This is a genomic window from Mucilaginibacter sp. P1_A3, from assembly GCF_056406855.1.
On record NZ_JBFTZJ010000008.1, the window covers coordinates 1 to 415,912 of the forward strand.

The 415,912-nt window shown below is 42.2% G+C and carries 366 protein-coding genes, 4 tRNA genes, 1 pseudogene and 1 riboswitch; of the genes and pseudogenes, 191 read left to right on the forward strand and 180 right to left on the reverse strand.

What is annotated here, in order from left to right; all coding sequences use genetic code 11:
- The first annotated feature begins 647 nt into the window (after positions 1-647).
- The 5 genes from AC1D0K_RS17525 (at position 648) to AC1D0K_RS17545 (ending at position 13,631) form a co-directional block, all read left to right on the forward strand.
- Positions 648-4,283 (forward strand): two-component regulator propeller domain-containing protein, encoded by a 3,636-nt coding sequence (locus AC1D0K_RS17525; protein ID WP_477390738.1) that lies wholly within the window; start codon positions 648-650, stop codon positions 4,281-4,283.
- Positions 4,284-4,424: 141 nt separating this feature from the next.
- Positions 4,425-4,793: a helix-turn-helix domain-containing protein gene (locus AC1D0K_RS17530; protein ID WP_477390740.1), complete on the forward strand. Its 369-nt coding sequence runs from the start codon at positions 4,425-4,427 to the stop codon at positions 4,791-4,793.
- Positions 4,794-6,008: 1,215 nt separating this feature from the next.
- Positions 6,009-9,071: a SusC/RagA family TonB-linked outer membrane protein gene (locus tag AC1D0K_RS17535; protein WP_477390742.1), complete on the forward strand. Its 3,063-nt coding sequence runs from the start codon at positions 6,009-6,011 to the stop codon at positions 9,069-9,071.
- Between the two features lie 10 nt (positions 9,072-9,081).
- The gene (locus tag AC1D0K_RS17540; protein WP_477390744.1) at positions 9,082-11,004 is read left to right on the forward strand and encodes a RagB/SusD family nutrient uptake outer membrane protein; all 1,923 of its coding nucleotides are present in this window, start codon (positions 9,082-9,084) and stop codon (positions 11,002-11,004) included.
- Between the two features lie 617 nt (positions 11,005-11,621).
- Positions 11,622-13,631 (forward strand): alpha-L-arabinofuranosidase C-terminal domain-containing protein, encoded by a 2,010-nt coding sequence (locus tag AC1D0K_RS17545; protein ID WP_477390746.1) that lies wholly within the window; start codon positions 11,622-11,624, stop codon positions 13,629-13,631.
- A gap of 391 nt (positions 13,632-14,022) precedes the next feature.
- On the opposite strand, the gene AC1D0K_RS17550 is transcribed toward AC1D0K_RS17545, so the two are convergent.
- Positions 14,023-16,383: a beta-L-arabinofuranosidase domain-containing protein gene (locus AC1D0K_RS17550; protein WP_477390748.1), complete on the reverse strand. Its 2,361-nt coding sequence runs from the start codon at positions 16,381-16,383 to the stop codon at positions 14,023-14,025.
- Between the two features lie 1,338 nt (positions 16,384-17,721).
- On the opposite strand from AC1D0K_RS17550, the gene AC1D0K_RS17555 reads away from it, so the two are divergent.
- On the forward strand, positions 17,722-17,970 hold the full coding sequence (locus AC1D0K_RS17555; RefSeq protein ID WP_477390750.1) for a hypothetical protein: 249 nt from the start codon (positions 17,722-17,724) through the stop codon (positions 17,968-17,970).
- A gap of 32 nt (positions 17,971-18,002) precedes the next feature.
- Entirely contained in the window at positions 18,003-19,379 is a 1,377-nt protein-coding gene (locus AC1D0K_RS17560; protein WP_477390752.1) for a glycoside hydrolase family 43 protein, read from the forward strand.
- Between the two features lie 385 nt (positions 19,380-19,764).
- Here AC1D0K_RS17560 and AC1D0K_RS17565 read toward each other — a convergent pair whose 3' ends face one another.
- From AC1D0K_RS17565 to metG, 5 genes are all read right to left on the reverse strand, one after another.
- Positions 19,765-20,451 (reverse strand): nucleotidyl transferase AbiEii/AbiGii toxin family protein, encoded by a 687-nt coding sequence (locus AC1D0K_RS17565; RefSeq protein WP_477390754.1) that lies wholly within the window; start codon positions 20,449-20,451, stop codon positions 19,765-19,767.
- Positions 20,409-20,915: a DUF6922 domain-containing protein gene (locus AC1D0K_RS17570; RefSeq protein ID WP_477390756.1), complete on the reverse strand. Its 507-nt coding sequence runs from the start codon at positions 20,913-20,915 to the stop codon at positions 20,409-20,411. Before AC1D0K_RS17570 ends, AC1D0K_RS17565 begins: the two co-directional genes overlap by 43 nt.
- A 102-nt stretch (positions 20,916-21,017) precedes the next feature.
- Positions 21,018-22,301, reverse strand: a complete 1,284-nt coding sequence (locus AC1D0K_RS17575) for a site-specific integrase (RefSeq protein WP_477390758.1) — start codon at positions 22,299-22,301, stop codon at positions 21,018-21,020.
- A gap of 259 nt (positions 22,302-22,560) precedes the next feature.
- Positions 22,561-22,632: transfer RNA gene (locus AC1D0K_RS17580), tRNA-Arg, on the reverse strand.
- Positions 22,633-22,762: 130 nt separating this feature from the next.
- On the reverse strand, positions 22,763-24,835 hold the full coding sequence (metG, locus tag AC1D0K_RS17585) for a methionine--tRNA ligase (RefSeq protein WP_477390760.1): 2,073 nt from the start codon (positions 24,833-24,835) through the stop codon (positions 22,763-22,765).
- 113 nt (positions 24,836-24,948) lie between these two features.
- Here metG and AC1D0K_RS17590 point away from each other — a divergent pair, with 113 nt between their 5' ends.
- From AC1D0K_RS17590 to AC1D0K_RS17600, 3 genes are all read left to right on the forward strand, one after another.
- Positions 24,949-25,896 (forward strand): S66 peptidase family protein, encoded by a 948-nt coding sequence (locus AC1D0K_RS17590; RefSeq protein WP_477390762.1) that lies wholly within the window; start codon positions 24,949-24,951, stop codon positions 25,894-25,896.
- Positions 25,897-25,965: 69 nt separating this feature from the next.
- Positions 25,966-26,370: a DoxX family protein gene (locus AC1D0K_RS17595; protein ID WP_477442655.1), complete on the forward strand. Its 405-nt coding sequence runs from the start codon at positions 25,966-25,968 to the stop codon at positions 26,368-26,370.
- An 83-nt stretch (positions 26,371-26,453) separates the two neighbouring features.
- Complete coding sequence (locus AC1D0K_RS17600) at positions 26,454-27,347, forward strand: hypothetical protein (protein ID WP_477390766.1); 894 nt, start codon at positions 26,454-26,456, stop codon at positions 27,345-27,347.
- Between the two features lie 54 nt (positions 27,348-27,401).
- Here AC1D0K_RS17600 and AC1D0K_RS17605 read toward each other — a convergent pair whose 3' ends face one another.
- The 5 genes from AC1D0K_RS17605 to AC1D0K_RS17625 all read right to left on the reverse strand — a co-directional run bounded on the left by AC1D0K_RS17605 (position 27,402) and on the right by AC1D0K_RS17625 (position 35,364).
- On the reverse strand, positions 27,402-28,106 hold the full coding sequence (locus AC1D0K_RS17605) for a hypothetical protein (protein ID WP_477390768.1): 705 nt from the start codon (positions 28,104-28,106) through the stop codon (positions 27,402-27,404).
- A 97-nt stretch (positions 28,107-28,203) separates the two neighbouring features.
- Entirely contained in the window at positions 28,204-29,187 is a 984-nt protein-coding gene (locus tag AC1D0K_RS17610; protein WP_477390770.1) for a hypothetical protein, read from the reverse strand.
- 372 nt (positions 29,188-29,559) lie between these two features.
- Entirely contained in the window at positions 29,560-30,459 is a 900-nt protein-coding gene (locus AC1D0K_RS17615; protein WP_477390772.1) for a DUF1735 domain-containing protein, read from the reverse strand.
- A gap of 41 nt (positions 30,460-30,500) precedes the next feature.
- Positions 30,501-32,111, reverse strand: a complete 1,611-nt coding sequence (locus tag AC1D0K_RS17620) for a SusD/RagB family nutrient-binding outer membrane lipoprotein (RefSeq protein WP_477390774.1) — start codon at positions 32,109-32,111, stop codon at positions 30,501-30,503.
- A 19-nt stretch (positions 32,112-32,130) separates the two neighbouring features.
- Positions 32,131-35,364 carry a SusC/RagA family TonB-linked outer membrane protein gene (locus tag AC1D0K_RS17625; RefSeq protein ID WP_477390776.1) on the reverse strand — a complete coding sequence of 1,078 codons (3,234 nt, stop codon included), beginning with the start codon at positions 35,362-35,364 and terminating at the stop codon, positions 32,131-32,133.
- Positions 35,365-35,547: 183 nt separating this feature from the next.
- On the opposite strand from AC1D0K_RS17625, the gene AC1D0K_RS17630 reads away from it, so the two are divergent.
- The 4 genes from AC1D0K_RS17630 (at position 35,548) to AC1D0K_RS17645 (ending at position 40,506) form a co-directional block, all read left to right on the forward strand.
- On the forward strand, positions 35,548-35,880 hold the full coding sequence (locus AC1D0K_RS17630) for a PadR family transcriptional regulator (RefSeq protein WP_295720482.1): 333 nt from the start codon (positions 35,548-35,550) through the stop codon (positions 35,878-35,880).
- 24 nt (positions 35,881-35,904) lie between these two features.
- Entirely contained in the window at positions 35,905-37,572 is a 1,668-nt protein-coding gene (locus tag AC1D0K_RS17635) for a PspC domain-containing protein (protein WP_477390779.1), read from the forward strand.
- Between the two features lie 22 nt (positions 37,573-37,594).
- Positions 37,595-37,804 carry a hypothetical protein gene (locus AC1D0K_RS17640; RefSeq protein WP_477390781.1) on the forward strand — a complete coding sequence of 70 codons (210 nt, stop codon included), beginning with the start codon at positions 37,595-37,597 and terminating at the stop codon, positions 37,802-37,804.
- Between the two features lie 245 nt (positions 37,805-38,049).
- Positions 38,050-40,506, forward strand: a complete 2,457-nt coding sequence (locus AC1D0K_RS17645) for a TonB-dependent receptor domain-containing protein (RefSeq protein WP_477442212.1) — start codon at positions 38,050-38,052, stop codon at positions 40,504-40,506.
- Positions 40,507-40,716: 210 nt separating this feature from the next.
- On the opposite strand, the gene AC1D0K_RS17650 is transcribed toward AC1D0K_RS17645, so the two are convergent.
- The gene (locus tag AC1D0K_RS17650; RefSeq protein WP_477390785.1) at positions 40,717-43,212 is read right to left on the reverse strand and encodes a M14 family metallopeptidase; all 2,496 of its coding nucleotides are present in this window, start codon (positions 43,210-43,212) and stop codon (positions 40,717-40,719) included.
- 636 nt (positions 43,213-43,848) lie between these two features.
- Here AC1D0K_RS17650 and recQ point away from each other — a divergent pair.
- The 3 genes from recQ to AC1D0K_RS17665 all read left to right on the forward strand — a co-directional run bounded on the left by recQ (position 43,849) and on the right by AC1D0K_RS17665 (position 48,098).
- Positions 43,849-46,023, forward strand: coding sequence for a DNA helicase RecQ (gene recQ / locus AC1D0K_RS17655; RefSeq protein ID WP_477390788.1), 2,175 nt, complete (start codon positions 43,849-43,851; stop codon positions 46,021-46,023).
- A 38-nt stretch (positions 46,024-46,061) separates the two neighbouring features.
- Complete coding sequence (locus AC1D0K_RS17660; RefSeq protein ID WP_477390790.1) at positions 46,062-47,420, forward strand: UDP-N-acetylmuramoyl-tripeptide--D-alanyl-D-alanine ligase; 1,359 nt, start codon at positions 46,062-46,064, stop codon at positions 47,418-47,420.
- Between the two features lie 69 nt (positions 47,421-47,489).
- The gene (locus AC1D0K_RS17665; protein ID WP_477390792.1) at positions 47,490-48,098 is read left to right on the forward strand and encodes a hypothetical protein; all 609 of its coding nucleotides are present in this window, start codon (positions 47,490-47,492) and stop codon (positions 48,096-48,098) included.
- A 194-nt stretch (positions 48,099-48,292) separates the two neighbouring features.
- Here the strand turns inward: AC1D0K_RS17665 and AC1D0K_RS17670 are convergent, their stop codons facing one another.
- Positions 48,293-49,420 carry an NAD(P)/FAD-dependent oxidoreductase gene (locus AC1D0K_RS17670; protein ID WP_477390794.1) on the reverse strand — a complete coding sequence of 376 codons (1,128 nt, stop codon included), beginning with the start codon at positions 49,418-49,420 and terminating at the stop codon, positions 48,293-48,295.
- A gap of 301 nt (positions 49,421-49,721) precedes the next feature.
- Between AC1D0K_RS17670 and AC1D0K_RS17675 the strand changes: the two genes are divergently transcribed.
- On the forward strand, positions 49,722-50,450 hold the full coding sequence (locus AC1D0K_RS17675; RefSeq protein WP_477390796.1) for a zinc metallopeptidase: 729 nt from the start codon (positions 49,722-49,724) through the stop codon (positions 50,448-50,450).
- 89 nt (positions 50,451-50,539) lie between these two features.
- Here the strand turns inward: AC1D0K_RS17675 and AC1D0K_RS17680 are convergent, their stop codons facing one another.
- The gene (locus AC1D0K_RS17680; protein WP_477390798.1) at positions 50,540-50,659 is read right to left on the reverse strand and encodes a pentapeptide repeat-containing protein; all 120 of its coding nucleotides are present in this window, start codon (positions 50,657-50,659) and stop codon (positions 50,540-50,542) included.
- A 58-nt stretch (positions 50,660-50,717) separates the two neighbouring features.
- Here AC1D0K_RS17680 and AC1D0K_RS17685 point away from each other — a divergent pair, with 58 nt between their 5' ends.
- From AC1D0K_RS17685 to AC1D0K_RS17700, 4 genes are all read left to right on the forward strand, one after another.
- On the forward strand, positions 50,718-51,299 hold the full coding sequence (locus AC1D0K_RS17685) for an RNA polymerase sigma factor (protein ID WP_477434568.1): 582 nt from the start codon (positions 50,718-50,720) through the stop codon (positions 51,297-51,299).
- On the forward strand, positions 51,296-51,799 hold the full coding sequence (locus tag AC1D0K_RS17690) for an anti-sigma factor family protein (protein ID WP_477390802.1): 504 nt from the start codon (positions 51,296-51,298) through the stop codon (positions 51,797-51,799). Before AC1D0K_RS17685 ends, AC1D0K_RS17690 begins: the two co-directional genes overlap by 4 nt.
- 427 nt (positions 51,800-52,226) lie before the next feature.
- The gene (locus tag AC1D0K_RS17695; protein WP_477390804.1) at positions 52,227-53,309 is read left to right on the forward strand and encodes a PAS domain-containing sensor histidine kinase; all 1,083 of its coding nucleotides are present in this window, start codon (positions 52,227-52,229) and stop codon (positions 53,307-53,309) included.
- Positions 53,310-53,425: 116 nt separating this feature from the next.
- Positions 53,426-54,313, forward strand: a complete 888-nt coding sequence (locus AC1D0K_RS17700) for a PfkB family carbohydrate kinase (protein ID WP_477390806.1) — start codon at positions 53,426-53,428, stop codon at positions 54,311-54,313.
- A 149-nt stretch (positions 54,314-54,462) separates the two neighbouring features.
- Here the strand turns inward: AC1D0K_RS17700 and AC1D0K_RS17705 are convergent, their stop codons facing one another.
- From AC1D0K_RS17705 to AC1D0K_RS17740, 8 genes are all read right to left on the reverse strand, one after another.
- Positions 54,463-55,224 carry a tetratricopeptide repeat protein gene (locus AC1D0K_RS17705; protein ID WP_477390808.1) on the reverse strand — a complete coding sequence of 254 codons (762 nt, stop codon included), beginning with the start codon at positions 55,222-55,224 and terminating at the stop codon, positions 54,463-54,465.
- Between the two features lies 1 nt (position 55,225).
- Positions 55,226-57,070, reverse strand: coding sequence for a BatD family protein (locus tag AC1D0K_RS17710; protein ID WP_477390810.1), 1,845 nt, complete (start codon positions 57,068-57,070; stop codon positions 55,226-55,228).
- Between the two features lie 18 nt (positions 57,071-57,088).
- A complete protein-coding gene (locus AC1D0K_RS17715) occupies positions 57,089-57,829 on the reverse strand; it encodes a tetratricopeptide repeat protein (RefSeq protein ID WP_477390812.1) in 741 nt (246 codons plus the stop codon).
- Complete coding sequence (locus AC1D0K_RS17720; protein WP_477442215.1) at positions 57,826-58,866, reverse strand: vWA domain-containing protein; 1,041 nt, start codon at positions 58,864-58,866, stop codon at positions 57,826-57,828. The genes AC1D0K_RS17715 and AC1D0K_RS17720 overlap by 4 nt, the downstream gene beginning before the upstream one ends.
- Positions 58,867-58,869: 3 nt before the next feature.
- Positions 58,870-59,874, reverse strand: coding sequence for a vWA domain-containing protein (locus tag AC1D0K_RS17725; RefSeq protein ID WP_477390816.1), 1,005 nt, complete (start codon positions 59,872-59,874; stop codon positions 58,870-58,872).
- Positions 59,871-60,830, reverse strand: coding sequence for a hypothetical protein (locus AC1D0K_RS17730; protein WP_477390818.1), 960 nt, complete (start codon positions 60,828-60,830; stop codon positions 59,871-59,873). The genes AC1D0K_RS17725 and AC1D0K_RS17730 overlap by 4 nt, the downstream gene beginning before the upstream one ends.
- The gene (locus tag AC1D0K_RS17735; protein WP_477390820.1) at positions 60,827-61,708 is read right to left on the reverse strand and encodes a DUF58 domain-containing protein; all 882 of its coding nucleotides are present in this window, start codon (positions 61,706-61,708) and stop codon (positions 60,827-60,829) included. Before AC1D0K_RS17735 ends, AC1D0K_RS17730 begins: the two co-directional genes overlap by 4 nt.
- A 178-nt stretch (positions 61,709-61,886) precedes the next feature.
- On the reverse strand, positions 61,887-62,942 hold the full coding sequence (locus AC1D0K_RS17740; protein WP_295721094.1) for an AAA family ATPase: 1,056 nt from the start codon (positions 62,940-62,942) through the stop codon (positions 61,887-61,889).
- 334 nt (positions 62,943-63,276) lie between these two features.
- Between AC1D0K_RS17740 and AC1D0K_RS17745 the strand changes: the two genes are divergently transcribed.
- Positions 63,277-64,323 carry a hypothetical protein gene (locus AC1D0K_RS17745; RefSeq protein ID WP_477390822.1) on the forward strand — a complete coding sequence of 349 codons (1,047 nt, stop codon included), beginning with the start codon at positions 63,277-63,279 and terminating at the stop codon, positions 64,321-64,323.
- A 58-nt stretch (positions 64,324-64,381) separates the two neighbouring features.
- Here AC1D0K_RS17745 and AC1D0K_RS17750 read toward each other — a convergent pair whose 3' ends face one another.
- The 3 genes from AC1D0K_RS17750 to ku all read right to left on the reverse strand — a co-directional run bounded on the left by AC1D0K_RS17750 (position 64,382) and on the right by ku (position 66,190).
- On the reverse strand, positions 64,382-64,537 hold the full coding sequence (locus tag AC1D0K_RS17750; protein ID WP_477390824.1) for a lmo0937 family membrane protein: 156 nt from the start codon (positions 64,535-64,537) through the stop codon (positions 64,382-64,384).
- A 113-nt stretch (positions 64,538-64,650) separates the two neighbouring features.
- Complete coding sequence (locus AC1D0K_RS17755; RefSeq protein WP_477390826.1) at positions 64,651-65,190, reverse strand: YciE/YciF ferroxidase family protein; 540 nt, start codon at positions 65,188-65,190, stop codon at positions 64,651-64,653.
- 232 nt (positions 65,191-65,422) lie between these two features.
- Complete coding sequence (gene ku, locus AC1D0K_RS17760; RefSeq protein WP_477390828.1) at positions 65,423-66,190, reverse strand: non-homologous end joining protein Ku; 768 nt, start codon at positions 66,188-66,190, stop codon at positions 65,423-65,425.
- Between the two features lie 210 nt (positions 66,191-66,400).
- On the opposite strand from ku, the gene AC1D0K_RS17765 reads away from it, so the two are divergent.
- From AC1D0K_RS17765 to AC1D0K_RS17780, 4 genes are all read left to right on the forward strand, one after another.
- A complete protein-coding gene (locus AC1D0K_RS17765) occupies positions 66,401-67,087 on the forward strand; it encodes an SIMPL domain-containing protein (protein ID WP_477390830.1) in 687 nt (228 codons plus the stop codon).
- 585 nt (positions 67,088-67,672) lie between these two features.
- On the forward strand, positions 67,673-68,542 hold the full coding sequence (ypfJ, locus tag AC1D0K_RS17770) for a KPN_02809 family neutral zinc metallopeptidase (RefSeq protein WP_477390832.1): 870 nt from the start codon (positions 67,673-67,675) through the stop codon (positions 68,540-68,542).
- Between the two features lie 683 nt (positions 68,543-69,225).
- Positions 69,226-69,636, forward strand: a complete 411-nt coding sequence (locus AC1D0K_RS17775) for an ester cyclase (protein ID WP_477390834.1) — start codon at positions 69,226-69,228, stop codon at positions 69,634-69,636.
- Positions 69,637-70,429: 793 nt separating this feature from the next.
- A complete protein-coding gene (locus tag AC1D0K_RS17780) occupies positions 70,430-70,630 on the forward strand; it encodes a hypothetical protein (protein ID WP_477390836.1) in 201 nt (66 codons plus the stop codon).
- On the opposite strand, the gene AC1D0K_RS17785 is transcribed toward AC1D0K_RS17780, so the two are convergent.
- Positions 70,585-71,916 carry a hypothetical protein gene (locus AC1D0K_RS17785; protein ID WP_477390838.1) on the reverse strand — a complete coding sequence of 444 codons (1,332 nt, stop codon included), beginning with the start codon at positions 71,914-71,916 and terminating at the stop codon, positions 70,585-70,587. The genes AC1D0K_RS17780 and AC1D0K_RS17785 overlap by 46 nt on opposite strands.
- A gap of 260 nt (positions 71,917-72,176) precedes the next feature.
- Between AC1D0K_RS17785 and AC1D0K_RS17790 the strand changes: the two genes are divergently transcribed.
- The 4 genes from AC1D0K_RS17790 to AC1D0K_RS17805 all read left to right on the forward strand — a co-directional run bounded on the left by AC1D0K_RS17790 (position 72,177) and on the right by AC1D0K_RS17805 (position 76,461).
- Positions 72,177-72,563: a (deoxy)nucleoside triphosphate pyrophosphohydrolase gene (locus AC1D0K_RS17790; protein WP_477390840.1), complete on the forward strand. Its 387-nt coding sequence runs from the start codon at positions 72,177-72,179 to the stop codon at positions 72,561-72,563.
- Positions 72,564-73,306: 743 nt separating this feature from the next.
- Complete coding sequence (locus AC1D0K_RS17795) at positions 73,307-74,545, forward strand: hypothetical protein (RefSeq protein ID WP_477390842.1); 1,239 nt, start codon at positions 73,307-73,309, stop codon at positions 74,543-74,545.
- Positions 74,546-74,623: 78 nt separating this feature from the next.
- Positions 74,624-75,277, forward strand: coding sequence for a LysM peptidoglycan-binding domain-containing protein (locus AC1D0K_RS17800; protein WP_477390844.1), 654 nt, complete (start codon positions 74,624-74,626; stop codon positions 75,275-75,277).
- A gap of 356 nt (positions 75,278-75,633) precedes the next feature.
- The gene (locus AC1D0K_RS17805) at positions 75,634-76,461 is read left to right on the forward strand and encodes an N-acetylmuramoyl-L-alanine amidase (protein WP_477390846.1); all 828 of its coding nucleotides are present in this window, start codon (positions 75,634-75,636) and stop codon (positions 76,459-76,461) included.
- 132 nt (positions 76,462-76,593) lie between these two features.
- Here AC1D0K_RS17805 and AC1D0K_RS17810 read toward each other — a convergent pair whose 3' ends face one another.
- On the reverse strand, positions 76,594-78,252 hold the full coding sequence (locus tag AC1D0K_RS17810; protein WP_477390848.1) for a glutamine--tRNA ligase/YqeY domain fusion protein: 1,659 nt from the start codon (positions 78,250-78,252) through the stop codon (positions 76,594-76,596).
- A gap of 147 nt (positions 78,253-78,399) precedes the next feature.
- On the opposite strand from AC1D0K_RS17810, the gene AC1D0K_RS17815 reads away from it, so the two are divergent.
- The 4 genes from AC1D0K_RS17815 to AC1D0K_RS17830 all read left to right on the forward strand — a co-directional run bounded on the left by AC1D0K_RS17815 (position 78,400) and on the right by AC1D0K_RS17830 (position 81,086).
- Positions 78,400-78,762, forward strand: a complete 363-nt coding sequence (locus tag AC1D0K_RS17815; RefSeq protein ID WP_295721076.1) for a TM2 domain-containing protein — start codon at positions 78,400-78,402, stop codon at positions 78,760-78,762.
- 34 nt (positions 78,763-78,796) lie between these two features.
- Positions 78,797-79,894 (forward strand): Nif3-like dinuclear metal center hexameric protein, encoded by a 1,098-nt coding sequence (locus tag AC1D0K_RS17820; RefSeq protein ID WP_477390851.1) that lies wholly within the window; start codon positions 78,797-78,799, stop codon positions 79,892-79,894.
- Positions 79,894-80,637 (forward strand): zinc ribbon domain-containing protein, encoded by a 744-nt coding sequence (locus tag AC1D0K_RS17825; RefSeq protein ID WP_477390853.1) that lies wholly within the window; start codon positions 79,894-79,896, stop codon positions 80,635-80,637. Before AC1D0K_RS17820 ends, AC1D0K_RS17825 begins: the two co-directional genes overlap by 1 nt.
- Before the next feature lie 65 nt (positions 80,638-80,702).
- Positions 80,703-81,086: a ribosomal maturation YjgA family protein gene (locus AC1D0K_RS17830; protein ID WP_477390855.1), complete on the forward strand. Its 384-nt coding sequence runs from the start codon at positions 80,703-80,705 to the stop codon at positions 81,084-81,086.
- A gap of 19 nt (positions 81,087-81,105) precedes the next feature.
- On the opposite strand, the gene AC1D0K_RS17835 is transcribed toward AC1D0K_RS17830, so the two are convergent.
- The 5 genes from AC1D0K_RS17835 to AC1D0K_RS17855 form a co-directional block, all read right to left on the reverse strand.
- The gene (locus AC1D0K_RS17835) at positions 81,106-82,176 is read right to left on the reverse strand and encodes a PA0069 family radical SAM protein (protein WP_477390857.1); all 1,071 of its coding nucleotides are present in this window, start codon (positions 82,174-82,176) and stop codon (positions 81,106-81,108) included.
- 29 nt (positions 82,177-82,205) lie between these two features.
- Entirely contained in the window at positions 82,206-82,850 is a 645-nt protein-coding gene (locus AC1D0K_RS17840) for a response regulator transcription factor (protein WP_295721071.1), read from the reverse strand.
- Positions 82,816-83,646 carry a sensor histidine kinase gene (locus tag AC1D0K_RS17845; protein ID WP_477390860.1) on the reverse strand — a complete coding sequence of 277 codons (831 nt, stop codon included), beginning with the start codon at positions 83,644-83,646 and terminating at the stop codon, positions 82,816-82,818. Before AC1D0K_RS17845 ends, AC1D0K_RS17840 begins: the two co-directional genes overlap by 35 nt.
- A 660-nt stretch (positions 83,647-84,306) precedes the next feature.
- Positions 84,307-84,723: a hypothetical protein gene (locus tag AC1D0K_RS17850; RefSeq protein WP_477390862.1), complete on the reverse strand. Its 417-nt coding sequence runs from the start codon at positions 84,721-84,723 to the stop codon at positions 84,307-84,309.
- Between the two features lie 1,051 nt (positions 84,724-85,774).
- The gene (locus AC1D0K_RS17855; protein WP_295721067.1) at positions 85,775-86,131 is read right to left on the reverse strand and encodes a hypothetical protein; all 357 of its coding nucleotides are present in this window, start codon (positions 86,129-86,131) and stop codon (positions 85,775-85,777) included.
- 83 nt (positions 86,132-86,214) lie between these two features.
- Between AC1D0K_RS17855 and AC1D0K_RS17860 the strand changes: the two genes are divergently transcribed.
- A complete protein-coding gene (locus AC1D0K_RS17860) occupies positions 86,215-87,300 on the forward strand; it encodes a metallophosphoesterase (RefSeq protein WP_477390865.1) in 1,086 nt (361 codons plus the stop codon).
- A 34-nt stretch (positions 87,301-87,334) separates the two neighbouring features.
- Here the strand turns inward: AC1D0K_RS17860 and AC1D0K_RS17865 are convergent, their stop codons facing one another.
- The 3 genes from AC1D0K_RS17865 to rsfS form a co-directional block, all read right to left on the reverse strand.
- Positions 87,335-87,985, reverse strand: coding sequence for a LutC/YkgG family protein (locus AC1D0K_RS17865; RefSeq protein ID WP_295721065.1), 651 nt, complete (start codon positions 87,983-87,985; stop codon positions 87,335-87,337).
- Between the two features lie 57 nt (positions 87,986-88,042).
- A complete protein-coding gene (gene ftsH / locus AC1D0K_RS17870) occupies positions 88,043-90,151 on the reverse strand; it encodes an ATP-dependent zinc metalloprotease FtsH (protein ID WP_477390867.1) in 2,109 nt (702 codons plus the stop codon).
- An 89-nt stretch (positions 90,152-90,240) separates the two neighbouring features.
- The gene (rsfS, locus tag AC1D0K_RS17875) at positions 90,241-90,615 is read right to left on the reverse strand and encodes a ribosome silencing factor (protein WP_477390869.1); all 375 of its coding nucleotides are present in this window, start codon (positions 90,613-90,615) and stop codon (positions 90,241-90,243) included.
- Between the two features lie 47 nt (positions 90,616-90,662).
- On the opposite strand from rsfS, the gene AC1D0K_RS17880 reads away from it, so the two are divergent.
- From AC1D0K_RS17880 to pfkA, 4 genes are all read left to right on the forward strand, one after another.
- The gene (locus tag AC1D0K_RS17880) at positions 90,663-91,433 is read left to right on the forward strand and encodes a biotin--[acetyl-CoA-carboxylase] ligase (RefSeq protein WP_477390871.1); all 771 of its coding nucleotides are present in this window, start codon (positions 90,663-90,665) and stop codon (positions 91,431-91,433) included.
- A 3-nt stretch (positions 91,434-91,436) separates the two neighbouring features.
- Positions 91,437-91,889, forward strand: a complete 453-nt coding sequence (locus tag AC1D0K_RS17885) for a protein-disulfide reductase DsbD N-terminal domain-containing protein (RefSeq protein ID WP_295721061.1) — start codon at positions 91,437-91,439, stop codon at positions 91,887-91,889.
- A 21-nt stretch (positions 91,890-91,910) separates the two neighbouring features.
- Positions 91,911-93,647, forward strand: a complete 1,737-nt coding sequence (locus tag AC1D0K_RS17890; protein WP_477390874.1) for a protein-disulfide reductase DsbD family protein — start codon at positions 91,911-91,913, stop codon at positions 93,645-93,647.
- A gap of 144 nt (positions 93,648-93,791) precedes the next feature.
- Entirely contained in the window at positions 93,792-94,769 is a 978-nt protein-coding gene (gene pfkA, locus AC1D0K_RS17895) for a 6-phosphofructokinase (RefSeq protein WP_295721059.1), read from the forward strand.
- A 141-nt stretch (positions 94,770-94,910) separates the two neighbouring features.
- Here pfkA and AC1D0K_RS17900 read toward each other — a convergent pair whose 3' ends face one another.
- A complete protein-coding gene (locus AC1D0K_RS17900; protein WP_477390877.1) occupies positions 94,911-95,453 on the reverse strand; it encodes a 5' nucleotidase, NT5C type in 543 nt (180 codons plus the stop codon).
- A gap of 144 nt (positions 95,454-95,597) precedes the next feature.
- Between AC1D0K_RS17900 and AC1D0K_RS17905 the strand changes: the two genes are divergently transcribed.
- From AC1D0K_RS17905 to AC1D0K_RS17925, 5 genes are all read left to right on the forward strand, one after another.
- A complete protein-coding gene (locus tag AC1D0K_RS17905; RefSeq protein ID WP_295721057.1) occupies positions 95,598-96,125 on the forward strand; it encodes a 30S ribosomal protein S16 in 528 nt (175 codons plus the stop codon).
- A gap of 143 nt (positions 96,126-96,268) precedes the next feature.
- On the forward strand, positions 96,269-96,796 hold the full coding sequence (rimM, locus tag AC1D0K_RS17910) for a ribosome maturation factor RimM (RefSeq protein ID WP_477390879.1): 528 nt from the start codon (positions 96,269-96,271) through the stop codon (positions 96,794-96,796).
- 279 nt (positions 96,797-97,075) lie between these two features.
- Positions 97,076-98,431: an APC family permease gene (locus AC1D0K_RS17915; RefSeq protein ID WP_477390881.1), complete on the forward strand. Its 1,356-nt coding sequence runs from the start codon at positions 97,076-97,078 to the stop codon at positions 98,429-98,431.
- Positions 98,432-98,564: 133 nt separating this feature from the next.
- Positions 98,565-99,977: a glycosyl hydrolase 53 family protein gene (locus AC1D0K_RS17920; protein ID WP_477390883.1), complete on the forward strand. Its 1,413-nt coding sequence runs from the start codon at positions 98,565-98,567 to the stop codon at positions 99,975-99,977.
- A 57-nt stretch (positions 99,978-100,034) separates the two neighbouring features.
- Positions 100,035-101,687: a M28 family metallopeptidase gene (locus tag AC1D0K_RS17925; RefSeq protein WP_477390885.1), complete on the forward strand. Its 1,653-nt coding sequence runs from the start codon at positions 100,035-100,037 to the stop codon at positions 101,685-101,687.
- A 149-nt stretch (positions 101,688-101,836) separates the two neighbouring features.
- Here the strand turns inward: AC1D0K_RS17925 and AC1D0K_RS17930 are convergent, their stop codons facing one another.
- The 3 genes from AC1D0K_RS17930 to AC1D0K_RS17940 all read right to left on the reverse strand — a co-directional run bounded on the left by AC1D0K_RS17930 (position 101,837) and on the right by AC1D0K_RS17940 (position 103,078).
- Positions 101,837-102,199 (reverse strand): TM2 domain-containing protein, encoded by a 363-nt coding sequence (locus tag AC1D0K_RS17930; protein WP_295721052.1) that lies wholly within the window; start codon positions 102,197-102,199, stop codon positions 101,837-101,839.
- A 170-nt stretch (positions 102,200-102,369) separates the two neighbouring features.
- Complete coding sequence (locus tag AC1D0K_RS17935) at positions 102,370-102,624, reverse strand: DUF2752 domain-containing protein (RefSeq protein WP_477390908.1); 255 nt, start codon at positions 102,622-102,624, stop codon at positions 102,370-102,372.
- 46 nt (positions 102,625-102,670) lie between these two features.
- Positions 102,671-103,078, reverse strand: a complete 408-nt coding sequence (locus tag AC1D0K_RS17940) for a DUF4199 domain-containing protein (protein WP_295721051.1) — start codon at positions 103,076-103,078, stop codon at positions 102,671-102,673.
- Positions 103,079-103,236: 158 nt separating this feature from the next.
- Here AC1D0K_RS17940 and mfd point away from each other — a divergent pair, with 158 nt between their 5' ends.
- Positions 103,237-106,590 carry a transcription-repair coupling factor gene (gene mfd, locus AC1D0K_RS17945; RefSeq protein WP_477390888.1) on the forward strand — a complete coding sequence of 1,118 codons (3,354 nt, stop codon included), beginning with the start codon at positions 103,237-103,239 and terminating at the stop codon, positions 106,588-106,590.
- A 620-nt stretch (positions 106,591-107,210) separates the two neighbouring features.
- Here mfd and AC1D0K_RS17950 read toward each other — a convergent pair.
- Positions 107,211-108,428: an IS4 family transposase gene (locus AC1D0K_RS17950; RefSeq protein ID WP_477390890.1), complete on the reverse strand. Its 1,218-nt coding sequence runs from the start codon at positions 108,426-108,428 to the stop codon at positions 107,211-107,213.
- Positions 108,429-108,650: 222 nt separating this feature from the next.
- Complete coding sequence (hpt, locus tag AC1D0K_RS17955; protein WP_477390892.1) at positions 108,651-109,190, reverse strand: hypoxanthine phosphoribosyltransferase; 540 nt, start codon at positions 109,188-109,190, stop codon at positions 108,651-108,653.
- Positions 109,191-109,286: 96 nt separating this feature from the next.
- On the opposite strand from hpt, the gene AC1D0K_RS17960 reads away from it, so the two are divergent.
- Positions 109,287-110,564 (forward strand): M16 family metallopeptidase, encoded by a 1,278-nt coding sequence (locus tag AC1D0K_RS17960; protein WP_477390894.1) that lies wholly within the window; start codon positions 109,287-109,289, stop codon positions 110,562-110,564.
- 20 nt (positions 110,565-110,584) lie between these two features.
- Positions 110,585-111,157, forward strand: coding sequence for a peptide deformylase (gene def, locus AC1D0K_RS17965; protein ID WP_295720778.1), 573 nt, complete (start codon positions 110,585-110,587; stop codon positions 111,155-111,157).
- A gap of 76 nt (positions 111,158-111,233) precedes the next feature.
- Here the strand turns inward: def and AC1D0K_RS17970 are convergent, their stop codons facing one another.
- The 3 genes from AC1D0K_RS17970 to AC1D0K_RS17980 form a co-directional block, all read right to left on the reverse strand.
- Positions 111,234-111,860 (reverse strand): hypothetical protein, encoded by a 627-nt coding sequence (locus AC1D0K_RS17970; RefSeq protein ID WP_477390897.1) that lies wholly within the window; start codon positions 111,858-111,860, stop codon positions 111,234-111,236.
- Between the two features lie 113 nt (positions 111,861-111,973).
- Positions 111,974-112,252 carry a NifU family protein gene (locus AC1D0K_RS17975; RefSeq protein ID WP_295720776.1) on the reverse strand — a complete coding sequence of 93 codons (279 nt, stop codon included), beginning with the start codon at positions 112,250-112,252 and terminating at the stop codon, positions 111,974-111,976.
- Between the two features lie 129 nt (positions 112,253-112,381).
- Positions 112,382-113,467: an Mrp/NBP35 family ATP-binding protein gene (locus AC1D0K_RS17980; protein WP_477441495.1), complete on the reverse strand. Its 1,086-nt coding sequence runs from the start codon at positions 113,465-113,467 to the stop codon at positions 112,382-112,384.
- 118 nt (positions 113,468-113,585) lie between these two features.
- Here AC1D0K_RS17980 and AC1D0K_RS17985 point away from each other — a divergent pair, with 118 nt between their 5' ends.
- On the forward strand, positions 113,586-115,835 hold the full coding sequence (locus tag AC1D0K_RS17985) for a transglycosylase domain-containing protein (RefSeq protein WP_477390902.1): 2,250 nt from the start codon (positions 113,586-113,588) through the stop codon (positions 115,833-115,835).
- Between the two features lie 65 nt (positions 115,836-115,900).
- The gene (locus tag AC1D0K_RS17990; protein WP_477390904.1) at positions 115,901-116,530 is read left to right on the forward strand and encodes a nitroreductase family protein; all 630 of its coding nucleotides are present in this window, start codon (positions 115,901-115,903) and stop codon (positions 116,528-116,530) included.
- A gap of 142 nt (positions 116,531-116,672) precedes the next feature.
- On the opposite strand, the gene AC1D0K_RS17995 is transcribed toward AC1D0K_RS17990, so the two are convergent.
- Positions 116,673-117,686, reverse strand: coding sequence for a LacI family DNA-binding transcriptional regulator (locus tag AC1D0K_RS17995; RefSeq protein WP_295720772.1), 1,014 nt, complete (start codon positions 117,684-117,686; stop codon positions 116,673-116,675).
- A gap of 204 nt (positions 117,687-117,890) precedes the next feature.
- Here AC1D0K_RS17995 and AC1D0K_RS18000 point away from each other — a divergent pair, with 204 nt between their 5' ends.
- Together AC1D0K_RS18000 and AC1D0K_RS18005 are read left to right on the forward strand one after the other, a co-directional pair.
- Positions 117,891-118,256: a response regulator gene (locus AC1D0K_RS18000; protein ID WP_295720771.1), complete on the forward strand. Its 366-nt coding sequence runs from the start codon at positions 117,891-117,893 to the stop codon at positions 118,254-118,256.
- A gap of 131 nt (positions 118,257-118,387) precedes the next feature.
- Positions 118,388-118,618, forward strand: coding sequence for a hypothetical protein (locus AC1D0K_RS18005; RefSeq protein WP_295720770.1), 231 nt, complete (start codon positions 118,388-118,390; stop codon positions 118,616-118,618).
- Positions 118,619-118,657: 39 nt separating this feature from the next.
- On the opposite strand, the gene AC1D0K_RS18010 is transcribed toward AC1D0K_RS18005, so the two are convergent.
- Positions 118,658-119,533, reverse strand: a complete 876-nt coding sequence (locus tag AC1D0K_RS18010) for a diguanylate cyclase (protein WP_477390509.1) — start codon at positions 119,531-119,533, stop codon at positions 118,658-118,660.
- A 732-nt stretch (positions 119,534-120,265) separates the two neighbouring features.
- Between AC1D0K_RS18010 and AC1D0K_RS18015 the strand changes: the two genes are divergently transcribed.
- On the forward strand, positions 120,266-120,616 hold the full coding sequence (locus tag AC1D0K_RS18015) for a bleomycin resistance protein (RefSeq protein WP_477390511.1): 351 nt from the start codon (positions 120,266-120,268) through the stop codon (positions 120,614-120,616).
- A 94-nt stretch (positions 120,617-120,710) separates the two neighbouring features.
- On the opposite strand, the gene AC1D0K_RS18020 is transcribed toward AC1D0K_RS18015, so the two are convergent.
- Both AC1D0K_RS18020 and AC1D0K_RS18025 read right to left on the reverse strand, forming a co-directional pair.
- Positions 120,711-121,340: an ATPase gene (locus AC1D0K_RS18020; protein ID WP_477390513.1), complete on the reverse strand. Its 630-nt coding sequence runs from the start codon at positions 121,338-121,340 to the stop codon at positions 120,711-120,713.
- Between the two features lies 1 nt (position 121,341).
- The gene (locus tag AC1D0K_RS18025) at positions 121,342-121,593 is read right to left on the reverse strand and encodes a hypothetical protein (protein ID WP_477390515.1); all 252 of its coding nucleotides are present in this window, start codon (positions 121,591-121,593) and stop codon (positions 121,342-121,344) included.
- A 301-nt stretch (positions 121,594-121,894) separates the two neighbouring features.
- Here AC1D0K_RS18025 and AC1D0K_RS18030 point away from each other — a divergent pair, with 301 nt between their 5' ends.
- Complete coding sequence (locus tag AC1D0K_RS18030; RefSeq protein WP_477390517.1) at positions 121,895-123,016, forward strand: alpha/beta hydrolase; 1,122 nt, start codon at positions 121,895-121,897, stop codon at positions 123,014-123,016.
- 325 nt (positions 123,017-123,341) lie between these two features.
- On the opposite strand, the gene AC1D0K_RS18035 is transcribed toward AC1D0K_RS18030, so the two are convergent.
- Positions 123,342-124,427, reverse strand: a complete 1,086-nt coding sequence (locus AC1D0K_RS18035) for a class I SAM-dependent methyltransferase (protein WP_477390519.1) — start codon at positions 124,425-124,427, stop codon at positions 123,342-123,344.
- A gap of 296 nt (positions 124,428-124,723) precedes the next feature.
- Positions 124,724-124,797 (reverse strand) — tRNA-Pro (locus tag AC1D0K_RS18040).
- Between the two features lie 306 nt (positions 124,798-125,103).
- Between AC1D0K_RS18040 and AC1D0K_RS18045 the strand changes: the two genes are divergently transcribed.
- From AC1D0K_RS18045 to AC1D0K_RS18060, 4 genes are read left to right on the forward strand one after another with little or no spacing between them, the layout of a single operon-like run.
- Complete coding sequence (locus tag AC1D0K_RS18045) at positions 125,104-128,433, forward strand: DUF4175 family protein (RefSeq protein WP_477390521.1); 3,330 nt, start codon at positions 125,104-125,106, stop codon at positions 128,431-128,433.
- Between the two features lies 1 nt (position 128,434).
- The gene (locus AC1D0K_RS18050; RefSeq protein WP_295720762.1) at positions 128,435-128,857 is read left to right on the forward strand and encodes an ATP-binding protein; all 423 of its coding nucleotides are present in this window, start codon (positions 128,435-128,437) and stop codon (positions 128,855-128,857) included.
- Positions 128,857-129,288: an rRNA maturation RNase YbeY gene (ybeY, locus tag AC1D0K_RS18055; protein WP_477390524.1), complete on the forward strand. Its 432-nt coding sequence runs from the start codon at positions 128,857-128,859 to the stop codon at positions 129,286-129,288. Before AC1D0K_RS18050 ends, ybeY begins: the two co-directional genes overlap by 1 nt.
- Positions 129,289-129,328: 40 nt before the next feature.
- Positions 129,329-129,844 (forward strand): glutathione peroxidase, encoded by a 516-nt coding sequence (locus AC1D0K_RS18060; protein ID WP_295720760.1) that lies wholly within the window; start codon positions 129,329-129,331, stop codon positions 129,842-129,844.
- 147 nt (positions 129,845-129,991) lie between these two features.
- Here the strand turns inward: AC1D0K_RS18060 and AC1D0K_RS18065 are convergent, their stop codons facing one another.
- The 12 genes from AC1D0K_RS18065 to AC1D0K_RS18120 all read right to left on the reverse strand — a co-directional run bounded on the left by AC1D0K_RS18065 (position 129,992) and on the right by AC1D0K_RS18120 (position 137,793).
- Positions 129,992-130,765 (reverse strand): hypothetical protein, encoded by a 774-nt coding sequence (locus AC1D0K_RS18065; RefSeq protein ID WP_477390526.1) that lies wholly within the window; start codon positions 130,763-130,765, stop codon positions 129,992-129,994.
- A 2-nt stretch (positions 130,766-130,767) separates the two neighbouring features.
- The gene (locus AC1D0K_RS18070; protein WP_295720758.1) at positions 130,768-131,097 is read right to left on the reverse strand and encodes a hypothetical protein; all 330 of its coding nucleotides are present in this window, start codon (positions 131,095-131,097) and stop codon (positions 130,768-130,770) included.
- Between the two features lie 413 nt (positions 131,098-131,510).
- The gene (gene rplS, locus AC1D0K_RS18075) at positions 131,511-131,858 is read right to left on the reverse strand and encodes a 50S ribosomal protein L19 (RefSeq protein ID WP_295720757.1); all 348 of its coding nucleotides are present in this window, start codon (positions 131,856-131,858) and stop codon (positions 131,511-131,513) included.
- Positions 131,859-132,046: 188 nt separating this feature from the next.
- The gene (locus tag AC1D0K_RS18080) at positions 132,047-132,292 is read right to left on the reverse strand and encodes a hypothetical protein (RefSeq protein ID WP_477390529.1); all 246 of its coding nucleotides are present in this window, start codon (positions 132,290-132,292) and stop codon (positions 132,047-132,049) included.
- Positions 132,293-132,296: 4 nt separating this feature from the next.
- Positions 132,297-132,788 (reverse strand): hypothetical protein, encoded by a 492-nt coding sequence (locus tag AC1D0K_RS18085; RefSeq protein WP_477390531.1) that lies wholly within the window; start codon positions 132,786-132,788, stop codon positions 132,297-132,299.
- Between the two features lie 43 nt (positions 132,789-132,831).
- Positions 132,832-133,395 carry an RNA polymerase sigma factor gene (locus AC1D0K_RS18090; RefSeq protein WP_295720754.1) on the reverse strand — a complete coding sequence of 188 codons (564 nt, stop codon included), beginning with the start codon at positions 133,393-133,395 and terminating at the stop codon, positions 132,832-132,834.
- Between the two features lie 153 nt (positions 133,396-133,548).
- Complete coding sequence (trmD, locus tag AC1D0K_RS18095; RefSeq protein ID WP_295720753.1) at positions 133,549-134,223, reverse strand: tRNA (guanosine(37)-N1)-methyltransferase TrmD; 675 nt, start codon at positions 134,221-134,223, stop codon at positions 133,549-133,551.
- Positions 134,224-134,327: 104 nt separating this feature from the next.
- Positions 134,328-134,699: a VOC family protein gene (locus tag AC1D0K_RS18100; RefSeq protein WP_477390533.1), complete on the reverse strand. Its 372-nt coding sequence runs from the start codon at positions 134,697-134,699 to the stop codon at positions 134,328-134,330.
- 93 nt (positions 134,700-134,792) lie between these two features.
- Entirely contained in the window at positions 134,793-135,179 is a 387-nt protein-coding gene (locus tag AC1D0K_RS18105; RefSeq protein ID WP_477390535.1) for a VOC family protein, read from the reverse strand.
- A gap of 15 nt (positions 135,180-135,194) precedes the next feature.
- Positions 135,195-135,395 (reverse strand): helix-turn-helix transcriptional regulator, encoded by a 201-nt coding sequence (locus AC1D0K_RS18110; RefSeq protein ID WP_295720750.1) that lies wholly within the window; start codon positions 135,393-135,395, stop codon positions 135,195-135,197.
- 8 nt (positions 135,396-135,403) lie between these two features.
- On the reverse strand, positions 135,404-135,667 hold the full coding sequence (locus tag AC1D0K_RS18115; RefSeq protein WP_477441497.1) for a hypothetical protein: 264 nt from the start codon (positions 135,665-135,667) through the stop codon (positions 135,404-135,406).
- A 323-nt stretch (positions 135,668-135,990) separates the two neighbouring features.
- Complete coding sequence (locus tag AC1D0K_RS18120) at positions 135,991-137,793, reverse strand: M61 family metallopeptidase (protein ID WP_477441499.1); 1,803 nt, start codon at positions 137,791-137,793, stop codon at positions 135,991-135,993.
- A gap of 120 nt (positions 137,794-137,913) precedes the next feature.
- Between AC1D0K_RS18120 and AC1D0K_RS18125 the strand changes: the two genes are divergently transcribed.
- The 6 genes from AC1D0K_RS18125 to AC1D0K_RS18150 are packed head-to-tail and all read left to right on the forward strand — an operon-like array spanning position 137,914 to position 145,200.
- A complete protein-coding gene (locus AC1D0K_RS18125) occupies positions 137,914-138,369 on the forward strand; it encodes a MarR family winged helix-turn-helix transcriptional regulator (RefSeq protein WP_477390541.1) in 456 nt (151 codons plus the stop codon).
- A 10-nt stretch (positions 138,370-138,379) separates the two neighbouring features.
- The gene (locus tag AC1D0K_RS18130) at positions 138,380-139,459 is read left to right on the forward strand and encodes an efflux RND transporter periplasmic adaptor subunit (RefSeq protein WP_477390543.1); all 1,080 of its coding nucleotides are present in this window, start codon (positions 138,380-138,382) and stop codon (positions 139,457-139,459) included.
- 5 nt (positions 139,460-139,464) lie between these two features.
- Positions 139,465-142,590: an efflux RND transporter permease subunit gene (locus tag AC1D0K_RS18135; protein WP_477390545.1), complete on the forward strand. Its 3,126-nt coding sequence runs from the start codon at positions 139,465-139,467 to the stop codon at positions 142,588-142,590.
- A gap of 5 nt (positions 142,591-142,595) precedes the next feature.
- Entirely contained in the window at positions 142,596-143,915 is a 1,320-nt protein-coding gene (locus AC1D0K_RS18140) for a TolC family protein (RefSeq protein ID WP_477390547.1), read from the forward strand.
- 47 nt (positions 143,916-143,962) lie between these two features.
- The gene (locus tag AC1D0K_RS18145; RefSeq protein WP_295720743.1) at positions 143,963-144,343 is read left to right on the forward strand and encodes a response regulator; all 381 of its coding nucleotides are present in this window, start codon (positions 143,963-143,965) and stop codon (positions 144,341-144,343) included.
- Complete coding sequence (locus AC1D0K_RS18150) at positions 144,340-145,200, forward strand: BadF/BadG/BcrA/BcrD ATPase family protein (RefSeq protein WP_477390549.1); 861 nt, start codon at positions 144,340-144,342, stop codon at positions 145,198-145,200. The genes AC1D0K_RS18145 and AC1D0K_RS18150 overlap by 4 nt, the downstream gene beginning before the upstream one ends.
- Positions 145,201-145,222: 22 nt before the next feature.
- On the opposite strand, the gene lnt is transcribed toward AC1D0K_RS18150, so the two are convergent.
- From lnt to rsmI, 3 genes are read right to left on the reverse strand one after another with little or no spacing between them, the layout of a single operon-like run.
- Positions 145,223-146,848: an apolipoprotein N-acyltransferase gene (gene lnt, locus AC1D0K_RS18155; protein WP_477390551.1), complete on the reverse strand. Its 1,626-nt coding sequence runs from the start codon at positions 146,846-146,848 to the stop codon at positions 145,223-145,225.
- A gap of 18 nt (positions 146,849-146,866) precedes the next feature.
- On the reverse strand, positions 146,867-147,403 hold the full coding sequence (locus AC1D0K_RS18160; RefSeq protein WP_477390553.1) for a DUF1572 domain-containing protein: 537 nt from the start codon (positions 147,401-147,403) through the stop codon (positions 146,867-146,869).
- A gap of 7 nt (positions 147,404-147,410) precedes the next feature.
- Positions 147,411-148,130, reverse strand: a complete 720-nt coding sequence (gene rsmI, locus AC1D0K_RS18165; RefSeq protein ID WP_295720739.1) for a 16S rRNA (cytidine(1402)-2'-O)-methyltransferase — start codon at positions 148,128-148,130, stop codon at positions 147,411-147,413.
- 170 nt (positions 148,131-148,300) lie between these two features.
- Here rsmI and serS point away from each other — a divergent pair, with 170 nt between their 5' ends.
- Positions 148,301-149,572, forward strand: a complete 1,272-nt coding sequence (serS, locus tag AC1D0K_RS18170; RefSeq protein WP_477390555.1) for a serine--tRNA ligase — start codon at positions 148,301-148,303, stop codon at positions 149,570-149,572.
- A 337-nt stretch (positions 149,573-149,909) separates the two neighbouring features.
- Here the strand turns inward: serS and AC1D0K_RS18175 are convergent, their stop codons facing one another.
- Entirely contained in the window at positions 149,910-150,323 is a 414-nt protein-coding gene (locus AC1D0K_RS18175; RefSeq protein ID WP_295720737.1) for a hypothetical protein, read from the reverse strand.
- A gap of 260 nt (positions 150,324-150,583) precedes the next feature.
- Complete coding sequence (locus AC1D0K_RS18180) at positions 150,584-150,739, reverse strand: hypothetical protein (protein WP_477390557.1); 156 nt, start codon at positions 150,737-150,739, stop codon at positions 150,584-150,586.
- 73 nt (positions 150,740-150,812) lie between these two features.
- Between AC1D0K_RS18180 and AC1D0K_RS18185 the strand changes: the two genes are divergently transcribed.
- Positions 150,813-153,491, forward strand: coding sequence for a ThuA domain-containing protein (locus AC1D0K_RS18185; protein WP_477390559.1), 2,679 nt, complete (start codon positions 150,813-150,815; stop codon positions 153,489-153,491).
- An 85-nt stretch (positions 153,492-153,576) separates the two neighbouring features.
- Here the strand turns inward: AC1D0K_RS18185 and gltX are convergent, their stop codons facing one another.
- A complete protein-coding gene (gene gltX, locus AC1D0K_RS18190) occupies positions 153,577-155,106 on the reverse strand; it encodes a glutamate--tRNA ligase (protein ID WP_477390561.1) in 1,530 nt (509 codons plus the stop codon).
- Between the two features lie 223 nt (positions 155,107-155,329).
- On the opposite strand from gltX, the gene AC1D0K_RS18195 reads away from it, so the two are divergent.
- Together AC1D0K_RS18195 and AC1D0K_RS18200 are read left to right on the forward strand one after the other, a co-directional pair.
- Complete coding sequence (locus tag AC1D0K_RS18195) at positions 155,330-156,544, forward strand: sensor histidine kinase (RefSeq protein ID WP_295720734.1); 1,215 nt, start codon at positions 155,330-155,332, stop codon at positions 156,542-156,544.
- On the forward strand, positions 156,519-157,037 hold the full coding sequence (locus tag AC1D0K_RS18200) for a DinB family protein (RefSeq protein ID WP_477390564.1): 519 nt from the start codon (positions 156,519-156,521) through the stop codon (positions 157,035-157,037). Before AC1D0K_RS18195 ends, AC1D0K_RS18200 begins: the two co-directional genes overlap by 26 nt.
- An 81-nt stretch (positions 157,038-157,118) precedes the next feature.
- Here the strand turns inward: AC1D0K_RS18200 and AC1D0K_RS18205 are convergent, their stop codons facing one another.
- From AC1D0K_RS18205 to dusB, 3 genes are all read right to left on the reverse strand, one after another.
- The gene (locus AC1D0K_RS18205; RefSeq protein ID WP_295720732.1) at positions 157,119-157,493 is read right to left on the reverse strand and encodes a DUF6249 domain-containing protein; all 375 of its coding nucleotides are present in this window, start codon (positions 157,491-157,493) and stop codon (positions 157,119-157,121) included.
- Between the two features lie 439 nt (positions 157,494-157,932).
- Positions 157,933-158,319 carry a Co2+/Mg2+ efflux protein ApaG gene (gene apaG / locus AC1D0K_RS18210; protein ID WP_295720731.1) on the reverse strand — a complete coding sequence of 129 codons (387 nt, stop codon included), beginning with the start codon at positions 158,317-158,319 and terminating at the stop codon, positions 157,933-157,935.
- 48 nt (positions 158,320-158,367) lie between these two features.
- The gene (gene dusB / locus AC1D0K_RS18215; protein ID WP_295720730.1) at positions 158,368-159,360 is read right to left on the reverse strand and encodes a tRNA dihydrouridine synthase DusB; all 993 of its coding nucleotides are present in this window, start codon (positions 159,358-159,360) and stop codon (positions 158,368-158,370) included.
- A gap of 40 nt (positions 159,361-159,400) precedes the next feature.
- Here dusB and AC1D0K_RS18220 point away from each other — a divergent pair, with 40 nt between their 5' ends.
- The 4 genes and pseudogenes from AC1D0K_RS18220 to AC1D0K_RS18235 form a co-directional block, all read left to right on the forward strand.
- On the forward strand, positions 159,401-160,348 hold the full coding sequence (locus AC1D0K_RS18220; protein ID WP_477390568.1) for a lysostaphin resistance A-like protein: 948 nt from the start codon (positions 159,401-159,403) through the stop codon (positions 160,346-160,348).
- A complete protein-coding gene (locus AC1D0K_RS18225; RefSeq protein ID WP_295720728.1) occupies positions 160,348-160,560 on the forward strand; it encodes a putative signal transducing protein in 213 nt (70 codons plus the stop codon). The genes AC1D0K_RS18220 and AC1D0K_RS18225 overlap by 1 nt, the downstream gene beginning before the upstream one ends.
- Positions 160,557-161,393 carry a phosphatidate cytidylyltransferase gene (locus tag AC1D0K_RS18230; protein WP_477390571.1) on the forward strand — a complete coding sequence of 279 codons (837 nt, stop codon included), beginning with the start codon at positions 160,557-160,559 and terminating at the stop codon, positions 161,391-161,393. The genes AC1D0K_RS18225 and AC1D0K_RS18230 overlap by 4 nt, the downstream gene beginning before the upstream one ends.
- Positions 161,394-161,419: 26 nt before the next feature.
- A pseudogene (locus tag AC1D0K_RS18235) lies at positions 161,420-162,073 on the forward strand (phosphatidylserine decarboxylase family protein); the annotation flags it as partial.
- Between the two features lie 335 nt (positions 162,074-162,408).
- Here AC1D0K_RS18235 and AC1D0K_RS18240 read toward each other — a convergent pair.
- From AC1D0K_RS18240 to AC1D0K_RS18255, 4 genes are all read right to left on the reverse strand, one after another.
- Entirely contained in the window at positions 162,409-163,191 is a 783-nt protein-coding gene (locus tag AC1D0K_RS18240) for an MlaD family protein (protein ID WP_477390573.1), read from the reverse strand.
- On the reverse strand, positions 163,188-163,979 hold the full coding sequence (locus AC1D0K_RS18245; protein WP_477390575.1) for an ABC transporter ATP-binding protein: 792 nt from the start codon (positions 163,977-163,979) through the stop codon (positions 163,188-163,190). Before AC1D0K_RS18245 ends, AC1D0K_RS18240 begins: the two co-directional genes overlap by 4 nt.
- Before the next feature lies 1 nt (position 163,980).
- Complete coding sequence (locus tag AC1D0K_RS18250; protein WP_477390577.1) at positions 163,981-164,757, reverse strand: MlaE family ABC transporter permease; 777 nt, start codon at positions 164,755-164,757, stop codon at positions 163,981-163,983.
- A 91-nt stretch (positions 164,758-164,848) separates the two neighbouring features.
- On the reverse strand, positions 164,849-165,559 hold the full coding sequence (locus AC1D0K_RS18255) for a pirin family protein (RefSeq protein ID WP_477441506.1): 711 nt from the start codon (positions 165,557-165,559) through the stop codon (positions 164,849-164,851).
- 85 nt (positions 165,560-165,644) lie between these two features.
- On the opposite strand from AC1D0K_RS18255, the gene AC1D0K_RS18260 reads away from it, so the two are divergent.
- The 5 genes from AC1D0K_RS18260 (at position 165,645) to AC1D0K_RS18280 (ending at position 172,354) form a co-directional block, all read left to right on the forward strand.
- On the forward strand, positions 165,645-166,301 hold the full coding sequence (locus tag AC1D0K_RS18260; protein WP_477390581.1) for an NAD(P)H-binding protein: 657 nt from the start codon (positions 165,645-165,647) through the stop codon (positions 166,299-166,301).
- The gene (locus AC1D0K_RS18265) at positions 166,298-168,160 is read left to right on the forward strand and encodes an ABC-F family ATP-binding cassette domain-containing protein (RefSeq protein WP_477390583.1); all 1,863 of its coding nucleotides are present in this window, start codon (positions 166,298-166,300) and stop codon (positions 168,158-168,160) included. Before AC1D0K_RS18260 ends, AC1D0K_RS18265 begins: the two co-directional genes overlap by 4 nt.
- 1 nt (position 168,161) lies before the next feature.
- Positions 168,162-168,407 (forward strand): CBU_0592 family membrane protein, encoded by a 246-nt coding sequence (locus AC1D0K_RS18270; protein ID WP_477390585.1) that lies wholly within the window; start codon positions 168,162-168,164, stop codon positions 168,405-168,407.
- A 322-nt stretch (positions 168,408-168,729) separates the two neighbouring features.
- On the forward strand, positions 168,730-170,592 hold the full coding sequence (gene mnmG / locus AC1D0K_RS18275; RefSeq protein WP_477390587.1) for a tRNA uridine-5-carboxymethylaminomethyl(34) synthesis enzyme MnmG: 1,863 nt from the start codon (positions 168,730-168,732) through the stop codon (positions 170,590-170,592).
- 115 nt (positions 170,593-170,707) lie between these two features.
- Positions 170,708-172,354 (forward strand): Ig-like domain-containing domain, encoded by a 1,647-nt coding sequence (locus AC1D0K_RS18280; RefSeq protein WP_477390589.1) that lies wholly within the window; start codon positions 170,708-170,710, stop codon positions 172,352-172,354.
- Here the strand turns inward: AC1D0K_RS18280 and AC1D0K_RS18285 are convergent.
- Together AC1D0K_RS18285 and AC1D0K_RS18290 are read right to left on the reverse strand one after the other, a co-directional pair.
- Positions 172,344-172,856, reverse strand: a complete 513-nt coding sequence (locus tag AC1D0K_RS18285; RefSeq protein WP_477390591.1) for a gamma carbonic anhydrase family protein — start codon at positions 172,854-172,856, stop codon at positions 172,344-172,346. The genes AC1D0K_RS18280 and AC1D0K_RS18285 overlap by 11 nt on opposite strands.
- 39 nt (positions 172,857-172,895) lie before the next feature.
- On the reverse strand, positions 172,896-173,276 hold the full coding sequence (locus tag AC1D0K_RS18290; RefSeq protein WP_477390593.1) for a four helix bundle protein: 381 nt from the start codon (positions 173,274-173,276) through the stop codon (positions 172,896-172,898).
- A 110-nt stretch (positions 173,277-173,386) separates the two neighbouring features.
- Between AC1D0K_RS18290 and AC1D0K_RS18295 the strand changes: the two genes are divergently transcribed.
- Positions 173,387-173,459 (forward strand) — tRNA-Gly (locus AC1D0K_RS18295).
- A gap of 182 nt (positions 173,460-173,641) precedes the next feature.
- Here the strand turns inward: AC1D0K_RS18295 and nadB are convergent.
- Positions 173,642-175,234: an L-aspartate oxidase gene (gene nadB, locus AC1D0K_RS18300; protein WP_295720717.1), complete on the reverse strand. Its 1,593-nt coding sequence runs from the start codon at positions 175,232-175,234 to the stop codon at positions 173,642-173,644.
- A gap of 407 nt (positions 175,235-175,641) precedes the next feature.
- Between nadB and nadA the strand changes: the two genes are divergently transcribed.
- The 3 genes from nadA (at position 175,642) to AC1D0K_RS18315 (ending at position 178,575) form a co-directional block, all read left to right on the forward strand.
- Complete coding sequence (nadA, locus tag AC1D0K_RS18305) at positions 175,642-176,634, forward strand: quinolinate synthase NadA (protein ID WP_477441510.1); 993 nt, start codon at positions 175,642-175,644, stop codon at positions 176,632-176,634.
- A 447-nt stretch (positions 176,635-177,081) separates the two neighbouring features.
- Positions 177,082-178,128 (forward strand): thiamine-phosphate kinase, encoded by a 1,047-nt coding sequence (thiL, locus tag AC1D0K_RS18310; RefSeq protein WP_295720715.1) that lies wholly within the window; start codon positions 177,082-177,084, stop codon positions 178,126-178,128.
- Positions 178,129-178,575: a hypothetical protein gene (locus AC1D0K_RS18315; RefSeq protein WP_477390598.1), complete on the forward strand. Its 447-nt coding sequence runs from the start codon at positions 178,129-178,131 to the stop codon at positions 178,573-178,575. It begins immediately after the preceding gene.
- Between the two features lie 161 nt (positions 178,576-178,736).
- On the opposite strand, the gene AC1D0K_RS18320 is transcribed toward AC1D0K_RS18315, so the two are convergent.
- From AC1D0K_RS18320 to AC1D0K_RS18340, 5 genes are all read right to left on the reverse strand, one after another.
- Entirely contained in the window at positions 178,737-179,033 is a 297-nt protein-coding gene (locus AC1D0K_RS18320) for a GIY-YIG nuclease family protein (protein ID WP_477390600.1), read from the reverse strand.
- 301 nt (positions 179,034-179,334) lie between these two features.
- The gene (locus AC1D0K_RS18325) at positions 179,335-180,705 is read right to left on the reverse strand and encodes a DNA recombination protein RmuC (RefSeq protein WP_477390602.1); all 1,371 of its coding nucleotides are present in this window, start codon (positions 180,703-180,705) and stop codon (positions 179,335-179,337) included.
- Positions 180,706-180,980: 275 nt separating this feature from the next.
- The gene (locus AC1D0K_RS18330; RefSeq protein ID WP_477390604.1) at positions 180,981-181,460 is read right to left on the reverse strand and encodes a gliding motility lipoprotein GldH; all 480 of its coding nucleotides are present in this window, start codon (positions 181,458-181,460) and stop codon (positions 180,981-180,983) included.
- A gap of 1 nt (position 181,461) precedes the next feature.
- The gene (locus tag AC1D0K_RS18335) at positions 181,462-182,952 is read right to left on the reverse strand and encodes a PSP1 domain-containing protein (protein ID WP_477390606.1); all 1,491 of its coding nucleotides are present in this window, start codon (positions 182,950-182,952) and stop codon (positions 181,462-181,464) included.
- A gap of 2 nt (positions 182,953-182,954) precedes the next feature.
- On the reverse strand, positions 182,955-184,100 hold the full coding sequence (locus AC1D0K_RS18340) for a DNA polymerase III subunit (RefSeq protein WP_295720709.1): 1,146 nt from the start codon (positions 184,098-184,100) through the stop codon (positions 182,955-182,957).
- A gap of 181 nt (positions 184,101-184,281) precedes the next feature.
- On the opposite strand from AC1D0K_RS18340, the gene ruvX reads away from it, so the two are divergent.
- A complete protein-coding gene (ruvX, locus tag AC1D0K_RS18345; protein ID WP_295720708.1) occupies positions 184,282-184,692 on the forward strand; it encodes a Holliday junction resolvase RuvX in 411 nt (136 codons plus the stop codon).
- 18 nt (positions 184,693-184,710) lie between these two features.
- Here the strand turns inward: ruvX and AC1D0K_RS18350 are convergent, their stop codons facing one another.
- Entirely contained in the window at positions 184,711-185,934 is a 1,224-nt protein-coding gene (locus tag AC1D0K_RS18350; RefSeq protein ID WP_477390609.1) for a 3-deoxy-D-manno-octulosonic acid transferase, read from the reverse strand.
- A gap of 138 nt (positions 185,935-186,072) precedes the next feature.
- Between AC1D0K_RS18350 and AC1D0K_RS18355 the strand changes: the two genes are divergently transcribed.
- From AC1D0K_RS18355 to AC1D0K_RS18390, 8 genes are all read left to right on the forward strand, one after another.
- Complete coding sequence (locus AC1D0K_RS18355; RefSeq protein ID WP_477390611.1) at positions 186,073-187,386, forward strand: UDP-glucose dehydrogenase family protein; 1,314 nt, start codon at positions 186,073-186,075, stop codon at positions 187,384-187,386.
- Positions 187,386-188,369 carry a UDP-glucuronic acid decarboxylase family protein gene (locus AC1D0K_RS18360; protein ID WP_477441512.1) on the forward strand — a complete coding sequence of 328 codons (984 nt, stop codon included), beginning with the start codon at positions 187,386-187,388 and terminating at the stop codon, positions 188,367-188,369. Before AC1D0K_RS18355 ends, AC1D0K_RS18360 begins: the two co-directional genes overlap by 1 nt.
- 46 nt (positions 188,370-188,415) lie before the next feature.
- A complete protein-coding gene (galE, locus tag AC1D0K_RS18365) occupies positions 188,416-189,438 on the forward strand; it encodes a UDP-glucose 4-epimerase GalE (protein WP_477390615.1) in 1,023 nt (340 codons plus the stop codon).
- A 15-nt stretch (positions 189,439-189,453) separates the two neighbouring features.
- Complete coding sequence (gene rfbB, locus AC1D0K_RS18370) at positions 189,454-190,506, forward strand: dTDP-glucose 4,6-dehydratase (protein ID WP_295720703.1); 1,053 nt, start codon at positions 189,454-189,456, stop codon at positions 190,504-190,506.
- Positions 190,507-190,508: 2 nt separating this feature from the next.
- Complete coding sequence (locus AC1D0K_RS18375) at positions 190,509-191,249, forward strand: tyrosine-protein phosphatase (protein ID WP_477390617.1); 741 nt, start codon at positions 190,509-190,511, stop codon at positions 191,247-191,249.
- A 440-nt stretch (positions 191,250-191,689) separates the two neighbouring features.
- Complete coding sequence (locus AC1D0K_RS18380; protein ID WP_477390619.1) at positions 191,690-194,074, forward strand: glycoside hydrolase family 3 C-terminal domain-containing protein; 2,385 nt, start codon at positions 191,690-191,692, stop codon at positions 194,072-194,074.
- A 349-nt stretch (positions 194,075-194,423) separates the two neighbouring features.
- On the forward strand, positions 194,424-196,760 hold the full coding sequence (locus tag AC1D0K_RS18385; protein ID WP_477390621.1) for a glycoside hydrolase family 3 protein: 2,337 nt from the start codon (positions 194,424-194,426) through the stop codon (positions 196,758-196,760).
- A 37-nt stretch (positions 196,761-196,797) separates the two neighbouring features.
- Complete coding sequence (locus AC1D0K_RS18390; RefSeq protein ID WP_477441515.1) at positions 196,798-198,342, forward strand: carboxylesterase/lipase family protein; 1,545 nt, start codon at positions 196,798-196,800, stop codon at positions 198,340-198,342.
- Here AC1D0K_RS18390 and AC1D0K_RS18395 read toward each other — a convergent pair whose 3' ends face one another.
- The 5 genes from AC1D0K_RS18395 to AC1D0K_RS18415 form a co-directional block, all read right to left on the reverse strand.
- A complete protein-coding gene (locus AC1D0K_RS18395; protein WP_477390625.1) occupies positions 198,343-199,623 on the reverse strand; it encodes an outer membrane beta-barrel protein in 1,281 nt (426 codons plus the stop codon).
- A gap of 83 nt (positions 199,624-199,706) precedes the next feature.
- Complete coding sequence (gene prfH / locus AC1D0K_RS18400) at positions 199,707-200,321, reverse strand: peptide chain release factor H (RefSeq protein ID WP_477390627.1); 615 nt, start codon at positions 200,319-200,321, stop codon at positions 199,707-199,709.
- 7 nt (positions 200,322-200,328) lie between these two features.
- On the reverse strand, positions 200,329-201,729 hold the full coding sequence (locus AC1D0K_RS18405; RefSeq protein WP_477390629.1) for an RtcB family protein: 1,401 nt from the start codon (positions 201,727-201,729) through the stop codon (positions 200,329-200,331).
- Between the two features lie 335 nt (positions 201,730-202,064).
- Entirely contained in the window at positions 202,065-202,364 is a 300-nt protein-coding gene (locus AC1D0K_RS18410; RefSeq protein WP_477390631.1) for a winged helix-turn-helix domain-containing protein, read from the reverse strand.
- Positions 202,361-202,966, reverse strand: a complete 606-nt coding sequence (locus AC1D0K_RS18415; RefSeq protein ID WP_477390633.1) for a hypothetical protein — start codon at positions 202,964-202,966, stop codon at positions 202,361-202,363. Before AC1D0K_RS18415 ends, AC1D0K_RS18410 begins: the two co-directional genes overlap by 4 nt.
- Before the next feature lie 166 nt (positions 202,967-203,132).
- Between AC1D0K_RS18415 and AC1D0K_RS18420 the strand changes: the two genes are divergently transcribed.
- The gene (locus AC1D0K_RS18420) at positions 203,133-203,951 is read left to right on the forward strand and encodes a thiol-disulfide oxidoreductase DCC family protein (RefSeq protein WP_477390635.1); all 819 of its coding nucleotides are present in this window, start codon (positions 203,133-203,135) and stop codon (positions 203,949-203,951) included.
- A gap of 4 nt (positions 203,952-203,955) precedes the next feature.
- On the forward strand, positions 203,956-204,885 hold the full coding sequence (locus AC1D0K_RS18425) for a TIGR01777 family oxidoreductase (RefSeq protein ID WP_477390637.1): 930 nt from the start codon (positions 203,956-203,958) through the stop codon (positions 204,883-204,885).
- 189 nt (positions 204,886-205,074) lie between these two features.
- On the opposite strand, the gene AC1D0K_RS18430 is transcribed toward AC1D0K_RS18425, so the two are convergent.
- Together AC1D0K_RS18430 and AC1D0K_RS18435 are read right to left on the reverse strand one after the other, a co-directional pair.
- Positions 205,075-206,307 carry a DUF3999 family protein gene (locus AC1D0K_RS18430; protein ID WP_477390639.1) on the reverse strand — a complete coding sequence of 411 codons (1,233 nt, stop codon included), beginning with the start codon at positions 206,305-206,307 and terminating at the stop codon, positions 205,075-205,077.
- Complete coding sequence (locus AC1D0K_RS18435; protein WP_477390641.1) at positions 206,279-208,687, reverse strand: DUF2339 domain-containing protein; 2,409 nt, start codon at positions 208,685-208,687, stop codon at positions 206,279-206,281. Before AC1D0K_RS18435 ends, AC1D0K_RS18430 begins: the two co-directional genes overlap by 29 nt.
- Positions 208,688-208,834: 147 nt before the next feature.
- Here AC1D0K_RS18435 and AC1D0K_RS18440 point away from each other — a divergent pair, with 147 nt between their 5' ends.
- The 9 genes from AC1D0K_RS18440 to pgl all read left to right on the forward strand — a co-directional run bounded on the left by AC1D0K_RS18440 (position 208,835) and on the right by pgl (position 220,732).
- Entirely contained in the window at positions 208,835-211,216 is a 2,382-nt protein-coding gene (locus AC1D0K_RS18440; RefSeq protein WP_477443640.1) for an alpha-L-rhamnosidase-related protein, read from the forward strand.
- Positions 211,217-211,510: 294 nt separating this feature from the next.
- A complete protein-coding gene (locus AC1D0K_RS18445) occupies positions 211,511-212,266 on the forward strand; it encodes an ROK family protein (RefSeq protein ID WP_477390645.1) in 756 nt (251 codons plus the stop codon).
- Positions 212,267-212,286: 20 nt separating this feature from the next.
- Positions 212,287-214,290, forward strand: a complete 2,004-nt coding sequence (gene tkt / locus AC1D0K_RS18450) for a transketolase (RefSeq protein WP_477390647.1) — start codon at positions 212,287-212,289, stop codon at positions 214,288-214,290.
- A 116-nt stretch (positions 214,291-214,406) separates the two neighbouring features.
- Entirely contained in the window at positions 214,407-215,114 is a 708-nt protein-coding gene (gene rpiA / locus AC1D0K_RS18455; RefSeq protein WP_477390649.1) for a ribose 5-phosphate isomerase A, read from the forward strand.
- Positions 215,115-215,304: 190 nt separating this feature from the next.
- Entirely contained in the window at positions 215,305-216,396 is a 1,092-nt protein-coding gene (gene tal / locus AC1D0K_RS18460; protein WP_295720686.1) for a transaldolase, read from the forward strand.
- A gap of 10 nt (positions 216,397-216,406) precedes the next feature.
- Positions 216,407-217,036 (forward strand): HAD family hydrolase, encoded by a 630-nt coding sequence (locus tag AC1D0K_RS18465; protein WP_295720685.1) that lies wholly within the window; start codon positions 216,407-216,409, stop codon positions 217,034-217,036.
- Positions 217,033-218,457, forward strand: coding sequence for an NADP-dependent phosphogluconate dehydrogenase (gene gndA, locus AC1D0K_RS18470; RefSeq protein ID WP_477390652.1), 1,425 nt, complete (start codon positions 217,033-217,035; stop codon positions 218,455-218,457). The genes AC1D0K_RS18465 and gndA overlap by 4 nt, the downstream gene beginning before the upstream one ends.
- Positions 218,458-218,482: 25 nt before the next feature.
- Positions 218,483-220,000, forward strand: a complete 1,518-nt coding sequence (zwf, locus tag AC1D0K_RS18475) for a glucose-6-phosphate dehydrogenase (protein WP_295720683.1) — start codon at positions 218,483-218,485, stop codon at positions 219,998-220,000.
- 3 nt (positions 220,001-220,003) lie between these two features.
- Positions 220,004-220,732 carry a 6-phosphogluconolactonase gene (gene pgl, locus AC1D0K_RS18480; protein WP_295720682.1) on the forward strand — a complete coding sequence of 243 codons (729 nt, stop codon included), beginning with the start codon at positions 220,004-220,006 and terminating at the stop codon, positions 220,730-220,732.
- A 108-nt stretch (positions 220,733-220,840) separates the two neighbouring features.
- Here the strand turns inward: pgl and AC1D0K_RS18485 are convergent, their stop codons facing one another.
- From AC1D0K_RS18485 to AC1D0K_RS18500, 4 genes are all read right to left on the reverse strand, one after another.
- Positions 220,841-223,987, reverse strand: a complete 3,147-nt coding sequence (locus AC1D0K_RS18485) for a GH92 family glycosyl hydrolase (protein WP_477390655.1) — start codon at positions 223,985-223,987, stop codon at positions 220,841-220,843.
- A gap of 632 nt (positions 223,988-224,619) precedes the next feature.
- Entirely contained in the window at positions 224,620-225,459 is an 840-nt protein-coding gene (locus tag AC1D0K_RS18490; protein WP_477390657.1) for a hypothetical protein, read from the reverse strand.
- A 60-nt stretch (positions 225,460-225,519) separates the two neighbouring features.
- Complete coding sequence (gene recO / locus AC1D0K_RS18495) at positions 225,520-226,245, reverse strand: DNA repair protein RecO (protein ID WP_477390659.1); 726 nt, start codon at positions 226,243-226,245, stop codon at positions 225,520-225,522.
- A complete protein-coding gene (locus tag AC1D0K_RS18500) occupies positions 226,235-226,603 on the reverse strand; it encodes a diacylglycerol kinase (RefSeq protein ID WP_477390661.1) in 369 nt (122 codons plus the stop codon). The genes recO and AC1D0K_RS18500 overlap by 11 nt, the downstream gene beginning before the upstream one ends.
- Positions 226,604-226,752: 149 nt before the next feature.
- Between AC1D0K_RS18500 and AC1D0K_RS18505 the strand changes: the two genes are divergently transcribed.
- Positions 226,753-229,086, forward strand: coding sequence for an efflux RND transporter permease subunit (locus tag AC1D0K_RS18505; protein ID WP_477390663.1), 2,334 nt, complete (start codon positions 226,753-226,755; stop codon positions 229,084-229,086).
- Positions 229,087-229,205: 119 nt separating this feature from the next.
- Positions 229,206-229,982, forward strand: coding sequence for an SDR family oxidoreductase (locus AC1D0K_RS18510; protein ID WP_477390665.1), 777 nt, complete (start codon positions 229,206-229,208; stop codon positions 229,980-229,982).
- Positions 229,983-230,125: 143 nt separating this feature from the next.
- On the opposite strand, the gene AC1D0K_RS18515 is transcribed toward AC1D0K_RS18510, so the two are convergent.
- A complete protein-coding gene (locus tag AC1D0K_RS18515) occupies positions 230,126-230,326 on the reverse strand; it encodes a hypothetical protein (protein WP_477390667.1) in 201 nt (66 codons plus the stop codon).
- An 83-nt stretch (positions 230,327-230,409) separates the two neighbouring features.
- Here AC1D0K_RS18515 and ileS point away from each other — a divergent pair, with 83 nt between their 5' ends.
- Genes ileS through AC1D0K_RS18530 form a run of 3 tightly spaced genes read left to right on the forward strand, consistent with a single transcriptional unit; the run spans position 230,410 to position 234,783 of the window.
- Positions 230,410-233,793 (forward strand): isoleucine--tRNA ligase, encoded by a 3,384-nt coding sequence (ileS, locus tag AC1D0K_RS18520; RefSeq protein WP_477390669.1) that lies wholly within the window; start codon positions 230,410-230,412, stop codon positions 233,791-233,793.
- On the forward strand, positions 233,794-234,177 hold the full coding sequence (locus AC1D0K_RS18525; protein WP_184547488.1) for a TraR/DksA family transcriptional regulator: 384 nt from the start codon (positions 233,794-233,796) through the stop codon (positions 234,175-234,177).
- Positions 234,178-234,783, forward strand: coding sequence for a lipoprotein signal peptidase (locus tag AC1D0K_RS18530; protein ID WP_477441726.1), 606 nt, complete (start codon positions 234,178-234,180; stop codon positions 234,781-234,783). It abuts the gene before it with no gap.
- Positions 234,784-234,947: 164 nt separating this feature from the next.
- Here AC1D0K_RS18530 and AC1D0K_RS18535 read toward each other — a convergent pair whose 3' ends face one another.
- Positions 234,948-235,349 (reverse strand): hypothetical protein, encoded by a 402-nt coding sequence (locus tag AC1D0K_RS18535; RefSeq protein ID WP_477390673.1) that lies wholly within the window; start codon positions 235,347-235,349, stop codon positions 234,948-234,950.
- 316 nt (positions 235,350-235,665) lie between these two features.
- A complete protein-coding gene (locus AC1D0K_RS18540; RefSeq protein WP_295720671.1) occupies positions 235,666-237,210 on the reverse strand; it encodes a Do family serine endopeptidase in 1,545 nt (514 codons plus the stop codon).
- A gap of 190 nt (positions 237,211-237,400) precedes the next feature.
- Between AC1D0K_RS18540 and dapF the strand changes: the two genes are divergently transcribed.
- Entirely contained in the window at positions 237,401-238,186 is a 786-nt protein-coding gene (dapF, locus tag AC1D0K_RS18545; RefSeq protein WP_477390676.1) for a diaminopimelate epimerase, read from the forward strand.
- A gap of 107 nt (positions 238,187-238,293) precedes the next feature.
- Here dapF and AC1D0K_RS18550 read toward each other — a convergent pair whose 3' ends face one another.
- The 6 genes from AC1D0K_RS18550 to AC1D0K_RS18575 all read right to left on the reverse strand — a co-directional run bounded on the left by AC1D0K_RS18550 (position 238,294) and on the right by AC1D0K_RS18575 (position 251,238).
- Complete coding sequence (locus AC1D0K_RS18550) at positions 238,294-239,952, reverse strand: RagB/SusD family nutrient uptake outer membrane protein (RefSeq protein ID WP_477441728.1); 1,659 nt, start codon at positions 239,950-239,952, stop codon at positions 238,294-238,296.
- 21 nt (positions 239,953-239,973) lie between these two features.
- Positions 239,974-243,204, reverse strand: coding sequence for a SusC/RagA family TonB-linked outer membrane protein (locus AC1D0K_RS18555; protein ID WP_477390680.1), 3,231 nt, complete (start codon positions 243,202-243,204; stop codon positions 239,974-239,976).
- 680 nt (positions 243,205-243,884) lie between these two features.
- Positions 243,885-245,420: a RagB/SusD family nutrient uptake outer membrane protein gene (locus AC1D0K_RS18560; protein ID WP_295720667.1), complete on the reverse strand. Its 1,536-nt coding sequence runs from the start codon at positions 245,418-245,420 to the stop codon at positions 243,885-243,887.
- A gap of 25 nt (positions 245,421-245,445) precedes the next feature.
- Positions 245,446-248,730 carry a SusC/RagA family TonB-linked outer membrane protein gene (locus tag AC1D0K_RS18565; RefSeq protein WP_477441732.1) on the reverse strand — a complete coding sequence of 1,095 codons (3,285 nt, stop codon included), beginning with the start codon at positions 248,728-248,730 and terminating at the stop codon, positions 245,446-245,448.
- 373 nt (positions 248,731-249,103) lie between these two features.
- Positions 249,104-249,979 (reverse strand): hypothetical protein, encoded by an 876-nt coding sequence (locus AC1D0K_RS18570; RefSeq protein ID WP_477390685.1) that lies wholly within the window; start codon positions 249,977-249,979, stop codon positions 249,104-249,106.
- Between the two features lie 11 nt (positions 249,980-249,990).
- On the reverse strand, positions 249,991-251,238 hold the full coding sequence (locus AC1D0K_RS18575) for a YdcF family protein (protein WP_477390687.1): 1,248 nt from the start codon (positions 251,236-251,238) through the stop codon (positions 249,991-249,993).
- A 347-nt stretch (positions 251,239-251,585) separates the two neighbouring features.
- On the opposite strand from AC1D0K_RS18575, the gene AC1D0K_RS18580 reads away from it, so the two are divergent.
- From AC1D0K_RS18580 to AC1D0K_RS18610, 7 genes are all read left to right on the forward strand, one after another.
- Entirely contained in the window at positions 251,586-251,795 is a 210-nt protein-coding gene (locus AC1D0K_RS18580) for a hypothetical protein (RefSeq protein ID WP_295720663.1), read from the forward strand.
- Between the two features lie 166 nt (positions 251,796-251,961).
- Complete coding sequence (locus AC1D0K_RS18585; RefSeq protein WP_477390690.1) at positions 251,962-253,371, forward strand: tetratricopeptide repeat protein; 1,410 nt, start codon at positions 251,962-251,964, stop codon at positions 253,369-253,371.
- Between the two features lie 230 nt (positions 253,372-253,601).
- The gene (locus tag AC1D0K_RS18590) at positions 253,602-254,171 is read left to right on the forward strand and encodes a TetR/AcrR family transcriptional regulator (protein ID WP_477390692.1); all 570 of its coding nucleotides are present in this window, start codon (positions 253,602-253,604) and stop codon (positions 254,169-254,171) included.
- Between the two features lie 75 nt (positions 254,172-254,246).
- Entirely contained in the window at positions 254,247-255,113 is an 867-nt protein-coding gene (locus tag AC1D0K_RS18595; protein ID WP_477390694.1) for an SDR family oxidoreductase, read from the forward strand.
- 158 nt (positions 255,114-255,271) lie between these two features.
- Complete coding sequence (locus AC1D0K_RS18600) at positions 255,272-256,132, forward strand: helix-turn-helix domain-containing protein (RefSeq protein WP_477390696.1); 861 nt, start codon at positions 255,272-255,274, stop codon at positions 256,130-256,132.
- A 96-nt stretch (positions 256,133-256,228) separates the two neighbouring features.
- Positions 256,229-257,020, forward strand: a complete 792-nt coding sequence (locus AC1D0K_RS18605; RefSeq protein WP_477390698.1) for an alpha/beta hydrolase — start codon at positions 256,229-256,231, stop codon at positions 257,018-257,020.
- Between the two features lie 226 nt (positions 257,021-257,246).
- On the forward strand, positions 257,247-259,748 hold the full coding sequence (locus tag AC1D0K_RS18610) for an alpha-L-rhamnosidase-related protein (protein ID WP_477390700.1): 2,502 nt from the start codon (positions 257,247-257,249) through the stop codon (positions 259,746-259,748).
- Between the two features lie 198 nt (positions 259,749-259,946).
- Here the strand turns inward: AC1D0K_RS18610 and AC1D0K_RS18615 are convergent, their stop codons facing one another.
- Complete coding sequence (locus AC1D0K_RS18615) at positions 259,947-261,104, reverse strand: acetyltransferase domain-containing protein (protein WP_477390702.1); 1,158 nt, start codon at positions 261,102-261,104, stop codon at positions 259,947-259,949.
- A gap of 241 nt (positions 261,105-261,345) precedes the next feature.
- Between AC1D0K_RS18615 and AC1D0K_RS18620 the strand changes: the two genes are divergently transcribed.
- Positions 261,346-261,831, forward strand: coding sequence for a hypothetical protein (locus AC1D0K_RS18620; RefSeq protein ID WP_477390704.1), 486 nt, complete (start codon positions 261,346-261,348; stop codon positions 261,829-261,831).
- A gap of 226 nt (positions 261,832-262,057) precedes the next feature.
- Here the strand turns inward: AC1D0K_RS18620 and AC1D0K_RS18625 are convergent, their stop codons facing one another.
- From AC1D0K_RS18625 to AC1D0K_RS18640, 4 genes are all read right to left on the reverse strand, one after another.
- Positions 262,058-262,273: a hypothetical protein gene (locus AC1D0K_RS18625; protein WP_477390706.1), complete on the reverse strand. Its 216-nt coding sequence runs from the start codon at positions 262,271-262,273 to the stop codon at positions 262,058-262,060.
- 44 nt (positions 262,274-262,317) lie between these two features.
- The gene (locus AC1D0K_RS18630; RefSeq protein ID WP_477390708.1) at positions 262,318-263,115 is read right to left on the reverse strand and encodes a hypothetical protein; all 798 of its coding nucleotides are present in this window, start codon (positions 263,113-263,115) and stop codon (positions 262,318-262,320) included.
- A complete protein-coding gene (locus AC1D0K_RS18635; RefSeq protein WP_477390710.1) occupies positions 263,099-264,169 on the reverse strand; it encodes a hypothetical protein in 1,071 nt (356 codons plus the stop codon). Before AC1D0K_RS18635 ends, AC1D0K_RS18630 begins: the two co-directional genes overlap by 17 nt.
- 66 nt (positions 264,170-264,235) lie before the next feature.
- Positions 264,236-265,738, reverse strand: a complete 1,503-nt coding sequence (locus AC1D0K_RS18640) for an RtcB family protein (protein ID WP_477390712.1) — start codon at positions 265,736-265,738, stop codon at positions 264,236-264,238.
- Between the two features lie 117 nt (positions 265,739-265,855).
- Between AC1D0K_RS18640 and AC1D0K_RS18645 the strand changes: the two genes are divergently transcribed.
- The 3 genes from AC1D0K_RS18645 (at position 265,856) to AC1D0K_RS18655 (ending at position 266,918) form a co-directional block, all read left to right on the forward strand.
- Positions 265,856-266,350, forward strand: coding sequence for a hypothetical protein (locus AC1D0K_RS18645; protein ID WP_477390714.1), 495 nt, complete (start codon positions 265,856-265,858; stop codon positions 266,348-266,350).
- Positions 266,351-266,410: 60 nt separating this feature from the next.
- Positions 266,411-266,605, forward strand: a complete 195-nt coding sequence (locus tag AC1D0K_RS18650; protein ID WP_477390716.1) for a WCX domain-containing protein — start codon at positions 266,411-266,413, stop codon at positions 266,603-266,605.
- A 238-nt stretch (positions 266,606-266,843) separates the two neighbouring features.
- Positions 266,844-266,918 (forward strand) — tRNA-Val (locus AC1D0K_RS18655).
- A gap of 228 nt (positions 266,919-267,146) precedes the next feature.
- Here AC1D0K_RS18655 and AC1D0K_RS18660 read toward each other — a convergent pair.
- Complete coding sequence (locus tag AC1D0K_RS18660) at positions 267,147-267,587, reverse strand: hypothetical protein (RefSeq protein ID WP_477390718.1); 441 nt, start codon at positions 267,585-267,587, stop codon at positions 267,147-267,149.
- 505 nt (positions 267,588-268,092) lie between these two features.
- Here AC1D0K_RS18660 and AC1D0K_RS18665 point away from each other — a divergent pair.
- Complete coding sequence (locus AC1D0K_RS18665; RefSeq protein ID WP_477397331.1) at positions 268,093-268,605, forward strand: hypothetical protein; 513 nt, start codon at positions 268,093-268,095, stop codon at positions 268,603-268,605.
- 768 nt (positions 268,606-269,373) lie between these two features.
- Here AC1D0K_RS18665 and AC1D0K_RS18670 read toward each other — a convergent pair.
- From AC1D0K_RS18670 to AC1D0K_RS18715, 10 genes are all read right to left on the reverse strand, one after another.
- Positions 269,374-269,760: a hypothetical protein gene (locus AC1D0K_RS18670; protein ID WP_477397333.1), complete on the reverse strand. Its 387-nt coding sequence runs from the start codon at positions 269,758-269,760 to the stop codon at positions 269,374-269,376.
- A 444-nt stretch (positions 269,761-270,204) separates the two neighbouring features.
- Positions 270,205-270,510 carry a hypothetical protein gene (locus AC1D0K_RS18675; RefSeq protein ID WP_477397335.1) on the reverse strand — a complete coding sequence of 102 codons (306 nt, stop codon included), beginning with the start codon at positions 270,508-270,510 and terminating at the stop codon, positions 270,205-270,207.
- Between the two features lie 11 nt (positions 270,511-270,521).
- On the reverse strand, positions 270,522-271,451 hold the full coding sequence (locus tag AC1D0K_RS18680) for a tail fiber protein (RefSeq protein ID WP_477397337.1): 930 nt from the start codon (positions 271,449-271,451) through the stop codon (positions 270,522-270,524).
- A 71-nt stretch (positions 271,452-271,522) separates the two neighbouring features.
- Entirely contained in the window at positions 271,523-272,425 is a 903-nt protein-coding gene (locus AC1D0K_RS18685; RefSeq protein WP_477397339.1) for a BT4734/BF3469 family protein, read from the reverse strand.
- A 127-nt stretch (positions 272,426-272,552) separates the two neighbouring features.
- Positions 272,553-273,659, reverse strand: a complete 1,107-nt coding sequence (locus AC1D0K_RS18690; RefSeq protein ID WP_477397341.1) for an AAA family ATPase — start codon at positions 273,657-273,659, stop codon at positions 272,553-272,555.
- Positions 273,653-273,952, reverse strand: a complete 300-nt coding sequence (locus AC1D0K_RS18695) for a hypothetical protein (protein WP_477397343.1) — start codon at positions 273,950-273,952, stop codon at positions 273,653-273,655. Before AC1D0K_RS18695 ends, AC1D0K_RS18690 begins: the two co-directional genes overlap by 7 nt.
- The gene (locus AC1D0K_RS18700) at positions 273,949-274,308 is read right to left on the reverse strand and encodes a helix-turn-helix domain-containing protein (RefSeq protein WP_477397345.1); all 360 of its coding nucleotides are present in this window, start codon (positions 274,306-274,308) and stop codon (positions 273,949-273,951) included. Before AC1D0K_RS18700 ends, AC1D0K_RS18695 begins: the two co-directional genes overlap by 4 nt.
- 148 nt (positions 274,309-274,456) lie before the next feature.
- Entirely contained in the window at positions 274,457-275,473 is a 1,017-nt protein-coding gene (locus AC1D0K_RS18705; RefSeq protein ID WP_477397347.1) for a hypothetical protein, read from the reverse strand.
- A gap of 90 nt (positions 275,474-275,563) precedes the next feature.
- The gene (locus tag AC1D0K_RS18710) at positions 275,564-276,865 is read right to left on the reverse strand and encodes a tyrosine-type recombinase/integrase (protein WP_477397349.1); all 1,302 of its coding nucleotides are present in this window, start codon (positions 276,863-276,865) and stop codon (positions 275,564-275,566) included.
- Between the two features lie 281 nt (positions 276,866-277,146).
- Positions 277,147-277,980, reverse strand: a complete 834-nt coding sequence (locus AC1D0K_RS18715) for a helix-turn-helix domain-containing protein (RefSeq protein WP_477397351.1) — start codon at positions 277,978-277,980, stop codon at positions 277,147-277,149.
- A 241-nt stretch (positions 277,981-278,221) separates the two neighbouring features.
- On the opposite strand from AC1D0K_RS18715, the gene AC1D0K_RS18720 reads away from it, so the two are divergent.
- The 4 genes from AC1D0K_RS18720 to AC1D0K_RS18735 all read left to right on the forward strand — a co-directional run bounded on the left by AC1D0K_RS18720 (position 278,222) and on the right by AC1D0K_RS18735 (position 288,977).
- The gene (locus AC1D0K_RS18720) at positions 278,222-279,469 is read left to right on the forward strand and encodes a hypothetical protein (protein WP_477397353.1); all 1,248 of its coding nucleotides are present in this window, start codon (positions 278,222-278,224) and stop codon (positions 279,467-279,469) included.
- A gap of 29 nt (positions 279,470-279,498) precedes the next feature.
- Positions 279,499-280,875 carry a metallopeptidase domain-containing protein gene (locus AC1D0K_RS18725; protein WP_477397355.1) on the forward strand — a complete coding sequence of 459 codons (1,377 nt, stop codon included), beginning with the start codon at positions 279,499-279,501 and terminating at the stop codon, positions 280,873-280,875.
- A 336-nt stretch (positions 280,876-281,211) separates the two neighbouring features.
- A complete protein-coding gene (locus AC1D0K_RS18730; protein ID WP_477397357.1) occupies positions 281,212-288,288 on the forward strand; it encodes an IPT/TIG domain-containing protein in 7,077 nt (2,358 codons plus the stop codon).
- Positions 288,288-288,977 carry a hypothetical protein gene (locus AC1D0K_RS18735; protein WP_477441736.1) on the forward strand — a complete coding sequence of 230 codons (690 nt, stop codon included), beginning with the start codon at positions 288,288-288,290 and terminating at the stop codon, positions 288,975-288,977. Before AC1D0K_RS18730 ends, AC1D0K_RS18735 begins: the two co-directional genes overlap by 1 nt.
- Before the next feature lie 90 nt (positions 288,978-289,067).
- Here AC1D0K_RS18735 and AC1D0K_RS18740 read toward each other — a convergent pair whose 3' ends face one another.
- Positions 289,068-289,379 carry a hypothetical protein gene (locus AC1D0K_RS18740; RefSeq protein ID WP_295720632.1) on the reverse strand — a complete coding sequence of 104 codons (312 nt, stop codon included), beginning with the start codon at positions 289,377-289,379 and terminating at the stop codon, positions 289,068-289,070.
- Positions 289,380-289,918: 539 nt separating this feature from the next.
- On the opposite strand from AC1D0K_RS18740, the gene AC1D0K_RS18745 reads away from it, so the two are divergent.
- Positions 289,919-290,614: a ferritin-like domain-containing protein gene (locus tag AC1D0K_RS18745; RefSeq protein ID WP_295720630.1), complete on the forward strand. Its 696-nt coding sequence runs from the start codon at positions 289,919-289,921 to the stop codon at positions 290,612-290,614.
- A 10-nt stretch (positions 290,615-290,624) separates the two neighbouring features.
- A complete protein-coding gene (locus AC1D0K_RS18750; RefSeq protein ID WP_295720628.1) occupies positions 290,625-291,479 on the forward strand; it encodes a ferritin-like domain-containing protein in 855 nt (284 codons plus the stop codon).
- Between the two features lie 66 nt (positions 291,480-291,545).
- Here AC1D0K_RS18750 and AC1D0K_RS18755 read toward each other — a convergent pair whose 3' ends face one another.
- The gene (locus AC1D0K_RS18755; protein ID WP_477397703.1) at positions 291,546-291,995 is read right to left on the reverse strand and encodes a thioredoxin family protein; all 450 of its coding nucleotides are present in this window, start codon (positions 291,993-291,995) and stop codon (positions 291,546-291,548) included.
- Between the two features lie 97 nt (positions 291,996-292,092).
- On the reverse strand, positions 292,093-294,060 hold the full coding sequence (locus tag AC1D0K_RS18760) for a DUF6600 domain-containing protein (protein ID WP_477397701.1): 1,968 nt from the start codon (positions 294,058-294,060) through the stop codon (positions 292,093-292,095).
- A gap of 193 nt (positions 294,061-294,253) precedes the next feature.
- On the opposite strand from AC1D0K_RS18760, the gene AC1D0K_RS18765 reads away from it, so the two are divergent.
- Together AC1D0K_RS18765 and AC1D0K_RS18770 are read left to right on the forward strand one after the other, a co-directional pair.
- The gene (locus AC1D0K_RS18765; RefSeq protein WP_477397699.1) at positions 294,254-295,216 is read left to right on the forward strand and encodes an isopenicillin N synthase family dioxygenase; all 963 of its coding nucleotides are present in this window, start codon (positions 294,254-294,256) and stop codon (positions 295,214-295,216) included.
- A 56-nt stretch (positions 295,217-295,272) separates the two neighbouring features.
- On the forward strand, positions 295,273-295,653 hold the full coding sequence (locus AC1D0K_RS18770; RefSeq protein WP_477397697.1) for a hypothetical protein: 381 nt from the start codon (positions 295,273-295,275) through the stop codon (positions 295,651-295,653).
- Between the two features lie 22 nt (positions 295,654-295,675).
- On the opposite strand, the gene AC1D0K_RS18775 is transcribed toward AC1D0K_RS18770, so the two are convergent.
- Positions 295,676-296,914 carry an MFS transporter gene (locus AC1D0K_RS18775; protein WP_477397694.1) on the reverse strand — a complete coding sequence of 413 codons (1,239 nt, stop codon included), beginning with the start codon at positions 296,912-296,914 and terminating at the stop codon, positions 295,676-295,678.
- Between the two features lie 142 nt (positions 296,915-297,056).
- On the opposite strand from AC1D0K_RS18775, the gene AC1D0K_RS18780 reads away from it, so the two are divergent.
- Both AC1D0K_RS18780 and AC1D0K_RS18785 read left to right on the forward strand, forming a co-directional pair.
- On the forward strand, positions 297,057-297,938 hold the full coding sequence (locus AC1D0K_RS18780) for a LysR substrate-binding domain-containing protein (RefSeq protein ID WP_477441738.1): 882 nt from the start codon (positions 297,057-297,059) through the stop codon (positions 297,936-297,938).
- Positions 297,939-298,390: 452 nt separating this feature from the next.
- Complete coding sequence (locus AC1D0K_RS18785; protein WP_477397690.1) at positions 298,391-299,080, forward strand: CPBP family intramembrane glutamic endopeptidase; 690 nt, start codon at positions 298,391-298,393, stop codon at positions 299,078-299,080.
- 7 nt (positions 299,081-299,087) lie between these two features.
- Here the strand turns inward: AC1D0K_RS18785 and AC1D0K_RS18790 are convergent, their stop codons facing one another.
- Both AC1D0K_RS18790 and tilS read right to left on the reverse strand, forming a co-directional pair.
- Positions 299,088-299,573 (reverse strand): hypothetical protein, encoded by a 486-nt coding sequence (locus AC1D0K_RS18790; protein WP_295720614.1) that lies wholly within the window; start codon positions 299,571-299,573, stop codon positions 299,088-299,090.
- Positions 299,570-300,904, reverse strand: a complete 1,335-nt coding sequence (gene tilS / locus AC1D0K_RS18795) for a tRNA lysidine(34) synthetase TilS (RefSeq protein WP_477397688.1) — start codon at positions 300,902-300,904, stop codon at positions 299,570-299,572. Before tilS ends, AC1D0K_RS18790 begins: the two co-directional genes overlap by 4 nt.
- 51 nt (positions 300,905-300,955) lie before the next feature.
- On the opposite strand from tilS, the gene AC1D0K_RS18800 reads away from it, so the two are divergent.
- Entirely contained in the window at positions 300,956-303,532 is a 2,577-nt protein-coding gene (locus AC1D0K_RS18800; RefSeq protein WP_477397686.1) for an OstA-like protein, read from the forward strand.
- 284 nt (positions 303,533-303,816) lie between these two features.
- On the opposite strand, the gene AC1D0K_RS18805 is transcribed toward AC1D0K_RS18800, so the two are convergent.
- A complete protein-coding gene (locus tag AC1D0K_RS18805; RefSeq protein ID WP_477397684.1) occupies positions 303,817-305,208 on the reverse strand; it encodes a voltage-gated chloride channel family protein in 1,392 nt (463 codons plus the stop codon).
- Between the two features lie 214 nt (positions 305,209-305,422).
- A riboswitch (Fluoride riboswitch) is annotated at positions 305,423-305,487 on the reverse strand.
- A 95-nt stretch (positions 305,488-305,582) separates the two neighbouring features.
- Here AC1D0K_RS18805 and AC1D0K_RS18810 point away from each other — a divergent pair.
- Complete coding sequence (locus AC1D0K_RS18810) at positions 305,583-306,068, forward strand: hypothetical protein (protein WP_477397682.1); 486 nt, start codon at positions 305,583-305,585, stop codon at positions 306,066-306,068.
- Here the strand turns inward: AC1D0K_RS18810 and AC1D0K_RS18815 are convergent.
- The 6 genes from AC1D0K_RS18815 to AC1D0K_RS18840 form a co-directional block, all read right to left on the reverse strand.
- Positions 306,057-306,923 carry a hypothetical protein gene (locus AC1D0K_RS18815; RefSeq protein ID WP_477441740.1) on the reverse strand — a complete coding sequence of 289 codons (867 nt, stop codon included), beginning with the start codon at positions 306,921-306,923 and terminating at the stop codon, positions 306,057-306,059. The genes AC1D0K_RS18810 and AC1D0K_RS18815 overlap by 12 nt on opposite strands.
- Before the next feature lie 159 nt (positions 306,924-307,082).
- A complete protein-coding gene (locus tag AC1D0K_RS18820) occupies positions 307,083-307,754 on the reverse strand; it encodes a 4'-phosphopantetheinyl transferase superfamily protein (protein WP_477392108.1) in 672 nt (223 codons plus the stop codon).
- A complete protein-coding gene (locus AC1D0K_RS18825; RefSeq protein ID WP_295720600.1) occupies positions 307,751-308,008 on the reverse strand; it encodes an acyl carrier protein in 258 nt (85 codons plus the stop codon). Before AC1D0K_RS18825 ends, AC1D0K_RS18820 begins: the two co-directional genes overlap by 4 nt.
- Entirely contained in the window at positions 307,983-309,284 is a 1,302-nt protein-coding gene (locus AC1D0K_RS18830) for a beta-ketoacyl-[acyl-carrier-protein] synthase family protein (protein WP_477392109.1), read from the reverse strand. Before AC1D0K_RS18830 ends, AC1D0K_RS18825 begins: the two co-directional genes overlap by 26 nt.
- Positions 309,281-309,742, reverse strand: a complete 462-nt coding sequence (locus AC1D0K_RS18835) for a 3-hydroxyacyl-ACP dehydratase FabZ family protein (protein WP_295720596.1) — start codon at positions 309,740-309,742, stop codon at positions 309,281-309,283. The genes AC1D0K_RS18830 and AC1D0K_RS18835 overlap by 4 nt, the downstream gene beginning before the upstream one ends.
- Positions 309,743-309,759: 17 nt before the next feature.
- Complete coding sequence (locus tag AC1D0K_RS18840) at positions 309,760-310,566, reverse strand: SDR family oxidoreductase (RefSeq protein ID WP_477392110.1); 807 nt, start codon at positions 310,564-310,566, stop codon at positions 309,760-309,762.
- A gap of 316 nt (positions 310,567-310,882) precedes the next feature.
- On the opposite strand from AC1D0K_RS18840, the gene AC1D0K_RS18845 reads away from it, so the two are divergent.
- Genes AC1D0K_RS18845 through AC1D0K_RS18890 form a run of 10 tightly spaced genes read left to right on the forward strand, consistent with a single transcriptional unit; the run spans position 310,883 to position 319,427 of the window.
- Positions 310,883-311,395 (forward strand): hypothetical protein, encoded by a 513-nt coding sequence (locus tag AC1D0K_RS18845; RefSeq protein WP_477392111.1) that lies wholly within the window; start codon positions 310,883-310,885, stop codon positions 311,393-311,395.
- Positions 311,395-312,294: a hypothetical protein gene (locus AC1D0K_RS18850; protein ID WP_477392112.1), complete on the forward strand. Its 900-nt coding sequence runs from the start codon at positions 311,395-311,397 to the stop codon at positions 312,292-312,294. The genes AC1D0K_RS18845 and AC1D0K_RS18850 overlap by 1 nt, the downstream gene beginning before the upstream one ends.
- Positions 312,295-312,301: 7 nt before the next feature.
- Positions 312,302-313,450: a dialkylresorcinol biosynthesis protein DarB gene (gene darB / locus AC1D0K_RS18855; protein WP_295720590.1), complete on the forward strand. Its 1,149-nt coding sequence runs from the start codon at positions 312,302-312,304 to the stop codon at positions 313,448-313,450.
- Between the two features lie 19 nt (positions 313,451-313,469).
- Positions 313,470-313,877 (forward strand): flexirubin biosynthesis protein DarG, encoded by a 408-nt coding sequence (DarG, locus tag AC1D0K_RS18860; protein ID WP_295720588.1) that lies wholly within the window; start codon positions 313,470-313,472, stop codon positions 313,875-313,877.
- The gene (gene darH, locus AC1D0K_RS18865) at positions 313,867-314,883 is read left to right on the forward strand and encodes a BtrH-related acyltransferase DarH (RefSeq protein WP_477392113.1); all 1,017 of its coding nucleotides are present in this window, start codon (positions 313,867-313,869) and stop codon (positions 314,881-314,883) included. Before DarG ends, darH begins: the two co-directional genes overlap by 11 nt.
- On the forward strand, positions 314,880-315,626 hold the full coding sequence (locus tag AC1D0K_RS18870) for an ABC transporter ATP-binding protein (protein WP_477392114.1): 747 nt from the start codon (positions 314,880-314,882) through the stop codon (positions 315,624-315,626). The genes darH and AC1D0K_RS18870 overlap by 4 nt, the downstream gene beginning before the upstream one ends.
- Positions 315,626-316,909, forward strand: a complete 1,284-nt coding sequence (locus tag AC1D0K_RS18875) for an ABC transporter permease (RefSeq protein ID WP_477392115.1) — start codon at positions 315,626-315,628, stop codon at positions 316,907-316,909. Before AC1D0K_RS18870 ends, AC1D0K_RS18875 begins: the two co-directional genes overlap by 1 nt.
- 3 nt (positions 316,910-316,912) lie before the next feature.
- Positions 316,913-317,179 (forward strand): phosphopantetheine-binding protein, encoded by a 267-nt coding sequence (locus tag AC1D0K_RS18880; RefSeq protein ID WP_295720582.1) that lies wholly within the window; start codon positions 316,913-316,915, stop codon positions 317,177-317,179.
- A gap of 11 nt (positions 317,180-317,190) precedes the next feature.
- Entirely contained in the window at positions 317,191-318,381 is a 1,191-nt protein-coding gene (locus AC1D0K_RS18885) for a beta-ketoacyl-[acyl-carrier-protein] synthase family protein (protein ID WP_477392116.1), read from the forward strand.
- Positions 318,378-319,427: a hypothetical protein gene (locus tag AC1D0K_RS18890; RefSeq protein ID WP_477392117.1), complete on the forward strand. Its 1,050-nt coding sequence runs from the start codon at positions 318,378-318,380 to the stop codon at positions 319,425-319,427. Before AC1D0K_RS18885 ends, AC1D0K_RS18890 begins: the two co-directional genes overlap by 4 nt.
- A gap of 21 nt (positions 319,428-319,448) precedes the next feature.
- On the opposite strand, the gene AC1D0K_RS18895 is transcribed toward AC1D0K_RS18890, so the two are convergent.
- Genes AC1D0K_RS18895 through AC1D0K_RS18925 form a run of 7 tightly spaced genes read right to left on the reverse strand, consistent with a single transcriptional unit; the run spans position 319,449 to position 325,450 of the window.
- Entirely contained in the window at positions 319,449-320,222 is a 774-nt protein-coding gene (locus AC1D0K_RS18895; protein ID WP_477392118.1) for a polysaccharide deacetylase family protein, read from the reverse strand.
- The gene (locus tag AC1D0K_RS18900) at positions 320,216-321,259 is read right to left on the reverse strand and encodes a beta-ketoacyl synthase chain length factor (protein WP_477392119.1); all 1,044 of its coding nucleotides are present in this window, start codon (positions 321,257-321,259) and stop codon (positions 320,216-320,218) included. The genes AC1D0K_RS18895 and AC1D0K_RS18900 overlap by 7 nt, the downstream gene beginning before the upstream one ends.
- Position 321,260: 1 nt before the next feature.
- Positions 321,261-322,484, reverse strand: a complete 1,224-nt coding sequence (locus AC1D0K_RS18905; protein WP_477392120.1) for a beta-ketoacyl-[acyl-carrier-protein] synthase family protein — start codon at positions 322,482-322,484, stop codon at positions 321,261-321,263.
- On the reverse strand, positions 322,468-323,118 hold the full coding sequence (locus tag AC1D0K_RS18910; RefSeq protein ID WP_477392121.1) for a hypothetical protein: 651 nt from the start codon (positions 323,116-323,118) through the stop codon (positions 322,468-322,470). The genes AC1D0K_RS18905 and AC1D0K_RS18910 overlap by 17 nt, the downstream gene beginning before the upstream one ends.
- A gap of 35 nt (positions 323,119-323,153) precedes the next feature.
- Positions 323,154-324,281: a beta-ketoacyl synthase N-terminal-like domain-containing protein gene (locus AC1D0K_RS18915; protein WP_477392122.1), complete on the reverse strand. Its 1,128-nt coding sequence runs from the start codon at positions 324,279-324,281 to the stop codon at positions 323,154-323,156.
- Positions 324,282-324,314: 33 nt separating this feature from the next.
- Entirely contained in the window at positions 324,315-325,193 is an 879-nt protein-coding gene (locus AC1D0K_RS18920) for an LpxL/LpxP family acyltransferase (protein WP_477392123.1), read from the reverse strand.
- Positions 325,193-325,450 (reverse strand): acyl carrier protein, encoded by a 258-nt coding sequence (locus AC1D0K_RS18925; protein ID WP_295720566.1) that lies wholly within the window; start codon positions 325,448-325,450, stop codon positions 325,193-325,195. The genes AC1D0K_RS18920 and AC1D0K_RS18925 overlap by 1 nt, the downstream gene beginning before the upstream one ends.
- Before the next feature lie 500 nt (positions 325,451-325,950).
- Between AC1D0K_RS18925 and acpS the strand changes: the two genes are divergently transcribed.
- A complete protein-coding gene (gene acpS, locus AC1D0K_RS18930; protein WP_477392150.1) occupies positions 325,951-326,325 on the forward strand; it encodes a holo-ACP synthase in 375 nt (124 codons plus the stop codon).
- Positions 326,322-327,623, forward strand: coding sequence for a flexirubin biosynthesis putative acyl-CoA ligase FlxY (gene flxY / locus AC1D0K_RS18935; RefSeq protein ID WP_477392124.1), 1,302 nt, complete (start codon positions 326,322-326,324; stop codon positions 327,621-327,623). Before acpS ends, flxY begins: the two co-directional genes overlap by 4 nt.
- On the opposite strand, the gene AC1D0K_RS18940 is transcribed toward flxY, so the two are convergent.
- The 12 genes from AC1D0K_RS18940 to flxA form a co-directional block, all read right to left on the reverse strand.
- A complete protein-coding gene (locus AC1D0K_RS18940; RefSeq protein WP_477392125.1) occupies positions 327,604-329,064 on the reverse strand; it encodes a cation:proton antiporter domain-containing protein in 1,461 nt (486 codons plus the stop codon). The genes flxY and AC1D0K_RS18940 overlap by 20 nt on opposite strands.
- Positions 329,061-329,426, reverse strand: a complete 366-nt coding sequence (locus AC1D0K_RS18945; RefSeq protein WP_477392126.1) for an ApeI family dehydratase — start codon at positions 329,424-329,426, stop codon at positions 329,061-329,063. Before AC1D0K_RS18945 ends, AC1D0K_RS18940 begins: the two co-directional genes overlap by 4 nt.
- 136 nt (positions 329,427-329,562) lie before the next feature.
- Positions 329,563-330,195, reverse strand: a complete 633-nt coding sequence (gene lolB2, locus AC1D0K_RS18950; RefSeq protein ID WP_477392127.1) for a flexirubin biosynthesis protein LolB2 — start codon at positions 330,193-330,195, stop codon at positions 329,563-329,565.
- Entirely contained in the window at positions 330,158-330,799 is a 642-nt protein-coding gene (lolA2, locus tag AC1D0K_RS18955; protein WP_295720555.1) for a flexirubin biosynthesis/transport protein LolA2, read from the reverse strand. Before lolA2 ends, lolB2 begins: the two co-directional genes overlap by 38 nt.
- Before the next feature lie 261 nt (positions 330,800-331,060).
- Positions 331,061-331,318 carry a phosphopantetheine-binding protein gene (locus AC1D0K_RS18960; protein WP_295720553.1) on the reverse strand — a complete coding sequence of 86 codons (258 nt, stop codon included), beginning with the start codon at positions 331,316-331,318 and terminating at the stop codon, positions 331,061-331,063.
- 6 nt (positions 331,319-331,324) lie between these two features.
- Complete coding sequence (locus AC1D0K_RS18965) at positions 331,325-332,575, reverse strand: NAD(P)/FAD-dependent oxidoreductase (protein WP_295720551.1); 1,251 nt, start codon at positions 332,573-332,575, stop codon at positions 331,325-331,327.
- A gap of 127 nt (positions 332,576-332,702) precedes the next feature.
- Positions 332,703-333,128, reverse strand: coding sequence for an acyl-CoA thioesterase (locus AC1D0K_RS18970; protein ID WP_477392128.1), 426 nt, complete (start codon positions 333,126-333,128; stop codon positions 332,703-332,705).
- Between the two features lie 52 nt (positions 333,129-333,180).
- Positions 333,181-333,603: a hotdog family protein gene (locus AC1D0K_RS18975; protein ID WP_477392129.1), complete on the reverse strand. Its 423-nt coding sequence runs from the start codon at positions 333,601-333,603 to the stop codon at positions 333,181-333,183.
- 45 nt (positions 333,604-333,648) lie between these two features.
- Positions 333,649-333,906 carry a phosphopantetheine-binding protein gene (locus tag AC1D0K_RS18980; protein ID WP_477392130.1) on the reverse strand — a complete coding sequence of 86 codons (258 nt, stop codon included), beginning with the start codon at positions 333,904-333,906 and terminating at the stop codon, positions 333,649-333,651.
- Positions 333,907-333,919: 13 nt separating this feature from the next.
- Positions 333,920-335,137: a beta-ketoacyl-[acyl-carrier-protein] synthase family protein gene (locus AC1D0K_RS18985; protein ID WP_295720544.1), complete on the reverse strand. Its 1,218-nt coding sequence runs from the start codon at positions 335,135-335,137 to the stop codon at positions 333,920-333,922.
- Between the two features lie 103 nt (positions 335,138-335,240).
- A complete protein-coding gene (flxB, locus tag AC1D0K_RS18990) occupies positions 335,241-335,969 on the reverse strand; it encodes a flexirubin biosynthesis SDR family reductase FlxB (RefSeq protein ID WP_477392132.1) in 729 nt (242 codons plus the stop codon).
- 43 nt (positions 335,970-336,012) lie between these two features.
- Complete coding sequence (gene flxA, locus AC1D0K_RS18995; RefSeq protein ID WP_295720541.1) at positions 336,013-337,581, reverse strand: flexirubin biosynthesis tyrosine ammonia-lyase FlxA; 1,569 nt, start codon at positions 337,579-337,581, stop codon at positions 336,013-336,015.
- A 343-nt stretch (positions 337,582-337,924) separates the two neighbouring features.
- Between flxA and AC1D0K_RS19000 the strand changes: the two genes are divergently transcribed.
- The 4 genes from AC1D0K_RS19000 to AC1D0K_RS19015 all read left to right on the forward strand — a co-directional run bounded on the left by AC1D0K_RS19000 (position 337,925) and on the right by AC1D0K_RS19015 (position 346,329).
- The gene (locus AC1D0K_RS19000) at positions 337,925-339,115 is read left to right on the forward strand and encodes a DUF2062 domain-containing protein (protein ID WP_477392133.1); all 1,191 of its coding nucleotides are present in this window, start codon (positions 337,925-337,927) and stop codon (positions 339,113-339,115) included.
- Positions 339,116-339,127: 12 nt separating this feature from the next.
- Complete coding sequence (locus AC1D0K_RS19005) at positions 339,128-342,973, forward strand: 1-acyl-sn-glycerol-3-phosphate acyltransferase (RefSeq protein ID WP_477392134.1); 3,846 nt, start codon at positions 339,128-339,130, stop codon at positions 342,971-342,973.
- A 178-nt stretch (positions 342,974-343,151) separates the two neighbouring features.
- Entirely contained in the window at positions 343,152-344,660 is a 1,509-nt protein-coding gene (locus AC1D0K_RS19010; RefSeq protein ID WP_477392135.1) for a phytoene desaturase family protein, read from the forward strand.
- Positions 344,653-346,329: a C45 family autoproteolytic acyltransferase/hydolase gene (locus AC1D0K_RS19015; protein ID WP_477392136.1), complete on the forward strand. Its 1,677-nt coding sequence runs from the start codon at positions 344,653-344,655 to the stop codon at positions 346,327-346,329. Before AC1D0K_RS19010 ends, AC1D0K_RS19015 begins: the two co-directional genes overlap by 8 nt.
- A gap of 61 nt (positions 346,330-346,390) precedes the next feature.
- Here the strand turns inward: AC1D0K_RS19015 and AC1D0K_RS19020 are convergent, their stop codons facing one another.
- From AC1D0K_RS19020 to AC1D0K_RS19040, 5 genes are all read right to left on the reverse strand, one after another.
- The gene (locus AC1D0K_RS19020; protein WP_477392137.1) at positions 346,391-346,621 is read right to left on the reverse strand and encodes a hypothetical protein; all 231 of its coding nucleotides are present in this window, start codon (positions 346,619-346,621) and stop codon (positions 346,391-346,393) included.
- A gap of 253 nt (positions 346,622-346,874) precedes the next feature.
- Positions 346,875-348,200 carry a sensor histidine kinase gene (locus AC1D0K_RS19025; RefSeq protein WP_477392138.1) on the reverse strand — a complete coding sequence of 442 codons (1,326 nt, stop codon included), beginning with the start codon at positions 348,198-348,200 and terminating at the stop codon, positions 346,875-346,877.
- 258 nt (positions 348,201-348,458) lie between these two features.
- Positions 348,459-349,349, reverse strand: a complete 891-nt coding sequence (locus AC1D0K_RS19030) for a helix-turn-helix domain-containing protein (protein ID WP_477392139.1) — start codon at positions 349,347-349,349, stop codon at positions 348,459-348,461.
- Between the two features lie 27 nt (positions 349,350-349,376).
- Positions 349,377-351,113, reverse strand: coding sequence for a glycoside hydrolase family 13 protein (locus AC1D0K_RS19035; protein WP_477392140.1), 1,737 nt, complete (start codon positions 351,111-351,113; stop codon positions 349,377-349,379).
- A 124-nt stretch (positions 351,114-351,237) separates the two neighbouring features.
- On the reverse strand, positions 351,238-351,474 hold the full coding sequence (locus tag AC1D0K_RS19040; protein WP_477392141.1) for a hypothetical protein: 237 nt from the start codon (positions 351,472-351,474) through the stop codon (positions 351,238-351,240).
- A 272-nt stretch (positions 351,475-351,746) separates the two neighbouring features.
- Between AC1D0K_RS19040 and AC1D0K_RS19045 the strand changes: the two genes are divergently transcribed.
- The 9 genes from AC1D0K_RS19045 to cfa all read left to right on the forward strand — a co-directional run bounded on the left by AC1D0K_RS19045 (position 351,747) and on the right by cfa (position 363,339).
- Complete coding sequence (locus AC1D0K_RS19045) at positions 351,747-352,763, forward strand: DUF3078 domain-containing protein (protein ID WP_295720523.1); 1,017 nt, start codon at positions 351,747-351,749, stop codon at positions 352,761-352,763.
- A gap of 140 nt (positions 352,764-352,903) precedes the next feature.
- A complete protein-coding gene (ffh, locus tag AC1D0K_RS19050; RefSeq protein ID WP_295720521.1) occupies positions 352,904-354,232 on the forward strand; it encodes a signal recognition particle protein in 1,329 nt (442 codons plus the stop codon).
- Positions 354,233-354,683: 451 nt separating this feature from the next.
- A complete protein-coding gene (locus tag AC1D0K_RS19055; protein ID WP_295720519.1) occupies positions 354,684-355,430 on the forward strand; it encodes an energy transducer TonB in 747 nt (248 codons plus the stop codon).
- 3 nt (positions 355,431-355,433) lie between these two features.
- Positions 355,434-357,023 carry a M1 family metallopeptidase gene (locus AC1D0K_RS19060; protein ID WP_477392142.1) on the forward strand — a complete coding sequence of 530 codons (1,590 nt, stop codon included), beginning with the start codon at positions 355,434-355,436 and terminating at the stop codon, positions 357,021-357,023.
- 199 nt (positions 357,024-357,222) lie between these two features.
- The gene (locus AC1D0K_RS19065; RefSeq protein ID WP_477392143.1) at positions 357,223-358,848 is read left to right on the forward strand and encodes a carboxylesterase/lipase family protein; all 1,626 of its coding nucleotides are present in this window, start codon (positions 357,223-357,225) and stop codon (positions 358,846-358,848) included.
- Between the two features lie 290 nt (positions 358,849-359,138).
- Positions 359,139-359,531 carry a hypothetical protein gene (locus AC1D0K_RS19070; protein WP_295720514.1) on the forward strand — a complete coding sequence of 131 codons (393 nt, stop codon included), beginning with the start codon at positions 359,139-359,141 and terminating at the stop codon, positions 359,529-359,531.
- A gap of 157 nt (positions 359,532-359,688) precedes the next feature.
- The gene (locus tag AC1D0K_RS19075; protein WP_477392144.1) at positions 359,689-360,339 is read left to right on the forward strand and encodes a hypothetical protein; all 651 of its coding nucleotides are present in this window, start codon (positions 359,689-359,691) and stop codon (positions 360,337-360,339) included.
- 191 nt (positions 360,340-360,530) lie between these two features.
- Positions 360,531-362,069 carry a YifB family Mg chelatase-like AAA ATPase gene (locus AC1D0K_RS19080; protein ID WP_477392145.1) on the forward strand — a complete coding sequence of 513 codons (1,539 nt, stop codon included), beginning with the start codon at positions 360,531-360,533 and terminating at the stop codon, positions 362,067-362,069.
- Between the two features lie 154 nt (positions 362,070-362,223).
- Entirely contained in the window at positions 362,224-363,339 is a 1,116-nt protein-coding gene (gene cfa / locus AC1D0K_RS19085) for a cyclopropane fatty acyl phospholipid synthase (protein ID WP_477392146.1), read from the forward strand.
- 523 nt (positions 363,340-363,862) lie between these two features.
- Here the strand turns inward: cfa and AC1D0K_RS19090 are convergent.
- Positions 363,863-365,632 (reverse strand): cellulase family glycosylhydrolase, encoded by a 1,770-nt coding sequence (locus tag AC1D0K_RS19090; RefSeq protein ID WP_477392147.1) that lies wholly within the window; start codon positions 365,630-365,632, stop codon positions 363,863-363,865.
- A gap of 34 nt (positions 365,633-365,666) precedes the next feature.
- Positions 365,667-367,076 carry a glycoside hydrolase family 30 protein gene (locus AC1D0K_RS19095; protein WP_477392148.1) on the reverse strand — a complete coding sequence of 470 codons (1,410 nt, stop codon included), beginning with the start codon at positions 367,074-367,076 and terminating at the stop codon, positions 365,667-365,669.
- 296 nt (positions 367,077-367,372) lie between these two features.
- On the opposite strand from AC1D0K_RS19095, the gene AC1D0K_RS19100 reads away from it, so the two are divergent.
- A complete protein-coding gene (locus AC1D0K_RS19100) occupies positions 367,373-367,750 on the forward strand; it encodes a response regulator (RefSeq protein ID WP_477392149.1) in 378 nt (125 codons plus the stop codon).
- A 115-nt stretch (positions 367,751-367,865) separates the two neighbouring features.
- Here the strand turns inward: AC1D0K_RS19100 and gcvP are convergent, their stop codons facing one another.
- Entirely contained in the window at positions 367,866-370,757 is a 2,892-nt protein-coding gene (gene gcvP / locus AC1D0K_RS19105; RefSeq protein WP_477442556.1) for an aminomethyl-transferring glycine dehydrogenase, read from the reverse strand.
- A 124-nt stretch (positions 370,758-370,881) separates the two neighbouring features.
- Between gcvP and AC1D0K_RS19110 the strand changes: the two genes are divergently transcribed.
- Complete coding sequence (locus AC1D0K_RS19110) at positions 370,882-373,854, forward strand: T9SS type B sorting domain-containing protein (RefSeq protein ID WP_477396069.1); 2,973 nt, start codon at positions 370,882-370,884, stop codon at positions 373,852-373,854.
- Here AC1D0K_RS19110 and AC1D0K_RS19115 read toward each other — a convergent pair.
- Positions 373,837-374,568 (reverse strand): pyridoxine 5'-phosphate synthase, encoded by a 732-nt coding sequence (locus AC1D0K_RS19115; protein ID WP_477396071.1) that lies wholly within the window; start codon positions 374,566-374,568, stop codon positions 373,837-373,839. The genes AC1D0K_RS19110 and AC1D0K_RS19115 overlap by 18 nt on opposite strands.
- Before the next feature lie 69 nt (positions 374,569-374,637).
- On the opposite strand from AC1D0K_RS19115, the gene AC1D0K_RS19120 reads away from it, so the two are divergent.
- The 6 genes from AC1D0K_RS19120 to AC1D0K_RS19145 all read left to right on the forward strand — a co-directional run bounded on the left by AC1D0K_RS19120 (position 374,638) and on the right by AC1D0K_RS19145 (position 379,012).
- Positions 374,638-375,177 carry a hypothetical protein gene (locus AC1D0K_RS19120; RefSeq protein WP_477396073.1) on the forward strand — a complete coding sequence of 180 codons (540 nt, stop codon included), beginning with the start codon at positions 374,638-374,640 and terminating at the stop codon, positions 375,175-375,177.
- Positions 375,158-376,156, forward strand: a complete 999-nt coding sequence (locus AC1D0K_RS19125; RefSeq protein WP_477396075.1) for a polysaccharide deacetylase family protein — start codon at positions 375,158-375,160, stop codon at positions 376,154-376,156. The genes AC1D0K_RS19120 and AC1D0K_RS19125 overlap by 20 nt, the downstream gene beginning before the upstream one ends.
- Before the next feature lie 173 nt (positions 376,157-376,329).
- Positions 376,330-376,665 carry a tRNA-binding protein gene (locus AC1D0K_RS19130; RefSeq protein WP_295718464.1) on the forward strand — a complete coding sequence of 112 codons (336 nt, stop codon included), beginning with the start codon at positions 376,330-376,332 and terminating at the stop codon, positions 376,663-376,665.
- Entirely contained in the window at positions 376,666-377,136 is a 471-nt protein-coding gene (locus tag AC1D0K_RS19135; protein WP_477396077.1) for a nucleoside deaminase, read from the forward strand. It abuts the gene before it with no gap.
- Between the two features lie 171 nt (positions 377,137-377,307).
- Complete coding sequence (locus AC1D0K_RS19140; protein WP_295718471.1) at positions 377,308-377,919, forward strand: superoxide dismutase; 612 nt, start codon at positions 377,308-377,310, stop codon at positions 377,917-377,919.
- Between the two features lie 64 nt (positions 377,920-377,983).
- Positions 377,984-379,012: a 2Fe-2S iron-sulfur cluster-binding protein gene (locus AC1D0K_RS19145; RefSeq protein WP_477396079.1), complete on the forward strand. Its 1,029-nt coding sequence runs from the start codon at positions 377,984-377,986 to the stop codon at positions 379,010-379,012.
- 49 nt (positions 379,013-379,061) lie between these two features.
- On the opposite strand, the gene map is transcribed toward AC1D0K_RS19145, so the two are convergent.
- Positions 379,062-379,826 carry a type I methionyl aminopeptidase gene (gene map, locus AC1D0K_RS19150; RefSeq protein WP_477442552.1) on the reverse strand — a complete coding sequence of 255 codons (765 nt, stop codon included), beginning with the start codon at positions 379,824-379,826 and terminating at the stop codon, positions 379,062-379,064.
- 94 nt (positions 379,827-379,920) lie between these two features.
- Between map and AC1D0K_RS19155 the strand changes: the two genes are divergently transcribed.
- Together AC1D0K_RS19155 and AC1D0K_RS19160 are read left to right on the forward strand one after the other, a co-directional pair.
- A complete protein-coding gene (locus AC1D0K_RS19155) occupies positions 379,921-380,757 on the forward strand; it encodes a helix-turn-helix domain-containing protein (RefSeq protein WP_477396083.1) in 837 nt (278 codons plus the stop codon).
- 360 nt (positions 380,758-381,117) lie between these two features.
- Positions 381,118-381,930, forward strand: a complete 813-nt coding sequence (locus AC1D0K_RS19160) for a 3-keto-disaccharide hydrolase (RefSeq protein WP_477442550.1) — start codon at positions 381,118-381,120, stop codon at positions 381,928-381,930.
- A 176-nt stretch (positions 381,931-382,106) separates the two neighbouring features.
- Here the strand turns inward: AC1D0K_RS19160 and AC1D0K_RS19165 are convergent, their stop codons facing one another.
- Positions 382,107-382,385, reverse strand: a complete 279-nt coding sequence (locus AC1D0K_RS19165) for a hypothetical protein (RefSeq protein ID WP_477396087.1) — start codon at positions 382,383-382,385, stop codon at positions 382,107-382,109.
- Positions 382,386-384,256: 1,871 nt separating this feature from the next.
- Here AC1D0K_RS19165 and AC1D0K_RS19170 point away from each other — a divergent pair.
- The 4 genes from AC1D0K_RS19170 (at position 384,257) to AC1D0K_RS19185 (ending at position 387,681) form a co-directional block, all read left to right on the forward strand.
- Positions 384,257-384,460, forward strand: a complete 204-nt coding sequence (locus AC1D0K_RS19170; protein WP_477396089.1) for a helix-turn-helix transcriptional regulator — start codon at positions 384,257-384,259, stop codon at positions 384,458-384,460.
- Positions 384,450-384,776 carry a HipA N-terminal domain-containing protein gene (locus AC1D0K_RS19175; RefSeq protein ID WP_477396091.1) on the forward strand — a complete coding sequence of 109 codons (327 nt, stop codon included), beginning with the start codon at positions 384,450-384,452 and terminating at the stop codon, positions 384,774-384,776. The genes AC1D0K_RS19170 and AC1D0K_RS19175 overlap by 11 nt, the downstream gene beginning before the upstream one ends.
- A gap of 3 nt (positions 384,777-384,779) precedes the next feature.
- Positions 384,780-385,703: a HipA domain-containing protein gene (locus tag AC1D0K_RS19180; protein ID WP_477396093.1), complete on the forward strand. Its 924-nt coding sequence runs from the start codon at positions 384,780-384,782 to the stop codon at positions 385,701-385,703.
- A 538-nt stretch (positions 385,704-386,241) separates the two neighbouring features.
- A complete protein-coding gene (locus AC1D0K_RS19185) occupies positions 386,242-387,681 on the forward strand; it encodes a sensor histidine kinase (protein ID WP_477442547.1) in 1,440 nt (479 codons plus the stop codon).
- Positions 387,682-387,699: 18 nt separating this feature from the next.
- Here AC1D0K_RS19185 and AC1D0K_RS19190 read toward each other — a convergent pair whose 3' ends face one another.
- From AC1D0K_RS19190 to AC1D0K_RS19200, 3 genes are all read right to left on the reverse strand, one after another.
- Positions 387,700-388,071 carry a response regulator gene (locus AC1D0K_RS19190; RefSeq protein WP_477396097.1) on the reverse strand — a complete coding sequence of 124 codons (372 nt, stop codon included), beginning with the start codon at positions 388,069-388,071 and terminating at the stop codon, positions 387,700-387,702.
- 442 nt (positions 388,072-388,513) lie between these two features.
- Positions 388,514-388,882, reverse strand: coding sequence for a response regulator (locus tag AC1D0K_RS19195; RefSeq protein ID WP_477396099.1), 369 nt, complete (start codon positions 388,880-388,882; stop codon positions 388,514-388,516).
- A gap of 40 nt (positions 388,883-388,922) precedes the next feature.
- Positions 388,923-390,893, reverse strand: coding sequence for a PAS domain S-box protein (locus AC1D0K_RS19200; RefSeq protein ID WP_477396101.1), 1,971 nt, complete (start codon positions 390,891-390,893; stop codon positions 388,923-388,925).
- A gap of 291 nt (positions 390,894-391,184) precedes the next feature.
- Between AC1D0K_RS19200 and AC1D0K_RS19205 the strand changes: the two genes are divergently transcribed.
- From AC1D0K_RS19205 to AC1D0K_RS19215, 3 genes are all read left to right on the forward strand, one after another.
- A complete protein-coding gene (locus AC1D0K_RS19205; RefSeq protein WP_477396103.1) occupies positions 391,185-391,625 on the forward strand; it encodes an Hsp20/alpha crystallin family protein in 441 nt (146 codons plus the stop codon).
- A gap of 235 nt (positions 391,626-391,860) precedes the next feature.
- Positions 391,861-392,154, forward strand: a complete 294-nt coding sequence (locus AC1D0K_RS19210; protein ID WP_477396105.1) for a hypothetical protein — start codon at positions 391,861-391,863, stop codon at positions 392,152-392,154.
- On the forward strand, positions 392,151-392,357 hold the full coding sequence (locus AC1D0K_RS19215; RefSeq protein WP_143014212.1) for a hypothetical protein: 207 nt from the start codon (positions 392,151-392,153) through the stop codon (positions 392,355-392,357). The genes AC1D0K_RS19210 and AC1D0K_RS19215 overlap by 4 nt, the downstream gene beginning before the upstream one ends.
- Positions 392,358-392,490: 133 nt before the next feature.
- Here AC1D0K_RS19215 and AC1D0K_RS19220 read toward each other — a convergent pair whose 3' ends face one another.
- Positions 392,491-392,871 carry a single-stranded DNA-binding protein gene (locus AC1D0K_RS19220; protein WP_090465667.1) on the reverse strand — a complete coding sequence of 127 codons (381 nt, stop codon included), beginning with the start codon at positions 392,869-392,871 and terminating at the stop codon, positions 392,491-392,493.
- Positions 392,872-393,364: 493 nt separating this feature from the next.
- Between AC1D0K_RS19220 and AC1D0K_RS19225 the strand changes: the two genes are divergently transcribed.
- The 8 genes from AC1D0K_RS19225 to AC1D0K_RS19260 all read left to right on the forward strand — a co-directional run bounded on the left by AC1D0K_RS19225 (position 393,365) and on the right by AC1D0K_RS19260 (position 398,048).
- A complete protein-coding gene (locus tag AC1D0K_RS19225) occupies positions 393,365-394,219 on the forward strand; it encodes an SDR family oxidoreductase (protein WP_477396107.1) in 855 nt (284 codons plus the stop codon).
- A 54-nt stretch (positions 394,220-394,273) separates the two neighbouring features.
- On the forward strand, positions 394,274-394,453 hold the full coding sequence (locus tag AC1D0K_RS19230; protein ID WP_090463211.1) for a DUF6496 domain-containing protein: 180 nt from the start codon (positions 394,274-394,276) through the stop codon (positions 394,451-394,453).
- Between the two features lie 20 nt (positions 394,454-394,473).
- On the forward strand, positions 394,474-395,478 hold the full coding sequence (locus tag AC1D0K_RS19235) for an SDR family oxidoreductase (protein ID WP_477396109.1): 1,005 nt from the start codon (positions 394,474-394,476) through the stop codon (positions 395,476-395,478).
- Between the two features lie 83 nt (positions 395,479-395,561).
- The gene (locus AC1D0K_RS19240) at positions 395,562-396,107 is read left to right on the forward strand and encodes a YciE/YciF ferroxidase family protein (RefSeq protein WP_477396111.1); all 546 of its coding nucleotides are present in this window, start codon (positions 395,562-395,564) and stop codon (positions 396,105-396,107) included.
- 99 nt (positions 396,108-396,206) lie between these two features.
- Positions 396,207-396,395, forward strand: coding sequence for a DUF2188 domain-containing protein (locus AC1D0K_RS19245; protein WP_477442543.1), 189 nt, complete (start codon positions 396,207-396,209; stop codon positions 396,393-396,395).
- Between the two features lie 48 nt (positions 396,396-396,443).
- Positions 396,444-397,109, forward strand: a complete 666-nt coding sequence (locus AC1D0K_RS19250; RefSeq protein WP_477442541.1) for a flavodoxin family protein — start codon at positions 396,444-396,446, stop codon at positions 397,107-397,109.
- Between the two features lie 43 nt (positions 397,110-397,152).
- Positions 397,153-397,452, forward strand: a complete 300-nt coding sequence (locus AC1D0K_RS19255) for a DUF3175 domain-containing protein (protein WP_090463195.1) — start codon at positions 397,153-397,155, stop codon at positions 397,450-397,452.
- A 113-nt stretch (positions 397,453-397,565) separates the two neighbouring features.
- Complete coding sequence (locus AC1D0K_RS19260; protein WP_183566061.1) at positions 397,566-398,048, forward strand: CinA family protein; 483 nt, start codon at positions 397,566-397,568, stop codon at positions 398,046-398,048.
- A gap of 53 nt (positions 398,049-398,101) precedes the next feature.
- On the opposite strand, the gene AC1D0K_RS19265 is transcribed toward AC1D0K_RS19260, so the two are convergent.
- The 5 genes from AC1D0K_RS19265 to AC1D0K_RS19285 all read right to left on the reverse strand — a co-directional run bounded on the left by AC1D0K_RS19265 (position 398,102) and on the right by AC1D0K_RS19285 (position 402,541).
- Positions 398,102-398,656, reverse strand: a complete 555-nt coding sequence (locus AC1D0K_RS19265; RefSeq protein WP_477397442.1) for a YciE/YciF ferroxidase family protein — start codon at positions 398,654-398,656, stop codon at positions 398,102-398,104.
- Positions 398,657-398,752: 96 nt separating this feature from the next.
- Positions 398,753-399,241: a DUF421 domain-containing protein gene (locus AC1D0K_RS19270; RefSeq protein ID WP_477397444.1), complete on the reverse strand. Its 489-nt coding sequence runs from the start codon at positions 399,239-399,241 to the stop codon at positions 398,753-398,755.
- A gap of 139 nt (positions 399,242-399,380) precedes the next feature.
- Positions 399,381-399,836 carry an inorganic diphosphatase gene (locus AC1D0K_RS19275; protein WP_477397446.1) on the reverse strand — a complete coding sequence of 152 codons (456 nt, stop codon included), beginning with the start codon at positions 399,834-399,836 and terminating at the stop codon, positions 399,381-399,383.
- Positions 399,837-399,866: 30 nt separating this feature from the next.
- Positions 399,867-400,328 carry a low affinity iron permease family protein gene (locus AC1D0K_RS19280; protein ID WP_090465665.1) on the reverse strand — a complete coding sequence of 154 codons (462 nt, stop codon included), beginning with the start codon at positions 400,326-400,328 and terminating at the stop codon, positions 399,867-399,869.
- Positions 400,325-402,541: a hypothetical protein gene (locus tag AC1D0K_RS19285; RefSeq protein ID WP_477397448.1), complete on the reverse strand. Its 2,217-nt coding sequence runs from the start codon at positions 402,539-402,541 to the stop codon at positions 400,325-400,327. The genes AC1D0K_RS19280 and AC1D0K_RS19285 overlap by 4 nt, the downstream gene beginning before the upstream one ends.
- Before the next feature lie 197 nt (positions 402,542-402,738).
- Between AC1D0K_RS19285 and AC1D0K_RS19290 the strand changes: the two genes are divergently transcribed.
- From AC1D0K_RS19290 to AC1D0K_RS19310, 5 genes are read left to right on the forward strand one after another with little or no spacing between them, the layout of a single operon-like run.
- Positions 402,739-403,686 carry a manganese catalase family protein gene (locus AC1D0K_RS19290; RefSeq protein WP_477397450.1) on the forward strand — a complete coding sequence of 316 codons (948 nt, stop codon included), beginning with the start codon at positions 402,739-402,741 and terminating at the stop codon, positions 403,684-403,686.
- Positions 403,686-403,847 carry a hypothetical protein gene (locus AC1D0K_RS19295; RefSeq protein WP_183566018.1) on the forward strand — a complete coding sequence of 54 codons (162 nt, stop codon included), beginning with the start codon at positions 403,686-403,688 and terminating at the stop codon, positions 403,845-403,847. The genes AC1D0K_RS19290 and AC1D0K_RS19295 overlap by 1 nt, the downstream gene beginning before the upstream one ends.
- 17 nt (positions 403,848-403,864) lie before the next feature.
- Positions 403,865-404,038 (forward strand): hypothetical protein, encoded by a 174-nt coding sequence (locus tag AC1D0K_RS19300; protein WP_183566016.1) that lies wholly within the window; start codon positions 403,865-403,867, stop codon positions 404,036-404,038.
- A gap of 8 nt (positions 404,039-404,046) precedes the next feature.
- Entirely contained in the window at positions 404,047-404,469 is a 423-nt protein-coding gene (locus AC1D0K_RS19305) for a DUF1810 domain-containing protein (protein ID WP_477397453.1), read from the forward strand.
- A 40-nt stretch (positions 404,470-404,509) separates the two neighbouring features.
- The gene (locus AC1D0K_RS19310; protein ID WP_477397455.1) at positions 404,510-405,091 is read left to right on the forward strand and encodes a DUF4142 domain-containing protein; all 582 of its coding nucleotides are present in this window, start codon (positions 404,510-404,512) and stop codon (positions 405,089-405,091) included.
- Between the two features lie 90 nt (positions 405,092-405,181).
- Here the strand turns inward: AC1D0K_RS19310 and AC1D0K_RS19315 are convergent, their stop codons facing one another.
- Genes AC1D0K_RS19315 through AC1D0K_RS19325 form a run of 3 tightly spaced genes read right to left on the reverse strand, consistent with a single transcriptional unit; the run spans position 405,182 to position 408,249 of the window.
- Entirely contained in the window at positions 405,182-406,267 is a 1,086-nt protein-coding gene (locus AC1D0K_RS19315) for a glycoside hydrolase family 130 protein (protein WP_090463170.1), read from the reverse strand.
- Positions 406,248-406,712, reverse strand: a complete 465-nt coding sequence (locus tag AC1D0K_RS19320; RefSeq protein WP_090463167.1) for a hypothetical protein — start codon at positions 406,710-406,712, stop codon at positions 406,248-406,250. Before AC1D0K_RS19320 ends, AC1D0K_RS19315 begins: the two co-directional genes overlap by 20 nt.
- On the reverse strand, positions 406,702-408,249 hold the full coding sequence (locus tag AC1D0K_RS19325; RefSeq protein ID WP_477397458.1) for an FAD-dependent oxidoreductase: 1,548 nt from the start codon (positions 408,247-408,249) through the stop codon (positions 406,702-406,704). The genes AC1D0K_RS19320 and AC1D0K_RS19325 overlap by 11 nt, the downstream gene beginning before the upstream one ends.
- A gap of 272 nt (positions 408,250-408,521) precedes the next feature.
- Between AC1D0K_RS19325 and AC1D0K_RS19330 the strand changes: the two genes are divergently transcribed.
- The 4 genes from AC1D0K_RS19330 (at position 408,522) to AC1D0K_RS19345 (ending at position 412,062) form a co-directional block, all read left to right on the forward strand.
- Positions 408,522-409,379, forward strand: a complete 858-nt coding sequence (locus AC1D0K_RS19330; protein WP_477397460.1) for a COG1470 family protein — start codon at positions 408,522-408,524, stop codon at positions 409,377-409,379.
- 23 nt (positions 409,380-409,402) lie between these two features.
- Positions 409,403-410,383 (forward strand): ABC transporter ATP-binding protein, encoded by a 981-nt coding sequence (locus AC1D0K_RS19335; protein ID WP_477397462.1) that lies wholly within the window; start codon positions 409,403-409,405, stop codon positions 410,381-410,383.
- On the forward strand, positions 410,364-411,332 hold the full coding sequence (locus tag AC1D0K_RS19340; protein WP_477397464.1) for an ABC transporter permease: 969 nt from the start codon (positions 410,364-410,366) through the stop codon (positions 411,330-411,332). Before AC1D0K_RS19335 ends, AC1D0K_RS19340 begins: the two co-directional genes overlap by 20 nt.
- Positions 411,333-411,789: 457 nt before the next feature.
- The gene (locus AC1D0K_RS19345; RefSeq protein ID WP_477397466.1) at positions 411,790-412,062 is read left to right on the forward strand and encodes a helix-turn-helix domain-containing protein; all 273 of its coding nucleotides are present in this window, start codon (positions 411,790-411,792) and stop codon (positions 412,060-412,062) included.
- Between the two features lie 37 nt (positions 412,063-412,099).
- On the opposite strand, the gene AC1D0K_RS19350 is transcribed toward AC1D0K_RS19345, so the two are convergent.
- The 3 genes from AC1D0K_RS19350 to AC1D0K_RS19360 all read right to left on the reverse strand — a co-directional run bounded on the left by AC1D0K_RS19350 (position 412,100) and on the right by AC1D0K_RS19360 (position 414,538).
- Positions 412,100-412,870: a metallophosphoesterase gene (locus AC1D0K_RS19350; protein ID WP_477397468.1), complete on the reverse strand. Its 771-nt coding sequence runs from the start codon at positions 412,868-412,870 to the stop codon at positions 412,100-412,102.
- A gap of 121 nt (positions 412,871-412,991) precedes the next feature.
- On the reverse strand, positions 412,992-414,224 hold the full coding sequence (locus AC1D0K_RS19355) for a site-specific integrase (RefSeq protein ID WP_477397470.1): 1,233 nt from the start codon (positions 414,222-414,224) through the stop codon (positions 412,992-412,994).
- Positions 414,225-414,250: 26 nt separating this feature from the next.
- The gene (locus AC1D0K_RS19360; RefSeq protein WP_477397472.1) at positions 414,251-414,538 is read right to left on the reverse strand and encodes a helix-turn-helix domain-containing protein; all 288 of its coding nucleotides are present in this window, start codon (positions 414,536-414,538) and stop codon (positions 414,251-414,253) included.
- Between the two features lie 258 nt (positions 414,539-414,796).
- On the opposite strand from AC1D0K_RS19360, the gene AC1D0K_RS19365 reads away from it, so the two are divergent.
- Positions 414,797-415,012 (forward strand): helix-turn-helix domain-containing protein, encoded by a 216-nt coding sequence (locus AC1D0K_RS19365; protein WP_477397474.1) that lies wholly within the window; start codon positions 414,797-414,799, stop codon positions 415,010-415,012.
- A gap of 48 nt (positions 415,013-415,060) precedes the next feature.
- Here AC1D0K_RS19365 and AC1D0K_RS19370 read toward each other — a convergent pair whose 3' ends face one another.
- Entirely contained in the window at positions 415,061-415,495 is a 435-nt protein-coding gene (locus tag AC1D0K_RS19370; protein WP_477397476.1) for a winged helix-turn-helix transcriptional regulator, read from the reverse strand.
- Positions 415,496-415,746: 251 nt separating this feature from the next.
- A complete protein-coding gene (locus AC1D0K_RS19375; RefSeq protein WP_477463089.1) occupies positions 415,747-415,899 on the reverse strand; it encodes an HNH endonuclease in 153 nt (50 codons plus the stop codon).
- Positions 415,900-415,912 lie beyond the last annotated feature (13 nt).

The following is a 415,912-nucleotide window of genomic DNA, read 5'->3' on the forward strand; positions in this document are numbered from 1 at the left end:
AGTAATAAATGTGTTTTGTTTGAAAGTAAAAGGCGCTTTTCCCCTAAAAAAAATAACCTATTTAATTTTTTTCTTACTATATTTATATAAGAAAAGGCGGTAAATGCCTCGAAAACATACCGCCTTTTTATAAATATAAAAACTATACAAATATGGGAAAATCTAAGTGGTTTTGCCCAAAGGCGAAGCCCCGTCCGAGTAATATCCTAAAAAATATTTTTGAAAATTTCTTAAGTTAACGGCTATGGTCACAGCACCGCAGTCACAAAATTAGCTAACGCGGGAAAACGGTAAAGGGTATATAAAACGGGGCAGGGTTGTTTTGTTTTCTTGCTTGCCCCGCCCTTGACCGTTTCCATGCTTTAAGCTCCGGGTGTTTAAGCGGTGCATTGACCGGATGTGGCTTTAATAAAAGTTAGTCTATAGTCTGTCAAGAAGTCGTTCTCATTTCGTTATTATAATTGATTAAAGGTTGAACACAGGTTAATTTTGATACCTCCAGCCGGTGTCAATTAAAAAGCCGGCTATTATAAATTAGATCCTATTTTGTATCAACTTAATTATATTTGTGAAAACAACACCAATTAATAAAATTCACAGCGGCCTGTAACCGAATCCAAAGGTATCTGTATATCAAATTCACAATTATGCTTAAGTTAAAAAGCTGTTTCTTATTGGCATACCTGATCCTGTTTGGTTTACAAACTTACATTCATGCCCAAACTGCTATAAACTTTACATCCATTACCATAAAAGAGGGATTGTCTTCGAATACCGTGAATGCGGTTATAAAAGATCGTTTCGGATTAATGTGGTTTGGTACAGCAAACGGACTTAATAAGTTCGATGGCAGCAACTTCGTCATTTACAGACACGCGATATCAGGTAATAGCATTCCTTCCAACGAAGTGCTGTCCCTGTTCGAAGATAACACAGGGCGGGTATGGGTCGGAACCAGCGGAGGAGGTCTTTGTTATTATGATCGTAAGTTCGATCGCTTCGAACGATTCCGGGGAGACGGTTCCTGGCCTCAAATTTCGAACGTATCTGTCAGGGCCATCTGCCAGGACCATCAGAGTAAGTTATGGGTGGGAACTTATGACGATCTGAGAACCATCGACACGAAAACCGGCCGCATTACCCGCGTGACGCTTCCAAAGCCGGATAACAATGAATTAGGCGCTTTGGTGGCCCTTTCCCTGTTCGAAGACAGCAGGCAGCGGATGTGGGTGGGTACTAACAATGGATTGTACCTGTATGACCGGCCATCAAACTCTTTCAGAAGGTTTTCGCATGACCAGCCACGGCCATTTGGATTAAGCAACAATGTTGTCAAGACGATCATTGAGGATACAAAAGGAGGCCTGTGGTTTGGCACTTATGACGGGCTGAACCGGTGGATGGGTGACGGGCATTTTGAGGTTTTCCGTCCTGCGAACCAATTATCCCAAACCTTGAGCAATAATGCGGTATTTGCGATGTGCCTGGCAAAAGACGGCAGGATATGGATAGGAACTGAAGGCGGTGTCAATATTCTCGACCCCGCATCAGGCGTTTTCCAGCAATTAACGACAGACCCGAGAAATGCCGGGAGTTTGAAAAGCAATTCGATACGGAGTATATATATAGATCCCGAAGGGATATACTGGATCGGGACTTATACGGAAGGGATCGAAAAATTTGACCGGCACCTTGCACTTTTCAATCAAAAAAAAAGTAATCCCTTCGATCCTGTTGGTTTGAAATCACCATTGGTGACCGCTTTCGCGGAATTTACAAATGGTGATATTTTTGTGGGCACCGACAGCGGAATATCGCTGTTGGACAAAAAAACGGGTCTTTTACATCCGTACGATGTACAAAGTAGATTGAAGCGGCCAGGCAATTCTTTGTCTATAACAACTTTGTACCTCGACAGTAAAAAGATGTTGTGGGCGGGAACTTATCATGACGGACTTTTCCGCATCGACCCCGTTACCCGTAAATATGAACAATATACCGCGGGAGGCAATGCCCCGGGAATTCACAGTAATGACATTTCTTGTATTAACGAGGACCACAATGGAAATATATGGATAGGTACGCTGGGCCGCGGGATAGATATTTATAATGACGAATCCCACTCGTTCTCGCATTTAAACTGTAATAACGGAGCACGCAAGTCCCCGCCGGACTTACCAATAAACGGCTTTATTTCATCGATTATTGCGGGTCCCGGGGGCAAAATGTGGATTGCATCCCTTGGGACCGGCATTGTTGTATTTGACTCCGAGCAACGGTCAATTCATTATAATAAAAGTAATGCAGCGTTGGCGGATGATGTCGTATTAAACCTTTTTGTCACGGCGAATGGTGATGTTTGGGCAGGTACCAATCAGGGATTAAGTTACTTTGACGACGATCAAAAAAAGTTTATCTCGTATGGAGAAGGGCAGGGATTGGCAAATTCTTTTGTAAAAACAATTTTGCAGGACAATAACGGCTTCCTGTGGCTGAGCACGGATCGTGGCATCAGTTCGTATGATCCCCGAAAAAAGGCATTTCGTAACTTCACATCAGAAAACGGCGTACAGGAAGGCGCATTCTTTCCGGGTTCAGGCATAAAGGCCCAAAACGGCGACCTTTACTTTGGCGGCCAGGATGGTTTCAATTTTTTTAATCCTTCCAGGTTACCGGTTGCCCCCCGTCCCGGAAAAGTACACCTTAGCGATTTAACGGTGGATAATGCAACGGTAAGTCCCGGAGATCAGGCACCCATTCATGAGCATATCAGCACGGCAAAAGAAGTTATTTTAAAATATGGCGAAAATTTTGCCATCAGCTATGTGGCACTTGATTATACTTCGCCTAAACAAAATCAATATGCCTACAGGCTGGCAGATTTTGATAAAGGGTGGAATTATGTTCATAATACGCGAACGGCCAGGTATACCAATATTGATCCGGGTACTTACGATTTCGAAGTAATGGCCAGCAAAGATGAGCACCTTTGGAATAATCCCGTTACAAGAATCAAGGTAACGATATTGCCACCATTCTGGCGAACGACCTATGCTTATGCGGCATATCTGATAATTGCCGGTTCTGCATTGTTTTTTGTAAGGAAACGAGGTATTCAGAAGATTCGAAGGCAGTTTGAGCAGGCGCAGGAAAAGCTTCGTGTCAGTCAGCTCATAGAGCAGGAAAGACGGGAAGCGGAACGCTTACATGAACTCGATATGCTGAAAATAAAGTTTCTTACAGATCTCAGCCACGAGTTCCGCACCCCCGTGTCGCTGATACTGGCACCCGTGGAAAAACTTCTTGAAAAATCTTTTCCCGGTGATGATATCGAAGATCTGAAAATGATCAACAGAAACGGGCGCAGGTTACTCAACCTTGTCAATCAGTTACTGGACTTTCGCAAAATGGAAGAACAAAAGTTGATGCTCAACCTTTTGCCCGGACAAATTATACGATTTATCGTCGAGGCATGCGAAGCATTTCAGGATCTTGCTTTGAAAAAGCAGGTTACGCTGGACATTGACGTACAGCACGAAGAATTACACGCTCTTTATGATCAGGATAAGCTGGAGCGAATCATTTTCAATTTATTGTCCAATGCATTTAAGTTTACACCTGCAGGCGGAGTAGTCTCTGTTCTTACCCGGATTGAAGAAGACACAACAATGAAAGTAAACCTTTTGCTCACCGTTACTGATACCGGAATCGGTATCCAAAAAGATGATCTTAAAAAAATATTTGAGCGCTTTTATCAATCACGGCAAAGCACTGCAATAATTAACCAAGGAACCGGAATAGGACTCGCTATAACCAGGGAATTTGTTGAACTCCAGGGTGGCAGCATCGGCGTGGAAAGCACACCGGGGCACGGATCCAGCTTTATGGTAAGGCTTCCCCTCTCCATCATGCCTGAGAAGGAAGTCGCCGAATGCCGCCCGGCGCTCGACAGAAATTACGCTGCAGATGAAGCCCAGTCAGGCACCAACGATGGTGCAGCACAAATGCCAACCATTTTATTAGTAGAGGACAACGACGAATTCCGCTCCTACCTGTCAGATCACTTAAAGAAACACTATCATATTATTGAAGCAACCAACGGTAAAGAAGGTTGGCAGAAAACGCTTAGTGCACACGTCAATCTGGTGGTCAGTGATATCAGCATGCCGTTCATGGATGGAATTGAACTGAGTAAAAAAATCAAAGCAGATAAACGTACCTGCCATACGCCGGTAATCTTATTAACAGCAATGACCGGAGAAGAAGATCAGTTGAAAGGCTAGAAAACAGGTGCTAATGACTACCTTACCAAACCTTTTAATTTTCAGATCCTGCAGACTAAGATCGATAATCTTCTCGACCTCAACAAAAACCTTAAGGATACTTATTCCAGACAAATCCAAATAGTCAGCCCGCAGGTTGAAATGGAATCGGCAGATGTAAAGCTTTTAAATACTATCATGAAGTATATAGAAGACAGGTTGAGCGAGCCAGGATTATCTGTCGAAGAGATGAGCAGGCATGTGGGCATGAGCCGGGGTTCGCTCTATTACAAGGTACTGGAAATGACGGGGCTGACTCCTGTTGAATACATAAGGAACGTTAAGCTTGATAAAGCAGCAACGTTATTGGAAGTCAGTGATTATAACGTCGCACAGATTGCTTACACTACCGGTTTTGGTACCCCAAGTTATTTCTCCCGAACGTTTAAGGCACGTTTCGGGATATTACCTTCTGAATATTTAATTGTCAAAAGAAAACAGCCTAAATCTAAAGTTACGTCGGTAGCATAATATCAAATGCCATTGACTATAGTTTTAGAACTTATGTTGCTTTTTTTTGCTGTGATATGCAGAGAGAATAACTTCCATTTTTCAATCAAATTTCAACTTGAACTCTTTCAAACCCTTTGTCAAGGGTCGACATGCTATATGCCAAACGTAAGTTTACAATATACCCCTCCTCTCAATGCTCTCATGCCATGGCGGCGGTGATCTAACTCCATTTGGAAAACAAGACTGAGCGACTTCGCGGGATTGGCCTAATCCAGGCTACTGACAAAATACAAATAGACCTTTACGACGGCATCAGTGATCACGGTGCAACTATGCAATTTATAGATACCGCCAACAAAATGCACAGATGGAAAGCAACATTCAGCAGAAGGGGTGCATGGATAAGTACAATAGAGTTGACTTGGGGGAGGGTAAGGCCTAAAAGCCTGAAAATAATGGGCAGTTCAACAAATGCAGGCCATATAGAAATTACATGCTGATCAAATAATTGCTCCGTTTTGGCACAGCTATCATCGATCAGGGAGGGTGTTGGCAGCTGCTCGCTGAAAAACGGTAAGCCTGTGTTCGAAATACATGATATTTTCGATGTTCTTTAATAATCACGGACCTGCTGATCTGGATTGGATAACCTTCAATAAGTAAGTTCACATCTGCAAAGCGGGTATTTATGCGCGTTTAAATGAATGTTTCATCGATTCAATTCTTTTGAGATATAATGGCTCCGGAAAATTGTGTCTTATTTCAAGACCTCCATAAAGTTATGCGGCACCATTTAATACGCCGGGCTTATATAAAAAATGTGTTCTCCCCAATCTCAACGATTATGGCCTTTCAATTAATCGATCCGATAAAACAGCCGATTTTGGGTGTCATTAAACAAATGTAGTACGAATTTGGCGATTTGTCCTACTTTAAAAAACGGAAAGGGTTGAACTTCGGCAGGAATTGTGACGACATTCTTATTGTCATATACCATTATATAAACCAAAAAGCATTTTTTGATATAGGCTTAGCAAGCGTCCGTTGCAACGTCACTTGTGGGTTCGCAATCGATTGCGTAATCGATATGGACAAAGGCTGTGCTTCAAACTTTTAATAAACTATAAGCAAATGAAAAATTTGATAAGAGGTCCGGACAAATCCGGGACAAGCGCTAATCAATACGCCAATCTTTCCATGGCAGAAAAACCTATCAATCTTTTAACCTGAATTATGAAAAAATCATTACAACATTTCAAAAAAAAACCTTTCTTATTGCTGCTTCTGGTTTTGGTTTCCAGTCTTACAGCATTCGGACAGGGCAAGAAAATTACCGGAACGGTGATTGATGAAAAAAACCTACCTCTACCGGGTGCCAGCGTAAGGGCAAAAAACGGCAAGGGCACATCGGTTACAGATGTGGCTGGGAATTTCACGATAACAGTTCCTGCGACTGAGAAAACCCTCATTGTGACCTTTATCGGCTATGCCGACCAGGAAATTCAGATCAACGGGCAATCTCATCTTTCCATCCATCTTACTCAAAGCAGTAACAACCTGAACGACGTGATCGTCATAGGTTACGGCAGTCAACGGCGGGAAGCAGTAACCGGTTCGGTTGCCTCAATCAGCGGCGAGAGAATCCGTGACATTCCTGCACCTAACATCAGCCAGGCTATACAGGGTAGGTTACCCGGCGTAGAGGTATCTCAAACATCTACCAAGCCTGGGGCAACAATGCAGATCCTTATTCGTGGTCAACGGTCGCTGACCGCCAGCAATGATCCGCTGATCGTCCTTGACGGAATCCCATTTACCGGCTCTATCGGTGATATTAATCCAAGTGATGTTAAAAGCATCGATATACTTAAGGACGCTTCTGCTACCGCAATTTATGGTTCCAGGGGCGCCAATGGAGTTATCCTGATAACTACAAACAGAGGGCAGATGGGCGGAGCTGCGAAAATAACCTATAATACGTATTACGGCGAACAAACTCTTTTCGCCAGATATCCGATGATGACGGGTCCTGAATTTTTAAATTTACGTAAAGCGGCAGGACTATATACCAATGCGGTAGATGAAGCCGACAATGTTAATACTGATTGGCAAAAATTATTCTACAGAACAGGAATGGTTTTCAGCAATGATGTTGGCGTCTCAGGGGGAAGCCAAACGGGGACTTATAATTTCGGAGGAGGCTATTACAAAAATCAAGGCCTCATTCCTACGCAGCAGTATACCCGCTATTCCATGAGAGGCTCTGTTGACCAGAACGTTGGAAAATATTTCAAAGTCGGCTTCACCACCAATAATAACTATAATTTATCGGAAGGTAGCCAGGTTGGCGTTGGCAGCGTTTTAGGTATCTCTCCCCTTGCCAATCCTTACAATGCGGATGGCAGTTTGAAAAGAACGGTAAAAACACCATTGTCAGAAAGTTTCGTTTTGACCAAAGATATCATCAACAATCTCCATGATCAATGGCTCAATGAAACCAGGAATTATGCCACCTATAACTCTGTTTACGGAGAAGTGAAAATTCCATGGGTAGAAGGCTTGAAATACCGGGTTAACCTGGGCCTCGATTATGTGCAAAGCAACAATGGTAATTATACCGGAGTTGGGATAGGCAGTTCCACCCCGACAACATCGTCAACGGCCGGCGTAAGCAACTCTGCGCAATATCATTGGGCAGTTGAAAATTTGCTTACTTATGACCATACGTTTGCTAAAAAACACAATTTAAACGTCGTAGCCTTGTATTCTACAGAGCAAACCACATACAATTATTCTACCATGTCGGCTAAAGATATTCCTGCCGACGCTTTCCAGTTCTACAATCTGGGTGCAGCTACAGGGGAGATCACCATTGGCAATGGCAACTATAGTCAAAGTGGCCTGATGTCTTACATGGGCCGTGTGATGTATTCTTATGATGACCGCTTCTTATTGTCGGCCACAGTCCGTTCAGATGCTTCTTCCCGTTTGGCCCCAGGCCATAAGTGGCACACTTATCCGGCCGTTTCAGCTGGTTGGAATCTGATGAACGAGTCTTTTATGAAAAGCATTTCTGTCATCGACAATTTGAAACTGCGCGTAGGTTTTGGGCAAACTTCAAATCAGGCAGTGAATGCTTACCAGACACTTGGTACTTTAGGCACGCGTCAGTATAACTTTGGGGATACGAACTACGCCACAGGTTATTATGTAACCCAGCTGCCCAGCCCTACATTAGGCTGGGAGTATTCAAAAACCTGGAACTATGGATTGGATTTCTCTCTTTTTAAACACCGCTTGTCAGGCACCGTTGAGTATTATGTTACGAACACCAACGACATATTGCTGAGTGTCGGCTTGCCGCCTACTGCCGGGGTTGGCAGTTATACTGCAAACGTCGGGCGTACTCAAAACAAGGGGCTCGAACTAAGTTTAAATGGTACAATCATTAACAAAAATGGGTTTACCTGGGATGTAGGTATCAATATATATGGAAACAGGAACAAGCTTGTGGCCCTCGCATCAGGTCAAACCAGGGATGAAGGCAACGCATGGTTCGTCGGTCACAATATCAACTCCATTTTCGATTATAAGAAAATAGGGTTATGGCAGGCCGGAGATCCCAACCTGAATATTCTGGAACCTGGTGGAAATGTCGGTATGATCAAAGTATTATATACCGGCACTTATGATGCGAACGGTCAACCGACAAGAGCTATAGGAGCCGCAGATCGCCAGATCATAGACGTAGACCCTAAGTTCGAAGGAGGCTTTAATACGCGTGTGGCTTATAAAGGTTTTGATTTCAGTGTAGTCGGTGCTTTTAAAGATGGCGGGACGATCATCAGTAGCCTCTATGGCTCAGGAGGCTATCTTAACCTGATGACTGGCCGCAGTAATAATGTTCAGGTAGATTACTGGACACCGCAAAATACAGGTGCAAAATATCCGAAACCAGGCGGTATCCTTAGTGGTGACAATCCAAAATACGGCAGCACACTGGGTTACTTTGACGCATCATATGTGAAAATACGTACGATGACTCTTGGTTATGATTTCAGCAAGCTGCTATCCAAGCATGCAAACATGAAACTGCGTACGTACTTCACGGTCCAAAATCCATTTGTATTTTTCTCGCCCTACCACAAAGAATCCGGGATGGATCCTGAGCCCAATTCATATGGTAACGAAAATGCAGCGGTGCCCTTATCTAACGCGCAAAGGCGATTCCTGACGATAGGTAGTAACGCCCCTTCGACCACTAACTATGTGCTTGGATTGAATTTGACATTTTAACACTATTAACATGAAAACTTTAAAGATAAAAAGCATCCTAAAATCCACGCTGTTGTTAGCGATCTTATCTACAGGATGCAAAAAGGTGCTTAATGAACAGCCTCGTTCCTCATTTACGCCAGAGTATTTTAAAACGGTACAAGGTGTTAACGGAGGGTTGACGGCTATGTATGCTCACTTACGTAACATTTACGGCCAGGCCTATTATTATAATTCTGGCGTTACCGGCACTGATGAAGCCACCTGGGGCCAGAGCGCAGACGGGAACTTTAAGGATTTGGATTGTTCCGGTGTAGGGACCATATCATCAACCAGTTACCCAACCAGTATCATATGGGGAGAGTCCTTTACTGACATTAATACAGCGAGCGGGGTAATCGAAAATGCCAGCGCAGTAGGTATTTCTACCTCCCTTATCGCAGAGGCCCGGTTCTTTAGAGCCTTTGATTATTTTTTATTGGTGCAATCCTACGGTGGAGTCCCGCTGGATCTGGGTTCAGGTGTCTTAAAATTTAATATATCTCCTTCGAGGACATCGGTTCGTAATACAGTACCGGACGTATATACCAAGGCGATATTCCCTGACCTCTTGCAAGCAATCAATGACTTGCCGGAAACTGGCCGCGTAACTGGCGGATTGACTAAAACAGCTGCACGTCTTTTCCTGTCGAAAGCATATTTAACTTATGCCTGGTGGTTACAAAATCCGAATGGTATTCCAACCTACCCGGCAAGCAACCGCACAGATCCCAACGCGCACGATGCTGCATGGTATTTTCAAAACGCTTACGATTTGGCAACCGCTGCTATTGATAACCCCGGTCTCTTTAAATTACAACCAACTTTCTACGATGTGAATGTTGGAACCAATGATCGGAACAGCGAAATGGTACTCTATGCTGACCATACGCAAAGTAGCGAAAAATATAACGGTTCAAGTCTGACCTATGGGAGTGGTGGCGCTCCGGACAACTTTGCTGGCTGGATGATGACCTGGAACTATCCCAACATCATCAGTGGTGGGGTAAATTCTGTTCTCCGCGAAGCTGAACAACATCTGGGCCGCCCCTGGGTACGCATGGCACCTACTATTGAGGTGCTTAAAAACACTTTTGCAGATAAAGTAAATGATTCCCGATATGATGGAACTTTCACCACAGTATACCGCGGTAACTGGCAAAAGGGAGGTAATATGGCACAAACCTTAACCAATGCAAACGGTCTGCCTGTTGCCCAGGGGGGCGCGATCCTTACTTTCCTGGACAATGACGATCCAAACGTTGTGTATGCTAACTCAAACGGAAATGTCGGGGCTGGTCTACTGCCGGGAAGATCAGATTGGGTTATCAACCCTGGTAGTATAAGCCGGATAATTTACCCTGGGTTATGGAAACTGGGACCGTACCGCACGGACAACGGCACTGGCTTAGGGCAACCTAATGCGGGCAGTACGCGTCCTTACCCAATTGCAAAATTTTCTGAATTATACTTGATAGCCGCTGAAGCGGCCGTAAAAGGCGCAACGGTTAAGGCAGGAAAATCTGCCAGGGAACTCATTAACGTACTGCGGGCGCGGGCAGGTAAATGGCGTTTCAACAATAATGGAAACGTAGCGAAGGTTGAAGACGATAGCCAGGCAATGACTGCCGCAACTCCTGCCAACATCGATATTAATTACGTTTTAGCAGAGCGTTCCCGGGAATTCTACGCTGAAGGTGGCCGTTGGTTCGATCTGGTCCGGACTCAAAAATGGGCGGAGCTAGCCGCTTCGTTTACGATTGCGGGAACAACTTTCGGAGATCACACCCCTGTTAAGGTCACACGCGCTATTGACGCACACCTTTATCTGCGCCCGATTCCCCAGGGACAACTTGATGCATTGGTTATGAGCGCTGCCGATAAGGCAGCTTATCAGAACCCAGGGTATAACTAAGTTGCTGAATAGATAAATGACAAAAAGAGGCTGGACAATACACAGCCTCCTTTTGTCATTTATTCTCCTATCTGCATCGCGTATTAAAGATAAGGACGTTATAATTAACAGCAGCATTTGCAACGTTGTACAACGCCTGTAAAAAATCGGCGATAAAACGACTAATAACTTTTAGGAAATCCTTTAGAAATTCTTTGAATTTTGAACGTAGTTTCTTACATTGTCAAAAGGACTGCTTATAATTCCTCAAGCTAATAAAAGGAAAAAATGAGCATTGGCTTTATCCTAAAACATCAGGCATTATCCAGAGGATTTTCTCATTAAGATAGCAGCGAGAAAATGTTGTATTAATTTAAGAGAAGCAGGGTTTACGTCAGTTCCACATGTCTATTTTAGTTCATGCGCTAACCGTTATGACTGCATAATCTCAAAAAGACCTAACATATGCTATCTCGTTTTCCTTTCAAATAAAGTCCCATTAACATCTTATTTAATAACAATAAATAAGAGTGACGGAATAGTAGGCTATCATAATGCTTTTGTTACAGTGTGTTTGAAATCCTCTGAAAAAAGTTCAACAAAATGATGTATCAATTCATACCTTTTAACCTAATAACATGTTTACTTTCAAAAAAATTATTTTTCACCTGGTTTTTACCCTCAGCGGACTCCTGTTGCCGTTATTATCATTCGGGCAGGTTAAAACCAAGTTAAGCCTTGACCTTGGTCACCCCATTAGCCGAGTAAGCCCCATGCTTTACGGGCTTATGACCGAAGAGATTAATTACTCCTATGACGGAGGTATTTATGGAGAATTGATCCGCAACAGGGCTTTTCGGGATAAAACTGAAAAACCTGACCACTGGTTTCTGGTCAAATTGCAGAATGACACTTCCTCCATGAAGCTCGATACAAAAAATCCTGTTAATAAAACATTGCCGGTAAGCCTGCAGTTGACTGTATCGGCTGCTAATAAATTTACAGGTATTGCAAACGATGGTTTCTGGGGAATACCCGTTAAGCCATCAACAACTTTTCGCGGCAGTTTTTTTGCTCTGAAAGAAGATGCGGGAGAAGCGGGTATAACCGTGACCATTGAATCAACCGATGGTAAAACAGTGTATGCTACAGCTGTGGTAGGCGGCATAGGCGATAAATGGCAGAAATTCACTTACACGCTAACTACATCTCCAAGCACTGTCCCAACTGCAAATACCCGGCTCGTTCTGAGACCTAACAGCGCAGGGAGCTATTTTTTTTCGCTCGTTTCTTTGTTTCCACCTACTTACAATGGGCGCACTAACGGCAACCGCCCCGATATTATGCAGTTATTAGCAAACATGCACCCATCCTTCCTGAGACTTCCTGGCGGCAATTACCTCGAAGGAGGCATGTTCTCCACCAGGTTCGACTGGAAAAAAACCCTTGGGCCTATCGATCAACGCCCTGGGCATATGGGTACCTGGGGATACAGGTCATCAGATGGATTGGGGCTGTTGGAATACCTGGAATGGTGTGAGGACCTCCATATGGAGCCCTTGCTTGCTGTTTTCGCGGGCTATGCACTTAATGGTGATTATCTCGAAGCAGGACCATTGCTAAAACCTTTTGTAGACGATGCTATTGAAGAGATCGAGTATGTAATTGGCGATACGACCACTAGATGGGGCAGAAAGCGCGCGCTCGACGGCCATCCGCAGCCTTTTAAACTCCATTATGTCGAAGTAGGAAATGAAGACGGGTTTGACAAATCCAGGAGCTACAACGGCCGTTTTGAACAATTTGCCGATGCTATAAAGGCCCGTTACCCGCAACTTCAAGTAATTGCAACGATGGGTGGAAAGGACTGGTTGGGCACCAGGTATCCCTTCGATGCCCGAAAAGCGGACGTGGTTGACGAGCATTATTACAGGAATGCCTTTGAAATGGAAAGCGACGCCGATCACTATGATAAATATGACCGGAATGGCCCGAAAGTGTTTGTTGGAGAATGGGCGACAAGAGAAGGCTCGCCAACACCAAATTTCAACTCGGCATTGGGAGATGCTGCATGGATGACTGGTATGGAACGCAATTCGGATATCATTATTATGTCCTGTTCAGCACCGCTTTTCGTCAATGTTAATCCGGGCGGGATGCAATGGGCATCCGATCTTATTGGATACAATACCCTTAGCGGTTATGGTTCACCATCCTATTATGTACAGCAGATATTTAACACTTACAAAGGAGACGAAGTGCTTGGTATACACGCCGAGGGCATCCCTACCCAACTACAAAAACTTAATCACAAAGATTCATTGGCAGCAGTGAAACCTAAAACATATCCGGGATTATTTTACGTGGCAACACGTGACAGTAAGACAGGCACTGTTTATCTAAAGATTGTGAATTGCCTGGCTTCCGCTCAAGATGTTAAACTTGAATTAAACGGAGCCATTAAGATCAAATCAAGCGGGAACGTGGTTATTTTGAAAGCAAATAAGCCGGAAGATACCAATACGATTACAGAACCTAAAAAAATTGTACCTATAAATTCCAAATTCAATGGTATAAAAGCTTCCTTTAATTATCCGTTTGCGCCTTATTCTATTACAATATTGCAAATAGAAACCAGAAAAACTTAAGAGCAGAAGAATTCCCAGTCATTGACTGCTATCTGAATGCATTATCCAATCCCGCAATAAAATAAAAAGAAACTTGTGGTAGTTCCCCTATCGAGATGTCCCGCACTTCAGTTGAAGTGCGGGTCTAACGTTGTAAACAGACTAAGTATTGCCGTCGCTTTCGATCATTGATGAAGGTTAAAGGAACATGATCTACAAACCTTAAAGGCTGTGCATGGTTACCTTGCAGTCTTTTCAATTTGTACTTATTGACACCTTTAAATTAAATATGAAAATCGTTTTAATTACCTTCCGAATTACCATATGCGACGCTTATGCGGTCTCCTCTTCGGTTGTGCCTGGTCTGTTCAGTTTTAATTTTTAAAATAACAAAGAAGTAAATCCATTTTTATTAGCGCATTAGGCGTACATCGTAAATAGCAGCGGTCTTATTACCAGAGGTCGCTACGAATTTCACCACTATGATACTTGCGTCGGTCTTGACACTTTCAGGTATAGTATATTCTTTAGTTATAAAAGTATCAGGCCCCGTACCATCCAGCGAAACATGCTTAAGCTTAACATCGTTCAGGTAAATATCAAACTCCCGGCCGCTTTCTTTGCCATAATAAGTTATGCCAAGGGCTTTAACAGCGGGGTTCGTACGCAGACGGTAGCTGAAGAAGTCGAACGAACTGCGCCAGTGCATATTTCTGAATATACCGGTTTCGGATTTTTCGGCCATCATGCGATGGTCGTTCTCCGGCTGCTGCTCGCCGGGCGCTACAGCATCAATTGAGCGGGCGGCCAGTTTTATATAGCGATCGTCAAGCAAGGCCAGTTCCTGCTCTTTTTGCTGTATGCTATCGGGGCTCGCTACCGGCCAGTACAACATGTAGCGGCTGTCATGCAGTTTATAGAAAGGTATCAGTTTAAGGTTTTTAAAATTGGGTTGAACAACCAGATCCCTTATCTCGTAAGTTAAAGGCGCTGCGCCGGTAACCACTTTAATCGCCGTGCCCAGGTCCCTGCTGTTGCTGGCCAGCAATGGCGAGGCTGGCAGCGGATACATTGGCCCTCCGGCAATGTGGCCCCAGCGGCTATCGTCTGCATATAAGCCGGTAAGCCTGGTAGTATCGGTTGGCGCGGCCAGCACTATAGGCCCATGCAGGAATGATACCCAGGCGGAGTTATCAGGAAGGTACTCCACATAATTATTCATCGGCAATAAGACCGCTATACGGTCACTTGTCTTCCAGGTACGCACCAGTTTTACATAACCTTCAGCGTTTTCGGTGAAGGTAACAGGCTGGTTGTTTATGGCAACGCCAAAGCCGCCGGACCTCAGCCATTTGGGTTTGCGGATATAGATGGCAAATTTACCCGGGCGGCTTAATTTTAGCGACAGGGCAGTATTCTCTGCTTCCGGAAACCTCGTGCGCTGGGTAACCTCGATACCTTTCTCCTTCCAGTTAAGCATAGAGGGGATGAAAAGATTAATATACAGATCGGAACCTCTATGCGAATAGATCAACTCGCCATACTTTCCATGGTTTTCTATACCCGTACCTACGCAACACCAAAAGCTTTGGTCCGCTGTTGAGTAAACACGGTAGTGCTGGGGGTGTATTGGTGTAAAATAAACAAAGCCGCCGGTTACCGGGTGCTGCGACGACAAGATATGGTTATACAGCAACCGCTCATAAAAATCAATGTAAGCAAGCCGGGTATCATCAACGAAAAGCATTTTGCTCAGTTTAAGCATATTATTGCTATTGCAGGTTTCAGGTCCCTGCTCCGACTCTAACATAGTAGCAAAATTATCAACCGGGTTAAAATGTTCGCGCACGCTATTACCGCCAATAGATATGGTGCGCTTGTTTACCACGGTATTCCAGAAGAATTTTGCTGCGGAACTGTAGCTGGTGTCATTATCCAGTTCGGCTATACGCTCAAAGCCAATAACCTTAGGTATTTGTGTATTGGCATGCAGGCCGCTAAGCTTGTCCTCGTGTTGCTCCAGCGGAGTTAGTATAGCTTTTTGAGAAAACTTCCCGGCTAATGTCAGGTATTTTTTATCACCGGTCATGGCATAGGCATCTGCGAGAACTTCATTCATGCCGCCATGCTCGGTCCCCAGCATGCGCTGCATTTGCTCGGTACCCAGCCCTGCAACTTCGTCACCGGCCCAATCGCATAGTTTAATAAAAACCACTTTCGCTTTAACGTTGCCTCCCAGCAAATAGGCATCGCGTAAACCGGCGTATAGCTTGTGCAAATTGTACCAGGGCACCCATTTTTTATTAAAGTCGCTTAAGTTGCCGGTTTTTACCAGTGCCCACATTTTGTTACCTCCCGGAACGCCGCCCACATAACCGTTCCTGTTGTTTTCCTGGCAGCGGGCCAGTTCATTTACCATATAATCCAGGCGCCGTTTACACTCCATGTTACCGGCCGATGCATACATCTGGGCAAGGGCGGTTAGGTAGTGCCCACCAGTATGGCCATCCAGACCAGAATTTTCCCAGTTGGTATAGCTTTTAGCTTTAGGTTTAAGCCCTGCTTCGCGCAGGTACGGGGCCAGCAACCTGTTGGGCTCCATTTTCAAAATATAATTCAAGTCCACCTGCTCAGCCTGCTTAAACGGGCTTTCCAGTAAGCGCACATCACTTAAATTAAACAACTGCATTTTGGCTTGTTGGGCGTACAGTGATGACACTGATAATATTAAAACGGCGAGTATTTTAATGGTTCCGATAGTATGATTTTTCATATATAATTTTACTCTGTTCTTAATTGGTGTTCTTTACTCTGTATGTTTCACTTTTCCTGGTATTTGAACTCGATTTGAAGTGGCAATCGCATGATGCTCAATAGCTGGTGCACCAAAATAACTCGGGTGGTGTCGTTTGGGTTGACAACGATATTTTCCAATACCACTTCAGGATCGATCATAAATACTTTTAACATATAAGTTGATCGATCAGCCGGCTTTTACCAATGGTGCCCACTACTATAGCCCCTGTACCGAAACTTTTGCTTTGTATTACCGCAGGCAGAGTCCCCGTCACTTTACGAACGTCATCCCAAGATCATTTGTGGCACGTATCACCCCTTTCCAATCTTCTGGGTCAACGATGATCCGGGATGCCTTACCGTTGGCGGCTATCCGGAATCGTAGGCCATTTCCGCTATGCGTGACATACTGAGGAAGACCGCGCAGTTGAATTGGTGCATTCGCCCCGGCTGCGGCAAAAAGCCACACAAATGATTAAAAAACAACAGGTTATATTTTCTTTTAACATCGTAATATTGCTTTCCATCATGTTTCTGTATGCGCGCATTATTGCTATTAAATTATCTTTTTAAATTTAAAAAGCACAAATCATTTTTCAACATCATAAACATTTTTTAATTTGTTCTGCTGGCACCGATATGTACAAGTGTCTTGAAAACCGGAGATCATAGTTAGCTTTATTAATTAGCAGCAACCTGGTTAATAACAGCCTGCGCGACATTAGCTTGAACTGTCCGGGGTCGGGATTACCGGGCCAGAGCCCGAATTGAATAAAGCGCATAAACCAAGTTTAAAATTTGGATCTTTTCTAAGGATTTCGTCATGTGGTATATAGGTTGTTGCAAAAAATGCATCGGCGATAAGCTAGTTACCTGCACCATGTAAAAGTAATTGGCCGGCCAATTATTCAATAGAACGTTTGTTGAATTTTATCGCACGTTTGTACAAGTGTGACTCCTTCCGTTAACCAAAACGGAAGCGATGCGTATACTTAAGCAGTACTCCTTTGCTAAATATTTAAGGTAACAGGCTTTAGTAGTGCAGCCTGTTTTAGTATATTCATTCGGGACGAGTTTAGCGCAAAACCTCCCAATATTGTGCCGGCATAGCAATAGGCTTTCAATAGGCAGGTTTTAACATTAGTGATAGTAATTTCAACACCAGTGTTAGGCTATTCTTGCTTTGTGATTTAGTTTTGCAGACATTGATCAATTAGACCTTAATTTAATCATCAATGTCCAATCCGTTATCAAGAGATACGGTGACAGATGCAAAGACTAAGCTTACCTTCTTTTTGTTGTAATCTGAAAAGTGATGAGATCAGCTAAGCAACTGTGGCCGGTAAAACATTATTGTAAGAAAGTCAGGACGGAGCCAGACATTGCAAATGACTCACCCAGGCCGAACGCAGATATTGATCCCACCATATGGATAGATGACGATGGCACCACCTGGATGTTTTGGGGAAATGGTGATTGCTATATGGTTAAATTAAAACTTAATCTGGTGGAGATTGACGGGCCGGTCATCAAAGTTCGGTATAGAAAACAACAGAAGGCCTAAGTATTACTGGCAAAAAATGAATGAAAAACACAATGAAAATCTTTTACCTCTTAACTTATTTGCTGATCGTTTCCGCAACGGTCTTTGGGCAGAACCCGATCATACAAACCAAGTATACCGCCGACCCGGCACCCATGGTTTATCATGATACTGTTTTTTTATACACCGGCCATGACGAAGATGATGCCTTTGGATTTAAAATGCAGGATTGGCTTTTATACACATCTACGGATATGGTTAACTGGACTGACCATGGCGTTGTTGCTACATTAAAAGATTTTCAATGGGTGCCAGAGGACAACGGAGCCTGGGCACTGCAATGCGTTGAACGCAACGGGAAATTTTATTTATACTGCCCGATGCCTAATGGTAGAGGGATTGGTGTTTTAGTTTCAGATAGCCCGTATGGGCCTTTCAAAGACCCAATTGGGAAACCACTAATAAAAAACAGCACGCAAGACATCGATCCAACTGTATTGATCGATGATGACGGCCAGGCCTACCTGTATTGGGGAAATCCAAACTTGTATTATGTTAAATTAAACAACGATATGAGTTCCTACTCGGGCGGTATCGTTAAAGATACTTCTTTTGCTAAAGTCCCCGGGAAGCCGGACAGCTTTCATTACCAGGAAGGCCCCTGGGCATATAAACGCAACGGACATTATTATATGGCCTATGCTTCTACCTGCTGCCCCGAAGGTATTGGGTACGCAATGAGCGATAGCCCCACCGGGCCGTGGGTTTACAAAGGCAGTATCATGGATGGTGATCAGCGATCACCAGGGAATCACCCGGGGATTATTGATTACAAAGGCAATTCTTATGTATTCGGTTTCAACTATAATATTTTAAAGCAAACCATGTCCAAACATTATGAAAGGCGTTCAGTAAGCGTTGAAAAAATAGTTTATAATGACGATGGCACAATTCAAAAATTGCCATTCTGGACAGTGGCCGGTGTACAACAACTGGGTAAATTAAATGCTTATGAAAGGGTTGAGGCCGAAACAATGGCCTATAGTGAGGGGCTCAAAACGGGAAGTGCTACGGAATGGGAAAGGAATGTACCGTGGAATAAAGGAAAAAAAATTGCGGATAGGCTGTTTGTTAGCTCTATTAATAATGGCGACTATCTTAAAGTTCAGGGTGTTGATCTTTCCTTAGGGGTGTCTTCTATTGAGGTGAATGTCGCCGCCTTGCATGGCGGAAAAATGGAGATCTATGTGGACAAGATCGACGGCCCGATGCTGGGTTTAGTAAACGTGGTCCGATCTGGGGAAGGTGATATTTGGAATACCATTCAAACGCCGGTGAAGTCTATGAAAGGAAAACATGACCTATACTTCGTATTCAGGGGGGAGAAAGATTTATTCTACTTTGATTGGTGGAAATTGAATAAGTTTTAAAGCAGGGCTATCGGAAAAGTATCATACCGCATCTGGGCCAAAACCAGGTACATGGAGTCTGAAAATATTAAAATCAAATTGGGTGCCCCTATTTTTCTGCTATTTTGAATTTGGTATTAGCGGAACTTTGATCTTTTGTAACATTTTCCTGTAACCATCCGTCTTTTTCAATTCAAAACCGAACGGCCATATGTTGTCCTTTTCGTTATTTTTAAAAATAGCTGGTAAATAATTTAAAGTGTTTTGTCTGGTATTGAAAAATGCCCTGAGCACGACCAAACAGCATTTATTGAGATGCTTCAACCCGTTAAAAGATTACTTCAGAATTAAGCCAAGTGCGCAATTTTGTTCACCTTCCGCACGCATAGCACACTTAAATACTGAATTACATTTTGCGCCGGAAGCCTTTTTTGGGGCCTGGTTTAATTTCAGATGCCAGTTGCCTTCTTAAAATAAGATCATGTTCAGCTATGGCAACTTTAATCGACTTTTCGATAGCTGACCATTTAAACTTATCGTTAATAAGCAGGATCTCGGTTGTAAAATCTATATCATGGTGATGAAGCAGTGAGAGCTTCACCTGATGATTATCAGTATTAGGGTATTTGGTTGAATAAGCCTCGATGATTCGCTGATAGGGTATTTCCTTTAACAAATAATGAATATCCACAAAATCCTTTACCCGTGTACCGTTGCCAACGATAGCATTGATCTTCATGGCAGCGATATCTTCCAGGCTAAGCATCCGGATACCTTCTGGATCGAATACCGAATTTACGTGGGGGTAGTTGTGCAACAACATGTCCAGTTTTACACCATTGATATGACCGGTTAAAAAATTGTCACGCGCATTTAAGATGGTTGCCTGGTGATTATCGGTTAAGTACTTAGCCAGTTGCAGCCCATTAAAATTATCGACAGTGAAAAGATCTATATCTATGGATAACCGGTGCCCAAGCATTAAGGAAAGCGCCGTGCCGCCTACCAAATAAAATGTTTTTAATTTTTCATCACCCATCAAACGATGGATTAATTCCAGTGTTCCTGGCGTAACTGTTTCCTTGTGTAGCATTTGAGTTGAGTTTTGCTCAACTGAAAATAGGTACAAGCGGCTTCTATGCCGTGGTTGGTTAAATAAGGTATATCCTCTGTTAATGCATTAATTACACGGTTCCTGCCATAAAAGCTAATCATGGTTTCCCATTCTGCCGGTCCCCCCCTTTCGATGATACGTTCTATAACAGTTCGGTAACTCCGCTGCCAGTCCATTTTATCATAATCGAACTCCCAGATTAAATGTTTTGGCAGGTCGGGCTTAGGTGATCTTTGCTGTACCGGTTTTCTTTCTATGCGGATCTCCTCATTTTCAAAAGGGATCTTTCTTTTTGACAGGTAGTTATTGAGCGTGTTATAGTTATAAGCGGGATGGTCTTCACAGAAGTTTTTCAGACTGGAGAATACTTCCATACTATGTTCAGCCAGTTTTTTCCACTGAACTACCAATACGCGCCGGTTTTGATCTGTCTGTTCCCGCATTACACAAAGATACCTAAAATTATTTTTTTAACCAATATTGCACAATATTTGTCAAGTGAGTCATTAAAATTAAATTTCCATATCATAACCGTTCGTTATGTCTTAACGAAACATGCTGACCACGCGTCCCATTTCAATTTGTTCCGGCTCCGCAGGCTCAATGTTGCCCTTATCATATAGCCGTTCTTCAAGCTTCTGCATATCCTCACTTGTTTTGCTATCTAGAACCTTGGCGTAATGTTGCGTTGTCTTAATACTATTGTGTCCAAGCATTTTTGAAACAGTTTCCATAGGAACCCCATTTGATAAAGTAACTGTGGTGGCAAAAGTGTGCCGTGCCATGTGAAAGGTTAATGTTTTGGTAATACCACATAGGTCTCCGATTTCTTTCAGATAGCTATTCATCCGCTGGTTGGTCAGTACCGGTAATAAAAGCGAGCTGCGTACGCAAATAGGATGGTCTTTATAACGCTCTATAATTTGCATCGCCTCTTTTAACAAGGGGATATGCGAGGGAGTATCCGTCTTATGTCTTTTAGTAAATACCCATAACTTGCCGTTGTCGCCTTTAGCTATTTCGCCTGGTGTTAACTTCTGGACATCGATATAGGCCAGCCCCGTATAGCAGCTGAAAATAAAAATATCCCTCACGACATTCAGCCGTTCGACACGCAATGCCTTATTGCGGATAACCTCCAACTCATGCTTAGTTAAAAAAGTTCTTGGCGAAGGCTTTGCCGTCGATTTATAGTGTAGAAAAGGATTGGCGACGATCCATCTGTTGGCCAAGCAAAGGAGAATTATCTTTTTCAAGTGCTTCACATATTTGTCGGCAGAAATAGGGATACAATTCTTTTCCGTCCGCAAATAGAAGTCATAGTCTTTAATAAAATTAAAATCGACTTTCCGCAATTCATAATCCGGGCGCTTAAATTTCCAATCGATAAATTCCCGCGCATGTTTAAGAGAGCTTTTAAAAGTTTTAAGTGTATTGGCGCCAAAGCCCCTGCCAATCAAGGATTCCATCTGTTTATTGTGATCGCTGAAAATCTCCAACAACATTTTAGATTTCTTTCCTTTGCCGTCAAGTTCGTTCCGCAAGGTATCTGCCGTGATCTCTTCTTCGCTGTCCAGCAGGCGGGTATGGATACGTTTCAGCTTGGCCAGGATACTGTCTAAATGGGCATTTAAACTCCTTGCATCCTCCGTATTTCCACGGGCTTTTCCGCGTTTTTCGTCCCATTTTTCAGGTTCGATTCCTCGCCCGATAGTTGCTTCACTCCTTTTTCCGTCCACGGAAATACGCAAATAGATAGGTAGATTGCCTGATTCATAGCCCTTTACCTTCTTCAGGTAAAAAAGCAGGTTAAAATTTTTAGTCTTCATTAACTCACCAGTTTTTGTTCACAAATCGTTACAAACCTACATTTACAGGCCTCGAAAATCAAGATGTTCAAAATTTGAACATCTTGACAATCAGTTGATTATGTCACTTTTGGTGAGTAAATAGGCAAGTGCCCAAAAAACGCTCTAAAACTCACCAGAACAGTGAAAAAAGATGCATAAAATGGTCATTTTCCCAAAATCAGAAAGCCTGCAAATGTTTGATTTACAGGCTTTTGATTGTTTTTGAATTAAGCGTATGTGGTCCCGACGAGAATCGAACTCATATCTAGAGTTTAGGAAACTCCTATTCTATCCGTTGAACTACGGGACCGTTATAGCTGATAAGGGCGGATCCTTTATCAGCTTGCAAAGGTGCAAATTATACCTGAAAAATCACATGCCTTAACAGCAAATTTTTATAAGCCTAAAAAACGCCCTTTTTAAATCCAAAATCGGCATTTCTACCTTACCACTGCTCCATTATGAAAATCATTTACCGGCGCAACGAAGCTTAGTTTGCCTTCACTGTTCTCGGCCATCAGGATCATACCTTGCGATAATATCCCTTTAATCTCACGTGGTTCCAGGTTTACCAGTATGCTTACCTTTTGGCCAATAATGGCTTCCGGCTCATAATATTCGGCAATGCCCGATACTACCGTACGCTCATCAATCCCGGTATCAATGGTCAGCTTTAGCAGCTTTTTGGTTTTGGCTACTTTCTCTGCTGCCAGGATAGTGCCCGTGCGGATATCCATGGTAGCAAAAGATTCATAGTTGATATTTTCCTTCGCGGGTTGTACATCTATGCTTTTTGCCGGGGCTGCCGCAGCTTTTTTGTCGTACAGTTTTTGCAGCTGTTGATCTATTACCTCATCTTCTATCTTCTCAAATAATAAAGAAGATGGGTTTAGTTGATGTCCGTTATTAAAATAAATCTCCTGGTCGTAAGGGATAACTTCATCCGGCCAGTTAAGCATGCCGATGATCTTTTTAGCAGTTGCCGGCAAAAACGGCTGCGCGGCCGCGGTTAAGTGTCCAATTATAAACAAACAGTTATGCAGCGCTTGCTTAGCATCCTCCGGATTGGTTTTAATTGTTTTCCAGGGCTCTTTTTCGGTTAAGTAACGATTACCCAGGCGGGCAATGTCCATTACAGCCTGCAACGCCTGGCGATAGCGGTAAGCTTCCAGGTTTTTTTCTATCTCATCATAACAAATGCCTATTTCCGTGTTCAGATATTCGTCGTTAAGTTCAATTTTATCGGTGGTGCTTTCAATTTTGCCACCGTAAAACTTATGCATCAGTATCATAACCCGGTTAACAAAATTACCCAGTATGGCGACTAACTCGTTATTAATACGGGCCTGGTAATCTTTCCAGGTAAATTCGCTGTCGCTGGTTTCAGGTAAAATGGAGGTAAGTACATAACGCAGTTCGTCCTGCTTGCCCGGAAATTCTTCCAGGTACTCGTGCAGCCAAACGGCGTGATTACGCGATGTGGAAAGCTTATCGCCCTCTAAATTTAAAAACTCATTGGCAGGTACATTTTGCGGCAAAATATATTCACCATGGGCATGCAGTATAGATGGGAAAATAATACAATGGAACACAATGTTGTCCTTACCAATAAAATGCAGCAAACAGGCATCATCCTGCTCATCGGCCTGCTTTTTCCAGTATAGCTTCCAATCCTTATCGTTATCAATAGCCCATTGTTTGGTGGCAGAGATATAGCCTATTGGCGCATCCATCCAAACGTACAGTTTCTTGCCTTGTGCTTCTTCCAATGGTACATCAATACCCCAATCCAGATCGCGGGTCATAGAGCGTGGCTGCAGGCCCGATTTTAGCCATGATTTACACTGACCAAAAACGTTCGTTTTCCAACTGTCTTCTTTAGTATCTATCCATTGCTCTAACCAGGGCTGGTATTTATCAAGCGGCAGGTACCAGTGCTTGGTCATTTTTAAAACAGGTGCTTTACCACTTAAAGTAGATACCGGGTTAATCAGATCGGTAGGGTTTAGTGATGTACCGCATCTTTCGCACTGATCGCCGTAAGCATTCTCATTATGGCAATTGGGGCAAGTACCGGTAATATAGCGGTCGGCCAAAAACTGTCCGTAATCCTCATCGTAATATTGCTCGCTCATTTTTTCAATGAACTCATCCTTCTCATACAAATTCAGGAAAAACTCCTGCGATAAATCATGATGTATTGGCGACGACGTGCGGTGATAAATATCAAAAGCTATCCCAAACTGTTCAAAACTTTCTTTTATCTGGGTATGGTATTTATCAATGATGGCTTGCGGTGTGGTGCCTTCTTTTTTTGCTTTGATGGTAATGGCGGCGCCATGCTCGTCCGAACCGCAAACATATAATACATCCTTTTTTTTGAGCCTTAAGTGTCTTACAAAAATATCGGCCGGCAGGTAAGCGCCTGCAAGGTGACCAATGTGTAGGGGTCCGTTGGCATAAGGTAAGGCCGATGTAACCGTATATCTTTTATATTTGTTGAGTTCTGACATTAAAAAGCGGCTTTATAAAAATAATTGGCAAAGATAAATTATTTAAGTTGGAAAAGACCGAACACAATGAAGTCCGGCAGACGGATGCCAAAAAAAATTTATTAATATTGACGATGGATAATCCAGCACCTATAGTTTCCTCTTCACTTTCATCCACACACACCGCTGGACTTCCGCCCTATCTAAAAAAAGGCGATAAAATCGCGATCACCTGCCCGGCCAAAAAGCTGCCAAACCCGATGACGGATGCTATCGCGCTTTTACAGTCATGGGGATTAGAGGTTGTTTTGGGCGAAACTGTTGATGCTTCATACCACCAGTTTGCGGGCGACGACGAATTAAGGGCAAAAGACCTGCAACGTTTTATTGATGACGATAGTATTAAGGCCATTATAGCGGCACGCGGTGGCTACGGTACCATCCGGATGATAGATAAGGTTGACTTTAGCAGGTTTGCACAGAACCCTAAATGGCTTATTGGCTTTAGCGATATTACCATACTGCATGCGCATTTGTTTGCCAATTACGGCGCGCAAACCATTCACGGGCAAATGCCCATAAATATCCCCGACGCCTCATCCCGGTCATTGGATACTTTGCGAAAAACCTTATTTGGGGAACAACTCAGCTATCAATTACTCCCACACGCCTCCAACCGGGGCGGAGAGTGCGCCGGAATACTGATTGGCGGGAATTTATCATTATTGATTGCCATCTCTGGCTCAGCATCGGATATAGACTATAGCGGTAAGATCCTGTTTATAGAGGATGTGGGCGAATACCTGTACAGTGTTGACCGGATGCTGCGCTGCCTCGACAGGGCCGGCAAGCTTAAAAGCCTTGCGGGTTTAATTGTTGGTGGCTTTACCGATATAAAGGATAACGATATTCCATTTGGGCAAACCGTACCAGATATCATTATGGATATTGTGAAGGATTATAATTACCCGGTTTGCTTTGATTTCCCGGCGGGGCACATACCCGATAACTGCAGTTTAATATTAGGGCGCCAGGTTGCATTAAACGTATATGACCAGCAGGTAAACGTTCAGTTTGCCTGAATCAGAATATCCAATTAAAGAATTAACAAAATAAATCGAGCAATAAAAACTAAAAATATATTATTATATATGGCACTACTTAGCAAATTAGGCAATTACAAAAACACAGGACTATTAATCATCCGTGTGGGTTTAGGCATCATGTTTATTTATCATGGATACCCCAAACTTATGGGTGGCGTAAAAGGCTGGGAACAGCTTGGCGAATCAATGAAATATGTGGGCATTCATTTTTTACCCGTAATGTGGGGATTACTGGCGGCGGTGACCGAGCTATTAGGCGGTTTCCTGCTTATCATTGGGCTTGCTTTTAGACCAGCATGCGTGTTCTTGCTAATCAACCTTATTGTTGCAGCGCTATTGCAACTGCGTACAGCCGGCCTGGGCGACGCTGCACACGCCATTGAAGATGCTATTATGTTTGCCGGCCTTATTTTTATTGGCCCAGGGAAATATAGTGTGGATAAAAGGTGAGTTTGGCATGACAAAATACGGTGTTTTCACGGGTTGTATTAACCTAAACAATAAATGATATTTATCTAAAATTAATATTATTTATGAAGAAACAATTATTGTTGCTTAGCGCAACTATCCTGATCACCGGGTTAACATCCTGTAAAAAAGAAAACAGTAAACTAGCCGATTCCCCTGGAACTAAAAATGGGCCGAAACTTATTGTAAATACGCTTCCTGCAGCCACTTACAATGAGTTATATCTAATTGCGAGAAAACCAGGCGAGAATTACGACACCTACTACGGTACCTTCCATGGCTCTAATGTTTATGTAGTTGGCACGCCAGTATATGACCAAGTGAGGTATCCTACTCTTGCAAATGGTGTACCCTGCATGGCACAGTCAATGTATTCAGATAACGAAGGCACAATAGATGTTGTGAACACAGGACCCGATGGCAATGTCTTTCAAATATCACAAGGACACATGTTATATACAGATTACAACCAAATACATTCAGATTTTTACAATTATTTTAACGCTGAGAATACGTGGATAAAAGCAGGCGCAACTGGTGTTGAACCAAGCATTTTTTCATACGTAAAACGTGATTATAAATCTTCAACTTCTTCATTAGACCCCTTTTTATATGTAGGCAAGCTCATAAGGGTTACAACAGGAAGCCATTGGGCGCTTGCAGAAATTGATTACCCGAAGCCTGTAGCATCTACAGTTAAACCTACAGATGGCGATTTAAACGTTACAATTGTCGATCCTCTGAACCCTCATGATTACTATCAACTAATTGGCGAAAAGAACCAAATACTATTTGCTATTAAATTGTATGATAATATTGCAAGCACGGGAGTGAGGGTATTAGCCTCGGGCATGTATGCACGGGCACAACCAGGCACAGTAATCTACCATTTTGCTGGAACCGCTATCAGAGCCGACGGAAGTACTTTCACCTTTAATATAACTGAAGATCTATCTTAAATTAAGGTATAAAAAGAACGCCGGTTTGTTAGCCGGCGTTCTTTATAGATATCCTTATTGATTTAAATAAGCGCCAAGCTTCGCAAGAAAAACCTCATCAGTGTCCCCGCTTTTATGTTCGTTATAAAATGTAATTACCTTATCGGCATCGGCTGCAAACACCTGTTTTATAGCCCTGTTTTTTAGGCTTATCTTTTGCGGCGCGGATGTTTTAGCATCAACCACGTAATACGTGGCTTCATCAATGTATTCGTCATATTTATTCCCGCTCGATGAGATCCCATCATTTTTATAATCCGATTTTACAAACCTTGTTTTGGTAAGCTTATAAACTTTATACCTACTGCCTGTTGCCAAAACCTGGCAATAATGGGTGGCATCAATGGCGGGCAGATATTCAAACGCCATCGGGCTATCATTTTTATCATAAATAACAAAACTTTTAGCGTGTTCTTTATCAACCGCTATAGCCGTTTGCTTATCCTGGCTTAACAGCAGCGCCCCTCCAATTTTATCGTAATTAAAAGTATAATTTTCGCTGTTGACAGCGTTTCCCTTACTATCCGTTACATTACCTTTAGTCCAGACATCAAAAAGGAACCTGCTACCTTTGGTATCCTCTTTATTGGTCAAATTATAAGCCATGCCAGTACCGGAGTTAATACCAGTGGCCGAGATGCTATTTGTGCCGGTTTGAGCCTTTAACGCCCCGCCTGTTGCAAGGCATAATGCAATGGCTATTACAAATACGTTCTTCATTTTAAATCTTTATAAATACCTCTAAAACAAACGAAATAAAAATGGACCATTAGAAAAAGTCTAACGGTCCATTTTACAATATAGTCTTTAAAACTTGTTAATTCAATGAATCGGCAAGGCTCTTCAAAAAGTTTTCATCAATATCGTCATCCGCATGCGCGTTGTAAAATGATTTTACTTTGTCAGCATCTACAGCAAAAGCCTGTTTAATTGCTTTACTTTTTAATGCTATTTTTTGCATAGCCGATGTTTTAACATCAAGTACATAGTAGGTAGGCTCATCCACATACTCATCATAGCGATTACCGCTTGATGTCATTCCATCGGTTACATAATTAGCTTTTACAAAGGTAGTTTTGGTAAACTTATATACTTTATACTTACTCCCGTCTGATAATACCTGGCTATAGTGTGAAGGATCAATATTTGTAATTAGTTCATAAGTTTCGGGCAAATCAAGCTTATTATAAATAGTAAAGCTTTTTATTCGGTCTCTGTCCACATCAACAGCGGCGCGTTTATCCTGTGTTAATAAAAGCGAGCCATTTATTTTATCATAGTTAAAAGAGTAGTTATCATTCTTAATTGGCGTCCCTGTTTTATCAACTACGTATCCTTTTGCCCAACTATCTACTAAATACCTGTTACCTTTAGTATCTTCTTTACGGGTAATATTGGTGTACATGCCACCCTGTTCTTTAACATTAAAATAGGTAAAACCGTGAGTAATGTTCAGATCTGGCACTGTGGTGGTTATCTTATCAGGATCATTCAGATTACGCGCCTTGAATGAAGATTTTCCGGGTGTGAGCACCACAACCAAATTTTCCTTCGGGCTCACTTTTTCATCTTTATATCCTTTAGCATAAACCACAATAGTGGCGTTGCTTTTTATCGGTATAGTAAAAAAACCTGTTGAGTCTGTATAAGTGGCCGTTTTTGCATCCTCCTCCTGTATCAAAGCAGACGCGATGGCCTGTCCTTTTTCATTCTTTACGGTACCGGATGCGGTTATAGATTGTGCCATTGTCAGTTGAACAGCTGCCAATGTAAAAATTGTTGATAAGATTAAGTTTTTCATTACAAATGATAATTAAGTATTAAAGTTAAATATAAACATATTCAAAATCAAATATTTACTTATATTAATAAAACACCCTTCATCATCCGCAAATCATATTACTGCACTATACATAAAACTATGTGCTGCACGCTCTATTTTAAAAGAATACCTTTATTTCGTGTTACATGCAACAACAAAGTTTTTAGGTAACTAAAACAACTGACGCAACTACTTTAATAAACATCAAGATCGTATTTATAATAATTCAACGGGTTATTATGCTTGCTAAAAGTAAGATGCGAGCGCAACAATCCTATATCTCCTAAAATAAAAAAGAGGCTGCATCATGATGAGCAGCCTCTTTTAAAATCATATCACATCAATTACGAATTAATTTTTATGATACTTGTCAATGATATATCTAAAATTTGAGCCATTGAATGCCTGATACTCTATTTCAAATACCTTATTAGCAGGATCTAACGTCTTAAAGGTAGGTCCTTGAGTTGCGGTAATGGTATTCGGAGTCCATCCGGTAGCCACACTTGCCGCATCAAATTTCACTTTCCAATTAGAGTAAGTTACCACACCTGCAGTAACAGTCCGGGTAAATGTAATATCGTATTTTACGTGATTATTATTGTAACCGGTTTCCATTTGAAACTCTGTAGGTGTAATTGGCAAAATAGCACCGGCCTGATTTTTGTTATCAACCAACGTAGGGCCTGTAGGAGAATCATTATTATACCTTGTATAATCATATTTGTAAGCTCCTGCAAAATCGTTGCCTATAAAATGAAAATAATGCACATTAAAGTTTGCTGATGTAGACACACCTGTTGCACTGGCTATTTTTACAGGCAGCATGTAACTCTTTGATGGATCAAGCGAACCTTTCTTAACGGTTAAAGTCAATGTAGCTAAACGGGTACCTGCCTTAATGGTCACTGAGGTGGCAGAGAAGGAAAAAGTACCAGTAGGCATCGGATCGTATAAAACAACTGGATTCGCTGTATTATAAGGGCCAATAAACGAATTGTCAGGCGCGATAGTAACCACAACGTCTTTCGTTGGCGGGTACTCGCCGGTTATATTAATTTGAAAATCTCTTGTAACATTACCATTGGCATCTGCGCCATCTGTGATCGCATCAGCACCAAAATAAGGCAAGCCGCTATGCACAAACTCGGCGAATGCAGAGATATTTGAAAAGTCCACGTTGGGCTTGTCTTTCAGGCAAGACGTAAGCGAGACGGTAAGGACTCCTAATACTATGATTAATTTTTTCATTTCTTTTTGTTTTATTAATTAATTACTAAACAATGCGATGCTTATTTCATCCAGAATATTTTGGACGTTAAGGCATCGGTACCACTACCACCAGCAGGAACATTTGCACCATTCAATGTGGTTTCGTTAACCGGATAAGGCAAACGATAAGGTATATGGGTTGCTGTATTACCAGGGTATATAGAAACCGGCAGATCTCTTGGAATCCCTAATCTTCTCCAATCGCTATATGACTCCAATGGATCAACTGAGTTCATAGCAGCCCATTTTTGTGTAATTAAGGTATTTATTTTATCTGTAGATGAAGCATAGTTAGTTAATTCATTATTCTGAGCTACATAAGCAGTGGCTACGGCATCATAATTTGCTACGCCAAGAAACCTGAATGACTCTTTAACAGCAGCATTGTATACAGTTGCAGCAGGAGAGTATGATAAATAACCACGTTGTATAGCTTCAGCCTGTAAAAATAAACTTTCAAAAGCTGGAAGCAATACCGCATCCTGACCTGGTCCTTTAGGTGTAGTACCACCTGCACTGTAACCTGTACCTAATATAGCAGAAATTACCGTATTAGATTCTGTACCGCTTGTGCTTCCATAAGCCCTGCCCTGAACGAAAGCAGGATCTGTTGCAGCGCCACCTGAACCTTTAGTTGGGATATAGATATAACCTAACCGGGCGTCATTATTGTTTTTGTAAAAATTAACACCATATGAATTTGCACGCCAGTAAGTGGTATTGGTACCATTTGAAGCTTGTGCATTTCCAATTACATCTAAATAAAACGGGTTTAACTGGTTATCAGCAGCATTTGAATAACCCGGGTTTACAGATGCATCTGTACCTGCAGGTAAAAAGCTATCCGCAGTGTAACCGCTAAATGCTGTTGCAGGGGCAACAGCAGGGCTGCCTTTTTCAGTTTGACGCATGTAAAGTTTAAGCTTCAACGTATTGGCAAACTTAACCCAGTTTTGCATTTCTGTTTTACCTCGTGAATCTGTAGCGGTAAAACCTTTTCCAAACATTACATCATAGTTCAGCGGAAATACAGCTGTTGACAATGGGTTGTTAAGGTTAGAATTAATTATTGTAACAGCCGAATCCAATTTAGCAGTAATGCTGTTATAGATAGACTGAGGCTCATCATATTTGTATGCAAAAGTGCTGTTAACAATTAAAGCCTGTGAGTAAGGCACACTGTTATACATATCAACCAAACGCTGATAAACGTATGATTGCATGATAGTTGCAATAGCTTTATAATAAGCCAGTGTAGGATCCTTGCTTGCTGTTTTTATTAACAGGTTATAGTTTGATAAGTTTAAATAAGCGTTGTCAAAGTTACCTACAAAGTTGTTGCTGGTTAACTGGTAAAGTACATAAGTGGTACTTGAAGTAAAACCACCGCTTTGAGTCCAGTAACCCATCCAGTTTTCAAAAACATCGGAGTTACCGCCCTGTACTAAATTGGTAGTACCTACCAATGCCGAGCTTAGCGTATATTTAGCAGGCGCCGCGGCTGGCGAGTTAGGGTTAACATCATTGATATCAAATGTTCCCTTTTTACATCCCACTATACCCGTAAATATCACAGCTGTGAAAAGCAAACCCAAGGTTACTTTCCGCTTAAATATTGTTGTCGTTTTCATTTTCATTTCAATTTCTTTGTTAAAAAGTTACAGCTAATGTACCGCTGAATATTCTGGTTGGAGGAGTTTGGTTTACAGAGCTTCTACCAACAGCGTTGCTGGTATCTTCGCTAAACTCAGGATCGCTCCATTTGTTAGTTGATGGACGGAACATTAACAAGTTACGACCAGATACTGACACATTCACGTTTTTAATGAATTTAAAATCTCTTAACCATGCTTTAGGGAATGAGTAGCCCAAAGATGCTTCTCTTAATTTCCAGGCAGCCGCGCTAATTACGTAGTTAGCATCAACACCTAAGTAAGTTGTTGGGAAAAAGTTGAAGTTACCATCCTGGGTAAGGATGTTGGTGTTATCAACATAGCTTCCGCTTGCATTTTTGTAAACAGAGTTCGGGAAAACAAAACGCTGACGACCAGTAAGTGTAGTAGTAATACCAACACCAGAGTGATCCAAAGTATTACCAATCTGGCTAAATATTTTGTAACCACTTCTGTAATCAACAGTTAAGTTTAAAGTAAAGCCTTTGTAAGTTAATGATGATGTAAAACCTAAAAGGTCTGTAGGGTTTGTGTTACCTAATATACTTGGAGTAGCAGCTCTTGTTGGTAAACCAGTATTGGCATCAACAATTACTTTGCCTGTAGCAGGATCACGGTTCCAGTCATAACCTTTAAGTGATGGATAAGGCTGATCAACTATAGCAAATGAGCTTTGGTTTGCTGAATTTACAAGCACACCGTTTGCATTAATGCCGGTACCTATTTGTAGTTCTTTAACACCGCCTATTATACTGTTAACCTTGCTTTTTTGCTTGGTATAGTTAACACCCAAATTCCAGGTAACAGCCTGTGATTTAATCACGGTACCATGCAAATCAAGCTCAAAACCTTTATTTTCAGAATTAGCAGCATTTAACAATGCAGATACGAAACCTGATGCACGTGAAATTTGTGCAGTAACGATACCATCAGTAGTATGTGATTTGTAAGCAGAAGCAGTTAAAGTTAACCTGTCTTTAAGGAAGCCCAGGTCTAAACCAACTTCGTCTTCAGTAACTTTTTCTGGTTTGATGTTAGGATTAGCAATCCTGGTGTTTAATGAATAACCAGAGATACCACTTGCGCTGTATGGGAAACCACCAGCCAAAGCAATAGTTGGTAAAGTTGAATAAGCACCAAAAGCGATATACTGTGATCCGTTAGCCAAAGGCGAAGCGTTACCTGTTAATGAATGCGCGTAACGTATTTTAACAAAGTTAAGGTAATCGTTATCAGCTATAGATTTAAAGATCTCACTTATAACTACCGATCCATCGATATCATAATAAGGGATGTATTTGTTAGCTTTTGATAACCTGGTATCTAAATCCGTTCTGTATGATCCGTGTAAGAACGCATAGGTTTTATAACCTAAGGTTGCTTCACCAAAGTAACCCAATTTACGGGCCTGGGCAACAGCCTGGCCGGTAACGCTTGCAACAGATGCAAAGTTTGAAGTGTTATATGGCAGGAAGTTCAACGGACCATTGTTGATTGGAGTATAAGTGATCTTATTATCTAAATAAGCAACACCTAAGGTACCATTCAATTTAAAGTCATGTGGAAGTTTGGTATTAAATGCAACAAGGAAATCAGAGCTGTATAAAATGTTATTCAAGTTATAAGTTCCGAATTGTGGAAGGGTGTTTGTTGCGCTTGCCTTATGACCGGCATCAGCAATAGTATCAATACCACCTGAATTATTTGGATAGTAAATATTTTCGCCAACGTTACGGGTGTAATCGCTGAAAGAGATACCTGCATCATGATACTCGCCCCTTGTGCTGTTGTTATCAATAGAGGTGCGGTAAGATACATTTAGCCATTTGGCTAATTTTAAATTTAACTGCAAGTTAGCCTGGATGTGATTCTCAGTGTTCAAATTTCTTTGTTGCTGAATCATCTGGCCCGGGCTGATATAATAATCATTATAATAAGCATCCGGAGTACCATATTTACTTGTAGGATCTAACAGATCTTTTATAGGAACATTAAGAGGAGACTCTAACAAGTCATTATAAACTGTACCAGTGTTGGTTTTATTGGTAGTTAAGTATGTATAAGCAACAGAGTATTGAGTTGAAAATATACCATATTTTTTATCGCCACCTACACGGAATACATCTCTGCGGCCTTCATCTTTAGGCATAACAGATTTACTTTTTACATCCTGGCCTGACATGTAGAAACTACCTGTTTCATCACCAGAGTTAAAAGAGAAGTTGTGCTGGGTTGTAATACCTGTATCAAAAAAATCTTTCTTTTGATTTTTTACAGCAGAGTAGGGAACCATTTCAACAGAACCATCTGGGAACGGACGGCCAAGCGGAACTAACTTTCCATTATATTCCGGACCATAACTTTGGTTTTCGTAAGGAATATAGTAGGAAAGATCTGTAAAATCAAAAACCTCTTTTTCACCACCATTGGCACCAAAACGGCTTGAATACTCAGGAATGTAAGAAACTTTTTCAGCCTGTACTGTAGAAGATACCGTTAATGAAGAAGTTCCTTTAGCACCGTGTTTAGTAGTGATGATGATTACACCGTTTGATGCATCAGAACCATAAACAGCCGACGCACTTGAACCTTTCAATACGTTGGTTTCGGCAATGTCTTCCGGGTTAAGTGTGCTGATATCGCTATAGAAGATAGCACCATCAACTACATACAAAGGTTGGTTGTTACCGGTTAATGACCTGTTACCACGTAAAGTTACACGTGTTGGTGCAAATAAACCGCTGTTTACCGTGTTAACCTGCAAACCCGATACTTTACCGGTTAAGCCGTTTATAACACTGATTGGTTTTGCCTGGGTAATATCTTTACCAGAAACCTTTGATGTTGAGTAACCCAAAGATATTGCCTGCCTTTGGATACCCAATGCAGTTACAACAACTTCATTCAACTGGCTGTTAGCGCTCAATAGCACAACATCAAATGAGGATTTTGTACCAACTGAAACTTCCTGGGTGTTGTAACCAATGAAAGAGAAAGTAAGTACCGCGCTCGAAGGAACGCTTAGAGAGAATTTTCCGGCAGCGTTGGTCTGGGTACCACTGGAGGTGCCCTTTACCTTTACTGATACTCCCGGAATTGGTAGGCCGTCATCTTTGGCCGTAACCGTACCTGTTACTGTACGGTTTTGTGCATAAACCTGCGTTAGGCATAACAACAGAAAGCACAAACTTGCTAGTAGAAGTTTTTTCATTTTGTTAATAATAAGATCAGTTAATAGTTAATTAATGTTAAAAGTAATGTTACGTTATCAAAAAGTCAAGTATTTTCTTAAAAAAGATGACTTTTTTTTAAAAAAAGCATGTTTAATAATAAAATTTAATAATTCTAGTACTATGTATTGCATAATACAATCCAAAACATATATCTTTGTATTATGATCGTTGAAAACACACAAACCCAAATGAGGAAGGGCATACTGGAGTACTGCATTCTTTCCATTATAGCCAAGGGCGAAACATATGCATCAGACATAATTGCTGAACTTAAGAAAGCCCAACTGCTTGTAGTTGAGGGTACTCTGTACCCATTATTAACCCGTTTAAAAAACAATGGCCTGCTCACTTACAATTGGGTCGAGTCGATTTCAGGCCCCCCGAGAAAGTATTATGTACTATCTGAAGAGGGCAAAAACGTGCTGGAACAGCTGGATAAAACCTGGCAAGAATTAGTTTATGCCGTGCAAACGGCCATTGGAGACAGAAAATAAAAAAACCTGAAATTATTACGCATCATGAACAAAACAATCATAATTAACATAAACGGTACCGTTTTTCACATCGAAGAGGGTGCTTACGACGTACTTAAACTTTACATGACTGATGTAAAGCGTCATTTTTCTACCTCGGAAGACAGTCTGGAGATCACAACCGACATCGAAAACCGAATTGCAGAAATGTTTAACGAGATTTTAGCAAGCCAAAGCAAACAAGTTATTGTTGAGCAGGATGTTAACCTGGTTGTTGAGCAAATGGGCACCGTGGAGGACTTTGAATTTGCAGAAAACGATGCAAAAGCACCGGGCAACAATACCTACTCCTATAATACGGAACGCCGCAGGCTTTTCCGCGACCCTGACGATCATTTGGTGAGCGGCGTTGCAGCAGGTATTGCCAATTATTTTGATATACCTGCCGTTTGGGTAAGGTTGGCGTTTGCTATTTCGTTTTGTGTAGCAGGAACCGGGTTTTTCCTATATGCCATATTATGGATAGTAGTACCCAAAGCAATCACCCGTGCCGACAGGATGGCCATGAAAGGTGAAAAACAGGATTTGAAAGGCTTTAAAAAGAACTTTGAAGACGAATTGAGCACCGTAAAAGAAAACCTGCACAATTTTAAGCACGAAGCCAAACCATTTGTTTACAAAACCCGTGATTTTATAAGCGATTTTTTTTATCACCTGGGCGTATTTTTAAGAGGAGCCGGCAGTTTAATTGGTAAATTGATAGCAGGGGCAATTTTACTTGCTTGCTTCGGTCTTGCTGTAGCGCTCATTGTTGCTGTTGTCGGGCTTATTGCCTTTGGCAAAACAGATATATACCATATCCCCCCGTTTAACTTTGTTAACCAGGAAACCAGCGTGATATTTATTACCGGCGGCTTTTTATTGCTGGCAATACCTTTGTTTTCAATCATACTGGTGATAATAGGTTTCTTATTTAAAAACTCCTCATTTAACCGCACCATTGGCACCACCCTATTGTGCGTATGGCTGGCCGCTTTGGGCGCTGTTGTTTACTATGGTGTAAGGGCTTCTGCCGATTTCAGGCAGGGCGCAAAAATGAGCAAGACTGTCAACATCAAAGCAACTCCCAACAACACCTATTACCTGCAACTTAATGATGCCAAGTATTTAAGCAATGAGGATAGTACCCGCCTGCGTATCAAAGAGCGTTTTAATGGCATGATAATTTTAGACGATGATTTTAATGGCAACGATGATTTTGGCACAACAGACCCGGTGAACATCAATGTAGAAAAAAGTGATGTACCACAACCTGTGCTGGTTGAATCATTTATTGCAAGGGGCCGCGATGATGAAGACGCCCTGATCAACGCGAGAAACATCAGCTATCGTTTTACGCAAAAAGATTCTGTATTAAAATTCGACCGTCGTTTGGAAAGATTGGCAGGATCAAAATGGCGCGGCCAAAAGGTTTATATCACCCTTAAGGTTCCTTTGAACGCTACCCTGGTTATTGATGGCAAGCTTGACAGAAACATGGGCTTTAACCTATATGATTGCGGCCAAAGCAATAAACCATCCAATCCTAATGGTTCGGTATTCGTGATGACGGCTAATGGCCTGGAGTGTAAAATACCTCCTGTTCCGCAAGCTACTATTGATAGCCTCAGGAAACAAGAGCTTGTAGATAGCATCAAAAATTCCGGTCAATAGTAATCGGCTCAATTACAACCTCATGAAAACACTGATAAAATATATAAGCCTGCTATTATTTAGCGGGCTTATTATTCCTTTTTACAGCATTACATTCAACGCCGCCAATCCAACTCCTGCTAATTCAACCACTTTAATCTCAGCCGGTAGTAACCGCCCTTTAGGCCAGGCTGTCATTATAGACATAGCTAAAAATATCTTCCCTGCATTAAAAAGTTTAATTTCTCTGTAACCAATTACCCCTATTGTGCATCTTATACAAAAACGCACACAAATTACAGACCGGGGCCTATCAGGACAAAACATTGCCATCGCCCCTTAAACTGATACACTATGAAACAAACCGCTTATACATTATAATTACTAACCACACCTAAGGCTAAGCGCCAAAACAGCTCATACTTATTTACACATTTTTTAAAAGGAAGCATTTTCCTTAACGGCTTTTTATTGCCCAAACTTTTTAAAAACATACAAATGAAAACTAAAATCAATCATATATTATATACCCTCCTGCTTGTAGTTATCAGCTGGGGTGTATCTTTTGGCCAAACCGGCAAAACCGGGAGCGCCAAAGTATCCGGCTCCCTTGTAAATGACCAGGGTAAACCGCTTGATTTTGCCAGCGTGAGCATCATCAATGCATCAGATTCAACCATAGTGAAGGGTGCTTTAAGTAATGATAACGGTGTTTATTCCTTTGATAAGGTTCCAACCGGCAAATACCTGATAAAGGCTACCGTGGTTGGCTATGCAAAAGCAATAAGTCAACCCTTTACTATTACCGAAAAATCGGCTCACATATCGGTACCTGTTTTAAACCTGCAACAAGGTACCAACGCTTTAAAAACAGTTAGTATCACAGCTAGCAAACCTTTGATTGAACGTAAGATTGACCGAACCGTAATGAATGTGGAAGGCAGCGTACTTGCCGCAGGCAATACCGCTATGGAGATACTGGCAAGGGCCCCAGGTGTTACTGTTGATAAAGATGATAACATCAGCCTTAAAGGGAAACAGGGTGTAACCGTAATGATTAACGACAAACTCACTTACCTAACTGCCGCACAGTTGGCAACCTTGTTGCGCTCCACAGATGGCAATACCATTAAATCTATCGAGATCATCACCAACCCATCGGCTAAATATGATGCAGCAGGCAACTCGGGCATCATCAATATCAAACTAAAAAAGAATACGCAGTCGGGTACAAATGGTAGTATTACTGTTGGTGCTGCCAAAGGCAAATACTGGAGAGACAACAGCAGCCTGAACCTTAACCATAAAGATGGTAATTTAAATGTGTTTGGCACTTTTAGTCGTGGTGATAGCAAGCGAGGTCATGATTTGCTGCTTGACCGTGTGGCTACTGATGCACAAGGGAATAAAACCTACATTAACCAGGATTCGCACATGCCGGGATCAAATCATTATAATAACTATCGCCTGGGTGCCGATTATGATCTTACTCCCAAACATGCCATCGGTTTTGTGGTAAGCGGCTACTCCAACGGCGGTACCGACAACAACAGCACATCTACTATTTTTGGTAAACAATTTGGCGTTGCCGATTCATCATTGCGCACTACATCTTTAATAAAGCAAACCTATAAAAACTTTGCCCTTAACCTTAACGACAGACTTAAGATTGATACCAGCGGACAGGAGTTAGGTATTGACCTTGACTATTCCAAGTTCAGAAACAACTCAAACGCCTTTTATTATACAAACTATTTTAAACAAGATGGAACCAAACAACATGCTCCTTTAAACCTTAGCAACCAAACGCCATCAACTATAACTATATATACAGCCAAGATTGATTATACCAAACCCTTAACCAAAACCATAAAGCTGGAAGTTGGGGCAAAATACAGTAATGTAAAAACCGATAACGACCTGCAGGCGCAAAAACAGGATAGCATTACCAATTTATATGGGCTTGATGCTTCCAGAACCAATCGCTTTATTTACGACGAAAAAATTACCGCGGGCTATATCAACCTGAATAAACAATTCAAAAAAGCATCTATCCAATTGGGTCTCCGCGCCGAGCAAACCAAATCAAACGGCAATTTATTAGGCAGCACGCCGGTAACCCGCAGCTATTTAAACTTTTTTCCAAGTGTGTTTATCAACCGCACATTAAATGATAAAAACGAGATCAGCTTCTCCTATAGCCGCCGTATTGACCGCCCGGGTTATGATGACCTTAACCCCTTCATTTATTACCTTGATCCTATTACCTTTTCGCAGGGTAACGCGTTCCTTAAGCCACAATACACACAAAACTTTGAGTTTAATTATACCTATAACCACACTGTAAATGTAAGCCTTGGCTACAGCCATACTACAGATGCCATTACCGAACTGATACTTACAGAAGGGCAAAAAACATTTGAAACTCACCAAAACCTGCAAACACAAACCGGGTATAACATTAATATAAACACCCCCTTTACCATTACTAAATGGTGGGAAGGTAACGTTAACCTTACCGGGTTTTATCTCGGCTTTAAATCAGATACGCTTGCAGGCTTCAATTTTAATGATGGCCGGGCAGCTTTCCAGGGCAGAACAACGCAAACATTTAAATTTGCCGGCTACCGTTTAGAGGTAATGGGCGACTACCAATCGCCATTAACTTACGGCATATATAAAATAAGGCCTCGCTATTCTGTTGATTTGGGCGTAAGCAAATCATTCATGGATAAGAAACTTAATGTTAAGCTGGCCTGTGATGATGTTTTCAACATCCGCCGCAATGACCTGAGCAGCCATGCGCTCAACAACAACTTTGATATTAAACAAAGGAACGATAGCCGTGTAGGTCGCCTTACGTTAACTTACAACTTCGGCAACAGCTCCATCAAATCGCGCGAACACCGCAGCGGCGCCGATGATGAAAAAGGAAGGGTGAAGGGAAATAATTAAGTTGCAGTTGAGAGTTAGCAGTTGGCAGCTAAAAGAAAGAGCGATGAGTATGACACTCACCGCTCTTTCTTTTAGATTGTTTTTCATGGACCGAGATTAAAGTCCTACAGGATTTGTCTAACTTGTTTACCCCTTCAAAAACTGCAAACTGCAAACTGCAAACTGCAAACTGCAAACTGCAAACTGCAAACTGCAAACTGCAAACTGCCTCTACTGCCCTACCATAAACACTGCGTTGCAAAACAGCAGCTTACCGTTTTCCCAAAAACTACGGAACAACGGATCGTCAACCATATATACTACAGACCCACGGCCCATGGATTGAACACCAAGCAGCAGGCCATTATTGATCTTTTGTTTGGCCTGCGCACCCGCAAAGCCAGATACATAGCTATCCTTTTTAATAGTGCCTACATTCCAGCCATCTTCGCCGCCAAACAGCTCATATATATCATCGTTAAGCTTTAATGAGTAATAATAATTGGGTAAACCAAAACCAAGCGGGTGGGTGTTATCAAGGTTAAGTTTAAAAATGGCGCCGGGAATCATACCACGGATGGCGTCACGATCGCGGTCACCATATATTTTAACGGTTTTGTCTTTATCCTTATCGTCTTTTTTATCGTCTTTCTTTTTTATCAGGAACCCTTTCTTATCAACCAGTAACGCTACAGCATTATCTACCGCTATAAGCTTCCCGCCATCGCGAACCCAGTTCTGTAGTTTCTCGGATGGAAAATCATCGTACCTGCCGTCAGGAAAAATTGCCACATCAAAATCGGCCAAACGGGTGCGGCCAATATCCTGGTATCTTACCAGGCTAATAGGGTAACCCAACTGTGCTTCAAACAGGTGCCATACCTCTCCCATCGCTTCGGAGTTTACTCCATCGCCGGCAACCAGCATAACTTTAGGCTGGCGAATATACCTTACCGCGTCAGAGCCAAGGTCTGATCCTTTATCAACAAACCCTGATGACAGCGGCGTAACCTCCTGGTTAAGCTCTGCAGCTGTTTGAGTAACTGCCTGGTCAAAATCGGCACGGTCATTTCCAGATCGGGTTATTAATAATGATCCGGGTGCAAAATGCTTACCTGCCGCGTCAAATGGTTTTTCGGAGTAACGCACCTTTACCTTCTTTTTAAGCAAAGCAGCCAGGAATTTTACATCGCCAACAGATTGCCATGCCGATACATAGGCATACGCATGTGTATTTACCAACGGCTTGGGCGCCACAATGCTCCATTCGGCACTTGCAGGTTTAAAAGATTCTTTAACACCATAGGCCTTTAAACCAAAAGCGTAAGGTAATGACCATGCTGTAATATCATAAGTGTTTGAATCCGGGATAAAAGTCCTGGGCTCCAGCAACACATGCAGCAATACCGCTTTAGGCTGATAGGCGTTTACCACCAGGTCATTAGGCCCTACATTATATTGCTCAGTTTTACCTGTTATATAATCATACCCGGTTACCGCCTTATTACCTAAGCCAAAACCATACTGGATACCGTTGCGGGCAAGCAATTTGGCCATGGCGTTTATTTTATTGTTGTTATCGTTTTTAATAACATAGGTTTTGTACTCGCCCGGAGGATTGGCGCGACTATTATCAAAAAACTTTTTGAACTCATCTTTCAGCTTTTGCGCATTAGCCGATGCTGTTTCTATAGTACTTAAGCCGGTTGCATGGTGGTGAGCCACACGCTGTACTAAAGTAAGCGTATCGCCGCTGCGGGTAACAACCGCCAAACCGGCGCTGATTCCCCCCTGCTCATACGTCATCCCTATTGAACCGTTATATAAGGGATAGGTATCGCCGTATGATGGGTAAAGCAAGTCGAACTCGTATTTGGTAAAATACATCCAACCGTTTTGGTCAAAATATTTAGCGTTGTTTTTACCAATGGTAACCTGGAAATCGCGCTGCCATTGGGTAATATCTTTATGATATGGCTCTGCTGCGGGGGCAAAGTAATAAGGGGCATTATATCCCTGCTCGTGATAATCCACATGCACCTGCGGCAACCATTGGTTAAATAAACCTACACGGGCCTGGGTTTCCTTTTGCTGCTGCCATGCCCAATCGCGGTTAAGGTCAAAATAATAATGGTTTACTCTGCCACCCGGCCATGGTTCGGCATGCTCGCGCGATGTTGGGTTGGCATCGGGCACAATACCATGTACAGAATTATAAAAATTAACATACCTGTCGCGCCCATCCGGGTTTAAGCAGGGGTCAATAACAACCAACGTATTTTTAAGCCAGGCCTGCGTAGTTGTATTAGCCGGATCAACCAGGTCATACAAGGTCCACATAGCTGCTTCGCTTGATGCCGGCTCATTACCATGCACGTTATAGCTCAACCAGGTAATTACGGGCACATTAGCCAGCAAGGGGCCGCTTTCTATCCCGGCTACACGTAAGTTATTATGACGAATCTCTTCCAACCTGCCAATGTTCTCATCTGATGCGATGAACATAGCCAGCAATGGCCTGCCTTCGTTAGTAGTGCCAAACTGTTGCAGCTTTACATTTTTAGATGCCTGGGCTATGTATTTAAAGTATTCAACAATGCGGTAATGCGGGGTAAACTGTTCGCCCGGCTTATAACCCAGGAACTCTTCGGGCGATTGTATTTTTTGGGCAAAGGCCGAAAAGAAAAAGCTGACAAAAACAAAAAGGAGTAGATGTTTTTTTAACATAATATATGTGTAGGATAAGAGATACGCTAATATGCGAATTTATTTCAAATGTGCGGATATGCGAGATTGCAGATGTGCGGATTGTTACAATGCGTTGGATGTGCAGATCTCAAATTACAGATATGCAGATGATTTTAAATTCTGTTAATTCTTAGAGTCTGTATAAATTTGATTCATTAATGTTTTTATGCTTCTAATGAAGCACATATTTTCGCGTCATTGCGAGAATCCGTCAGGGGTAAATCTGAAAAAAATGTTGATGACATATAGCAAGCGCGGCTTTCCGTAGAGACGCATATTTGCGTCTCCAGCTATACAGAGCGGATTTGCATTTCCGACTTGCACGCGGGAGACGCAAATATGCGTCTCTACAAAACAAAAAAATATTCTGATAATCAATAATTTACACGGACATCATTATAAAGTATGAAGCAATCTCCACATAGGCAGATCGACCTTATGAGCCCTCTGTACAGCTTAGAGATTGCTTCGTACCTCGCAATGACGATCTATTTATTTTGGACAGCTTCTTAAATTTTACAAATTCCGGTTCAGACAAAAAACCTAAAAATTTTAGCAAGCTGCCTTATAATTCGTAATTTGCACATCTAAAATTTGAAATCTGCACATCTAAATATGCTCCCATTACAGGCCCTGCAAAAGTATTTTGGTTATAGCGCGTTTAGGCACCAGCAGGAGGCTATTATTCAGCATGTATTAAACAAGCAGGATGTAATGGCGCTGATGCCAACCGGTGGCGGTAAATCATTATGCTACCAGTTGCCAGCGGTATTATTGAACGGACTTACCATCGTAATATCGCCACTTATAGCCTTAATGAAAGACCAGGTTGACAGCCTGAATGTTAGTGGCATCCCGGCAGCATTTTTAAATTCGGCCCAAAACCCCGATGAACAAAGGCGATTGGTTGAGCAACTCAGAAACAATCAAATAAAACTGCTTTATTTAGCTCCCGAACGGCTGTTTGGCGGCGATAATAAAATGATCACCTTTTTAAAGACCCTGCCGGTAGTACAGATAGCTATTGATGAAGCGCATTGCATCTCGTCATGGGGGCATGATTTCAGGCCAGAATACCTGATGCTGGCACAGCTAAAAAACGAGTTCCCCAATGTGCCGGTCATCGCACTTACCGCTACTGCCGATAAGCTTACCCAAAAAGATATACTGGAGAAATTAAATCTCCATAAACCCGCGGTATTTGTATCCTCCTTTAACCGGGCCAATATTACTTACCGGGTTATCCCCAAAAAAAACAGCTTTAAACAGCTTATTGCTTTTTTGAATGAGCGACCAGACGAATCGGGCATCATATACTGCCTGTCGCGCAAATCAACCGAGGAACTGGCTGCCGACCTTAAGGACGAGGGCTTTGCCGCCGAAGCCTATCATGCCGGGCTAAGCAATGAGGTAAAAGTCAAGAATCAGGAAGCTTTTTTGCGCGATGATGTAAAGATCATTGTGGCAACCATTGCCTTCGGGATGGGCATCAATAAATCAAACGTGCGCTACGTAGTGCATATTGATCTGCCAAAAAATATCGAGGGCTATTACCAGGAAACAGGTAGGGCCGGGCGCGATGGACTGCCATCAGAAGCATTACTACTGTATTCGCCGGGCGATGCGGGCAAGCTGCAGCACTTTGCCCGCATTGAGGGTAACGAAACGCAAAGCCGAATCATGCTTAACAAGCTGAACGATATGGTGAAATATTGCCAGCTGCAGGCTTGCAGAAGGCAGTACCTCATGAATTATTTTGACGAGGCTTTTCCGCCCAATTGCGGCTCATGCGATTTTTGCTTAACCGAGTTTAAACGCTTTGATGGTACGCTGATAGCCCAAAAAGCGCTATCGGCAGTGGCCCGGTTAAATGAGCGCTTTGGAGTTAATTATGTTATTGATTTTTTACGGGGATCAAAAACCGAAAAGATCCGCGATGAACATAAGCTGCTGAAAACCTATGGCATTGGCGTCGATATCAGCAAGACCGACTGGCAACGCTACATCCGCGAGCTGATCACCATGGATTACCTGCACATTACCGATGATGGCTATCCTATAGTAAAACTAACCCACAAAAGCGCTTCAGTATTAAAAGGCCTTCAAAAAGTTGAATTTATTGAAAGCGAAGTAGTAGAGGAAACTCATACCCATGAGCAGGCACCACCTCATGAAAGCGAACTGCTGAGCCGCTTAAAGAGTGTACGTAACGATATTGCCCGGTTAGAAAATGTACCGGCCTACATCATCGTATCTGATGCTACCCTGTTGGAGATGGCCACCTTCCTGCCGCTTAGTTTAGATGAGTTGCGTTTAATATCGGGCTTTGGCGATATTAAACTGGCCCGTTATGGGCGGGAATTACTGCAGCCAGTTAAAGATTATTGTAAAGAAAAAGGACTGGAATCCAAGATAGCCTATAAATCGCCCAAACGCGAACGCAAGGCCAAAACCCAAAAAGCAGAACGGACGCCGAAAACACGCAAAACCAATGATACCCGTACCGAAACGTTTACCATGTATCGCCAGGGTAAAGGCATAACCGAAATTGCAGCCGCCCGTGGCTTATCCCCCATGACCATTGAAGGTCATTTGAGCCATTTTATTGAATCGGGCGAAATAGATATCCTCGAAATCGTATCACAGGAAAAAATTCCTGTTATTAAAGATGCCGTGGAGAGTTATGGCCGCGAGATGCTATCGCCATTAAAGCAAATTTTGGGCGATGATTACAGCTACGGCGAAATTAAAGCCGTAATAAGCTGGATGAACAAAAACGAAATAATTTAACTTTGTTATACAAACGCCATCAAGCGTTCAGATTAAGTATGACCACTACCCAACAACTATACCAGCTATACCTGCAACACCCTGCTATCAGTACCGATACCCGCCGCATAGGCGCGGGCAGCCTCTTTTTTGCCCTGAAGGGTGATAAATTTGATGCAAACACCTTTGCCGCGAAAGCAATTGAAGCCGGTGCAGCTTATGCTGTGATAGATAATCCCGAATATCAGTTGGGCGATAAATATTTATTGGTGGCAGATGTGCTAACTACTTTGCAGGATCTCGCCCGCTACCATCGCAGGCAATTAAATATTCCAGTTATTGGTCTTACAGGCACTAACGGTAAAACCACCACCAAGGAGCTGATCAACGCTGTACTATCCCAACATTTTAAAACCCAGGCCACACAAGGCAATTTAAATAACCATATAGGTGTACCACTTACCATTTTAACTATAGATGCCTCGCACCAAGCAGCGGTTATTGAAATGGGCGCCAATCACCAAAAAGAAATTGAATTGCTTTGCAGCATTGCACAACCAAGCCACGGCTTGATTACTAATGTGGGTAAAGCGCATTTGGAGGGCTTTGGAGGTGTTGAGGGTGTAAAAAAGGGCAAAGGGGAATTGTATGATTATTTTTTTGAGTCCGAAAGTCCGAAAGTCCGAAAGTCGGATACTGCTGTTTTCATCAATAGCGACGATAATACCTTAATTGAAATGGCAGAGGCACGCAAGTTGCATAACGTGGTTTATTATGGCACTAACACTGTTGACGACCTGGTTAGTGGTGAGTTAATAGAAAACTCGCCCCTGCTTACTTTAGCGTGGACCAACAATAAAACGGGCGATAATTATAAAGTAAAAACCCAGCTTACCGGCGCTTATAATCTGCATAATATATTGGCGGCTATAACAATCGGCACCTATTTTAAATTATCCTCTGCGGAGATCAATGCCGGGATTGAAGGCTACCAACCTACAAACAACCGGTCGCAAATTGTTAAAACGACTACCAACACACTTATTTGTGATTACTACAATGCTAACCCAAGCAGCATGTTTGTAGCTATCGAAAACATCGGCAAGCTTGAAGCCAACCGCAAAGTACTTATCCTTGGCGATATGTTTGAGATGGGACCAGAATCAGCGGTGGAGCATGCTTCAGTAATGCAGAAAGCTTTGGATACAGCCGTGGATGAACGGATTTTTATAGGAAAAGACTTTGTTGCAGCTGCCCAATCCATGGACCATCGGCCATCCACAATCGACAAAAACCAATTTTATGTTACCGCCGAGGATGCCATTGCCGGCTTAAAAGCTAACCCTATTACCGGTTCAACTATCCTGATCAAAGGATCAAGAGGGATGGCTTTGGAACGTTTGGCGGAGTTGTTTTAAAAAAAGCTCCATTTTGAGAGATTGTCCAAAGTAATTTATTGGAGTTGGGCTTAAACAAGTTCTACATAAATGTCATCAACGCTTGATTTAAAGAAACAACCGAAGTCAATGAACGAATCCCATAACGCCATAAGATATAAAGTTAATTATCAAATGAGCATTCAGAAGCTGAGATTAATTTATGACCGCAGCTTTGCAATGATATTTGACTATACGATGGCTTACTTGATAGGCTTGTTTCCAGTTATAGCTTTTTCACTTTCTCTTATCGCGCAACCTGATAACCTACCTGCTATAAGTCTTGTGTTTTACACTGCTTGTTTTCTATTCGACGTTTGGATGATTATCAATCTTTACTTATTGAAAGCACTGGTAAAAATTGACATAGGAGACATAGCTAATAAAGACAACATAGAAAATGCCCTAAATCAGTTTTATGACAATCTTAAGTTTGAGGAAATATCTGAAAATGTATTTCAATATGAAAAGCCATCCAGCTTTTTAAAAGGATGGTATGGAAAAGTGGTAACCGTATTAGTTGATGATTATATTATTTATCTTAACGTAACTTCATTAGGAAGAGGAGACACGCCATCAGCAATACATGGATTATACAATTATCTTAAATGCAAGAAGATTGCTAAGCAAATGGCCATAGTGCCTAACCATTCTTTATAACCACACCCATACCATTGCATCTAACCGCGCAAAAAACGGGGAGAGTTGTTTTAAAAAAGATTGATTCTGAGAGGCTGAACAAATTTATATGGAATTGTAGAGACGTATATTTACGTCTCTAACTATACAGCGCGGATATACAAGATTGGGACAATAACCTACCTACTGGTAAAGCAATTTATCATTTTCCAAAATCAGGCAAGCACCAGCTCCGCCACTTCCTCTCCCACCAAACTTCCCATAGCCACGCCCATGCCATTGCATCTAACAGCGCAGAAAATACCGGGTTTTACTTCTTTTACTATCGGGCTTAGCTCTTCGCCAAAACCCATGATGCCGCTCCACCAATAGTCAATTTCCACTTCCTGATTCGGCAGGATCACATCCTTCAAATAGCTAACTAATTTTTCTTTTACAACATCTGTATGCCCAAAGACCCAGGTTTCTTCGGCTTTATAATCCAGGTTGCGGCCGCCCCCGAATAATACCCGGTTATCAATATTACGGAAGTAGTAATAGCCATCATTAAAATGATAAGTTCCCTTTAGCTTTAAACCGGGTACCGGTTTGGTGATCAAAACCTGCCCCCTGCCGGGAATAACATTCAGTTCGGGATACAACTGGCTGGCAAATGCATTGGTGGCCAGGATTACTTTGCCTGCTTTAAAATTACCTTGAGTGGTTTGCAGGATGATGTGTTTGTCTTCCTGTTCAATTGCGGTGATCTCCACATTGTTTAGCACCAGTACGCCCAACTCGTATACCTTATATAATAAGGTACGCATCATTCTACCGGTATGTATCTGGCCTTCAAACGGGTTGTAGATCATGTGGCTTACCTTATTAAAGCCAAAATCTGCAATTTTTTCATCAGCTACTGCATAAATGTCAGCCTCCCCTATAGCCTGTTTTAATAGATTATTGAGGTTTTCTACCTGGTCGAAAGCTTTTTTTGCTGCGTCGCCTTCATCCACCATAAATAACTCATGCCCACCATATTGATGATAGTCAATATGGGCATCGCCAAGGTTTTGCCTTAAGCGTTGCAGGCCGCGCCACTTATAATCTACCAGCCGCATAGCTTCTGCTTCTGACGAGCGGTTTATTACTTCAATTTGTTCGCTCACTGTACCAAAACAGGCAAAACCAGCGTTTTTAGTACTGGCCCCTGATGGTAAAAAGCCCCGCTCCAAAACCAATACCTTTAAAGCAGGTTGCTGCTTTTTTAAATGCAAAGCGGCACTTAAGCCAACAAGACCACTACCAACGATGATCACATCGGCATTATCAATAAACGCGGTACGCTCCCAGTATGAATACATGTTAAGTCAAAAGTAAAAATTCAAATTCAAAAGCCTTGCAAATGGGAATTTACTTTTGACATGAACAACGAAACGGAATAATTTTTGAATGTGAGTAGTTATACATGTACTTGAAGTTACGTAATATAGATTGAGTTCTTGAAAGACTATTTCCGAACACGTCATTGAGAGGTACGAAGCAATCTCTACACAGGCAGATCTGCCCTGCACAGTCCGCTCTGTATAGCAAAGAGATTGCTTCGTACCTCGCAATGACGGTGGAGAATTAAGGTATTTTGACTTTTTAATTTTGACTTAATATATGAATCACTTATCGTTAATTATTGGATACATAAGCTATAATTCGGCCTGGCTATTGATGATTTTGATTGCCGTGGTGAGTTTTATTGTGCAGTGGCGATTTAAGAGTAAATTTAAACAGTATTCAGAGATCGGCCTGCTATCCGGTCTTTCGGGCCAGGAGGTAGCGGTAAAGATGCTGCGCGCCCATGGCATATTTGATGTGCAGGTATTGTGTGTGGAAGGTCAGCTGAGCGATCATTATAACCCCGAAACAAAAACAGTTAACCTGAGCCAGGATGTTTATTATAGCCGGAGCATAGCCGCCGCCGCGGTTGCCGCTCATGAATGCGGTCACGCGGTACAACATGCGCAGGCGTATGGCTGGTTGAGCTTCCGCTCGGCTATGGTACCTATTATCAATGTGGCATCAACCTTAACCCAGTGGACATTGTTCATTGGTGTAATGTTGTTATTTTTTGCCCATAACCCGATTGTACTGGCGGTTGGCGTTGCTGCATTGGCATTGGTTACCTTTTTCAGTTTTGTTACCCTACCTGTTGAGTTTGATGCAAGCCGCCGCGCGCTGGCCTGGCTTAGCAACAATTATAGCATTATACAAACAAGCGAAGAACTGGAGCTGGCTAAAGATGCCCTGTGGTGGGCCGCCATGACCTATGTTGTTGCTGCTATAAGCGCATTGGCTACGCTGGTTTACTACGCTTCGTTTTTATTCAACAGGAGAAATTAAGGCGGAGCTTCGGATGTGCAAATTTCAGATGTGCAGATTTTTGATCCCCGTTGAGAAAAAAGGCATAAGCATATCGGGCCTTCTTACCTTTACAGCAAGGTTCGGTTTATAACATTATCTGCACATCTGAAATCTGCACATCTGAAATCTGCACATCTGAAATCTGCACATCTGAAATCTGCACATCTGAAATCTGCACATCTGCACATATTTCCTTATCTTGGTGTAACCTAAATAAAAGCCCGGTAGTCATAGAGGTTGTAACACATGCAAAGCAAGCTTTCAGATATCGATCTTATAGAACAGACACTGGCTGGTAACCAGTCGGCGTATGCCGACCTGGTTAAGCGGCACCAGCGTTTTGTATTTACGCTGGCTATGCGTTTTTCTAAAAGCCGGGAGGATGCTGAGGAAATTGCACAGGACTGCTTTATAAAAGCATATCGCTCGCTGGCTGCGTACCAGGGGCAATCAAAATTTACAACATGGCTGTATACTATTGTATACCATACAGCCATGACATTTTTAAGAAAAAAAAGGGTAGCCACAGATTCAATAGACGATGAGGGTACTTATATACAGGTAGAAAACCACGAGTCGGCTTATGATGCCGATAACGTGGAAAATAAATCGCGATCGTTTTACCTGAACCAGGCCATTGAGCAATTGTTACCCGATGATGCCACCATTATCACGTTATTTTACAAGGGCGAGCAATCTTTAGAAGAAATTGCCCAAACACTGGGAATGGAGGCTAATACGGTTAAGGTAAAACTATTTAGGGCGCGCCAGCGTTTGAAAGAGAAGCTGGAGCGTAATTTAAAACATGAGGTTAAAGAATTGATATGAACACCATAGAAGAAAAACTCTGGAATTACATTGATGGCACCTGCACGCCAGCCGAGCGGGACGCCATTGCCAGGCTTATTGAGCAGGATGAGGTGTACAGCCAAAAATACCAGGAACTACTATTGCTAAACCAAGAGTTTGCAAGCATGGAACTTGACGAACCCTCAATGGCCTTTACCTATAATGTAATGGAAACAATCCGCACAGAAAATGCACGCCAGCCGTTAAAAGCGGCTATTGATAAGCGCATTATCATTGGCGTGGGCGCTTTCTTTATGTTTACCATACTGGCTTTGTTAATATTTACAATAGCCAATACTCATTTTTCTTTTCCGGCCGGCAATGTAAAAGTTAACCTGCCGGCAGGTATAAAACTACCAAGCGCGGGCAGTATTTTTAGCAGCCAGGTATTTAAATGGTTTTTGGTATTTGATGTGGTGCTGGCTTTGTTTTTAACTGATAGTTACCTGCGCAGAAAAAACACTGCAAAACACGCATAAAGTGTGTTAAATGGTGTACTACAAAACAAACAGTGCTTATTAGTTAATTACACTCACACATCATAAATATTTATTTTTAAGCACTTTAAATAACTTTTTGTAAAAAAATCATTAAGAAATAAACTTTGGTATAGTAATTGTATAACCATATATGAACTGGTAATCTTACCGGTTTAATTGTGATAAGGTTTAGGTTGAAAGTCTCCCGGCGCAAGGTTGGGAGGCTTTTATTTTTTCAGGCTATGCCGTTATCAAAATACCGGACTGGAAAATTCAATGTTTAAATTTAGGCATCTGCCCCGGTTACAATTTACCCCGGTATTAAATCCTTTCTTCACAATTGTTATGAACATTTTTTTCGCATCCCCGTATAACCAAACTGCACTAATAGCTATATACCCCTGATAGCTGTAATAAACAGGCTCTCATGAATAGTTTTGGTATCGGGAACAAGGATTTTAATTTCGAGCGCTTTTTTGAATTATCGGCTGACCTTTTTTGCATTGCCGGTTACGATGGATATTTTAAAAAGATAAATACTGCGGTATCAAATGTACTGGAATACACCAATGAAGAACTTTTTGCCCGCCCGATAAACGATTTTGTACATCCCGAAGACCGCGATATCACATCTAAAAAAAGGGATAACCTTACTCATGATATTCCCCTGTTAAATTTCGAGAACCGGTATATTACCAAAAGCGGCAAAATAGTTTGGCTTGCCTGGACATCGATGCCGGTTGACAGCGAGCAACTGGTTTTTGCCATTGCCAAAAACATCACCCATAAAAAAAAGCAGGAGGAAGAACGCAACGCGCTGATAACCAATTTAACTAAAATAAACAACGACCTTAAACAATTAACCTATACTACATCGCATGATCTGCGATCGCCGGTGGGTAATTTATTATCCGTATTTAAACTCATGGATGTTTCCAAGATCCAGGATGCGGAAACTATTGAATTTATAGGTATGTTGAAATTAGCTACAGAAAGCCTGAAGGATACGTTAAATAATTATGTAGATGCTTTGAGTTTGAAAGACAGCTTAAACGTGCATGTAGAAGAACTTGATCTTAACGAGTCATTAAATACGGTATTACATTCGCTAAGTTCACTGCTACAGCATTCAAACGTTACCATAAATATTAATTTTAGCGCCGTCGCTACCATCAACTTTAATAAAGCTTACCTGGAAAGCATCTTTTTAAACCTCATTACCAACTCCCTGAAATATGCCCGCCCGGATGTTCCTCCGGTTATTACCATTACTTCGAGAGTTAATAAAGGCATCAAACAGGTAATATTTGCCGATAACGGCCTGGGCTTCGACATGGAAAATGTAAAAGATAAAGTTTTTGGCTTCCACCAAAAATTCCATCATCACCACGATAGCAAAGGCATAGGGCTCTACCTGGTATATAACCACATTACCAGCCTGGGCGGGCTAATAGCACTTGAAAGCAAGCTAAACATGGGCGCCAAGTTCATTATATCGTTTAAAGACTAAGCCGATCACATATTTCTGCCTGTATTAAAAACCTTACATTAATTAAACATTGATATTACATACCTTTGCGGTTTGCTCCTGGTTGGTTAGGGCTCATTCAAAATAAACAAAAAAGCATGTACGATATCTGTTGCGTAGGGCATATTACATTAGATAAAGTGGTAACACCGCGCGCGGTTGCACACATGGCCGGTGGCACTTCCTTTTATTTTTCAAATGCCATCCGTAATATGGATGTTAACTACACCCTGGTAACCACCCTTGCCCAAAGCGAAATGGTTGTTGTTGAAAAAATGCGCGCCAAAGGCATTAAAGTAAATGCATCAGTAGGCGGTCTTTCTGTTTATTTTGAAAATATTTATTCTGAGAACCAGGACCACCGTACCCAACGGGTGTTACAAAAGGCCAATCCTTTTACTGTTGAGCAATTACAGCAAATAGATGCTAAGATATTTCACCTGGGTCCGCTGTTGGCCGATGATATGCCTGTTGAGCTCATCAAAGAGTTGCATAGCCGTGGTCGTGTTTCTTTAGATGTGCAGGGTTATTTACGCAAAGTTGAAGGCACCAATGTGGTAGCGGTTGACTGGGCGGATAAACGCGAAGCTTTACGCTATGTTGATATCCTGAAGGCCAACGAGTACGAAACTGAAGTGCTTACCGGCAGCAATGATATTTTTGAAGGCGCCCGCATTTTAGCCGACTGGGGCGTTAAAGAAGTGGTGCTTACCCTCGGCAGCATGGGATCTGTTATTTATACCGACGGCGTTTTTTACAATATCCCCGCCTATACACCTACCGCGGTTGTTGATGCTACAGGCTGTGGCGATACCTATATGGCCGGCTATTTATGTCAACGCATAAAAGGTTCATCATTTCAGCAGGCAGGTGAATTTGCCGCCGCGATGGCCAGCTTCAAAATTGAATCATCCGGACCATTCACCGGCACCGAAGAGGATGTAATGAATTTGCTGGAGAGTGGAGTGAAGGTGTATAGTTACTAATTAGTTAGTCGTTGTTGCTCTTTCCGGGGGGGGCCTCGGGGTCATGCCGAATTTATTTCGGCACCCCACATGCTAAGTCTGTAGCATGGAGTCGACATGTCCTATGGGATGCCGAAATAAATTCGGCATGACAGGTAGGTCAAAAAAGCCTATATCTCCTTTGCATCCCCGGTACCAATCCAGCCTTCGTTGCCATTAGCCAAGCGAATTTTTACCCAGTTGTTATTGTTTCCAAGTATGTTAACCTTGGTGCCTTCGTGCAATACAAACACGTTTTTGGATGAAGTTGCGGGCGCGCTTTTAACGGTTACTGATGAGCTAAAAATAATGGCTTCATGATGTGCCTCAAAATAATAGGCTTGCCGGCCCGAGATAAAAATAGCACTGATCCCTACGACCAATAACACGATAGCTAAATAGAACGATGCTTTTTTTATGCCTACCGAGCCTGTAAAACGGTAAAGAATAAGCAGAGCGGATGCCGCCAATAAAAGTGATACGCTGAGTACTGCCAGCATATTTGCAGAGAAAGCGAGTAAAAAGCCATGCCACCATTTGCGGATAAAAAATTCAGGAACCTCTTCAATTTTATCCGAAGTTTTCGAATTAGCCAATTGAATATTAACCCGGATGTCCTCATCGCCGGGGGATAGCTTGCGCGCTTTTTCGTAGTATAGCAAAGCCGGGGCTATATCGCCGGTTTTGTAGTAAGTGTTCCCTAAGTTAAAATATAAGGCAGCCGATTGGTAACCGTCATCCACCATTTTTTGATAGATAGCCGTAGCCTCCTTATATTTTGTTTTTTGGTACAGGTCGTTCCCCTTTTTAAATAAAGCAGTTGCATCGTTATTACTAAAAGCCAGTAATGGCGATACAATGAGGAGCAACAGGTATATACAACGCTTCAGCATGTTATATTTTTTCTTCAATGTTATTGATCATGTTTTTTGCCCTATCAAACATCTGCTGTTCCGAAATGCCCGAAACCGGCGCATAACGGGCCATATCGCACAAATCCAAAGTTTCCAGCAAGTCGTTGATGCTCGTCTCATCCAAAGACCGGGCTTTTAGTTCGGTGGCAATTTTTTCGCGGTTCAGATCGGCGGCGGCAATATTCAGCTTATCGCCCAGGTAACCATACAAACCTCTAAACACGTTTTCGTAAAAGGCGGTTTTATTATTGGCCGTTAGCTGCGCTTTAGCGCTGGCCAGGTGCTTGGCTGCAATTCTGCCGGCCTTACGGCTTTTTACTTTAACTATATCGCTGTTGCTCACTTCGTACCATTTACCGTAAACGAGAGCGCCAGCAAACGATAGCGGGCCTAAAATCAACAGAAAGTAATATAATGGCGAGCCATAAAAACCGTCGCCAATTTTGGCAATATTGTCGGCATCAGTTTTAATATAACGGATATCCTTATTCAGTAATTTAACATCCTGTTTATCGGCATCGCCCAATGAGGTTACGTTATTTTCTGTGGCGCCCTTGGCAACTTTTATCGGGAAACCTTTGGTTTGTACAGACACATATTTACCTGCCGAAAGATCAAAGTAAGAGAATTTGACAGGGTCGATATTAAAACTGCCGCCATGCCTTGGTATCAGCAGGTAAGTGTAAACACGTGTGCCCGATTCACCGTTTTCATTATCAGTAATGGTATCGGTTACTTTGGGGTCGTACTTTTCAAAATCAGCCGGAAACTCGGGAGCCATTGGCTTCAAAAGCTTCAGGTTTCCTTTGCCGCTTATGGTTATTTTATAATTAAGCGGCTCATTGGCTTTCAGCTCACTTTTGTCTACCGATGTATGGATAGTGAACCGACCAACCGCACCGCCAAAACCAGCTGGCTTACCCGCTTGCGGAAGTGGTTTTACGTGAATAACCGCGGGGATACTTTTAATTTTGTACTTAACATCGTTAAAGCTTCCGCCACCAAAAAAATTATCGAACGGATCGGCAGATGGTGCTGTTTCGCGCACTACAAAATTCATGATCATGGGGTCGATTGTAATATTACCGGCATGCTCAGGAAACAGGATATTCTGCTTAATCTCGGTTACATTATATTTTACCCCCTTTATGGTTTCAATGCGCCAGTGAACAGCGGTAGGGTCGGCGCTTTTAATTTCCTGGCTGTAAAAACCATTCAGGTCCGACATTTTTTCCAGTTCGTTACCCACCAGCGCCACGCGTGTGTACAGGCGGTAGCTTAGGGTAAGCTGCTCGCCAATGTAGGCGTTGGTTTTATTAACGTCGGCCCTGATAAACAGATCTTTGGTAATATCTTTTGAACGGCCCGACGTGATACTTTGAATCCCTCCTCCTGCCCTTTGCTGCTGCTGTTGTTGTGCAGCGGCTGCTTGTTGGGCCGAAGCTGCTGTTGTGCCTTTAACTACCTTTATTTTTATGGGCTGTGTGCTTAGCGTTTTACCGTTAACAACTATAGTAGCCGGCCCAATAGTATAAGTACCGGGCTTAACGGCAACGAGCTCATAACTATAAGCCATGCTTGATGACGACGCGCCGTTAATAACGCTCATGCTTTGAGACACGTTAGGGCCCGATACCACCAAAAAGCCATTAAAGGCCGGCGGCGTAAACCTATCGCCATTACCACTTAAGCTAAAGGTAACTTCAAACTGCTCTGTTGTGCCCACTTCGGTTTTACTAACCGATGCGGTAAATCTTATATCGGCAGCAAAAAGCACACTGGTGCAAAACAGCAATAGGAACGATATATAATACTTTAGCTTCATTTGTTATAAATATAGGGCCTACCAGTCTTTGGATATTTTTACCCTTGCGCCTTTCAGCTTTTTATTTTTTAGCTTATCCTGCGTTTGTTTTTCATCATTGTTCAGGGCTTCCAGCATCCGCTCGGCATCATCTTTTGATACATTGTTGGGCTGTGGTTGGTTTTGCTTATCCTGATCTTTTTTATCCTGGTCTTTCTTGTCCTGGTCTTTTTTATCCTGATCTTTTTTGTCTTTATCCTTATCGTTCTTGTTATCCTTGTTCTTATCGTCTTTATTCTTCTTGTCCTTATTCTTATCGTTCTTTTTATCCTGTTTCTTTTTATCGTCCTGCTGCTTTTTCAACATTTTTTGGGCGTATGACAGGTTGTAACGGGTTTGATCGTCGGTTGGGTTATTCAGCAACGACTTTTTATAAGCGGCAATACTTTCCTCCAGCTTTTTCTTCTCCAACAGGGAATTGCCTAAATTATGATAAGCATTTGCCAAAACCTGTTTATTGGTTGATGTAGATGCTATTTTACTGAACTGTTGCTGGGCTTCATCAAATTTCTTTTGTTTGTACAGGGCATCGCCCAGGTTAAAGTTACCTTCAACCGTTTTGGCGGTTTTACCAACAGATTTACGATAGTTTTCTTCGGCCTCTTTATAATTCTTTTCCTGGTAAAGCTCGTTACCCTTTTTAATGTACTTTTTTTCCTGCTGGGCAAAAAGGAATGAAGCCTGCAGTACTAATAATACAACTATAATCAATTGCTTCATGACTTCTTTACTTCAAATAATTTTATCCCGCTCAACCGCATGTTTTTACGGTTTGATATAAAAAACTCTGCCAGCAGCAATACAAAAGCGATGCTCAGGAAAAACTGAAACCTATCCTCAAAATCTTTAAATGATTTGGTATCCAAAGTTTTGCGCTGCAATTTGCTAATCTCATCCATCACAATGCCCAGGCCGCTATTGGTATTATTGGCCCTTACATACACCCCGCCACCGGCTGTAGCTATTTCCTTACCCATATCCTCGTTAAGCTTGCTTATCACCTGCTGGCCCACACTATCTGTATGGAAGCCTACCGGGCGACCGTTTTCATAAACCGGTATTGGTGCGCCCTCCTGCGAGCCAACGCCAACCACATTTACAGATACATCCCTGCGCCGGGCATTAGTAGCCGCCTCTACCGCGTTATCTTCATGGTTTTCGCCATCGGTAATAATGATCATGGCCTTACCTGTTCCATTTTTAAAATCAAACGACTGCATACCCAGGTCTATCGCCGCGCCAATGGCTGTACCCTGCGTAGGCACCATATCGGTATTGATAGTATTGAGGAATAGCTTTGCTGCAGAGTAATCTGTGGTGATAGGCAGCTGCACATAAGCCTGGCCGGCAAATACAATAATACCAATCCTGTCATTATGCAAACGATCAACAAGCTGGGCAATGGCGCGTTTGGCGTTCTCCAGCCTATTGGGTGCCAGATCCTGCGCAAGCATACTGTTTGATACATCAAGCAGTATCATCAGGTCGGCGCCTTTGCGTTTTACTTCTTCGGTTTTTGATCCAATCTGTGGGTCGGCTATGCCTACTATTAATGCCGCATAGGCAACCAAAAAGAAAATGAACTTCCACCACGGTCTTGACAAAGAAACCTGCGGCATCATTAACTTAACCACATTTTTATCCCCAAGTGAGGAGATAGCCCTCTTTTTCCAGATGCTCACTGTTAAAAACAGGATGATGAACACCGGTACAATGACCAATCCCCATAAATATTCTATATGTGCAAAACGTAACATCTATTAAGTTAAAGCCCCTCTGAACAGGGTGTTTTTTAATATAAATTCAAGCGATAATAAAACCAGCGCGATGATGGCCCATGGCAAAAACATTTCCGTTTTTTTGCGATACTGGGTAACGTCAATTTTGGCCTTTTCCAGCTTATCTATTTGTGTGTAAATATCTTTTAGCGTCGCGTTATTGGTGGCCCTGAAATATTTACCGCCTGTGATACTGGCAATTTTTGATAACGTGACCTCATCAATAACTACCGGCATGCGCTGGTATTGTACCCCCATTGGGGTTTGTACCGGGTATGGCGCAAAACCGTTGGTACCCAAACCTACAGTATACACCCTCACCTTAAATTGCTTGGCAATTTCGGCCGCGGTTATAGGCGGTATCGAGCCAGAATTGTTTGAACCATCGGTTAGCAATATTACAACCTTACTTTTGGCCTCGCTCCCTCTTAACCTGTTAACAGCTGTTGCCAGGCCCATACCTATGGCGGTACCATCGGTAATCATCCCGTTTTTAATATCAGCGTACATATTAATAAGCACACTATGATCAATAGTAAGCGGGCATTGGGTAAAGCTTTCACCGCTAAAAACCACCAAACCAATACGATCATCCGGGCGGCCTTTTATAAAATCAATAGCTATTTCCTTACCGGCCTCTAAGCGGTTGGGCTTAAAATCCTCGGCCAGCATACTGCCCGAAATATCTGATGCAATAACGATATCTATCCCTTCAGTAGTGCTGTTTTGCCAGCTTAATGATGATTGCGGCCTTGCCAGCGCTACAACCAATGCAGCCACAGCCAAACAACGCAACACAATAGCATAATGCCTGAATTTGGGCAGCATGCTTTTTTTGATGATGGTGAATCCCTTTAAGGTAGGCACGTTTAGGTTTCCCTGCAGCTGCCTTTGCTTCCAGATGTACCAGCCAACCATAAGGGGGATGCTGATAAACAACCAGAAAAATTCGGGATGGGCAAATTCTATTCCTTTAAACCAGCTCATTTGTTCCCCTCTTGTTTATCTGTTTGTGGCTGATATGCCTGTTGTGTTTTATTTACAAAGCTGATGGCATTATCCATGGTTTGCTCATTTTCAAAAGGCAATGGTTTCTCCTTCGCAAATTTCACCAAATCGGCAAGAATAAGCATCTGGCGAAGCGCATTCTTGTTCTCCTCGGTAATATCCATAAACCTTAAACTGGCAAAAATCTCCTCGGATGTTTGCTCATGCGCTGTGATAGCATACCTGTTTTCCAGGTATTCCCTGATCACCTCGCTCAGTTCAATGTAAAACTGCTTCACCTGTTCTTGTTGCCATAGCTTTTTATCGCGCAGCTCCTGCAGTTTTTGCAATGCGGTGATATGGGCCGGCACCTTAGGTTTAGGCGGCTCAATAATGATTACCTTTTTAGGCCTTGTTTTAATGTAGTATACAATACCGGCAATAATTAAAATGGCCAGCAAGGTGCCCACAACCCATGGCCAGTTATCGCGCAGCCAATCCATAAATGAATATTTTATGGCAAGCGGCTGCTTAATATCGTAAAAGGCTTTGGTAGTATCAACCGCTACCGGCTGTACCATAATGGTTAAAGCTTGTGTAAAAACCGGACCAGTTGTTGTTTTAAACGCATAGGATGGTATTACGTACGCGCCGCTGTCAAAGCCGGTAATTGTATAGCTTTTATGAATGGTTTCTATACTTACATCGCCCTTATCAAACAGGGTATCAGTTTTGCTGCTTACAATCTGGATTTTCCCGGCAATAGAATCTGCCAGTGCCGGAAACTCCACCTTATCCTTCACATTAAATTTGATGCTAAGGTGCAGCTTGGTTTGCTCGCCCAGGAGTATTGTGGCCTTATCCAGCTTTGCTCCCGCTTGCGGCGTTTGGGCAAAGGCATTGTAAAAAGCACCTGTAAGCAATAGTACCAGGGAATATTTAAAACACTTGATCATCTCCGGCCTTCCCGCTTTTTAAATAGTGTCATTAATGGTTTTACGTATGATTCATGGGTACCCACGCTGGTAAAATCAACACCCGATCTTTTAAAGGTTTCTTTTAACATTCCGTTTCTTTTTAGTGCGTCGGCCTTAAACGCCTGGCGTACATGCGCATCGGCTGTATTTACCCAAAGCAGCTCACCTGTTTCTTCGTCCTTCATCGGGATAAGGCCCAGGTTTGGAAACTCCTCTTCGTGTTTATCGTAAAGCCTCAGGGCAATAATATCATGTTTTTTATTGGCAATCTTCAGCTCATCCTCAAAACCCGGACTAATAAAATCAGATAATATAAAGGCCGTACATTTCTTTTTGATAACGCTGGTAAAATACTTAAGCGCGACGGCAACGTTGGTGCCTTTATTTTCGGGTTTAAAATCTATCAGTTCCCTGATGATCATCAGGATATGGGTACGTCCTTTTTTAGGCGGAATGAACTTTTCTATTTTATCGCTAAAAAATATCACCCCTACTTTATCATTGTTTTGGATGGCCGAAAAGGCAAGCACCGCGCAAAGCTCGGTAGCCAGATCCTGCTTTTGCTGGGTTTGGGTACCAAAGTTTTCTGATCCGCTCACATCCATCATCAGCATAACGGTAAGCTCGCGCTCTTCGTCAAACACTTTTACATAAGGGTGGTTAAAGCGGGCGGTAACGTTCCAGTCAATGGTACGAATCTCATCGCCAAGCTGGTACTCGCGCACTTCGCTAAAGGCCATACCCCGCCCCTTGAAAGCTGAATGATACTCGCCCGAGAATAAGTGGTTACTTAATCCCCTGGTTTTTATCTCTATCTTCCTTACCTTTTTTAGCAGTTCTTTGGTATCCTTAGCCATTGGCTCCTCCTAAATCCTCCCCTAAAGGGAGAGGACTTTTATTAGCAATTTTTTAAATCAAACAAAAATGTCATTTCGACCGATTTGAGAAACCTTATGCGCTCTGTTCTGCGAACTTTATGTCCGGCCTTGCAATAGATTATAAGATCTTTCTTTCGCCCTCCCTTGAGAATACTCCTTACGGTACTTCTACCGCGTTCAATATCCCTGTAATAATATTTTCGCTGGTGATGTTCTCCGCCTCGGCCTCGTAGCTTAAACCTATACGGTGACGCAATACATCGTGGCAAATAGCACGCACATCCTCTGGTATCACATATCCCCGGCGTTTGATGAAGGCGTAAGCCTTGGCAGCCAAAGCCAGGTTAATACTCGCCCTTGGCGACGCGCCAAAGGTGATGAGGTTTTTATAATGCGCCAGTTTAAACTGCTCGGGGAAACGGGTAGCGAAAACAATATCAATAATGTATTGCTCAATCTTCTCGTCCATATATACCTCGCGAACGATCTTACGTGCACGAACAATCTCTTCAGGCTTAATGATGGGCGATGGTTTCAGCATACCGCCCGGTAATATATTGGCGCGGATAATTTTCTTTTCTTCTTCCTTATCCGGGTAGGTGATCACCACTTTCAGCATAAAACGGTCAACCTGTGCCTCTGGCAGCGGGTAAGTACCCTCCTGCTCAATAGGGTTTTGGGTTGCCAATACCAAAAATGGATTTGGCAGCGGGAAAGTATTATCGCCAATAGTTACCTGACGTTCCTGCATGGCCTCTAACAGGGCACTTTGCACTTTGGCAGGTGCACGGTTGATTTCATCGGCCAGGATGAAGTTGGAGAACAACGGCCCTTTACGAACAATGAACTCTTCCTTTTTTTGGTTATAGATCATCGTACCCACCAAATCGGCTGGTAACAAATCGGGGGTGAACTGGATCCGGCTGTAATCAACCTGGATACATTTGGCCAGCGTGTTGATGGCTAAGGTTTTTGCCAAGCCCGGTACACCTTCCAGCAGGATATGCCCATCGGCCAGTAAACCAATCAGCAAACGTTCAACCATATATTTTTGCCCAATGATCACTTTATCCATCTCCATTTTAAGCAGATCGATAAAGGCACTTTCCTTTTGTATCATTTCGTTCAGCGCCCTGATATCGGTTGAATACGATGTGCTACCGGTAACAGCGCCCGATGAAACATTTTCGGTATTGATATTTAATTCTTCCATGAACCCTTTTTTATTTCGAAAGCAAACTTAAACACACAAACTTTTTTCTGCTAAAAAAATTCCACGTTTAAATGTTAAATTTTGTTAAATGTTTTAGTGTTAGCTGTAAATATAGGTTTTTATCGGGGTCCGGGATCGGGGTTCGAGTTGCGAGTTGCGGGTGGCGGGTTGCGCCGTTCGTGTTTCAATCGGCGATATATCCGCAAATGCCAGCATGACGGAGAAGACTCAACCCCTACTTCCCGATCCTCGGAACACGCCACCCGCCACTCGCAACACGCAACACAAAACCTGCTAAAAACCGTATATTTAGTTTTGTATCCATATTATCCACATGAAAAAAAGATTCATTTTGCTGCTTGCTATAATTGCCTGTTGCTGTGCCCGGGTTTACAGTCAAAATACATATAAAACCATTCCCTTGCCCAAAGCCATTGATGGCGTAGGCGAAGAGTACTCAGGCATGTGCACTTACGGCAACCGGGTTTACCTGCTGCCGCAATATGGCGACCATAAAACGCTGATTAAAAAAGATAACCTAAAGGGTGAGTTTTTGATTTACAGTTTACTTACCGATAGCATTGGCCGCGTAGTTGATGGCAAGGATTCTGTATTATCAGCCTATAAAACCCTAAAAGTGCTAAACCTGGATAAACTGCCCAATAACATAGCAGATGAATATGAGGGTTTTGAGGCGATAAGCATCGTAAACAACACTGTATTCCTATCTATCGAGACCGACGATAAATCCCCAAACTGCTACCTGCTCAAAGCCCGGCTTGATACCATTAATAACCAAATAATTATCGACCCGCAGCACATCATCAACCTCAAACGCCCCGAGCTGATTAACAACGCCGGCTTTGAAGCCGTAACCTGGCTGCCCAAAGAAAATAATCTGCTGGCTTATTACGAATATAACGGAATGCCCACCGGTGGGCAGGGATACTTAATTGATACCTCCTTTGCCAAACAACCGGAAGCGATTAAGGCCCCACAGCTATATTTCAGGATCACTGATATTACCGCTGATGCAAAAGGCGCAATCTACGGCATCAACTATTTCTGGAATGGCGATTATAAATATTACCTGGATAACGACAAGCTTAATCACCAGGAAGAAAATATAAAAAACACTATCCCTAACCTGCGCGATAGCTTGGTTAAAGATGCAGGTTATCTAAAATCATCAAAAACCACTTATGCCCGCATTGTAAAGCTCAAAAACGTAAAAGGCAGCAAATGGCAACAGGTGGCAACTTTCCCCGGGTATAAAAATAACTGGGAAGGGCTAACCCTGTACCGTAAAGGCGCTTTGGTTATTACCGATGCCAACGGAAGTAAGAAACAGGCAACGGTATTAGCCTACGTAGGGTTTTAACAAAAAAAAGCCCGCCCTGCAAGCAGGGACGGGCGTAAAAACTATATTTTTATTCAACTTAAATAGCTGTTGGTCTCCTGATGATACCCAGTAATACGGCAATAATAGCAATCACCAGTAATACATGGATCAGGCTGCCTACGGTGGTAAAAAACACCCCGATGGCCCAACCAATTAATAAGATAACGGCGATTATATACAATAATGAGTTCATGATAATTTGTTTTTAGTTAATGATTTCATAGATAGATGTATATATAATATCCGTTAGCCGCGTTTTGTTTTACAAAAGTTAAACCACATTTGCCGGAGGGGTTTTGGAGGGGCTTACGCCTTCTCCGTTTTTGCCCCTTTGTTAATACCCGACTGGGCTATTTGAGTAAGCAGGCTGTCGCAGGTTTTTTCTTCCTGTAGGGTCGAGTCAAATAACTCCGCGGCTTCGCCATAACCCAATACGGTGGCCAGTGTTTTTAGGGTTCCGTAGGAGGCAATTTCGTAGTGCTCAATTTTTTGAGCGGCCGAAATGATGCCCACATCACGGGTTTGGCTGTGTTTTTCGGTCTCAGAAATAATTTCTTCGGCCTCTTTTAGCAAACCGGCCATGGCCTCGCATTTTACGCCGGCAACTTTTTCGCCTATTGATGCAAAGGCATCTTCCAGGCGCGTTATCTGGTGCTCGGTTTCTGATAAGTGATTTTCGATAGCGGCGCGTAACTTATCAGAAGTTGCCGCTTTTGCCATTTTGGGTAATGCTTTTGCCAGGTGTTTTTCGGCCCAGTAAATGTCTTTTAACTCATCCAAAAATAATTCATTCAAGGCTGATTCCTGAACGTCCATTGTTTGTTCAGCTGTTTTTGTAGTTGCCATAGTAAATATGTTTTGAAGTTTTAATGATGATTAAAGAAATACAAAGGGGATGCCAAATTTCCCTTTTTATCACAAATATTAATTATTACGAAAGAAAATGCGCTACTTGCTCCTGTTTTAAGCAAGAAGCATGTAGCTTTCAATATTTAAAGCTGTATAGAAAACAGGAACCCTGTCTATACAATTCATTAACAGACACTTTACAGGACTTAAAGCATCTGCACACCCCCGCCTATGCCTTCTTCGTTTTTAAACTACTCAACAGCTGATCATACAAATCATCGCTGCTGGCTTTATGCGGTTTAAGTTTCTTGACCGTTGCCCGCTTGCCCTTTGATTTTGCTTTGATGATCTTCAGCAGCTCGTCGTTATACTCATCCTTAAATTTAGATACATCAAAATCTTCGGCGTACTGATTGATCAGCGCCAAGCCCACGTCGAGCTCCTTTTTGCTTACGGTAACATCATCCCCAATGTTCAAATCCTCTGTACCACGTATTTCCTGCCCAAAGCGAATCCGCGTAACCACCAGCACATGGTCAACCGGGTGTACAATGCACAGGCTCTCGGTACTGCGCAGAACAAAACGGGCCAGGCCTGCTTTTTTTGATTGGATGAGCGCTTTTAATAATAAGGCGTAGGCTTTATTGTTTTTGGTATCGGGTTCGGTATAGTAGGATGTTTCGTAAAACATGGGGTTTACGTCGGCAATGTCTACAAAGCTTTCAATCTCAATCACCTTGCTTTTTTCGGGTGCGGCATCCTCAAAATCCTGATCCTCCATAATCACATAATCATCGTTCAGCTTATAGCCTTTTACAATTTTATCGTAAGGCACCTCCTTATGCGTACGCTCGTTAACCCGCTGAAAACGGATCCGCGCATGATCGCGCCCATCCAGCATATCAAAATCAAGCGATGATGTTTGCACCGCCGAAAATAGTTTTACAGGAATGTTCACCAATCCAAAACCAATTGACCCTTTCCATATCGACCTCATAACCAACGTGTTTTTAAACACTTATAACTATTAAAAAGGCCAAAGGGTTTTAATAACGCCAAAGTAATACCGCGTTTTGTTAAACAAAAGCACTTCGTTTTTCTTAAAGCAATTAGTAACGCGGTTGTAAATAATTGGTGCTGCCTGTTACACATTAAACTATTAGTACGTTACCTTAGTCATAACATACAAAAAAATCATACATCACACATGAAGAAGCTATTTATCCTTGCAACCCTGTTAACATTTACTTATGGCGCCTTTGCGCAGGCTGTTGATCTGCGCCGCAAAATAGAAGTTACCGGCATTGCCGAGCAGGAAGTTACCCCCGATATTATCAACGTTACCATTTCTTTACAGGAATACATGGACGGTAAAAAACACATCCAGATCAGCGACCTGGAAGCACAGCTGGAAAAAGCCGTTAAAGAGGCCGGCATCCCCGCTACCGATTTTACCGTGAACAACGTATCGGCCTGGAACAACATCTACCAAAAGAAAAAAACTCCCGACTTTTTAGCCGGCAAACAATACGGTCTGCGCATCCGCGATCTTAATAAGTTTAACCAAATCGTATCTAAAATCGACCCTAAAGGTATCATGTCGACCAATATTGACAGCTACGATTATTCCAAAATCAACGACCTGAAGAATGAGCTGAAACTGAAAGCACTAATCTCGGCCCGCGACAAAGCTTCATTCCTGCTGGCAGGCCTGGGCAACAAACTGGGCGATGTGCTTAACATTACCGAAAGCGATAACAGCAGCTTCCCGCAGCCACGAGCCTATAACACCATGCAGTATAAAGCCTTTACCGCGGATGCTCCACCCTCAGATATCGACTTTAAAAAGATCAAAATCAGCCTGCAGATCAATGCTGTTTTTGAGATAAAATAAGAAGTCGGCACTACCTTTTAAAAACTTTTTTGTCATCCTGAACGCAGTAAAGGATCTATTAGCGAACTATGCAGAGCGAATAAGCATGGCGAATAACAGATCCTTCACTATCGTTCAGGATGACATTTTTATGCCTATCCCTAAAAAGGCCTGTCACCCTGAGCTTGTCTAAGGGGCGTGCGCAGAGGCCTTTGCCTACATTCTTCGACAAGCTACCCATGACGTATTGGATTTTGAGACGTGTGGGCCTGTCAGTCTGAGCCTGTCGAAGACTCGCGCGGAGAGGCCTCTGGCCGCTATCCTTCGACAGGCTCAGGATGACAACCATTTTTGTTACGTCATTTTTTCCTTCAGAGGCCAAAACGGTTTTCAAAACTCAGCAGGACAGCCTCTTTTTAAAACTTCATTTCCTCCTCAGAGTTTCCCTAAATTTACTACTCAGGATTGATGACATTTTTTTAATAGTCGTCCTCAATATCACCATACAACCTAACCCTCCACGCAAATAAACCCCAATTCACGGCGGCCAGGGCGCAAACATTTTGCTTAGCCATATTGTTAACCCTTTAAAAAAATCATAAAACTATGCAGTGGTTTGGCAGGGGCGAAAGCGATAATGTAGAAGATCAACGTGGCAGCGGCGGTGGTCGCGGGTTGGCAGTGGGTGGCGGTATTGTAGGCTTAATAGCCGCCGCAATTTATTTTTTTACCGGCATCGATCCCTCACAGGTGCTTAACCAGGTAAGCAGCAACCAACCCCAGCAAACCGAACAGCAGAAACGGGACCCCAATGCGCCCGAGGACAATGGCAAAAAATTTGTGCGCGTAGTGCTTAAAGATACCGAAGACATTTGGGGTAAGCTTTTTGCAGATATGGGCCGCCAGTACCAGGACCCTAAAGTGGTGCTGTTTACCGATGCTGTACAATCGGCATGTGGCAATGCCAGTTCGGCCACCGGACCATTTTATTGCCCCGGTGATGCCCGTGTGTATATCGACCTTTCTTTTTACGATGAACTTAAAAACCGCTTCGGCGCGGCCGGCGACTTTGCCCAGGCTTACGTGATAGCGCATGAGGTGGGTCACCATGTGCAAAACCTGCTGGGTGTAAGCGCCAAAATGGACCAGGCCCGTAATCGCCTCAGTCAGCGCGAATACAACAAACTCTCGGTAAAGCTGGAACTGCAGGCCGACTTTTACGCCGGCGTATGGGCCCATTACGAGCAAAGTATAAAAAAAGTGATTGACGAGAAAGATATCAAGGACGCCCTGAACGCCGCCAACGCCATCGGCGACGACCGCCTGCAACAACAAACCCAGGGCCACGTTGAGCCCGACAGCTTTACCCACGGCACCAGCGCCCAACGCATGTACTGGTTTAAAAAAGGCTACGAAACCGGCGACGTAAAACAAGGCAACACCTTTGCCGATGAACAGTTAGCGCTGGTGAATTAGGTGTTGGGTGAATGACGTTTAAAAGATTTGTCATCCTGTTTAAAAAGATTTGTCATCCTGAACGCAGTGAAGGATCTATTCGCAGACTTTACCAGGCGAATAAGCATGGCGAATAACGTTTAAAAAGATTTGTCATCCTGAACGATTTGTCATCCTGAGTTGTAAAATCCGGTGGCCTCTGAAGGGGAAAATGACGTAACAAAATGGCTGTCATCCTGAGCCTGTCGAAGGATAGTGGGCAAAGGCCTCTCCGCGCGAGTCTTCGACAGGCTCAGACTGACAGGCCCACACGCCCCAAAATCCAATACGTCATGAGTAGGAACGAAGGATCTATTCGCAGACTTTACAGGGCAAGGAAGTATGGCGAATAACAGATCCTTCAAATCGTTCAAGATGACAAAAGCTTTTTTGTAAGTCTATTATTCTTACTCCCTTAATCCTTCGTTCAAAAAAAATCCTTACTCCTTGCTCCAAAAATCCTTACTCTCTTTCCGTGCATTCCCGCCGATAGAGGCGGTCAGGCTATCCGTTCATACTGCGCGGGCTTTAAGCGCTGGGCCGGTATCCACTCCTATCCTTAATGCAACAGCCGTCTCCGCATGAGCAAGCATAAAAAAAATAAGTTAATTTGTTGAATTTTAAACAATTACATAACTTAGCGTAGCAATAAACCTAATACCGATATGTCGTTAAAAGAAGAACACACAGAGTTTGTACTTCGTTGGTATAACGAAGTTTGGAACAACAACAACGAAGCCCTGATCAGCGAAATGTTACACCCCGAATGCAACGCATTAGGATTGGGCGAGGAACCAGTTATCGGCTCCGACGGTTTTAAAGAAGTGCACCGCTTTTTTAATGCCAATTATGAAAATATCCACATCGATGTGCACGAGGTTTTTGTTGATGGCGACTACGCAACCGCCATTTGCACCTTCACCGCTAATTATAAACCAACCAATGCCCCGGTTAAATTTTCGGGCACATCCATAACCCGCATCGTAAACCAACAAATTACCGCTGCCTGGAACTTTTTCGACTTCCTGACGCTAAATCTCCAGATCGGAAAAATAAACGCCGAACAGTTGAAATAAGGGGCTTGGTTTGTGGCTAAATAGCGTAAACGAACCAAGGCTATGACTCGCCTGACTTTGTTGCGCTCTCTTCAACTTCGTTGGTTGTTGCAGAACCTCATTTTAAACAAAAGAGATGAATTTAAAAGATATTTAAGGATTTGAGGATTACACATTAATAAATTTTTTCAGCAAATTTTTAAGACGTGTGACTCTGGAACAGGATTATGTTTTAAAAGTATCGTTTTTTTTAATAAACCAGGGGCGTGGCCCCGACTCATATTGTAACAACTGATTTTAATCAGTTGAAAAAGAGAAGCAGATAAAAAAGAACCATAGGTTCGGCCCATATAATCAGCTGGTTAAATGCTATATTTAATATGTCATAAATGGAAATGCCGGCATATACTTAAAAGATGGGCCGTGCCTACAGCACTCATTTTCATTTAGTTTATGAACAACGGATTAAAATTCGTTGTTACAAGATCTTTCGAGCCGATGGCTCTATAAAACAATGATAATTAACCTGCCCCTTAAAATCAAATTGCTCTTACAAACCGTTAAAGAATCGCTTTAATGCCCAACATGCTATAAAAAGTTGAGTGAAGTTTCATTTTTAGATTTCCTTGGTTATGCAACGTTCAACTAAGCCGAAGGGCGGACCGGCGGGGTGAGTCGTTGCCAGTATACAGGGCCGGCTGCCGGGTCTGAAACCTAAATATGTCATGGTAAGTACGAAGCAACCGCGAACTGTGCAATCCCCGTTTTTAAAACCATTGCTCTTATCATATTGTTTAATTTTACAATATGGCAGATGTACTCCAAAGAAACCCTCAGTTATAACATGTCGCGGATAAAAAATAAGGATACTAAGCGCGAACTTTTGGTACGCAGGTTTCTGCATAAAAACGGTTTCCGGTACCACCTGCATGTAAAGGATATGCTCGGCAAGCCGGACAACTTATGTAATCAATTGATAGGCTTTTGTAGTTTTATTGAAAATAAAAGATCATAGCCATGTGTTAAATTATGCCATTTCTCCTTAGTAAGAGATAGCTCATAGTTACCATAATTTAAACAGGTGGAACTTCCCTTAAAAATTGCGTTACTGATCTTTTGCGGCATAATAGATAAAACTGCCTTTTCAAACAACATCTCACAATAAACCATATAGGTTTTATGTAAGTCTTCTATCTTTCCCGGGTACATTACCTTCAATACCAATTCTAACTTATTTGCTTTTTCCTGAGTGCCTGTAATATAATAAGACAATGAATTTGACAAATATTTATCTCCAAAGAGTAAATAATCAGAACAAAACGACCATTCATTATCATAAAGAGGTTCGTAAAACCCTTTTGTCAACGTTTCGTTTTCCATAAAATGGACAGCTGCAAAAGGCGACCATCCGTGTTCTCTGGAAATAACCGGCGGAGATTCCTCAACCAGCTGCTGATTTTTTAAATTGAGAATAGACTGTTTCAAATCATTCTTACTTTTAATTTCTATCCGCCATAAGCGTTTAGCCCACCTTTTTAGCCCATCCGTATCTGTGTTAAACCGAAGCATTGCTTGCAGTTTCGCATAAGTGTTAATTTCAGGCATTTTTAGGGCTCGTTCAATAATTATGAATTGAACTTCATATACCATGATTAGAGATAACAAATAAATGAATGGGATATAGATAATTGTCAAAACAGGGCTTAAAAGAATTTCACTTAAGTTTTCTAAGGAAATCAATGAGTGAAAATGGCGAATGACGGCTAATACTACATGATAAATAACGACTAGTCCAGCAATAATTACAATACTATTTAGCAGTTTTTTAACCTTAAAATACTTTTCATCCTTTTCTGAAAAAACTATCATGCCGGCAATAAGAACGGTAACGGGTACAATTATAAATTCTATCCAAAAGTTAAACGTATATAAAGCTATCACAAATTCAAAGAAAATACCTGCTTTGATATTTTCCTTCAATAATTCTTTAAAAAAGTTTTTATCCTCAGAAATTCTGTTGACCTTAAAGAAAGTCACCGATCCAGAAAAAAGCACCCAAAATATTGTGTCTTTTAATAGCCCTTCATCCCACAAGTTTAGTCGATCAAATAAATAAGTAAAGCCAGAAATATAAACGACCATTAATAGCCAAATTCTAATAATTTTCCAATCAAATAATGATTTAAGCATTTGCCAAATAGATGGCCTGATGGATGCCGAAAACAAAGCTGCGGTTACGCCAATAATTACCCATATAAATATAGCGATCTCTCGGGTGGTAAAAATAGAGGATTGGAACATTTAACAAATCTAATTATTTAGTGAATGTCCGTTTAAGAAATACGATCCATAAACATCTACACATCCAATTCGACTTATTCTTAAATATGTGGTCGTACATTTTAAAGAAAAATAACGTATGCGCACATGGCAGAGATATTTGGAAAACAAATAATACGAGTATGATAAGATTTTATCCACATGCGAACTTGTTTTTTATATTTACTTCATGGAAACACTCTTTTTTGATCAGGAATTTGACAAAGTAGAAGATAACAACCGTGATTAAAGTAACCTGCGCCCTCATAGTCAACAATCAAAACTGCGTATTGGCGACCCAACGCAGCCAGACTATGAACCTACCTTTAAAATGGGAGTTCCCCGGTGGTAAGATAGAACCCAATGAAACAGCAGAAGATTGTTTGATCAGAGAAATTAAGGAAGAATTGAATATTGAAATCAAGATTATACAATCCTTACCATCCAACACCCACGCTTACCCCAAAATAACTATTGAACTTATTCCATTTATTTGTGGGCATATCAATGGCGAAATAATATTAAAGGAACACGCCCAATTTAAGTGGCTGCATACAGATGAATTGTTAGCTTTGGACTGGGCAGATGCCGATGTGCCAATTGTAAATCATTACTTAAACCACCCATGAAAGAAGGCCAGGTGCTTTGGACCTGTATTGAGGCACTTTAAATTGCCGATTTATGTTTTACGAATTTCAACCAGAAAAAATTGTGCGGATAGGCTAAAGAATTTCCTTCAGGAAGTTGAGCTCCGCTGGAGCTCAAAAAAACAGATTTGCATACTGGCTACAAAGCTTTTGCTCCTCTGGAGCAAAACACTCAGTATTTTCCTTCCAATATTTACTTACAAATTCGATCGTTGATTTCTCCAACCCTTCCCTGCTAATCATTGCAATAAATTGAATCATTGCTTCAGAGCGGCCGATAAACCCTATCCAATATCGGCATATTTTTACTATGGTTTTGCTCATCTAAAGCAGGTGATTCAATATTCCCGCCTTGCATTATAAAACACGTTGTCATTCCGAACGAGGTACGAGGAGGAATCTTATACGATGTGCAGTCAGCTATGCTGGGGGTATAAGATTTTTCGCTACGCTCAAGAGATTGTTTCTCTTTCGCTCCCCCGCTCTTTCTTCCCCATGCTCTATCGAAATAACATTTTATTTTATTAAAAGATGTGTGCACCCATATTCTCTTTACAGTATTCCCCGGGTATGCCTTGCAGTCCCTTAATGTGACGAAATCATCCTATTTCTTTAGAAAAATGACTATAAATGACTATTTGAAATGGGGTTTATTTTAAACAAATTGCATTAAACTACTAAATATCAACCGATTAAACCATACCGTAACCTAACCAAAACAACCTATGGCAACCGACGACACATCCGACGTATCTAAAGATAAAAGCGACATTGCTTCGCGCGAAAACATTGCCCGTAATATCACCCGGTTCTCTATTTACGGCACCATAGGCTTAGGCCTGATAACCCTTGTTTATATATTTCTTGTAACACCACAACAGAGTATGACCAGTGAGGATAACTTGAAATTTATTGATAAAAAAATTCAGGTCATCCAATATGTTTTTACTGCGTTGCTGCCATTATGGGGCACATGGATGGGTACAGTAATAGCGTTTTACTTTTCAAAAGCAAATTTTCAGGCTGCTAATGAAGGTGTTAAAAAGCTGTTTGAGCAGATTAGTCCTGCGCAAAAACTGGAGTCGACCAAATGTAAGGATGTGATGATTCCGTTTGAAAAGATCAAGCCTTTTCCACTTACCTCCACCGCGCCTGTAGAAGACAACGCGGCCGACGAAGCCCAGGAAGCCGCCAAAGCCGCCGACGAGGCCTTAACCAATGCTAAAGCTGCAGCGGATCAGGCGGTACAGGATGCACAAACCGCTACAAGCAATGCTGCAGCTGCGGCCGCGGCTAAAACAGCCGCCGATGCCGCCCTCGACGACCCTGCAATTAAAGCCGACCCTGCCGCCCTGGCAGCAGCCCAAACAGCTGCAACCGATGCCGCTACTGCTTTAGATGCTGCAAATGCCGCGGCAGCAACAGCAGCTACTGCAGTAACAGAGGCGAATGCAGCTGTTGTAACAGCCCAGGCGGCCAAAACAGACGCCGATAGTAAAGCTGCCGAAAAAACAGCCGCGGCAGCAACCGCGAATACCGGGCCGGTAGACCAACTGGCCAGCATTAAAATTTTAGATGCGATAGCCTTTATGAAAGAAAATAAAATAACCAGGCTCCCCCTATTTAATGGTAAAAAACTGCTTTACATCATTCACCAAAGCACATTTGAAAAATTCATAACAGAGATATCAACCACCGCCACCTTAAACATACCTATAGCTAATGCAACCGTAAATGGTATGGTAACCTGTGGATCTGACGATGTTAAAGGCTATTTGTTAAACGGGGCGCAATACATCGATATCAATGCCAATTTAAGGCAGGCACAGGCCCTGATTGAGAAAAACGCTTATTGTCAGGACGTATTTTTAACAACCAATGGTAATGCAAGTGAAGATGTAATAGGCTGGGTAACCAATAACAAGATTGCCGAAAACTCTAAAGATTTGAAATCGGGCAGCTAACCTGCATGTAGCAAGCCCGAAGTATTATTCATACTTTATAGGTCCCTGTATTTTTAAACGCATAACCTTAAAACACCTATGCAATACACCATTAAAGCCGGCGATACACTCGGCAAGATTGCCGGCAAACAGAGCATCCCGGTGAGTGCTCTGATGGCGCTTAACCCGCAGATTACCAACATCAACCAAATTGCGGTTGGCCAGGTTATTAATGTGCCCAATATGCAGGATGTACCTGCAAACGCCCCATTTGATATGCCTTTAGCTATATCAGATTTGATTGCCCGTGCCCGTAAGGTTGTCAATTCGCCCATTTTGTATAAGTTGGGCAGTGGCGGCATGTTCCCGGGGGATGCACTTCCCTCACGTGATGGCCTTTGCGATTGCAGCGGCTTTGTTTGCTGGGTGCTTCATCTTTCGCGCCAAACCACTATTCCGTTTTATAAAAAGTATGGCGGCTGGATTTTTACCGATTCCATGGTCGACGATGTAAATAGTTCATCGGGTATTTTTGAAAGAATTACCGTACCCCAGCCGGGTTGCATTGTGGTTTACGGCGCCGGCAGTAAAATTGGCCACGTAGGTATCGTATCCGAAGTAGCAAACGGCGCCATGAAAAAGGTGATCCACTGCAGTTCCGGAAATTCCAGAACTTTTAATGCCGCTATCCAGGAAACACCCCCAACCGTATTTAACAGGCCCGATGCCTTATGGGGCCGCTTTGTTGGCTGATTTTTTTCGGGGTGATGGCATTTGCATTTTTCTGATATTGCGTATAACGGCGCAGGTAATCATCCCCATTAACTATTTTAAAACTACTGACAAGAATCTGTCAGTGTTCGGATTTTTAAAAGGCAGGTGTTCGGCCCTGTTCGGGCAAATTATTTAAAAATATAAGTAACTGATAATCAATATCTATAATACCTACCTCAAAAACAAGCGAACATTCAATTTGTTGATTATCAACCTAATAAATTTTATCCCGGTCCAAAATCCCCCTATCCCCACACAAAACCGAACGCCCCCACCAGAACACTTTTCTGCCTGAATGGTTATTTGCTTACTTTAGCACTTAAGCATCACCGCCTATGAAAATTACCGTATACTCCATACTTGCTTTAGCCGTACTGGCAACCCTCAGTTCCTGTTCGCCCAAAGGGCCATACGCCTTCACCAATAAGGTGTACAAACACCAAACGGATTCGGTACTAAAAGTAATAGCCCTCGAGCAGCCCGCCATGCTGGTTGATAGTCTTGGTGCCGCCATCCCCAGCGAGTGGGTAGGTACCGTGAACTTTAATGCCCGCAAGCCCAACTATGTTATTATTCACTATACCGCCCAGGATTCGGCCAAACAAACCCTCAAAACCTTTACCCTGGTCAAGCCCCAGGTGAGCGCACACTATGTGGTAGGCAAGGATGGCAAGGTGTACCACATGCTTAATGATTACCTGCGTGCCTGGCAGGCTGGCATCAGCAAGTGGGCCAGCATCAGCGATATGAATAGCTGCTCCATCGGTATCGAGATTGATAACAATGGCCACGAGCCCTTTAATGATGTACAGCTAAAAAGCTTGCTGGCGCTGCTAGCTCAGCTTAAAAAGGCTTATAATATCCCTACTGCCAACTTTATAGGCCACCAGGATATTGCCCCAGCCCGTAAACCAGACCCCGGTCCGCTATTCCCCTGGAAACTGCTGGCCCAAAAGGGTTTCGGCTACTGGAGCGACTACCTCCTTGAACTACCGCCCGACAACTTTGACTATGCCACGGCCCTGCGCCTGATAGGTTACGATACCAGCAACCTGCCCGCCGCCATAACAGCCTTTAAACGCCACTTTGTACAGGTAGAAGACAGCCCCACCATGACCCAGCTGGATTTGAACGTATTGTATAATGTGTATAGGAAGTATTGATAGATGGTGAAAGGCTAAAGGCGAAGGGTAAAAGGCAGCTGCAATTTAACCCCCAATAAAAAGGCGAAAAGGATAATTCCCTTTCGCCCATTATGTTTTTAGCCTAAAGCCGACCGTCAAAGACCTTTAACCTTATTTTTTCACCCACCCGTCCTTTAACGTTACGGTGCGGTTAAATACCAGCTTATCTGCAGTGGAGTATTTATCCAGGGTAAAATAGCCTTTCCGCATGAACTGTACCGGGGTTCCTGGTTTGGCGTTAGCCAAGTTGGGTTCAATGTAAACGGTTTGTATTACATGCAAACTGTTGGGGTTAAGGTAATCTTTAAAGTCACCATCCTCACTCTGCGGGTTCTCCACTTGGAACAAACGGTCGTAAAGCCTTACTTCGGCGGTTTTGGCGTGTGGCACGCTTACCCAATGAATAGTTCCCTTAACATTAATGCCGCTGGTATCATTCCCAGATTTTGACTCGGGCAGATAGCTGCAATGAATCTCGGTTACATTGCCATCGGCATCTTTCACAAAGTCGTCACAACGGATGATGTAGGCGTTCTTCAACCTCACCATCAGGCCAACCCCTAACCGGAAAAATTTCTTAGGCGGCACTTCCATAAAGTCCTCACGCTCTATCCACAACTCGCGGCTAAACGGAAACTCGCGGCTGCCATCACCGTCCTCAGCTTCAGGATTGTTTTCACCGTGCATGGTTTCTACTTCACCTTCCGGATAGTTGGTAAGGATACATTTTATAGGATCAAGCACGGCCATACGGCGCCATGCGGTTTTATTCAGGTCTTCGCGGATGCAGAACTCCAGCAGGCCAACATCAATCATATTCTCGCGTTTGGCTACGCCGATGCGTTCGCAAAACTCGCGGATACTTGCAGGCGTATAACCCCGGCGACGCAAACCACTAATAGTCGGCATGCGCGGGTCGTCCCAGCTTTCTACGTGCCCTTCTGTAACCAGCTGCAGCAGCTTGCGCTTGCTCATTACTGTGTAGTTAAGGTTTAAACGGGCAAACTCGTATTGCTTTGACGGGAAGATGCCCAACTGATCAATAAACCAATCATACAAAGGACGGTGAGGTATAAACTCCAGCGTACAAAGAGAGTGGGTTATATGTTCAATAGCATCCGATTGACCGTGCGCGAAATCATACATAGGATAAATGCACCAGGCATCGCCGGTACGGTGATGATGGGCATGCTTAATTCGGTACATCAAAGGATCACGCAGATGCATGTTTGGTGCAGCCAGGTCAAGCTTGGCACGCAGCACTTTGGCGCCATCGGGGTATTTACCGGCTTTCATATCGGCAAACAACTGCAGGTTTTCCTCAACAGACCTGCTGCGGTACTGGTTAGGTGTACCCGGTTCGGTTGGTGTACCTTTTTGTGCAGCTATTTCCTCGGCGCTACTGTCATCAACATACGCCAACCCTTTTTTGATAAGGGCAACGGCAAATTCATATATCTTATCAAAATAGTCAGAAGCATATAGTTCTTCGGCCCATTCAAAGCCAAGCCATTTTACATCTTCTTTAATACTGTCAACATATTCCACATCCTCTTTAACGGGATTGGTATCGTCAAAGCGCAGGTTGGTCTTACCGTTATATTTTTGCGCCAGCCCAAAATTTAAACAAATGGATTTGGCATGCCCAATGTGCAGGTAGCCATTAGGCTCGGGCGGGAAACGGGTTAATACTCTGCCATCGTTTTTGCCGGCGGCTATATCTTCTTCAACAATTTCCTCTATAAAGTTCAGTGATCTTTCTTCGCTCATAAACAACAGTTATCAATAACCACAAAAGTAACAAAAATTTTAAGCCCTAACTTTATAAACGGGAACTGTTCACGCACGCAATTAGCGCATTGTTTTTATCATAAAATAATTAAATTTGGAACAACTTAAATCAAAAACCTATACAACATGAACATGTACAAAGATCCTTATATGAATTTTCAGGATATGACGCCCGAGGAGATGGGCTTTTTGCAACAAGCCACCGCCGGACTAAATGAAAATCAAACAAAGTATTTTTACATGGTTTATACCAGCAAACGCAAAAACGCACAGGAAATATTGTTATTTACCTTACTTGGCTTTATTGTGATTGCAGGTGTGCAACGTTTTGTACTGGGCCAAATTGGTATGGGTTTACTATATCTTTTTACAGGCGGCTTTTGCTTTATAGGTACTATTGTTGATTTGATAAACAATAAATCGCTTACATTAGAGTATAATAAAAATATGGCTTATGAAAGCCACCGTATGGCGATGTTAACCCAATAATTAACCCAGGCCATATTATAGCTAATATTTGTTCATGAAATTATCCACCCTTACCGCCTACCTTGAAAGCCTTGCGCCACTGGTTTACCAGGAAGATTATGACAACGCCGGCCTAATTGTAGGTAACCCCGATCAGGAAATAACACAGGCGCTGCTCTCGTTAGATTGCACCGAGGCTGTGGTTGATGAGGCTATCGCTACCGGCAGCCAGGTAATTATATCGCATCATCCTATCGTTTTTAAAGGGTTAAAAAAGTTTAATGGTAAAACGTATGTAGAACGCGTGGTGGAGAAAGCCATTCGCAACCGCATAGCCATATATGCCATTCACACCAACCTGGATAACGTGATGACCGGGGTTAACACCCGCATTTGCGATACCCTGGGCTTAAAAAACTGCCGCATACTGGTCCCAAAACACAACCTGCTTAAAAAACTGGTAACCTTTGTCCCTCACAGCCATGCAGATGCTGTGCGCGAGGCTTTATTTGCAGCCGGCGCCGGCAATATTGGCAACTATAGCGAAGTAAGCTTCAATGCCGAAGGAACCGGAACTTTTAAAGGCAATGAACTTACGGTATCCCACGTGGGCGAGCCGGGCAAGCGTCACCACGAAAGCGAAGTTTGCATCCAAACTGTTTATCCTGCCAACCTGGAGAGTAAGATTATCATGGCGTTGATACTTGCTCATCCGTACGAGGAAGTAGCTTATGACCTTTACAGCTTAACTAACCAGAACCAGCAAGTAGGCTCGGGCATGATAGGCGAGCTGGAAGTGCCACAAAACCAGGAATCTTTCCTTTTCCATATAAAGGATAAAATGCGCACCCATGTAATAAGACATACCGCTTTTACCGGCAAACCGATTAGAAAAGTAGCTGTTTGTGGCGGTGCAGGAGGCTTTTTGCTGAAGCATGCCATAGCCGCCGGAGCCGACATTTTTATCACTGCCGACTACAAGTATCATGAGTTTTTTGATGCCGAAGGAAAAATAGTGATAGCCGACATCGGACACTTTGAAAGTGAACAATTTACGGTGCAATTAATGTATGATATAATTAGAAAAAAATTCCCTATCTTTGCCGTCCGTTTAACAGAAGTAAATACAAACCCCGTCAAATATTTTATTTAATGGAACAAACCGTAGAACAAAAGCTTAAAGCTTTATACGAACTCCAAACCATCCACACCAAAATTGATAGGATTCGCCAGGTAAGGGGTGAACTGCCAATGGAAGTTGCCGACTTGGAAGATGATGTTGCTGGTCTTGAAACCCGCATACAGAAAATCAAATATGAGCTGGATGATGTGGAGGATGAAATAGTAACCCGCAAAAACCTGATCAAGGATGCTCAGGCAAATATCAAAAAATACGAAGCGCAACTTAACGAAGTTAAGAACAACCGTGAGTACGATGCCATATCAAAAGAAATTGAGATACAGGGATTAGATATACAAGTAAGCGAGAAAAAGATACGGGAATTTGGTTTTGAAATATCTTCAAAAACCCAGGTATATGAAAAAGCGCTTGCTGATCTGGAAGCACGCAAGAGCGATCTTGATGCTAAAAAAGATGAGTTAGGTGTTATTACCGCCGAAACTGAGAAAGAAGAGAACGACCTTGTTGCACAAGCAGAAAAGGCTACTCCAAATATCGAAGAGCGTTTATTAACTGCTTACAACCGCTTGCGTCAAAATGCAAAAAACGGATTGGCAGTTGTAACTATTCAGCGCGATTCATGTTCAGGTTGTTTTAACCAGATCCCGCCTCAGCGCCAGTCTGATATCCGTCAACGTAAAAAGATCATCGTTTGCGAGCATTGCGGACGCATCCTTGTTGATGAGCAAATGGCTTTAGAAGCAGAGAACGCATAAGCAATAGTCTTTAAAATTTAAAAAAGGTACCCGAAACGGTACCTTTTTTTGTGAAGCAAATTTTCATGAGTAAGTTAAGGCTAACCTATTTTACCCTCACAATAGCTACCATAATCGCTGGGCTGCTTTCCCGGAATTTTAAATTTATTCCACTGTTTATTGGTGATATCCTTTGGGCGCTGATGGTTTACTTTATCGTATGCTTCCTCTTCATTAATAAACCGTCAAAATTCATCATCATAGCAAGCTTGCTGTTTTGCTACGCCATAGAATTTAGCCAGCTTTATAAAGCGCCCTGGATAAACGAATTGCGGCATACCATCTTCGGTAAGCTGGTTTTAGGCGAAGGTTTTTTATGGAGTGATCTGTTATGTTACACGGTTGGGGTGGGTATTGGTGTTCTGTTAGATCTATACGCCATCAGGAAAAAAATACATACTTCTTTTTAGGCGACAAAGCCCGCCACTCTCAAAACATACTGATCTGCTTTCCCTTCTTCGGCACAAATAAGCTGTAATCATATTCTGGCATCTCCCTGCCCGCCATAAAGCGATTACAGGCCATTCTAAACATCTGTTGGATAGATTCTGCCACCTTACCCCCGCCGCTCATTCTCCGCCCAAAATCGCTGTCATTTAATTGCCCGTCGTGGCACTCGCGAATCATGTTCAGCACCTTCTCTGCTTTATCAGGAAAGGCTTTGTAAATCCAGTCGCTAAATATTTCGGCGATACTTCCATTGAGGCGCACAATGGTAAAGCCTGCAGCTAATGCTCCCCTATCGGCAGCTGCCTTAATGATATTAGGCACTTCATTACTATTCAATCCGGGAATTATGGGGGCCGCCATAACCCTCACGGGGATGCCATTTTCTGAGAGTTTCTGCACAACAGCCAATCGCCCGGTGGCCGTTATGGTGCGCGGCTCCAATTTTTGGCGAAGCTGTTCATTTAGTGATGTTATAGAAATATTTACATGCACCAGGTTCATCGCGGCAAGTTCTGTAAGAATATCAAGGTCGCGCAGAATTACATTGTTTTTGGTGATGATGCTTACGGGGTTTTTATATTGCAAAAACACCTCCAGAAGCTGCCGTGTTATCAGCAATTTACGCTCAACAGGCTGATAACAATCCGTATTGCCAGATAGCATGATACATACTGGCTTATAGTTCTTTTTATTAAAATATTGTTCAAGCAATTCGGGGGCATTGCGCTTGATGATTATCTTCCGCTCAAAATCCAATCCGGCGCTAAAACCATAGTATTCATGGCTATTACGGGCGTAACAATAAATGCAGCCATGCTCACAACCCTGGTAAGGATTTAAGGAGTACATGTGGCTTAGATCCGGGCTATTCGATTCGCTTACTATCTTTTTGGGTGTTTCTTCAAAAAGCTGGGTTGAGCTATTTTCAAGCAAGGGCTCGTCGATCCCTTCAATATGGTCGGCCACATATTTATTTTTCAGAAACTTATTTTGCGTATTAACCTGCGCGCCCCTGCCTTTAAAAAAGCCAGAGCCATCCTCTTGTGCCATATGGCAAATTTGCTAATTAATTTAGCAAATTACAAGTCAACCAGCTTGTTTTTTATGCTGTATAAAACCAGGCCCACGCGACTCTTTATTTGTAGTTTCTCAAAAAGCTGGTCGCGGTAACTATCAACAGTACGCACGCTGATGCACATGGTATCTGCAATTTCCTTATAAGTAAGCTCGGTACTGGTGAGGCGTAAAAACTCAATTTCGCGCGGGTTCAGTTTTACCTGTGCGGCCTTATCAGAATTAAAATTATGAAGCAGGTGCTTGGTAACAAAATCAGGATAATACAGGTCGCCCTCTGCAACTTTAGTTAATGCCCTTTCAAACTCATCGGGTTCAGAATCTTTTAAAAGGTAGCCCTTTACACCAGCCCTCACCATCGTAAGCACCTTCTCGGCATCCTCAAACATCGATAGAATGATTACCCTGATAGATGGATGATATTTTTTAAGCCATTGCGCGGTTGATATTCCGTCCATCACGGGCATATTGATGTCGAGCAAAACAATATCCGGGATATGTCCACCGGCAATATTGTCTATCAGTTCCTTGCCGTGCGCGGCCTCAAACAGTATATTATAACCATTAAAGCTACCTATCAGCGCCGCCATGCCACTCCTAAAAAGGCGATGATCGTCAACCAGGGCTATTTGAATGGGTTCCGTTAGCATAAATTTCTTGTACCTGGGGGTTTAACGATAGCTTAATAGAACAGCCTTTTTTGGGCGAGCTGTTTATAACAGCCTCAGCACCAATTAAACCCGCCCTGTTTGTCATGTTACGCAATCCAGATCCGCTCTTGTCACTAAGCAATTCGGGTTGGAAACCAACACCATCATCTTCGATGGTTAAATTAAACATTTGTGTATTATAATACAAACCAATTTTAATGTTTGCTGCGTCTGCATGTTTCAACACGTTATTTAGAGCTTCCTGGAATATCCTGAACAAAACCAGCTCCCGTTGCTCGCCCAGGCTGTACACTTCTCCCTCCACTATTACATCCATATGGATAAGCCCGCTTTTGTTAATACGAACAGCCTCCATCTCCAATGTTTTTACCAGACCCAATGCGCTGATGTGCTCAAAACTTAAACTTTTTGACAGATTACGCAGATCGGTAATGGTTTGGGAAATAAGTTCCCGGTTATCATTCAAACTCACCTTCTCCACCCCATCCAGCTTATTGCCCAACAGACCAAGATTAAGTTTTACGAACGATAAAACTTGGGTAATATTATCATGCATTTCCCGGCTTACATAGTTCAATGTTTCTTCCTGTATCTCCAGGCGGGTTTTAAGCAGTTCCTGCTTAAAAGAGGATTTTAACTCGGCTTTTTCAAGTGCATTTTTATTCTGCTTTTTTTGAAACATCAATAAAAAACCAACCATAAAAAAACCTAATAATAACAATAATGCAGTACCTGCAATTATTATAAGGATAACTTCTTCGTCTTTGAAAAGCATAAAAAGGCGTAAATTAAAATTGAGTTGAGCAACAAGTTTGAAAGCCCTGGAATAGTTGCCGCCAGCATGTAAAAATGATAATTGTTTTTATATACCATGTAGCTATAACAGGAATAAAAAAGACTCTTTGAAAGAAAATAAAAAAGCAAGCCCGTAACAACTAAAAACGGCGGGTGCTTTAAAAGTACTAAACCCTCCGTTGCTTCTTTCAACAAATCGTGATAATAGTTGTAAATTAAGGTTAAAATAAACAGGGCCTGTAATACCCTTGCAATTGTATTCAACTTCCACATTCCCTGAACAAAAAACATATCAATAAAGGAAAAGAGTATTACAATACCAGCAAATAGATATACTTTTTTTTTATAAGATGCTCTTTTTGCAAATGACGTCATTAAATAAGTAAAAAGAATAAAATCTATTAATTCCATGATGTTAGCGCACCAGGAGTCTGTATGATTAATCATCAGCAAGTTAAACAGATTCGCAAATTCATAAACACTTACACACCCAAAATAGGGTACAAACCATTTAAAATTGCTGTCCATTTTTTTGTAAGCGTACAGGCTAAAAGCAAATGTTATCGGCAAGGATATAAGGTAGATGTAGTATAATGTCAGCATTGATGACCTTTTAAATATAAATACTATTACGCAAAAGCTAATATTGGGACAGTGCCGCTGACTTCTTTGTCTTTGAAAAGCATAAAAAGGCGTAAATTAAAATTGAGTTGAGCAACAGGTTTGAAAGCCCTGGAATAGTGGCCGCCAAAATATAAAAATGATAATTGTTTTTATAAATCATAAAGCTAAAGCATGACATAAAAACACTCTTTGAAAGAAAATAAAAAAGCAAGCCTGTAGCAACTAAAAACGGTGGATGCTTTAGAAGAACCAAACCCTCCTCTGCCTCTTCCAACAAATTGTAATAGTAAATACAAATTAAACTTAAAATAAATAAAGCCTGCAATACAATTGCCATGGTATTCAACCTCCAAATTCCCTGAATAAATGCCATATCAATCAAGGAAAGCAGTATTACTATAGTAGCAAGTGTGTATACTTTTTTTTTATACAATACTCTTTTTACAAGCGACGTCATTAAATAAGTATAAAGGATAAACTCTATTATTTCTTCGATGTTACTGCACCAGGAATTGGTATGATTAATCATCAGCCAGTTTAACAGATTCGCAAATTCATAAACAATTACAAATGCAAAAAATGGAACAAACCATTTAAAATTGCTGTCCATTTTTTTGTAAGCATGCAGGCTAAAACCAAATGTAATCGGCAAGGATATAAGGTAGATGTAGTATAACGTCAACATTGATGGCCTTTTAAATATAAATGCTATTGCGCAAAAGTTAATATTGGGAGAATGCCACTGACTTCTTTATTTTTGGAAAGCATAAAAATGCTGATATTAAAAGTGAATTAAGCAACAGGTTTGAAAGCCCGGGAATAGTTTGTGCCAGGATAAGAAAATGATAGTTATTCTTATAAGCCATATAGCTATAACAGGAATAATAAGCCGAATTCGAAAGAAAATAAAAAAGCAACCCTGTTGCCGCCAAAAACGGTGGATGCTTTAAAAGTACCAGATGCTCCCTAGCTTCTTTCAATAAGTTATAGTAATAAATACAAATTAAGGTTAAAACGAACAATTCCTGCAATATTAGGGCTATGGTATTCAACCTCCAAATTCCCTGGATAAAAATCATATCAATAAGCGAAATCAGGATTATAATGCCCGCGAATATGTATACCTTCTTTTTATACAAAGCCTCTTCGTTAAAAGAGGTTATTAAATAAGTAAAAAGGATAAACTCCATTAATGAAATATTGTTGTTGCACCAGGAGTTGGTATGATTGATTATAAGTAAGCCGCGCATACTGGCAACCTCAACACAAATTACAAAGGGCAGGTACCAGCGAAACCATCTAAAGTTTCTATCAAGCTGCTTATAAGTGTATAGGCAAATTAAAAAAGCTATTATTAGAGATATGAAATAAAGGTTATATAACATTCAATTATTGATGATCTTTTAAATATAAATGCTAAAATAGCTCATCCTTAAATACTTTTTTAATATCATCAATAATTGAATGCTATGTCCTTTTATCAATTAACAGGAGCAAATCGGCGGGCATAACTTCCCTCCATTAACAGCCTCTAAACCATTAGCAAGGACACTGCCATCAGAAAGTGCATCTGTATCACCACTTCCGTTATTCACCGTTCCAATAAAGATAGCGGTTGTTTGAGAAGGGGCCTCAGGCTCTTTTTCATCGTAAGCGGCCAGGTAAACCCTTACGCCTGTTGTTTCTGCCGGCAGATTGTTCACAAAATCTTTAAATGCAGCAACATCAAACCAGATTGATTTGGTATCATTAATGCTATAGGTACCATCAATCAGTTTTTTCCGGGTAGTTTCATACCGTTCTACCATTTGTTTCGCAATAGTTAAATCAATAGTCTTCATATTTAATCGGGATTAGTTAAAAAAATGACCACGCACTTTTACTCAATTATAACACAAAAAGTTTTATCTTCTGTTAAAAATCCATGCGCAAATTTTTGCAAAAACTATTAACCCAACCTGTAGCCAAACTTGCCGACAGACTATCGTCAAGACCCGATAAGAAACGGGTTGACAAGGCCTTAAGCCGCCTATATAAAAACATCATTACCAAACCAGGAAAAAAAGGGCTGGTAATTCCCTTTGATTCCCTTAAAGATAAATTTATCATCTTTTCTGATCAGCATAAAGGCGCGCGAGATGACATGGATATTTTTGCCCTTGCCGAGAAAAATTATCTTACAGCGCTTAACTATTACGAAGAACAACAATTCTTTTATATTAACCTGGGCGATAGTGAAGAGCTTTGGGAAAACCTTTTCATCACCATAAAAAAGCACAACAAAGCTACTTTTGAAAGCGAAAAGCACTTTATAAACCGCAATGCTTTCCTCAAAATATTTGGCAATCATGATCTTTATTGGGGTAACGACCCACTGGCCGGAGTTGGCTTGCTGCAAGTATACGGACAGCTGGTAAAAATTTATGAGGGTGCAATATTACAAACCAGTGTAAATGAAAAACCGCTAAATATATACCTTACTCACGGCCACCAGGGTGATTTGCAAAGTGACGGCAACTGGTTTAGTAAATGGTTTGTATCAGACATCTGGGCGCCATTCCAGGCCTATCTGAAGATTAACCTCAATACACCGGCCAACAATGATCAGCTAAAAACCGATCACAACCGGATCATGTATGAATGGGCTGCAGAGCGAAATAACACCCTGCTCATTACCGGCCATACCCACCAGCCGGTTTTCAAATCCCTCACTCACCTTGAAAGGTTATATGATGAAATGGCAAGGGCAAAAAGAACCAACCACACAGCTGCAGTTGCCGAAATTGAAAAACAAATAACCAACAGGAATTTAAAGGGCGATATAGTACCCGATTTTAGTGCCTATAAACCTTATTATTTTAACAGCGGCTGCTGTTGCTTTGATGATGGAGATATAACCGGCATCGAGATTGCAGACGGTTTTATACGATTAATAAAATGGGAGTACGATGATAAAAAGAAAAGTAACCGGATTGTTTTGGAGGAATGTAAACTCGATGAGTTGATTTAGGTTAGTGAATTTAAATAGACCTTAAGCCGCTGGTTTACCCTTCCTGAGAGTCATCCAATAAAAACACAAACAACTCTTTTGGGCCATGTGCGCCAAGTACCAGAGTTTTCTCAATATCGGCTGTGCGGCTTGGGCCGGTTACGTTGCTGATCATAGATGGCAATTGATTACCATATTTACTTTTAAGGAGCTTGAACCCATCTTTAATATCCATTACCATTTGTGATGTGTAAGCCAGCACAATATGTACAGGAGGATAGATGCTTAACCGCCTGCCGGCCATATTACCATTTGACAGCAAAATACTCCCATTACGTGCTATTAAAGCTTCGCAAAAAGTAAAGCCAACGTCGGCCTGGTCAAAATCTTTGTCGGTTTCGTAAAACGGATATTCAAAACGGGTGAGTATTTCCTGTAAGCCGGGCTCCCAGCAATATATTTTACGCCAGTTTCTTTCTTCGGCCAGGGTAAGTAGTGTTTCTATGAATTGCATTTCATCTTCGCAAAAAATAAACTGCCCGTTAACAGCAGTAAATTGCTCTGCAAAAACAACTTCGGGTATCTCCTCATCGTTTGCGTAAAGTGGCAGGTCTTCCAGTTGAGGGTACGGATTGTCCCTTTTTTCCAGCAGCGCTTTCCGGATCTTTTTAAGCAGTTTTTCTTTTGATGTAGTGATATCCCTCATAGTAAAAAAAGGAAAGCCACCAGCTTGGCTGATGGCTTTTTTATAATGTTGTTTTTATTAAACTTTTGGATCCTGCCCGTCAATCCTTGATAACTCAGGATTGGTTACCGTTTCAGGGATAGCGTTGTTATCAACATCAGGATTCATAGCAGCCTCACCATTTACAAATTTATCATAAGTGGTTCGTTCGTCAAATGGGCGTTTTCCTAATATCTCTTCCAGATCGCTTTGGAACAGAACCTCTTTTTCTAACAGTTTTTGAGCTATTTTCTCTAAACCTTCGCGTTTTTCGTTCAACAATCCTTTGGTTTTTTGATAAACCTCATCAACCAGTTTACGTACTTCGTTGTCAATCATTTCAGCAGTTGTATCTGAATATGGTTTGTTAAACTGGTACTCTCCCTGCGGATCATAGAATGATACGTTACCTACATTGCCATTCATACCATAAATTTTTGTCATGGCATAAGCAAGCTTGGTAATGCGTTCCAAATCGCTTAAGGCTCCGGTCGAAATTTTTCCAAAAACGATGTCTTCAGCAACCCGGCCACCCATAGAAACACTCATTTCATCTAACAATTGCTCGGTAGTGTACAAAAACTGCTCTTTTGGCAGATATTGAGCATAACCCAATGCTGCTACACCCCTTGGCACTATAGATACTTTAACCAACGGATCGGCATGTTCCAGGAACCAGCCTGCAATAGCATGGCCCGCTTCGTGGTAAGCTACAATACGTTTTTCTTCGGGTGATATGATTTTGTTCTTTTTCTCCAAACCACCAATCACACGGTCAATGGCATCCTGGAAATCGGTCATATCTACCGATTCTTTATTTTTACGGGCGGCAATCAGGGCAGCCTCGTTACAAACATTGGCAATCTCGGCACCTGCAAAACCTGGTGTTTGTGCCGATAATTTTTTAGCATCAACACCTTCATTAAGCTTAATAGGCTTCAAGTGAACCTTAAAGATCTGCTCACGGCCTATCAAATCCGGTTTATCAATTGATACCTGTCTGTCAAAACGTCCCGGGCGCAACAATGCAGAATCCAATACATCCGGACGGTTGGTTGCAGCAAGAATAATTATACCAGAATCGGTACCGAAACCATCCATCTCAACCAATAACTGGTTCAATGTATTTTCGCGCTCATCATTACCACCAACAATATTGTTTTTACCACGGGCACGGCCAATGGCATCAATCTCATCAATAAATATGATACAAGGGGCTTTATCTTTAGCCTGGCGGAATAAATCACGAACACGTGATGCACCCACCCCTACAAACATCTCCACAAAATCTGAACCCGAAAGGGAGAAGAACGGTACCTGCGCTTCACCAGCCACAGCTTTAGCCAATAAGGTTTTACCTGTACCAGGTGAGCCTACCAGCAATGCGCCTTTAGGTATTTTACCACCCAGATTGGTATACTTTTTAGGGTTTTTCAGGAAATCTACAATCTCCATTACCTCTTGTTTGGCTTCCTCAAGACCGGCAACATCGTTAAATGTAACCGAAACCTGAGCTTCTTTATCAAACAGGGTAGCTTTTGATTTACCAATGTTGAAAATCTGTCCGCCCGGGCCACCGCCTGAACCACCAGACATACGGCGCATAATGAATATCCAAACAGCAGCAAACAAGATCACCATAATAACTCCCTGTACTAACCAGTTAGATAAAAGGCTTTCGCGACCCTGTTGAAGCTCAACCGAAATTTTAGGAGCGGTAGGATCTGTACTTTCTACAGCGGCAATAGATTTCTTTAAGCTCTCGTATGAATCATCAGTAAAAGTATACTGAGGACCATTGTTTGAAGCGCTAAATAAATGCTGTTGTTTTCCACTATCAGAAACATAACGTTGTTTACTCAAGCTTTCCTTCTTAATATAAACCTCGGCAATTATCAAATCACCGCTTTTGTAGGCAATTATTCTGTCAACATCATGCTGCTTCAGCATGTTAGTTTCAAAATCCTGATAGGTGATTCGCGCACCATTATCTCCGCCTAACAAGGTAGACGCCAACAGGAACGCCAAAACAATAATACCATAAATCCACATAATGTTAAACTTAGGTGGTTTAGGAGTTGTTTTTTTATTTAGAATCTTCCTTATCGGTTTCGGACTTTCTGATTTATTATCTTTATTATCTTTCATTTCTTTGTTACGAGCCAAACTTAATATCTATAATTTAAAATACATAATTATTAGCATGACGCTTCCACGGGCCTTTATGTGACCAGCAATTAAGCGCTTTTGTAATATTTAATTTCTGCATCCCCCCATAATTCCTCAACGCCATAAAACTCGCGCTTGTCGGTTCTGAAAATGTGAACCACAACATCCACATAGTCAAGCAGTATCCATTCGCCATATTCCAGCCCTTCCTTGCGCCATGGCTCTTGTTGGGTAGCTTTAAAAATTTCGTCTTCAACGCTATTCGCTATAGCTTTAACCTGTGTGGTTGAGTCGGCATGGCAAACTACAAAGTAATCTGTTACCGAACTATTTAAGTTACGAAGGTCTAACCTTACTATTTCATTTCCCTTTTTTTCCTGTATACCATGTATAGCCAATTCAGAAATATAGGTTGATTGATTTACCTTTTTATTTTTTACCATCAAAAAGAATTAGTTTTGAACGTTTTTGGGTTAAAAATTATTACACTTTGCAAAATAACATATTTTCGGGATTATTTGTTGGTCAAAATTTGGTAACAATTAAAGAAGTTGATTCAACCAACACTTTCCTTAAAACATTACTGTCAAATTCCAAGCCATTGCCCGAAGGTACGGTCATTATGGCAGAAAGCCAATATGCCGGCCGGGGCCAGCAGCAAAACAAATGGCACAGTGAGCCGGGCAAAAACCTTACGTTCAGCATATTGCTAACGCCCTCATTTTTACCCGTTTCTAAGCAGTTTGACCTTACACGTGTGGTAAGCCTGGGCGTTTATGAGGCCTTTAAACCGATGCTTGGCGATAAATTAAAAATAAAATGGCCAAACGACATTTATTATGAAGACCGTAAGCTTGGCGGTATTTTAATAGAAACTAACTTGCAAAGCGACAAAATAAAAAGTGCCATAATTGGCATTGGCCTCAACATAAACCAGGAAAGTTTTGAACCCGGGGCCGGTAATGCTATTTCTGTAAAACAAATCTTACATAAAGATTATGATTTACGAGCTTTATTATCTGAAATTTGCGGTCACATTGAGGCTTACTACCTTAACTTAAAGGCCGGTAAGTTTTCTTTTGTAAGGAACACCTATTTAAACCGACTATACTGGTTAAACGAGGCAAAGGATTTTCGGTCAAACGGTGAGGTTTTTAAAGGAACCATAATTAATGTAAAAGATGAGGGTTTGCTTGTTGTTGAAAATAATAGCGGCCAACATGAGTTTAGTTTAAAACAAATTGAATTTTTAAATAAGTAATAAATGAAAAAATTATTGTTGATGATTGTGGCGCTGGTTATTTGCGCCGGAGCCTATGCACAGATTGAATCGCCGGTAAGGTGGTCATATGCAGCTAAAAAACTAAATAGCAAAGAGGCTATTGTATTTTTAAAAGCGACTATACAACCGGGCTGGCATATTTACTCCCTTAATGTTGGCGATGGCGGCCCTATAAAAACCTCTTTTGAGTTTGCCCCATCAAAGCTTTACGCCACAAACGGCAAAACCGCCGAACCAACTCCTATATCTAAGTTTGAGAAAGCTTTCAACATGAATGTTAGTTATTTTGAAAAGGAGGTTGTTTTTCAGCAAAAAATCAGCCTTAAATCGGCTGCGGCAACCAATGTAACAGGCAAACTAACATACATGACCTGTAACGATAAAAAATGCCTGCCACCAGAAGATGTTGACTTTACCATCCCATTAGGCAAATAAACACTTCCCCCTGGTACATCAATGAAAATATTTAGCAAGATCAACTGGTTGCCTACATCTATAGCTGTAGTAACCTTACTCATTATATTTGGCATAAACGCTCCAAAGCCTGTTTATGCGGCTCAAAAAGGAGGCAAGGATACAACAGTATCAACCGGCGATATCCTGTTTACCAACATACCAACTGCTGCCGATAGTATCGCTATCAGGAAAAAAGCAGCCGACTCTGCTGCCAAGGTGGAAGCTGCCAAACCTGTTGTTAAGCATGACGCGCCAAAGCCCGAGAAAGCCAAAACACTTTGGCAGATATTTATTGAGGGGCTTATCGGCGGCTTTACCGCGGTTATTCTGCCCTGCATTTATCCGCTGTTGCCATTAACTGTAAGCTTTTTTACCAAAAAGAGCGGCAGCCGAAGCAAGGCCATCATGCAGTCACTTATTTATGGTGTATCTATAATTGTAATTTATGTAACGCTTGGCTTGCTGATCTCTATCATTTTTGGATCAAGCGCACTTAATGAGTTGGCTACTAACGGTATATTTAATATCTTTTTCTTCCTGCTGCTCATTGTATTTGGGATATCATTTCTGGGCGCGTTTGAAATTACCCTACCCAGCTCATTAGCCAATAAGCTGGATGAAAATTCTGACAAAGGGGGCCTTACCGGTATCTTCTTCATGGCATCAACCCTTGTAGTGGTTTCATTTTCGTGTACCGGGCCAATAATTGGTACTTTACTGGTTGATGCAGCTTCAAAAGGCGACAGGCTTGGACCAGCAATGGGAATGTTTGGATTTTCGCTCGCGTTGGCCCTGCCATTTACAATATTTGCCTTGTTTCCTTCGGCTCTTAAAAGCCTGCCAAAATCTGGCGGCTGGCTTAATAGCGTGAAGGTTGTTTTGGGATTCCTTGAACTCGCTTTCGCTCTAAAATTCTTATCGAACGTTGACCTGGCCTATCATTGGCATTGGTTTGACAGGGAAGTATTTTTATCCCTTTGGATAGTTATTGGTTTAATGATAGGGCTTTACCTGTTGGGCAAAATTAAATTTTCGCATGATAGTGATACACCGTATCTATCTATCCCAAGGTTATTTTTATCAATAATTGCATTTGCATTCGTTGTTTATATGATTCCGGGGTTGTGGGGCGCTCCGCTCAAATCTATTGGGGCCTTTTTACCACCAATAGGCACACAAGACTTTGATCTTTCGCCAATACCGGGGGGCGGCGCTACGGCAACAACAGCAACCCAGGACGGCAAAGAACGAAAATACGCGGCAAACTATTCGGCCCTTGCAATAAAAGGCCTGGCGCCCTGGTATGATTATGACCAGGCACTACAGGTTTCAAAAGAGCTGCACAAACCAATATTGATTGATTTTACGGGCTTTGCCTGTGTTAATTGCCGCAATATGGAAGCCAACGTATGGTCGGACCCGGTGGTATTTAAAAAACTACAGAACGACTTTATCCTTTTACAGCTTGTGGTAGATGATAAAGCAGCCTTAGATATTAAAGATCAGTATACATCAACTTACAATTTTAAAAAGATAACTTCCATTGGCGACAAATGGAGCGAATTGGAAGCAAGCCGCTTCAACTCAAATTCGCAGCCGTTATATGTAATTCTTGATAGCGATGGCAAGGAAATGACTGATAAAAACGGAACAGCTTTACCACATTATAATGCCGATTACCATATAGATAGGTATCTTAAATTTTTAGATAGCGGCATCGCGGCTTACAAAAAGTAACACGGCATATAAAAATTAAGTGTAAATTCGCGGCAACTTTTAAAAGTTTGCCGCGTTTTTTATATACCGGCAAGTTTTTAACAACACTAATTAAATTATTCAATTTTTTAAGGTAGGGTTAAGCCAACCATATCAGGATAAAAAATGACGCAGATTAAAAATATCGGACTTTATACTTCAGGTGGAGACTCCCCGGGGATGAACGCTGCCATTAGGGCGGTTGTACGTACAGCTATATATTATGGTATTGATGTTACAGGCATCCGTCGTGGTTATGAAGGAATGACCAGGGGCGATTTTATACCTATGAACCGCAAATCGGTTTCAAACATCATACAACGCGGGGGTACTATTTTAAAAACCGCACGCTGCGATAATTTCAGATCGGCCGAAGGTCGTCAACAAGCCTTTGAACAGTTAAAAAAACATAATGTTGATGCCCTTATAGGTATTGGCGGCGATGGTACATTTACCGGCGCTAAAGTATTTGGAGCAGAGTACGATATACCTATCATTGGCCTGCCGGGCACTATTGATAATGATTTGATGGGTACCGATTTCACCATAGGTTACGATACAGCTATTAATACAGTTGTTGAAGCGGTGGATAAGATCCGGGATACAGCAGAATCACACGATAGATTATTCATTATTGAAGTAATGGGCCGCGACTCGGGGCTTATTGCTTTGCGTACAGGCATCGCAGCCGGCGCCGAAGCCATTTTGATTCCGGAAAGCAAGGGTGGCATGGAAGGCTTATTTAACCGCCTCCAAAACGGCCGTAAAGATAAAACGTCCAGGATAGTAATAGTTGCCGAAGGTGAAGAAGCCGGTGGCGCGTTTGAAGTTGGTCGCCTGGTACAGGAACGGTTCCCTAATTATGACACCCGTATATCCATATTGGGCCACATCCAACGCGGTGGTGCACCAAGCTGTATGGATAGAGTATTGGCAAGCCGCGTAGGCGCTGCTGCAGTTGAAGCATTAAGAGATGGCCATCGCAATGAAATGATTGGCATAATCCACAACGAAATTGCTTACACTCCTTTTGAACACGCCATTAAACACCATGTAGACATTAACCCCAACCTGTTAAAGTTGGTGGAAATTCTATCAATGTAAATAAAAAGAAAAGGGCTCTGATTATAACAGAGCCCTTTTCTTTTTTATCCAAGTGAGCCTGTCTTTTTGTGTTTAACCCGTAAAAGCATTATTCACAATCAAACGGCCCGTTAAACTATAAAAAGGCAAAACGGTTAAACGCTATACATCTAATAATTTGGCGGCGATGTCCTGCCAGTTATTAACCCTTTCAAAACCATCTACCAATAAATTGTGCGGCGATGTATACAGCAGTTTTCGCCCTTTGAAAGTAACAAAGTTTTTTATCCGGTCATCAATCATGATATCCACATCCAGTACTTTATGGCCGCAAAAAATAATATTGGTCCATGATATAAATGGAAAATGCTCTTCCAGCCATTCGTGCTTATCCTCAAGCGAATATTTAAACTCCATTGCTGCAGAAGCTATATAAACATCATATTTTTCCATAAGGGCTTTTACCACTTCCTGGCTACCCGGCATCACTTTCAGATCCCGAAAAAAACCTTTCTCGTTAACGTACTCTCTTACAGAACTAATGAGATGCGGCGGCAGTGTTTCTCCAAACTCCTTGCCATGCATATCGGCCAGTAACACCTCTGTTTGGTGGCGCTCTTTATATAGTTCGATGAATTTATCAATGGTATCCGCCAATACCTCATCCATATCAATTGCGATGCGTGGTTTCCTGATGATGCTCATGCGGCTCAAATTGCAATTTTTTTTATTGAAACAACAACCAAATAATAATTAATTGCAAGGCTTTTAAATTGTTAAGAATAATTTATACCTTTGCATCCCCGCAGAAAGAACTCCGGGGACATGTTGAATACATAAAATAAAGAAATGGCAACTAAGATCAGACTGCAAAGACACGGTAAAAAAGGAAAACCTTTTTACTACATCGTAGTAGCAGATGCCCGCGCTCCTCGCGACGGTCGTTTTATTGAGCGTTTAGGTTCATACAACCCAAACACCAATCCTGCAACTATAGACATTAATTTCGACAAAACTTTAGAGTGGGTTAACACAGGTGCCCAGCCTACTGATACTTGTCGTGCTATCCTTTCATACAAAGGTGTATTGTACAAAAAACACTTAGAAGGTGGTGTAAAAAAAGGTGCTTTAACTGAAGAACAAGCTGCAGCAAAATTTGCTGAGTGGACTGATCTGAAAGAAGGAAAAATCACCGGTAAAAAAACCAGCTTAACATCTGCAAAAGACGAAGCACGTCAAGCTGCTTTGGCTGCTGAGGCTAAAAAGAAGGAAGAAAAAGCTGCTGCAATTGCTGCTAAAAATGCTCCTGTTGCCGAAGAAGTTGAAGCTCCTGCTGACGAAGAAGCTCCGGCTGCTGATGCTGATAGCGCAGAATAATTCATTAAAGAAGCAAGAAATAAGAATCGGGAATCCATATAGCTGTAAAGCTTCGGTTTTGATTCTTACATCTTGATTCTCTACAATGGCGAAGCAACCTCACAATAGGTTCTTCGCCATTATTGTTTAATAACGATTTTTTTATGAAGACCGAAGATTGTTTCAGGGTTGGCAGTATATTAAAAACCAAAGGGCTGAAAGGTGAAATGCAGATCTATGTAGATTTTGACAACCTTGATGCCATTAAGTTTGATGCCGTTTTTATTGATATGGCTGGCAAAATGATTCCATATTTTGTGCAATCCATTAAATACCTTCAAAAAAGCAATGCTTATTTGTTTTTGGAGGATGTGGATACCATTGAAAAAGCTGCCCTGATGGTAAAAAGGGATATATACTTACCCAATAAGCTGAAACCCAAAAAGAAAAAAGCAGAGTTCACCCTGAATGATGTGGAAGGTTTCATCGCCATTGATGAAACCCATGGCGAACTGGGTGAGATCATCCAGGTGCAGGAATACCCGCAGCAGTTGATAGCTACTGTTCAATACAAAAACAAAGAAGTTCTGTTCCCGCTTAATTTAGAAATAATTAAAGGAATTGATATCGAGGCCGGAGAAATCTACATCGATTTACCTGAGGGTTTATTGGACGTTTATTTAGAAGACTAAAAATAGTATCAGCCGGGGTAAAACCTTTTGTCATCCTGAACGATAGTGAAGGCTCTGCTATTCGCCGGGCTTCTTCGCCCTGTAAAGTCTGCGATTAGATCCTTCACTATCGTTCAGGATGACAAATCTTTTAAACGGCATACCCCTTCCTGTATAATAGGCAAATTTTTGCGAAACAGCAGTGGTAGAATAGGGCGTTAAAAGGCTTACATTCAGCCCATTTTAAATAAAATTTACAAAACTTCAATAATTACCGCTTAAGTTATATTTTTATACCTTATGCCATCACCCGCTGCATTAAGAAAGATAAGGCCTGTACAGCTTGTTGCTGTTGTCTTCTTCACCGTATCCGGCGGGCCCTATGGTTTGGAGCCGCTTTTAACCTATGCCGGCGACCACGCCGCATTGGTCATACTGCTGCTCACCCCTCTTTTATGGGATGTGCCTGCCATTTTCACCGTATTGGAACTCAACAGCATGATGCCGGTAACCGGCGGTTATTACAAATGGGTAAAATATGCCTTAGGCACGCGCTGGGGTTTTTACGAAGGCTGGTGGACCTGGCTTTACACCTTTGTGGATCTGGCTATATACCCCGTACTTTTTGTACAATACGCTTCATTTTTTTACCCCGTTTTACTGCAGTACCAGGTCCCGGTTTGCCTGCTCATCATCTGGGCATCAGCAGGATTAAATATATTGGGGATAGTACCTGTTGGAAAAGTAAGCCTGTTTTTAAGCGCCGTAGTTTTGGCGCCCGTGCTAATTTTAATTGTTTTGGCAATCCGCCACCACTCGGGGCCATTAACCATCCCCGCCCCATCATTAAAGGGGCTCACATTTCCGTCGTTTGGGATGGCTTTGTACACTGTAATGTGGAATTGCCTGGGATGGGATAACATTACCACCTATGCAGAGGAGGTTGAAAAACCGGTGCGCTCATACCTGGTATCTATGTTTATTGCCTTTGTCCTGGTTATAGTTGTTTACTTTTTTATTACCTGGATAGCCCAGCAATCGGGCATCAATCACGATACCTTAACAAACAATGGTTTCCCTGCTTTAGGTGTGCTTATTGCCGGGAAATGGCTTGGTGTAGCAATTGCTATTGGCGGCATGGCAAGTACGCTGGGTATTTATGCCGCGGTATTACTATCCGTATCTCGCGTGCCACAGGTAATGGCCGAGGATCATTTACTGCCAGCTGGCCTTAACAAGCTGCACAAACGCTTTAAAACACCCTATGTATCCATCATTATTTGTTCATTGGTGGTAAGCTTCATGATTCTTTGGACCTTTGCCGATCTGCTCATTATAGATGTTACCGTTTATGGCGCCGGCTTGTCATTAGAGTACATCGCCCTGGTACAGCTACGTATAAAGGAGCCGGATAAAAAAAGGCCTTTCCGTATCCCATTAAGCATAGCGGGCCTCTGCCTTGTGCTTTTGTTACCTTTTATAGTTTATGGTGTGGCATTGGGTGGCGCGCTTTCTTCCACGCCAAAAGCGTTAACAGCGGCAGGTTTTGCTATAACCGCATTGCTAAGTGCAGAAATAGCATGGCGAATAATTTTACTGAGCAGGCCCCATTTAAAAAACAGTTTCCCCCGCCCCCATCCAACGGAAAAAGACTAAAAAACCACCAATTGCTTGCCTTGGATCATCCGTTATTTGAATTGTAAAAATTCGGCGATGTTGTTCATGCTACCTCTCTCAATTGTAAGGCGCACAATAAAACCGCTACCTTTAGGCAATCAACTATATTTCTATGCAAAAGCATTTCTTCAATTGTATTACCGTAATAGCCCTGCTGCTTGTTGTTTCAACAGCCTCCGCTCAGCGTCGCAGAGCCGTAAAGCCAGCTGGTCAACCGGCCGAAGTTCAGATTACTCCCTATAAAACCACCATGCTGGCCAACGGCACCGATGATGTCATGATAAAGGTGGTAGTAATTGATAGCAAAGGCAATGAAGTAAAAACGGCAGGCAATCTTATCCGGTTTTCGGTTCAGGGGGATGCCCATATTGCGGCAATCACTACCCTGGATAAAAAAGATGCGACAGCTAAAATCGCTGATACCGCAGCTCAGGCTAATTTAAAAAACGGGCTGCTTTGGGTTAAGGTGATAGCCGGACGCTCACTTGGTCACATAAAATTCGAGGCAAAATCTGATAGCTTATGGACGGGCTCAACCGAGATCCATACGGTGCAGCCGGGTGTGCGCCATAAAGTCACTAATGACAAATACATAGCCAAAACGGTAAAAGATAAAATATTAGGGGCTGATATTTCTTTCCTGCCCGAACTGGAAGCCAAAGGCATCAGGTTCAGCGATAAGGGGGTTGAAAAAGATGCGATTCAGATACTAAAGGAGCATGGCTTTAACTATATCCGTTTGCGGATATTTAATGATCCTGCCGGCCCCAAAGGCTACTCACCCAATAAAGGCTTTTGCGACCTGGAACATACCAAACAAATGGCCAAACGGGTTAAAGCCGCAGGCATGAAACTCCTGCTCGATTTTCATTACAGCGATTATTGGGCCGATCCGCAGCAGCAAAACAAACCGGCAGCGTGGGTTGGCCAGGATTTTACAACCCTGAAAAAGTCTGTTGAGGATTACACCACCGTGGTGATGCAGCAACTGAAGGACCAGGGCACCACGCCCGATATGGTACAGGTTGGTAACGAAATAAACCACGGTATGATATGGCCCGATGGGCAGATCAATAACCTGGATAGTTTGGCTCAGTTGATATATGCGGGAACAAAAGGGGTGAAAGCAATTAGCCCAAAAACAATAATTATGGTGCACATTGCTTTGGGTGGGCAAAGTCTCGAGTCGCGCTTTTTTATGGATAACATGACCGCGCGTAATTTACCTTTTGATGTAATTGGCTTATCTTATTATCCCAAATGGCACGGCACGCCCGATGACCTAAAAGCCAACATGGCCGATTTGTCCAAACGCTACAACAAGCAGATTATGGTTGCAGAGTATACCCAGCTAAAAAAAGAAGTTAATGATATTGCCTTCACCGTTCCGGGCGGCAAGGGTATTGGTTCATTCATTTGGGAACCATTAAGTACCTGGGAGCAGATATTTGACCGCGACGGAAAATCAAACTCGTTGATAGATGTTTACCCCGATATTGTTAAAAAGTACAACATCAAACCATGAGTTGGCCTGTTGCACAATGAGCCTCCATTTACTTACATTTGAAAAAACACAACACTCATGAACATCAAACATATTTGTTTTTTACTGCTAACCGGCGGGGCTTTGTTTACAGGCTGCAGCCAGGATACCAAAACGAAGGAAGCAGAAAAGGCGATAACTCCCGATGAAATTAAAGCACAGATTGCTGTATTAGCAGCCGATTCGTTAATGGGCCGCAAACCCTTTACAGAGGGTGAAAATAAGGCGGTTGCCTACATCTCTTCTGAGTTTAAAAAAGCCGGATTAGAGCCGGGCAATAATGGCAGTTATTTTCAGGATGTGCCAATGGTTGAGATCACCAGTACGCCATCAGAAACCATGGAGATCAGCGGCGGTAAAACACCAATGAGCCTGCATGCCACTACTGATTTTGTAGCCTCAACCCGCCAGGAAGTAAATGCGCTCGAACTAAAAAAGTCGCCTTTGATATTTGCCGGCTATGGTGTTATTGCACCAGAATACGGATGGAATGATTATGCAGGATTAGATGTAAAAGGTAAAACTGTAATTGTGCTGGTTAATGATCCTGGATTTAAGTCGGGCCATTCCGACTTTTTCAAAGGTGACACCATGACCTATTATGGCCGTTGGACCTATAAATATGAGGAGGCCGCCCGGCAAGGAGCCGCCGGTGTAATCATTGTGCACCAAATAGCCCCGGCAAGCTATGGCTGGAAAGTAGTTCAAAACAGTTTCACAGGTGCAAAACTTTACCTGCAGCAAAACGACAAGCACATGTCCCGCTGTAAGGTAGAAGGCTGGATGAGCGAAGATGCCGCTAAAAAACTCCTGGCAGATGCAGGTGTAACCGGCGATATCCGCGCCATTGCCCGCCAAAAAGGATTTAAGGCCATCCCGCTAAACAGGGATATTTCTTTAACCATCAGCAATAAATTAAAATATTCCACATCGCGCAATGTTATAGGCACCCTAAAAGGTAGCGCAAGGCCTAATGAATATATATTATATACTGCCCACTGGGACCACCTTGGTGTTGGCAAGCCGGATGCCAAAGGCGACAGCATTTATAACGGTGCGGTTGATAATGCAAGCGGTGTGGCCGCTATCATTAGCGTAGCCAAAGCATTTAAAAACGCAAAGGAAAAACCACAGCGATCTATTGTTTTTCTTGCCGTTACCGGCGAAGAACAGGGCTTGCTGGGTTCAGAATACTACGCAACCCACCCGGTTTACCCACTCAATAAAACTGTAGCCGACCTCAATATGGACGCATTGGGCAGCTATGGCGAAACCAAAGATATTGCCATCACCGGCAAAGGCCAAAACGACCTGGAAGATTATGTAGCCGATTTTGCCAAACAGGATGGGCTAACTGTAGTTGGCGACCGGACACCGGGTTCTGGAAGTTATTACCGGTCAGATCATTTTAACTTTGCCAAACTTGGCGTACCCGCGCTTGATATCAACAATGGCAGTATCAGCAAAACGCAGGGAGCAAACTACGGTGCCGATAAGCAAAAAGAGTATAGCGAGCTGCGCTATCACCAGCAGGCAGATAACTACAGCAGCGATATGGACGCTACGGGCATGGCCCAGGTAGCCGATATCCTTTTCAGGGTAGGTACAAAACTGGGTAACGAAACCACCTTCCCCGGTTGGAAACTAGGATCGGAATTTAAGGCCGTAAGGGATAAAGCAATGGGAAAGTAGAGAAAAGAATCAAGAAAAACAATTTCAAAAAGGTCTGTCATGGCGAGCTATGATAGGCCTTTTCTAAAAAAACAAAAAATCCACCCCATAACAGAAGGTGGATTTTTTCATTGTATATATAGTTGAAACTGAAGCCCTCTATGGGGATCTTAGTTGCTCATTTTAACGATGTTGAAACTTTCAAAAGCCATTTTTTGATTGTATTCGTTGGCTATGTTTTTATAGTTGATCAAATCAACAATGGTACCGATAAAGCAAAAACCGGCGGTGAAAAAGTATAGCAACCCCATACCTATCTGATCGGTAAGAAAACGTTGAACGCCAGCTGCACCTACAAAACCCAATAAGGTAGCCAGCATCAAATCCTGGGGATTTCTGCGCTTGCCGTAGTAAATGCTCATAAAATATTTTATCTGATTTTCATTCAGTGATGCTGTGGCCTGTTGTAAAAAGGCAAATTCTTCGGGAGTTACGCCGTCGAACATCATATATGGGTTTGGGTAAGAGTCCATCTTGTTAAAGATTAAGTTTGTGTTTGTTTTATGATATAAAGGTATGCCTGCACACCATAAACACCTACGCCTTATAGGTTAGCGGGGGAAACAAGTCGGTGAAATACTGAGTTTTGGCGGTGAAAATAGAATCAAGAGATTAGCGTCAGGAATCGAGACAAAAACCTGTGCTATCGGGTGAACTTTTTCTGCGTTGAAGAAAAAAAACGGAGGCTACTTAACACATATATCCTGTGAAAAATTACCAGCACCGCAGGTATGCCCAGCCAATGGGCATGAAGAGAGTTTTTAATTTGCCCGTGAAACAGGTAAATGATAGAATGCCCCAGGCCACAGCCCGGGCACCAGGTTACGCCCAATAATTTTAATGGACATAAAGTAAAATGCGATGTGGCCTGCGGCGAAGTAAAAGCCAGGCACAACATCGCGATTATCCAAAAAGCAAGCTCAAAGTATTTTGAAAAAAGCTGTTTAATCAACTTTATTTGATTTATTGGTGAACAGTAAAGATACTGCAAACGCCAATAATACACCAACCAGCAGGGCTCCGAATATGCGGCCCGAGAAGTCACGCAGGGTATTGTCTGTTGACACGTAGCTAAAATACAATATGGCCCCAAAAACGGTTATTGCCCCCCCCGCAATTAGTATCTTAAAGCTTTGTATCAATGCTTCTAAAAAGCCCATCTGGCCTTTACAATCGGTTTTACGATAGCTCCAGATGCCAATAAACAACCCGGCCGCAGGGATCAGGACCGAAAAATATTCAAATGGGGCCACGGTATCCTTAAGCGGCGTTACCCCCATGGAGTGCGAAACAAACATCCAGATAATACTTAATACGCCAATAAAGCCACCCCATAAAACTGCATTCTTCATGATGATTTAATTTTAGTTGAAAATTTAGGTCGAATTCCGAGGAAATATTCCTTGAATTTATAATTAAAAAGTAATTAAATCTGCATATTGTTTGCATTGATTTATACAATTTATAAGGATTTATTAAAAAGGGCTTTTTTGCGTACATTTGCAGCAGTTTGAACATCCGTGATATATTAGATAGATATAAAGTTGATGACCGGATTAAGGCATTGGCCACCGCGCTTAATGCTTCCAAAAATCCAAGGGTACAACTTCGTGGTTTAGTCGGGTCAAGTGATGCGGCCATGGCGGTAGCATTGTATTTTTTACAGCACAAACACATGGTGTTTGTATTGCCCGAACGCGAAGAGGCCGGCTATTTCCAGGCCGACCTGGAGAACCTCACCGGTAAAGAGGTGTTACTTTTCCCCTCATCATACCGCAAGCCATTTGAATTTACCCAGCCCGATAGCAGCAACGTGCTTGCCCGTGCCGAAGTATTGAATGAGCTTAACCATTCGTCTGAGTTTGGTCAGCTGATTGTTACCTACCCCGAAGCACTTGCCGAAAAGGTGATAGACCGGGCATCCCTTGAAAAAAACACACTCGAGATTGCCGTTAGCAATAAGCTAAGTATCGATTTTATTAATGAGTTTTTAATTGAATACGATTTTGACCGGGTTGACTTTGTTTACGAACCAGGCCAGTTTTCTGTAAGAGGCGGCATTGTTGACATTTTCTCGTTTTCGCATAACCTGCCCTACCGTGTAGAGTTCTTTGGCGATTTTATCGAATCTATCCGCACGTTTGAGATTGAAAGCCAGCTATCTGTTGAGCAGGTAAAAACCATCACTATTGTGCCCAATGTGCAATCTAAATTTTTAACAGAAAACAATATCTCCCTGTTAGAATATGTGGATGCAGGCACGCAGATTTGGATAAAAGATGTACAGTTTACGCTGGATATTATCCAAAGCGGTTTTAAAAAGGCAACCAATTTATGGAAGGCGCTATCAGCAGATGAAAAAACGCAGAACCCGGACTGGATAGACCCTAAATTTGGTTTTACAGACGAGAAACTGATTGCCGATCAGCTGCATGATTTCCCGGTTGTTGAATTTGGCAAACAATTTTTTTATCAGCCAAGCGCAGCCATCAATTTTGATATGCGTCCGCAGCCATCTTTTAATAAAGATTTTACGCTGCTTATCCATAATTTTAAAAATAACGAGACGGAGAAGATTCAAAACTTTATCCTTACCGACTCTTCCAGGCAGGTAGAAAGGCTTTATGCCATTTTGGATGACCTGGATAAAACAGCAAAATTTACCCCGGTAAGCATTTCGATAAGGGAAGGCTTTGTGGACCAGGAGCAAAAACTGGCCTGCTATACCGACCACCAGATTTTTGATCGTTATTATAAATATAAGCTCAAAAAAGGTTACCAGCGTTCGCAGGCTATCACCCTGAAAGAACTGCGCGACCTTAAACCCGGCGATTACGTAACCCATATTGACCATGGCATTGGCAAATACGCCGGCCTGGAAAAAGTGGAAGTTAACGGCAAACAACAGGAAATGATTCGGTTGATATATGCCGATAACGACTTGCTTTACGTAAACATCAACTCGCTTAACCGTATTTCCAAATACAGCGGTAAGGAGGGTACAGTACCCAAAATGAACAAATTGGGTACCGATACCTGGGAGAGACTTAAAAAAACTACAAAAAAAAAAGTTAAAGACATCGCCCGCGATCTGATCAAGCTTTATGCACTGCGTAAAGCACAGCATGGTAATGCCTTTTCGCCCGATAGTTACCTGCAAACCGAACTTGAAGCATCCTTCATTTATGAGGATACCCCAGACCAGGAGAAAGCTACTGCCGATTTTAAAAAGGATATGGAATCACCGCATCCTATGGATAGGTTAATATGCGGCGACGTGGGCTTTGGTAAAACAGAGGTTGCCATTCGCGCGGCATTTAAAGCCGTTGCCGATAGCAAACAGGTAGCCATATTGGTACCTACCACTATTTTAGCAGCCCAGCATTACAAAACATTTACCGATAGACTAAAGGGCTTCCCGGCTAATATTGACTACATCAACCGGTTTAAAACCAGCAGACAGATCAAGGATACCTTAGATAAGCTGAAGGATGGCAAGGTAGATATCATCATAGGCACACACCGCCTGGTGAGTAAGGACGTAAAGTTTAAGGATTTGGGGTTAATGATCATTGACGAAGAGCAGAAGTTTGGCGTATCAACCAAAGAGAAGCTGAAACAAATGCGCGCCAATGTAGATACGCTTACGCTTACCGCTACACCTATACCCCGTACGCTGCATTTCTCGCTGATGGGCGCACGTGACCTTTCTATCATATCAACGCCTCCGCCAAACAGGCAGCCTGTAGTTACCGAACTACATGTGTTTAATGATAAACTTATAAAAGAGGCCGTTGAATTTGAGATTGAGCGCGACGGGCAGATCTTCTTTATTCACAACCGCGTTGCCGATCTGCCGCAGTTGGGTGGAATGATCCGTAAACTGGTGCCTAAAGCCCGTATTGGGATTGCCCACGGGCAGTTAGAAGGCGATGCGCTGGAAGATGTGATGCTAAAGTTTGTGAATCATGAATATGATGTGTTGGTAGCCACCACTATTATTGAGGCCGGCCTGGATATTCCCAACGCCAATACCATCATCATTAACTACGCTCATATGTTTGGCCTGAGCGATCTGCACCAAATGCGCGGACGCGTGGGCAGGAGCAACAAAAAAGCCTATTGCTACCTGTTGAGCCCTCCTTTGTCAACGCTTACCAGCGAGGCCCGCAAACGCCTGAGCGCCATTGAAGAGTTTAGTGACCTGGGCAGCGGCTTTAACGTAGCCATGCGCGATCTGGACATCCGCGGCAGCGGAAACCTGCTTGGTGCCGAGCAAAGCGGCTTTATTGCCGAAATAGGCTTCGAAATGTATCACAAGATATTGGATGAAGCTATCCAGGAATTAAAGGATGATGAGTTTAAAGGCGTTTTCCCCGATGATAAGCCAAGGCCATACATCTCCTTTACCCAAATAGATACCGACCAGGAGATATTAATTCCTGATGAATACGTAACCAATATAGCCGAGCGATATAACCTATACACCGAACTATCCAAGCTGGAATCTGAGGTTGAATTATCAGCCTTTCAGCAGCAGTTGCATGATCGTTTTGGGCCGATACCGCCACAGGTACATGATTTGCTGAATACCATGCGCCTGCAGTGGATGGGGAAAGCTATTGGCTTTGAAAAGATCTCCTTAAAAAAGAATGTATTACGCGGCTACTTCATTACCGACCAGCAATCAACCTATTTTGAAACAGAGGCGTTCCATAACGTTTTGGCTTTTGTGCAAGGCAACCCACGCCGCACCAATTTAAAAGAAGTTAAAAACACTTTGCGCCTTAGCGTTGAAGGTGTACATAGCATTGACCAGGCGTTGCTGTTTTTGAATGAGATGGCGGGGCTGGTTGGGGCGTAAATAAGAGGGCTGCCAGCAAAAAGGCATCCCATCCCAAATATCTGACTATCAACTCAAATTTCAATGTACCCACCTCATTGCAGTAAGAGGTATAAAATTTGCAAAATTCTGAAGAGAAAACAACGCTTTAAAAGTCTTGTCATCCTGAGGTACGAAGGATCTATTTACAGACTGTACAGGGCAAAGAAACACGGCGGGGAGTAGATCCTTCACTATCGTTCAGGATGACAAAAAGCTTTTTCTTCAAAAGACGTTATGAGTAGTTGATAAAATTCGGGAAATTCTAAAGGTGGAAAATGACGTTTTACAAGGTTTGTCATCCAGAGTGGTAAAATCCGGTGGCCTCTGAAGGGGAAATGACGTAACAAAACTGGCTGTCATCCTGAGCCTGTCGAAGGATAGCGGGCAAAGGCCTCTCCGCGCGAGTCTTCGACAGGCTCAGACTAACAGGCCGACAAGCCTCAAAATTCAATACGTCATGGGCAGGAACGAAGGATCTATTCGCAGACTGTACCGGGCGAACAAGCATAGTGAATAACAGATCCTTCACTGCGTTCACTGTTGTCCGGTAAAGATTGGCTAATCAAGAAAAGATGCTGATTAGTGTATGTTTTAACGGTTTAGGTTTTAAATCCGATTTCTAAGCCCCCCAGTTTTAGCTGAGGGGATCGACTATCGGGAGCAGACAGCTTTTCCGGATTATTGAGAAAATCGAATAAATGGATATAACTCATCAGGTGCAGCCTGATAATGGAACTCAGATTAGAGAATGCCCATCGCTTTTTTAGCTGTACCTGTACAAGTTTGATAAGTAGATCGGCAATAAAGGCACACCAAATCTGTATCTTAATTGCATTTTCATTATCTCCAAGAAAGTATTTGAGCGGGAAGTTTTGTTTGATTCTTTTAAACAATGTTTCGATCTGCCAGCGCTTTTTATAAAGATCAGCTATTTCCAGTGCTGCTAAGGTGAGATTGTTGGTCAGAAACTCAAACTCCCTCGACTTTTCCCTATCAAAAAAGGTAATCAGTCTGCTTTTAAGTTTAACCTTTTTACGGTGCGTCCTGGTACCTAAAGTAATCATCCGGTCAGCCCTTACACCGGCTTCCATTTCTTCGGCACTAATTGGGTTTGTGCCAGTTTCCGTATAACTTGCCCCTTTTCTTTGCCGGGTAACGAAAGACACACCTTCGTTATCAAGCCGCTGGTATTGACTATAATCAACGTAGCCTTTATCAAACACTATAAATGAACCTGCATCGAGATTAATCTCTTTTAGAAAGGTCATATCATTGGCACTTGCAGCTGTGAAATTAATCTGTATAGCAACATCATTGGCGGCATCCATTAGTGTATGGACCTTAATGCCGCCTTTCCTTTTTCCATTCATTTTTCCCGGACTCGGGGCTTTGAGTATTTGCTGAAATAAAGTAATAGTAGAGGAGTCTGCTATATATAGTTTAGGCTGTAGTCCAGTCCGGCTGTCCGGTAAAAGATGCCTGCAATTCCGGTAAAGTTGTTCATAAATCAACTCGAAGACCTTGCAAGATCGTTTCATATTAGCATCGCATAATGTGCTTCTTACCGGGGCTTTTTTGATACCTGTATGTTGCAGTTTATGGCAGCAGGCTTGCATTCCGCTAACTACTTCCCGGCTGCTGGCACACTTATTAAGCACGCAATACAACATCGTTACCAAATGTGTATAGGTGTCGAAATAGCGGTAATAACGATCATGCTGTCCGGCGCGGGCTAAAGTCTTTACAGAGCTGCGATCTATCAAATTCAGCAGCTGATTTAATATCGGCTGTCCGGTAAAAAAAGTACTTTTGCCCATGTTGGTTATTAAAGTGTGGTAACTCTAATATCAACACAAAAGGGGTGGCTTTTAGCTACCCCTTACTTTTTTTCAAAAAATTCGTTTACCGGACAACAGTGCACTGCAGTGAAGGATGACAAAAAGCTTTTTTGACACCCCAGAATACGTTTTGGTATCATAGTATCGCGTTTTTTTATGGAAAGCAAATCCAAAATCAAACATCCCAATTCCGAAATCAGATTAATCCACCTTCTTATAAATATCTCTCAAATTCCTGCCCATTTCCTGGTAATCAAGGCCATAGCCTACCACAAATTCGTTCTCAATCTCGAAGCCTACATATTTAAGCTCGTCTATGTTTTTTTGCAGGGCGGCGGGTTTAAGAAGTAGCGAACACACTTTAATAGATGCCGGCTCGCGCTGTTTAAGTTTATCAATAAGGTAGTGCAGGGTATTGCCTGTATCAACAATATCCTCAATAATAAGTACGTCGCGGCCTTTTATGTCAACTATCAAATCTATATCGTCGCGAATTTTAAGCTGGCTTGTGGTGCCGCCATAGTATGAGGCGAGTTTAGTAAAGGCGATTTCGCAGGGGATAGATATTTGTTTTATAAGGTCGGCTATAAATAAAAAGCTCCCGTTAAGTACACCAACAATTACGGGTACACTGTTTTCAAAGTCGGCATTTAGCTGTAAACCTATTGTTTTTACGCGTTCTTCAATTGTTTCGGCGTTAATCAGGGGCTCAAACTCAAGGTCTGCAATTTTAATTTTCATTGATCTGTTTTAAGGGGTATATGTAATAACAAGTATCGTTTTAATGCTTTACGCAGTTGCTTCAACATACTAAAGTACTAAAATCACTAACAAATCATGCGTAAAATAATTGTAACATATATAACGTTATCTTTGCACCTCCATATGATCGACTACCAGGCCCATACCTTACCCAATGGCATTCGCATTTTGTTTAAGCCATCGCCCTTTGCCATAACGCATTGTTGCTTTATAGTAAACGCCGGCTCACGCGATGAAGAAAACCAGCAGGAAGGCCTTGCTCATTTTATTGAGCATTTATTGTTTAAGGAAACCGAAAGGCGCAACACCAACCAAATTTTAAACAGGTTGGAATTGGTGGGTGCAGATTTAAACGCCTACACCACCAAAGAATATACCTGTATACATGCCTCGCTGCTAAACCAGCATTTGGAACGTGCTATAGACCTCTTTGAGGATATCCTGTTCCATTCCACCTTCCCGGAGGACGAGCAGGAAAAGGAACGGGGCGTTATCCTTGATGAAATTGCCTCTTACCTTGATCAGCCCGAAGAAGCTATCCAGGATGATTTTGAAGAGTTGCTATTTAAAGATGAGCCCATCGGCAAGAATATTTTAGGTACGCCCGAAACCGTGGGACGGATGAGTAGTGGCGATATGCGTGCTTTTATTAAAGCCAACTACAGTACATCCGAAATGATATTTGCGGTACATGGTAATTATGAATTTAAAAAAGTTGTTAAGCTGGCCGAAAAATACTTTGGCAGCATTGAGGCACATCAGCCCCAAAAAAACAGGATAAAACCACAAGATAATAAAAGCGGGCTACTTATAGTCAAAAAACCTATTTCGCAAACGCATTGCATTATAGGTAACCAGGCCTACGCCTCATCGCATCAATATAAAAATGGATTACTGTTGCTAAACAACCTGTTGGGCGGAATGGGAATGAGCAGCCGGCTTAATTTAGAGATCCGTGAGAAGTATGGCATTGCCTACACCATTGAATCTAACTATACCCCTTTTACTGATACCGGTATCTTTTCTATCTATTTTGGAACCGACACTGAAAAGGCAGAGAAAGCGGCAAAACTTGTTCATAAAGAATTAAAAAAACTGCGCGAACAAAAGCTGGGCTCCTTGCAATTACACCAGGCCAAGCAGAAATTTATTGGCCAGATTGCATTGGCAGAAGAAAACCGGCTCAGCCTGATTATATCCATGGCCAAAAGCCTGCTCGATTTTAACCATATTGAAACCTTAGAGGAGATTTTTGCTAAAATAAATGCAGTAACGGCCGATCAATTGCTGGAAATAAGCAACGAAATATTTGATAATGACAGGCTAATTACATTGAAGTTTGAGCCTAAATAATAAACCTGTATTTTTGCAAAATGAAGTACCCTATCATCGCTTACGGAGACCCTGTTTTAAGAAAAAAAGCTACCGCTTTTGAGCCGGAAGAATATCCTCACATAAAAGAACTTGTAAATAACATGTTCGAGACCATGTATGCTGCCCGTGGTGTTGGCCTGGCTGCGCCGCAGATTGGTATGTCTATGCGTTTATTTGTGGTTGATGCTACTGTTTTTGACGATGAAGAGCCGGAGCTGAAAGATTTTAAAAAGGTATTTATGAATGCCGATATTATAGAAGAAAGCGGAGAAGAATGGGGCTTTAATGAGGGATGCCTTAGTATTCCTGATATCCGCGAGGATGTTTACCGCAAACCGGTAGTGAAGATATCCTACTACGATGAAAACTGGAAGCACCATGAGGAAACCTTTAGAGGTATGGCTGCACGCATTATCCAGCATGAATACGATCATATTGAAGGAAAACTATTTACAGATAAGTTGAGCCCCCTGCGTAAAAGACTAATTGAAAAAAGACTGAAAGACATTTCAAGGGGTGTAGTTAACGTTGACTACAAAATGAAGTTCCCGGCGGTTAAAAAAGGCCGCTAAATATGAAGGCCCTCGAATTTAATTACCGAAGGGCCTTTTTACATTCCTATTCTTCAAGAACAAATAAATCTTAAGCCTACTTACTATCCGCGTCGGATATTTGTTTGATCAGGCTTCCCCAGGCAAGCGGGTTTAGCAAAGGATTGGGCGTTAACGAGTGCGAATTGAGGATGCTGGTATGCATACTTTGCGCGTTTGCCGATTGAATTTCCTGGGCGTCTCTTGGCAGGGTATTATACAGAGCGCTAAGAGTTGCTTTACTGATATTTTTACGTGCTATTTCCAGGTCATCATCTGCAAGTTTTATAGCTAAAAAATCTTTCCTGAATTCATCTGTAGTAGCCCACGGAAATACGTGAAATGCCGGCAGGTTAATAATTTGTGGTATTAGGCCTACCTGCAGGGTATAGCTTTTACCGGAAAGATTGGCCGGTATCACAACAGCAACCGGTCCATAGCCTACGCAGGTAAAGCGCAAGGTATCCTGCTCATGCGCCACAAAAGAAAAATAGCCTTTATAGTTACTTAAGTTAACCTGGTTGTGAGATGATGTGTTGGTAATGGTAACATAAGGCACAATAACGCTCGCGCTATCAGCATTATGTACAACACCCGTAAATTGCACAACCGGCCTTTCATTGTGGCTTTGCGCAAATGTAGCTGCCGATGCAAACAATAAAAATATAACAACTAAATATTTCATATACCTGTCTCTTTTCCGCCATTTATTGTTTTAATAACGGGGAAAGGTTTCAAAACATTGCTCAAAAATACGTTAATGCAGTAAATATAAACAGCATTTAACAATACTTAACACTATCTTAAATTTTCTGGCAGTACAGCGTTAGGATCATCAATATCTGTAAGGTTTATAGCTTCAATTGAAGTAATTTCAGGTACCGCCTTTTTAATTGCCTCTTCAATGCCTGCCTTAAGGGTCATGATGCTCATAGGGCATGATCCGCACGAACCTAACAACTTCAATTTAACAACACCCTCAGGGGTGATCTCTTCAACAGAAACATTCCCGCCATCAGCTTCCAAATACGGACGAATTGTATCTAAAGCTGTTTCAACCTGACTTAATAAACTCATTTTTACTAATTTATAACTAAAGTAAAGTTATTAATAATTTGCTATAATCTATCTTCCAATATTTGCATGCTATGCCATACAAATATCACCATTTTTGCCCCTTCATATATTGTCAGCGGCTATTTTATTCTAACTCACTATGGCTTCATTTCCCAATGCCTTTGCATTTGAAATAGCTACCTGCTGGGCCACACGCTGTGCCATATTTATGAAAGCATCAGTCATCGCACCATTTTCTTCCAATATTGCGGGAGTACCGGCATCACCAGAGTCACTGATACTTTTAATCAACGGAATCTCCCCTAAAAATGGAACATCCAGTTGCTGAGCCAGCTTTTGCCCTCCGCCTTTGCCAAAAATATAATACTTGTTATCCGGAAGCTCGGCAGGCGTAAAGTACGACATGTTTTCAACCACTCCCAATATAGGTACATTAATGGCAGGCATCATAAACATCCCTATCCCCTTTTTAGCATCTGCCAGCGCAACGTTTTGCGGCGTTGTTACAATAACAGCCCCCGTAACCGGAAATGTTTGCGTAACAGTGATATGAATATCGCCCGTTCCCGGCGGAAGATCTATTACCAGGTAATCCAGTTCGCCCCAATCAGCATCATTAAATAATTGTTTAACCGCTGTTGATACCATCGGACCCCGCCATGGCACCGGTTGGTTAGGATCGGTAAAAAAGCCTATCGATAATAACTTAATACCATATTTCTGAATAGGTTCGATACGGGTTTTACCATCCACAACACTGGCCTGCGGACGAACACCTTCCAGGCCAAACATAATGGGTATTGATGGCCCGTAAATATCGGCATCTATCAACCCTACTTTTGCCCCAGCATGTGCAAGGCCAAGAGCAAGGTTTACCGCAACGGTTGATTTACCTACACCGCCTTTACCCGATGCTACAGCGATAATATTTTTAACCCCGGGCACGCCTGTGTTTTTCTGAGTAGTAACTCTCGAAGTCATGTTAATACTTACCACAGCTTCCTTACTTATAAAGTAAGCGATAGCATTACGGCAGGCATTTTCTATTAATGCTTTTAGCGGGCAAGCCGGTGTTGTTAATATAACAGAGAAGTTAACATTGTTACCATCAATATGTATATCCTGTATCATGTTGAGGGTAACCAGGTCTTTTTTCAGATCTGGCTCTTCAACATTACCCAGTGCTTGTAAAACTTGTTCTTTAGTGATTATCATATTATTACGCACAAATTTATAAAAACAGGTGATTGTTTTGTGGTTGCCAGGGAAACAATTTGCATAAACAACCGTTTGCAGGGGATAAGAATTAGTTTAGTTTTGGAAAAATTTACACATGAAGCGCCTCAACCCTAAATATATACGTATTGCCGCATTTATCCTGATCCCCTTATTACTTATATTTATTATAGGCGGATATGTTGCCTATTCAAAACGCGAAGCCCTGCTTAAAAGCGCTATTGACAAAGCTACTGCAAAAGCAAAGCGCGATTATAATTTAGATGTAAAAATAGGTTCGGCCCATTTTACCGGCACCAGTACGGTATCCTTTTCAGATGTCAGCATAGTACCAGAACAGCGTGATAGCCTGCTTAATATTAAAAATCTTGTAGTAAGTGTTAAATTAATGCCCCTGGTTATAGGCGAGATAAAATTATCTGATGTTTTATTACAGGATGGATTCATCAACCTTACCAGCATAAAAGGAGTGAAAAATTTCGATTTTCTGTTTAAAAAGAAAATAGATACCACATCAACAACACAAAAAGTAGATCTGAGCGTACTGGCTAATAATCTGGTTAACGAAGTATTATACAAAATACCGGATAACTTAACACTCAATAATTTTTCAATAAGCTTTAAGGATGACAGCAACAAGGTAAAACTGCTTGCAAAAACGGCGATCATTAAAGATGGAAATCTTAAATCGACCATTGACGTTGATAATGGCGCGGCAACCTGGCATATTGATGGCAAAATGCACCCATCAGATAAAAATATAGATGTAAAGCTTTACGCAGATGGCACCAAGGTTGAACTGCCCATCATTGAGAAAAAGCTAAAGCTTAAGTTAAATTTCGATACCATAAGCACCAAACTAACCAAGGTTGAACATGGCGGCGGCGAAACTAAAATATACGGCTCATGGGCGGTTCATAATTTATTGATTAACCACCCGGCGTTATCGTCGGGCGATATTGTGTTTCCTGACGCAGCCATTGATGCCAACGTTTTTGTAGGTAGTAATTATGTATCTGTTGATAGCTCATCCATGATACATATTAAAAAGCTAACTGCCAGGCCATTTATCAAATACACGCTTAACCCTGTTAAAATTTATGAGCTTAAAATAAATACAGGCTGGCTTAATGCCACCGATATTTTCGATGCCTTCCCCCATGGAATGTTTGACGCTTTAGACGGGATAGAGGTTGCAGGTAAACTAAATTACGCCATGAACTTTTACATGGATTCATCAAAACCAGATGACCTCCAGTTTGATTCGCGGCTGAGTAAGGATGGTTTCAGAATTGTGAAATATGGCAAAACAGACCTAACCAAGCTGAACAGCCCCTTTGTACACACGCCCTATGAAAAGGGAAAACCGATGGCTCCGCACCTGATCGGGCCCGAGAACCCGGAGTTTACTCCCCTTAATGAAATCGCCCCTGATCTTCGCAACGCGGTGATGACGGCCGAGGATCCATCCTTTTATACCAACCATGGCTTTGTTGAGGAAGCTTTCCGCAAATCATTGGCCACCGACTTTAAGACAAAGAAATTTAAACGCGGCGGTAGCGGCATTTCCATGCAACTGGTTAAAAACGCTTTTTTAAGCCGCGAAAAAACCCTCGCCCGTAAAATTGAGGAGATCCTGATTGTATGGATGATTGAAAACAACCACATCATGAATAAGAACAGGATGCTGGAAGTTTATCTTAACATTATTGAATGGGGCCGCAATATATATGGCATATCAGAGGCATCGCATTTTTACTTTGGCAAGTCGCCATCTGAGCTCAACCTGGGCGAAAGTATTTTCCTGGCCAGTATTGTACCATACCCTAAAGGAGGTTTATACGCCTTTCAACCCGATGGAACGCTGCGACCGGGGCTTCATGGATACTTTAACCTGATAGGCAGGCTAATGGCTGGCAAAGGACTTACACAACGTGATACCAGCGCTTATGGCTTTTATGGTGTACGCCTGCGGGAGGGCTTGAGGCAAACCATTGCGCCAATTGATACCGCAAAAGCAGATAGCCTGATGAAACAGGGCGGAGATGACAATGAAGTTTTGCCGGTAATTGAAGAGCCCGTGAAAAAACCTAACTTTCTGCAACGTTTATTTGGCAAGAAAGATACAACCGCCCAGAAGCAGGAAGAAAAGGAAAAGCAAAAGGAAAAAACCGCCAAAGAAAAATTAAAAGAGCAAATTGAGGCCCTTAAGCTGGATTACAAGAACAGAGAAGAGCATATTGACACTGCTGGCAAAACCCGTAAAGATATCCGGGTAGAAAAGCGCAGGTTAAAGCAGGAAGAAAAAGACAAGGAGCAGGAACTGAAAGATAAGGCTCAGCTTTAGTTTACGATAGCATGACTTATTTAAATGTTTAAACATCTATTTTTGTTTAAGCAATTAATAAAATCATGTCATTAGTAGAAAATTTACAAAAGAGGGCCGCTGTTAAAAAATTCGACCCATCTAAAAAAATAAGTGCCGAACAGTTAGATCAGTTACAAAGCGCTATCCAGCTGGCCCCCTCATCGTATGGCCTGCAATCATTTAAAGTTATTGTTGTTCAGGATCCGGAAACCAGGGCAAAATTGCGCGCGGCCGCATATAATCAACCCCAGATCACCGATGCATCCGCATTGTTTGTTTTTGCCTCTTTAACAACGTTAGATGAAGCCTTTGGTAAAAAGTTTATCGATCTTGTTGCCGATACCCGCAGTGTTGACCGTGCCAGCCTTGAAGGTTTTGAGCAAATGATTTTAGGAACATTAAGCAGCCGAACCGATGATCAAAAATTGGCATGGTCGCACAAGCAAACTTACGTCGCTTTAGGTGTATTGGTTTCAGAAGCAGCTGAATTAGGAATTGATGCCGGCCCTATGGAAGGTTTTGATGCAGCACAATTTGATGAAATATTGGGCCTGAAAGAAAAAGGATTAACCACTTCCGTTATCGCTGCTGTTGGTTTCCGCGCAGAAGATGATGTTTATAGCAAAATGATTAAAGTACGCAGACCAAAAAGTGAATTGTTTATTCACGTATAATTTGTGGATGGTTGATTGAGTGAATGGTTGATTGTGTGGGTGGTTGATTTGATTAATGATTACGTCGATTTTTAAACGGAAATCAGGCAACTACATTACCACTCACCTAATCAACTACTCACTTACTTAACTAATCAACTACTCACTTTTCTCCCCCCGAACTCTTCCTGATAAACAGTTTCGATTTTAAAACAATATGCCGTTTAAGGTTTGATGTTTTCTGCTCCAAGGCCTCAAATAGCAGCGTGGCCGCTTTTATACCCATTTCATAAGCTGGCTGTGTAATGGTTGATAATGCCGGGCTTAATAAGGGCGCTATGCCCAGGCTCGAAAAGCTAATCATCTTCAAGTCTCCGGGAATAGATATTCCCAGGTCATTACAAACATAATAAGTAGCAAATGCCAGGCGTTCAACGGAACTAAAAATGCCATCAGGTTTAATTTCCTGCAGCACTTTGGTTAATATCTTATAATTTACCTTTTCGTCATTACTGCAATCTATTACAAGCTCGTCATCAAAAGCAACATCGTGCTTTTTTAAGGCATCCATATAACCCTGCATCCGCACCTGCCCTATTGATATACTTTTATTTACCACCAGGTAAGCTACCCTACGGCAGCCGGTTTGTAGCAGGTGTTCTGTGGCTGCAAAACTGCTATCATAGTCATTAGTGGTTACTTTAGCGGCATCAATATCCTCATAAACCCTATCAAAAAAAACAACAGGTACATTTTTCGACTCCAGCTGACGCAGGTAGTTATGGTCGTTGGCCTCGCCCGATACCGACATGATGATGCCATCAACCTTACCGTTATTTAAATAATTTACAAATGATACTTCCTTTTCAAAAACATCATCGGTACGATAAAGTAAAATATAAAAACCTTTTTTACGGGCGACCTCTTCAATGCCGTTTATGGCCTGTGAAAAAAAATCGTTGGCTATTTCGGGGACTATTACGGCAATGGTCTTGGTTTTTTTATCACGCAGGTTACTGGCGTAATGGTTGGGTAAAAAGTTATGCTCTTTAGCAAATGCCAGAATACGTTCCTTGGTATCCTTGTTAATATCAGGGCTGCCATTAAATGCCCTCGAAATGGTTGAAGTAGATATATTAAGCTCCTTAGCCAGTTTCTTTATATTAACAATATCCATTATGCTCCGCTAAATCATTTTTATTCAGCCAAATGTAAGAAAACTGATTTATTTAAGCCCGAAAATTCAACTGTATTTCTTGTTAATCGTAATAAATCATACACTAAACCATACACATTACATACTGTTGAAAATGGCTTTAACTGTAAGTTAATCAATGGCATGCACTTTGCACTACTTTAAGCCGAAGGGATTGAATAGAATATGGCGAAGAAAATTTTTATTGTTGATGACAACGAGCTTATGATAGAGGTAATGACCTATATTTTAACCAGCAATGGTTACGATGTGGTATCATATAACGATTGGCATAATATATTTAACGATATCAGGAGTACCCACCCTGACCTGGTTATTCTTGACGCCTTGTTCCCGGGCATGAGTGACCTGGATATATGTAAGCTGATAAAGCTGAACAGGAATACCAGTAACATACCGGTAATCATCTGCTCGGGCGGTGATGATATTGATTCCTCTTTATCACAAAAAGGCGCTCCAAACGATGTATTGCACAAACCTTTTGACGCAAATAACCTGTTAGAAAAGGTTGAATACCTGCTTGCAGCCTAATTTTCGCCATTTTTATAATTTACTTTAATCAACTGTTTAACAATACCTTACATACAAAAAGGTACGTTTATTACATCTTTTTATTTTTTTAGGATATTGGATTTGTATATTTACCCGGAGAGAAGACAAAGATGGGACTGCCACTAAGAATAACATACAATGATACCGACCACGTGTATCAGATCAATACATCGCCAATAAACAAGGGCACAAGCGAGCTTGAAATTTTGTTGAATGGGGAAAAGATCACCCTTCAAAAAGATGAGCGCAGCGTGTGGATCCAACAAGGCGACGGGCCTTTGATCGATCCTGAATTAGCACAGGCTTTAGGAAGATCTGTTTCTTTAAGATTTAGGATGTAGGAAAACCTCCCCTTCTTTTTAATAAGTATTTATTTAAAATCAACCTTTGTTATTTTTTCCCTTTTTCTCAAGGTTTTCAATAAAAGAAGTAAGCTCTTTTGTAAAATCGTCAAGAATCAAAGCGGATACTTCCATATAACCTATTAGCTTTTTTAATGTGGCCGGAGAGCTTATAAATTGAGAAAGCATTTGTGCAATTCCCAATATATTTGCTACAGGTTGCCTTACTTTATGATGTGTCATAAACATCATTTCTTCAAGCCCCTGGATGTATTCCTTTAAAAAAACTTCTGTACTTTTTATTTTGTCGTAAGCTCTTGTTAACTCCTCGGCCTTTTTTTGTTTTTCATCATTTTGAACCACCAGCTCACGGTTGGCAACAATCAGTTCATCGGCGCGCTTCTGTTTTTCCTGGTTTTGGAATACAAGCTCATCATTGGCTATGATGAGTTCAGCGGCCCGCTTTTCTTTTTCAGAATTTTGAAAAGCGAGCTCTTTATTAGCAATGATTAACTCATCCGCGCGATCTTGTTTTTCCCGGTTTTGAAACTTAAGTTCATTATTTGCAATAATAAGTTCTGCGGCCCTATTCTCCTTTTCAGAGTTTTGAAACGCCAACTCTTTATTAGCTATAATCAATTCTTGTGCACGATTCTCTTTCTCGGAATTTTGAAAAGCCAACTCTTTATTGGCTATAATCAATTCTCTTGCACGATTCTCTTTCTCAGAGTTTTGAAACGCTAACTCTTTATTCGCAATTGCCAGCTCATTGGCCCGTTTTTCTTTTTCAGAGTTCTGAAAAGCCAACTCATCATTTGCTATTATTAATTCGGCTGCACGCTTTTCTTTTTCACCATTTTGAAACAGCAATTCTTTATTCGCAATTATAAGCTCCTCAGACGGTCCTTTATTCATGGCAACAGGTAATTGTGTATATAACTTTGAACATCGCTTAAAGCGATCACTATGCATTGCTGTTATCATCCCGACAACATGAGAACAACCAATTTAAACACATTCTTTTTATGATAACAAGATGTGGTTTAGCAATGAAGGATTAAAAAGTAAATTGATCAGAACATCAATCAACTGTAAATGAATTTTTATTAATGTGAAAATACTATTATTAATATTATAAAATGCCTCTTAAACGGCGAAAAATGGCTATAACTCTATTATAGATATTGGATATTAATTAAACTTATATGAGAATAATCAATACGCTATTTAAATTTAAATCCTCATAATTACAAATTGCCGAATTATTTCCAGTGTAGCGTCGTATCAATGCTGTTTTATTTAACAGTGTCCGCCGAAGTATTTTCCTGATTAGCCGCAATGAAGACATGTACGATGACAATCGATTGAAAATATGGCTAATTAAGGAAGGCGTGGTATCGAAGTAAAAAAGCCCCCCTGCTATCGCAGCTCGGAGGACTTTACCTAAACCTTATCACAATAAGGGCTTCGCCCTTTTTTGCGCTGCGAACATACCATAACCGTAATTAAATGAGTACAAGTGTCGATGAAAGGAATATATCTATCGATAAAATCTATGTCTGCCGCACGGAGTAGATTAACAACTTGCTATTCACAAGTTGTTAATCTACATTTGACTCTCGTAATGCCCGTTAAATTCTAATCAATATGCTTACAGACATCAATCCAAAACTACCAATGCGCGATAAAGCCATTACCAAGGATTTTTATTTAAACAAATTGGGATTTCAGGAATTTGGTAGTGCCGACTACGATGGTTACCTGATGGTGCAAAAAGATAGCATCCAAATTCACTTTTTTGAATTTAAAGACCTTGACCCAAAAGAAAACTATGGGCAGGTATATATCCGTACCAATGATATAGAGGAGTTTTACAATTTTGCCAGAAGCCAAAACGTTAACAGCACCAAGTTGGAGCATAAACTCTGGCAACAAAAAGAGTTTTCTATTCTTGACCCTGATAACAATTTGCTAACCTTCGGGCAAAGTTTATTATAAACAATAAATTTAAATAACCCAATCGTAGACTAAACAAGACAGTTTTAAAATTACTTTTTACAGGATTTCAAGAAATTGGTGTGTTAGTAGCCTGTTACGGAAATAACTGAACAATTGTAGGAAGATAATTGGCAAACCAAGTCGGTAGCTCATCCCGTTCAACATGAAACTCGACTTGCTTCTGAATAGTCTTAAATAAGATTCGATGGTTGATTTCCGAAGTATCCACGATGGTCAGGTCATCGATCAGAGAGTGATAAATATTTAATTTTTCGAGGTTCCCGTAAAAGTTATTATTTAAAGTTTGTGGATCAACATAATGACCACCCTCGGTTACCCTTTCTGTGACCCGGAATTGCGATAGCTCGGGATTTTCCAGACCGAAAAAGATAAGATGGACGCGATAATTTGCGTCTTTGAATAATTTCGGTTTTTCCCAGGTGGCATCATTGGTAAAATGACCTTCGTAAACATAATGATCACGGTTAGCTAATGCTCGTGTTGTCTGTTCTTCAAACAAATCTACCACGTATTCCAACGCGTCCTTTCGCGCATATTTAGCCGACCTGGTGATCGCCGGAAATAGTTCACTTAGTTTCCTGGTATAAAGTAAGTCGCCGTCGAAAACTGTATAATGCTGCGAAATCTCTTTTGGAAGGTAGTCCGGTCCGAGTGTGGATTTTCCGGCTCCGTTTGAACCCGTAATTATGTACAGGCTGGGCATGTTAAAATAGGTTTAACTCACGGCGTATAATCTGGGCCTGGCTATTGGTAAGCTCCTCAACTACCGCAAATGACTTTAAATTAGGTGCAACAGTAACAATCTTGATAGAATGATCAGGATATTCCAGATAACTTTGATTTTTAGGGAGCTTGTTCGACCATATCAAAAATGGCTTGCCATTATCCAGCTTCTGCCTTCTTAGCCGTCTTACAACGGTAGTGCCAATCACATTTAATTCTTCAATAGTACCCATTTCTTTCCATTTCTGTTATTCAAATATATCGATTTCTTAGCTAAATACAGGCATACGGGAGTCATTTGCTTTGAGGATGATGTGGAGATGAGGCGCAGAAATTTTATAGGTGTCATTATTTAACCACTTTTTTTTGCAGAACCTGAAGAAGCAGGTGGGCAAATTTGCGAATCCCCGTTCCCGGCACCCTTTCAAGAGCCTTTCAGTCAAAAATAAAATTAATCCCCTATTTTGATGCCGCAACTATAAATCCTAAATTTAAAACGCCGGCATAACCATCACCTACCTTAAATCAAGATAAATGAAACTAACCAAAATAATTAATCGCACCATAGTGTCTGGTATATTGTGCCACATGATATGGAATGTAAACCCGGCAATGGCCCAGGTGCCAATTCGCGACCCGCATACGCCCGGTTATGTATCGGCCAGGGAATTACCGGATGGCGCCATTCCTTCGCCCGACTCCAATGGAAATTTTATTATCGGCCCCACACATAATCCTGCACCAGAATCGATGGTACAAACTAATGTACCGCAAGGGACCGTTTACCGCTTTACCATAGATTCGAAGGACAGTCGGATTTATCCCGGCATTGCCCGGGAACCAAATACATTTGGCACGGCAGATCCGGCAAACCCTGCTAAGTTGATCGTTACTACAAGCCATCCTGATCCCTACATCCGCCAGGTGGCCGTGTATGTTCCCAAACAGTATGTAGCAGGTACTGCAGCACCGTTCATTGTTGGCGCCGACGGGCCAGACGACTTGCTTTTCACAGCATTAAACAACCTCATTGCCGAAGGTAAAGTACCGGCAATGATCGGCATCTCTATCGGCAACGGCAGCGGGGATGCACAAGGCAGTGAACGGGGCCTGGAATACGATACGATGAGCGGTGTATACGCCGAATTTGTTGAACATGAAATACTGCCCCTGGTAGAAAGCAAATGCCACGTAAAACTAACTAAAGACCCTTCAGGGCGTGCTACCATGGGTGGTAGTTCGGGCGGATCATGCGCCCTGATCATGGCGTGGTATCACCCGGAATGGTATCACCGTGTCCTCACCTACTCTGGTACCTATATAAACCAGCAATGGCCCTGGAACCCCGAAACACCGCAGGGCGCCTGGGGATTTCATGCACACATCATCCCGAAAAGCAAACCAAAACCATTGCGAATCTGGATGGAGGTAGGCGATCAGGACCTTTTTAATCCAAACATCATGCGCGACAATATGCACGATTGGGTGCTTGCAAATGAAAATATGGCAAATGTACTCGCGGCTAAAGGCTATCAATACCAGTTTGTTTTTGCCCGCAACGCCCGGCATGTTGATTATAAAGTAAAACAGCAAACACTTCCCGAAGCCCTGGAGTGGCTTTGGAAAGATTACCTCCCGGCGAAGGCTACGCGATAATAAAAATTTGTTAGAAATCAGGGACTATAGGGTATTCTCGAATACCGCCCCGCGCTACAGCAATTAACCGGCTTTTGATGAAAATTATCGAGGAGATTTCAAATCTCGAACCGGTTTTGCTTATTTTAATGGCTGGTAAAAAACGTATTTAATCAATTAGGCGATTCGAGATTAGTCCTATTCGGGCTACCTACCATCCGTAGACGGAATTGGACAATTCTCGAACTTTTTAGAGGATGCGAAAAATGTCAAAAACATACTAACTGAATCGAGTAATATGATCCCGTGTTGTGATGTCAGGCAATTTCTTATGTTCTGACAATTTTCATTTTTCAGCCGATATAATCAGGGAAGAACAATTCATTATAAGCCTTCCGTCGGTTAGCGTGCCATTGCAATCTGCCAGCAAATCAGCTTTTATTTTTTTACGCGCTTCTTCACTCAGGGTGCTTAATAACTGCACCACTGACTCAGACATTTCCGTTCTGTTCAGCCAATAATTTTCTGCAGTTCCAAAATCTACTGTGCTGAAAATAGTTTCTTCATTTACGTTTTTAAACCCGGCGTCCTCAAACAACTGTTTCATTAAACCGGGTGCGGCACACCGAAACATACCTGGTGCATTTACGGGTGGTCGTGGCATTTCAATATGTTTTGATAAAACTTTCGTCATTGTGGTATACCAATCATTCTTTTCTGCTCCAGCCCAAACACTGACCGCCATTTTTCCACCATTTCTACAAACACGAAATATCTCTTTTGCCGCCAATTGCATATCAGGGAAAAACATAAAACCCATCCGGCAACTTATTTTATCAAAAAAATCGTCACTGAATGGAAGGCTGGATACATCCGCCACTTTAAATTCGACATTATTTATATCCCGTTCCTGTGCATAAGCCTGTGCTATGACAAGCATTTCTTCAGACAGATCGGTCGCATACACTTTGCCGCCTTTTGCTATCGCTGCAATTGAAAATGCAGGCTCGCCTGTACCCGATGCAATATCCAGCGTTACATCATTCGTTTTTACATCCAGCGCTTTTATAATCGCAGCGCCCATTGGCTTTAAAAAGTTCATTGTAAATTCATCCCATTTTCTCCAGCTATGGGCCACTTTGTTCCACGTTTCTTTTTGTTCGTTACTAATGGCTTGCACTTGTTCGTTCATATAATATGTTTGGAATTGAGAAAGAAAACCAAAGATAGCAAGAAGTTGATGTTGTTGGCTGAAGTAACGTTTGAGAATGATTATTTTGTACATAAAAGCCTCGGTAGTTTTGTTACGTTGGAGGGAGGGGAAAAATACTACTCCTTGGCGCAAGGGCTTGAGTGGACTGGCGGCGAGGCGTTCGATGATTACATTAGATAACGTTGCAAAAATGTGCAAAACCGGAAAAACCAATTCCAAAATTAAGCTGCAATAACCGCTGATCCTGGCGACGATTCATATCAGATAACTACCTGATAATCTTTTGCAATTCCACTATTCATTCGTAAATTTAACTAAGCCAAAGGAACGACTAAGAACCGTTAACAATACGTTAACAGAAAAAAGACAGGCAGCTACTTTATATCGTAACAACCTGTTTATGAGGCAGCACAATTTTCTTTGATATAACTTGAATATATTGGGCTGGAATAAATCAAAAAAGCCTTTAAATCATAGATTTAAAGGCTTTTTGATAATGGTTGGTATCGCTTTTGTCGGGATGGCAGGATTCGAACCTGCGGCCTCCACATCCCAAATGTGGCGCGATACCGGGCTACGCTACATCCCGATTGATGTTGATTGGGGTGCAAATATATAATTTGTTTGGTGAATTCAAAGCAGATAATCAAATGCGATGGCATCTTCTTTCAAATAGCTTTGATATTTAGCCACATAGCATCTTCTTTTTATTTAAACTTACATTCGCGTTCAGCATTAATTGCTGAACCGATTGTCGGTATTTTAACACAGTATTGTTAAATATTATATGGGCTGCAGATAATACAATTGGTTTTTTTATCTTAACACCCTTGACAAATACAGTTTACCCAACCTTTTTCGTTTAATTGTGTATTTGGTACTTTAGCACTGAATTATGAAGTCTGCTGAAAATTATGAATTGCTAATTGGAAAGATAAACATCTTTATAAGAAAGTATTATTTCAATAATTTTTTGCGCGGATTAATATTTTTAGGAGCCGGTTTGTTTACGGCATACGTTGTTATCACACTCAGCGAATATTTTGGCAACTTTAACATACTTTTCCGAACCATCCTTTTTTATTTTTTCATCACCCTTAATATTGGTTTAATATGCTGGCTAATATTACCGCCATTGTTATCATGGGTTAAATTAGGCAAATCATTAACGCACGATGAGGCCGCGGAAATTATTGGCAGGCATTTTCATGATGTAAACGATAAGCTGCTCAACACCCTTCAACTTAAAAAATTAGCAACTGCCGATGCCAACCACAGCGCGCTTATCGAGGCGAGTATTGATCAGAAGATAGAATCATTAAAACCGGTAAGCTTTCCATCGGCTATCAACATCCGCGAAAACACTAAATATTTAAAATGGATATTAGCCCCGGTTGCTGTTATCATCATCATAGCGCTTGCCGCGCCCTCTGTTTTAACCGAAAGCACAAAAAGACTGATCAGGCACAATGAATATTTTGTACCGGTGGCGCCTTTTAAATTCAACGTACTCAATAAAACATTAGCTGTTGTTCAGGGCGATGACCTTAAGCTCGATTTAAAACTCGATGGCGATAAACTGCCTGCCGATATTTATGTAGAAACCGCCGGCAATACCTTTAAGCTGGATAAAGAAACCAATAGCCGCTTTCATTACCTGTTCACAAATCTTCAGCAAAGTACCCGGTTCAAACTTATCGGGAACGGCTTTACATCAGAACTCTATGAGATTAAAGTAAATCAGAAGCCTGCTTTATTGCATTTTGATGTGGAGCTGAGTTATCCTGCCTATCTGCGTAAAAAAAATGAAACCTTAGTAAACGCCGGCGACCTTGTAATACCCGCAGGCACCAATATTAAATGGCTGCTGCACACCCAATATGCAACCGGGTTACAGTTTTTAATGAACAATGTTCCCCGCCAGGTTGCCCCCTCAAGCACCGACTTTTTTGAACATAGCGAAAAGGTTTTCAAAAATGCCATTTATAAGCTTAGCCCCGTAAATACACAGGTAAACCATAGCGATTCGGCCACGTATCACATCAATGTAATTATGGATGAGGTGCCCGCAATCAGCGTTGCGGAGAAACCGGATTCGGTTAGCATGAAGTCGTTGTATTTCAATGGGAAAATACAGGATGACCATGGATTTTCGGCTTTAACATTCCACTATACTGTCCAGCCGTCCGGCAATAACAACAATCCAAAAACGTTTATAAAACGCGTGGAGGCGGACATGACACAAACACAGGCCGATTTCTTTTATTTCTGGAATTTAAAGGACATGGGGATCAATCCCGGCGATAGGGTGACCTATTATTTTGAGGTGGCCGATAACGATGCCGTAACCGGACCTAAAAAAGCCCGCACCGCCGAGCGTACACTGAATGTTCCCGACGCCGGGGAGATAAATAAACAGTTGAACGCGGGCACACAAGCTATCAAACAAAAAATGCAGTCGGCCATTAAGCTGGCAGGGCAGATTGAGCATGATTCGCAAAAGCTGAATCAATTACTGCTTAATAAAAACACCCTTTCATTTGACGAAAAGAAACAAGTGGAAGACCTAATGCAAAAGCGTAAGGATTTGGAAGATCTTGTAAAGGAAATTAAGGACGACAACAAGAAAAACCTATATAACCGCCAGGAAAACCAACAACAAAATGACGAGATATTAGACAAGCAAAAACAAATTGAAGACTTGTTTAACAACGTGCTGGATCAAAAAACAAAGGAACTTCTTAAAAATCTGCAGCAGCTATTGAATGAGCAGCAAAAAGATGCCACGCGGGATGAGCTATCTAAAATGCAGATGGATAATAAATCGTTAAAAAAAGAGCTCGACCGTATGCTGGAGCTTTATAAAAAGCTGGAGTTTGATCAAAAGCTGAATCAGCAGATAGATCAACTTAACAAGCTGGCAGATAAAGAACAAAAACTATCCGAAAAAACAAACCAGCAAGGCGCTAATCAGCAGCAATTACAGCAGGAACAGGATAAGCTAAAAAACGATTTTGAGGAGGTTAAAAAAGGGCTTGATGATCTGCAGAAAACAAATGACCAGGCAGAGCATAAAAACGACTTCCAGAACCCCGAAAAGGAAACCAAAAGTATAGAGCAACAAATGGATCAAAGCGCCGGCGACCTGCAAAAGAATAATAAGAGCAAGGCAAGCAAAGCACAACAGCAGGCCGCTAAAGAAATGCAGCAACTGGCCGGCAAGCTACAGCAGCAGGATGAGGAAGGCGAGAGCAAGGAAAATGCTATTGACGCCCAGCAACTGCGGGAGCTACTAAAAAATCTGGTGAACAGCTCTTTTAACCAGGAGAAGCTGATGCAAACATTAAAAAGCACCAACCCAACAGATCCATCTTATATTTCCCTTTCGCAAAGCCAAAAAGATATTAAGGATAACTTAAAAACAGCCGAAGACAGCCTATATGCACTCAGCAGGCGCATTCCGCAAATTCAATCTACCGTAAACCAGGAGATCAGCAGTATCAATACCCACATCGATCAGGCGCTGGATAACCTTGGCGACCGGCGCACTGCCGAAGCCAACCGCAACCAGCAATACGCCATGACATCCATGAACAACCTGGCCCTGATGTTGAGCGAAGCATTGGACCAGCTGCAAAAAATGATGAACAAGGGTAATGGCGGCAAGGGGAAACCGCAATCAATGTCTCAGCTATCAAAAATGCAGCAGCAGTTAAATCAAAACATGCAAAAAGCACGCGAGCAGATGCAACAGCAAGGCAACCAGGGCAAAGGCCAGCAAGGCAACCAGGGTAATATGAGCGAGCAACTGGCTCGTATGGCCCGCCAACAGCAGATGATACGGCAGCAGTTAGAGCAAATAAATCGTGAAGAAAATAAGGATGGAAAGGGCGGTTTAGGAAATTTAGATAAAATTTCGAAAGAAATGGAACAAACTGAGCATGATCTCGTAAACAGGAAGATTACAGATGAAGCGCTGAAAAGGCAACAGCAAATTCAGAGCCGATTATTGGAAGCTGAGAAGGCACAACAGGAACGCGAGCAGGATCAGCAAAGAGAAAGCCATAACGGTAAAGATATACCACCGGGGTACATAAAAGCACTGCAGGATTATCAGCAGCAGAGAGCAAAACAGACAGAACAGATAAGAACAGTATCTCCGGCACTTAATTTGTATTACAAGCAAAAAATAAAATCTTACTTTGATCAACTTAATGCCAAATAACATGGAACAGGCAAATGTTCAAACCGGCGAATTATACACGTTACAGCTACCTTCAAACCCGGAGAGCATAACGCAGCTTGAGGCGCTGATAGAAGAGATTGCTGACAAATATCATGTTGCCGAGGATACTTTCGCCAATATGATGACCTGCTTAAACGAAGCTGCTATTAATGCCATAATACATGGTAACAAACTGGATATGTCAAAAAAGGTAATCATTAATGCCGAGGTTGACTTAAAGCGCATTATATGGACAGTTACCGACGAGGGCGAAGGCTTTGACTACAACCACCTGGCCGACCCAACAGCTCCAGAGAACCTGGAAAGCCTTACCGGCCGTGGCGTGTTCATCATAAAACACCTTGCCGATCAATGTATTTTTAATACAGCCGGCAACGAAATTGAACTACATTTTAAAATATAATGCCTACTATCCAGTTTTTCGAAGAAGATCTCAGCTATAAATTAAAAGATAAAGCTAAGGTAAGGCAATGGATAAAAGATACTATTACCGCCGAGGGTTTTAAACTAAAAGAGCTTACCTACGTATTCTGTTCAGACGCATACCTGCTGCCACTTAATCAGCAATACCTTGATCATGACACCTATACCGATATCATCACCTTTGATAACAGCGAGGTTGAAGGAGATATAGTTGGCGATATTTTTATATCTGTTGAGCGCATTCGCGAGAACGCCGCGAAGTTTGGCATAACCGAAACAGAGGAACTTCACCGGGTAATTATCCATGGCGCGCTGCATCTTTTAGGCTACACAGATAAAAGTGTTGTTACAAAGAAAAAAATGACGCAGAAAGAGGACGAGTATTTGGCTAAGAGAATATTTATTAGCTAATTTTACTTAGATATTTCTTTAATCATCAATTATTTATACCATGAAACTAATTACGTTAATATTCGCCTTCTTTTTAATGTCGGCACCATCCTCGGTTTATGATTTCAAACTTAAATCTATTGATGGCGAAAACTTTTCCCTGGCCAAATACAAAGGCAAAAAAGTACTTATTGTAAATACAGCCTCCAAATGTGGCTTTACCAAGCAGTACAAAGATCTGGAAGCACTTGCCGAGAAATACAAAGGCAAACTGGTAGTAGTTGGCTTCCCTGCAAACAATTTTGGCGGACAGGAACCTGGCACCAACCAGGACATCAAAACCTTTTGTAAAGAAAACTTTAATGTTACTTTCCCTATGAGTGGCAAAGTAAGTGTATTAGGGCTGGATATCGATCCATTATTCCAATACCTTACAACAGCACCAAACCCAGAGTTTACAGGCGACATTAAATGGAACTTCGAAAAATTCCTGGTAGATGAGAACGGTAAACTGATCCACCGCTTCAGGTCACAAACTACCCCATTATCAGACGATATTACAAAATATCTTAACTAAGGTTAGCTGACGTATAATAGAATTAGTGAGGCTCCGGTTTACCGGGGCCTTTTTTGTTGGTGAATTTTATTATACCAACAAAAGTTCAATTAAGCATATCACTTTGATTTTGGATTGCAGCTTAATTTCATTTGAAAGAGTTATATATCAGAACTTAATCCAGATAAAATTTTCATTATTTACAATGCGTATAACGCTATCAACTTTAATAACCTGGTCTTTATTAATACCTCCCACCCAGGGTTGATTAACCCATCCTTTGCCTGGAACATACTGAATTTCGCCCTTTCTGATATTTGTAGGTACAATGCATTTGACTAATTGGCCTCGTTCCGGAAAATCATCTCCATTTTCCGTTGTGAAATTTTGTTCCGACCATTTTCCATTATTATATATTCCATAGTATGCATAGCCGCTTTTTTGTGGTTTTGCAATAAAACGTTGAATGCTATCAATCGAGGCCTTTTTCTTCGTAATACTTTTAAAGGTTGATTTAACAGAATCTTTAAACCCGGGATCAACCTTTTTAAAAGTATTAGTTGATGATACGTATTGGTTTAATGCGGCAGCAACATGATAATTACTGTCAACGGTCTTTTTAATACGATTAAAGTTAGTAGCGAGATTCTGGGAATCCGTAGCCGTTGGTAAGTAGATTGTTTTGCCTGGGATATTGTTCTTTAATAGTACGTTAAGTTCTTTTTTGCTTTCGGCATCTTTTTGCTCGAAATAAAGAGATCCTCCAAACACTAAAACCAGAATGCTTATACTTATTATAGCCGGGAAGTACTTCTTTAGCTTATTTTCCGCGGTTGGTGACTCCTTTAAATTATTGCTAAGGGCGCCTATTCTGAAGAAAATATACGCTACAATTGCCAGGAAGACAATAATTAGCAACACTGTTAATGCTTGTAATTTCATAATTATAATGAATTATTAATTACATTAGATGGATTACGTTTAAGCATAGCCAACAGGGAGCCTGACCAACTAAGACCAGAAAAAACACCTGTTTTGGGATCATTTGGAGATATGAGCACTACTGCAAGGATTGTACCGATGATCGGTAAAACAATAAAATCTAATCTATTGTAAAAGGTATCTGATTGGTTTGGTATTACCCCTCGCAAAAACACCTTGGAGCCTTGAAAGCTTTTGTCATATAAAGACAAAACATGCCCAATTAATGAACCTATCCATACAAAAAAGTATGGCCCTATAGTAATTTCCTGAAATAATTTAAAAAATTCCATAGCCATCAATTTTAATAACTAAAATTATGGAATAAGATTCTTAATATCAAGAAGTTAAATAAACTCAACCGACTTTCCATTCCAGCTGCTTGTGTCTTCACAAACAGCTGCTCAACTAATGTGGCATAGAGGTTTGTGGGGTACACAAACTACGGGAACAGAGGCCTTACAAGCTATGAGAATGCGTTTTTATACACTTAAAAACAACCATGTCTTAGCAACCCAACACAGTATCTATCAAACGGCATTCATAAGCGCCACAAATCACTCCCCATAGAAAATCCCTACACAGCGTGGCAAGTTTACAAAAGCAGCATATTCTAATTTTCACCATTAAAAAGGCCTTTCCCGATAAATCAGAAAAGGCCTTTTTAAAAGCTTTTGTATGCCCTCTTAAAAAAGAGGAAGGGTAATTAAACTCTTTTTGATTTGATACGAGCTGCTTTACCGGTAAGGGCACGCAGATAGTACAATTTAGAGCGACGCACTTTACCGTGACTGTTCACTTCAATTTTATCAATGTTTGGAGAGTTAATAGGGAAGATACGCTCAACACCTATACCATTAGAAACTTTACGAACGGTAAATGTCTCTGAGTTACCTGCACTGTTACGTTGTATAACAACACCCTGGTAAACCTGGATACGTTCTTTGTTTCCTTCTCTGATTTTATAATGCACACTTACAGTATCACCAGCCTTAAAGGAAGGAAACTGTCTTTTTTCTATTGATTGCTCTTCAACAAATTTTACTAAATCCATGATTTTTAGCTCTTAAAGCGATTTTTAGCCCGTAAAAATCGGATTGCAATTATAGGGATTATTTTTTATAAATGAAAGTCTATTTTAAAAATTTCCACAATTTGTATTTTGTTAACAATTTGATGGTGATTATATTGATTCTGCGAGCCGTTCATTTCCATTATTGGCAAACCTGCTTCCAAATATAATTATTCTTCTAAAATCTCCGCCTCTGTCCTTTTTTCGGTAAAGTAGGCTACCAGGGTGTACACCAAACCAATAATAAGCAGATTAAATACAAAGTTAATGAGCGTATCGCTTACCGAATGTGAGCGCCTATCTATGTCAATAAATGTATAAACAGCATAGGCAAATGCAATAACCAATATTACCCAGCCCGCAACAGCTGCAGGAAGGTAAATAATTCCTTTACGGGTGAACCAGTTTAATTTCATGATTTTAATTGTTAATGGAGATGCTTTCTGTCATAACATAACTTATAAAAACAAACACGATAGCCAGGCTGATCAGGATAAGCAAAATGTTCCAGCGCTTTATTTTTAGGGTGATCCTGAGCTCCTTTACCTTACGCCGGCTGGGATCAATATGCTGAACCTGTACATGCAAAATGGATAGTACATTAATAATAATGCAGATGACAGGCAGAAAAAACAATACTATTGGCCCCAGGACATCTATAAAAGGAGTTTTTGCAAGGCCAGACATTAAGGTAAACATGGCCGCGAACCAACCCATCCTGAGATGAAAAAAGTAGAACATAAAAACGCATAATAAAAAATAGCAGGGCACTGCCACCAACCAAACCCCAAGTGCCGCCGATCGCTCCGCATTCATGATGGCCATTTTCACCGTATTTTGATGTTGGGAAGGGTTTACATCCGGTACTTTTAAGTTTTCCATTTGCTGTAAAAAATCATCGTTATTTTTCATGTTAATTACATTAATAATGCATTAATTGATTTTGGTTGCATTGCTACAACATGTTTCTTAATTTTTCCAGGCCGCGGGATAATAATGATTTTACCGTTCCTTCATTTTTCCCCAGGATCTCGCTGATCTCGGTATTGGTTTTTTGTTCAAAATAGCGCAGCGCCACCACTTCCTGGTACTTAACATCAAGCTTAAGCAGGTTTTGGCGTATTAGGTTATAATCATCGTAGGCTTTAATTTCCTGCTCCATTATTTCCCGCTCGTTCTCTGCATTTTCATGAAGCAGCTTCTCCATCTGGGGGTTCTCCAGCAACTGCTGTAACGATTGGGGCTTGTATTTGCTACTGCGATAATATTGGTTAAGCTCATTGGTGGCAATCCGATACAGCCAGGACGACAAGCGAATACCCCGCCACTGAAAATTGCCAATTTTGAGGAAGGCCTTTAAAAAAGTTTCGGCGGCAATATCTTTTGAAAGATCATAATCGCCGGTACGGCGCATAACGTAACCAAACACAGGCTTGTACCACACATCAAACACCTGCCCAAAAGCAGCCGGATCCGTTCGGCATTGTTCAATAAGCTGGGCTTCCTGGTGGGGGTTCATAGTTGCAACATCCCTGTAATGCAATAGGCATCATTTGGTTGCAATCTAATTTAGGGAAAGTGAATGGTTTTTGTTTGATTGGCTGGCTTTGCTGACAGGATGATAAAATTGTGAAAACTAATCCACCACTCACCCAATCAACTACTCACCAATTTACTCCAACAAATCCGGCCTGCGGGTTTTGGTTCGCTCCAAAGCCTGCTCAAACCGCCATTTTTCAATTTCGGGCGTGTTGCCGCTTAACAGGATATCAGGCACCTTGTAGCCATTCCAGTCGGCAGGGCGGGTATATACAGGGGCATCAAGCATATCGTCCTGGAACGAGTCGGATAGCGCCGATGTTTCATCACTTAATACACCGGGGATCAACCGAACAATGGCATCCACTAAAACGGCTGCTGGTAGCTCGCCACCCGATAGCACATAATCGCCGATTGAAATCTCGCGGGTAACATAAATATCACGGATGCGCTGATCAATCCCTTTATAATGTCCGCATAAAATAATGATATTCCCTTTGCTGGATAGCTGGTTAGCTATAGCCTGGTTAAGCCGCTCCCCATCTGGCGACATAAATATCACCTCGTCATACTCCCTTTCGGCTTTAAGCTTTTCGATGCAGGCCGCAAACGGAGGTATGGTCATCACCATGCCACTGCCACCACCGTAGGGGTAATCATCCACGCTTTTTTGTTTGCTGGTAGAGTAATCGCGCAGGTTATGCACGTGAATTTCGGCTATGCCCTTTTTTTGGGCACGTTGCAAAATGGAGTGTGCAAATGGACTTTCCAGCAAGCCGGGCAAAACAGAAATGATATCGAAACGCATGTGCAAATGTGCAAATTTCAGATTTCAAATGTGCAGATGATGAAAAGAAATGGTTGTATTGAAGCTTCCGCGTCAAAAAAAACGTTTTCTAAACATCCTAACTCCTATCCCCTATGCTGATAAATCCCCCATAAATTCCCCGCCGGGTCGGTAAAGTGGGCGGTGATCTCCGGGAAATCTTTTCCTATGGGTTGGGTCACCGTTCCGCCGTTGGCTGCTATGGCCAAAAGCGTAGCTTCCGCATCGTCAACCATAATGGAAATAAGCAGGCCTGCTGCTGTCATCGGCTCCCGCCCGGTTACCCACATACCGCTTACCTGGCCAACGCCGTCATCAAAAGATGCAAAACCCTCGTTGTTAGTCCGGATTTGCCAGCCAAATGTTTTTTCAAAAAAAGCCGATGATACGGCAATATCATCGGCCGGGATTTCGATGTAACAGATCTTGCCGTTACCATAGGTAGGTTCGTTTGCCATGGTTAGCTAATTTATATGCCTAAATACCTTTTGTCTTGCAAAATACTTCTTGTCTTGATTCCTGACTCTTAATTCTTGACTCTAATCTATTGCTCAAATAACAGCCTGAATCTGCCAGCGGTGGCCGAACGGATCCTCAATCTCGCCTTGGCGGTAGCCATAGTCATAATCCTGCACTGCAGATTTGATGGTGGCTCCCGCAGCAACAGCCTGCGCCATAACCGCATGCACATCATCTACAAAAAGGCCTATAGTTACCGATGGCTTATTTTTTTCCAAACTGAAAAAACCAGAATATGGGGTTTGTTCATGCAGGTGAAACATCGCGCCATTGATGGATAGTTCGGATACATGAATAGTGCCATCATCGTTGCCGAAACGGCGTAGCTCTTCGGCCCCAAAAGCATTAATATAAAAGCTGATATCTGTAACCCCGTTGGGTATAGCCAGCATGGGTGCAAAAATTGGTTTGTCTTTCATAATTATACGGTTTAATTAATCCTCGTCATCCAACGTAAAAATATCTTCAACGGCCTTGCCAAACACCCGCGCTATTTTCATAGCCAGCACAGTTGATGGCACGTATTTGTTGCTCTCAATGGTGTTTATAGTTTGGCGCGATACCCCTACCCTTTCAGCAAGGTCGGCCTGGGTAATGTTTTTGATAGCGCGCTCTACCCTTATATTGTTTTTCATGACTGTACTTATTCCTTAATTAAACGGTTATTCTGGAATATCTTCCACCTGAAACGGATAATAAAAAACACAAGGGGAACCAGTAAATTTAAAAACAGGATATGCTCGGTATCTGTAGAAAAAACCAAACTGATGATCAGAAATAAATAATTCACATACACCGCCCATTGTAACGAGTCGAGCCGTAATTGTACTATTTGTTCATCTTCAATTTTCTCCTTTGAAAATGCAGCAATGAATAAGCCAATAGCCATCAATAACGTGGTCGACATAAAAAAAAGGTGCCGGCCATTAAAAATGCCCGTATCCACCTCATCCCCCGTGAACACCCATTAGCTGTTTTTTGTACAATACAAAAGGGATGTGCACAAATACCAAAAAGTAACCTAAATACCGGCCCCAGTAAGGGAATAAGAATAATGGCTTCATAATTGTAAAGTTTGGCTTACCAAATGTAAAACAAACTTTACAAAATTCAAATATATTCCAAAAGTTTTTTAGTGCCTGATAACATCCTGTTTTTCTTAATCTGCCGTCCGGACACAAAAAAGGCCGGCGAATAAACAGCCGGCCTTCAAATTTTTCTAAGTCGTAATTACAAACTCAACCACTTTTTCCTTACAGCCAATTGCGGCATGGTCGGGTTATCTATTGATACAATCTTATATTTTACCCTTGCGTTTCTTAGCAGGGTAACCGGCAAAGTAATGTTTTGGCCGTCGCGGTTTACGGTTACCTCTATTTTATCCCCAGTTTTTTTGCCGTTTATCATGGTAGATGCATCGGTAATGGGGTTTCCATCAATGGCTGTTATTTCGTCGTTTACGTTAATGCCATCAATGTAAGCCGCGGTGCCGCGGATTACATTGGTAACCATTACTTTTTTAGCAGCTGTTGTACCGGTAACTACACCAAGAGCCGCGTCATTATTATCGGCCAGCTCATCAACTATTTTGTAACCTGCATAGCCCAGGTATTTGTTATAATCAACCGGATCAACGCCGTTAATGTATTTTTTATAAAAATCATCCAGCTTTTTACCGGCAAACATTTCAAACGCCTTTTTAAACTCGGCATCTGTATAGCCGCGTTTTTTAGTTTTGTAGTAAGTGGTGTACATATATTTCATCACATCATCAAGCGAGTGTTTTCCGTTTGAGTTATTGATGATCTCCAGGTCGAGCATCATGCCTATTATGGCCCCTTTTGTATAATAGGATATAGTAGTATTGTTGGAGTTTTCATTAGGGCGATAGGCCTTGATCCAGGCATCAAAGCTCGATTCGGCCACGCTCTGCACATCTTTACCCGGCAGGTTTTCCAGTACATTAAACTCATTGGCTATTTGATCCAGGTAGTTTTCTGGCGGATAAAGATTGGTACGGCGTACGGCTATTTCCTGGTAGTACTCTGTAAAACCTTCGGCTATCCAAAGGTTAGTAGTATAATTCTCGTTATCATAATCAAACGGACCTAATACTATTGGCCTCAGGCGCTTTACATTCCACAAGTGAAAGTGCTCATGAGCTACCAGGCCCAGGAAGCCCTGGTATCCTTTTTCGTTACTATAATTATCACGCGATGCACCTAAAACTGTTGAGCTCAAATGCTCAATACCGCCACCGCTACGCAAGTGATTGTGTACTATAAATGTATAATGCTTATTAGGGTTTTCGCCAAATATGGCGGCCTCCTGCTCCACAATAGCATGCATATCTTTTTTAAGGCGCTCCTTATCATAATTACCGCCACCATACATACACACCTCATATTTAACGCCCGATACATCAAACCCAAAAACATCCTGGTTTCCCACCTCGATAGGTGAATCGAACAGGATATCAAAATTAGGCGAATGCCTTACAAATAGATCGCCGTTTACCATATCTAAACTGGTAGAAACTTTAGCCCAGTCTTTATAAGGTTTTATAGTAATTGTTGATGGCGAATGCAGCATGTTAGCCGGGTAAATAAATATCCCCGATGTTGACATAAAAGCATGTGAGGCATCAATATAGCTGGTACGCACTGATATTTCGTTAGCGTAAACGCGGTACCTTACTGTTACCTCGTCTATATTTTTTGTGTTGATGCGCCAGGTATTTTTATTGATCTTGGGCGAAGCCACAATTTTGCCATTTATATTGGCACTGAAAGCTTCAATATTTTTGGCAAATTCCCTTATCAGGTATGAGCCCGGCGTCCAAACGGGCATTTTTAGGTCGAGTGCATTTTGCTTTAATCCTGTTATATGCATTTCGATATCAGCATAGTGGGCTTGCGCCTCCGGAAAAGAAACAGTGTAAAATATGTTTGCAGTAGTTTGAGCCTCACTGGCAGATAAATTCATAAATAGTAAAATTAATGATACAGTCGCGGTCAGCTTAATTAGTTTCATGCTCGCAAGTTATAAAAATTATAGTTTTTTAAAATATCTGCCCTTTAAGCACTTGTAAAATGGTTGATACATGCAACTATTAATCTTTATAGCAGGTTATGTTTGCAGGCACATATTAAAATGAAGTTAGTTGAACCCATATCCCGGAAACTCATACGCATAGGTAAATTGTACCTTAACGTGCTGGCCAGGCATACCGCCCACCTTGATGTTACCCGGTATCATTTTATTTTATCGCTGATATACAACCATGATGGGCAGCTTACGCAAAACGCATTGGCGCAGATATTGGATAAAGATAAATCGGCGATGGTGAACATCATTAATATGCTTACCGCCAAAGGCTTTGTTTACCGCGAAACCAACCCCGTTGACCGGCGCGAACATTTGCTTAGGGTTACCGAAAAAGCAAAACTCGCCGTACCGCAAATAGTGGCAACATTTGAGCACATTAACTCAGATATCACCAAAGGGATCTCGGCCCATGAAATGAAGATCTTTGAAAGCGTTTTGCAAAAAATGCAAACCAATATAAAACCCCAAACAACCGAACCAATTTTAAAAATCACAAAATGATTAATACAATATGAGATCAAGGTATATCATTTACATAGCGCTGGCTTTGCTGGTTGCTTTTTTAGTTTACAATAAGTTTTTTAGCCAAAAAGCCAAAGAAACCGCTGCGGCAAACGCTGGCGGCAAAAGCGGCAAAAAGAAAAACGGTCCTGTATCAGTCAACATCATGATTGTAAAGGATACCGCCGTAAACAATATTATTGATGTAACCGGTAGCATTGATGCCAACGAAAAAGTGAACCTGGTAAGCCAGACTGCCGGCAACATTACAGGTATTTATTTTAACGAGGGCAGCAAGGTGCAAAAAGGGCAACTTTTAGTTAAAGTTTATAACCAGGACCTGGAGGCATCACTGGCACAAAACCAATACCAGGTAGCACTGGCCAAACAAATAGAGTTTCGCAATAAAGCCTTGCTGCAAAAAGAAGCCATCAGCCAGGAAGAATATGATACATCTTTAACTTCGCTAAACACCCTGAAAGCCGCTGCCGATGTAATTAAAGCGCAGATAAGCAGAACCGAGATCCGTGCGCCATTTTCGGGCACAATCGGTTTACGCAATGTTAGTCCGGGTAGTTATTTATCGCCGGCTTCACCTATCGCGCAGCTTGTAAATATTGATCCGGCAAAGCTTACCTTTTCTGTTCCTGAAAGGTACATTTCTATACTTGGAGTGGGCAGCAAAGTGAGGTTTAATGTCGAGAGCTCAAGAGAAAACTTTACCGGCACAGTATACGCCATTGAACCTTCTATTGATGTTAACTCGCGCACTATTACCGTACGCGCAAAAGCACCCAATCCAAATGGCGCATTAACTGCAGGTGGCTTTGCTAAAATAAACCTGACGCTCGATCAAATCCCTAAAACTATTCTGCTACCAACCCAGGCCGTTATACCTGATTTAAAAAGCAGCCTGGTTTACGTTTATCACAATGGCGAGGCCATTACCCGGGCTGTAAAAACAGATCTGCGAACCGATACCAAAATACAAGTTATAGATGGCTTAAAGCCCGGCGATAGTGTTGTAATATCGGGCCTTATACAAATGCGACCAAAAGTTCCTTTAAAAATTATTAAAGTTATTAAGTAACCATTATGAGTTTATCCTCAGTTAGTATAAAAAGGCCGGTATTGGCAACAGTAATGTCTGTGGTTATTGTTGTATTTGGTATCATAGGCTATAAATTTTTAGGAGTAAGGGATTTCCCTTCGGTTGACCCGCCAATTATTTCTGTATCCACCAGTTACTCTGGCGCCAATGCGGATGTAATAGAATCGCAGATAACCGAGCCTTTGGAGAAATCCATCAACGGCGTACCAGGTATCCGTAATATTTCCTCAACAAGTTCTGTTGGGCAAAGTAATATCACGGTTGAGTTTGACCTTGATGCCGACCTTGAAACCGCAGCGAATGACGTGCGCGATAAGGTTGCACAGGCACAGCGCCAGTTGCCACAGGATATAAATGCGCCGCCGGTAGTTACCAAAGCCGATGCCAGCGCCGATCAGATAATTACCCTTACGGTAAGCAGTAATACCCGTAACATAACCCAGCTGGATGACTATGCCGAGAACGTATTACAGGAAGGTTTGCAAACCATCCCCGGTGTAAGTACCATTAACATACAGGGCCAGCGGCAATATGCCATGCGCTTATGGATAGATCCCACCAAGTTATCGGCCCTGGGCCTTACCGCTACCGATATTGGAGCTGCCCTGGCCAAGGAAAATGTGGAGCTGCCAGCCGGTAAAATTGAAGGTAATAATACCGAAGTAACCATCAGGGCTCTGGGTAAATTATCAACAGAAAAGGATTTTAACAACCTCATTATTCGTGCCGATAGCACCCGGGTAATCCACCTTAGCGATATTGGTTATGCTGTTTTGGGGTCAGCAAATGAAGAAACCATATTTAAAGAGTCGGGGGTGCCGATGGTGGCCCTGGCCCTTGTGCCACAACCCGGCGCCAACTATGTACAGATAGCCAAAGATTTTTATACCCGGCTGGAGCAGATCAAAAAAGATCTCCCGCCAGATATATCTGTGAAAGTGGCGCTGGATAATACCCGGTTCATCAATCAATCCATTACCGAGGTGCAGGAAACGCTTCTTATCTCGTTTGTGCTGGTAGTTATCATCATCTACCTGTTCTTCAGGGATTGGCTGATCGCTTTTCGCCCGCTGATTGATATCCCGGTATCATTGATTGGAGCCTTCTTTATTATGTATGTTTTCGGCTTTTCTATCAACATATTAACCCTGCTGGGTATTGTACTGGCAACGGGGCTGGTGGTGGATGATGGTATTGTTGTAACAGAAAACATCTACAAAAAAGTAGAGGCCGGTATGGCTATACGCAAAGCGGCTTTTGAAGGTTCTGCCGAGATCTTTTTCGCGGTAGTATCCACATCGGTTACATTGGCGGCAGTATTTTTACCCATCGTGTTTTTACAGGGCTTTACGGGCAGGTTGTTCCGGGAGTTTGCAGTAGTGGTTGCCGGGGCGGTATTAATATCGGCCTTTGTATCCCTGTCATTAACACCGATGCTGAATGTTAAGCTGATCCGCAAGAGCAACAAAAAATCTAAGTTTTACGAAAGAACAGAGCCATTCTTTGTTAACATGACCAATTCATATACAGAAACATTGGTTAAGTTTATGAAGGTGCGGTGGGTATCGTTCGTGATCCTGATCGTATCCATAATCATTATCGGGGTACTTGTTAAGGTGATTCCATCAGAACTTGCTCCTTTGGATGACCGCAGCTTGTTACGCTACAGTGTAACCGGATCTGAGGGGGCCACCTATGAGTACATGACTAAATATATGGATAAGGTGGCCAACATCGTTGAAGACTCCATCCCCGAAGCTAACATCAACCTTGAAATTGTTTCTCCATCCTTTGGTGGTGGTGGCTCGGCCAACTCTGGCTTTGGTCGTATTGGTCTGGTTGCTCCTGATAAACGGGAGCGCACACAGCAGCAACTTGCCGACTGGATGAATAAAAAGCTGAGTAAAATGCCCGATGCCCGCGCTATTGTGGTACAGGAACAAACAATAAGTGGTGGAGGTAGCGGCGCGCGTACCTCATTGCCGGTACAATATGTTATCCAGAATCAGGATTTTGAAAAGATCAGGGCCGTATTACCTAAGTTTTTTGCAGAAGTATCCCGGAGCCCTGTTTTCCAGGGAACGGATGTGAACCTTAAGTTTACCAAGCCCGAATTGAGGGTGGTTACCGACCGCGACCGGGCGCGTGACCTTGGCGTTTCTGTAGATGACATTGCCCAAACTTTACAATTATACTATAGTGCAGGCCGCTTAGATTACTTTTTGATCAACGGAAAGCAATACCAGGTAATTGCCCAGGTTGACAGGGCCAACCGCGATCAGCCGCTCGATCTGAGATCGGTTTATGTGCGCAGCAGCAAAGGCGGATTGGTACAGCTGGATAACGTGGTAAAAACAACCGAAGGTGCAACTCCCCCGGCTATTTACCACTTTAACCGTTACAAATCTGCCACGGTACAGGCAGGTTTAGCACCAGGCAAAACCGTTGGTGATGGTATTGCCGAAATGGACCGCATCTCTAAAAGCTTACTTGATGAAACATTCAGCACCGCGTTAAGCGGGCCATCGCGCGATTATGCAGAAGGATCATCAAACATCCTGTTTGCATTTGGCTTTGCCCTTTTATTGATATACCTGGTACTTGCGGCGCAATTTGAAAGCTTTATGGATCCTTTCATCGTGATGCTCACCGTGCCATTGGCTATTTCGGGTGCATTCATGTCCTTATGGCTATTTAACCAAACACTTAATATTTTCAGCGAAATCGGGATAATTACGCTGGTGGGGCTGGTAACCAAAAATGGTATCCTCATTGTTGAATTTGCCAACCAGCGTATGGAACACGGTATTACCAAATATGAAGCCGCCGTTGAAGCTGCCACCGCCCGCTTACGCCCTATTTTAATGACCAGTTTGGCCGTTGTGTTAGGTTCTGTACCTATCGCGTTTGCACTGGGAGCCGGGGCAAAAAGCCGGGTATCCCTGGGTATAGTAATCATGGGTGGTATGTTGTTTTCCCTGGTATTAACTTTATACATCATTCCAATGATGTACGTGATCTTTGCTTCAAAAACACGCCACGACCCTGAAGAGGAGCCGGAAGAAGAAATCAAAACAGAGAAAAAACCAAAACTTATTGAAAATTTTTAAGCGATATGATCATTAAAAAAATAGCTTTCCTGTTTTTTTGCTGTACCTTTTTGGGTATAAACACATGGGCACAGGATGCGCCGCTGCTTACATTAAAAGATGCGGTTGAAATAGCTTTGAAAAACAATTACAACATCAAGCTATCGCAAAACAATAAAACCATTGCCGCCAACAACGTTACGTTGGGCAACGCGGGTATTTTACCACAGGTGAACGGCAATTTTGCATCTACCAACAGCAGGCAAACCACCAAACAAACCCGTAGCGACGGCTCGGTGAATAACATCCACAATGCGGCAAACTCTGGTATCAATTACGGCGTTGCCCTTAACTGGACTATTTTTGATGGCTTTAACATGTTTGCCACTTATGATCAGTTGCAACAACTGGATAAACTTGGCGCTTTACGCTTGCAGGATACTATACAAAATACCGTTGCCAACGTGATAGGCACCTACTATGACCTCATTAGCCAAAACGAACAAATAAAAGCATTAAAGGGGGCCATTGATATTTCGCGCACACAACTGCGTTATGCCAATGATAAATTTCATGTTGGCCGGGCATCAAAGCTGGATGTTTTAAACGCGCAGGTAAACTTAAATACCGATACCGCCAACCTGGTTACGCAATTCCAGATGTTTAAAACCACCAAAATTTTGCTCAACCAGATCCTGGTTCGTGATCTTCAGACAGATTTTTCTGTAGCAGATACCATTATTGTAGATGAAAAGTTACTGTTGGGCGATATTTTAACCAACGCTCAATTACAAAACCCAACTATATTATCTACACAAATAAACCGCCGACTGGCCGAGATCAACCTGAAACAGGTACGCGCTACCCGCTATCCCCAGGTGGCTGTAACATCGGGGTATACTTTTAGCGATAATAAAACACCTGCAGGCTTTACTTTGCAGCAAAATACTCATGGCTTAAATTACGGCTTAACAGCCACCATCAACATTTTTGATGGCTTTAACCAAACCCGCCGCGAAAGGAACGCCAAAATCCAGATAGACAACGCAAACATCAACGCTAAAAAAATTCAACTGAATGTAGAAACGCAGGTGAACAGTCTGTATGCTTCCTACCTATCAGGCCTTGACCTGATTAAACTGGGGCAGGCAAACGTGGTGATAGCCAAGAAAAACCTTGACATTTCGCTGGAAAAATATAAGCTGGGCAACATCACCCCGCTCGAGATTCGGGAGGCTCAACGTAATTACCTTGATGCACAATCAAAGTTTTTTGCAGCCCAATACCAGTCAAAACAGGCAGAAATTACCCTCAAACAGATCACAAACAGCATAAACATTCAATAAAAAAGCATATTTTTTAATTTACTTGTAAAAACACATATATTTGGTGTATGTCTATCCCTTACAAAATTTGCTTGTTAATCGATGATAACTACATCGATAACTTTGTTACGCGCAAGGTTTTAGAGGCCAGCAATTTTGCCGAGACGATAATTGTGCGTCAATCGCCAACGGAGGCTATTGATTCACTCAGGTCTGGCATTGTTAAGCCTGATGTTATCTTTCTTGATATCCGTATGCCTACCATGGATGGGTTTGAGTTTTTGCAGGAGTATGATTTGCTGGAAATTGATAAGGAGAACATAAAAATATTTATGCTTTCTTCTTCGCTTGATCCAACTGATATGCAACAATCAGCTGACAATAAATACATTACCCAACTTATACATAAGCCGTTAACCACAAAAGCCCTTGAAGAACTTAGTGCATGATCTTAGTAGCCGATAGCGGATCGTCAAAAACAGACTGGTTGCTACACATCCCTCAACAGGAACCGGTAGCTTTTAAAACAGCGGGGTTAAACCCGTACTTTTTAAGCGAAAAAGAAATAGCCAAAATAATTCATGACCAGGCGCCGGGAATGCTTGCCTATGCCGATAGCATTGATGAAATTTATTTCTTTGGAGCCGGCTGCTCCAGTCCGGACAGGCACGAAATTGTATCAAATGCCATCAGCCTCCATTTCCCTAAAGCTTATGTCTCTGTTGATAGCGATCTTTTGGGCTGTGCTTATGCAACGTGTGGTCACGAAAAAGGTATTTGCTGCGTGATGGGTACTGGATCAAACATCTCTTTTTTTGATGGACAGGAAATATTTGAAGGCCAACATGGCTTGGGGTATGTTTTGGGCGATGAAGGATCGGGTACATGGTTTGGCAAAACCCTGATCACCGATTTTTTATATGGCCGGATGCCTGCCGAGATCAATGAACGGTTTGAAGAAGCCTACCACCTGAACAAGGATATCGTCATCAAAAATGTTTATCAAAAGGCTAACGGCAACACTTACCTCGCATCCTTCTCTAAATTTGTAAGTGAGATTAAAACCACTCCGTACGGACAGGAAGTTTTACAGCGGGGCTTATTGGAATTCATCGAAACCAACATTAAATCGTACCCTGAATATCATAAATACAAATGCCATTTTGTAGGATCGATAGCCTTTTTTTTTGCTGAAGAGCTTACCGCGCTTTGCCACACGCAAGGTGTAAAAACCGGCAAGATCATTAAGCAACCCATCAGTGATCTAATGGCGTTTATCTTAAAACGAAATGAACAGTTAGCTTAAACAATACGTTTCAATATTTTTCTTAAGCCGCAATCGCCCTCTTTTTCAGCCGCGGCTTTATTACAATAAACAGCATAAGTAATACCGCAATACTGCTTCCAGCCTTTGGCAAGTAATCGCCATGCTCAACGTAAAAGGTAAGATCGGAGTTAAGATTAATATCCTGTTTGATGGCCGTTTTTGTCCACCATTTGGTTTGCTGTACAATATCGCCGCGCTGGTTGATGAATGCCGAGATACCTGTATTTGCAGATCGCGCTACCCACCTGCGGGTTTCAATGGCGCGTAACTTAGCATAATCGAGGTGCTGATCTTTGCCCGATGTATTTTCCCACCAGCCATCATTGGTAATAATGGCGATGAACTGCGCCCCTTTTTTAACAGAGCGGGCCACGTATCCCCCCCAGATTGATTCAAAACAAATAACCGGATCAACCCCTATCCCGCTTTGCGAATAAAAAACTTCTGCATCAGGCTGACTGCCGTAAGCACCTGTAGCACCGCCCAAATGCTCAAACACCGGCTTTAAGAACGATAAGGCATTGCCAAAAGGTAATGACTCTGCTCCCGGCACCAGGCGCGATTTATGATAAAACTGTACTTTATCCCCGTTTTCGATATTCATAGCCGTGCTAAAATTATCTGCAAATAAGTCTGGCTGTTGGGTTGGGCTGGCCGTTGGTGTTTTGCGGGTATTGTATAGCTTGTAGGTTTCAGCGCCGGTTAACAGGTTGCCGTTCTTGTAATTGCGTAAAAAGTAATGGGCCTGTTTATAGTACGTGTTTTGCAGGATCTTATCCTCGTCCATATATTCAGGAATCGCAGTTTCAGGCCATAAAAAAAACTCGGTATTGGGCTGGGCTATCTGTCGCGACAGGTGAATCATCACATCAATTTGCAAAGCAGCAGGTATAACGCCCTCCTTATCGTAAGGATCAATATTAGGCTGAACGGCAACTATATTAGATGGATTTTTTTGCTCGGTATAATTATAATAAGTGAATAACGAAAAGCCAATTGGCAGCAGTATCGTAAACACAAAAGCGGTGATGAGTTTAAGCCGAACCTGTTTTGGTTGGGCTTCGCGCATCCCAACGTAAATTAAAAAGGCCAGGATGTTTACAGCCCATATCCAAATAGTACCGCCGTAAACCCCGGTATACTCATACCATTGAATCCATTGGTGGGTTACTGCCAGGCCATTGCCCAGTGTCATCCATGGAAAATTCAGGTCCCAGCTTTGGTGCAGGTATTCGTAGGCCATCCAAAGGCAAACCAATCCTGCCAGGCTCCAACCCCGGTTGGTTAACAGGCGCAAGCGATAATACAGCCAGCAAGCAGTAGCCATTAGCAGTGGCCCCAGCGCATATGGTATTAGTGTAATAGGTATGGCCACTAAATTGCCAACTTGTTTAAGGGCGTTGTATACCCAATATATAGATGCTGTATTCCAAACAAAAAAGCCGATAAAGCTTACATTAAAAATCTGTCGGCCCTTTTTTGCAGCTGTTGATTCGATGATGTTCTCCATCGCCAGCAGCATGGGTACAAAACCAATAAAAAGCAGGAAGGTAGTGTAAGGAGTTGGCGGCCATGCTATCCAAAGTAATAAGCCGGAAAGTATGGCTAAGGGAAGATTTTTTTTCATTAAATGTATAATGTGGTCTTATTTGATAGTATCGTTTGGAGCCGAAAATTTAGCTGCATTGAATGTTTCTGATTCGCCTTTAGGGATTGACAGCGATTTCCATTTTGAACCGGCAATCATCTTTCCAATAAACACAATCTGCCCCACGTGATATGGATAATGTGCCAGCTGCCTGTTAATTGCGTCTACTACGTTATGTGGTTCGTTGCGGATATAAATAGTTTTTTGCCAATCATCGGGCGTTATTGAACTTAATGCGGCAAACAGGCATTCCCAACCCTCATTCCAAATATTTAGCAGTTCGGCGCGGGTGTTAATTTCATCTTCAAACTCGGCATCTCTCTTGCGCCATGGTTTCTCTCCGTCGGCATTTAAAAAGTCCGACCATCGCGACAGCATATTACCGGATAGATGCTTAATTATAATGGCGATACTATTGCTTTCATCATTGAAGCGCCAAAATAAATCGGCATCATTCAGCTGCTCAAAGGTTTGCTCCCCAAGCATTTTGTAATAAGCAAATCGCTTTATTGCACTATCCAAATAAATTTCCATAATCGGCTTATTCTTCGGTTTCTTCTTCCCTGTATTTATCTTTAGATGATTTTGCTTCGGCTCCGGCCACACACATTACAAACTCACCCTTTAACGGATGTGTTTCAAAATACAGCTTCACTTCGGTAACAGTACCCCTTACGGTTTCTTCGAACATTTTAGTTAGCTCGCGCGATACCGAGATCTGCCTGTCGGCACCAAAATAAGTAGCCATTTCATCCAGCGTTTTCAATAAACGATGTGGCGACTCATATAGTATGATGGTACGCTCTTCCTGGGCCAGGAATTTATACCGGGTTTGCCTGCCTTTTTTCAATGGCAAAAAACCCTCAAAGCAAAACCTATCTGTAGGGAAACCAGAGTTTACCAACGCGGGCACAAAAGCTGTAGCGCCGGGCAGGCATTCCACATCAATATTAAACTTTAAAGCTTCGCGAACCAGGAAAAAACCCGGGTCGGATATGGCTGGTGTACCGGCATCGGATATGAGCGCGATATTTTTTCCTTCCAGCAAAAATTTCACTATCTCGTTTGATGACTGGTGCTCATTATGCTGATGGTGCGAAAACACTTTCTGATGAATATCAAAATGTTTAAGTAAGGGGGCAGATGTTCGCGTATCCTCGGCCAGGATCAGATCAACCTCTTTCAATACACGAATCGCTCTGAAGGTGATATCTTCCAGGTTGCCAATTGGGGTGGGTACTAAGTATAGTTTACCGGGCATTTTTTTAGTTTGCAGTTAACAATGGGCAGTGGGCTTTCCGTTCGCAGTTAGTGATTAGCAGGGGACTTTGTTTGCCTTCAAAATGGCATTGCAAACCTATTCCCGAAAAAAACTGCAAACTGCACGCCGCAAACCGCCAACTGATTATATCTTTGTCAAAAAATAAAATAATGCTGCAAGTTAGTTATATCCGTGATAACAGGGAACAGGTTTTAGAACGTTTGGCTGTAAAAAATTTTAAACAGCCCGAACTGGTTGATGAGATAATAGGGTTAGATGATAAACGTCGTTCAACCCAAACCAGTATGGATACTGTTTCGGCCGAGGCCAATGCTGCCGCCAAACAAATTGGCGAGCTGATGCGTGCCGGCAAAAAAGCCGAAGCTGAAGAGGTAAAATCAAAAACAGGAACCTGGAAAGAAGATATAAAAAAGTTTGCCGAGCAACTTGCCGCAACCGAGGAAGATCTATATCAAAAACTGGTATTACTCCCTAATTTGCCACATAGCTCTGTACCAAAAGGCTTAACCCCCGAAGAGAATGAGGTGGTTTTAGAGAACGGCGCTAAGCCTGAATTGCCTGCAAATGCTCTGCCACATTGGGAGCTGGCAGCAAAATACAGCTTGATAGACTTTGAACTTGGGGTTAAAATAACCGGGGCCGGCTTCCCGGTATATAAAAACAAAGGAGCCAAACTTCAACGCGCCTTAATCAATTATTTTATTGATGAGGCAGAAAAAGCTGGCTACAGCGAAGTCAGCGTACCATTGATGGTTAATAAAGATTCTGGTTTTGGTACCGGCCAACTTCCTGATAAGGAAGGACAGATGTATTTTGTAAATGAAGATGAATTATACCTCATCCCTACCGCCGAAGTACCTATCACCAACCTATACCGCGATGTGATACTTAAAGGAGATGATCTGCCGGTTAAAAACTGCGGCCATACGCCATGCTTCCGTCGCGAAGCAGGTTCATACGGTGCACACGTACGCGGACTTAACCGCCTGCACCAGTTTGATAAGGTGGAGATTGTACAGATAGCGCACCCAGATAAATCATACGAAACCCTGGAGCTTATGAGCGCTCATGTGCAGGGATTATTGCAAAATCTTGGGCTGCCCTACCGTGTATTGCGCCTTTGCGGCGGCGATATGGGTTTTGGATCGGCTTTAACCTATGATATGGAAACCTGGAGTGCCGCTCAGCAACGCTGGCTGGAAGTTTCTTCCGTATCCAATTTCGAAACCTTCCAGAGTAATCGCCTTAAACTGCGTTTCCGCAATGCCGAAGGTAAAACTCAGCTTGCCCATACCCTTAATGGTAGCGCATTGGCTTTGCCGCGTATTGTGGCTACATTACTGGAGAACAACCAAACAGAAAGGGGCATTAAGATACCGGAGGTATTGGTGCCTTATACCAAGTTTGAATGGATTGATTAAAACTACGGCCCCTTTTAAGGGGCTATTTTTTTGTTCCTGCTTTTTTTCAGCTCAAATACCTGCACAAAGCAAGGAGATAGCTGTATGTGGGGACACAAATTACTGGAATACCCCCTCCCATTGCGAAATGATGATTATTTAGGCTAAAGCCATGCTTGGATAATACTTTCTATCCGTTGGTTGAAACCAACGGCAATGAAGAATTGAAGGTAAATAACGCTTTAATTCATTGCCGTCCCATTTATGGGGCGGATAAATAGATAGCAAGAGGGGCTTTAGCCAAATCATGGCCATACTCACAAACAGCCTGCACAAAGCAAGGTGTTAATACACTTTTCTAATTTGAAGTTCTTACAAGCAAACCCAAAAGGCTAACATCGAAAACATTGGCAAATGCATTTACGATTCCATTGCTTTTTTCAGTTTTCTCGAAATCATGGGGATAAAAAATGTGATCGACACCAAGGGCTTTTAGTAGGCTATCAACCTTTGTGTGCTCTTTTTGCTTGTAGCAGCAGATCTTAATTTTACCGTATGCCGGGTTTGATTGCAGTCGCCGTAATATCTTTTCAATATCATTGGTCAGGTGATCATAGTCCAATATCACTACATTGGGCTTTTGCTCATGTATAGATGGAAAGATATGACTCGTTGCCGAGATGTGCCTGAATTGTTTGTTATTAGACAACAACTCTACCGAGAAAGTTTCGGGAGCAATCAATAGCACATTCTTAGATCGTACGCGGATCATAGCCAGTTAATTAAGGGACTTAAAAGTACTGGATAAAGTTCAGTTTGCCAACAAATTATTGCTTTTTGTATTAAAAATAATACCCAACACTATAATTTATTGCAAGTTTAATCGCTATCGGCAACGCGATTTCTTTGCGAGATAAAAATTTGCTTTTGTGTGAATTTTATTAGGCCCGTTTTGTCAGGCGATATTACTTTTTCATCCAATAATCCATCAGCCTGTTATAATCTCTTTCGGCACGCTCAACCAAAGAAGGTTTAATTATGCAGCTCATCTTTATAAACCCAGGTAAGTACCTTGCCCTTTTCGGGATCAATAAACCTAACGGCTTTGAAATATTTACCTGTTATGCCAATAACACGGATAAGGTTGCCAAAATTTAAGATGTAATATTTAAGATACGAAACTCGCAATCGATTGTTTTTTTTATCTTTAGAGCCGAAAAATTACTAATTCCGCCAAACCATCATAACCCATATTTAAACTATGCGATTTAAATCCACCCTGCTCCTTGCGCTCAGCGTACTGGTGTTTAATTTTAGTAAAATAGTTGAGAAGCCCAAAATACTGGTGTTTACCAAAACATCGGGTTATCATCATGCTTCTATCGCCGTGGGTACAGCGGCCATTATAAAGCTCGGCGCCGAAAACAATTTTTCGGTTGATACCACCTCCGATGCCGCGAAGATCACCGAAACAACCTTAAGCAAGTATTCGGCTGTTGTGTTTTTAAGCACAACCGGTTATATGCTTAATAATTACCAGCAGGCCGATCTGGAACGCTATATGCAGGCAGGCGGTAATTACGTAGGCGTACACGCTGCCGCGGATGCCGAGTATGACTGGCACTGGTATGGCCGCTTAGTGGGTGCCTACTTTGATAGCCACCCAGCCATGCAGGAAGCCGTTTTAAACGTTATTGATAAAAACCATCCATCAACCCGCGCCCTGCCCGATACCTGGAAGAGGACCGACGAATGGTACAATTTTAAATCCATCAGCAAAAATATTCATGTACTCATCACTATTGATGAAAACAGCTATAAGGGAGGCATAAATGGCGTTAACCACCCTATGGCCTGGTACCATAATTTTGAGAACGGCAGAGCATTTTATACCGAGCTTGGCCATACCGATGAATCATACAGCGACCCGGCCTATTTAAAACATTTGCTGGGCGGTATTCAATACGCCATTGGCGATAACAAAAAACTGGACTATTCTAAATGTATCACTTTACGGGTGCCCGAAGAAAACCGTTTTTCAAAAACCTCGCTTATACAAGGCACTTTTTATGAGCCAACCGAAATGACCATATTACCCAACCTGGATATTTTGGTAACCCAGCGCCGCGGCGAAATCATGCTGTTTAAAAATGCTACTAAAACAGTGAAGCAAGCGGGCTTCTTAGATGCTTATTTTAAAACCCGTACCAAAAAAGGAGTAAATGCCGAAGAAGGTGTTTTAGGAATACAGGCCGATCCGGATTTTAAAACCAACCATTACGTTTACATTTACTACAGCCCGTCTGATACTTCGGTTAACCGCCTTTCGCGCTTTACCATGACTGGAGATACCATTGATAACAAATCAGAAAAAATAGTATTGCAATTGTACTCGCAGCGCGAGATCTGCTGCCATACCGGCGGCTCCGTAGCCTTTGGGCCCGATCATACCCTTTTTCTATCTACCGGCGATAACACCACCCCGTTTGATGAAGGCAAAAAACAACCCCATGATACGCACGCTTTTGCGCCGCTGGACGATCGCCCGGAGTATTTAAACCATGATTCCAGGCGTTCGGCAGGTAACACCAACGATTTACGGGGTAAGATATTAAGGATAAAAATAAAAGATGATGGTACCTATACCATCCCCGAAGGAAACCTGTTTAAACCAGGGACAGCCGGCACAAGGCCAGAAATTTATGTAATGGGTGACAGAAACCCCTACCGCATAGCCGTAGACAAAAAGAACGGCTACCTTTACTGGGGCGAAGTTGGCCCCGATGCCAATAATGACAGCTTAGCCACCAGAGGACCGCGTGGTTACGACGAGTTTAACCAGGCCAAAGCCGCAGGCTACTTCGGGTGGCCATTGTTTATCGGTCCAAATATCCCTTACCATGCCTACAATTATGCAACCGGCGAATCCGGACCAAATTTTGATCCCTTGCACCCGATAAATGATTCAAAAAACAACACAGGTTTAAGAGAGTTGCCACCCGCCCAACCGGCATTTATCTGGTACCCTTACGGCGAATCGAAAGAATTTCCGCAAGTTGGCTCCGGAGGCCGCACCGCTATGGCTGGCCCTATTTATTATACAGACCTGTATCCAAAAGCTACCCGCCTGCCAGATTATTATAACAAAAAAGTGTTTTTTTACGACTGGATTCGTGGCTGGATAAAAGTGCTTACCCTGCAGCCAAACGGCGACCTGGATAAAATGGAACCCTTTATGGCTACAAGCAAATTTAACGCGCCTATTGACATGGAAACAGGCCCCGATGGTAGGATATATGTTTTGGAATATGGCTCAGGCTGGTTTACCAAAAACAAAGATGCCGGCCTGGCACGTATTGATTATAACACCGGTAACCGCGCCCCCGAAGTAAAAGCGATAGCCGCCAATAAACTGTATGGCAAATTGCCATTGCCTGTAGTATTTACGGTAACAGCAACCGACCCCGAGAAGGATAAATTGACCTATACCTGGAACCTGGGCAATGGTATCAAAAAAACAACTCAGCTGCCAAAGCTGCTTTACACCTATACCAAAAAAGGCACCTACAATGTTTCTGTTGAAGTTAAGGACGACCGGGATGCCGCCACCCTAAGTAAAACCATAGCCGTTTTGGCCGGCCAGGATTCGCCCGATATGAAACTAAAAATGGCCAGCATGCAAGCAAACGCTGCCGGGAAGACGCTCATGATGTCGTTAGATTGCCAGGCATGCCATAAGGTATCCGAAAAATCAGTAGGCCCGGCATTTACCGAGGTTGCAAAGAAGTACCCTGGTAATGCCGCTTCAACCAGTCACCTGATTAAAAAGGTAACAACAGGAGGCCACGGTGTTTGGGGCGATGTGGATATGCCCGCGCATCCAAACCTGAAACCAGCCGAAATCAAACAAATTATTAACTGGATATTTTCGTTAAAATAACATCATCCACCATAATAAAAAAAGAGGGCCGTCAAAGCCCTCTTTTTTTATTATTACATCGCATTGCAAATTAAAAGCTCTCCCTTCAGGGGGCTGGGGCGCTAAACGCCTCCAAAGCTTTCTCTATCCTGCTTACGGTTTCTTCTTTACCTAACAAAGCCGCTATATCAAATACATGCGGGCCAAACTTGCCGCCAACCAGCATAATGCGGAAGGGCAGCATCACATCCCCTACTTTTAGCGTCTTTTCTTCGGCAAGGGCTTTAAATTTGGTTTCCAGGTCATGAGCTTCGATATCACCACCTGTGCTTAACAACTCCGTTAACGCACCAAAGAAATCCGTTTTTACATCTGTCCATTTTGGTTTTACAGCATTCAGATCATACTCCATAGGCTGCTCAAAAAAGTAGCCTGCCTGCTGATAAAAATCAGGCAATACCACACAGCGGTCTTTTACCAGGTTGATAACCGTTTCCAGTTTTTCATCATCCGTAACGACAATTCCTTTATCTGCCAAAACCTTGCTAACTGCCGGCTTCAAACTACCAACTTCCGAACGTTTTATCCATTCGGCATTGAACCATTTGGCTTTCTCAAAATCAAACTTGGCGCCGGCTTTGCTGACCCGCTCTATCGAGAATTTTTCTATAAGCTCATCCAGTGTAAATATTTCCTGGTCGGTACCATCATTCCAGCCCAAGGTGGCCAACAGGTTTAAAAACGCTTCGGGCAAAAAGCCCAACTCGCGGAAACCAGGGGTAAGTTCGCCGGTTTTTGCATCAAACCAAGTCATGGCGTATACCGGGAAACCCAGGCGTGCGCCATCCCGTTTGCTCAATTTACCATGGCCATCTGGTTTTAATATCAATGGTAAATGCGCCCATTGCGGCATCTCGGCTTTCCAGCCCAGGTATTCCCAAAGCAGCAAATGTACTGGTGCAGATGGCAGCCATTCTTCGCCGCGGAAAGCGTGCGAAATTTTCATCAGGTAATCATCAACCACTACAGCCAAATGATATGTAGGCATCCCATCGGCTTTCAACAAAACTTTATCGTCAACCTGGTTGGTTTCAAAACTTACATGCCCGCGTATCATATCATTAAAGCTTACTGTTTCATCAGCAGGCATTTTTATGCGGATAACGTGAGGTGTATGCGCGTCCAGCAAGGCATCCACCTCGTGCTGCGGCAGCGAAATGGAGTTACGCAATGTTTCGCGATAAACCTGTCCGTATTGAAAGTTGGGAATCTCCTTACGGTTTTTATCCAACTCTTCGGCTGTATCAAAAGCATAATAGGCATGCCCCTGCATTACAAGGCGTTCGGCATATTCGCGATAAATGCACTTCCGTTCGCTTTGGCGATATGGTGCAAAAGGCCCTCCCTCAACCGGACTTTCATCCGGGTGTAAACCACACCATTTAAGGCAATCTAAAATATATTGCTCGGCACCTTCCACGTAACGGGTCTGGTCGGTATCTTCAATTCTCAAAACAAAATCGCCATGATGTTTTTTGGCGAATAAATAGTTAAACAATACGGTACGAACACCACCCAGGTGCAAACCACCTGTTGGGCTTGGCGCAAAACGAACTCTTACTTTTTTATCGGTCATGATGGCGCAAAGATAAGGTTATTTTAGATGTGCCGATTTCAAATTTCAGATGTGCAGATGATTTGAAAATTTGTTTATTTGAAGATTTGAAAATGTTAAATCTTGTTAATTTTCGTTTACATCTATTTGTTTTTTCCCAATCTGCACATCTGAAATCTATAATCTGCACATCCGCCTATCTGTACTTCTGAAATAATTTTACGTTATTTGAGGCTTGGCCAGCATGAACCCATATCAGCAAAAAAAACGGTGGAAGTATTTACTACTCGCGTTCGCGGTTGTAATTGCCAGCGGTTCCCTTATTTATACCCGGTACCTTGTTAAAAACATTGCCCGGTCTGAACGAACGCGTGCGCAGGTTTGGGCCATGAGCATGAGGCAGATCCTAAACTCCGACGATAACGACTTTTTGCAATATACGATAGCCGTGCGCGACAGTTTAATTGTACCGGCCATTGTTACCGATGGCAAAGGAGACATTCGCTTATCCCGCGGATTGGATACTACCAAAACCTTTATCGATCTTCCATCCGTAGGCAACAAGAAAAAATACGACCCTGATTATTTTAAGGCTGAGCTGGCATACATGAAAAAACAGCACGAACCTATTAAGCTCCAGATTTTGGGCGAGGAGACTCTAGTATTTTATAAAGACTCTCCCCTGTTGCAGCAATTACGGATTTTCCCTTATATCCAGTTAACGGTTATTGCTATATTCCTGCTGATGGCATATACGGCATTTAGTTCATCCCGCAAATCTGAGCAAGACCAGGTTTGGGTTGGTTTGGCTAAAGAAACCGCTCACCAGCTGGGCACCCCGATATCATCATTAATGGCATGGATAGAGTTGATGAAGGAAAAATTCAACGCAGAAGATGATGTGCTGGTGGCCGAAATGGAAAACGATGTAAAACGGCTGGAAATTGTAGCCGATCGTTTCTCAAAAATCGGATCAAAACCTGTATTGGAAGAGCATGGTGTTTATGAAGTAGTGAAGGATTATGTTGATTATTTTAGGGTGCGTGTAAGTAAAAACATCAGTTTTGAAATGAGTGGAAACCCCCACCTTAAAGCTGGCCTTAACGTACCGTTGTTTGATTGGGTAATAGAGAACCTGCTTAAAAACGCCGTTAACGCCATAGACGGAAAAGGTAGTATTAAGGTTGATATTAGTGGCAATAAAGTAAAGAACCAGGTATTTATTGATGTAACGGATACTGGTAAAGGCATCCCGCGCTCTAAATTTGATACCGTTTTTCAGCCGGGATATACCACCCGTAAACGCGGTTGGGGATTGGGCTTGTCCTTAACCAAACGCATGATAGAGAACTATCACAATGGCCAGATCTTTGTAAAAGATTCTGAAGTAGGCAAGGGTACAACCTTTAGGATAGTATTAAAAAACACACGCAATGATAATAAGCAAACCAAGTCCTGATGAATATTCGCCATTTGCGGCGGGCTATGTTGGCCTTGTGCCCAATGAAAACGTAATTGAATTATTGGAGCAATTGATGACATCAAGCTACCAGCTGTTCAGCAATCTTACCAGCGAGCAAGCTGCTTACGCGTATGCTCCCGGCAAGTGGACCGTTAAGCAAGCCCTTAGCCACATGATAGATACAGAGCGGACTTTCGCCTATCGGGCACTGGTGTTTTCGCGTAATCATGTAGAACTACCAGGATTTGACCAGGATATTTACGTTAATAATAATGATTTAAGTAAAGTCAGCATCAGTGATCTGGCCGAAGAATTTAAAGCTGCCCGCTTATCAAATATCTATATGATCAAAAGCTTTAGCGATGATCAGTTACTGCGCGATGGCATAGCCAGCAATAGCCGGTTCACTGTTAGGGCATTTGTTTACATGCTGGCCGGGCACGAGCTACACCACCTGAATATTTTTAAGGAGCGGTATGGTATTGGGTAAAATCTCCACAAGTTCAGATAAATAAAAAAGTCGCGGTTAATTAAATAACCGCGACTTTTTTATTTTTGACTAAGGGTTCTCTTATTTCTCTAATCTCACATCTTCCCTATCCAATACTTCCTTTTTCTCTATCTTATATGACAGGAACAAGCCCGCGCCACCAAAGATGGCTATAAGTGATAAGTAAAGGAAAAACACATCATCATCCATGCTACGAAATACGGAGTGATCTAAAATAAAAGCAAGGAACAATCCTATTCCTGAGCCGATAAGTAATAACCCCCATTTTAAGTTTTGGTAAGGTGCTGATTGTGGTTTGTAACTGCGTGGATCCATGCCACGTTCAATCATTGCCATTCTTTCGCGCTTGTACAGGTAAATGATTGCAAAGATCATTGCGAAAAAGCCAAGTGAGATAACAATGCCTGCTAATATTCCTAAATTCCCGGTATCCATGATTTCTATAATTTATTATGTTGTTAACTTTTTTGTAATCACCACTATTGGTGTATTTGTAAGTTATGACAACATGATTTTAAAGGAGGTTACACCTACTTGTAAAGTTTTTTTAAGGAAAGCAAAATAGCGCTTTGTTATTCTCAGGAATGTTAAAGATGGTGGAAGGTGAAATGACATTTCAAAAAAGGCTGTCCTGCTGAGCCTGTCGAAGCATGTGGGCAAAGGCCTCTGCGCGCGACCCTTCGACAAGCTCAGGGTGACAGCCCTTTTTAGAAATTCACTTACATCAACAAACGCATCATAAGTAGCATCGCCGAGAATAGATGCTTCAAGCGTTACCCAAGACAAACTTTTGTTGGTTATCAAAAAAGTCCTATCAAACAAAAAGCCTGAATGATTACTCATCCAGGCTCCTATATCTTATTTTTTTATTATTTTAATTCATCCTGTAAGGTGCAATCAAATAAAATTCGGGAATCTGTACATTAAAGCTGGCATTGTCCAGTAAACGGTTCATTTGATACTCGCCTTTCATACTGCCCATATCGGTTTTAAGATTACAGCCCGATACATATTCATGTGAATGCCCTGGTTCAATAACCGGTTGCTGGCCTACCACCCCTTCTCCCTCAACTTCACGTTTGGCTCCGTTAGAATCAAAAATATACCAATGACGGCTAATTAATTGTATGGCGTAGTTGCTCATATTTTCGATATTCACCTTATAAGCAAACATAAAATGATCATTAGCCGGATTAGAATATTCGGGCTGGTATATGGTTTCTATGGAAACCTTAACGCCTTCTGTTATAGTGGTAACCATGTGCATTTAATTTCTTATTAATTTAAATATAATGAATGGGAGCAAATATTAGGCCATTTCAATGGCATATTTTTCATCTATTTCGGCGAGTATCTGTTGTACTTCGTCCAGGGTGCCGGCGGTCACTAACCTCATCCGGAATTCTTTAAAATGATCTATCCCTTTAAAGTAATTGGAGTAGTGCCTGCGCATTTCAAAGATCCCTGTTTTAGGACCTTTCCATTCTATTGATTTTTGCAAATGGGTTGAGCATGCTGCAATCCGCTCGGTAATGGTGGGCTTATCTAAATGTTCCCCGGTATTAAAGAAATGTTTTATCTCCCTAAAAATCCATGGGTAACCAATTGCCGCCCGGCCTATCATCATGCCATCTACGCCAAATTCCATTTTCCAATTGGCCGCTTTTTCCGGGGAATCGATGTCTCCGTTACCGAAAATGGGGATTTTTATCCGCGGGTTTTTTTTAATATCCCTGATTAATGACCAATCAGCCACGCCTTTATACATCTGGGCCCGGGTACGGCCATGTATGGTGAGGGCTTTAATACCAACATCCTGCAGGCGCTCGGCCACTTCATAAACATTTTTGGTATTATCATCCCAGCCTAAACGGGTTTTTACGGTTACGGGCAGGTGTGTTGCTTCAACAACAGCCTTGGTCATGGCCACCATTTTGTCAATATCCTGTAATAAACTGGCGCCTGCACCGCGGCAAGCTACCTGTTTTACCGGGCAACCATAATTGATATCCATTAAATCGGGACCGGCAAGAGATGCTATCTCGGTAGCTTCGCGCATATGGTCGATATCGCTGCCGAAGATCTGGATACCTATAGGGCGCTCATACTCAAATATATCAAGCTTCGCCCTGCTTTTGGCGGCATCACGAATCAATCCTTCTGATGAGATGAACTCCGTGTACATCATATCCGCGCCATGTTGCTTACACACATAACGGAAGGGAGGATCGCTCACATCTTCCATCGGCGCCAGCAACAGCGGGAACTCTCCTAAATCAATATTTCCTATTTGTACAGACATGCTTATCTTTAGCCCTGCAAAAATAAGCATTTTACCCCAAATGATACAAGAACCCACAAAGGACTACATACAGCAGACAAATCAGCCATCTATATTTGTACAATTTTTAGCAATTGTGGGTATAACCATTGGCCTGGTGATTGTTTTTTCGTTTATCGCAGCTGGGATAATACTCGCTATATTCGGCTTTAAAACGCTTGGCGATACCTTTAGTTTCAATACGCAAAACCCGCATGTTGGCGCTACGTTATGGATATTGCAAATAGTGAGTACCACACTACCATTATTTGTTGCCCCGGTGCTTTTTGCAAGGTTCATTGTATCAGATACCGCAACTTATTTAAAACCAACCTTTAAGTTTCTGCCCATTTTTTTATTGCTCATATTCACCATCATGCTGTTTTCATCGCCTGTAATGGAGATGTTAAGTAATATCAATCAAAAGCTATCATTACCTGCAGCGCTTAAAGGGCTTGAAGATAAACTACGTGCTATGGAGCTATCAGCGCAAAAAGCTACCGAGGCTATGCTGAATATGAAAAGCATCTGGGCTTTGCTGTGGGCATTGTTTGTGGTTGGTTTATTAACGGCCATTGCCGAAGAGTTTTTGTTTCGCGGTGTAATTCAAACTATTTTTATTAGATGGACCCGCAATAAACATGCTGCCATATGGATAACAGCCATCCTTTTCAGCGCTTTTCATATGGAGTTCTTTACTTTTTTGCCAAGGGTATTCCTGGGAGCCATGTTTGGTTATTTTGTTGCCTATAGCGGCAGCATATGGACGGGTGTTTGGGGTCACTTTTTAAATAATGGCTCCGCCGTGCTTATCACTTACTTATTTCAGCACAAAACCATTAAATTAGATCCCGATGATCAACACGTATTTAATTACCCCCTGTATGCTATTAGCATAATAATTGTTTTATTTTTGCTTTTTATATACAGGTATGTTGCAATTGGTAAAAAGCCAGAGTTAAGTAATTGATGGAAAAAAACTGGATCAAAATTTTCACTTCATCCAATTTTTATCAATCAGAGATTGTTAAGCAAGTGCTTATCGGGCACCATATTGACACCGTTTTATTAAACAAACAAGATTCATCGCACCGGGCCTTTGGCGATATTGAAGTTTACATTCATCAGGAGGATTTTAGCAAGGCCATTGAGATCATGATCCTCAACCAAATTAATTTATGAGATTACGCGCCATTACAGGCTTCTTTTTCATCATCGTGATGATTGCCTCCACCTTATTGGGTACATATGTTTTCAGTTTGTTTTACCTTGTGCTGGCATCATTTTGCCTTTATGAGTTTTATAAACTCATAAAACAAAACACAGCGCAACCAAACATTATTGCGGGGTTAACTTACGGTGCATTACTCTTCGCCGGAACCGCGTTATTCTTTTACCCCGATCAATTTACTTCAACTGCATTAAACGGAAATCATGCTGTTATAAAGCTGCTTCTTTTAATTCCACTTGCCGGTGCTGCGGTATTTATGCAGGAACTATATAAGAAAACACCTGCCCCATTCAGTAATATCGCCTTCACCTTTTTGGGAATCATATTCGCTGTAATCCCTTTCGCATTTTTTCATGCAATGGCTTTTATCGGCGGCAACTTTAACTTCCATATCCCGCTGGCATTTTTGATTATTTTATGGAGTAACGATACCGGCGCTTACCTTGTAGGCAGCAAAATGGGTAAAACAAAACTATTTGAAAGGCATTCACCCAAAAAAACTTATGAAGGTTTAATTGGCGGTATTATCATCAGCGCGGTTGCAGCGCTTATATTGGGTCATTTTTATACAGAGCTTACCTGGAAACAATGGGTTACCATATCAATCCTCATTTCATGCTTTGGTACCATGGGCGATTTAGTTGAATCCATGTTTAAACGCAGTATTAATGTAAAGGATAGCGGAGGCATATTGCCAGGCCATGGCGGCCTCCTGGATAGGTTTGATGGCTTATTAATGGCCGCACCAATTGTTTATGTATACCTGTACTTCATTTCAAATTAGTAATTTTGTAATAAATCACCTATAACATGACTTTTCATAAAGAAGGATACACCTCACTGGCCATCACCGTACTGTTTATTTTTGTGCTCAATGCACTGATACAGTTCTATTTTCCTGAAGCGCATACGTTAAAATGGATCATCTACATTTTATCGGGCATTTTCTTTTTGATCATAGTGCAGTTTTTCCGCAGCCCATTCTTTGATATCAGCATCGATGAAACTACGGTGCTTTGCCCTGCCGATGGAAAAGTAGTGGTGATAGAAGAAACTGATGAAACAGAGTTTTTAAAAGACAGACGTATCCAGCTATCGGTATTTATGTCGCCGGTGAATGTACACGTAAATCGTAACCCCATATCGGGCGTGGTGAGCTATTTTAAATATCATAAAGGTAAATACCTGGTAGCCTGGCACCCCAAATCATCAACCGAGAACGAACGTACCACAGTTTGCGTTCAAAACAGCGAAGGAGTATCGGTATTGTTCAGGCAAATTGCCGGTGCATTGGCCCGCCGCATTGTATGGTATGTAAAAGAAGGCGATATTGTTGAACAAGGCCAGCAATTTGGCTTTATTAAATTTGGATCAAGGGTTGATGTGTTTTTGCCATTAGGCACCAAAGTATTAGTAAATATTGGCGATGTTGTGAAAGGTGGCAGAACTATCCTGGCCGAACTGCCAAGCGCAATAACTGAGGTAACGGCAAAACCTGCCGCTAAAGTAATGCCCGTTAATGATCCCGAACCAACTATAATCATCAACGAGGCACACCAACAGGAGTTGCCACTGGTTATTGATCATCCAGAGGTTGAAAAACCAAAACCTGCGGTTAAAAAGGCTGCTCCTAAAAAGAAACCCGCGGCTAAACCTGATGGAAAAACGGAGTAAAACCGATAATATTTAGATCGTTCAGAAATAATTTCTTCCCTATCGATTGAAAGATTTATAAAAAAGCAAAGGCCACGAAAATCGTGGCCTTTGCTTTTTTAACGCTACTGCTATCCGTTTGAATTTTAATTGTCCGCTTTATCCTTAGCTGCCTTTTCCTTTTCTTTCTGTAGATTTTCCTGTACTTTTTTGATGGAATCCTGTTTTGCTTTTGCCGCTTTTTTCTTTTTATTAAAGAAGCCCTTTAACAGGAAATTTGATTGTGCGGCCTTCAGGTCTTCATTTAAAGTACCCGTAGTGGCATGTACGTTTTTCATGGTTGTTTGTGCCTGTTTTACCGTACTTTCCAGGCTTCTGGACAGGCTTTCATTATTTAAAAGGCGACCAATACTACCCTTGCCGCTGTTGATCTTGCCAACAATTTCTGCCAGGCTTGCAGTCATCGATTCTGCATTATCAGCCACCTTGGTAAGTTTGACTATTATCTTGTCCACATCCACCGGGTTTACAGATCCCAACCTGCCCCCATCCTGTACTTCCTGGGTGCTGGTTACGCCCCCGGGCGCCAAAACAACCAGTTTATCGCCCATTAAACCATCGCTGCCTATACTCAGCTTAGAATCGGCTTTTACAAACTTTTTCACGTTGTTGTTAAGCGTAAGGTCAACCCTTACCGAACTATCTGTTACGATATTTATAGCCTGCACTACTCCAACGTTTATACCGGCAAAACGCACGTTATTGCCCACTTGCAGGCCGTTTACATTTTTGAATGTGCCGTAAACCGTAAAGGTGGAGTTGAACATTCCTTTTTGGTTACCAATGAAGAATACAGCCAAAACCAATACCACCAATCCGGCGAAGGTAAATAGTCCAATTTTTATTTTTTGCGATGATGTGGTTCTCATGTTGTTTCGTTAAAAAATGATCTTACAAGTTCGTTATCCGATTTTTGGAGCTCTTTCCAGGTACCTTCGGCTATATATTCTCCATCGTTCATGATCACAATGCGGTCGGCCGTTATACGGGCACATTCCAGGTCGTGAGTAATGATGATAGATGATGTTTTATATTTTTTTTGCATATGGAGTATGAGTTCGCTTATCTCGCGCGAGGTTATGGGATCAAGCCCTGTGGTTGGCTCATCGTAAAGCATAATCTCCGGGTTTACAATCAACGTGCGGGCCAGCCCTACCCTTTTACGCATCCCTCCGGATAGATCTGAGGGCATTTTATCAATCGCCTCAAGCAATCCAACGTTGTCCAGCACCTCTTCTACCTTTTTGTCTATCTCTGCCTGGTCTTTCAGCCTAAGTACCCTGGTGAGCGGGAATTCGAGGTTCTCGCGCACGGTCATACTATCATATAAAGCGCCGCTCTGGAACAGGAAACCTATTTTAATGCGCAGCTGCTTCAGTTCCTCATCGCTCATATCGGCCACATCTTCACCAAAAACCTTCAGATCGCCTTCATCGGGCTTCAACATGCCTACTACGCATTGTATGGTAACAGATTTACCCTCGCCCGATTTGCCCAGCACCACCATATTCTCGCCGCGTTTCAGATCAAAGGTTATATTTTTCAATACCTCTTTTTCTCCAAAAGCTTTCTTTAAACCACTGGCGTGAATAACAACCTCATCCTTAGGTTTCTGCGGCTTTTTATTTATGCCGTTAATTTCTTTCTCTGCCGCCATCTTACCTATAAAATAATATACTGGTGATTTGAACAGCTATAGCATCAATAACAAAAATCCAGAGGGACGCTGTTACTACGGCAGAGTTTGCCGCGATACCCACGCTTTCGGTACCTTTATTGGAGTGATAACCCTTATAGCATCCCACAAAGCCTATCGCGAAGCCAAAAAATATAGTTTTAACAAGCGCCGGTAAAAAGTCGGAGAAATCAAGCGAGCCGATACATTTATTAAAGTAGAGTGAAAAACTGATGGCATCAGTGATATTAAGGGCCAGAAAGCCCCCGAAAAGCCCTATAACGTCTCCAATTACAGATAGCAAAGGAACCATCAATGTGGTAGCTAAAATACGGGTAACAACCAGGTATTGGATGGGGTTAGCACCGGATACTTCCATAGCATCTATTTGCTCGGAAACCTTCATACTACCCAGCTCGGCGCCTATACTGGAGGCTATTTTTCCGGCACAGATAATGGCCGTAATTACAGGGCCCATTTCGCGGATAAAAGATACCGCGAGGGTTTTAGGCAGCATACTTTCGGCCCCAAGTGCAACAAGCGATGGCCTCAGTTGAAGAATGAGCACAAACCCCATGATGAAGGAGGTAATGCCTACCAACATCATGGAGCGATAGCCTATTTCATAACATTGCCTTACAAATTCAGACCACTCAAAGCCTCCCGCAAATATGTTTCTGAAAAACCGGCCGAAGAAAACGCATTGTTCACCAATGCCCATCATCCATTTTCGCCAACCCGTAATTGCTTGTTCTGCCATATGATACATTATAAATTCGACAGATAAAACAACCTACCGTCAAAATGTTTTGCAGTTCAGGAAAATTAACCTTTAGGGTCGGCTTGCAGATTTATGACATTGGCACATCAATGATCAGGTATCGGGATATCTCTTCGGTTTCAATTGTAAATGAACTGGTATCATAAACACCCATCGCGTCTCTTTTGTTTAAAGTGTCACCATTTAATTTAGCCTTCCCATCTAACAGGAACACGTAAGCGCCATTTCCGGGAGTTTTTATAGTATAATTAAGCGCTTTCCCGGCTTCAAAAGTACCCATGCTAAAAGTAGCATCCTGGTGTAAACAAAGGGTACCCTCCCCTTTTCCAGGTGATACCATAACCGTTAACTCATTTAATTTAAACACATCTTTAAAACTTTTTTGATCATAACGAGGCTGCACGTTTCTTTCTCTCGGGAAAATCCAGATCTGAAGCGTTTTGGCGGTCTCGGTTGCAGATGCATTATATTCTGAATGATAAACTCCTGTACCGGCCGACATCACCTGCACATCACCAGCGTTGATCACTCCTTTATTACCCATGTTGTCCTGGTGCTCCAGGCCACCTTCCAGCGGGATGGTCACTATCTCCATATTATCATGCGGATGCAGTCCAAAGCCTTTGCCCCCCGCTATAATATCATCGTTTAAAACCCTTAAAACCCCAAAATGCATCAGTTCGGGATTGTAATACGGGCCAAAACTGAAAGAAAAATTAGCTTTCAACCAGCCTATATCATTTTTACCACGTTCGTTTTCAGGATAAAATATTGTTTTCATTGTTATATCTCCATTTATATGTTTAAACATACAATATTCATTCCACAAATTAAATATGTGTATTTTTGCAAAAAGTTAATAACCTATGGCAAATAAAGCTATTATTGCAGGTTCAACCGGACTTATTGGCAGTAAATTGCTCCAGATTTTGCTGCGCGAAACGTTTTATGATGAGGTTTTAATCCTGGTGAGGAAAAAAATTGATATTCAGCATAAAAAATTAACGCAGCTGGTGGTGGATTTTGACCAATTGGATACGTATGCCAACGCTATAACAGGGCATGCTCTGTTTTGCTGTTTAGGTTCAACCAAAGCTAAAACACCCGATTTGAAAGTCTATCACAAGATAGATCATGATTATCCCTTACAACTGGCACAATTAGCGCATAAAAATGGCGTTAAGCAATATCATTTAGTCTCTGCCATAGGTGCAAACGCTTCTTCGGGCAACTTTTATACAAAGGTGAAGGGAGAAACAGAGGATGATATTACAAAGGTGGGAATAAACTCTACCTATATATACAGGCCATCATTATTAACCGGCGACAGGCAGGAAAAGCGGTTGATGGAAAAGATTGCAGGCGGACTTGCGAAAGTGATTGATCCGTTGCTGATGGGCAGTTTAAAAAAATACAGGAGCATACCTGCCGAAACCGTGGCATTGGCCATGTACAAACAATCAACAAAAAATGAGGTGGGTGTATTTGTGTACCCGTCAAACGTAATAAAACAACTATCGTGAGTACTTATCTATCCGCCGAGAATCTTGGCCATCAATTTCATGACAACTGGTTATTTAAAAATATAACCATAGGCATTAACCGCGGTCGCAGAGTTGCGCTGGTTGGCGTTAATGGCGCCGGTAAATCAACTTTATTAAAATTACTGGCTGGTTATATTAAACCAACCGAAGGCAAGGTAGTGCAGGCCCGTGATCTTAACATGGGTTACCTGGAGCAGGATCCAGGTTTTAAAGATGCGGTTACCATCAGCGATTACATTTTTCATGCTGATGATGTGCAGCAGCAGATGATTCGTAAATACGAAGAGTTATTGGAAAACGACCCGGACAATGCCAAAGCCATTGAAAAAATAATGGAAGAGATGAGCGAGGTGGATGCCTGGGAATATGAATATAAAATTAAAACCATTTTGGGCCGGTTGGATATCCACCATCTTAATCAGCCTATCACTACCCTATCGGGCGGGCAAAAGAAACGTTTGGCATTGGCTAAGCTATTAATTGAAGACCCGGATATTTATATTTTAGATGAGCCTACCAACCACCTGGATATTGATACCATTGAATGGTTGGAGAAATTATTGACCGATGGATCAAAAACCATATTAATGGTTACGCACGACAGGTATTTCCTGGATAACGTTTGTAACGAGATATTGGAAATTGACCGGGGTAAAATAGTACCCTACAATGGCAGCTACGGTTATTACCTGGAGAAGAAAGCAGAGCGCGACGCAGCTGATGATGCAGCATTTCAAAAAAATAGCAACCTACTGCGTAAAGAGTTGGAATGGATGCGCCGCCAGCCACAGGCTCGGGGTACCAAATCAAAAGCCCGTATTGATGCCTATTATGATTTGGAAGATAAAACCAAGAGTGGCGGTATCCGCGAAAAAGTTGAACTAAGCGTTAAAACAGCGCGCCAGGGAAACAAGATCATGGAGATGGAACATCTTTATAAAGGTTTCAACGGCAATACCTATATCGATAACTTCAGCTATATATTTAAAAAAGGCGATCGTATTGGTTTAGCCGGGAAGAATGGCACGGGTAAATCAACGCTGCTTAATTTAATAACCGGCGCTTTACAGCCAGATAAGGGAACCATAGTAAAAGGTGAAACCACGGTGATTGGCTATTTTCACCAATCGGGTATTGTTTTTAAGGATGATGAACGGGTTATAGATATAGTAAAAAACGTAGCTGAGTTTATTACCATGGCCGATGGTAAAATGATCTCGGCCTCTGCCCTACTTACCTTATTCCTGTTTCCACCTGCTAAGCAGTATGGCTTTATATCTAAACTAAGCGGTGGCGAAAAGAAACGCCTGCAGCTGATGAGCATCCTGATGAAGAACCCAAACTTCCTGATCCTGGATGAGCCAACCAATGACCTGGATATTGATACGCTGAATGTTTTGGAAGAATTTTTAACCAATTATTCGGGCATATTAATGATGGTATCTCACGATAGGTATCTATTAGATAAGCTAACCGACCAGCTATTTATTATGGAAGGACAAGGCCAGGTACGCATATATAATGGCAACTATTCATCATACAGAATAGAGCTGGAAGAAGCCAAGCAACAAAACAAAAAAGGCCCAGTTGCGCCAACCCCTGCACCTGCTGCTAAAAAAAGCAAATTAAGCTTTAAAGAAGCCAAGGAACTGGAAACAACCGAAGCTGAAATTACCGTGATAGAAAACCAAATAAAGGATAAAACAGAACAGCTAAACAAGGTAGGTATCGAACTTGTAAAGCTGAACGAGATAATGGCGCAGATAGCTGATTTAAACAAAAAACTTGATGCAAAAAGCGCCCGTTGGATTGAACTAACTGAGCTTAAAGAAGCATAAAATGAAACTATCAGATATCATAGCATCGATAGGTGTTATCATTTTATTGATAGCCTTTGTACTTAATTTAATCAACAAGCTATCATCAGAAAGCAAAGCTTATAAGCTGATGAATTTTATAGGTGCAGGTACTTGCTGCTACGCTTCTTACATGGTGAGTTTCTACCCTTTTGTGGTATTAGAGGGTGTTTGGGGTACTGTAGCACTGGTGTCATTATTAAAGGTTCCACGTGGAACATCAGTATAAAAGAGGTAATTTTGAATATAAAAAGACCTGTCAGTAACTATAAACAGGTAGTTTATTTCAAAAAAAGAACAAGTAAATTAAAAAAAAAGTGAAGACTTATAATAAGCACGATCTTTTAAACTAAAACAATTACCCCTGCCTACATACCCTTATAAACGCAGGCAGAGGTTAATTAAAACACCGGCTAATCAGCCAAAATAATAACAATATATACTCCATGTTCCACGTGGAACATGGAGTATAAAGACGCTCATAACGGCAAATATCTGCCGTTATATATAGAGAGATTTTGATTGTTCCACGTGGAACATGGAGGTATAAAATGTTTAGGAAATATAACGTTATTGTGGTTGGCGCCGGGCATGCAGGCTGTGAAGCTGCTGCTGCCGCTGCCAACCTGGGATCATCTGTTTTGCTCATCACCATGAATATGGGCACCATTGCACAGATGAGTTGTAACCCCGCCATGGGCGGTGTTGCCAAGGGACAGATAGTGCGCGAGATTGATGCCATGGGTGGATATTCGGGAATAATCACGGATAAATCATCTATTCAATTCAGGATGTTAAACCAGTCAAAAGGTCCCGCTATGTGGAGCCCAAGAGCACAAAGCGACCGTATGCGCTTTGCTGAAGAATGGCGTTTAGCATTGGAAAGAACCCCCAATGTTGACTTCTGGCAAGACACTGTAGCATCCCTCTTAGTAAAGGGAAATACCGTTGCAGGGGTGCGTACATCACTGGGTGTAGAGATAGAAGCAGACTCAGTAGTGCTTACCAATGGTACCTTTTTAAATGGCATCATCCACATAGGCGAAAAGAAATTTGGCGGTGGCCGGGCTGGTGAAAAATCAGCAACAGGATTAACCGAACAACTATCACAATTAGGTTTTGAGGCCGGCAGAATGAAAACCGGTACCCCACCCCGCATTGATGGACGTAGCCTGAATTACTCGTTGATGGAAGAGCAATGGGGCGATGAAGACCGCGGTAGATTTTCCTATACCGATGTAGAGATGATTAAAGAACAACGTTGCTGCTGGATCACCTATACCAATACCAACGTACACGAAACCTTAAAAGAAGGTTTTGAAAAATCGCCAATGTTTACTGGCAGAATCAAAGGATTAGGTCCGCGTTACTGCCCTTCTATAGAAGATAAGATCAACCGTTTTGCTGAGCGCGACCGTCACCAGATTTTTGTAGAACCCGAAGGTTTAAATACAGTAGAGATCTACGTAAATGGTTTCTCTACCTCCCTGCCAGAGGATGTACAATACAAAGCATTAATCCAGATCCCCGGATTTGAGAATGCTAAAATGTTCCGCCCGGGTTATGCCATCGAGTATGATTACTTCCCACCTACCCAACTGGGATTAACTTTAGAAACCAAGCTAATCAGTAACCTTTACTTCGCCGGGCAAATCAACGGAACTACCGGATATGAAGAAGCCGCATCACAAGGTTTCATCGCGGGTATTAATGCGCACCAAAAAATCAATGATAAACATGAGCTCATTCTGAAAAGATCTGAATCATATATTGGTGTTTTGATTGATGATCTGGTAACCAAAGGTACCGAAGAACCCTACCGCATGTTTACCTCGAGGGCAGAACACCGCCTGCTTTTACGCCAGGACAATGCAGATATCCGCCTCTCTCCTATGGCCCACGACCTGGGTTTAATCAGCGATGAGCGTTTAGAAAAGGTAAATCAGAAAGTAAAAAACTCGGATGATATTGTGGCCTACACCCGCAGTAAGTCTATCGATCCATCAGCAGTAAATGGCTTGTTGGCAGAATTAGGTACTTCGGCCATTAACCAGGGCGCTAAGCTTTTCAATTTGTTGAGCCGCCCGCAGATTGGATTTAACGATCTTAAAACAGCCGACAGCGGTTTAGAGGAAATGTTATCGACCTACGATAAAGAAACAATTGAGCAGGCTGAAATAAAAATTAAATATGAGAGTTATTTTATAAAAGAATTGGAAATTGTAGACCGGATGAAAAAAATGGAAGACCGGGAAATCAATCCAAATTTTGATTATCATACTTTGGTGTCACTATCAAAAGAAGCACGTGAAAAATTGATGCGCATAAAACCGCGCACTTTGGGCCAGGCTTCACGAATTTCGGGCGTGTCGCCATCAGATGTTTCTGTTTTGATGGTTCATGTATCAAGATAATACGTAAAGTACTGATAATTAAATAATTATAAAAAGTCTTTTTAAATCAATTATTTCAGATTTTTAATAGCGGAGTTCATAAAAACATAAAAATCGCTTATATCGCCTAAAAACTATGTTAAATCAAAAACCGGCCAATTTTTACAATTTTCTCCTCTATATTTTTGTTGTTTTATTGATTTCTGGCTGCGCCGCGCAACAACAGCCCCAGGGAGGGCCGCGCGATGTAACTCCTCCGGTTTTAGTGAAGGCGCTGCCGGCCAACAAAACCCGAAATTTTGTTGCCAAAGAAATTGACCTGGAATTTGATGAGTTTATAAAACTCACCAACCAGTACCAGGAAATCACCATGAGCCCAACGATGGAAAAAGCACCGGAGTACACTTCCAATAAAAAGAAGCTGCGCATAGTTTTTAAAGACACACTCCATAAAAATACAACCTACGTTATCAACTTCGGAAAATCCATCCAGGATGTGAACGAAAGTAACGTGATGAAAAATTTCACCTACGTATTTTCTACAGGTCCGCATATCGACTCATTGAGTATTTCGGGATCGGTAACCAATACCCTCACCCAGGAAAAAGAAAAGGATATCACTGTGATGCTTTTCCCCTTAAAACAGGATTCCCTACTTTTTGGAAAAAAGAAGCCTTCTATTTTTACGACAACAGATTCATCGGGAAATTTCAGTTTGAATAATCTTCATGAGGACAAGTACAGAATTTACGCGCTGAAAGAGGCCAGTCCGGATAAGATATTTAATAACGATAATGAATTGATCGGTTTCCTTAAAAAACCGATCGATTTAAAATCCGACACGAAGAACGTCAAGCTAAATCTGTTTAAACAATTCCCGGAGAAATTCAGGTTTGCCGAAAAGCGTTTTGATGTTGATGGAAAGATGTTATTTGTTTTTAATAAAGCTTTAATAAAACCATCATTAAAAATTATATACCCTGCAGATATCAATAATCAGAAATACGTAGAATTTAGTAAAACGAAAGATACAGCCTCGGTATATGTAAAATACATGAACTTCGATTCGATACGGGTAGCCGTTTATGATAACAACAAACCCGTTGATACCACTTACCTGTTAAAAAGCAAAAAGGAAGTATTTTTAAGGGTATTCAATTTCAAATACAATATATCAAACGATAAGTTAAAGCCAGGCGAAGACTTAAAAATTACCAGTAACCTGCCCATCGAAACAATAAACAGCGCGCAGATCTCTCTTAAAGAAGACTCCATCACACTGGCAACATCTGACTATACCTTACAAAAAGACACAGGGAATACTAAGTTTCTCACGCTAAAATACCGGTGGCGGCAAAATGCTAAATATGAACTGATATTTAATGAAGCCGCCTTTACAGATATCTATGGCGATAAGAATAAATATGCTGCAAAGAAATTTCAATCAGATAAAACAGAAAACTACAGTACCCTTACCGTTAAGGTTACCGTGCCCGATACCTCAAAAGCTTACGTAGTTGAACTGCTGAACGATCAAAAAACAATATTGCAAAGTAACGCCATTACCAAAAGCACTTCTTTAGTTTACAAAAACTATTTAACCGGAAAATATATGGTGAGGGTTATTTATGATGAGAACCGTAATGGCAAATGGGACAGCGGAAACGTTCACTTAAAAAAGCAACCGGAAAATATCTGGATAAACGAAAAAGAGATCACACTTAGACCCAATTGGGAAGCAGAAGAACCTATTACGGTGCCCAAGGAGCCCATTACTCCTTAAACCAACCCGAATACATTATATAATTTTTTGGAAGCTGCTTAAGCATCGCCATTTGCTCATCTGTTAAAGGCTTTATTTTCTTGGCAGGTACACCGGCATATAAAAAGCCGCTTTCGCAAATGGTGTTTTCCAATACCACGGTACCGGCTGCAATGATAACAAACTCATTCACTACGGCATGATCCATCACAATGGCACCCATGCCTATCAGCGTATGATCATGCAGGGTACAGCCGTGTACAAGCGCATTATGCCCTATAGATACGTTGCTCCCTATGTTTGTAGGTGCTTTTAAATATGTGGCATGTATCACAGCTCCATCCTGTATATTGGTGTTATCCCCTATTTTAATGTAATGCACATCACCGCGGATAACCGCGTTGAACCAAACAGAACAATTGCTGCCCATCACCACATCACCCACAATGGTGGCATTCTCGGCTATAAAACAATCTTCGCCCCAAACCGGGCTTTTACCTTTAACTGGTAATATAACTGGCATTTTTAAATTATTGAATTAATGAGTTATTGAATTATTGATTTAGTTAATTTTATTAATAGTTACTGTTTTTCTTGACGCTGATACTACTTTAAGAATTTGATTTGCTTCATCCATTAAAATAGAAATATCAGAAATTTTAATTATTTCAGCTTCAACTAATACTTCCATCCAAAATACCGATTCATCAGCCTCTTCTACCACAATAGATAGTTTGGCATGAAACTCGGCTTGAGATCGTGCCCTGCAAGCGGCCCTGTAATTTGCCCCGACAGACGACGACGAACGTAATAATTGTCTCCCTATTATTTTTGCTTCCTCTGTTTTAGGCAAAGACTTGAAAAGCTTAATATTATCAACCACAAATTTTTTTGTTCGTTTTTTAAACATCTCAGCAAACTCTATTCTGCTAACATCATTCATATCTAACTAAGCTAATTCAATAATTCAATAATTCAATAATTCAATAATTCAATAATTCAATAATTCAATAATTCAATAATTAATTTTCTTTATGTTTGAAGACAAAATAAGCGGAAATAGCTCAGCTGGTAGAGCATCAGTTTCCCAAACTGAAGGCCGCGGGTTCGAATCCCGTTTTCCGCTCATATTCCTCGTCTTTTTCTTCACCGTGTACTACAAAGGCACAACTGGATGACGTTTCAACATAGAATCAAAGAACAACCATGTCATTGCGAAGTACGAAGCAATCGCGAATGGTACAAGTACGCCCTGTATAGCATGCGATTGCTTCGTACTTCGCAATGACATATTTTTTTAAATTTCTTTTAAAACACCGTATCCTTAACTTCTTCAGCATGTACTGGATAATCAGTAGTATAATGCAACCCCCTGCTCTCTTTACGTAACATGGCCGATTTTACCACGATGAATGATACCTGGATTAAATTACGCAGCTCGCAAAGTTTTACGGATAGTTTAGTTTTTTTATAAAATGACTCTGTTTCCTCGTACAATAAGCCTAAACGCCGCATAGCCCTTTCCAGCCTGAAATCAGACCGTACAATGCCTACATAGTCATTCATCAGCTTCTGCATTTCGCGTACGTTGTGCGTAACCAAAATATCTTCGTTTGATAATTGTACACCATGCTCGTCCCAATCCGGGATATTAGCGGGTATCACAAAATCGTTAAATTTATCTACAGCATCTTCATAAATACGATGTGCAAAAACTAAAGCCTCCAATAAAGAATTGGATGCCAACCTATTAGCGCCATGCAAACCTGTTGATGAGCATTCGCCGCAGGCATATAACCTTAATATAGATGACTGGCCTACATGATCAACCATAACGCCACCACACATATAATGACAGGCCGGCGCAACCGGGATCATATCCTTGGTCATATCAATACCTATCTCCAGGCATTTGGCATATATATTAGGGAAATGATTTAAAATATCTTTTTTACTGCGGTGACGAATATCCAGGTAAACAAAATCCTCGCCCGATTTTTTTATCTCGGCATCAATAGCTCTCGCGGTAATATCCCTTGGCGCCAATGATTTACGCGGATCATACTCCTGCATAAACTCTTCACCATTGGTACGCTTTAATATCCCGCCAAAGCCTCGTACAGCCTCAGATATCAAAAACGAAGGATACTCACCCGGATTATACAAAGCTGTAGGATGAAACTGAATAAACTCCATATTCCTCACCTTACCTTTTGCCCTGTATACCATGGCAATGCCATCACCGGTAGCAATAGTTGGATTGGTGGTAATTGAATAAATATGGCCGGCACCACCGGATGCCATCACCGTAACCTTCGATAATATTTTTTCAACAACATTACTCTCCGTATTAAAGGCGTAAATACCGTAACAGGTTATATCCGTACTTGATTTTCCTACCAGCTGGCCTAAATGGTGCTGGGTGATTAAATCTACCGCGAAATAATGTGTTAATATCTCAATATTGGGATTCTTGTGGATCTCTTCTAACAATGACCTTTCAATCTCCAGTCCGGTCACATCCTTATAATGTAAAACTCTAAATTCGGAATGGCCCCCCTCTTTGGCCAGGTCATAAAAACCTTCGTTCGTTTTATCAAAATTAGTCCCGTAATCAATAATTTCATTAATTCTCTCCGGTCCTTCTTTAACAACGGCTTCCACAACATCACGGTCGCAAAGGCCATCACCACTAATTAAGGTGTCTTCAATGTGTTTTTCAAAAGAATCCTCCTTCTTATCCACAACTACAGCAACACCGCCCTGGGCATACTTAGTGTTAGATTCGTCTTCATTTGATTTTGTAACTATCAGAACCTTACCATGTTTCGCAGCCTTAAGGGCAAAACTTAGTCCGGCAATGCCTGATCCTACGATCAGGAAATCAACAGTTCGGGTCATATTTTATATATAAGTTGTGCAAATGTACACGATATGTTAATAACAGGGATAAAGATGTTAATTTGATGTAAAGAAATAGCTAATAAATAACCAAAGTGTGGATAACCCTGGATTTTGTAAATGAAATGAATAATTTTTGAGCGACTTTTGCATACTTTAAACACTAAAGCTAACATTTTAAACATTAACAAAATATTAACATATAACTTTCAAAAGAAAAATTTGAAACTATTAGAATTCACAAAATCAAAGTGATACGAGCTAACAAAGTGTTGATAACTGTTAATAAAAAATGAAAAATAACTTTTAATCTAAAATCTATACCGACTTTTGCACATAACTAACACCTTAACAAGTAATAGTTTTATTTATATAAATAATTAGTTGTTATTAATTGATTTGTTGAAATGGATATCTTCGAAGAAATAAATGTGACGGGATTTGTGGACGAATACATCGACCCAAGCCTTGATCTTTTTGCTGAAATTGAAAAACTTAAAAAGGAAAAAAATGCCGTTATTTTGGCGCATTATTACCAGGAACCTGATATTCAGGATATTGCAGATTATATTGGAGATAGCCTCGGCTTATCTCAGGAAGCTGCAAAAACGGATGCTGATATTATCGTTTTCGCCGGGGTGCATTTCATGGCCGAAACTGCCAAGATACTTTCACCTACAAAGAAGGTTTTATTGCCCGATTTAAAGGCAGGATGCTCATTGGCAGATAGTTGTCCGCCACATTTATTTAAAAAATTTAAGGAAAAGTATCCTGATCACCTGGTGATCACTTATGTAAACTGTACTGCCGAACTAAAAGCTATGACCGATATTGTTTGTACATCAAGCAATGCCGTACAAATAGTTGAAAGTTTGCCAAAAGACCAGAAGATAATTTTTGGACCGGATAAAAATCTTGGTGCCTGGGTGGCCAAAAAAACCGGTCGCGATCTGGTGTTATGGAACGGAGCCTGTATGGTGCACGAGATTTTTAGTCGCGAAAAAATAACAAAACTGAAGGAAAGACATCCGGGTGCTAAGCTGCTGGCTCACCCTGAGTGTGAAGAGGTTATTTTGCAGATGGCCGATTACATAGGTTCAACTACCGGCATCCTGAAATATGCAGGCAGTCACCCGGATAAGGAATTTATTGTAGCGACCGAGGCAGGTATTATACACCAGATGCAAAAGGAAAACCCGGATAAAACATTTATACCGGCGCCACCAAATAACAGCTGTGCCTGCAACGATTGCCCGCACATGAAACGGAATACACTGGAAAAATTATACCTGTGCCTTAAAAATGAGATGCCAGAAGTTACTGTACCGGCCGATATTATTGAAAGAGCAGTGAAACCTATTGAAAGAATGCTGGAGATTTCGGCAAGATTGGGGTTGTAAGGGGTATATAAATAAATAAACCGTCCCATATTGCGAGGGGAGAATCCGGGAGACACTGAAGGGGAAATGACGTTAAAAAGGTTTGTCATCCTGAGGAACGAAGGATCTATTCGCAAACTGTACAGGGTGAAGAAGCATGGAGGAGAGTAGATACTTCATACCTCGCAATGACGAGTAAGAAAAGGCCCTAAAAAGCTAAAAAATTTTTCCGCCTTTGGCGGATACAGTGTTTTTTGCGGCGGCGCGAAAATTTGGGGGCTAACAAAATAGCATTTTTAATAACTACCCTAAATTATAAAAAAATTTCCCGCCTTCGGCGGTAGGCAGCAAGCGGTTTTTTGCGACGGCGCGAAAAATTTTGAGAAAAAACAGGAGCAATTTACTCGTGTTAAAATTATAAAAAAATTAATAAATGAAATCACCTAAACAGGTGTAATCATAAAGGATATGTTTGAAAATCAGGAAAGAACGAATTTAGAAGACTTAGGCGAATTTGGTTTGATAAACCATTTAACTAAAAATATAAAGCTGGAGCAGGCAAGCACGGTTAAGGGTGTTGGTGATGATGCAGCAGTACTTGATTTTACTGGCAAAAAGGTGTTAATAAGTACCGATATGCTGCTTGAAGGAATCCATTTTGATTTAGCTTATACCCCGCTAAAGCATTTAGGCTATAAAGCCATCCAGGTAAACCTGAGTGATATTTATGCCATGAATGGAACGGCATCGCAGGTTACGGTTTCGATAGGTTTATCAAGCAAGTTTCCGTTGGAGGCTATAGAAGAATTGTATGAAGGCATTTACATTGCCTGTGAAAAATATAATGTGGATTTGATTGGTGGCGATACAACATCATCAAAACAAGGTTTAGTGATCAGCGTAACCTCCATAGGGTATGCTGATGAAGCCGACATTGTTTACCGTAACGGTGCCGGTGAAGGGGATCTGATCTGCGTATCAGGCGATCTTGGTGGTGCTTATACTGGTTTGCAACTACTTGAAAGGGAGAAACTTATATATTTGGAAAATCCTAATATTCAGCCCGACCTGGAGGGAAAAGATTACATTGTTGAACGCCAGCTTAAACCTGAGGCCCGTAGGGATATTGTTGAATTATTGAAAAGTATTGATGTAAAACCTACAGCCATGATAGATGTATCTGATGGGTTGGCATCAGAAATTATGCACATCTGCAAGCAGAGCGCCAAAGGCTGCAGCATATATGAAGAAAAGATCCCTTTAGACCCAATGACCTTTGAAACGGCCCGCGAATTTAATCTTGATCCAACCGTGTGCGCACTGAGTGGTGGAGAGGACTATGAGCTCCTTTTTACCGTTAAACAGGCCGACTACGACAAGATCAAGTTTAAAATGGATATTACCATCATTGGTCATATCACAGAGCCTTCAGCGGGCTGTAATCTGATCACCAAAGCAGGAAATTCGCATCCTTTGAAAGCCCAGGGATGGAATGCATTTAAAAAATCAGAGTAAATGCTGAACAAACTTTTTGGCTGGTTTTATTTGAATAAACATCCCGAGGGGATGGTGCCCAACAAAGTAATTGCGGGCACTTTTCTGCTCTATTTGGCGTTGCTTTTGCAAATGGTCAGCAATTTGCTGGAGGGCATTAACCTGGCGGCTTTTATATTTCTGTTCGGCTTTCTCTTTTACTTCATTTTTATGACCGGCGAGGGCCGGAAATGGGCAAGGATAGTGATGCTTATTTTGATATTAATAAACTCCTACGCTCTGGTTGCAAGTATCACCCATCCTGTAATAGTGTTGAAGCCTCATGAGTCTGTAGTGGCTTATAAATCTCCCGTGGTTTTAACTACGTTGTTTGTTGTAGAGGTGGTTGTTGAATTGATAGCAATGGGGTTGCTTTTTTCGGGGGAAGCAAAGGTGTGGTTTGGCAGGGTGAGGATAAAGGCGATCTAACTCCGAAGTCATGCCGAATTTATTTCGGCATCCCACAGGACAAGTCTGCGATATACAATTTATTAACTTACTAATATCTATGATCTAACCCCCGAAGTCATGCCGAATTTATTTCGGCATCCCACAGGACAAGTCTACACCATAAAAGTTCATCGATAAAATTAAAGTTCCAAATCATCTTTTAAATCCTTCATCTCCGGATTTACAGATTTAATCTGGTTTATTTTCCAATCCTGATGCCATCTTTTCAATTGCTTTTCACGATCGATAGCATCCGTTATTCTCTCAAAGTATTCATAGTAAACCAAATCATGAAGCTTGTATTTCTTAACAAATTCAGACCCTTCTCCATTTATATGTTGCCAAACCCTCGTACGTAGATCGCTGGTGACACCAATGTAAAAAGTAGTGCGATAAATGTTTGTCATTATATAAACATGACCTTGTTTATAGAGCATTTTGGGAATCGGTTTAGGTAAGTAAAATTAAAAAAAATGGACTTAGTGTAAATGTTTTCTAAAAAGGGAAAATCGCTCTTTTTAATTTATAACAGCTTTTTCATTAGCTTGAGGGTATTATAAAGTTAAAAAATGAGGCCTTTAGGATAATCACGTCTGTTAGGTCTGCTACTTGCATTTTGTATACTTATCCCCTGCCTACCTGTCCTGTGGGGTGCCGAAATAAATTCGGCATGACTTCGGGGTTAGTTGGGCTTACGTTTATTGCTTTTTATTCCCGCATTAGGATGCTGAAAAGAGCTTACTCATCCCCCAAAAACTTTTGATCAATCTGCTTATCGGCCTTTGCACCTAACTTTTTGATTTTCTCGGCAGTGGTGGTCAAATTTCCACGGCCATCTGAAAGTTTGTTTATGGCGCTGTTATAGGCATTTTGGGTATAACTAATATTCTTCCCTATGCTATCCATATCGCTCAGGAAGCCAACAAACTTATCATACATATCGCCGCTTAGGCGGGCAATTTCCAGTACGTTGCGGTTCTGGCGTTCCTGTTTCCACATGCTGGCAATGGTACGCAGGGTTGCCAGTAATGTAGACGGACTCACGATCACCACTTTTTTATCCCAGGCATAGTTAAACAGCTCGCCATCCAGCTGTACGGCAATGCTGAAAGAGGATTCTATCGGCACAAAAAGCAACACAAAATCTGGTGAATTGATCTTATACAAATCATGATATTTTTTTGCCGATAGCCCATTGATGTGGCCGCGGATAGATTCGATATGTGCTTTGGCAAACAGTTTCCTGTCTTCTTCGGTATCAGCATTTACCAGTCGCTCGTAGGCAATAAGGGATACTTTGGAGTCGATAACTAAATGCTTTTCATCGGGCAGATCAATAATTACATCCGGCTGATAACGTGAACCATCATTGGCCTGCATCGCTGCCTGGATGCGGTATTCCTGGTCTTTAACCAGGCCCGAGCGTTCTAATACCCTTTCCAGGATCACCTCGCCCCAGTTGCCTTGTTTTTTGTTATCGCCTTTAAGGGCTTTTGTTAAATTCTGCGCTTCATCGCTTATCTGTTTGTTAAGGTCCATCAGTTGGGTAATTACCCCTTTAAGCGTGTTGCGCTCGGCGGCTTCCATGTTGTAAACCTTCTCTACTTTATCCTCAAAAGCTTTCAGGTTTTCTTTAAGCGGATTAAGGATAAGATCCAGGTTGGTACGGTTTACATCAATAAATTCCTTTGATTTTTCTTTCAGCAGCTTCTCTGCCACGTTCTCAAACTCCCGCTGAAACTGCACACGGATCTGCTCTATCTCCAGCTTTTGCTCCTGCATTTTTTCCTGCTGCGATTTATAGTAGGACCGTGCACTCTCCAGCGATTGATTGGCCTGAGCAAGCAGGGCGCGTTCCTGGAAAAGTTCATCCAGGATACGGTCCTTATCTTCTTTTAAAAACCGGGTGATACTTTCCTTGTCGCTTAATAAGCCGCTTGCTTTTTCCTCGGCCCTGGCCAGAGCAATTTTAAATTGGTCACTTTCTACCCGTAGCCTGTTCAGTTCCTCTGCCGAAATTAATTCAGCTGCCTTAGGCTTTTTGATGAATAATAAAACGGCTATTAACAGGATAACAACCGCTACGATAATTAGTATATCAGCACTCATTTTGATAAAAATATTAGCAAATTTAAGATAATATTTTTAGTAAAGGAAATGGGCATATACAAAAAGGGCATTGCCAAATAAGAGGTAATACCAAAAAATACGGGGCCGAAATAAATGAGATAAGCTATATTTTACTTACAAAAATTACTAATATTATCAGGAGCCAGTTTATTACCCATGGCAACGGCTTTATTAAAAGAAGCGCAGGCACCGGCTTTATCAAGCGCGGTTATAGTTAGGCATGGCTGTATTTGGGATCAGGGGAAAAGGAATAATTACTGGACCTTCGCTATCCTCAGGCCCACATCACTTACTTCATGCAAAGGGTTATCCCGCATGTTTTGCTCTATCTCGAAATGGTAATTGCCCTTTGCCGGGAATTTAATGTTGGTTTGAAAAGGCAGCTGGTAGCTATACAAATTACCCGAGCCTTTACCCAGCCACTCCCCATCGCGGGAGGCAAGTTTTACTTCGTAGCGTGTTACTTTTACCTGTTTGCCGGGCAATGTTTGATAAATGAGTACAAACATATTGGAGTATTTGTAGGCATCGGTAACCCTTAAATTAAAGTAAAGGTTATAGGCAGCATTTGCATCTGTGATGTTGCAATCAAACTTAACCCGGTTAACGTACGACCAATTATGATCTGTAATGGCCGAGTTGGCATCAATAACCGCTTTAGGGTCGGTACAGCTACCCAGCAGCATGATTAACATACATGCTGCCGGATAAAGTATCTTTATAAACCGTTTCATTTTATTGTGGTGTATCCTGCTGTGGTGGATTATTATTGTTACGGTTTTGGCTGTTGGGGTTTGGGCGGTTTGGCCTGTTACGCCTGTTATTATTGCCCCCTTCACGCGGCGGTCTGTCACCTTCCTGTGGTGGTTTGTTGCCTTGCTGCGGTGGTTTAGGCCCCTGTTGTTGTGGCTTATTACCCTGGTTTTGCGGCGGACGGTTGCCTTGTTGCTTTGGCGGGCGGCTACCTTGTGGTGGGCGATTAGCGTCCGGGGCGCCGGCTGTTTTTTCGGTTGCAGGCGTTGTTCCTGGCGGGCGTTGCTGGTTGTTCGGTTTTACATCGCCGCCGGGAGTAGCCGGTTTTTGAGTTTTATTGCGATTATTGTTGTTGTTTTTCTTTTGATTTTTGCTGCGCGCACGGTCATCAAGGCGGGTAAGGCTATCCTGGCCAACTACGTTTTCATAGTCAAGCGCTTTAACGGTTAGTGTTTCGTCTTCCTCCATTTCGCCCAAATCGGCAGGGATAATACCTTCACGATTCAGTTGTTGAATTTCTTTAACCTTGGCAATTGGCATAGGCACCCATGATTCCTCGCGGGGATAGCTAAACCACATGATCTTTTTAAAGATGTCTGTTTTTTGCAGGCGAGCATCACCCTTTTCGGTTTTAAGCACATTCACATTATCAGGGATATGCTTAAGGGCATCCATGTAAGTATCCAGCTCGTAATTTAAGCAGCATTTTAACTTACCGCATTGCCCGGCCAGTTTTAAGGTATTTAAAGAAAGGTTTTGGTAGCGGGCTGCCGAGGTAGAAACCGTTTTAAAATCGGTTAACCAGGTTGAACAGCAAAGCTCGCGTCCGCATGAGCCAATGCCGCCTAAACGGCTTGCTTCCTGCCTCATCCCTATCTGGCGCATCTCTATCCGGATCCGGAAAGTTTCGGCCATTTTTTTTATCAGCTCCCTGAAATCAACACGGCCTTCGGCTGTATAATAAAAGGTAGCCTTGGTTTTATCGCCCTGGTAATCCACATCACTAAGCTTCATGCTCAGGTTAAGATCCAACGCCAGTTTACGCGATTTGTGCATGGTTTCCCACTCCATATCCTTGGCGGCTTTCCACTTTTCTACATCGGCTACAGTAGCTTTCCGGTAGATCTTTTTAACTACGTCGGCTTCTTTTACATGGCGCTTGGTCATTTGCATGCGCACCAGTTCGCCGGTGATAGAAACGTGACCAATATCATAGCCGCCTGTAGTTGCTTCAACAGCTACCAGTTCGCCGGCTTCGAGGTAAATATTGTCGTTATTCAGGAAAAACTCCTTGCGCGAACCTTTAAATTTTACTTCGATAACCGGATACGGTTTATAATTAGTTGGCATATCCATATGGGATAGCCAATCGTAAACATCTAATTTGCTGCAACCATTAGTAAGGCATGAACCATTACTTTTACAGCCCGCAGGTGAGCATCCGCCCCCTGTTGAGCAACTTCCACATCCCATAATTAATTTGGTATATATTGACTCCCCGTAGGGATGGTTTTTAAATTTAGTATTTTTATAATCTGTAAAGATACATCTAAAAATAAAATTTTAGGGTTTGCGTTTCTCTCTACGTGGTAATGTGCCTTTTCAAGCTCGGTGCTTATGGTTTGTGCTTTTTCTATGCTCAGCACGTTGGTCATTTTTTGGGCTGTTTCCAGCTCTTTGGCAGGCAGGTGTACCAGGTTGCCGGCGCCCGCTATCAGCAGGCAACACTCGCGGATAAAGCTGATGCCGTATCGTAAAAAATTCTTTTGGTTCTCCCTTCCCATCTTGGCAAACTGGTCAACAAAAGTTAAAACCTCCAGCCCTTTGTTACTGAAGCACAAGCGCAGCCATTGTACAAATAAAGTGTGATAGCTCTTGGTATCCTGCTGCAGCATGGTTAATGCCTCGGTTAAGTTGCCATTGGTGAGGTAAGCAATTTCGGCCGCGGCATCCTCGGTTTGATTGTGCTCTGCAATTAAGTATTCCTTCACTTCGGACGAAAGCAGGCAAGGGATTTTTATCAGCTGTGTGCGCGAAAGGATGGTGTTCAGGATCTGATCCTGGTTTTGGGCCACCAATATAAAAAGTGTATTTGGCTGAGGCTCCTCAATGATCTTCAGTAAAGCGTTCCCCTCTTTTTCCAAATATTCGGGCAGCCAAAGGATCAATATTTTATAGGCAGATTCAAATGGTTTGAAGCTGAGTTTCTTGATAATCTGGTGGCACTCGGCAATGTTGATATTGGCTTGTTTGTTTTCGGCATCCAGGTATCCGCGCCAGGTATCCAGGTTCATGTAAGGGTTTGCAGTAAAAGCCTCGCGCCATTGCTCAATAAAAGTAAGCGCGGTATCATCCTTATGTTTGGCGAAGAAAGGGTATGAAAAATGCAGATCGGGATGCATTAATTTATTGTACTTGCGGCATGATGAACATACGCCACAGGAGTCATCCGGTTGCTTATCTTCGCAGGATAGGTATTGGGCATAGGCAACAGCAAGTGCAAGGCTTCCCGATCCCTCGGGGCCCAAAAACAACTGCGCATGGCTTACCCGGTTCTCTGTCACCGAGTTAAGCAACCGTTGTTTTGTTGCCGCTTGTCCTACTATTTGCTTAAACTGCATTTGGTGCAAAATAAGAAGAAGATTTGGGATGTGAGATATGACAGGGATAGATTTTATATAGGAAGCAGATATATAGGCAGATGAGTGTTTATGCTGATTTAATAAGTATCAAGGATTAATAATATGAGAAATAATTTCGCAGGCCTTTCTCACCACCTTTCACATCTCCTATCTTTGCCAAATGAGAATAATGGCTTTTGATTACGGAACTAAGCGTATTGGCATTGCGGTTACCGATCCTTTGCAGATCATCGCCACCGGGTTGGATACGGTACATCCAATGTATATAGTTGATTACCTGAAAACGTATTTTAAAACAGAGCAGGTTGAACGGTTCATTGTAGGCGAACCGAAACAGATGGATAACACGCCGTCACAATCGGCTATTCACGTAAAAGGCTTTGTAGGCCTGCTAAAAAAAACCTTTCCGGAGATTCCTGTCGAGATGCTTGATGAGCGCTTTACTTCAAAAATGGCTTCGGCGGTTATTGCGCAAAGCGGGATGAATAAAAAGGGCCGGCAGAATAAGGAGCTGGTTGATACCATATCGGCGGTGATATTGCTGCAATCATATATGGGCAAATCGTACTAACAGGCCATCTTCCTGGTATTAACCAATCTGAGTCATGATGCTATCTGTAGCCCCGGTATGTTCTTTTACATACGTAGCGGCCTTTTTGCTGGTGATGGTATAAAAAGCTTCATCGGTAGCAAGGGTATCAACAATGCCTTTCAGCTGTGCAGCATCGTTTATGCTAAACCCGGCCTTTAAAGCTATTAATTCCCTCGCCTCGTTAAATTTTTGGTAATTGGGGCCAAATATTACCGGCAGGCCAAATGCAGCCGCCTCCAATGTGTTATGAATGCCGGCACCAAAACCACCGCCAATATAGGCAAGATCACCGTACGCATATAAAGAAGACAGCATACCAATGTTATCAATAATAAGCGTGGCGTATGATGAGTGCCGAGCGGAGTGTTCCTCTTTTTGAATTAACCCGGAGTATTTTATTGCCGAGCCTTTGGGTAATAAACCGATAAGGTTATTTATTCGTTCTTCCCCAATTTCATGTGGTGCAAAAATGAATTTCCAATCCGGGTATAGTGCGGGTAGCGCGGCCAGTAATTCTTCATCCTGTGGCCAGGTACTGCCGGCAACAAAAACTTTTTTACCATTGACAAATCCGGCAATCCCTGCTATCTCCTTGTGGTGCTGCGCGTTGGCCCAAACCCTATCAAAACGGGTATCGCCGCTTACAGTTACATTGGTAAAGCCAATGTTTTGTAGCAGCAGCTTTGATGTTTCATCCTGTAAAAAAAAGTGAGTTACAAAGCTCAATGTTTTACGCGAAAAACTACCGAACCACTTGAAAAATATTTGCTTTGGCCTAAAAATTCCCGATATGATGAACAACGGCACCTGGTGTTTGTGCAGCTCATTAAAGTAATGGTACCAGTATTCATATTTGGTAAAAACAGCCATTTCGGGCTGTATGGCATTGATAAACTGAGCGGCATTTGCAGCCGTATCTAAAGGCAGATAATACACAAAATCGGCAAGGGGGGTATTTTTCCTGATCTCATATCCGGACGGTGAAAAAAAACTGACTACGATTTTTTTATCGGGATGGAGAGCTCTCAACGCTTCTAAAATGGGCCTCCCCTGTTCAAATTCGCCGAGTGACGCAAAATGAAACCAAATACAACTATTTATACGTAAAAGATTTTGGTCTTTTCTCCCATTTATCCACTGGCTGGCTTTTTTATTAAAAAACGCCACTATATATATGGCAACAAAATATAACCTTAACCCAATATTATATAATAACACCATTTTAATTATGTTCGTTATCTTAGCCGGGGTTAAAAGTAGTAACAATTATTAATTACTGTAGTAGTAAAAACGTGGGGCTTAAAGCCTGCTTTAAATTAATGCGGGATTAGAACTTAAACACTTAAAACAATATAAACAATGAAAATTGCTGTAATTGGTACCGGCTATGTTGGTTTGGTAACCGGAACGTGCTTAGCCGAAACCGGGAACGAGGTAGCCTGCGTAGATATAGTTGAAGAAAAAGTTAATAAGATGCGCGCTGGTCAAATGCCTATTTATGAACCGGGCCTTGACCTGTTATTTCACCGCAATATAAAACAGGAGAGGTTAACATTTACCACCAACCTTGCCGAAGCGATAGGTCCTGCAAAGGTTATATTTTTGGCATTGCCAACGCCCCCGGGTGCCGATGGCTCTGCCGACCTCAGTTACGTGCTTGGTGCCGCGAAAGATATAGCAAAGTTAATTACCGAGTATAAGGTTATCGTTACCAAATCAACCGTACCCGTTGGTACCGCCGATAAGGTTACAGCGATAATGAAAGCCAATACCGATATTCCCTTTGCGGTAGTATCAAACCCCGAATTTTTACGGGAAGGTGTGGCTGTTGAGGATTTTATGAAACCAGACAGGGTTGTTATTGGCACCATGGATGAAAAAGCGCGGGTGATTATGGGCGATCTTTATGCACCTTATGTACGCCAGGGTAACCCTATCCTTTATATGGATGAGCGCTCATCCGAGCTTACAAAATATGCGGCCAATTCATTTCTTGCCACTAAAATCACTTTTATGAACGAGATTGCCAATATGTGCGAGCTGGTTGGCGCAGATGTGGATATGGTGCGTAAAGGCGTGGGAGCCGATGCCCGTATAGGCAAGCGTTTCCTGTTTCCGGGAGTTGGTTACGGCGGAAGCTGTTTCCCTAAAGATGTGCAGGCGCTTGCAAAATCGGCCGGGGAAAATAACTACGAATTTAAGATCCTGAACTCGGTGATGGAGGTTAACGAAACGCAAAAGAAGCGCCTGGTAGTTAAACTGCGGGATTATTATGGAGAGGACGGCTTAAAAGGCAAGAGGTTTGCGCTTTGGGGCCTTGCATTTAAACCCGAAACCGACGATATTCGTGAAGCACCTGCCTTATACATCATTGATGAACTTTTGGCTGCCGGCGCATCCGTAATTGCTTACGACCCGGAAGGAATGCCAAACGTTAAGAAATTACTTGGCGATAAAATTGAATATGCTGCAGACAGGTACAGCGCGCTTGATGGCGCGGATGCTTTGCTGATTGTAACAGAGTGGCCGGTTTTCCGCACCCCTGATTTTGATTTCATGAAAGAAAAGTTAAATGCTCCCGTTATATTTGATGGTCGTAATCTTTACGATCTTGACAGGATGAAAGACCATGGGTTTTATTATAATAGTATCGGACGTAAAGTAATAAGTTAATGACAAACCGTAAAAGAATATTAATTACCGGAGCAGCAGGGTTTTTGGGCTCGCACCTTTGCGACAGGTTTATTAAAGAAGGTTACCATGTAATTGGAATGGATAACCTGATAACAGGTGATCTGCGCAACATTCAACACCTTTTTAAGCTGGAGAATTTTGAGTTTTATAACCATGATGTTTCCACCTTTGTATTTGTTCCCGGCGAACTTCACTACATACTTCACTTTGCATCGCCGGCAAGCCCGATTGATTATTTAAAGATTCCTATCCAAACCCTAAAAGTAGGCTCATTAGGTACGCATAATTTGCTGGGTTTGGCCCGCTCAAAAGGAGCAAGGATGCTTATCGCTTCCACATCAGAAGTATACGGAGATCCAAACGTTAACCCACAACCAGAGGAATACTGGGGCAATGTAAATCCGGTTGGCCCGCGCGGGGTATATGACGAAGCCAAGCGTTTCCAGGAAGCAATAACCATGGCTTATCATACCTTTCACGGTTTAGAGACACGGATCATTCGGATATTTAATACCTATGGGCCGCGCATGCGATTGAATGACGGCCGCGTATTGCCAGCCTTTATTGGCCAGGCTTTAAGGGGCGAATCATTAACCATGTTTGGCGATGGCTCACAAACCCGTTCGTTTTGTTATGTTGATGACCTTGTAGAAGGTATTTACAGGCTTTTACATAGTGATTATGCCCAGCCGATGAATATCGGTAACCCGGATGAAATAACCATCAGGCAGTTTGGTGAGGAAATCATCAAGCTAACAGGCACCGATCAAAAACTTATTAGCCTGCCATTACCAACAGATGATCCAAAACAGCGCCGTCCGGATATTACCAAAGCAAGGGCTATATTAGGCTGGGAGCCAAAAGTTTCCAGGAGCGAGGGTTTAAAGATTACGCTTGATTACTTTAAATCATTACCTGCAACAGAAATAAACCACAAGGATTTTACGTACTATAATAAATAGCAACCTTATTCCTGTTAAAGGAATAGCTTTAATACATGCACCATAAATGAAGATATTAGTAACAGGCGGCCTGGGTTTTATAGGCTCCCACACCGTTGTTGAATTAGTAAATGCAGGTTATGAACCTGTTATTGTTGACGATCTTTCCAACTCTGACCCTAAGATTTTAGATCAGCTGGCCAAAATCATTGGCTACAAACCGGTTTTTCACAAACTTGATCTTTGTGATGAGGCCAGTGTAAAGGCTTTGACAATTGCCGAACCTGATGTTGCAGGTATCATTCATTTCGCTGCTTTTAAAGCGGTAGGCGAATCGGTGCAAAAACCGCTCAAATACTATCGTAATAATTTTTATTCGCTCATTAATTTATTGGATGCATATTATGGCAAGCCATTAAATTTTGTGTTTTCATCAAGCTGTACCGTTTACGGGCAGCCAGAGCATTTGCCGGTAAATGAAGAAGCCCCTGTGCAACCGGCCCAATCGCCTTATGGCAATACTAAACAAATTGCCGAGGAAATACTGAAAGACATGATTGCATCTGGTACAAGCAGCTATAAAGTTGTATCATTAAGATATTTTAACCCGGTAGGTGCCCATGAAACAGCACTTATAGGCGAGTTGCCAATTGGTGTGCCTCAAAACCTGGTACCATTTATCACGCAAACGGCCATTGGCAAACGCCAAAAACTAACTGTTTTTGGTAATGATTACGATACCCCCGATGGCAGCTGTGTACGCGACTATATCCACGTGGTTGACTTAGCTAAAGCTCACGTGGCGGCGCTAAGGTTGTTGGAGAAAAAAGAAGATCAAAGCTACGATGTATTTAATATAGGTACAGGCCAGGGCAATACCGTGTTGGGTGTTATAAAGGCTTTTGAACGCGCTACCGGTGTAAAAGTAAATTACGAAGTTGGCCCCCGCCGGCCCGGCGATGTGGAGAAGGTTTGGGGCGATGTAACCAAATCTGCCAATAAATTAGGCTGGAAGACAGAGCTGGGGATTGAAACCATGATGTCATCTGCCTGGGAATGGGAAAAATACATATCTCAAAATCCGTTATAAATTAAAATTCAACTAATGCAAAAGATCATTATTACGGGTGGCGCTGGTTTTATAGGTTCGCATGTGGTGCGCCGGTTTGTTAAAACCTATCCAAACTATACCATTATTAATTTAGATAAATTAACATACGCGGGCAACCTCGAAAATTTAAGAGATATTGAGAATGAGCCCAATTACAGGTTTGTAAAAGGCGATATTGTAGATCTTGAATTTATAAATAATCTTTTCGAAACAGAAAAACCAGATGCGGTGATCCACCTTGCGGCAGAATCGCATGTGGATAGATCAATTACCAATCCGCTTGAGTTTGTGATGACCAATGTGGTAGGAACCGTTAACTTGCTGAATGTTGCCCGCGAAAGCTGGAAAGGCCGCTACGATCAAACCCGTTTTTACCATGTATCAACAGATGAGGTTTATGGCACATTGGGCGAAGATGGGATGTTTACAGAGGAAACGGCTTATGATCCGCATTCGCCATACTCCGCATCAAAGGCCAGCTCTGATCATTTTGTGAGGGCTTACCAGGATACTTACGGGCTCAACACGGTGATATCAAATTGCTCAAATAACTACGGGTCTTTTCATTTTCCGGAGAAGCTGATTCCCCTGGCCATTAACAATATCAAACAAAGCAAGCCCGTTCCTGTTTATGGAAAGGGCGAGAACATTCGCGATTGGCTTTGGGTAGAGGATCATGCAAGGGCGATAGATGTAATTTTTCATCAGGCAAAAGCCGGAGAAACTTATAACATCGGCGGCCACAATGAGTGGAAAAATATCGACCTAATCAACTTACTGTGTACTATCCTGGATAATAAACTGGGCAGGGAAGCGGGTGATTCTGCAAAACTAATTACCTATGTAACAGACAGGGCCGGACATGATATGCGTTATGCCATTGATTCATCAAAATTGAAGAATGACCTGGGCTGGGTTCCAACAATAACTTTTGAAGAGGGATTGGAAAAAACCGTAGATTGGTACCTCGCCAATGAGGAGTGGCTGCAAAATGTTACATCAGGTAACTACCAGCAATATTATAAAGGGCAGTATACTAACCGGTAACTATGTTTGGGTTATTTAAAAAGAAAAAAGAGAGAAAAGAAGTAGATTTCAATTATGATTCTATCATGGTTGATATGCACTCACATATTTTGCCCGGAATAGACGATGGCGCAAAAACACCACAGGATTCCGTTATACTTATCCGTAAGATGATGGATCTGGGTATTAAAAAGATTATTGCCACCCCCCACGTGATGATCGATTTTTACAGGAACACGCCGGAAACAATTGCGAGTTCATTGGAAAGCTTGAAAGCGGAGTTGAAAAAGGAGAACATAGATATACCTATTGAAACAGCTGCAGAGCATTATTTTGATGAAACATTTGAACAGCGTGTAGCTGATGGTAAATTAATGACCATGGGCGATAATTATGTGCTGTTTGAGTTTTCTTTTATCAACCAGCCACCTAATGTTATACCTGTTCTGCAAAAAATGAATGATATGGGTTATAAACCCATCTTAGCGCATCCGGAAAGGTATCCATATATGGATCTTGAGCAATACAAAAACATACAGGGCTGGGGATGCAGCATGCAATTGAATACCATATCATTAACAGGCTACTATGGAAAAGAGGTAAAAAAACTGGCCGAAATGCTTATCGATAATAATATGATCGATTTCATATCAAGTGATATGCACCATGAAAAACACGCTTCCGCATTAAAAGATGCCCTGCGCTGCTCCTACACCGAAAAGCTCCTGTTTGATACTCCGTTAAAGAATAAACTTCTTTTTTAGGAGCAAGGACATTTGGAGTAAGGAGCAAGGATTTTTGAATGAGGGGTTTTTGGACGACAGAATGTTCGGACAAACGATTTAAATGAAAAAGGCACCCAACTGAGGTGCTTTTTTATTTAATGCCTCTGCCCCCCAAAAGTATCCAGCGCCAAAATCCTAGTTCCTTTATCCAAAAGTCCGATAGTCCTTTGTCTGAATGTCCGAACGTCCAAAAATCCTTGTTCCTTCATCCAAAAGTCCGATAGTCCTTTGTCTGAATGTCTGAACGTCCAAAAATCCTTGTTCCTTGCTCCAAATGTCCTTCATCCAAAAATCTTCCAAACACTTGCAATTGCAAAAGATAATATATACTATTGTGTTATATTGACACAATGCTGTTATTTGCTGTTAATAAACAAGTTATAGCCAATTATTACACACCAATTTTTTAACCTTTAATCATGAAGATAAGCTACAGATTTAATGTTGCTATTGTAATTATGTGGGCTACCGGAAGTTTAATCTCCACGGTGCAGGCTCAAAGTGAAAAACAGCCGCTGCAATTGCGCGCAAATAATGTTAAGCAGATAGTGGCTGCGATGACATTAGAAGAAAAATCAAAACTGGTTGTGGGAATGGGCTTTAAAATGCCGGGTATGCCACCGCCGGTAAAGGGTAAAAAGCCGGAAGCAATAGATATTGGTGGCTTCAAATTGCCACCATCTGATCCTGATGCCTATAATATTCCTGAAAAAGTTCCGGGTGCTGCTGGTCGCACCCATGCGATCCCTCGTTTGGGTATCCCATCCATGACGGTATCTGATGGCCCTGCAGGATTACGTATAGAGCCTATCCGCGATGGCGACAAATCAAAAACATACTACGCAACCGCCTTTCCTGTTGCAACTCTGCTTGCCAGCAGCTGGGACACCGAGCTGGTAAACAAAGTGGGCGTAGCTTTCGGTAACGAGGTGCGCGAATACGGAGTGGATATTTTATTAGCTCCGGGTTTAAACATCCACCGCAATCCATTAGGTGGCCGTAATTTTGAATATTATTCAGAAGATCCGCTGGTTGCCGGTAACATGACCGCCGCAATTGTGCGCGGGATACAATCAAACGGTGTAGGTACATCTATAAAACACTATGCTGCCAATAACCAGGAAACTAATCGCAACTCCATCAACACCATTGTAAGTGAAAGAGCCATGCGCGAGTTGTATTTGAAAGGCTTCGAGATCGCTGTAAAAAAATCACAACCGTGGACAGTAATGTCGTCATACAATAAACTTAACGGCACCTTTACTTCACAAAGGCATGATCTGCTTACAACCGTGTTAAAAAAGGAATGGGGCTTTAAAGGTTTTGTAATGACGGATTGGTTTGGCGGTGCTGATGCCGTTGCACAAATGAAGGCGGGAAATGACCTGATTATGCCCGGAAGTCCCAGCCAATCTGACGACATTGTAGCCGCGGTTAAGAAAGGCACCTTAAATATCACGCAACTGAATGCCAACGTGGAACGGATGCTGAATGTGATTGTTAAATCGCCGTCGTTTACAAAATACAAATACTCTGATGCGCCGGATTTAGCGGGACATGCCAAAGTAGCCCGCGAGGCGGCTGCCCAGGGTATGGTATTGTTGAAAAATGATGACCATGCTTTACCGATCCTCTCCGCAAAAAGGGTAGCTGTATTTGGGAATACCTCCTATGATATTATCGCCGGCGGTACCGGTAGCGGCGATGTGAACAAGGCATATACTATTTCTTTAATGCAGGGTTTAAACAATGCCGGTTTCAAGCTACAGGAAACTCTGTCAAAAAACTACGGCACTTACCTGGCTGATATGAAATTGAAACAACCTAAACCTAAAAACTTCTTTGATCACCCCGCTCCCATCCCAGAAATGGATGTGAAAGGCATAGTGACGGATGAAGCAAACGGTGCCGATGTTGCTTTGATTACCATTGGCAGGAACGCCGGTGAAGGCGCTGACAGGAAATTAGAAGGCGACTACTATTTAAATGATGCTGAAAAGGGATTAATCAAAGAAGTTACAGCAGCATTTCATGCAAAGGGTAAAAAAGTAGTTGTAGTATTAAATATTGGTGGTGTTATTGAAGTTGCCAGCTGGCGCGATGATGTAGATGGCATATTGTTGGCATGGCAACCTGGTTTGGAAGCTGGTAATGCTATAGCTGATGTTTTGAGCGGTACGGTTAATCCATCGGGTAAATTGGCTACAACTTTCCCAATGGAGTATAAGGATGTGCCATCGGCTAATAATTTCCCTGGTACACCTATGCCTAAGCCGGAGTCTGTTACTTATGAGGAGGGAATTTATGTGGGTTATCGTTATTACGATGCAGCTAAAATTAAACCGGCTTATGAATTTGGTTATGGCTTATCATACACTAAATTTAAATTCAGCGATCTGAAATTAAGTTCAGCCGATTTTGTGAAGAGCATTACCGCTACCATCACTGTTAAAAACACAGGCGATATTGCAGGTAAAGAAGTGGTGCAGCTTTACATCAGCGCACCTAAAAAAGATCTGGATAAACCAGAGCAGGAGTTAAAGGCATTTGCCAAAACCCGCCTACTGGCCGCCGGCGAATCGCAAACCATGACCTTCATTATCAAGGCTGCCGATCTTGCATCTTTCTATACCAACAGAGAGGCCTGGATTGCAGATGAAGGTAAATATGAAGTAAAGCTTGGTTCATCATCAAGAGATATCGAAGAAAAAGCATCTTTTAAACTGGCTAAAGATATCACCGTTGAAAAAGTTAACAAGGTGCTAACACCGCAGGTTGCTATTAAAGAATTGAAGATGAAATAACACGGAGTTATTGCGAAATGACAACCGGTGAAAGACTTACGAAGTTTAAAAAACTTCGTAAGTCTGGGATTCTGCAAATGACGTTTTGAAAGGTTTGTCATCCTGAACGGAGTGAAGGATCTATTCGCAGACTTTACAGGGCGAAGATGCAAGGCGAATAATAGATCCTTCACTGCGTTCAGGATGACAAAAAAGGATTTTTTGAATATCGGGGATTGCTCCGTGCATCGCAAACAAAATATTTTTTAACACATAATAACTATCTAAACTATGCCATTGCAGCCACGTGTTGCAATGGCTTTTATAGGTACAAGGCAATTATAAACACTAACCAACTAATACAATTTTCATGGCTAATCAACTAAAATTTATTGCGCTGCTATCGCTGCTGCCCGCAACCGCTGCTATGGCTCAAACCAAATGGACTGAAAAAAAAGCAGGAGATATTGTTTTTGTGAGTAATGCAGGGGGACAGCAATTGGGTTATGCAACTACATCTGGTGTTAAAATATTAACTGTTGATGGCCTGGCTTTTAAGGATCTGAACAAGAATGGTAAGCTGGATAAATATGAAGATTGGCGTTTGCCGGTTGATGCAAGGGCAAAAGATCTGGCGTCAAAAATGAGTGTTGATCAAATAGCGGGTTTAATGCTATATAGCAAGCATCAGCCTATTCCTGCCGCTCCAGCGGGGCCCTTTGCAGGTACCTATGGTGGAAAGAAATTTGCAGAAAGCGGCGCTAATCCCTATGATCTTTCCGATCAGCAGAAAGAGTTTTTAGCTAAAGATAATGTAAGGCATGTTTTGATCACATCGGTACAAAGCCCGGAGATTGGCGCGCAATGGAACAATAAAGCGCAAGCTTTTGTGGAGGGCCTGGGTTTAGGTATCCCAAACAATAACAGTTCAGATCCGCGACATGGTACTGTTGCTACTGCCGAGTATAATGCAGGCGCCGGAGGCGCCATTTCCATGTGGCCAGGTTCCTTAGGTTTCGCGGCAACATTTGACCCAAAAATTGTAGAAAACTTTGGCCATATAGCCGCATTGGAATATCGAGCCCTGGGCATTGCTACAGCCCTGTCACCACAGGTTGATATCGCTACCGAGCCCCGCTGGGCCCGTGTAAGTGGTACTTTTGGTGAAGATCCGCAATTATCTGCCGATATGGCTCGCGGGTATATTGATGGTTTCCAGACCTCCACGGGCGACAAAGAAATTAATGGCGGCTGGGGTTATGGCAGTGTAAATGCCATGGTAAAGCACTGGCCGGGAGGTGGTGCAGGCGAAGGCGGCAGGGATGCCCATTATGGTTATGGCAAGTATGCAGTATACCCGGGTAATAACTTTAAGCAGCATTTAATCCCTTTTACCGAAGGTGCTTTTAAGTTGAATGGAAAAACAGGAATGGCTGCTTCGGTTATGCCTTATTATACCATATCATTTAACCAGGATACCAAAAACAAGGAGAATGTTGCCAATAATTACAACTCCTATATCATCAATGATCTGCTGCGCAAAAAATACAAGTTTGATGGCGTAGTTTGTACCGACTGGCTGGTTACCGGTGATGAAACCGCGGTTGATGTTTTTCTGTCGGGAAAATCATGGGGCGTTGAGGGGCTGTCTGTGGCGCAAAGGCACTATAAAATTTTGATGGCAGGTGTTGATCAGTTCGGCGGAAATAACGAGGTAGCGCCAGTTATAGCTGCTTACCAGATGGGCGTAAAGGAACATGGAGAGGCTTTTATGCGCACCCGCTTTGAGCTATCGGCCGTGCGTTTGCTGCGTAATATATTGAGGACCGGGTTATTTGAAAACCCCTACCTGGATACCGAAGCTTCTAAAAACATAGTAGGCAACCCGGAATTTATGAATGCGGGATACGAGGCTCAGCTAAAATCAATTGTGATGCTGAAGAACAAGGGTAATATATTGCCCTTACAAAAGGGCAAAACGGTTTATGTACCAAAAAAATTCACGCCAGCCGGGCGTAACTTTTTAGGAATGGAAACACCCGAGAAGCTGGAATACCCGGTGAATATGGAAACTGTAAAAAAATATTTTAATGTTACCGAAAACCCCGATGAGGCTGATTATGCATTTGTGTTCATCAATAGCCCCAACAGTGGTGGTGGATACAATAGCAAGGATGCCAAAAACGGCGGTACGGGTTATGTACCAATCAGTTTGCAATATGGCGAGTACTCCGCTAATGACGCACGTGCTACAAGTATTGCCGGGGGCGATCCGCTGGAAAAATTTACCAACCGTACTTATAAAGGCAAATCATCAACAGCCATAAATATTACCGATCTTGGAATGGTTAATGACACCTATTTAAAAATGAAAGGCAAGCCGGTTATTGTTTCGGTAAACATGGCCAACCCGATGGTGTTTTCGGAGTTTGAGAAAAACGCGAATGCTATTGTAGTTGATTTTGGTGTACAGGGGCAGGCAACTTTGGATATCCTTACCGGTAAAAATGAACCATCGGCATTATTGCCAATGCAAATGCCTGCTGATATGAAAACTGTAGAGCAGCAATTTGAAGATGTGCCACATGATATGAAATGCTATAGTGATGACCAGGGCCATGTTTATGATTTTGGCTATGGGTTAAACTGGAAAGGTATCATAAATGATGCCCGTACTGCTAAGTATAAAACAAATATAAAGCCGTAATTTTAATACGTTATAGCACAGTATAAATATTATCTATATGAAAATTTACTCTCTATTGATTTTATCGATATTTATTCCTTGTTCGTCCTTGTATGCGCAACGGAATAGCCTAGACGTGGTAAAAACTAACGCCGGTAAGTTATCGGGCAGTGTAACTGCGGATGGCGACGTTCATATATTTAAAGGAATCCCTTTTGCTGCACCTCCTGTTGGCGATTTGCGATGGAAAGAGCCACAGCCGGTGAAGCCCTGGGAAGGCGTTAAAAAATGTACTGCATTTTCGGCCAGCCCGATGCAGGGTAAACCCGATGAGTTTGGTGTTTATACCCGCGAATTTTTGATTCCTTACGAACCTATCAGCGAAGATTGCCTGTACCTGAATGTATGGACTAATGGCAAATCATCTGCAGAAAAAAAAGCGGTACTGGTGTATATATATGGCGGAGGTTTTGGATCTGGCGGGGCGGCGGTACCCATTTATGATGGCGAGGCAACGGCCAAAAAAGGAGTTGTTTTTGTAGTGATCAATTACCGGGTTGGAATCTTTGGTTTCTACGCACACCCGGAATTAACTAAAGAATCGGGCCATAACGCATCCGGTAATTATGGCCTGATGGATCAGCTGGCAGCCCTGAAATGGGTAAAACAAAATATAAAGAGCTTTGGCGGCGACCCCGACAATGTTACCATAGCGGGGCAATCTGCAGGATCAATGAGTGTGAATTGTTTGGTGGCATCGCCTTTGGGGAAGGGCTTGTTCCAAAAGGCTATTGCCGAAAGTGGCGCGAGTTTTATAACAGGACCGTTTGGCGGCACTACATTGCAAAAAGCAGAAGATGATGGTGTTAAGGTCGCCAAAACATTGGGAGCTAATTCCATCGCTGAAATGCGAAGCAAACCTGCGGCTGAGTTGGTTAATAAATCGCAGAGTAGGCCAATTGTTGATGGCTATGTTTTGCCGGCTGCAATAGCTCAAATTTTTGCAGATAATAAAGAAAACCGTGTGCCCCTGTTAACAGGGTGGAACGAGGATGACGCCTTTGTTGGTAAACTTAAAAACGCCGAGGATTATAAAAAAGAAGTAGCCGGTCAATATGGCGATAAAGCACTTGCTTTTTTGAACTACTTCCCCGCCGGGACAGATGCGGAAGCAGAAAGATCACAGATCAACATCAACCGCGATCAGATTTTTGGCATCCAAAATTATACCTGGGCCAACGTGCAAAGTGCCAAAGGTAAAGCGAAAGTTTATGTTTACCGCTTTACCCGTCGCCTGCCCGCTACAGCCGACTTTGTGAAATACGGGGCGTTCCACACCGGCGAAGTTGCTTATGCCTATGATAACCTTAAATTTCTGAATCGCCCCTGGGAACCTGTTGATCAGGGACTGGCAACAACGATTTCAACTTATTGGGCAAATTTTGCTAAAACAGGCAATCCCAATGGAAAAGGATTGCCTGTTTGGCCGGCTTATAATACCAGCGATAACCAGGTGATGATATTAGGCGAAAAGCCGGCGGCTCAATCATTGCCAGATAAAGCGGCTTTGGATTTCATGGTTAATCAAATGGGTGCTAAATAATTACTTACCCCAATAGTAACTGATGCCAAAATCAAAACCCTTTATCCGGATCTCCGGGACCTGGCTGATATCTGGCAGGTTGGCCGGTGAAAAGTAGTTAACATTGATATCCCATTTGCGGCCAATATTGATGCCTGCTTTTGGGGCAAACTGGAACCAGAAGTTAGTGGCCGATTGATATTTATCTTCTGCGGTATAGCTTAAGGAAGGTACATCATTCTTCACCGTAGTTTTATTACTGCTTGCGGGGTAATGCGAATAATTGATGTTTATACCCGCACCCAGGTAAAACTTAAAATTATCGGCATTATAAAAATTATAAATGAGTTCTGGCTTTAAAGAAACGGTTTGTTGATCAAGCTTTAAAACCTTGGTGCTAACGGCCGTTGGGGATGGGTCAACAACGGTGATCTCGCCTTTTGCCGCAGTAAAACTAAGTTCTGTTCTGAAAACCAAGCGCCCAACATTTGGATTAAATGGTGCATCTATACCAATGCTTATTTTAGGTAAATAGGATGTTTTACTACTTCGGGTAGTCCCAGCTTGCGGACGTACAGCGTAGTTAAGGTTACTCCTGTTAATACCAAGACCGGCAAATATCCTTAAAGTAGGTTTTGTATTTAATAAACTCTCTTTCTTATCAGGATCTTCATTGTTTATTTCGGCAATTACGCGCAGGAGATCTTTCTCCTTGTATTTAGTTTGTACAATGCGATCCTGTACCTCAAAGTTCTCGGGTCTGTATTTTTTAGCAAGTGTAATTAGCTGTAAATTATATAGATTTTTTGATTTTGTGGTTAAGGTCTTGGCATCAAAATAAGCCTGATAAATCAACTCTCGCGAGCTTTCGGTACTTTTATTATCATTAATATAGTAGCGCGTTTTTACCTGGTCTGCGTATGAAAACAGTGATACGTTACCTCCCTGTTTTATCCTCTTTAAAAAAACATCTTTAATAACTGAAGCGGTATCAATTTCATCTTTCATAGTTTGCATATCGGTTTTACCCATGCTAACAGAAACATGGGCGGCTTTATAAGCTTCAAAACCTGCTATCTCAAAATAGCTTATATCTAATGGGCCAAATGACTGCGCTTTATCGTTAAGTGTTTTTTTAAAGCTAACGTTACCGGGATTGTAATTCCATTCTTTATAGTTAATATACCCATTTAAAGTTTCGCCTTTGGTGGTAATTACAAAGCCGGGTTTGTAATTGGATTGAGCTATTGAGCCAGTAGCAAAAAGGATAAACAGGATTGAAAAAAGGTAAAAATACTTCATTAATAAGGTGATAAGTTTGTGTTAATACTAAGCTGGCGAAAATACATTATTATTAAATTTATATATGAAATATTTAATAATGGTTATAGGCTGCCTCTGATTGTTTTTACCGCATTGCCACGCTCTAACAAATGATGCGCTATCCATTGACTTTCAAGTTGTGCAATTTGTTTTTCTGCTTGCAAGGCCGTCAACTTTGCCTCCAGTCTTTCCATACAAAGTTTTTTGTTTTGCAACTGCGACCGGCTATCCATTGCCAGTACCTGGATGCCGGTTGGGATATGTGTGCCACGCACCGCGGTTTCTACCTTATTCACATTTTGCCCTCCCGGGCCAGATGCGCGCATGGTTTCAAATCTTACATCATTGGGATTAAAGGCAACCTTTTCGGCAACAGCAAAAACACCGACGCCAATAAACCAATTTTTACGCTTGTGGAATTTACGGTAAGGGCTTTGCGCTATCCATTGTATGGTACCGTTCCACTCTTTGATAAAAGCATCCAGGTCATCGCCCTGCAATAGCAAAGTTGATGATAGCAGTGTGCCATCCAGTTCGCCTTTTTTGTTATCGATAAGATTTAGGGTGATACCTGCCGGGATTGCCTGTTTCAACATCAGTTCCTGTACTTTGGCAACTACCAGGCAACATTCCAGCGGGCCTGTGCCCGCTGTTATTTGTATAATTAGTTTTTTCATTTTTCTTTTATTCTTTATTCATACGTACAATACGGGGCCAAAATTTACCTTGTATTTCAACCAGTTGTGCCTGGGCTTTCATTACCATTTCAATATCCTTATAGGCTAAAGGATTTTCCTCAATACCGCCATCAATCAGGGTTACTCCGGCATCAGCCAGCATTTTCTTCATGGCCGATTTGGTGGTGCTTACCTTTGCATCCTGCCTGCTCATAGCTCGCCCTGCACCATGCGATGCGGAGTTTAATGCATCAGCACTACCTTTGCCCATTACCAAATAAGCAGGTGTTGCCATGCTTCCCGGAATAATGCCTAATTCGCCAACATACGCGGGAGTGGCCCCCTTGCGGTGAATGATTGCTTCGGTACCATCTGCAAGCTTTTCTTTCCAGGCAAAATTGTGGTGGTTCTTTATCTTAATCAATGGTTTTAATCCCAATGCCTTCAGTAAATTGCTATGGATGCGATCATGGCAGGCTTTGGCATAGTCGCCGGCGAGGGTCATGCTGAGCCAATACTCCTGCCCTGCTTCACTGTCCAGATCGAGCCAGGCCAAAGGTTGCGCTTCGCGGGGTAGCATGCAGGTATTCATCGCTACCTGGGTATAATAGCGTGCGATATTAGCGCCCAGGCCACGACTGCCCGAGTGCGACAATAAAGCCAGGTAAGTTTTAGCCGGTAAGCCCGTTGCGTTATGTTCCATCAGTTCTATCGTTCCAAATTCCACAAAATGGTTGCCCCCTCCCGATGTACCTAATTGCTGCACTGCTTTTCCGTGCAGTTTTTTAAGCAGATGAGTTTCGCCAAACAAGGGACTTTCCAGTACCTCATGATCTTGCGGTACAGTTAGCTCCCCCTCCATGCCAAAATGCGTCCATTTGCCTAACGACTGTTTTATTTGATGTTCATATCGTTTAATGAATTTTTCATCTGCATCAATAATGGTTAAAGCCATGCTGCAGCCAATATCCATTCCTACACCGTAAGGTATTACCGCATTGCGGGTAGCCAGTACACCACCAATAGGCAGACCATAGCCGCTATGCGGATCGGGCATTAAAGCACCCTGGATGCTTATGGGTAATGATAAGGCAAGTTGTATTTGTTTTTTGGCCGCTGCCTCAATTTCATCCACACCATAAATTTTTAGCGGTGTGGGTTCTCCCATTAGCTTAAATGTATTTCCATCCGGCGCGGGAACAGCCTTTATAAATGCCCCAGCTATTTTCTGCAGGTTAGTGTTGCTTATATATGTTGCCGGATTATTCCGCACATCCGTTAATAATGCGATGACCTCAGCTTTATCGTGATGCTTATAGTATTTGGCTATGGTGTTGATGGCTATGCTTTTCAGCCTGTCACCGATGTAGCCCATTTTATCTAATTCTTTTGTTGTTAAATTGCCCATTTGGGTGCCTATCGGACTTTACGTCTTAATCTTTTCTTTGATCTGTTGTGGTTTTCAATTCATCCGCGGTGCGGATATACCCTTTGTGGGATAGTTCAAAGCAGGCCAGGAAAAACTCAGGAACGAACAAGGTTGTGATCCGATCAAACGATCGACTCAAACAGTTTCAAAAAAACAATAGAAAGCTTGTCCGCCTTAAAAAGGCAGTTGAACTAAAGGGATGTGTTGGAGATACTCTGTGTCATGATTCCTAATAATTAAAGGGTTAACAATTATGGAACTGGTACAAAGATGGGAAATTTTTTAAAAGAAACAAGATTTGATTTAGAAACCGCCTATTTCTGCTGTTTTATTAAGTTTTCAAGGGCTTTTAAATGAAGCTTGAAAGCGGCGCGGCCTTGCTCAGAAGCGAGGTATTTGGTATTTGGTTTGCGGCCTATAAAGCTTTTTTGCACCTGGATATATTCTTCCTTTTCCAATGCTTTTAAATGAGATGCCAGATTGCCATCTGTTACATCAAGCAGATCTTTAAGCGAATTAAAATCATAGCTTTCATTGGCAACCAGTACGCTCATGATTTGCAGGCGAATTCGGTTTTCAAAGGCTTTATCAAATTGTTCTAACGAGATCTTCACTTATTGAATTTAAAATGCATTATGGTACCATAGATAATGTGGAGCAAACCAAAACCGACAGTCCAGAATATTAAACCATAGCCCGGCATTAATGCACACAGCAAACCTAATAAAATCTCCAGTATCCCCAATCCTTTTACCCCCGAATAAGTGTAATGGCTGCCTGCAACCAGCGCCAGTCCATAAAAAATAAGGGTGGCCGGGGCAACGATGCCATAATACCCGCGGTAGATCAATATAAAAGTGAACAGGCCACCGCCGATGAGCGGGATAGCCATATTGATGAGTAAGCGCTTGCTGCCCGTATTCCAAAATGGCTGCCCGTTCTTTTTGGCGTTCCTGGCAGATAGCCAGATGCAGGTACCTATGGATAAAACTAATACGGCAAAAGCTACAATAACTAATTGAGTAATTACATCGATATCTTTGCGTAAAATGCCATTGCTTTCATTGGTAAGTATTTCATAGCCGATACCTGCTCCTATAATGGCGTAAATGCCGGCCATTACTCCCGAAAGGCCACTAAGTGAAATAAATTTGGCTGAGCGTTCCATCAGGTTGCGGATGGAACTGAGTTCTGCATGAATGTCTTGATCTTTCATTAAAAGCACTTTGTTTTTCAAAGTTATGTATATATTTTATAATAGCAAAATGGCGGGGAAAGTTTTTAATCACAACAAATGGTAATTATATTTTCAGTATTTATTGAAAGTTTAAAATAAACTGTATATTTGTCTTGTAGTAACACAACAACAAACTCATATACAAATGAAAACGCTTAAAAATCATGTGGTACTTTTTGATGCGGAATGCCCCATGTGCAGTATGTATACCAATGCCTTTGTTAAAACCGGCATGCTGGATAATAACGGTCGCGAAGCTTACCAAACCATACCCCAAAATATCTGCCCTGTTTATGATCGCCAGCGCGCTGTTAATGAAATAGCGTTGCTGGATATGAAAAGCGGTGAAGTTACCTACGGCATCAAAAGCCTTTTTAAAATCCTGGGTAATGCCTGGCCGCTGTTTACTCCCCTATTCGCTTTCAAACCTTTTGTTTGGTTCATGAGCAAGGTTTACGCTTTCATCTCTTACAACAGGCGGGTGATCATTCCGCCAACAAAGGAAGATGCCGCTTTTGCTTATCAGCCCACTTTTAAGGTGCACTATCGCATAGCATTCCTATTGTTTACCTGGTTTTGCACCGGGTTTATATTAACCAGGTATGCCCAATTATTAGTAGGAATGGTTCCTTTGGGTAATGCCTACCGGGAATACATCATCTGCGGCGGGCAAATAATTTTCCAGGCTTTGGTGATTAGCACCTACGCAAGGGAAAAAATCTGGACCTATCTTGGTAATATGATGACCATCTCTTTTGCAGGTAGTTTATTGCTGCTCATTCCCTTGGCCATAAGCCATTGGTTTACATTAGTCCCGTTTGTTTATACCTTGTGCTTTATGGGCGTTGCCGGGCTGATGTTCCTGGAGCATATCCGCAGAACAAAGCTGCTTGGGCTGGGTTGGGCAATGACCATTACCTGGGTAAGCTACCGCATTGTTTTATTAGTGTTGATCTTAAACTGAAATCATGAAACCATATAAAAAAATTGTGCTCGCCGGGGGTAACGGTTACCTGGGTACCGTGCTGGCAACGTATTATAAAGACCTCGCCGATGAGGTGATCATTCTTGCCCGCAAACAGGCTCCTGCTATTGATAACATCCGCACGGTGGTTTGGGATGGCAAAACCGCAAACGGATGGACAGTACAGCTCACCCATGCCGATATGCTCATTAACTTATGTGGCAAAAACGTAAACTGCCGCTATACTAAAAAGAACAAAGCCGCTATCATTGCATCAAGGGTTGTGCCTACCAAATTATTGGGAGATGTGATCCATAAAATGACCGACCCGCCAAAGCTTTGGATCAACGTTACATCTGCCACCATATACCGCCATGCCGAAGATCATCCGCAGGATGAGGCAACCGGCGAAATAGGCTATGGGTTCAGTATTGATGTTTGTAACCAATGGGAAAACGCATTTTATAAAAGCGAAACTCCGCACACCCGCAAAATTGCCCTGCGCATGGGCATTGTGCTCGGCCGCAGCGATAGTGTTTTTCCGCGCCTGCTTAACCTGGTAAAAATGGGCATGGGTGGTAAACAGGGCGATGGCAGGCAATACCTGGCCTGGGTACATGAGCATGACGTGGCCCGCAGTACCCAATATTTATTAGATCATCCCGATATGGAGGGCATCTATAATTGTACCGCTCCGGAGGGAGAAAAGAATGCAGATTTTATGCGCATCATCCGTAAAGCTTACGGCATGCCCTTCGGCTTGCCTGCACCACAATGGCTACTGGAAATTGGCGCCCTGGTTATTGGTACCGAACCGGAACTAATATTGAAAAGCCGCTGGGTAAAACCGCAACGCTTACTGGATGCCGGTTTTGCATTTGAGTACCCAAAGGCAGAGTATGCGATACGTGACATTTTGAGTATAAAGGGGTGAAAGGCTTTTTTGTTGTTATCCTGAGTAATAGCGAAGGATATGTTCACGTACTGGTTAAAAAAACTTTTGTCATCCTGAACGATAGTGAAGGATCTGTTATTCGCCATGCTTTTTCGCCCTGTACAGTCTGCGAATAGATCCTTCGTACCTCAGGATGACAAACCTTTAAAAATCTTTTAATCCATTCATTTATCTATCCTCCGTTTTCTTACCCACTTCTTTCGTCATTTTTAAAGTGAGGAACAGCAACAAACCCAGCGATACCACAATGGCTATCCATATAAACAGTGTATAATCCTTGCCTGCTTTGGGTTTTTCGGCCGGGGGCAAATTGTTTTTAATAACCGCCTCATGGGCTATGGTTGGGATATTATCCTTGATACTATCAGCAAAAAATTTCAGATCGTACTCGGGGGCCTGGGCGGTTGAATCGCCGGCGAGCAGGTGGTAATCCTGTTTATTATCCAGGTAACTGATAACGTACTCATCAGCCTGGTAGGCGTTGATGCCGCTGATGGTTAAAGGCTGGTTGTCGCCATTGCCAATCTGCAATAATAATTCTTTAGCCTTTGCAGAAAATAGCAGGTCGTTGTTTTTGGCGGAGTTTAGTTCAGCTTCAATTACGGCTTCTTTATAATCGCCGGTTACCTGGTAAATGGTAATATTGCGTTTAAAGTATTTGGGCGATGTGATGTTTAAATGCAGCTTATTTACCTGGTAATTATCATTTAACTTAATGGCGATAAAAGTAGTTTTGTTACTATCGGCACGGGTAAACTGAAGACCGGGTATGGGAGAGTAAGCCAGTGTTTTGGCATATTCTGCATAGATCCCTGCCTGTAAAAACTTAATGGGTGTTTTCCTTTTATCATCAACCAAAATTTTCAAATAACGATAGCTGCTGGCTGGGAACGACAGCGATTGCATATAGGTACCCTCGCTGTTCTGCACCGCTTCCTGCAAGGGGATCTCCTCCTGTATGGCAAACCACTGTTTAAGGTCATCGCTGCCCATAAGGTTTACTTTACGCTGTACAGCTGTATTCTGTAGCCTTATCCAAAGGCGGTCGAGCGGTAGGCCGGTTTTGTTTTCAACGGTATAGGTGGTCCCGGTATCTGTTGGGAGGCGGGCATCTATCGTACTAAAAACAACAAAGCTTTTCTGATCTTTTTGCGGCAAACTACCGGCTTCTATATAAGGTATAAAATTGCCTTTGGCATCAGCAATCCTGATGTCGGCCTTGTCCGGCATGGCTTTCGCCACAAAAGCGGGTTGCAGGCTAATGCGGTAAAAGCCGGTAGTATCCACCTTTTGCAAGCCTGCTCTATATTTAAAATTCTTTTGTGCCGATGCCGAGAGCATCAACCCGCAAAAAAGAGCGGTTAATGCTATGTTACGCTTCCTTGTTCTTAGCTTCATCATCAACAATAATTTTTTTAACCTTTTGGTACATGAACGATATAATAAGCAGTAAAACACCCAGGCAAAAGAAGGCCGCTATTTTACCTGCCTGCGGGATATCAACAATATCAAACAAAAATAATTTTAATAAGGTAAGCGAGAACAGGCTTAATGATACAATACGCATGGTGCGCATTTTATAGTGCATCCCCAGCCACATCAGCGCGAAGGATAGTAGTCCCCACAAAATAGGCAAGCCGGTTTTGATATAAACGGTTTCTATCCGTTCAATAGAATGCAATTTGCCGTAAAACAAAATGTTGCTGAGCAGGCATACCTCTAAACTTAAAAAGGTGACGATGCCCGCGCTCAATATCCAGGTGAACAGGGCTTTCATACCATCATCAAGCGAGGTTTGACATAGCCGGATGGTGCGGTAAAACAACAATGCAATGAAGGCGGCGCTTAGCCAATGGGCTGCAAAATGATTGGATGGCGGCTTGTTGGTGCTGAGCATACCCGTTAGCAGTTCAAAAAAATCGGGCATGAAGGTAAGGTAAACCGTGATACAGATGAGTAGTATACCCATGCGGATGTAGTGATTGAACTTTAGGGCCGGTGCTTTTATTGATACCAGGTAATAGCCATACACAAATGCCGGGGTATACAGCATCATGTATAGAATATTTAAAGTAGTATCCGGATAGCGGTTTAAAAACTGGTGATTGATCTCAAACAATCCGCTCAAAAATAACAGCGCCAGGCCGGCTATACTAAACAGCTGCTTATTGGTACCCAGGCCATAAACTTCTTTTGATTCATCCCGCCCTACCAATACCGAAAGCAGGGATGAGCTTATAGCCGCAACAAAGGTGGTAATAAAGCCCTTGTTGGCAATAATGGTTAAAGTAATAGTATGATTGGTATACAACTGGTACCAATCCATAAATAAACTCAGCAGCATGGCCACCCATAATATAAGTGAGGTAAGCTTCATGAGCTTAATGGAAGAACGCAGGTACAGCCAGTAGAGCAACACAGTTTCAGTAGCCCAGAAAAGCGTAATGCTATTTCCATGCAGCTGGATAGGTGCGGCCAGCGAAATAAAGGTTAGGGTAATACCTATAAGCAGGTACAAAATATTGGTATCCACCTTGCGGTTGCGGAACAGGATATATGATAATACGAGGTTCACCACTGCCAGGCTCACACAAAATAAACCGCGGAACGCTTCGGCATGCATCATGGTAAGCAGGTATAAACCCGCGGCAAAATACAGGGAAGTATTAATAAGCAATATGCTGAAATCGGAACTGATGAACTTTTTGTTCTCTTTTACATTATTGGCCACATTAATGGCAAAGTAAAGCACATAAAATATGCTGGCGTAAATAAAGCCATAATGATAGGTTGGCGCGGAGAGCGTATATAGTACCCCTGCAAATACAATTACGGTAAACCCGAAGGATACAATATTAAGTATGCGCCATGCTTTGTAATAGGCAATTATTAAAAGGCCGGTGTTCAGTATCAGCAGGTAAATAAATAACGCGTCGTAATTGGCCTTGCCTGTACTTACCATAAACGGACTTGCAAAGCCACCCACCAAAGCGATAACCGCCAGCTCCTGCCTGTCATACAACAGGGAAAGCAGCACCGCGAAAATGGTAATTACAATAAGGATAATGAACGATGTGGTTTGGCTAAACAGGTTAAACTGGTGAAAGGCCAGCGTTATGGTGAAATAAAAGACCGCTAAACCGCCACCTGCCAATACCGAGCTGAAGGCTTTATAGCTGTTACGCAGCCAGTGAGCAATACCTATTAATATAGCACCGCAGGCAATACCAATACCAACCCGACCAGCCGGGCCAACCCAGCCGCTATCAATAGCGAATTTTACAAAATAACCTATGGCAAGCACCAGTATAGCGATACCGATTTTATTGATGAGGTTTTCGCCAATGAATTTTTCCAGATCCGGGTGGCTTTCAAAAAACGACGGCGACGGCTCTTTTGCTTTTGGGGGATAAATATCTGTGGTTTTAACCGGGCGGCGAATGGTTGATAAACTATCGCCAATAACTTCGGGCTGTTTTTCAACTTCAATGTGTTTAAAAATTTCTGGCTGTGGCTTTACCTCCGGCGGGGCTGGTGGCCGCGGCGGGGAAACGTGCTCTGCCGGTGGTTTTACCTGCGGAATTTCTTTTATAACAGGCTTGGGTGCCTCCTCGCGTTTGGGCGCTTCCTCTGTTGGTCGCGATACCCTTAAATGTTCTATCATGCGCTTTAACTCCAATATCTGGAGTTCCAGTGCTTCAATATGACGGTTAACGCTGCCTTTGTTGTTTATTACTAATACAACAATCAGCAAACACAGAAATACGGTAAAAACATCCATAACATTAGGTTTAGCAAAAACTAAAGATAGCGGATTTATGAAATAATAAGCATTTATTAATAATTATGGGGGCAAGCCACATCATTTTAACTTTAATTGTAATTTAGCGGATAAGCCGTTTTAACCAATAATAAACCCATCTTTTTAATGAAAGCAATTTTAAAGCTCATGCTGTTGATCGTATTTATATCAGCGGCATTTATTAGCTATGCCCAGTCTCCCTATCCAAAACTTTTAAAAGGGCCATGGAAGGCGTTTTGGGTTACAGTACCCACAGAGTCGACAAAAGATTATGGTGTTTATTATTTCAGAAAGAATATCGATTTAAAAGACAAGCCCAATTCGTTCATCATTCATGTATCTGCCGATAACCGGTATAAACTATATGTTAACCAAACGCTGGTGTCATTAGGGCCCGCCCGCGGCGATACCTATTACTGGAATTACGAAACTGTTGACCTTGCCCCCTACCTTAAAGCAGGCAACAACAACATATCCGCCGTGGTTTGGAACGATGGTGACTACCGCCCCGAAGCACAGATCTCCATCCAAACAGGCTTTATTATGCAGGGCGATACGGAAGCCGAAGCTTTGATCAATACGGATAAAAGCTGGAAATGTATCCGCGATAAAGCCTATAAGCCCATTGTGGGTGTGGGTTACGGCACCTACTATGTAGCCGGACCGGGCGAGCGGGTAGATATGAATTTGAGCATCGATAACTGGAACGCCGTTAATTTTGATGACAGCAGCTGGAAAAATGCGGTTAAGATTGATAACGGTAACCCCAAGGGAACGGTAAACGCTTTCGGCTGGATGCTGGTGCCATCATCTATACCGCCAATGGAATTAAAAACCCAGCGCATTGCCGTATTGCGTAAGGCCGAGGGTATAAAAGTTCCGCAAACTTTCCCGGTAGCAAAGACGGCGCTAACCATCCCGGCCAATACAACCGTTACCCTATTGCTTGATCAAACTTTTTTAACCAATGCTTTTATATCACTTAACTTTAGCAAGGGCAAAAACGCGGGTATCGGTTTGAGTTATGCTGAAGCCCTGTTCACCAATTTGAAAGGCCCGCAGGGGCTGGTAAAAAGTAATCGGGATGATGTGGAGGGGAAAATATTCTCGGGCCGCAGGGATAGTATTGTTTCAAACGGCTCAGCCAATCAATCATTCAATAGCCTTACCTGGCGTACCTACCGTTACATACAGCTAAAAATTAAAACCGGGGATGAGCCTTTGGTTATTGATGATATCTACGGCACATTCACCGGTTACCCTTTTGAATTAAATGCCAAACTACAGGGTACGCCCGAAATGCAAAAGATGCTTGAAATTGGCTGGCGAACGGCCCGCCTTTGCGCCGGTGAAACTTATACAGATTGCCCCTACTATGAGCAATTGCAATATGTGGGCGATAGCAGGATACAAGCCCTTGTATCGTTTTACAACAGTGGCGACGACCGCCTGGTGCGCAATGCCATTAACCAGATGGATCACTCGCGTGTGGCCGAGGGTTTAACCCTGAGCCGGCATCCGTCGTTCTCGCCTCAAATTATTTCAACATTTTCTTTATGGTATATAGGTATGCTGCATGATTACTGGATGTACCGGCCCGATAGCGCTTTTGTTAAAGATAAATTGCAGGGTGTGCAGGATGTGCTGGCATTTTTTGGAAAATACCAACAGGCCGATGGCTCACTAAAGGATACCCCCTATTGGACATTTGCCGATTGGGTGAACAGTAAAGGATGGGATTTTGGCATGGCCCCCAAAAGTGCCAACGGAAGCTCGGCCCTGTTAGATCTGCAGTTGATGTGGGCATACCAGCAGGCAGCAGCAATGGAAGCCAAAATGGGTGTGCTTTTTTTTGCTGATATGTATGCCAAAAAAGCGGCCCAGCTAAAAGCGACCATCCAAAAAAAGTATTGGATAGCCGATAAGCAACTATATTCAGATACTGAGGATCAGCAGCTGTTTTCGCAGCACACCAATTCGCTGGCCGTGTTAACGGGAATGGTATCCGGTGACGATGAAACAGCGTTGAGTAAAAAGCTCATGGCCGATAGTTCGCTTACCCAGTGCACCATCTACTTTAAATATTACCTGCACCAGGCTTTAATAAAGGGCGGCTTCGGTAATGATTATTTAAAATGGCTGGATATATGGCGCAAGAACATCAAAATGGGGCTCACTACCTGGGCCGAGATCTCTGACCTTGAGCATAACCGATCAGACTGCCACGCTTGGGGAGCCAGCCCAAACATTGAATTTTACCGTACCATTTTAGGGATAGATAGCTACGCGCCCGGTTTTAGCAAAATAAAAATAGAGCCGCATTTGGGCGAGCTTAAAAATATCGGCGGAGAAATACCGCATCCAAATGGAAAAGTAACGGTAAAATATAAGCTTGAAAAGGGTAAATGGAATATAGAGATTACCCTGCCCCAAGGCACATCTGGAGTTTTTATATGGAAAGGCCAAAATTATACGATTAATTCAGGTAAAAACAAGGTAATTGTATAAAAACAACTTAAAAAGCATGGTGTAAATCATATTTTATCGGGAAAATCCTAACAAAAAGCACATTTTGTATCATTTTTGCCATTTTTGAGTAAAAAAACTTTGGTTTTCTGTTTGAAAAGTAAAAAGCAACACTAACTTTACCCCTGTAATGTTGATTGCTTATTGTATTAGTTACACTTGCGCTAATTGAATATTTAACAATCTGATATTATTAAAAATGTGATATTTACGCGCTACAATTATTAAACCACCCTGCTCAGCCGCAGGTTTGCCAGCTCGCTAAAATCAATATTTATGAAAAAAACTACATCACAGGTAAAAATTCTTTCAATCGATATCGGTGGCTCACACATTAAAGCCACTATCTTAAATAAAAAGGGTGAGCTGAAAATGGATTATGATAAGGTCCCGACCCCGGCCCCGGCAAGTCCTGATAATTTGATCAAGGCCATAAAAACATTGGTGAAGAACTTCCCGGCCTACGATAAAATTTCGGTTGGTTTCCCCGGCTATGTAAAAAATGGCGTTATAAAAACAGCCCCTAATCTAAATACCAAACTATGGGCCGATGTTGACCTTACCAAAAAAATAAGTGATGCATTAGGTAAGCCAACCCAGGTAGTAAATGATGCAGATATGCAGGGCCTGGGCGTAGTAAACGGCAAGGGCCTGGAGATGGTAGTTACACTGGGCACTGGTTTTGGTACCGCCTTATTAATGAATGGTCACTTGTTACCTCACTTTGAGCTGGCCCACCTGCCCGTTAAAACCGATAAAACCTATGATCAATATATAGGTGAAAAGGCATTGGAAAAATATGGCAAAGAAAGATGGAACAAGCGGATGCAGAAAGTTTTTGAAATATTAAAAACAGTATTTAATTACGATACTTTATACATTGGAGGCGGCAACTCTGATCTGCTTACTTTTAAGCTTGATAAAAACATGAAGATAGTAACCAACGCCGATGGCATCAAGGGCGGTGCAAGGTTATGGATCGATGATGAAGAAAGCAAAACCAAACGCGTAATATCAACACCAACAGAGTAATATACAATACCCACAATACAATGGAAAACACACAGGACATAGAAAAATTAGCAATAGATACCGTAAGGATCTTATCGGCAGATGCAGTTCAAAAGGCAAACTCGGGTCACCCTGGTACAGCGATGGCGCTTGCTCCTATGGGCCACGTTTTATGGTCGAAGTTTTTAAATTACAATCCTAAAAACCCTGATTGGGCAAACCGCGACAGGTTCATCCTTTCGGCCGGGCACGCTTGTATCCTGCAATACAGCTTTTTGTATTTAACAGGCTATGATTTGAGTTTAGATGATATGAAGCAATTCCGCCAGTTGCACAGCAAAACCGCCGGTCACCCGGAGTACGGTTTGGCTCCTGGTATTGATGTTACTACAGGTCCTTTGGGTCAGGGTTTTGCAAATGGTGTAGGTTTTGCCATTGCACAGAAACATTTGGCAGCACGTTATAACAAGCCAGGCTTCGAACTTTTCAATTATAATATTTACGCAATTACCAGCGATGGTGATATGATGGAAGGCGTTACGTCTGAAGCGGCTTCATTAGCTGGTCATTTACAATTGGGTAACTTAATTTACCTGTATGATGATAACCATATCTCAATTGAAGGCAGTACAGATATTGCATTTAACGAAGATGTAAGCGCCCGTTTCCGCTCATACGGCTGGCAGGTACAGGAAGTAGCCGATGTGAACGATACTCACGCTTTGGAGCTTGCTTTAATTAACGCCAGGGCCGAAACACAAAAACCATCATTAATCCGCGTACGGTCGTTGATCGCTTATGGCAGCCCAAATAAATCAGGTACAGCAGGATCTCACGGTTCGCCGCTTGGCCCTGATGAAATTAAGCTGGTTAAAAAATTCTTCGGCTTTGATCCTGATAAATCATTCAACGTACCAGATGAGGTATTGGAATACTATCATGCAAAAGGCGCGAAAGGTGCCGGTAGCGAAGAAAAATGGAATAAACTATTTGCAGATTATAAAGTTAAATTCCCTGAATTAGCTGCAGAATACGAATTAGCCAGCAGTGGCGAATTGCCAGCCGGCTGGAAAGATAAATTGCCTGTATTTAAAGGCTCTGATCCTAAAATGGCTACCCGCCAGGCATCTGGTAAGGTATTGAACGCTGTTGCGGCAAGCCTGCCAAACCTGATAGGTGGCGCGGCAGATCTTTCGCCGTCAACAGAAACTAATTTGAAGGAATTTGATTCTTTCACCTCCGAGAACAGGGCTGGCCGTAACTTCCACTTTGGTATCCGTGAGCATGCCATGGGTTCGGCAATGAATGGTATGGCGTTAACAAAGGGAGTTATTCCTTTTGGTGCTACCTTTTTAATGTTCTCTGAATACATGCGCCCTCCTATCCGTTTAGCGGCCATCATGAAGATAAGCCCCATATTTGTTTACACCCATGATAGTATTGGTTTAGGCGAGGATGGTACAACCCACCAGCCTATTGAACAATTGGCGTCATTACGCTCAATCCCTAATATTACGGTTATCCGCCCGGCTGATGCCAACGAAACCGCGCATGCATGGCGCGTTGCACTTGAGCACAAAGGTGGCCCGGTTGTATTGGTGTTTACCCGCCAGGGCTTACCTATCCTTGATCAGGATAAATACGGTAAAGCATCTGATTTGGAAAAAGGCGCTTACATACTATCAGAAGCAAGCAAGAACCCTGATTTGATATTAATGGCAACAGGATCTGAAGTTGCATTGATTATGGATGCCCAGGCTAAATTAGAGGCTGATGGAATTTCAACCCGCGTGGTAAGTATGCCATCATGGGAGTTGTTTGAGAAACAGGATGCCGCTTACAAAGAGAAAGTATTCCCTAAAGCAAACAGAAAACGTTTGGCTGTTGAAATGGCATCTCCAATGGGCTGGCATAAATACACTACAGACGAAGGCGATATGTTAGGCATGACCACCTTTGGCGAATCTGCCCCGGCAGAAGACCTGTATAAGTTTTTTGGCTTTACAGTGGATAATGTAGTTAACAAAGCAAAAGCGTTATTATAGGTTAGTATCAAGTAGCGGGTATCAGGTAGCAAGACATCGTTTGCATATTTGATACTCGCACTTATCTAAGCGTATCAAATCTTGATACTTGATACTAACTACTTGATACTGAAAAAATGATTTGGGAAAGTAGTTTAATAAAAAACCTTAGTTGGTCATCAGAGATCATTAATGCCAGTGGCAAGCAAAAGGTAGCGCAGCAAATTGCCGGTATGGTAAAAGATGGCGATGTACTTGGCGTGGGTTCCGGCTCAACGGTTTATATGGCTTTACTGGCCATTGCCGAAAGGATCAGGGCAGAGAAACTGAATGTGCTGGCGATCCCTACTTCGCTGGAGATCTCTATGTTTTGCAGCAAGCTGGGCATTCCGCTTACCAGTTTATTTGAAAACAAACCCGACTGGCTGTTTGATGGTGCCGATGAGGTTGACCCCAATAACAGCCTGATTAAAGGCCGCGGCGGCGCCATGTTTAAAGAAAAGCTATTGATCAGCTCCAGTCCCGTTAATTACATTATTGTAGATGACTCAAAAATAGTGGATAAGATAGGTACTAACTTTCCTATCCCTATTGAAGTGTTTCCGCAGGCTTTATTGCATGTAGAGGCGGAGTTAAAAAAGCTGGGAGCCAATAGTATAGTTATACGGCCAGCCAAGGGTAAAGACGGGCCCATTATTTCGGAAAATAACAACCTGGTTTTGGATTGTCGTTTTGATGAAGTGCCTAACAGCCTGGAAAGGGACATTAAAGCTATTACCGGGGTAATAGAAAGCGGACTTTTTATAGGGTACGATTTGAAAATACTGGTAGCTTCAAACAGCTAAATTGTTTTATGCCGCCAGAGCAGAACGATGATATTATACTTACAAAACATAGAATATTAATTAAGAACTTTACATAGTCATTCAAACGAATACCTTTACACAAATTATTCCACTTAGCATACGGACTTTGTAGGCTGCTAAGTTTAACTACTGAACAAATATTAAAAATTGAAATTTTAAAACGACCAATATGGCAACTAATAATGTAAAACAGATACATGATTTCGGACAGAGTATCTGGCTTGATTTTATCGACCGCGAAATTATCGCATCCGGAAAGCTGAAAAAATTAATAGAAGAAGATGGTGTTAGAGGAGTAACCTCAAACCCTGCAATTTTTGAGAAAGCCATAACCAGCAGCGCTGATTACGATAAAGACATTAAGGAACTTGCAAAAACAGCAGCAAACAACGAAGAGTTATTCTTTGGTTTAGCTATAAGTGATATTCAACAGGCAACTGCCCTGTTTAAAGGTGTTTACGATGAGTCTAACGCCGAAGATGGTTATGTTAGCCTTGAAGTATCTCCATTTTTAGCATTAGATACGGAAGGTACTGCCAAACAAGCAGAAGAGCTTTGGAAAAAAGTTGACCGCGAAAACGTAATGATTAAAATCCCTGGTACAAAACCGGGTTTGGCGGCTATTCAGCAATCAATTGCAAAAGGTATCAATATCAATGTAACCTTGCTTTTTGGCCTTGATCGCTATGAAGAAGTAACCGAAGCTTATATTTCTGGTTTAGAGGAGCATTTAGCCGCCGGCCATAAAGTTGGCCATATAGCATCAGTAGCAAGCTTCTTTTTAAGCCGTATTGATGTTATTGTTGACCCGCTATTGGAAGCAAAAGGCGAAACCGCTTTAGTTGGCGAGGTTGCTATTGCATCTGCTAAAAAAGCTTACGAAATTTATAAAAGAGTTTTCAGCACCGAAAGATGGCAAAAACTGGCTGCTCAAGGCGCAAAACCACAGCGTTTGCTATGGGCAAGCACAGGCAGCAAGAACCCTGCATTTAAGGATACCAAATACGTTGAGGCCCTGATTGGTCCGGATACTGTTGATACCGTTCCTTTAGAAACGGTTGACGCTTTCCGCGATCATGGTATTGCTGCAAACACTTTAGAGGGTGGTTTAGAAGAAGCAACCGCTACTTTGGCAAAACTGAAAGATTTAGGTATTGATTTAGATGCTATTACCCAACAACTGGAAGATGAAGGCATCGAAAAATTCAATAAACCATTCGAGAAGCTTTTGAACGCTATTGAAGATCAGAAAAACAAATAAAACTTAACCTATGGAAGTTGCAGATCTGAAGATACTCTTTTTCGATATAGGTGGCATTTTGCTATCGAACGGTTGGGGGCATGAAGCCCGTGAAGAAGCGGCCAAAAGGTTTAACCTTGATTGTGATGAAGTAAACTCCCTGCACAATTTTATATTTAATGTATATGAAATTGGCAGCATCTCGCTTGATGAATACCTGGATACGGTGGTGTTTAATCACCCGAGGGATTTTGTTCGTGAGGATTTTAAGGATTTTATTTACTCTACCTCGGTTGAGTTGCCCAATATGCTGCAATGGCTAAAGGAGTGGAAAAAGGACTGTGGCTTCCGTATTATTTCTGTAAATAACGAAGGTAAGGAGCTTAACGATTACCGGGTGCGCAAATTTAAACTGCATGAGTGTTTTGATGCCTTTGTATCATCATGCGAAGTGAAGATGCGCAAGCCCGATCCGGGCATCTGGCAGCTGGCTATGGGTATTGCCCAGGTATCGGCGCAGCAATGCGTGTATTTTGATGATAGAATGATGTTTGTTACCACAGCGCAAAAACTGGGTATCCGCTCATTTCAGCATACCAGCTTTGAAAATACCAAAAAAATATTAGAAGGTCTAAAAAAAGAAAACCTCAAAACAACATGAGCGCAACAACAGATAAATATGCTTTTGGCATGATAGGCTTAGGCGTTATGGGCCGTAGCTTACTACTCAATATGGCCGATCACGGTTTTGCCGTAGCCGGGCATGATAAAGATGCCGCTAAGGTATCATCATTAAATGATGAGGCCGGCGATAGAGCCGCTAAAGGCTTTGGCGATGTAAAGGAATTTATTCAAAGCTTAACCACGCCACGCGCCATCATGATGCTGGTACCTGCCGGTAAAATTGTGGATGCTGTAATTGAGGAGCTTACTCCTTTATTGGAGAAAGGCGATATTTTAATTGATGGCGGTAACTCTCACTTTACTGATACCAATCGCCGTGTTGAAGAGCTGGAAGCTATTGGCCTGCATTTCTTCGGTATGGGTGTTTCTGGTGGTGAGGAAGGCGCTCGTCGTGGTCCAAGCATGATGCCGGGTGGCGATAAACAAGCTTACAACGTAATGAAGCCAATATTTGAGGCCATTGCCGCTAAGGTTGATGGAGCGCCATGTGTAACTTACATTGGCCCTGGTGCATCTGGTCACTTTGTTAAAATGGTACACAACGGTATTGAGTACGGTATTATGCAGGTAATTGCCGAAACCTATGAGATACTTAGAAAAGGCTTAAAGCTGGATAACGACGCCATTCAAAAAATATTTGCGCAGTGGAACGCTGGTCGTTTACAGTCATTCCTGTTGGATATTACTAAAGATATTTTTGCTTACAAAGTACCGGGAACGGATCACCTGTTGCTGGATGATATTAAGGATGAGGCAAAAGCCAAAGGTACCGGTAAATGGACATCACAAGTGGCTATGGACCTGGTTACCCCTATCCCAACCATCGATACTTCTGTATCCATGCGCGATCTGTCAAAATACAAACAACTACGCGAAAAAGCTTCCACTTTATACGGGGGCGATATTGAATTAGCCGGTGATAAAGAAGAATTGTTAGTTGCTCTTGAACAGGCATTCTACTTTACTTCTATCATTACTTATGCACAGGGCATGCACCTGCTGTCAAAAGCATCTGAAGAATACAAATACGATCTGCATTTAGGAGAAATTGCCAAAATCTGGAGAGGTGGCTGTATCATCAGGTCGGAGTTTTTGAATGATATTTATAACGCATACAATAAGGATGCTCAATTGCCGCATTTATTACTGGATAGCGATGTGCAGAAACTGGTAAGCGAAACGTTGCCGGGTATCAGAAAAATACTATCGGGTACTATTGCCGCGGGTGTTGCAGCTCCGGGATACGCATCTGCTTTAAGCTACTTTGATGCCTTCCGCAGCGAAAAAATGCCATCGAACCTTACACAGGCCCAGCGCGATTATTTTGGCGCACATACTTACGAGTTGATAGGCAAAGAAGGGACTTTCCATACACAGTGGACCAAAGCCGAAGACTAACTATAAACTATTAAAGCTGATAACAATGAGCTCAAGCACAAAATCAGATCCTACTATATTCATTATTTTTGGCGGCACAGGAGATTTAAACTCCCGTAAAATTGCCCCCGCACTCTATAATCTTTTTTTAGATGGATGGATGCCTAAGCAGTTTTCTATAATTGGTACCGGTCGTACAAAATTAACCGATGAGCAGTTCAGGGAAAACCTGCATAACGATATCAACCAGTTTTCGCGCACCGGTAAAGCCGATGATAAAAAGTGGGCCGAGTTTGTAAATAATATCTATTACCAGGTATCAGATGCTAACGACTTTGAAACCTATAAGGAATTTGGCAAACGTATTGAAAAACACAATGCCGAGTGGAAAACTAAAGCCAACGTATTGTTTTACCTGGCGGTAGCACCAAACTTTTTCCCTATCATCGCATCTAACATATCAAAAGCTAAACTGGCCGAAGATAAAAAACGCGTTAGGATCATCATCGAAAAACCATTTGGTCATGACCTGGAAACTGCAAAAGAACTTAATCAGTTATTGAAGAGTATTTTTGACGAGTGCCAGATTTATCGCATTGACCATTATCTGGGTAAAGAAACCGTTCAGAATATAATGGCATTCCGCTTTGCCAACTCCATTATGGAGCCGCTGTGGAACCGTAATTATATTGAGCACGTACAAATCTCGGTTACCGAGCAATTGGGTGTTGAAGAACGCGGGGATTATTACGATGGATCAGGCGCGATGAGGGACATGATCCAAAACCACCTGTTGCAATTGCTTTGCCACATAGCTATGGAACCACCGGTTAGCTTTAGCGCCGATGAAGTACGCGACCGCAAGGTTGATGTATTAAAAGCCATGCGTAAATTTACACCAGAAGATGTACGTAATTCGGCCGTTAGGGGTCAGTACGGCAGCGGATGGATGAGGGGTAAAGAAGTTTCCGGTTACCGTGAGGAGCCAAAAGTTAATCCTGAATCAAACACCGAAACTTTTGCCGCTATAAAATTCTTTATTGATAACTGGCGCTGGCAGGGTGTTCCTTTCTATTTACGTACAGGTAAAAGAATGCACCAGTCTTCATCAGTTATTACCATTCAGTTTAAAGATGTTCCGCATTTAATATTCCCTACAGAGGCCGCCGAAAGCTGGCAGCAAAACAGGCTCATTATCAGCATTCAGCCAGAAATGAGCATCCGTTTGCAGGTACAGGCCAAACGCCCCGGAATTGATATGGTATTAAATGCTGTTGACATGGTATTTGATTATAAAGGCACCTATACCAACCAGGCACCCGAAGCTTATGAAACCCTGATATTGGATACCATGATGGGCGATCAAACACTGTTTATGCGTGGCGACCAGGTAGAAGTTGCGTGGGAACTGGTTATGCCGATTTTAAGTACCTGGCAAAATAAAAAGAGTCTGAATTTTCCTAACTATTCTGCCGATTCATGGGGCCCTGAAGCCGCTGAAGCATTGATTGCACGCGACGGCTTTAATTGGTTTACGTTACCCGTAGCCGGTAAAAAGCAATAAATTATGAATTTAAATATCTTTAACACTGCCGATGAGGTGCTTACAGCATTAGCAGATTATTTTGTTAAAATAGCCGATGCGTCAATTGCAGCAAGAGGCAAGTTTACGGTAGCATTATCAGGAGGGAGTTCTCCTAAAAAGCTGTATGAGCTATTGGCTTCAACGAGCTATGCCGACCAGATTGATTGGGAAAAGGTTTATTTCTTTTTTGGAGATGAGCGCAATGTACCGCAGAATCATAAGGATAGTAATTACCTGATGGCAAAAACGGCCATGTTTGATCCTTTGATGATAAGCCCGGCCAATGTATTCGCTGTTGATACTACATTTGAGCCCGCAGAGGCTGCCGCAAGATACTGGGAAATGATCTCCACCTTTTTTGATGAGGATGAGCTGAGTTTTGATCTTGTATTGCTAGGCCTGGGTGATAACTCACACACAGCATCGTTGTTTCCACATACGCCGGTTTTACATGATACAACACCAGGTGTAAAGGAAGTTTGGTTGGAAGATCAGCAGGTATGGCGGATTACGCTTAACGCGCCATTAATCAATGATGCCCGTTACATAGCGTTCCTGGTTTATGGCGAAGGAAAAGCTATTGCCGTACACCATGTGCTGGAAGATGAAGAAAACATTGAAGAATATCCTGCCCAACTGATAGATTCTATTGTTGGCGAAACGGAGTGGTTTTTAGATGAACCCGCCGCCGCGAACCTGGAAGGGGAATAATGAAAACCATTCTTTGGTTTAAGAATCTCAAGTAACAAAAAAATCCCTTCGTTGTAATAACGAAGGGATTTTTTGTTGTGAAATATTGTGATAAAGTTTAGGTTCCGGTTATTGCGCCGGCGGCATATCTGCCGAGCCCCAGCTGGTATTGGCCTTTGGCCCCATTTCTAAAACAAGCTTACCGCCCTTTAGTAGCTCGGAAGCCGGGAACCAGAAGGAATTTAACTCCCTGCCGCTTAATGTAGCCCGTTGAACGTATTTATTGTTGCGGGATGAATTTACAGCTTCAATGATAAAGCTTTGGCCACGACCGTACTGCCCGTCCAGATGAATAGTCACTTTAGGGAATATAGGGCTGCCTATTTCATATATAGGGTGCGAGCCTGTACCGCCATCTATCTGGAACAAGCCCAGGGCGTTCATGATAAACCATGAGCTCATTTGCCCCTGGTCTTCATCACCTAAATATGCGTTTGATACCCCAAAACCGTAAAAACGATCAACAATGGAGCGGCTCCAGCGCTGGGTTAACCAGGGCCTTTTAACCCAGTTGAACAGGAAGGCAAAATGCATGCTTTGCTGGTTTCCTTGTATCACGGGGTAATCCCAGTATTGATCACCAGGGGCGTTAAAGCGAAGCTTGTAGCTTTCTGCAAAACCCCATGATAAACGGTCAATAAATTTATCGGTGCCTATAGCGCTGGCCAGTCCCGGTACATCCTGAGGTACAAAATAGGTGAGCTGCCATGAATTACCTTCTACATAATGTTCATTAGCCCCGGATTTAAAGGGATCAAAATTAGGGAACCACGCCCCATCTGATTTTTTTAGTCGCGCATAGCCGGTTTCCTTATCTATAATGTTTTTCCAATAGCCAGACCGGTCTTTAAACTCATCATACTCCTTTTGTTTCCCCAGTGATTTAGCAAATTGCGATACCGTATAATCGTCATAAGCATATTCAAGCGTATTGGAGAAACGGCCGATATCATAAGGCACATATTTATATTTAAGGTACGCCTGCAGATCTTCGTTGCCAGCAAACCCCGCTGCGCCTACTTTTTGTGCCGGTGTGGTTTGCATTTTATATACGGCTTCAAAAGCTTTTTGTGCATCAAAATCGCGGATACCCATTTGGTATGCGCCAACTATGAGTGGTATTTCATGCTCGGCAACCATTACGGGCACGTAGTTCATGCCGGCAGGGCCTTTGGCCAGCCAGCCATTGGCATCATACATGGCCAGTTGCGAATGCACCCATTTTGACGACCACTCTGGTGTAACCAAATTCCAAAATTGGTTAAGGTTCCAAAAGGTGTTCCAAAAAGCATCGCAGCCCATAGCTAGTGAATTAGGGTCTTTAAATTGCTGTTTGCGTTTGCTTGCATCTATCCACTCGCCATTTACATCGCTCCAGGTGTTGCGGCTGGCCAGCGCGCGGTACATATTGGTATAAAAACGCATTTTTTCGCGGGAGTCATTGCTGCCTATCTCCAGGCGGTTAAACAGCTTGTTCCAGGTATCCCGCTGCGCATTGCGTACTTTACTAAAGCTCCAGCCAAAAGGGGCGCTAATTTCTGTGGCCAGGTTTTGCGCGGCGTTATCAATACTTACCAATGATATGCCCGTGCGTACCTGTATAACCTGGTTGCTGTTGGTATCAAACTCAACAAAAGCACCCGCTTTGCCAGGGTCTATGCTGCTTAAAATATCTTTATCGGCTACAGTATTATTTACCCAGGTACCAAACTTTTTGAACGGACGATCAAACTCGATTACAAAATGGATGGTATAATCCTGGTTTACACCGCCAGACCATACATTTTTGCTGAATTGCTTGCTTGAACCTTCTATTCTGGTATCGCTTATCTTTTTTAATGTTACATCCTTCAAATTATAACCGTACTCGGCGGGTATTTTCAGGTCTATCATCACCCGGGCATTGGTAGCCTTAGGGTAAGTATAGCGCATAAAACTACAGCGTGTAGTAGCGGTAAGTTCTGCCTTAATGTTATAATCCGTAAGCTGCACTTTGTAATAGCCTATCGGGGCTTCTTCACTAGCTTTATCTATTTTTGATCTATATCCATCGCCGGGTTTGGTTTCATCACCAACACTGGTTTTTAATGGGCCGCTTGTTGGAAACATGCCCAGGCCAGCCATTGTCCACTCATGTATATGGCTAAATGTGCCAATGCTTTCGTAGATAGGATCATAACCGGCAGACCATCCCCCATTTTGATTATCTGGACTTAACTTTACCATACTAAATGGCATCCATGGTCCGGGCGCTATCATCCAGCGGGAATGCGCGGTACCAATCCGGGTATCGCCATAATCTGCCGGGGTAATAACCGTCCGTGGCGAACGTTGTACGATGCCGGCTCCAATAGCTTCGCCATCGCTGTAAATTTGGTAGCGGCTTTTTGTTGATACAGCAACAGCAGGCATGGGCACCTCTAACTGGTAACGTGCCGAATCAAGCTTTTGTGTAAACACGGGCTCTCCATCAAGCTTAACCTTTATCGTGGGGTTGCCTTTCAGGTGCTGAACATCAACCAGCAATGGCTGGTAGCGTTTGCCATCGGTTTTCAACTCATAAGAGGCTGCTTTTACCTCGCGTAAAAAAACATCTTTAGGGTTGATGAGCTTTAATGTTTGCGGGCCATCTAACCTTACCTGGTCAAAAACCAGCCATGAGCCATCAAGCGTGGTTAATTGTACCTCGTTGCCGCCTTCATGTAACAAGCCTGGCTTTACGGCAATACTTATTTTATAGGGATTGGCATTAGTAAAATCTCCGTTAATGGTATTGTCGGTATTTGAAGATACGGGCAGCTGATATTTGAAAGGTTTGCCATTAATAAGCACCTTAAACAATGGTGGTAATTGGTTTTGATAGCCGGCAATATTAATCACCAGGCGGCAGTCGGCGTTTTTAGGTAAGCTGGCAATGCCAAAGAGAATATTGAGAACATTTGTACGTGTGCCCGATGTTGACCCCGTACCACCCCAGCCATCTTTGGGGCCAGGCAAAGCATATGGCCAGTCTTTTTCGGTTTTAGAAAAGCCGACCAAAAAATATTGGTCTTCCCAGCCAAAATCGTCATTCAAAAAATTAGCGTATTTGGCCGGGGCCAGTGCCATACCCTGGCTGTTACCATCAGCTTTCCCTATTTCCCATATGGTTTTTTGCTGGGCCGATAGAGGGATTAGTTTTGCGCACAAGAGAATACTTAGTATTACTTTTTTCATGATCATGCTTCTATTAGCTACATGTTATAACGTACTATAACATATGCCTGTAATGTAAAATATTGCGCAAGATAATTAGCGAAAACTACAATTCCAATTAATGTATATACAATAAACTTATTTGTATGGACATTTAACTGTTTTCAGGCCTGAAAGATGTTGATTTATATTTCTTGCTTATTATGAACAAGCTTAACCCGAACGAAAAACAGCAATGTGTACAGATTAAAAAAGCCTGTGTTTTGGGCATTTTTGGTAGCGTAAATAGTAAAATTGAGGACTTTTTTTTAAAAATAACCCGGTTTCCATGAAAAAGCACACTTTTTTGATAAAAAAGTGCTTTTTTTTATCAAAAAATTAGTCTACCAATTCTATAGTGCATATATTTGTATTAATTGTTATTATCGATCTAACCAATTAGTTCTTTATGGTAAATAATGAGGTCAGTCAACTAAAAAAAAGAGGCAGCCATTGGCTTTCTCTTTTTTCTTTTAATGGCATTATTTTTTTGGATAAAACACATTGTTTAACATTTAGTATTGTTAAAATAAGCGCCACATCATGAAACAAGCCCCCTCGGGGATAAAAACTAAAGGGGTAATTAAGGCAATTGCTATCTGTGTTTTCTGTTTTTAAGTCGTTTTATATAAATACCACCCATTTCCTATTTCTCTGATCATTATAAAATGAGAGGGATTCATTTTAGGAACATCTTTTTTATTCTTTATATACAAGTAACCTACTGAGTTGTCAGTTATACCGCCAACAAGGAAATTCAAATTGTTTTTTGAACTTTCCAAATCGGGGAAGGCATTATCAATAAATAACAACGCTAAACGGTTTTTGTAAGTTTCGGCACCCTTCATTTCTTTTAGTCCCTGTGATTTGGTCATTACACCATGTTTAACAAGCGAGTTTTTCAGATCTTCAAATGCCCGTTTATTCTTGTTAAAATGAGAAATTAATTCACTATCGAGGGATAATACTAAGCTTGTATTTCCTAATAAATACCGGTATTCCTCTTTTGATTTAAATAACCTATGGTCCTTGGCCTTGGTGTACGGCGAAGCTATAACACTATCAATTTGTTTTGCGGTAAGGGCAGATAGATCATCATTTACTTTTGCAATAATTCCCGTCATTGCTAATGCTCTAAAAGCACATAGTTTCCATATAGTGTCCTTTTTGAAATGCAGATAAGTGTCAAGCCCTTTACCTAAAGAATCTGTTATGGTCATGGCAACTACAGCAGTTAAGGTATTTTGGTCCAACAAAACAAACTTTGTTTTTATCTTATTAGATAGGTCCCGGCCGTTGGGATGGCCTTCGTATTCGTCAATTGAATAGCGTTTGATCTCTGGAAAAGTATCCCTGGAAAATATTTTTTTGCTTAGATCCAGTGGCTCATAGCTTTGAGCATTACAACTAAAAGCAAAACATGTAAATAATATAAAAAGGAACAATTGTTTCATTGCAGATAAGGATTATGTCTAAAGGTAATTATTCCGTGCACAATTGTCGGTTAATAACTCCTAAGATAACACCTCCTCCAGCACATCTCCCGAACGGATATTACCAAAGCCTTCAATATGCATGGCATAATATTCCATCAATTTATGGATCAGGTATCGCCTTTCATCATTACTCAATTTTAATTGGTCCATATTCTCAAAGCTGCATTGCAGCACCTGGCTAAAGTTTTGGGTATGCGGGGGCGATAGGTACTGCAGGCTATCGGGCTTATACTTGCTGAATGTTCCATTTTTCAGATCGAAGTAATCGGCATGGCCAATTAAAGATCTATCTGGATAAAAACCCAGGTAGCGGGTAAGCTGGGTTAAAAACAGCAGGTGAAAGTTGGATACGTTTCCGGTTTGGTGATCAAGCCATTCAATAGCGTTAAACACAAAATCAAAAATGTCTTCTTCTGCCGATTGCTGCTTTATCGCTTTATACAGCACTTCGTTCAAAAACATGGCGATACAACTTTTTATAACATCGTAAGGGATAGTTTGCAGCACCGGCGCGTTTTTAAGTTCGGTAATGCGCTGTACACTGCCCGTGTTTTTATGGTAAACCACCAGATCAAGCAGGTGCAGGGGCTGCAGCATGTTGCGGCCTATTTTGGCCCGGGGCTTTTTGGCGCCGTTGATGATGTATGACTGCAGGCCAAATTTTTCGGTAAAGATTTGTACAATCACGCTGCTTTCACCGTAGTCTGTTGCTTTAAATACAATACCCCTGGTTTTATGCAGCATGCGTAATCAATAAAATTAGTTTTGGTAAAAAAATAACTATGCCGGTGATGAGCGCAAATAACGCGGCTATCACCACCGATGCGGCGCACACATCTTTCACGTGACCAGCCTTTTCATGGTATCCCGGTGATACAAGATCGGTAAGGGTTTCTATGCCGGTATTAATAAGCTCGGTTACCAGCACAATAGCGATGCTCAGCATAATCCATTGCCACTCGGCAAAAGAAATCTGTAGCAAAGCCCCCAAAACAACTGCAATAAAGGCCAATACCAGGTGAACTCTGAAATTGGGTTGGGTTAACGTAGCATATCTTAGGCCTTTAAACGCAAAGCCAAAACTGCGTAACAGTCTTTTCATGCATCAAAAATACGTGTAATTGGCTTATTTATTTTATGCTGATTTATCTGGTTAAGGCCGCGAAATTGCTTATTATCACAAAGTCAATAAGTTCAATCGGCAGATAGATCAATTTTCGTAGTTTTGCGGCGCTCTTAACTACTACAATAATGTTCTGGAAAAATACGGCTTCATTCATTCTTAAAAATAGGCTCTTTGTATTAATAGGCGTTGTGGCGCTGAGTATTTTTATGGGATATCAGGCATCCAAAGTAAAAATAACCTTTAACGGTGGCAAAGTACTACCCATTACCGATTCGGCCTATATCCGTTATAACCAATTTAAAAAGATGTTTGGCCAGGATGCTTCGTCGATGGTTATTGGTATAAAATCTGACAAGATATTTGATAAGGATGTATTTAATGACTGGTACCAGATAGGCGACAGTCTTAAGCATGTAAAAGGAGTTAAAGCAGTAATATCCGTTGCCAATGTTTACAACCTGCAAAAAGATACTACCCAGCATCGTTTTGTTATAAAGCCCCTGGTTACAGCGCCATTGGCAACTACACAGGCGGTTGATAGTGTAAAGCAACAAATAGCAAATCTTCCGTTTTACAAGGGGCTGGTTTTAAGTAACGATGGTAAATCAACGTTGATGGCCATTACGTTTGATGATAAAATCATCAATACGGCATTCCGGGTGCCTATCATCAATAAAATAAAAAAACTGGGCGCGGCTTTTGAGCAGAAGCATGGCATAGTGGTACATTACTCGGGCCTGCCGCTTATCCGCACCGTGGTTGGCGATTTGGTAGCGCATGAATTTACCATGTTTCTTAGCCTGTCGATATTAATCACGGCCTTGATATTATTGCTCTTTTTCCGCTCCTTCTTCCCGGTTATTTTCCCGGTGATCATTGTTGTGCTGGGGGTAGTATGGAGCCTGGGTACATTGGTGCTCATGCACTATGAAATGACCATACTTACCGGTATCATCCCTCCCCTTGTGGTAGTTATCGGCATTCCCAATACTATATTTATCCTTAATAAGTATTATCATGAATTTGCGTTGTGCGGTAATAAGATGCGCGCGCTGAATGTAGCTATCGAAAAAGCGGGTATAACTACCTTTATTGCCAATGTAACCACCGCAATTGGCTTTGGTGTATTGTGTTTTACCAACAGCGAATTGCTAACCCAGTTTGGTTTGGTGGCATCCATAAGCATTATGGCAACCTTTGCATTGAGCCTTATCCTGGTGCCCATTATTTTTAGCTATTTGCCATCGCCTAAATCGAAAACTGCAGGGATTAAGGATAGTAAAGCAATGAATAAGCTGCTTATCGGTTTAGATCACCTGGTACACAATAAAAGGCGAACGGTTTACATAACCACCCTGGTGCTTATTGTAATATCGGCCATCGGTATCTTCAAAATAAACATTAACGGCTATGTGGTTGATGATTTGCCGAGGCACAATAATACATTGGAAGATTTGCGGTTTTTTGAATCGAATTTTAACGGTGTGCTGCCTTTGGAGGTAAGTATTGATACCAAACGTAAAAATGGAGTAATGAACCAGGCTGTTATTCGTAAGGTTGAAAGGCTGGAAAAATTGATATCATCATACCCGGAGTTTAGTCGCTCTATCTCCCTTATACAGGTTTTAAAGTTTAGCACCCAGGCCTTTTATGGCGGCAACCCCGAATACTACCGCCTGCCCGATGGGCTGGAGCAAAATTTTATCCTGAACTATGCAGGCAACTCGGGCAAGAGCTCCAATGCGCTTAACACCTATTTGGATAGCACCCGGCAGGTAACCCGGGTAACGTTTGAAATGGTTGATGCCGGATCAAAAAAAATGAATGTAGTGCTCGCTAAACTGCAGCCACGGATCGATTCTATATTTAACCCGAAGAAATTTCATGTGGAGCTTACCGGCAGCAGTATCATATTTATAAAAGGCACAAACTACCTGCTCACCAACCTGTACGAGAGCCTTGCCTGGGCAATTTTGTTAATTGCCGTGGTGATGTGGATTTTGTTCCGTGGGATAAAAATGATAGCTATATCTTTATTGCCCAACCTGGTGCCGTTAATAATTACAGCGGGCATCATGGGCTTTTTTGGTATTCCGCTTAAGCCATCAACCATCCTGATATTCAGCATAGCCATGGGGATCTCCAGCGATCAAACGATATACTTTATCACCCGCTATCGCCATGAGTTGCGCAACAGCAACAAAAGTATTTCAGAAATTGTATCTGATACCATCCGCGAAACCGGGATAAGTATGATATTTATAGCAACGGTGCTGTTTTTTGGTTTTGGTGTGTTTGTGGTATCTAAGTTTGGCGGCACGCAGGCTTTGGGCATCCTGTTATCAATTACCTTGCTGGTAGCGATGATCAGTAACCTTACCCTATTGCCGGCATTTTTATTAAGCCTTGAAAAAGGTACAAATCGCAATAAATTAAAGGGACCGGATATAGAGGAATAGCTTCACCCCGGCCCTCTCCTAAATATCGGAGTAAGAGGTATTGAAGCATAAAAAATAAAGCAACAAATTTGTTCATCAAACCCTCTCCCCCCGGAGAGGATTTTAGGGAGGCGCTCTTTATGGATTTTAAACTCAACAACAAAGTAGCCGTAGTGCTTGCAGCAAGTAAGGGACTGGGCAAGGCAATTGCCACCACGCTATCTGCGGAAGGTGCAAAAGTGATCATTGGCTCACGCGATGTGGCAGAGCTAACCAAAACTGCCAATGAGATAAAACAGCTTACCGGTAACGATGTGGTTGCCATACCTGTTGATGTTTCCAAGGCTGATGAGATTGATGCATTCATCGCCAAAGCTGCTGCAGCATTTGGGCAGATAGATATTTTGCTTAATAATGCCGGCGGCCCCCCGTTTGATAAATTTGAAAACTTTGACGACGAGCAGTGGCAAAAAGCTTTTGAGCTTAACCTGCTTAGTTTTGCGCGTTTAAGCAAACTGGTGCTGCCTCACCTGCAGAAAACCGGCAGCGGACGCATTATCAATATCATCAGTGGTTCGGTTAAAGCGGTATTGGGTAGTTCGGTGCTATCAACCAGTATGCGGATGGGCGTTGTTGGGATGGCTAAATTAATGGCCGATGAGTTTGGTCCTTACAATATCACCGTAAACAACGTGGCGCCGGGATTAATCCTTACAGACCGGATCAAACATACCATGCCCAAAGATGTGGACCCTGAACAGGCCATAAAAGACAAAGCTAAAAGCATTCCTCTTGGCAGGATAGGTAAACCCGAAGAGCTGGCGGCATTGGTTGCTTTCCTGGCATCTGAGCAGGCGGCCTATATCAGCGGAACTACTATCCAGGTTGATGGCGGGGCTAACAGGAGCATTTTTTAATTTCTGAACCGGGATTAAGCAGATTTATTCGATTTTTGGGATTTGATTTGCGTGTTTATCATGCCTCGTCCTTGAAGTAAGTTTATTAAAAAAATCGTGGCGTTCCCTTAATCTGATAAATCCCGGTTCAGACAAAAAAACACCTACTCTTTACTTTCTTTCATATAATCTATCAACAGGGTTATAATACTCACTATGCCTGCCATGGTTAAGCCAGTAGCGCCACCCTGCATAAACACCTTCCACTTTGAGTCCTGCAACACGGGGATAGCCATTGATGCCGAAAACAGGATCACAGCTACCAGTAACATTAATATGGTACGCTTTACTTTATTATTTTTCACCCCTCTAAATTAAAAAAATCATTTATAAATTCTGTATTTTTGCAACCTCTTAAAAAAGAGGTGATAAACGGTAGAATATATACATGTACAAAGAATATAAGCAGTTAAACTTATCGCAGACAGGCAAAGAGATACTTGAGTTTTGGAAACAGAACAACATCTTTGAGAAAAGTATCAGCAGTCGCCCGGCAAATAACCCTTACACTTTTTACGAAGGGCCGCCGAGCGCAAATGGTATGCCCGGTATTCACCACGTAATGGCGCGCTCCATCAAGGATATTTTTTGCCGTTATAAAACACTTAAAGGTTACCAGGTTAAACGCAAAGGCGGCTGGGATACGCATGGTCTGCCTATTGAGCTGGCTGTTGAAAAAGCTTTGGGTATAACCAAAGATGATATTGGTAAAAAGATAACTGTTAAAGAATACAACGATGCCTGCCGCAAGGAGGTAATGCGCTATACCGATGTATGGAACGACCTGACCGAAAAAATGGGTTATTGGGTTGATTTGAATGATCCATACATCACTTATAAAAACGAATACATTGAAAGCCTTTGGTGGATACTGAAACAGCTTTATGATAAAGACCTTTTGTACAAGGGATATACTGTGCAACCATATTCGCCAAAATCGGGTACCGGCTTAAGCTCGCATGAGCTAAACCAGCCGGGCACGTATAAAATGGTGAAGGATACTACCATTGTGGCCCAGTTCAAGGTAAAACGCGATCAGGATTCTGCCTTTTTATTTGAAGGTGTAACTGCCGATTTATTCATACTGGCCTGGACAACCACCCCATGGACTTTACCCTCAAACTGTGCTTTAGCCGTTGGAGAGAATATTACTTACGTTAAAGTAAACACCTTTAATCCTTATACTTTTGAGCCAATCTGCGTTGTTTTAGCAAAGGACCTGGTTAAAAAGTATTTTAAGGCCGAAGGCGAGAACGCATCTTTTGAAGATTACAAAGGCGGCGATAAAGTTATTCCGTGGACATTACTGGCCGAGTTTAAAGGCAGTCAGTTGTTGGGCATCCACTATGAGCAGTTAATGCCTTATGTAACCAATGCTGATCTTGAAAAAAACGCATTCCGTGTAATTCCTGCTGATTTTGTTACTACCGAAGATGGTACAGGTATAGTACACACCGCATCTGTTTTTGGTGCGGATGACTTTAGGGCCTGTAAAGAGAACAACGTACCATCGGTAATGGTGAAAGACGAAAACGGCAAGGAAGTTCCTTTGGTGAACAAGCAAGGCCGTTTTGTGGACGAGGTTACTGACTTTGCAGGATATTACGTTAAAGAAGAATATTATTCTGATGCCGAACGCGCGGAGAAGGATTTTAAACCTACCGACGTACTGATCTCTATCAAACTAAAAACAGAGAACAAAGCATTTGACGTTAAAAAATACGAACACAGCTACCCTCACTCCTGGCGGTCAGATGAGCCTATTTTATACTATCCCTTAGATAGCTGGTTTATCCGTACTACTGCGGTTAAAGATAAAATGGTGGCACTCAACAAAACCATCAACTGGAAACCAGAATCGACCGGAACCGGCCGCTTTGGTAACTGGCTGGAAAATTTGGTTGACTGGAACTTGTCGCGCTCACGCTACTGGGGTACACCGCTGCCTATCTGGCGCGAAGAAAATGGTGGCGAAGAAAAATGTATTGGTTCCATAGCAGAGTTAAACGCCGAAATTGACAAGGCGATAGCTGCCGGTTTTATGCCCGAAGGCTTCACGCTGGAAGATATGCACCGCCCTTATGTTGATGATGTGATATTAACTTCATCAACAGGTAATAAAATGTTCCGCGAGCCGGACCTGATTGACGTTTGGTTTGACAGTGGTGCTATGCCGTACGCACAATGGCATTTTCCGTTTGAAAATAAAGACGAATTTAAAAATGCTTACCCGGCAGATTTTATTGCCGAAGGTGTTGACCAAACCCGAGGCTGGTTTTTCACCCTGCATGCAATAGCCGTAATGTTAAGCGAGTGCAGCGATGAGGTAAAAGCTGTGAACGAAGCGGTTGGTAATGGCGGAGTTGCCTTTAAAAACGTGATCTCGAACGGTTTGGTGTTGGATAAAAACGGAAATAAAATGTCTAAACGCTTAGGCAATGGTGTTGATCCGTTTGAAACTATTGAACAATTTGGTGCCGATGCTCCGCGTTGGTACATGATCAGCAATGCATCGCCATGGGATAACCTGAAGTTTAATACCGAGGGGATAGATGAAGTGAGGCGCAAATTTTTTGGAACGCTTTACAATACCTATTCGTTTTTTGTGCTTTACGCCAATATTGATAAATTTAGCTACAGCGAAGCCGAAATTGAAATAAGCAAACGCCCGGAGATTGACCGTTGGATAATATCGTTACTAAACACCCTTACCCTGGAGGTTGATGGTTTTTATGCCGATTTTGAACCAACCAAAGCTGCCCGTGCTATACAGGAATTTGTGGATGCGCATTTCAGCAATTGGTTTATCCGCTTAAGTCGCCGCCGTTTCTGGAGGTCTGATAACTCGGATGATAAGTTATCGGCTTATCAAACGTTATATACATGTTTAATTACCATTAGCAAATTAATGTCGCCTATAGCGCCCTTCTTTGCCGATCGATTATATAATGACCTTAACGGCGTTACCGGTAAAGAAGAATTTGAATCAGTTCACCTGGCTTATTTCCCAACCTACCATAAGGAGCTTGTTGATACTGACCTGGAAGAACGTATGAAACTGGCCCAGGATGTATCATCCCTGGTGTTATCATTACGTAAAAAAATAGGTATCAATGTGCGCCAGCCATTAAGTAAAATACTTTTACCTATATTGGATAAAGATTTTAAGGTGCATGTAGAGCAGGTAAAAGAACTGATATTATCTGAAACAAACATCAAAGATATTGAGTACATTACCGACACGGCAGGCTTCATTAAAAAGAAGATAAAACCTAATTTTAAGGCCCTGGGACAAAAAGTAGGTAAGGACATGAAAGCCGTTGCAGAAGCCATCAGCAACTTTACGCAGGAGGATATTGCTGAGTTAGATGCAAATGGAAGCATTGGAGTACTTGATAATAAATATTTAATCGTTGATACTGATGTAGATATCATTGCGGAGGATGTACCAGGATGGCAAGTTGCAAATATGGGCAAACTAACCGTGGCTTTAGATGTTACCATAACCAACGAATTAAAACAGGAGGGTATAGCACGAGAGTTAATTAACCGGATTCAAAACTTACGTAAAGAAAAAGGATTAGAAGTAACCGATAAGATAAATGTAAGCATTAGCGATCACCCTTATATTGGCGAAGCGGTGAAAAACAATTTATCCTATATTTGCGCCGAAGTTTTGGCGGCGGGCATAGTGCTTGATAGTGAGTTAAATGAAGGTGATTTAGTCACCATTGATGGAAATGAAATTTTGATTGTTATTAGTAAAATATAAATGAAAGTAGAAAACGAAAAAACCAGATATTCTGAGTCAGACCTGCAGGAATTTAAAGCACTGATCCTGGATAAACTGCGTATTGCTAAAGAAGAATTGAACTCTCTTGCAACTTCATTAAGCTCGCCTAACGCGAACGGAACTGATGACACAGCAGGAACTTACAAAACGCTGGAAGATGGCTCGGCCACACTGGAAAAAGAACAAATTAACCAGTTAGCTGCCCGCCAGAAAAAATTCATTGATCAGCTGGAAGCTGCTTTGGTGCGTATTGAAAACAAAACTTACGGTATTTGCCGCGAAACCGGCAAGCTGATTCCGAAAGAACGTTTACGTGCCGTTCCGCATACCACCATGACTATGGAAGCAAAATTGAAGCAATAAATGAAGGCAGCTTACACTAAACCTTTTTTAACTGCTGCATTTATTATTCTTGCCGACCAGATCATTAAGACCTGGGTAAGAGCGCACATGTACATGGGCGAAGAGATTCGTTTTTTGGGTAACCGCGGCATGCTGCACTATACCGAAAACAATGGCATGGCCTTCGGAATGGAATGGGGTGGCGATGCAGGTAAGCTGGCTTTAACGTTGTTTCGTATTTTTGCAGTTTGCGGTATTGTTTACAGTCTTGTATATCTTATAAAACATAAATACCACCGTGGGCTCATCATGAACGTATCGCTCATTTTAGCCGGAGCGGTAGGCAATATTATCGACTCCACGTTTTACGGTATTATGTACAAGTACGCTCCCTTATTTCACGGGCGCGTGGTTGATATGTTTTACTTTCCATTGTTAAAAGGCACTTATCCATCCTGGTTCCCGTTTTGGGCAAATGAGCCCTTTGAGTTTTTCAGGCCGGTATTTAACCTTGCCGATTCGGCTATTTGTGTGGGAGTAATCATGATATTGCTATATCAGAAACGTTACTTTAAACACGAAGTGCCGGAGGTAAGCAGCCCGAATAGTGAAATGGTTGAAGAGTAAAAAAACTATATAATAACCAAAGAAGCCGCGTTAAGCGGCTTTTTTGGTTATATGGTGTTTCGGTGAAGTTGCAGCCTGTGGGGACACAGGTTGGGGCGATAATTGCTCTTTCCTTCTTCAATCGCGATCTGTGTCCACACAGATCGCGATTGAAGAAGGTCTCGTTATATCATCGAGGTTAGCTCTTTTTTTACCGATAGTTTGAAAGCTAAAACATCTAATTGTTTAAGAAGGCTATCTAATTGTACATGAAAGTCAAATAAGGGCACCTCCCCCTGTTCATAGTCTGCTATAAATTGTTTTAGGTTTTGCTCTATTTCATGTTTTATAGATACTATTTCTATCGGACTAAATAGACGACCTGTATTTGTATTATAATAATCCATAGAAACAAAAAGGTCTTCAAGTTCAGATTCTATTTGCCGTATTTTCAATAAAGCATGTCTGTATGAATATAAATAATCAAGCTCTGTTGACTCTGCTTTGATTGGGTAGTTTTTCTTTCTTTTTCCGATTAAAAAAAATGATAGGATCGACGAGGCAATTAAAATGACGACGAAATTCATATTAGTTTTATTTTTTTTATATTTTTTGTTTTGAGAAGAGAGATTTGGGGGAGGGCATGAACTGAAAATATTCCGTTCACCGCAAATTTACTGGCTAAATAAATTTCTTCTATAATTCATAGCTTAATCGTTAGTTGTAATCTTTTAGGAAATCTTATTACGGATGGATTTAATTTTGGTTGCTTAAAAAGCATTATTTATTATTGATTTAGTTTATATGTAATCGTTGTTGAAATAACCTGTTATTCTTAAACAAAAAAACCCGGCCAATCGCCGGGTTTTTTTGTATTTATCTAAAATCTGTACGTGTGGCAGCTTACTGTACCTGGAACATATTGTTAAAGTTTGTACCATCAGGATAGTAGCCGGATATAACCAGGTTACCATTACGCAGGTTGGTGATTACTTTATCAATATCGGCCACACTGTTGATAGGCGATTTATTGATGCTGGTAATAATGGAACCAACAGGAATTTCAAAGCTATCAAATACTCTTCCTTCGCGAACCTGGGTTACCTGAACTCCGGAGTTTACATGAAATTTAGCCTTTTGAGCCGGGGTTAAGGGTTGGAAACTCGCACCCAGTTTGTTAAACAATTCCTCTGCCGACTTGGAAACAGCCGCCGTACGAATAGTTGGACTTGCATCAGCTTTAAGCGTTACCGCGAAGTTCTTTTCTTTGCCATCGCGAAGCACAGTAAGGTTTATTTTATCTCCGGGTTGCATGCGGCCTACATGCTCCTGCAGGTCTGATGATTCATAAACAGGTGTGCCTTCTACTTTTTCAATGATGTCACCTTTTTGAATGCCCGCTTGCTGTGCGCCGCCACCATCAACCAGTTCATTAACATATAAGCCGGTTGTGTTGTTGATGTTTAGTTTTTGGGCTACATCGGCATTAAGCTCTGTAAAGCTTACACCAACAAATCCACGTTTTACCGAACCAAACTTTTTAATATCATTCAATACTTTTTTGGCAAGATTAACCGGGATAGCAAAGCCATAGCCTTCATATGAGCCGGTGTGCGAAGCGATAGCGGCATTGATGCCTATCAGTTCGCCTTTGGTATTTACAAGGGCACCACCGCTGTTGCCGGGGTTAATAGCGGCATCGGTTTGGATGAATGATTCAATAGCCTTGTTAAGCTTTGGTGCAGCAGACTGATTGCGGTTACGGCCAAACGGGCCGCTTTCGTCCTGGTTGTCCTCGCTGCCAATGATGCCAATATTGCGGCCCTTGGCGCTTATAATGCCCGCTGTAACGGTTGATGTAAGGTTAAAAGGGTTGCCAACTGCCAAAACCCATTCCCCTACGCGGGAATCGTCGGAGTTGCCTAATTTAACAATAGGCAAATTTGTAGCGCTGATTTTGATCAGGGCCAGGTCGGTACTTGGATCGGTACCTATCACTTTAGCCTGGAAGGTGCGGTGATCATTTGTTGCTACCGTAATTTTATCTGCTTTATCAACAACGTGATTGTTGGTTACAATGTAGCCATCTGTTGAGATGATAACACCGGAACCCGAGGCCATTTGCGGCCCTTGCGGACGCATACGCTGACCAAACATATCACCAAACATCTGCTCCAGCTGGTCCTTCTTGCTGTCACCTTCTGCCTGGCTGCTGTATGTTGTACGGATGTAAACCACCGCCGGGGTTACCGCCGCGGCTGCTTCCGTAAAATCAAGCGAACCGGTTGATGATACTACCGGGGCCGATGGATTACTGGTAAAGTAAACTTTTTGTTTGTCCTCAAAGCTTAGGTTATCCGCATATTTACTTTCGATAACTTTGTATGCACCTAAAGCCAGGGCTCCTCCTACAAAAGCGGTTAATAATGTTAAACCAATCTTTTTCATCTTTATATTTGCCTTTCTTTGTTTATGTGAATTAAATTTAACAGATCAAAATTAATACCATATAGACTACATAATCAATGATTAGTTATCAGGTTTTTTGTTAAAATTTGTTAAATTGTTTTTACTTAGCGGTATTGCTTGTCACAAAGGTTAGGATTAAGCTAAGTAGCTGATATTAAATGATGTTATTGTGAAGATACGATTTTTTAAATACCAGGGCGCAGGTAATGATTTTATATTGGTAGATAACCGCGAAAATGCGGTTGACCACAGCAATCCAAGGTTGATTGCGCGCCTTTGCGACAGGCGTTTTGGCGTTGGCGGGGATGGCATGATGTTCCTTCAGAATAAAGAGGGTTTTGATTTTGAAATGGTGTATTACAATGCCGATGGCCAGCCCAGCAGCATGTGCGGTAACGGCGGAAGGTGTATTGTGGCCTTTGCCAAATTTTTAGGCATCATTAAAAACGAAACGGAATTTTTGGCGGTAGATGGTCCGCATAATGCCAAAATTACAGACGAGGGCGACTGGGTGAGCCTGCAAATGATTGATGTAAAGGAGCTAAAGACTGATTTGGATGCCTATGTACTTGATACGGGATCTCCCCACTATGTAAAACTGGTTGAAGACCTGGAGCACCGGGATGTTTTTCACGAAGGCAAGGCTATCCGTAATAATGCTACCTACCGCAAAAAAGGAATCAACGTAAACTTTGTTGAACCGATTGACGACGGATACTTTGTGCGCACCTTTGAACGCGGTGTAGAAGACGAAACCTTTGCCTGCGGCACCGGGGTAACTGCGGTAGCTTTGGCCATGGCCAGCCATAACCAGCTCATCGGTCATATTGATACGCCGATAAAAGTATTAGGCGGCAACCTCAATATCCGTTTTAATTATGATGGCAAAGTATTTACCGATATATTTTTAGAAGGGCCCGCAGTGCAGGTGTTTGATGGGGTGGTGGAGATATAAGTGCAATTAAAAACACATCAATTTTTAATAATTATAAAAGGCCGTGCATTTGTCTGCACGGCCTTAATAGTAAATATTAACTGATATTATATAAAGAACGATACAAATCAATTAGGGTTTTTAATTGGCGCACTCCCCGCAGCGGGCGGATTGATAACATATTCATCTGCGGGTACATCCCAGTAATCAAGAAAGTTGTAATTAATTGTTGCATGGGTGCTCAAAACACCATCCGATCCAAGGACAACAGCATTATTACGTCCGCCGCCTTTGGTTACATCATCTATAATCCCCCATCGCCTTGCGTCATAAAAAGCAAGACCCCTAAATACTAATGCGACCCTTCGCTCTCTTCGCAATTCTTCTTTTGCATCAGTTAAGCTTAATGCCCCGCTTAAGGCAGCCAACCCGGCTCCCTGGTAAGTTCTAACATTATTTATACTCAATAAACCGGCAGGTATGCTACCTGTGTTTATTAAAGCTTCGGCTTTCATAAGCTCATTCTCTTCGTAGCTCCCAGCTATATATAACTCATAGTTACCTGGGGTTTTATCGCTGAGAACTGCTACGTCGCCTTTATTCACGCCATTGGCATCCAATAATTGCCACCTGGTACTAAAGGTAAATCCACCTACCTGGTTTGTGTACTGATTAACGGCGAAATTGGTTGCCAGCCTCTTATCTCCTGTTTTATATTCCTGAATTAATCGTTCACTTATTTTAAAAGAAGTTGATTTAGGTAAGCCGGTTGACATGGCTGCAACAGAGCCTCCGCTGGCCGAGAAAAATCCATTTGTGGCTGTTGTGCGGCCTGTGAAAACAAAATCATCTGACTTAATTCCTGCATTTACCAATGTTAAAACGGCGTTCCAATCGGTACTTGTCATTTGGCTTAATCTTTTGTTTGCGAGTAAATTACGCGCTTTCATGGTATTAATATTCCGAATCCACATAGCCGTAGTAAGCACACCGCCTTTACCTGTTTGCACAAAGCTTGGCAATAATTTACCTAAAACGGTACTATAGTCTGATGTACTGGTAATTGCACTTAATAAAGTGCTTGCCTGATCAAAGTTTTTATTTGCCTCTGCTATCATGGCTGCACTTGTAACATACGTTGATACCAAGGAAGATGTATTGCCAACACCAACAGTGTTATTAATGATGCCTGCATAATAAATTGATCCTATTTTTGAATATGCGAACCCTTTCCACCAATAAGCCCAGGCTTTTATGGTATTCTTTTTTGTTTCAGCATCACCGGTAAATTTTATCGCATCAACTAAAGCTAATACCTGGTTACAGGCATTGTTTAACGAATACATATAGGCCCACTCATAATAAAACATATTGGCGGGCTTTTTATCACGCGCGTTACTTATCCTTATTACACTTTTTGAAGGAGATGTATTCGTAATCTTACTCCCGTTATCAAGTATTACATAATCTGGCAGGTTAACCACATTGATGTTTTGATTGGATGCTTCGGCCGATATATTATCACCTAATAGTTCATGGAAGCCAATGCCTAATGAAAAGTAACTATCGCCTAACCAATTTTGGTTAGCAATGATGGAAGGGTTATTTCCATTAAAACCGTTTATGTAAACAGCCGCGGTTGATAGTGAAATAATTCCCGGTTCATCCTTTGCCTGCTCTATTGTTGGTGAATTGGGGTTTTTTACGTCAAGCTCCTTTTTGCAGGATGATACGCTTAGTAGGGTAACCGCTGCAAAATAAATTGATAAATATTTATATTTTTTCATGTTTTTAATTTAATAAGTCAATTAAAACCCAAGGCTTAATCCTAATTGATATGATTTATTATTAGGAGTTGAGTCATGGTCTACTCCCCTATCAAATGATGAATTTGAAGTACCCGAACTTATTTCAGGATCAAATCCGGTGTATTTGGTAAATGTTAAAATATTGCGGGCTGCAAACGTTAATACCACTCTTCTGAAGACTTTATTAGCTATTAACGAGGTAAAATCATACCCTACAGAAAGATTCCTTAATCTGACAAAAGAGGCGTCTTCATAAAAATAGTCTTTAGTTCCATTTCGGGCCGGGCCGTTTCTTGCTCCAAAATAATCGGCATATATGCTTCGGTAATATGCTGTATAGGCTGCTGTTTGGCCATTAATGGTTACCGGTTTATCATAATCACTGCTTATACCATCACGATACATCCATTCTTTGGTTTGGTTATACAAATGACTTCCATGAACCCAGTCGAATTGAAAATTGAATGAAAGATTTTTATAATTAAAGCTATTGATAAATGACATATTGAACTTAGGGTTTGGATCGCCTAATGCGTAAACCTCATTTGTAAATTGAATACCTTTGGTTGTTTTGTTTACTACTCTGCCGGCTACTATTTCATATTGGTTATAATCTGCCGGCTGGATATAAGCAATACCCTCCTGGTTTTTCTGGTCAAGGCTTGTTAGTGCTTTATATCCGTATATCTGGCCAATTTTTGCCCCGGCAATCAAAACCTCCTGGGTACTGCCAGCTGCGGATGTCAGGATAATTGGCGGGCCGTTTATTTTATCAATTTTTGATGTTTGGTGACTGAAATTGGTAGTTACATTCCAGTTAAAGTCTTTTGCTTTCAACACATTGATATTTATGGATGCCTGGATCCCATTTGATGACATATCAATGGCGTTGGTCTTTAATGTAAGAGGGCCTGTTGATGGTGCAACACTAACATCGTAAATTATATTGGTGCCTTTACGATTCCAATAAGTTACGCTTAAATTAATATCGCTTAGCCAATTCCCGTCAAAGCCTTTAATTCCAATATCGGTACCGGCTTCAAACTCCCGTGATACCTCAACATTCAAATTGGGGTTTTTTTGAGCATTTAGCAGAGCAAATGTTAACGCGTTGCCAACGTTTTTGGGATCTAATGTAGGATATCTGTCAAATGCGCCTGGCTGTATACCTGCTTTGCCATATGCCGCCCTTAATTTAAACTCCGGAATGCGATTGCCCAGGCTACTGTTTCTCCAGAAATCAAATGACGATGGTCTAAAATAGGCATTTGCATTTGGAAAGGTAAAGGGCTTTGAGCCCTGGCCAAATGCAGAAGAATAATCACTCCTGAAACCTCCACCGATGCCACCATATTCTCCAATATCAATTTTTTGGTTAACAACGTAGCCATAAGTTACAAAAGGCTCTGTGTAATCCTGGAGTACCTGCTGTGTTTGGGTTTGCTGGAAGTTGTATATCGGGTAACTTGGCAAACTATATCCGTAAGCAAGAAACTGATTAAGATGGTTTTTCCTATAGTCATACTGTAATAAAGTGCTGGTTGTTATAGGAATGTTTAAGTGGAAATCCTTCTCAAAGTCAGTTCTGATAGTGGCTGATCCGTTAAAGTTTTGAAAGGTTGTGTTATTACTTTGCTTATCAACCTCGCCGGTATTATCAGCATTATTGTTTAATGAAACCCAGCTTTCTGTATCATTAGAGTTAGCGTTTCCTGATTGGTTTTGATAAATATAATTTATATCCTGGTGTGTGTTGTTTATGCCATATTTTGCACTCAGTTCAATAAAGTTATTGATCTTGTAATCGGCCTGTATGTTTTCAATAATATCTATTCTGTTATCCTTTTTGCTTGCGTATTGTAAATTATAAAAAGGATTGCTTCCGTTAACGCTCACCGTGCCTGAATTTAATGAAAAAGGGTAATTTCCATCAGGTAATTTTTGATTGAAATCATAAAAAGGCGAGGAATTAAGAGCATTAAATATTGCGTTTCCACCAGAGCTAAATGAGGGGTTAAGTGTGTTTTTTGTATATATTAATTGTGTAATTGATCTGATTGTAAATCCTTTAAATAATTCGGTACCAATATTTGCTGTTAAATTGGTCCTGTCATTATATCCATTCCTGACAATATTACTTTCCTGGTGATTGTTGGATAGGGTTAGCGCGTAATCACTTTTTTCCGATCCGCCGGATACTGCTACACTATTGTTCCGTGTGTAGGCCGTGCGGAATAATTGTTTAAGGTGATCATAATACTTTAGGTTGGTGCCATACTGCTGATGTGCCGTATTTAATGGGTTCGACATTGCAGTAGGGTTTCCATTACCCGATGGATAGGCCCATGTAATACCGGGGTAAGTGCCGTCTTCATCCAGTTTAATAATGTTACCACTGCCATCTATAAAATTCCCGTTAGCATCAGTTTTAAAACTGCTTAGCTTAGCCTGGTGTACATTGCCGTTATTGATGTAACTACCTGCAGCAACACTGCTCGATAAATCAATCTTAACTTTTCCTAAAGCCCCCTTTTTGGTAAAGATCTGGATTACGCCATTTGCACCCTGGGCACCATAGATGGTTGATGCTGCAGCACCCTGTACAACTTCTATATGATCAACAGTTGATTGATCAAGTAAGCTGATATCGGTAGATCTGGATTCAATACCGTCTATCAAAATCATTGGTGAAGTACCGCCTTGTATAGTATTGATACCGCGAAGAACAATATTAGTACGGGCTCCTGGTGTACCATCTACAGACGAGATCTGCGCACCGGCAATTTTCCCCACGAGGGCTTGCTCAATGGAAGCTTGCGGGGAGGGGGGTAAGTTTTTTCCGGAGATGGCTTCAACAGCAATTCCCAGCCTGGCCTTGCTTGTTGCTACTCCCGATCCTGTCACTACCACTTCATTTAATTGTTTGTAGTCGTTGGCCAGGGCAATATTAACAACATTGCCGCTGCCAATAGGCACCTCTGTTTTTGCAAATCCAATAAAGGTGAAAACCAGTGTACTGCCTGTTGGGGGTACAGTTAAGGAAAACTTACCAACTCCGGATGTTTGTGTGCCTGTCCGTGTGCCTTTCACGGTAACACTTACCCCGGGTATGGGCAAGCCATCATCTTTACTTGTTACGGTACCTGTGATTGTTCGATTTTGGGCGTAGGCATATTGGCAAAATAATGCCAATAGGATTCCCATTAAGTTTTTGAGAAAACTTTTTTTCATACTTAAATCAGTTATTAGTTAATAATTTGTGCAATTACAAGATATATCGTAACACTCAAAATATTAACTAATAGCTGATTTTTAGTATTATAGCAAAAAGCCGCTTATATTGAAATTGATTTTGTAATTATTGTAATAATATGCCCGATATAATTTGAGAAATTTAATTATGTAATCGATTTAGCTAAAAAAAAGCTTAACTATTGAGACAATATTTAAAAAAAAATTACCAAAAAGAGATTTTTTAAACTTTTAGACGGTTTTTGTTAATGAAAATTTAATATTTATATAATTAATATAAAATTATTGTTATTTATTGTTTTTTTTAATGGCAGGAAATTGGTTTTATTTAAAATTATACATTTTTTATCTCTGTTTTTTTGACGTAAATGTAGTTCAAGCAAGTTTTTCATATGGAATTGAATGAAATTGATAGGGGTAATTTGCCTTTAAGTGTTTTTATCAACAATAAAGCTGCACCTGAGTTGGTTTGAGTATAGTTATCTGCTAAACTCATTTCGGCATTTTGCCTAACGGTTCATTGATGTAACTATAGTGGTGGGCATTAATACAAACAAAGCCCCTTAGAAATTATCTAAGAGGCTTTTGGTATTTGGAGTTGCGGCCGGTATTTTAGCAACCTGCTCCTTAAATTAATAGGGGTATTTTGTGGCAAAGGGTTAATAACCCGGATTTTGGTACATTTTTAATGGGTCAAGCTTAACTTCATCAAACGGTATAGGATAGTAGCGATCCTTGGTACTAAAGTTTGATAATAAAGCCGAGCCAAAGTTAGCCTGGGCTTTGCTTTTGAAATAGGTTACCAGCTCATCGGTGGTAAAAGCTCTCAGCAAATCAAACCAGCGGTGGTGCTCAAATGCCAGCTCAACACGGCGTTCATGCAAAATAGCCAGTTTAAGTGTTGGGAAGCTGGTGCTGTAGGCGCTATTGGTCATGGCTACAGCATAAGCAGGTACTCCTGCCCTTGCACGTACCATATCTAAAAACTGGATAGCTGTTGCATTGTCGCCAAGGTCATTATTAACTTCGGCCAGCATTAGTATAACATCTGCATATCTCATCAATACCCAATCGTTACCGCCGTAACCTAATTTGCCAGCTGCATCACTTGCATCCCTGAATTTAGTTACAAACCAGTCTTTAACTATAGGATCATTTGCATATTTAACCGAAAAGTCTTTCCGCGGATCGCCGGTTTCGTACTCGTTGATCAAATCATGTGTAACATTATATCCTGCTCCCGATGAGGCTTTTTGCGAATTGATAGTTTCGCCTTTGGCCTGGTTGTTAGCCGCTATTGATGAACTATAGCTGATATCGCCCTGTTTGTTTACAATCTGGAAGATTAGCTCCGGACAGGTTGATTTTTTAGTTACATCAAAAACATCAGTATAAGGAATGCTCTTTAGTTCGCCAAATGTGCGCATGTTGTAGGCATTCATCAGGTATGTTTTGGCATTGGTAAGGTTAGTTTGGCGGTTAGCCTGATCTAACGTAGTAGCCATTGTTAAGTACACCTGGCCCAGCAACACATTGGCTGCTGCTTTTGATACCCTACCAATATTGGCGCCACTTTGCAGGTTAGGCAGCGGGCTGTTGTTTATTACATCGGTTAAATCTTTTACAATCTGTGCATATACGGTAGCCTGTTTTTCGCGGAAAGTTGCTGCTGCAACTTCTGTAGATGCCAATTGTTTGGTTACCAATGGCACATCGCCCCAAAGGCGAACCAGGTGAAAATACATCATAGCGCGTAAAAATTTAGCTTCGGCGGTATACTGTAATTTCAAATTAGGATCTGTAAAAGATACGGCATCAATATGCGATAATACCACGTTGGCACGGGTAACAGTTGCATATAAAGATACCCAGTGGCTTTTTAAATAAGTGTTACTTGCAATCAGCGAGAAATTATTGAACTGGAACGGCTCGCCGGCGTTTGACTGGTTATCGTTTGTTCCGGTATCGTCAGAGCGCTGATCTGTCCACAGGTCGCTGCTTTCGCCTATATTATTACCACTGCGTAATGATTGGTAAATACCATTTACTGCTAATAATATATCATTGGGCGATTTAAAATTGTCATCGACGGTAACGGCATTTGGATTGTTTTGATCCAAAAAATCTTTTTTACATGCCGGGCTTATGGCTACAAATGCTGCAAGGCAAATGATGGCTATTAATTTTTTCTTCATCTCTATATTCTTGTTAAAAAAACCATTAGAAAGTAACATTTACACCTAAATTATATGACCTAACCAATGGGTAAGTACCATAATCAATTCCAGGAGCAAGGTTGGCTGGTTGTGTATTATTTGATGCCGCGCCAGAGTAGTTGTAATCAACCTCTGGGTTATAACCTTTGTATTTGGTAATAGTAAAGGCATTTACTACACTGGCAAATAAACGTGCTTTGCTAATACCCAGAGTATTTTGTAAAAAACCTGGAAGTGAGTAGCCAACGGTTAAATTGGTACAACGCAGGAACGAACCACTTTGCAGGTAAAATGTAGATAAACGGGTGCTGTTACTTTGCGTACCACCGCGTGATGCACGGTAAACTTTTCCGGCGCCAGGGTTTTCGGCATTTCTGTAACGATCGGCTACATCGGCATATTGGTTACCGGAGCCTTCCATGTTGTACAGGTAATAATCCTGGCCATCCAGTATTTTATTGCCTTGGGAGCCGTTAAAGGATGCACTGATATCAAACTTTTTGTAAGTACTGTTTAAGGCAAAACCATAAGTGAAATTGGCATAAGGAGAACCGATAACTGTTTTATCAGCATCAGTTATTTTGCCATCGCCATTGGTATCAACAAAATACAGGTCGCCTGGTTTAACCGGATTGGTTGATGAAGCGGATGGGGCAACTTTGCTGATATTTTCAGGAGTTACTATGCCGCCCACTTTAAAGCCATAAAACATACCCACTGGCTGGCCCTGTGTGGTGATGTTGGTTAAGTAGGAGCGTTCTGCACCGTTAATGATAATGGTATTGTTACCCGGTAGTTTCACTACTTTATTACGGTTAAGCGAAATGTTACCGCTTACATTAAAGGTGAAATCCTTTGACTTCACTATTCTGCCATCAAGCTGAAGATCAAATCCTGTATTGCGGATCTTTGAATCGTGCAGATTGGTAAGGATGGTGGTGTTACCTGAAATAGCCGAGATTGGCTGATTATATAACAGGTTATAAGAGTAGCTTAAATAATAGTTGGCGATGATAGACAGGCGGCCATTAAACAAGCCGATATCGGTACCAAAGTTATATTGTGAAGTTGACTCCCAGCTTAATTTCTGATCGCCTATAGGGCCTGCGTAAGTAGCCGTATTAACGGTGTTGTTGCCGAAAACCACACCTGTAGGGCTGGCAAGTGTTTGTTGATAACCATAGTTTGGAATGTTATAATTACCGCTTAAGCCCCAGCTTGCGCGGATTTTAACGGTTGACTGATCGCCAAGGAAGTTGTGATAAAACGGCTCTTCAGATACGTTCCATCCGGCAGCAACCGATGGGAAATAGCCATATTTGTTTAACGGGCCAAAACGTGATGAACCATCGGCACGGAAAGAGCCTGTTAAAAAGTATTTACCGGCGTAATTGTAGTTAACACGGCCAAGGTATGATAGCAAGGTATTAACAGATTTGCCGGTATTTGAGTTTAATGTAAACAGACTGGCATCGGCACCTTTTGATGTAATTTCCTGAATATTATCATTCTGGAACCCTTTGGCAGAAACACTGATCAAATCGCTGGTTGTTTTTTGCGCTGTATAACCAGCCAAGGCGTCAATGTGATGTTTACCAAACTGCTTGTTGTAATTTAAGGTAAACTCGGCCAGGCGATCTAGCTGTGTAATAGTTTGGGCTGTTGCCGTTGCAGCAGCTATTGATTGTGTTGATCCGGGAGGGAAAGCTCCGCTGCTTAGGTTGGTTGGCAGGTAGTAATCATATTTTTCATTGTAGGTTTGCGTACCTAAATTGGCTTTAGCATTAAAGCCGGGCAATATGTTGTAAACTACGTTTGCATTATAGGTACTACGATAGCCTTTGCGGGTTATTTTTGTACGCTCGGCCAGGGCAACCGGGTTTTCGATAGACTGGTAGCCGTATGCTGCCGCCTGTGAAGCTTCTGCATTGGTAGCCAATGAGCCATCAGGATTATAGGCTGGTAAATATGGCATATATATAAGGGCGCCAAGAACCGGTCCGTGGTCAAAACGACCTTCCTGAACTTCTTTATTGGTGTTTTGAGTGTAGGCAACATTGGCTCCAACGTGTAATTTTTTACTTATGTCACCTTCAATATTGGTGCGAAAGTTAACGCGCTGCTGCCCTGTGGTATGTATAATACCATCCTGGTTTTGATATGCTCCGCTCACATAGTAATTGAAGCCGTTTGAAGCGCCAGAAAATGCCAGGTTATGTTTTTGAAAAAAAGCGTTGTGGTACAATTCATCCTGCCAATCGGTATTCACGGTTTGGTGAATTAATGATTGGTCGGCAAAATTATATAACCCGTCGGGAATACTTACACTGCCGGCATTGCTTACATTGGCAATACGGGTAGCATTGTTGTCAGAATACATGGCATCATTCCAAATGTGGCCTGTATTAACCCACAGATCATGATAAGTGTTATTGCGGCCATCAATTACCAGTTGGGCAGCCTGGTCTGAGTTTAAAAGTTTTACCTTTTTTGCCAGCTGGTCCATACCCGTTTGCACGCTGTATTCAAATTTACCTTTACCTTCTTTGCCATGTTTGGTAGTTATTAAAACAACACCACCAGATGCGCGTGAACCATAAATGGCAGCCGAAGCAGCATCTTTCAAAATGTCGATACTTTCAACATCATCCGGATTGATGAAAATGTCATTACCTGCAGGGTAACCATCTATAACATATAAAGGATCGGAACTGGCACTGAATGAACCAACTCCCCTAACCCTTATTTTGGGGCTTGTGTATGGTGCGCCGCTTGTTTGCGATACCTGCACACCAGAAACCTTACCTACTAATGCCTGCCCAAGTGATGGAGCAGATAAGTTAAGATCGCTTGATTTAACGCTGGATATGGAGCCGGTAACATCGCTTTTGCGAATGGTTTGGTAGCCAATGGCAACTACTTCGTTAAGCATTTTTGCTTTGGGCATCAACTTAACGTTAATGGTTTCTGAGCTACCAACGGTAACTTCCTGCTGCGTATAGCCAATAAAGTTAAATATCAGTACTGTACCTTCATTTGCAGCTATGCTGTATTTACCTTTGGCATCGGTTGCTGTGCCTTTATCGCTGTTTTTTATCCTTACAGATACGCCCGGTAAAGGCTGGTTGGTTTCGTCGGTTACGGTACCAGATATTTGAATTGCCTGGTTAATCGCAATTTTAATGGGGGTTGCAGCGTTTGAGTTAAACGCAGGTGCCATGATCATGAGGCAGATAAAAGGTTTTAGCAAAAACCTTCCAAAAAGATCACGGGTAATCTTTTTATTCATATTTTTAAAAATTGATTGTTAGAAAACGATAATAAAGCTTTCGACCGCTTTTTAGTTATTTGACAATTATTTCCGGGACCGTTTGAATGTTAGCGCATTCAGCGGTTCTTAAATTTATCGCCGGTTCGATGTTAAGTTTAAATTAATGTTACATAGGCGTTTAAATTAAATATGCTGCAGTTTTAATATTATCATAATCGTTATTGCTTTATGATAAAATAATATTAATTAGATGTTATTAATATTGTGATGTTGGCAACAAAATTAAGCCAACTATCTTAAGCCGGAGATACTTAAAAGTTAAGTTTACGTTAACAAAAAATGCCGGGCGTTACGTCCGGCATTTCAGTTTTTTAAGAGTTTTGGGGGGCTGTTACCAGGTAGTTTTGGTAAAGTTTACGTTGTTTTTGCGCGATGATGTTACCGCGATGCCGTTTTCGTTATCGCCAATAAAAGAGAAGCCTTCCAGCTCATCGCCCCTGTCAATATGGTCAATTTGGTTGACCACTACTTGTTTACCGGTTTCAACAGATTTTTTAAGATCGATATAAGTAAAGCGCCATTGCCGCCCTTCAATTTTATTTTGGATAAGTACCAGCATGCCATTTTTGGCTATCCAATGCAGGTTTTGCACCCATGGGGTGCATGTAAACTTTTTGTAAAGTACTCCTTCAGTTTTTGAATTTGAAGTTTTGGCTAATTTTTCGGCGTCATATAATCTTACCTCATTACCGTGGTCGCCATAATCAGCAGTAGCTATATACCATTTATTATTATACTTAACATATTCGGGGCGGGTGCCTTGTATGCAGGCATCATCATCAATAGTATTTAATAAGTTGCCATCAAGCGTGCCCGTTTTTAACAGCCCTTTCCAATCTACACAATATATTACTGCTTTCCATTTTGTACCCTCGGCATTAAGGCGGATGGAATTGCCTATAAAGGTTGGCCCGGTTCCGTTATAGGCAATTCCTGTGGGGTGATTAATTACATCGTTGCCGTTCATGGTAAGCTTAATTTCTTTGTGCTGATATACCAGGCTATCGTTTTCCATTTTAAATTCGCGGATCATACCAACTTCGCGATCGCCATATAAAAAAATACGCCCTTTTTGATATGATATGCCCTGGCAGGCCCCTAAAGAATCAACCGTGATTGCACGTGTAAGCTGCTGATCAACGGTGGAGGTTACTAAAGAGCCAATACCTAAGGCTGCGGCTAATATGGTTAGTGTTAATTTTTGCATGTTTATGAATTTTAACGGGGATCAAGCGGTTCGTCGGCATCTATTTGTTTCGCTTCTTCCACCGGATAATACTCTACTTCTGTTTCTGAGTTGCGTTTATCTAATTTGTAAGGCACGTATTTTAGCTCCTTCTCGCATCTCTCGGCCATGTGCATTATAAAATCAGTTTGTGATTTATCGGTAACAACAATACCGGGTTTATTGGCCGGGATACCATATTTGTATATCAGCCTTGCACTGTTGCGCATATTGGTGGTGGTGTGCCTTGCGTGTGGTTCAATAATAATGGCGCTTTCGGGCACGTGCAGTACTTTCATAAGGTATACTTTCATTTCGGCCGCCTCGTTTAATTTTGTTTTATAGGGATGCACATTACCTCCCGAAACAATGATCAATGGCGCTTTGCCCAGCCTGTACTCCTGCTCTGCAAGCCTGCAACGCAGCATTCCCTCTCCGCTTAATGGCGATGTAAGGTTATCCGGGCCTGCTCCTGGCACAAGGATGTTTGAGTACGGGAAACTAGCCCATTTAATGGTCTTTATTTTATCAACCGCTGCTTTGTTAACGGTTAATTCCATTGGCTCGTAATGAGCGGGGTCCTGCCGTTCATTAATTTGCAGATAAAGCAATGCGGCCTGTAGTGAGGGCTCAAAAAACAATTTAGTGATTTTAACATCGCCTATTAAAGCGGCATTAAAATCATACATTAAAATATAGTATTGTTTTGCATGTACATTGTAGCTTATGGAATCTATTGCAGGGTAATTGGGTTTATCACCTTCGGCATAAACGCCTATGGTATAATTTATAGCTGTCGCATCCTGCTCCCAGGCTTTAACCAATAGTTGCGCTGGTGTCAGGTTTTTATAAAGGCTGTAAGCACCAGATGGTATTAACCGGATTTTAACCAACCTATCCAAAGCGTTACCGGGCTTATAGAGTAAAGTAAGTTGGCTGCTAACTGCGGCTATATCTTCGGCAGATAGTTTTACCTGGGCTATAAGGCATGCCGCATCCTTGCAATCGGTAAGTGAAGTGTTTAGCGTCTTGAGTTTGTTTTGGGTGATTTTTGTGAGTTCTGCATCATTTTTAAGCAGGGCGCTTACCTCTTTGTCCTCCTCAAATAAAGTAAGCAGGTAATAATTCTTGGTTTTTATGTAATCTGTGGGAGTACTTAAATTTTTGTTTGCGCCAGCTACCTGTGCATAACTACTGAACCCTGAAAGGCACGTCAGCACTATAAAAAAAAGTTTGTTCATATAAAATTTGTGTGTGTTGCAAATAACGCACTCCTAAATAAACTGCAGGTTAATAAATGGTTTCCTGTAATAGAAGATAGGTAGTGTTTGTGAGTTTTTGCATAGTGCGTCATCGCTTTTAGGTTTCTGGGCGGTTTGTGAGGTGCTGCGCTATGAATTAACTATTAATTCGTTATGATTTATTTCTTTATAGTTAAAAACAGCTGTGTTTATAACTATTGGTTACTGCAAGGAATATAAAAATATAAAAATTTGGTTATCAGTTTTCATAGTGCTAATTTTAAATGAAAAAGGTGTAGTGTGTAACTAAGTGCTTTAAAATAAGGTAATTAATTAAACAACTAATCATGGATATAATCGAAGAAAACACACCGGATGGATTCATCGGCGGTGGAGACACTGGAGATAATTCTCCAGACGAGAATGTAACTAATGATGCTCTTGATACAGGAACACCAATTGGTATTTCAGAAGAGCAGGATGTAAACGAAATTGCGCCAAGTTTGGCCATGGAAAGTAGCTTGAGGGATAAAAACACCCCTATTGGCCGAAGTTGATCCTATTGGTTGCATAATTTTACAGGCTTATCCGGAACCCGAAATGGAATTGGAATATGGGTATCCGCTAACTTATATCTTACAGAACAGGGAATTCTGGTTCTGATAAGAGATGGGAGAAGGCATTTTTGACCTGTTTTTATCTTGTTAACTGTGCTTTATGCAAATGCAATCCTATAGAAAAACCGCTTTTATTTGCCTACTGCTAAGTAGTGCAATCATTGCTTATGCGCAAGATAAAGGAAAGGCATTATTAAAATCACTGGTTGAAAATCCGGGCGATGATACCGCGCAAATTGCTGTACTTGTTAAAAAAAGCATGGAAGTGCAGTCCTTTAACCCAGATAGCGCCTTAATTTATGCGGAGCAAGCCCTTACCATTGCCCGTAATACAAAACATAAGGCCGGCGAGGCCAACAGCTTAAACAGGCTGGGTGTTGTATTGTGGAAAAATGGCAAATATGATCGTGCCCTAAAATTTTTACTTAGTGCCTTAAAGATAAGAGAAGAAAGTAACGACCGCCCCGGTGAGTTAGCCTGCCTCAATAATATCGGTATTATTTATTCAGATCAAAACGATAATACCAAGGCGTTATATTACCACTTTAAGGCGAAGGCCATTGCAGAGTCGCTTCATAATAAAAAATTCCTGAGCATTGTACTATCCAATATAGGCAACTGTTACATTAAACTCAATAAAGTAAATTTAGCCTTGGGTTATGAAATGCGCGCCTATGAGTTACAGCAAAGTATAGGTGCCCCGGAAATGTTGCCTAATACCCTATCCATTTTAGGCGATATTAATTATAAAATGAAACACCAGGCACTCGCGCTTGATTACTATAGATTGAGCATTGTTTATGCTAATAAGAATAATGACCAAAGCAGTCTTGCTGATACTTATAACAGTATCGCTGTGCTCTATAAAAACATTAATAAAATAGACTCCAGCGTGTATTACGCTAAAAATGCACTGGAGGCAGCAAAGAAAGCCAAGTATCCAATAGCTATTTATAGCGCAAGTAATTTGCTTACTCAAATATATCAGCAATCCAATGAGCATCTGGAGCTGTTATATCTAAAAACGGCAATGGCGGCAAAGGATAGTATGTTTAATGTGGAGAAAGTTAAGCAAATACAAACCCTTAGTTTTAATGAGGCAGCCCGGCAACAGGAAATAGCAGAAGAAAAGAAACGGGAGGCAGACGAAAGATTGGTGGATTTGCAGCTTATAGGTATTGCTATATTTATTCCCTTTTTCTTTTTGATATTGCTGGTACTTAGTAAAGGTCGAACTCACCGCAAGGTAATCGAGTATATGGGGATCCTTTCGTTGTTACTTGTTTTTGAATTTATTACGCTTTTTATTCATCCGTTTGTACAGCGTATCAGTAACCATTTGCCCATATTGGAGTTGTTTATCCTGGTTATCCTCGCTTCTATCCTTGCACCGCTACACCATAGGCTTGGAGGTTGGATGCGTAAAAAATTGGTTCATGCAGAAGTGCCCCATAAACCATCAGCGGCCGAAAACAAGCCTGTTGATACAAAGGCAGGCAGTGATTTGAAGAAGTGAAATTTGTAGGGCATTTAAGTGGATCTGTCTGATGGAAGTTAATCCCATTTATTGTTGCTGTATCGCTGGCTATGGAGGTAAAGTCCACAATACAACCTAAATAACTCATTTAATGATATCTCTTGGCAAGAGACGCGCATTTGTAATCCATTTGTAAGCATTGAAAATTAATTCGCTTACTTACATAGAAGTAAGTAGCATTGCGTCGTTAAAAAAATATATACTAGTAAATGGACTCCGCATTACATACCCGCGATAAGATTGTTGAATTAGGAAGGAATTATATTTTGACGATAGGCTATCATGCATTTAATTACAAGCAGATAGCTACAGCGTTAAATATTAAAAATGCAGCAATTCATCATTATTATCCTTTAAAAGAAGATTTGGGTTTGGCTGTTATTGAAAAGGACAGGCAGGAGTTTGTAAATATGATAAGGCTTACAGCCAACGGCGATCCATTGCTGGGGCTTGAGGCCTTACTTGATTGTTATGACAGGTATTTTAAAGATGGGCATAAACTATGCCTGGTAGGTACTTTTTGCTCAGCCTATCATGATGTGTCTGAAAAATTGCAAATTGCCTCGGCCCAGTATCTAAACGTTATATACACCTGGCTTACAGAAGTAATGCAGGCCGGATTAGAATCCGGGAGGTTTAATTTTGAGATTACAGCCCTGGAAATGGCCAACAATTGGGCTGCAATACTGCCGGGATCATTACAGATAGGGCGTGTACAGGGCGAAGAATACTTTTACCAGGTGATGGATAGCCTGCGAAAGTCGTTAAAAACGAAATAAAAAAAATTTAATTGCAACACTTGCTTATATGTAAGTAAGTAATAATATCAATCACTAAACATAAAAAACAACAATATGAAAAAGATCATCCTAACAGGAAGCAGTAGCGGTTTCGGACTTCAGGCAGTAAAAACACTGGCCGCCAAAGGGCATACTGTATATGCCACCATGCGTAATATTGCGGGTTCAAACTCGGTGCCAGCCGGCGAATTAAAACAATGGGCTAAAGAAAATGGCGCAACAGTTGAGGTTATTGAGCTTGATGTAACCAATAATGACTCTGTTAAGAGAGCCATTGCCGAGATCAGTGAAAAATCGGGCGGAGTTATTGACGTATTAATCAATAACGCGGGCCTTTCCTACTTAGGACTTGGGGAAGCACTGTCAATTGAACAAACCGAACAGTTGTTTCAGGTTAACACCATTGGTCCCGAACGGATGATGAAAGCAGTATTGCCGTTTATGCACAAACAGAAGGATGGTTTAATAATCAACATCACCAGCGTTCAGTCAAGGCATTATATTCCTATTTTAACTACTTATAACGGCACTAAGGCGGCTTTGGATGCACTTTCTGTAGGTTATCATTATGAATTGAAATCCTCAGGTATTGATGTGGCTACTATTCAGCCGGGAGCTTATCAAACAACTGACATTACAACCAAATCATTACAGCCTAATAATATTGCTGTTGAGGCATCGTATGGTGAAGATATCCTCAATTATAAAAAGGGGGTAATTCAATACTTTGATCCAACACCGGAAAGCCGTGACCCACAGGAAGTGGCCGATGCTATGTTGGCATTAGTTGAATTGCCCCAGGGACAAAGGCCATTGTTTACCGTTGTTGGCGGCGGCCCGCAAACCGCAAATTTTGAAAAAGTAAATAGCCTGATTCAGGAAATAGTAGAAATAAGCATGGGTATCCGTAAAAATGGATAATCACCATTTTAGTGTAAAGCAGTATACTCAAATGCTGCTTTACACTAAATTTATAAGGCGCGAAAATGCGCTGTTGTCGGGGGAATTTTCTGCACGATAATTCATGCCTTGGGCGGTACTTACAGAAGCTGTGATTTTATAATATCTTTATTCCCCAAATGAAATTATCAGTATCTAACCAGAGCACGGGCGGCGATCTGTTGCTACTCAATAACGAAATAGATTTTGATCGCCTGTTTTATACACGTGATCAAGACAATAAATATTTCACTATAGCCTGGAACCGCGGCGAAAAACAAACCGTAAGCATTGATGGTTCGGCGTATGATTTTAAGCCGCAAACCATATTGCCGCTGATGTTCAATCAGTCATTTTATTTTGAACGCCCTGCTGATATTGTGGCCTGGCAGTTTAATCGCGAATTTTATTGTATTGTTGATCATGACTCGGAGGTGAGCTGCGTAGGCTTTTTATTTGGCATGAATGATAATGTGTTCATTGATTTGGATGAAGATACCCAACGGAAACTGCAGTTATTGCTGGATGTTTTTGTTGAAGAGTTGAATACGAATGATGGTATTCAAAACGATATGTTGCTGATGCTGTTAAAACGACTCATCATCATGGTCACCAGGCTTGCCAGGGCAGGCAGTTTCCCGGATGTAAAACTGAATGATGACCGCTTCCATATTTTGCGGAAATTTAATTTGCTGGTTGAAATGAACTTTCGCACACAACATAGTGTAAGCTATTATGCCGAACAGTTAAACAGATCACCAAAAACCTTATCAAACCTTTTTGCACTATATAATCACAAAACCCCCATCCAGATAATCCAGGAGAGAATCCTGATAGAAGCTAAAAGATTGCTGTTTTACACCGATAAATCGGCCAAGCAAATTACGTATGAACTGGGGTTTGATGACGCTGCCTATTTTAGCAACTATTTTAAAAAACATACTTCTTTTTCGCCGTCAGAGTTCAGGAGCAGTAAAAAAATGGCATCCATAGGGAAATAATTACAAGTCATCGGGAAGTATGCCCATTCCGCCGCTGCAGGAGTTAGCGCACCTTTGTATCGTTGATTCGAACATTAAAAATCAACATACAAAAACATGAAAACTCAATCACTGAAAAACAAATTAAAAAGCGGCCTATTTGCCTCAGCTATCATCCTATCAACCATTATTGGCTCAGCTACAACAGCAGCAGCACAAACCGTAAAAAATGTTGTACTGGTACATGGCGCCTTTGCCGATGGCTCTGGCTTTAAAGGATTATATAATATACTTACAAAAAAAGGGTACAATGTTACCGTTGTTCAAAACCCCTTAACATCGCTTAAAGATGATGTTGACGCCACCAACCGGGCAATTGACAAACAAGACGGACCGGTAATATTGGTAGGTCACTCCTGGGGAGGCACTGTAATTACAGAGGCCGGCGTAAACCCAAAAGTAGTTGGCCTGGTTTATATAGCTGCCTTTGCGCCTGATAAAGGTGAAACAACCCTGCAATGGGCTCAGTTATTGCCAACATCTGTAAACGGCATATTGCCCCCTGATGATAAAGGCGTAATTTACTTTGCAAAAGATCAATTTCACGCTGGTTTTGCTGCCGATTTAAGCAAGGAGGAAGCCGACTTTATGTATGCTTCACAAGGCCCTATCTTTGTACAGGCTTTTGTAGCGCCGGTTGCTGAAGCAGCCTGGAAAACAAAACCGAGCTTTGCTGTAGTAGCTACTGAAGATAAAGCCATCAACCCGGATACAGAACGCAAGATGTACAAACGTGCCGGCGCCAAAGTAACAGAAATAAAAGGCAGTCACGTGGTATTTATTTCGCAACCAGATGCTGTTGCTAAAGTTATCATTGAAGCAGCCACTAAAGTTGGTGCGGTAAAATAAACTGTAGGATATATTTATTAAAAAGCCCCCTATACCGTTCAAGGTATAAGGGGCTTTTTAATTTTCAGAAATTTAATAACCGGGGTCCTGAACAAGTTTATTATTTATTGCATTTCTCTGGAATGGAATTGCACAAATCAGCCTGTTCTGCTTTATCTTGCGGCAAATACTTAACAAAATTTCAGTTTTGTTTTCTGATTACATCTTTTATAAAAAGCGCAATTTCATGATCCGGCGAGTTTTAATATCCTTTTTTGTTCTTCTGCAACTTTTTCAGGGGGCAGGCTTTTCTTATCCCAAAAGATACGATGCCATAAAGCATGATTTTAAGGCTAAAACGATTACGATCGCCGTTCCGGATAAAAATCTGTCTATCCTGATTGATTACTCATCGGGCTGTGTAATTAAACAATTAAATATAAAAGGCATTAACACATTATCTCCCCTGGGGATATATACCGGCATCGAAACGAAAAACAGCTCTTTTTCTTCTGATAATCACCTGAGCGATGTAAAAGTAACGGAAACGGGGAATAAAATTAGTTTAACGGGGATAAGCTATGGCGATGACAATATTGCTGTAAAAGAAGAGTGGGATTTTGAATTACACGGTGATAAAATACGGTGGGACATTACCCGGGAGTACGATAAGGCTGCCGGTTTAGAAGATATGGCCTTCCCTAAATGGAACTTTGCCAATCTTTCTATTTGGAAGGGGGGCATCATAGATAACGGGGGGATGGTTTGGTGTAAATACCTTCGCAAAAAAGATGATACCTACGGCGTTCATACAGGCGGGGTAACTTTCTGGAACGCGAAATCGGGGGATGCATTGTGTATAAACGCCATACCCGGTAAAGGAAAGGTAATCGCTTCCAAGTACTCGCACGGGGCGAAAGATGAATTTTCTCTTACGCAATTAGTAACGGGTGCCCCCTTACAACAGCGGTACAACTTAAGCAGGTTTGTGGCGCAGCGGTACAATGTATTTGCTCCTTTTAAAATAGAAAAAGGAAAAGTAGCCGTACATTATGAACTGCAATATGTTGACTATTTTAAAAAACACTCACGGGGCAAGCTTCCGGGTGTTGATGCTGTAGCGGTACGGGAGCTGCTGAACACCACCGCGCGATATGGCGTTGTAGATAATAATATTGTAGGTGGCAACGGCTGGCTTACCAACTGGAAATGTTTGCATGAACCTTTTTTTGCGCAGATAGGCATGGCAATTGACGATAAAAATTACACCGCCAATATATCGGCAACGCTTGATCAGGAACGTGACCAGGCCATACTTGCCGATGGCAGGGTGTTATCCCGCTGGCACAATGAGCCCGGCGATGAAATACCCGGTACATACAATGCCCAAACGGGTTATTATGAAGCGATGTGGGGTTATACGGTTGACTCACAAACCGGTTATGTGATCAACACAAGTGAACAGTTTGATATTAGCGGCAACATAACATGGCTCAAAACTCACCAGGCAAGTTGTGAAAAAGCGCTGGACTGGCTGATTAAACGAGACTCGGATAACAACGGCATCTTTGAAATGGTAAACAATAACATAGCCGAACAAAAGGCCAGCGACTGGCTGGATATTGTTTATGCAGGTTATGAAAACGCCTTTGTAAATGCACAGCTGTATGAGGCATTAAATTTATGGGCCAATTGCGAAAAAGTAATGGGTAACCAACAAAAATCCGGTTACTACTCGGCTGTAGCGCAGCGCCTCAAAAGGGCCTTTAACAAACCTGTTGAAGAAGGAGGGTTTTGGTTGCCCGCCAAAAAGCAATATGTGTACTGGCGGGATAAAGATGGTTCTGTACACGGCGATAACCTGGTTACCCCGGTAAATTTCGCGGCAATCGCGTTTGGATTATGCGATGATCCGGATCGGATATCTCTTATCCTTAATCAAATAGAGCAACGGACCCAGGCCGAAAATTTGTTCCACTGGCCATTGTGTTTCGATTCATTTAAAAGGGCCGAAGTACAGCAAGGAAACTGGCCGTTCCCTAAATATGAAAACGGGGATATATTCCCTACCTGGGGTTATCTTGGCATAAGGGCCTATGCCAAATACAACAAAACCATTGCTCTAAAATATATCACCAACATTTTGGAACAGTACAAAAAGGATGGCCTTTCGTCTCAGCGATATAGCAGGGTAACCCAGTTGGGTCAGGGCGACGATATTTTAGCAGGTATTTGCACCTCTATCACAGCCCTGTACCGGGATATTTACGGCATAAGGCCCATGTGGAACAGGATGGGCCTGGAGCCCCATATGATTAAAATACTGGACGGAACGCAGTTTTCTTATACCGTTCGCGATACCGCGTATCAAATTAAACTCAGCGTTAATGACTATGAAATGAGCGGCAAAGCATTTTCAGTTCGCAGCAATGAAAGCTTTGGCGCGTCGATGACTGGAGGCAAACTAACGTATTTTCATCACAACCGCGACAGCTCGCTGCTGCAGGTAGCGGGCAGATCAGGTCGTATTGATATGAAAATTAATTCCTGGGAAACGAAGAAAATCGCCTGGACCGTGACATCAAAAGGCAAATACATGTTTACAATTACAGGGCTTAAACCCGGACAGGGCTACCATGTAAGGATAAATAATGCCAATCAACGCGTGGAAGCGAAAAATGATGGCAGCCTTTTTTTCGATAAAACCTGTAGTTCAAATACTCAGTTTATTATTAGTACCGATGAATAGTGGGTTATTGAAAGAGAGTCGTTAAAAAAAACGCGAAGTTAAGTCTAAGATCTGGCAGGCGGGAATAGTGGGTAATGTCACGAGAAGCCTTTACGCTTTTGGCCGAGTCGTCATTCTCGCGCCAAGGGGGGCAACGTTACTATATTTAACAAAAAATTTAGCAAATAAACGCCGCTACAACGGGAATCCCCTAAGCGTCTATATATACGATAACCACCACCAATTGTGTGTTTGCTTATACCGCCCATACCAGCGGCAGGGGTAATACATCAGCGCAATAACGGCTATCCAGCACAGGTACACTGCCCACAGCGGAATACCGAAACCCGGCGCGGCCCATACGGGAGAAGGTTTTTGAAAATCCAGGGGAATACCCACCAGTACAACTCCGGCTACATTGATGACGCGCAGCAGCGCCAAATGCGTGATGAAATAAAAATAGGGCACATTGCCGTATACGATGCAAAACCTGGTGATGCGATTGCTGATACCCTCGATAAACGACAGCAACAATAATATAGGCCCAAGCGTCATCGACATAAACAGCAGAGAGGGCGTTTGCTTACGCGCGTTCAGGAAGGATAGTAGGGAATGCGCCGCATTCCGCTGAACGGCCCATGGTACAGGGTCGCCGTAATTATTGATGAGCCGCAGGGTAATAAACAAGACTATTAACGAGCAGCCTGATAGCATTAATATTTTTCGCCGCTTTGCAGCATCATAACCCTTTTTGTAAAGCTGGCCGAAAACATAGCCCAGCAATAAAGCCCCGGTCCACGGAATGGCAGCATAAATAGCAAAGATAAACCGGTTAGCGCCGATAGGGATCAACGCCCCTACTCCGTTCAATAATAGGGTGATTAGATTGCCCGGGGTGCCGTTTTTAGGCAGATCAACGTTATCCAATAAGTTATGGCCGGCAATGATCAGGACAGCGACAGCAATTATGACTTGTTTAGGTGCGCGGATCAATAAGGCTAAAACAATCATCCCAAAGCCGGTGGCCCATAAAACCTCGAGCACCGGGAAATGGTACCGTACATCAAAGCTGAAGATAAGGCTAATAATTGCCAGGTCGGAAAATATGAGCCAGGCGCCCCTTTTTAGTAAGAAGGAGGTCATCTCGCCGGTTGTTCTGCGCTGCTCGGCCAGGCATGCCGATACGCCGCTCAAAAAAACAAAGGTTGGCGCGCAAAAATGCGTTATCCAGCGTGTAAAAAACAGGATCACCGTGGTGCGCTGCACATCAAGCGGCGGCGGCCCTGCCAGGTGCAAAAAATCGCGGGTGTGGTCCAGCGTCATGATGATCATGATCAGTCCGCGAACCATGTCTATCGACTGTATACGTTCTTTCATCGAATTAAAGATAGAATAAAACGTTAACTATCTCAATAGCTGTGATTTCTGGGCGGCGCTAAAAGTCTTTTTGTTTTGCCTAAGTCTTCATCCTCGCGCCAGGCCAGGGCTGCATCCTCGCGCCAGTTGAAGTGATAAACTTCTGTCAGCAAAGACAGCACATGTAAACAACTACATTCACCCTATTGCAATAATTGTTTTTATTTCTATTTTTATCAGTTCACAATTATAATTAATTACAATGAAACCTATCCTTGCGTTTATAATCGCTATTTTATTTTGTTCGTCTGCTTTTGCTCAAAACATAGACGAAAAACTTTGGTCAATTGCAAAAAGTCAATACCCTAACGATGCCAGCATGCAGCAGTATGTATATGACCAGCAGAAAAAAGGATATAATTACATGGCCCGCGTAACTGATGCAGAGCTTAAACTTTTTGCCGAAAATCAATATCCTGATGATTACAGTATGCAGAATTATGTGTATGATAAGCAAAAGATAGATAAAGCCTATATGAAAATTGTGGTTGATATGGAGTTAAAACGTTTTGCAATCAAACAATATTCCGACGATTATTCGATGCAAAAATATGTGTATGACCAGCAATCTATTGCTAAAGATTATATGCAACGTGCCACAAATGTTTCTGCCAAACAAAAAGCGCGTAAGGAATATCCTGATGATTATAATATGCAAAAATATATTTATGACAATGCTGTCAATTAATTAACTCTTGATCTGGGCGAGCAACCGCAAACATCTCTCGTTTCGGGCAGCCTTTAATTGGCGCGAGTATGCAGCGAAGGCCTAAAAGGAGGCGTACTCGTGACCAAACGCTTGCCTGTTGAAGCATCAGCGCAGCCTGTAAGATGTTAATTAAACAGGCTCCGCAAGTCACGAGGCACCCCATCGTAAAGCCTGGTCCGGCATACTCGCGCCAATTAGGGGGGGATTAGAGTGTTCTAATATAACTTACATATTCCCAAACAATCCCGTGGGCTTCATTTATTGTTTTTTCGAATGCTACATCATAACCATAAAGCACACCGTCCTCTTTAAATGGAAGAGTGACGTACACTTTAATTTCATTTTTTTCAGCTAAGACTGATACATCTAAAAATCCTATGCTTTTCTTTGCTTTGTTAACTATTTCTTCTTGACTATGCATTGTCCCTTTATTTTCAGGTTAATAAAATTGTTGCTTAGAACTACCTATTTGGACAAAATTTTCTCCTCAACTTCTTTAATACCGATTGGAGATAAATGAATATAATTTAACTCCCTATCAAACTCTATCAATCCAACTTTATGAAGGGGCATTAAAACCGAACTTTTGAACATGGATAAATTACTGTGTTCAGTCCAGCTAAACATATCTTCAAGCGCAACTCCGTTGTCGATATCGGTGTAGGTTAATAAAAGAACCTTTTCTTTGTATTCTAAGCCCCTCTTTAATATTCTTTTTTTTCCATTGATTTCCCAAACATCGGGAATGCTTTTAGAATTGATAGAGTTAACTAATGATTGTGCTTCCTCCAACGATAGCTTGTGATAAATTCTAATTAATTCAATTATTATCCAATCAGCATTTTTTACGATTGTAGTCAAATCTATTTCGTTTGCTTCAACATCTCCACCGACATGTCCGATACCTCTTTTATTTCGCAGCGTATAAATTAGCGATAAAGCCCTTGGGATAATAACTCTTAACGATTCATTTCCAATCGCTTTTGGAATTAGCTCAAATTTTGCAAGTTCCGCAGTCATATTATTAATGTGTTTGTTAAACGGCGTATATGCGCCAGCCCTTAATTCAAATTCCAAAAATCTAAATATGGTCTCACAAAATTTGCCGGAACTAAGGCCTGCAGCGTCATACTCATTATTATGGACAGACTTATTAATTCTGTGTTTTAACTCTAAATAAAGCGTGATTACTTTTTCTCTAAATCTTTTGTCAATATTCCCTAAAGCTAAATTCAGGATATCCGAGTTATTTGTAGTACTCATATTGACCATCGGAATTTTTTTCTCTATTAATCTTACTGCCTTTTATAAGGCGACCGAAAACCGTCGAAAGTGATGATGTCGAAATCACTGTCGCTTTATTATCCTTCAAATATTGAGCTACTTCATTAATCTTTCGTTTTTTTGAAAAGTAATTGTCTTTGATTAACTCTTCAACACTTTGTAACGGTGAGTTTTTCGAATTACTTTTTTTAGAAAGATCACTTTCATTTGCTTCTTCGCCGGTTTTCTTCTTTTTTCTTTTCTTTGATTTAGAACCACTAAATTCTGTTTTTCCCTTATCTATTCCAGGGTCATTAAATTCCAGAAGTATATTTTTAGCTGCAGTAATTCCCGGCAAACTTAACTCAATGATTTCCCCGTTCTCTAACTTGGAAATCTCATCGCAGTTGGCCATCCAAACACGGTAATTTCCGTCATAAACTTTTGCGTGATTGAGTATTTCATTTAAAAGGGCTCTCGCTATTTGTGCTTTTCCAAAAACAGAATAGGCGTATAACGTCAATAAAGAAAGTCTAATTGCGTGATCTAATTTGCCGCTTTGTTTAACTCTTGTATTTATTAAAACAATCTTGTCCCTATCAAAACGAAATATTTTTGTTAGGGACTGATTTAGCTCATCATCACCAATATCGATGACTACGGCATCTTCAAAAGAATCTTTTTTTACAGTCGCATGTTGAGGTACGTGAAGGTTTTTATTTGTGCTAAAAGGGTTGTTGGTTGATTTAATATTTGCCCCTAAAAACAATCCGCTTAAGGTACTCACAAGCCCTTCTCCTATGTGGTCTGTAAAGTTTGCAACAAACTTTTTCTTCTCACCATTCTGTTCAAATTCAATATTATTAACTGCGTTGCTAGTAGACTTGACTTCACTGATTGAAGTCCCGCAATTTGAACAGCCTATGGCATCTTTTTCAAGGTTTTCAGAACACGCCTTACATTTAACTTGCGTAAGACATTTTGAACAAAAAAAATAGTTTTCTTTATTGGGTATTTCTTTGGAACAATTAAAACATATTGATATTTCTTCCATGATATTGGTTTTTAGGCGTTTGCTAAAGTAATATTATTATTTTATTAAAGTTAATATTGGAGCCTTTTAATCCTCCGGCCTCTCCCTCGCATCCGCCATCCGCACAATCCTTGGTTCAAACTTAGCCAACACCTCTACCAGGTTCTCCTGCGCGGCCATTACGGCGTGGATATCTTTATAGGCCATTGGTGCTTCGTCCATATCGCTACCCATCAGGGTGATGCGTTTATCAACCAGGTTAGCCGCGATAGCTGCTTTATTCAATGTTTTAAAAGCCGCGCTACGGCTCATTAACCGGCCCGCGCCGTGGCTGGCAGAGTTGATGGAATATTCATCGCCCCTACCGCGCACCACAAAACCGGGTGTACTCATACTGCCGGGAATGATACCTAATACGCCCTTACCGGCCGGGGTGGCTCCCTTGCGGTGTACCATCACTTCGGTGCCGTTGGCCAGTTGCTCTTTCCATGCAAAATTGTGGTGGTTTTCAATCATCATCAATGGTGTGTGGTTAAGTGCACGTGCAATTTTATTATGGATCTCGTGGTGGTTGGCGCTGGCATATTCGCCGGCCAGGTTCATGGCAATCCAGTACTCCTGCCCTTCGTCCTTATCCAGATCTAACCAGGCCAGATGTTTGGCTTCGGCAGGTAGTTTGGTTTTGGTCATGGCAATTTTTGAGTAATGATCGGCCACGCTACCCCCAAAACCACGTGAGCCGGAGTGAGATAAAAGGGCCAGGTATCTGCCGGCAGGTATACCATCTAAAACATGGTCCGCAATGGTTAATTCTCCCCATTCCACAAAGTGATTGCCTGTGCCGCTGGTACCCAATTGCGCATAAGCTTTATCTTTCAACGAGCGGATCACCTTGGTTTCGTTCCATGTTTTGCTATCAAATAATGAACTGTCAAAATATGATTTGGTAGTGCATCCTATACCAAAATAGGTATGGTTTTCCAGCATGTTTTTCAGCTTGTCGGTTTCGGTATCTATGGTTTCGGCAGGCAGGTCGAAAATGCTTAAACACATACGGCAGGCAATATCCACGCCCACAGCAAAGGGGATAATGGTATTGGCTGTAGTGGCCAGAACGCCGCCAATTGGCAGGCCATAACCCTGGTGCGCATCGGGCATCAGGGCGCCCGCCACAGTAATAGGTAATTGTATCGCAGTCCGCATTTGTGCCAGGGCGCCTACTTCAATATGTTCCAGTCCCCACACCGGGAAATCGGCAATCTCTTCTTTCAGTTTAAAGTTGCTGCGTTCCTGTTTAACAAATTTGCCTTCCTTACGCAGGGCAATCACGTCTTCGGCGAGGTTTTTAAACTTACCGCCTTTTTTTAAGGCGTAGGGCATCGGGTCGTCAATCAGCGCTTCCATATTGGCCAGTATTTCGGGCTTGCTCATAACGTTATGCTTCAGCAAACCATTAGCCACCCTACTAAAGTTTACCAATACTTCCACATCGTTAATACCCAAAGCTTTTAATTCGTTATTGCTGACCTTTTCTTTTTGCCCCGCGGCCCCCTGAGGGGCGAAGTTATCAGCATTTAATTCCCTTTTCATGATACAAAGAAATAGCGCATGTGCGCAGTGTATTTGCGCAGTGAAAAATAATTTGAAAATATATACTATTGTAACATGGAGTTTCTTTATTCTTCAAAATAAATATTAGCTAATAAAATGCTGTTAAGTTATAATGGATGCAGAATTATTATAGAAGATGCCCTGATTAAATGCAGTTATGCCGGACATTTTGATACAGAGCGTTGGCAAATAATTTTGGGTGATACGCATATTTGCTATAAAGCTGACGGAAAAAAAGAACTTTGCTTCAAGGCTGACGAGATTCTGGAGCTTCAATTTGAAATGGGAAATGGTGGAGTTAGACATCAGGATATTCCCGCAGCCATTGCATATGTAATTTTAAAAGCTGATCCCGATCCCCAAAATTTATTTTATTTTTCAATTAGTGAAGAATATGTACTGCTAAACCAAACCAAAGCCCACGATTTTTGCAGTAAGGTATTAAATCATATTGGGGAACGATATCGCATTCCTGTGGCCTATAAATTATCAATAGATACTAAAAAGAAGCAAAATGCAATAGCTATGGTTCCGCTGTTATTAGTTATTATTTTCTTTATAATATGGCTACGACTCAAGTTTTTAAATTAGAATTCGTCACAAATGCGCCTTACGTTTTTTACCAAACCGCTGCACCATACCTAAAAGTTATTGAGCGAATATGAAACGGGTAAGATCTTCAGCATCCGGGTGATCCTCAATTTTGAACGGGAACGCGAACTGCTGGGATTCGGCTCCAAGCTAAAAGTATTGGCCCCAGGAATTTTGGTAAAGCAAATTAAGGGTCAGTTGCAGAAAACATTGGATAAATATGAGGTTGTGAAAGCAAATGAAGAGGAGTTATAACTGCTAAATGCATCAAATAATTAAAATCGGATATGTAGATTTACCTTGATTTTAAGTGTTAAATTGCACAATAAGCCCTTAATGATGCCCCTTCAAGGGTTCGGATAAAATTTAATAACCTAAAAAACAGCTGTTTAATATAAAGTTTAAAATATTTTTTGAAGAATAGATCAAAGCTTCTATATTTGCAGACCCAAAACAAGGAACGTTATTGTTGAAAGACAAATAACAAACAAAAGGGAGTTTAGCTCAGCTGGTTCAGAGCATCTGCCTTACAAGCAGAGGGTCACTGGTTCGAACCCAGTAACTCCCACTTAATAATCAAGCACTTACGGCATAAAAACCATGAGTGCTTTTTTATTTGCATACAATTTGCATATTACGGGGTGCCTAAAGTTAATTTAGATTTAGCCCGCCTGTTTAAAATTAATCCTACCAGTGATATTTAAATCCGCAAATGGATAAATTTATTTAATGGTAGGTGTTTTATCCTGTTACTCAGTCGGGCGCATCCCAAATTAATGAACTCATAGATAAAGAGTTACTTTTTGAAAAGATTATAGATAGTCAGGCAAAGACTAATGAACCCGCTAATGGCGCCGATAATTACCCCAACCCGAACAAATTTAGTTTTAAAAACCTTTTCAGAATATTCTGATTCGAAATACCCATTACTGAGTGCAATTTCTCCTTCTTTCCTGGTAATGTAATATATGTCTTCTGGATTACCCCACTTTCCAGTGCCGTCAGCTGGTATCCAGTGACCTGTTTCGGGGTCCTGGATTGCTTCTTTATGTCCAAACTCATCTAAATAACCCTCTTTTAGCAACTGGGCGATAACTGCTTTATTGTAAATTTTATAGTTGCTGTATCTATGGGTCAGCCTCTTAATGCTTTGTCGTTCAAGAAAAGATTTATGGGGCTTATTTTGAAGTAGTACTAGTCGGCAACGGTCATTAAACTCGGGTATATCGCTTTTCATATTATCATTTAGGCACCCAATGTAGTGAAAAAATAAACCGATTTCTACTAATGCAGATTAGTAAGTGCAGGCATTTGGCAGCGCATAGGCAGGGCGGTATCTTCTTGCAGGAATTGATAAAAAGATTTTCTTAAAAAAAATATTTTTGCCTGGTGATGAAAAGATAGCGAATGCGGGGATATGTTGATATTTCCCTCATATATATATGAAAAGGGTCCTCCCTAGGGGGTGCCCCCATGCGGGGCACTAGACCCCCAGTATTTAGTTAGGTGCAAACTTTTTTTTGGTTCGCGGCAACGTCGATCAATGTAATTTTATTTGCGCAAATATTTCATCCTAAATAAGTTAGGTTAAAATAAAGGGTCGCGACCCTAATAAAGCTTTATTGTAAGCTATTAAATTGCAAAAACGTGGCCTCGCCGTGTATTAATATGGAAGTAGTGTTTATAATAATAAATATGTATTTTGAAGGCGGATTCACCGACAACCCCTAAACCGACCTAAAATGAGCTTAGAAAACGAAAAATGGCTTGCTAAAAAAAGGCATACAGAACAACTTGCAGTTCAACACGACAAAGATAGCAAGGCAGCAGGCCGAAAAGCATGTTTCACGCTTTTGATAGTAATTGTAGTGGTTGGTTTTCTTTGTTATCTGTTTTCGGACGGTGACACTGGCAGTTCAGGGACCGGAATCGCAACGAATCTGCCAGCAGAGCACTTTGAAAGTCAAGCGGTTGATTCTGTTGCAATAAAGAAAAAAGCCCGTACAGATTCGTTGAATAATGGTTTCGATCACACGGACGGGTCTAATATAGGATTAGTGAAATATGTTAAGGATAACTTAAACGATGCCAATAGTTTTGAGCACGTATCGACAAAGTATTGGGATGATGGATCATATTTAAGAATAAACATGAAGTACAGAGCCAAAAATGGCTATGGCGCATATATGCTGTCTTTCATAAAGGCAGATGTTGATTTAGCCGGGAATGTTATAAAAGTGGTCCAGGTAGATTAAACGCAAAAAACGCCGTACATGCAATGTAGAGCGTTTCCTATTGTATTAAGCTGTGTGCAATACCGATACCGGCCCCTTTCTAATTGCGGCCTTTATGGGCGAAGGGCGCGATCATTGTCGTGCCTGGGCTCATGAATTGCGTAGCCGGGACGTTGACTATACCGGTTTTAACCCTTGAAAACCCCGACAGTACATAAACATCGATTTATAGGGGAACGATTTATAAAGATTATTTTTTTGGGTTTGTCATATTCGCAAATTTTTTCGCGGCATTTTTCGCGTATTTGTTCATGAGTCGTTCTGATAACATGATAGCGCGTTCCTGGCGTGTGGGTGGTTTATAGCGCGGTATTGGAATGGATTTCGGTTCTGGGCCGTCGGATTGTCTGTGGATTATTTGCATGACTCTAAGTTTTAATTCTTTTATGTAGGATTAATTCGATTAAAAACGCCTCACATTGCATGTACGGCGTTTAGTATTATTGATTTTTACTAAGTCAATAGTTTACGGGTTTATAAGTTGTTTTCGCTTTTTAACGCTACGCGCATGGCGGCGAGCGTAATCAGCGTTAAGTTGTTCCGCGATAATTATAGCCCTCTCAGTTAGAGAGGGTTTTTTGTATTTTATAACCGGCTCCGGTTTTTTATCCGGCGCATCGGATTGTCTGTGGATAATTTGCATGGGGTTCAGTTTTAATTTTTTATGTAATGTTAATTGGTCGCTATCAATATCGTTTTTTATTAGTGTTTGCTAAATACTATTTAAGGCTATATAAAAACTTGCCCGGCTTCGTAGTTAAAATCTATGCGGCTTAATTCGCGGTAAATATCATAAGCGTCAGTTTGCCCGGATACCATTAAAACGCGCTTTGCTAAATCCATTGATATTAAATAATCGTGCTTTTTTGCTGTATTTTTAATGTAGTCGTCCGTTTTAATTGTTAAAGGATTGTTGATAATGGTTTTCTTAAACCACTTTTCAAACTTGACGCCTGAGTGGTTAATAATTGAAAATACACTTTGGGCGGATAACATTAATTGGTCGCCCTGCCTGTTTATTTCCAGCCCCCCAATGTTTTCAAATGATTGTATGGCTCCTACCGTTGCACTGATAATAGAACTTTTGCTTGTGGGTGTTAATTGTTTGTTTGGCATTTAGTTTATCTTATAAATTATCCGCGCCGGTCGCCAAACAGTCAGGTGGTATACTGACACCTGGATTTAACCAGGACGGCGCGGATAATTTCTTTTTTTTTAAATTCAGGTTATTACCTTACTGTTTGGCAATACAAACATGAAGGTTTTTATTAACAAAAAAAAGCCCTGTGTATTGAAAATCAACAAGTTGTATATTTCTGTTGAAGTGGGCAGATGTACTCATTCTGAGTAATCGCATCGTGGATTTTTGTATAAAGCTGTAGAGTGAAACAAGGCCCCTCACTATTATTAATGACAATTAAATGACATTTTATAGATGGGATATTTATTAGAAAGGACCAGTTTTTTTAGTTTAAATATATTTGGTAAAACCTAAACCAAAAGGCAATGACATTTAGATTAGAAGACGCGCTGTAGCTAATACAGCGCGTCAAAAGAACGTTAACTTATTGGGGCGTATATTTCCCTCATAGGTGAAAACGGATCTATAAACTGCCGCATTATCGATAAAACACGCCCTTTGTATTTCGCTGCGGCTTCCGATAATTCAATTTCCATCAATTGCTTGCTTGTCAGTTCGCGAAGCTGATCGGACCAGGTGCCGTTGAAAAAATATCTCTGGCCGGGCAGGGGCTCAATCTCTGTTGCCCCTGCCGGGATTAAAAACCTTCCGGGCTCTAACGGATTTTCGTCCGCGTCGGAACAGCCGATAAATAATCCTAAATAATTATAATTGTAAATCTTCATATTCGTAAGTATTAGTATTTGATAATGAATAATGCAGCGTTGTTTTTGGGTGTGGTTTCGGTACCGCCAGTGTATGATATACTTGTGCTATTTGTTTCCACTCCCCCCGTCCCGGCGTTCGAAGTAGCTACGTATCCCGTGCCGCCTAAATTATCATTACTGGCTTCCATCGTCCAGATATGAGTGTGTGCCGCGAACTGATCAGCTTGGTATATTCCCAACGATCTACTTGGGTCTAATCCTCTGCCTTCGTCCAACCCCCTAACAAACACACCCCTATGATCTGGAATATTAAACGTTGTCGTACCGTCACCTACACCCCAATTCGTGCCAATCGCGGCAAATAAGTCCGCGTATGCTGTCCTGGAAATTGCGGCGCCGTTACATTTTAAATAACCGTTTGGAGCTGTGCCGCCGCTAAACGAAAACGTAGCGCCTGCGGGTATTCTGCCGTGGGTTTCATTTTGCGAATTGCCGGATATAAACCACTGGGAACCGTTTGCCTGGATAACCAGGCGCTGGCCGGTTCTGATTTTATAGGTAGATACCCCGGCCGCGTTTGATCCGTCGAAAAATTTGTCCGTCCCGTTGGGCGTTAAAACAGCGCCTGCGTTTGTAGTCTGGTCTGCCGCCATAATTGTAAATGGTTGTAACTGCGGAAAACCTGCAGCACTTGGGAATGTTACCCCCGCGTTAGCCATGTCTGAGATATAAATCAGTTTAGACACGTCCGCCGCTGTGATTAAGTAAGGGGCGATAGTTGAAACGATTGCGTCCACCCTCACCGATGTGTTCACCTTTGATTTTAACCAATTAGTTCTATTTGCCAACCCCTTTGCCGGGGTGTTTATAATTCCAGTTGCGCCGCCCTGTGCCGGATCGGTTACTTCCAGCTGATAGATACCGGCGTCGTAGGTTGTTGTTTCTGCTAAATTTGCCATTATGTTGTTTAAATTTTAATTAATATTTATTGAGATTAAAGAAATGATTGTTTACATATAATTACTGTTAATTAGCCGAAACCCATTTCCCGCAGTTTCTTACCACAGGTTTTTATATTTCCTCCGCATTCCAGTTCATTAAACACAGCCACGTGGTTATAGCCCTTTTGCGCCGCCGGCAACCCTGTTAAGGGATCGGTACTGAATACATAAAAAATCTTCCTTTCGCGGCAATAATCCCCAGATACGCCATTGGTTTTACCGGGGCGGCTATACCTGGTTCTTGTGCCCTTAGATAATTGTGGCTGCGGCGTCCAGCCATGATGAACTAACAAGGGCTCGAAATCGTCAAAGCTGTTAAATGCGTCGAAGGGGTTTAAGTCGTTTGTATTTCCCAGGGGTCGCTGATAGGGCTTCTTATTCAATTTAGGGGGCTCAAATACCAAATCGAATATTTGTGCGTGATGATTGAAATATGCCGCCTCGTCGTAGCTGTATCCCCTGAGGCTGGCAACATTAGACGGCGCTGTATCTATATCAATCCCTATGGCTTTAAAACTGGATTGCATAGCGGCAAAATGCTCTTTATGTTTTCCAATATTGCTTATTGCCATAATACCCCAATACCCCCGACCCCTGGCAGATTTTGCGCAATAAGCCACCTGCGGGATTGACTTTAAAAGCTCAAAGGTTTGATTCATTTCTGTTACATGATCGATATCAAAGGAGATTAAACCGGAATGACATATTAAACCGGCTTCGCCCCTGGCGGCAAATGTTCCCGATATGGTCACTGCAGGTAGCAGGGCTTTTAATCGCTTTTGTTCATCTACGCTATCAATGGATCTGATTTTTGCTATCTGGTCCTTGTGGGAAAAGTCTGTTAAATATGAAATTAAATTAATGGGCCTGGGGCTTATATCGCTATAGGAACTAAGTAACGATACCGTTTTATTTAAAACTGAATTTTGCATGTTTTTATTTTATAACTGGACTGACTTGCCCAAGTCAGTAGAAGGGTTTTAGTTCAGTTAAACTGGACTGGGGTGCCCCCTATATATATAGGGGCACTCAAGTCAGTTCAGTTGCTTTTGGGTCATGTTAGTTAACGGAATATTTTGCGGCTACGGTGCCAGCTTTGCCCTCGAGTTTTATAAACTTCAAGAATAGCCAATGTCTAATATATGTTTCCGCTTTGCCTTCCCCTATTGATACAGAAAAATGCCGGGCTGCGTGATATTGAACCGACTTCTTGAGCTCGGACCAGGACTGTTTGGGCTGATCCCTATTAAATGCGTCGTTTATAATTGCAAGATGAACAGCGTTGTCAATGTCTTGAGGTAGGCCTGCGCTAACTTTCTTAACCTGAGACCCACTACTTGAAGACCAGTTTTCAATAAATGACGGAATACCATCTTCATCAATCTTGAACGCAATAGGTGCCCATTCTTTGCCACGGCAATATTCTGGCTGAATAATCGAAACGCCTTTTTCATGGATAGACTTACTTACTGACAAGACCGTTTCTGATTTATTAGTGAGCTCGGTTCCCAGGTGCCCCCTGGCGTTCTGGTCCCCTTTGTTCATGTGTAAAACAGTAATTAAATGAAAGTTCTTTTCTTCGGTCCACTTCAAAAGTTTAGAGCAAATCATTGTGCTTTCGGCTTCGTCATTGATGGATGTTACCAAGTCCCTAATCCCGTCAATTACAACCAAGCCGACACCCTCGGTATTCTCAATTTCCCATTCTATCATGCCAAGCCTCTGAGCGGGATTGTATTTCCTGAGGGATCGGACAATAAGGTTGTTCTTATGCGAACCGCCAGCGATGACGCGAATCCGCTTTAGTACTTTTTGAGTGTGGTATTTACTCTGTTCGGTATCAAATACCAAAATGGTATTTTTAGACTTTGGAAGTAACACCCTTAGGGGGCTCTGTGTATCATCGCCAGCTACAGCGGCACCAACGGCCAGGGAAATTGTAAAGGTCTTGCCCTGCTTCGCTTTGGCAATAACAGTGGATATATTTCCAAGCGTTCCAACAGCCGCCATATCCCCGTCGTTGCCTATTTCAATACAAACAGGGGGAGTATCAATAACATCAGTTTCCAAAACTACACTATCCGCTAACATTTGCTTATAATCTGGTTCCTGAACGAATCCCGACAAAGGATCGCCGAATCGAAAATTGCTAGAGCTATCTACCATTGTTTAAGCTCCAATTTTAAAGCAAGTGGATGAATTTTTGTTTTATCGGTTTCTACATACCAGGGCTTGAAACCAGATGATAGACAGGCCGCTTTACAGCATCCCAATAGAAAATTAAAAGTACTAAGGGATAAATTTAATTCGCTGGCTGCATTGGCCGGTGAAATATTGGGATGGATATTTAAAAAGTTAAAAACATTTAACAATTGTTGTGATTCTATTTCCGAGTATTGGGCTTTATTGTTATCTTCGTCTTGCAAACAAGAAGATAAACAAGGGGTTATAAGTTTCATAGACTTTTAGCTCCTTTTTTTTTGTTAACAAGAAACGATCCCGCATTATTTGATATTTCTGCCGCTGTCTTCTTTCGGCCCGTCTTAATCCATTCCGTTAAATCCATTTTAGAAAAGTATAATCGCTTGCCCTGTTTCGATACGGGCACCGTTGCGCTTTGTACTAATCGGTAAATAGTTGGAACAGATAAACTTAAAAATTCCGCCGCTTGCTTTATGGTAAAAACCTGATCGGGCGGTGGTCCTGTGGGTATGTTTGATAATGCGAATCTTCTAAACGCTTCGGAAACGGAATTATTTATAAATTCTTGAATCGCGTCCGGGGTACTAATGATTTGAACTTGTTCTAATGCCATAACTATCTGATTATTGTATGGCAGTAAAGTTGAGGCGGCTTCGGGTTAGGTTTTGGGTTAGCGCCCAGGTGAAAAAACGCGCAATTTCAAGGGTATGGAGATGTTTTTTAGAATAATTGGTTAGTATTGGTTAGTAACCAATGGATTATTAGTCGTTTTCTATAGGCTTCGATAAAATACCTCTAATTTTATGCTTTATGGCCGTATGCTTTACCGATATTTTTTTAAGTCGAGTTTTTGCACCGTCGTATTCTTCAATCCCAAAGTTTTCAAAAGCGGTTTTCTCATTTACTTCGGTGATTAGGGATAGTGTAAAAACAAATAATGCTTTGTGCGATATGGTCGGGTATTTATTCGGCTTGATACCAAAATAAAAGCACTTGATAAAATCCGAAATATCTATCTCTTTAATTATAGGATACTTAATGAGTAATTCGAAAAGGTCAACTATTTGCCCATTGCTAAGCCCCCCGCCTATTTTGTGCTCACTATCGGCAATTTGTGTTAATGGGTTTATATTTTCTATTTTCCTTATTTCGTTTAATTTGCGGACAATATCAGTGCCGTTAGCTTGTCCGCCCCAAAATAACAATCCGGCTTTATAAATCCCTTGACAAAAACTACTTTCTTTAAATCTGTTAATAAAGTCGTTATGATTATTAACTATATAATACCATGCCTTGTACTTTTCCCCCGTCGCAAAGCCGCTATCAAATAATAGCTCTGTAGTGATGTAATCGTAATGTTTATCCTGGACGGTTTTGATTAAATAATGTTCAAACCCTGTTATATGGGTTAGTGTTTTTGAAAACAGTATATTAAAAAGATTTTCCCGGTCGTTTTCAAAAAGCGCGGTCTTGTGTTTCGCGAGCGCATCGAACTGCTCATATCCGGCGTGGAAACCCTTACTAAATGATTTGTAATAAAAGGGCAAATCACCTGCTTTTATAATTTGTAAATCTTCGTTATAAATTTCGCCATGTTCAATCCTATCAATAAATAGCTTGAACGTTAAATTTTCCGCAAAAAAATTATAGCCCGGTCCTTGCACGTTTACAAACATACCCCGTATGCCAATATCGATATTTGAAAATTTATAGACATATTGTATAGCAAACGGCAGTAAATCTATATCAGATTTTTCTATTGGATGGAAGTTACTCATTATATCGGCACACGGTTTTGGACGAAAATAAATAAAAGCGGATGTTATTAATCATTCGATTATTAACAAAGTAGATCGCATACAGTGATTTTAAAAATTCATTAAACTTTCCATCAATTCTTTTTTGTTAGTGTCTTCAAAGCCTGCAAAATAACCCTGGGTTGTTTTCATGCTGCTATGAGTAAAGGCTTCGCTTACAAATTCCATACTTAGTCCGCTTCTTATGGCATTTGTTGCGAAGCTATGCCTCGCCCAGTAAGTTGATATTTCAGAAGTTATATTGTTGGCCTTCGCTAACTTTTTGAGATTTTGATTTATAAAACGGGTAAAGTTTTTAATTCCCTTGAATTTGTCGATTTCACTTTGTTCTTTATTCAATATGACAAAGATTAACTCTTTCGGTCCTTTATTCGCATTGCCATACTTTTCAATAATAGATTTTGCGTAATCGGTTAGATGTACAACAACCGGGCGCAGATCCGCTTTAGCTGTATTTATTGTTTTAGCTCTGTAGAAAATAATTTTACCCTGCTGTAAATCTTCATATTTAAGTAAAGCAATGTCTTTTATATTCATGCCGTTACAGATATAACTAAAAAACCAAAAATCCCTTGCTTTGATTTGTTCCGGGGTTTTCGCCTCGGCTTCCATTAGCATCTTTAACTCTGCTTTTGTTAATGACTTTTTTACACTTTTTACCGCCGGCACTTGATATTTGCGTTTGCCAAAAGGATAATTTTTAGCATCAATTTCTTTATCAGCTATAGCCGTATTAAACACCGTCCTTAAGGCCCTTAAATAAATCGATACAGTGGTCCTGCTTCGGCTTTTTACGTTAATCATGTAGTTTTCATACTTATTAAGCCAGGTCGTTGTAATTTCACTAAACAACAGCCTTTTGAGACTTGCCAAAGATTTTTCGACTTCATCTTTTGTCATATCGTCGGTTATTGCCTTGCCCTTTACATAAAGGATGAACAGCTTTAAAGATTTTAAACTGAGCTCATAATTGCTTGCTGTTCCTAATTGGCTGTTGTCTGTAAGCTTCTTGATTATTAATCCATATTGGTAAAAAACATTTTCGCCCTCACCTTTGCCCCTGTAAAGTTTCTTTTCAAATTGCTCAAAAACAAACGGGCTTATTTCCTCTGCTGTTTCAATTGCCAAAGTTTCAACCGCTTGTAAGTCCCTGCGAGTTTCTTTATGTTCATTACGGGGCTTAGAAGTTTCCCAAATGCTTTCAAAGTCTTTTTGGCTAAACTCAAATCTTGTTGGATAAAGTTTTTGCTTGCGTGGGCTGGGGGTAAATACCCTTATTTTAACCGGGTATAAGCCATTTGATTTGATCCTTCGAGTATCCAGGTAAAGCGAAATAAAAACATCTTTTTCCATTGCTGTAATTGTCTGTATGCAAATATAATAAATTGCATACAATTTGCATACAGTAATGATTGATAAACAAATAAAAACAATATAGTAATGATTGTTAAATTAGCTGTAAAACAATATATTTGTGCCTATTCAAATAGAAAACAGTCACTATTAAATATACATTGTTTCTGCCTTACAAGCAGAGGGTCACTGGTTCGAACCCAGTAACTCCCACTTAAAGCCTGATAGAAATATCAGGCTTTTTCTATTTAAAGTCTTTTTATGCATTTTGTGTATATTCTTTAAACCACAAACGCTGTTTTTAAAACTTCGGTAGGCGGAGTTTCATTGAAGAAAACGGTGGGACTGCTGTCGGTAAATTCTCTAAATTCTTTGTTAAAATGGACCTGGTCATAATAGCCGCATTGAAAAGCAATTTCGCCCCATTGCTTTTGTGGATTACGCTGTTTAAGATTCATGGCTTTGTTAAATCGCATCAGGCGGCAAAATAGTTTAGGAGGCACCCCGATTTGTGCCAGGAACTGACGTTCGAGGTTGCGAAGGCCCATGCCCGCCTGAGATGCTAATTTTTCGATTGTTTTTATCTCCGGGCATTTATATAAAATATCGGCGACGCGGGTTAATCCGTTTATTTGCAGATTTTTTTTGGTAAGGTACTTCATCAAAAAGTTATCTGTAGCCCCTGCCATATTTTTAAAAGTGGCTACATTTTGCAAATGATTGATTAGGGCTGCGGTACCATGGGCAAACAAATCATCTGCAGAGATAATCTGGTTAATAAAATATTCGGGAGGATGGCCAAACAATCGATGGAAGCCATTCGGTTGAAATTGGATCATAAAGCACGAATAGTCGCCTTTAAATGTCATCAACCCATTGAACCGGGTCGAATTGCCAACCACCCCTATTTGATGGGAACCGGCTACATAATGTCCTGTTTTGTTATTCTTTAAGGCTAACGATTTATCTTTTAAAAAAAATACGAGGCAGAATTGACACGAAGCGCGCCATGGATGGGTTAAAATTTCACGCCCTGTATTAAACTCCGCTAACAGATACTCATTGACAAAGGGAAAGAGAGCCGGATGGGGTTTAAGACTGGTGAGTTTAACCATATATCTTAATTTTTATTAAAACTACCGAGCATTTTACTTGCAAAAAATGGCTATTACTAACCATTTTTTGCTTTAGGGGCAAACTTGTCGTTTTCGTACTAACAGAAGAGAGAGTCTCTTTATAAATTTATGCTGCTTATTGTTACTGATGGTCTGATATTCACTTTTAACCGTTTGAGTTGATGTAAAGTCATTTGGTAACAAGCATCTCATTTAAACCATTTTTTAAAAAATTAAGCTTATGGTACCAGTTCAAGGCGATGCAAACACTTTAATTAATGAGGGTGTGTTAGGAACAAATGCAGTTCCCAGTGGAACGGGCGCGGGTGTTCACGGCGTGAGTAAAAATGCGGGCCCGGGAGTTTTGGGCGAATCTACCCTTGGAAGAGGCGTTCAGGGGATGAGCGTAGAAAATTATGGTGTTCGGGCTCACAGTGATAAAATTGCCGGTATCAGGGCATCATCTGCATTGGCGCCAGCCATTGAAGGCTGGGGAGCCAAAGGTGACGGAGTGCTTGGCTTAAGCGATGAAGGTGCAGGCGTGCATGGGCTAAGCAAACCTACCAGCAAGCAGCCAGGCGTTTTAGGCGAGTCGACTCTTGGAAGAGGGGTTGAAGGCAGGAGTGTAGAAAATTATGGTGTTCGGGCTCACAGCGATAAAATTGCCGGTATCAGGGCATCATCTGCATTAGCGCCTGCTGTTGAAGGCTGGGGAGTTAAAGGTGACGGAGTGATTGGTTTAAGTGATGAAGGTGCAGGCGTGCATGGAATAAGCAAACCTACCAGCAAACAGCCGGGCGTTTTAGGCGAGTCGACCCTTGGAAGAGGGGTTGAGGGCAAGAGCGTTGAAAATTATGGTGTTCGGGCGCATAGCGATAAAATCGCGGGTATTAGGGCGTCATCTGGACTGGCATCTGCTGTAGAAGGCTGGGGCGTTAAAGGCGACGGCGTACTTGGCTTAAGCGATGAAGGTGCAGGTGTGCATGGTGTAAGCAAACTCGGAATTGGCGTATATGGCAAAGGTGGCCGACTTGCCGGGCGATTTGAAGGAAACGTAGAGGTGACCGGAGATATAACACTGGTGAATGCAGATTTTGCTGAAGATTTTGATGTGATTGAAGAAACCCAACCGGGCGAAGTGATGGTTCTGACAGAGTCTGGCGCTTTAATACGGAGTTCGAAAGCTTATGATAAAAAAGTAGTCGGCGTTATTTCAGGAGCAGGGAGTTACAAGCCTGCTATCATTCTTGATAAAAAAAGCGATAATAAAAATAGGAAACCCGTTGCCATGATGGGAAAGGTGTATTGTAAAGTTGATGCAGATATTGCCCCAATTGAAACGGGTGATATGCTTACCTCTTCAAACATTCCCGGTTATGCCATGAAGGCGATTGATCCCTTCCAGGCGTTTGGCGCGGTAATAGGAAAAGCGCTTGCGTCATTAAAAGAAGGTAAGGGGTTGATCCCGATTTTAGTTGTGTTACAATAGGCAGATTTATTGACGTTTAAATAAGCAAGATGCTAAGTTTACGGGATACAGGAAGATTTAACGGGGCTAACATCAGCGTGATAGATGTTGCCGCTGCGTGTGGTTTGAATGTTCCATTTTCTATTTCAAACTTTATTCGCAGTAATTGTTCGGAAGATGAAAAGAAATTAAGGTTATGCGTTGTACTTTTTAGCTGGGGGCCGCTTAACACTGCAGAACCTCCTTTTACAAAAAAAAGTAAAAGCTTTTATGAGAACTTCTTTTTGAACTGGGAAAACCAGAATGGAATAGCCCGTTTTTGGTATAAGGAAAGTTTTGGCAAACTTAAAATAGAAGGAAAAGTTCTTGACTGGACCTTTGTACCAAAAGACCCTGCAACCGTGCTGGATAAAGATAAAAATGGCAATCTCGTCAATACCATTAATCGTAATACGGCAATAGGTATTGCGAAAGATACTGCAAGCAGTCAAGGCGAATCAACTGATAACTATGATGGTTTTATTGCTATCATGGGGGTAGATACATCTAAATATATTGTGAATGGAGATAATAGCGGCCCGGATTCTACTTTCGCTATTGGGACTAACCACAACCACACCTGTCATGAAGTAGGGCATATTATAGGCAATATCAACAAACTTTTTACTCATTCTTTCGGGTTAGAAACAACGGGGTATCCAGGTGGTGTATACGGATATCCGTATTGTATAATGAGCGCGGAAACCTATGGAGGGGCCTATGCCTATTTTACGCCCAAAACGGCATCTACGCCCGAGGAGGGCAACAGAGGCCCCGGTTTTTGCGGCGGAACAAGGGCGATTCTTGGATGGGCAAACAGTATTGAGTTCGATCTTGAAAATGAAAACGAGGCCGAATTTGAAATTCAAAGTTTGGGGTCAAACCAACGTAATCTCCAGGTGGTATTTATTAAAAAAGGAGACCGGAAATTTTTTGTGGAGTACCGCTCTTCTAAAGATGAAAATGACGCGGCAATAGCGCTGTTGGGCTTTGATGCCATGGTTGTGGTAGGGATAGTATCCGGCGGTATAGCCGCAGGTGAAAAAGATGGCCGTCATACTACAAACGGCACATTTATAGGGCAAATACCGGTAAAATTTTCTTCACCGGCTAATAATACGATTGTCAATTTTGAACCCAACATGGGAATTAAGATTCTTGAAATAAGAGGCGATTCAAAGATTGTTATTAAAATAGTTAAGAATTTTGCATTTAGCCTGAAAACCTACCGGCGTACGCATGATATCGCCCTTTCTGACGGAAGCAGTTCCTTCCAGATTGATGGATCGCCCGACTATAGTGTTAAATGTGCACTGTATAACAAATTAAGGGAATGGCGAATAAGCGAGCAACCGGTAAAAAGCATTCGGGATCTTGTAAATACATGATTAAGGTTGCAAAATATAGTAAATTAGTTTGTTACAGCTTTTTTCGCAGACATCAAATCCAACCAAAGTTTCTCCATGTTTAGGGTACCAATGTGAGTGCCAGATTTTAGTTTGTGCTTTTATGTGACTAAAACCCGGTATAAAAACACACATCGCATAGGTCTGTTTACAGTTTTTGTGTCATTATAATTGGGGTTTAATTGTTGAAAGTTAGATGTATATTTACAATCAACAATTTAATTCTTATCACACCATAAATCTCCACAGCCTCACTTATCTGTTTTAAACAGATATTTAAAATTACGTCACCCCAAACCTTAGTCTTTTCACAATTTTATGTATAAACTATTTTTACCTGCGTTTATTGTCAGTCTGTTTTTTTCTGCAAAACTTAGCGCTCAGAAACCCAATATCGCATATCCAAACATTCCATCAACTTATCTTGGCAAAAGCATAACCCCCATCAAGGTAAGTAATACAGGCGGTGCTGTTCCAAACGCTATTTTTCCTAAAGTGAGTAGTTTTGTCAAATCGTCTGCTGCGGTTACGAGTTTTGTAATATTACCATCGAAAGATATATACGGAATATTATATGGTTCTGTAGTGCATGTGAAACCAGATGGGTCATTTTCAACATTTGCCGGGAGTAGTACTTATGGTTATGCCGATGGAATGGGGGGCGCTGCAGCTTTTGGAGAAATTGGTGGCATCACCTATGATGCAGTCGGTAATATATACGTAACTGATAATAATTACCGTGATGGGCAAAATTCCAGGGTCAGAAAAATTACGCCCGATGGTTTGGTTACCACTTATGCACAGGGCCTGCAGGGACCACGTGGAATTGCAATTGATGCAAATGGTATACTTTACGTAGCAGAGAGCGCCGGAAGGATCATGAAAGTGGCCAAAGATGGCACCACATCGTTATTGGCCGGAGCGATTGGCAATGGCGCAAAAGACGGGTTGGGCGCAAGTGCCTCTTTTAATAATCCTGCCGGAATTACTATCGATAAAGCCGGCAATTTATACGTGGCCGATTATGCTAATAACATGATCAGGAAAGTAACACCGGCTGGACTGGTAACAACAGTTGCTGGCTCAATAAAAAATGGCAGTGATGACGGGATTGGTGTAGCTGCCACATTTAACTATCCGGAATCAATAAAAATTGATTCCAAAGGCTATATTATTGTTGGAGACCTTGATGGCTTGTTGCGCAAGATTAGCCCTGCGGGCGAGGTAAATTCAATCCCCGGGCCTTATTATGATGATAACAACCAGGTTCTTTATCAAACATTTTTTAATAAAGTTGGTATTGATGAAAACGATGATATTATCATTTACTCGGGGAACGGTTTTTATGGTGATGGTTTTTACAGGGTAAGTACAACGGGTTATAATGTTTCGCCAACTTTACCCGCTGGTTTGGTTTTAGGTGGTGACGGCACTATAAGCGGAACTCCAACCGCTCTTTCTGCCGCCGGCAAATATAAAATTACAGCATCTAACTTATCCGGAATGTCATCAGCCGTTATAAGCCTGGCGGTGGTATTATCCTCAGATCCACCAGTCATCAACGCGTTTACCCCTGCGGCAGGTTATCCGGGTACCGTTATGAATATTACGGGTAATTTTTTCACCGGCACAACCGGGGTTACAATTGGTGGTAAACCGGCCGGCTTTTACGAAGCTTCGCCAACCAGTATAACTGCATATGTAGCAACCGGTGCCACCTCGGGCGATGTTAGTGTTACTACCCCAAGAGGAACGGCCAGCGTTGCTGGTTTTACACTTATTCCGCCACCTGTAATAACATCTGTTTCGCCTGTATCCGGTTGGAAAGGTAATACCATAACAATTACAGGAACAAATTTTTCCAATATTAATCAGGTTACATTTGGCGGATACTACTCATCATTCAAGGTTATTTCGCCCACGCAGATAGAAGCAGTGTTAACCGACGGTTCATCAGGCGATGTTGATGTATCTGCCCCCAGCGGTGATGCCAGATTTCCGGGGTTTACTTATATTAATGCTCCGGCTATAACTTCTGTATCGCCTTCAAGCGGCAGCGCTGGTGCAACTATAACTATAAACGGGCGCGATTTTAACAACGCAACTTTGGTAAAGTTTGGCAATGTTGCTGCATCTTCTTATACAGTTGTTTCGCCAACAAAAATTACTGCTGCCGTGGCTGCCGGTTCTTCAAACGGCATTACTGTAAGCACACCTGCCGGTTCAGCAAATTATAATGACTTTAGCTTTATTTCGCCACCAGTCATAACCCAGGCATACCCAATGAAGGGAGGCTATAATTCTCCTATTTCAATTTCCGGTTCCAACCTTAGCGGGGCCCAGGTAAGCATTGGCGGTGCGCCGGCTTCCGTGCTTTATAATTACAGCAATCAAATATATGCCACTGTTGGCTTTGGAGCTTCATCTGGTGATATTACAGTTGTAACTGCCGGAGGTACAGTAACATTTCCGGGCTTTATATTAGTGCCCGCTCCGCATATTACCTCATTTACACCACAAACCGCTGCCGCTGGTGATAAGGTAACTATTACAGGTACTGATTTGGCCGAGGTTGATAATGTATCGGTTGGTGGTATAAGCTCAGTATTCACTGTTTTATCGCCAACTACTATAGAAGCAACTGTGGGATATGGGGCAAGTGGTGCTATCGCGGTGTTTTCTGAAGGCGGTTCTGCAAGTATCCCGGGATTTGTGCATAAAGGGCCTGTAATCACATCCTTTATACCGGTTCATGCCGGTATAGGTGAAACAGTAACCGTTAAGGGGAGTAATTTCACAGGTGCTACAGAAGTTGATTTTGGTGGTGTGCCTGCAACTTCTTTTACGGTTAACTCTTCTTCAGAAATCAGCGCAGTTGTGGGCGCCGGAAAATCCGGAAGTGTAACTGTAATAACCCCATTGGGCAAAGCTTCACTTGCTGGCTTTGATCATCCAGGCCCTTTTATAACCTTTTTTAGTCCTTGTTATGCCGGGGCTTTCTCAACGGGTCTGATAACTATCTCAGGCAATAATTTTACAGGAGCCACTGCTGTTAGCTTTGGTGGAGTGCCGGCGGCTTCCTTTACTGTTGTTTCTGCAACAACCATCACTGCAATGCCGGGCACAAGTATATCAGGTGATGTAGTGGTAACAACTCCTCAGGGTACTGATAAAAAACCAGGTTTTACATGGGTGCAAACTCCTGTTATTACTTCGTTTTCGCCCTCCTCACAAAAGAACGGCGGGGCTGTTACTATTACCGGGACAAATCTTATTGGTGTTACTGGTGTGAAATTCGGAGGGGTACCAGCTTTATATTATTATACATCTTCGCCAACTTCTATATATGCGACAGTAGGTAGCGGTGCAAGCGGCGATGTTGTTGTTTCTACAGTTGGTGGTACCGCCACAATAAGCGGTTTTAGCTATACTTCTCCCACTATTACATCTATCAGTCCGGTACTGGCGGCAACTGGTCAAACTGTTAGGATAAGTGGGACAAACCTGGATGCTGTACAATCTGTAAAATTTGGAGATACCAATGCGGCATCTTTTTCAATTGTTTCTTCCAAAGAAATTGATGCAGTAGTGGCAACAGGTACGAGTGGTTACGTAAGCGTCACCAGTCCGGCAGGAACTGCTTCAGTCCCAGGTTTTACCTATTTGGGGCCCCCTTTTATTTACTCGTTTACGCCGACTTCCGGTGGGGCAGGTACAACAATGACGATCAATGGTGCAAATCTGACCAACACCCCCGAGATAAAAGTTGGCGGTGTACCGGCAACCATTATCAGTGTTGGAAATAATTTTGTTACAGCAAAAGTGGGTGCAGGTGCTACAGGCAAAATTTCGGTCAAAACCATAGCTGGTATTTCAGAATCTGACGGTTTTACCTGGTACCCGGCCCCAACTATAACTTCTGCCGCACCAATGAAAGCCAATGCTCAAACAACGGTTACCATTAATGGCACAAACTTTACAGGTGTAGAGCAGGTATATTTTGGCTCTTCGTTTGCCATTTTTACTATAGTCTCGCCAACGCAAATTACAGCGCAGCCAGCTAACGGAGAATCGGGTGATATTACTGTTATAAGCCCGGGAGGAACAGCTGTATTACCCGGGTTTACTTTTATACCGGCACCGGTAATTGATTCTTTTACAAAAAGCGGCGACGCAGCTAACGCGGTTGTAACTATTACCGGCAGTAATTTTACCGATGTTGCCGAAGTGAAATTCGGTGGAGTTTCTGCGGCATCATACACTGTACTGTCATCGACCAGCATTTCGGCTAAGCCGGGCTCCGGAGCCACTGGGGCAATTACGGTAAAAGCATCCGGCGGAACGGGTGCCAAGCTTGGCTATTTATATGATAGTCCGCCTTTAATATCATCTTTTGCGCCGGCTTTTGGCTCTATCGGCACAACATTGGTTATCAAAGGAGATAATTTCAATACTACGGCCGAAAAGAACGTTGTATATTTTGGTCCGGTTAAAGGTAAGGTTACAAGTGCTACCAAAACACAACTGGAGGTTACCGTTCCTGCAGGTGCAAGTGGTTTGATAACGATTGCTAATACGGCTAAAAAATTATCGGTAAGTTCAAATTTACCTTTTATTGTTTCAAGCACCGGCGGAGTTGCTGCTTATTCAAATAAAATAAACATACAAGGGGGCGTAGGATTGTCTGCTATCAGAGATTTTGACGAAGATGGCAATCCCGACTTATTGATAAGAACTAATGATTCATTGTATATTCTTAAACATGGCCAGGATAAATCAATATCAAAATCATCTTTTTTACAAAAAGTTGTGCTGGAAACCGGAAGACAGGCGGAGAGTTTGGTTGTTGGCGATGTTGATGGTGATGGAAAATTGGATATTTTGTACAGTGCCAATCCAAGCATTGTTTTATTACGGAACACCTCATCTAACGGAAATATCTCGTTTGAAACTAAAGTATTTGAAAACTTAAACGGCTCATCAGACGGAATGTGGCTTAGGGATATGAATATGGATGGACAACCCGATCTGATACTATACGGGCCATTCGCCAGTTATTTTTATCCAAATACAACAACCGGATCAACCGTGTCGTTTGGGCCGCTGATGTTCCTTCAAAATGTTTATTCAAGCGGAACTCTTTCTTTAACCATTACAGATGTTGACGGCGACAATAAGCCCGATCCGATTGGCCCAAGCTCATATGGTGGTATAACTATATTTAAAAATAATTCCGTTCCCGGCGATCTTTCGTCTTCAGATTTCCCAACTACCTATACTGGCGGAACCCAGGTAGACGGCATCATCACCGCCGATTTTGATGGTGATGGTAAGATCGATCTTATCGAAAAAAAACTTTCAACCAACCAGTTATTGGCCTCCAGGAACACCGCTAAAAAAGGAGTAGTTGATGCATCCTCTTTTGAAACGGCTAAAGTTATTGCCGACGCTGCAAGTTATTATGATCTGAATGTTGCAGATATGGACGGAGATGGTAAAATTGACCTGGTGGAGAGTGCTGGCGGGGCTGTCAATTATTCCCGGAATCAATCGGCCGCCGGGAGCATAGCGCTGGCAGGTATTGTGCCACTCCTTACGCAGTCACAATACACCAATACAAATGCTTTTTGGGTAAATGACATGGATGGTGATGGGAAAATGGATTTGCTGATTCCCAATCTGAGTACCGGCGTGCTCTCCATTTTTTATACAGGCCCTGTTGTTGTGCCGCAAATAACAGCTGTTACGCCTTTAATAGCAAAAGCCGGTGCCTCAGTAACCGTTACCGGAAAGCATTTTGACGGAACAACCGTAGTGAAATTTGGCAGCAAGGCGGCAAAATCGTTCACCGTCGATTCATCTCAAAGTATAGTAGCAACCGTAGGCGAAGGTGAAACGGGCGCTATTTCAATTCAAACCCCCAACGGGCCTGCTTCGTTCCCCGGATTTGTATTTGTGGCGGCACCCACAATAACCTCGGCTATACCGGCTGCTGATGGTAGCGGAACACTCGTGATTAATGGGAGTTATTTTACAAAGGCTACAAGTGTAACTATTGCTGGTGTTCCTGCTTTGTCGTTCACTGTAAACTCCGATACTAAAATTACCGCCACCTTTTCAGGCATTAGCGGAGACTTGTCTGTAACTACAGCGGGGGGCATTGCAACACTGGCTGCTGTAACTATTAAAGTCAACCTGGTTGTCAATTTTCCGGCGTTTGCGGATCATACTTATGGCGATGCTGACTTTATCTTGCCCGCTACCAGTAATAATCCCGATATTCCTATAACTTACAGTGTTGATAAAGCTGATGTGGCAATTATAAAAGATGGCAAGCTGCATATTATAAAAGCCGGCACAGCTACTGTTACGGCCTCACAAGCCGGTAATGCCTTGAGTAATGCGGCAACCGATGTTAAGCAGAGGCTAACAATCAATAAAAAAGCACTGGAGGTAAAAGCAAATGACCAAAGCCGTGCATACGGAAAAGCTAACCCGAATTTAACAATTGAATATAACGGTTTTGTAAATGGTGATGATGAAAGTAAGCTCTCCGTATTACCGGTGGTCAATACTGTAGCCACCACACAATCGCCGGCCGGTACTTATGATATTACAGTTAAGGAGGGAGTTTCTGATAATTATAATTTCAATTATATTAATGGCAAGCTAACTATTACTCCTGCAGTAACTAATTTAAAATTAGCCGCCAACAGTGTAACCTGTAAAGGGCAAAATAACGGATCAATCAGTATCACAGCTACACAATCTGCTAATTATACCGCTATAATTACAGGTAATGGTTTAAATAAGAGCTATAGCTTTAGCACCAACACAAGCATCGATAATTTATCGCCGGGTACCTATAATGTGTGTATTACAGACGCGGCTTTAACAAATAATAAACAATGTTTTGATCTTGTTATTACTGAACCTAAAGATCTTTCAGTATATGCCGCTGTAAACAAAATTACCAATACGGTAAATATAACTTTGGGTGGAGGTTTATCTTATGATATAAAACTTAACGGAGTCAGTTATAAAACAACGGATAATTCAATTACATTACCACTAAACAAGGGTAGTAACAACTTATCGGTAAGCACTGATAAGCTGTGCCAGGGAATAGTAGAACAGACCATTAATATCCCTGGCAATACAATTCCATACCCTAATCCTTTCCAAAATACATTATACATTAACATAGGAGAGAGCATAGCTAAAAAGGTGAACGTTAAGATTTACAGCCTAAATAGTGGGGTGCTTAAAATGGCAAAAGATTATAATAATCAATCAGGGGTGATCAGCCTGGATGTTTCCAATTTAGACAGGGGCGTTTATTCGCTTAATTTAATGATCGACACAAAACAATCAGTTTATAAAATTATAAAATAATGAGACAGGTAATATTCATTTTATTGAGCATGGTTATTTTAACAGGGTGTGGTGGGCACAAAGGTGATACACCTGTGCCTCCGCCTGGCAAACCCATCCTGCTGGCTCCTGCTCAGAATGAGGTTTGTACACAGGGAATCGTTGTTTCGGCTACCCAAAGCACTATTAGCTTAAAATGGACCGCTCCTACCAGCGCAGGTAATTACGAAGTAAATATTAAAAACCTGGAAGACGGTACAATTATCACCCAAACAACTGTTAACACTCAACTTGATGTTGCCCTGAAAAGGAATACCCCTTATTCATGGTCAATTACATCAAAATCAACCGATAATAATACTGCAACCAAAAGTGATATTTGGAAGTTTTATAATTCCGGGCCGGCCATTGTGAATTATGCTCCTTTCCCGGCCGAAATTGTGGCTCCGGAAATGAATCAGGCGGTAGCCGTTTTAAATGGGAAAATTACATTATCCTGGAACGGCAGTGATGTGGACAACGATACTGTTAACTATGATGTTTATCTAAGTGATTTACCATCGCCGGCTTTATTACAGAGTAAAGTTCTGGAAAATACGTTGAAGGATGTTGCCGTTTCTGCCGGGAAAACCTATTACTGGAAAATAATAACCAGGGATTCGAAAGGAAATACATCGGATTCCGGTATATATCAATTTAGCACGAAGTAGGCATTCATAAAATGTTTCGAAAAACAGATGTAAGAATTATAGGAATTAAATGTTACAGGTAGTAGCAATACCATACCCGCAAGCCGATTATCACATCGCTATATCTTTACCCATGCGAGGGTCTTCGGGGAGGATTTCCATTTCGGGATCATCTATATAATCGGCATACCATTGTATAGCCTCTACCAGGTCAAGAGCATCATCGGCCGCAATATTTATAGTTTCAAAGGCATATAGTTTGCTATTGGCATACCCATATAGCTGGATCTCGTTAGCATTCGGGCTATACCTTTCTTCATCAAGGCAAAATACCCTAACCTTTAAAGGCGTATCTCTCGAATGAATGATATCCCGGCAAGCGTTTTTAGGGTCGGTTGCCAATAAATAAACATTGTGATCCATATAATCAATAACAATATTTGTAGTGTATGGTTTCTGGAATGTTTATTTATGTTAACAAAACTTTAAACCACGATTTATATATGTTTTAATTGCGGATATGGGGCTATAAACCAGTCTATTGTGTATTTTATCCCCATTGGCCGGGGAAGAGTTTCCACAAATAAATTGGGGAAAATATTGGAAAAGGCCTTTTGGCGCGTTTTAACTTATATTTAATAATTGGCATTGCGTTTGAATATGTATTAATACCCTTCTCAAAGGGTTGTTTTTCATAGGTAGATGTAGGGTCGGAATACTGCGAGAGTCTTCCGACCTTTTTTTATTTATTAAATTTCCGGTCGCTTTTTTTTGCTGTGCCTCCCTCCTTCCGGGCTTTTGAAATCTTTCTTTTCCTGTTAAATGATTGCAAAATTTAACCAAATAGAAAATTACTCTATTTCAGAGTAAACTAATTGTCAACATTTTACAAACCGATGAGTTTTTATAAGCGTATGTCCATTTATAAACGAAACTAATCGAATCATTAAAACACTACTTCTATGAAAACAGAATCACAAGAAAGCATATCTGGTGCAAATATGGCCCGCAGGTCGTTTTTGCGCTATGCAGGTGTGGGGGTTGCATCGGCAGGTCTTTTGGCTACCGCGGCATGCCACAAAGATCACAAAATAATTACCTCCAAAGGTATTGATATCGGTGCAACCGGCGATCTGGCCATTCTTAATTATGCTTACGCATTAGAGCAGCTGGAGGCCGCGTTTTATACACAGGTGATATTAACCCCTTACTCCGGAATTTCATCAAACGAAAAAGAGTTGTTAACCAGCATCCGCGATCACGAAATTTTGCACCGCGAGTTTTTTAAAGCGGCATTAGGCGGTAACGCTATTCCTGGTTTAACGGTTGATTTTAGCAGCATTGATTTTACTAACCGTGCTAAAGTTCTTGGTGCAGCCAAAGCATTTGAAGATACGGGCGTTACAGCTTACGATGGCGCTGGGTATCTTATTAAAGATGCGGCTTACCTCACGTTGGCCGGTAAAATTGTATCTGTTGAGGCAAGGCATGCCGCTTTAATAAGCAACCTGATAACCAGGGGCTCATTTGCAGCTACCGATCAGGTGGATGGTAATGGCTTAAACAAATCAGCAACCATTGCCCAGGTATTGGCCATTGCCAATACATACCTTAAAACAAAAGTGAGTGCATCAAATTACAGTTACGTAGCAGCTTAACCCCAACGCCATGAATTTATTTAACATAATAGAGGAAATAGAAAAAATTGATCCGGAATTCAACGATAGGTTGAACCCACGCAGGGCCGCGATCAAAAACATAACCAGCTTTGGTTCAAAAGTGGCCCTGGCTGCCATGCCCTTTGCTTTAGGTACTATGATAAAAAGAGCGTATGCTGATACTATGGCACCATCGGTGGTTGAGGTATTAAATTATGCGCTTACCTTGGAATACCTTGAATCATCGTTTTATAACGCCGGCGTGGCAGCGTCAGGCTTAATCCCTGCTTCTGATACGGCTTATATAGCAGATATACAGGATGATGAAAACAAGCATGTTACATTTTTAAGCTCGGCTATTACCGCTTCGGGCGGTACGCCCGTGGCCAAGCCAACATTTGACTTTACAGCGGGCGGCGGTACCGGTAATGGTCCGTTTAAAGGAGTTTTTACCGCCGGTAACTACACCAGTATTTTCCTGAAAGTAGCGCTTGCATTTGAAGATACCGGGGTGCGTGCATACAAAGGCCAGGCGCCTAATTTGCTGGGGAATAAAGATATTTTAACAGCAGCTTTATCAATTCATGCTGTTGAGGCGCGCCACGCGTCAGCAATTCGGTCCTTATTGGGCGTTACGCCATGGATAACCAGCACAGCATCAAAAGGAAATGATACCGGTGTATCATTGGTTGATGGTAATTATGATGGTGAACAAAATGTGAGCCAGGGCGGTGTAGATGTAACTACTTTAAAAAACGCCAGCGGAGGATCAACATCCGTTGCTGTTGCCACGGCTGCATTTGATGAGCCATTAAGTATGACACAGGTTTTGGCCTTATTATCGGGTACCTTTATCGTGAAGTAACGAACTTTCAATTTTTAATTTTTTTTAAACCGGGCGGCATAGCTTCCCGGTTTTTTTGTGCCGTTTTTATTTGTTTAGGGCCTTAACCCCAAATTTTATCAGATCATCCGGCCTGATAAAGCCAACGGTTCCGTAAACGGCTTTTCCCTTTGAATTAAAAATAATCATGGTAGGATAAGCCTGCAGGCCCCACTGGGCTGCCAGCTGCGGACCGTCGCCTTTTTCCATATCAATAGCCACATTTACAAAATTGTTGTTGTAAAACTCGGCTACTTTATTGTTTTTAAAGGTGGTTGCCTTCAACATTTTACACGGACCGCACCAGGTGGCGTAAGCGTCAACAAAAATATATTTGTTTTTAGCAGCAGCCTGTTTTAAAGCTTCGCCCCAGGAGTTTTCAATAAAATTGATCTGGCCTGATGTTTTTACAGCCTGGGCTTTACCCTTTAATGGATAAAGAAACATAGTTAAAAGTATACAAAGTGTAAGGCCGCGCGCAGGGTTCAAGTATCTCATAATTATTAAGCTGGTATAAAGCAACAATAAAAATAGCACATATAAACCAATAAATCCGGGTTTATATGTGCTATTGATTATAATTTAAAACTGAGCCTTAATTGGCTGGTCTGCGCTCACGTTGCTGTTGCTCCTGTTGTTGTTTTTGCTGAGCCTGTTGTTGCCTCTGGGCTTGTTGTTGTTGAGCGGCCTGTTGTTGGCGTTGAGCCTGCTGCTGTTGAGCCTGCTGCTGCTGAGCCTGCTGTTGTTGGCGTTGCTGAGCTTGCTGCTGCTGCCTTTGAGCATCCTGCTGTTGTTGGCGTTGTTGATTAGCCTGCTGCTGCTGGGCTTGTTGTTGCTGCCTTTGTTGAGCTTGCTGCTGTTGTCTTTGCGCATCCTGCTGTTGCTGGCGTTGTTGATTAGCCTGTTGCTGCTGAGCCTGCTGTTGCTGTCTTTGTTGAGCTTGCTGCTGTTGTCTTTGCGCATCCTGCTGTTGCTGTCTTTGCTGATTAGCCTGTTGCTGCTGCGCCTGCTGTTGCTGCCTTTGTTGGGCTTGCTGTTGCTGTCTTTGAACATCAAGCTGTTGTTGGCGTTGCTGATTAACCTGTTGCCTTTGGGCATCCTGTTGTTGTTTAGCTTGTTGCTGACGTTGAACAGCCTGGTTTTGCTGCTGATCTTGCTGTTGCTTAACCTGCTGCTGCCTTTGGGCATCCTGCTGTTGCTTAGCCTGTTGCTGGCGTTCCTGAACGGCCTGGTTTTGTTGCTGATCCCGCTGTTGCTTAACCTGCTGCTGCTGCCTTTGGGCATCCTGCTGCTGTTTTACCTGTTGCTGACGTTGAGCGGCCTGGTTTTGCTGCTGATCCTGCTGTTGCTTAACCTGCTCCTGCCTTTGGGCATCCTGCTGTTGTTTAGCCTGTTGCTGACGTTGAACAGGCTGGTTTTGCTGCTGATCCTGCTGTTGCTTAACCTGTTGCTGACGCTGCTGAACGGCTTGGTTTTGCTGCTGATCACGCTGTTGCCTGGCTTGATTTTGTTGCTGATCACGCTGTTGTTTAGCTTGCTCAGTTGTTGGTTGGTTATCTGGCCTGGCATTTGGTTGTCCGGGTTGGCCCCCAGCTCTTGCGTTTGGTTGTCCCTGACGATTTTGCTGTTGTGCCGGCCTGTTATTATTAACCTTTACAAATTTAGCATCGTTGCTTTTAGCAACATCTGCTAATCGCGCTGCGTTATTCCGGTTTACAGTTGCTTGTCCGCCTGCACGGTTAGCTATTCCCTGGTTGGGGTTAGCATTCCGGTATTCGGCCGCGTTTATAACCCTTGCAGGCCTTGCATCCTGCGATTTCCTGATCTCCGGGCGATAAATATTTACGGTATTATTTACAATTCTGCCGCCGCCATTGGGCCTGCTATCGTTGCCAATTCTATAAACCGGCACATTATTATTGTGCGTAACATTCCTGATTTCGGCAACCCGCGGACCGGTTACATAGGTGCGGTTATTATAAACATACGTATTGTTGATAACTGTTGTTTGGTTTATAATATTCACTACCCTGGTATGCGGTGCATAGTAGTTATAAACATTAGGACTGTTAATATAAGCCTGTGGCGCGCATACCCAATAAGAATCGGGCACCCTATAGCTGTTACCAAATGATAGGCTGATGCTTATACCCGGTGTTAATGGTGCCCAACCGTAGTAGCCACCACCCCTGCGCCAGCTAACCCAGGCTGGTGCCCATTCATGTCCCGGTATCCATTCCCATCCGTAATAATCATCATAGCGCCAGCGGCCATAGTGAAAAGTAGCCCATCCCCAGGGGTAATCAGATACCCAGGTATTACCATAATCGGTAACTACCCAGTGCCCGCGCGATGCATAGGGCCTAAAGCCATCTTCAACATCTGGTACCCAAACATTACCATACTGAGGGTCATCAACCCAGGTACCATAAGGTGCGAGGTTATCATAAAACTCCTGGTCAGATACATAGCCCCCATCCTGGGCTTTACTTTTATTGGGCGCGGCAAGCATTATTAAAAATGCTATTAAACCTAAGCCGCATATTTTATTTATATATTTCATTTTTCTTTAGGATTATATAGTCGATACTAAGTGTATGACGAGACAAAGTATAAAACGTTTAACTCAAAAATTGTTTTAAAGGGCCAATATTGTTTATGCTTGGTTTACAGGGGCTAAACAATTTTTTATTTATACTTTGTGCCTGCTATCTTAAAATTTAAATAATTTTACTTTTTATTATAAAGCTACAGTTATGAGCACAGTAAATATTCCACGTCTTGATCTTGATAATTACATAAACGGCAGTACTGCCGATCGTAAGCAGTTTTCTGACGATATTGGTAGAGCCTTTAATGAAACCGGTTTCGTTACCATAACCAATCATGGCTTAAGCAAACAATTGATAGATGAGCTTTATGAGCAGGTTAAAACCCTGTTTGCTTTGCCAGATGCTGTAAAGCAAAAATATGAGATCCCTGGCCTGGCTGGTCAGCGTGGCTATACCGGTAAAGGGAAAGAAACCGCGAAAGGCTTTAAAACACCCGATTTGAAGGAGTTTTGGCAAATAGGCCAAACCGTTACCGATGGTGACCCGATTAAAGATATTTACCCCGATAACGTGGCGGTTGATGAATTGCCATCATTTAACACTACCACGCTGGAGGTTTATAAAAAGCTGGAAACCGCGGGCAAACACCTGTTACAGGCCATCTCGGTTTATTTAAACCTGCCCGAAAATTATTTTGACGATAAGGTACACAACGGAAACTCTATCCTGCGTACGCTGCATTACTTCCCGATAACCGACCCTGATTCGGTACCTGATGACGCGGTACGTGCCGGTGCGCATGAGGATATCAACCTCATTACCCTGCTTATTGGCGCCAGTGCCGATGGTTTGGAGCTGCTTACCCGCGAAGGCGCATGGTTCCCGGTAAAGGCACATGGTGAAGATTTGGTAGTAAACGTTGGCGATATGCTGCAACGCTTAACCAATAACAAATTGAAATCGACCACGCATCGTGTGGTGAACCCACCGCGCGAGCTGATGAAATATTCCCGTTTTTCGGTACCGTTTTTCCTGCACCCAAAATCGGGAATGGATTTAACAAGCCTGGATTCATGTATTGACGAGCAGCACCCTAAGCTATATACCGATATTACCGCCGGCGAATATTTGGATGAGCGATTGAGAGAGATTGGTTTGAAAATGTAAAATAATAAAAGCCCTTTCCTTGACGGAGAGGGCTTTTTGATAAACCAATTTATTTCATGACAGACATATCTAATAATTCTGATAGAGGATCGTTTAATGAGGACTTTTGTTTGCACCTAGAATACCATTTGAGCCGCACCTTTGGAAATTCAACAGATCAAAGGCTGTATGGGTTTTGGTGCGACGGTGTTCAGATGCCATACAACGAATACCAACTATCCATCAGAAATATTAGCATCTTAAAAAAGATCGAAACAAAGGCATGGATAGGAGCTAACGGGCAAGACATTTATAATATGACTATAAAGTTCGGTCCGGAATCACGTGCAAAATATGCTGAAGGCCAAAGTATAAAAGACTGCCTGCCCAGCGAGCACCTGTTTGACTGGGTGACAATTGATATCGACGAAGCTATGATTGAATTGAAATTGCTATAAACAGTAATCTTAACCTAATGGCTTACTTAGCCAACACAGCCTTGCCGCTAACCCTATCTTCGGCCCCCTGCCTCCTCTTATACAAAACAAAAACACCTGTAGCCAGCAACCCAATTACGCCCTCAATAAAAACCGCTTGCCTTGGGCCGCGCTCATTGGCCAGCCAGCCTACTAAAAGACTGCCAACGGGTATCATTCCCTGGTAAGCCATTACATAATAGCTTATAGCCCTTGCGCGCATGGCCGGTATTGCATGTGTTTGTATATAGGTATTGATAGCCGAGGTTTGCGCCATCATCCCCACGCCGGTAAAACCCATAAATATTAAAGCAAAAGACAGTTTGCCTGCATAAGCCACCATTAACACGCTTGATCCAAAAATGAGGCTTGCGGTAATGATGATCTTTACCAGGTTTTTACCTGTTTTTAAATTGGCCAGGTAAACTGCGCTGATCACAGATCCTACACCGGCTGCGCTTTCAAACCAGCTGAAAGTTTTGGCATCGCCGTTAAAAATATCTTTTGCAAAAATGGGCATTAGGGTATTAAAGGGGATAACAAATAAGCTGCTTATGGTAAGCATCAGGATCAGGCTGCTCAGGTCACGGTCGCCGGATACATATTTAAAGCCATCCTGGAGTTCGGCCCAGATACCTTTTTGCGGTTTGCCTATCACGGTGGTATTCAACTTCATCATAAACAAGCAGGCCAGCACGGGTATGTAGCTTAAAAAGTTGCCGAAGAAACAAAAGTCCTCTCCAAAAGTGCTTAAAACAATACCTGCGACTGCGGGGCCTGCTATACGTGCAAAATTGGTCATGGTAGAGTTTAGCGCTATGGCATTGGGCAAATCAGCTTTATCTTCAACCATTTCTACCATGATAGATTGGCGGCAGGTTACATCAAAGGCGTTGATGATTCCCTGAACCAGGCTTAGGCCAATAATGGCGGGGATATTATAAAACTTAAATAATATTAAAAAGGCCAATGCCCCTGCCTGCAACATAGATACAACCTGGGTAATAACCAATATGCGGTAGCGGTTATGCCTGTCAACAATGCTACCTGCATATGGTGCCAGGATTAGTGAGGGGATTAAACTAACAAAGCTAACTATCCCCAGTAATACTGCCGAGCCGGTAAGCCTGTAAACCAGCCAGCTCACTGCTGTTTTCTGCATCCAGGTACCGATGAGTGATATAGACTGACCGTAAAAAAACAACTTGAAATTACGGTATTTGAGAGAGCGGAAAATGTTCATTTATTCATTCATAACACAAGCAAATTCAGGGGAGACCTTAATGTAAGACTATTGAAATTGTTTATGATGCAAATATCCGCAATGATGATATATTTGTAAAATAGATTGTTTTAATCAAAATGATCGGTAAAAACGATTGATTATGGAACTTAGACAGTTACAATATTTTGTTAAGGCTGCCGAAACGATGAACTTCACAGAAGCTGCCGCGGCTGTATTTATTACCCAAAGCACCCTATCCCAACAAATAAAGCAACTGGAAGATGAGTTAGGAATGCTTTTGTTTGACAGAATAGGCCGGCATGTGCGTATTACAGAAGCCGGGCATATATTTTTAACCCATGCAACTAAAATACTCAACGACGTACAAAAAGGAAAGCAGGCCATTACGGAGTTAAACAATGCAGCTACCGGCGAATTAAATTTAGGGGTATCTTATGCCTTTACTTCGTTGTTGTTACCGGCCCTTGCGCCATTCTCAAATAAATATCCCGGTATAAAGATCTTTATCACTTATGGCAGTCCAGAGGAATTGGAAAAAAAACTCAGGCTGGCCGAGCTGGATATGATCCTGGCATTTCACAACCAGTCTGACGATGAAGACCTGGAAATGCAGGTTCTTTTCAATTCCAGTATTGTTATGGTGGTTGCTAAAGATAACCCGCTGGCTAAGCTCGAAAAAATTAGTTTGGAAGAGTTGGCCCAACAAGAGCTGATATTGCCCGGTAAAGGCTTTAGTTCCCGCGAGTTCATTAACGGCTTGTTTTACAAAGGTAAGATCGCTCCAAATATCAGGATCGAGCTGAATGATATGCACTCCTTATTATCACTGATTCAAAACGGCCATTGGGCAACAGTGCTTAATGAAAAAGCCTTAATAGGCTGGGATAAGGTTGTAGCTGTTCCTATAGCGGCCAAAGGCATCAAACGGCAATCCTATATCCTTTGGCAAAAAGGAGTTTACCGCAAAAAAGCAGCTATTTTATTTATTGAACAGTTGGTAGAGGTTATGGGGCATGAGTAGTGGTCCGGTTGGTACATGTTTTTCATCTGCTGGGGTGGTACTCCTCTGGAGCACAAAACAATAGCGTGTATTTTTCTACAAAGCTTTTGATCCTCTGGATCAGCTATAGTGTGAGCATATCTTTTTTATTCTCATACTGTATTTAGAAAACGATGTCATCGAACGAGGTACGAGGAGAAATCTTATGCAACTTTCATGCAAGCTGTGCACATCAGCTTAGCATCTGGTGTGATTTTTTCGATAGAAGTGTGATAGTTTACCCGAAGGATCAAAAGGCTATGAACAGCCAAAATTTATGAGATTGGATTAGCGATTTGATTGATCCAGAGGATCAAAAGCTTTGTAGAAAATCATAAAAAAAAATTTGGTGCCCCAGAGGGGAACCACCATTCTTAAAAAAATCAACCGCGTTATTATTGCTTATTTTTAGTATCATTGGTAAACAAGCCTTAATGATACAATTTATCCGTAAAAACCACCACGCCACCATAATTTATAGCCTGCTGCTAACGGTGGTATTGCTTTTATGCTTTATGGTTGGCTCAAAGGTGTTCAGCATGCTTACCGTTCAAAGTTTATCAATGGATACCCGGTTTGTGGTAAGCCGGTTGGCATTTTGGTTATGTTTTGCTGTTATTTACTGGTACGTTTTAAACAAAGAAAAACAACCTCTTTTATTATGGGGAGAGAAGCGCTATTCGATAGGCTTTTCTATCCTGTCTATTTTCGCAATTTTGCTGATCATACTGATAGGCGCCATAATAATTGCCCTGCCAATTAAATTATGGGGTACGCTTAAAGTAAGCAATGCCATGTTATTGATGCTTAAATTAAGTTTTCCGGCTAAATTATTTGGTGTTTTTACTGCGGGGGTATTGGAAGAATTAATTTTCAGGGGATACATGATACCGCGGCTGCAGCTATTTTTTAAAAACCAGCATTTACCTATAATAATGAGCGCGGTGCTTTTCGGCTTATTACATGCAGGTTATGGTACTATAATAAATGTATTAATACCTGTATGGATCGGCTTGGTTTTTGGCTACCATTACTATAAATACCGTAACTTAAAAATGCTGATCATTTGCCATATTTTAATGGACTATAACGCATTAATAGGGTTTTTCCACATTAAGCATTAAAGAGGGTTTACTTTTTCATCTCGTCCGTAATTGCCCGTAAAAATTCATTTACATGCTGGGAACCTATAATATAAACCATGCCGTCTCTATCGGTTAAATGAATGGCATCATTACCGGCAGCATAAAAACGGATAGTACCTTTGGTATGCAGGTTATAAACCGGGTTATTAAACAGGTAGCGACTATATAATCCTTTTTCGACTTTTACAATGCCATTAAGATCAATTTTTACAACGCGGGCAGTCCATAAGCCGCTCAGGCGGATGCTTTTATTTTCAACAGTAGTGCTATAATGCAGCAGGAAACCCATAATGATGGATATGATGATAATAGCGAAGCCAACTACCACCAACAAATCGCCGTTGCGCTCACGCTCGTCGGTAAAAAAGTAGGCTGCAAAACAAAACATGGCCAAAACCAGGCGTATGGTAATTGGGATAAATTCGCGGCCCAGGTATTGCTTTTCTACAAAAACAGTTTTTTCGCTCGTCATAATTTGTACAATTCGAATATAGTAACTTTTTTAGTGTTATTGTTTACTTTATACCTTTCATCGGGCCGGTAACCTGCCACCCAAATTATATCGCCGTTGCCATTTACCAGGATGGGTACTTCCTCCTTTTGATGCAAGGATAATTTCTGGTTGATAAAATAATCGCTCAGTTTTTTTCGTCCTTTCATCCCCAGCGGGTAAAAATAATCGCCCTCCTGCCAGGCCCGTACCATAAGCGGATATACCAGCAAAGCCGCGTCAACTGATGTGGCCAGTGGGTTATCTTTTATAATCAGCGGGCTATCGTCATGTAGTAAATTAAGCTTATATGTGCCATAATAAACCTCATGCTCCTGCTCAAATATACTTACCGGTTCCAGTACCCCGGTTTTCTTTTGTTTGATGATCAGCCTTTCGCGATCAAGTACCAACAAAAATCCCGTTGATTCAAAGATTCGGCCCGAATGCTTGTCCAGTACCGATAGCACATCATCAACGGTGGTTTCATTAAAACCGTATTCCTGTAATAATTTAAACAGGAGCAAACGCGCGGGGCTTAATTTTTTAACCTCATCAATAAGCAAAAATATTTCATCGGTGCCCCATTGCAACAGCGTTTTCTTTAACTCAGCAACCTGGTTATCTAACAGGAGTTCCAGATCTCTGAAATGTTTCAGATTGTTTTCGAACGTTTTTTCAAGCGATGGGTTAAGCTCCTTTAGTTTGGGGATAACCTCAAGCCTTATTTTATTGCGGGCATATTTTGCAGAAACGTTTGAGCTGTCTTCCACATAATCTAATTTGTTATCGGCAATAAAGGTGGCTATTTCTTCGCGCTTTAAAAATAACAGCGGGCGCACCAGCATACCGTTTTTAGGTAATATGCCATGTAAGCCGGCAATGCCGGTTCCGCGGGTAAGGTTTAACAATATTGTTTCAATCGCATCGTTTTGGTGGTGTGCAAGAGCAATGGCCTGGTAGCCTGATTGCTGGCATAAAGTATCAAACCATTGGTAACGCAAATCGCGGGCGGCCATCTGGATAGATATTTTATGTTCGGCGGCATATGCTATGGTATCAAAATTGATGGTATGAAAAGGTACCCGCAGTTTATTAGCCAGGTTATTGCAAAACTCCTGATCGCGCAGGGCTTCGTTGCTCCGTAACTGAAAATTACAGTGGGCAATGCTGAAATTAATTCCCGCGGCTTTTAACAAGTGAGTCATTAAAACAGAATCCATACCACCGCTTACAGCAGCCAAAACCTTGCTGCCTGGGGCAAACAAGGCATTTTGTTCAATAAAATTAACAAACTGGGTAACTGGTAGCATTCATCAAAATTATTAATTTAATAACCCCAACAAAAAACTAATTTTGCCACAGTGAGAAAATATGTTTTAAGCTTTTTGTTATTGATGATGGCGGCCACCGTTATGGGGCAAAAAAAATCAATTGTAAACCTGATACAATCAGCAAGCAGCACTGGCACAAAGATAAATGGCCGCGATGTTATCAAGGTTTATAAAGGGGTTTTTAAACAGGATTTTTCAATCCTGCGATCAGATAGTGCCTATTTTTATCCGCAGGATAATGCCTTTGATGCTTTTAGTAATGTAAACATTAACCAGGGCGATACGCTGAATATCTATTCGGACAAGTTAAACTATAACGGGAATACAAAAATTGCCATCTTAACTAATAATGTTAAAATGGTGGATAAGGATGCTACACTTACTACCGATTATCTCACTTACAACACCGCAACACGGATAGGAACTTATACCGGCGGCGGCAAGCTTATTAATAAGGATAATGTACTTACCAGTAAAAACGGCTACTACTTTGCCTTTTCGCGCGATTCATATTTTCGTTATGATGTGGTTTTAACAACGGTGGATGCTGTTATTAAAACCGATACCATGAAGTACAATACAGGTACCCGGATTGCCTATTTTTATGGGCCTACCAATATTTATGGCAAAAAGGACAAAGATACTTTGTATACCGAGAACGGCCTGTACAATACCGTAACGGAACAAGCTTTTTTTGGCAAAAAAAACCAGTATAAACAAGGCACAAAATCATTAAAAGGTGATAGTTTGTTTTACGATAAGCTGAAAGGATATGGCCGGGCAGTTAAAAACATCACCTTTATTGATAGGGAGCAAAAAATAACCATGAAAGGCGATTTGGCCACTTACTTTAAGGCCGATGAGCGCACCGTGGTTACTAAAAACGCCTACATGGTATTGGTTACCGAACAAAAAGATACCACCAAAACAGACTCGGTGCCTCCCCCGATGCCGCTTACCACCAAAAACAAAGCACTAAAGGCGCCAGCCAATACCATGAAGATAACCAACATGGCAAACCTGGCTGGGCAGGTTAAACCTAATGGCATTGTGTCAAAAAAAGATTCCGCTAAAATTGATTCGTCGGTACGCAAGTTGGCAGTAAGCAATAAAACCATTACGCCGGGCCAGGTAAAAAGCGCTATGGAGCTGGCAAATATGGCGGAGAAACTGAAGCCTAACCTCAACAAAAAAGATTCGACCAAAATTGATTCCGTAATACGAAAAGCAGCAGCCCTGGCTAAAAATATTAAACCGGCTGATGCCCAAAAGAAGATTGCCAGTTTAGCACAGGTAGCTGCAGCGGTTAAACCCGGCAGGGATACAAAAAACATAAAGGCCCCGGCCGATACCGCCAAGTCAGGAAAAGTAAAACGAGATTCCGTTTACATGACGGCCGATACGCTGGAAACCCAGATAATGACTTATAAAAACCTGAAGCTTTACCAGGAAAAGCAACGCCAGGCCTATGCTTACGTTCGTGATACATCGGCGGCAGCAAGGAAACAGATAGTTGAGATTAAGAAACTATCAAAGGTATTGGTAGCGCGCAGGCTTTCTATACCTAAGGATACCACTTATAGGCACACCGATTATTTTGGGCATCCCAAGGTGATAGTAGATTCGGCGCAAATAAAAAAAGATAAGGTAACGGCTGTAAGAAAAGCAAAGCAGGATAGTATACGTACCGAAGAAATTAAACGCGACCCGGTATTTGCCCAACGCGAAATTAATTTGAAAGATACCGCCCGCGTAAGGATCCTGATAGCGCACCACAACGCTAAATTATTTAAATCGGATCTGCAGGGTAAGGCCGACTCAATTTTTTACAGTAACAGTGATTCAACCATCAGGTGCTATGTGAAACCCATGTTTTGGACCCAGGGCTCGCAACTATCTGGCGACACGATATATGTACAAATGCGGAACAAAAAGATGGATAATATGGAGCTGTTTCCATCGGCATTTATTGTAAACCTTGAAAAGAACGATTCACTGCATTTTAACCAGATGGGTGGTAAAAAAATGCGCGGCTTTTTTAAAGATGATAAGCTGGATAAGATGTACACCGTTGGCAATGCCGAAAGCATATACTTTAAACGGGATAGTGTGAGCAACACGGTGGAGGGAATGCAGCGATCCCTCAGCAGCCGTATGGTGGTTTCATTCAGGAAGAGTAAACTTACCAATATTCGCCTCCAAACTAAACCCGAGAATAGGTATCTGCCCATTAAAAAAGTAGTGGATGATGATAAAATCCTAAAAGGTTTTATCTGGAAACCTAAGGACAGGCCAATATCAAAGGAGTCTATCATTTCGCCGCACAAAACAACCGATGTAAAGCTGACGGGAGGTAAGTCGCCGGCAAAAGGCAAACCGGGTGTGCCTGTAACCAAGCCTGCAAAAGGCACAGCTGCCGATAGTTTGAAAAAGCCATCATTAATGGGTAAGGATAGTTTGCTTAAAGTGGATACTACCAAACAGAAGACTATTAAAACGGTAAAAGACACGGTGGCTAAAACGCCGCCCGCTAAATTGCCAGAGCCGGTTAAAGCGGTAAAGGATACGGTTAAAAGCCCCGCTAAAAAACCTGGGCAGCAGAACTAATCCTTTTTATATTTTGTGCCCTCAGGGTCTCTCGATAGAGAACCCTCAATGCTATTAAGTTAATGAGTTTCTCCCCCAGCGGGGGAATAGCTTTGTAGCAAAAAAACAAAAATGAAACTCCGTGCCAGAGGTACGGAACCTTAGGTAGCGTACCTCTGGTACGCAAAAGACAATTTATTTATGTTTTTCTACAAAGCTTTTGCTCCTCTGGAGCAATCCATCACTCTCCTAACTTAATAGCATTGAGAGGACCCTGAGGGGATAGCAAAGCCTGGACAACAGAATTAGCCCTTTTTATCTTTAGCCTTTATTTTATACTTCTCCAGCTTTTTTTGCACGTAACTCTGCCTTCGGTTGCCGGCTTCTGATATCGTAACCGAATCGGAAAACTGGCTGATGGTTTTAGGAACCCCTATTCGCTGAGATCCGTAAATACCAGAGTGCCCACTAAAAAAGTAAGCCGTGAAACAAGCCACCGCGAAGAATAGCGCGTATTGGCTGCCAAAAAGCTCAATCCCCATAAAAGTACAGGCCAATGGTGTATTGGTGGCACCTGCGAAAACTGCGATAAAACCCAATGCGGCGAAAAGGCTAACCGGCGCATCCATTATCACGGATAAGGTATTGCCCAGGGTGGCTCCAATATAAAACAAGGGCGTAACCTCGCCACCTTTAAAGCCGGTTGCAAGCGTAGTTGTAGTATAGATAGTTTTCCACAGCCAGCTCCAGGTATTGGCGCCGCCTGCGTTAAAGGCAGATGGAATGGTGACAGCGCCAGCATGTTCAGGGTCGATGCCGAGGCTCAGGTAATCGGGTTTGCCCAGCAAGGCAGTTAAGCCAATGATGATTAAGCCGCCAATTACCGGAATAAGCCAGGGTTTACGAACGCGTTTTACGAAAAACGCTTTAATTCCGTGAACCATGTAGGCAAATAAGTAACTGGCTAAACCAAAGGCAACAGATGCAATAATGATTTTTACCAGGAGTAAAAAATCAAAGGACGTATAGGTTGAATACCAATGGGTTGTGCCCGCGAAAGTATCAATATGATACGCTGTATGGTGAATACCCCATGTAGCAACAGTAATATCGCCAAAAATACCGGCTATTAAACAGGGTAATAGTGCGTTGTATTGTATGCGGCCGATAGTTAAAACTTCCATGGCGAATATGGCCCCGGTGAGTGGTGTACCAAATACTGCCCCAAAACCTGCGGCAATACCTGCAATTAATACAATGCTGGTGTCGGCTTCATTCAGTTTAAACCAATGTGCAAAGGCCTGGGCTATGCTGCCGCCAATTTGTACCGCTGTGCCCTCGCGCCCTGCCGACCCACCAAACAGGTGGGTAATAATAGTGGTGATCAATACAACCGGCGCCATACGTTTTGGTACACCGCATCCCGGCTGATGTATTTCATCTATGATCAGGTTGTTCCCTTTTTCGGATGATCCGCCGAATAGTTTGTATATAAAGTAAATAGCAATACCCGCCACAGGCAAAAAGTATAACAGGTAAGGATGTTGAAACCTGAAATGGATGGCCCAGTTAAGCAGCCATAAAAACAAGGCCACCATACTGCCAATGGCAATTGCAATGGGAATGATGAGGAGTGTCCACCTCATCAGGTTTTTCACTATCGAAAAATGCTCTGACAGGAATGCTTTATCGTTCATTTTATGGCGATGCTAATTTAGTTTTAAAATTGATTGATTGTTAACGATGCAGAGAAACTTCAATACAGAAATATTGATGCCGGATACCTTAAATGATATTGAATGGGAGAAAGGAAAAACGCGCTGTATTAAACGGCGGAGTGTCTTTAAAATGGATTTGATCAGAAGTTTTTTCACCTACAAAAAATTAGCGCGGAATAAATTCCACTGGTTAATTATTGTAGGCGCCATCAGCTTTTTAGGGCGGTTAAATAGGAAGACACCATTTCCTTAAAACAAATATAGAAAAAACTATTGAATTGGTTTCTGTATAAATCTGCGCGGGTACCACAGAAAGTTTTATACAAGCTCGAAATAATCTTTAATTTCAGCCCATGATACAAACCGAACTGCATCTGCGCAAAAAAGTAAAAACCTGGGTTATTGTATTCATCATCGGTTTGGTATTAAGTGGCGTTACGGCTTTCCCAATTGAAAGCGAACTGGCGTTTTTTGCAGCACACGCCAATATATTTCCATCCTTTATGCATGATTGGTTAATAAAGGTTTACCTGGCGGTAAAAACAACCAATGAAAACTATCCCTATTTGAGTTATGGTACCGATTGGCTGGCATTTGGCCACCTGGTTATTGCCACAGTGTTCATCGGCCCGTTAAAAGATCCGGTTAAAAATATCTGGATAATCCAGTTCGGGATGATAGCCTGTGTTATGGTGTTCCCGTTGGCATTTATTGCAGGACCAATCCGGGGAATCCCCATTTACTGGCGTTGTATCGATTGCTGTTTCGGCATCTTTGGTTTTATCCCGCTGTATATTTGTTATCGCGATATTAAAAAGATAGCAGCCTTAACTTCCTGAACGGCGTAAATTGGCCAGCGGTTTTGAACTGGCAATATTAGGTGCTCCTATTCCGGCTGGTGGCGAATGCAAATTGCCCTGATTTATTTTATTTAAAATATACTGCACTATAATTCTTCCCATTTTTTGCTTCCCGGCGGTTGAAAGATGGCTGTTGTTACGATACAATATCTTATGTTTTTGATAGTTATCGCATACCAGGTTAAAGGGGACCACAATGGCAGAATCCTGCAGGTGGGTGTCTTTTAAAACTTCACTTACCTGCTTGCGGTAATCATCCAAATTTCCGGTGCTGCCATTATCAATAATTAATGAGCTTACCTCATTGCGCACTTTTTTTAATATTCCTAAACTATCGGTAACCTCCTTGAAACCAAAATCTGGCATGGTTACAAAAACCGGCTCAATATTGTTTTTTGCCAAATCGCCGATGATAAGCGAACTGTAATAGGCATAAAACTTTGCACCCATTTCACCCGCTGCATCACTTGTTCCGGCCAAAATTATACAGTAATCAAGGTTATGATGCAGTATCTCACTGCTTGAATAAGGTGTACCCGGTCCGGCATATAAATTGTCATAAATATCTTTCGTTTTTGCCTCCGGCTCGCCAAAGGAAATGACCTCCGTTTTTATACCGCGCCTTAAAAACTCATCGCTTATGATGGTATCCAATGAAATGCCGGTTGCCCAGCTATCGCCGATGATCCCTATCCGTAAAGTATTGTTCTTGTGCCGTTTTTCGGGTACCGATGCATATCTTTTCTCTAAGGCATATCGCTTGTTAAAATAATACCCCAGTCCTACAGCAACAAAGGCTACAGCTAACAGCACTAACTTAACAGATCTTTTCATATAATTGATGTCGTTGCGCGTTTTACGCTTAAACAAACAGCATGGTTTGGCTTTCGTAAACAAACAGATAATCAGGTAGTGTTTTACGTATCGTTGCGCTAAATGTTGCTGATTGGAGGATATAAACTTACAGAAAACTCCTTGAGCTATATAGGATTGTTATTGGAGATTAGGAAAAGCATAAGCTACATAATGACCATGATGAGCCAATGAAATCGGGATATCTGCCCTATTATCTCCATTGAATAAAACCGGGCATCCGGAACTGTTTTTAATAATATGTAAATCATCCGTGTCAAAAACAAAAGCCAGCTTTTTTAAAAGGAATTGCCTTACCGCTCTTGATTGATTTTCAGGCTCGGTTTGGTCAATATGTTTAATGCCCCAGTATATATTTTCAAAATCCTTGCTGTTGTTTACAGTTGAAGCTATATAATTTGAATTGACTATCGATATGGAATAGAAGTTATCTGTACCAAAGGCAATAATACTGTTATAAGTAGTTAGCCCGGCAAAGCCTTTAGCTTCAATTTGGGCTTGGGTTATTGCCGGGATGGAAGCCTCCCGTTGCAATTCAATTTGTTCAACAGTAATTTTTGAGGGAGAAAAAACAAGGCCAGGATGATGCCTTTGTATGAATTTGTAAACAGATTCTTTAACCGACCATAGCATCCATACAAAATACTCAAACGGCATATCGGCCAGGTGGGACTGGTTGTGTAATACCGTTTCGGTACCGGTAATAAATTTTGTATAAAACCTTGGTTCTTTTGTACGCGTAGCGTTAATTGTACCAAGGTCTACAATATCATTACCGGCACTTAAGATCATATTTGCTGGTTTGTCTTTTCTTCTATTACATCAATACAGCCGCCCACATTTACCATTTTATCGGCAGCGTCGTAATCTATTTCAATGTTGTATTTGGTTTCGGCGTCAATAATGATATCAACAAGATTGGCCGAGTTTATTTTCAAGTCTGTAATAAGGTTGGTGCCTTCATCAATGTTAGCCAGTGTTTCTTTATCAAGGGTATATGGCGATAAAACTTTTCTTAGTTCAATTAAAATTTCTTGTCGTGTCATCAGGGTTAAATTTAGAAAATATTAAGCAGGTATTTACGTCGCCAAAGCCAAAGTTGGCCTTAGCAACTATATTTATATCTTTATTGACTACAGAAGTAGGCAAACGGTTTAAGTTGATATGTTTACTTATTTCCGGATTAGGGTCATCAAGGTTAATGTTTGGATGTGCAAACCCATGTACAATTTGCAATATTGATGCCACAGATTCAATAGACCCAGCCGCGCTTAAGCAATGACCGATCATTGATTTGAGGGAATTCATCAACGGAAAATCATCTCCCGATCTGTTCAGGGCCTTACACCAGTTTTGAATTTCCTGCATATCGGCATTAGTGGCAGTAAGGTGGCCGCTGATGAGATCAACTTGCTGCCCCGTGATTTGGGAATTGGCCATGGCTTCCTCTATACATCTTATTACACCCAGCGGATTGGCTGCAGTCATTGATCCGCCTGTGCGCTGGCCGCCGCTGTTGGCCGATCCGCCTAAAACTTCGGCATAAATTTTTGCACCGCGTGCAAGGGCAAATTCAAGGTCTTCTAAAACCAATGCGGCTGCGCCCGATCCGGGAACAAAGCCGCCGGCCGTTACGCTCATTGGGCGTGATGCCTTTTCTGGCTCATGGTTAAACTTACGGGATAGTACCCGCATAGAATCAAACGAACCGAATACATAGGTATCCACATATTCGCTGCTGCCAACCAGCATCCGTTTGGCATAGCCATCTTTAATAGTTTCGTAGCCCATTAAAATGGCCTGTGTACCCGTTGCGCAGGCTGCCGAATTGGTGATCACCTTATTACCCAGGCCTAATCTGCCGGATATATAGGAGGTTACGCCGCTGTTCATGGCTTGTTCAACCACGCGCGAGCCTAATTTTTTTACCTCTTTGTTATCAACCCGGGTAATTACATTTTTCATGGCCTCTGTATCAGATACGCTGTTTCCAAAAATGCATCCGGTTTCCCAGCGGGGCTCATCGGTATCATAAGTTAAGCCGGCATCTGTCCAGGCATCAAGGGCGGCCATTAAGCCATAGCCGATGTTGGTGCCTTTTAAACCGTGAAAAGTAACTTCGGATATGTAATTTTTATTTTTAAGATCTTCTAATACAAAGCTGGGTTTGCCCGCAACCTGGCAGCTAAACTTTAATTCTTCGTAAAGGGGCATAAATTTTATGCCCGATATGCCGTTTTGTATGGCATTTAAAAAAGCGCTGATGCCTATTCCGTTTGGCGATACCACGCCCATTCCTGTAACTACAACACGCCTGCTCATTTTAAGTCAATATGTTTAATAATGCCGGCAAATGTTCCTCTTGCTACAATCTCCTTTGAGCTGTCCAGCATCTCCACAGTACACTTCAGTTTTCCAAAACGGAAATACTGTTTTTTGGAAATAACGGTAACTTTTTGACCGGGTAATACCATTTTATAAAAAGAAACATCGGTTGAGGTAAGTACGGGATATAAGGAGGAGTCGCTGGTAAAATCGTTCCCTGGCTCCTTCAATATTAAAAATATACCCAGTACCACCAATCCTATCTGGGCCATAATTTCTGTAATGATAACACCGGGTGTAACCGGGTTGCCTTCAAAATGGTCTTCGTAAAAAAAGGCGTCCTGCTTCAACGTGAAATCGCCCGTAACACCATCCTCATTCAACGATGTAATGTTATCAATAAAGCGAAACGTTGATTTATAGGGTAAATGATTAAGTATATGGTTATTCATCATGTATCAAAAACTAATAATTACAAACAATGTTCACCCCCGTCTACATGAATTAATGAACCATTTATCCAAAATGCTTCATCGGTACAAAGCATGTAAATTACATTTGCCACATCTGTTGGCATAGTTATGCGCCCCATTGGGTTGTTAGCCGCGGCCAGCGATATCAGTTTATCGCTGCCCGGAATCCTTTTTAAGGATGGCGTTTCGGTAACTCCCGCCTGTATCAGGTTTGTTTTTAATCCGTAACGGCTAAATTCAACTGCCATATACCTGGTAAGGCTCTCCAGTGATGCCTTTGCAATGGATACCGCCGCGTAGCTTTCCCAGTATTTATGAACGCCATCGCTGGTTAAACCAATTACCCGGGCATCAGGGTTAAAAAGCTCAGCCTCCAACAGTAGCCTTGTCCAGTCCAATAAACTGTTGCTCATGGCGTAGGTTGTTGCCTGTATATCTTCAATTGAAAGAACGGGGTCGTTATTGGCCACTGCTGCCAATGGTTTTAAATTACCACGGGCTATGGAATGCAGCAATAACTTAACACAATGTTTATGTACAACAAGCTGGGCAAATTGTTTTAAAAATAAATCGCGACCGGTTTGCTCAAGCGCGTTTATATTAAAAGGTAAAATGGTTACACTGTTTTCTGCTGCTATTTGAGTTAGTTGTTCTTTAAGTGGTTTTTCTGTAATAGCGGTTTCCCGATACAAAAGGGCAATGTTCATGCCATGTGCTGCTAACTTTTGTAAAGCGGCAAACCCAAAGCCACTTGATCCGCCTAAAATTACCGCCCATGAGCCAGCAAACTGTTGAGTTTTATCCATGTAAACCGCTTATTGCTAATGTTATACTTTATGCTTGGGAAGATACTGTTAAATATTTATGCTATTAAGTTCCTCAAAAAAATTCAAACCCCAAAGTAAGCGAAAGAAAACCGATTTTTAATGGTCCAAATGCTATTTATTAGGCTATAGGTTAAACCATTATCAATATAAAACATCTTATATCGTGTTGCTTTAATTTAGCCGGCGGTAAAAATTTAAAACTAATTGCCGGTTAAAGGGTTGGGCATACTACTATATCCGTAAAGCAACAGTTGGTTTGTGCTGCACGTATTATTTATTACATTTGGTTAGGTTTATGAAGAGTTATATAAAAAGGCCCGTTACTTTTGTTTGTTTATTTCTGGGGATTTTGCTTGCCGGAAGTACAAAGGGCTGGGCGCAAAAACTAGAGAAAGCCGCTTTTTATAAAGCAATGGCATCTGATAATGTGGACGAAATAAACCAGGAATTATCCGTTTTTACCGATGCAGGTACCGACCTGAAAGAGGGGTACGAAGGCGCTTTATTAATGAAAAAAGCCAGCCTGGTTGGTAAGCCTAAAGATAAACTACGATTTTTTAAAGCCGGACGCATAAAGCTGGAAACAGCCTTACTTGCCGATCCGGATAATACCGATCTGCATTTCCTTAGATTGGTGATCCAGGAAAAGGCCCCCAAAATTGTTCATTACCGTGCAGATATTGAAAACGATAAAAATATGGTGGTAAAAAACTTTAACAGCCTATCGCCTGTTGTACAACGTGCGGTAGTTGACTATAGCAAAACCTCAAAGGTATTGCACACAGAAGACCTTAAACCGGCAGCGTAATGGATAAAAAAGTTTTAGTTATTTACTATACCCAATCCGGACAGATGGGCGAAATCATCGACTCATTTACCCAGCCGATTATTGATGAAGGCTTTTCGGTTGAAAAGGTTGTTATAAAAATGGTGGATAATTATCCTTTTCCATGGACGGGATCCAGTTTTTTTAATGTGATGCCCGATTGTGTTTTAAGTGTGCCGGCCCAAATTCAGCCTTTTACTTTAAAAGAAACAAAGTACGATCTGATTATTTTGGGTTATCAGCCCTGGTTTTTATCGCCAAGTATTCCTTCAAATTCCCTGCTTAACCACCCGGATTTTTTAAGAGTGTTAAAAGGTACACCGGTTGTTACCATCAGCGCCGCGCGCAACATGTGGTTAAATGCTTTTGAACGGGTTCGCAAATCTCTCCAGGATGCAGGGGCTAAACTGGTAGGCAATATAGCGCTGGTTGATAGAAATCCTAACCCCATAAGTTTTGTTACCATTTTTTACTGGATGCTAACCGGTAAAAAAGAACGTTATCTTAATATATTCCCTAAGCCCGGTATTGATGAGCAGGAAATATTAGATACCGCTAAATTTGGGCGGGCGATAGCCTTCAGGATCAATATGGAATACTGGGAAAGCCTGCAATACGAACTCATGAACCTTGAAGCGGTTCACATAAAATACCCGCTGATGTTTATTGAGGGAAAGGCGAAAATTATTTTTGCAGTATGGGCTAAATTTATTGCCAAACGCAAAAAAAAGGAGCTCTGGATTGCGGCATTTAAATATTATCTTTTTATTGCCTTGTTTATTGGTGCACCTATATTATTAATTCTGGATATGATTTTTATACGACCATTTTTTGGTGATAGGATCGAAGCCAGAAAGAACTACTATTTACAACTAAATTAATACTTACATGTCTTTTAATCAGGTTTATATAAATACTACATCTGCTTTTCTTCCTAACGAGCCTGTCGCGAGTGATGATATGGAACTGTATTTGGGTTATATTGACAACAAACCATCAAAATCAAAAAAAATTGTACTGCGTAACAATGGCATTAAAACCAGGTATTACGCATTAGATAAAAATAAAAAATCTACCCATACCAATGCGGAAATGACAGCCCTGGCGGTAAGGGAACTATTTAAAAATACCGAAGCCAAAATAGAAGAAACGGAATTACTATCATGCGGCACCTCATCGCCAGACCAAATGATGCCGAGCCACGGTGTAATGACACATGGCTGGTTGCCAGAGGCTGGTGCTATTGAAGTAGTGTCGCCATCTGGAGTTTGCTGCGCAGGAATGCACGCTTTAAAATATGCCTACCTGGCCATCAAATCGGGCGAGGTTAAGCAGGCGGTAGCAACCGGATCTGAAAAGTTTTCGGGCTTATTGGTTTCCGATGTATTTGAGGAAGAAGCTCAAAAATTGAAGGAGCTTACGGAGAATCCATACATAGCGTTTCAAAAAGATTTTTTAAGGTGGATGTTGTCTGATGGTGCTTCGGCATTTTTAATGACCGATAAACCTAATGAAACAGGCCTAAGTCTGCGGGTAGAATGGATTGAGGGTGTATCCTACGCCAACCAGATGGATGCCTGTATGTATATGGGGGCCGAAAAGCAGGACGATGGCAGCCTGAAGGGATTTATGGATTTTACACCCGAAGAGATCAAGAACAAATCTATCTTTAGCGTGAAGCAGGATATTAGCTTACTGAGCGACAATATCGTTCCGCTTGGGGGGCAGAAAATTAAAGAGATCTTTGAAAGAAGAGGGTTAACAACCCAGGATATTGATTACTTTTTACCACATATCTCCAGCGATTTTTTCAGACCGAAAATTTATGAAATGGTTGAGGTATACGGCGGTGGCATCCCTTACGAAAAATGGTTCATGAACCTGTTTACCGTAGGTAACGTTGGGGCGGCATCGGTTTACCTCATGATTAACGAGTTGTTTCATAGCGGTAAACTGAAGGTGGGTGAAAAGATCCTACTTTTGGTACCCGAGAGTTCAAGATTCTCGTATATGTATGCGATGCTTACCGTATGTTAAGCGGAAAGGTGTATATACCATGAAAAAAGAAAACGTACCCCAGGACCTGAGTTCGCTTGGAAAAATAACCAGGGAAGTATGCTACGCAACCGATAGTACAGGAAAGTATGTTACCCAGCTAAGCAACGGCTGGGATGTTAAAATAAAAGCGCTTGATGTAGCCTGGGAGGAGATTGATGGGCGCATTGCTAAAGCAAAGCAACAGGTTTTAAATAATGAGGCCAGTCCACTCCTGTTTTTTATGGAGTTAAGACTGATGGACTTTAGTATTTTAGCAGATTATACCGGGTTTTGGAAATGGCAGATAAAGCGCCATTTAAAACCCGAAGTATTTAATAAACTATCAGAAACAAAATTGAAAAAATATGCCGCGGCCTTTAATGTAAAGGTCGACGAGCTAAAAAGTATGGATGTGCATGAAGATTGATTTTGAACACGGACAGGCGGCACATTGCGAATCGGGGGTTACCAGTAATTTATTAAAGAAAATATCAAACGGTAAAATAACGGAGCCACTGGCTTTTGGCATTGGTGCAGGTTTGTTTTTTGTATACGTGCCCCTGATAAAGGTGAACAACGGACCGGCTATCGCCTTTAGGTCGATGCCTGGTTTTATATTTAACCGCACATGTAAATCATTGGGTGTACCGGTGGTGCAGAAAAAGTTCAGCTCAAAAGAGCGTGCGGAATCTTTTTTATTGGAGAGCCTTAATGCCGGGAACCCGGTGGGTTGCCAGGTGGGGGTTTACTACCTGTCGTACTTTCCAAAGGAATACCGGTTTCATTTTAACGCCCATAACCTGATTGTTTTTGGTAAGGAAGATGATAACTACCTCATCAGCGATCCAATTATGGAACATGCCACAACCCTAACCAGCTATGAGTTGGAGCGTGTGCGTTTTGCCAAAGGAGCATTAGCACCCAGGGGCCAATTGTATTATCCGGGCAATCAAAATGAAATTACTGATGAGCAAATAAGGAGCGCCATCAAAAGCGGAATCAAGAAAAACGTGTTTAATATGTTATCCATTCCCGGTTGGTTTGCTGGTGTAAATGGTATAAAATATACTGGCAATAAAATTAAAGGCTGGCGCGATAAATTAGGATTGCATGATGCCGGTCTTTACCTGGCCCAATTGGTACGGATGCAGGAGGAAATTGGCACCGGTGGCGGTGGTTTCAGGTATATATATGCCGCGTTTTTACAACAGGCAAATGATTATTTACCAAATGATACCTTGCTTCGGGCATCAGAAATGTTTACCCAGGCCGGTGATCTGTGGCGTACAGCCGCGGTGCAGGCAGCAGGGATATACAAGGGGCGTATTGGCAGTCAGGCTGATTTTAATGTGATGGGCGATTACTTGTTTGAGATAGCCGAAATAGAAAAGAATGCCTTTACGGTTCTCAAAAATATAAAATGGCAGTCATGAGCTCCTTAGCTGTAAATATCGAAAACCTGGGGTTTCATTATCCTGGTAATTCCGGAATTACTTATGACGGCCTTAATTTAAAGATAGCCGGAGGCGAACGTTTTGGCTTATTTGGCCCCAACGGTGCCGGTAAAACCACGTTAATGAATTTGATGACCGGCTTGCTGGTTGCCGATACAGGAAAGATAGAACTGCTGGGGCACAGCATCGGTACAAAAAGCAAGGCGGTAAATAAGCTGTTTGGTTTTGTACCGCAGGATTTTTCTTTTTACCAGGAGTTAAGCCCGGTAGAGAACCTGGAGTTTTTTGGCGCCTGGTACGGCTTAAACAGCAAACAGATAGCGCAACGCACTAAGGAGTTGTTGGAGATTCTGGGCTTATCACACGTAAGCGATAAACCTGTTCAGAATTTTAGTGGCGGTATGAAAAGACGGATTAACCTGGCTATCGGCGTGATCCATAATCCCAAAATACTTTTTTTAGATGAACCAACCGTAGGGGTTGATGTGCAAACCCGGCACGCTATCATTAATTATTTAAAAGAGTTAAATGACAAGGGCACAACTTTAATATACACATCGCACCAGTTAAGTGAGGCAGAGGGTTTGTGCGAGCGGATAGCCTTAATTGATAACGGCAGAATTGTACGCGAGGGTAATTTAGATAAGCTGTTGGAAGAATATGACCATCAGAATTTAGAAGATCTGTTTTTAAATTTAACCGGAAAGGATTTCAGAAACTAATGTTTAAACTCTGGGCTTCCATAGTAAAAGATGTGAGGGTTTTGCTGCGCGATAAGGTGGGCATTTCACTTATGTTTATTATGCCTGTGATTTTGGTTATTGTAGTAACCACCATACAGAACAGCACTTTTCAGCTCATGAATAAAAACAAGCTTACAGTAGTGGTTTGTAATAAAGATGCCGGGAAGTTAAGTACACAGTTGATAGCTACCATCAATAAGATAGGGATGTTTAAGGTGGCGCAGGTTGATAAAAAGCTAAACGCGCAGCAAATTGCCGATGGAATGCACGCTAACGATGCTATGCTGGCCGTGACCATTCCCCCGGATTTTTCGGTAAAAATAGAAGCCAAAGCCAACAGCTCATCAAACAAAGCATTGAAAAGTTTTGGCTTGCAGGCTGATTCTGCCAAAGAAGTAAAGTTAACAGGGGCCACGCCGCTTATATTATATTACAACCCATCGATACCAGAATCAATACGGTTTTCGGTAAACGGTGCCCTGGCAAGTGCCCTGCAAATTGTAGAGAGCCGTGAAACCTTGCGCACACTTTACTTTGCCATTAACGAAAAGGAGATGCCGCAGCAACTGGAAAACGAAATGCTGAATGGCAAAGCCGAGATTAATCAGGTTCCTGTTTCAAAAAACGGCAGCTTAAAAGCGCCAAACGCAACACAGCATAATGTACCGGCATGGACAATATTTGCCATGTTCTTCATCATCATGTCGTTAAGCGGCAGCGTGGTAAGGGAGAAGGTAAGTGGCAGTTTTATCAGGCTAAAAACATTGCCAACTAATTACGCGGTGGGGCTGCTATCAAAGCAAATAACATATTTAGGCGTTACCATGTTTCAAGCCTTAGTGATATTTTCATTAGGGTTGTGGTTTTTTCCGTACATTAATTTGCCGGCGCTGAATTTACCGGCCGACATTTTCGGCCTGTTTATTGTTACTTTGGCCTGTGGGTATTGTGCGGTAAGCTATGCCATTTGCATTGGCGTTTTTGCAAATACGCAGGAACAGGCCAACGGTTTTGGGGCGGTATCTATTGTAATATTAGCGGCTATTGGCGGTTTAATGGTGCCATCTTTTGTAATGCCGGGCGCATTAAAAACAATTAGTCAGTTATCGCCATTACATTGGTGTATACAAGCATATTATGGCTTATTTTTAGAGGGCGCGGGCTTAAAGGATGTAATGATTAGTATAATACCACTGGTGGCTATTACCATAGCGTTTCAGGCGGTAACGTACCTTGGTTTAAAAAGAAAAAATTTAATATAGATAATGATGGAAATAGCAGAATTAAAGGAAAAGTTAAAGGTTCAGATCATTCAATTCCTTAACTTAACCGACCTTACGCCGGCAGACATTAAAAACGATGAGCCGTTATTTGGTGATGGCCTGGGCCTTGATTCCATCGATTCGCTGGAACTGATTGTACTTTTGAAACGGGAGTACGGCATCAATATACAAGATCCTAAAGAGGGTCGTAAAGTATTGATTGATGTAAACACGATGGCTGCATATATTGAACAACACAGAGAAAAATAAAGTTTAAAACATTGGACAGGATCCTGGTAACCGGTATGGGAGTGATCAGTGCTATTGGTACCTCCGTAGTTGAGAATCATATTGCGCTGGTAAATGGCAAAACCGGTATCATAAAAGGTGGAGGTAATTTTCCTTCGCGGTATGCGGGTATCCTGCCATTTGCTGAGGTTTTGATGAGTACCGCGGATCTGAGAGCAGGGCTTCATGTTACGGAGCCCGGTGTTACCCGCACTACCCTGCTGGCACTTCATGCTTTTAATGAAGCCATTGCTAATGCCGGGTTAACAGATGGGCAACTAACTGCTGATGATACCGCGCTGGTAGGTGCAACTACAGTTGGCGGCATGTGCCTTACCGATGAGCTTTATGCTAATACGCATGGTGATCATGAAAATATTGAATATGTGGGATCATATGATTACGCGTCAGTAAATCTGTTCATACAATCCCGCTATAAAATGACCGGGGTGGTAAACACCATGAACACGGCCTGTTCTTCATCGGCAAATGCTATTATGTATGGTTGCCGGTTGATAAAGAATGGATTGGCCCGGCGGGTAATTGTTGGCGGGACAGATAGCCTTGCAAAATTTACTGTTAATGGCTTTAACGCACTCCGCATCCTATCCGATGAAGCTTGTACACCATTTGATGAAAACCGCAAGGGACTTAATTTAGGCGAAGGCGCTGCGTTTTTGGTATTGGAAAAAGAAGCCGATGCCGGCGATAAAAAAGTATACGCGGCGGTGAGCGGTTATGGTAATGCCAACGATGCTTATCATCCGTCGTCATTATCGCCAGGTGGCGATGGTCCATATTTGGCGATGAAGAATGCTTTAGGCAATGCTAAATTAAACCCTGCTGATATTGATTTCATAAACGCCCATGGCACCGGTACCGAAAATAATGACGAGGTAGAAAGCCGTGCGATGCTGAACCTGTTTGGCACACTGCCCAATTTTGCATCTACAAAGGGTTTTACAGGGCATACGCTTGGGGCGGCCAGCGCTATTGAGGCCGTGTATAGTATCTTAAATATTGATAGGCAGGAGTTATATCCTAATTTGAATTTTAAGCAGCCAATAACTGGTATTGGAGTGCAGCCGGTTTTGACTTATAAGCCGGCAAAAATAAATCACGTTATGTCAAACTCGTTTGGTTTTGGTGGTAATTGTACATCATTAATTTTTTCAAAGGCATGATGTTCTATATAAACAAAACCAATTGCATATCGCCCCAACAAACTTTTGGGGATATCGATATTGAACAGTTGCATGCATCCGTTGATAATAAATTAAAAGTTTTAGAGCCTCCCTACCCTGCTTTTACGGCTAATGCCATACGCCGGATGAGCAAAAGCACCCGGATGGGATGCGGAGCGGCACTCCCCTTGCTTGCTGATAGCAGCCAACCCGACGGAATTATTATTGGTACCCAGGTAAGCGGGATGGAAGAGAACGGTAAGTTTTTGAACCAGATCATAGAGTATGATGAGGATATGCTTACGCCGGGCAATTTTGTACAGGGTACACCAAATACCATATCATCGCAAATTGCGCTGATCAGCAATAATAAAAGCTATAATATTACTCATGTACACCGGGGACTGGCCTTTGAAAACGCGGTGATAGATACCGCAATGTTACTGAACGAAAACCCTCAAAGCACCTATCTGTTAGGTGGTGTTGATGAGATATGCGCCAACAATTACACGCTGGACACCCTTGCCGACTGGTTTAAAAAAGAGGATTGCCCCAATAAGGATCTCTATAAATCAAATACCAATGGAAGTTTATCTGGCGAAGGTGCCGCGATGTTTTATGTGAGCAATAATAAAACAAACGCCTTAGCACAATTGAAGGCCATTACCACCATTCACAATACGGATGTTGATGTTGTAAAGGAGCACATCAAAAATTTCCTGTTAAAAAAATTGCCGCAGGGCGAAAAAATAGACCTCCTTTTAAGTGGCGAAAACGGCGATAAGCGCGCCTTGAATTATTATACAGCCTGTGAACTATTGCTGGATAGCGAAACGCCCGTTGCCCGCTTTAAACACCTGTGCGGCGAATATCCTACAGCATCATCATTTGCGCTTTGGCTGGCCTGTAATTTTGTAAGCGGGCAGGTAGCTGTTCCTGAACACATGTTAAAAAAGGGTGGTACAGCAGTGGGATTTAAAAATATATTGATCTATAATACGCATAAAACGGCTCAGCATAGCTGCATGCTGGTAAGTATACCCTAAGCTATTGAGGCATTTTGTTCGTCAGGCATAGGCCGGCAGTTCCAGCATTTTATCTACCCTTATAATTTTATAGCCTTTGGATTTAGCAAATTCAATAAACCGGGGCAGCATGGCAACGGGGTTTTTGCAGGTATCATGAAAAAGGAATATCGCGCCGGGTTTAATTTTAGCACTTACTTTGTTAAACAATTGATCAGCATCCTTACTCATGGTATCGTATGAACGTACATTCCAGCCTATAGGTAAATAATTACCCTCAACTATGGCGTTTTTTAAATTGGGGTTCATCACGCCATAGGGCGGGCGAAAGAGTCTCGGCTTTCTGCCAATTACCTGGTATAGCGCACTATCCGTCTGTCGCATTTCTGCAAGCATCTTTTTTGCCGGGTACATATCAAACAAAGCAGCATGTGTAAAGCTGTGGTTGCCTATGATATGCCCTTCGGTATTCAGCTGTTTAATGATCTCTTCATTCCCCGCTATCCGGTTACCGATGAAAAAAAAAGCGGCCTCAACGTTAGCGTTCTTTAGTATCTGTAAAAGTTCAGGCGTTCCATCCGCTACCGGACCATCATCAAAGGTAATGGCGATCACTTTCTCCGTAGTTTTTGCCGAGCAATACACCGGCATAAAAAAGTTGGAGTTAACAAAGTAGCAGCCGTAGGCAACAACGAGCGAATAAATCAATATAACTGCCGCATAAATCAGCCAGCTTACACCATACATTTTATCGGCTGCAATGGTTAGCGCCAGCAATACAATCAACGCAATATTGGTGTTTTTGAATGTCAGCACGCCGATAGCAACATTAGGGAATGATAGGTGTTTTGGTAGTGGTTATAAATGAGCACTTTTTTAAGCTGGGTGGCATGTGCCGTGCCCGGTATCCTGTTTGTTTTGATGATATGGGCGGCATACCACAATGCAAAAGCAGATGATGTTGGATATTCGCCGCATAGATGCTTGTAGTTGATAGCGGTATTTTTATTAAACAGGGTTTTGCCTAAATGATGGTAAACTTCGTCATTTTTAGCATCGCCATTTTTGCCGGTTATGATCAGATCAATATCGTCAACACTGATATTTTGAGCCGATAAAAAAGAAGAGAGCTGCTGTTCAACTTCTGCAAAACTTCCCGGTTTATAAAAGGTTGTTATGGCATCCAGCTTCGCCAGGTCATTTTCTGAAGCCTCATTAGTCAACAGGAAAAACGCGGAACCTTCACCTGCAATAGTACCTTTTGAGGAAGTGTTATATAAATCGAGATTTGAAACATCGTCTTGTTTGTACAAACCAAACCGGCTTAGTATCCCATGGCTGATGTCGGTAATTTCATCTATCCCTCCTACCAATATGTTTTTAGCTTCGCCTTCCTGTAACAGCATTTGCGCATCCAGCAGGGAGCACTCAAAAGAGGAACCGCCATTTACGAACGTGTTATTGTATTCATGGCAATGCAGCAGCAGCGCCACCTGCGCCCCAATAGTGTTATGGGTTGATTGTATGAAAGATGTTGGCGTAAGCAATTCTTCGCCCCGCTCAATCATTTTGCTCAGAAATACGCCGGTATCTTCCAAACAGCCATAGGCAGTTCCTGTGATAATGGCATCCGGTGTAGTTACCCCGGCCTCCTTTAAACAGGCCATGGCCGATGCTACACCCATCTTGATCACCCTGCTCATGCGGCGGATGAGTTTAGGATCAATAAGTTCTTTATAATCCGGCGTAATGCAGGTTAAGCGGTTGCCCTCATAGGCAACAACCTCTCCCGGGAACGGTGCGTTGCCAAATGTTTTTTGTGGCGATATGTTTCCTGTTGCACGTATATACATATCAATCCTGCAGTTTTGAAAATATGAGTGATGAACAATTGCCCCCAAAGCCAAACGAGTTGGAGAGTACATGTTTCAATTCGGGTTGCCTGGTAAAGCTTGTCTCGGGCGCAAAAGGCAGGTCCTCTATCCGGGTTTCAAATCTCAGGTTTGGATAGATTAGTCCCTGCTGAACAGATAATGCCGAAAATACGGCCTCGATGCCCGCGCTTGCCCCCAGCGTATGCCCGGTGAACGATTTGGTGGAGCTCATTTTAGGGTAGTGCGGCTCAAATAGTCTTTTTATAGCCGTCCCTTCGGAATTATCATTGTTTTGTGTGCCGGTACCATGCAGGTTAATGTAACCGATATCTCTGGGGTTTAAACCGCTCATTTTTAAAGCGCCCTGCATGGCCATATAAGAGCCGGTTCCATCGGGCGATGAAGCCGTTTGGTGGTAGGCATCGTTGGCGTTGCAATAACCACTAAGTGCGCAGTATGGCGATGTTTTAAGCGATGCGGCCACGCGCTCAGATACCAAAGTGACATAACCGGCACCCTCACCCAGGTTTAAACCCCGGCGATTGGCATCAAAGGGCTGGCAAAATTCGTTATCCAGTATCATAAGGGTGTTGAACCCGTTTAGCGTGAACCGGGTTAGCGCATCTGTACCGCCGGCGATAACTACATCAAGTATATTGTTTTTGATTAGCCTTGCGCCGTACATAATGGCATTTGCCGATGAAGAGCAAGCCGTGCTGATGGTGCTTACGTAGTTTTTTATTCCGAGTTGATCTGCTACCAGTTCGGTAACCTTACCGCATTCATGGTTAACTACATTCCTTAAGTGGCCGGCTTTAGGATTAGCCATAAATTGGGTAAAAAAATCTTCGGTTTTATCCATCCCGCCAACGGTGTTAGCCGATATGAAACCTGTACGCAAGGAGGAGAAATTTTCTATTCCCGCGCTATGCAATGCTTCCCGTGTGGCTATCAAACTCAGCATGGCCGTGCGGCTGATACCCGGGCCAAAGCCAGAAAGTGCGGCCAGCTCATCATTGCTTAATTTAACCTCGGCAACAGGGAATGTATCCTTATGAACCGTATCCAAATACCTGATCTTATCAATACCCGCCTGGCTGTTTTCGAGCGCGCTGAGGCATTCGGCGGTGTTATTACCAATGCCCGAAATTACACCTACTCCCGCTACAAAAACAGATTGACTCATCTTATGCTCCAATATCATTGCCGGGTTTTTCTGTATCCGACAGGTAAATTTTGTTTATATTTTCTACAGTGAACGGTACCGATGCATCGCTTTCGCGTTTTTCTACCAGGTACAAAACCGCTTTGTAATCTTCTTTCAGCAGATCAACCCAGCCACAAATGCAGGCCTGCAATATATTGTTATTTAATAAATATGCCACGTATTGCTCTACAAAAGCGGCGTCAAAAGTTTCAAAAACAAAAAACGCGTTCTCGCCCTTAAACTTGTTTTTAATGCTGATTTCGCCAATAACAATGTTGGGTAACGTATAAACAAACAATGCCGGACTGGCAACCGTTTTGGCCCCCTCATAGTATTTAATATCGGCATCCAGGCTGGAGTTGGCATTGGTTAATACAATGCCAATTTCGTTCTCCTGATAGAGTTCGCTAATGGGGTTGTTTTTCAGTAAAACCTCTGCAGCCAGTAAACCCATTTTTGACAGGTTATCCATTTTGTAAAACTTAGGATATTTTACCTCCAGGAACTGGTAAACAGAAAGCAGGAAAGCCCCGGCGTCGGCGTCTTTATTTTCAAATACAGGCAGGCCATTGCTGTAAACAACATTATTGCTGATTACGCAATGGGAAGTGATATGGTTATTTGCTGTCAATATTTGTTGCTATTTATATTTAATTGCTTTCGGCTTTATTTAGTAAGTACAATTGCCGCGTTACATCCCCCAAAACCCGATGCTGTTTTAAGGCAATTGGTTAAAGGTAGATATTGTAGTTTATGGCTCACATTTATGGATTGGCTTAGCCCCAATTTATTAAAGCCCTTTGTGGGGATAATCACGTTTTGTTGCAAGGAGTGGGCGGCTATAATGGTTTCAATGATGCCCGATGCACCTAACGTGTGGCCAAAATATCCTTTAAGACTATTAACCGGGATAGTTTCCATGCCTGCCAGGTTGATAGCCTTTGCCTCCATTTCATCGTTATAAATGGTGGCGGTGCCATGGGCTGAGATAAAGTCTATCGCTTCCGGCTCAATGCCCGCGCTTTTTAATGCACCCTCTATGGCATAAAAGAGTTCTTCGCCGGTTTTGGATGGGCCCGAAATATGGTTGGCATCGTTGCTGATGGAGCCACCTGCCAGTTTTATGCCATTGGCATATTTAGCGTTTGATGAAAGGATCACCGTACCCACGCCTTCGCCTAAATTAATACCATCGCGGGTGGCATCAAATGGCTTGCATGGCGCTGAGCTGATAGCCTGGAATGATTGAAAGCCTGACAATACAAATTTGGTAATCACATCGGCCCCAACAACAACCGCGTTTTCATACTGGCCGGTTTGCAATAAGCGCATCCCTGTAATAAGTGCTACCAGGCCCGAGATACAGGCATGTGAAACAATTAAAGGCTGATTTATAAAACCAAAATGCCCAGCAACCAGTTTTGCCGAAGTACTAAGCGCAATCCGGTTGTTTAGTTCGGGATCATCGGCCGCTGTTTCCAGCATGCTGATATTGCCTTTTGTGGTAGAGATAATGAGGATCGTTTTTTTATCTGCGCAGTCAATCTCACTATCTTTTAACGCGTCGCTAATGGAGGCAATAAGCAGTTGCTCAAATTTTGTGTAATTATTTTGGTCTGCTACAAATTGTTGGTCGTCATTAAATAACGAAGCATAGAAAGGCACATCAGAGCGCGAGCCTCCTGCATGTTGTTTAACACCCGAGATATTTTGGGTAAGCCTATCAAAGTTTTCGGCAGAGGTGCCGCCAACCGGCGACAGGATATTATCGGCAACAATAAAAACAGATTTCATCGCTTATTGAACAGTTCCTCTCATCAAGTTGTTTTATTGCCAAAAGTTATAATAATTATACCATTGCTCGGGGTACTTTTTTACGTACTTCTCCATCTCGCCCACAAAATCATTGGTCATTTGCTCCATCCCGGCATCTTTGCCCAAATGTAAATATTCCTTTATTGTACTGGCGTAAAAATGGTAATGAAACTTAGTTTCTTTCATGGCAAATACATAGGCTACAGGTACTTTAAATTTGGCCGCCAAAACAAATGGCCCTAACGGAAATTTGGCATCCTCGCCCAAAAAGTTTTTGGTGATGGTCTTATTGCCTTCCAGATACCTGTCGGCATGAATACATACCAGTTCATTATTCTGGAAAGCTTCGTTTATTTTAAATATATGCGAAATGTCGTCTTTGATCACGATGATGTTAACGCTGTATTTGCCCGTAACTTTTTCCATAAAGGCTTTTATCTGCTGGTCTTCGCCGTCATACATTACAATGTTAATGCGTGTATTGATGGTGTTAAGCAGGTTGCCGGCAATTTCCCAGCTGCCTATATGCGCGCTTAACAGCAGGCCGCCTTTATTCATGGCTGCTATCTGGTGCAGATTTTGCTTGCCATCAAATTCAAAAGTGAATTTATTGGGGATGCCAGCCATCACAACTACCTTATCGATAATACTTTGGCCAAAAATGTAATAGTTTTGGTAAACCTTAAACAGCGATTTCAGGCGCGTGTAGCCCAGTCGCTGATGGAAATAGTAATAGATACTTTTTGACGACTGATAGGAAAAAATGACGTAATAAAAGGAAACAAACCTTAAAAGAAAGTAAGCAGGAGTAACTCCGGCCCATTTTAAGATAGCCAGAAAAATAGAATACCCCCAGGGTTTTCCTTTAGATTTTCCTTTCCAGGACGACATTATACCAGCTCCTTCGGCTGTACTTTAGCTACCACGTAATTGTAAAAATCCTGGAAAGTAATAATGCCGGCGAAATCTTCGGGCTGTACTTTAAATGAAAAGTTGGTTTCTATTACCACTACAAGGTCAATATAGTCAAGGCTGTCCAAGCCAAGAGTATCTTTTAAAACTGCATCGGGTGTAATTGTATCTTGATCTACCTCGAATTCTTCAGACAGGAAAGAATTTATTTTCGCAATGATCTCTTCAATTTGCATGATCTTGTTTAAATTAATTAGGCCAACATTTGGGCTGAATCAGGGTACATCCAAACGTTAGTGTAATAGGTTGTAAAAGTTTAAAATATATTATTTAATTGGTGCTGTTTATATACCAATTAAAAGTATTCTGAAATTTGTTGATTTTGTTAACAGTGTAAAGAACGATTTAGGTATTTTGTTGGCTTACGGGTAGCAAGACAACCTTATGAACTTTTTTAAATCCCTACTCCTTACTCCTCCTGCACCCAGCCTCTACATTTAGGAAAATACTATAACACGTAATTAAAAAATAATTCAATAACGCCGCAAAAATACAAAATAATAAAAACATTTGCTCATCTTTTGTGAATAGCCAAATAAAATGTTTAAACAGTTATCATAGCTGCAATTACATACTCTAAAAGATAAATCAAATATTATTTTTGTAGAAGACGCTTAAGCGTGAAAAAAGGTCACAAGGGATCTTAAAAAAAACTTAAACTTAAAAAAACTGATTGGTGGTTACCGGTGTTGGGATAGATATGATAGAAGTTGACCGTGTGGCCAGCAAAATTGGAAAGGATATGGGCTTTCGGGAGTTGGTATTTTCGCCAGTGGAAATCAGTTACTGCGAAGCTATGGCCGATAAGTACCAGCATTACGCTGCCCGCTTTGCCGCAAAAGAGGCATTCTTTAAAGCGCTTGGCACAGGTTGGCTAAACGGAACCGCATTTAATGAGGTTGAGATTAGCAATAATGCCGACGGAAAACCCGAACTTACACTTATTGGCCAAACTGCCGAATTGTTAAAGGAACAAGGACCATTGAAAATTTCCGTATCATTAACCCATCTTAAAACAATAGCATCCGCCATCGTAATTATAGAAAAGTGACTACTCCATTAACACATACACCAATATACCAGTCAAGTGAAGAGATAGTAGCTATGCAGGAACAAAAACTGCAGCAATTACTGGCCTATCTTAACCAAAATTCGCCGTTTTATAAAGAATTGTTTGCGGCTAACAATATCGATATTGCCGATATTAAAACGCTGGATGATCTGAAACGCATCCCGACTACCGTTAAAGAAGACCTGCAGACACGGAATGATGATTTTATGTGCGTAGGCCGCGATAAGATCATTGAATACAGTTCTACATCGGGCACATTGGGCAGCCCGGTTACTATCGCACTTACCGAGAATGACCTGCAGCGACTTACCTATAACGAATACAGTTCGTTTATTTGTGCCGATGGCAGTCCCGATGATGTGTACCAGCTGATGCTCACGCTCGACAGGCAGTTTATGGCCGGCTTGGCTTATTATTCGGGCATCCGGATGATTGGCGCGGGTATTATTCGCCTTGGTCCGGGAGTGCCTTCATTGCAGTGGGATACCATTTTAAGGTTAAAACCGACCGCGATTGTTGCTGTGCCCTCATTCATCCACAAGCTGATTCAGTATGCTACCGAGCATCATATCGATATTAATTCAAGCACGGTAAAAAAAGCCATTTGTATTGGTGAAAATATTCGCAATACCGATTTTTCGCTCAACATCCTTGGTAAAAAAATTACGGATGCCTGGGACATCAAACTCTACTCTACCTATGCCTCAACCGAAATGCAAACAGCTTTTACAGAGTGCGGGCATGGAAAAGGAGGTCACCACCAGCCCGAATTGCTGATTGTTGAACTGCTTGATGAGCATAACCAGCAAGTAGCCCCCGGCGAGCCGGGAGAGGTAACCATTACCACCCTGGGTGTTGAAGGTATGCCCTTGCTGCGCTACAAAACCGGTGATATTTGCCAATATTATGACGAGCCCTGTGAATGCGGAAGAACAACCTTGCGCCTATCATCTATAATTGGCCGTAAAAAGCAGATGATTAAGTTTAAGGGAACTACACTTTATCCCCCTTCGCTTTTTGACCTGCTGAACGGGATGGAAGAGATTTTGGATTTTGTGGCCGAGGTTTACTCCAACGAGATTGGCATGGATGAGGTGTTGCTGCATATCCTGCCCATCAATTATACCGATGAGTGCGACCGTAAGATCAGGGCCAATTTACAGGCCAGGTTGCGGGTTAGTCCGCATGTTACGTATGTACAGTATGACGAGATCCAGAAAATGCAGTATAAGGAATCGGGCAGAAAACCGTTTAAATTTATTGATCGCCGGAAATAAAAATATCTTCGGGCAATTCATCCGGAAGTTCTTCTTCTGATGGTGATTTGCCGAAGATCTTATCCAGCAGGTTTAATATAGGCACTGTCATAATTGTGGTTACCAGTGCCATAATAACCAATATGGCAAACACCTCTTTATTTAGTACGCCCAGATCGTAACCAATATTCAATACAATCAATTCGACCAGGCCTCGGGTGTTCATTAAGGCGCCTATTGATAGGCTATCTTTCCAGCTTTGGCCAACAAATTTGGCCGCTGACGCACTGCCAACAAACTTACCTGTAACGGCTACCAGTATAGTTATTGCACAAACGCCCCACAGGTAGGCATCATTGAGTAAGCCTATTTGTGTGCGCAGCCCGGTAAATACAAAAAATAGGGGCAGTAATAAAAACAGGGCTACATCCTTTATCCGTTCCACAAACACCCCTCTGAAGGTAATATTATCGGGCATCACAATGCCGGCCATAAAAGCACCAAACAGGGCATGGATGCCAATAGATTCGGTGGCGTAAGATGAAATGATCAGCGTCAAAAAAAACATAGCTACCGGCATACCCACGTAACCGGGCCTGATGTTGCGGCTATAAATGAGCTTTAAAAGTGGTTTTACTCCCTTCAGCATAATTACTACATACACAATAGCCATTATTGCGGTATAAACAAAACTCATTACAGAACCTGCCTTAACTACCGCTATAACAACAGTAAGCAAGCACCAGGCTGTGATGTCATCGGCCGCAGCGCAAGTAATTACCAAAGCGCCAAGGCGTGTTTTGTTGATACCCCGTTCCTGGCAAATGCGGGCCAAAACAGGGAACGCGGTGATACTCATAGAAATACCCATGAACAAGCCAAACGAAAAGAACGGTATACCCGCAGGTGCTAAGGATTGGTAAATGAAATAAGCCAGACCGATACCTAAGGTAAACGGAACGATGATACTGGCATGACTGATGACGATGGCATCTTTACTTTTGTTTTTGATGGCGCGCAGATCAAGCTCCATCCCTATTACAAACATGAATATGATTAAGCCAATCTGGCTTAAAAACTGCAGTGGTCCTAATGATTGAGCCGGGAAAATGGCATGCGAAAATGCCGGGAAAAACCGACCTACAAGCGAGGGGCCTAAAGCTATGCCAGCAAAAATTTCGCCGATAACACGCGGTTGACCAAGCTTTTTACAAACCCATCCTGCTATATTGCCGGCTACAATAATAACCGCTATTTGTGCCAGCAAAGTAGCCAGCGGCCCGGTTTGGTTTTTTACCAATCCATCTGTAAACTGATGCATGGAACTTTTGTTGCTTGCCGCCAGTTTAATTATGTGCCGCCCTTGTTCAAGCTCGTTACCGGCGGTTAATGCCAGGTAAATTAAAAAGGAAAATCCGCCGATGAGGATGATATAAAAAAATATGTTTCTGAATTTCTTCATCTTTTAAATACGCCTTTAAATTTAAAAAAAGTGGAGGCCTCATGTTGAATCATGGCATCTACCTTTAACGTATCACCGTCTGCGGCAGTGTAGGTTATCTGCAAATCGGCAGTGTTGTTTACCTGTGGGTTTAATATCGCCAAAAACTTCATATCCCCTGCTTTTACCAGCTTTGTCTTTGTACCAATAAGGTGTTCCAAAACCTCCTTAACCATTTGCATCATACAAACGCCAGGCACAACTGGTTGCCCGGGAAAATGCCCTTCAAATATCTGATGAGCCGCATTCAGGGTAATGGTAGTTTTTGAGGTATTCCCCTCGGTTTGCGGTGTAGTAAACTGAAAAAAGGATTCCTGGAGCATACGATTTTTTTGCTGAAAGCCGAAGGCTGAAAGCTGAAAGCTTTGAACCTTCAGATCTCAACTTCGAGCTTCTTAATTGTCAATACTGTTTTTTACTAAAGCTTTGCGCTTTCAGCTTTCAGCCTTTGGCCTTCAGCTATCGTTCTATCTTTTTTAAACCGATGGTAAATTTAAAGTTTTTGTGATCAATACCGATGGTATCAGGCAGGCCATTTTTATAGTTCATCATGGTTGCCACAGCCATGGGTTTTCTTTTTGATGATTTTTCCATCCGTAGCAGGGAGTCGCCGGCCATGTTGGTGATGTAGTAGTTGGCGCCCTTTTGCTGGGGTAATACATAATATAGGTGCGCACTATCCTTCAGTATATAATGCTCATGACTGCCCTGCTGGCGCATGAGTACCAGATCGAAATCCTTCATCAGGGTTTTTATCACAGGTCCTTTATTCATTTGGGGGATAATGTAATACACCTTAAAGCTGCCATCTTTTAAAAAAGCAAAGTCAAAAAACTTAACACCCATCTCGCTGGAAAACACAATACGGGTACTGCTATCGGGCATTATCTTCATTAATAACAAGCCGCTTAAATGATGGCTGGTAACGTTGATCTCGGCATTATAAAGCACAACAGAAAATTGCGGTCTGAATTTGTAGATGTGGTTAAAATTGCCTGTTGCAGGCTGTAGGTTTTTATAAACCGATGAGCAGCCGGCCAACAAGAGCAGGCAGCTACTTAGCAGCAAAAAGCGCATCCGGGAGGCTGGCATTTATCTCTTTATTTATAAAATGAATGGTGGTATTATCGCCCGATGGCTCCTGCATATCGATATTACTTACCGAATTATCTTTTTTATCAACAGAGATATTGATGCTTTTAAAAAAGTCTTTGATCCCTTTTGATAATGGTGAAAGCTCCACCAGGTAATTGCTTTTATTTTCAAATACCTTAACCTTAAAATCGGGGTTGCTAAGGATAGAACCCTGCACGCAATCAACAATTATTTTATTGATCTGCTGAAAAAGCTTGTTCGACCGGGTGTTGATCTTATTCTCCTTTTGCTCATCTTTCACCAGGATATTATCCTTGTTGATGATCATCAGGTATTTGGAGGGCTGGGTATATTCCATCCGCACCATATTGTCTTTTTTAAACCAGAACTTCCCTTTTGATGTGATCTTTTCGGCTAACATGCTCAGGTTTTTCTCCTGCACAAAGTCACTTTTAATGCTGTTTGTTTTTTGAGCCGTAGCGGTAAACTGTTCTTTAAATTTCGATAGATCGGTAAGCTGGGTATAGCCGGCATGCTGCGCCCTTGATGTAAAAGCAGCAGAAAGTATGAAAAGCGTTAGGAGTACTTTATTGATTTTCACAATTAAATCGAATTTATATTACCAAATAGACATTGATTGCGCCAAAAGGTTTGAAGAGGAATAGCGCGGTTTACCAATTAAAACCTTACCGTCATTGCGAGGTACGAAGCAATCTCTACACAAGCAGAACAAGGATGTATGCTTTGCCTTTCTGTTGGCCCTGTACAGCACGGAGATTGCTTCGTGCCTCGCAATGACGAATTTTTTTGATGCCCTTTTTAACGTTGCCGTGCTTTAATCGTTCTCACATTGCCCCCTCACCTAAGCGGCCTGATTTTCTGTAATATACTCAGCCATAGTACGTACCGACTGGAATACTTTTGGGCCATCTTCGGCTTTTGAAAGCTTAATTTTATAGTTAGTTTGCATTAAAACGATGAGCTCCAAAACATCTATAGAGTCGAGGCCTAAGCCATCTGCAAATAACGATTCATCATCGCCAATGTCTGTTGGTTTAAGGTCCTGTAAGTTCAATTGGTCTATGATCTGTACTTTTAGATCATTAATTAATTTGTCCATTTTATTTTATACATTTTGATCTATCCGATCACTTAGCTGAATAATTCTTGCTAATTTATTTAACGCTTTGTTATGGTTTTTAACATATGGGTTATCTAAATCCCAAACGTATCCGGCCAGAACAGAGCAAATCATATTTTTTATTTCGGGCACAAATGATCCGGCAAAAAAGATGGTATCCAACGTACCATCATACCAGGCATTCACATAGGAGCGAAAAACATCCACTCCCTGCATTACCTTTTCAGTATATTCCTTTTCCCAGTTAACCGTTTCGCCGTTTAGGGTGCGGATAACTAAATGTGCAGCATTTTGACTGGATACAGTAGCCAGCGTTACTCCCGATGAAAATATGGGATCTAAAAACTCGGTAACATTGCCAGTAAGTACAAAGCCTTCACCATGAAAGGTATCGGTAGTACTGCTCCAGGCCTGTAATATTTTAGGGTCGAAAACAAATTCAACATCTTCAAACCTTTCACTTAAATAGGGCTCAGACGCGATGAGGCTTCGCAGCTTTTCTTCATCGTTATTGCCCTCGTATTGGTTAAAAAACTCCGGGTTGCCTACAAAACCCAATGAAGTAACTCCGTTTGAAAAAGGAATGACCCATACCCAAACACCGGGTTTATGTACAACTATCGTTATGCGGTTTGGCTCATCGCCTAAATGGCGTTTGACATCGTTGGTATGCGCAAACAAAGCTTTCCGCTCAGACATGTTGGATGGTTTATCCAGGTTGAACAACCTGGGGATCACACGGCCGTAGCCGCTGCCATCAATAATAAAACGGGCCTCTATCTGCGTTTGATTGCCGTCAATGTCTTCAACAGTTGTAACAGAGTCTGATCCGTTAAATGTAATACCGGTAACGGTGGTTTCATAATGAACCGGTACACCCATGGCTTCAACCGTATCGGCCAGGGTTTTATCAAATTCGGCACGGGGTGCCTGCCAGGTCCAGTTCCAGCCATCAGTAAACTGGTCCGAAAAATAATAGTCGCAGATTACGCCATTCTTTACAAACTTTGCTCCAAATTTTTTCTGGAAACCCTTCGCTTCCACAGCTTCAACAAAACCGGCTTCGGTTAATGCTTCCATGCAACGGGGCAACAGGCTTTCGCCTATTACAAAGCGGGGAAATTTTTGCTTTTCAACAATTTTAACTTTAAAACCGGCTTTATTCACGATAGAAGCGGCCACAGTACCCGCCGGACCAGCGCCAATTACCAACACATCAACTTTTTCCGTATTCATCTATTTAAATTCTTTAGCGTTTGTTTATTGTTAGTATTGCCGCGGGTTTATTAATTAAAGCCTTTAGCGTTTATGTTGTTTATAAAAGTATCAAATTGGTAAAATGTTCTAAAGAAAATCATACTCATCAGGCCAGCGAATGTTTCTTTTTCCACTCCTCAAAAAATGGAGGATTTGTTAATTGAAGCACAAAACTATCCCGGTTTAAAAATACCTGCACGGTTGAGCCTGTTACCACAACCTCGCCGGTAACTGCGTTTAACAGGCGATAGTTAAAATTCAGGCGCGCGGCTTCGCTGGGTACATATTCCGTTTCAATAATTACACTATCGCCATAGCGCAAAACTTGTTTATAATTACAATCAATCTTTACAATTGGTGTAACATATTGGTTGTTGTACACGGTGAGGTAATCCATTCCGAAGGCTTTTCCAAAAGCTTCCCGGCCATCCTCAAAATAACGCACATAGTGCCCATGCCACACAATGCCCAGCGAGTCTACTTCGCTAAACTTTACACTTATCTCGGTGACATGTTTCAGTGTTTTTTGCAATTTCTGTTTTTTTGTGATCGAAACCTGTTTTTGCAGGTATTGTTAATTAAGATTATGGTTTAATTATAAACACTTTCATTTGGCATTGCGCCAGTAATTCATCTCCGCATTTTACCTTTCCGGATATCAGCGTAACATCAAATATTTGATTATCAATGATAATTTCTGTTTCTAAGATATCATTTATTTTAGGCAACGAGAATACTTCAAGGTTTTTAATTGCCCCTATATAGCCAATGGCATCGGGTTTTTCTCCGTTTTGGGCAACATAGCCGGCCCTTGCCGCGGCAGTTTGTGCTATGTTTTCAACCAGGCCACCTGCGCTAAATTCACCATCCTCAACCAAAATATTGTCGGCTTTTACACAAAATTGGGTACGGCTGCTTGTCTCATCGCTGTAGATCAAATGATCAATCATCACGAATGGGAATTTTTGTGGGATAAGATCCGGTGTATTTGATGGCTGTACAAACATAGGAGCAGGGCGTAAATTCTTTAATTACCTCAATAGTGATGGCGTTTACGCCAGCTCTTTAGCGTTTACTTTGGTATCTACGTACTCGTAAAAATCCTGGAAGTTAACAATGCCCACAAAATCTTCGGGCTGTACCTTAAAGTTGAAATTGCTTTCAATTACCACCACAAGGTCTATATAATCCAGGCTATCCAGCTCAAGGGTATCCTTAAGGTTTGCTTCAGGAGTGATCTTTTCTATGTCGATCTCAAACTCCTCTGCTAAAAAAGCATTTGTTTTTTCTACGATCTCTAAAAATTGCATAAGGTTAGGTTAATCAGTATTTTTTAATAATCAGGGACGAATTTGTACCTCCAAAACCAAAAGAGTTTGACAAAAACACGTTAAAATCTTTCTCGATGGTGGTTGTTGCTATGTTTAACTTAATTGAATCCTCGTCTGGGGTTTCAAAGTTAATGTTTGGTGCGATGAATGAATTTTGCATCATCAGCATAGAGTACACGATTTCGCTTGCGCCGGCCATCCAGCACTCATGCCCGGTCATTGATTTGGTTGAGCTCACCAGCGGTTTGCTTGATCCAAAAACTTCATGAATGGCTTTTGCCTCGCTGGCATCGCCGGCCGGGGTTGAGGTTGCATGCGCATTGATATAATCAATATCGGCAGCGCCCATACCGGCATCCCTTAGGGCCATAGCCAAGGAGCGTACCGGGCCACCAACCGTTGGGTTAGAGATATGGCCTCCGTTTGATGAAAAGCCGTAGCCAATAACTTCGCCTAATATATTTGCGCCCCGGCGTTGCGCCGATTCCAGGCTCTCCAGTATTACTGTTGCCGCGCCCCCGCTTGGTACAAGGCCATCCCTGCTGCGGTCAAACGGGCGGGACGCTTTTGTTGGCGTTGCTTCTAAAATTGAAAAGGCCGAAAGCGCATCAAAGCTCCCCATCGAAAAATGGTTAAGCTCCTGGGCCCCGCCGCAGATGATACCTTCCTGCAATCCGCTTTTGATAAGGTGATAGCCCAGGCCAATGGCATGCGATCCGCTTGCACAGGCCGCGCTTACGGTAAGGTTGATACCTTTAAGTTTGAAAATGGTGGCCAGGTTCATGCTCACGGTGGAGTTCATGGTTTGGAAAACCGCGCCCGACCCTACCAGCATGGTATCTTTTTTTAAACGGATGATATCGGTACAATCAATCACTGGTTTGGCAGAACTATCGTTGCCATATAGAATGCCTATTTCGTTTTGATCGAGGTAATCCATATCAATACCTGCTTGTTCCAGGGCTTCAATAGTGGCCATGTAGGCATATTCTCCCTGTTCGGGCAGCATGATACGTGATCTTCTGTCGAGTTTTTCTTTTAAATTGGGTCTGTCCACAAAGCCGGTTAAACCAGATCGGTAACCAAATTCTTTGCGCATAGTATCAAGCATTATTCCTGATTTACCCTGGAATAGCGAATCCCTAACATCGTTAAGATTTTTCCCTATACAGGAGTAAATACCCATCCCCGTAATCACAACTCTGTTCATAACACTAAAACCGGCTTAATCAATTTACAAATACCTTTAAAACTAAATAAAAATACTTAATCACTAAAATATTAAAATGATGCTTTTGTGAACAAATGATTAATTAAGAATACAAGCCTCCGTTAACTGAAAGTACCTCGGCTGTAATATATGATGCCTCCGGCGAAGCCAAAAAGCCTACCGCGTGGGCAACTTCTTCAGCGGTTCCAAACCGCTTTATAGGGATCATTGATTTTAGTTCTTTTTCATCAAGGCCTTCGGTCATATCGGTTTTAATAAACCCTGGTGCCACGGCATTTACTGTAATCCCGCGACGGGCTATCTCCTGCGCCAAGGCCTTGGTTGCGCCAATTACACCAGCTTTAGCAGCCGAGTAATTTACCTGGCCCGGTAAACCTTTTAAGCCAGAGAGTGATACCACGTTGATAATGCGGCCATACTTTTTAACCAGCATGCCATTTAAAACCATTTGTGTAACGTAAAAGAAACCATCCAGGCTGGTTTTTAAAACGCTGTCCCACTGCTCATCCTTCATCCACATCATTAAGGTATCATCCTTAATGCCCGCGTTATTTACCAGCACCTCAATATATTTTTCGGTATTTGTTTCAATCCAGGTACCCAATACCGCCCTGATATCATCCTTTTCGGCCACATCAAACCGGATGATCTCGCCATCGCCCCCGTTTTCTTTTATGGTTGATAAAGTATGTAGCGCTTCGGTTTCGTTGCTTTTATAATTTACCAGTACGTAGTAGCCCATTAAAGCCAATTTATAACAAACGGCCCTGCCTATTCCTCTTGATCCGCCGGTTACTAATGCACACTTCATTTGCTGATCTTTAAATTGTTTTACTGAAATATTTGCCTTGTTGTTATAAAATATGTGAGCTTCTATTTTTTATCAGGTGCACATGCTCTGCCTTTTCAAAATACTGCTTTACGTTTACCATATCCTTGTATTTAGGCTTGTCTTCCACAAACTTAGGGAATATGGCCCGTAGGTCGGTGTAAACAGTATGGGTTGTTGGCGATAGTTTTTCGCTGCAATCCAGGTGATCAATAGCCTGTAAAATAGCCATCATTTGTATAGCCAGCACCTCAAATGTGTTATCGATAACCCGTTTGGTCATTAGCGCGGCATTACAGCCCATGCTTACAATATCCTGGTTATCATTATTGTTGGGAATGCTGTGCAGGTACATGGGATATGAGAGTGTTTGGTTTTCGGCAGTGGTTGATGTAGCCGTAAACTGCATACCCTGCATGCCAAAATTAAAGCCTAAAACGCCCAGGTTAACAAAGGGCGGGAATTTTTGGTTCAATTTTTCATTCAGCAGGTAGTTCAATTGTCTTTCAGATAACATGCACAATTTGGTAATAGCTATCTTGAGCTTATCCATCGCCAGTGACACGTAGTCGCCATGGAAATTGCCACCGTGAAAAATGTTCTTGCTATCGTGGTCAATTACCGGGTTGTCATTCACGGAGTTCAACTCATCGGTCACTACCCTTTCAACCTCAAAAATGGTATCATAAATAGGTCCCAATACCTGTGTTACGCAACGAAGGGAATAGTATTCCTGTACTTTATCTAAAAATACTTCCTGGTTAAGGTTGTCGGGATTGTACAAATGCTCAGAGCGGTCGCGGATCATTTTACTGCCGGTTAATACATCGCGCATAATGGCGGCCACCTCGTTTTGCCCTTTGTGGTGTTTCACGATGTTCAGCTCGTAGGAGTAATGATCATCAAAAGCCTGCACCACTTCGTTGATCATGGATGATAGCACGATAGACCATTCCAGCAGTTTTTTAGCCTGGATGATGTTTACCATGCCAATACCGGTCATGGCCGATGTGCCATTGATGATGGCCAATCCTTCCCGTATCTTGATAGATAGAGGTGTTATTCCAATTTCTTTAAACAGCTCTTCGGTAGAGTGCTGCTCGCCATTGTAGCTTGATTCTCCTTCGCCAATTAATACCAGCGCCAAATGAGCTAACTGTACCAAGTCGCCGGATGCACCTACACCCCCATGTTCATAAACATTGGGCGCTACGCCTTTATTTATTAATTCAACAAGCAGTTCCGGAAGATCGGTATGAACACCGGAGCGGGCCTGCATAAAGCTGTTTAACCTGGCAATCATTAATGCTTTTACCAGTAAGGGCTGCATTAAATTACCACCGCCCGAAGCATGGCTGCGGATAAGGTTATACTGCAATTGCAACAGGTTTTCTTCGCTAACCTTGTATTGCGCCATTGGGCCAAAACCGGTATTAATACCGTATATGAGTTTATTTGATGAAAAGCCCTGCAAAAACTGGTAGTTAACCTCCACATTCTTTACAGCCGATGTATCTAATCCAATTTCCTCATCATCAAACAGGATTTTGGAAAAATCATCAGCAGTAATGTACCGCCCCCCTATATGTATCATGAACTAAATATTATTAAAATGAAAAATGTAAAACTTCAAAAAAATTCACACAAAAAACGTCCGAAAATAGGATAAATATTTCAGATATGATATTTTTCGCCGTCTTTGTTGATAAAGGTTTGGCTGTAATTAGCACCATAAATGTTTAGCGATTTTGTATATTATTAAATGTAAATACGCAGACGAGATAAATATTGAAAACGTTACACGTGCAGGTGGAATTGCTGTAAGTAACGTCCCCCATTATTAATTTAAAACTATTTAGCCTCTATATCATCATTAACGCTAATTTTGTTATGTAGAAAAATGTTGTTTTCAATTTATTATATATCAAGGGTAATTAATGGAATTTGAGGGTTTAGTAAGTAAGCGGTTTGATGAACTGCAGGTATGTGTTATTATTCCCACCTATAACAATCACCTTACTTTGGGTGGTGTAATTGCCGATGTATCTGCATACAGCAGCCAGATCATTGTTGTTAATGATGGCTCAACCGATGATACCGAAGCTATTGTAAAAACATTTCCTCATGTACAGCTTATTAGTTACCCTAATAATGTAGGTAAAGGTTGGGGATTACGCCAGGCATTTGCCTATGCCATGCAAAAAGGCTACAAATACGCCATCACTATTGATTCCGATGGGCAGCATTTTGCTAAAGATATTCCCGCTTTTTTAAATAGGCTTGAACAGGTTCAGGATGCCATCATCATAGGCTCCCGCAATATGGATCAGGCGGCGGTGCCGGGTAAAAGTAGTTTCGGGCATAAATTCTCCAATTTTTGGTTTTGGGTGGAAACAGGCATTCATTGCCCTGATACACAATCGGGCTTCCGGCTTTATCCGCTATACCTGTTAGAGGGAATGAAGTTTTATACCCGCAAATATGAATTTGAAATTGAGGTGATCGTTAGGGCATCCTGGCGCGGTGTGCACATGGATTCGGTACCGGTAAGCGTTTATTATGCACCCAAAGAAACAAGGGTATCACACTTTCGGCCCTTTACCGATTTTTCAAGAGTGGGCGTATTGAATGCCTTCCTGGTGGTTATTGCCTTTGTTTGGATCAAACCGCGCAATTTTTTTCTCGATTTATCAAAAAAAAAAGGACGTAAAAAGATAATTGCCACCCTGTATAACCCCAACGATACCGACGAGGTAAAGGCCTTATCCATTGCCCTGGGTATTTTTATGGGGATAGTACCTATCTGGGGTTTTCAACTCGCGGTAGCCATATTTTTATCTATCATATTTAAACTCAATAAGGCGCTGGTGGTATTCTCGGCACACATCAGTATTCCGCCTATGATTCCTGTGGTTATATTTTTAAGCTATAAAGCCGGCGAGTATTGGATGGGCGATAAAGTGACCAACATGGCATTCAGCTCAAAAATATCTTTCAAAACCATTGGCGAGCACATGGAGCAATATATTTATGGCAGTCTTACACTGGCCTTTGTTGCATCTGTCACAGTTGGGCTTATAACGTATGCCTTGCTTAAATTATTGAAAAAGGCTCCTGCTGCCATATAAGTAAGCCATTAAATGGAAAAAGGCCTTATTCTCATATACCATTATTTTGCCAGGAACAGGGCTGTTTTTTATGCTGTATTTGCCACATGCTTTTTGTTCATGGGGTATTTTGCTTCGCAGGTAAAGTTTGAGGAAGATATCAGCAAGGTTATCCCGAAGGATAAAAAGATCAACAAACTGAACGAGGTTTTCCAGAACTCCAAATTTTTGGATAAGCTGGTGATCATGGTATCGCTAAAAGACAGCACGGCTACTGCAAACCCGGATAGCCTTGTAGCCTTTGCCGATGAATTTGCGGCTACCGCTGAACCCCAATTTAAACCCTACATAGGCAAAGCCAATTTTAAGGTTGATGATGATGTGGTGATGAAGCTGTTTGGCGCCATTACCCAAAGGCTGCCTGTTTATTTAACGGAGAAGGATTACCAAACCATTGATACCCTTATTACCCCGGCAAAGGTAAAACAAACACTTCAATATGATTACCGCACACTTGCATCGCCAGCAGGCATAGCCCTAAAAAGCATCATCAGTAATGATCCCGTGGGTATCTCCTTCATCGGACTAAAAAAGTTACAACAATTACAGTACGATAAAAATTTTGAACTGTATGATAACTATGTGGTCACCAAAGATCATCAAACCCTGCTCATGTTTATCACCCCGGCCTACCCGCCAAATAATACGGGGAAGAACGGCGTTTTAATAAAAGGCTTAAACCAGCTGATAGATAGCTTAAGCAATAAGCCTAAAAGAATTGTTACGGCCACCTATTTTGGCTCGGCGGCAGTATATTATGGCAACGCTTTACAACTACGGAAAGATACCGCACTTACGCAGGGCATCACCGTGCTGGCCCTTATTTTGTTTTTAGGTTTGTATTTTAGAAAAAAGCGGGCACCCATAATTATTTTAATCCCGGTGCTGTTTGGTTCACTGTTTTCATTAACGGCTATTTACTTTTTAAAGGGCAGCATCTCGGTTATCGCTTTGGGTACGGGTTCGGTGGTGCTGGGTATCGCTATCAATTATTCGCTGCATGTATTTAACCATTACCGGCATACCAAAAGTGTGGAGCAGGTGCTTAAAGATCTGGTAATGCCCCTTACCGTTGGCAGCTTTACAACCATTGGTGGTTTCCTGTGCCTGGAGTTTGTAGAATCGGAAATGCTGAAAGACCTGGGCCTTTTTGCCGCTTTTAGTTTGATAGGCGCCTCCATTTGCTCGCTGGTATTTTTGCCGCAGTTTATATCGACCAAAAAAGAGCAGGAAAACCACCAGGTGATTCTGCTTTCATGGATAGATAAGCTGGCCTCCTTTAATCCTGAGTATAATAAGTTCATTGTTACCGGTATCATACTGCTTACCGGTGTGTTTTTTTACAAGGCCAATGATGTAACCTTTGAGTTTGATGTAGCCAAAATGAATTACATGCCTTTGCAGCTGCAGCAATCGCAAGCCAAGCTCAACAAGATCAATCAGTATGCGCTGCAATCTGTATACCTGGTATCCGAAGGAAAAACGTTGGACGGGGCTTTGGTGAATAACGAAAAGCTGGCGGCCCAAATTGAAAAGCTAAAGGCGCAGGGCATCGTAAAAAAATCTTCGGATGTATCGTCTTTCATCCTCTCCGATTCCCTTCAAAAAGAAAGAATAGCCCGCTGGAATACTTACTGGACTCCCGAGAGGAAACAGCAACTATTTGCCACCCTGGATAAAGAAGGCCAACAACAAGGTTTTAGCGCTGCGGCCTTTGATAAATTTAAAACGCTGCTCAACAAAGATTTTTCGCACATAAATGAAGGTGATGTAGCCGGCATCAGGAAGAGTTTTCTTGATAATTTTATTAACGAGTATCCCAGTCACTCTACCGTAGTAACACTGGTACAAACATCGGCTGATAAAAAGGCCGCCATTTACAAAGCCTTTGAAAACGACCCTAATGTTACCGTTATAGATAAACAATACCTCACCAATAAACTGGTAGAGATCATTAATGCCGATTTTACCAAAATAGCGGTCATGTCATCCCTGTTAGTATTTGTGGTGTTGCTGCTAACTTACGGCCGTATGGAATTGGCGCTGGTTTCCTTTATCCCGATGGCTATTTCATGGATCTGGATCTTAGGGCTGATGGGAATTTTCGGTATTGGCTTTAATATAGTGAACATCATTATATCGGCCCTGATATTTGGTTTGGGTGATGATTATAGCCTGTACATTATGGATGGCCTGCTGCAGGAATACAAAACAGGCAAAAAGGTATTATCATCTTATAAATCATCCATCTTTTTATCGGCCATAACTACCATTACGGGTTTGGGAGTATTGATATTTGCCAAACACCCTGCTTTGCGGTCGATAGCTTTTATTTCGATCATCGGGATCTGTTGCGTGGTCATCATGTCGCAGATACTGATCCCTTTCCTGTTTAATATCCTCATTAAAAACCGCACACAGAAAAAGCAATTCCCCTGGACCATCAGCGGCTTTGTGATCAGTGTTTTCGCGTTCAGTTATTTTGTAACGGGCTGTTTAATCCTATCGGCGTTAGGCTTTTTATTCAGGCTGAATCCGTTCAGCAAGGAAAAAGGGAAGCTGGTTTATCATGCCATCCTCGCCCGGTTCTCCTGGTCAATGATCTATATCATGGGGAACGTGAAAAAGGAGATCATTGATAAGCAACTTGGCGATTTTGATAAGCCATCGGTAATTATTGCCAACCACCAGTCGTTTTTGGATATTTTGATATTGGTGATGCTTAATCCAAAGCTCATCCTGTTCACCAATAACTGGGTATGGAACTCGCCTGTATTTGGGGCGGTGGTGCGCATGGCCGATTATTTCCCGGTAGCCCAGGGCACCGAAGCTAATATCGATCTGCTGGCCGGCAGGGTAAAGCAAGGTTACTCCATCGTGATCTTCCCCGAAGGCACCCGCTCTGTTGACGGGGATATTAAACGCTTTCACAAAGGGGCGTTTTACCTGGCCGAACAATTGGATATGGATATTCAGCCGATACTCGTCCACGGCACCGGCTATTGCATGACCAAGGGCGATTTTCTTTTAAAGAACGGCAAGATCACCCTCAAATACCTGCCCCGTATAAAACCGGGCGACAGTGCTTTTGGAACAGGTTATTATGAACGCACCAAAGCTATCAGTAAATATTTCAAGGCCGAATACAAACAACTGTGCGCAGATGTGCAGCAACCGCGCTATTACCGCGAGCAGCTGATATATAATTACCTTTATAAGGGCCCGGTTTTGGAGTGGTATATGCGAGTTAAGGTAAGTTTAGAAAAAAACTACCAGCAATTTCATAACCTGCTGCCTATAAAAGGTAAAATGCTTGATATTGGCTGCGGCTATGGTTTTATGCCTTATATGTTACACTTTGCTGCCCCGCAACGTGTGTTTACCGGGATAGATTATGATGAGGATAAAATAGAGTTAGCCAGCAATAACTTTAACAAAGACGCGCTGATCAATTTTGAACATGCGGACGTGCTCAACTTTGAGTTTGAAAAATACGATGCCATTATTATTGCCGATATGCTGCATTATATGCAGCCCGATGAGCAAAAACTGATTGTACAGCGCTGCATCAACAGCCTGAATGCCGGCGGGATGATTATTATTCGTGATGGCAATAAAGACCTGAAAAAAAAGCACCGGGGTACCGAGCTTACGGAGTTTTTTTCGACCAGGTTTGTAAAATTCAATAAGGCAAGCAAGGGCTTGTCGTTTTTATCAGCGCGACTGGTTGAGGACATTGCGGCTGCCAATAATATGGACTGCCATATAATTGATGAAACAAAGTACACTTCAAATATTACTTTTGTAATAAAAAAATAATGGCGGGTTTACAATCCCCTCTTGAGAGGGGGCGGGCCGGGATAGCGAAATGGCAGGGGTGTGTTAAGCGCGCGATAACACACCCCTGCCCCTCTCAAGAGGGGATTTCACCGCACGGGCCAACTTTAAACCCCAATAAGGATTTATAAACTATAATATAAAACAGGGAATTAGATAAATGGAGATTTATGATGCCGTAATTATCGGCAGCGGTATGGGGGGATTGGTGAGCGCCGATTTACTGAGCAGGGAAGGATTCAAGGTTTGCGTGATAGAAAAAAACAAGCAAATCGGCGGTTCGCTGCAAACTTATGTGCGCGATAAAGTGATCTTTGACTCGGGCGTGCATTACCTTGGCGGGCTTGATGAAGGCCAAAACCTGTACCAGATATTCAAATACCTTAACCTGATAGATAAGCTGAAACTGCAAAAACAGGATGTTGTTTTTGATAAGATAGGCATTTATGGCGAAGAGATTGAATACGAATATGCCCAGGGTTACGATAATTTCATTAGCCATATATTAAAACATTTCCCCGGCGAGGAAGCTGCGCTTAATGCCTATTGCGATAAGATAAAAGAGGTTTGCAGTAAATTTTCTTTGTATAACTTAAAAAGCGGCGATGATTTCAACGAAAAGTCGGCCGTGCTGGAAATTGACACTAAAGGGTTTATAGAATCCATAACCGATAATCCGCGCCTGCAGGCTGTACTGGCGGGTAATAACGCGTTGTATGCCGGACAGGCAGATAAAACCCCGTTTTATGTACACGCGCTCATCCTGAACAGCTATATTGAAAGTTCCTATAAATGTGTGGACGGCGGATCGCAGATAGCGAAGTATATTGCCAAAAACATCCGATCAAGGGGTGGAGTTATCAAGCGCCATTGCGAGGTGAAACGGATTGTTGTGGAAGATGGAAAGGTATCGCATGTGGAAACCGCCAATGGTGTAAACATCTATGGCCGGCAGTTTATCAGCAACATGCACCCGGTGCAAACGCTGGAAATGACGGATTCTGACGTGATTAAACCGGCTTATCGCAACCGCTTAAAAGGGCTGGAAAACTCGGTGTCATCGTTCACGCTGAATGTGGTTTTTAAAAAGGACAGCTTCCCTTATTTTAATACCAACTACTACATTGGCAAGGATGGCCACGTTTGGGATATTGCCGATTACAACGAAGAGAACTGGCCGCTTGGCTACGCCTATTTTATGGCTCCATCTTCTAGGTCGGCCAAATTTGCCGATGGAGCATCTATACTCACCTATATGCGCTTTGAGGAGATGAAACCCTGGGAGGATACCTTTAACACGGTATCAAACGTTAACGAACGGGGCGAAACTTATGAGGAATTCAAGATTCGTAAAAGCGAGAAATTGCTGGACATGGTGGAGAAAAAATTCCCGGATTTCAGGAGCCATATCAAATCCTATTACTCGGCAACGCCACTCTCCTACCGCGATTATATTGGTAATGGCGATGGTTCACTTTACGGCATCGTGAAAGATTATAAACACACGCTAAAAACATTTATATCACCGCGCACTAAAATACCTAACCTGTATCTTACCGGGCAAAACCTTAACTTACATGGTATTTTAGGTACAGCCATGAGCGCTATAGTTACCTGCACTACTTTACTGGGCAACGATGCCATAATAGGGAAAATACGGAATGCATAAGAAATTCAGCTGGAAAAAGTTTGGGAAAAGGATACTTTATGTTTTCCTGGGTTTTGTGCTGCTGATTATTATTGGCATGGTTTACCTGTATGCGGTAGCGATTGATTACCCGCCCGATCCTAAGGATTTAAGCAGCTTGGAACTACAGCGCGCCGAGCCTTCCAAAGGTTTTTACACCATTAAAAACGATTGGTTTCGCAAAAGTAAAAGTGGTTTATTTGAAATGTATGTAGAAGGTAAACCCTTTGAACGTGGTGTTATAAACGGCAAGCTAAGCCAGGAACTGGTTGTGGCACAGGAAGACCACTTTGTAGAACAGATAGGCAGGATAGTGCCCTCTAAATTTTACCAGCATTTTTTAAAATACTTTATTGCGTGGTTTAACCGCAACCTGGATAAAAATGTAACCGAAGAATATAAGGAAGAGATCTACGGGATCTCTAAATCGGCATCAGATAAGTACCAGTACATTGGTTCCAACTACCAGCGGATATTGAACTATCATGCCGCTCATGATATTGGCCATGCGCTGCAAAGTATGGCTTTGGTGGGCTGTACATCGTTTGGCACCTGGGGTGTAAAATCTGAGGATAGTACGATGATCATTGGTCGTAATTTTGATTTTTATGTGGGCGATAAATTTGCGCAGGATAAGATCGTGGCATTTTTTAATCCCACCGAAGGGTATAAATTTATGACTGTTACCTGGGGTGGTTTTATCGGCGCAGTATCCGGGATGAATGAAAAAGGGGTAAGTGTAACCATCAATGCCGATAAAACCAATATTCCTACAGGAGCGGCTACGCCGGTATCATTGGTGGCCCGCGAGATATTGCAGTATGCTAAAAACACACAGGAAGCATATGCTATTGCTAAAAAGCGTAAGATGTTTGTATCTGAAGCCTTCCTGGTTGCCTCCGCTGCCGATAACAAAGCCGTTGTAATTGAGAAAACCCCCGATACGCTGGATATGTACGATCCGCATCAGGATTACATTGTTTGCGCCAACCATTTCCAGAGCAAGGGCCTCATTCATTCAAAAGAAAACAAGATCCAGGTGGCCGAGAGTGCATCGCCATACCGGTATAACCGCCTCATGGAACTGCTGAATGCCAACGGCAAAAATACGGTACAAAAAACCATAGCGATATTGCGCGATCAGAAAGGTATGCATGGAGCAGATATTGGCATGGGTAACGAGAAAGCCATCAACCAGCTAATGTCGCACCACAGCATTGTTTTTGAGCCTAAGAAACTGTTGGTTTGGGTAAGCACTTCGCCATGGCAACTGGGCGAATATGTGGCCTATGACCTGAAGAAAGTATTTGGATTGCGGGGTATGAAAAAGGATCAGGAAATTAACGAGCAGAACCTCACGGTACCGGCAGATACTTTTCTTTCAACTGCGCAATACCAGGACTTTGTGAGCTTTCGTAAAATGAAGCAGCGTGTGCTTGATGGCGAAACGATAAATACCGATAGCCTGGTAGCTACCAATCCTCAATACTACCATGCCTACGTAATAGCCGGCGATTATTCGTTTAAGCATGACGAGTACAAAAAAGCTTTGGGATATTACCAGGCTGCTTTAACAAAAGTTATCGCTACTAAAAAGGAAGAGGACCATGTTAAAATACAACTTAACAAATGTGTGGAAAAGCTAAAATAACTTCATAAAGCAAACTACAGCGCATTATTAAGCCCTTTGTTAACCTCCGTTGATAAGTAGTTTAATGGATTAAATCAATCTGCTGCCCTATAATATCCAAATCGTTTTGCGGGAAGGCCCCGGTGTACGATAGTGCCTTGTATTTATCCCTGCCTTTTTTGCAGATATTTGCAAGCCATACCCCATGGTCATAAACCGAATAGTAAACACCCTTGATAGAATTTTTTTTGGCTAAAATATGCAGATCGAACTCCCTGTTGTTGGCCGCATAATGTATGTCGAAATTTTCCATAGTGATAAATTGATCTTTAGCATGAACGGTTGAAGGTTTGATTTTGTTCTTTTATATAATCAATAAATGATCCAATTAAAGCATGCTCATATAAGTTATTGATAAATTTAACGATAAATAAATAGAGTGCGGTGTAAGAGCTATAGAATATTTGCCTGTAAGTTGTACATGCACGGTTATTGTGTAATCCTGTGTTTAGCCAGCAAGCCATTTGTTTTTGAATAAGTAGCAAAGATCTTTGATTGCAGTACTTTTATGAAGACAGTTTTGACAACTCCCCATGTTTGGCTAAGGAGTAAAACTCAAAACTTACAAAAAAGGTACTCCCCACATTTTGCTCACTTGTAAACCATATTTTGCCTCCTTGCAAGGCTGCAAATTCCTGGCAAAGCACCAGGCCCAATCCCGCGCCTTTTTCTTTTCCGGTTCCGAATGTGGACTGGGCCGAAAGTGAAAATAAGCTGGCTTGCTGTGCAAGAGGAATGCCCTGACCGGTATCGGCTACCTTAATAATGCAATTGTTTTCTACAACTTCGGCACTTACGGTTACTTTGCCGCCGGGATAAGTAAACTTAATGGCATTTATAACTAAGTTTCTAATAACCAATTGCAACATATCCCTATCACCTATTACCCAAATATGGCTCGCTAAATCATCATGAAGCTCAATAGATTTTTCTTTGGCTATGCTTTTTAAAATTCGGAGTGTATTATCTAATGTTTGCAGCAAGTTTAAAGGGATTAGCTTTACCTGAACAGATTCCATTTGGCTTTTGGTCCAGGAAAGTACATTGGTTAGCATATAAGAGGTGTCTTGCGTGCGTCTTAATAGTTCCTTTTCAATGTTTACTCTTTCAGCTTCGTCCAGGTTGTATTCGGTAAGTAACTCCAGGAAACCCTGTAATGATGATAGCGGCTCTTTAAGGTCATGAGCCAGTATGGAGAGGAGTTTGTTTTTGGTGGTATTTGTCAATTCAAGTGCCTTTGCCTTCTGCTCTACAACTCTTCGCTCTTTTTTATAGGCAGTGCGGATATGAACCGTAACTACCAGTATAAGTGAAACCGTTGCAATATAACTGTAGCCAAAATCAATAAAACGGCTTGTTCTGCTGTTGTAGGTATTCTCGATCAGGTCTGGATGTGCGTTTTCTATAAATAGTAAACTTAAAATAATGCCTACGTTAAGTGGAAGCCAGATCTTGTATTGTTTTTGCGGAATGATGGCTACCGTGGTAAAAAACGATAGTATAAAAATAACGTACCCGGGCCCATTAATGCCAGAATTGTAATAGTAGTTGGCAATAAGTAACAGGTTGTTGGTTATCAGGAAAATAGTAATACTGCTATTGAGCCTGTCTTTAATTCTGGAATTATAGTATACGAAGGCGACGACGAAGGAAATTATCGCCATTAGGATGGCCAGCTGAGGAAGGCCAATTAAATAATTGAATGGGATATTAACGCCAAGTACAACTAATATAACTATACAAACGGAATGAAAAATTCGACCTTCGAGCGAAACATTTGATCTATGGCCAACTAATCTATTCCAAAATTCAAAAGCTGCGTGATTTTTCAAAATATCAAATCTATATTAAAATCATTTACTGATTGGCTGATCATTAATGGTGCAATTTAGGCAATCAGGGTTTTAAACCTGGGTATCAAAACAGGAGTATTCTTTTTACGTAGCCTCCTGTTGTTTAGTTTTATACTTTAAAAATAACATGACCGCTTTATTTGCTGGCTGCTGAACTTGTTGGCTAAACGAAAGTCAATACAAAACAACCCGGATTATTTATCGGGGATAACAAGTTGCGTTTAAAATGAAAATTTACTACCTGAACGCCATTGGCGCTAATGACGTTTGCTTTTTAAAGAAGTTTGAAAAATGAGCTACCTGTTCAAAACCAAGGGAGTAAGAGATTTCGGATATGTTCCAGTCGGTTTGCTTAAGCAGGATCTTGGCCTCCTGGATAACGCGGCCACTAATAATATGGGTAGTAGTTTTACCGGTATTTTCTTTTAGTACCTTATTAAGATGATTTACATGTACGGCAAGACGATCAGCATAATCCTTGGCTGTGCGCAGTTTGAGCTTTTGACTGGGCGATTCGATGGGGAACTGCCGCTCAAGCAGCTCCATAAACAGGGATGACACCCTTGCCGAGGCTGTATGACCAGGGTAAAGCGCGGAAGCAGGCTGCAGCTTTTGACCCTGGTGTATAAGTTCCAAAATGTAATTGCGTATCAAATCATACTTGTAGGCATAGTTTGATGATAGTTCCTGGTGCATTTTGCTAAATATGGCAGTTATCGCGATGGTGTCATCATCGCTAAGCTGAAATATGGGATAGCCACCTGGTTGAAAGATAGGCAGATCATCGAGCACTACCCCGCTTTTGGCCTGAACCAGGAACTCGTCGGTAAAAATGCAGAAATGGCCTTGCTGATCATCATCCAGCGGCTGCCAGTTATAAGGGATCCTGGGGGTGGCAAATAGCAGGGCGTTTTTTTCAATGTCGATCACTTTATCAGCATACTCGGCCCTGTTACGGCCGCGAATCATACTTATTTTATAATAAGTGCGCCTGTTATAAGGCATTACACCTGTTTTGCTTAGCTCAGCAATGTTGAAAACATTGAAATGGCCTATCTCTTTATTGATCCCCTCCGGAACAAGGGCCGCGGTTTGCTTGTAAAATTCATCTAACGTTATTACTTCCATAGGTGCCTTATGCTGTAAAATTAAAACTTATTTCAACTCATACACCACAGCTTCATAAGGTTTTAAGGTTCCGTCTTTTGATGGCTTATCATAATTGCCCAACAATACTGCGGCATTGCTCAGGTTGATATCCGTTTGTGCGGTGGCTGTCTTATCCTTGAAATTTAACAATACCAATAGTTTTTTGCCATTTAACTCCCGGGTGAATGCATAGGTATCCGGATTTTGCTTATCCAACAGGCTATATTTGCCATACACCAGCACAAGGTTATCTTTTCGCAGTTTTACAGCTCTCCTGAAATAATTTAATGTACTGGCCGGGTCTTTTTCCTGGGCGGCCGCATTAATGGTTTTATAGTTGGCGTTTACCGTTATCCATGGCTTACCTTTTGTAAAGCCTGCATTTCCGGTACTATTCCATTGAAAGGGTGTGCGGCCATTATCACGGCTTTCAAAGCTTATTCGTTGTAAGTACTTTTGCAGATCGGTTCCCAGGTTTTTTTGACGCTGATATTCATTAAGCGTTTGCACATCACGGTAATCTTCAATTTTAGTAAATCCGGCATTGGTCATTCCTAACTCATCGCCGTTGTAATAGTAGGGCGTGCCGCGCATAGTCATCAAAAAGGTGGTCAGCATTTTTGATGATAGCGCCCTAAACTGCGGGCTATCATTGCCGAACCTGCTCACCAGCCTGGCCTGGTCATGATTGGCTAAAAAGACCGACAGCCACCCTTTGGCCGCAAAAGCGCTATCCCATTTACTAAACACGCTTTTTAAGTGCAACAAACTGTATCCTTCGGGCTTGGCAATATCCACTCCCTCAAATGCATAGGCCATGTTCAATTCATTTCTATCGGCATCAACCAAATTGTGCGCGTCTTCAAATGTATTGCCGGCGCCTTCTGCCACGCTCATTACATTATACTTGCTAAGCACCTGGTTATTCATCTCCTGCAAATAGCCGTGCAAATTTCCCTGCATGCCATAGTACTGCGTAAAGTTTTTTTCAAACCCCTGCGGAAATGCCGGGAAGGTTGTATCCTTTGCCGCAAACTGGAATGCATCAAGCCTAAAGCCATCAATTCCCTTATCGGCCCAAAATTTCATAATGTCATAAACCTCCTGGCGCAGTTTAGGGTTTTCCCAGTTTAAATCGGGTTGCTTGCGCGAAAAATAGTGAAGGTAATAGGCATTAGTAAGTGAATCATAGCGCCAGGCATCATGGTTAACATCAAATAAACTATAGCGGTACGGCGGCTTTCCCTTCTCGGCATTCCACCAGTGGTAATATTCTCGGTATGGATTGTTGCGCGAGCTTCTGCTTTGCTTAAACCATTCATGTTCATCGCTGCTATGGTTTACTACCAGGTCCATAACCAGTTTAATGCCCCGCGCATGCATGCCTTTTAGCAGCGTGTCAAAATCGGCCATGGTGCCAAAATCCTTCATAATGTCGCGATAGTCACTTACATCGTAACCATTATCATCATTTGGCGAACTGTATATGGGGTTTAGCCATACCACATCTACTCCCAGGCTTTTTATATAATCCAGTTTAGATATTATTCCTTTCAGGTCGCCAATGCCATCTCCATTATCATCTTTAAAACTCCGCGGATAAAGCTGATATACCACAGCCTCTTTCCACCATTTGCGGTCAATATTGTCCTTATTATTTAAACTGTTTTGCGCGCGGCCAAATGTGCCAGTAAGCATAAAAAAAGTCATGGCGATAATAAATGGAATGGAGGGCTTGTTCATAACCGGAAATGAATGGTTTATAATTACTAAATTATGCACAAATAATTGAAATGTAGTGTTTTATAAAAGTTAATTGACAGGCAACACCAGGCACCGGTTTAAATAGAGTTGAAATCTGAAATAATTAAAACAGCCCCAGATCATTTTTATCTTTATCAAGATAACCCCATTCTTCATTATGGCCTAATGCCGGATATTTAAAGCTATCATCTTTTAAAACTTTGTAAATCATCCAGCATATTAGAAACGGCGAGGCCAGGAACATGGCGGCAAGTAAGGTAATGGAATACCCGGTGGCGAATATAATTATGTAACAGGCCAGGTAAATAGTTAGTATACTAACTGCAGCTTTTGTATTCATAATTTTAAGTTTCTATGATAACAATGAGCTATAAAGCTATGTTTTAGAAGTGGGTAAATAATGCCGGAATTTTTCTTGTTTAATCACATAATTGACTGTTTTGAGTTATAAAATGCATTCGGTTTAGTTTTTATAATGCCGTTTTGTTTATACAGATAATTGGCATTTAATATCCATTAAGAGGGGCTAAAAACATTTTTTAATTAAATCGTTTTACAACATTTTTAATTAAAGACGGTTATAAAGGAGATTTTTGCTTTAATTTGTGTACTATGTTAAAACCCAGACTTGGACTGCTTTTATTAGCATTAATAGCCTGCAGTATTTCGGTAAGCGCTCAGCAAACCGATTCGCTGAAAAAGGACACCATCAAAATTGATACCGCGCAGATTAACAAACTCAGGATCGATTCGCGCCGTAACGCCATTCCTACAAGGGCAAGGGCAATACAAATACAGCGGGAGCAAATTCCGGTTACGCTGATGGATTATAAAATAAATTACTGGAAAAAAACGGTTCTTTTTGGGCTCAACTTTAGCCAGTCGGCATTTACCAATAATTACAGCGCGGGTGGTGTAAACTCGGTAGCACTGGGTACTAACTTTATTTACCATACCGAATATAACAAGGCTCCCTTCAGCTATGTATCTGAGCTTAATCTTACGTATGGCGTAGCTAAAAATAAAGGCCAGGGCAAACGCAAAACTAACGATCGTATTTACTTTGATAATAAGCTTGCATCACAGCTATCCAAACACTGGTACTTTTTTGGTGCACTTACGTTTGAATCGCAGTTTGATAAGGGCTTTAACTATACAGACCTGGGCGGAGGCAAATTTGCCGCGCAGCAGATCTCGAATTTTATGGCGCCGGGCTACTTAACAGAATCGATAGGTTTTGAGTATAAGCCAACAGGTTATTTTGATTTACGATTGGGTACTGGTACCGCAAGGCAAACATTTGTTTTGGATGATAGTGTAAGAAAAAGCAATGATTACGGCGTTGGCCCCAATCATACCGTGAAAAACGACCTCGCGTTCCAGATAGTAGGCTTGTTTGATAAAGACCTGATGAAAAACGTGCACCTTAACGCCCGTTATGCACTCTTTATTCCCTACGGCGAATCACCTAAATTTATTACCCATCGTTTGGATGCCGTACTATCAGCCCGGGTTAACCGCCTCGTTAACGTAACCATTAACGGTACGCTGCTGTACGATAGACATACGGCTTCCGCCGCCCAGGGTACAGAGGGGCTTGCGCTCGGTATACTGTATCGTTTTCCATAATTTTATAGAACAACGTTTTTGGGATAAGAATATATGACACAGCATCCTTTATTTTCTTTTGTCCCTTTCCTTGCTCCATTCATCCTTTTTCCAAACAAGAAAAATCATACCTTTGTAAGCTCAAAATTAGGATAATAATAATGTTTGAAAATCTTTCGGATAAACTCGACAGGGCCTTTAAGGTACTGAAGGGACAAGGAACTATTACTGAAATAAACGTGGCAGAGACCATGAAGGAAATTCGCAAAGCCCTTCTGGATGCCGACGTAAACTATAAAACCGCCAAAGCATTTACCGATGATGTAAGGCAAAAGGCATTGGGTAACAACGTACTAACGTCCATATCGCCGGGCCAGTTGCTTACCAAACTGATGAATGATGAGCTTACCGAGCTTATGGGCGGCACCACCGCCGAACTGGAGCTTAAAGCATCGCCAACCATTATATTGATTGCTGGTTTAAACGGTGCTGGTAAAACCACCTTTACAGGTAAGCTGGCCAATTACTTAAAAACACAAAAGGGCAAAAAACCGTTACTGGTTGCCGATGATATATACCGCCCCGCGGCTATTGATCAATTGCAGGTATTAGGCCAGCAGATTGGTGTGCCGGTTTACGCCAACCTGGAATCGAAAGATCCGGTGGCTATTGCCCTGGAGGGTATTGCATTGGCAAAGCAAAATGGTAACAACGTGGTTATCATTGATACCGCTGGCCGTTTAGCTATTGACGAAGCAATGATGGTGGAAATTGAGCAGGTAAAAGCTGCGGTGAAACCACATGAGATCCTGTTTGTAGTTGACTCCATGACCGGTCAGGATGCGGTAAACACCGCCAAGGTGTTCAATGATCGCCTTGACTTTACCGGTGTGGTGTTAACCAAGCTTGATGGTGATACCCGTGGTGGTGCAGCGTTATCTATTAAATCGGTTGTTAATAAGCCTATCAAATTTGTTGGTACAGGCGAGAAGATGGAAGCGCTTGACGTTTTCCACCCTGATCGTATGGCATCCAGGATATTGGGTATGGGTGATGTGATATCCCTGGTTGAACGTGCCCAACAGCAGTTTGACGAAAAGGAAGCTGCCGAGCTGCAAAAGAAAATTCGTAAGAACAAATTTGATTTTAACGATTTTTACAGCCAGATACAGCAGATCAAGAAAATGGGTAACATGAAAGATCTGATGGGTATGATACCGGGTGTAGGTAAAATGATGAAGGACGTGGAGATTGATGACAATGCATTTAAGGCTATCGAAGCTATCATCCAGTCAATGACACCTTTCGAAAAATCAAATCCGGAAACCATTAATCAAAGTCGCCGCAACCGTATTGCAAAGGGCTCTGGTACTGATCTTACCGAAGTAAACCGCCTCATGAAGCAGTTTGATGACATGAAAAAGGTGATGAAACAAATGAGCAACCCTGCCGCCATGGCCAGCATGATGCGCAGAATGCCGAAGATGTAAAAGATGCCTTTTATCCCGTAAGGGAAGCACTTTATAATATTAAAAAAAAGCCTTTGGCATTTGCCAAAGGCTTTTTTAGTTTGAGAGCGAAAACCTTCGCTTTATTGCATAGAGTTAAATTGCGCTGTTTTTTAATTCCAAACTATTAGCCATTAGCGGTTCAGTACCGGATTACTTATATGATTAATAAAGTGCAGATTTCTTTTATCCTCTACCTTATTAAACCATTTAACCACGTTGAATATGTGAGCAATACATCAAAAAATTGTTTGTGTTTTTTATTTACCGCAGGGGCGAGTGTGACGTTTTAAGGATTTGTATTCGTTAGGTTAGCATTTGGACGTTTTGCGATTTTAAAGAATATTACCCGCAACTATAATTTTTAGTTTATAAAACTCGATTTAAGCCGTCAGATTAATTAAAAATACTTTTATCCCGATATCTTTACGGTATGAAAAATGCGGCTCTACTACTATTTGTTTTTTTGCTGCCGTTGAGGTCGCCTGCTCAAATAAAGCAAATTATTAAGGCAGATGAAAAACACAATATTTTAGAAAAGTATTTTGTCCTTGATTCTAATGAGCAAATACGAAGCGGCAAATATGAAAAATATGTCCTTTTTAATAACAGATTAATTTGTGATGGATATTACAAAGATAATTTGAAGGATAGCATCTGGACATACTATTCCCATAGGGGTACAGTTGCTGTAACAGGTTTTTTTAAAAACGATAAACGTTTTGGGTTTTGGAGCGCCTTTAATGGAAAGGATGAATTACAAGTAAAATACGATTATAGCAACAAAGTGCTCCGCTATTATAAATTATCACATACAGACAGCTTAAGCCAAAATTATAAAGTAATCAAAGGAGCTGACACCATAAGCTTAAGCCTTGATCGCCCCATTTTATTTTTAGACGGTGAACAGATAATGCAGAATGATCTATATAATTTAAGATACCCGGCAATTGCGAGGGAGCATAATATACAGGGAATAGTTATAATTGCTTTCACGATAGATACATTAGGCCGTGCGTCCAATTTCAAGGTAAAATCAGGTTTAGGATTTGGTTGCGACGAGGAGTCACTAAATGGTGTGAAGCGAATAACGGGAGAATGGCTTCCGGGCTTATATAAGGGAGAACCGGTGAAAGTAGAATATGAGTTGCCCGTTAGTTTTACAATTGTAAAAGATTAGAAGATGTTAAAAAAAATAATTTATTTAATAAGCAGTGCCACGGTTGGCTTTTTTTCATTATCTGCTCATGCCCAGGTCCCCGGTTCACCTATTGATGTACAACACTACAATTTTGCGCTGCAACTTAATGATGTTGATAACAACATTAAAGGCGAAGCAACGGTTGCCATAAAATTTTTGAAAAGCACATCGTCATTTAGCCTGGACCTGGTTAAGAAAAACACCGCAGGTAAAGGGATGACGGTGTCATCCATAACAGAAAACGGTAAAAATCTGAAATTTGAACAGGATAGCGGCGCGGTTAAAATTTATACCACTGTTGTAGCACCCAGCAGGCATAGTTATGTGATTAACTATGAAGGTATACCTGCCGATGGATTGATCATATCAACCAATAACTTTGGTCATCGTACTTTTTTTGGCGATAACTGGCCCAACAGGGCGCATAACTGGCTGCCCTGCGTTGATGCGCTGGCAGACAAAGCCACTGTTGATTTTGTAGTAACAGCCCCAGATCATTACCAGGTGGTATCAAACGGGTTAAAATTGGAGGAAAACGCATTGCCCAACAACCTAAAACTCACCCATTGGCAGGAAAACGTAGCCCTGCCCACCAAGGTGATGGTAATTGGTGTCGCGGAGTTCGCTATAGATCATACCGGCGATGTTAGCGGTATTCCCATTTATACGTATGTGTTCCCCGAGAATAAAGATGCAGGATTTAAAAGCTACGCGATAGCTAAAGAGATATTACCATTTTTCATTAAAAAGGTTGGTCCTTACAGTTATGAAAAACTGGCTAATGTGCAATCAAAAACCATATTTGGCGGTATGGAGAATGCCAGTGCCATATTCTATTTCGAGGAGTCGGTTAACGATAAAGGCATAGAGGAGTTAATGGGCCATGAGATAGCGCATCAATGGTTTGGCGATGGCGCGAGCGAAAAAACCTTTGCTCATCTGTGGCTGAGCGAAGGTTTTGCTACTTACATGACCAACCTGTACCTGGAGAATAAATATGGTGCAGATACCTTAAAAAAACGATTAGCCGCAGACAGGAAAACAGTTTTTGATTTTGAAAAGAAACGGATGACACCTGTGGTCGATACTGCGGTTAAAAACCAATACATGCAATTACTTAATGCCAATAGCTACCAAAAGGGAGGCTGGGTGTTGCACATGCTGAGGCGAAAGCTGGGCGATGCCACCTTTTGGAAAGGTGTAAGCAATTACTACACAAAATATAATGGGCGCAATGCCAATACTGCAGACCTGTGCCTGGTAATGGAGCAAGCCAGCGGCCAAAACCTGAAACCATTTTTTAAACAATGGTTGAGAACTGCCGGGCACCCCGACCTGAAGTTAACCTGGCAATATGATGCCGCTAAAGAAATGCTTGATATTACTATTGAGCAAAAACAAAGCAATTTGTATGAATTTCCCCTTGAAATCGCTGTTGATGACCATATCCACAGCATTACTGTAAAAAATATAACAACCACAGTGCAGATCCCTTTAAAAGCAAAGCCTCAAGCCATAAACATCGACCCTAATGTTAATTTATTGGCTTCGTTTGATGTGCTGGCTAAATAGCTGATTGGCAATCAAATCATTTGTAATAAAGTTGTTTCAGGCTATTGTAAAATAGAAATTTATAATTATCATTGTGTAATACCTACACAATGATAATTGTGCTTAATGATTAGTTGTCATCTACGCAATTTCATGGTACTGGTATAAATTATTCAACCCGCGAATAATCCATAAACCAATTATATAAAACCAGATAACCATGAAGAAAAATTCTACATTTTGGGCTTTGCTGGCTCTTTGCCTGATGCCTGTATTGGGCTATTGCCAAAGCGGCGACGCCGTTACCGCAGGTGAAAACATAGCTGTAACCGGTACCGATAACGGGCAGGTGCGGGGCTACATTCACAACGGCACCTATAATTACAAAGGTATCCCCTACGCACAGGCCAAACGTTTTATGGCTCCCGAAAAGCCAACAGCCTGGCAAGGCGTCCGTGCATCATTAGTTTATGGCGCAGTTTGCCCTATTGATGCTACCGCTACGGTTAATGATCCTATTGAGTTTGGCTTTCAGCACAACTGGGGATATATGAACGAGGATTGCCTTAAGCTTAATGTTTGGACTCCCGGACTTAATGATCAAAAAAAACGACCGGTTATGGTTTGGCTGCATGGTGGCGGCTTTGCTGCAGGCTCGGCTATTGAATTGCCATCCTATGATGGTGAAAACTTAAGTAAAAAGGGTGATGTGGTAGTGGTATCTATCAACCATCGGTTAAACTTATTGGGTTTCTTAAACCTTTCGGCCTATGGCGATAAATATAAATCATCGGCAAATGTGGGAATGATGGATGTTGTTGCCGCGCTGCAATGGGTTAAGCAAAACATAGCCAGCTTTGGTGGCGACCCGGACAATGTGACCATTTTTGGTCAATCAGGCGGTGGCGGTAAGGTTACTACCTTAATGGCTGCGCCATCTGCAAAGGGTTTGTTCCATAAAGCTATTGTTCAAAGTGGTAGCTATCAAACCAAATTTATGGATAATGAGGTATCAAAAAGAATAGGCGCCGCCATGCTGGAAGTACTTAATCTGCAACCATCACAGGTAGATTCCTTACAAACCATACCTTACGAACGCCTGAGCGCGGCGGCAAAAAAAGCCCTGCCAAAAGTTGCGCAGCAATTAAAGGCCGAGGGTAAACCGGTAGCTGGCTTTGGTTTAGGCTGGGAGCCGGTTAATGATGGTGTATTTTTGCCTTATCAGCTCAACGACGCGGCAGCAATTGAGCTATCAAAAAACATTCCCTTACTGGTAGGATCAACCAAAACCGAGTTTATGGCTTCGCTTATTAATCCGGCAATAAGAAACTACTCCCTGGATGAGGTTAAAACCAACCTGCAAAAAAAATATGGAGATAAAACAGATACTTATATGGCCGAGGTTTTAAAATCCTATCCAGGAACCGTAAAGCCATCAGACTATTTGGATATTGACCTGGCTACATTTAGGCCGGGTGTTATCCGCCAGGCAAATGCCAAGGCCATTGCCGGGGCTGCACCGGTTTATATGTATATGTTCACATGGCAATCACCCGTTGCCGATGGCATGTTCAAATCTATCCACTGTATTGATATCTGCTTTGAGTTTGATAACATTAAACGATGTGAGGAAATGACAGGTGGTGGTAAAGAAGCTTATGCCTTAGCCACAAAGATGAGTCAGGCATGGGTTAATTTTGCCCGTACCGGCAATCCTAATGCCAAAGGGCTTCCTAACTGGCCTGCTTATACCGCCCAAAATGGGGCCGAAATGTTGTTTGATAATAAGCCTGAAGTTAAATTTCATCATGATGCAACATTGCTTCAAATGGCATCGGCAAAATAGATAATCAGCAAATTTTTAAAATACAATAAAAGACGGCCGCTTTAAAGTGGCCGTTTTTATTGTATCACCGGCGATACGAGTATTATTAATTGCCGCTTATTTAGGATATGCTTTATTATTTTAACAAATGCGATTGTTTTTTACCACAACGTAAATATTAATCGATAACAGTTGAATTTTGCAAATAAGCTAATTTTTACACAACAAAATTTTGTATGTTACGTTATTAACCAAACAATTGAGCAGTATAGGCTACTTGTTTTGAATATTAACCCTAAAACCCTAACATTATGAACGCATCAGGAATCTCAAAATCCATTTATGTAACAGCTTACAGATGGAGTGCAAAAAATTTCGGACAAGGTGGCTTACCTAAGTTTAATTCCCTTTTTGGTGTAAGTTTCCTGATGATCTTATTATTAACCAATTTGCTGGTGCTCACTCAGCTTTGTTTAAATCAAAAATGGTTTAACATCAATGCTACAACTGCTACCATTATGCTTTTGGCAACTACCGGCGTTTTATTGCTTAATTATTTTATACTGCTTAACAACGGCCGGTTTAAAAGATGGAATGTTGCATTTGAAAAACTGAGCAAAAACAACCAGAAAGTATGGTCGGTTATGTTGATGGTATATGCAGTGGTTTCCTGCGTATTTTTCCTTTTTGCTAACACAATATAAGGATCAGTAGCGGTATTTAAAATACTGATCTATAAAGCATTATTAACTTGTGCCCTTAAAATTAACCATCTGTTTATTTTAAGGGCATATTATTTTAAGGAATTCTGTATATTTTGCGGTACTATTATTTGATACTGTTAAATTGCATAAAACAACCATGAAAATTATCACAAAATTTACCTGGCTTATTGCCTTAATTATTTGCACCACCACGCAAGCACTATTCGCACAAACCAAAGCAGATGTTTTTAACCCCAAGGTACCTGTTACCTGGTTGGGAATTGATTTTTCGCAAATGAGGTTTATTGGGTCTGAAGCCGCATATAAAGCCTCAGGCGAGCTGTTAAACTCTGAGTTTGTTAATAAATACATTCCGGCCTGGGCCAACCTGTTTATAACCGAACCCAAAACTTATAATGTTCCGCGTGCATCTCATCGCGATACTGTACATTTTGCTTTTAAAGTAACCGAAGCAGCAAATAATGCCCTTACTAAAAACTTTTTTACCGAAAACCCGAACGACTTTAGCACCCTTAAAGAAAAAGATATAGTTGAAGTAGTTAAGAACTACGATTTTCAGGGTCAAAAAGGTTTAGGCATGATGCTGATTGTAGAGGGCATGAGTAAAGCAACCCATTTGGCCGGTGCATGGGTAACCTTTGTAAATATGAACGATAAAACAGTATTGTTTACTGTTTATAAAACAGGCAACAGCCGGGGCTTTGGCTTCAGAAATTATTGGGCACATTCATGGTATAACATCCTGAAAGATTTCGCCAGCGATTTTGACAGCTACAAGAAAAAATAATTAACAACAACGGCACCCAAAAGGGTGCCGTTGTTGTTTGTGGGCTGTTTTTTTGTAGATTTTAGAGAGTAATAGCCAAACGAAACAATAAAAGCGTTCGCGCTTCCTACAACCGGGTTATTTTAATACACACATATTTTTACCACACAATTAAAAATATTTATCTTTCGCGTTGATTAAACTTTATCATAGTGTTGGTTAAAACTTTTGGCAGTGCAGTTTATGGGATACAAGCTATCACTATAACAGTTGAGGTAAATATTGTGGCGGGCACAAAATACTTTATTGTGGGCTTGCCCGATGTGGCCATAAAGGAAAGCTATTTCCGCATCGACTCGGCTTTAAAAAATTGCAATTTCAAAATGCCCCGCCAGCAAGTTGTAGTTAACATGGCGCCTGCGGATATAAAAAAAGAAGGTTCCTCTTACGATCTTACTATTGCTACCGCTGTTTTAGCCGCCTCCGGGCAGTTAGAAGCCGGGGAGCTTGATAAGTATATCATCATGGGAGAACTTTCGCTTGATGGCAGCCTGCAGCCTATAAAGGGGGCATTGCCTATTGCCATACAGGCACGCAAAGATGGCTTTAAAGGTTTTATTCTCCCCAAGCAAAACGCCCGGGAAGCCGCCATTGTGAACGATCTGGAAGTTTATGGCGTGGAAAACATAAAAGAGGTAGCCGGATTTTTTAATGGCGATATTAAATTGGAACCGGTGCTGGTAAATACCCGCGAGGAGTTCTATGATAGCCTTTGCAATTACGACAGCGACTTTAGCGAAGTACGTGGACAGGAAAATATCAAGCGTGCTTTGGAAATTGCCGCTGCCGGCGGCCATAATGTGATATTGATTGGTCCGCCGGGGGCTGGGAAAACCATGCTGGCCCGCAGACTACCTTCCATTTTGCCGCCGCTGAGCTTGTATGAGGCTCTGGAAACCACCAAAATCCATTCTGTAGCGGGGAAACTTGCTGCCGCGGATGCTTTGGTTACCATACGCCCCTTCAGGAGTCCCCACCACACTATATCAGATGTTGCTTTAGTGGGCGGAGGAAGTAACCCGGCGCCGGGCGAAATTTCATTAGCTCACAATGGTGTTTTATTTTTGGATGAATTGCCCGAGTTTAAACGGAGCGCGTTGGAGGTAATGCGTCAGCCGCTGGAGGAACGCAAAGTAACCATATCAAGAGCCCGGTTTACGGTTGATTACCCCTCCAGCTTTATGTTGATAGCCAGTATGAATCCGTGCCCATGCGGATATTATAATCATCCCGAGAAGGAATGCATCTGCCCGCCGGGGATGGTGCAAAAATATTTGAGTAAGATCTCTGGTCCGCTGTTGGATAGGATCGACCTGCATGTGGAGGTTACCCCGGTTAACTTTACCGAACTATCATCAGACAGACTGGCCGAAAAAAGCGAGCACATCCGCGAACGGGTAATCAAAGCCCGCGAAATCCAGATAGAACGTTTTGGTAACAGGCCAGATCTTCATGCCAATGCCCAGATGAGTCCCCAAATGGTACGCGATCAGTGTAAGATAGATGTTGCGGGTCAAACTCTGCTCAAAAAAGCTATGGAGAAACTGGGCCTTTCTGCCCGTGCTTATGACCGTATCCTGAAGGTATCCCGCACCATTGCCGACCTCGCGGGCAGCGAAGAAATAAGGCTGGAACACTTGGCGGAGGCAATACATTTCAGGAGTTTGGATAGAGAAGGCTGGGCCGGGTAATGCTATCGCTGTTATGCGGTTTGTAAACGCAGAAACCAGTTCCTATTGCCTGTAATGCCAATAAAGATTAAATTAATTACGCTTATAAAGTGCTCTTGCGTTAGCGCAAAAAAAAAATTAACTTCACCATACAAACGGTTAAAGGCTTAAATATATGAGTTCGTCTAAAGAAATTATTGAAAAGATGTTTGCCGCCGGGGGGATCAAAATGAATGGCGATAACCCCTGGGATTTACAAGTACACAACCCGAAAACATTCGATCGCTTGCTTAGCGCAGGCTCTTTGGGTTTCGGCGAAGCCTATATGGAAGGCTGGTGGGATTGTGAGGCTTTAGACGAGTTTTTTTTCCGGGTGCAGTATAACAGGGTTGATAAAATGATCCCCCGCGATTTTACCACCCTAAAATATGCGCTTAAAGCAAAGTTTATGAACCGGCAAACCAAAAGCCGGTCAAAAGATGTTGTACGTAAGCATTATGATATTGGTAATGATATTTATAAGCGGATACTGGATAAGCACATGTTGTATTCCTGTGCCTATTGGAAAACCGCGAAAACATTAGATGAGGCCCAGGATGACAAGCTGCATTTAATATGCCGTAAACTTAAGTTAGAACCCGGCATGCGCCTGCTCGACCTGGGTTGTGGCTGGGGTGGACTATCAAAATTTGCTGCCGAAAACTATGGCGTATCAGTAGTGGGAATAACCATTTCTGAAGAGCAGGCAGCTTTGGCCCGCGAAGTTAACAAGGGTTTACCGGTAGAGATCAGGGTGCATGATTACCGCGATTTGAATGATAAGTTTGATAGAATTGCTTGTGTAGCCATGATGGAGCACATTGGTTACCGAAACCACCGGGTATTAATGGAAACAGTAGAAAGAAATTTGTCTGATGAGGGCATTTTTCTGCTGCATACCATTGGTGGCAATTATTCAACCAAAGTTACCGATCCCTGGATAGATAAATATATATTCCCCAATGGGATGCTCCCTTCTGCCGCCCAGATTACAACCGCAGCCATGGGCCTGTTCATTTTAGAAGACTGGCATAATTTCGGTGTTTATTATGATCGCACCTGTATGGAATGGTTAAAAAACCTGGCGCATTTTAAAGATGAGTTTATAGCAGAGCATGGCGTGCCTTTTTACAGGATGTGGGAATATTACCTCAACGCAAGTGCTGCGTCATTCAGATCGCGCAAAAACCACCTTTGGCAAGTAGTTTATACAAAACCGGTTAAGCTGGGATTGTACGAGACTGTACGGTAGGGCTTTGTACGGAAAAGCTGTCTAAAAATAAATAAATCGTCATTGCTTCGTACCTATTTATGACAAGTTGTTGAATCCCAGACTTACGAAGTTTTTAAAACTTCGTAAGTCTTTCGCCGCTTGTCATTTCCGACTTTAGAGTCCCTGGATTTCACAACTACCTATGACGTTTTGTAAAGTTTGTCATCCTGAACGCAGTGAAGGATCTTCTTCACTATAAAAGTCGGTGATGAGCAGGGCGAAGAAAATCCTTCGTTCCTACCCATGACGTATTGAATTTTGAGGCGTGTCGGCCTGTCAGTCTGAGCCTGTCGAAGACTCGCGCGGAGAGGCCTTTGCCCGCTATGCTTCGACGGGCTCAGGATGACAGCCAGTTTTGTTACGTCATTTTCTCCTTCAGAGGCCACCAGATTTTACGACTCAGGATGACAAATTTTTCAAACGTCATTTTCCTTTCAGTGTTCCCCGGATAGTAAAACTCGCAATGACGCAAAAAATTTAGCCCCCCTGATAACCTGTTAATTTACTTAACAAACTGCAGCCAATGGAAATTATATCCTCCCATATCTGCATAAACCCTTACTTTATTAATCCCGGCTTTTAGGTGGATATTTTTTAAATCGATAACCTGCCATTTTTTAAATCCGCCGGTGCTGGGTACGTTAATGGATTGCGTTACGCCATTTACAATTAAGGAAAGTTTTCCATCGTCGGCAGCGGCGGCAACCTTCAGCTTGGCGGTGTATATTCCGGGTGTTTTAACCTGCAACGTGTATTGCAGCCACTCGCCCTTTTCAATATCATCAACATAGTAGCTGTTATATGCAGCAGAATCTTTGCTGATATCCACCCCATCGTTGCGGTAAACATGCCCGCTGTTGCCTTTGCCATATTTACCGGTTGCTACATGGTAATCAGCAGTATCGGTATCAAAGTAGGCAAATCCATTTCGGCCCATATCATAGTCGACTGCATTAATGATAGTGCCATTGGCAACTTTGTTGGCCTTAAACGGTTTGGTAGCGGTAGTAAAGGGCTGGCGGAAGATAGCGTCGATCACATCATGATGAATGATGGCGTTTTCTAACTTTGCATAGGTAGCCATCTCTAAGGTCCCGCTGTATACATTGCTTTCTTTGGGCTTGTGGTGGCCGGTATTCAGGTAGTTGGTTACGTCATCATAGTTCAGGTTTGATGGAATTTCGATAGGGTTGTTATTGCCCATCTTTTTAAGCGGCCATAACGCCCAGCCTATGTTGTTTTTTTCCAGCAAACCAATTGCTTCGGTTAACCAAACATTTGAGTTTTCGCCGGTTTCGCCAAGCCATACGGGTACATTATATTGATCGCGGGTCTTAATGATATGTTCAATTGATTTTTGATCATTATAATTCCAGTATTTGTGGAAGCTGAGCACCATGTTTTTATCCCAGGTAGGAAGTATGCCGTTGTAATTATTGCCCCATCCATTACCCTCAATAATAATGATATGCTTTTTATCAACCTCGCGAATGGCGGCGGTAATATCAACCATCAATTTTCTTAAAGGCGCGTTGGTTTTTTCCTTCAGACCGTTTTTGTCATTTGCAGGATCATCGAAACCCCAGTTTGGTTCATTAATGATATCATAACCGCCGATATTGGGTTCGTTTTTATACCTGTCGGCCAGTTTACGCCAAAGCGCAATCGTTTTTTGTTTGTTGGCCTCACTGTCCCACAGTGATGGATGATCGGTATTCCGGTCGGATATATTGAGGTCATTACCCTGCCCGCCTGGCGTGGCATGAAGATCAAGGATGAGGTACATATGGTTGGCTTTACACCACGCCAGCAACGCATCGGTCATTTTAAAACCTTTATCAATCCAGGTGTTTTGCCCGGCAACCGGCTCCTTTTCAATAGGAAGCGTGTACAAATTATAATGCATAGGCAGTCGCACCGAATTAAAGCCCCAGCGGCGCATAGAATCCACATCAATTTTGCGGGTATTGTTAGCCAGCCAGGTATCATAAAACTCTTTGGTTTCGGCAGAGCCCATGAGTTCTTCCAGTCGCTCACGAATGCGGAACTGGCGGCTATCCTTGTTCACGTGCAGCATATATCCCTCCTGCAGCATCCAACCGCCCATGCCCATGCCCCGCAGTAGTACATTTTTACCTTTCTCGTTCACTATCTTTTTGCCGTCGGCCTTTAAAAAGCCCTGTGCGTTGCTTTGTAAGGATACAAGGGAAACAGCAGCAACAACCAATAAGCCCTTAACAACTAAAATATTTTTAACAGATTTGAGTAACATGATACTAAATTATAATGAACGTTTTGTTTAAAAATCACCAGATGTATGTACCTACCGACCCTTTATCCAAATGCGCGGCGAGGGTTTTTCCTGCGTACTGTATGTTAAAATCCTGCGCGGCATCGCTGGCATTGGCTACAATTAAAACCTTTTTGCCATCGGCTGTTTTAAAGGCCACATTGGGTAGTTTATCTGTATTGTTTGAGGCTATGCGTACCGATCCCGGCCTAACAAATTTTGAAGCGTGCGCTATAGAGTAATAAGCAATGTTTTTCTTTACATCACTTTTATTGATGGTTACAGCGCCCTGGCATGATGGGCAGCCACCCCTGTCTGTGTAGGGTTTGTAATCCTGATCGGCAGCCAGGTTCCATTCCAGTACGGTACGACTCCAGTTACGGGTAGCGCCAATAATAAGTTGTTTAACCGGCCATGTAATATCAATGGTTGATTGATTTTCGGGCTCCACTACCATCTGCTCGGTAAAATAAATATTCTTATCGGGGTGGGCATTGTGTACAGTGGTTAAGGCGCTTATATCACCTCCGTATAAATGGAACCCGGAGCCATCAATGTATTTGCGGGCAGCCGCATCGTTTAAAATAGAGATAGGGTAATCAGGTCTGTCAGCATTATGATCATATAAGATGATTTTTGTTTTGATGCCGGCTGCTTTAAACGCGGGACCTAAATTGTTTTTTATAAACGCGCCTTCATCGGGAGCTGCTAACAACAAGCTGGGGTTATTTCCCGGATGCAAAGGTTCGTTCTGAATGGTTATGGCATCAATTTTAATGCCTTGTGCCCGCATGCCCTGTATATATTTAACCAGGTATTGGGCGTAGGTGCCCCAATATTCGGGTTTTAGCCTGCCCCCGCGGGTATCATTGTTGGTTTTCATCCATGCTGGCGGCGACCATGGTGACCCTAATATTTTTATAGCAGGGTTGATGGCTAATACCTGTTTCATTACCGGGATAACATCCTGTTTGTCGGGACCAAGATCAAAATGTTTCAAAGTGGGGTCCGTTTGCCCGTTGGGCATGTCATCATATGAAAAAACCTTTTCGTTAAGATCAGAAGCGCCAATGCTTAACCTGATATAGCTAACCCCGATATTATTTTCGGAAGTAGCAAAAAGGTTTTTTAGCAATTCGGCCCTGCTATCAGCACTCATCCGGATGATGTGCATGGCACTGCCCCCGGTAAGCGCAAAGCCGAAACCATCAATGGACTGGTAGGTTTGTTTATCATCAACGGCAATGGTGAAATTATTACTCCCCGTTACGTCAAATTTAAGGGGTTCTTTCTGCTTTTCGAACAGTGCAGATCTATCTGCCCGGGTAAGCCAAAGGCTGGCAGTTGCAGGTTTCTGGGCATAGGATATGGTTGTTGTACCCAAAAGCGCGGTTCCCAATAAAAACAAACTGATATATTTATTCATAGATCTGGTATTAAGCAAGCTGTGCATTATACTAAAAGGATTAAGGGTTGTTGAATAATTGGTGAAGTAAATTTATTATAGTTTTTGTATTTAAAACGGTAAATTATTAAGTAACAGATAAATTAGCTGGTTGGGTATGCAAAGCTATGTAATTGCCTGGCAGATATATTTTAGAAACAATAAAGTAGTGGATTTGAAGTGCCTGTTATTAAAGCGGGATGTTTGGCTTTTTTAATTAGAAGCTAAAATTATTTGCTTTTATAAAAAATTATGCTTAGTTTCACTTGCACTATCGAATGAAAAATCCCACAAAAAAAATCATCATTTTTGATGATGACGAAGACATCCTTTCCATTTGCAGCTACATTTTAGAAGAACAGGGCTGGGAAGTGCATACCTTTACCGATTGTAATAATATTACTGAAAAGGTATCAGGGATTTTGCCGGATGTGATCCTTATGGATAACTGGATCCCGGATGCTGGTGGTATTATAGCTACACAGACCCTAAAAAAATCAGAAGAATTAAAGAATATTCCGGTGATTTACTTTTCGGCAAACAGCGATATTCAGGTATTGGCCAGCCATGCGGGGGCTCAAACCTATCTTGCCAAACCATTTGACCTGGAAGAACTGGAACGTGTTATTAACCGGGTGTTGGTACCTGCGCACTAATAAAAATTAGATATAAAAGAAAAGACCGCCAGCTATCTGACGGTCTTTTTTATGAAAGCATAGATCCAATTATGCAAAATCATCTGCGCCAGGGCGCAGATGAAAATCTGTAAATTTATTCAATCACACTTTCTTCAAACTCATACTCTTCTAACGGAGGGCATGAGCAGATCAGTGTTCTATCGCCATAGGTATCATTTACCCTGCCCACAGATGGCCAGAATTTAAAGTCGGCCACATAAGGAAGCGGGAATGCTGCTTTTTGACGGGTATATGGATGCTCCCACTCGTTGCCGGTAATTACCGATACGGTGTGCGGTGCATTTTTCAATGGGTTGTCTGTTTTGTCTAACACACCATTTGCTACATCAGCAATTTCATGACGAATAGCGATCATGGCATCGCAAAAGCGGTCAAGCTCATGTTTAGGCTCAGATTCTGTAGGCTCCACCATAACCGTTCCTGCAACCGGGAAGGATACAGTTGGCGCGTGGAAACCATAATCCATCAGGCGTTTGGCAATATCAGTAACCTCGATACCGAACGATTTAAACGAGCGGCAATCCAATATCATTTCGTGAGCGCAACGGCCATTAGCTCCGGTATATAGTACCGGGAAGTGGTCCTGCAATCTTGCTTTAATATAATTAGCGTTTAGTATGGCATAACGGGTAGCATTGGTCAAACCTTCGCCGCCCATCATAGCGATATAAGCGTGAGAGATGATGAGGATAGAAGCCGAACCCCATGGAGCAGCAGATACAGCGTGGATAGATTTACCCCTGTCAATATCAACCACAGCATGGCCTGGTAAATACGGAACCAGGTGTTTAGCCACACCAATAGGGCCCATACCGGGGCCGCCACCACCATGCGGAATACAGAAGGTTTTGTGTAAATTCAAGTGGCAAACATCAGCGCCAATATTAGCCGGGCTGGTTAAGCCTACCTGCGCGTTCATGTTGGCGCCATCCATATAAACCTGGCCACCATTCTGGTGAATAATATCACAGATTTCGATAATCGACTCCTCAAATACGCCGTGAGTAGATGGATAGGTAACCATTAAGCACGATAGTTCGTTTTTATACTGCTCGGCTTTGGCTTTCATATCAGCAACATCAATGTTGCCGTTATCATCACATTTAACAACCACAATCTTCATACCGGCCATAGCTGCTGATGCAGGGTTGGTACCGTGTGCTGATGATGGGATTAAAGCGATATTACGGTGGTTATCGCCCCTATCGCGGTGGTAGGCGCGGATCACCATTAAGCCGGCATATTCACCTTGCGCGCCTGCATTTGGCTGTAAGCTCATAGCTGCAAAGCCGGTAATTTCACTTAACCAATTGTTGATTTCATCAAACAGCTGCATGTAGCCACCTACCTGGTCGGTTGGTGCAAATGGGTGAATTTTACTGAAATGGCTCCAGGTAACCGGTACCATTTCGGTGGTTGCATTTAGTTTCATGGTACATGAACCTAAAGCGATCATAGAGTGGCAAAGCGAAAGATCTTTAGCCTCTAATGATTTGATATAACGCAGCATTTCATGTTCTGAATGATGCGTGTTAAATAATGCGTGTGTTAAATAAGCTGATGTACGCTGTAATTCAACAGGAATAACAGTTTCCAAACCGGCTTTCAATCCGTCAAAATCAACATCACTAAGCGTTTTGCCCAATACTTTGGCAAAAAACCTTACTATGGTTTTGATATCCTCTGCTGATGTAGTTTCATCAACAGAAATAGTTACAACTGAGCCATTGTAACTAAAGTTCATCTCGTTATTTAATGCCTCAGAATGAATTGGACCAGCTAAGTGGGCAACATCAAACTTCAACGTATCAAAGTATGATTCGTTCAGTTGCTCATAACCTAGTTCGCCCAGGGCTTTAGCCAATAGTACGGTTAAGCCATGAATCCTTTCGGCAATAAGTTTAACGCCTTGCGGGCCATGATATACCGCATACATACCAGCCATGATAGCCAATAATGCCTGCGCGGTACAAATATTTGAAGTTGCTTTATCCCTGCGGATGTGTTGCTCGCGGGTTTGCAAAGCCATACGCAAAGCGTAATTACCTGCGCTATCAATAGTTACACCAATGATACGGCCTGGGATAGAGCGTTTATATTCATCTTTAGTGGCAAAGAATGCCGCATGCGGACCGCCAAAGCCCATTGGTACACCAAAGCGCTGGGTTGAGCCAACAACAATATCGGCACCCCACTCGCCCGGAGGCGTTAACAGCACCAGGCTCATGATATCGGCAACAACAGTTAGTTTAATACCTTTTTCGTGACCTTTAGCGGCAAAACCGGTATAGTTATAAACAGCGCCATTACCGGCCGGATATTGAACTATAGCACCAAACATATTGTCTGTTAGTTCAACAGTGCGGTGGTCGCCTATTTGCAGTTCGATGCCGTAAGGCTCAGAACGGGTTTTTAAAATATCAATAGTTTGCGGGAACAGCTCTTCGGATACAAAGAACACGTTGGCAGCAGTATTTTTGCGTAGGCTGTACTGCATAAACATCGCTTCGGCAGCGGCGGTACCCTCATCTAATAATGATGCGTTGGCAATTTCCATCCCCGTAAGGTCAATTACCATGGTTTGGAAGTTTAGCAATGCCTGTAAACGGCCTTGCGCAATTTCGGCCTGGTAAGGCGTATACTGGGTGTACCATCCCGGGTTTTCGAGGATGTTACGCTGGATAACGCCCGGCACAATCACATCATAATAACCTTTACCAATGAATGATTTAAAAACCTTGTTTTTTAAAGATGTTTGCTTTAAAGTAGTAAGGTAATCAAATTCGCTTTTTGCGGGTGGTAAATTGAGTGGTTTTTTAAGCCTGATCCTGTCTGGTACAGTTTGCGCTATCAATTCATCAAGTGAATTAACACCGATGGTTTTTAACATTTTTGCCGTATCGGCCTCATTTGGAGCAATATGCCTTGACTGGAATTGTTCCTGGTAATCTGCGTTAAGCTTCATGAAGTAGTCGTCCCCTTAAATTTGCCACAAAGGTACGGTTTTACAATATGAGTAACAATCGCGTAATATGATATTGACAAAACGTTTACAGGCAATTATTGTATTTTAGTGCCTTGACTACCATATGCATCGCTTAATCCTTATCCTGTTTTTAATATTTATAACAAATACCTGTATTGCCGCGGTGTTTGTAGTTACCAGCAATGCTGATAGCGGGCCGGGAACATTGCGGGAGGCTTTGACTTTGGCTGCGGCTAATGGTAGTACGGAGAAAGATTATATCAATTTTAATTTGCCGGATTTGAGTGTGGGAGGAAGGACGATAAACTTGCTTACCCAGTTGCCGGATATATCCTCGAATTTAGTTTTAGACGGTAGTACACAACCGGGTAATAAATTTGGTGTTAGCGATGCTAAAGTATGCCTTGCTTATAAATTGCCTTTGGATCAGGATATATCAGGTTTAAAAATTGTTAATCAAACCGATGTGGAAGTTTACGGAATGTATGTGAACAATCTCACAGATGTAACGGGTGCCCTAACAATAAAATCATGGAACGGAATTGAACTTGCAAGCGATAAAAATATACAAATTGGAGCGGCAGGCAAGGGAAATGTATTCTTTGGATTTTATAATCCATTGATAGTAAATAAATCCGACAGCCCGGGTATAAAATTTTTCGAAAACCTTACAATCAAAGCAAATTTCTTTGGCATCGCCCCTGACGGTCAAACATTGTCTGTAAATAAGACAGACCAGTGTGCTCTTTTTTTTGTAATTGGGCAAGTTATAATTGGCGGCACCGCAGCCGAAGGTAACGTATTTACGCAAGGGCTGTTTATTTATCAGGGAAACGTTTACGATTCTACAAGCCCGGAAGACTATTATATTTCTGCTCCGGCTACCATAATTGTAAACAATAATAAAGTTGGAGTTGATTATTTTGTTAGCCAGTCATTCGTCGAATCGACAGGTATAAATATTGAATCTATCACGCCAAATAGTAAAAACACAATATACATTGAGGATAATGTAATAACTGCTCAAAGCGTGTTTGGTATGGCAATTTATATAAGTAATATTGGTCGTGATGTAACCATTATGAGAAATTATATTGGCACTGATAGAGCCCGCCAAAAAAGTTTTAAAACAGGAGGAATATTTTTAAATGGAGATGCAGGCCAAATAACTATAGGTAGTAGCAGCCAGGCGGATGCCAACTACGTTACTAACTGTATACCTGTTTGGATATTTGATTACGTTTATGCTACAGTGAACAAAAATAGCTTTTCATGTGCTCCGTATCAACAGCCTATGCATTTCGGCAGTTCCGGCTTTTTTACCTACCCCGAGGTTAAACTTACTAAAATATCTAATACATCGGTGGCGGGTACAGCTACGCCAAATTCGCTTGTTGAATTGTTTTATAGCGATAAATGCGGCACTTGTTTGCCCGAAACATATTTTGCATCGGTAACTGCAGATGCTAAAGGCAATTGGAGTTATAATGGTCTTATAACCGGAACTGTAATAGCATCAGCAACGCTTGGTAAAAGCACGTCAAATTTTACCATATCGTCTCTCTTTTTAAATATCGATGATGGTGAAATAGTAAGGAGGCCGGCAAACTGTAATTCTACCAATGGTTACATAAAAAACATCAAGCTTTATAATTTAGGGCCGAACACGGATACGTACACCTTTAGTTGGAAAAACAATGATAATATTGAAGTTGGTACAAAGCTGGATTTAACGGATGTACCTGCAGGCACCTACACGTTAGAAGTGAAAGGCACAGGTTGCGGCTCAGCATTTTCGAAGCCAATAACGCTTGAATCAACAGAGATCGTGTTTAATTATACAAACCTCAAAAAAATAAATGCGGGTTGCAATAAGGCAACCGGGTCAATTAAGGGTATTACTGCACCAGAAGCCACAAAGTTTGAGTGGAGGGATGCCAATAATCAAATAAAAGGAAAAAAAGCTGACCTGGAAGATGTGCCCGCAGGCTCATATTCTCTTACCGCTTCAAACGATTTTGGTTGCAGTATCACTACAGGCCCCTACCAGATCAATGAAAACTCGCCAACACATTACCCCGATTATCCCTTTGTTAAAGCAGACGCTTGTTATGGCCAAAGTAATGGATCTGTTTCTATAACTACGGATGCATTGGTTAAATCCCTGCTATGGAAAGATAGCCAGGAGCAACCCCTTTGGACAGGTAATAAGCTAACCGACCGGCCGCCAGGTACATATTCTCTTTACTTAACCGATCAGAATGATTGTGAAAGTTTATATAAAAGCTTTACCATCAATGAATTTGCGCAACTACAGGTAGTTTCGAATACGGTGCAGAAAACACCAGATGAATGTGGCTTAAAAACAGGCAGTATTCAAAACGTACAAGTAAGCGGTGGCAATCCGCCTTATACTTACGCCTGGTATAAACAGGATGTACCGGTGGCCTCAACGCCATCGTTAACAAGTGTGGGCGCCGGCGATTATAAATTAATTGTAAATGATGTAACCGGATGCAGCCCGGTTACCGCCAGCTTCACCATAAACGCCCAAACTAATATTGTACAGCCTCCTTTAGCGGGCAACATACAGTTATGTACTCCGGGCGATGCGCTGATATCGGTAAATAACCCGGTTGCAGGCAATACATATCGTTTATATGCAACGGCCGACAGCCCCCAGCCCATTGCCGAGCAAACTAATGGAACATTTAAAGTAAGCGTGACAGGAAATACTACCTATTATATTACACAAGCGACTGGCAGCTGCGAAAGCCTCCGTACACCTGTCGAGGCTGTTTTAAGTCTTTCTGCCATCAATATTGCCAACACCTTTACCCCTAATGGCGATGGTCATAACGATTACTGGAAGATTGACGGTATAGAAAATTACCCGCAGGCGGTTGTTCAGATTTTTAACCGCAACGGGCAAAAACTATTTGAGTCAAAAGGGTATACGCAGCCTTTTAACGGTAGTTATAATGGCAAGCCACTACCCTATGGCTCCTACTTTTATATCATCAACCTCAATAAAAACTGTAATCTGTTATCGGGTAGTTTAACCATTATCAGGTAAAGCCAGCTGCCGCAAATACATTTGGATGGTGTTTTCCAGTCCGTAATATAAGGCGTCGCTAATAAGTGCATGACCGATGCTTACCTCATCCAAACCGGGAACGTTTTGGGCAAAATATTTAAGGTTGTGCAAATCAAGATCATGCCCGGCATTGATGCCCAGGCCTGCATCATGTGCTATTTTAGCAGCCTGGATATACGGCGCTACAGCCAGTTCTTTGCCCTGGTGGTAATGGGTGGCATAGGCTTCGGTATATAATTCGATGCGGTCGGTACCTGTTTTGGCAGCTCCTTCAACCATTTCGGCAATGGGATCAACAAAAATAGAAACACGGATGCCGGCTTCTTTAAAAACGGCTATCATATCTTTTAAATAATGATAGTTGGTAATAGTATCCCAACCATGATTGGAAGTGATCTGACCCAGAATATCGGGCACCAAAGTTACCTGCTCGGGCTTGTTGGCCAGTACCAGGTCGATAAATTTTTGTTCCTGGCAATTGCCCTCAATGTTAAACTCGGTGGTAACAATTTGCTTCAGGTCAAAAACATCCTGGTAACGGATGTGGCGCTCATCGGGGCGTGGGTGCACGGTGATGCCCTGCGCTCCAAAACGTTCACAATCTTTGGCAACCTGTACCAGGTTAGGATTATCACCTCCGCGCGAATTACGCAGCGTAGCTATTTTATTGATGTTGACAGATAAACGGGTCATGAGGCAAAGTTAATACATCATTTACTTATAAATAAACCTATTATTAGGAGATAAGTTTATATTTAAATCATGAAATGGAAACCTGTAATCACAGAGCTGATCATATTGTTAGGCATCTTCATCCTTACAACAGCATTGTCATTATTTTTTAGCAGTATGCTGTTTGGCTATTCAACGCTTGATATCAACCTGCATGATACCTACATTGTAAGTAAGTTTTCATGGTGGATACTTACATTTCCGCCATTTTTTGTGTTGTTAGTTTTGGTTTATTTGATCCGGGCAATAGCCGGTCGCTTTACAAAAAGAGCGGTAAACATAATACTGGTTGCGGGAGTATTTGTAAATGTGCTGATCTTACTAAGGGTGTACAAACTTGCGCTTAGTATTGATAGAATGACTTCATCGTCATCAGGAGGCCTAACGATATATCCGCCACTATCAGCTTTAGGCCATGCCCCGAAACAAGTAAATCAAACACCGCTATCAGATCCGTTCAGCCATATTATATTTAATATTTTAATCATTTTCCTAATCTTGCTGGTTATAAGTGCTGTACTAACCGGCAAAAACTGGAATGCAAACAAACATGAACTACAAAAAGCTTAAATTTCTTACGTTCGTACTTTTAATTTTGGGGGGCCTGCAACAACACGTGTTTGCCCAGGCCAATTACCGTAAAATAGAAAACTACAAAGTGTTTTATGGATGGGCGCACCATTTTCCGCAAGATTGGATGATACTGCGCCAGTTTGAAAACGAGGGAAAAAACTATCTCCTGCTGGTAAACCCGCAAACGCTGGAAACCAAAATTGACGAACCTGGCTTTTACAAGGTTAAGTCGATGGGTATAAGCGAAGCCCGCGAATATTTTAAAAATACGCCCTATCAAAAAGCACTTCGCAAAGCCGAAAAACAATCGGTAGCCATTCAGGATGCTGGTATTGAGAGCGGTGTACCCAAGGAAACCGGCATCAGTTTAACGGCTGATCTTTGCCCCTCGCACCGCCCTTTAGATAAGCGCATTTTTACAGATATATTTAATGAATTTAAGAAGGTGGAACGCCCGGTGCCTGTAGCCTTATCCGTTACCGGGATCTGGATGCGCCAGCACCCGCAAGATCTGGAATGGCTAAAGCAAATGCAGCAAAAGCACGAGATTTATATCACCTGGATAAATCATTCTTTTAACCATCGCGTGAGCATGAAAGCGCCGCTTAAGGAAAATTTCCTGTTGGAACCGGGTACCGATATCAGCTACGAAGTGTTAGAAACGGAGAAAGCCATGCTTAAAAATGGCTTGCAACCCTCTGTGTTTTTCAGATTCCCGGGTTTGGTGTCAGACCAGCAACTGGTATATAAGATAACCGACTTTGGATTGATCCCTGTAGGTACGGATGCCTGGCTGGCCAAAGGGCAACAGCCGCAAGCCGGCAGTATTGTACTGATACATGGCAATGGTAACGAACCTACCGGTGTTAATGATTTTATAAAGCTGCTGCAATCAAAAACACGCGCTATCGCTAATAAACAATGGCTTCTGTACGATCTGCGGGAGAGTGTAGACGAGGAGTTTCAGGGGCAATAAGCCTTCGGGGAAAGGAAAGTGTTGCGTTTTTGTTGCGTTTTGTATTTTACGACAATTCTTAATTGATTGATCTTTAAGTAGCTGTGTATTTGAGGTGTTTCACCTGTTGCGAACGCAACAAAAAATCTTAATTCTTGATTCTTGTCTCTTGATTCTACTTTACCTTTGCCATTATGGAAACCATTACCTGGCATGATTTTGAGCAAGTAGAATTACGGGTGGGCACCATCCTGGAAGTCGCTGATTTTCCTGAGGCCCGCAAACCGGCTTTCAAAGTAAGAGTTGATTTTGGCGAATTTGGTATCAAATGGTCAAGCGCGCAAATCACCAGGCATTATACTAAGGAGGAATTGCAGGGGAGGCAGATAGTTGGCGTGATCAATTTTCCTAAAAAGCAGATTGGCAAGTTCATGTCAGAGTTTTTGGTGACTGGCTTTGCTGATGAAAATGGCGATATAGTTTTGGCTGCAGTTGATAAACCCGTGCCGAATGGCAGTAAACTGATTTAAATGAGATATATAAATTTTGAGGAGGAACCTGCTGTTTCTCCCGATGAGTTTTTTATGGGTGAAGCTTTAAAAGAAGCCCGCTACGCCCTGGAAGAAGATGAGATCCCTATTGGCGCCATAGTAACTTATGGCGGCAAGATCATTGGCCGGGGGCATAACCTTACCGAGCGCCTGAGCGATGTATCTGCCCATGCCGAAATGCAGGCCCTTACTGCTGCCGCCAACTCTATGGGCGGTAAATATCTGCCGGGTTGTACACTATATGTAACTATGGAGCCCTGTGTAATGTGCGCCGGTGCATCCTATTGGTTCCAGGTGAGCCGGATAGTTTTTGGAGCCTATGACGCTAAGCTGGGTTTCGGCAGACTTAACCAAAAGATCACCCACCCTAAAACAGTTATCACCGGCGGCATCCGCGAAAATGAATGCTCTGAACTGGTGAAGAACTTTTTTAGGAATAAGCGGAAGTAGTGGGAAGTCCATGGACGATAGACCATCGTCCATGGTAATTATGTTTTGATTCTGGCTATGGGTAATGGTCTATCGTCTATGGACTTAAAACTTGACATTAAATTAGAACAAAAAGCAAATTCTACTCTTATATTTGTTACATCACAATCATTAAACTTTAAAATTGTAATTATGGCATTTACACTACCGGCGTTATCCTACGCTACTGATGCATTGGAACCGCACATTGATAAACTGACCATGGAAATTCACCATGGTAAACATCACCAGGCTTACGTTACTAACTTAAATAAAGCCCTTGAGGGTAAGCCTGAAGCTGACAGCAGCATCGAGGATATCATCAAAAACATCTCGAAATTTGCGCCTGCGGTACGTAACAACGGCGGTGGTCACTTTAACCACACTATGTTCTGGACTTTGCTTTCTCCAAACGGTGGCGGCGAACCTACAGGTGCTTTGGCCGATGCTATAAAAAGCACTTTCGGTTCAATTGCCGATCTTAAAACAAAAGTTAACGAAGCTGGTGCAACCCGTTTCGGTTCTGGCTGGGCATGGTTAATTGTTACTGCAGATAAAAAACTGGCTATTTGTTCAACCCCTAACCAGGACAATCCATTAATGGATATTGCTGAAGTAAAAGGTACGCCTATTTTAGGTATTGATGTTTGGGAGCATGCTTATTACCTGAAATATCAAAATCGCCGCCCGGATTACCTGGCAGGCATCTGGAGCGTGATCAACTGGGCTCACGTTGCTGAACTTTATACAAAAGCAATCGCTTAATTCAATTAAGCTCATAAATTTGAAGCGGCAGGATTTAAATCATTCTGCCGCTTTTTTATAGCACATGACCGAGGATATACTTAAGTTAAGGATTGAACAAATAAAATGGGAAACGCCGGATACGGCTACATTTTACCTGGATAATATATCGGGAGAACCTGTTAAATACAAGGCGGGACAATTTGTTACCCTGATGTTTAATCACCGGAACGAGGAGATCCGCAGGTCATATTCGCTCAGTTCATCGCCCGATGAGCCAGGATTATCCGTCACCATTAAACGGATCACAAACGGCGAGATCTCACGCTTTATGCTCACTAAAATGAAGGTGGGCGATACCCTGAATGCTTTAGCGCCGGCCGGCAGATTTACCATTAACCGTTATGAACAGGATAAAGACATTTTACTATTTGCTGGAGGCAGCGGCATCACCCCTATACTTTCGCAGATTAAATATGTGTTGAACCGCCCGGGCAACAGCAGGCTTACACTCATCTACAGCAACCAGGATGCAAACTCCATTTTATTTAAGACTGAGCTTGAACTCCTGGTAACACAGCACCCCGAAAGGTTTAAAATCATCCACCTGCTAAGCAGCGAGGCTAACCGGCTCAATGCTGATAGGGTTGAAGAACTTGCCCACCAGATTGTTCCCATTGGATTAGATAAGGCTGAGTTTTATTTGTGCGGACCATTTCCTTATATGCGCATGATCAGATTCGCGTTGGTGTATATGGGGATCGAACCAGGGCGGATTAGAAAGGAGAATTTTGTATTGGAAACCGTAGCTGTAACCCGTACTGCTACTAACTTTCCGCCGCGTAATATCAGGATCAAATTCAGGAATGAACTGCATGACCTGGCAGTGGGCGAAAACCAATCCATTTTACAGGCGGCCCTGCAAAACAACGTGCCGTTGCCCTATAGTTGCCGCAACGGCGTGTGTTCCACGTGCACTGCCAAATGTTTCAGCGGCAAAGTAGAAATGATCAAAAACGATGTGCTTACCGATGCCGATATTGCCGATGGCTGGATCCTCACCTGTACCGGGCATCCCGTGAGTGATGATGTGGTGATTGTATTTGGGGAGTAGATTCTGGAGAATTTAAAAGAACGTGTCTATTCAAAAAATCCATCACCTTTTAATCCCAAATTCCATTGGCTTCGGTCAGGATAATCGGCAAGCCATCTGTTACTACAATGGTATGCTCGTGTTGTACCGCAAATCCTCCTTTGTCGCCCACAAGCGTAAATCCGTCACTTAACTCTACAGTCCAGGTTGAGTCTGTGTTGATGAAAGTTTCAATCGCCACAACACTGTTTTTTCTGAACCGTCTTTGATCAAGCTTGTCTTTGTAATTCAAAATACTGTCCGGTTGTTCATGGAGCCCCCTTCCAATACCATGTCCACCTAAGTTTTTTATCACTTTGTAACCAGCATTCCTGACTTCTTTTTCAATCAGTCCGCCAATTTCATTGATTTTTACACCGCCCTTAATACTATTAATTGCCTTTTTAAGGATCTCCCGCGAAGTATCTACCAAGTGATTTTTTTTATGGATGTCCTGTCCCACGATAAAAGAACCGCCGTTATCTGACCAATAGCCGTCCAGTTCGGCAGAAACATCAATGTTTATAACATCGCCATCCTGTATAATCCTATCATTTGAGGGTATTCCGTGACACACCTCATTATTTAAGCTAATGCAGGTAAATCCCGGAAAATTGTACGTAAGATGCGGAGCGGACCGCGCACCGAAAGTACTCAATACCTGCCCTCCATAATTATCTAATTGTTTTGTACTCATTCCAGGTTGGGTATATGCCCGCATTTCCTTTAAAGTCACGGCAACGGCTTTGCTAACGGCCAGCATTCCCTGAAGATCTTTTTCGTTATTTATCGTCATATCTATTTTGTTTCAAAAGTATCAACCTTGAGCTATCGCTGACAGTATAAATTAGACATCTGTTCTCTAATCAACAAATTGGTATATTCGCATTATGCCTATCAATTTTTTTAGACATATCTACACTCCTAATAACGCGCTTATTACCAGGATAAGCCCACCGGAAAGCTTAAGGAATTTTGTTGAAGGGTTTTATTTATTTAAAACTCAGGATTTGTATGGAAGACAACTCTTTTTCAATGATGGTTATCCTGTAATTACGTTGATGCAACACCGTGCAGGTAAGATTCTAATCAATTTAAACGGCGATATTATAAATATTGGCAATGCATGGGTTTGTGGTGGTCTTCTAAAAAACGTCTATTGTGAATCCTCCATCAGTACCGAAGAGTTTTTTGTTATTCGCTTTAATCCCATTGCTTTTTTTAAGCTGTTCAATATTCGTGAAAATGTTTTTAAGCATAAGCCAGTTTTTGATCTCGCGGAAATTGTAACCGATGATTTCGGCGTTTTCAACAACAACTTTTACAGCAATGCCTCTATTGAGCATAAAGTTGAAGCAGCAACTAATTTTTTATCCCAAAGGATATGCGCAACTGCGTTTCCAAATTTATTAGGAGACGTAATTAATCATATTGAACAGGGACGGAGCCTCACCGTAAGGGAGCTCGCAAAATCATGCGGTGTGCGCATAAACTACAAATGGTTGGAAAGAAACTTCAAAAAGCACATCGGGGTATCCCCGAAAGACTATTTATTGCTCAGGCGCTTTTTGAATACTTATCGCAGTTTGGATTCATTATCTCCCAAAGCGCTGTTGCAAACAGCTTTAGAACATGGTTATTATGATGATAACCACCTGATCAAAGACTTTAGGAGTTTTTCAGGGCAGTCTCCCAAAGCTTTCTTTCAAAACAGCAATCGTGCTTAATATGCTGTTAGAATTTGTGTTTAACGGGTATTAATTATAGTATGTTGATTATCGAAATAAATGAAAAAAATTTCGAAACATATTCGATGAAATTATTTAGCTTTCCCAGGCAATTGTACGTTAAAGTTATAATAGGTACGGAAAAACCAGTATTTATGACGGACTTCGGATTATGTTTTGCAAAAAAAATCTTTTAATAAATTGGAGATCTCCCGTATAGTGGAATCACCGACCCTTTATAATTAGTAAACCATTTGTTTAAGGATATTGAACTAAGAAATTGATAGCCGGGCGAATGGTTAAGACCTGAACAAAGAATTCAATTTATATAAAATAAGAAGAGCACAACACTTATCACCTATGAAAAAAACGCACTGTCTTTTTATGTTTTCCTGCTTCCTCATATTGGGTTGTACCGGTGTAAAAAAGCTGGCTGGCACCAACGATGCCGACAAAGGCTGGAAGAAGCTGTTTAATGGCAAAGACATTAACGATTGGTTTGTCAAGATCAATCATCACCTCGTTGGCGAAAATTATGGAAATACGTTTCGGGTAGAAGATGGCATGATCAGGATCAGCTATGACCAGTACGGCGATTTCAACGATCAGTTTGGCCACTTATATTACAAAACGCCATTTTCTCATTATCATTTGCGTTTTGAATATCGCTTTGTTGGTAAACAACAAAAAGGCGCACCAGACTACACGCTCCTTAACAGCGGTATGATGTTTCATTCGCAGGATCCCAGGACAATGCTAAAGGATCAGGATTGGCCAATATCAATAGAAATGCAGTTATTAGGCGGCCTCGGTGACGGGAAACCAAGACCAACGGGTAATATGTGCTCACCCGGCACCGATGTTGTTTACAAAGGCAGCGTCTCGCCCGATCATTGTATCAATTCTACTTCAAAGACCTATGATGGCGAACAGTGGGTAAAGGGGGAACTGATTGTTCAGGGCAACAAATTAATTACGCATATCATCAACGGCGATACCGTACTGCAATATTCCAGACCTACGATAGGCGGCGGGGTAGCACATGGTTACGATCCGAAGTACAAACAGGACGGAAAATTACTAAGCAGTGGTTTTATCGCCTTACAAAGTGAGGGACAGCCTGTCGATTTCAGGAACATAGAGATCAAACAGCTGCCGGATGTTGACAATTAAATAGTAAACAAAAATACTGTAAGCCCGAAGCGTTGGAGATTTGGTTATCGTCTTGTTTTCATCAATCTCGCAGAACTGTTGAAAATAACGATATAAGAATAATTTTATAATGTTTCCTGGGTTTGAAAGATGGCTCAGGCAGATTTCATTTTTAACGTTTTTGTCGGTCCCTTTATTTAGATTTTTTTTCCATCGGTACATCCGTTAACATTGATTTTGCTGTTTATAATTTCCAGGTCCTCAATAGTTAGCTTACCAATACGCATATCGCCAAACGAGGCCTTTTTAACAGATAAACGACCAAGATAAAACGCACCAATAGCGATTGATCCGATCGCAATGCACCCCAACGCAATGGCTCCTGTTGCACCAGCGCCTATTGCCCTGGCACCCAAAGCGTAAGCGCCTATTGCTTTAGCGCGCTCCATTTTTTTACTGATGTTTTTTATTCTCATGATTTTGTCCGTTTTGCTTAGCATTATTATGTTGGCTTTATTTCTTTATCAAATAACAAATTTTTTGATAAAGAGTTGATAGCCAAAGTATTTTTCATTAAAACTTCCAAGTTACATAATCCATTAAAACTATGGGTAAAGGCGCAGACTTGCCACCACCAGACCGGAAATAAAAAGTAAATTTATTGCGTCATTATCAGCATTCAGAATATTAGAAAGATCAGGATTTAGGGTATTCGCTTTGTTGGGAATCAGGTGATAAGTTTTTCTGCGTAAAACCCATGAAATTTTTAGTTCGATCACTTAAGTAGTGAAAATTGATGGCGAATGAAGGATCGTAGGAGACTGCAGGCCGCGGAAAAATTTGTTTATGTGTTTTATAAAAAGCTACGATTGGGAGTGTAGTCACATTTGGTAGTGGTTGTCTAAAATGGTCAGAGCATCCCGGTAATTTGCATTGACATACACGCAGAAAGCTTCCAGTGAAATCCAGTGATGGTGTCGGAATTTGTTCGAGTTTTTTACTTTTTGGGAAAGAGTTTTAGAAGAGCTATAGGATAATTCTCCAAGGACTTGAATGTCCTTTATGGTTAAATTTATTTCAAAATGCTTCATAAAACAAAGCTTCGCACATTGGAATACCTAAATTGGGATTCTAACCCATGCATATCGCTGTTTCTGTAACAACAAAAAGGTGAAAAAGTTTTCAGCCCGCGTCGGTGTCGCTTTTCCGACATATCCCTTTTTCGATTGATCGCTTTTTTTCCATATCCTCTTAAAAAAGGCTTAAACGCAAAAAAGCCTCACTTTTCAGTAAGGCTTTTTGCTTTTAGCGGAATGGACGGGACTCGAACCATACCAATATCTTGAACGTATTCAATGAGTTATCTTTTTAATATGCCACTTGGTAACCGATTAGGTAACCGAATATTTTAATATTAATTGATTGATTTTGAAAGAACTACAAGGGTAAATTTAATAAAAACGAGTAAATAATCCAACAACCTTTTCAATCAATTTGATAAAGAAAAGTTTCAAACTAAGAACGGGGGTAGCGAGTAATTTTCAACCTCAGTGTACAATATCCTCCACAGCTTTGTCATCTACTCTGGATTGTCGCATGGCACCTTTTACAATAAAACCAACATATTTACCCATTGCCTTCTTCCTGTTAATATTTAATAAGATAATCGGTTACTTGCCGTTTATCCTATCTATAATAAACAACGTATTGCCTGTGGAAAATTGTCGTATCCATAAAATTGTGCTTTTTCAATAGGATAGTCGATTTTGCAGGATTTGCATTTACCTATGACTCACTGGTCAATTTCAGCGGAATATACATTCTATCCCCTAACTTTTTGGATTAATCTTCGATTAGCACCCTCCTGGTGGTGTTGCAGTACGGCCTTGATGGCATCAAGTTCTTTTTTCACAGTTTCCTTATCCATGTGACAGAAATCATTAATTGTGCGACACAATTAAGCCTATTGCGACATGTTTGCAATTACTGCGACAAAAAAATAAAAATTTGTCGCATAATAGAAAATTGCGACAGTTTTAGAAATTATACGACAGTTTTGATTTAAGCCGTATGCCCTGAAAATAAAACCCCTCAGATGATGTCACCTGAGGGGTTTTTACTGTTTTTGATATTGAAAAAGCGGAATGGAAAAAGTGAAGGTAGGCAAGTAGGAAAGCTATACATAACTTGGTAAGTATTATATCGTAACCAGATTGGGTATAAAACGCAACGAACAACACTTATTAATCCCGATAGGGTATAATTAAATTACAAATCGCCTATATGATCCCGATGGGGTATAATCAATAAATTTAACATATATTTGTACCCGAAAGGGTATAAATATATGTTGTCAGATTATTTAAAGAAAAAACGGAAATCACTAAATCTCACACAGGAAGACCTGGCATCCAAAGCGGGGGTCGGACTTAGGGTCGTTCGTGAGATGGAACAGGGAAAACCAACATTGCGGATGGATAAAGTGAATCAGGTGTTGATGTTATTTGGCGCAGAACTCGGCGTGGTATTAAAAGTAAAAAATGATGAGTAGGAAAGGTTTGGTGTATTTTCAGGACACGCTGGCTGGTGTACTAGCGGAAACTGATGATGGTTACGAATTTACTTACCAGGCTGATTATTTAGATAATAAAAACGCAAAACCGGTGAGCTTAACGCTGCCATTGTCAACCCGGAAATATGAAAGTAAAGTATTGTATGCTTTTTTCGATGGCTTGATACCGGAAGGTTGGCTGCTGGATTTGGCAACAAAACACTGGAAGGTCAAAAGCAATGACCGGTTTGAATTATTACTATTAACATGCAGGGATGCAATCGGAGCTGTAACGGTTATTCCCGAAATAGATTAAGCTATGGCAAATTGTTGGTTTTGTTATCAGGATGCAGGTACATCGTCTTTTCATGAAAAATGTTCAAAGCGTTTTTTTGGTACGGCTAAGGTACCTGAGCTGGAATTGAATAATAAACTTTTGAAAACGTTGGGCGAACAGACCATCAACGAAAGGATCGCTGTGACCGGAGTTCAGCCCAAGCTTTCTGTTACCCTGAAAAAGACGAAGGAGCACAACCGTCTGACTATAGTAGGACTTTGGGGAGAATACATACTTAAACCACAACATCCTGGTTTTCCAGAAATGCCGCAATCAGAAGATCTGACTATGCATTTGGCCAGCCTGTTTAAAATGCCAACTTGCGATCATACTTTAATGGAGGCATCAGACGGCAGTTTGGTTTATCTTGCCCGTAGATTTGACCGGGTGAAAGGCCATAAGGTTCACATGGAAGATTTCTGCCAGCTTTCTGAATTTTTAACGGAAAATAAATACAAGGGATCTTATGAAAAGATCGGTAAGCTTATCCTGAAATACTGTACTCAAACTGGTTTTGATGCGCTAACTTATTTTGAACTGGTGTTATTTTCTTTTTTGACAGGCAACAATGATATGCACCTGAAGAACTTCTCTGTGCTATATACGGACGAGGGGGTAAGTCTAAGTCCTGCCTATGACCTTTTAAATGTAAATCTTGTTAATCCACAGGACGATGAAGAATTGGCCCTGACAATAAACGGCAAAAAGAAAAGAATTGGATTATCTGATTTTGATGTGTTGGCAAGAAGTATGAATATACCTGAAACCGCCGTTCGGAATACCTATAACAAATTTTCCTACGGTAATAAGGAGGTTGGTAAGATGATTGAAGCATCATTCCTGAGCCCCGAAAAAAAGGCACTATACCTGGAAATTTGGAATAAAAAGCAACGGTTGTTTAATTGACAAGCCACAGTTATACATTGTGGATTTTCCTCCTGGTGAGAAAAAATAAAATCCTTATTCACCGCAGTCGCGAAGATAGCCCACGCCGGAATCAAACGTCAAGGGTACACAAGCGGGCCGTTGTGTCCGCTTCCAGCGGTTGGCCCTTGACATTTGATCCGGCTAAGCGCTTTTGTTGCTTAAGCGTTGAATAAGGCTCGGTTGTTCACAAGCTTTCCTATTTCTTTTGCAATTGTTTGAGCCGGCCTTGATAGGATTGCCAGTAGTCCCATTTTGTGGTTTCTTCTAAGAACGAGGAAAATGTGAACCGCTCAACAGCGTCTGATTGTGAAACCATTAATTCCATCATTCCATTAAATACTTTTTTTAGCTGTTACTGGTCCCCTTCAATTAGGTAAGACAACCTTGTTAAAAGAGCTTTTAATCTATAAATTAATCTTCTTACAGGTTGGGTAAGGAATAGAGATGGTTGCTTCGGATGGTATCAAACACTTTGGGGCTTAAACGTGTTTATTAGAAGTTGATAAATCGTTTGTCTATGCAACAGAAAACTGATCCCCAGGATTTCGAAAAAAGATTTCGGGAATGCGACGATAAATTTAATACCATATTTAAACGTACCAGTGCAGCCAGCAAGATAATTGCGCGAGATCTGACCATTTTAAAGGTCAATGACGCACTGGCAGAATTAATGGGATACAGCGCAAGTGAAATTGAAGGAACCAAGATCCTGGAACATGCCTGTGAAGACTATCGCAAGCATTGGCATGAGTTACAAATGGAACTATGGTCAAATGAGGTCCCTTTTTTTAAACTTCAGGCCTGCCTTTATAAAAAAGACAAATCCCTGGTATGGGTAAACGTTACAACTATCCTTTTTGAGGATCAGGGCGAAACCTATGGGTTCACCGTTCTCGATGACATTACCGGGCTGAAAGATTTCGAAGAAAGTCAAAAACGGTTGGACATGGCTTTGAAGTATTCAAAAATGGCAGTTTGGCAAATGTCATTAAAAAACAATGCGGTTCACCGTTCCGAAGGGCATGATGAGCTATTTGGCTATGACAGGTTGCAGCCAAAATGGACGATTGAAAGTTATCTGCCACTGATATGGGAAGAAGACCGCCCTAAGTTCTTATCGGCAATCCGATCACTGCCCGACCATAAATCGGTGGATCTTCAATTACGGCTTATAACAAAGGATGGATCGCTTAAATGGGTGAATTTTCAAGGCAAAATAGAAGATGATCCTTACGGTAATGCCGACAAAGTATTGGGAACAATAGCAGATATCACAAGGGATAAACTAGCCGAGCGGCACAAAGACGATTTTATAAGTATCGCAAGTCATGAGCTCAAGACGCCGATTACCAGCTTGAAAACATCCCTTCAGCTTCTGGCCAGGATGCAGGAGGACTTACCAGATAGGTTAAAAGCGTTAGTTGCCCAGTCCAATCGAAGTGTGGATAAAATTGTTGTCCTGGTTGATGATCTGTTAAATGCCAGTAAGACATACCAGGATCAACTTAACTTGAAAAAGACGACATTTAATCTGTACAGGGTCATCGAAGAATCCAGTGGACATTTGCGCCTCGAAGGTTCCCATGATGTAGACATTAGCGGTCCGTCAGACCTGATGGTTACTGCTGATGCCGAACGCATTGAAAGGGTCATTATTAATTTCCTGAGCAATGCCATTAAATATGCTCCGAACGCCAGGAAAGTTAATATCAATATCGAAAAGATCGGGGCGGAAGCAAAAGTATCGGTTACAGACTATGGGCCGGGGATACCGGAAGCTAAGCTTTCTCTTCTGTTTAATCGCCATTATCAGGCGGGTAAATTGGATACTCAATATACCGGGCTTGGGCTTGGACTATTTATCAGTTCTGAGATCATCAAAAGGCATGGCGGAGCAATAGGGGTGGATAGCAAAGTCGGTTCCGGGAGTACCTTCTGGTTTACCATCCCACTTTAGGTGTGCCTTACCTCGTTTTTATTCTTTTTCTGACTTGTTTATATATTTGTGAACAATAAGATATAAAAGGTCCAGATCAAAAGGCTTCCTGATATAGGCGTCGAACCCGGCTTTATCGAAGTGCTCATGAATATTGCTGTTGCAACTCATCGCAATCACCGGAAGATAAGGGAATCTCGATTTTATCGCCCGGCACATATCAATGCAGTTATCTCCGGAAAGTCTGTAGTCCAGCATAACGAGATGCGGCCGTGCCTGATCGATTAAATCAATATAGTCACTTTTGCAATTTTCAATGGGACAAACCACGAAATTTTCCAGTTCCAGTGCAACTGTTAAGGCACGCATCACGTCTGTGTCCGTTTCCTGAATAACTATGGTTTCATGCATCAAGAAGGCAAATTAGATGTAGTTTCGAATGGAAATAATTAAAGTTAAGAACTATTATCAGAAATTGCCAATTACTTTCTTTATTACCGTAATTTGGATTCTTGATCATAGAAAGGTTGATTCAGTTCTATAACGATGTCTGCGGGCATAGCCTGCGAAATAGCGGTAAACATCCGGGAGCCTTATACTCAGTAACGCAACCAAATTTTCTGCACGTGACAGCAGTATTGAAATCAGTTGTTTAAGGAAAGCGACGAAGTAACGGCCGGATACAGGTAGAAAGCATTGAGGGTAAAGGATCAACGTTTTTGCTGACGCTGCCAAAGGCAACTATACCCACTATAAGCCATGGGGCGAATTGATCAAAAACCGATGCAGTAAGCAAGAATCCTCGACACAACAATTTATATTATATTTCAGCATTTGCATCCATGTTCCCGGATCACGAAGCCATCATATATTCATCAACTTTCGCCTTGAAAAGATTGATGTCAAAAGGCTTGCTGACAAATCCGTCGCTATGGGCATTTTCCTGCATTTCCCGCTTGCTCCGGTGTGCTGACATCAGCAGAACCGGAATATGGGTGGTTGCTGCATCCTCCTTCAGTTGCCGGCAGATTTCGATGCCGTCGCCGTCCGGCAGCATAATATCGAGTACAATTAAAGCCGGTAATTCCAGGGAAAGGCCCTTTTTAAGCGTGTTTACATCTGGAAACAGTTGTACCTGGTATAGATCATCTTTTAGGATATAATCAATGAGTAACCTGATGTCCTCATCGTCTTCAACAACAAACACTTTTTTCGTGGACATAAAATTTCAGTTATACTTAATATACGTGTATAAGGCTGTTTTAGTTTGTAAAAGCTGGTAGAGAAAATGTAAATGTCGCTCCATGGCCCGGGGTGCTTTCTACCCAGATTCTCCCGCCGTGCCGGTCAATAATGTCCTTGGATATATAAAGTCCCAGGCCGAGCCCCGAGGTCTTTCGCTCCTGCTCTTTAACACGGTAAAACTGGCTAAAAATGTGCTGCTGGTTTTCAGGCAAAATACCGGGGCCCTGGTCCTTCACAGAGATGCGAATCTCATTCCCGGTCCTGATAGCAATCATGCTTACCTCCCTGGCGTCCGGCGCATACTTCACGGCATTACCCAGTAAATTGGTGAGCACCTGTTCCAGCCGCATCTTATCGCCCGAGATCAAAAGCTCGCCATCTGCCGCCATTTTCAAATTATAGTGGGGATGGGTCTGCTCAAACGTATCGGTTATTTCGTCCAAAAGGTCCGAAAGATCAAAAGGTTCAAAATTCAACTGTAGTTTACCGGCCTGGATTTTAGATATATCAAACAGGTCATTGACTAACTCGTTGAGTTTGGCCAATTGCTTCAGTGCCTTTTCTGCAAAACTTTTGGCACTACCATCAGGAACCATTCTTTCTAATATCTGCAAAAAACCGCTCATCGAAGTCAGTGGCGTCTTAAGCTCATGGGAGGCCAGGGCGATAAATTCATCTTTTTTATTGCTAAGATCCTTTACCTCCTCAAAGAGCCTGGAATTATCTATGGCAACGGCAGCCTGTGAGGCTACGGTAACAACCAGGTCTTCATGCTCTTCTTTAAAAATGCCAGCTTGTTTGTGGCCAAAAAACAGGCCGCCGATGACCACACCCGAATGGGTAATAACCGGAACCGCCAGGTAGCTCACAACCGGCAAATGGCCTTCGGGCATACCAAAATATGGTGAATTTTTTCCATAACGCGGATCTTTCGTAATGTCATCAACCCGGACGACGCCCTCACCGCTAAAGGTCGGATGGAAAACAGCCGTGTTGCGGGGCATGGGAAAGTTCTCAAAAGCAGCCCGTGGCGCACCGGAAATGGTATAAAGCCAATAGGATTCGCCCGCCTGGTCTACCCGGTTATAGAAGAAGGCACCGAAATCCGCGCCGGTAAGCCTGGTAGTGGCATCGGTTACTCTTTGTAAAATGTGTTCCAGATCAAGGTCCTCGTTAATGCTTTTACTGATCGAATTAAGGATTTCCATACGCTCCATGTTTTTAGCGACGGACCGCTCCGCTTCTTTCTGCGCTGTAATGTTCCGGGCTATTTTTGAAGCCCCGATGATTTCGCCGGCTTTGTTGAGGATGGGAGACACCGACAGTGATATGTGCAACTGTTGTCCCCCTTTGGTCCTGCGGATAGTCTGGAAATGATCTACCTTTTTTCCGGCACGAATGTTTCCGATAATTATATCTTCTTCATTCAGACGCTCCGGCGGTATTAGTAATGAAATATGTTGACCAATAGCTTCCTGCTCCGTATAGCCAAACATTTTTTCTGCGCCGATATTCCAGCTGGTGATGATGCCTTGCAGGCTTTTACCGACAATGGCATCGTCCGAGCTGGCGACAATGGCAGCCAGCCTGGCCTGCTTTTCTTCGGCAGCATTTTCTTCGATGATACTGCGGGCAACCTGGGACGATCCTGTAACTTGCCCTTCCTGGTCTTTGATAGACGAAATGGTAATAGATACGGGAATTTCAACGCCTTCCCTGGTTCTGCGAATCGTTTTAAATTGCCCGATCTGCTTCCCCTCCATAATATCACGCATGATGTCCATTTTTTCCTGCTGCCTGTCCTCCGGGATCAGCAGGTAAACAGATTCATCGATTATTTCCTCATGGCTATAGCCGAATAACCGTTCAGCTGCCGGATTCCAATGGGTGATCCGCATATCAAGGTCATGGCAAAATATCGCGTCGTCAATGCCTTCAAATATAGATTGCAGGGTTGATAATTCTTGTGAATGCTGGAGTCTGGCCATTACTATTCGGTGCGGCCAGAAAACGGCATTATCTGTTCAGTGGCTTTTTTGTTTGATTTAATCTAATAATAACCTTAAAAACACAGAAAGGTTTTAAGCCCTTAAAAGAGGCCAGGCCGATGAAAATCTGGCAGCGAAGCTGTAAATTTTTCAGATGCCCGCTGCAAAAATTTCAGTTTAATTCCATTTCCGGCTTTGGCATCTCACTTGTAGTATTACTTTCGAACAATCGTTCTTTAAGTTTAATAGATAAATGGTTTGATCCTTTAAAAACAATTAAAAGAAAAAATTATGACATTAGTTAAATTTAATCCCGACAAAAGAAACAGTTCACTATTACCAGGTTTTAGTGATGTTTTCGATTCTATTTTTAATGACACTTTTTTCAATGACCGTATGGTAACCCGCGTACCTGCCGTCAATATCAGCGAAACGGAAAACAACTATCATGTGGAACTGGCTGCGCCGGGTCTGAAAAAAGAAGATTTCAAACTGAACCTGGAACGTAACGTGCTGAACATTGCAGTTGAACAAACCGCCAGTCAGGAAGACAATCAGAAAAATTACAGTAAACGCGAATATAGCTACAGCTCTTTCGTGCGTTCCTTTACGCTGCCGGAAAGCGCGGATGACAGCCAGATCAACGCGAGTTATACCGATGGTATCCTCCGCATCGACATTGCCAAACGTGAAGAAGCGAAAAGCTTACGCAGGCAGATCGAGATAAAATAATCGATTCCATCATATATCCGGAAAGGCTGCCGTCATGGCGGCCTTTTTCAGGATATACTAAGAAGTCAGTTTAATTATAGTAGGACTTAAATTTAAAGTTTTTCGGTTTAACCGCCTTTGCTGACGCCCAAACAGGCGGCCGGATGGCTGCTTTTAACAGGACAGCATCTGATATGCGCCGACATTAAAAAAGGCAAGTGCCCCTCTTGCAATGCCCTTTTATTTATAAACTGCTATGAAAACACAATTCTATATTTTATTAAGCCTGAAGACGCCGCGCGGCTTTGTCGACTATGGACAGTACTTCTTCGGTGACGAGCGCGGTACCGCCTATGAGTTATTCGGGCAGTTAAAAGGTCACCAAAATTTAAAAGATTCTTGCCTTTTACATATTGACCTGATGGAAACCGTCGATGAACTACCGGTAAAGGTCAAAACCATCTGCTGTACGCTGGAGGAATTGGCTTACAATTGTAAATTGATCGCAAGAGAGGTTTTTCGCTTAAAGAACCTGGAGGAAATGGAATGATGGATAAGTTATTTTTACTTAGAACACTGATCATCTCCATGATGATCTGCCTGTTGATCTTTGACGTGCTGCGGATCATGAGCCATTCGGCTGATGCCTTTCCCGAGCATAAAAAGCTATTACTGACCGGGATTTTATTATGGATCGTTTCCGTAATTACTAACCAGGGCAGTAATGACGACGATTGGGCAGGAGAGATTTAGGAAAATCTGGCCGATTAAAAAATTGCAGAATGCGGCAAGGGCTAATATTTTTATAAATCTGCGGCGTCTCGAAGCAGCCGCCAACAGGTATTATTTCCATTTCCCTCTCAAAGCGTATAGTAGCTGAATGCTTCTACTTCTGTGAATGAGTCACATTTTCCAGTAATTCATTAATTTCAAAATCACTGCTCCGTCCCAAAAGGGTAAAGGTTTCAGGAATAATTTCCGTAGTGTAACGTTTGATACCTTCTTTATCTTCAAAAGAGCGGGTACGACATTTACCTTCTACATAGATCAGCTTTCCTTTACGGAGCGATCTATGACCAGCTTCCGCCAGCGAACGCCACATCACGATATTGTGCCATTCTGTATGTTCCGTTTTAACACCGTTTTTGATGATAAACTCGGACGTAGCAAGCGGAAAACTTAAAACTGCAGCGTTATCCGGCAAATACCTGAATTCCGGGTCTTTTCCTAAATGGCCGACCAGGATAACTTTATTAACTCCTGACATAGCTTTTAAATTTAATGTTATTTCAATTTCCCCAATGTGGCAACACTAGTTACCGCATTGGGTTTTAAACAATTAGCCTTCTTGATATTCGTTAAAGCTTAAATTAATCTCAGAGATCAGCTCGTCAACCTCTATACTTCATTGAACACCTCTGTTCTAAATTAATGACACATATAGTTGATTTTAGTACAATTATTAAATTAAAAAGAAATAATTTTAAGTATAGATAGCTAAAATGTAAAATATTTTTACTCATATATCCACTACTGGAATAATATTGGAGGTGATTTATTCAGATTATTTTGCCGCTCCCGCCCGCTTTCTGCCGCCGCCAATTTTACTCATTTATCAAAGAATGAATCTGTATGATGCAAGCAGTAATTTTTCATAAATCAGGCAGCATTGCCAATAAAGAGAGTTTATGCAAATAGTTGATCTGCCATTCCGGGCTAAAATTGAAAAAGTAATTTGAAGGAAAAAACATTTGACCGATATGGAAACGAAAACAAAAAAGCCACAAAAACAGGATCGCCAGCCGGGTATTGAAGCGGAGATGGATCCGAAACCGGAATATATTAAGGATAGTTACAAGGCCGCCGGCAAACTCCAGGGCAAGATAGCCCTGATCACAGGTGGTGACAGCGGCATCGGCCGGGCTGTCAGCGTCCATTTTGCCGAAGAAGGTGCGGACATAGCCATCGTTTACCTCGATGAAGATAATGACGCCGAAACAACCAAAAATTTGGTGGAAGCCGCGGGCAAAAATTGCCTGCTTATCAAAGGAGATGTAAAGGATGCCGCCTTTTGCAAAAACGCGGTCGAAAGTACCGTTAAGAAATATGGAAAGCTGAATATCCTTGTCAATAATGCAGGAATGCAATTTCCACAAAAAGATGTCAAGGCGATTGACCCCGAACAGATGGATACCACTTTCCGCACCAATATATTTGCTTATTTCTACTTCGCTGAGGCAGCAGTGGTGCATATGCATGAAGGTGATAGCATTATCAATACCACTTCGGTAACCGCTTATCGTTCCTCTCCTTCGCTGATTGATTACTCTTCGACTAAAGGAGCTATTACAACCTTTACGCGCTCACTCGCAACAAATCTCGTTGAAAAAAAGATCCGTGTAAATGCTGTTGCTCCCGGGCCGGTATGGACACCCCTGATCGTATCCACGTTCGATGAGGAAAAGATCAAAAGTTTTGGAAGTGAAACAGCCATGAAACGGGCTGGACAGCCTTCGGAGCTTGGACCTGCTTATGTTTTTCTGGCTTCGGATGATGCTTCTTTTATAACGGGCCAGGTCATCCACGTAAACGGTGGTGAAGTAGTCAATGGATAAGGTTATATAATCAATGGAATCGTTTATACAATGAATAACAATTAAATCAAAAAAATGGCAAAGTATTCAGAAAAGGCACAGGACAAGGTCCACAAAGCCTTACATGAGGAAAAAGAAGGAACACTAAAAAGTGGCAAAAGCGGTAAAAAAGTAACGTCCAGAAAACAAGCTGTGGCAATCGGATTGTCGGAAGCCCGCAAGGAAGGCGCCAAGGTTCCGAAAAAGAAATCGTAAAAAACACATCCTACACTACCATGAACGAAGAACATAAAATCACCCGGCGGCAAGCGGTCGCCGGGTTAGGTGCCACTTTAGCTGTCGCGGCAGTAACACCTGTCTTCGCAGCAGGCGGTAAAACAAACAGTATAATGGAAGCAAAAGCATTAGAAGATCCGATCACCAAATACCCCAAGCCGCCTTTTGAAGGCCAGTCACAGCCCTGGCCAGGCTTAGCCAGTAAAATGAACCCTAAACCGGATCACGGCGAAAAAAGCTATAAAGGTTCGGGACGGTTAGCTGGTCGCAAGGCGTTGATTACCGGTGGCGATTCGGGGATGGGACGATCTGCCGCCATAGCCTACGCCCGTGAAGGTGCTGATGTGGCGATCAATTATTTCCCGACAGAGGAAGAAGATGCCAAAGAGGTGATCGCATTGATCAAAGCTGAAGGCCGAAAAGCCATCGCAATTCCTGGCGACCTACGTGATGAAGCTTTTTGCAAAAAACTCGTAGACGAGGCGGTTAAGGGTTTGGGCGGTTTGGATATTGTAGTAAATAATGCAGGCAGGCAGCAAAGCAACCAGTCTATTTTGGACATTTCTACAGAACAGTTTGACTGGACGATGAAAACCAATATCTATGCTCCTTTCTGGATCATTAAAGCGGCTTTGCCGCATTTACAGCCCGGCTCGGTTATCATCGGTACCACTTCTGAACAGGCTTACGATCCTTCACCCGATCTGTATGATTACGCGCAAACCAAGGCTGCGACAATGAATTATGTCAAGTCCCTGGCAAAACAATTAGGCCCGAAAGGTATCCGTGTAAATGGTGTCGCACCCGGACCGATCTGGACACCGTTACAGGTTAGTGGTGGCGCCAGCCAGGAAAAGCTGAAGCAGTTCGGCGGACAAACACCATTGGGCAGACCCGGACAACCCGCAGAACTGGCCTCTATCTATGTACAATTGGCTGCCTCAGATGCCAGTTATGCAACCGGACAGATCTATGGTTCATCCGGCGGCTCAGGACAGCCTTAATACATAGCGGCTCGCCTGGCCATGATCAAGGCATCGAATCCAATTTAAAGAAATTGCTAAATCATTTATCAAAAACAAATATCATGGAAACACAAACCGCACAGACTACCGATTCAAAACTCAGGGAGTTTTTTATCGATCAGTTAGAAGACCTGCTTTGGGCAGAAAAAAAACTGGTTAAAACCTTGCCCAAATTGCAGGAAGCCGCTACATCCGCCGAACTGAAGGATGCCTTCGGCAATCACCTCACACAAACTCAAAACCATGTTACCCGGTTGGAACAGGTCTTTGGTTTGATTGGCGAAGACGTGGACACCACCAAATGCGCAGCAATGGCCGGTATTGTTGACGAAGGCGAAGATATTATAGATGAAACCGAAGAAGGCACCGCGCAGCGGGATGTGGGTTTGATCTTCGCCGGACAAAAGGCAGAACATTATGAGATCGCCACCTACGGTGGCATGGTCACACTGGCTAAAACTTTAGGATATAATGATGCGGCCGACCTCTTGGTCAAGACCCTGGAGGAAGAAAAGGAAGCAGACAACCTGCTGACCCAGATCGCTGAAAATAATATCAATTACCAGGCAAGCACCGAACCAAAAGAAGACAAGGGATTTTTTTCCTGATCTTTTTACAGCGCCTGTCCTCAGGCAGGCGCTGCTGAATGCAAATGGAAAACAAGGTTGAAATGAAAGTGTATTTAGGAAACATTTAAAAATTAGCTTATGCCATGGTACAATGGAGACTACCCGCCATCTTATAAGAACCAACCTAAGAAAATCAGGGAAAAGGCAGCGGAGATCGCCAATGAAGTGTTGCGAACAACCGGCAATGAAGGGGAAGCAATAGCGACTGGTTTAAAGCAGGCGCGCGCTCATTTTGCAAAAGAAAAAAAGAAGAACAATGATAGCTGAACTACATCAGGCTGTTATTTTTTCTAACTAATTATTAAAACAAACTTCATGAAGGCATTACTTATTAACTGTACGCTCAAACGCCAACCGAATTTTTCCAACACGGGCGCATTAGCTGACAAGGCGGCAAGCCAGCTTCGTGAGCAGGGGTTTGAAACGGAGATTATCCGTCTTAATGATTACCGGGTGCTTACCGGTAATTCTTCTGATGAAGGAGAGGGTGACCAATGGCCGCTTATCCTGGAAAAGATCAAATCCTGCCAAATTTTTATTATCGCTACGCCTATCTGGATGGGACACCTGGCCTCGACCGCTCAAAAAGTGATCGAACGGTTAGATGCTATTTTCCGGGACGAAGAACTGAGCAATCAAGAAAACGGACAATATATGCCCTATAATAAAGTAGGCGGCTGCCTGGTTACCGGCAACGAAGACGGCGCCCATAGCTGTGCCGCGCAAGTACTCTGGGCTTTGCAGGAAGTAGGCTTTACAATTCCACCTAATGTTAATGCTTATTGGGTTGGTGTGGCCGGAGGAGAAAAAGATTATGTGGAAGCTGGCGGCGAACGGTATTTATATACCAATAAAACCTTGCGTTATATGACAGCAAACCTGGCTTGGTTTGCCAAACTATTAGCCGCTAACCCTATCGGTACCAATCTACTGGAAGAGGATAAAAAAGCGGAAGCAGAAAGCGACAAGCAAGAAAGTTAGTATCAACCGATACTAAAATCGTTTAAGGATAAACTATACCTCTATGACTACGAAAACAAAAAAAACGGTAAACAAATGGTCTGCAGATGTTACAGAACACAGCGATGCGATGGATCTGGAGAAAGATATTTTTAAATCCGGAGATCCGGATAAGATCGCGGCATCAGTAAAACATTCGGCGGAGACAAGCAAACGGCGAAAATCTTCGCCTTATCAAAGCGCGATGTCCATGCTGACCTTTTACGAGAACCGGGCCGGAAAGAACTTAAACGCAGACGAAAAAGACACGCTGGAAAAAGCAAAGGATAAGCTGAGGGAGTTATTCGGTAAGGACGATAAGTGATAAGCAGTAGTCGGTTCTGTATACGGAATTTATGATTGTTAGGAAAAGACCTGATGCTTGCGCCAAATGTCTGTATATCCAAACCATTTTCAGCGCCAGATCGTTAAATATAAATGGCGGAAAGCAAAATCATCGTTTGCAGTAAACTCATAGCTCAACGAGGGCTGACTATCGCTTTTGCAGAAAGCGCGACAGCGGGCTGGCTCTGCTCCGAATTTGCGCTGACCGAAGAATCTGGTAAAGTGCTTAAAGGGGGCATTGCCTGTTATGACGCGAGTTTGAAAGTTAGTTTACTAGGTGTACCACAGGAACTCATTGATAAATACACGCCGGAATCGATGGAAGTGACCCGGGAGATGGCTTACCGCTTAAAAACAATAATCGATTCGGATATTCAGGTAACCGTTACCGGCCTGACCACTCCCGGCGGCAGCGAAACACCGGAGAAACCGGTCGGCACCATGTTCGTTTTTGCTTTGATCTGTGGTCGTGAAGCCAGCTTCCGTCAAGTGTTTTCCGGTTCCTGCGAGGAGGTCATTCATCAGACCATCGAGGCGACCGCTGAACTTTTGATCGCGGCGCTAAGCAAAACTTAAACAAAAAAAGGGATACCTTCCGGTATCCCCTGAAAGATCACAATTTACTTCTTTTATTCCACTTCAGCGGCAGCGGCTTCATTCACATAATTTTCGGCTACTTGGGTCAACAGGGTATCGGCATTTTTTTCTTCAGCTAAGGTTTCGTCAAACAGGCGCTGCGCTTCACTATAGCCCAGGGTTCCGGCTAAGGTGCGCAGGGTACCATAAGATGCGATCTCGTAATGTTCTACCTTTTGAGCAGCAGAAATAATGGCTACATCCCTTACTTCTGTGCCTTTGTCTGTATCGGACAGTAGTTCAGTAGCTTCGTTTAGCAGGCCTTCCATGGCCAGGCATTTCTTAGCCACTGCTTTTTCACCGATCGAAGCGAAAGCGCTTTCCAGACGGGTCACATGGTTCTTGGTTTCTTCCAGGTGGTTGCTAATGGTTTGTTTAAGGTCTTCCGAGGTCGCTCCCTTGATCAGTTTCGGCAAAGCGGAGGCCAAATGTTTTTCCGCCCAGTAGATGTCCTTGATCTCATCAATAAATAATTCTTTCAGCGCACTTTCAGCTTCTGGTGTGCGGCTGGCTGCTGCTGCAGACTTTTTGTTGCTTTTTGTAGGCATGATTGTAGATTTTATTTTGGTTAAAACTATAGTGAACAACGCTGTCGTTAAAAAAACAAGAAGCGTTCCAAATTCCCTGAAAAATCAGAACAATTTTCATTTTTTCCGGATGGCGCTGATCTCGCCGTTTCTTTCCATATAAACTTTTTCAATCCCCTCCATTTCTTCGGTTAGCGCTGACTTCCGGACACCCTGCATGATATCTTCTTCACAAACCAATCCTTTTTCCATATGGCTTTTAATGAACTTTCCCTGATCAAATAGCAGGATTTTATCGCCCTCCACAAAGCGACCAAATGCCTTATGATGAACGATCAGCCAGCCAAAGACCCGGTGCAGGAAAACAATCACAAAACAGCAGACGATTACCGGTACAAAAGCCGATGCACCCACAACCGCCCGGCTCATGATGGCTCCCAGTGAAATGGTAATAATATTGTCGAGCGGCGTCCGTACGCCAAACGAGCGCCGGCCCGAGACGCGGATGAGCAGGAATGCAATTATAAAAATGACTACGCCCCGGCTGCTCATCTGCAGGGCATTGAGGTCTTTGCCTTCACCAAAAATTTTTAGCAGAAGTTCCATAGCAATTGATTTTAGTTCTTATTTAGTTTCTTTTGCCGCATATAACTGCGGGCTTCTTTGACGCCGTTCCCGGCTTACGAGGCAGGCGGTAATTTACAGTGATGCCAGCATGGCCGGTATAAGCAGCTGCTTTATTTCTTCAGTCACTTAATAATTTGGCGGCCTGCGGGGCGTTTAGCCTCGCGGTCACTTTAAATTTCTTGCCCGCCTGTTCGTTATAATTTTTGAAAAAGGCTTCGAGCTGATCAATGAGAACCTGTGGCAGCTCCTCCAGTGTATGGATGTTCGAGTATAACTGGGAAACATCCGGTATACCGATAAAACGGTCATTCCGTACCTTGTGCCCGTTCCGTTCGGTTTGCTCTGCCTTTAGTCCGCCAATGATCCGGCAATCTACCAGGCAGCCGGGGAAAGTGGAACCTTCAGAGATCACGATGATATCCAGCGGGTCGCCGTCCTCGCCTTTGGTTCCCGGGATCATCCCGAAATCAAAGGGAAAGACCAGTCCGGCAGGCAGGATCTTATTCAGTTTAAAACGTTTTTCCGCCGGATCATAGTCGAACTTCTGGTTCGATCCCTTCGGACATTCGATCATCGCGGTGATTGTAGTCGGCTTATTCATGGCTCAGGTCTTTTTAATCGGCTTCCGTGTCTGCGATTTTCTTTTCTGGTTTTCTGCAGCAGCATCTATTGAATGCGTGCGGGTCAGATCATTTTCCTTTTCTGCCAGATCGGACAAGCGGATATAAAATTTATAAAGATGGTCCAGTTCTTCCTCGGTCAGGTCCTCGATATTCACCATGCGGTTACTGGTGCCCTCATGCGAGGCCAGCAATTCATTCAGCTTCAGGTGGACGGCCTTGGAATCTTTATTTTGCGATTTCTGGATCAGAAAGACCATCAGGAAAGTTATGATCGTTGTGCCCGTATTAATGACCAGCTGCCATGTTTCCGAATAATGAAATAACGGTCCGGTAACTGCCCAGATGAGCACGGTTGATGTAGCGATGATAAATGCCGCGGAACTTCCGGTGGCAGCTGTCGCCCAGTTGCTGAAACGTTCGAACAAATTCGTCTTTTTTTTCATAAGGCTTTCCATTTGATATGAATTTCACTGTGACCGGGGATGATAAACTCCAGGTGGCCTTCTTTTGTTTTTTTGCCCTTAGCGGGCTCTTTATCGTCGTTCAACATCACCGTAAATTCCGGCATTTTACCTTTATCCGTTTTAACCAGCATCAGGCGGCAATTAAGCCGTGCATCTCCCGCCAGCCTGAATCTGGCCGGACGGTGCTTTTTTGGCGAGAAGCCATAAGTGGGGTAATCAGTATAGATCATAAAGGGCTCATCTTCCACCTGCATATAATGGCGTGGGAGGATACCGAAAGCATTTCCCGCGCCGTACACTTCCTGCCCCACTTCGCCGGATTTCTCCCAGCCGTCATGCATATCCTCCAGCGCGATCCACAGATTCGGGTCGACTTCACCAGTCTTGACCTCGTCTGACAACATCGCCTTCGGCAGCATCGTTGGATAGTAGTAAACTGCGCGTTCCACCAGGAACCGTATATATTCGGCCATCAGCAAACGCAGGGAAGGCAGAATATCGAGGCCTTCGGCATGCCGCAGGTAATCATGAAAGGCACAGAAGACTTCCTGCTCCTCGTAAACCGCCGTATAGGGCGCATCGTTCAACGGGAACAGGGCAAAAAAAGATGGAAAATTTCGCCCGTAGCCATAATTGCAGTCCCAGAGTTTTACGTTCCTGAACACATTAGCCAGGCATAAATAACTGAGCTCTTTATATACTTCTTTTTGGGTGATCTTATACAGCCGTAATAAGGCACCTGCCGAAAAGGAGGTATTATTCGCCTGGTAGAATAAGTCAAAACCTAAACCTTGTAGTTTTAAAGCGCCTCTTTCAGCTTCGGCCAAATAACGTTTGTTGCCTGTCAGTTCCCAGGCCTGCAGCATCACATGTGCATACAAACCCGGCACATCCTTTTCACCACCTTTTCCAGGTTGTGTTTCCGCTTTGATCACCTCGAGCGTGTCCATTTTATAAAACACCGGCCACCTGTAATTGAAATGACGGGCCACCTTTATTGCGAATTCCAGCGAATCCAGGAACAGCTTTTCGGCAACTTTATCACCTTTGAGCGCTAAGCGTGACAAGTTCAGCAGCGGGTGATGCAGATACCAGGAATCCATAACCATTGGCTTTTTGTGTTCTTCTTCGCCTTCCATCTTATCGGCCACTTTAGGGTGCCAGCGCATGATCGTGCCAAATTCCTCATTATAAAAAGCGGGCAGGCCTTCCTTGATCTTTTTCATCACTTCCAGCTGGCCATCGCTCCATTCTACATAATCCAGCAAAGGCAGGAGTACTGCCAGTTGTACCATGATCTCGGGTGGTGTTGCATAATCACAGACATAAGCATTCAGGTAATGATTCCCGTTCACCTGTGACCAGCAACCCGGGCTTTCGGTCAGGTCAGTTAAACCTTTTTGTAAAGTTTCCGGCCAGTTTTTATAAGTAGTGGCGGGTTTTGGCAATTCCAGATAAACTGCCGCTAATAAATCAAGATACTGGCGTACCATGGCTCCCTCATCTGCAGGTACTTCTTCAGAAAAGACAATAAACGCGTCACTCAGGGCATACGTTTTCCCGGCTTCCAATGGTTTATTTTTCAAAGTAGGTGGCAGGGCAAATCCAATTTCCGGCCATTCGCCACCCACCGTATCCCCGGCCGAGGTCTCGGTCTGCTGGTTATAGTCCGCCAGTGCGGTCAGGTTCTGCAGGTAAAGCACAGAACCCGCCTTCGGCCGCGTCAGGCTGAAATAGAGCAGTCCGGAACGTGTTCCCACCTGGCTGACTTTGATCTCACCTTCAGCTATCTTATCGCTGCTTGCCGCGCCGAGCGGCGCGATATCCCGCGGCCAGAAAGGGAACAAGATCGGCGCTGCCGCTCTCAGTGTTGTCGTCAGGCGCAGCACGGGGATTTCTCCAACCGGTAACCGGACAACAGACTCGTATTCGCCCATCAGGGAGGCGATCCGAAAAGTAATGTTTTGATCTTTCTCCATGACTTTCCGGAGTTCCAGGTGATCGTTGGGTGAATAAGCAAGCCGGAAAGCGATCCGGCTGCCTTTCGGCCAGGCTACAACCATCCAGCAGGAGTCATCAATCAGATAAACTTTAAAGGCATAACCTACTGCCTGCTGTTCATATACAGCGGTCAGGCCGGGACTGTTCAATTTTGAATTAACAGCCAATAGCCAGGCTGAGGTTGCATTCATGGTAAAAAAAATAATCTTTCAACAATTGGCTTAATTACTCTGCAAACGCTTGCGGAAAGCGCTTAAAAGGTAGTACAACAACTATTTTCAGTTAAATATTGTTTTTATATTTCTTTATAAATTATTTAATTAATTAAAAACATAATACCAACTCCTGTAGTTTTATCAATATCCATTTACCTTAAACAAATAATATTATGTTTCACCATGTAAAAGACCTTCAATTCAATGCCCGGGTATCTCGTCCCGATCCGCGTTTTGCGAACCTGTTATTGGAGCAATTCGGCGGCGAAAACGGTGAGCTGGCCGCTGCCATGCAATATTTCACCCAGGCCTTCGGTGCGAAAGTTCCGCACCCGGATAAATACGATATGCTGATGGACATCGCCACCGAAGAATTCAGTCACCTAGAGATCGTGGGCGCTACCATCCAGATGCTGCTGAAAGGTGTGAACGGCGAACTCAAAAACGCTGCCGATAGTTCCGAAATCATGCAGGTATTAAACGGCAAGGCCGCTAAAGAGGATATTATCCACGAAGCGGTATTTGCTAATCCGCAGTTTGGCATCATCACCGGAGGCGGCGTCACCCCGCGCAACAGCCAGGGCATTCCCTGGTGTGCTTCCTACATCCACTCCAACGGCGACCTGACCGTAGACCTGCGCAGCAACCTGGCTTCTGAATCACGGGCCAAGCTCGTTTACGAGCATTTGATGAAATTTACAGAGGATCCGTACATCCACGAAACCTTATCCTTCCTGATGACCCGGGAGGTTACACACTATAAAATGTTTGAAGCAGCTTTGAACAGCATTCAGCCTAATTTTCCGCCGGGAGTATTGGCTGCCGATCCCCGCTACCTGCAAAACGTTTACAACCTTTCCGACGGTACCGTTCGCGGGCCGTGGAATGAGGGTGAGATCAAAGGCATGGGCAAAGAATTTAATTACGTTGAAGACCCCATTGCACAGGTACAGGAAACAGAAGGCCAAACGAAATTGCCGGATGATTTCAGCGCGGAGGTAAAAGAAAGCGAAAAACTCAATAAAGACATGAGCAAGATCAAAAGCGCTGAAGTAAAAAATGCAGAACCAAAAGGTGTCGCTCAATGGAGTGCCTATGGCGCTGAAAGGGTACAAGCATAATGGATGAGCACCTATTTTTGAAAGGACAGCGTGTGATCACCCCTTCAGGTGAAGGCGAGGTCGTTGACGCTATTGGCGATAAGATCGTCGTCAAGCTGGATACCGGATCAACAGAAACATATCCCTCGGACGACATACAGGATAATAGCAGCGCAGGCTGAACCATAAAAACATAACCATGAAAAAAATCATTGTGCCGGTGGCCATCCTCATGATGGCTGCCTTATTTACAAGCTGTACCGCCATTGCAGGTATTTTCAAAGCCGGCGCGGTTGTGGGCATTATAGCAGTCGTGATCGTGATCGCCATTATCATATGGATCATCTCGCTGTTCAGGGGGAAAAGCAACTAAGTAAAAAAATGAAAGAGCACTTACAACGTTTTAAAACTGCGCAGGACCGTGATTATGATACCGCGCTGGCGGAAATCAAAGACGGCCGCAAGCAAGGCCACTGGATGTGGTATATCTTCCCGCAGATCGCAGGTTTGGGCATGACCGAAATGTCACGCCTTTATGCCATAAAAGATATAAAGGAGGCGGGAGACCTGCTGATGGACCCGGAACTCGGGCTGCGGCTGACGACTATCTGTAAAGCGCTGCTGGAATTGGAAACAAATGACCCGCATGCTGTTTTCGGTAGCCCCGACGACCTCAAGCTTAAATCGTCAATGACCCTATTTGATGCTGTGCCCGCGACCTTCCCGGTTTTTAGCCGTGTACTGGACAAGTTCTATCATGGCGAACGCGATGAAAGGACGCTGGAAATACTTGGTATAAAATAGCTTGACGATAAAAGAGATACAAATCAAAAAAACACTCACCATGAAAAAGCTCATGTACATCAGCCTGATCGCAGGTGTTGCCTGCGTGGTACAGGCCTGCAGCGGCAACAAGGACAGCAAAGCCAGCGCAGACAGCGCGAATACAGCAAAAGCTGATACGGCCAAAAAGGATTCATCCGCGTCAGCAGTCGACAAGGACGATGCGAAATTTGCCGTGGCGGCAGCTAATGGCGGTATGGCAGAAGTCGAGCTCGGCACGCTCGCTCAGCAAAAAGCTGCCAACCAAAAAGTTAAAGATTTCGGTGGCATGATGGTCAGCGACCATAGCAAAGCCAACGAGGAAATGAAGGCCCTTGCAAAATCCAAAGGGATCACCCTGCCAACAACGATAGATAGTGACGAACAAAAGGTGAAAGATAATCTTTCTTCAAAATCAGGCGCGGACTTTGATAAAGCCTATGTTGATAATATGATCGAAGATCACAAAAACGACATTAAAGAATTTGAGGATGCCACTAAAAACCTGAAGGACCCGGATTTGAAAGCATTTGCGGTGAAGACATTACCAACCTTAAAAATGCACCTAGACGCGATCCAAAAGGTCCATGACAGCATGAAATAAACCATGGCGGGCCGCTTTGCCAGGGCGGCCTTTTTTATTTTCCTGCCGGAGTCCGATGGTTTGCAGCGTTGCTGAAGAACTTTCGATATGCTAATAAGAAACCAATTGTTCCAGTATTGCACTGATGGAAAAATGCGCGCCGCACACGAACTCATCTGCCGCGCCATAGTACATCGTCAAGCGGTCACCATCAATCAGGTGCCCGTTGGTAAAAACTACGTGCCCAAAAAAGCCGCTTAATTCATATGGTTCCGTAGGCACCATAATGGGTTCAACGGTACGTGAAATGATCTTCGAAGGATTATCCAAATCCATCAGGAAAGCGCCCAGGCAATACTGGTGCTCCGTATTTGCACCGTGATAAATCGCCAGCCAACCCCGCCCGGTACGGATCGGTGCCGCCCCGGCACCGACGCGTGCGCTGTCCCAAAGGCCGGGCCGGGTCTTGATCAGGCATTGATGGTTCCCCCATTGCCTGCCGTCGGAAGATTCGGCCAGCCAGATATAATTGCCGCCAATCTCTTTGCTGCTCGGCCGGTGCAGGCAATAATACTTACCGTTGATGGTTTCTTCAAAGATGGCACAGTCTTTATTATGCGGCGGCAGGATCATGCCAGCATTTTCAAAGTGTTGCCAATCTTTGGTTGTTTGCAAACCTACGCCAACACCACTATCAGAGACTGCGGTATAGGTCAGATAATAAGTGTCACCTATCTGGCTCACCCGGCAATCTTCGATGCCGAATCGTTCCAGGTAGCCCTGTCCCAATATGGGAGCATAGTCTCCTGGCTCGGTGAAATGCACACCATCATCACTGGATAATAAGCGTAAATGTGAGATTGTGGTCAGGTAATCCAGGCCTTTATAGCTGATTACCCGAGCATCGATGGCGATCAGGTCGGGATCGTTTAATGGTACTTCGATGATCTCGGTATTCCCAGTCGCGTTCAGGGCGGGGAAAAATAGTACGCCTTCCTTTTGCACAGCACCTTCTGCTACCCTGACCAGAATCCATATTTTCCCCCCGTAACGAAATACGCCCGGATTCAGCAGACTAATGATTTGTAAACCACCGGCGCTGGGCGCAAGGTCTTTAGGTAATAACAAAGGATTTTCCGGGAAACGTTGGGCCAGATCCGTCCTACTTTTTTCCGACTCATTGATGATCTGTAACATGATTTGTTCTTTTTAAGATTTGATAACCGATCCCGGCGAAGACTGCAAAGACCAGATGAGCCGGAACGAGTTGCAGGTAATATTTATTAAAACTTAACGAAGGTGGCAGCGGGTGCATTTTAAATGTGGCTTTCCAGACTACGACCGCCAGCAAGCCACTTAAGCCACCTAGCCAAAGGTTCGTTTTCAGATCAGGTTTTAATTTTCCGCGCCGCCAAAGCTCCACATAGACTAGTGCAAAAAGCAGGCCTACCCCATAATGACCGAGCCAGCCTAAAGCCTGACTCTGCTGCTTGTCCAGTTTCGGAATGAGACGGCCAGCCAGTTGTCCGAGGCGCTCCGGTTCGCTGAAGTTTTCGCCATCGGCCAGCGAAATGAGGTAGCTGAACAGGGTCATGAAAGTTGTACCGGTAATTCCGCCGGCTAATATTTCCTTAGTTTTCATCGCTGCTGATCTTGGGTAGGTTTTTGGTTGCCGGTCCTGTCAATACATTTCCGTCAATATCATAACGTGCACCGTGGCAGGGGCAGTCCCAGCTTTTTTCTTCACCGTTCCAGTTCACGATACAGCCCGCGTGCGTACAAACCGGACTGAGCGCGTGGACGGCTCCTTTTTCATCCCGGTATGCCGCTATCTTCTCACCGTCTACCTCCAGCACCTTGCCGGTTCCTCGCTGAAGCCGTTTTAATGAATCCGTTTCGTGGATATGAAACCTGTCTGCTATAAAGTGGTAAGCTACATCCGCATTTTCTTTAACAAATTCGCTGAAGCTATCCACTGGTTTGATCCGTGAAGGACTGAACAAGTCCTGATATCTATTGGGCCGTCTCCTGACCAGGTCGCTGAGTATTTTGCCGGCGATACTGCCCAGCATCATCCCGTTACCGTTATAGCCGGTTGCGCAGTAAATACCATCCGCCGCCAGCGGCATCTGTCCGATATAAGGAAGGCCGTCCACAGGTACATAATATTGTGATGACCAGCGGTATTTAACCGACGACACATTATAATATTTCCGGATGTATTTTTCCAGATCGGCAAAGGCTTTTTCCGGGTCGGCTTGACCCGTTTTATGATCATTACCACCGGCGATCAAGAGTTTTTCCCCGTCAATTACCTGTGTCCGGAAATAATGATAAGGTTCCTGCATATCGTAAACCAGGGCATCCGGATAAGTATCCGTTTTTAATTTCAGGCCCAGTACATAACTGCGGTAAGGGGCGCACTCAAAATTGAACAAATTGATATTGGGCGGCATATGCGTAGCGTAAATCACCGTTTTAGCCCTGATAACACCTGTTGGCGAATGCGCGGTATGTACGCCATTATCAGTTTCGATACCGGTTACCAACGTATTTTCCAAAACTATACCACCTGCTTCCAGGTAAGCTTTTTGTAAACCCCGCAAATATTTTAACGGGTGAAACTGTGCCTGCCTATCGAAAACCAGGGCCTTTAAATATTCTACCGGTGTCGGCACTTCTTCCGTATAGTTTACAGGCACACCTACTTTTAAGGCGCCATTGTAGATCTCGTCGAGTTGTTTGGCCTCGTCCCCGGTTTCTGCATACAGGTAGCCAGGATTGATTTCGTAATCGCAATCAATCTGGTAAGTATCAATGTTGGATTTAATGGTCGTGAAACCTTCGTTGATCGCATCCGCGAAAAGTTGAGCTCCTTCTTCACCGAAAGCGTTCGCTGCTTCCGCATAAGTAGTATCCGCGAAGGTATTGATGTGGGCGCTGGTCCCGCCGGTAGTTCCAAATCCCGGATTATGCGCTTCGGCGATCACTACTTTTTTTCCTGCTTTCTGAAGAAACAGTGCCGTTGTGATACCGGTAATGCCAGCACCTACGATCAGCGCATCATAAACGGCGGTGGTATCAAATAAAGCTTTCGAAATTATAGTCGCTGCGCCATACTGCCAGGGAGCCCGCTGTGCTCCGTCGCGCGCCAATACGGTATTCGTTCTCTTTCCCATAATTCTATTACAAAAATCAACATCACTCTGTTTGGCAATAGTTTACCTATTTATTAAACAAATCCGCTCATATACCCGATCTTTTATAACCCGGCAACAATGGATTCAGGGCTTAATCGTCCAGGCTAATAGCTAATTGTTAAAAAATGTTAAAGCTGTTTGAAAATTTGAGGCGACTTTTTTTCTTTGGACCGTCTATTTTTAAATATTGAACCAATTATCGAAAAAAGCATTTTTTGAAAGCTATCATTAACCGTTTTAGTTGTTAGATCATGTTATCCCAAATCACTATCACCCGTTTTAGCGCAGCGCGCAGCTTTGCATTTCTTTTATTATTTCTGACATCCGCCTTCGCATCACAAGCGCAACAGCAGCCGGGCACCTGGCCGGCCGGCAAATCAGGCTTTATCGCCAAACTGATCAATATCGAGGCTGCGACCAGCGAAACCTTCCGTTATAGTACAACGCTGCATAACGGTTCGGCGAGCGCCCACATCTACGAATTTAAAACCGATCTTCCGTTTGGCTGGACGATTGCCTACAAAGTAGACGGCAGCCAGGTTACTTCCATCAACATGGACGCCGGCAAAACACAGGACATCGCCATCGAGATCAATGCCACGGCCACCGCCTCCCCGAAAAAATACAAGGTTCCGATCAAAGCCGTATCCGGTTCGGACACCCTATCGTTGAACCTGGAAGCCGTAGTTAAAGGCTCCTACAGCCTGGCACTAACCACGCCTACCGGAAGATTAAGCGACGAAGTAACTTCGGGCAGCCAAAAAGAGTTGCAGCTTACCGTCAAAAACACCGGCACGCTGCCGTTGAATGACCTCCAGGTTACCGCACAGTTGCCCACCGGCTGGGAATCTACTTTTGAACCCGCGAATATTAAACAACTGGAAGTCGGGAAAACCATCGATGTTAAAGCTACTGTAAAAGTGCCGGACAAAACAATAGCCGGTGATTATGCTGCCAACTTTACGGCGACGAACAGCAATACCAACTCACAGATCGCTTTCCGTCTGGCGGTCAAAACATCCCTGCTTTCCGGCTGGATCGGCGTTTTGGTCATCCTGCTGGCCGTCGGCATCGTTTATTACCTCATTCGTAAATATGGCAGAAGATAAAACAGCCAATCGATTTTTTACCAATGAAAGATCCTATTATACAATTAAAGGGTTTAACCAAACAGTATGGCGCTGTTAAAGCGGTAGATGGTTTAAACCTTGACATAGACAAGGGCGAGATCTTCGGATTGCTGGGGCCTAATGGCGCTGGCAAAACTACCACCATATTGATGATGCTCGGGCTTACCGACCCGACGAGTGGTACCGCTTTTGTTTGCGGGCATAACGCGACCAACAGTCCGATACAGGTTAAGAAAAAAGTAGGCTACATGCCGGACAGTGTTGGCTTTTATGATAACATGTCCGCGCTGGAAAATCTGGTGTATATCGGCAGACTGAACGGCATATCGGAAAATGAACTAAAAAATCGTTCGGCCGAAGTGCTGGAGATTGTGGGCCTTGCCGCAGACCAACATAAAAAGACTTCGGCTTTTTCCCGTGGCATGAAACAGCGTCTTGGTCTGGCCGATGTGCTGATCAAGAACCCTGAGGTCATCATCCTGGATGAACCGACACTCGGCATCGACCCCACCGGGGTTAGAGATTTTCTGGCGCTCATCAAACAGTTGAGCCGGCAGCAGGGGCTCACCGTTTTACTCTCATCGCACCATTTACACCATGTTCAGCAGGTGTGCGACCGCGTAGGGATTTTCGTAAACGGACAATTGCTGGCACAGGGAGATATCGGTGCTTTGTCTGCCCAGTTATTCGGCACCGATAGCCATGTCACTTCTATCAGGGTAGTACAACCCGTTCCGCAGCCCTGGCAGCTGGAACCGGAACTCCAGGCGTGGGAAGCCATTACCCGGATTAGCATCCACGAAAATGAACTGGAATGTACCAGCAGGTGCGACATAACGGCCGCACTGGTTCGTTTCCTGGTTGAAAAAGGCTATGACGTGATTGGTGTCAATCAAAAAAATTATGGACTCGATGATATTTACCAGAAATATTTTGAATCAAATAGTACTAAAAAAACAAGCTATGAAAAGTCAATCTCCTGATCCGGGGCCTTTCGGCGTTATGGTTCACAAGGAAATAGCGGATCATATACGCAGCTGGCGCTTCAGCATACTGATTGCGCTTATTATTCTTACATTTATCGCCGCGATGTATGTATCGCTGGCGAATATTAAATCAGCAATAGGAAATACAAAAGATCCGGATCATCTTTTTTTATATCTGAAGTTGTTAACCACAACCGATAACTCCATCCCGCCATTTCATGTGTTCCTGAGTTTTCTGGCACCGTTGCTGGGTATCAGCTTAGGATTTGACGCAGTTAATTCTGAGCAGAACAGCGGAACCCTAACCCGTTTGATGGCGCAGCCCATTTACCGGGATAATTTGCTGCTGGCCAAATTTGTGAGCGCCCTGGTGATCGTCAGCGGTTTGTTTTTTGCATTGGCTTTGCTGATGATAGGCGGCGGATTAGTACTGACCGGTGTGCGTATGGAGCCGCAGGAACTGCTTCGCATACTGGGGTTTATTGTGATCACTATTGCTTATGTGGCTTTTTGGTTGAGTTTATCTATCATGCTTTCCATCCTGTTTAAGCAAGCGGCAACTTCCGCGCTCACGGCCATCGGGATCTGGTTGTTCTTTACGATATTTTACCAGATTGTCATTAACCTTATTGTCAAGTCCTTCTTACCTGATCCGGCTTATCTTACCCACGCCGAGATCATTAGTTATAATGATCTTATTTTGAATCTGCAACGCATCGCCCCGAATCAGCTTTACTCCGATGCAGTCACCACTTTGCTGATGCCGTCGGTTCGCAGCCTTGGTCCGGTAACCATGGAGCAAATGGCGGGCGCTATACCGGCTCCGCTGCCGTTTAAGGAAAGTGTCATGATCGTATGGCCTCAGGTAAGCGGTTTAATGGCATCAACAGTAGGATGTTTTGCATTTGCTTATTACTTTTTCATGCGGCGTGAGATACGTAGTTAATAAAACGATGATGCGCTATCTTTGGGCATCAGGAACAGATCGTAGCAACTACTGGCATAAAATCACATAAGTAATATGCAACCTGATATTAAAATTCGTGAATTTATTTATCGGAACGTGCGTTGATGGATTCCCAAACATGCCCAACATCTCAGAGCTTTCTGACCATAGTTAAAAAAGCTTCTTACTATTATTGATCAGTCGTTTCACCGGATATTTGGTATGTATATTGGCAATTAGGGCTATGTAAATTGGAAGTTTGTCCTATGTAAATTGCAAGTTTGTCCTATGTAAATTGCAAGTTTGTTAATATCTGCTGATTACAAAGAGGAAAGGATTTTCCATTTTTGAAATCAAGGCACTGTATTCAAAAGCCAACAAAACAACAGTAGTACCGAAATGCTTGTCAATTATATTGATCAGACACAGTCAAATTTGTACCATAATCATTCAAATTATGGCAACAGAAATTATCACAAAAGAAGACCTGAATGAATTCAGGGAAAGGCTGTTAAGTGACATTAAGTCCCTTCTGGCAGGTAACCCTGTTCAGGAAAATACCAGGTGGCTAAAAAGCTACCAGGTAAAGAACATGCTTAGAATATCTCCGGGAACATTGCAGAACCTGAGAGTAAACGGCACGATCAGTTACACAAAGATCGGCGGTATTCTGTATTATAAATACGAAGACATCCAGCGATTACTTGATGGCAACCGGATAAAAAAATAACCCTGCAGGTACTGTCATTTAAAATACCATTCAATATTTATTCATCTAATGCGATCAATCTGCCGCTGTCAAAAATGCTATGTTCATTGTGGTGAACATAGCCGAGCTGGTTTGTCACAAGTTTCGTTTTTCCAATCAGAAAGTCACCGGTAGCAGCATGATTATGACCATATACCCAGTAGTCGGCACCACATGTTTCAATAAATTCATCCAGGTTGGTCGCAAAAGCTTCATTCAGCGGGCTGCCGAGATATTTAGCAGGATAATTCTGAAACGTAGGCAGGTGATGCGTGACAATGATATGCTTTTCATCGTCTTTGCGGTTACCTTGAAAAGCGGAATGCAGGAATGCCACAGATTCAGCGTGCATTCGGTTATACTGTTCCACTGACAGCCGATGTCCCTCAAATTTGATTAAATGAAAATCCATCAGGCCGCGTTCAATATTCCATGCCTTCGATGCTGAAATATCAGACCACAGGGTCGTAAAATGCAGACGGATATTTTCCAGCCTGATCGTGCAGTTATTGAGCATCGTTACATTTGGCCGGATAGCTTCCCGAAAAGTTCCGGATCTGTTGGCCATGTCGGAATTGTAATATTCGTGATTACCGGGAACCCAGTAAGTGTGCCTGTAATTGTCTGCTGCGAAATCAAAAAAATCCCGGTAGAGACCCATATTCCTCAGTGTAGCAACATCACCCCCGAGTAAGAGAATATCTCCTTCAACTTTAAGCGGATTAAGTTTAATATACTCCCTGTTTTCATGAAATTCTAAATGCAGATCTGATGCAATTTGTAAACGCATTTTATTTATAATTTAAATTTCTATTCAAGTGATGAAAATCAGCGCACCCAGGTAATACCCGTGCCTCCTTTCATTTAACAGCAGCTTTCGCTATAGCTATTCCGCTGATCTTAATTTTTATCTATTCATCCATAATGTCCGTTAAGGAAAGTTCCTGCCCGGCATATTTTTTCTTTAGCGGCTTCATGTCGCGGCTGATCCTTGTATCCGTGACCCGTGCATAAAGCTGGGTGGTTTGAAGGCTTTTGTGCCCTAACATCTGGCCCACCGTTTCGATTGGGACACCATTGGTCAGCGTCACCGTGGTGGCGAAGGTATGCCGCGCACAATGGAACGTCAGCCGTTTCGTCCAGCCCATTAAGCTGGTAATGTCTTTCAGATAGGCGTTTGCTTTCTGATTACTCACTTTAGGCAAAATGAAGTCTTCATCGAACAGTCGCGGATAATCCTTATAATGCCCGATCAGCCGAAGTGCGGGGCCAAGCAGCGGAATGCGAACGCGGTTATTATTCTTCATTCTAAAGGTTTGAATCCACAAGCCTCCATCCTCTCCCTTTAAAATATCCGCTCTTTTCAGCTTAACAGTATCAGCATAGGAAAGACCGGTATAGCAGCTGAACAGAAACAGATCCCTGACCACGATCAGGCGCTTCCGCTTAAACTTTCTGGCTGCAAGCTGCTGCAGCTCTCCGCTGCTGAGATATTCCCGATGAACTTCCTCATGTCTTACCCTGTAAGCGATAAAAGGATCGCGTTTCACCCAGCCGATCTCATAAGCTATTTTCACTACCGTCCTTAACTTCTTAACCATTTGCACAGCAGTATTGATCTTGACCCCATAATCTGTTTTCAGGTAATAATCAAAATCCCTGACAAACCGATAATCTATATCATCAAGCCGGATATCATCGCTTTGATGTTTAAGTTTAATATATTTCTTTAATACGCTGTGTACCGTTTTGTATTTGGCCAGTGTTCCGGGTGTGTAATCCTTTCCGAGCAGGCCGGCGATCTGACTGGTATGATAGTTCCAGGCTTCAGAAAGCATTTTCGGCGGATCTAATTCTTCACCCTGCATCAGCTTATGGATATGTACCGCTTCAAATGATTTACCGCCAGCATACAGATCCTGCCTGCATGAATGTGCACGTGTATTCAGCGTGTCAAGCCAGGAATTTATTGCCCTTGCTTCTGCTTTGTTTCCTTTCATCCTGCCGGTATGTTTGTCCCATTCCTGTTGTTCACACCTGCGCTGTGTAGACCACTCCTCCCGCCTACCATTTACAGTGATCCTGATATAAATATAGAAGTCTGACCTTTTCTTGTTCTTCGACGACTTTAAAAAGAACAGCACTTTAAAGGTCTGGGCTTGCGCCGGGCTCAGGATCTCTTTTTCGGGCTTTTTTTTTCACCGCCGCTTAGCATTTTTTCAATGTCTTCCGCTTTATAAAAGAATATCTTTCCTACCTTATTATAGCTTAACGTTCCTGCAATACGAAGGTTCTGTAATGTCCCCGGCGATATTCTGAGCAATTTCCTGACATCACTGCTTCGCAGCCATTTTTGCTGCGGTAACCCCTGAGCCTCCTGGATTGGCTTCAGCAGTTCAAAGAGCTCCTTTTTAAAAAGCTCCAGGTCTTTTTTAGTCAATAATTCGTCGGGGCTCATTTTTTAATTTTTAGGTTCATGTATTTGGTTTTATGAACTGCTCATCTGATCAAACGACCGGTTTGCTATGAATGAACAGCCTTTAAATTCTAAAGCTATTTGCTAATAATTCCTGACGGGTTTAAATCATATTTAATTATAGTATTTTTGATTGTCAGGACAAATGTACAGAATTTCTAAACATATTCAATGAAATTATTTAGCTTTCCCAAACAGTTGTACTTTAAAGTCATAAATCGGTACGGAAAATCACTATTTATGACAGACTTCGGATTATTTCTTGCAAAAAAATCTGTTAATAAATCGGAGATTTCCCGGAAGACCGGAATCAGCAAATCGAGGCTGAGCGAACTTTCGATGAACCCGTCAGCAAAACTCAGAGCAGATGAGCTGTACCTGGTTGCCCTGGCCATAGACACCGACCCTTTGGAATTGTTAAACCATTTGTTTCAGGATATTAAATTGAAAAACTGATAGCGGGGAGATGTTTAGCCGGATTGCTGAACGGTCAGCTGCTATATTTTAAACCATTGTCAGAAATGTGACCTCTCTTTCTTTAAGGATCTGTTCCCGGAGTTCGTTCACAAAGGCTTCCCTGTTTTCTCTGAACCTTTTTGTTATCGTATCAGTACTTTCATTGGAGGCATACTTATCCGCCCATGACATGATCTCGAGCAGGGCTGGCAGCAGGTCTATGGCTTTGTCTGTCAGCGTATATAGAATTTTTGTTTTATTGTTTATAGAACCCCGCCTCAGCAGCAGCCCCGCCTCGGTAAGATGATGGAGACGGCTTTGCAGGATATTGGATGCGATGCGCTCACCGGAACGAAGGAACTCAGTATAGCTCGACTTTCCGTAGAGCATGATATCACGGATAATTAACAGTGACCATTTATCGCCAAACATACGCATGGCATATTGAAGAGGGCAATCAGACCCCTGCAGTTTTTTTTCCATAAACTGAGATTTCAGAAGATAACCGGCACAGCTCGTCTTGAAGCAGATCTATAATTAATGACATCATAAATATAATTAAATTTAGGATTACGCGACGAATCCGGCAACCGTTAAGTACACGCAATGCATCCCCTGCGGGCGGACTTTCCGCTGTATCTTCTGCGAAGGATTAAACTCAGCCGTAGAGTCGCCTCTACGGCTGGTCTTCAAAACCGTGCGTGAAAGTTTCCCTTCACACGGCTCCTCGTCCGTTAATCATTTATATGAAGCAAGTTATCTTTCCTCGTTTTGGTGATATGACAATGGGCGTGCAATAATTGCACATTAGCCCATATATCTTTTCCTCCCAAATGCAAAGGAATAATATGGTCGGTATCCATATCATCGCCTAACGTAAACTGCAATTTGCATATTGAA

Coding starts and splice junctions, on each gene's coding strand:
- AC1D0K_RS17525 (WP_477390738.1), top strand. CDS start 648: ATGCTTAAGTTAAAAAGCTGTTTCTTATTGGCATACCTGATCCTGTTT.
- AC1D0K_RS17530 (WP_477390740.1), top strand. CDS start 4,425: ATGGAATCGGCAGATGTAAAGCTTTTAAATACTATCATGAAGTATATA.
- AC1D0K_RS17535 (WP_477390742.1), top strand. CDS start 6,009: ATGAAAAAATCATTACAACATTTCAAAAAAAAACCTTTCTTATTGCTG.
- AC1D0K_RS17540 (WP_477390744.1), top strand. CDS start 9,082: ATGAAAACTTTAAAGATAAAAAGCATCCTAAAATCCACGCTGTTGTTA.
- AC1D0K_RS17545 (WP_477390746.1), top strand. CDS start 11,622: ATGTTTACTTTCAAAAAAATTATTTTTCACCTGGTTTTTACCCTCAGC.
- AC1D0K_RS17550 (WP_477390748.1), bottom strand. CDS start 16,383: ATGAAAAATCATACTATCGGAACCATTAAAATACTCGCCGTTTTAATA.
- AC1D0K_RS17555 (WP_477390750.1), top strand. CDS start 17,722: ATGAGATCAGCTAAGCAACTGTGGCCGGTAAAACATTATTGTAAGAAA.
- AC1D0K_RS17560 (WP_477390752.1), top strand. CDS start 18,003: ATGAAAATCTTTTACCTCTTAACTTATTTGCTGATCGTTTCCGCAACG.
- AC1D0K_RS17565 (WP_477390754.1), bottom strand. CDS start 20,451: ATGCTACACAAGGAAACAGTTACGCCAGGAACACTGGAATTAATCCAT.
- AC1D0K_RS17570 (WP_477390756.1), bottom strand. CDS start 20,915: ATGCGGGAACAGACAGATCAAAACCGGCGCGTATTGGTAGTTCAGTGG.
- AC1D0K_RS17575 (WP_477390758.1), bottom strand. CDS start 22,301: ATGAAGACTAAAAATTTTAACCTGCTTTTTTACCTGAAGAAGGTAAAG.
- metG (WP_477390760.1), bottom strand. CDS start 24,835: ATGTCAGAACTCAACAAATATAAAAGATATACGGTTACATCGGCCTTA.
- AC1D0K_RS17590 (WP_477390762.1), top strand. CDS start 24,949: ATGGATAATCCAGCACCTATAGTTTCCTCTTCACTTTCATCCACACAC.
- AC1D0K_RS17595 (WP_477442655.1), top strand. CDS start 25,966: ATGGCACTACTTAGCAAATTAGGCAATTACAAAAACACAGGACTATTA.
- AC1D0K_RS17600 (WP_477390766.1), top strand. CDS start 26,454: ATGAAGAAACAATTATTGTTGCTTAGCGCAACTATCCTGATCACCGGG.
- AC1D0K_RS17605 (WP_477390768.1), bottom strand. CDS start 28,106: ATGAAGAACGTATTTGTAATAGCCATTGCATTATGCCTTGCAACAGGC.
- AC1D0K_RS17610 (WP_477390770.1), bottom strand. CDS start 29,187: ATGAAAAACTTAATCTTATCAACAATTTTTACATTGGCAGCTGTTCAA.
- AC1D0K_RS17615 (WP_477390772.1), bottom strand. CDS start 30,459: ATGAAAAAATTAATCATAGTATTAGGAGTCCTTACCGTCTCGCTTACG.
- AC1D0K_RS17620 (WP_477390774.1), bottom strand. CDS start 32,111: ATGAAAACGACAACAATATTTAAGCGGAAAGTAACCTTGGGTTTGCTT.
- AC1D0K_RS17625 (WP_477390776.1), bottom strand. CDS start 35,364: ATGAAAAAACTTCTACTAGCAAGTTTGTGCTTTCTGTTGTTATGCCTA.
- AC1D0K_RS17630 (WP_295720482.1), top strand. CDS start 35,548: ATGATCGTTGAAAACACACAAACCCAAATGAGGAAGGGCATACTGGAG.
- AC1D0K_RS17635 (WP_477390779.1), top strand. CDS start 35,905: ATGAACAAAACAATCATAATTAACATAAACGGTACCGTTTTTCACATC.
- AC1D0K_RS17640 (WP_477390781.1), top strand. CDS start 37,595: ATGAAAACACTGATAAAATATATAAGCCTGCTATTATTTAGCGGGCTT.
- AC1D0K_RS17645 (WP_477442212.1), top strand. CDS start 38,050: ATGAAAACTAAAATCAATCATATATTATATACCCTCCTGCTTGTAGTT.
- AC1D0K_RS17650 (WP_477390785.1), bottom strand. CDS start 43,212: ATGTTAAAAAAACATCTACTCCTTTTTGTTTTTGTCAGCTTTTTCTTT.
- recQ (WP_477390788.1), top strand. CDS start 43,849: ATGCTCCCATTACAGGCCCTGCAAAAGTATTTTGGTTATAGCGCGTTT.
- AC1D0K_RS17660 (WP_477390790.1), top strand. CDS start 46,062: ATGACCACTACCCAACAACTATACCAGCTATACCTGCAACACCCTGCT.
- AC1D0K_RS17665 (WP_477390792.1), top strand. CDS start 47,490: ATGTCATCAACGCTTGATTTAAAGAAACAACCGAAGTCAATGAACGAA.
- AC1D0K_RS17670 (WP_477390794.1), bottom strand. CDS start 49,420: ATGTATTCATACTGGGAGCGTACCGCGTTTATTGATAATGCCGATGTG.
- AC1D0K_RS17675 (WP_477390796.1), top strand. CDS start 49,722: ATGAATCACTTATCGTTAATTATTGGATACATAAGCTATAATTCGGCC.
- AC1D0K_RS17680 (WP_477390798.1), bottom strand. CDS start 50,659: ATGTGCAGATGTGCAGATTTCAGATGTGCAGATTTCAGATGTGCAGAT.
- AC1D0K_RS17685 (WP_477434568.1), top strand. CDS start 50,718: ATGCAAAGCAAGCTTTCAGATATCGATCTTATAGAACAGACACTGGCT.
- AC1D0K_RS17690 (WP_477390802.1), top strand. CDS start 51,296: ATGAACACCATAGAAGAAAAACTCTGGAATTACATTGATGGCACCTGC.
- AC1D0K_RS17695 (WP_477390804.1), top strand. CDS start 52,227: ATGAATAGTTTTGGTATCGGGAACAAGGATTTTAATTTCGAGCGCTTT.
- AC1D0K_RS17700 (WP_477390806.1), top strand. CDS start 53,426: ATGTACGATATCTGTTGCGTAGGGCATATTACATTAGATAAAGTGGTA.
- AC1D0K_RS17705 (WP_477390808.1), bottom strand. CDS start 55,224: ATGCTGAAGCGTTGTATATACCTGTTGCTCCTCATTGTATCGCCATTA.
- AC1D0K_RS17710 (WP_477390810.1), bottom strand. CDS start 57,070: ATGAAGCTAAAGTATTATATATCGTTCCTATTGCTGTTTTGCACCAGT.
- AC1D0K_RS17715 (WP_477390812.1), bottom strand. CDS start 57,829: ATGAAGCAATTGATTATAGTTGTATTATTAGTACTGCAGGCTTCATTC.
- AC1D0K_RS17720 (WP_477442215.1), bottom strand. CDS start 58,866: ATGTTACGTTTTGCACATATAGAATATTTATGGGGATTGGTCATTGTA.
- AC1D0K_RS17725 (WP_477390816.1), bottom strand. CDS start 59,874: ATGAGCTGGTTTAAAGGAATAGAATTTGCCCATCCCGAATTTTTCTGG.
- AC1D0K_RS17730 (WP_477390818.1), bottom strand. CDS start 60,830: ATGATCAAGTGTTTTAAATATTCCCTGGTACTATTGCTTACAGGTGCT.
- AC1D0K_RS17735 (WP_477390820.1), bottom strand. CDS start 61,708: ATGGCTAAGGATACCAAAGAACTGCTAAAAAAGGTAAGGAAGATAGAG.
- AC1D0K_RS17740 (WP_295721094.1), bottom strand. CDS start 62,942: ATGGAAGAATTAAATATCAATACCGAAAATGTTTCATCGGGCGCTGTT.
- AC1D0K_RS17745 (WP_477390822.1), top strand. CDS start 63,277: ATGAAAAAAAGATTCATTTTGCTGCTTGCTATAATTGCCTGTTGCTGT.
- AC1D0K_RS17750 (WP_477390824.1), bottom strand. CDS start 64,537: ATGAACTCATTATTGTATATAATCGCCGTTATCTTATTAATTGGTTGG.
- AC1D0K_RS17755 (WP_477390826.1), bottom strand. CDS start 65,190: ATGGCAACTACAAAAACAGCTGAACAAACAATGGACGTTCAGGAATCA.
- ku (WP_477390828.1), bottom strand. CDS start 66,190: ATGAGGTCGATATGGAAAGGGTCAATTGGTTTTGGATTGGTGAACATT.
- AC1D0K_RS17765 (WP_477390830.1), top strand. CDS start 66,401: ATGAAGAAGCTATTTATCCTTGCAACCCTGTTAACATTTACTTATGGC.
- ypfJ (WP_477390832.1), top strand. CDS start 67,673: ATGCAGTGGTTTGGCAGGGGCGAAAGCGATAATGTAGAAGATCAACGT.
- AC1D0K_RS17775 (WP_477390834.1), top strand. CDS start 69,226: ATGTCGTTAAAAGAAGAACACACAGAGTTTGTACTTCGTTGGTATAAC.
- AC1D0K_RS17780 (WP_477390836.1), top strand. CDS start 70,430: ATGTACTCCAAAGAAACCCTCAGTTATAACATGTCGCGGATAAAAAAT.
- AC1D0K_RS17785 (WP_477390838.1), bottom strand. CDS start 71,916: ATGTTCCAATCCTCTATTTTTACCACCCGAGAGATCGCTATATTTATA.
- AC1D0K_RS17795 (WP_477390842.1), top strand. CDS start 73,307: ATGGCAACCGACGACACATCCGACGTATCTAAAGATAAAAGCGACATT.
- AC1D0K_RS17800 (WP_477390844.1), top strand. CDS start 74,624: ATGCAATACACCATTAAAGCCGGCGATACACTCGGCAAGATTGCCGGC.
- AC1D0K_RS17805 (WP_477390846.1), top strand. CDS start 75,634: ATGAAAATTACCGTATACTCCATACTTGCTTTAGCCGTACTGGCAACC.
- AC1D0K_RS17810 (WP_477390848.1), bottom strand. CDS start 78,252: ATGAGCGAAGAAAGATCACTGAACTTTATAGAGGAAATTGTTGAAGAA.
- AC1D0K_RS17815 (WP_295721076.1), top strand. CDS start 78,400: ATGAACATGTACAAAGATCCTTATATGAATTTTCAGGATATGACGCCC.
- AC1D0K_RS17820 (WP_477390851.1), top strand. CDS start 78,797: ATGAAATTATCCACCCTTACCGCCTACCTTGAAAGCCTTGCGCCACTG.
- AC1D0K_RS17825 (WP_477390853.1), top strand. CDS start 79,894: ATGGAACAAACCGTAGAACAAAAGCTTAAAGCTTTATACGAACTCCAA.
- AC1D0K_RS17830 (WP_477390855.1), top strand. CDS start 80,703: ATGAGTAAGTTAAGGCTAACCTATTTTACCCTCACAATAGCTACCATA.
- AC1D0K_RS17835 (WP_477390857.1), bottom strand. CDS start 82,176: ATGGCACAAGAGGATGGCTCTGGCTTTTTTAAAGGCAGGGGCGCGCAG.
- AC1D0K_RS17840 (WP_295721071.1), bottom strand. CDS start 82,850: ATGCTAACGGAACCCATTCAAATAGCCCTGGTTGACGATCATCGCCTT.
- AC1D0K_RS17845 (WP_477390860.1), bottom strand. CDS start 83,646: ATGCTTTTCAAAGACGAAGAAGTTATCCTTATAATAATTGCAGGTACT.
- AC1D0K_RS17855 (WP_295721067.1), bottom strand. CDS start 86,131: ATGAAGACTATTGATTTAACTATTGCGAAACAAATGGTAGAACGGTAT.
- AC1D0K_RS17860 (WP_477390865.1), top strand. CDS start 86,215: ATGCGCAAATTTTTGCAAAAACTATTAACCCAACCTGTAGCCAAACTT.
- AC1D0K_RS17865 (WP_295721065.1), bottom strand. CDS start 87,985: ATGAGGGATATCACTACATCAAAAGAAAAACTGCTTAAAAAGATCCGG.
- ftsH (WP_477390867.1), bottom strand. CDS start 90,151: ATGAAAGATAATAAAGATAATAAATCAGAAAGTCCGAAACCGATAAGG.
- rsfS (WP_477390869.1), bottom strand. CDS start 90,615: ATGGTAAAAAATAAAAAGGTAAATCAATCAACCTATATTTCTGAATTG.
- AC1D0K_RS17885 (WP_295721061.1), top strand. CDS start 91,437: ATGAAAAAATTATTGTTGATGATTGTGGCGCTGGTTATTTGCGCCGGA.
- AC1D0K_RS17890 (WP_477390874.1), top strand. CDS start 91,911: ATGAAAATATTTAGCAAGATCAACTGGTTGCCTACATCTATAGCTGTA.
- pfkA (WP_295721059.1), top strand. CDS start 93,792: ATGACGCAGATTAAAAATATCGGACTTTATACTTCAGGTGGAGACTCC.
- AC1D0K_RS17900 (WP_477390877.1), bottom strand. CDS start 95,453: ATGAGCATCATCAGGAAACCACGCATCGCAATTGATATGGATGAGGTA.
- AC1D0K_RS17905 (WP_295721057.1), top strand. CDS start 95,598: ATGGCAACTAAGATCAGACTGCAAAGACACGGTAAAAAAGGAAAACCT.
- rimM (WP_477390879.1), top strand. CDS start 96,269: ATGAAGACCGAAGATTGTTTCAGGGTTGGCAGTATATTAAAAACCAAA.
- AC1D0K_RS17915 (WP_477390881.1), top strand. CDS start 97,076: ATGCCATCACCCGCTGCATTAAGAAAGATAAGGCCTGTACAGCTTGTT.
- AC1D0K_RS17920 (WP_477390883.1), top strand. CDS start 98,565: ATGCAAAAGCATTTCTTCAATTGTATTACCGTAATAGCCCTGCTGCTT.
- AC1D0K_RS17925 (WP_477390885.1), top strand. CDS start 100,035: ATGAACATCAAACATATTTGTTTTTTACTGCTAACCGGCGGGGCTTTG.
- AC1D0K_RS17930 (WP_295721052.1), bottom strand. CDS start 102,199: ATGGACTCTTACCCAAACCCATATATGATGTTCGACGGCGTAACTCCC.
- AC1D0K_RS17935 (WP_477390908.1), bottom strand. CDS start 102,624: ATGTTGTGCCTGGCTTTTACTTCGCCGCAGGCCACATCGCATTTTACT.
- AC1D0K_RS17940 (WP_295721051.1), bottom strand. CDS start 103,078: ATGAAGAATGCAGTTTTATGGGGTGGCTTTATTGGCGTATTAAGTATT.
- AC1D0K_RS17950 (WP_477390890.1), bottom strand. CDS start 108,428: ATGGGCAAAAGTACTTTTTTTACCGGACAGCCGATATTAAATCAGCTG.
- hpt (WP_477390892.1), bottom strand. CDS start 109,190: ATGAAAATTAAAATTGCAGACCTTGAGTTTGAGCCCCTGATTAACGCC.
- AC1D0K_RS17960 (WP_477390894.1), top strand. CDS start 109,287: ATGCGTAAAATAATTGTAACATATATAACGTTATCTTTGCACCTCCAT.
- def (WP_295720778.1), top strand. CDS start 110,585: ATGAAGTACCCTATCATCGCTTACGGAGACCCTGTTTTAAGAAAAAAA.
- AC1D0K_RS17970 (WP_477390897.1), bottom strand. CDS start 111,860: ATGAAATATTTAGTTGTTATATTTTTATTGTTTGCATCGGCAGCTACA.
- AC1D0K_RS17975 (WP_295720776.1), bottom strand. CDS start 112,252: ATGAGTTTATTAAGTCAGGTTGAAACAGCTTTAGATACAATTCGTCCG.
- AC1D0K_RS17980 (WP_477441495.1), bottom strand. CDS start 113,467: ATGATAATCACTAAAGAACAAGTTTTACAAGCACTGGGTAATGTTGAA.
- AC1D0K_RS17985 (WP_477390902.1), top strand. CDS start 113,586: ATGAAGCGCCTCAACCCTAAATATATACGTATTGCCGCATTTATCCTG.
- AC1D0K_RS17990 (WP_477390904.1), top strand. CDS start 115,901: ATGTCATTAGTAGAAAATTTACAAAAGAGGGCCGCTGTTAAAAAATTC.
- AC1D0K_RS17995 (WP_295720772.1), bottom strand. CDS start 117,686: ATGGATATTGTTAATATAAAGAAACTGGCTAAGGAGCTTAATATATCT.
- AC1D0K_RS18000 (WP_295720771.1), top strand. CDS start 117,891: ATGGCGAAGAAAATTTTTATTGTTGATGACAACGAGCTTATGATAGAG.
- AC1D0K_RS18005 (WP_295720770.1), top strand. CDS start 118,388: ATGGGACTGCCACTAAGAATAACATACAATGATACCGACCACGTGTAT.
- AC1D0K_RS18010 (WP_477390509.1), bottom strand. CDS start 119,533: ATGAATAAAGGACCGTCTGAGGAGCTTATAATTGCGAATAAAGAATTG.
- AC1D0K_RS18015 (WP_477390511.1), top strand. CDS start 120,266: ATGCTTACAGACATCAATCCAAAACTACCAATGCGCGATAAAGCCATT.
- AC1D0K_RS18020 (WP_477390513.1), bottom strand. CDS start 121,340: ATGCCCAGCCTGTACATAATTACGGGTTCAAACGGAGCCGGAAAATCC.
- AC1D0K_RS18025 (WP_477390515.1), bottom strand. CDS start 121,593: ATGGGTACTATTGAAGAATTAAATGTGATTGGCACTACCGTTGTAAGA.
- AC1D0K_RS18030 (WP_477390517.1), top strand. CDS start 121,895: ATGAAACTAACCAAAATAATTAATCGCACCATAGTGTCTGGTATATTG.
- AC1D0K_RS18045 (WP_477390521.1), top strand. CDS start 125,104: ATGAAGTCTGCTGAAAATTATGAATTGCTAATTGGAAAGATAAACATC.
- AC1D0K_RS18050 (WP_295720762.1), top strand. CDS start 128,435: ATGGAACAGGCAAATGTTCAAACCGGCGAATTATACACGTTACAGCTA.
- ybeY (WP_477390524.1), top strand. CDS start 128,857: ATGCCTACTATCCAGTTTTTCGAAGAAGATCTCAGCTATAAATTAAAA.
- AC1D0K_RS18060 (WP_295720760.1), top strand. CDS start 129,329: ATGAAACTAATTACGTTAATATTCGCCTTCTTTTTAATGTCGGCACCA.
- AC1D0K_RS18065 (WP_477390526.1), bottom strand. CDS start 130,765: ATGAAATTACAAGCATTAACAGTGTTGCTAATTATTGTCTTCCTGGCA.
- AC1D0K_RS18070 (WP_295720758.1), bottom strand. CDS start 131,097: ATGGAATTTTTTAAATTATTTCAGGAAATTACTATAGGGCCATACTTT.
- rplS (WP_295720757.1), bottom strand. CDS start 131,858: ATGGATTTAGTAAAATTTGTTGAAGAGCAATCAATAGAAAAAAGACAG.
- AC1D0K_RS18080 (WP_477390529.1), bottom strand. CDS start 132,292: ATGAAATTAAACTGGTTCACCCGTAAAGGAATTATTTACCTTCCTGCA.
- AC1D0K_RS18085 (WP_477390531.1), bottom strand. CDS start 132,788: ATGAAAAATAACGATGATTTTTTACAGCAAATGGAAAACTTAAAAGTA.
- AC1D0K_RS18090 (WP_295720754.1), bottom strand. CDS start 133,395: ATGAACCCCCACCAGGAAGCCCAGCTTATTGAACAATGCCGAACGGAT.
- trmD (WP_295720753.1), bottom strand. CDS start 134,223: ATGCGTTTCGATATCATTTCTGTTTTGCCCGGCTTGCTGGAAAGTCCA.
- AC1D0K_RS18100 (WP_477390533.1), bottom strand. CDS start 134,699: ATGGCAAACGAACCTACCTATGGTAACGGCAAGATCTGTTACATCGAA.
- AC1D0K_RS18105 (WP_477390535.1), bottom strand. CDS start 135,179: ATGAAAGACAAACCAATTTTTGCACCCATGCTGGCTATACCCAACGGG.
- AC1D0K_RS18110 (WP_295720750.1), bottom strand. CDS start 135,395: ATGAAAAACAATATAAGGGTAGAGCGCGCTATCAAAAACATTACCCAG.
- AC1D0K_RS18115 (WP_477441497.1), bottom strand. CDS start 135,667: ATGTCGACCACGTTATTGATGGCTATTGGCTTATTCATTGCTGCATTT.
- AC1D0K_RS18120 (WP_477441499.1), bottom strand. CDS start 137,793: ATGAAACTAATTAAGCTGACCGCGACTGTATCATTAATTTTACTATTT.
- AC1D0K_RS18125 (WP_477390541.1), top strand. CDS start 137,914: ATGAAGTTAGTTGAACCCATATCCCGGAAACTCATACGCATAGGTAAA.
- AC1D0K_RS18130 (WP_477390543.1), top strand. CDS start 138,380: ATGAGATCAAGGTATATCATTTACATAGCGCTGGCTTTGCTGGTTGCT.
- AC1D0K_RS18135 (WP_477390545.1), top strand. CDS start 139,465: ATGAGTTTATCCTCAGTTAGTATAAAAAGGCCGGTATTGGCAACAGTA.
- AC1D0K_RS18140 (WP_477390547.1), top strand. CDS start 142,596: ATGATCATTAAAAAAATAGCTTTCCTGTTTTTTTGCTGTACCTTTTTG.
- AC1D0K_RS18145 (WP_295720743.1), top strand. CDS start 143,963: ATGTCTATCCCTTACAAAATTTGCTTGTTAATCGATGATAACTACATC.
- AC1D0K_RS18150 (WP_477390549.1), top strand. CDS start 144,340: ATGATCTTAGTAGCCGATAGCGGATCGTCAAAAACAGACTGGTTGCTA.
- lnt (WP_477390551.1), bottom strand. CDS start 146,848: ATGAAAAAAAATCTTCCCTTAGCCATACTTTCCGGCTTATTACTTTGG.
- AC1D0K_RS18160 (WP_477390553.1), bottom strand. CDS start 147,403: ATGGAAATTTATTTGGATAGTGCAATAAAGCGATTTGCTTATTACAAA.
- rsmI (WP_295720739.1), bottom strand. CDS start 148,130: ATGCCCGGTAAACTATACTTAGTACCCACCCCAATTGGCAACCTGGAA.
- serS (WP_477390555.1), top strand. CDS start 148,301: ATGCTGCAAGTTAGTTATATCCGTGATAACAGGGAACAGGTTTTAGAA.
- AC1D0K_RS18175 (WP_295720737.1), bottom strand. CDS start 150,323: ATGATCCGCGTACGATCTAAGAATGTGCTATTGATTGCTCCCGAAACT.
- AC1D0K_RS18185 (WP_477390559.1), top strand. CDS start 150,813: ATGCGATTTAAATCCACCCTGCTCCTTGCGCTCAGCGTACTGGTGTTT.
- gltX (WP_477390561.1), bottom strand. CDS start 155,106: ATGACCGATAAAAAAGTAAGAGTTCGTTTTGCGCCAAGCCCAACAGGT.
- AC1D0K_RS18195 (WP_295720734.1), top strand. CDS start 155,330: ATGAACCCATATCAGCAAAAAAAACGGTGGAAGTATTTACTACTCGCG.
- AC1D0K_RS18200 (WP_477390564.1), top strand. CDS start 156,519: ATGATAATAAGCAAACCAAGTCCTGATGAATATTCGCCATTTGCGGCG.
- AC1D0K_RS18205 (WP_295720732.1), bottom strand. CDS start 157,493: ATGGATACCGGGAATTTAGGAATATTAGCAGGCATTGTTATCTCACTT.
- apaG (WP_295720731.1), bottom strand. CDS start 158,319: ATGGTTACCACTATAACAGAAGGCGTTAAGGTTTCCATAGAAACCATA.
- dusB (WP_295720730.1), bottom strand. CDS start 159,360: ATGTCTGTACAAATAGGAAATATTGATTTAGGAGAGTTCCCGCTGTTG.
- AC1D0K_RS18220 (WP_477390568.1), top strand. CDS start 159,401: ATGATACAAGAACCCACAAAGGACTACATACAGCAGACAAATCAGCCA.
- AC1D0K_RS18225 (WP_295720728.1), top strand. CDS start 160,348: ATGGAAAAAAACTGGATCAAAATTTTCACTTCATCCAATTTTTATCAA.
- AC1D0K_RS18230 (WP_477390571.1), top strand. CDS start 160,557: ATGAGATTACGCGCCATTACAGGCTTCTTTTTCATCATCGTGATGATT.
- AC1D0K_RS18240 (WP_477390573.1), bottom strand. CDS start 163,191: ATGAGAACCACATCATCGCAAAAAATAAAAATTGGACTATTTACCTTC.
- AC1D0K_RS18245 (WP_477390575.1), bottom strand. CDS start 163,979: ATGGCGGCAGAGAAAGAAATTAACGGCATAAATAAAAAGCCGCAGAAA.
- AC1D0K_RS18250 (WP_477390577.1), bottom strand. CDS start 164,757: ATGGCAGAACAAGCAATTACGGGTTGGCGAAAATGGATGATGGGCATT.
- AC1D0K_RS18255 (WP_477441506.1), bottom strand. CDS start 165,559: ATGAAAACAATATTTTATCCTGAAAACGAACGTGGTAAAAATGATATA.
- AC1D0K_RS18260 (WP_477390581.1), top strand. CDS start 165,645: ATGGCAAATAAAGCTATTATTGCAGGTTCAACCGGACTTATTGGCAGT.
- AC1D0K_RS18270 (WP_477390585.1), top strand. CDS start 168,162: ATGAAACTATCAGATATCATAGCATCGATAGGTGTTATCATTTTATTG.
- mnmG (WP_477390587.1), top strand. CDS start 168,730: ATGTTTAGGAAATATAACGTTATTGTGGTTGGCGCCGGGCATGCAGGC.
- AC1D0K_RS18280 (WP_477390589.1), top strand. CDS start 170,708: ATGTTAAATCAAAAACCGGCCAATTTTTACAATTTTCTCCTCTATATT.
- AC1D0K_RS18285 (WP_477390591.1), bottom strand. CDS start 172,856: ATGCCAGTTATATTACCAGTTAAAGGTAAAAGCCCGGTTTGGGGCGAA.
- AC1D0K_RS18290 (WP_477390593.1), bottom strand. CDS start 173,276: ATGAATGATGTTAGCAGAATAGAGTTTGCTGAGATGTTTAAAAAACGA.
- nadB (WP_295720717.1), bottom strand. CDS start 175,234: ATGACCCGAACTGTTGATTTCCTGATCGTAGGATCAGGCATTGCCGGA.
- nadA (WP_477441510.1), top strand. CDS start 175,642: ATGGATATCTTCGAAGAAATAAATGTGACGGGATTTGTGGACGAATAC.
- thiL (WP_295720715.1), top strand. CDS start 177,082: ATGTTTGAAAATCAGGAAAGAACGAATTTAGAAGACTTAGGCGAATTT.
- AC1D0K_RS18315 (WP_477390598.1), top strand. CDS start 178,129: ATGCTGAACAAACTTTTTGGCTGGTTTTATTTGAATAAACATCCCGAG.
- AC1D0K_RS18320 (WP_477390600.1), bottom strand. CDS start 179,033: ATGCTCTATAAACAAGGTCATGTTTATATAATGACAAACATTTATCGC.
- AC1D0K_RS18325 (WP_477390602.1), bottom strand. CDS start 180,705: ATGAGTGCTGATATACTAATTATCGTAGCGGTTGTTATCCTGTTAATA.
- AC1D0K_RS18330 (WP_477390604.1), bottom strand. CDS start 181,460: ATGAAACGGTTTATAAAGATACTTTATCCGGCAGCATGTATGTTAATC.
- AC1D0K_RS18335 (WP_477390606.1), bottom strand. CDS start 182,952: ATGGGATGTGGAAGTTGCTCAACAGGGGGCGGATGCTCACCTGCGGGC.
- AC1D0K_RS18340 (WP_295720709.1), bottom strand. CDS start 184,100: ATGCAGTTTAAGCAAATAGTAGGACAAGCGGCAACAAAACAACGGTTG.
- ruvX (WP_295720708.1), top strand. CDS start 184,282: ATGAGAATAATGGCTTTTGATTACGGAACTAAGCGTATTGGCATTGCG.
- AC1D0K_RS18350 (WP_477390609.1), bottom strand. CDS start 185,934: ATGGTGTTATTATATAATATTGGGTTAAGGTTATATTTTGTTGCCATA.
- AC1D0K_RS18355 (WP_477390611.1), top strand. CDS start 186,073: ATGAAAATTGCTGTAATTGGTACCGGCTATGTTGGTTTGGTAACCGGA.
- AC1D0K_RS18360 (WP_477441512.1), top strand. CDS start 187,386: ATGACAAACCGTAAAAGAATATTAATTACCGGAGCAGCAGGGTTTTTG.
- galE (WP_477390615.1), top strand. CDS start 188,416: ATGAAGATATTAGTAACAGGCGGCCTGGGTTTTATAGGCTCCCACACC.
- rfbB (WP_295720703.1), top strand. CDS start 189,454: ATGCAAAAGATCATTATTACGGGTGGCGCTGGTTTTATAGGTTCGCAT.
- AC1D0K_RS18375 (WP_477390617.1), top strand. CDS start 190,509: ATGTTTGGGTTATTTAAAAAGAAAAAAGAGAGAAAAGAAGTAGATTTC.
- AC1D0K_RS18380 (WP_477390619.1), top strand. CDS start 191,690: ATGAAGATAAGCTACAGATTTAATGTTGCTATTGTAATTATGTGGGCT.
- AC1D0K_RS18385 (WP_477390621.1), top strand. CDS start 194,424: ATGGCTAATCAACTAAAATTTATTGCGCTGCTATCGCTGCTGCCCGCA.
- AC1D0K_RS18390 (WP_477441515.1), top strand. CDS start 196,798: ATGAAAATTTACTCTCTATTGATTTTATCGATATTTATTCCTTGTTCG.
- AC1D0K_RS18395 (WP_477390625.1), bottom strand. CDS start 199,623: ATGAAGTATTTTTACCTTTTTTCAATCCTGTTTATCCTTTTTGCTACT.
- prfH (WP_477390627.1), bottom strand. CDS start 200,321: ATGAAAAAACTAATTATACAAATAACAGCGGGCACAGGCCCGCTGGAA.
- AC1D0K_RS18405 (WP_477390629.1), bottom strand. CDS start 201,729: ATGGGCAATTTAACAACAAAAGAATTAGATAAAATGGGCTACATCGGT.
- AC1D0K_RS18415 (WP_477390633.1), bottom strand. CDS start 202,966: ATGAAAGATCAAGACATTCATGCAGAACTCAGTTCCATCCGCAACCTG.
- AC1D0K_RS18420 (WP_477390635.1), top strand. CDS start 203,133: ATGAAAACGCTTAAAAATCATGTGGTACTTTTTGATGCGGAATGCCCC.
- AC1D0K_RS18425 (WP_477390637.1), top strand. CDS start 203,956: ATGAAACCATATAAAAAAATTGTGCTCGCCGGGGGTAACGGTTACCTG.
- AC1D0K_RS18430 (WP_477390639.1), bottom strand. CDS start 206,307: ATGATGAAGCTAAGAACAAGGAAGCGTAACATAGCATTAACCGCTCTT.
- AC1D0K_RS18435 (WP_477390641.1), bottom strand. CDS start 208,687: ATGGATGTTTTTACCGTATTTCTGTGTTTGCTGATTGTTGTATTAGTA.
- AC1D0K_RS18440 (WP_477443640.1), top strand. CDS start 208,835: ATGAAAGCAATTTTAAAGCTCATGCTGTTGATCGTATTTATATCAGCG.
- AC1D0K_RS18445 (WP_477390645.1), top strand. CDS start 211,511: ATGAAAAAAACTACATCACAGGTAAAAATTCTTTCAATCGATATCGGT.
- tkt (WP_477390647.1), top strand. CDS start 212,287: ATGGAAAACACACAGGACATAGAAAAATTAGCAATAGATACCGTAAGG.
- rpiA (WP_477390649.1), top strand. CDS start 214,407: ATGATTTGGGAAAGTAGTTTAATAAAAAACCTTAGTTGGTCATCAGAG.
- tal (WP_295720686.1), top strand. CDS start 215,305: ATGGCAACTAATAATGTAAAACAGATACATGATTTCGGACAGAGTATC.
- AC1D0K_RS18465 (WP_295720685.1), top strand. CDS start 216,407: ATGGAAGTTGCAGATCTGAAGATACTCTTTTTCGATATAGGTGGCATT.
- gndA (WP_477390652.1), top strand. CDS start 217,033: ATGAGCGCAACAACAGATAAATATGCTTTTGGCATGATAGGCTTAGGC.
- zwf (WP_295720683.1), top strand. CDS start 218,483: ATGAGCTCAAGCACAAAATCAGATCCTACTATATTCATTATTTTTGGC.
- pgl (WP_295720682.1), top strand. CDS start 220,004: ATGAATTTAAATATCTTTAACACTGCCGATGAGGTGCTTACAGCATTA.
- AC1D0K_RS18485 (WP_477390655.1), bottom strand. CDS start 223,987: ATGAAAAAAGTAATACTAAGTATTCTCTTGTGCGCAAAACTAATCCCT.
- AC1D0K_RS18490 (WP_477390657.1), bottom strand. CDS start 225,459: ATGAAACAATTGTTCCTTTTTATATTATTTACATGTTTTGCTTTTAGT.
- recO (WP_477390659.1), bottom strand. CDS start 226,245: ATGCTGCATAAAACCAGGGGTATTGTATTTAAAGCAACAGACTACGGT.
- AC1D0K_RS18500 (WP_477390661.1), bottom strand. CDS start 226,603: ATGAAAAGACTGTTACGCAGTTTTGGCTTTGCGTTTAAAGGCCTAAGA.
- AC1D0K_RS18505 (WP_477390663.1), top strand. CDS start 226,753: ATGTTCTGGAAAAATACGGCTTCATTCATTCTTAAAAATAGGCTCTTT.
- AC1D0K_RS18510 (WP_477390665.1), top strand. CDS start 229,206: ATGGATTTTAAACTCAACAACAAAGTAGCCGTAGTGCTTGCAGCAAGT.
- ileS (WP_477390669.1), top strand. CDS start 230,410: ATGTACAAAGAATATAAGCAGTTAAACTTATCGCAGACAGGCAAAGAG.
- AC1D0K_RS18525 (WP_184547488.1), top strand. CDS start 233,794: ATGAAAGTAGAAAACGAAAAAACCAGATATTCTGAGTCAGACCTGCAG.
- AC1D0K_RS18530 (WP_477441726.1), top strand. CDS start 234,178: ATGAAGGCAGCTTACACTAAACCTTTTTTAACTGCTGCATTTATTATT.
- AC1D0K_RS18535 (WP_477390673.1), bottom strand. CDS start 235,349: ATGAATTTCGTCGTCATTTTAATTGCCTCGTCGATCCTATCATTTTTT.
- AC1D0K_RS18540 (WP_295720671.1), bottom strand. CDS start 237,210: ATGAAAAAGATTGGTTTAACATTATTAACCGCTTTTGTAGGAGGAGCC.
- AC1D0K_RS18550 (WP_477441728.1), bottom strand. CDS start 239,952: ATGAAAAAATATAAATATTTATCAATTTATTTTGCAGCGGTTACCCTA.
- AC1D0K_RS18555 (WP_477390680.1), bottom strand. CDS start 243,204: ATGAAAAAAAGTTTTCTCAAAAACTTAATGGGAATCCTATTGGCATTA.
- AC1D0K_RS18560 (WP_295720667.1), bottom strand. CDS start 245,420: ATGAAGAAAAAATTAATAGCCATCATTTGCCTTGCAGCATTTGTAGCC.
- AC1D0K_RS18565 (WP_477441732.1), bottom strand. CDS start 248,730: ATGAATAAAAAGATTACCCGTGATCTTTTTGGAAGGTTTTTGCTAAAA.
- AC1D0K_RS18570 (WP_477390685.1), bottom strand. CDS start 249,979: ATGCAAAAATTAACACTAACCATATTAGCCGCAGCCTTAGGTATTGGC.
- AC1D0K_RS18575 (WP_477390687.1), bottom strand. CDS start 251,238: ATGAACAAACTTTTTTTTATAGTGCTGACGTGCCTTTCAGGGTTCAGT.
- AC1D0K_RS18580 (WP_295720663.1), top strand. CDS start 251,586: ATGGATATAATCGAAGAAAACACACCGGATGGATTCATCGGCGGTGGA.
- AC1D0K_RS18585 (WP_477390690.1), top strand. CDS start 251,962: ATGCAATCCTATAGAAAAACCGCTTTTATTTGCCTACTGCTAAGTAGT.
- AC1D0K_RS18590 (WP_477390692.1), top strand. CDS start 253,602: ATGGACTCCGCATTACATACCCGCGATAAGATTGTTGAATTAGGAAGG.
- AC1D0K_RS18595 (WP_477390694.1), top strand. CDS start 254,247: ATGAAAAAGATCATCCTAACAGGAAGCAGTAGCGGTTTCGGACTTCAG.
- AC1D0K_RS18600 (WP_477390696.1), top strand. CDS start 255,272: ATGAAATTATCAGTATCTAACCAGAGCACGGGCGGCGATCTGTTGCTA.
- AC1D0K_RS18605 (WP_477390698.1), top strand. CDS start 256,229: ATGAAAACTCAATCACTGAAAAACAAATTAAAAAGCGGCCTATTTGCC.
- AC1D0K_RS18610 (WP_477390700.1), top strand. CDS start 257,247: ATGATCCGGCGAGTTTTAATATCCTTTTTTGTTCTTCTGCAACTTTTT.
- AC1D0K_RS18615 (WP_477390702.1), bottom strand. CDS start 261,104: ATGAAAGAACGTATACAGTCGATAGACATGGTTCGCGGACTGATCATG.
- AC1D0K_RS18620 (WP_477390704.1), top strand. CDS start 261,346: ATGAAACCTATCCTTGCGTTTATAATCGCTATTTTATTTTGTTCGTCT.
- AC1D0K_RS18625 (WP_477390706.1), bottom strand. CDS start 262,273: ATGCATAGTCAAGAAGAAATAGTTAACAAAGCAAAGAAAAGCATAGGA.
- AC1D0K_RS18630 (WP_477390708.1), bottom strand. CDS start 263,115: ATGAGTACTACAAATAACTCGGATATCCTGAATTTAGCTTTAGGGAAT.
- AC1D0K_RS18635 (WP_477390710.1), bottom strand. CDS start 264,169: ATGGAAGAAATATCAATATGTTTTAATTGTTCCAAAGAAATACCCAAT.
- AC1D0K_RS18640 (WP_477390712.1), bottom strand. CDS start 265,738: ATGAAAAGGGAATTAAATGCTGATAACTTCGCCCCTCAGGGGGCCGCG.
- AC1D0K_RS18645 (WP_477390714.1), top strand. CDS start 265,856: ATGCTGTTAAGTTATAATGGATGCAGAATTATTATAGAAGATGCCCTG.
- AC1D0K_RS18660 (WP_477390718.1), bottom strand. CDS start 267,587: ATGAAAAGCGATATACCCGAGTTTAATGACCGTTGCCGACTAGTACTA.
- AC1D0K_RS18665 (WP_477397331.1), top strand. CDS start 268,093: ATGAGCTTAGAAAACGAAAAATGGCTTGCTAAAAAAAGGCATACAGAA.
- AC1D0K_RS18670 (WP_477397333.1), bottom strand. CDS start 269,760: ATGCCAAACAAACAATTAACACCCACAAGCAAAAGTTCTATTATCAGT.
- AC1D0K_RS18675 (WP_477397335.1), bottom strand. CDS start 270,510: ATGAAGATTTACAATTATAATTATTTAGGATTATTTATCGGCTGTTCC.
- AC1D0K_RS18680 (WP_477397337.1), bottom strand. CDS start 271,451: ATGGCAAATTTAGCAGAAACAACAACCTACGACGCCGGTATCTATCAG.
- AC1D0K_RS18685 (WP_477397339.1), bottom strand. CDS start 272,425: ATGCAAAATTCAGTTTTAAATAAAACGGTATCGTTACTTAGTTCCTAT.
- AC1D0K_RS18690 (WP_477397341.1), bottom strand. CDS start 273,659: ATGGTAGATAGCTCTAGCAATTTTCGATTCGGCGATCCTTTGTCGGGA.
- AC1D0K_RS18695 (WP_477397343.1), bottom strand. CDS start 273,952: ATGAAACTTATAACCCCTTGTTTATCTTCTTGTTTGCAAGACGAAGAT.
- AC1D0K_RS18700 (WP_477397345.1), bottom strand. CDS start 274,308: ATGGCATTAGAACAAGTTCAAATCATTAGTACCCCGGACGCGATTCAA.
- AC1D0K_RS18705 (WP_477397347.1), bottom strand. CDS start 275,473: ATGAGTAACTTCCATCCAATAGAAAAATCTGATATAGATTTACTGCCG.
- AC1D0K_RS18710 (WP_477397349.1), bottom strand. CDS start 276,865: ATGGAAAAAGATGTTTTTATTTCGCTTTACCTGGATACTCGAAGGATC.
- AC1D0K_RS18715 (WP_477397351.1), bottom strand. CDS start 277,980: ATGGTTAAACTCACCAGTCTTAAACCCCATCCGGCTCTCTTTCCCTTT.
- AC1D0K_RS18720 (WP_477397353.1), top strand. CDS start 278,222: ATGGTACCAGTTCAAGGCGATGCAAACACTTTAATTAATGAGGGTGTG.
- AC1D0K_RS18725 (WP_477397355.1), top strand. CDS start 279,499: ATGCTAAGTTTACGGGATACAGGAAGATTTAACGGGGCTAACATCAGC.
- AC1D0K_RS18730 (WP_477397357.1), top strand. CDS start 281,212: ATGTATAAACTATTTTTACCTGCGTTTATTGTCAGTCTGTTTTTTTCT.
- AC1D0K_RS18735 (WP_477441736.1), top strand. CDS start 288,288: ATGAGACAGGTAATATTCATTTTATTGAGCATGGTTATTTTAACAGGG.
- AC1D0K_RS18740 (WP_295720632.1), bottom strand. CDS start 289,379: ATGGATCACAATGTTTATTTATTGGCAACCGACCCTAAAAACGCTTGC.
- AC1D0K_RS18745 (WP_295720630.1), top strand. CDS start 289,919: ATGAAAACAGAATCACAAGAAAGCATATCTGGTGCAAATATGGCCCGC.
- AC1D0K_RS18750 (WP_295720628.1), top strand. CDS start 290,625: ATGAATTTATTTAACATAATAGAGGAAATAGAAAAAATTGATCCGGAA.
- AC1D0K_RS18755 (WP_477397703.1), bottom strand. CDS start 291,995: ATGAGATACTTGAACCCTGCGCGCGGCCTTACACTTTGTATACTTTTA.
- AC1D0K_RS18760 (WP_477397701.1), bottom strand. CDS start 294,060: ATGAAATATATAAATAAAATATGCGGCTTAGGTTTAATAGCATTTTTA.
- AC1D0K_RS18765 (WP_477397699.1), top strand. CDS start 294,254: ATGAGCACAGTAAATATTCCACGTCTTGATCTTGATAATTACATAAAC.
- AC1D0K_RS18770 (WP_477397697.1), top strand. CDS start 295,273: ATGACAGACATATCTAATAATTCTGATAGAGGATCGTTTAATGAGGAC.
- AC1D0K_RS18775 (WP_477397694.1), bottom strand. CDS start 296,914: ATGAACATTTTCCGCTCTCTCAAATACCGTAATTTCAAGTTGTTTTTT.
- AC1D0K_RS18780 (WP_477441738.1), top strand. CDS start 297,057: ATGGAACTTAGACAGTTACAATATTTTGTTAAGGCTGCCGAAACGATG.
- AC1D0K_RS18785 (WP_477397690.1), top strand. CDS start 298,391: ATGATACAATTTATCCGTAAAAACCACCACGCCACCATAATTTATAGC.
- AC1D0K_RS18790 (WP_295720614.1), bottom strand. CDS start 299,573: ATGACGAGCGAAAAAACTGTTTTTGTAGAAAAGCAATACCTGGGCCGC.
- tilS (WP_477397688.1), bottom strand. CDS start 300,904: ATGCTACCAGTTACCCAGTTTGTTAATTTTATTGAACAAAATGCCTTG.
- AC1D0K_RS18805 (WP_477397684.1), bottom strand. CDS start 305,208: ATGAACGATAAAGCATTCCTGTCAGAGCATTTTTCGATAGTGAAAAAC.
- AC1D0K_RS18810 (WP_477397682.1), top strand. CDS start 305,583: ATGATACAAACCGAACTGCATCTGCGCAAAAAAGTAAAAACCTGGGTT.
- AC1D0K_RS18815 (WP_477441740.1), bottom strand. CDS start 306,923: ATGAAAAGATCTGTTAAGTTAGTGCTGTTAGCTGTAGCCTTTGTTGCT.
- AC1D0K_RS18820 (WP_477392108.1), bottom strand. CDS start 307,754: ATGATCTTAAGTGCCGGTAATGATATTGTAGACCTTGGTACAATTAAC.
- AC1D0K_RS18825 (WP_295720600.1), bottom strand. CDS start 308,008: ATGACACGACAAGAAATTTTAATTGAACTAAGAAAAGTTTTATCGCCA.
- AC1D0K_RS18830 (WP_477392109.1), bottom strand. CDS start 309,284: ATGAGCAGGCGTGTTGTAGTTACAGGAATGGGCGTGGTATCGCCAAAC.
- AC1D0K_RS18835 (WP_295720596.1), bottom strand. CDS start 309,742: ATGATGAATAACCATATACTTAATCATTTACCCTATAAATCAACGTTT.
- AC1D0K_RS18840 (WP_477392110.1), bottom strand. CDS start 310,566: ATGGATAAAACTCAACAGTTTGCTGGCTCATGGGCGGTAATTTTAGGC.
- AC1D0K_RS18845 (WP_477392111.1), top strand. CDS start 310,883: ATGAAGAGTTATATAAAAAGGCCCGTTACTTTTGTTTGTTTATTTCTG.
- AC1D0K_RS18850 (WP_477392112.1), top strand. CDS start 311,395: ATGGATAAAAAAGTTTTAGTTATTTACTATACCCAATCCGGACAGATG.
- darB (WP_295720590.1), top strand. CDS start 312,302: ATGTCTTTTAATCAGGTTTATATAAATACTACATCTGCTTTTCTTCCT.
- DarG (WP_295720588.1), top strand. CDS start 313,470: ATGAAAAAAGAAAACGTACCCCAGGACCTGAGTTCGCTTGGAAAAATA.
- darH (WP_477392113.1), top strand. CDS start 313,867: ATGAAGATTGATTTTGAACACGGACAGGCGGCACATTGCGAATCGGGG.
- AC1D0K_RS18870 (WP_477392114.1), top strand. CDS start 314,880: ATGAGCTCCTTAGCTGTAAATATCGAAAACCTGGGGTTTCATTATCCT.
- AC1D0K_RS18875 (WP_477392115.1), top strand. CDS start 315,626: ATGTTTAAACTCTGGGCTTCCATAGTAAAAGATGTGAGGGTTTTGCTG.
- AC1D0K_RS18880 (WP_295720582.1), top strand. CDS start 316,913: ATGATGGAAATAGCAGAATTAAAGGAAAAGTTAAAGGTTCAGATCATT.
- AC1D0K_RS18890 (WP_477392117.1), top strand. CDS start 318,378: ATGATGTTCTATATAAACAAAACCAATTGCATATCGCCCCAACAAACT.
- AC1D0K_RS18900 (WP_477392119.1), bottom strand. CDS start 321,259: ATGTATATACGTGCAACAGGAAACATATCGCCACAAAAAACATTTGGC.
- AC1D0K_RS18905 (WP_477392120.1), bottom strand. CDS start 322,484: ATGATATTGGAGCATAAGATGAGTCAATCTGTTTTTGTAGCGGGAGTA.
- AC1D0K_RS18915 (WP_477392122.1), bottom strand. CDS start 324,281: ATGAAATCTGTTTTTATTGTTGCCGATAATATCCTGTCGCCGGTTGGC.
- AC1D0K_RS18920 (WP_477392123.1), bottom strand. CDS start 325,193: ATGTCGTCCTGGAAAGGAAAATCTAAAGGAAAACCCTGGGGGTATTCT.
- AC1D0K_RS18925 (WP_295720566.1), bottom strand. CDS start 325,450: ATGCAAATTGAAGAGATCATTGCGAAAATAAATTCTTTCCTGTCTGAA.
- AC1D0K_RS18940 (WP_477392125.1), bottom strand. CDS start 329,064: ATGAAGAAATTCAGAAACATATTTTTTTATATCATCCTCATCGGCGGA.
- AC1D0K_RS18945 (WP_477392126.1), bottom strand. CDS start 329,426: ATGCTCCAGGAATCCTTTTTTCAGTTTACTACACCGCAAACCGAGGGG.
- lolB2 (WP_477392127.1), bottom strand. CDS start 330,195: ATGCCAGCCTCCCGGATGCGCTTTTTGCTGCTAAGTAGCTGCCTGCTC.
- AC1D0K_RS18960 (WP_295720553.1), bottom strand. CDS start 331,318: ATGGACAAATTAATTAATGATCTAAAAGTACAGATCATAGACCAATTG.
- AC1D0K_RS18965 (WP_295720551.1), bottom strand. CDS start 332,575: ATGAATACGGAAAAAGTTGATGTGTTGGTAATTGGCGCTGGTCCGGCG.
- AC1D0K_RS18975 (WP_477392129.1), bottom strand. CDS start 333,603: ATGTTTGTACAGCCATCAAATACACCGGATCTTATCCCACAAAAATTC.
- AC1D0K_RS18980 (WP_477392130.1), bottom strand. CDS start 333,906: ATGCAATTTTTAGAGATCGTAGAAAAAACAAATGCTTTTTTAGCAGAG.
- AC1D0K_RS18985 (WP_295720544.1), bottom strand. CDS start 335,137: ATGAACAGAGTTGTGATTACGGGGATGGGTATTTACTCCTGTATAGGG.
- flxB (WP_477392132.1), bottom strand. CDS start 335,969: ATGAAGTGTGCATTAGTAACCGGCGGATCAAGAGGAATAGGCAGGGCC.
- flxA (WP_295720541.1), bottom strand. CDS start 337,581: ATGATACATATAGGGGGGCGGTACATTACTGCTGATGATTTTTCCAAA.
- AC1D0K_RS19000 (WP_477392133.1), top strand. CDS start 337,925: ATGGAATTTGAGGGTTTAGTAAGTAAGCGGTTTGATGAACTGCAGGTA.
- AC1D0K_RS19005 (WP_477392134.1), top strand. CDS start 339,128: ATGGAAAAAGGCCTTATTCTCATATACCATTATTTTGCCAGGAACAGG.
- AC1D0K_RS19010 (WP_477392135.1), top strand. CDS start 343,152: ATGGAGATTTATGATGCCGTAATTATCGGCAGCGGTATGGGGGGATTG.
- AC1D0K_RS19015 (WP_477392136.1), top strand. CDS start 344,653: ATGCATAAGAAATTCAGCTGGAAAAAGTTTGGGAAAAGGATACTTTAT.
- AC1D0K_RS19020 (WP_477392137.1), bottom strand. CDS start 346,621: ATGGAAAATTTCGACATACATTATGCGGCCAACAACAGGGAGTTCGAT.
- AC1D0K_RS19030 (WP_477392139.1), bottom strand. CDS start 349,349: ATGGAAGTAATAACGTTAGATGAATTTTACAAGCAAACCGCGGCCCTT.
- AC1D0K_RS19035 (WP_477392140.1), bottom strand. CDS start 351,113: ATGAACAAGCCCTCCATTCCATTTATTATCGCCATGACTTTTTTTATG.
- AC1D0K_RS19040 (WP_477392141.1), bottom strand. CDS start 351,474: ATGAATACAAAAGCTGCAGTTAGTATACTAACTATTTACCTGGCCTGT.
- AC1D0K_RS19045 (WP_295720523.1), top strand. CDS start 351,747: ATGTTAAAACCCAGACTTGGACTGCTTTTATTAGCATTAATAGCCTGC.
- ffh (WP_295720521.1), top strand. CDS start 352,904: ATGTTTGAAAATCTTTCGGATAAACTCGACAGGGCCTTTAAGGTACTG.
- AC1D0K_RS19055 (WP_295720519.1), top strand. CDS start 354,684: ATGAAAAATGCGGCTCTACTACTATTTGTTTTTTTGCTGCCGTTGAGG.
- AC1D0K_RS19060 (WP_477392142.1), top strand. CDS start 355,434: ATGTTAAAAAAAATAATTTATTTAATAAGCAGTGCCACGGTTGGCTTT.
- AC1D0K_RS19065 (WP_477392143.1), top strand. CDS start 357,223: ATGAAGAAAAATTCTACATTTTGGGCTTTGCTGGCTCTTTGCCTGATG.
- AC1D0K_RS19070 (WP_295720514.1), top strand. CDS start 359,139: ATGAACGCATCAGGAATCTCAAAATCCATTTATGTAACAGCTTACAGA.
- AC1D0K_RS19075 (WP_477392144.1), top strand. CDS start 359,689: ATGAAAATTATCACAAAATTTACCTGGCTTATTGCCTTAATTATTTGC.
- cfa (WP_477392146.1), top strand. CDS start 362,224: ATGAGTTCGTCTAAAGAAATTATTGAAAAGATGTTTGCCGCCGGGGGG.
- AC1D0K_RS19090 (WP_477392147.1), bottom strand. CDS start 365,632: ATGTTACTCAAATCTGTTAAAAATATTTTAGTTGTTAAGGGCTTATTG.
- AC1D0K_RS19095 (WP_477392148.1), bottom strand. CDS start 367,076: ATGAATAAATATATCAGTTTGTTTTTATTGGGAACCGCGCTTTTGGGT.
- AC1D0K_RS19100 (WP_477392149.1), top strand. CDS start 367,373: ATGAAAAATCCCACAAAAAAAATCATCATTTTTGATGATGACGAAGAC.
- gcvP (WP_477442556.1), bottom strand. CDS start 370,757: ATGAAGCTTAACGCAGATTACCAGGAACAATTCCAGTCAAGGCATATT.
- AC1D0K_RS19110 (WP_477396069.1), top strand. CDS start 370,882: ATGCATCGCTTAATCCTTATCCTGTTTTTAATATTTATAACAAATACC.
- AC1D0K_RS19115 (WP_477396071.1), bottom strand. CDS start 374,568: ATGACCCGTTTATCTGTCAACATCAATAAAATAGCTACGCTGCGTAAT.
- AC1D0K_RS19120 (WP_477396073.1), top strand. CDS start 374,638: ATGAAATGGAAACCTGTAATCACAGAGCTGATCATATTGTTAGGCATC.
- AC1D0K_RS19125 (WP_477396075.1), top strand. CDS start 375,158: ATGAACTACAAAAAGCTTAAATTTCTTACGTTCGTACTTTTAATTTTG.
- AC1D0K_RS19130 (WP_295718464.1), top strand. CDS start 376,330: ATGGAAACCATTACCTGGCATGATTTTGAGCAAGTAGAATTACGGGTG.
- AC1D0K_RS19135 (WP_477396077.1), top strand. CDS start 376,666: ATGAGATATATAAATTTTGAGGAGGAACCTGCTGTTTCTCCCGATGAG.
- AC1D0K_RS19140 (WP_295718471.1), top strand. CDS start 377,308: ATGGCATTTACACTACCGGCGTTATCCTACGCTACTGATGCATTGGAA.
- AC1D0K_RS19145 (WP_477396079.1), top strand. CDS start 377,984: ATGACCGAGGATATACTTAAGTTAAGGATTGAACAAATAAAATGGGAA.
- map (WP_477442552.1), bottom strand. CDS start 379,826: ATGACGATAAATAACGAAAAAGATCTTCAGGGAATGCTGGCCGTTAGC.
- AC1D0K_RS19155 (WP_477396083.1), top strand. CDS start 379,921: ATGCCTATCAATTTTTTTAGACATATCTACACTCCTAATAACGCGCTT.
- AC1D0K_RS19160 (WP_477442550.1), top strand. CDS start 381,118: ATGAAAAAAACGCACTGTCTTTTTATGTTTTCCTGCTTCCTCATATTG.
- AC1D0K_RS19165 (WP_477396087.1), bottom strand. CDS start 382,385: ATGAGAATAAAAAACATCAGTAAAAAAATGGAGCGCGCTAAAGCAATA.
- AC1D0K_RS19170 (WP_477396089.1), top strand. CDS start 384,257: ATGTTGTCAGATTATTTAAAGAAAAAACGGAAATCACTAAATCTCACA.
- AC1D0K_RS19175 (WP_477396091.1), top strand. CDS start 384,450: ATGATGAGTAGGAAAGGTTTGGTGTATTTTCAGGACACGCTGGCTGGT.
- AC1D0K_RS19180 (WP_477396093.1), top strand. CDS start 384,780: ATGGCAAATTGTTGGTTTTGTTATCAGGATGCAGGTACATCGTCTTTT.
- AC1D0K_RS19185 (WP_477442547.1), top strand. CDS start 386,242: ATGCAACAGAAAACTGATCCCCAGGATTTCGAAAAAAGATTTCGGGAA.
- AC1D0K_RS19190 (WP_477396097.1), bottom strand. CDS start 388,071: ATGCATGAAACCATAGTTATTCAGGAAACGGACACAGACGTGATGCGT.
- AC1D0K_RS19195 (WP_477396099.1), bottom strand. CDS start 388,882: ATGTCCACGAAAAAAGTGTTTGTTGTTGAAGACGATGAGGACATCAGG.
- AC1D0K_RS19200 (WP_477396101.1), bottom strand. CDS start 390,893: ATGGCCAGACTCCAGCATTCACAAGAATTATCAACCCTGCAATCTATA.
- AC1D0K_RS19205 (WP_477396103.1), top strand. CDS start 391,185: ATGACATTAGTTAAATTTAATCCCGACAAAAGAAACAGTTCACTATTA.
- AC1D0K_RS19210 (WP_477396105.1), top strand. CDS start 391,861: ATGAAAACACAATTCTATATTTTATTAAGCCTGAAGACGCCGCGCGGC.
- AC1D0K_RS19215 (WP_143014212.1), top strand. CDS start 392,151: ATGATGGATAAGTTATTTTTACTTAGAACACTGATCATCTCCATGATG.
- AC1D0K_RS19220 (WP_090465667.1), bottom strand. CDS start 392,871: ATGTCAGGAGTTAATAAAGTTATCCTGGTCGGCCATTTAGGAAAAGAC.
- AC1D0K_RS19225 (WP_477396107.1), top strand. CDS start 393,365: ATGGAAACGAAAACAAAAAAGCCACAAAAACAGGATCGCCAGCCGGGT.
- AC1D0K_RS19230 (WP_090463211.1), top strand. CDS start 394,274: ATGGCAAAGTATTCAGAAAAGGCACAGGACAAGGTCCACAAAGCCTTA.
- AC1D0K_RS19235 (WP_477396109.1), top strand. CDS start 394,474: ATGAACGAAGAACATAAAATCACCCGGCGGCAAGCGGTCGCCGGGTTA.
- AC1D0K_RS19240 (WP_477396111.1), top strand. CDS start 395,562: ATGGAAACACAAACCGCACAGACTACCGATTCAAAACTCAGGGAGTTT.
- AC1D0K_RS19245 (WP_477442543.1), top strand. CDS start 396,207: ATGCCATGGTACAATGGAGACTACCCGCCATCTTATAAGAACCAACCT.
- AC1D0K_RS19250 (WP_477442541.1), top strand. CDS start 396,444: ATGAAGGCATTACTTATTAACTGTACGCTCAAACGCCAACCGAATTTT.
- AC1D0K_RS19255 (WP_090463195.1), top strand. CDS start 397,153: ATGACTACGAAAACAAAAAAAACGGTAAACAAATGGTCTGCAGATGTT.
- AC1D0K_RS19260 (WP_183566061.1), top strand. CDS start 397,566: ATGGCGGAAAGCAAAATCATCGTTTGCAGTAAACTCATAGCTCAACGA.
- AC1D0K_RS19265 (WP_477397442.1), bottom strand. CDS start 398,656: ATGCCTACAAAAAGCAACAAAAAGTCTGCAGCAGCAGCCAGCCGCACA.
- AC1D0K_RS19270 (WP_477397444.1), bottom strand. CDS start 399,241: ATGGAACTTCTGCTAAAAATTTTTGGTGAAGGCAAAGACCTCAATGCC.
- AC1D0K_RS19275 (WP_477397446.1), bottom strand. CDS start 399,836: ATGATCGAATGTCCGAAGGGATCGAACCAGAAGTTCGACTATGATCCG.
- AC1D0K_RS19280 (WP_090465665.1), bottom strand. CDS start 400,328: ATGAAAAAAAAGACGAATTTGTTCGAACGTTTCAGCAACTGGGCGACA.
- AC1D0K_RS19285 (WP_477397448.1), bottom strand. CDS start 402,541: ATGAATGCAACCTCAGCCTGGCTATTGGCTGTTAATTCAAAATTGAAC.
- AC1D0K_RS19290 (WP_477397450.1), top strand. CDS start 402,739: ATGTTTCACCATGTAAAAGACCTTCAATTCAATGCCCGGGTATCTCGT.
- AC1D0K_RS19295 (WP_183566018.1), top strand. CDS start 403,686: ATGGATGAGCACCTATTTTTGAAAGGACAGCGTGTGATCACCCCTTCA.
- AC1D0K_RS19300 (WP_183566016.1), top strand. CDS start 403,865: ATGAAAAAAATCATTGTGCCGGTGGCCATCCTCATGATGGCTGCCTTA.
- AC1D0K_RS19305 (WP_477397453.1), top strand. CDS start 404,047: ATGAAAGAGCACTTACAACGTTTTAAAACTGCGCAGGACCGTGATTAT.
- AC1D0K_RS19310 (WP_477397455.1), top strand. CDS start 404,510: ATGAAAAAGCTCATGTACATCAGCCTGATCGCAGGTGTTGCCTGCGTG.
- AC1D0K_RS19315 (WP_090463170.1), bottom strand. CDS start 406,267: ATGTTACAGATCATCAATGAGTCGGAAAAAAGTAGGACGGATCTGGCC.
- AC1D0K_RS19320 (WP_090463167.1), bottom strand. CDS start 406,712: ATGAAAACTAAGGAAATATTAGCCGGCGGAATTACCGGTACAACTTTC.
- AC1D0K_RS19325 (WP_477397458.1), bottom strand. CDS start 408,249: ATGGGAAAGAGAACGAATACCGTATTGGCGCGCGACGGAGCACAGCGG.
- AC1D0K_RS19330 (WP_477397460.1), top strand. CDS start 408,522: ATGTTATCCCAAATCACTATCACCCGTTTTAGCGCAGCGCGCAGCTTT.
- AC1D0K_RS19335 (WP_477397462.1), top strand. CDS start 409,403: ATGAAAGATCCTATTATACAATTAAAGGGTTTAACCAAACAGTATGGC.
- AC1D0K_RS19340 (WP_477397464.1), top strand. CDS start 410,364: ATGAAAAGTCAATCTCCTGATCCGGGGCCTTTCGGCGTTATGGTTCAC.
- AC1D0K_RS19345 (WP_477397466.1), top strand. CDS start 411,790: ATGGCAACAGAAATTATCACAAAAGAAGACCTGAATGAATTCAGGGAA.
- AC1D0K_RS19350 (WP_477397468.1), bottom strand. CDS start 412,870: ATGCGTTTACAAATTGCATCAGATCTGCATTTAGAATTTCATGAAAAC.
- AC1D0K_RS19360 (WP_477397472.1), bottom strand. CDS start 414,538: ATGAGCCCCGACGAATTATTGACTAAAAAAGACCTGGAGCTTTTTAAA.
- AC1D0K_RS19365 (WP_477397474.1), top strand. CDS start 414,797: ATGACAGACTTCGGATTATTTCTTGCAAAAAAATCTGTTAATAAATCG.
- AC1D0K_RS19370 (WP_477397476.1), bottom strand. CDS start 415,495: ATGGAAAAAAAACTGCAGGGGTCTGATTGCCCTCTTCAATATGCCATG.